Here is a 451,246-nt window from a genome sequence, read left to right on the forward strand (position 1 = left end):
CAGGTCACCGACAGCCAGAGCCTGACAGGGGTGTCGGCCAACCTGACGCAATCGGGTGGATTGCGTGGCACATTCGCGGGGCAACTCAACGGTAAGGCGGCGGTGTCCGGCACGCTTGCGCCCGGGCGCTATGGTCCGACTGTGACGCTGACGTCCAGAAATGCCGGCCGCGCAGTCGAAGCCGCAGGGCTGTTGGACAAGGGTGCGGGGGGCACTCTGGCCATGACGCTGACAAGCCTGCCTGAGGATGACAGCTATGCGGGGGCGGTCACCATCACCAATATCCGTGCGCAATCCGCGCCGGAACTGGCCGAATTGTTGTCGTTGATCTCGGTCGTGGGTCTTTTGGACCAACTGGCGGGCGGGCAGGGGATTTTGTTCACGAGCACCGAAGCCCGATTTACCATCAAGCCGGGGCGGGTGTTGATCCATAGCGCCTCGGCCGAGGGTCCGTCCCTTGGCATTTCGCTTGATGGTATCTTTGACACCGCGGCCTCTACCATGGACCTGCAGGGGGTCATTTCTCCGGTCTATTTCCTCAACGGCATCGGTCAGGTCGTGGCCAAAAAGGGCGAGGGGCTGTTCGGGTTCACTTTCAACCTCACGGGGGCATCGGATGCCCCTAAAATCGCGGTGAACCCGCTGTCGATCCTGACACCCGGAGCCTTGCGCGGAATTTTCCGTAAACGCGATGCGCCCACGGTAGATGATTGAACGCAGAGCGCCGATCGCGCTATGAGCGGCGCGACTCATATGGCGCACAGGGCGCGTAAACCAAAGGGACGACCATGAAACTGTCAGACTTCGATTTTGATCTTCCCGAGGCTTTGATCGCCACGCGCCCCGCCAAACCGCGCTCCTCGGCGCGGCTGTTGGTGGCCACGCCCGATGCGATTACCGATGGGGTTGTGACGGATCTGGTGGACTGGTTTCAAGCGGGGGACCGTCTTGTCCTCAATGACACAAAGGTGCTGCCTGCGCGCCTGACGGGCAAGCGCGGGCGCGACACCGCACAGGGCTACCAAGAGGCGAAAATCGAGGTCACGCTGTTGGAGCCACAGGCCGAAGGCGGCGTCTGGCGCGCCCTGATCAAGCCGCTCAAAAAGGTCAAGGAGGGCGAGGTGATCCGCTTTTCCGATGACCTGTCGGCCACACTCACCGCCAAAGAGGACGGGGCGGCCTATGTGGCGTTCAACCTGACGGGCGCGGATTTTGACCACGCCCTCAACGCCGCAGGCTCCATGCCCCTGCCGCCCTATATCGAGGCCAAGCGCAAGGCGGACGCGCAAGACAAGGACGACTATCAAACCGTCTGGGCGCGTACGCCGGGGGCGGTCGCCGCGCCAACCGCCTCGTTGCATTTCGATGAGGCGCTGCTTGCGGCGCTGACGGCCAAGGGCGTCGAGATCACCCATGTGACGCTGCATGTCGGGGCGGGGACGTTTTTGCCGGTCAAAGTGGACAATGTGGACGAGCACAAAATGCACGCGGAATGGGGCGAGGTGACGCCCGCAGCCGCCGCCGAGATCGCCGCGACCAAGGCGGCCGGGGGGCGCGTGATCCCCGTCGGCACCACCGCACTGCGCCTGATCGAGAGTGCCGCCCGCGAGACCGGGGCGATTGCCGCCTTTCTGGGCGAGACGGATATTTTCATCAAACCCGGTTTCGAGTTTGCCGTCACCGATGCGCTGATGACCAATTTCCATTTGCCCAAATCAACGCTGCTGATGTTGGTCTCTGCCCTGATGGGGGTTGAGCCGATGCGGGCGGTCTATGACCATGCCGTCACGCAGGGCTACCGCTTCTTTTCCTACGGGGATGCCTCGCTCCTTTTGCCGCATGGCGCCTGAATGGGGCATAAAGAGAGTTAAAACAGTCGCCCAAAGGGTGCGCATTGCCTTTCCCCCGCGTGGCGAATCTGTCAGGGTTGTTGGATGAAACAAGTCCTCGCCTCCTCCTCCGCGCTTCTTATTGGTGTTATGCTCTTGATGGTCGGCAACGGCCTGCAAGGCTCGTTGTTGGGCGTGCGTGCCGGGCTAGAGGGGTTTTCGACCTTTCACATCTCGATCATCATGTCGGGCTATTTCGCGGGATTCCTGGGCGGGTCACGCACCGCGCCGTGGATGATCCGCCGCGTGGGCCATGTGCGGGTCTTTGCCGCGCTCGCCTCGTTCATCTCCGCCGCATTGATCCTCTTTCCCGTCGTCACCAACCCCGTGGCGTGGACGTTGTTGCGCGTTGTGTTGGGCTTTTGTTTCTCGGGCGTGTACGTCACGGCGGAAAGCTGGCTCAACAATGCCTCGACCAACGAGGTGCGTGGCAAGGCGCTTTCGGCCTATATGCTCGTGCAGATGGTCGGCATTGTGTTGGCGCAGGTGATCTTGTCTCAGGGCGATCCGTCGGGATGGGTGTTGTTTATCATCCCCTCTGTTCTCGTCTCGATCTCTTTCGCGCCGATTTTGCTGTCCGTGACCCCGACCCCGCCGTTCGAGACGTCCAAACCGATGACGCTCAAGCGCCTGTTCGAGGTGTCCCCGCTCGGCTGTGTCGGCATGTTCCTCATGGGCGGTGTGTTTGCGGCGCAAATGGGCATGGCGGCGGTCTATGCAACGCAGGCGGGCTTTACCCTTGGCGAAATCTCGACCTTTATCGCGGTGATTTACATCGGCGCGGTGGTCCTGCAACTGCCGATCGGGTGGATTTCCGACCGGATGGATCGCCGCGTGGTGATCCTTGTCGTCGCTTTCATCGGCGGCCTGTCTGCTCTCACGGGGGCCGCGTTCGGGGATACCCTGACCGTGGCGTTGGGGGCGGCGTTTATGACGGGCGGCATGGCCAATCCGCTCTACTCGCTCCTGATCGCGCATACCAATGACTACCTCGAACCCGATGATATGGCGGCCTCCTCGGGGGGGCTGATCTTTATCAACGGTGTGGGGGCCGTGGGGGGGCCGGTGATTGCGGGGTATCTGATGGGCATGATGGGACCGAACGGCTATTGGGCGTTGCAAGCCGTCCTGATGCTGTCGGTCGCGGGCTACGCCGCCTATCGCACCACACGCCGTGCCGCGATCCCTGTCGAGGAAACCACGCACTATGTGACCGTTATGCCATCGGCCTCGCCCGTGGCCTCCGAGGTGGCACAAGAGGTGGCGATTGAATTGGCCGAGGCCGATGACGCAGCACTCAATCCGGTCGAGACAGGGTCCATCACGCCATCGTCGTGATGCGGTGACGTCACGATTGAGACGCGCCGTTTCCATGCGCATGCGCGAGGTCTTTCACCGCGCCCGCAGGCCACGGCCCGCCCGTTCGGCCCCCACGACGCCGCCCCGAAGCCGCCCCGACAGGCCGCAGCGCGACGCCACCCAGACAGGCTGCCCAGACAGGCCGCAGCACGACAGGCCGCCGGACCGTTCCGGTAACTGGCTGCGCTGTCGAAATGTTTCAATTGCGCAACATAATTACAACTGACGCGGGGGCATGTTTAATTTCCTTGCGCGCATTTGATGTGTTTGCCACAGTTTTTGCAATCAGGAGCCAGCGATGGAGAGAGACAATGGCCCCCAAGAACGCACAGCAGACCGAAAAGACCCCCGACGAGGTTCTGGCCTTTTGGCTCGACGAATTGCAGCCGAAAGACTGGTACAACAGCACGGATGCGCTCGATGCCCGTATCCGTGACGGGTTCGGGTCCACGTGGCAACGCGCACAAGAGGGCGCCTATTCGCTGTGGCTGACCTATCCCAATGGCGCACTCGCCTATATCCTGTTGAACGATCAAATGCCGCGCAACATGTTTCGTGGCTCGGGCAAATCCTTTGCCTCCGACCGTACCGCCCTGGCCGCCGCGAAAGCCGCGATTGAAAAAGGGTGGGACATGCGCGTCGACGGGCCTGCACGACAGTTTTTCTACCTGCCGTTGATGCATTCGGAATGCCAAACCGATCAGGACCGCTGCGTCCGGTTGATGTGCGAGCGCCTGAAAGGACAGGATAGCAACCTGCTCCACGCCCGTGTCCACCGCGAAATCATCCGCATGTTCGGCCGCTTTCCCTATCGCAATGAGGCGCTTGGCCGGCGCACCACCGAGGCCGAGGCGCGGTTCATGGCCGAGGGCGGATACGGGGCGCTGCTCAAAGAGTTGGATCAGGTCGCCGCCTGAATCGCGCGGTTGCGGTTGCGGTTGCGGTTGTGACGGGGCTGTGGCCGGGCTGTGCGATCGTTGCGCGGGGTGAAGTAGCTATGCGCGTGGCGGGTAGCAGGATTTCAACGGCACTTACGTCAGCATCGTTGCTCCGAATTTCAAAATAGTTTAGCATCAAACTAATTTGAAATTCTGGAGGATCTCATGGCAGACCAAACCTTCGACATCGTTGTAATCGGTGCCGGTCCCGGCGGCTACGTGGCTGCAATTCGTGCCGCTCAACTCGGCCTGAACGTGGCCTGTGTCGAGCGTGAGAACCTCGGGGGCATCTGCCTGAACTGGGGCTGTATCCCGACCAAGGCGTTGCTGCGTTCGGCCGAGGTTTATCACAACATGGAACGGGCCAAAGAGTTCGGTCTGTCCGCTGACAAATTCTCCTTTGACCTCGACGCCATCGTGAAACGGTCGCGCGGCGTGGCCAAACAGATGAACGGCGGCATCAAGACCCTGTTCAAAAAGAACAAAATCACCTCGATCATGGGCGAAGCCAAAATCGCCGCCAAGGGTAAGGTTGTCGTCAAGACCGAGAAGGGCGAAGAGACGCTTCTGGCCAAGAACATCATCGTCGCCACCGGTGCGCGCGCCCGCGAATTGCCCGGCCTTGAGGCCGATGGCGATCTGGTGTGGACCTACCGCCACGCGCTTGTCCCCAAGCGGATGCCAAAGAAATTGCTGGTGATCGGGTCGGGGGCCATCGGCATCGAATTTGCAAGCTTCTTCAACACATTCGGCGCGGACACCACCGTGGTCGAGGTGATGGACCGCGTGTTGCCGGTCGAGGACAAAGACATCTCCGCCTTTGCGAAAAAACAGTTCGTCAAACAGGGGCTGACCATTCTGGAGAAAACCACGGTCAAGAAACTGGACCGCTCCCCCGGTAAAGTCGTCGCCCATTTCGAGGATGCGAACGGCACCACCACACAAGAGTTCGACACCGTGATTTCCGCCGTTGGCATCGTGGGCAACTGTGAGGGGCTCGGCCTTGAGGAGTTGGGCGTCACCATCGACCGCACCCACGTTGTGACGGACGAATATTGCCGCACCGGCGTCGAGGGCGTGTTCGCCATTGGCGACATCGCAGGCGCGCCATGGCTTGCGCACAAGGCCTCCCACGAGGGCGTCATGGTGGCCGAGTTGATCGCGGGCGAAAAACCCCATCCGATCAAGCCGGGCACGATTGCGGGCTGCACCTATTGCCATCCACAAGTGGCCTCCGTCGGCCTGACCGAGGACAAAGCCAAAGAGGCGGGTTACACCGTCAAGGTCGGCAAATTCCCCTTTATCGGCAACGGCAAAGCGGTGGCGATGGGCGAGGCCGAGGGTCTGGTCAAAACCGTTTTCGACGCGAAAACCGGCGAGCTGTTGGGCGCGCATATGATCGGCGCGGAAGTCACCGAGATGATTCAGGGCTACGTGATCGGCAAAACCTTGGAAACCACCGAGGAAGACCTGATGCACACCGTGTTCCCGCACCCGACCATGTCGGAAATGATGCACGAATCTGTGTTGGCCGCCTACGGGCGTGCCATCCACATCTAATGGCGTGACACCATCGACCCATGTGAAAGCCCTGCCTTTGGCGGGGCTTTTTGCTATTTTGGCGGCGTTGCGTGCGAGAAAATGCAAAGGGGGGCGCGGCCCCTTGTGCGTTTGCGCTCATATGCTAGCTTGCCCGTATGACTGATTGGGATTCTCTTAGATATATACTCGCCGTCGCCCGTGAGGGTGGCCTGTCCGGTGCTGCGCGTGTGCTCGGCGTCAACCATGCCACCGTGTCGCGGCAATTGGCCAAGGCCGAGGATGTTGCCGGTGTGCGCTTTTTCACCCGCCTTGCCTCGGGCCTGCAGCCGACCGAGGCGGGTCAGGTGGCCATCGCCCACGCCGAGGAAGTCGAGGCGCGTATGGTGGCGCTCGATATGGCCTTGGCCTCGCGCGACGAAAATGAGCAGGGTGAGTTGAAAATCACCATTCCGCCCTTGCTCGCGGATGACCATTTCGCCTCGGACCTCAAGGAATTCAAAGCCTTGCACCCCGGAATCGAGATCTCCATTCTGGGCGCGACCGAAGTGTTGAACCTGCACCGCCGCGAGGCCGATGTGGCCATTCGCGTGACCCGCACCCCCGAGGAAAGCCTGTGGGGGCGGATGATGACGGCGCAACGCGCAGGGTGGTTTGCCTCACCCGCCTATGTCGAGCGCTACGCCGATGTGCTCGACGGGCGCGATACCGAGACGCGTTTGCCGTTCATTTCGTTCACGCCAAGCGCCCAGATTTGCCCCTCGACACTCTTTGCCGACCTGCCGTCGTGCCGTGTGGCGATCCACACCGATGACATGGTGTCGGCGCTGTCGCTGGCGCGTCAGGGCGTGGGGATTGTGCGCTGTTCGCATTTTCTGGGCGACCCCGATCCGGGACTGGTGCGGGTGCCGAATGTGGCGCTCACCGACCATATGCCGATCTGGGTGCTCACCCATCCCGACCTGCGTCACGTCCCGCGCGTTACCGAATTCATGCGCTTTATCGCGGCGCGGTTTTCGGCACGGCGCCGCCTGTATATGGGGCCGGAAAACGACAGCACGGGCAATACCATGCGCCCCGACGGGGCCAAGTTCGAAGGCACGTTTACCGAAGTGACCGAACCCGCCGAATAACGGCACCCGCATCGAAAAGGCGCGTTCCCCACCATGAGACCGCGCCTTTTTTCTGTCTAATGCGGAGGTCAGACGCGTACGATTTCGCCGCCGCCATTGGCCCAATCGCGCAATCCGCCCAAATTGTCGACGCTCTCGTGGCCAAACTGGCGCAGCATCCGCGCCGCCCCCGAGGAGCGCGCCCCCGAAGCGCAATACAGCACGATCCGCTTGCCCTGTTTGAACTCGGGCAGGCATTCGGGCGAGGAGGGGTTGGTTTTCATTTGCAGCGCCATCAACGGCACATTGATCGCGCCCTTTGCCTTGCCCGAGCCGCGCAATTCCATCGCGTCGCGCACATCGACAAGGACGATTTCACCGGAGGCCATGCCCGCTTTGACCTCGTCGATGGAGAGTTTTGGCCCAGAGTTGAACAGTCCGAACATCGATGATTCCTTTGCAATCTTGTGCCTGTGTCGGAGCCTCAATAGGGCGCATACGGTGGGGGGTCTGTGATGAAATCACCAAATCCGGTGGCAAGGCGGTGAATGGGGGGGAATTGCACGCAGAACGTGCAAAAAAGTGGCGCTATGCGCGATTGTTCATACTTTGTTCTCACTTTTGTATTGGAAGCCCCGCGCCAACCGACTAGATATGAAGGGCCGTCGTGGCGCAGAAATTCTAAGGGTGTGGGGCAGATGGCCGATCTTAAATCAATCGAAGTGCGCGGTGCGCGCGAGCACAATCTCAAAAACATCGATGTGGATATTCCGCGCGACCAACTTGTGGTGATCACGGGGCTGTCAGGGTCGGGTAAATCCTCGCTTGCCTTCGATACCATCTACGCCGAGGGGCAGCGCCGCTATGTCGAAAGCCTGAGCGCCTATGCCCGTCAATTCCTTGATATGATGGGGAAACCTGACGTTGATCATATCTCCGGCCTGTCGCCCGCGATTTCGATCGAGCAAAAAACCACGTCGAAAAACCCGCGTTCGACCGTGGGGACGGTCACCGAGATTTACGACTATATGCGCCTGTTGTTTGCCCGCGCAGGCACGCCCTATTCCCCCGCCACGGGCGCGCCCATCGAGGCGCAGCAGGTGCAGGATATGGTCGACATCATCATGGCGATGGAGGAGGGCACGCGCGGCTATCTTCTCGCTCCGATTGTGCGCGATCGCAAAGGCGAATACCGCAAGGAATTCCTGGAGTTACGCAAACAAGGCTTTCAACGGGTCAAGATCAACGGCGAATTCTACGAATTGGATGAGCCGCCCACATTGGACAAGAAATTCCGCCACAACATCGACGTTGTGGTCGACCGTTTGGTGGTCCGCGACGGGTTGGAAACGCGACTGGCCGATAGTCTGCGCACCGCGCTTGATCTGGCGGACGGCATCGCCATTCTCGAAACCGCACCCAAAGGGGACGAAGAGCCCGAGCGCATCACCTTTTCCGAGAACTTCGCCTGTCCGGTCAGCGGCTTTACCATTCCCGAAATCGAGCCGCGGCTGTTCTCGTTCAACGCGCCGTTCGGAGCCTGTCCGACCTGTGACGGCCTCGGGATGGAGCTGTTTTTCGACGAGCGGCTTGTGGTGCCGGATGCGGCGCTGAAGGTGGCCGACGGGGCGATTGCGCCGTGGCGCAAAGGCAAGACGCCGTTTTTCCTGCAAACCATCGAAGCCCTTGCAAAACATTACGAATTTGACGCCAAAACGCCGTGGAAAGACCTGCCGGAGCATGTCCAACAGGTGTTCCTCTACGGCTCCGGTTCCGAGGAAATCCCGTTCCGCTATGACGAGGGCGGCCGTGTCTACGAGGTCACGCGCAGCTTTGAGGGCGTGGTGCCGAACATGGAACGCCGCTACCGCGAAACGGATAGCAATTGGGTACGCGAAGAGTTCGAGCGCTACCAAAACAACCGCCCCTGTGGCGCCTGCGGTGGGTACCGTTTGCGCGAGGAGGCTCTGGCCGTCAAAATCGGTCCGCTCGGCGGCAAACCCGAGGAATTGCTGCATGTTGGCCAAGTGGTGAACATGTCGATCCGCGAGGCCCATGCGTGGATTGACGGGGTGATGGATCAGATGACCCGCCAAAAACAGGACATCGCGCGGGCCATCGTCAAAGAGATCCGCGAACGCCTCGGGTTTCTTAACAATGTCGGTCTCGATTACCTGACGATGAGCCGCAATGCGGGAACCTTGTCGGGCGGCGAAAGCCAGCGGATCCGACTGGCGAGCCAGATCGGGTCGGGGCTACAGGGGGTGCTTTACGTGCTCGACGAGCCGTCGATCGGCTTGCACCAACGCGACAATGACCGCCTGATCGGGACGCTCAAAAACCTGCGTGATCAGGGCAATACGGTGATCGTGGTCGAACATGACGAGGACATGATCCGCGAGGCCGATTACGTGTTTGATCTGGGTCCGGGTGCCGGTGTTCACGGCGGTCAGGTGGTTGCCGAAGGCACACCCAAGGAGGTCGAGGCCAACCCCACATCTCTGACCGGTCAGTACCTCACGGGCGCGCGAGAAATTGCCATCCCCGCCAAACGGCGTAAAGGCAATAAAAAGAAAATCAAGGTGGTGAAAGCCACGGGCAACAACCTCAAAGAGGTCACCGCCGAGTTCCCGTTGGGACAGTTCGTGTGCGTCTCGGGCGTGTCGGGCGGGGGCAAATCCACGCTGACCATCGAAACCCTGTTCAAGACTGCATCCATGCGTCTCAACGGCGCGCGTCAAACCCCTGCGCCGTGCGAAACGATCAAGGGACTTGAGCACCTCGACAAGGTGATCGACATCGACCAACGCCCCATCGGGCGCACTCCGCGTTCGAACCCTGCGACCTATACGGGGGCGTTCACGCCGATCCGCGACTGGTTCGCGGGACTGCCTGAATCCAAGGCCCGCGGATACAAACCCGGACGGTTCTCGTTCAACGTCAAGGGCGGGCGGTGCGAGGCCTGTAAAGGCGATGGTGTGATCAAGATCGAGATGCACTTTTTGCCCGATGTCTACGTCGAATGCGAAACCTGTCGGGGCAAGCGTTACAACCGCGAAACGCTCGAAGTCCACTTTAAAGGCAAGAGCATAGCCGACGTTCTTGATATGACGGTCGAAGATGCGCAGACGTTTTTTGCCGCCGTGCCGAGCATCCGTGAAAAGATGGACGCGCTGATGCGTGTGGGCCTTGGTTATATCAAGGTGGGACAACAGGCGACGACCCTTTCGGGCGGTGAGGCGCAGCGGGTGAAGTTGTCCAAGGAGTTGGCCAAACGCTCAACCGGACGCACGCTTTACATCCTCGACGAGCCGACCACGGGTCTGCATTTCGAGGACGTCAAAAAGCTGTTGGAGGTGCTGCACGAGTTGGTCGATCAGGGCAATTCGATGATCGTGATCGAGCACAATCTCGACGTGATCAAAACCGCCGATCACATCATTGATATCGGCCCCGAGGGCGGCGATGGCGGCGGTGAAATCGTGGCCACGGGCACCCCCGAACAGGTGTCCGAAATCGCGGCCTCCCACACGGGGCGGTACCTTAAAATGATGTTGGCAAAGCATAAAGCCGCAGCCAGGTGATTTAGGGCCGGCACGACAAAAGGGCCATCCGTGCGGGTGGCCTTTTTGGTGTGGTGCGATGTGCCGGAATTAGTACTTGGACGGGCGCAACATTTCCAACTCGCCCGAGCGTGTGCGGGCGGTTTTCGCATGCCGTCCAAAGGCCGGATAGGCAAGCGCGATCAGGGCCGCAGCCCCAAGGGCGGCGACACCGGCCACGCCCCATTGGCTACCCCAGTTTTGCAACGTTATGGCGATCAGCGCCCAAGCCGCGCCGAGCGGATAAAGCGGCGCATCGGGGCGCACGACCGTGCTGCCGTAAAGCGTGACGGCAAAGGCCCCCGCAAGGCCCGCATAGGCCCATCCCACGCCGCCAAACACAACGCCGTATCCTGCGCCAAGCAGACCGAGCCCGGCAAAGGACGCGGCGGTGAGCCATCCCGCGTAGAGCGCGACAGGGCCGCGGGCGAGCCACGGATCCAGTTTGGGGGCGCGTTCGAGGGCCATCAGGGCGCTCACAAGCATGGCAAAAATCAGGATCACCGCCCACAAAGGCGACACCATGGCAACGGGCAGCCATGCGGCGCCAATGACGAGCGAGACGGTCAGCGGCGTGCGCATGGCGTCCCAATCCGTGGCCTGTGCGCGTTTGAGCGCACCGAACCCTGCCGACAGCAACAGCCAGAGGTAAATCACGCCCCAGATCGCAAAGGCGTAGCCGGCGGGCTGAACGGGCGGGTCGATTTGCGCAATAGGGTAGAGGTCGGGGTCAAACCCGCCAAAGTCGGGCGTGAAAACAGGGCCAAGCACGAAGGCGAGCGTGGCGACCAGTGTGAGGATGGATTTCATGCGTGTCGATCGTGTCGATTTCGTACGTGTCATGGGGAGGAAACGCACGAGCGGGCTATTTGGTTCACTTAAATGTAAAACGACGCCCGCAAAGGGCGCCGTTCATGTCATGTGGAGTGGGTCATGTGGCGGTCGCTATTACGCGAGGGTGCCATCCACGCCCAAGGTCAGTTTGCCGCCCAGATACGGCGCGAGCGCGGCGGGCAAGGTCACCGACCCATCGGCGTTCTGGCCGTTTTCCAACACTGCAATCAATGTCCGCCCCACGGCCAGACCCGACCCGTTGAGCGTGTGGACAAACTGCGGCTTGCCCCCATCGGCGGGTTTGAACCGCGCGTTCATGCGGCGGGCCTGAAAGTCACCCGTGGTCGAGACAGACGAGATTTCGCGGTAGGCGTCCTGACCGGGCAACCATGCCTCGATGTCAAAGGTGCGCCGCGCGCCAAACCCCATGTCGCCTGTGCACAGCTCGACCGTGCGATACGGCACGCCGAGTTTTTCAAGCAGGCCCTCGGCGCAGCCAAGCATCCGTTTTTGTTCGTCCTCGGAGGCATCGGGATGGGTGATCGACACCATTTCGACCTTTTCGAACTGGTGTTGGCGCAACATGCCGGAGGTGTCGCGCCCCGCCGATCCCGCCTCTGAGCGGAAACACAGCGAGTGTGCGGTCATGCGGATCGGCAATGTAGCCTCGTCAAGCGTCTCGCCCGCCACCGAGTAGGTCAGCGGCACTTCGGAGGTCGGGATCAACCACCAGCCGTTGGTGGTCTGATAGCTGTCCTCGCCGAATTTGGGCAGTTTATCAGTGCCATACATCGCCTCGTCGCGCACCAACACGGGGGTGTTGATCTCGGTGAGGCCGTTTTCGTCGACATGGGTGTCGATCATGAATTGCGACAATGCGCGGTGGATGCGGGCCACGGCCCCCTTGAGCACGACAAAGCGGGCGCCCGAGATTTTGGCCCCCGTGGCGAAATCCATCGCCGCCGCGACGCTTGCCAGTTCGAAATGCTCTTTGGGCGTGAAATCGAACGCCGGCACATCGCCCCACCGTTTGACCTCGACGTTATCGGCCTCGTCCGCGCCCTCGGGCACATCGTCGGCGGGGATATTGGGGATGCGGGCCAACATGTCGGTGAGCTTGTCGTCCTCGGCTTTGGCCTCGTCGTTCAGGCGGGCCACTTCGGCTTTTTTCTCGGCCACAAGGGCGCGCAGACGCTCGAACTCGACCTCGTCGCCGCGTGCCTTGGCGGCCCCGACCTCTTTGGAGGCGCGGTTCTGTTCGGCTTTCGCCTCTTCGGCGGCCCCGATTTTGGCACGGCGCGACTCGTCGATGGCAAGCACCTGTGCAGAGAGGCCAGACAGCCCACGGCGTGCCAAAGCGGCGTCAAAAGCGTCAGGGTTTTCGCGGATGGCCTTGATGTCGTGCATCTGTGGAAGTCCTTAGGTGGTGTGTTTTGGGGGTTATGCCTGAGCAGGCAAGGGGGATCAACTGGCAGTTAGGACCCGTCGCCGCGCAACTGCGGTGGAACGTAGGCGTCGGGGTCTTGTTTGAAGAGGTCCCATTCCTCCATAAATTCATCTGTGTCGAGTTCCGCGTCCGGCCAGTTTGGTTTTTCGACACCGCTTGGCAAAATCACGGATTTGTCCCCAAAGGCGTTCTCAATTAGTTTTGAAACGTCGCCGCAACTTGAAAGATCGGTACTATTAAGGGCAAGACCGACCGCGCTTTCGACGGCCAAGTTCGTTTTTTTGTTTAGTTTTACGTTTAAGAGTAGTGCCCCGTTCAACGTTACACCAAGTAAGTATGTTGATTGGAAATCTGCGGCTCTAATGAAAGAGGAGTCTAGTCTTGAAAAACTAAGATCTACTCCGCTTAAGTTTAGATTACTGCTGTGCGCGCATTGTAGGTTTATATGCGAAAGATCAATCGGCGCGTTTTTCAAATATGCCGCGGCGTCGCGTCTAATCCGACTAAGTTCCAAAAATGCGCTACGCATATCGGAGCGCTTATGAACCGCATGAAATACGGTGCCCGGCGCGGTGCCCATAGTTATGGAGCCAGGGTCTTCTTCCGCAGGATGTGCATCAGACATCTCTTTCAAGTAAATACTGAGTATCCTTGCTACTCTAGGTGCCATTCTTGGTTCGTCAGCTACCAGAGCGCCCAAGCGATCGATGGCTCCATTACGGCGTATAATATCATCATGCCAAACGTCGACATGTTGATCATCCTTGGTCTCACTTTTTTGATATCGCGCATACAGGTCGGCGGTCGCGTCGTTGAGTTTTTCGTTAAATAGGACATTGGCGGCGTGACGGGTTTGTGCGGCGGTATGTTTCAACTTCAGCATTGTAAACGGCAGGGCAATTAGAGCACCTAGAACAGCCGTGAGGGCAGTGGTCTTGGTCAAAAGAAATCTGAAATCACCTTTGGCTTCGCGTCCCTCGGGTTGGACCGTATTCCACACAATTTCGATCAAAAGTGTGATGAGGCCCACACTTAGAACGAGGGCGAGTGTCAGCCAAAGCACGACCGCGCCCAAGGCAATGACATGGGGCAAAGTCGGTGCGCCGAATGTTTCTTTTAGTCGGTCTATGGGATCTTCGGGAATCGTTTTTTGAATTTGGTTCAATGTGGCCCAGACAGCAATGACACCGAGGACGATCCATCCGAGCCATGGCACAATCGGGTGGGAGGTGGCGGTGGCAATAAGGTGGTCTAAATTACTCATACTGGTCTCGACTAATTATCTGTTGGTCTTTGTGGGGCGTGTGAACATATGACCCCAAAAGGGGCGCAGAGGTAAAGAGGGTGTTCGAGTGGCGGTGGGCATCACAATAATTACCCCACAGGTCTCGAAATCGTCATTAACAAACACCACATCCCTTTGGTTGTCACGTGAGTTTGGGGCCGTTTGGGCGGGGATTTGAGGCAAGGGCGCAACTGTGTGATGTGGGGCGTGCCTGTCTTGCCATCCGTTAAGACGCCTTATAGGGTGCGCGGCGACCTTAGGGGGCTTGTCCTCCTGCGACTTCAATCAAAAAGGACGACCAGATGTTCGTAACCCCCGCATATGCACAAGCCGCCGGTGGCGCTGCTGCTAACCCGATCATGCAATTCGCGCCGCTGATCTTGATCTTTGCGATCATGTATTTCCTCATGATCCGCCCACAGCAAAAGAAAGCGAAAGCGCATCAGGCGATGATCGCAGCTGTGCGTCGCGGCGACGAAGTTGTGACCGCGGGCGGCATGTACGGCAAAGTGACCAAAGTGCGCGAAGATGGCACGCTCGACGTCGAAGTGTCCGAGGGCGTCAAAGTGCGCATTCTGGGGTCCACGCTGCACAACGTGATCTCCAAAACCGAACCTGCGTCCTAAGGGCCGCCGCGTTCGTGACAAGGCCCGCCCGATCGTGTGCGGGCCTTTTTCGATTGAGACGGCTGCGCCACATATGGCTACGCCGCACTGCCGCGCCCTGATCCCGGGCGCTCCCTAAAACGGGCCTCCGCCCAAACCGACAGGCAAAGACATTATGCTGCAAATCTCGCTTTGGAAAAAGATCGTGATCTGGGGGCTTGTCGCCCTCGGGCTTTATGCCGCGCTACCCAATGCGTTTTACGCACGGGTCGAGGGGCATAATGATGCTGTGGCCGCGATCGAAAGCGCGGGCGAGACGCCCGAGCGGGCGGCCAGTCGCGATGCATGGCCGTCGTTCATGCCAACGGGCCTTGTGAACCTTGGCCTTGATTTGCGGGGCGGGGCGCATTTGCTTGGCGAGGTCGAGGTGGACGAGGTCTACGCCGCCCGCATCGACACGCTCTGGCCGGATGTGCGTGATGCGCTGCGTGACGAGCGCGACACGGTCGGCACCATTCGCCGCCTTGATGCGCCGGACGGATTGCTGCGCGTGCGCATTTCCCAAGCGGAGGGCATGGAAACGGCCCTGACCGCGGTGCGGGCCTTGGCCTCTCCCGTGGTGTCATTGACCGCCGCGGGCCAAAAGGACTACGTGGTCGCGGCCAATAATGATGTGATTACGATCGAATTGTCGGAGGCCGAAAAGGCCGCCACCGATGTGCGCACCATGCAGCAGTCGCTCGAAATCATCCGCCGTCGTGTGGATGAGGTGGGCACCCGCGAACCGACCATCCAACGTCAGGGCGAGGATCGTATTCTCATTCAGGTGCCGGGCATCGGCTCGGCCTCCGAGTTGAAATCGCTGATCGGGACCACCGCGAAACTGACGTTCAACCCCGTTGTCGGCCAGACCTCCAACCCGGACCAGGCCCCCGGTGCGCGCAATTTCATCGCGCCGTCGCTTGATCAGGCGGGCCTGTATTATATCCTCGAGGAAACCCCCGTGGTGTCCGGCGACGAGTTGACCGACAGCCAACCCGCGTTTGACCAGAACGGGCGGCCCGCTGTGACCTTCCGTTTCAACCCCTCGGGGGCGCGTAAATTCGGCGACTACACCGCCGCCAACGTTGGCGCACCCTTTGCCATTGTCCTCGATAACGAAGTGATCTCCGCCCCGCGCATCAACGAGGCGATCCGTGGCGGTTCCGGCCAGATCACGGGGAGCTTTTCGGTTGAGGAAAGCACCGAACTGTCCGTGTTGCTGCGTGCAGGGGCGCTGCCCGCCAAAATCAACTTCCTCGAAGAGCGCACCATCGGACCGGAGCTTGGCGCCGACAGTATCGAGGCGGGGAAACTGGCCACGATGGTCGCCTTTGCCGCTGTACTGATCTTTATGGCGGTGTCCTACGGGTTGTTCGGCATCTTTGCCAACGTCGCCCTGATCATCAACGTCGGGTTGTTGTTCGGGCTGTTGTCGATGATCGGTGCCACGCTCACCTTGCCCGGGATCGCGGGGATCGTGTTGACCGTGGGTATGGCCGTCGATGCGAACGTGTTGGTGTTTGAACGCATCCGCGAAGAATTGAAAACCGCCAAGGGCGTCGGCCGCGCGATCGAGCTTGGCTATGAAAAGGCGCTTTCGGCGATTATCGACGCCAACATCACCACCTTTATCACGGCGGCAATCCTGTTCATCATGGGCTCGGGACCGGTCAAGGGATTTGCCGTGACCCTCGCACTGGGGATTTTGACCTCCGTTTTCACCGCCATCTTTGTCACCCGCGTCATGGTGGTCACGTGGTATGGCCGCAAAAACCGCAAGGGATGGACCCTGAGCGGTCTGAAACTGGTGCGCGACGATACCACGGTCGATTTCTTTAAACGGGCCAAGCTGACCTTCGGGTTCTCCGGCATTCTGGTTGTTGTGTCCTTGGTGTCTTTCTTGTTGTTGGGGCTTAACTTCGGCATCGATTTCCGTGGCGGCACCACCATCCGGACCCAATCGGAGACGGCGGTGGATGTGGCGGACTACCGCGCCGCACTTGCGCCTTTGGGCTTTGGCGATGTGTCGATCACCGAGGTGTTCGATCCCAATTTTGCCGAAAACCAGCATGTTTCGATGATCCGGATCGAGGCACAGGACGATGTGTCATCGGTCTCCCCCGAGACGATCCAGATGGTCGAGGACGCGCTCAAGGTGGTGGATGACACCATTTCCTTCCCGTCGGTTGAATCGGTCGGACCAAAGGTGTCGGGCGAGTTGATCAAGACCGCCGTTTACGCCGTGGTCGCCGCGATTGCCGCCGTGCTGTTCTACATCTGGCTGCGGTTCGAGTGGCAATTCGCCCTTGGTGCGGTGGTTGCCTTGGTCCACGATATTGCCATCACGATCGGGATTTTCGCGATTTTCAAAATCCAGTTCGACCTCACGATAATTGCGGCATTGCTGACCATTGTGGGCTACTCGCTCAACGATACGGTGGTGGTGTTCGACCGTGTCCGCGAGAACCTGCGCAAGTATAAAAAGCTTGAACTGGCGGGTGTGTTGAACATGTCGATCAACGAAACTCTGGCGCGCACCGTTATGACCTCCGGCACCACGCTTGTGGCGCTGATCGCGCTGTTGGTTCTGGGCGGTGATGTGATCCGTGGCTTTGTCTTTGCCATGACGCTCGGCATTGTGGTCGGGACGTGGTCCTCGGTCTTTGTCGCCTCCAACATCCTGTTGTGGCTTGGCGTCAAACGTGACTGGGACAAGAAAGATCCCACCCCGGGCATTCAGGCCGACGGCAGTTCGGTCTAAGGCAAAGCGGGCCGTAGCCCCCATCAAAAAGGAGCGCAGATGCAGATCAACGATATGCCATTTGAGGATGCGGTGCCGATTGAGGGCTACGGCCCGAACTTCTTTCGCGTCAAAAAGGCCGTGCATGAGGGGGCGATGCTGCTGATGGGGGCGACCCCGTCGGCCTGGGGCGGCTATGATGACACCGCGCCGCTTTTGGCGCTGTCGGGGCGGGTCGATTTCATCCTGTTCGGGACGGGGCCGGAGATGGCGCATATCCCGACCGCCTTGCGCGTGGCGCTCGACGCGGCGGGGATCGGAGCCGAGGTGATGGCCACACCCACCGCATGTCGCAGCTACAATATTCTCGCCTCCGAGGGGCGCCGTATTGCTGTGGCGCTTTTGCCCGTTTGATCCGTGTCAGTTCACCTGACGCGATTTGCTCTATAGAGTGGGCGCTATGAGTTTGATTTCTGTTCACAACCTGACTGTGTCGCGTGGCGGGATGCCTGTGCTTGAGGGGCTGTCCTTTGCTGTCTCGGCGGGTGATATTCTGGTGCTGCGCGGCCCGAACGGGTCAGGCAAAACCACGCTGCTGCGCACCCTTGCGCGCCTACAGCCCGCCTACGCCGGCGAGGTCGTCTCCGACCCCGAAACCGTGGCCTATGCGGCCCATGCGGACGGGTTGAAAACCACCCTGAGCGTGACCGAAAACCTTGCCTTCTGGGCGGGGGTTTACGGCGGGCATGACATTGAACCCGCGATTATGGCATTCGATCTCGACGGGTTGCGCGGCCGCCTTGCGGGGAACCTGTCGGCGGGACAAAAACGCCGCCTGGGCCTGGCGCGCCTGCTCGTGACGGGGCGTCCGGTGTGGGTGCTTGACGAGCCGACCGTGTCGCTTGATGCGGCGTCGGTGGCATTGTTCGGTGCGGCCGTGCAGTCGCATGTCGCCGCGGGGGGAGCTGCGGTGATTGCCACGCATATCGACCTCGGGGTCGCTGAAACCGTGTTCGACGTGACCCCGTTCAAGGCGCGACCGGATACCGTACACAATGATTTTGACGAGGCCTTTCTATGATCCGGCTGTTGTGGCGCGATTTGACGCTTGGCGTGCGGGCAGGGGGCGGGTTCGGCCTTGGCCTCGGGTTCTTTTTGATCCTCGTGACGCTGATCCCCTTTGGGGTCGGGCCCAATTCCGAACGCCTCGCGGTGATTGCGCCGGGGATTTTGTGGATCGGGGCGCTGCTTGCGTGCCTGTTGTCGCTCGACCGGATTTTCGCGCTCGATTTCGAGGATGGCTCGCTCGATCTGTTGGCCACTGCGCCGATCCCGCTTGAGGGGGTCGTCGCGATGAAGGCCCTCGCGCACTGGATCACCACGGGGCTGCCGCTTGTGATTGCCGCCCCTGCGCTCGGATTTTTGTTGCACCTTGAGGACACGGCCTACAGATGGCTGATCATCACGCTGTTGATCGGCACGCCCGCGCTGTCCTTTATCGGTGCATTCGGCGCGGCGATCACGGTCGGTCTGAAACGCGGCGGGTTGTTGATGAGCCTTCTGGTGCTGCCGCTGTATATCCCGACGCTGATTTTTGGCGCCGAAGTGGTGCGGCGCGGCGCGGAGGGGTTTCTGGTTACGACACCTTTGATGATGCAGGCGGGGATTTCGGCGGGCTCGGTGGCCTTGCTGCCCTTTGCCGCAGCGGCGGCCATCCGGATCGCGTTGAGGTGAGTTGAGGCTTAGGTGCGTCTGCCCTACTGTGGCGGGCGATAAAGGGAGAATAAGATGGCATCTGGTTGGAACGCGATCTGGGAATGGGCGAACCCCCGCAAGTTTATGGGGTGGACGGATAAGGCACTGCCACTTGTGGCCGTTCTGGCCGCGATTGTCTTTGTGGGCGGACTGGTCTGGGGCTTTTTCTTTACGCCTGACGATTACCGCCAAGGGGCCACGATCAAGATTTTCTACATCCATGTGCCATCCGCGATGATGGCAATCAACATCTGGGTGATGATGCTCGTCACCTCGCTGATCTGGATCGTGCGCCGTCACCACGTCTCGGCGTTGGCCGCCAAAGCCGCCGCTCCGATTGGTGCGGTGATGACGCTGATCGCGCTGTTTACCGGTGCGATTTGGGGCAAACCGATGTGGGGGACCTATTGGGAATGGGATCCGCGCCTGACCTCGTTTCTGATCCTGTTGCTGTTCTACATTGGCTATATGGCGCTGTGGGAGGCCATTGAAAATCCCGATACGGCCGCCGATCTGACGGCTGTGCTATGTCTCGTGGGCTCGGTCTTTGCGCTCCTGTCGCGCTATGCGGTGCTGTTCTGGAATCAGGGCCTGCACCAAGGGGCCTCGCTGTCGATGGACGCGGAGGAAAACGTGGCCGACGTGTTCTGGTACCCCGCGCTCATGGCCATTGCGGGATTTGTTCTGTTATTCATCACGCTTGTCTTGCTGCGCACACGGACCGAAATCCGCCAACGTCGCCTGCAAGCCATTGAAATGCGCGAAAGGGTCCAGGGCTGATGATGCCAGATCTCGGAAAATACGCAGGCGATGTCTATGCCGCTTACGGTGTGTCGCTGCTTTTGTTGGCTCTGTTGATCTGGCGCTCTCTGGCGCGGTCACGGGCTGTTAAAACCCGTCTCAAAGATGCGGAAGCGCGCAAAGCCGCCCGCGCACAAGGACTATAAAATGGCCAGAATCTCTCCCCTTATGACGATCCCGCCGGTGTTGTTCGCGGTGCTTGCGGGCCTGTTCATCTTTGGCATGGGACGCGAGGATTCGCGCCGCTTGCCCACCGCACAGGCGGGCAAGGATGCGCCCTCGATTGCCGCGATCACGCCGCTTGGGGATCTGCCGCCGCTGACGGATGCCATGCTTGACGAGGCGGGTGTGAAACTGGTGAACTACTGGGCGTCATGGTGTGCGCCGTGCCGTGCCGAGCATCCGCAACTGGAGGCCATGTCCGCCGAGGGCATCACCATTTACGGCATCAACTACAAAGACGAAGCCCCCAAAGCGCTCGGTTTTCTCGCGGAGCTTGGCAATCCCTATGCGGCGATTGGTCAGGACGCGCCGGGGCGTACCGCGCTTGAATGGGGCGTGTACGGCGTGCCGGAAACCTACGTGATCGACGGCGAGGGGCGCATCACCTACCGCTTTGCCGGACCGATCACCGTGGACGTGTTGGAAAAATACATCCGCCCCGAGATCGAGAAGGCCGCAACACAAAAGGCCGCAACACAGTAAGGCGCATCCCAAACCGCCCCATGCCACACAAAAGGCCGCCCGATGTGGGCGGCCTTTGCGATGTTCGGGGGGGCGCGGTTAGCTCAGCGCCTGGTTCAAATCCCAAATCAGGTCTTCGACGTCTTCGATGCCGATCGACAGGCGCAACACGTTGCGGGCCACGCCTGCGCGTTGTTGCTCGTCCGGCGTCAACTGGCTGTGGGTGGTGGACGCGGGGTGGATCACGAGCGAGCGCGTGTCGCCAAGGTTGGCCACGTGGCTGAACAGGGTCAGTTTGCTCACCGTCTCGACACAGGCGTCATAGCCGCTTTTGAGTGCGATGGTGAACAAGGCGCCCGCGCCGCGTGGACAGATATGCGTCATGCGGTCGTAGTAGGGCGAGGAGGGCAGACCCGCGTAGGTGACGGCCTCGATCCGGTCGTCCCCTTCAAGCCAGGTTGCGATCTCGCGGGCGTTCTGGACGTGCTTTTGCATCCGCAGTGACAGGGTTTCGATCCCCATCAACGTGTAGTGCGCGGCCTGCGGGTTCATGGTCATGCCCAGATCGCGCAGACCCACGGCGATGGAGTGGAACGTAAAGGCCATCGGGCCGAACGTCTCGGTGAAGGTCAGGCCGTGGTAGGCGGGTTCGGGGGCGGCGAGCGACGGGAATTTGCCCGAGGCGGCCCAATCGAACGTGCCGCTGTCGACCACGGCGCCGCCGGTGACGGTGCCATTGCCGGTGAGGTATTTCGTGGTGGAATGGACGACCAATGTGGCCCCGTGTTTGATCGGGTTGCACAGGTAGGGCGTCGCGGTGGTGTTGTCGACGATCAACGGAATGCCCGCCTTGGCGGAGATTTTGCCGATGGCGTCGAGGTCGGTGATCACGCCACCGGGGTTGGCGATGGTTTCACAGAAAATCGCGCGGGTGTCGTCGTCGATTGCATCGCGCACCGCGTCGAGATCGTCAAAATCGACGAATTTCGCGGACCAGCCAAACCGTTTGAACGTTTGCGAGAACTGGGTGAGCGTGCCGCCATAGAGGCGTGTGGAGGCCACGATATTGCACCCGGGCTGCATCAGCGGAAAGAGCGCCATGATCTGTGCCGCGTGGCCGGAGGAACACGCGATGCCACCGACGCCGCCCTCAAGGGCGACGATGCGGTTGGCAAGGGCCATCACGGTCGGGTTGGTCAGACGCGAATAGATGTAGCCGACCTCTTTGAGACCGAACAGGCGTGCGGCATGTTCGGCGTCTTTGAACGCATAGGCCGTGGTTTGATAAATCGGCACCTGACGTGCGCCTGTGGTGGGGTCAGGTTCGGCGCCTGCATGGACTTGCAACGTATCAAAGCTCAGAGTTCTGTCAGACATTTTTGTCTCCCGGGGTATGGTTTCGCGCGGAGACTACGCGCTCGCACGGGGCGGCGCAATATTGCAGGTGGGTCTTGGGCCGCAAACGGTTCTCTGGCGGTGCGATATGGGGTTATGGCGGGATATTATCGGGTGATGCAGCGCGGTCGGACGGGAGCGGCGCACGGAAGTGGCGCGGTGCGTTACAACAGGATCAGGACCAACACCGGCATGAGCATCCACATCCCGCGCGAGGCCAACGCCGATCCGGCCACGCGCCGTGCGCGCGCCTTTGATGTGTGCGGCGTGGGCGTCTGTTGGCGGCGGTCTGTCATGTGGCTGTGCATGTGGCTGTGTTCTGTCATGGCCCGAACCCTAGGGCGCAGTGGTTAACAAATCGTCACCGCCTGCTGTTCTCGCCTATGCTGACCCCGCTTTGGCGTTGCGCCCGCGGCCTGCAACCGCCACACTTGCCGCCAATATATGCCCCTCACAACAGGTCCATCCATGGTCACGATCTATCACAACCCGCGCTGCTCGAAATCCCGTGAAACCCTTGCCCTGATCGAGGCTGCGGGGATCACACCCACGGTGGTCGCCTATCTGGACACGCCGGTGTCGCGTGCCGTGCTTGCCGACTGGGTCACGCGCTCGGGGTTGCCCGCCTCGGCGTTTTTGCGTCCCAAAGAGCCACAGGCCAAGGCCCTCGGGATCACCGCAACATCCGACGCCGATGCGATCCTTGACGCCATCGCGGCCCACCCCAAATTGATGGAGCGCCCTGTGGTGGTCACGGCCAAGGGCGTGGCTCTGGGCCGCCCGCCCGAATCCGTGACCGGTATTCTGTAAGGGATTGATATAAACTTGGATTTCGTCCGTCTCCCCCGGTTTTGCCCCTGACAGGAAAAAGCCGTCCCGAGGGACGGCTTTGTGGTGATCTGTGAGGCTGTCGCGTCAGGTTGATAGTCCGCTGCCGCGTCAGGCCAGTCGTCCGCTATCGCGTCAGGCCGGTCGTCCGCTGTCGCGTCAGGCGGGCAGGGCCGCATAGGGCGCGGGCGCGTGGCCGTCCCCCTTTTTGCGGCGGCGCAGGAGCATCGGCACCGCAAATGCGCCAAGCAAGAGGGGCAACGAGGCGGGCAGCGGCACGGCAGGGACGCCATCCACAATCATATTCTCGCCCGTCATTGTAATCTGGTAATTATAGGTCGCCTCGACCGTCCCGTTTTGCGGCAGGTTGTTCCAGTTGGAATTCATCGCATAGACGTTGCCGTTTACAATGCCGGTGCCATAGTCCAACCCGCCGGAGCCATTGTTCTCGCCCCACATCCATTGGCCGACGATGGCGATATAATTGCCCGTGGCCAGAGTGGTGGAAAGGTAGGAATCCAGAATATTGGGATAGCTGATGTCGTCGTTATAGGAGATCAGGTCGTTCCGGCTCAGGTTTCCGTCATCTTCGAACAGGTAGATGAACGGGTCGAATGATCCGGCCTCGGCATTGACGCCAAAGGAGAATGTGCCGGCGGTGACGCTAAACGAAACGGCGGACATTTGGCTGTAGGTGTCTGTTTCCGTGAAAAACCCGCGCCGGCGGGTCTCGGTCATCGTCGCCACCGAGCCCTCGAAGGTTGTCGAGACTGTCAAGGCCTGCACGTCCTCGGCAATCAAAGACGCGGCGAGTGCGATCAAACAAGGGGCAATGACTTTACGGTTCATAACAATGGCTTTCCGGTTTGCGGAGTTCGGGTGTTTTTCGTGGTTAACATATGCTCAAGGATTGTGGCGTGATTGTGCCTTAACAATGAATTAACCATGAAATTCAGCCCGCAGAGGTCGCATCTGACGGGCGCACGCGGGTGCGCAATACGGCGACATATTCGCGCAAGAGCGGCACGCGGCGGGGGCGAAAGCTCTCGGTCGTGCGGGTCACGGCACAAATGCGGGTGGCGTTGAACTGACGAAAATCGCGGCGCTTTGTACACCACGCCAAAAGCACCACCGCGTAATCGAGATAGGCCAGCCCCAACGGGTAGATGCGCCGCGTGGTCTCACGGTCGTTGAGGTCGATATACACGATATCGATTGCCTCCTCGGCCCATGCCGCCTCGCGCACCACCGACATATCAACGTCGGGTGTCTCGGGAACATAGAACCGGTGGACAAGGTTGATGGCATGGGCGGCCTGGCGCTGTTGGCGCTGTGTGAGGGTGGCGGTGATTTTGACCAGAGCATCGGCCGCCGCATCGGCCAGAGTGGCATCCCCGCGACTTTGCACCTCGGACAGGCCAAGGACGAGGGCTTCGATCTCGATCTGCGAAAAGGTTTGCGGCGGCAGGGCGGGATCCTCGGTCATCGTGTATCCCACGCCCGCAGCCCCCTCGATCCGTGCGCCCGCGACCCGCAGGGTTTCGATGTCGCGGTAGATCGTGCGCTCGGACACCTCCATCGCCGCCGACAGCCGCGCCGCCGTGACGGGCGGGGTCAGGCCACGGATCAAATGGAGCAGACGAAAGAGGCGGTCGGATTTGGACATAAGGGGAGGATACGCGTGACATGCTGACGGAATTTGTCAGGAGAACTGTGGCAATCTACGGCTCTGACGTCAAACGATCTGTCACATCAATCCCGAAGGAAACCGCCGAATGCTCACCCTCTATCACTCCCCCATGTCCCGCTCCACCCGCGTGCTCGCCCTCATCAACGCCTTGAACCTGCGCGACGAGATCGAGATCGTCACGGTCGTGATCAAGCGTCAGGACGGGTCGGGCCACCATGATCCCGCCAATCCGCATCCCGAGGGCAAAGTGCCGCTTCTGGTCACCGAAGACGGCGAACAGATCCGCGAGAGCAACGCCATCATGCTGTATCTGACCGACCGTTTCGGGTCTTGCGGGCGCGGCGTGGGGGCGGCGGGGCGCGGTGCGTATCTGTCGTGGATGACATGGTACGGCAACGTGTTCGAACCCGTCTATGTGATCGGTGTGGCGCACAAGATGGCCGCGGAAATGTCGGGTGAGGCACCGCCCGAAAACCCCGTTTTCACCACCACGTGGCGTACCATCCCTGATGCGCTCGCCGTTCTGGAGACGGCCCTCTCGGACGGGCGCCCGTTTTTGATGGGCGAGGATATGACGGCGGCCGATCTGTTGATCTGTTCGACCTATTTCTGGTTCGGCGCACCGGATGTACCGGTGGTTGCGGCATGGGTGGCGCGCTGTGCCGCGCTTGAGTGTGTGAAGGCCTCGGTGGCCTTTGACGAGGCACAAATGGCCAAACAGACCGCCCGTTAATCCCCGCGCCACGGCGGGTCTTCGGCGCCTGACATGCACAAACGAAAAGGCCCCGCCAAATCAGCGGGGCCTTTCCAATACCGGATGTGTGTCGCCTTACGCCTTGGCGAGGTTGCGCAACACGTAGTGCAGCACGCCACCGTTTTCGATGTACTCGATTTCGGGCGCGGTATCGATGCGGCACTTGACGGTGATGTCTTTGGTGCTGCCATCTTCATAGGTGATGGTTGCGGTCAAGTCCTGCAACGGAGTCACGCTGTCCAGACCCATGATGGTCACGGTTTCCTTGCCTGTGATGCCAAGGGATTTGCGGGTGTCACCGCCCGTGAACTCAAAGGGAACAACGCCCATGCCAACGAGGTTGGAGCGGTGAATACGCTCGAAGCTCTCGGTGATGACCGCTTTGACACCCAACAGGGCCGTGCCTTTGGCCGCCCAGTCGCGCGAGGAGCCCGCGCCGTACTGTTCGCCACCGAAGATGACCAGTGGTGTACCGGCCTCCTGATACGCCATGGAGGCGTCATAGACAGAGGTCTGTTGCCCGTCTGGACCGGTGGTGTAACCGCCCTCGACGCCATCGAGCATCTCGTTCTTGATGCGGATGTTGGCAAAGGTGCCGCGCATCATGATCTGGTGGTTGCCACGACGCGAGCCGTAGGAGTTGAACTCACGCGGCGAGACCTGACGCTCGGTCAGATACTGGCCCGCGGGGGTCGATTGCGCAAATCCGCCGGCGGGGGAGATGTGGTCGGTTGTGACCATGTCGCCCAGAACAAGCAGGGTTTTCGCGTCGACGACATTCTGGATCGTGCCTTTTTCCGCAGCCATGCCCTGGAAATAGGGCGGGTTCTGAATGTAGGTCGAGTTGACGGGCCAATCGTAGGTTTCGCCACCGGAAACTTCGACCGCCTGCCACTTTTCGTCGCCTTTGAACACATCGGCGTACTTTTTGAGGAAGGCCTCGCGGGTCACGGTCTTTTCGACCAGTTCCGCAATTTCCGCATTCGTTGGCCAGATGTCCTTGAGGTAGACGTCATTGCCATCTTTGTCCTGACCAAGGGGCTCGGTCGTGATGTCGATGTTCATGTCACCGGCAAGGGCATAGGCCACAACGAGGGGCGGCGAGGCGAGGTAGTTGGCGCGCACATCGGGGGAAATACGCCCCTCGAAGTTGCGGTTGCCAGACAGAACGGACGTCGCGATGATGTCGTCCTTGTTGATCGCGTCGGACAGTTCCTTCTGGATCGGACCGGAGTTGCCGATACAGGTTGTACAGCCGTAGCCGACAAGGTTGAAGCCGATCGCGTCGAGGTCCTCTTGCAGGCCGGCGGCCTCCAGATACTCGGTCACAACCTGTGAACCGGGCGCGAGGGAGGTTTTGACCCACGGTTTGCGGTTCAGACCCAGAGCGCGTGCTTTGCGTGCGACAAGACCCGCACCGATCATCACATAGGGGTTGGACGTGTTGGTGCATGAGGTGATCGACGCGATGACGATCGTCCCGTCGTGGATGGTGTAGTTTTCGCCTTCGACGCGGGCGCGCTTGTGCTTGCCGACATCGCCCGGAATGGTGCGGGGTGCGATTGCGCCGCCCTCGTCGGTCCATTCCGCTTTGTCTTCCTGATCGGCGGACCATTCGGGACGCTGACCGGTGATGTAGTCGTTAAACGTCTTTGCCGCGACATCGAGCGCCACGTAGTCCTGCGGGCGTTTCGGGCCGGAGATCGCAGGGACGATCGTGGCCATGTCGAGTTCGAGCGTCGAGGTGTAGACCGGATTGTAATCCGCATCACGCCAGAAGCCGTTCTCTTTGGCGTAGGCTTCGACGAGGGCCACGCGATCTTCGTCGCGGCCGGTCTGGGTGAGGTAGCGCAGGGTCTCGTTGTCGATCGGGAAGAAGCCACAGGTCGCACCATATTCGGGCGCCATGTTGGCGATGGTGGAGCGCTGCGCGATGGGCAGCGAGTCGAGGCCTTCGCCGTAGAATTCGACGAATTTGCCGACAACACCGTGTTGGCGCAGCATTTCGACGACTTTGAGCACGAGGTCGGTGCCTGTGGTGCCTTCGACCATCTCGCCGGTAAGTTTGAAGCCCACAACTTCGGGGATGAGCATGGAGATCGGCTGACCGAGCATTGCGGCCTCGGCCTCGATGCCGCCCACGCCCCAACCAAGAACGGCCATGCCGTTGACCATGGTGGTGTGGCTGTCGGTGCCGACAAGCGTATCGGGATAGGCGATCTCTTCGCCGTTCTGGTCCTTGTCGGTCCAGACGGTCTGAGCGAGGTATTCCACGTTCACCTGGTGACAGATGCCGGTGCCCGGTGGCACAACGCGGAAGTTTTCAAACGCGGTCTGACCCCATTTGAGGAACTGGTAGCGCTCCATGTTGCGCTCGTATTCGCGGTCCACGTTCATCTGGAACGCGCGCGGGTTGCCGAACTCGTCGATCATCACCGAGTGGTCGATCACGAGGTCCACAGGCACGAGGGGGTTGATCTTTTTGGCGTCGCCACCGAGCGATTTGATGCCGTCGCGCATGGCGGCAAGGTCGACCACGGCGGGAACGCCGGTGAAGTCCTGCATCAGAACGCGGGCAGGGCGGTAGGCGATCTCGCGGGGGTTCTTCCCGCCCTTGTCGGCCCATTCGGCAAACGCCTTGATGTCGTCGGTGGAGACGGAAAATCCCCCGTCCTCGAACCGCAGGATGTTCTCGAGCACCACTTTGAGCGATGCGGGGAGTTTGGAGAAATCACCGAATCCGGCCTCTTGTGCGGCGGGGATCGAATAATATGCGAGTGTCTTGCCGTTTACGTCGAGCGTACGGCGTGTCTTGGCGGTGTCATTACCGACTACAACTGTCATGGGGCTTGGCCTCCCTGGCTGGATGAGGGGTTTCGCTAGCGTGCTTTTGACGGGTTTTGTGAGTCCAATCAAGGGGGCGATTGCGCTTTTGTATACTATTGCACACAAAAAGGCGGGCGATACGGGAAAAACCCGGGCGGGTTTGCGCTAACAGTGCTGCGGACGTGTTAAGAACCGGTAAATCCGGGTCGCCGAACGCGGGATCACGCGTGCTGTAACTGCGCGCACACCGGTGCAGGACGTCCGTTCACGGTGTCCGTCCAAAGTGTCCGGCTTCGCGCCCGTGGCGCGTGATGCTCGCCCTGTATCGCGGCCCTTGCCCGATTTGAAGAAAATTTTAGCCGGTTTAACCGGCGGGTAAGATTTTTCGGGCAGATTGATCCTACACCTTGCGGCGCATGGCCCTGTGGCACCCCGTGGCAACGCGCCTCCTAACCGGCGTCCAACACAGCCATCGACGCCACGCCATCGACGCAAGGAAATACACAAAGGGATCATGGCCACGGCCTCCCCCACACAGGATACGCACATGTTTACGATTTTCCCATCTCCACGTTGTCTTGCTCTTGGCCTTTGCGTGGCGTCCGCGACCTCTTTTTCCGCGATGCCTGCGGTGGCCGCCGAAGACAATTTCAACAACGAATACGCGCCGCACATGACGCTTTACATGCAGCTGACCGTTTCGGAATGGCTGACCGACCCTGTGTTGCTCGACGCGATCCGCGCCCAGAACGCCGCGACAGCGGGGTTGTCCGAGGCCGAGATCCTCGCACTTGACGACGAATGGCGCGGCTCCGACGACACCGCTGCGCTGCGCAGTTCGGTCCTCGGGAATGCAGCAAGCGATTATCTGCGTACGATGGTTGCGGGTGCCGATGGCATGGTCACCGAAGTCTTTGTAACCGACGCGCTCGGGCTCAATGTCGCGGCCTCCGTGGCCACCTCCGACTATTGGCAGGGCGACGAAGCCAAATTTTCCGAAACCTTCAGTGTTGGTGTGGACGTGATCCACATCGGCGACATGGAAGTCGATACCTCCACGGGGGCGTATCAGGGCCAGGCCTCGATGACCGTCACCGACCCCGACACCGGCGCCCCGATCGGCTCGATCACCGTGGGGTTGCTCCCTGATATGTTCTAGGATCTCGATCCTGTCCACCAGGCCTGTCTGGCCTCGACACGCGCGCCGGGTTTCCCTCACGGCGCGCGTTTTGCGTTCGACCGCCTGTCCCCACACGGTGTTATCGCGCCGCGCCCGATTGTAACAGCTTCTCGCAAATGCTTGATTGGCGTGTGTGACCAAGCTTGGCTAAAAGAGGTCGGGAAACGGGAGACGTGGATGCGACAGATTCTGACTGGACTGGCTTTGGCAACCCTCATGACGGGCGGGGCCGTGGCACAAGAAACGGCAAAGGCGTCCGCGCCCCTTGTCGTGATCGAGCTGTTCACCTCTCAGGGCTGTTCGTCCTGTCCGCCCGCCGACGCGCTGATGACCGAGCTGTCCGACCTTGAGGGTCTGTTGCCGTTGTCGTTGCACGTTGATTACTGGGACTACATCGGGTGGAAAGACGCCTTTGCCCAAGCCAAGTTCACCGACCGTCAACGTGCCTATGCCCGTGCGGCGGGACAGCGTTCGATCTACACGCCGCAAATGATCGTTCAGGGGACCGACCATGTGGTCGGGTTCAAGCCGATGAAACTGGCCGACCAGATCAAGCGGCGACAGGCCCAGATGTCCAGGGTGCCGATGGCTTTGACTGCCGTGGCGCGTGACGGAATGATCGACATCATGGCCCGGGCAACTGGGCCGTTGCCACCGCAAATGGTGGTGCAGCTCGTGCGCTTTGACCCCCACGAGCGGATCGAGATCCGGCGTGGCGAGAATGCGGGCCGCGTGGTCGATTACACCAATATCGTGACCGAATGGACCCCCGTGGCCGAGTGGGATGGCAAAGAGGCCCTCTCCATCGCGGTGCCTGCGGCGGGACAGGACCGGTCCGCCGTGATCGTGCAAACCCGCGGCGCCGGTGCGATTGTGGCCGCGGTTGCCGTCAACTGAACCGCTGCGCGGCCGGGCGTTAGTCCCCGGTCGCGGCGCGTGTCTGTGCGGTTTGCGCCTGTGCTGCTGCGCGGGCCGCCCGTATTGCCGCGAGGCGTTCGGGTTTCCAACGGCGATGAACCCAGAACCATTGTTCCATGTGATCGCGCGTGATCGCCTCAAGGCTGTCATTGAGCGCCTGGGTCATCTGTTCGGGCGTGGTGTGGGCAATCGGGGCCTCGATCCGCACCCGAAACGATATCCCGTCCGCTTGGCGAATGCCGTAAATCGGGATGACGAGAGCGTCGTATTTGATCGCCAGTTCCGCCGCCGACAGTGCGGTCAGCGCAGGTTTGCCAAAAAACGACAATTCCGCGCCGTTCGACACAAATATATCGACCAGAAACCCGATCATGCCGCCGTCCGACAGGTGCCGCAACAACCGGCCCAGACCGCGCCGCCCGCGCGGGAAAATCGGACGCCCCACCGTGCCAATGGCCTGTTCGTAATGGGCGTTGAAAAACGGGTTCCGCATGGGGTTGTACAAGGCACCAAGGTCAAACCCCTGTGCAATCAACGCGCCGCGTGGCACATCGTAATTGCCAAAATGGCCCGTGACGAGGATCACCGGTCTCCGGCTGTCCCGCGCGGCATAAAGTGCCTCGACACCGTCGCCCTCAAAGGGCGTGGTTTTCATCCGCTCGACAAATTCGGCACCCGAATAGATCTCCATCAAGGTGCGTCCCGCATTGTCGGTCACGCCCCGCATCAGCCGTTTGACCTCTCGGGGGGGCAGATCCGGCATCACATGCGCAAGGTTGTTTTTGACGCGCCGGTTATAGCCCGCAAGTGGGCCGATCACCCGCGATGTGATCCATCCGACCATGCGGACCCGCGGCGCGTAGGGCAACAACCGTGCCGCTCCGAAGATTGCACGCAGGACGAGGTTTTGCAGGTAGTGGCTCAACGAGCCGTCCAAATCACCGCGCTTGATCTTCATCGGGAATGGGCCTGACGTTATGGGGTTAGAGGTCGGGCGCCCGCCGTAGGGCCCGTGTTTCGCGGTGCCAGACATAAAGCCCCGCCGACACGATCACAAGAGCGCCAAGGACGGTATAGGCGTCGGGCCAGACGCCAAAAATCAACACGCTCCACAGCGACGCGGTGATGAGGCCCGCATAGGAAAACGGGGCAACGGCAGAGGCTTCGGTGCTTGAATAGGCCTGAATCATCATCAATTGGGCAAAGGTGCCGATCACGCCGATCAGCGTCATCAACGCCCATGCCGAACCGTCGGGAGTGACCCACCGGAACGGTACGATCACCGCCATGACGCCCGCGCCGAAAAGGCCCGAATAGAGCAGTGCGGTTTGCGCCGGTTCCGATTTTCCGATGTAGCGCGTGGCGAGGGCGTAACCCGAAATACACACGGCGGTGCCGAGCGGCCATAGGGCGGCGGGGGTAAATACCTCTCCCGTCGGGCGGATCACGATCAATGCGCCGATCATCGCGGCGGCGATGCCAAAGGCACGGCGGGGGCCAACGCGCTCCTTGAGCACCAAGGCCGCGCCAAGGGTGATCATCACGGGGGCCAGATCCGCCACGGCGGTGGCTTCCGCCAGTCCGACACTTTTGAGGGCGATAAAGAAACACGCGGCGGCGGCCAGTTGGAACATGGCCCGCAGCCATTGCAGCCACGGATAATCCGTCTTTAGCAGACGTGGAATTTTATGGCGGAACAGCACAAGCACGATCAGCAACTGGCCGCCATAGCGGGCAAACAGAACCTGACTGACATCGACCCGTTGGCCGAGCAATTTGGCAACCGCATCCATAAGCGAAAAACTCGTCACGGAGACGAGCATAAACAGGATGCCTTTGGTGGCATCGGGAAGACGGGAAAACCAGATCATCGCGGGACGGTAGGCGGGTGGCCCGCCTTTGTCCATATGGTCAAAGTGGCACATTTTCGCACCGCACAGTCCGCGCAAATCCACAGCCCTTGATCAGGGGCGCGCCACAGCGCGGGCGTGGCCTCAATCGTCACCGGTCAAAAGGAAAATCTCGCCTGCGGATTCCAGTTCGCGAATGGCACCGACCACGGCCGTCATGGCCTCTTCGCCGTCCGCCTCCTTGACGCCGCCAAGGTTGGCGATTTCCTCGCGTAGACCATCGGCCATGCGTTTGGACATATTGTTGAGGATGAAATCGCGTGAGGCCTCGGCGGGGCCTTTGGCCGCTGCGAGGGCTTTGATCAGCGCCTCCTGATCCACTTCGCGGGTGACTTTGGAAATGTCGCGCGCATCGACGCGGGTGGCGATATTGGCGAAGGTAAAGATGTTCTTGCGCACTTCCTCGGCGAACTCTTTGTCGCGCTCGTCCAGACCCTCAAGGACCCCGTCACGGGTGGCGGAATTGGAAAAGTTGAGAATGGCCCCGATGCGTTCGGTGGGCGCATCGGCAAAGGCTTTGGGCGGTTGGCTGTCGAGTTGCCCCGCCACGGAAATCCCGATGCGTTGCACCACGCCGGGGGAGACAGAGGCGGTTTTGGAAATGGCATAGGCCACGCGGCGGGCGCGATCGCCGGGGATCATCGACAGCAACGCGGCGGCTTTCGCCACTTTGAGTTTCGACAGGATCACGGCGCAGACCTCGACGCTTTCGGTCTCCAGAATGGGCAAGAGGCGTTCGGCGTCAATATCGGCGATGCGCTCCCACGGATCTCCCGTCAGGGAAAAGCCCGCCTGTTTGCGCAGTTTCGCGGCGGTGTCGGGCGAAATCGTGCCGTCGAGCATGTTCAACGCCCCCTCAAGCCCGCCGGGAAAGCTGACGCCAATGGCCTCCAGTTCCTCAAGGAATTCCTCGACCACGGCAATCATCGTTTCACGGTCGATATTGCGCAGGTCGGTCATCTGGCGAGCCAGTTCGACCTGGGTTTTTTCGGGGAAATGCGCGAGCGACAGTTTCACCTCCTCGGAGGCGAGAATACGCACGATGACTGCCGCTTTTGCCTTTTTCGACATTGGTGTCGGCATGCGCGACACGGTCGCGGGAAAGTCCATCCCGCCAAAGCCACCGCCGCCCATGTCGGGCAGGTCGCCAAGTGCGGGCAGATCGCCCATGTCGTCGGAAATTTGCGGTAGCCCGTCCACGCGTCGCTCTCACCTTTGCCTGCCGTTGGGGTCAGGTGTAGCGTCAGACCCTTAACGCTTCGCTACCTGTGGCGAAATTCATCGTGTGACGCGCATAAAAAAGCCCCCGCACCGTGACGGGGGCGGGGGCTGAAACGTTCCGGTTTGTGCGTGGTTCAGGCGCCGAACACGCGCTTGAAAATCGTATCGACGTGTTTGGTGTGATAGCCCATGTCGAATTTTTCGTTGATCCCGTCTTCGCCGAGCGCCTCGACGACCTCGGCATCGGCCAACAAAAGCTCGCGGAAATCGAGACGCTTTTCCCAGACCTGAAGCGCATTGCGCTGTACCATGGAATAGGCGGCCTCACGCGAGACACCCGCCTGTGTCAGGGCCAACAGCACGCGTTGGGACATCACGAGGCCGGGGAACTTGTTCATGTTGTCGAGCATGTTTTCGGGGAAGATCAACATCTTGTCGACCACACCCGTCAAACGGTTGAGGGCGAAATCCAGCGTCACGGTGGCGTCTGGACCGATGGCGCGCTCGACGGAGGAGTGCGAGATATCACGCTCGTGCCACAGTGCCACGTTTTCCATCGCGGGGATCACGGACATGCGGACCAGACGGGCCAGACCCGTGAGGTTTTCGGTCAACACGGGGTTCTTTTTGTGCGGCATGGCCGAGGAGCCTTTCTGGCCCATGGAAAAGAACTCCGCCCCCTCAAGGACTTCGGTGCGCTGCATGTGACGGATCTCGATGGCGACGTTCTCGATCGACGAGGCAATCACACCGAGCACGGCAAAGAACATCGCGTGACGGTCGCGCGGGATAACCTGGGTCGAGATCGGTTCGGGGGTGAGGCCGAGTTTCTCGCACACATGGTCCTCGACGCGCGGGTCGATGTTGGCAAATGTGCCGACCGCGCCGGAAATGGCGCCGGTGGCGATCTCTTCGCGGGCCTGTTTGAGACGCGCAAGGTTGCGGTCCATTTCGGCGTAGAACCGCGCAAAGGTCAGGCCCATGGTGGTGGGTTCGGCGTGGATCCCGTGCGAGCGGCCCACGCGGACGGTCATTTTGTGCTCCATGGCGCGTTTTTTGAGCGCGGCCAGAAGCGCCTCGAGGTCTTTGACCAGAATGTCGGAGGCACGCACGAGTTGCACGTTGAAACAGGTGTCCAGAACGTCCGAGGATGTCATGCCCTGATGCACAAACCGCGCCTCGTCGGAGCCGACATGCTCGGCGAGGTGGGTCAGAAACGCGATCACATCGTGTTTGGTGACAGCTTCGATTTCGTCAATGCGGGCCACGTCGAATTCGACGTCTTTGGCCTTCCACACGGCATCGGCGTTTTCGCGCGGGATCACGCCAAGATCGGCCATCGCGTCACAGGCGTGGGCCTCGATTTCGTACCAGATTTTGAACTTGGTGGCGGGTTCCCAGATGTCGACCATCTCTTTGCGGGCATAGCGGGGGATCATCGGCGGACCTTTCCGTTTGAGCAGGGATTTCGCCCGCGTCTTTACGCGGGGGGAGGGCAAAGGGCAAGAGTGGGCCTTGCTGCCACGGGGTGGTGCGGCTAATTTCGCGCCACTGATCCAAAGGGGCGCATCATGCGAGGGCTATCCGACTTTGAGGGCGCGTGGGCGATCACCCGCGAGATCACCGACTTTACGGGTGGTCCCGATGCGCGTCTGACGGGGCAATGCACCTTTGCGCCCGAGGGCGCAGGGTTGACGCAGGCCGAGGTCGGCACATTGCAATTCGCGGGCAGTTCTGTGGCGCTCAAGGCCGAGCGGCGGTATTTCTGGACGGCCCAAGGCAATGAGATCGCGGTATTTTTTGATGATACGCGGTTTTTCCATGCCTTTGATCCGCGCGGCGGGACGGCGCAGGCCGAACATGATTGCCCGCCCGACCGCTATGAGGTGCGCTACGGATTTGGCACGGGGGCGCTGTTGTCGTGGACGGTCGAGTGGCGGGTGCGTGGCCCGCGCAAGGATTACCTGTCGCTGACACAGTTTTCACGCGGCCCCGTGCCGGTGCTGTAGCCGGTGCTGTAACCGGTGGCATCCTCCACGCAGGCTTCGCGCGGATTTGCAAATTGCAGCTATCGCTTTGCACATAATTTGCGAATTTGCCCGAAAGTCACCACCGACCGCCGCAATGCGCTTGCCCTTGAGGCACGCTTGGGGCAAAAACAACGCAACACGATTAACAACGCGGGAAAGGAACGATCCTATGGCGATTGCGATGACCGATAAAGTACTGGCCGAGGCTTTCGGCGCAACCGAAGGCACCGCGCTGCGGGCGAAACAAGTGGCGCTGGTCGTCGCGGGCGTGATGATCCTTGCGATCTCGGCAAAAATTGCGGTGCCGATGTGGCCCGTGCCAATCACCATGGGGACATTCGCTGTGCTCTCGCTCGGTGCGGCCTACGGTCCACGCCTCGGTCTTGCCACCATCGCGCTCTACATGCTCGTCGGGGCGCTTGGCTTTGACGTTTTCGCAGGCTCCTCCGCTGAAACACACGGGATTGCCTATATGATGGGTGGCACCGGCGGCTACCTCGTCGGGTACGTTCTGGCCACTGTTGCTCTCGGCATGGCCGCACGCGCCGGTTGGGATCGCAGCCCCGTGAAAATGGCAGGCGCCATGCTCATCGGTAATGCATTGATCTACGTCCCCGGCCTGATCTGGCTCGCCGTTCTCTACGGTGTGGACAAGCCCATCCTCGCATGGGGTCTGACACCGTTCCTTATCGGGGACGCGCTGAAACTTGCACTGGCAGCGATGGTCCTGCCCGCCGCATGGAAGTTCGTAGGCAAAGCCCGCGGCTAAGCCCGAGCGACACAGATTTGAAAGGGCGTCCCGAACGGGGCGCCCTTTTTCGTTCGGGGGGCGGGGGAGGTATGCAAATTTATGCATATCAATTCGGGTGATACTGATGCAAGGTTTGCGCACGGCCCCTTTGATCGGGTTTGATCGGGGGCGCCGCGTGGCCAAGGGGCCTGCTTTTTATTCGGAGGATGGACCATGACCGTAATTCAACGCGCAACCGCAACCGCATTTGTTATGGCTTTCATGGCGGTACCGGCACAGGCGGATATGTTCGAGGTGCAAAACGTGACGGATGGCGTCTACGCTCTGGTCGGCCCCAAGGAACAGCGCTCCGCCGAAAACCTCGCCAATAACGCAACCTTTGGCCTCGTTGTGACCGATGAGGGGGCTGTGCTGATAGATCCGGGCGGAAGTTGGAACGGCGCCGGTGCCATTCATGCCCGCATCCGCGAGATCACCGACCAACCCGTCACGTTTGTGATCAACACGGGCGGTCAGGATCACCGTTGGCTTGGCAATGGCTATTGGCGGACCCAAGGGGCAACCATCATTGCCGCCCAAGCGGCGGTTGACGACCAAAAGGACCGTGGATCACAACAGATGGGCGCCCTGTCGCAGTTCTTGGGGGACGGTCTTGCGGGGACAGATCCCGCCTATGCCGACGTGACCTTTGCCGATGCCTATACCCTCGACCTTGGCGGGCTGACGTTCGAGATTACCCATGCCGGACAGGCGCACACGCCGGGGGACAGCTTTGTCTGGCTCGACGAAAAGGACACGGTGTTCACCGGCGATATTGTGTATGTGGAGCGCATTCTGGGCAATGGCGGGCAATCGAACGCCAAAAGCTGGATCGAGGTGTTCGAGACGATGGCGGCGTTGGAACCGCGCTATGTTGTTCCCGGACACGGGCATGTCACCACCTTGGCGACCGCCACCGCCGACACCTATGACTACCTCGTCAATCTGCGCACCCAAATCGGCGCGGTGATCGAGGCGGGCGGCGACATCATGGACGCGCCGGATATCGACCAGTCCGCTTTCGAATATCTCGAACAGTTCGACAGCCTTGCGGGACGCAACGCACAGACAACCTATGAACAGATGGAGTGGGAATGATGCTGCGCTATTCCGTTTCTGCCAAACGACTGGATGACACAGGCTCAGAGGCCACGGCGGGGCAGGCGCGTATCCGTCTGGATACCGCACTGGCCGGACGGCCCGATGCGTTCAACCCTGCCGAGCTGTTACTGGCATCTTTGGCTGCGTGCATGATCAAGGGCGCCGAACGGGTGACGCCAATGATCAAGTTCGACCTGCGCGGCCTTGAGGTCTCGCTTTCCGGCCACAGACAGGACAGCCCCCCTAAAATGGTGGCGATCAGCTACGAACTGGTTGTCGACACGCCTGAAACCGACGAGCGCATTGCTCTGCTGCACAAGAATATCCGCAAATACGGGACGATCTCCAATACGTTGGACGCCGCCCTCGAGCTTTCCGGAACAATCAGGCGCAAGTCCTGAGGCCCTCCCCGCGCCCTTACCTCACGGTGCAAAGCGGTCCCGTGTGCGGTTGGCGATGGCAACCAGTGTCAGCATAACAGGCACCTCGACCAGAACGCCCACGACCGTGGCCAGAGCCGCGCCGGAGTTGAGCCCGAACAGGCTGATGGCCACGGCGACCGCCAGTTCAAAGAAATTCGAGGTGCCGATCAGGGCGCAAGGCGCCGCGATACGGTGGGGAACCTTGAGGACAAAGGCCGCCGCATAGGCGAGGGCAAAAATCCCGTAGCTTTGCACAACAATCGGAACGGCGATCAGCACGATTACAAACGGCCTGGACACGATCACCTGACCTTGTAGACCGAAAAGGATCATCACGGTGACAATCAACCCCACCACGGAATAGGGCTTCACACGGGCCTGAAACCGGTCGATCGCCGCCGGTGAGCCAAGGCGCGCACGGGTGATCAGCCCCGCGACAAGCGGCAGCGCGATGAACAGCACCACCGACAGGACCAGTGTCGACCACGGGACCACGATGTCGGTCACGCCCAATAGAAACGCCACAATCGGCGCAAAGGCGACAACCATGATCAGATCGTTCACCGACACCTGTAACAGGGTATAGGTCCCGTCGCCCCGCGTCAGGTGTGACCAGACGAACACCATCGCGGTACAGGGCGCAGCCCCCAACAGGATCAGCCCCGCGATATATTGCGATGCATCCTCGGGCGCGATCCACGGCGCGAACAGGGTGTTGAAAAACACCACCGCCAGGGCGGCCATGGTGAACGGCTTGATGGCCCAGTTCACCACGAGGGTGATCATCAGGCCGCGCGGTTGTTTCGCCACATCGCGCAAGGACCGCGGATCAACCCCGACCATCATCGGATAGACCATGGCCCAGATCAGCACGGCCACAACCAGATTGACACGGGCCACCTCGGCCGCCGCGATTGTGCGGATCACGCTTGGCGCGAGATTGCCCAAAAGGATCCCCGCCGCCATCGCCAAGGCGATCCAGAGGGAAAGGTATTTTTCGAAAACGGTCATGTGATGCCTTTGTCATGGGTGGGGGCTTTGAGCTGTGCGGTGCCGGCCCAACTCAGGGCGATCATCGTGGCGGCGGTGGCGAGGCACAGCGGCAGCCCGCCGGTCTGGTAGGTGGCGCCGGACAGCACCGTGCCGACAAGGCGCCCCGCCGCATTGGACATATAGTAGAACCCCACATCCATCGTGACCCGTTTTGCATCGGTGAAGCTGAGGATCAAGAACGAGTGCAGCGCCGAGTTCACGGCAAAGATGCCGCCGAACACCAACAGCCCCGCAAGGATGGTGAGTGTGAGGGCCGTCGATGGCTCGGGGGTTATCCAGAGCAGCGCGGCCAATGCGGCGGGGACGACAAACAACAACGCCACCCAATGTCTGGCTTGTGCCAACATCTGCGCCGGTGTGCGCGATGCCGCCTTGAGAATGCGCGGGGCCATGCCTTGGACTGCGCCGTACAGGATGGTCCACACGGCCATGAACGTGCCGATCATAAAGAACGCCGCGCGGTTGCCGTCGTGGCTGCCGTCCGACAGAACCGCGTAGAAATAGATCGGGATGCCGACCACGAACCACACATCCCGCGCCCCGAACAGGAACAATCGCGCGGCACTCAACCAGTTGATATTGCGGTTCTTTGACAGAACTTCGGAAAATTTCGCGTCCTTGCGCCCGACGGGGAGGCCGCGTGGCATCCCGATCATAACTCCGATCAGGATCACAAACAGGATCGCGGCCATGATCAGCACCGACGGGACAAACCCGAACACCGCCAATAGAACGGCGCCCAATAAAAAGCCGCTGCCCTTGATGGCGTTTTTGGACCCCGTCAACACAGCCACCCACCGGAACAGACCCGCCGCGTCAGATGGCGCAAGGATTTTGACGGCGCTTTTGGAACTCATCTTGGCCAGATCCTTGGCCACGCCCGACAGGCCTTGCACCAACATCACAAAGACAACCGAGGCCGTGACGCCCCATGAGGGATCAAGCCGGGCCAGCGCCAGAAGCGCCACAACTTGCAACGATAGCCCGACATAGAGCGTCGAGGTCAGGCCGAACCGCGCCGCGATCCACCCCGCCGACAGGTTGGTCACAACGCCCGCGATCTCGTAGAGCACAAACAGATAGGCCAGTTGCACGGGCGAAAAGCCGAGCGTGTGAAAGTGCAGCAGCACAAGCATTCGCAAGGCCCCGTCCGTGAGCATAAAGGCCCAGTAGGCGGCGGTGACGGCAATATAGGCGGCAAATCCGCCCGTGCGCCGGGGGGGCTGCGTCATAGCGCACCGCCCACCATCAGGGCCACATCGACCAACCGGTGGGCATAGCCGTATTCGTTGTCATACCACGCATAGACCTTGAGCTGTGTGCCGTTCACCACCATGGTAGAGGGCGCGTCGATGATGCTGCTGCGGGTGTCGTTGGTATAATCCGACGAGACGAGGGGGCGCGTCTCATAGCCAAGGATGCCGTTCAGCGGCCCGTTGGCGGCGGCCTCGAACAGGGCGTTGACCTCCTCCACGGTCGTCTCGCGGGCCATTTCGAACACGCAATCGGTGATGGAGGCATTGAGCAGCGGCACGCGCACGGCGTGGCCGTTCAGCTTTCCGGCCAGTTCGGGATAGATCAGCGTGATGGCGGTGGCGGACCCTGTGGTGGTGGGGATCAGGTTGGTCAGGGCCGACCGTGCGCGGCGCAAATCTTTGGCGGGGCGGTCCACAATGGTCTGTGTGTTGGTCACATCGTGGATCGTCGTGATCGATCCGTGTTTGATGCCGATCCCGTCCATCAACACCTTGACCACGGGGGCCAGACAGTTGGTGGTACAGCTCGCCGCCGTGATAATATCGTGGCTGCCGGCGTCATAGCTGTCGTCATTGACGCCGTAGACGATGTTGGCGGTCGGGCCGTCTTTGACGGGGGCGGAGACGACGACCTTTTTCACACCTGCCGCAAAATACGGTGCCAGTTTGGCCGCGGTTTTGAACGCGCCCGTACAGTCAATCACCACATCCACACCGGCAAGCGGCAAAGCGCCCGGATCGCGGCTGCGGGTCACGGGGATACGGGTGCCGTCGATGGTAATGGCGTCCTCATCCGCCGAGAACGCCGCCGGCCACCGCCCGTGGATGGAATCGAATTCCAACAGATGGGCGTGCATCGCCGGATCACCCGCCGCATCGTTGATGAACGCGATTTTTGCACCCTGTTCCAGAAGGGGGCGCAGCGCAAGTTTCCCGATGCGGCCAAGGCCGTTGAGCGCGTATGTGGTCATATCATATTCGTCCTATGTGGCGGTGATTTTGCTGATGTCGTCGACATGTTTTTGCAATGCGGCGTGGCTTAAATTCTCAAACGACAGCGCGGTAAAGGCGGTGATCCGGTTGCGCAGCGCACCGTAGGTTTGATGGAACGCGAGCCGCTTTTGCGCGTCCGTGCCGGTGGCTTTCACGGGGTCGGGCATCCCCCAGTGGCCCGAGACAGGTTGGCCGGGCCACGCGGGGCAGTCCTCGTTGGCGGCGTGGTCGCACACGGTGAACACGAAATCCATTTGTGGCGCGTCAGCCCCGTGAAATTCTTCGATATTCTTTGAGCGCAGGGGCGAGACGTCATGCCCCTTTGAGCGCAATAGATCGACCGCGAGCGGGTTGAGGCTTGAGCGATGCGCGGTGCCGGCCGAATAGGCGGTGAACCTGTCGCCCGCCAGATCGCGCAAAATGGTCTCCGCGAAAATGGATCGCGCCGAGTTGCCCGTGCACACGAACAGGACGTTGAATGTCCGGTCCGCGATGGGCGAGAGCCCCCTGAGAAGGTCGGAAAACGGCGGCGGGCAAAGGTCGGCCCGACCGCGACAACAATCCACGAACAGCCCCATCACGACCTCACGCGCCGCATCCAGATTGATCGTGTACAAAAGACGCGTGCCGTCACGGCGCTGCGAGATCAGTTGCGCCTGTGTCAGGGCCGCGAGATAGACCGAGGCCGTGCTTGCCTTGATCTGTAGCACCTCGACAATCTCACCCGCCGGAAGTTCGTCGGGACAGCGCCGCATGAGCAAGCGGAACACAGCCATCCGTTGCGGGTGGCTCAGGGTTGTGAGTCGGTTTATCAATAGTGATTCCATAATTCATGTATATTGGAAATATAGAGGTGATCAAGATGTTTTTGCCCGCACGCCCGACCGTGATGCGGGCATTCGGCTTGTCCGCGCGACACCGCCGCCGTAGCTTTGCCGTATTGGCAAAGGGGATCGGCGTGATGGACAGGGGCGGCGGGATCAGATTGGCACAGGCCGCAGACGAGCCTGCGGTGCGCAGCTGTGCCAAAGAGGCTTTCGAGCGCTATGTGGCGGCGATCGGTCAGGTTCCCGCGCCAATGACGGCGGATTTTGCCGCCTTGATCCGGTCGGGATATGTGCATGTTGCCATCAACGGGCAGGGCGATGTGGCCGGCTTTATCGTGTTCTTCCAAGCGGGCGATCATGTCTTGCTTGAAACCGTTGCGGTGCGCCGGAATGCGGCGGGGCGCGGCATTGGCAAGCGTCTTATCGCGCTGTGCGAGGCCGCGGCAAAACGATCCGGTGCCACCTCCGTTCAACTCTACACCAATGAAAAGATGACAGAAAATCTGTCGATCTATCCGCATCTGGGATATCGCGAGACAGGGCGGGCAACCCAAGACGGATTCAAACGCGTGTTCTTTGAAAAGCGGATCTGACGACCAATACCGTTGCCGCCGCCCCAAAAGGCACCCCCACGAGGGCGCCTTTTTCTGTGTCCACGCGCAACAGCGCTATGATTTAACCAAACCGCGCATCGGCGGCGGCGATGTGCTCGATGAGCGGGCGCATGAGTTGTCCGGCGAACGGCCAGTTCTGGCAATCCCCATGCACGCCCCCGATTGTGAGCAAATTGGCATCGCGCTGTTCGTAGAACTTGAAATAGGGCGTTTTGCCAAACCCGAGGTTCTGGGCGAGTTGCGAATTGCCGTTGATCAACTGGTCATCGTGGTGGGTCTTGCCACTCTTGTCGTCATAACACACGCCGATGGCCTGATAGCGATCTCGGATGGCGCGGTCGGCATCTTCGTTATGGTTCAGCCACGCGATGTCGGCGGACCCGGGGGAGAGGGACATCGCGCCGGGGGTTGGCGTCGGCACCCACGGGGCAGTGCCCGTATGCGGCGTGCACAGTGTGGAGAGCGACAGGGGCTGTACGAATTTTTCGGCGACCATTTTGCGACAAACCAAACCGCCCATCGAATATCCGATCATATGCGTGCGGTGGATCGGCCACCCGCCTTTGACAAGGGCGTTGCCCATGTCGGTCGCGCAATCGACGAAGGTTTTCCATGAATTGTAGGTCGGTGCAAAAATCGCATAGCCGCGCCGGTCGTAATAATCATAGAGCGAGGCGATGAGTTGGCCAAGACGTGCGCGCGGTTCGGGGCCGCAAAACGGGTCATACCCGTGCATAATGATGATCGTCCCGTTGGGGTGTCGCGGACTTGCGGTGCCGATTTCACCGGCGCCTTCGTAGGTTTCGGCATAGCCTTGTTGGGCCAGGACGGGAATGCTCGCGTTGACGATCGGGGCCTCGGGGGCCTCTTTTTCGTTGGTGTCGGTAAAGGCGGAAAATCCGGAAGTGGTCATGGGTATTCCTTTCGTCTGCAATCGGTTTTGAATGTGTCTCGCAAGGGGGGCATCGCCGGTGCGCGGGCGTTTCACCCCGTGGCGTCCCCGTAGGCCTGACCGTTGTCGGGGGCGCTTTCGCCGGTTGCGGCGCTCATGGCGGGGCCGACTTTGTAATGGGTTTTTCCCGCCCGATGGATTTGGAAGTCACTGTCACGCAGCACGAGATCCTTGTCGCCATCTACATCGGGGTCGGGGCGTACCGGAGCGCCATTGACGGGGATGGGGCTTGCAAAGATGGTTTCGTCTTTTTGCCAGATGTAGGCCTTGCGCCCGCTGTGTTGCAGGGTGATTTCGATCAGGTGCGGGTTGCTTCCCGATGCGTCCCAATCCAACACCATCCACGGGACCGGCATGCCAAGATCGACGGTTTTCCCCGCGGGGATTTCACGGCCTTTGCCACTTTGCATATTCACCACGAGCGCGGTTTCTTTGCTGTGATTGTAGATTTTGACGATGTGCGTGACTCTGAACGGCATGCTGTTTCCACTTAGGTTAAGAGTGATAGCTTTACCTAAGCGTCAACTAAGATTCGATTCAATTTTTATTCGTTGCTGTGGGCCTGTTTTGCTGTGGGCCTGTTTTGGTGGGGCGGCGTGATGTCCGCGCATGTCACAGGGCCGTCCCCGCCGCACAGACAACACGGTGCATCAAAAAAGGGCCACGCAATTGCGCGGCCCTTTCTGAATTGTCTGACTGCTGATGATTAGCAGGAGTAGTACATTTTGTACTCGATGGGGTGGGGTGTGTGCTCGTAGGCGTACACTTCGTCCCATTTGAGGTTCATGTAACCTTCGATCTGGCCTTTGGTGAACACGTCGCCTGCAAGCAGGAAGTCCATGTCTTTTGCAAGCTCGTCGAGGGCTTCGCGCAGCGAGGCACATACGGTCGGGATGCCGGCCAGCTCTTCGGGTGGCAGATCGTAGAGGTCCTTGTCGGAGGCGGGGCCTGGATCGATCTTGTTCTTGATGCCGTCGAGGCCGGCCATGAGCAGCGCCGCAAAGCACAGGTAGGGGTTGGCGGATGGGTCGGGGAAACGGGCCTCGACGCGTTTTGCCTTGGGCGATTCCGACCATGGAATACGCACGCAACCGGACCGGTTCGATGCGGAATAGGCACGCAGAACAGGGGCCTCGAACCCCGGGATCAGACGTTTGTAGGAGTTGGTGGACGGGTTGGTGAACGCGTTGAGCGCCTTGGCGTGCTTGAGGATGCCGCCAATGAACCACAGGGCCTCGTCAGACAGGTCGGCGTATTTGTCGCCTGCAAACAATGGCTTGCCGTCTTTCCAGATCGACATGTTCACGTGCATGCCGGTGCCGTTGTCGCCTGCGATCGGCTTGGGCATGAAGGTTGCGGTTTTGCCGTAGGCATGTGCCACGTTGTGGACAACGTATTTGTATTTCTGAAGCTCGTCGGCCTGCTTTGTCAGCGTGCCGAAAATGAGACCAAGCTCGTGCTGACAGGACGCCACCTCGTGGTGGTGCTTGTCGACCTTCATGCCCATGTTGGCCATGGTGGTGAGCATTTCGCCACGGATGTCCTGACCGTCATCGATCGGGTTGACGGGGAAATAGCCGCCTTTGATGCCCGGACGATGGCCGGTGTTGCCCATTTCGTACTCGGTGTCGGAATTCCAGGCCGCGTCAAGCGCATCCACGGAGAAGGACACTTTGTTCATCTCAACGGAGAAACGCACGTCGTCAAAGAGGAAGAACTCGGCTTCCGGACCACAGTAGAATGTGTCGCCGATACCGGTCGATTTGAGGTAGCTCTCGGCCTTTTCGGCGGTGCCACGCGGGTCGCGGTCATAGGCTTCGCCGGTGTCGGGCTCAACCACGGAACAGTGAATGCACAAAGTCTTTTCGGCATAGAACGGATCGATGTAGGCCGAATCCGGATCGAGGATCAGTTTCATGTCTGATTGATCGATGGATTTCCAACCTGCGATGGACGAGCCATCAAACATAAAGCCGTCTTCGAAGAAATCTTCGTCCACTTCGGTGTGGCGCAGCGTCACGTGCTGCAGCTTGCCGCGTGGGTCGGTGAAACGGACGTCGACGTATTGTACGTCTTCGTCTTTGATGGTCTTGAGAACGTCTTTGATGCCCATGGTGACCTTGTCCCTTTAGTTATGAATGTTTCGTATACGGTAGATGTGACATGGCGATCCGGCGGGGCGACCCGCCGCGTGCCACTCTTAAAGCGCGTCTTCGCCAGACTCGCCTGTGCGGATGCGGATCGCCTGTTCGACGGGCGATACGAAAATTTTGCCGTCACCGATCTTGTCGGTTTTCGCGGCCGCGATGATCGCCTCACAGGCGCCATCCACTTGGTCATCCGACAGGACGACCTCGATTTTAACCTTTGGCAGGAAATCCACGACGTATTCCGCACCGCGGTAAAGTTCCGTGTGGCCTTTCTGGCGTCCGAACCCTTTAACCTCGACAACGGAAAGACCCTGTACGCCAATCTCCTGGAGCGCTTCTTTCACTTCGTCGAGTTTGAAAGGCTTGATGATCGCTTCGATCTTTTTCATGACCTTCGACTCCCTAAATACTGTTCGCGGACCGTCAGACCACTTCTCAAATGCCGCCACAATCGGCTAGGCTTTCAGGACGCGGGACCATCCGTAGGATTTCCCCTATTTGCTTATTATTTATGCAAAGTGGATTCACAATAGGCAGTTTGAAAACTTTTGAGGCATGCGCACAATGGAATTACTGACCTCTGCCCAAATGCGCGCCATTGAACAGGCCGCGATTGCCTCCGGTTCGGTCACGGGGCTACAGCTCATGGAACGCGCAGGGCAGGGCGTGGTCGAGGCCGTTATGGCCGAATGGCCTGACCTCGCCAAAACCACCGACAAAGCCGTCGTCCTGTGCGGCCCCGGCAACAACGGCGGTGACGGGTTTGTGGTGGCGCGTCTGCTTAAACAACGCGGTTGGGAGGTGGAGGTTTTTCTCTATGGAGACGCAGACAAACTGCCACCGGATGCGCGGACGAATTACGCGCGGTGGTGTGAAATGGGGGCGGTCCGTGACGCGGGTTTCCCCGAGGTGCCTGCCGTTTCATTCGAGCGCATGTGGGCCGCGATAAAGGGGCATGGTTTCGGGGGCGCTGAAACGCCTGCCGCGGTGGTCATTGATGCCGTATTCGGAACGGGTCTCGCGCGTCCTGCCCACGGGATCGCAGGTCTCTTTGATCTGAGGTCCGGTTGCACCCCACACATCTATTCGGGCGGGGCGCGATGGGTCGCAGTGGATATTGCTTCCGGCCTATGTGCCGATAGCGGTCGAACCTTTCCACCCAAAACGGCGGGAAGCTGCATCCCGCAGGCACTTGGCGCGGACCTAACAGTGACATTCCACCGCTCGAAGTTGGGGCATGTCCTGCACGACGGCCCATTCTATTCAGGCAAATGCGTGGTCAAGGACATCGGCTTGCCCGATTGGGATGAGGCCGATCTGGGGGGCATTCTCGACGAGGCCGGAGCGGGGCAAAGCGCCACTGACGCCTGTTGGTCCCGCGCATTGCGTAAATCTCCCTCGGCCCATAAATTCTCCCACGGTCACGCGCTCATCCTCTCTGGCCCCGCAGGCAAAACGGGCGCCGCGCGTCTGGCGGCCCGATCCGCCCTGCGCATTGGCGCGGGCCTCGTCACCGTTGCCACGCCCCACGACGCGCTGGCGGAAAACGCGGCCCATCTCACGGCCATCATGTTGGCACAGGCCGACACCCCCGATGCGCTTATGCAAATCCTGAACGATCCCCGCATCACCGCGCTGTGCATTGGGCCGGCGTTTGGCATCGCGCGGGCAGGGGCGTTTTTGCCCGCCATCCTAAACGCCAATCGCGCCACGGTGCTCGATGCCGATGCCCTCACGGCCCTCGCCAACGATCCGGTTCTCTTTGAGAGCCTGCATGAGGCCTGCATCCTCACGCCCCACGCGGGTGAGTTCAAACGCCTCTTTCCCGATATCGCCGCGCGTCTCGACGCCCCTGCCTCCTCAGGCCCCGCCTATTCCAAAGTCGAGGCCACCCGTGACGCCGCCAACCGCGCGGGCTGCACCGTGGTCTTCAAGGGGCCGGATACCGTCATCGCCTCACCAAGCGGACAGGTCAGCCTCAACGCCGCCGCATACGACCGTGCCGCCCCTTGGCTCGCCACGGCGGGATCGGGGGATGTGCTTGCGGGCATGATCACGGGCCTCATGGCGCGCGGGTTTTCACCGCATCATGCGGCACAGAGTGCCGCCTGTCTGCACGTCGAGGCCGCGCGCAGTTTTGGACCCGGGCTGATTGCCGAAGACCTGCCTGACGAGCTGCCGAAGGTGTTTCGAAAACTGGGGGTCTAGGTCGGGCGCGCTTGGCGTGCGGGCCGAGGCGTCGGTCCGCTGTGTGCGGCGCAATGCGCAGGCCTTGCCATGCCAAATCGGCGCAACTTCAGGGCGCAGGATCGTTAAACCCCGCGCCGCAAAGATGTTAACCTGTTTAACCCCCGTGCCACAAAACCCGCAAAGACGTTAAACAATCCGCCACGAGCGCTTAGGCCGCGATGGCCTTTCCCGTGTCGGTTTTGATCTGGATGCCGTCGGCATAGATCACTTCCGTGCGGTCAAACGAGAGCTGGAAGTGGTTCGGTGAGGGCGTATCAATGCCGCGCAGCACCTTCATGCCCGAGCGCGTAATGATGCGGTCCCCGGGTTCGAGAAACTCCACAGGGAGCGCCCCGTCAGCGGTCATGATCGCGGTGCCTTTGGGGATTCCTGTCGTGAAATCAGGTAGAAAGTCGGAAATTCGCAACCTTACGGACGGACTCTGCCCGTGGTCACGACGCGTGTCTTTTTTAGACATGTCGTCCTCGCTCGTTGTTTTTTGCTGCCTCGGTTTTTTTCTCAAATCTAGGGTAATAAGCGGTTAATGCCTAAGACCTTTTTGGGGCGATCTGTTTTTTGCTGTGTGGGACTGGCGAAAATGCAACGCCATTTCAAAGGGCTGCACGGCGTTGTTGCAGCATCAATCCGCCACCGGCGCAGACCACAGGGTGCGCGTTTTCGCAAAACGCTCATGGCAATAGGCATAGGTCGGCGCGTAATGTGCCACGCAGGCGTCCCGCAACGCGGCGGGAAGGGGCGCGGTGGGCGAGGCATGTATGCGCACCTGTGCCAGATCGGGGATCACCGGCACGGCGAGAAACTCCGACAGCGCGGTGAGAGGCTCCGCGTCGAACATCTCTTCGTACAGGCCGACATAGACGTCCTTCGGGTCAAACGCCGCGTCGAGCGCCGTGAGGGTGCGGTCATAGCGCGTGCGGATGTCAAAGTTCGGTGAGGCGTAAAGCCGTGCAAATTCGTCGATCAGATGCGCATCGCTAAACGGGATGCCGTTGGCGCGTTTGGTCACGGCACGCTTGCGCAGCACGCTCCAACAGCGCTCCACAGGATCACGCATCAAAAACACCACCTTGACGTCAAATCCCGCCGCCTCCAACCGCGCCTTGATCCGTAAAAAGGCATTGTTATCAAGGGCACAGTAGGTTGGCGTGATGTCGCCGGTGGTCGTGGTCCGGCCCGTGACGAGCGACTTGAAATAGGCCTCATAGGCGCCCTCGACGGTCTGCATCGCCCACCGGAGTGCCGTGCGCGCGGTGGCGTCATCCACCCGGTCCTGCCGGTACCAATGCAGCGGTTCGGGGCCGTAAAGGGCGTCCCAGACGTGGTATTCCTTGGCGCAGCCCATGTCGACATGCGGTGCTTTTGACAGGTAGCTGTGCAGCCACGTCGTGCCGCATTTTTGGGCGCCAATGCCAAGAATGAACAGGGGCTTCGCAGGTGGCATGATGCGGCGGTCTCCGATCCGGCGGGCGGCACATGGGGTTTGCGCCGGTACTGGTGAAACCTTAGGGTGGCGGGCATTGATTTCAAAGGGGAAATACGCGCCAGAGGTGCGATATGACACAGTGCGGCCCTGTCCATTCGGGAAAGCTGCGCAATTGATCTTGTACCCCGCCGCATCACACGGTATTTGTCGCCCCAATCGGATGCGGGTGTGGCGGAATTGGTAGACGCACCAGATTTAGGTTCTGGCGCCTATGGCGTGGGGGTTCGAGTCCCTTCACCCGCACCACTTTGATTTCATTGACATTTAGTCTGAGTTGCCGCGATGGCGCCCCGGTTTCGGGGCTCTCTGAGGGCCTATAGGCCCGCATGCGTGTGGCCAGTCCCGTCTTTGGCTTAGTGATGAACCAGTTTGCGCAGCAGGCTTTCCGATGTGACTACGCCTATGGGGGTGCCGTCGCGCGTGACGACAATTGGCGCGGTGTTGGTGGTGAGCTGTGCGGCGAACTCCAGAACGGGGGTGTTTTCGTCGACGCGGATGTCGCCCGAAAGCGTCGAAGGGGTCATCACATCCCCCGCCCGCAAGAACGTCAACGGGTTGGAATGGGCCACAAATTCAGCGACATAGGCGTCAACGGGATTGTTGGCGATCCCGTTGGGCGTGTCGCATTGCACGATGCGCCCCCCGTCCATAATCGCAATGCGGTTGCCCAGTTTAAAGGCCTCGTCGAGATCGTGACTGACGAAGACAATCGTGCGTTTGAGGCGCTCTTGCAGTTCCAGAAGCTCGTCTTGGAGTTTGGTGCGGATGAGTGGGTCAAGGGCGGAAAACGGCTCGTCCATCAACAGGATCGGCGCTTCGGTGGCAAAGGCGCGGGCAAGGCCGACACGCTGTTGCATCCCGCCTGACAGCTCGCTGACCTTGTTGTCGGCCCATTCGGACAGGCCCACGAGATCAAGCTGTTCGAGCACAACCTTGCGCCGCTGCGCTTTTCCCATACCGCCAAGTTCAAGCCCGAGGCCGACATTCTCGGCCACGCTGCGCCACGGCAACAGGCCGAACTGTTGAAACACCATCGCCACGCGTTCGCGGCGGATGCGGCGCAGATCGGCGGGGGCGGCGTCGGTGACGTTCACAAGCGTGTCGCCCTCGCGCACATGCACCGCACCGCGTACCACGGGGGTGAGGCCGTTCACGGCCCGCAACAGGGTCGATTTTCCCGATCCCGACAGGCCCATCAACACGAGGATTTCGCCCTCGCGGACCTCGAGCGAACAATCGTGGACGCCCAGAACCTGACCGCATTTTTCCTGCACCTCGGTACGATCCAACCCGCGGTCCATATAGGGCAGGGCGGTGTTTGGCGCATCGCCGAACACGATGGAAACATTGTCGATTTTGACGGCAACGCTCATGTGTCTTTCCCCCAGTTCAACATGCGGTCAAGGACGATGGCGACCACAACAATCACCATACCGCTTTCAAATCCAAGCGCGGTGTTGACCTGGTTCAGGGCGCGCACCACAGGCACGCCAAGGCCGTCCGCGCCGACAAGGGCGGCGATCACGACCATCGACAGGGCGAGCATGATCGTCTGGTTGAGGCCTGCCATGATCTGGGGCAGGGCATAGGGCAATTCGGCTTTGATCAACACATCGCGGTTGGTGCCGCCAAAGGCACGGACAGCTTCGGTGAGGCGCTCGGGGGTGGAGGCCACGCCAAGCTGTGTGAGGCGAATGGGGGCGGGCAGAACAAAGATCACCGTGGCGATCAAACCCGGCACCATGCCGATGCCAAAGAACACAATCGCGGGGATCAGATAGACAAAGGTCGGCAGCGTTTGCATCAGGTCAAGCACGGGACGCATCAGCGCATAAAGGCGCGGCCGGTGCGCCGCGGCAATGCCGATGGGAACACCCACGGACATGCACACGACACAGGCCGAGATCACGAGGGTGAGGCTTTCGGTGGTCTCTTCCCAATAGTCCTGGTTGAGGATGAACAAAAAGCCCAAGGCGACCAAGGCACAGGTTTTCCAGCTGCGCTGCACCACCCATGTGAGGGCGACGAAAGCGGCGATGACGAACAGCGGGTGGGGCGTTTGCAGTACCCACAAAAAGGCGTTGATCATCGCCTCCAAAGCCACGGACAACAGGTCAAGGCCGCCCTCTGCGTGATCGCTGATCCAGTCGAAGACCGAGCTTGCGACCGCACCAACGGGGATCTTATGAGACGTCAGCCAGTCCACGGGCGGGCTCCTTTGTGGGCGCAAAATGTTTGGAAAACAGGCGGGGCTCCGCGAGAATCGCAGAGCCCGGTTTTATATGGCCAGTTTAGAGGCCGAGGGCGGATTTAACAGCGGGCAATGCCGCGCCGCCATCCATGGTTGTTACGCCGTCGAGCCATGCGTCAAGCACGGCGGGGTTGGCCGCAAGCCATGTTTTGGCGGCGTCCGATGCGTCAATGCCATCGTTGAGGATCGCGCCCATGATCTCGTTCTCCATCTCGAGCGAGAATGCGAGGTTGGTGAGCAAGGTGCCAACGTTTGCGCATTCGGTGACATAGCCGGCGCGGGTGTTGGTGTGGACATTCGCGCCGCCGTAATTCGGGCCAAACCACTCATCGCCACCCGACAGGTAGGTGAGGTCGAAATTGGCGTTCATCGGGTGGGGCGCCCAACCGAGGAAGACAATCGGTTCGTCCTTTTTCGACAGGCGGGCCACTTGTGACAGCATCCCTTGCTCGGAGCTTTCCTTGACGTCGAACTCTTTGAGGTCAAAGGCGTTTGCCGCGATCATATCCAGGATCAGACGGTTGCCGTCATTGCCCGGCTCGATGCCAAAAATTGTCCCGTCAAGCGCATCGGCGTGCGCCGCGATGGAGGCGAAATCGGTGATGCCGAGGGCTGCGCCCGCCGCGTTGGTGGCAAGCGTGTATTTGGCGCCCTCAAGGTTGGCGCGCAGGGATTCTACGGTGCCGTTTTCGAGATAGGGTGCGATGTCGGCTTCCATCGTGGGCATCCAGTTGCCCAGAAACACGTCGATATCGCCCTCGGACAGCGACACATAGGTCACCGGCACGGACAACAGGCGCGTTTCGGTCTCGTAGCCCAGGGCCTCGATCACGGTTGTGGCAACGGCCGTTGTGGCGGTGATATCGGTCCAACCGACGTCGGAAAAAGAGACGGTGGAGCAATCTGCCATGGCGGACGCGGCGCAAAGGGCGAGGGCGGATGTCGTAAGAGCAAGTTTCATAGGGTCCCCTTTTGAGGTGAGTATGATGGTGCAAAATCTTATTGATTGACGAGTCAATTAATAATGCCATATTTGAGAAAAGCAACAGCCAAACGCGAGCACGCCATGTTACGCAAACCCGAAGAAGAACGCAGGGCCGAACTTATCGCAGCCACTATCCGCGAAATCGGCACGACAGGCACGCTTAATGTGACGACGAGCCAGATCGCCAAAAGCGCGGGGGTCTCTCCGGGGTTGGCGTTTCACTATTTTCGCGACAAAGAGGGGCTGTTGCTCGCGGCGATGCGGTCCATCCTGAGCGAATACAGCGCCGATGTCCGCGCGGCCCTCAAGGATGCGCAGACACCGGATGACCGGCTTGCGGCCATCGCACGGGCCAGTTTCGGCATGACCAGTTTCCGGCGGGCGGCGATCTCGGCGTGGGTGAATTTCTACGCGCTGTCATTGCGCTCCGAACCTGCGCGGCGGTTGCTCTACGTCTACCAACGCCGCCTGCATTCCAACCTCGTCGATGCGCTGCGCCCCAAGGTGGGCGAGCGCGCCCCCGATGTGGCGCGGCGCATTGCGGGGCTGATTGACGGGTTGTACCTGCGCTACGCGCTCGACACGCAATCCATCCGCCATCCCGATGCCACCCTGCGCGAACCCGATGGCACCGAGGGCTCCGACCATGTGCTGCGCGCCATCGCCGCCGAATGCACCGAAATCCATGAAAACGACGACCTTTCCATCGAAAGCGTCGACCCCGACCCCATGGCCCCCCTCGCGGGACCGCAGGAGTAAATATGACACAGAGCTATCAACCCACCGCGAGCCATTTCATCAATGGCCGCTACGTCGAGGACAGCGCAGGCGAGGTGATCGAGGTGGTGTACCCGCACACCGGCGCAGTGATCGCCACGCTGCACGCCGCCACACCCGCCATCATCGACGCCGCTCTGGACAGTGCCAGAGCGGCGCAAGCGGGGTGGGCGGCGCTGTCGGGCTCTGAGCGCGGGCGGGTGTTGCGCAAAGCGGCGGATATCATGCGTGACCGCAATCGCGCCCTGTCCGAGATCGAAACACATGACACGGGAAAGCCCCTGTCGGAAACGCTCGTGGCCGATGCGGCTTCGGGGGCCGATGCGCTTGAGTATTTCGGCGGCCTCGCAGGGACGCTGACGGGGGAGCACATCCCGATTGCGGGCGGTGATTTCGTCTACACACGGCGCGAGGCCTTGGGCGTTTGCGTCGGTATCGGCGCGTGGAACTACCCGATCCAGATCGCCAGTTGGAAAGCCGCGCCTGCGTTGGCTTGCGGCAATGCGATGGTGTTCAAACCCTCCGAGATGACGCCGCTCTCGGCGCTCGAACTGGCCGAAATCCTGATCGAGGCAGGCGCCCCCGCCGGTCTGTTCAACGTGGTGCAGGGCTACGGTGCGGTGGGGGGTGCGCTTGTCACCGATCCGCGCGTGAATAAGGTCTCGCTCACAGGCTCGGTGCCGACAGGGCGCAAGGTCTACGCGGCCGCCGCCGAGGGGATGCGCCACGTCACTATGGAGCTTGGCGGCAAATCCCCCATCGTGGTGTTTGAGGATGCGCACCTTGAAAACGCGGTCTCTGCCGCGATCAACGGCAATTTCTATTCCACGGGCCAGATCTGTTCCAACGGCACGCGGGTTTTTGTTCAGGACGCGATTTATGACGCCTTTGTCGCCCGTGTGGCCGAGCGCATGGACGGCGCTGTCATTGGCGACCCGATGGATGAGGCCACCACCGTCGGCCCGATGGTGTCGGCGCGGCAACGCGAGATCGTCGCGGGTTATATCGCGGCGGGTCGTGCCGAGGGGGCGCGTCTGGTCAAGGGCGGGGCTGTATTGGACGGCGACGGGTTCTACATCGAACCTGCGCTCTTTGCCGATGTCACCGACGGGATGAGCATCGCCCGCGAGGAGATCTTCGGACCGGTCATGTCGGTGCTGCGGTTCACGGACGAGGCCGAGGCCATCGCGCGGGCCAATGCCACCGAATTCGGGCTTGCCGCCGGGGTGTTCACCAATGATCTCACCCGCGGACACCGTGTTGCCGCCGCGTTCGAGGCAGGGACCTGTTACATCAACGCCTATAATCTCACGCCCGTCGAGGCACCGTTCGGGGGCGTCAAGGCCTCGGGTGTGGGGCGTGAAAACTCCAAGGCGGCGATTGAGCACTATAGCCAGATCAAGACGGTCTATGTCGGGATGAACGATACCGAAGCCGCGTTCTGAAGGAGCGATCATGCACGCTGATTACATCATTATCGGCGCAGGCTCTGCGGGCTGCGCCATCGCCTACCGTTTGGCTCAGGCCGGTAAAACCGTCATCGTCATTGAACATGGCGGCACCGATGCGGGGCCGTTCATCCAGATGCCGGGGGCCTTGTCCTATCCGATGGGCATGTCGCGCTATAACTGGGGCTTTGAAACCGCGCCCGAGCCGCATCTGGGCGGGCGGCGGATGGCCACCCCGCGTGGCAAGGTGTTGGGCGGGTCGTCGTCGATCAATGGCATGGTCTATGTGCGCGGCCACGCCCGTGATTTCGACACATGGGCCGAGATGGGCGCAGATGGATGGGCCTATGCCGATGTGCTGCCCTATTATAAACGCATGGAAAACTGGGACGATGGCGGCCACGGCGGCGATGCGGCGTGGCGTGGTCACGATGGCCCGCTGCACGTTTCGCGCGGGCCACGTGATAACCCGCTTGTCACCGCCTTTGTCGAGGCGGGCGTCGAGGCGGGTTACCCGCACACCGACGATTATAACGGCGCACAGCAAGAGGGCTTTGGCCCCTTTGACGCCACCATCCACAAGGGCGAGCGGTGGTCGGCGTACAAGGCCTATCTCAAACCCGCCCTCGCCACGGGCAAGGCCACCATTGTGCGGGCTTTGGCGCGAAAGGTTGTGATTGAAAACGGTCGCGCCACAGGGGTCGAGGTGCAGCGCAAAGGTAAGATCGAGGTGATCCACGCGGACACGGAAGTGATCGTGTCGGCCTCGTCGATCAACTCGCCCAAACTGTTGATGCTGTCGGGGATCGGCCCCGCTGACCACCTCGCCGAACACGGAATCGCGGTCGTCGCGGACCGTCAGGGGGTCGGGCAAAACCTGCAAGATCACTTGGAACTCTATATCCAGCAGGCGGCGACCAAACCCGTGTCCCTGTTCAAATACTGGAACCTGTTGGGCAAGGCATGGGTGGGGGCGCGATGGCTGTTCACCCGGTCGGGCATCGGCGCGTCGAACCAGTTCGAAAGCACGGCCTTTATCCGCTCGAAAGCGGGGGTCGAGTATCCCGATATTCAATACCATTTCCTGCCCATTGCCGTGCGCTATGATGGCAAGGCCGCCGCCGAGGGCCACGGCTATCAGGCCCATGTCGGCCCGATGCGGTCCAAATCTCGTGGTGCGGTCTCGCTCGTTTCGGCGGATCCCGATGACGCACCCAATATCGTGTTCAATTACATGTCGCATCCGGAGGACTGGAGTGATTTTCGCACCTGTATCCGCCTGACCCGCGAGATTTTCGGCCAAGCGGCCTTTGCACCGTTTCGCGGCCACGAAATCCAACCGGGCGCAGATGTGCAATCGGATGCGGATCTCGACGCCTTTATCCGCGCACATGTTGAAAGCGCCTATCACCCCTGTGGCACCTGTCGCATGGGCGCGGCGGACGATCCGATGGCCGTGGTCGACCCCGAATGCCGCGTCATTGGTGTGGCGGGGCTGCGGGTGGCGGACAGCTCTATTTTCCCGCAAATCACCAACGGCAACCTGAATGCGCCGTCGATCATGACGGGTGAAAAGGCGGCGGATCACATCCTTGGCAAAGCGCCGTTGCCCCGTGATGAGGCGACCCCGTGGATGGCCCCCGACTGGCAGCACACCCAACGATAGGGCGGGGCGCAGGGGCCGTGGCGGCCCTGACCGGACCATGTGCATTTTATCGCGGACAAGGGCTTGGCGCGGTCTGTCTGTGGCGGTATCACGGATCTCCCGAGACCGTATTGGAGCCCGCCATGACCGACGCCACCGCTCACCGTATTGCCCGCACGATTGCCGCCGATATTGGCGCACGCCCCGATCAGGTCACGGCCACGGTCGCGCTGTTGGATGGCGGCGACACGGTGCCGTTTGTGGCCCGTTATCGCAAGGAGGCCACCGGCGGGTTGGATGACACGCAACTGCGCCGTCTGGCCGAACGGCTGGACTATCTGCGCGATCTGGAAAAGCGCCGCGCGAGTATTCTGGGCGAGATCACATCACAGGGCAAACTGACCGACGCTCTGGCCCGCGACATTGCCAAGGCCGACACCAAATCCGTTCTCGAAGACCTCTACCTGCCGTTCAAACCCAAACGCCGCACCAAAGCGATGATTGCGCGTGAAAACGGGTTGGAGCCGCTGTTGCAGGGCATTCTGGCCGACCGCGCCGCCGATCCGGCGGTTTTGGCACAGGGCTATGTGAGCGAGGCGGTCGAAACGCCCAAGGATGCGTTGACGGGGGCGCGTGACATTCTGGTCGAGCAGTTGGGCGAGAACGCCGCCCTGTTGGGCCGCTTGCGCGATGTGATGCAAAAAGAGGCGTTGATCACCGCGAAAGTGTCCAAAGGCAAAGAGGACGCGGGGGCAAAATTTTCCGATTATTTCGATCACAGTGAAAAGTGGTCCACCATCGCGTCGCACCGTGCCTTGGCCATTTTACGCGCCGCCAAAGAAGAGATCGTGACGATCAATATTGCGCCCGACCCCGAGGCGGGGTTGGCGCGGGTGATTGACATCATTGCTGCCGAGATCGGGATTTCGGGGACGGGCAAGGGCGATGTGTGGCTGCGCGAGGTGGCCGGTTGGGCGTGGAACGTCAAATTGGGTACGGCGATGTTCATGGACCTGTTGACCGACCTGCGCCGCCGCGCCCATGCCGATGCCATCGACGTGTTCGCCCGCAACCTGCGCGACCTGTTGCTCGCCGCTCCTGCGGGGGCGCGCGCCACCTTGGGCCTTGATCCCGGTATTCGCACGGGGTGTAAAATTGCCGTGGTCGACGAGACGGGCAAGTTGCTCGAGACCGCAACGATCTATCCGTTTCAGCCGCGCAATGATGTGAACGGGGCGAAAGCGACCCTGACACAGATGATCGCGCGGCACGGCATCGCTCTTGTCGCGATCGGCAATGGCACGGCCAGTCGCGAGTCCGAGCGGCTTGTGGCCGAGGTGATCAAGGCGCTGCCAACCGGCACCCCGCGCCCCACGCCCGTCATCGTGTCGGAGGCGGGGGCCTCGGTCTATTCGGCCTCCGAACTGGCCTCCCGGGAATTTCCCGACATCGATGTGTCGCTGCGTGGCGCGGTGTCTATCGCGCGGCGTTTGCAAGACCCCTTGGCCGAGTTGGTCAAGATCGAACCACAGGCCATTGGTGTTGGTCAGTATCAGCATGACGTTGATCAGCGTCACCTGCATACATCGCTTGGCGCGGTGGTGGAGGACGCGGTGAATGCGGTGGGCGTCAACCTCAATATGGCCTCCGCGCCGCTGTTGTCCTATGTCGCGGGGCTCGGGCCGTCACTGGCGCAGTCCATCGTCGCGCATCGCGATGCCAATGGCCCGTTTGCGACCCGCAAAGCCTTGCTCAAGGTGGCGGGGTTGGGGCCAAAGGCCTTTGTGCAATGTGCGGGGTTCTTGCGGATCACGGATGGCACCGAGCCACTCGATGCCTCCTCCGTCCACCCCGAAGCCTACGGTGTGGCGCGAAAAATCGTCAAGGCCTGCGGGCGTGATATCCGTGCAATCATGGGCGATAGCGCCGCCTTGTCGGGGCTGCGGGCCGAACAGTTTGTCGATGACAGCTTTGGCCTGCCCACGGTGCGCGACATCCTGTCCGAGCTTGAAAAACCGGGCCGCGATCCGCGCCCGACCTTTAAAACCGCTACCTTTGCCGAGGGGGTCGAAACCATGGCGGACCTCAAGGCGGGGATGTCGTTGGAAGGCACCGTGACCAATGTCGCGGCCTTTGGCGCATTTGTTGATATCGGCGTCCATCAGGACGGGTTGGTTCATGTCAGCCAATTGGCCGACCGGTTTGTCAAAGACCCCCACGAGATCGTGAAAACCGGCGATGTGGTGCGGGTGCGCGTCACCGAAGTCGACGTGGCCCGCAAACGCATCGGGTTGAGTATGCGCAAAGACGGCGGTGCGCCACCGCCCGCCACAGAGCGCGGTGCCTCGAAATCCAAAACACCGTACAAATCCAAAACACCGTACAAAGCCAAAACCACCGCTGCACCGCCCAAACCCGCGCAAAGTCAGGGCGGATTTGGCGCGGCTCTGGCCGAGGCGATGAAGCGCCCGACAAAAGGCTCGTAAGACAGGTCGCGCACAGGTCAGGCACAGGCTGTCCAAACTGGGTGGGAGGACGGCCCAAATCGGGCCGCCACGGTATGTCCGTGGGCGGTTCAGTGGTGGGGTCTGCCTTTGACGGGTGACAGGGGGCGTGCCTGCCCTGTGGTTGAGGGTGGGACCGGCGGTGCGTCAATTTTTGCAAGATTTCACCAAATACGGCCGGCGTTTCGGGATTTAATCCCAAAGCTAACACCTGACGGTCAATTTTACGCAGGTTTTCCCATCGGATGTGGAGAAAACTTGTTTTTATAACTTGGCCCGCACGTACAGGAGAGATGCATGCATATCGGATGCCCGAAAGAGATCAAACCCCAAGAGTTTCGTGTCGGCATAACGCCCGATGCCGCCGCCGAGGCCATCGCCCACGGCCATAGTGTCCTGATCGAAACCGATGCGGGACTTGGCGCGGGGTTTTCGGATGCGGATTACACCGCCGTCGGTGCGCACATCGCCCCTGATGCCGCAGCGGTCTTTGCGGCCACCGACATGATCGTCAAGGTCAAAGAGCCACAGCCCGTTGAATGCGCCATGCTGCGCAAGGGTCAAATTCTGTTTACCTATCTGCACCTTGCGCCCGATCCGGCGCAGACACAGGCGCTTTTGGCCTCCGGGGCGACCTGCATCGCCTATGAAACCGTGACCGATGCCCGTGGTGGTTTGCCGCTCTTGGCCCCGATGTCGGAGGTCGCGGGACGGCTTGCGCCACAGGTCGGCGCGTGGACCTTGCAAAAGGCCAACGGCGGGCGCGGCGTGTTGATGGGCGGTGTTCCGGGCGTGGCGCCTGCGCGGGTCTTGGTGATTGGCGGCGGGGTTGTCGGTACCCACGCGGCGCGGATCGCGGCGGGGATGGGGGCGGATGTGACCGTACTGGACCGCTCCTTGCCGCGCTTGCGTCAGCTCGACGACCAGTTCGGCGGTCTGTTCAAAACCGGCTATGCATCGAAATCGGCCACGGCGGAGTTGGCGCGTGAGGCGGATATGATCATCGGTGCGGTGCTTGTTCCCGGGGCCGCCGCCCCCAAACTCATCTCGCGTGATCAGCTCAAAGACCTCAAAACAGGCGCGGTGTTGGTGGATGTGGCGATTGACCAGGGCGGGTGTTTCGAAACCTCGCGGGCCACAACCCACAAGGATCCGGTTTACGAGATCGACGGTGTGATGCACTATTGCGTCGCCAATATGCCCGGCGCGGTGGCCCGCAGCTCAACGCTTGCGCTCGGCAATGCCACGATGCCGTTTATGGTGGCGCTTGCGGATAAGGGATGGAAAGAGGCATGTCGCGCGGATCCGCACCTGCTCAACGGCCTGAATGTTCACGATGGCCAGTTGACCTACGCCGCTGTCGGCGAGGCGCTCGGGATTGCAACGGTCGAGGCCGCAAGCCTGTTGTGACGGCGTCCGCTACGGCGCGGTTGTCGGGGGGCAAATAGACCGTTTGCGGCAAATCCGGTCTGCCCGCGAAAGCAGGCAGATCGTGTTCACCGACACGCCGGCCATTGCCCCGTCACCAGATCGGGAGGGCGGGGTGTTACCCGATTTTGGGGATGATCTCCTTGTCGCAATTGGCCGCCCGCATGGGCATGGAGCGCGTGTCCGTGCGCCGCGACAGGGACGCGGGGTGGGCGCTTTTGCGTTGTGTCCGGGCCAGTGGCGATCCGCCGGACGTGGCGCCGGCGTCCGTCTCCGCCATATCTTTCAATATGTCAGGAAGGTCGTGTAGGGGGTGGCCGCCCATCGGGACAAGTTTGTTGCAGACCCGCCGCCCGTTTTTATGATGGAATTCGATCACACAGGACGTTCCCGCCAAAGGCAGGTCCCCGGCACCGCTCATGCAATCGCGGGATTCGACATAGGCCAAATCGCCGTGGTCACTGCACCAAACAACAGCCTTTCGCTTTTGCGGGTTCGACCAAAGCACAATACCAAACATAATACGTCCTGATTTCTTTCAAATTGAAATTAAATTTATCGCATGACCGCGTGGGGCACAAAATATGTGATTATGTATCTTTCCCTTAGGTAATGTGACGTTAAATGGCGTCACGAAAAAGGGGTTTCATCTGTAAACTTGCATTTTACACAGTAAGTTCTAAGAATGTCGGGGTGTTAGTCGTGTCTAGAGTTTTTGATCTGTTGCTAGTTAGCGTCAGGTCCGTTGTCAGATCCATTGCTCTGCGTTCAGGAGGCTTGGTGTCGTGCAAAAATTTGGTCAAGGTCGTCCCCCCCCCTCTGCCAAGCCGGAGCCTGCATATCTGCGCTCTGTATTCGGTGCGAACCTGCGCGAGCTGAGTAAATCCGCACCGTCCATCGCCCAACTGTGTCGGGATTTGCGCATCAACCGCACACAGTACAACCGGTACTTGTCGGGCGAAGCCTTTCCCCGGCCGGATGTTTTGCATCAGATCTGCACGTTCTTTCAGGTCGATGCGCGCATATTGCTCGAGCCTTTGTCAGAAATTTCCAACGGTGAAGTCATCTATGCCGGCGGTGGCACCCGCATCCGGTCGGCCATCGAGGAGGCCGGCATTTTACAGGTGGACAGCAAAAATCTGGTCCCTGGCGCCTATTTGATGATGCGCAGGTCCTCAACAGACACAGAGCATTTGGTGGTCAATCTGGTGTCGGTGCGTCTTGAACCGGACGGGTCTATGCAGATGTTCGCTGTGTTAACCCGCAATCTCGCGGAGCGTGTCGGACTACCCAAGGCGCTTTATGAGCGGCGTATGACCGGGGTTTTCTTTCAACACCCTGGCGGTATTTCCTATCTCTCGATTGTGCGGAACATGCCGATTTGGGATATGGGGTTTCTCGAGAACGCCTTTATGGGCAACCCGAATTTGTTCTACGGCTATTCCATTGTGACACAACGGTTTGTAACAGGGGGGACGCTTATGGAGCCTGTTGCCCTGAAGCGGATCGGATCAACGATGGCCGAGATGATGGCGGCACGCCGTCTGGTTGGCTACACCCATATCAGCAAAATGTCGCAACCCGTTCAGAAGGTGTTCGCACAAAGTGAACGCGCCCCCTAGGTGAAGGCCGTGCCAGTGGGCGGCGAAGGTGCGAATACGAAAGCGGGCCTCATTGTGAAGCCCGCTTTGTCTTTTGGTCCAGTGTTCGATGTGCGTGCGGGGTTAGTCCGCGCCACGCCCGAGGGCCGCAACGCCGGTGCGGGCCGTTTCGATCAGGCCGAGAGGGCGCATCAGGTCGGCAAAGGCGTCGATTTTCTCGGACGGGCCGGTCATTTCGAACACAAAGCTTTTCAACGTGCTGTCGACCACATTGGCGCGGAAAATTTCCGCAAGGCGCAAGGCCTCGATGCGATTGTTGCCTGTGCCTTCGACCTTGAACAGCGCCAGTTCGCGCTCGATCGACGGGCCTTCGACGGTGAGGTCGTGGACGTCGTGAACGGGGACGATGCGGCCAAGCTGTGCCTTGATCTGTTCGATCACGTCACGGGTGCCTGTGGTGACGATGGTGATGCGCGACAGGTGGGTGTCGTGGTTCACCTCGGCCACGGTGAGGCTCTCGATGTTGTATCCCCGACCCGAAAACAGGCCGATCACGCGGGCCAGAACGCCGCTTTCGTTGTCGACCAACACGGCGAGGGTGTGTTTCTCGATCACCTCCGCATGGTAGTCGCGCAGATCATAGGCGGAGTGGCTGGACGTGCCTTGTTTGATATTTAGAGCTGACATGTTTTCTCTCCTTACACCAGAACCGCGCCGTCGGATTTGATGGCACCATCGGTGGACGCCTCTCCGAGCAACATTTCATTGTGCGGCTTGCCTGACGGGATCATCGGGAAACAGTTTTCGTGCTTTTCGACCAGGCAATCAAAGATCACCGGACCATCGTAGTTGATCATTTCCATAATCGCATCATCCAGATCGGCAGGATCGGAGCAGCGAATGCCCTTTGCGCCAAAGGCTTCGGCGAGTTTTACGAAATCGGGCAGGCTTTCGGACCACGAGGAGCTATAGCGCTCGCCGTGCAACAATTGCTGCCACTGGCGCACCATGCCAAGACGTTCGTTGTTGAGGATGAACTGCTTGACGGGGGCGCCGTATTGCATCGCCGTGCCCATTTCTTGCATGTTCATCAGCCAACTTGCCTCCCCCGCGACATTGACGACAAGCGCGTCCGGATGCGCCATCTGCACGCCGATCGACGCCGGAAAGCCGTACCCCATGGTGCCAAGACCGCCCGAGGTCATCCAACGGTTCGGGTCCTCGAACCCGAGGAATTGTGCGGCCCACATCTGGTGTTGGCCCACTTCGGTGGTCACGTAGCGATCCATCCCTTTGGTCAGCGCCTCAAAGCGTTGCAGCGCGTACTGCGGCTTGATAACCGTTGCCGAGTTTTTGTAGCTCAGGCACTCAACGGCACGCCACTGGGCGATCTGGTCGACCCACGCGTCGATATTGGCGGTCTTGCGTCCACGCGATTTCCAGACCTTGAGAATATCCTCAAGAACATGGGCGACATCACCGATGACCGGTTTGTCGACGCGGATCACCTTGTTGATGGACGAGGGATCAATGTCGATGTGGATCTTCTTGGAGTTGGGCGAAAAGTCCTGAATGCGGCCGGTGATTCGGTCGTCAAAGCGCGCACCGATGTTGATCATCAGGTCACAGCCGTGCATCGCCATGTTGGCCTCGTAAAGACCGTGCATGCCAAGCATCCCGAGCCAGTGTTCGCCAGAGGCGGGGTAGGCCCCGAGGCCCATGAGCGTCGATGTGATCGGGAAACCGGTGGCCGCCACCAGTTCGCGCAGCAATTGTGATGCGGCGGGGCCGGAGTTGATCACGCCGCCACCGGTGTAGAACACGGGGCGCTCGGCCTTTTCGATCATCGCCACAACATCGGTGATATCCTCGATCGAGGCTTTGACCGTGGGTTGGTAGTGGCTGATGTTGACCTTTGCGGGGCCGGTGTATTCACCTTCGGCGAACTGCACGTCTTTGGGCAGATCGACCAACACCGGACCGGGGCGACCGGTTGTGGCGACATGGAACGCCTGATGCAGTGTTTCGGCCAGTTTCTCGGTGTCTTTGACGAGCCAGTTGTGTTTGGTGCACGGGCGGGTGATGCCAACGGTGTCGGCCTCCTGGAACCCGTCTGTGCCGATCATGAATGTGGGAACCTGACCCGAGAGAACCACAATCGGAATACTGTCGAGCAAGGCATCCGTCAGGCCCGTCACGGCGTTTGTCGCACCGGGGCCGGAGGTGACAAGCGCCACACCGGGGCGGCCTGTTGACCTTGCGTAGCCTTCGGCGGCATGTACGGCGGCTTGCTCGTGGCGCACGAGGACGTGCTTGATATCGTTTTGCTGGAAAATAGCATCGTAAATCGGCAGCACAGCCCCGCCGGGGTAGCCGAATATCGTGTCGACGCCTTGATCTTTCAGGGCTTGGACGATCATTTGAGCGCCGGTCATCTGACGTGTCATCTCTTTTTCCTCTATGCGTCTCGTGTCATGGTGTTTGACGGTGACCCGTCGGGTAGGTTTTGACGGTGACCCGCCGGATAGGTTTTGACGGTGACCCGTCGGGTAGGTTTTGCGGCGAACCGCGTGTTCAGGCAATAAAAAAGCCCCCGAATTTCGGGGGCGCATGGGAACCGATATGGTCAACCTGATTACAGGCCCATGCGCGTTGTTCCAATAAGTACCACAAGAATGCCAAGCATGGCGTTCGCTCCTTTGACTGAGTTGGTGAGAACTTAGGACTGCGGCGCGGGGGCGTCAACCGTAAAAACGCCCTCCGAATTGAATAAAGTGTCGCAGGTGGCGGGTATTTTTGAAATTAAGTTACAAAATCCGGGTGTCTTTCGGCGCTTTTGGAAAGTTATGCGGTTTTGGTTCCGTTTTAAACGCCGCATTTCGGCCGCTGTGCGTGCGGGAGGCCGGATTCTGTGCCGCCCCGCATGCGATCGCACGCAGGGCGAGGCGCGGGCCATTAGCCAAAGAATTCGTCGACTTGCTCCAAAATCACGCGCCACCAATCCACGGTATCGTCGAGCGTGTCATAAGTCAGGCCACCCAGAAACGTGAACGAGTAATTGACCTTGAGGTCGCCATCCTCGTCGACCGATGCTTTGCCGAACCGGTGCTCTTCGTTAAAGGCGTTGACCGTGCGCAGGTCGGTTTTGTAGTCGGCCCCGTCAAAGAACGCCGTAAAGGTCGCGTTGTTGCACTCCGATGCCCCGTCGCAGCCGTAAAAGTGCATCATATACCGTAGCCCGTCGATGGTGCCGGAAAACATCGGGTCGCCTTCGCTGTCGATGTCGCGCGTGACCGATCCGTAGTTGTCCAGAATGTATTCAAAGGCGTCGAGATCATCAAAGGTGATGAGGGCTTGGGCCTGTGCCGCGTGGGGGGCTGTGGCAAGGCCAAGCGCCAAGGTCGCGGCGAGCATGGCGGTGCGGGTGAGGGGGCGCAACATATGTGGGTCCTTTCGTGCGGGATCAGTGTGACGCAGTTAAGCACGCAGATGGCGCGGAAAGAACAGGAAATTGACGGGCGGGACTGTGGTATTTGATGTATCACAAGGCCGCTTGCCCCGTACGGGTGCAGGTCTGTGTGCAAAGGAGATGCGTCATGGCCGCAACCTGTAAAACGGATTTACGCGCCGCTACACAGTTCGAATTTGAAAAGCTGACAAGGCTGATCGCAACGATTGACGCGGCCACAGCTCTCAAAAAGGGCGAGGACGATACCTCGATCAAGGATGTGATCGCCCACCGCGCCCATTGGATCGGTCTGTTTTTGGGATGGTACGCCGATGGTCAGGCGGGGATCCCCGTGTTTTTCCCCGCACAGGGCTACAAGTGGAATGATCTCAAGCGCTACAATCGCGACCTGCGGCAACGGCAATCGGGTCTGGATTGGGCGGCGGCCACCGCATTGCTGCGCACGAACTACGATTTGCTGATGGCCTTTATCGACGCCACATCCGGGGCGGAGCTTTACGGCGGGCCGATGGCGGGGGCCAACAATGCGTGGACGCCCGGACGGTGGGCCGAGGCCGAGGGGCAAGCCATTTCCGCTCCGCCGCCAAGACGCTGCGCGCAATGCTCAGGGCGATGCCGTAACGTATTCCCACGGCCCCTCCGGTCTGTTAGCCGTGTCCCTTTCCGGTCGGTAGAGGTCTGAGATGCGTGCAAGTTTAAGAGCCAAGGCCATTGCGGTTTGCGAGGCGAAAATCGCCAAAAAGGGCGAGGGGGTCGGCCTGTCGTTCTATGCGTTTTTTGCCAATCGCAATGACAATCCCGAGCTGTTGATGGAGGCCGCCGAATGGTGGATCAAAACCCATAAACTCGACCATTTCGAAAAGGCCGTCAAAATCCGCGATATGATCGGATCCGGTCTGTAACGGCCGCGCGGAACAGGCCTAAAACCGTCCCGTGCCTTGCAGTACGCCATGCTCCATCGCGTAGCGGGTCAGCCCCGCTGTCGAGGAAATGCCCAGTTTGCGTTTGATGTTCTTGCGGTGGGTTTCGACCGTGCGCACGGAAATATCGAGGGCCTCGGCCACGTCGCGATTGGATTTGCCCTGTGCCAGTTCCAACAGGATCGTCTGTTCGCGCCCCGTGAGGGCCTCGCGCCCGTCGCGGGTTTTGGGGCTCATCGCGGCTTGCGCGCCGTTGCACAGGTACCGCTCGCCACGCATCACCGTGTCGATGGCGTCTTTGACATCGTCAGTCGGCACGTCCTTGAGAACATATCCCATAGCGCCATGGCTGAGGGCGGCGGAGATATATTCGGGACTGTCGTGCATCGACAGGATGAGAATGCGGGTCTCGGGGGCGCGTTCCAATATGATCTCGGTCGCGGTCAGCCCGCCCATCTGCGGCATGTTCAAATCAAGCAGGATCACATCGGGAGCGAGATCCGGCAGTTGGTCCACGGCCTCCTGGCCGTTGGTCAGGCATTTCACCACCTCGATATCGTCAAAGGTTTCCAACAGGGCGCGAATGCCCTCGGCCACCATCGGATGGTCGTCCACGATGAGGACGCGTGTGATTTTATCGGTCATTGATCTGCCTTTTTGAAGCGGCGGGGCGATTGGGCGAAGCGGGCGGCAACAGGTGTTTGAGCGGCACGGTCGCGTCGATGACGGTGCCGGGATTGCGGTGGCTGATCGTGAATGTGCCGTCAAGCTGTTCCATGCGTTCGGCCATATTGCGCAGGCCAAGCCCCTGACCGCGTGGCGCGGATCCGCGCAGCTCGGCAATGCCGCGCCCGTTGTCCTTTATCTGCAGGGAGGCGCCGGACCGGTGGCCGGACAGGTGGACTTTCACTTCGGTGGCATCGGCGTGACGCTCGATATTGGTCAGCGCCTCTTGGGCGATACGGAACAGCGCGATCTTGGCCTCTTCGTCGAGGCGGTTGCGAAACACCACGGTCTCCAGTTCGGTCGCGATGCCGGTGCGTTTCTGGAATTCCTCGGTGAGGGCCTGAAGCGCGGGGCCAAGGCCGAGGTCATCCAGAATGCCCGGGCGCAGGTCGCGCGAAATACGGCGCACTTCGGAAATCGCACTGCCGAGCATGTCGACGCTTTTATCGAGGCTTTCGGGTGCGCGGTCATCCCCCGTGACAAGGCGCCGCCGCGCCAGATCAAGCGCATAGCGCACGCCGACAAGCATCTGTGAAATCCCGTCGTGCAACTCACGCGCCACCCGTCCGCGCTCTTCTTCCTGAGTGTCGAAAATGCGTTGGGTGAGTTCCTTGAGTTTGGCATCGGCAAGGCGGCGTTCGCGGATCGTGATGCTCACACCGGACATGAACACCAACAACACAGCGGCCAAGGCAATCGCGCCGATATACAGGAATGTCTGGCGCACGCGGTTTTCCACCTGGGCGCGGGCATCCGCGACGGACGTGAGCACATCATCCAGAAACACCCCCGTCCCGATGACCCATTGCCAGTCTTGCAGACCCACCACATAGGACACCATCTGTGCCTCTTGGCCGGTGGACGGTTTGACCCACAGGTACTCGTGATAGCCGCCCCCCTGTTTGGCCAACTCGATCAGGCGGTCCACCACGGGGGTGTTGGCACTGTCGGTCAGCCCCGACCAGTTGCGTGTGATGAGATCGGTCTGGCGCGGCGCGACAAGGTTGGTGCCGCCATAATCATAGACAAAGAAGTAGCCGTCCGTGCCATAGGTCATCGCCGACAAGCGTTGTGTGACAAGGCGTTTGGCGGTTTCGTCATCGGGCGGGGCGGGGTTGTAGGTGGCCGAGACAGAGGCGCGGGCCAGTTGCACATAGTTGCGCAACTCTTCTTGCTTGGCGGAAATGAGTTGCGCCTCCAGATCGGCGATCTCGCGTTCGGCCATGGCCCGCGATTGATGCGCCACCAAGACCGAAATCGCGGCCACGGCCAACAACAGCGGCACGGTGGCCAGCACAAAAAGTTTTTGTGCATAGCTGAATTGGGGCAGGAGGCGTTTCATCCGTGCGGGCATTCTCTTTCGGTGTGGCCCCTTAACAACGGGCGCGTGGGGCGGCGGTGATCGAATCGCACGATAGGGACAGGGGCGGGGGCGTCAATCATCCGTCGTACATTCTTGTGTAACGGTGGTGTTTTCCCGGTTTTTACCGCACGTGGCGCGAAAATAAATGCTCTCTGCGTAGTCTTGGGTATTTATTCACCCCAACCGGCTCGTTAGGCTCCAGACACGAGCCGGTCCCTGATCTGCGCGTATGGGAGGAGTTTGCGTTTTCATCACTCTGCGTTTCGCATTCGAAACGCGGCGAAAACGGGTCCCCCTAATCGTGCGGCACAGGGTCCTAATACTGGCCATAGACCACTCTGGGAGGAACAATCTCTATGGATCGCCGTTCATTTTTGAAAACTACAGCACTCGGTGGCGCCTCTGCCGCTGCTGCATCCACACTCGCAGCCCCCGCATTTGCCCAAGGCAAACGCACATTGACCATGGTGACAACATGGCCACGCGGCCTCGCCGGTGTTTGGGATAGCGTCGAGCGTTTCGCAACATCCGTTACCGAAATGTCCGATGGCGCTTTGACCATTGATGCCAAAGCCGCAGGCGAGCTTGTTGGTGGTCTCGAAGTGTTCGACGCCGTGACTGCCGGTCAGGCCGACATGTACCACGGTGCCGACTACTACTTCACCGGTCAGCACCCCGCGATGGCCTATTTCACCACCGTGCCATTCGGCATGACCGCGCCCGAAATGATGGTGTGGTACTACGGTATGGGCGGCATGGAGCTGCACCACAACCTCGGTGAGATCTTCGGTCTCAAATCTTTCATCGCGGGCCAGACAGCGGCTCAAGGTGGCGGTTGGTTCCGCAAGGAAATGATGTCGCCTGCCGACTTCCAGGGTCTCAAATTCCGTATGCCGGGTCTTGGTGGCGAAGCGCTGTCCAAACTGGGCGCATCCGTTCAGACCATCGCCGGCGGCGAAATCTATCAGGCCCTGTCCTCCGGCGCACTCGACGGCACCGAGTGGATCGGCCCATGGTCCGATGAGAAGCTCGGCCTGCAGGAAGTTTGCGACTACTACTACCCCGCAGGGTTCCACGAGCCAGGTGCCGCGCTCACCGTTGCGACCAACCTCGAAGTGTTCGAAAGCCTCACACCTGCGCAGCAAAAAACCATCGAAGTGGCTGCGGGCGATGCGCATCAGCACAACTACTCGCTGTTCATGGCGAACAACGGTCCGGCATTGCAGCGCCTCATCTCCGGCGGCGTTCAGATCAAGGAATTCTCGAACGATATCTGGGATGCCTATGGTGCGGCCTCCAAAGAGGTTCTCGACGGGTACATGGGCGACGAGCTGTTTGCGGAAATCCGCAACTCCGCAGAGGCCGCCATGTCGACCACATCCGGTTGGGCTGCTCGCTCCGACAGCGCGTACACCGCACAGCGCGACCGCGTTCTTGCAAACCTGAAATAAGGCTCCGCCTGTTACAAAACTCAGAGATGCGCACGGGTTCGTGCGCATCTCGACATTCAAAAACCAACAATAATACATTGAAAAGATACCGTTTTTGCCGTGTAGGCGCCGCCATATGATGCGCCTGTCTATATCGCCAAAACGGTTTGGGAAGGGGACACCTCAGACATGGAAGAGCAAGAAACACTTAGCTTTTTCGGGATCATTTTTGACGCTATCCTTGCGTTGTTCGTCAATCTTGGCCTCGGGTTCTGGCATATCTTTCAAGCCCTCATTCACCCGTCGGCATGGCTCGATTGGTCGAACAAGGAAAGCCTGCTGCGCTTTGTCTATTATGGCGGCTCGAAGGAATTGCTGTTCGTGTTCCTCGATCTGGTGATCGTGCTGACCGTGATCGGGTTTTTCCACCGGCCCCTGTTGTGGGCGTTGGTGCGCGGCCTTGAAAAAATCAACAACACCGTGGGCCGCGTTGCGGCATGGGCGGGCCTGTTGATGGTCTTGCAACAGATCATGGTGGTGTTCTTGCAATCCATCTTTCGTCTTGGCGAGATCTCCATCGCGCCGTTCGGCACGGGCTTTACCCAATCCGTCGGGTGGTTTTCCGAGAGCCTCAAGTTCGAGAACGCCCTCGTGGTGTCCTTGTGCGTCTCTTATGCCTTTATTCAGGGCAGCCATGTGCGGGTGGACCTCGTCTACGCCGGTGTCAGCTACCGTGTGAAACGCATGATCGACATGTTCGGGGCGTTGTTCTTTATGCTGCCCGTGGCGATGCTGACGTGGATGTACGCATGGTTCTTCCTGTGGCGTCACCTGATCACGCCAAAGGTTTCGGCCTCCGACGCGCTTGACCGGATGCTGATGAAATCACGGATCGTGAAATGGAACGTCGAAACCGTGTCCTTCTCGGCCAACGGCTTTAACGGCTATTTCCTCTTTAAAATTCTCATTCTGTCCTTTCTGTGCCTCGTTATTCTACAAGCGCTCGCCTTCTTCTACCGCTCCTATCTGGAGATGATCGAAGGCGAGGACAGCGAGGGAAAATACCTCGACCGCGACACGCTTGGTGAAGGCGAAGAAGCCTATGAGGGGACGCACTAATGATGGCTCAGGTTCAGGAAACGGTACTGCCGGCAGTCCGGCTCACCCCTACAGACACCGAACGCGCGGCGAAGGAATAACGACATGATTTTTGGATTTGATGGCGTAGAAATCGGCCTCATCATTGTATTCCTCTGCCTGTTCAGCGGAATTCTCACGGGCTTTCCGGTGGCCTTTGCCATCGGCGGGGCGGGGCTTTTGTCCTTTGCGATCATTGCGGCGCTGGATGGCGCGGGTATCCTCGTCCATCAGGCGATCGATACCGGATCACAGGCCTACCGCGATCTGGTGAACAGTGGCGTCAACCCCGTCAATATTTCGCACTTCAGGTTCCCTGATTTGCCGCAATACGCCGAACCGTTGTTCCCCGGTGGTTGGGAACAAGCGGTCGATCGCAACCTGTCATTTATCGTCAACCGTATGAACGAGCGCGTCTTTGCCGGCGCGTCTATCGAGACGCTTCTGGCGGTGTTGATGTTCGTGATGATGGGGATCATTCTGGAACGCTCCAAAATCGCCAACGACCTTTTGACCACAATGGCCCGCGTGTTCGGCCCGTTGCCCGGCGGTTTGGCCGTGTCGGTTGTCATCGTGGGGGCCTTCCTTGCGGCCTCCACGGGCATCGTGGGGGCGACCGTTGTCACCATGGGTCTGTTGTCGCTGCCTACCATGTTGCGCCACAACTATTCGCCCGAACTGGCGACGGGTGTGATCGCGGCCTCTGGCACATTGGGCCAGATCATTCCGCCCTCCATCGTGATTGTTTTGCTCGGCACACTTGCGGGGGATCTGTATTCCGCTGCCCAAGAGGCCCGTGCGCTGTCGGTCGGGTGTTCGGACGCGCTGACCTATCTTGGCGAACCTGCCGTTGTCTCCGTCGGTACCCTGTTCCAGGCGGCGATGTTGCCCGGGATCATGCTCGCGTTCCTCTATGCGGCCTATGCCTTTGGCTACGCGATGTTCAACCCGCACAAGGCACCGCCTGTTCACCTTGAGCATACCTCGCATGAGGTCATCCCGCGCCGTGATGCCCTGTTGTGGTTCCTCGCGATGCCTGTGCTGATCATCGGCAGTGTCATCATGGCGTCGCAGGTGGGTCTTGCGGGCTCGCAAACCATCCATGTCAACCAGTTCACGGATGGCACCCCACAGGCGTCTTTGCGCACGAATGTGTCCGAAAGCTGCGAAGCGGCGATGATCGAATTGCACGGCGAAGAGGCATGGACCACGGCCCTTGCAGAGCAACAAGCGATCGAAGATTCCGGTGGCGCACAGCTTTCGGTCGAGCGCACCCCCGAACAAATCGAAGCCCTGACGATCGAGGCGGTCCAAACCGCACCGAAACTTGGCACGGGCTTGTTGGTTGTTATGGCGTTGCTCGGCGTTATCATGTCTCTCGGACGTGGTGTGGCGCCGATGGGCGACCCCAAAGCGCTGTTGATCGGTGCGGGCGGTATCCTTGCGGTCTTGCTCGTCGACGCTGTGATGGTTGGCCCGTTGATGAGCCACGGCACCTCTTTTGTGCTCTATCTCATTCCGTTCGCCGCAATTGCCTATGGCATGAAACAGGCCGCGGCGAACCTGAGCAAAAACGAATTGTTCCGCGTGGTTTTCCCACCGCTGATCCTGATCGTTGCCGTGCTCGGCTCGATCCTGGGTGGCGTGACCAACCCGACCCCTGCGGCCGGTTTGGGGGCAGGCGGCGCATTGCTGTTGGCGGCCTATCGCAAGTTGGCGGATCACCACAAAACGAGCAAAATCATTCTTGGTGGCGCGTTCGCGGTGATGATCATGATCCTCGTCGGTTCCAACTTTGACCTGCGCATGGGGCGCGGCGATGTGCCGTTCGAGGATTGGGTGGCCTACTTTGTCGCTCTGGGCGCGTACTACTTTGCCATGTTCGGCATCCTCTACGCCTGTTACGTGCTGTTCAAAGACGGCACTCTGGGCATCGTGGTGCGCGAAACGGCGAAAGTGACCTCGATGGTGTTTACCATCCTGATCGGGTCGCAATTGCTCAACCTCGTGGTCATCTCCTTTGGTGGCGAGCACTATATCCAAAGCTTCCTGCGCTCGTTCGACAATGAGTTCACGGTGTTCTTGTTGGTGATGGCCGTGCTCTTTATTCTGGGCTTTGTGCTCGATTTCCTCGAGATCATCTACATCGTGGTGCCTATCGTTGGCCCCGTGATCTACGGTGGCACGATGGACCCGAAATGGGTGACGATCATGATCGCGGTCAACCTCCAGACCTCCTTCCTCACACCGCCGTTCGGCTTTGCGTTGTTCTATCTGCGCGGTGTGGCGCCCAAGGAGGTCACGACGGGCCATATCTATCGCGGCATCATTCCGTTTGTGCTGATCCAGGTGGTGGGCATCGGAACGCTGTGGCTGTTCCCCTCGATTGTGACGATTGTCCCCAATCTGATCGGTCACTAGACGGCCTCGGATACGGATACGGACACACGGTACACGAACGGCCCCGCCTAAATTGCGGGGCCGTTTCTTTTTGACTTGATTTTATACCCGACAAAAACAATAAGAAAAGAAGAGGGGCGCCATAACGCCCATAATCGCGCATAACTCAAAGAGGTCCCATGTCATTTCAACACAGCCTGTCCACCGGGGCCGCCACGGTCGGTGCGTTCGATACGCTCCCCGCCGAAGACCGCTTTCTCGTCTCGCTGTTTCGCGGCGATCCCGCCGCGCGGCGCGACAGCGACATTGCCCGTGTCGCGGGACAGCTGTTGAGCATGATGCAATCCCACGGGCGCAGGCCAATGCTGTCGCATTCGAAAACGTGCAACTGCGTGGGGGCGGATGAGGCGGTGTTCGTGCAATTCGTGCGCCTCGCCGCGGATGGCCAACGCGAAGATGCCACGCTGATGGCCCTGTTGATGATCCGCGCACATGTGGCGCCACTGGCGGTGTCACTGGCGGAGCAATTGGGGCTGTTGGTGCGGATGTTGGCGCGGGTCGATGCTCTGGCCGTACCGTATCATTAACGGGACCGCGGCGGTGCGATGGCGGCGCGGCGCCTAAACGTCCGTGTCGTCGGGCGTGCTGAGCGACGAGGGGGCGCGAAACGCCTCGGGCAGGTTGATTTGTGCCACCTGACTGGCGATCGGTTCATTGGCAAGCGGGTGGAACTCCGCCGAATAATCCGCGTCGGGCTCAAGCGGTTCCCACGCCCCCGCGCGGTGGATTTCCAACCCCGAAAACCGCGCCTTATAGCCCATTTTTGCCGATCCGGGCACCCAGTACCCCAAGTAGACAAAGGGGAATCCCGCCTCGCGGGCGATCTCGATATGGTCGAGAATGATATAGGTGCCAATGCTGTCTTTGACAAAATCGGGATCATAAAACGAATAGACCATCGACACCCCGTCATCGAGCAGATCGGTCAGACAGGTCGCCACCAGTTTGCGCGGCTGACCGCCCTGTGACGGCACGTAGTACTCGATCACGCGGGTGCGGATCGGCGTTTCCTCGATCATCGCGGCAAATTCGAACACATCCATATCGGCCATGCCACCATCGGCGTGACGGGTCTCGAGGTAATGACGAAACAGGTCGAACTGTGCCTCGGTGGCCCACGGCGCGGTCGAGGCGCGTTTGAGGTAGGCGTTTTTGTTGCTCGCACGGCGTTGGCTTTTGGACGGTTTGAAATCGGCCACGCGGATCCGTGCCGACATACAGGCGGCACAATCGATACAGGTCGGACGGTAAAGCACGTTCTGGGAGCGGCGAAAGCCCTGTTTGGACAGCGCATCGTTGAGCTTTTCGGCGGAGTCCCCTTGCAAGGCTGTGAACAGCTTACGCTCCATCCGCCCGTCCAGATAGGGACAGGGCTGTGGGGCCGTCACATAGAATTGCGGCGCAAGTGGCAGGGAATGACGCATGAACGAACGTATATATCTGAACTAAGGAACGAGAAAAGCGGGGTCGTGACCGGATCGTACCCAAATCTGTGCGCTACGCCAAGCCTACACTTGCTCAAATCCGAGTGACCTGCGCGACAGCGTGTCCAAACCGCAAAGTGGCCCGATGCGCAGGGTGGCATCGGGCTACGGGGTGTCGGGTCTTCGCGCGGGATGTCGGGGCGCGGGACGTCGGGGGCGCGGGGCCTAGTAGCGCGAGGGCTTGTTGATCGCCGCGGTTCCAAGCAACAGGTCCGACAGCCCTTGTTTGCGCGCGGTGGTCAGCATCATCACCACAGAGGCCACCTGAGCGATGAAAATCACGCCCCAAATGGTAAACAGCGTGGTGTGCATCAGCGCATATTTCAGATCGAACATCTCGCCCTTTGCGGTGCGAAACTCGATCCCCATCAGGCGCATTCCGAGCGTCGCGGAGCCATTGGCAAGGGTCACAACGCGGTAGGCATAGCTGACCACGGTCACAATGAACGGGAAAAAGAAGATGCCCGTAAACGCCGTCAGCGGCACGATCAAAGCGGACAGGATCACAATCGCGATCATATCAAGGACAAAGGCCACGAGGCGCTTGGTCGGGACGCTGTCGTAAAAGGCGGCTTGGGTCTCGGGGTCGGGAAGGCCCCAGATATCTGTGTCGCTATGGGGGTAGGTCATGGGTCTGTCTCTCTGTCTCACTCTTGAGGTGAATTATGTAACATGGTTTTCAACTGTCCGCCCGCAATCCCTTTATGGCCGACGGGAGGCGGGGCGGGGGGACGCGCGGGCCGCCGCGCAGGGAGGAGAGCGCGGCGGCCCGGTTCGGTCATCGGTGGCGTGTTATGCGTCTTCCTTGTCGGTCACGTTCGTGTCCGTGTCGGCATCAGCGGTTTTGGCGCGGTCTTTCATGAACTGGTCGAACTCGGCCTTGTCCTTTGCGGCGCGCAGACGGTCAAGGAAGTCTTCAAAGCTGCCTTGTTCCTCTTCGAGGCGGCGCAGGGTTTCGGTCTTGTAGGCGTCAAAGGCGGAGTTGCCCGACGATTTCATGGCGTAACCTGCGTGACGGCGGAAATTGTGACGGTCGGATTTGGATTTACAGGCGAACATTTTTTTACCCCAGATTGTGTATGCGAGAAGTGCGAGGCCCACGGGCCAGACGAAGATGAAGCCGATAACCGTGGCTGCGATCCAGGCGCCTTTGCCTTTTTCGTCAAGCCACATTTCGGCGCGGCGCAGCATGTTGGGCGCGGGAGCGGCGGTGTGTGTGGATGCAACGTAGGTCATGTCTGGTCTCTTTCCTTTATCGTGTGTTGTTGAAGTTAATGTCTTTCACATTACCGATATGGGGGAGAGGGTGATCTGCAACAAGCCCTTATGTGAATGTTTTTTACATTAACTTTTATTTTTGTTATTTTTCAAATATTTATGTGGGTATAATTTTTCAAACCTGCCCGATGGGCGGGCGGGAAATGTGCCTATTGGGTAAACTCGCCCGCTTTGGCCTGCGAAATCCGCATCAAATCGGCGGGGGCGATCTCGAATATATGGCGCGGGGTGCCTGCGGCGGCCCAAACCGTCTCAAACGCCATCAACCGCGGATCGAAAAAGCTGTGCGGTGACGACAGATGCCCGACGGGGGAGACGCCCCCGATGGCAAACCCCGTTACGGCGCGCACGGTTTTCCCGTCTGCCCGTCCCAAAGGTTCCCCCACAAGGCGGGCGGCCTTGTCCGCGTCCACCATATTGCCGCCTGCGGTGACAAACAGATAGACCGTACCACTGTCCGCGCCCTGGAATATGATGGATTTGGCAATCTGGTCGAGGGCACAGCCTGCTTGCGCGGCGGCTTGTGCGGCGGTACGGGTCTCGCCATCCATTTCGATAACGGGGGCGGTCAGACCCGCGTCGGTGAGGGCTTGGGTAACGCGTTTGAGGCTTTTGGACATCGGCAGGTCTTTCTGGTGGATCAGGAGGCTCAACCTGCCACCCGATTTGATCTTGCACAAGACGACAGCGCATCGTTTGACTACACTGAGCAAAACAAGTGAGGCCCCATGTCGACCGAAACACGTATCACCCGTCTTCCCCGTGCCTATGAGGCCGATCGTGGCGCCGATGCCCGTGCCGCGGTGCCTGCGCTGACGGGCGATTTGGCCGCTCTTGTTGCGGGGGCTTCGGGGTCCGCGCCCTATTTGCACGGGCTTGTCACACGCGAGGCGGCATGGCTACCGGAGGCGTTGGACGATCCCGAACGGGCGCTCAAGGGCGAGTTGGCCCGCATGTCGGCGCTGCCCTTTGACCAGATCGACGACGGGTTGCGTCAGGGCAAGCGGCGCATCGCGCTGATGGCGGCGCTGTGTGATCTTGGCGGGATCTGGGCGCTGCACGAGGTCACGGGCGCACTGTCCGATCTGGCCGATACCGCCACCCACGTGGCCCTGCGCGCTCATGTGGCCCGCGAGATCACCCGTGGCAAGGTCCCGGGGCAGGGCGAGGACGACATCGAGACCTGTGGCGGGGTTGTGGCCCTGGCTATGGGCAAACACGGGGCGGGGGAGCTGAACTATTCCTCCGACATCGACCTGATTTGCCTGTTCGACGAGACGCGGTTTGACGGCTCCGACCAAATGGAGGCCCGCGCCGCCTATATCCGCGCCACGCGCCGCGCCATGGCGTCCTTGTCGGACCTGACGGGCGAGGGCTATGTGTTTCGCACCGACCTACGCCTGCGCCCCGATCCTTCCGTGACGCCTGTGTGTTTCGCGATGGACGCCGCCGAGCGCTATTATGAAAGCGTCGGCCGCACATGGGAACGCGCCGCCTATATCAAGGCCCGCGCGGCGGCGGGCGATGTGGCGGCGGGGCAGCGGTTCTTGTCCGGTCTGGCCCCGTTCGTGTGGCGTCGGCACCTTGATTTCCACGCGATCCAAGAGACCCATGACATGCGGCTGAAAATCCGCCAACACAAAGGGCTCGGGGGCGCTTTTACCCTTGAGGGACACAACATGAAACTGGGGCTCGGCGGCATTCGCGAGATCGAGTTCTTTGCCCAGACCCGCCAGTTGATCGCGGGCGGGCGCGATCACGCGCTGCGGATGCGCGGCACGGTCGAGGCCCTCACCGCGCTTTCGGACAAAGGATGGGTCGAGGCGGGCGTGGCGCGCACCCTGATCGACGATTACACCGCCCACCGCGAGGTCGAGCACCGTCTGCAAATGCTGCGCGACCAACAAACCCACAGCTTGCCGACGACAGCCGCGGAATTTGACCGTCTCGCCGCTCTGATGGGGACGGAGACCGCCGCAATGCGGGCCGGTATCACCGCGCGGTGCGAGCGGGTGCATGGATTGACCGAAGAGTTCTTTGCCCCCGCCGGTGTGGCCAAGGCCCCCGAATTGTCGCAAGAGCTGCGCGAGATCACCGCGCGGTGGTCGACCTATCCGTCCTTGCGCTCCGAGCGCGCCCAAACCATTTTCGGGCGGTTGAAACCCGACCTTTTGGCGCGGGTGCAAAAACTGGACCGCCCCGCCGAGGCCCTCACGCACTTCGACGGGTTCTTGAAACAACTGCCCGCAGGGGTACAGGTGTTTTCCCTGTTCGAGGCCAATCCGTCCTTGATTGACCTGTTGCTCGATATTGTCTCTGTCGCGCCGCATCTGGCGCAGTACCTGTCGCGCAATGCGTCGGTGTTGGACGCGGTGATCGGTGGTGATTTCTTTGCGCCATGGCCCGAACAGGACGTGTTGGTGGCGGATCTTGCACGGCAATTGACACGGCTTGACGACTACGAAGCACAGCTTGATACCTCGCGCCGTTGGGCCAAGGAATGGCATTTCCGGATCGGGGTGCATCAGTTGCGCGGCCTGATTTCCGCCGATGAGGCGGGCGGTCAATACGCCGCTTTGGCCCGCGCCTCTGTGGCCGCCCTGTACCCCTGTGTGGTGGCGGAATTCAGCCGCAAACACGGGGCCGCACCGGGGCGTGGCGCAATGGTTCTGGGCATGGGCTCGCTTGGTGCGGGGCGTCTGACGGCGGCCTCGGATCTGGATATGATCGTGATTTACGATGCGGATGGCGTGGAGGCCTCTGAGGGGCGGCGTCCTTTGCAATCAAGGACTTATTACGCCCGCTTCACGCAGGCCCTTATCACCGCGATCACCGCGCAAACGGCCGAGGGGCGGCTCTACGAGGTGGATATGCGTCTGCGCCCCTCGGGCAAACAAGGCCCCGTGGCCACCTCGCTGGATGCCTTCAAAAGCTATCAGGACACCCAGGCCTGGGTGTGGGAACACCTCGCCATGACCCGTGCCACACCCGTCGCGGGCGAGGCCGGACTGATGGTGGATGTCGAGGCCTTTCGCACGGGCCTGCTTGCCGCCGCCAAGAACGAGGCCAACATTCGTGGCGAAACCCAAGATATGCGCCGCCGCTTGGCCGAGGCCAAACCGGGATCAACATGGGATCCCAAGAACGGCCGTGGCCGCATGATGGATATCGAACTGGTCGCCGAAGCGGCGGCGCTTTTGTCGGGCGCGCCCGATCAAAACATCTATGCGCAACTCAAGGCGGGTGCGGCGCACGGATGGTTGACGGACGCCGAGGCAGAGACATTGAGCGATGCCTACCGCATGACATGGCGACTGCAATCTGCGGCGCGGCTGTTGACGGGAGAGACGCTTGATATGGAGGCCGTGGGCGAGGGCGGGCGGGCGTTTTTGTGCCGCTCCAATGAGGTCGACACGATGGACGACCTTGCGGCGGCGATTGACGTGACCACCCATGCGGCGGCGCAGATGTTGGACGCGATCCTTGCGCGGCCCGTGCCGTGATGTCGCTGTCGTCCTTGCCCGGTCGCGCCCGCCGTTCTATGTCGGATGGACAAAGAGAAAGCTGTGCCCATGTCCGATAACGAGCCTGATAACATGTCCGATCCATCCTCGGCCGATCTTGTGATCGATGCGAACCTTGATCCGGGCGGGCTGATCCGCGAATCCTACCGGATCGAGGGGTTGGGCCTTGCCGAGGCGCGCTCGATCTTTCTCGATTGGGCGATAAAACTGGACGCCAAACTGGATCCGTCCATCGCCATCCGGCGCCTGTTGGCGGTCTACGGCGGGCGCGGCATGGCCGATCACCCGATGACCCTCGTGCTCACCGATGGCCTGGGAAAGCTGCGCGGCCCACAGGGGCGGCGCGGCGGCTCACGCGCGCGGCGCGGTTCCTGAACTCTTTATATGAAAACGGGCGCTGCCATGAGCGCCCGTTTTGTATCGGTTGAATGGGGATAGATTAGCGCGACAGGCTTGCGGCCTCGCGGGCCAATTCCTCAATCGCTTTCCAATCGCCTTTTGCGACCAGATCGTTTGGCGCAACCCATGAGCCGCCGACACACAGCGTGTTGGACAGGCTCAGATAGTCATTGGCATTTTTGAGCGAAATCCCCCCCGTCGGGCAGAACTTCATCTGTGGCAGCGGCCCACCGATGCCTTTGAGCGCAGGTGCGCCGCCATTGGCCTCGGCGGGGAAAAACTTGGCCACGGTATAGCCGCGCTCAAGCAAACGCATGACGTCGGACGCCGTGGAGGTCCCCGCCAAAAGCGGCAGACCCTCGGCCTCGCAGGCATCCAGAAGCGTATCGGTCGCCCCGGGGGAGACGCCGAATGTTGCGCCTGCGGCCACGGCCGCCTTGACATCCGCAGGGGTCAAAAGCGTACCGGCACCGACCACGCCGCCCTCGACCTTTGCCATCTCGCGGATCACGTCGAGCGCACAGGGTGTGCGCAATGTCACCTCAAGGGCGGGCAGGCCACCGGCGATCAACGCCTCGGCGAGGGGGCGGGCATGGGCCACATCGTTGACCACGAGAACGGGAACAACGGGGGCGAGGGCGCAGACGTCTGCGGTTTTCTGGCTGGCTTCCTGCGGCGTCATGGGGGATCCTTTCGCGCGTATGGGGAACTGTTAGCCCTAACAACCCCAAAGGGCCGCGCGGGTCAAGGGCCAAGCGCGCCCGATGCCCCTCAACGGCGTATCGGGCGCCCCGCGGGGCGCGGGCCTCACAGGATGGAGGCGGCGCCTTCGGTGGCGTTGCCCGCGTTCTGGCGGAAAATGTCGAACAATTCGCGGCCGATGCCGAATGCGTTGGCGGACAAATCGGCGGTGGCGGGTTCGCGGGCGTCAAACCCCTCTTCGAGCACTTCGAGCGTGCCGGCCACGGCATCGACGCGCACCATGTCGCCGTCACGGATTTTGGCAATCGCGCCGCCTGTGAGGGCCTCGGGCGAGACATGGATGCACGCAGGCACTTTGCCCGATGCGCCCGACATGCGCCCGTCGGTGACAAGCGCCACTTTCAACCCGCGGTCTTGCAAAACGGCGAGGGTGGGCGTGAGCGAGTGCAGTTCGGGCATCCCGTTGGCACGCGGCCCCTGAAACCGGACCACGACCACGGTGTCCTCGGTAAACTCGCCCGCCTGAAACGCCGGTTTGACATCGCGCTGATCGTGGAACACGCGGGCTTTCGCCTCGACGATGCGCCGCTCGGGTGCCACGGCGGAGACCTTCATCACGCCGCGCCCGATATTGCCTTTCAACTCTTTCAGGCCGCCCGTTTTCTGGAACGCATCGGCAACGGGGCGCAGGATCTTGTCATTCAGGCTCTCTTTGGTCCCGTCGACAAACACCACCTCGTCGTTGAGCAGTTTCGGCTCTTTGGTATAAAGGCCAAGCCCGTCTCCGGCGATGGTTTTCACATCCTCGTGCAACAGACCCGCGCCCAGTAGCTCACCGATCATATAGCCCAGACCGCCCGCTGCGTGGAAATGGTTCACATCGGCCAACCCGTTGGGATAGACCTTTGCCATCAGCGGGGTGACCTCGGAAATGTCGGAGAAATCCTGTAGGTCGAGGATGATCCCTGCGGCACGCGCCATTGCCGGCAGGTGCAGCACAAGGTTGGTGGAGCCGCCCGTGGCCATCAGGCCGACAAGACCGTTTACAAAGGCTTTCTCGTCAAGGATGTGACCCGCAGGGCGGAAATCGTTGCCAAGGGCGGTGATCTCCATCGCACGTTTCGCCGCCGCTTTGGTCAGCGCATCGCGCAGGTCGGTTTCAGGGTTCACAAAGGACGCGCCCGGCAGGTGCAGCCCCATGATTTCCATCAGCATCTGGTTGGTGTTGGCGGTGCCGTAAAAGGTACAGGTGCCGATGCCGTGATAGGAGGCCATTTCGGCCTCCATCAACTTGTCGCGGCCCACTTCGCCCGTGGCAAACTGTTGGCGTACCTTGGCTTTTTCATCGTTGGGCAGGCCCGAGGCCATCGGCCCCGCAGGCACGAATACGGATGGGATATGGCCGAAGGTGGCGGCGGCCATCACCAGACCGGGGACGATTTTATCGCAGACCCCGAGGTACAGCGCGCTATCAAAACAGTTGTGCGACAGGCCAACGCTTGCGGCCAGGGCGATGGTGTCGCGCGAGAACAGCGACAACTCCATGCCGGGTTGGCCCTGGGTGACGCCATCACACATGGCGGGCACACCGCCCGCGACCTGTGCGGTGCCTCCGGCCTCGCGTGCGGCGGCGCGGATCAGGTCGGGGAAGCGCTCATAGGGTTTATGCGCCGACAGCATGTCGTTGTAGGCGGTGATAATCCCGAGGTTGGGGGCGCGACCGCCCGCCAGTGCTGCCTTGTCCTCGCCCATGGCCGCATAGGCGTGGGCCTGGTTGCCGCAGGTGAGGTGCGCACGCACGGGGCCGTCCTCCGCCGCTTTTGTCATCCGCGCGAGGTAGACCTCGCGGGTCGGACGGGAGCGGTCGATGATGCGTTGGGTGACGGCGGCGATTGTGGCGTTGAGCGACATGGGGGAGCCTTTATGTACAAAGCGGTTTGAACGCGGGTCGGGTCATTCGGGTGCGCACCCGATGTGGGGGAGGGCGAGGCGAGGCGGTGCGCAGGTGTCCTCGATTGCCCCTACAGACAGGATATATACTGTTCGTTAGCGCTAAACTGTCACGTGTTAGCGCTAACTAGCGCGGTCGTGTGGAAATGTCCACCCGTTTCAGATCGACAGGTGCGCAGGGCGTTCTGTGGCGGTCGCGGGGGAGCGGATCGCGAGGTTTGCACTTTGTTAGGGAGCGATGCTGCAGGTGCATAACGGGCATTCGGAACGGTCAGTGGTTATGTCAGATTGTGTGACCTATGTTGTATTCAACGGACAGGGCGAGACGCCACACGATGCTCCCGCCCCGGTCCAAAATGAAACCGAAGACCAAAGAGGATACTCCAAATGGACAATCGCACATACGTTTCTTTCGCCGACATCGAAGCCCGCGCACACCAGTTGCGTGCCGAAGCCGCCCGCGACATGGGCAAATCTATTGCGGCATGGTTCCGCGCCCGTTTCGCAACCAAAGCAACCGTGAACGGCAAACTGGCCTAAGTCTTTCGGGACAGTCTACGCGTTTTATCGCTAAAATCATAGCGCAATGGGCGACTGGCCCCTTTCGCAGGTCAATAGACAAAGATAAGAGGGATGTATGACGCATCCCTCTTCTTCTTTTTCCACCATTCGTCTCAAACCCAAATCAAACGCGCGTGCCATCCGGCACGGGGCGCCTTGGGTCTATGACAACGAACTGGTGATGGACCGCCGCACCAAATCAATCCCCGCAGGCAGCATTGCGCGCCTCGAGGATGAAGAGCGCCGGTTTCTTGCCCTTGTGGCCGTAAACCCGAATTCGCGCATTGTGGCGCGGGTTCTTGACCGTGATCCTGACGCGCAGATTGATCAGGCGTGGTTCGAGGCCCGTCTGACGGCGGCGCTTGCGCATCGCGAAACCCTGTTCGATCAGCCGTTCTACCGTTTGGTTCACGCCGAGGCCGATGGCCTGCCGGGTGTGGTGATCGACCGGTTTGGCGACACGGCGGTGGTGCAACCCAACGCCGCGTGGGCCGATGTGATGATTGCGCCGCTGTGTGCCGCCCTCGCCAAAGTGGCGGGCCTGAGCACGGTGGTGATGAACGGCACAGGGCGCGCGCGCTCCCTCGAAGGGCTCGACGAAAAAACCGACATCATTATGGGTGAGGCCCCCGAACCCATCGCCGTGTCGATGAACGGGGCCACCTATATGGCCGATATCATGGGCGGCCAGAAAACCGGCCTGTTCTACGATCAACGCCCCAACCACGCCTTTACCCAACGCCTCGCCAAGGGCAAGCGCGTCCTCGACGTGTTTTCCCATGTCGGTGGGTTCGCTTTGGCGTCGCTTTCGGGTGGCGCGACACAGGCGGTGGCGGTCGACAGTTCTGCCTCCGCACTGGCCTTGGCCGAAGCGGGCGCCGCCGCAATGGGCGCCTCTGATCGCCTGATCATCCGCAAGGGCGACGCCTTTGACATGATGGCCGCCCTGCGTGAGGAGGGCGAGTTGTTCGACGTGGTGATCTGTGATCCGCCCGCGTTTGCACCGTCCAAAAACACGCTTGAAAAGGGGCTTCGCGCCTATGAGCGCGTGGCGCGCATGGCCGCACCTCTGGTCAAAGAGGGCGGGTATCTGGGTCTGTGTTCGTGTTCGCACGCCGCCGATCTGGAGAAATTCCGTTCCGCGTGCAACCGTGGCATTGGCCGCGCTGCCCGCTCCGCGCAACTGATCCACACCGGTTTCGCCGGTGCCGATCACCCGTTGATGCCACAACTGGCCGAAAGCGGTTATCTCAAGGCACTGTTCTACCGGCTGATGCCGTGAAAGTGCTGCTTGACGCTTGCGTGCTTTACCCGACGGTGATGCGCGAAGTGTTGTTATCGGTCGCGGCCAAAGGGCATTTTACCCCCCTTTGGTCGGACCGCATTCTGGAAGAATGGGCGCGTGCCGCCCGCAAAATCGGTCCCACGGGCGAGGCACAGGCCCGCGCCGAGGTGGCCCTCGTGCGGGCGGCATGGCCCAAGGCCGCCGTGGTTGATTATCAGGGCATAGAGCGGCGGTTGTACCTGAGTGACGAGAACGACATTCACGTGCTCGCGGCCGCCGTTAAAGGCAACGCAGACGTGATCGTCACCATGAACGCCAAGGATTTTCCGCGTCATGTTCTCGCCGAAGAGGGGCTAACGCGGCGCGACCCCGACGGGTTCTTGTGGGAAATATGGAGCCACCATCCCGAGGATGTGTCCCACGCGGTCGCGCAGGTGCGCCAAACGGCGGAACGTCTGTCGGGACAACCATGGGAGATGCGTGCCTTGCTCAAAAAGGCGCGGTTGCCCAAGCTTGGCAAGGCGCTTTGTTCCTAGGCCCGTCTCACACGCCTCACACGCCCCACTTTGCCTCATTGGCTTCGATCGCCTTGATCCGGTCGTCGGATTTGGGGTGGCTCGTGAACCATGCGGGCGTTTTCGCGCCGCCGGCCCCCGTCAGGGTGTTCAGTTTCACAAACAGCGACTTTTGCGGTGCGGTGCCAAACCCCGCCTTGACCATCAACGCCGAGGCATAGGCGTCCGCCTCGTATTCGTCCTGACGTGACAGCCGTGCGGCCAGAAGCGAGGCCACGGCGTTGGCGATATAGGTGCCGATGCCGGGCAAGAACCGCCCAAGGACCATGGCCAACGCGGTGCGGATGGCGTTTTGGCCCGAGAAATCAATCATCCGGCGGCGCGAATGGCCCAAAGCCACGTGACCCAACTCATGGGCAATGACAGATGCCATTTCCTCGGCCGAGATCTCGCCCTGACGGAATTTCTGGTAGAACCCGCGGGTGATGAACACGCGCCCGTCCGGAGCCGCCAACCCGTTGACGGGCTCGATGTCGTAGAGGTGGACCTTGACCTTCGGGATGTCGAGCGCCTCGGCCAGACGGGCAAACACGGGACGCAATTGCGCATCGGCCAGTTCGGCGGATTTCTCGTTCAACTCGCGCGTCGTGCGCCAGACCGAAAACCGGTACATGACAAGCGCATAGGCAATGGCCAGAAGGATCGGGGTAAATTTCAACATGGTTTGAATATGGGGGTAAGGCCGCGCAGAGAAAAGGGGCGTTTCAACCGCGTTTGAGTTTTTGTGCCTTCAGGACCCCTTTGGCCCAATAGAGTGCCACGGCGGCGACAACCGTTGCCACCAACAGGCCGATCACATCGGACATCAGTGTGCTGACCTCGGAGATGTTGTTGGCAAAGACGTAGCCGGTCCAGACATAGGCGTTGACCCAAATCATTTCGCCCAGAATGTCGGCCACGGTGAACCGCACCCACGGCAGGCGCGCAGCCCCCGAGGCGATGTTCACGTATGGGCCGAGTGGCGCCACGGCCCATGTCGAAAAGAACACGCCAACGCCGCCGCGCCGGTCAACGAGGGCCTCTGCGCGGGCAATCACCGACCGGCGGGCGGGGGAGCGTGCGCCAAGGCGCGCCAGAACCCGTGCGCCACCTGTGCGACCGATAAAGAACCCCGTTTGATCGCCCATGACCGCACCGGCAAAGGTGGCCATGATCAATGGGGCGATATCGATGTCCCCCGACGCGGCCAAGGCACCCGCGGCGAGCATCATCAACGAGGTCGGGATCGGGATCAGCAGGCACGACAAAAAGGACGCGAGCATGACGCCCCACACGCCGTAGGCCGTGACGGCGGCAAAAATGCTATCGGTCATCAGGCCCCCTGTCGCTGCCCGCTTTGCGGTTGGCGTGAAAGGTCGCCACGGCCGTTTGCGCCGCCGTGATCAGTGTGGAGACCTCAACGTTGCGGTACCCGGCGATCTCGTCCAGACTCATGCGCCCTGCGGGGGGCGGCACGGGCGCGTCGACGGCCTCCAGAATGATTTCGTGGGGGACGTTGAACGCATGTGAGATGAACCCGGGTGTCATCCATGCCTCGATATCCTTTTCGCGGTGATCGCTATTGTGCCACAGCAGCATCGCCACCGAGAGGCGGATGACAAAGAACAGCGCAAAGACCGATGCGCCGATGAGAGCGGCGGTGGCGAGCGGGGCAGCGGCCCAGAGGCGTTTGATGTGATGTATCATGGTGTCGGGTGTCTCATATCAGGGTTGAACGCGAGATTAACGCAGTTCCGTCGCAACGGGGATTGTTTTCGGCACTATTTGCCCGGAGTTCTATTTGCCCAGTGTCTTAAATCCGCGCTCCAAACCATCGAGGGTCATCGGCACCATGCGGTCCTCGAAGATGTCGCGGATCATGCCGATGGATTGGGTGTAGTCCCAATGGTGTTCGGGGACGGGGTTGAGCCACAGGTGATCGGGCCATGTTTCGCGGGCGCGGGCGAGCCACAGCGCACCGGCCTCTTCGTTCCAGTGCTCGTTCGCACCGCCGCGCATGGCGATCTCGTAGGGGCTCATTGAGGCATCACCGACAAAGATCACCTTGTAATCGCGCCCGAAGGTATTGAACACCTCGCGCGTGGGGATCTGCGCCGACCACCGCCGCGCATTGTCGCGCCACACGCCCTCATACAGGCAGTTGTGAAAGTAGAAATATTCGAGGTGTTTGAACTCGGTGCGGGCGGCCGAAAACAACTCCTCCACCACTTTGATATGGCCGTCCATCGAGCCGCCGACATCAAAGAACATCAACACCTTGACCGCGTTGCGCCGCTCGGGGCGGGTTTTCACATCGAGGTAGCCGTGTTCGGCGGTGGCGCGAATGGTGCCGTCGAGGTCAAGTTCCTCATGTGCGCCGTCACGCGCCCATTTGCGCAGACGTTTCATCGCCACTTTTATGTTGCGGGTGCCAAGTTCCACACTGTCGTCGAGGTTCCTGAAATCGCGTTTGTCCCAGACCTTGACGGCGCGACCATGGCGCGAGCGGTCCTGGCCGATGCGCACGCCCTCGGGATTGGACCCGTAGGCCCCGAACGGTGAGGTGCCGCCTGTGCCGATCCATTTGTTGCCGCCCTGATGGCGACCCTTTTGCTCGGCGAGGCGTTGTTTGAGCGTCTCCATCAATTTGTCGAACCCGCCCAGACGCTCGATCTCGTCGAGCTCTTGCGGGGACAGGAATTTTTCGGCCTCGCGGCGCAGCCACGCGTCGGGCAGATCAACCGCATTTAATACGTCGTCTGAACTTAGGCTCTCAAGTCCTTCGAAAGACGCGGAAAAAGCGCGGTCGAATTTGTCTAGGTGGCGTTCGTCCTTGACCATCGCGGCGCGGGCGAAATAGTAAAATCCGTCAATGTCATAGGTCACAAGCCCCGCCTGCATCCCCTCCAGAAACGCGAGGTATTCGCGCAAGCTGACGGGGATGGCTTCGCGCCGGAGGCGCTCGAAGAACGGCAGGAACATCGCGCGTGGCCCTTACAGGACCCGTTCGAGCAACACGGTGATGATCAGGCCCGCAATGGAAAAGGCAATGCTGTAGGCGGTGGCATATTGCAGCTTGTCCAAGCGGTCGCCCTGACGTTTGGCGGCGGTGCGCCACCCGAGTGTGGCACCGATCACGAAGAGAAGGATTACGATCATGTCTGGCTCCTTGTTGAGCGTGTCTTGGTTGAGCGTGTCTTGGCCTGTGTCCGCAGCGGGATCGTCAGCGGGCGAGGGCCTGAATTTCGGCAATATGCGCAAACACATCGCGGTCCGATCCAAACCCATACCGCGCCCACCCCAAACTGTCGAGGCGCACAGGCTGTGCTTCGCCCGCCCGTCCCGTCCGTACCAGAATTTCGGCCTTGGTGAGCATCAGTGATGACAACAGGGCGGCGTTCTGGGCGCGGGTGGCGGCGGCAATGGCGGGGTCGAGGCGGTCAAGGGCGGTGGCGTAATCGCCCCGTACCAGATCGACGGCGGCCAGTTGCAGCGTGGTATGGGCGGCGGCGATGTCTGTTAGCGATGAGCCTGCAAACAGGCGGCGGGCCTGATCAAGGTTGGTGCGCGCGGCGTTGGTGTCCTGACCCTGTTGCAAGCGCCCAAGCAAAAAGAACGACAGTCCCGCACGGGTGTCGGTCCATCCCCGGCTTCGGGCGATGGACACGGCGCGGGCGGCGGCGGTGCGCCGTGCGGAGAGCGCACCGCCCTCCATGGCGCGCGTCACATTGGCAATCCAGTCGGCCGGGGTGGTGTCGACCGGAGCCACCCCGCCGCCGCGCCCTGCGGGGTTGAGACGGTCAAGCAGCGGTCCGATGAGGGCGGCGACCTGTTCGGCGGTCAGACCGGAGCGCAATTCGGGCGCGTAGGTCGCACGCAGCATCAACATGTCGAACCCTGTGAGGACGGAATGGAAATTGTCATCGTTGAACACGCTGTCGGGCAGGCGGAACAGGTCGTTGAGCGGTCCGAGCGCCTGGGCCAGTTCCTCGTGCAGGCAGTCGCGCATATCCTGTGGTGTGCCGCCCGTGGGGATAAAGATCGCGGCACGGGTGCGGGTGCGTACGGTGGTCCATGAGGCGGCGCGGGCGGTGCGGAACTCGGACCACCCCGACACATCCGCGGCGGCGATGCACGCGGTGTTGGGCGCACGTTTGCGGAATGCCGCGGCGGGAACCAGTTCGATGGTAATGGCGGCGGGGGCGCTGCGCGACACAAGCGTGATGTCCAGACCCGCCTCGCGCTTGAGCCGCCCGAGCAGGTCGCCCAGATCGGCGTTGAGCGAGGGCGGCACCCGCGCCCCCACCACGCGGACCGATATCGGTCCCTCGAAGCGCGAGAACACAGGTAGGGTCGCGCCCGTTTCCAGACGGAACGACAGGTCCATGAAATCCTGTGCCATTTGGGCGTTGGAGCGGCGCGGCGTGGTCTCGGGCGCGGATGTGAACCGCTTCATCGGTGGCAGATCCATGCGCAGCGCGCTGACTTCGACTGGCGCAGGGCCGGTCCGGCCACGCGGTTCGCGCATCTCGGGCGCCCCGCAGGCGACAAGGGTCATCAGACCCAGGCCGAGTGCGGCCAGACGGACGCGGCGCGGGCGACGCGCGGTGCGGCGCGTGAGGGGTAGGGTCGCTGACATGCTCGGCCTCTTTGGGTCGGTTTTTCTAACTGTAGCAAAGCCGTAGGGCCAAACACCAGTGCGATTGCACCAATGTGGTCACGTCGGCGTGTGACCTTAGGCCAGAACCGCCAATGAGACGAGCGACAGGATCGAGGTCCAGATCACCACGGGCGCAATCGCATCGGTGCGAATGCCGTGCAACATGGCGAGGGAAAACGCCATGGCACCCGACGGGCCTGCGGCGCCGAGGATATAGAGCGTGTGCCATTGATCGGTGACGGCGGGAAACACCGTAAGGGCGGCAAACACGGCAAGGGGAAAGCCGAACAGTTTCAGCGCGCTGAGCCCCGCCACGGTGGGGGACGGCATGATCGCATGCCCCGACAGGATCACCCCGAGCGCAAACAGCGTCAGCGGGGCCGCCGCAGGACCGGCAAAGTGCATGGCCGTGAGCAGCGGTGCAGGGACCCCAAGTCCCGAGACATTGACCGCAACGCCGATCACAATCGCCAGAAGGACAGGATTAAGCGAAATCCGTTTGAGCGAGACCATAGCCGAGGTGCCGCCCGCCATGACATCGGTGGTGATGATGAAAAAGGCGAATAAGAACGCCGTGTCCCACGCCACAAGGGCCTTGATCGGCAACGAGCCTCCGCCCTCGCCATAGATCAGGATCGAAATCGGCAGGATATACAGCAGCGAATTGACGAAAATGACCGTCATCCCCAACAACCATGCCTCAAGGTGGTCCCGTTTGAACACATGACGGGCCACAAGATAGCCGATGACAAACAGCACCGCCTGACACAGGCCGTAGAGCGCCATGGTCCGGAAATCGAACGCGGCAACGGACAGGGCTGCGATCAGCGGAAAGATCAACGCAGGTTGCAGCACGATAAAGGCAATGCGGTTGACGGCGCGGGCCTCGTCAAAGCTGACCTTGCCCATGCGCCCCAACACAAAACCGAGGGCCAACATCGAAAAGACGGGCAGAATGTCATGGGTCAGGACGTGTAGCATCAGGTGGTCCGTGCATATTTGATAAAGGGGGTCTTGGTGCCGATGCGGTCATAAAGGGCGCGGGCGGTGTGGTTGAATTTCTGGGTCATCCAATAGACGCTCGGGGTGCCATTGGCATCCGCCGCCGCATATACGGCCTCGATCAGGGCGCGGGCGGCCCCGTTGCCGCGGGCGGTATCGGAGACATAGAGGTCTTGCAGGTAACACACGTCCCCTGCGTGCCAGTTGTGCGCGTGGTAAATGTAATGGACAAAGCCCGCGACCGTGCCGTCCAACTCGGCCACAAAGGCCCCGCGCTCGGTGGCGTGCGGATCGGTGAGCCGTGCAAAGGTGGCATCGGTAACGGCGCGGGCCACGGAGCTTTCGTAAAAGGCCAGATACCCCGCCCACAAGGGCGCCCATGCCGCACGATCAGAGGGGGCGAGGGGACGGATCGAGAGCATCAGCGTTGCCCCCGTGCCATAAAGGCGAGGCGTTCAAACAAAGCGACGTCCTGTTCGTTCTTGAGCAGCGCGCCGTGCAGTTTGGGCAGCGCGTTTACCCCGTCGCGTTTGAGATCCTCGGGGGTGAGGTCCTCGGCCAACAACAGCTTGAGCCAGTCGAGCACTTCGGAGGTCGATGGCTTTTTCTTGAGCCCTTGGGTGTCGCGAATCTCGTAGAACCGGGTGAGGGCGGTCGCCAAAAGCCGTTCCTTGATCTGTGGGAAATGCACGCCAACGATCTGACGCATCACGGCCTCGTCGGGAAAGCGGATGTAGTGAAAGAAACAGCGGCGCAAAAACGCATCCGGCAGTTCTTTTTCGTTATTGGAGGTGATGATGATCACGGGGCGATGTCTGGCCCGCACCATCTCGCCCGTCTCGTAGACGTGAAACTCCATCTTGTCGAGTTCCTGCAACAGATCGTTGGGAAACTCGATGTCGGCCTTGTCGATTTCGTCGATGAGCAGGACCACACGTTTGTCGCTCTCGAAGGCCTGCCACAGCTTGCCCTTGCGGATATAGTTGGACACATCTGCCACCCGTGGATCGCCCAACTGGCTGTCGCGCAGACGCGACACGGCATCATAGTCGTAGAGGCCCTGTTGCGCCCGTGTGGTGGATTTGATCGACCACTCCACCATCTCGAGACCAAGCGCATCGGCCACCTGACGCGCCAGTTCGGTCTTGCCCGTCCCGGGCTCGCCTTTGACAAGCAAAGGGCGCTGTAACGCGATGGCGGCGTTGACGGCAACGGAGAGATCAGGGGGGGCGACATAGCGGTCGGTCGAGGTGAACTTCATGGATAAAATGCGCCTTAGGGGTTGGTTTGCGATAACAATTCCCGACCGATCATACCAGTGCGGGCCAAAGGTACAATCGTGCTGACTTCGTGTAGTGACATCCCCCGGAAAAGCGGGTAAACGGGCGGCGATTAGGAGGTGGCTAGATGACAAATCAACACGATGAGGCTGTCGCTGGCGTTAAAGAGGTGAGCAAAATGAAGGCTGAAAATTTCCTGCCTGATGATTATCGTCCCGCCGAGGACGAGCCGTTTATGAATGATCGCCAACTTGAATATTTCCGTCGTAAACTCGAAGCATGGCGTATGGATCTGTTAGACGATGGCCGTCACACCATCGAGGGATTGCAAGACAGCACGCGCAATATTCCCGACGTGGCTGACCGCGCGTCCGAGGAAACCGACCGCGCACTGGAGCTGCGCACCCGTGACCGTCAACGCAAACTCGTGACCAAAATCGAAGCCGCTTTGCGCCGCATCGACGAGGGTGAGTTCGGCTATTGCGAAAAGACCGGCGAGCCGATTTCGCTCAAACGTCTGGATGCACGCCCCATTGCGACGATGACGCTTGAGGCGCAAGAACGCCACGAGCGCCGCGAAAAAGTTCACCGCGACACGTAATGCCGGTCCGTGCCGTTCGCGGCAATTCGTCCGGCTGACATTGGCGTGAGAGTATGGCAAACACCGGAGCAGGGCTTCGGTGTTTTTCGTTTGTGCGACGGGACGTGCATCTGCGCCCGCAATTGTAAGGAGACTTGGGATGTTGATCGGTCAGAATATCGCCGTCTTGGGCGCGGGTGTTGCCGGATTGGCCACAGCGCGGGCCCTGGCGTTGCGCGGCGCCCTGGTCACCGTCTACGAACAATCGCCCGCCATCACCGAAGTGGGCGCGGGGCTACAGATCACGCCCAACGGTGTGGCGGTGCTGCGCGGTCTCGGGCTTGATCCCGCGGCTCACGCGATGCGCTCAAGCGGTGTGCGCCTGATCGACGGTTACATGGGGGCGCAAATCCTCCATCTCGATTTTGCCAAACACAAACCGGATGCGGCGTTTTTGCTGTTTCACCGCGCCGACCTGATCGACATGCTCCACGAGGGCGCGCGCGACATTGATGTGCGCATCGCACTGTCGCATACGGTCGCGGATATCCACGGCGATGGCGATGGGGTGACGATCCATTTTGCGGATGGGACCACGGCCCGCCATGACATCGTGATCGGTGCGGACGGGCTGCATTCCAAACTGCGCCCGATGCTCAATGGCCCCGCCAAACCGTTTTTCACCGGCCAGACCGCGTGGCGGGCGACGGTTCCCGCGCTGGGCGGCGAGGATGCCGCAGCAATGGTGCATGTCGCCGCGGGGCGCCACGTCGTGAGCTATCCGTTGCGCGGGGGGACGATGATCAACATCGTGGCCGTCGAGGAGCGTGATGACTGGACCGAAGAGGGATGGCACCACACCGGTGATCCCGCCGAGATGATGACCCATTTCGCCAACTTCTGTCCCGGGATCAAGGCGCTGTTGTCGCGGGTTGAAACCGTGTCGCGATGGGGGTTGTTTCGCCATCCTGTGGCGGCGCGGTGGCATTCGGACCGCACGGCCCTTGTCGGGGATGCGGCGCACCCGACCCTGCCGTTTCTGGCGCAGGGGGCCAATATGGCGCTTGAGGATGCGTGGGTTCTGGCCGATTGTTTGGGCAAATTGCCACTGGAGCAGGCCCTGTCCGCCTATCAGGCGCGCCGCCGTGCGCGGGTGGTCAAGGTGATCGAAGCCGCCAACACCAACGCCCGCAACTACCACATCAAGGGGGCGACCCGTCTGGTCGGGCACGCGGGGTTGCGCCTTGCGGGACGCGTGGCGGGCAAGCGGATGGTGGACAAATTCGCATGGCTTTACGATCACGATGTGACCGCCGACTAACCGTTGGGGGCCACGAAAAAGAGGGCCGCGTGGCCCTCTTTTCTTTTGTTTCAAAGGGATGCGGCGCGATGCTTATGCGTCTTGCAACGCCGAAACGATGCCCGCGAAATCCGCCGCCTTCAAGGAGGCACCACCGACAAGGGCGCCGTCGACGTTGGAGGTGGCGAAAATTTCCGCCGCGTTCGAGGGCTTGACCGAACCACCGTAGAGCAATGGAATAGCCGCCGCGCCGTCACCGAACCGTGCGATCAACGTGGCCCGCATATCGTCGTGGACTTCGGCAATCTGCGCGAGGGTTGGAACTTTGCCCGTGCCGATGGCCCAGACGGGTTCATAGGCCACCACAAGTTTGTCGAGGTCGGAGGCATCGGGCAGGGACCCCGCCAATTGGTGGCGGATCACGTCAAGCGTCTCGCCCGCCTCGCGTTGCGCCAATGTTTCGCCGACACAGACCACGGGGGCCAGTCCGGCCATGAATGCGGCCAGTGTTTTCCCGGCAACCATGTGGTCGGTTTCGCCGTGATCGGCGCGGCGTTCGGAGTGGCCGAGGATCACGTAATCCGCGCCCGCATCCACCAGTGCCGCCGCCGAAATGTCACCCGTATGTGCGCCTGAGGGTTTGGCGTGGCAATCCTGACCGCCGACACGGATCTTGGTGCCCGATAGGGCCGCCGCCATAGGGGCGATCAATGTGGCGGGAGGGCAGAGCAAAACGCCCACGGTCGGGGTTGGGAACATCTGTGCAAGGGCGGTGGCCTCGGCCAGTGACGCCTTTACCCCGTTCATTTTCCAGTTTCCCGCAGCGAGTTTACGTGCCTGTGAGTCTGCCATGTCGCGTTCCTTCTGATTGGTTGCGCGCATCATTGCAGCACGGGCCGCACAGTCAAGCGTTGCCTTGACCTGCGCGGGTCGACCCCGCACAAAGGGCCAACCAACAGGAGACCCCCATGAATGCGCGAATGATCCCCGATATCGACCTTGCCGCTGTTACGGCGGGGGACGCACAGGCGCTTGAGGCGTTGCGCGTCGGGGCGCGTGATGTGGGGTTTCTGACCGTGTACAATACGGGTGTTACGGCGGCGGATGTGGAGGCGGTGATTGCCGCCTACCGCGCCTTTTTCGCGCAACCTTATGCGGTGAAGGCCGCCGTGGACATGGCCGCCACGGGGGCGAACCGTGGATGGGGTGCGCCCCGGTCCGAACAGGTCGATCCCGATGCCAACCCCGACTACAAAGAGGTGTTTGATTGCGGCTATGAGATCGCGGGCAGCGATTTGGCGGTCTATGCGCCCAACCTGTGGCCCGAGATCCCCGAGGGGTTTCGCGCGGCGGTGCAAACCTATTATGCGCAGGCTTTGGATGTGGCGATGCAGGTTCTGCGCGCGATTGCCACGGTCATGGGGGAGGATGCGCAGTCTTCGACAGTCCAGTATTTCGACGACAAATTCGACCAACCGATGGCGCTGTTGCGTGGCAATTTCTATCCCGCGCGCCCCGATTGGGCGGGGGATAGGGATTTCGGCATCGCGGCGCATACGGACTATGGCTGCGTGACGCTCTTGGCCACGGACGGTGTGGCGGGGTTGGAAGTGTTGGGGCGTGATGGCGCATGGCACGCGGTCGCGGCAGCACCGGGGCGTTTTGTGATCAACTTCGGCGAGATGTTGGAGATGTGGACCGAAGGCCGCGTCAAAGCGACCTTGCACCGTGTGCGCGGCACCGCGCAGGAACGCATTTCCGTGCCGTTGTTTTTCAATCCCAATTACGACACCAATATCGCGCCCGCAGGAGCGCCGCCCATGTCGGCAGGGGCGCATCTGACGCGGCGGTTTGAACAAACCTACCTGCACCTCAAGGATAAGCCGTAGCGCTATTCGATTGCGGCGAGCGCCTTGCGGCCCCAGACACAGGCGGCCTCGGGGTCGTCCAACGCGCTGTCGGGCAGGGTCCAGTAATGCATCCCGCGCCCGTCTTCCATGGTGAATTTTTCCGCACCTTCCGCGGCCATCTCGGCGGCCAAGGCGTTTTTGGCCTTGATGTACACACGGCCATCGGCGGACAGGATCGCAAAGATTTGCCCGTCACAATAGATTGACGCGCCGCCCATCATTTTACGTTTGGTGATACCGCCAAGCGGCGCGAACAGCTCAAGCGCAAAGGCGAGCTCTTCGTCGGTGATCGCCATTATTTCGCAGCCTGTCCGAGGGTTTCGTCGAACTTGATGCTCTCGCCACAGCCGCAGGCATCCACAACGTTGGGGTTGCGGAACTTGAACCCGCTTTCGAGCAATGAGACCTCGTAGTCGATTTCGGTGCCGAACAGGAACATCTGTGCCATGGGTGCGATCATCACCCGTGCGCCGCCCTGCTCGACGATCTCGTCAAGCGGGTCGATCTCGTCGACATAGTCCATCGTGTATTCCATGCCCGCACAGCCGCCTTTTTTGATGCCAATGCGCAAGCCTTTGGAGCCGTCTTTCTCCATCAGTTTTGCGATTTGCGCCGCTGCTTTGTCGGTCATCGCGACCGCCTGCTTTCCGGGAATGCCAAACATATATGTCTCCTTCGCCTTTAACCTAAGGTGTGGGGCGCATGATCTCAAGCGGTGGAAGCGCATCGCGTAGGGCAATCACGCCGATTGTGATCGCAATCGCCCATCCAAACGAGGCAAGCGTGCCTATAATCACCCATTCGGCCTTTTTGGTGTCTTGTGTGGCCTCGAACCGCAACACGGATTTCGCTGCGACGAGAAAACCGATGCCGGCGGGCATATGGCCGATGAGCATCAGGAAAATAAGGCCCCGCTCTAACACCCCGATCCAGAAGCCGCCGTTTTGCAGGCTTTCGCCGTCCTGCGCGGTTCCGGTGGGCGTTGTTGTGAACGGGCTGTCGCCAAACCGTTGCATCAGCTTGCCCACGGCAAACCCGCCCGCGCGGGTGGTGTAAATCAGCCCCGCCGCAAGGAGCATGGCGTGCGCCACCCACGCGGGCGCCGTTCCCCACAGGCCCGTTGCATAGAGATCGGGTGCGATGAGGGCGAGGGCGCCGATCGTGGCCAGATGTGCGCCCTGATCGGCCAAATAGGCGGCAATGCCGTCGTCCGCAAATCTGGCTTTGACCCAGTCAATGATGACGTGCGCGAGCGCGAGCAGGTAAATCCACGGGTCCGCGAGCTGCCCCGTCGCAACCATCGCCGCCCCAAGCACGATCAGGAAGTGCAGGAACAAGGTCTCGGATTTGGATTTCTGCGCCACCATCCACGCCGATTGAAACACGTAATCGGCTAGGACATGGGCGAGAAACAGCGCGGCGAGGAGGCTAGTCAAAATAGGGACCTTTCTCAAGGCTTGTCAGTGCCATGCGTAGGGGCGAGAGGGCCGCCGCTTCCAGGGATTTCGTAATGGATTGCCGTGATTTTCCGAGTGCTTTTGCAACATCTGTGAATGATGGGTCATCCAAAGTCTTCAGGTAGGGCAAAATTGCGCTGGCTTGGGCGGGTGTCCACCCTTGGGAAATGTGATCCGCAAGGACAACGACTGCGTTCAGGGCCTTGTTTTGGCCATAGGCCATTTTTTCGGTAGTGCTCAGTTGTGATACCTTGTCCAGTAAATGGCCGGATGCGACAAATGCGGATCCCGTGGCATCGTTCAAATCCATTGAAATCGTGGCCCCGATCTCCCCCTCCGCAATCCCGATGTAGCTGTCGAACTCACGGCCCAAACTGCGCAGAGCGGCCCGAAACGCCAATGCCGACCTGAGCGCGTATTTCGGCGCGGTGAGGGCCACTTGCCACCCGTCGCCGCGGTGGCGGGTGAAGTGGAGGCTGTCGCCCATCCACGCGGCTTGCATCTCGGCGCAGTCTTTGAGCGCCTCGAACGCCTGTTCGATTTTTTGCGGCCCCAACGCGGTGGAGCCGACGAGATCGCCCGTAAGGACGGCTATCTTGCGTGTGTGCGTGACCATGGTGCATCCAATATAGGTTGCGTGTCGCAGAATGCAACCTTTTTAGGTTGCGCGTAAAGGTGCATCCTAAAATGATTGCGAAACGAAAAACGCAGCCGTTTTAGGCTGCGCTTTCATGGTTCATCTCAGATCTTGGGCGGTTTACATAAAGCCCAGTTCGAGACGGGCCTCGTCGGACATCATTTCCATGCCCCACGGTGGCTCCCACGTCAGATCGACCTCGACGTGTTTCACGCCGGCCACGGGTTCAATCGCATCCACGAGCCAACCGGGCATTTCACCGGCAACGGGACAGCCCGCAGCGGTCAGCGTCATAATCACACTGACTTCGTTTTCGGCATTGATCTCAATCGTATAGACGAGGCCAAGGTCATAAATATTCACGGGAATCTCAGGGTCATACACCGTGCGACAAGCCTCGACGATGGCCTCATGCAACGGGTGATCCGTGCTTGAGGGTTTGATCAGGGGCGTGCCTTCGACGGGGTTGTCACTGTCGGTCATATCTACTGCTTTCACGTTATTCCTGAGCAAAGATATAGGTTTTTAGACGGCGGAGGTCCAGAGGGGTCTCGTGCATTCGTGTGACACATTTGGACGCGGGAAGATTTCACCCCCACGCCCTTGTTTTAAAATAGTTTTCAAAAATGATCAGGACGCTTTGCGCGATTTTCGTGCCGGAACGGGGCGCATCCGTTTCTCGATCATGTCGTAAACCAACCCCGCGATGTTCTTGCCCGTGGCGGTTTCGGCCCCCTCGAAACCCGGCGAGGAATTGACCTCCAACACCTTTGGGCCATCCTCGGCACGGAGCAAATCCACCCCCGCAATGCGCAGGCCAAACGCCTTGGCCGAGCGCAGGGCCGCCTCGCGTTCGGCTTTGGAAATGCGCACGGGTGTGGCGGTGCCGCCCAGATGCAGGTTGGAGCGGAAATCCCCGCCCGAGGAGGTGCGTTTGATCGCCACCGCCACCTTGCCGTCGATCACGACACAGCGGATATCCTCGCCCGAGGCTTCCTTTACGAAATGCTGTACGAGGAAGTTGGCTTTGAGCCCGCGAAAGGCGGAGATCACCGATTGTGCGGCTTTTTTGGTTTCGGCCAGAACCACGCCGCGCCCTTGGGTGCTTTCCAACAGTTTGACGATCAGTGGTGCCTGACCCGCCAGAGCGATCAGGTTGTCGGTATCCTTGGGCGAGGCGGCAAAGGCGGTGGTGGGCATACCGATACGGTAACGGGCAAGCACCTGATGGGCCTGCAATTTATCGCGCGACTGGGTGATGCCGCTCGATCCGTTGACGCAAAAGGTGCCGATGGTTTCGAACTGGCGAATGACGGCGGTGCCATAGGAGGTGATCGACGCGCCGATCCGCGGAATGACGGCGTCATAGCGCGGCAGACGCATCCCGTCGTAGTAGATCTCGGGCGCCATTGCGTTGATCGCCATGTAGCACCGCGTGGTGTCGATCACCTCGACCACGTGGCCGCGCCTTTCGCCCTCTTCGACGAGGCGCCGTGTGGAATAGCTGTCGGGTTCACGCGACAGGACCGCGATGCGCAGGGCCCGTGCGGGACCGGAGGCACGGATCGCCGATGAAAAATAGACGCTGCTGTCCAGACGCGGCTGACAAAAGCTCTCGGACGGGGTGATGACCATGTTTTCGCTGATCGCCTGACGCCCGAGCAACATGCGGTAGGCCATGGTGTTGCGGTTGGTCAGGGTGATCTCGATCGGCCAAATGTGGTCGCCCATTTTGATGTCGGAGGCGATGACATAGCGCAGTTCGGTTTCGCCATTGGATGAGGTCACCTCGCGGCGGTCCACCACATCGGCGGAGCACGAAATGGTGATGTCCTCGCGTCCGGGGACGGGATGGACGTTAAAGCGGACCTTGGGCGCATCATCATGGCCGAACGGTTCGATGTCAAAGGCATGCAGCGCCGAGGTCCGTGCCCCTGTGTCCACTTTGACCTTGAGGGCGGGCAGGCCGAGATCGGGCAGGGAGGCCCATTCTTCCCAACCCAAGGCAAAGGGCGCTTTGTCCGTCATATCCGTCTCTTTCCAGTTGCGAGAAACCAAGCCGCCCCAGTTTCATCTTTGGTCTATTTTGACAAGAGATTTGTGAACCATCGATGAAGATGGGGACAGACCCGCGCACAGCCCTCTGGTCCGCGGCGCGATTTGGCGGTATTGCAGCGCCCATGACACAAAGATTCTCGTTTTCCCTCGCCGCCACAGATGGCAAAGCCCGCACGGGCGTTATTTCCACCCCGCGCGGTGACATTCGCACGCCCGCCTTTATGCCCGTCGGCACCGCCGCAACGGTCAAGGCGATGATGCCCGAAAGCGTCGCGGCCACGGGGGCGGATATTTTGCTCGGCAATACCTACCATTTGATGCTGCGCCCCACGGCGGAACGCATTGACCGGTTGGGCGGGCTGCACAAGTTTATGAACTGGGACAAGCCGATCCTCACCGACAGCGGCGGGTTTCAGGTGATGAGCCTCGCCGAGCTGCGCAAGCTGACCGAAAAGGGCGTGACGTTTCGCTCCCATATCGACGGCTCCAAACACGAATTGACGCCCGAGCGGTCGATGGAAATCCAGCGTTTGTTGGGGTCGGACATTGTGATGGCGTTCGACGAATGCCCCGCGCTTCCTGCCGACCGTGCGCGCATCACCGAAAGCATGCGCCTGTCGATGCGGTGGGCCGCGCGGTCGCGCGAGGCCTTTGGCGATCGTCCGGGGCATGCGCTGTTCGGTATTCAACAAGGCGGTTTGGAAGAGGACTTGCGCGGCGAGAGCGCCGAGGCGCTGACCAAAATCGGGTTCGAGGGCTACGCCATTGGCGGTCTGGCCGTGGGCGAGGGACAAGAGGCGATGTTCGACTGTCTGGACTACGCGCCCGATCAACTGCCCCAAGACAAGCCGCGCTATCTGATGGGCGTGGGCAAGCCCGACGACATTGTGGGCGCGGTCAAACGTGGCGTCGATATGATGGATTGCGTGTTGCCATCGCGCTCCGGCCGCACAGGTCAGGCGTTCACGCGGCGCGGTGTGGTCAACATCAAAAACGCCCGTCACGCCGACGATCCGCGCCCTCTGGACGAGGCTTGCACCTGTCCGGCGTGCTCGAAATATTCCCGCGCCTACCTGCACCATGTGTTCCGCGCCGGCGAGATGATTTCGGGGATGCTGCTGACCTGGCACAACCTGCATTATTATCAGGAGATCATGCAGGGGATGCGGGACGCCATCGCGGCGGGGCGGTTTGCCGCGTGGGAAAAAGAGTTCCACGACACCCGTGCGCTTGGCGATATCGAGCCTGTGTGAGGGTATGACAATGACCGCACGGACCGCCACGGCGCTTGCCCTCACGCTCTTCGCGACACCGGTAATGGCGGGCGAAAGCCTGTGCGGGTGGAGCGATGCCGACCGTGTTCTGGCGGCCCTTGCGGGGGCGTTCGCGGGCGATCTGTCGGTTCAGGTCGAGGCCGAAACCGTGTCGACCACCAAGACCTTTGCCGATGACCGTGCCACGCTGTCTCCCGATGGGGATCTGTCCGATGCCTTCCTTGGCAATCTGGTCCGTGATCCGGTTGCGTTGACACTTGGCGCACCGGTTTACGATGTGGACGCCGTGGATGATCTGTTGTGGACGGCCGAGGCCGAATGGATCGCGGATGCCGTGTCCCTGACGCCCTGCGGTCCCGAAGATTTGCCACAACTTTCCGGCTCCTTTGTGGGGGGCGAGGGCTTTGCGGGGCAGGTCACGTTGATCCCCTATTTCACCGATAAGGTCGTGATGGTTTTCGAGGTGGATTACAGTGGCGATTGGGGGCTGTCGGAGATCACAGGCACCGCTCTTTTGACACCCGCGCCCTGAACACCCGCGCCCTGAACACCCGCACCCCGAACACTAGCGCCGCGAAAACGGGAGGCGCTGTGTGATCCAGTCATAGGTATTATAGACCCACGGACGTGGATGAATGCGGCGTTTGCGCCGTTTGCGCCCGCTTTTGCGGGGGGCTGCGGGCCGGGGTGTGGGGGCCGTCTCGGTCGGTGGTCCCTGTGGCAAGGCACTGGCCGTTGCTGCCAATAGCGCGGTGATCTGGGCGTGGCTTGCCCCCGTGGACGGGCTCCAGTCCTCTTGGGCCAAGGCGGTGCGCCATGCGCCCGTGTCGGGGGCGTATCCACGGGCGGCAGCACAGTCGGCGGATTGATCTTCCCATTGATCCAAAAGCGCCAAACGCGCCGCAGGGGGCAGCGCACTTTGCACGGGATCACCATCGGGGGCGGTGGCAAAATAGCCGCGTAAAATCCGTTGTCGAATGTGCAAGTACGGCTGTAACATGTTGACAAGGCGCAAGAAATCCGTGGTTTCACGGCTATAGCTTTTGTAGTGGGGCGCGGGGGCCGCAGGCAGACCGCTGTGCCCGTCAAGGTCCAGACCGGCCAAGGCGCAAAACGCGGGCCAGATCCCCGCACCCTGACGGGCCGTGTCGAAATCGGCCAGTTTGACGGGATGGCCGGTTGCGGCCTCGAACGGCGCAACCTGTGTCGGCAGGTTCAAAAGCGCCGCGCCGAAGTCGACCAGAAATTCGTCGTAACTGCGCGCGCCCATAGCGCGGCCACAGGCCACCCATTCACGGTAAAAGGATTCCGCATAGCGCATCGGGTTGCGGTGAAAGGCCACCACATCCACGGTCCCAAATCCGCTAAACCTGTGCATGAGGGCGGCAATCGCCGCCTCGCGGTCAGACGCCGTGGGCAACCCCATGTTTTCGCACGAGATCACCACGGTGTGCGCCCCGCTTTTGCGCACCTCGCGCCAAAGCGCGTCCCATACGGCTTCGTCAGCGGCCCGCAGGGCAAAAAGCAATCCCTGATGCCCCGGTGTCCCCCCTGTGCGGGTGTCGAACTGGTCCTCTTGGGCAAAGCCCGTGAGCGGGACCAGAATGCCGCGCGATTTGAGCGCCTCGCGGTGGGCGATCAATTGGTGTTGTAGATAGGTCGATCCGGTTTTGTGTTGGCCGATGTGCAGCACAAGCCGTTTGGCGTTAAACTTTGGCGGGGCAGGCGGCAGGTCCGCGGGCGCGGGGGCGCGGCGTAACAGGACCTTGTGTGCCGCCTTGAAATCACCCGTGCGCAGGGCGCGGTGCAACTCGAAAAAGTCGACGCGGCGGATCAGCCCGCGTTTTGTGCGCATCCCGATCCGCGAGGTTTTGCGCACCATTGCATCGTCGAACACCGCGTTGCCGAACCGGTCGTCGCCCAAAAGGGCCGCGATGCGTTGCCCCAGTTCGGCGTAGGCCACGTCATAGCGGTTCTCGACGAGTGCGCGGATCACATCCATATCCCAGATCAGCCGCGAGACGGTGTTGAACAACTCGCGTTTTTGATAGCGCTTGGGCAAGGAGCGATCGGCAACCCGCGCCCGAACGAGGCCCATGCATTTCTCGATCAACTGGACCTGTAGCCTATGGGTTTCAAACCCTTCCGAGGTGACCGAAATCGATCCCGCCCGCCGCCGCCAGACCCGCACGGGTTCGCCCAGATAGGCGATGGAGCGGGCGCGGGTGACGCAGTCGAGCACAAACAGACGGTCCTCGAATTTGCGCTGTTCGGTGTCAAATGCCAGATCGAACTCAGCCAGAAACGCGCGGCTGTACAGGCTCGACCATGAGGAGACGATAAACTGTGCCTCTTCGCCGCCCTTGAGGCCACGGGTGACGCGCTGTTTGAGGTGCAACAGTTTGTCTCGCGGCAAAATCTGTGTCTCGGCGCTGCCTGCGGTTCCCAGATAGCAACAGGCATGGACCATATCGGCGCGGGTCTGCATCGCATAGGCAAACTGGCGCTCTAATCCACGTGTGGTGTAATAATCGTCGGCGTCGAGAAAGCCGATATAGGTGCCGCGTGCCACGGCCAGACCGGTGTTGCGCGCCGCAGACAGGCCGCTGTTTTGATCGTGGTGTAAAACGGTGACGTTAAACCCCGCGGTGAGGCGGGCGAGATCGGCGGGGGAAAACGCCTCGGGATTATCATTTACGACAATGATTTCAACGCCTTCAATGCGTTGAGACTGGATCGAGGTGAGCGCCGCATGCAAAAATGCCGTTTCGTTGTAAAACGGAACGATGACGGTGAGCGGGATCATATCGGACTATAGGGAAAGATTTAAAGGCTCTCGACGTCTGGGTCGCCATCGCCACCGGACGGCCCGTCATCGTCCAGATCATCCGAGCCCGTGAACATGGCGGTCCCACCGAGCAAAAGGAGCAGGAGGATGGTGAAAGCTTCGGGCATAAAAAAACCTTTGGTTAACCTTACGTCTCTTTTTTCCCTTAAAAACCCGATGGCGTCAAGCAAATGGTAAGATTGATCGCATCTGTGGGCATAGATGGCCTGCGGATGCGCGAATGTTTCCCGAAAGGGTCGGAATTATGCGCTTGCGGCACCGTGCGCGGACAGGCACACTTCCGTGCAAAACGACCTGTCGTTGTGGTTGAAATTTCGGGCGCGTCCCCCAAATGTAAAGACCAAGACGGAAAAGACCACGAATTGCCGCCCAAGCGGGATTGGGTCTTTTTGCCAAGATAAGGATAAAAAATGCACGAGCAAACCCAAAGCTACCCCGTTCTGCCCCTTCGCGACATTGTGGTGTTCCCGCATATGGTTGTGCCGCTGTTTGTTGGCCGCGACAAATCCGTGAAAGCCCTCGAAGAGGTGATGGCGAACGACCAACAGATTTTGCTGTCGGCCCAGATGGACCCTGCACTGGATGATCCCGAAGCGGACGCGATTTACCGCACGGGCGTGTTGGCCAATGTGCTGCAATTGCTCAAACTGCCCGACGGCACGGTCAAAGTGTTGGTCGAGGGGCAAACCCGCGTCAAAATCGCGAGCTTCGAGGCGCATGAGCCGTTTTTCCTCGCCAAAATCGAACCGCTTGAGGAAACACAGGGGGACGCCGCCACCGTGACCGCGTTGGTGCGGGCCGTGGCCGAGGAGTTTGAGCGCTACGCCAAGATCAAAAAGAACATTCCCGAGGAGGCTATGGTGGCCGTCTCGGAAGCGCGCGACAGCGCCAAACTGGCCGATCTTGTATCGGGTCACTTGGGCGTGGATGTCGAGCAAAAGCAAAAGCTGCTTGAAACGCTCTCGGTCGAGGCGCGTCTTGAGGCGGTCTACGGCATGATGCAGGGCGAAATGTCCGTGCTGCACGTCGAGAAAAAAATCAAAACCCGCGTCAAATCGCAGATGGAGCGCACACAGCGCGAGTACTATTTGAATGAGCAAATGAAGGCCATTCAAAAGGAACTCGGTGATGGCGAGGAGGGCGCGGGCGAAGTGGCCGAACTAGAGGCCAAAATCGCCGCGACCAAGTTTTCCAAAGAGGCCAAGGAAAAGGCCGAGGCCGAGCTGAAAAAGCTCAAGAACATGAGCCCGATGTCGGCGGAAGCCACGGTCGTGCGCAACTACCTTGACTGGATGTTGTCGATCCCGTGGGGGACCAAATCGCGCGTCAAAAAGGATTTGAACCGCGCCGAGGAGATCCTTGATACCGATCACTACGGTTTGGAAAAGGTCAAAGAGCGCATCGTTGAATATCTCGCCGTGCAACAGCGCAGCCAGAAACTCAAAGGCCCGATCATGTGCCTTGTGGGCCCTCCCGGTGTGGGGAAAACGAGCTTGGGCAAATCGGTCGCCAAGGCCACGGGGCGCGAGTTCATTCGCATCTCTTTGGGCGGCGTGCGTGACGAGTCCGAGATCCGCGGCCACCGCCGCACCTACATCGGCTCCATGCCCGGAAAGATTATCCAGGCGCTCAAAAAGGCCAAAACCACCAACCCGCTTATCTTGCTCGACGAGATCGACAAGATGGGTCAGGACATGCGTGGCGATCCCGCGTCCGCGATGCTCGAAGTGCTTGATCCGGAACAGAACTCCACCTTTGTGGATCACTATATGGAGGTCGAGTATGACCTCTCCAACGTGATGTTCCTGACCACCTCCAACAGCTACAACATGCCCGGACCGCTGCTTGACCGCATGGAGATCATCCCGCTGTCGGGCTACACCGAGGACGAGAAGTTCGAGATCGCCAAACAGCACCTGATCCCCAAGCAGATCAAGAACCACGGCCTCAAAGCCAAGGAATTTTCGATCACCGATGACGGGTTGATTGATGTGATCCGTTATTACACCCGCGAAGCGGGCGTTCGGAACCTCGAGCGCGAATTCGCCAAAGTGGCGCGCAAAGCTGTGACCAAACTGGTCAAGAAACAGGTCGAAAGCGTTACGATCACCTCCGACAATCTGGAGGAGTATCTCGGCGTGCAGCGGTTCCGCCACGGGTTGGCCGAGAAAGACGATCAAATCGGTGTTGTCACCGGTCTGGCCTATACCTCCGTGGGCGGGGATCTGTTGCAGATCGAAGCCCTCAAACTGCCGGGTAAGGGGCGCATGAAAACCACCGGCAAGCTCGGTGATGTGATGAAAGAGAGCATCGAGGCGGCAAGCTCCTATGTGCGCTCGATCGCGCCCTCCATCGGGGTGAAACCGCCGCTGTTCGACACGATGGACATTCACGTCCACGTGCCTGATGGCGCGACGCCCAAAGACGGCCCATCGGCGGGGTTGGCGATGGTCACAACCATTGTGTCGGTGCTCACGCAAATTCCCGTGCGCAAGGATATCGCGATGACGGGTGAGGTCAGTCTGCGGGGCAATGCCACGGCGATTGGCGGCCTCAAGGAGAAACTGCTCGCCGCTCTGCGTGGCGGTATCACCACGGTTCTGATCCCCGAGGAAAACGTCAAGGACCTCGCGGACATTCCCGATAACGTCAAAGCGGGTCTCGAAATCATCCCCGTGAGCCACGTGTCCGAAGTGCTCAAACACGCCCTTGTGCGTCAACCCGAGGCGGTGGAGTGGGACGACAAAGCCGAGGAGGCCGCGCGACTGGCTAAAATCACCGCCGGAAACGATCCGGCCCAAGCTGCGGTGGCGCATTAACGGGCCACCACAACGGGCCACCACGCAAACCGGCCTGAATGTTCGAAATGTGACTGTTCGAAACGGGAACGGGCGCCCTTCGGGGCGCCCTTTTTCGTGTGAATATTGTGCAACCTTTGTTCAAAGCGGGCGATTTTGTCTCACTTGTGTTCGATTTGCCCCCCTTTGGGTCCGAACCGCCGCCGCCCCGTCTTGGAACTTTAGTTTCGTGACGATGCGCGTTATGGTGCGGCATCGTTTTTCTCTAGTGAGATATGGATCATGGCCAAGAGCCCAAAAAACACCCCCACCGACACATCCGCGCCTAAACCGGCGTCCAAAGTTGCGGCGGCCAAAGCCTCCGTTGCGAAATCCGCGGCCGCCAAAGCCGCCAAGCCAACGCTTGTATCCTCGAACAATCTGGACGTGCCTGTGGCCGCTGTGGTGACGGAACTGGGCAAGAAGGATTTTCTGGACCGTGTGAGCGAGGCCGCAGGCGTCAAACGGGGCACCGCGAAAAAGATCGTGGATGCCGTGTTGATGGAATTGGGCGACACCTTGCAGCGCGGTGAAAACGTCAACTTGCCGCCGCTTGGCAAACTGTCGGTCAACCGTATGAAAGAGGCGCCAAACGCCCATATCATGATTACCAAGATCCGTCGCTCCAAATCGATGGTCGAGGCCGCCAAAGCACCGGATGAGCCGGCCGAATTTACCGACGAAAAGCACGATTGATTTTTCGGGTTTTCACCCTTGCATCAGTAAACCCGTGGCGTTAAATACCGCGCCACGGCGGGTGATTAGCTCAGTGGTAGAGCGCTTCGTTCACATCGAAGATGTCAGGAGTTCAAATCTCTTATCACCCACCATTTTCCACTTTTCATGATGGACCACGTGATTGATCGGGTGTCACGGGTGTCGCCGTTGAACGAGCGCCTTGGCGGGCGCTCTTTTGCATGTGTGGCTGCGGGGGCGGGTACGTGACAAACTCACAGACGCGCCTTCCATCCGCCACCATAGTGGGGCGATGAAATATATAGACGCCCTCCCGCTTTCCTCCCTGATTTTGATCTGTCTCACGCTTGGGCTTGCGCCCTTCGTGCCTGCGCCGCATGTCTGGGAAAAGCTCAGGATGCTTGTGGCCGGCGGGCTTGTGCGCCCCGTCGACATCTTTGATCTGTTGTTTCACGGCCTGCCGTGGGTGTTGTTGGCGCTTAAACTGTTGCGCGGATCACGGCGCAACGCCGGTTGACGGCGCAGGTTATCGGTTCGACAGATGCGCCAGTGCGGCCTCCAACATCGTGTCTTTTCCCTGTGAAAACCCTGTTGCGTCAACGGCATAGGGTAGATCGGGCGGGATGCCCGCGCCCTCGAAATTTTCGCCGCGCACAGAGGTGTAGACCTGATGGGACAGGGTGAATTGCCATTTGTTGGGCAGGGTCCGCACCATCACATCCGACAGTGATCCCGTGGTGTTTTCGCCCATCACCGTTACCTGATCCAGTTCGCGCGCCGCCATGACGAATATCTCCGCCGAGGAGGCCGTTTCGGAACTGGTCAACACCACCACGGGGGCCACAATAGGCGCGGGTGATCCGCGCCCCGTCACGGGGGTCGGGGCCGTCATATAGCCCTTCAGGATTTGCGTGCGTTTGGACCCTGCGGGCCAGTCGGTGGCGGAAAACAGACCTGCGTAGGTCAATGCGACGGGATCGGAGCCGCCGGAATTGGTGCGCAGGTCGACGATCACGCCCTTGGCGCTCGCGTAAATCTCGGACAATTGAGCGACCACCCGCACGGCCTCATCGGCCATCGGTTGGCCCAGTGGCGGTTCGGTTTCCATGTGGTGGAGGCCGATATAGGCGATCTCGCCGGCAAGCCACCCGTGGCGCACGCCGCTTGTCTCGATAAACTGGCGTTCGGCCAGCAGATAGCTGTCGGTGACCTGCCAAAAGGCGCGTTGATCGCGGTCCCACGGGGCCGGAGCCAGAGGCGAAAAATCCCCCGAGGGCGTCAACAGGTTGACGTGGGCATCCTCAAGGCCGCGCACGGAACGGGCCATCACATCCGACAGGTGTTGGGGGTCGAAACTCCCGGCGAGCGCCTCCAACGCTTCGGTGCGCCGCGCCTCCCAATCGACGCCGAATAGCGCAAAGTTGGGGTAATGGGTGTCAAAGGTGCGCCAAAAGACGTCAAAGGTTTCAAGCGGCCCCGCCATTTTGCCGTGCAGACATTGATCGGGGAGCGCATCCACGCGGTAGGCCCGCACATCGTCGAGCACATCGGCCACCCCGATGGTCAGATCGTCGCCTTGGACGTCAAAGGAATACCCCGCCAGACGCCGCGCCATGCCCAGATGCGCGGGCAGGCTGAGACTTGGCAAACACGACACCGGCGTGATTTCGTGCAGGGCGATGGTGAAGGGCGTGATCTGGACCACGAGGCCGTAGCCATTGGTGATCCAGATGCCTTGCAGGTCTTTGGGCGGCTTGCCCGACCACCACAGCGCCCCGAGGGCAAGCCCCGTCACGACAAGTGCGGCCCCGATAAGGCGTAGCACGCGCACGATCATGTCTGACAGGGTCACGCGGATTAGCCTTTCGCCTTTGTGCTGACGGCGTCGAGTATACGCGCCCACGAACGGATGCCTTTGTGAAAGCATTCGAGGTCGTATTTCTCGTTGGGGCTATGGATTGCGTCATCGTCGCGACCAAATCCGGTGAGCAGGGCGTCAACGCCGACGATCTTTTTGAAATACCCCGCAATCGGGATCGACCCGCCACAGCCGATAAAGGCGGCCTCGTTGGGCCATTCATCGGACAGGGCGCGGCGCGTGGCCTCGAACGCAGGGTGCGCGGTTTCCATCACCGAGGCGGGCGAGGCGCCGTGCGGGTGGAATTCAACGGTGCAATCGGCGGGCAGGCGGGCCTCGACATAGGCGCGTAGGCTCTCGCGGATTTTATGCGGATCTTGCGTGCCGACAAGACGGGCGGAGACCTTGGCCGAGGCTTGCGCAGGCAGCACGGTTTTGAACCCGTCACCTGTGTAACCACCTGTAATGCCGTTAAATTCCATCGTCGGGCGAGACCAGATCATTTCCAGTGCGGTGCGGTCGTGTTCGCCCGCGGGCAGGTTCAACCCGACCTCGCCCAGAAAGGCCTCGTGTTCAAATCCCAAGGCCTGCCACTGGGCCGCGACATCGGCGGGCAGCTCCGGCACGCCGTCATAAAACCCGTCGAGTGTCACGCGGCCCTGATCGTCGTGCAGCCCCGCGAGGATGCGGGTGAGGACGCGGATCGGGTTTTGCGCCGGTCCGCCATACATGCCCGAGTGCAGGTCCTTGTCGGCGGCCTTGATGGTGATTTCCTCGCCCATCAATCCGCGCAGCATGGTCACAATCGCGGGGGTGTCATGGCCGAACAGGCCGGTGTCACAAATCAGCGCCACGTCGCCTTTGAGGCGGTCTTTGTACTCTTTCATAAACGGGACGAGCGAGGGCGATCCGCTTTCTTCCTCGCCTTCGAAGAAAAAGGTGATTTCGCACGGCAATTGCCCATGCTCGGCCACCCATGCGCGACAGGCCTCGACAAAGGTCATCAACTGTCCCTTGTCGTCCGACGAACCGCGTCCACGGATGACATCGCCTTTCGCGGTGGCCTCGACGGCGGGGGCAAACGGGTCCTTGGCCCAAAGGGTGAGCGGGTCGACCGGCTGCACGTCATAGTGGCCGTAAAACACAAGATGTGGTGTGTCTTTGCCCGCAGGACCGTCCACATGCCCCATCACCATCGGATGTCCGGGGGTGGCGATGGTTTCGGCTTTGACGCCCAGTGTCGCCAGATCGGCCACGAGCCAATCGGCGGCGCGGGCGCAATCGGCCTTGTATGCGGGGTCGGTTGAAATCGAGGGAATCGCAAGCAAATCAAGCAGTCGCGCCACGGCGGCGTCGAGGTCTGTATCAATGCGGTCGAGGACGGGGGAGAGGCGTTTGGCCATGATCGGAAACCTTTCGGGATATGCGGGCGCTTTTGCCGCACAGTAACGGGCGGATTTGCAGTGTCCAGAGATTGGGCACGGGTTGACATAGATCATTCTTAAACGAATTTTAGATCAGCTAAGACTACAAGCGACGAACAGGATGGATTTGACCCCTCGGTGACAATAGGTAGCGATTTGTGAATACGAGGTCGCTTTTTGGATCCGGGCTTGCTAAAAGGGTCGAACGAAAGACGCGCGAAAGGACTACCAGTGGATTATACGGCGAAGCTTGACGAGGCGTTGCAGCGGCTCCATGACGAGGGGCGGTACCGCACCTTTATCGACATTGAGCGCAAGCGCGGTAATTTCCCCCACGCAACGTGGAAGAAACCCGATGGCACCGAAAAGCCGGTGACTGTCTGGTGTGGCAACGATTACCTCGGCATGGGTCAGCACCCCGATGTGTTGACCGCCATGAAGGACGCCGTGGATGCAACGGGTGCGGGCTCTGGTGGCACGCGCAATATTTCCGGCACCACCGTCTACCACAAACGCCTTGAGGCCGAGCTTGCCGATTGGCACAACAAAGAAGCCGCTCTGGTGTTCTCGTCGGCCTATATCGCCAATGACGCAACACTGTCGACGCTGCCGAAATTGTTTCCCGGTCTCATCACCTATTCCGATGAATTGAACCACGCCTCGATGATCGAAGGCATTCGCCGCAATGGCGGTGCGAAATGCATTTTCCGCCACAACGACATGGCGCATCTGCGTGCATTGCTTGAGGCCTCCGACAAGGACGCGCCCAAGCTGATCGCATTCGAATCCGTCTACTCGATGGACGGCGATTTCGGCCCGATCGAGGAAATGCTTGATCTTGCGGACGAATTCGGCGCACTGACCTACATCGACGAGGTTCACGCGGTTGGCCTGTATGGTGCGCGTGGCGCCGGTGTGGCCGAGCGCGATGGCCTGATGGACCGGATCGATATCGTCAACGGCACACTTGGCAAGGCGGTCGGCGTGTTCGGGGGCTATATCGCCGCCTCCGCGAAAATGTGTGATGCGGTGCGCTCCTATGCGCCCGGCTTCATTTTCACCACCTCGCTTCCGCCCGCCGTGGCCGCAGGGGCCGCAGCCTCGATTACCCACCTCAAGGGCGAGGGCGGTGTCGCTTTGCGCGAACACCACCAAACCCAGGCGGTGATCCTGAAAACGCGTCTCAAAGGTCTCGGCCTGCCGATCACCGATCATGGCTCGCATATTGTGCCGCTGATCGTGGGCGATCCCAAACATACCAAGCTGATGTCCGACATGTTGCTTGAGCAATACGGCATCTACGTTCAGCCGGTGAACTTCCCGACTGTGCCGCGTGGCACAGAGCGGTTGCGGTTTACCCCGTCGCCCGTTCACGGACCGCGCGAAATGGATGCACTCATTCACGGTCTCGACGCGCTTTGGAGCCATTGTGCGCTGAATCGTGCCGAGTTGGCGGGTTAACCATAGTTTCTCCCTGTGCGACCCTATTTATGCTGTGGTAAGTATTTAACACCGTTCGGAGCGATTCGAACGGTGTAGGGGACAAAAGACAGGGGCAGTTCGCATGATAGGACGGTGGAGCAAACCACCCGTCGAAGAGGTAAGTGAACCTCGCGGCTTTGACGATTTCGAGCTTAAGCTCGGGGACGTCATGCGTGGGGAACGTGCGACTCAGTCCAAATCTCTTTTGGATGTCCAACGCGAACTCAAAATCAAAGCCACCTATATTGCCGCCATTGAAAACGCGGACCCGAGCGTATTTGAAACCCAAGGGTTCATCGCGGGCTATGTGCGGTCTTATGCCCGCTATCTCGGTCTTGATCCCGACTGGGCCTTTGTGCGCTTTTGCGCCGAAAGCGGCTTTGCCGTTGCGCATGGCATGGCACCCGAGGCCTCGAGCAAGCGCGCCGCCGCAGTTGCGACAAAGCCGAATGTCAAACGCGACCCGTTCTCTGATCCCAACGCAAGCTTTGTGCCGCGTGGCGAAAGCTTTCTGGCGAAAGTCGAACCCGGGGCGATTGGCTCCACCGCCGTATTGTTGTTGCTCGTCGGTGTGATCGGGTTCGGTGGTTGGTCCGTCCTCAAAGAAATTCAAAAGGTGCAATTGGCCCCCGTCGACCAAACCCCCGGTCTGGTGGCCGAAACCGCACCCGTTCAATCCACACAGCAAACGGTTGTGGCCGCCCTCGACGAAGGCGTGGGCATCGCGGCCCCCTCCGCCGATGCGTTCAATCGCCTGTACCGTCCGCAAGCCCTCGATGTGCCTGTGCTCGTGCCGCGCGATGGCCCGATTGCGACCCTTGATCCGCGCTCTGTCGGCTCTCTGGGGGCCGAAAGCGCCGAGGATCGTTTGAATGCCATGTCCGGCCAGATTGCCGATGCGGCGTTGAACGATGGTTTTGCAAATGCGCCAATTCAGGTGGTCGAGGCCGATGCCCCCGAATTGGCTGTCGTTGCGGTCAATGCCACATGGGTGCGCGTCAGCTCCGCTGATGGCTCTATCCTGTTCGAGAAAATCCTCAACGCCGGAGAACGCTACGTTCTACCCGCCACCGAGGACGCGCCGTTTTTGCGCACCGGTAACGCGGGGGGCGTCTATTTCGCCGTCAACGGTCAGGCCTATGGCCCCGCCGGCGGATCCGGCTCTGTGGTGAAAAACATCGCGCTGTCCGTGGCGGCTGTTTCCGAGTCGTTTCAGCCGGTTGATCTCGCCGCGAACGAAGGCGTGGCGGAGATGTTCCGCGTGGCACAAAACGACGTGACCGCGACACCCGCGTCACAGTAACACCGCCGCTTTCATCTGTCTTATCGGGCCTGTCCGGCACCTCACCTGTGCGCGATCAAGGGTGTCGGGTGCTTGCACGCCCGCACCGCGCGCCGTATCAAGGGCGTGACAAACTCCCTGCCGCAAGGACCGCACCCCATGTCCCACAATCCGATCCGCCCCTGGCGCAATATCGAGCGCCGCGTCAGCCGTAAAATCTGGGTGGGCGATGTGCCTGTGGGGGGCGACGCACCGATCACCGTGCAAACCATGACCAACACCGACAGCGGTGATGTCAAAGCGACCTTGGGTCAGGTGATCCGTGCCGCCGAAGCCGGTGCCGACATTGTCCGCATCTCCGCCCCCGATGTGGCCGCGACCAAAGCGCTCAAGGAAATTTGCCGCGAAAGCCCCGTGCCGATCGTGGCCGATATCCATTTTCACTACAAACGCGCGATCGAGGCGGCCGAGGCGGGAGCGGCGTGTTTGCGCATCAACCCCGGCAATATCGGTGACGAGAGCCGCGTCAAAGAGGTGATCAAAGCGGCCAAGGATCACAACTGTTCGATCCGCATTGGCGTCAATGGCGGCTCGTTGGAACGTCATCTGCTTGAGAAATATGGCGAACCCTGTCCCGAGGCGATGGTGGAAAGTGGTCTCGACCACATCAAAATTCTCGAGGATAACGATTTCCACAACTTCAAAATCTCGGTCAAGGCCTCCGACGTGTTCCTCGCGTCCGCCGCCTATCAACAATTGGCCGAGGCCACCGACGCGCCGATCCACCTTGGCATCACCGAGGCGGGCGGTTTGATGTCCGGCACGATCAAATCGGCCATCGGCATGGGGCAATTGTTGTGGATGGGCATCGGCGATACCATCCGTGTGAGCCTGTCGGCGGATCCGGTCGAGGAGGTCAAGGTTGGCTATGAAATCCTGAAATCGCTCGGCCTGCGCCACCGTGGTGTGAACATTATTTCCTGTCCGTCCTGTGCGCGTCAGGGGTTTGACGTGATCAAAACGGTTGAAGCGTTGGAGCAGCGTCTCGAACATATCAAAACGCCGATGTCGCTGTCGATTATCGGCTGTGTCGTCAACGGTCCCGGTGAGGCGTTGATGACCGACGTCGGGTGGACGGGCGGCGGCGCGGGCCACGGCATGGTCTATCTGGGCGGCAAGCAAAGCCACAAGATGGACAACGAGCGCATGGTGGAACACATCGTCGAACAGGTCGAGGCCAAAGCCGCCGAACTGGCCGCGAGCCTCGCTGCCGCTGACGACGCCGCCGGATAGTCCGCCTCAATGCGACACCGCGCGCATCGGTCCAGACATAAAAGCCCCGCCAATGAGCGGGGCTTTTTTCGGGGCCGGAGGGGCGCGTCAGGCGGGTTTAGCCCTTTTCGCGCAGCTCCGCGACAATCTCGGTCATGGCGTCAAACGGCACATAGCCACGCACAAGCTCTTGACCCATCACAAAGGTCGGTGTGCCGGAAATCTGGAAAATCTGGCCAAGCTGTTGGTTGCGACCCAAAATGGTGTTCACCTCGTCACTGTCGAGCGCGGCCATGACCGCATCCGTATCCAGATCAAGATCCTTGGCCATCCGTTTCAAACTGCCCTCGGTGACGTTGCCACGGGCGGTCATCAATTCATGGTGGATCGCGTCATAGGCCTCGACACCGCCCACGGTGCGCACCGCCAGGGCAAAGCGGGCTGCCAGAACGCTCTCTTCGCCAAGGATCGGGAATTCTTTGACGATGAGTTTGATATTGCCGTCTTTTTCCAACAGCGCCTTCACATCGGGATAGGCTTTTTTGCAGTAGCCACAGCGGTAATCGGAGAACTCGACGAACACCAGATCGGCGTCTGGGTTGCCATAGACCAGATCGCCCTCGGCCTCGAACAGATCGGCGGCATGGGCGGCAATGAGATCCGCTTCGCCGGCCTCTTGTGCGGCTTGTTGGCGCTGGTTGTAGACGTCGACCGCCTCCATCAAGACTTCGGGATTTTCCAACAGATAGGCCCGGATTTCGGCCCCGAAGGCGGTGCGTTCGGCATCGGTCATCGCGTTGAGGTCAAGGGCATAAGCCCCCGATACCGTGGTGGCCGCCAAAAGGGTGGCGGTGCCAAAGCGGGTCAGAGCGCGGGGCAAAAAGTGGGCCGGAAGGCGGGCCAAAAAGCGGTGTTGGGCCATGAGATATCTCTCCGTTCAAAACTGTTCCCAACGCGTCTACCACATCGCCCGCGCGGGTCCACCCAACAGTTGCGTGACCGGTGGTCGCATCCGGTGCGGTTTGGTGCGATTTGGGACGGGCCGGTGCCGGCGAGCCGTTGCAATTTCGCCCCCCAACTGGCATCGGTTGGGCAACACCCGAACCAAAAGGCCTGCTGATGAAAACTTCCCGCCGTAGCAACGTTGATCCGTTTATTGTCATGGATGTGATGGAGGCCGCCCGCGCCGCCGAGGACGCGGGCCGTCACGTGATCCATATGGAAGTGGGCCAGCCGTCAACCGGCGCCCCCGCCAAAGCCCGCGCCAAACTGGCCGCCGCGATGGAAGACGGCCCATTGGGCTACACCGTGGCGCTTGGGCTGCCCGAATTGCGCCACGCCATCGCGGGGCTTTATGCCGACTGGTATGGTGTCACCGTCGATCCGTCCCGTGTCGTGGTCACGTCAGGGTCCTCGGGCGCCTTCATCCTTGCCTTTACCGCGCTGTTTGACGCCGGGGCCAAAGTGGCCTTGGGCGAACCGGGGTATCCGTCCTATCGCCAGATCCTGAGTGCATTGGACATCACACCCGTGGGCATTCAATCCACCCCCGAAAACCGGCTGCAACCGGTGCCGACACAAATTCCCGACGATGTGGACGGGTTGATTGTCGCCAGTCCGGGCAACCCCTCCGGCACGATGTTGGACCGTGCGGCGATGGCGGCCCTGATCGAGACCTGTGCGGCCAAAGGCATTTCGTTCATCTCCGACGAGATTTACCACGGTGTGCAGTACGACAAACGCGCCGTGACGGCGTTGGAGGTCAGCGATGATGTCTATGTCATCAATTCGTTTTCCAAATATTTCTCCATGACGGGGTGGCGCATCGGGTGGATGGTGGTGCCACAGGATCATGTGCGGGTGATCGAACGTTTGGCGCAAAACCTGTTCATCTGTCCGCCCCACGCCGCACAGATTGCGGCCCTTGGCGCCTTGCAAGGGCGCGATGAATGCGACGCCCATGTCGGGGTCTACGCCGAAAACCGGCGCCTGATGATGGAGGCGTTGCCAAAGATCGGCTTTGACAAGATCGCGCCGCCTGACGGGGCGTTCTATATCTATGCCGATGTATCGGAGTTGACCGGTGACAGCCGTGCCTTTTGCGCCGAGATCCTCGATCAGGCGGGGGTGGCCGTCACGCCGGGGTTGGATTTCGACCCTGTGCGCGGGGCGCGAACCCTGCGGTTTTCCTATGCCCGTTCGACGGCGGACATCCGCGAGGGGCTGTCGCGGCTTCACGAGTTTATGAGCAACCGCACCAAGGGCTAGGATCGCGGGGGATGCGCCGTTAGAGTGCGGCGAAACCAAAGTATGCGATGAGGCGAATGGATAGGGTGTGGGTGTGATCGGGGTAGGGCTGCGATTTTTGAGGGCGGCAGGTGTGGCGTTGGCGTTGGCCGCCGCCCCGTTTGCCGCATCGGCACAGGACGGGTTTACCGCGCTGACCCCTGCGTCGAACGCGGGGTCGTATCTGCGCGATGAGGGCGCCACCACATGGCTGCACCTGCGCATGGGGCAACCCGTGCCGTTCCGTATTTTCACCCTGAGCGACCCGATGCGCCTTGTGATTGACCTGTCCGAGGTGGATTGGACGGGGTTCGATGCCCGTGCGTTCGAGCAATCGCAGGCCGTTTTGGGGCTGCGGGTCGGGTTGTTTCGCCCCGGATGGTCGCGCATGGTGATCGACCTTGACCGCCCGTTGAAAATCGAAATGGCGGAAATGTCGCGCGATGCGAGCGGTGCCGTCTTGCGCTTGGCGATGGAAGCCACGGATGTCGAACACTTTGTTGCCGGTGCGGGGGCGCCCGCCGCGGCGCAGGTCGAGCGGGCCAATGCGGCCGTTTCCTTGCCCACACAGTCCAGACCCGTGGGCGGGCCGTTGGTCGTGGTGCTCGATCCGGGGCATGGCGGCATTGATCCGGGCGCGGAGCGTGATGGCGTCAAGGAGGCCGACCTGATGCTGACCTTTGCCCGCGAGTTGCGCGACACCTTGGTCCGTGCCGGTGGGTTCGAGGTGTCATTGACCCGCGAGGATGACAGCTTTGTCCCGCTTGAGACGCGTATCACCCGCGCCCGCGAGGCGGGGGCGGATGTATTTCTATCGCTGCACGCGGATGCGATTTCCGAGGGCCGCGCCGAGGGGGCGACCGTCTATACTCTGGCGGACCGTGCCTCTGACGAGGCGTCGCGCAAACTGGCCGAACGCCATGACCGCTCCGACATCTTGTCGGGTGTGGATCTGAGCGATCAGGATGACGTGATTGCGGGGGTGTTGTTGGACATGGCCCGCACCGAGACGCGACCGCGCACGGAGGCCTTGGCCGATGCTTTGGTGGCGGCGCTTGAGCAAAGCGTGGGGATGCACAAGCGTCCGCGCCTTGAGGCGGGGTTTTCGGTGCTCAAATCGGCGGATATTCCGTCTGTTTTGTTGGAGCTCGGGTTTTTATCGTCGCAAAAGGACCGCGCCAAACTTGGCGATGCGGCGTGGCGGGCCAAGGCGGCATGGGCGGTGCGTGATGCCCTGGTCGCGTGGCAACAGGCCGATCGTGCCGCGGCGCGTAATCTGCGCAAGTAAAGCGACGGTTGTGCGATGGACCTTTCGCGGGGCCTTGCGACAGGCGAAGCCCCGCGCACAACCGGTCACATTTTCGCGGGTTCGTTTTGACCATGGGCCATGGGGTGTATAAGTAGGGCCAATAGTTGGGGCGGCGAGTCACTTGGCGTGTGCTCCAACGGTGGGAAAGGCTATTTGCGTGCTTCGGTTTATACTCTCTTTTTTCGGGACGATTTTCTCACTCGTAACAACGGGGCTGATTTTGCTCGCGGTGGTGATCGGCGGCGTGCTCTGGATGTACAGCCGCGATTTGCCCAATCACGAAACTCTGGCGCAATATCAACCGCCCACCATTTCGCGCGTCTATAGCGGAGAGGGTAAAATCATCGACGAGTTCGCCCGTGAACGCCGTCTGTATACGCCGCCCACCGAAATCCCCGATCTGGTGAAATTCGCCTTTATTTCCGCCGAGGATAAGAACTTTTATAACCACCCCGGTTATGACATTCGCGGCATGTTGGCCGCCGCAATCTCGGCGGCGCAGGGGGGGCGGTTGCGCGGAGCGTCCACCATTACCCAACAGGTGATGAAGAACTTTTTGCTCTCCTCCGACCGCTCCGCCGAACGGAAAATCAAGGAAATCATCCTTGCCTCGCGTCTGGAACAAACCCTGTCAAAAGACGAAATTCTGGGGCTGTATCTCAACGAGATCGACCTTGGTGCGCGCTCCTTCGGGGTGACGGCTGCGGCACAGACCTATTTCAACAAGACGCTGAGCGAACTTACCCCCGAAGAGGCGGCATTCCTCGCGATCCACCCCAAAGCGCCCTATTCCTATCACCCCGTCAAAAACTACGATGCCGCGCTGACCCGCCGTAATTTCGTGCTGCGCGAGATGTACGAGAACGGCTATCTGACGCAAGAGGACTATGAACGCGCCCGCCTGACGCCGATCCTGTCGGTGCAAAACGGCGATTACGAAGGCTTTCGCGAACAGCTGCCGCCGCGCGATTATTTTACGGATGAAATCCGCCGCCAACTGTCCCAGAACTTTGGCGAGGAAGAGTTTTTCGAGGGCGGACTGTCGATCCGCGCCACCATTGATCCCGAATTGCAATCGGTGGCCGCACGCGCACTTGAGGGGCGTCTGGAAACCCTTGACCGTGAGCGCGGTGTCTGGCGCGGGACGGGCAAAGCCATTGATCCGGCCACCATTGATGCGGGGACATGGCAGCAGGCGCTTGGCGAGACCCGCGTGGCACGCGACATCACGCTCGATGGCGGATGGTCCGTCGGGGTGGTCGACCAGATTGCCGATCAATCCATGACGGTTCTGGTCGAGGACACCGGCGAGGTCACGGTGCCGCGCGAGGACATCAAATGGATGCGCGGCGGGTTCTCCGACAACTTCGAACGCGGCGATGTGGTCCATATCCGCCGCATGACAACGGGCGATAATGGCGACGGCGATCTGATCCGGTGGAGCCTGCGTCAGGTGCCGGGGGTGCAGGGCGGCTTTGTCGCGATGGACGTGAACACGGGCCGCGTGATCGCCATGCAGGGCGGGTTTTCCTATCAGCATTCCGTATTCAACCGCGCCACACAGGCCACGCGCCAACCGGGCTCGTCGTTCAAACCCTTTGTCTATGCGGCGGCCCTCGACAGCGGGTTCACGCCCGCCACCATCGTCGTGGATGCGCCGATCGAGATCAACACACCCCAAGGGGTCTGGCGCCCCCAGAACGCCTCGCGGCAATTCTACGGCCCGACGCCGCTGCGCACAGGCATCGAGCAATCGCGCAACCTGATGACCATCCGTCTGGCCCAAGAGGTCGGCATGGATGTGGTCGCGGGCTATGCCGAACGCTTTGGTGTTTATGACCGGATGGGGCAATTCCTCGCCTCCTCGCTCGGGGCCGAAGAGACCACATTGTACAAAATGGTGTCGGCCTATGCGATGTTTGCCAATGGCGGCGAGCGGGTGGAGCCGACCCTCGTTGACCGCGTTCAGGACCGGTTTGGCCGCACCGTTTACAAACACGATCAACGTGACTGTAGCGAATGCGATGTCGCCGCGCTTGATCCGGGGGTTGCGCCCACAATCGTGTCGAACCGCGAGCGCGTGATGGATGCGATCACCGCCTATCAGCTGACCTCGATGATGCAGGGCGTTGTCTCGCGTGGTACTGCCCGCGGCCGCATCGATCTGCCTGTGCCTGTGGCGGGCAAAACCGGAACGACCAACGATGGCAAGGATGCATGGTTCGTGGGCTTTACCTCGAACATCGTGGCCGGTTGTTACATCGGGTTTGACACGCCGCGGTCCATGCCGGGGGCCTCGGGTGGCGGCTTTTGTGGTCCGGTGTTCAACGAGTTCATGCAAGAGGCCGTGGCCAAATTCGGCGGCGGAAAATTCCGCGTCCCCCCCGGCGGCCACTTTATCAAGATCGACCGTTTTACCGGCGCACGCCTGTCCGACGACGCCTCGGGTGCCAACGTTGTGGCCGAGTATTTCCGCGATGGCGAAGAGCCGGTGTTCGGGCTGATGTTCGACGGTGGCTTTGCGATGGGTGCCGATTTGCCGATGTTTGATGCCGGCGAGGTCGAGAGCGGCGAACGCGCGGTGGAAACCACCTCCGGGCAGACCATCAAAATCCCCAAAAAAGCGACCTTCAATTCGCTGTCTTCGGGCGGGCTATACTAAGGCCGCAGTGATCGTATGCGCCGGTTGCGCGCCGATTGCACGTGGTGCGATGCGGCGCGGGGCTTGTATCGGGGCGCGTCCCCGCGTATCTGTGCACGAACAAATTCCAGTTCCCGAAAGGTGCCCCTGTGCGCGCAGAGATCGAAAACGCCGTCGAGAAAATCCGCAAATCAGTCGCGTTGTTGAAACAGCGTCTGGATTGGGAAACCGCGCCGCATCGCTTGGAGGAATTCAATGCGATGATCGAGGATCCGACCCTGTGGGATGATCCCGAGCGGGCGCAAACCCTGATGCGTGAACGTCAGATGTTGATGGATGCTCTGGACACGGCCACGCGTATCGAAACGGATATGAACGACAACATCGAACTCATCGAGATGGGCGAGATGGAAGAGGACCAAGAGGTCATCACCGACGCCGAGGAGGCGCTCAAGGCGCTCGAAATTACCGCCGCCGAGAAAGAGCTCGAGGCGCTTCTCGATGGCGAGGCCGATAGCAACGATACGTTCCTTGAGATCAACTCGGGCGCGGGCGGCACCGAGAGCTGCGACTGGGCATCGATGCTCGCGCGGATGTATGTCCGGTGGGCCGAGAAGAAAGGCTATAAGGTCGAGTTGCAATCCGAGAGTGCCGGCGAAGAGGCGGGGATCAAATCCGCCGCTTACAAAATATCGGGTCACAATGCCTATGGGTGGCTGAAATCGGAGAGCGGCGTGCATCGCCTCGTGCGGATCTCGCCCTTTGATAGCGCCGCCAAGCGCCATACCTCGTTTACATCCGTCAAAGTCTACCCTGTGGTCGACGACAATATCGAGATCGAGGTGAACCCGTCCGATATCCGCATCGACACCTATCGCTCGTCGGGGGCGGGTGGTCAGCACGTCAATACCACCGATTCCGCCGTGCGCATCACCCACCACCCCACGGGGATCGTGGTGACAAGCTCCGAAAAATCCCAACACCAGAACCGCGACATCGCGATGAAGGCGCTCAAATCGCGCCTGTACCAGATCGAACTCGACAAACGTTCGGCTCTGGTCAACGAGGCGCACGAAAACGCGGGCGATGCGGGGTGGGGGAACCAGATCCGCTCCTATGTGTTGCAGCCGTACCAGATGGTCAAAGACCTTCGCACCAACCACGAGACCTCCGATACAAAGGGTGTTCTCGACGGTGATCTCGACGGGTTTATGGCGGCCACTCTGGCGCAGAACGTTGCGGGGAAATCGCGTGCGGATGCGCAGGGCGAGTAACCTGACCGTCCGGATGACGACACGATTATCAACGTAAAAAAGGCGCCGCGGAAAACACCGTTGGCGCCTTTTTCGTTTTACAACAGGGGGGGCGGCCCATCGGGCCTCGTAACTATGCGACACATCTTAATTATTGCATCTTATGTGACAAACTCACCGACGACAGGCACCGGATTGGGTAAATACGCTGTAACAAAGCGCGAAAAGCGCAACGACGAAGGAAACGCACATGACTGAACTGGCAACGACCACGCCCGCCCCGACTGTGAGGGCGGCGCTATGATCACCGAATTTACACCTTGGGCCTCGCTGATTGGCGGCATTCTTATCGGCCTGTCCGCTGTGATGTTGATGGCCTTTCAGGGCCGTGTGTTTGGCGCGACAGGTATTCTGGCGGGATTTATGACGCCACAAAGTTCGTCCGACTGGACATGGCGGGCCTTGCTTTTGGCGGGGATGGTCTCGGGGCCGCTCGTTTTCCGGATCTTTACGGGGGACATGCCCGCGATCGACGTGCCTGTGTCCAATGTGGCGCTTGTCATCGGCGGGATCATTGTGGGTCTTGGCGTCACCTTCGGATCGGGATGTACCTCCGGCCACGGGGTCTGTGGTATGGCGCGCCTGTCGCCACGCTCGATCACCGCGACCGTTACGTTTATGATTTTCACCGCGATCACCGTGTTTGTGGTGCGCCATGTGGTGGGAGGGATCTGAGGATGAAAAACCTTTTGACCTACCTCACGGGCCTTGTGTTTGGCGTCGGGATTTCCATGTCCGGCATGGCCAACCCCGCAAAAGTGATCAACTTTTTCGACGTCTTCGGCACTTGGGACCCGTCCTTGGCCTTTGTGATGGGCGGTGCTGTTGTCGTGACGTTCTTTGGCTACCGCGCCGTGTTCAAACGCTTTGAGACCCCTGCGTTCGAGCCCGTGTTCAACGTCCCGACAAGCCGCGTGATCGACGCCAGACTGATTGGCGGTTCGGCGGTATTCGGGATCGGGTGGGGCATTGCGGGCTTTTGCCCGGGCGGCGCGCTTCCCGCGATCGGGACACTTGATCCGGCTGTGTTGATCTTTTTCGCCGCACTGGTTGTCGGCATCTTCATGGCCAAATTTATGATGCAGCGCCCTATGCGCCGCAGCCGGTAATCCGCGCGTGATCCGCGCACTTGAAACACTTGAGGAGAAAGATATGACTGCGACTTATCCCGTTGATATGGCCCTGACCCCTGACGTCAAAGCCTTCTTTGATCCTGCGACATGGACCATTTCCTATGTGGTCAAGGATCCCGCCTCGAACGCCTGTGCGGTGGTTGATAGTGTCATGGACATCGACTACGCGGCGGGGCGCATTTCGTATGAAAGTGCGGACGAGATCATTGCCTATGTGCGCGACAACAACCTGTCGGTCGAATGGTTGCTCGAGACGCATGTCCACGCCGATCACCTGTCGGCGGCGCCTTATCTTCAGGACAAACTGGGCGGCAAAATCGGCATCGGGGAAAACATCACCATCGTGCAGGACGTGTTCGGCAAGGTGTTCAACGAGGGGACGGAATTCCAACGCGACGGGTCACAGTTCGACCGTTTGTTCAAGGACGGCGATACCTACACTGTTGGCGAAATGACCTGCTTTACCATGCACACACCGGGTCACACGCCCGCCTGTATGACGCACACAATGGGCAACGCAACCTTTACCGGCGACACGCTGTTTATGCCCGATGGCGGTTCGGCGCGGGCCGATTTTCCGGGCGGAGACGCCGCGACACTTTATGACAGCATCCAGAAAGTGCTGTCGCTGCCTGACGATATGCGTCTGTTCATGTGCCACGACTACGGCCCCAACGGGCGCGCCATCGCGTGGGAAACCACGGTTGGCGATGAAAAAGCCCACAATATCCATGTCGGTGGGGACAAGACAAAGGCCGATTTCGTCAAGTTTCGCGAAGAGCGCGATGCACAACTCGACATGCCCCGGCTGATTATTCCCTCTTTGCAGGTGAATATGCGCGCAGGTGAGTTGCCGCCCGCCGATCAAGATGGCAAAACCTTTCTGAAGGTGCCGGTCAACGGTCTGTGAACACGTCTCACCCGATGTGTGAACGGGACTGCCCGCGCCACCGGTTTGCCATGGCAGGGCGGGTTGGTCCCATACACATCAGGAGAGGCGGATATGGATTTTAATACGGTCAATGACGGGCTTACCGTTAGCGGACAAATCACATTGGAAGAGGTTCAGATTCTCGCGGACAAAGGGTTTCGCACCGTGATCGACAATCGTCCCGACGAAGAAGTCGAGGGCGCGTTGCAATCGGAGGCGATGGCACAGGCGGTGAAAGCGGCGGGTTTGAATTTCCTCTATCTGCCGATCTATCCGGGGCAATTCACGGGTGATCTGATCGACGAGACGAAAAAGGCCTTCGCGGAACTGGATGGGCCGATTTACGCTTACTGTCGCTCCGGCACGCGCTCGGTCACGGCATGGGCGCTGTCCCAAGCAGGCGAGCAACCGGCCGGGGACATTATGAAACAGGCGGCGGGCGCAGGTTACGACCTGAGCGCGATCGCCGGATACCTGTCGGGACGTTAGGGTCCACGCGCCGCCCGCGCGTCTCCCCGCCGCCGCTGACGATCATGCCCCTTTCACTTGGGGAAAACGTTTGGCTTATGACCACAGTTGGAGATGGTCAGCGGCTTTTTGCGAGGAGACGCACATATGGATCTTAAGAAAATTTCGGATGGCCTGACCGTTTCCGGCCAAATTCAACTCGATGATCTGACCAAACTGGCGCGCCGCGGGTTTCGTTCCGTGGTGTGCAACCGCCCCGATGGCGAGGCCGCCGATCAACCGAGCCACGGCGAGATCGAAAAGGCCGCCAAAGACGCAGGGCTCGAATTCCGCTATCTGCCCGTCACCCCCGGTATTGTGACCGAAGAGACCGCCGCCGAGTTCCGTGCTGCACTCACTGAATTGCCCGGTCCGGTGTTCGGCTATTGCCGCACAGGCACGCGCACCGCGACGCTGTGGTCGCTGGCGATGGCCAATGAAAAATCCGTCGTCGATATTCTCGCCGCGACCAAGGCGGCGGGCTACGACATGACGGGTGTGGCACGCCGCATCGCCAATGGTGGCGTGACGCCCACCGATAGCGTCGAGGACGCACGATATGACGTTGTGATCATTGGGGCGGGGGCCGCAGGGGTCGCCGTGGCCTCGTCTCTCAGATCGCGCAAACCCAACCTTGAGATCGCAATCATCGACCCCGCCGACATCCATTACTATCAACCCGGTTGGACGATGGTCGGCGCGGGTGTGTTTGATGCGCAAACCACAGCCAAAACCATGGGGTCTCTCATCCCGCGCGGGGTGCATTGGATCAAATCGGCGGTCGCCGCGTTCGAGCCCGAGAATGATGCGATCATTCTGGATGGCTGCCGCGTGGTGAAATACAACCGCCTCATCGTCTGTCCGGGTCTCAAACTGGATTGGGGCAAGATCAAAGGCCTCGAAGAGACGCTTGGCAAGAATGGCGTGACGTCGAATTACCGTTACGATTTGGCCCCTTACACGTGGAAGCTCGTGCAAAAGCAAACCGGTGGCCGCGCAATTTTCACCCAACCGCCGATGCCGATCAAATGTGCCGGTGCGCCGCAAAAGGCCATGTACCTGTCGGCGTCCGAATGGGAAAAACAGGGCAAGCTTGCCAAGATGGACATCCAGTTCATGAACGCCGGTGGTGTGTTGTTCGGGGTGAAAGATTACGTGCCTGCCCTTGAGGAATACGTCAAACGCTATGACGCCAAGCTCAATTTCTTTCACAACCTCATTGCCGTGGATGGACCCAACAAAACCGCCACGTTCGAGGTCAATAAACCTGATGCCGCGCCCGAAACCGTAACGGTCGAGTTCGACATGCTGCACGTCTGTCCGCCGCAAACCGCCCCCGATTTTATCCGCGTCTCGCCCCTGGTTGATGCCGGTGGTTGGGTCGATGTGGATCAGGTCACGCTGCGCCACAAAACCTTTGAAAACATCTGGTCGCTTGGGGATGTGATGAACGCGCCAAACGCCAAAACCGCCGCCGCCGCACGGATGCAGGCGCCCGTTGTGGCCGCCAATATCGCCGCCGACATCGACGGAAAAGGCCCGCAAGCCGCCTATAACGGCTACGGATCCTGTCCCCTCACCGTCGAAAAGGGCAAGATCGTTCTGGCCGAATTCGGCTATGGCGGAGTGTTGTTGCCGTCCTTCCCCAAATGGGCACTGGATGGCACCAAGGCGACACGGCGGGCGTGGATTTTGAAAGAGCAAATCCTGCCACCTGTCTATTGGAAAGCCATGCTGCGCGGTAAGGAATGGCTGATCAAGCCGGAAAAAGTCACCGCGAAATAACCGGTTCCTCCCATCCCTTTAACAGGCCGCCTTTCGGGGGCCTGTTGTCCGCCCCCCTTAGAAAAGGTCAGCCCGCCCGTGTCGTTTGATCCACGCAAAATGCGCCGTTATCTCCCCATTCTGGATTGGGGATCGAAATACAATATGGACACCTTTACCAATGACGGCATCGCCGCATTGATTGTGACCATCATGTTGATCCCGCAATCGCTTGCCTATGCGCTGCTCGCGGGGCTGCCCGCCGAGATGGGGCTTTACGCGTCTATCCTGCCGCTCGTGGCCTACGCCATTTTCGGCACATCGCGGGCCTTGGCCGTGGGGCCTGTGGCCGTTGTGTCGCTGATGACCGCCTCGGTTGTGGGCAATATGGCATTGCAAGGCACGGCGGAATATGCCGCCGCCGCGATCACTCTGGCCTTTTTGTCTGGTTTAATTCTGCTTGCTATGGGTCTGTTCCGGCTTGGTTTTTTCGCCAACTTCCTGAGCCATCCGGTGATTGCGGGCTTTATCACCGCCTCGGGCATCCTGATCGCCGCCTCGCAGGTCAAACACCTGTTGGGCATTTCGGCGGGCGGGCATACCTTGCCCGAGCGGATCGGCGGTATCATCGAGAATATCGGTGACGTGAATGTCATAACGCTCGTCATCGGTGTTGCGGCCACGGCGTTTTTGTTCTGGGTGCGCAAGGGGTTAAAGCCGTTCCTCATCGCCAAGGGCTTCACGCCGCGCATGGCCGATATCGCCGCCAAAGCGGGGCCTGTGGCCGCCGTTGTGGTGACGACACTTGCCTCCGCGCTGTTCCAGTTGCAAAACCACGGCGTGAAAATCGTGGGCGATGTGCCGCGCGGATTGCCGCCGTTGACGCTGCCCGCCTTCTCGGGCGAGGTGTGGGCGCAATTGTTTGGCGCGGCGATCCTCATCTCCATTATCGGCTTTGTCGAGTCCGTCTCCGTGGCGCAAACGCTTGCCGCCAAAAAACGCCAACGCATCGTGCCCGATCAGGAGCTGATTGGCCTTGGTGCATCCAACGTGGCCGCCGCCATTTCGGGCGGCTATCCCGTCACGGGCGGTTTCGCCCGCTCGGTGGTCAATTTCGATGCAGGGGCAGAGACGCCGGCCGCGGGGGCGTTTACCGCCATTGGCATCGCCTTTGCCGCACTCTTTTTGACGCCACTGTTATATTTCCTCCCCGTTGCCACGCTGGCCGCGACCATCATTGTGGCCGTGTTGTCGCTTGTTGATTTCTCGATTTTGAAAACAACATGGGGCTATTCAAAGGGGGATTTTGCCGCCGTGCTCGCCACGATTTTGCTCACCTTGGGCTTTGGTGTCGAAACGGGCGTGTCCGCAGGGGTCATGCTCTCGGTCGGTCTGCATCTGTACAAAACCTCGCGGCCGCATGTGGCCGAGGTGGGTCTGGTGCCGGGCACAGAGCATTTCCGCAATATCAAGCGCCACGAAGTGCTGACCACGCCCGAACTGGTGACGATCCGTGTGGACGAGAGCCTGTATTTCGCCAATGCGCGGTTTCTGGAGGACTATATCCTTGATCGCATCGCGGAGGATTGCGACGTCAAACACGTGGTGTTGATGTGTCCTGCGGTCAACGAGATTGACAGCTCCGCTTTGGAAAGCCTTGAGGAAATCAACAAGCGCTTGCAGGACGGCGGGATCAAGTTGCACCTGTCGGAGGTCAAGGGGCCGGTGATGGACCGGTTGCAAAAATCGCATCTGCTGCATGATCTGACGGGGCAGGTGTTCCTGAGCCAATACGCCGCGATGAAGGCCTTGGGCGATGTGACCAAACCCGCGACGCCGGCAACGGCCACCGCCTGAACGTCCGATGATATGAAACGCCCTTCCGGTGTGGCGGGCGTTTCATGTCGCTAGTACATCCACCGCACAAGGCCGAGTGTGAGCGCGGGAAACGCCACCAGAAGGGCCACACGCACCAGATCGGTGACAACAAAGGGCAGGGTGCCTTTGAACGTCTCGGAGATGGGAATGTCTTTGGCCATCGCGTTGATAATAAACAGGTTCATCCCGACAGGCGGGGTGATCAACCCGACCTCCACCACGATCAGGACCAGAATGCCGAACCACAATCCGAACTCGGACGGCGCCACACCGAAATCGAGGGCCGCCATGATCGGAAAGATGATCGGCACGGTGAGAAAGATCATCGACAGGCTGTCCATGATGCACCCGAAGGCCAGATAGAGCAGCAACACGGTGGCAAGGATCAGCCAGGGGGAGACCTCCAATGCGCCCGCCCATGCCGCCGCTGATTGCGGCACGCCAGAGAGCGCCAGAAAGTTGTTGAACACCTTTGCGCCGATCAGGATCAGGAAAATCATCCCCGTGGATCCTGCGGTTTCCAGTGTCGCCTCGACGGTTTTTCCCCATGTCAGCCCGCCCGAGGTGAGCGCCAGAATGCCCGTGCCGGCCGCGCCCACGGCGGCGGCTTCGGTCGGGGTGAAAACCCCGAGGTAAATTCCGCCGACGACCATGGTAAAGATTGCCAACACAGGTGCCACATCCCAAAACGCCCGAAGCCGTTCGCCCAACGAGGCTTTGTCACGCACGCCGCTGCTGTGCGGGCGCACGCGGACATAGATCGCGATGCAGATGACATAACCGAGGGCCGCCAAAAGACCGGGGACAAAGGCCGCGACAAACAGTTTGGCGATGTTTTCCTCGGCGAGCATCGCATAGATGACCAAAATCACCGACGGCGGTATCAGGATGCCAAGCGTGCCGCCCGCCGCCAATGCGCCCGTGGCCAAGCGCCCCGTGTAGCCGTATTTGCGCAATTCCGGCAGGGCCACTTTGCCCATGGTTGCCGCTGTGGCCAAGGACGATCCGCAGATGGCACCAAAGCCCGCACAGGCGCCAATGGCGGCCATCGCCACGCCGCCTTTGCGGTGGCCGAGCCATGTTTCCGAGGCCTTGAACAGCGCCGCCGACATGCCGCCCAAGGTCGCGAAATGCCCCATGAGCAAGAACAGCGGGATGATGGAAAACGAATAGGACGAAAACTCGCCATAGACGAGGTGTTTGAGTTGGCTCATCACCATGATCGTGTTGCCGTTGAGCACATAGGCGCCGCCAAATCCGACCGCGAACATGGCGACCCCGATCGGCACGCGCAAAAAGATCAGGATCAGAAGGACGGGAAAGGACCAGAGGCCAATTTCGAACCGGCTCATGTCAGGCCTCCTTGCCGATGAGGGCGCGGGTGGCGCGCAACACGCAAAAAAGCGCCACGATCACGCCGGCGGTGCAGGCAAGCATCGCGGCACGGTAGCCCCAAACCACCGGAATTTGCAGGATAAAACTGGTCTCGCCATAGGCGCCTTTTTCAAGCATTCCCAGATAGAGCCGCCATGCGACCAACCCCGTGAACACCGCCATGAACAGATCGCCAACCAGATCGAGCACACGGTTGATGCGATTTCCAAAGACGCGCTGCAACATATCGACCCGTGCATGGGCGCGGGCGAATTGCGCATAGGGCAGGGCGCAAAACACCGCAAACCCGATACCGAACTCGACCAGTTCGATATCTCCGGGAATGGCCTGTAGCCCGACGACATCAAGCGCCCGCCCGATGACGGAGACGCAGGTCAAAAGGATCACCGTGAAGAGGGCAACGCCACCCGCCACGGCCACGGCCCGTGCCAATCCGCCTACCGATTTTTCAACCACCCAATACATGCCGCTCCCCTTTGTTGCTCCCCTTTACGCCAATGGTATGGCCGCGCTCAATGAAAAAGACCGCACGGCGGCGGCCATGCGGTCCTGATCGGTGTTGCAGGTGGCAAACGCGGTTACAACGAGACCCACGCCCCGTCTTTGGCCGAGCTGTCGATGCACGCCTTGATAAAGCGCATACCTGTGAGCCCGTCCTCGATGCCGGGTGTCAGACCCGCGCCCGCATCACCCGTGCGGATCATGTCGGCGGCGTCCTTGTAGATCGAGGCAAAGCCTTCGAGGTAGCCCTCGGGGTGACCCGGCGGGATGCGCAACGCCTGGGCGGAGCCGATCTTTTGCGCTCCACCACGGGTGAGGATTTGTTTCGGCTCGCCAAACGGGGTGAAGGTCATCACGTTGGGGTTTTCCTGACACCACTCGATGCCGCCCTTGTCGCCGTAAACCCGCAACGATAGCCCGTTTTCATTGCCGACGGCCACCTGAGACGCCCAAAGCGTCCCCTTGGCGCCGCCTTTGAAACGGAACCGGCATTCAACGTTATCATCGACTTCGCGCCCCGCCACAAAGGCCGTGAGATCGGCCGACATCGTGTCGACCTCAAGCCCTGTGACAAAACTCGCGAGGTTAAAGGCATGTGTGCCGATATCGCCCACGCAGCCGCCCGCGCCCGAGCGTTTGGGATCGGTGCGCCATGCGGCCTGTTTGTTGTCGGGATCGGCGGGTTCGGTCAGCCAGTCCTGCAGATATTCCACCGCGACAAACCGCAACGTGCCAAGGGCGCCACTTTGCACCATCTCGCGGGCCTGACGCATGAGCGGATAGCCGGTGTAGTTGTGCGTCAGGATAAACTGCTTGCCCGATTTGGCCACGGCGGCGGCGATTTTCTCGGCGTCTTCAAGGGAATGCGCCAAGGGTTTGTCGCAGATTACGTTGATCCCCGCCTCCAGAAACGCAACGGCAGGACCGGCGTGCATGTGGTTGGGCGTGACGATGGCCACGGCGTCGATCCCGTCCGCGCGGGCGGCCTCGGCGGTGGCCATTTCGGCGTAGGAGCCGTAGGAGCGATCCGCCTCGATCCCGAGATCGGCCGCAGAAAGTGCCGCACGTTCGGGGTCCGAGGACAGTGCGCCTGCGACCAGATCCCATTCGCCGTCGATGCGGCTTGCGATGCGGTGAACGCCGCCGATGAACGCACCACGCCCACCGCCGACCATGCCGAGTTTGAGTTTCTTGTGCATGTGTAAAGCTCCCTTATAGACCGAGCATACGGTTGATTTGTTCCTTGTCCGCCGCGCCACCCGCGAAATCGTCAAAGGTTTTGTCGGTCAGCTCGATGATGTGGCTTGCGATGAACGGCGCGCCCTCTGCGGCCCCTTGCTCGGGTGATTTCAGGCAGCATTCCCATTCCAGAACCGCCCATGAATCGTAGCCGTATTGCGCCAGTTTGGAGAAAATGCCGGAGAAATCGACCTGACCATCGCCAAGGCTGCGAAAGCGCCCCGCGCGGTTGGTCCAGCTTTGATAACCCGAGTAAACGCCTTGGCGCCCGTCGGGGTTAAATTCGGCGTCCTTGACGTGATAGGCGCAGATGCGGTCGTGGTATATGTCGATAAACTGAAGATAATCAAGCTGTTGCAGCAAGAAGTGAGACGGGTCGTAGTTGATCTGTGCCCGCTCGTGGCCGCCCAGAGCATCCACAAACATCTCGAATGTCGCGCCGTCGAACACGTCTTCGCCCGGGTGGATTTCGTAGCCAACGTTGACGCCGTGCGTGTCGTAGACATCAAGGATCGGTTTCCAACGCCGCGCCAGTTCGGCAAAGGCTTCCTCGACCAGACCTGCGGGGCGCTGTGGCCACGGGTAGAGGTACGGGAAGGCGAGCGAGCCGGTGAAGGACACGGAGTTATCAAGGCCAAGTTTGCGCGAAATCGCCGCCACTTTTGTCACCTGATCGACGGCCCACGCTTGGCGGGCTTTGGGGTTGCCGTGCAGGTGAGCGGGGGCAAAGGCGTCGAAGGCTTCGTCATAGACGGGGTTCACCGCGACCAACTGGCCCTGCAAGTGGGTGGACAATTCGGTGATCTCGACACCCGCATCGGCGCAGATGCCCTTGATCTCGTCGCAATATGTGTCGCTCTCATAGGCCTTGTCCACATCGAACAGGCGGCCATCAAAGGTCGGGATTTGCACGCCCTTATACCCGAGGCCTGCGGCCCATTTGGTGATGTTTTCCAGTGAGTTGAACGGGGCCTCGTCGCCTGCGAACTGTGCGAGGAAAAGGGCGGGGCCTTTCATAGTAGATGCCATAGGTCACTCCAGTGCTTGGTTTAGGTGTTTTAAAACTATAGGTTATGTCGCGTTTTCGGGTGTTTGTTTTGCGCGCAGGGGGTCCGCAAAGGTCGGAATGGCCAACTCCTGAACCGGTGGGCGGCTCGGGTGGTCGATGGCCTGTAGGGCGGCACGCGCAAGCGACGCCCCCGTCGCGCCCACATCCTCGGAAACCACAAGGATTTTCGGGCGAAACAGGTTGAGAAACGAGGTGGCCTCTTTGGAAAAGGCGTCGAAATCCTCCCCCAACACCCGGCCGACCGCCTCGGCGCCGCCGATTGCGGCCACGGTGGCGTTGGTCGATCCGCAAAGGATCGCGTCGACTTCGGGGTGGGCCTTGAGCGCGGCACGCACCGACGTTTCCACATCTTTGATGCAGCTGTCCGTGGTGACATCTTGCAACACAAGGCGGGTCATACCCGTGCGCGCACAGGTCTCTTTGGTGCCATCCAGAATGTCCTTGCCATAAAAATGGTAGGCGGGCGGGGCAACGACAAGCACGCATTTGCGACCTCGACGGGCCAGAGCCTCGATGCCCAACTCGCCAAAGCGACGGTTGTCGAAATCGCAATAGGGATGGGTGTCGGACCAATTGGTGCGCCCGTGGGTGACAAAGGGAAATCCCTTTTGCATGAGGTAGGCCACACGCGGATCGTCGGGCTCGGTCTGGTTGAGGATGATCGCATCCGCCGATCCGGTTTCAACCACATAGCGCACGGGGCGCATGGGGTCTTCGTCGGGGAAAAACGGGGTGACGACGAGGTGATAGGGCGTGTGGCGCAACCCGCCCGCAATCGAGGACAACAGACGCGCGGTGTGGTTCATGATGTCATGTTCGGTCGAGACGATCAGCGAGATGACATTGGTTTTACCTGTGCGCAGACGCACACCGGCGCGGTTGGGCAGATAGCCGATGCGGTCGGCACATTCGCGCACCCGTTTTTTGGTGTCGGCGGAAATGTCGGGCGCATCATTGAGCGCACGGCTGACCGTGGCCACGGCAAGTCCCGTGATGCGCGAAATTGTTTTCAGTGTCGGGCGCTCACCCGGCATAAGATCGTCGCCGTGATCTGGCGTATCGGTCATTTGCGTCCTCCCTGATTCGAGCGATTCGGATCGTTTTTGATCTCTTTTGCCCCAAAGTGATTCCCACAAATCACCCTGTAAGTCCCTATATTTCGCCCCCTCAAGTTACCGCTAACAGTAATAATATGTGGTCCGGGGACGTTTTTTGATAATTTTTCTTGTTTCGCCGGAATTGGCTGACATACTTCGACTATAGGTTCGCATTGATCACATATCTAGCGTGTTTGCGAAAACTATAACGTTTCAGTTGGATCTGTAACGTTTACGTAATCTAGGGAGGACTACCTACATGAAACTTGTCAAAGCGCTTTTGAGTGCCACGGCGATCACCGCTGCTGCATCTGCTGCCTATGCGACCGACCTTGAGGTCACGCACTGGTGGACATCGGGTGGCGAAGCTGCTGCCGTTGCTGAATTCGCAAAAGCATTCAACGAGAAAACAGATCACAACTGGGTCGATGGCGCCATCGCGGGCGGCGGCTCTACCGCGCGTCCGATCATGATTTCGCGCATCCTCGGCGGTGATCCGATGGGCGCCACACAGTTCAACCACGGTCGTCAGGCACAGGAACTGATCGAAGCGGGCCTTATGCTCGATCTCACGGATGTGGCCGAAGCCGAAGGGTGGAAAGATGTCATTCATCCCGCGTCCTTGCTCGATAGCTGTACGCTTGACGGTCGCATTTACTGTGTGCCTGTGAACATTCACTCGTGGCAGTGGCTCTGGCTCAACAATGCCGCCTTTACCGACAACGGCATGGCTGTTCCGGCCAACTGGGACGAATATGTCGCCGCAATGCCCGCGCTCGAAGAGGCCGGTATCGTTCCGCTCGCATTGGGTGGTCAGGCATGGCAGTCCTCCGGTGCGTTCGGCGTGTTGGCCATCGCGTTGGCCGGCCCCGAGGCATGGCTTGCTGTGAACAAAGACAAGGATGCGGACGTCGCCGGTGGCGAAGCCTACGCAAAAGTGTTCGCGGCGGCTGCCGCTGCGCGTGAATATTCCAAAAACACCAACGTTCAGGACTGGAACCTTGCAACGGCCATGGTGATCGAAGGCAAGGCCGGCGGTCAGATCATGGGTGACTGGGCGCAGGGCGAGTTTGCTGTGGCCAAAAAGGTTGCCGGCGAGGACTACACCTGTCTTCCGGGTCTGGGTGTGAACGAGCTGATCGACACCGCCGGTGATGCGTTCTATTTCCCCAAGAACGACGATGCCGAAATCGAGGCCGCGCAAAAAGAACTGGCAGCTTTGATGCTGTCCAAAGAAGTTCAGGTTGCGTTCAACCTCAACAAAGGCTCGCTTCCCGTGCGTGGTGACGTGGATCTCTCCGCCGCCAACGATTGCATGAAAAAAGGTCTGAAAATTCTCGCAGACGGCAAAACCATGCCCTCCGGCGACATGCTTCTTTCGCCTGACACCTCCGGTCAGATCGAAGACCTGATGACACAGTTCTGGTCATCCGACATGTCCGCCGAAGATGCTCAGGCGACCTACGCTTCGATCATCGCGAAAGCTGACTAAGGTGTAGCAATTGAACCCGACCGGAATAGCCTCCGGTCGGGTTTGGTTTTTTATGCCCGTGAAGACGCTGAAAACGGCGCGCGCGGCATGAGGGGGAGAACTCAAAATGGCTGTAACCGACACCGGACAGATCAGGGCAGGGCGCAATTATGCCAAGCGCCCAAACCGTCTGTTCAAGAATATCAACGCCAAGATCGCGGCCTTGCCGATGATCCTCACCGCGTCCGTGATTTTTATCGGATGTTCGATCTGGACCATCGTCCACTCGTTCACCAACTCCAAACTTTTGCCAAAACTCGATTTTGTCGGGTTCGACCAGTACGAGCGCCTCTGGGGCTCTGCGCGTTGGCTCGTCTCCGTGCAAAACCTCGTGATTTTCGGTGTGTGCAGCCTGATTGCAACCTTCTTCATCGCCTTTATCCTCGCGGCGCTCCTTGACCGTAAAATCCGGTTCGAAGACGGGTTTCGCACCATTTTTCTCTACCCTTTTGCGCTGTCGTTCATCGTGACGGGCCTTGTCTGGCAGTGGATTTTGAACCCCGAGTTCGGGTTGCAATCTATCGTGCGCGGTCTGGGGTGGGAGAGCTTCAATTTTGACCCGCTCTACAACCCCGACATCGTGATTTTCGGCGTGCTCATCGCCGCACTGTGGCAGGGCACGGGCCTGATCATGTGCATCATGCTCGCCGGTTTGCGCGGCATTGACGAAGACATCTGGAAGGCTGCGAAAGTCGACGGGATTTCCACGATCAAAACCTATTTGCTCATTATTATTCCGATGATGAAACCGGTGTTTGTCACCTCGTTGGTGCTCGTCTCCGCAGGCATCATCAAGGTCTATGACCTCGTGGTCGCCCAGACCTCCGGCGGGCCCGGGATTTCGTCCGAAGTGCCTGCAAAATACGTCTACGACACGCTGTTCCTGCGTCAGAACCTCGCACAGGGCTTTGCCGCCTCGACCATGATGTTGGCGATGGTTGTCGTGATCCTCATTCCTTATGTCTACCTACAATACGGGGGCAAGAAAGATGGCTGATATGTCCAATAATGCCCCCAACCGCATGGTGGATGGCCCCTCTGGCCCCAAACCCAAACGCGCCTTGACCCTGTCCAACCTCATGGTCTACGGCACGCTGATCGTGTTCTCGATCTACTACCTCTTGCCGCTTTATGTGATGTTGATGACCTCGCTCAAGGACATGGCCGAAGTGCGCGTGGGCAATATCTTTTCCCCGCCCGAAAACATCACCTTCCAACCCTGGATCAAGGCATGGTCAGAGGCCTGTACAGGGATCAACTGTGACGGTTTGAGCCGTGGCTTTGGCAACTCCGTGCGCATCCTGATCCCGTCGCTGATCATCTCGATCGCCGTGGCATCCGTGTCGGGTTACGCACTGTCGTTCTGGCGGTTTAAAGGCTCCGAGGTGTTTTTCAACGTCCTCATCATCGGTGCGTTTATCCCCTATCAGATCATGCTGTATCCGATTGTGATCATCCTGCGCGAAATGGGGATCTACGGCACGCTCGGTGGCCTCGTTATGGTTCACACGATCTTTGGTATGCCTATCAATACCTTGTTATTCCGCAACTATTTCGCCTCCGTTCCGATGGAACTGTTCAAGGCGGCGCGGGTTGACGGGGCGGGATTCTGGCAGATTTTCTTCCAGATCATGTTGCCGATGTCGCTGCCGATCTTTGTGGTGTCGATGATCATTCAGGTCACGGGCATCTGGAACGATTTCCTGTTCGGCGTGGTCTATACCAAGCCCGCAATCTACCCGATGACCGTGCAACTCAACAACATCGTGAACTCGGTGCAGGGGGTGAAAGAGTACAACGTCAACATGGCGGCCACTCTTCTCACGGGCCTCGTGCCGCTCATCATCTACTTTGTTTCCGGCAAACTGTTCGTTCGCGGCATCGCCGCCGGCGCCGTGAAAGGCTAAGCTCATGACACTTGAAATCGACAACGACAACGTCTCCGTTTCCATCAAGAACCTCGATCTGAGCTTTGGCTCGGTGAAGGTTCTCAAAAACCTCGACCTCGACATTGCCAAAGGCGAGTTTCTGGTTCTGCTTGGCTCCTCGGGCTGTGGGAAATCCACGCTGTTGAACTGTATAGCGGGTCTGCTCGAAGTGTCGGGCGGCCAGATCCACATCGGTGGCGAGAACGTCACATGGGCCGAACCGTCCGAGCGCGGGATCGGTATGGTGTTCCAATCCTACGCGCTCTATCCGCAGATGACGGTGCGCGGGAACCTCTCCTTTGGTCTCAAGAACGCAAAAATGCCCAAGGACGAGATCGAAAAGCGCGTCGCACGGGCCGCTGAAATCCTTCAGATGGAAGCGCTCCTTGACCGTAAACCCGGCGCCTTGTCGGGCGGTCAGCGCCAACGTGTGGCCATTGGCCGTGCGCTCGTGCGCGATGTGGATGTGTTCTTGTTCGATGAACCTTTGTCGAATCTGGATGCCAAATTGCGCACCGAGTTGCGGGTGGAGTTGAAACAACTGCACCAACGGCTCGAAAACACGATGATCTACGTGACCCACGATCAGATCGAGGCCATGACACTGGCCGACCGCATCGCCATTATGAAAGACGGTTTGATCCAACAGCTCGATACCCCCCACGGGATCTACGACAAGCCCGTGAACAAGTATGTGGCTGATTTCATTGGCTCTCCCGCGATGAACTTCTTTGAGGGCAATGTGGACAGCGGCCTGTTTACCGCAGGCGATCTCAAGATTGACCTCAAAGGCTACGAGTTCACCCCTGCGGGCAAAACCGGTGGTCCGGCGTGGTTCGGCATTCGTCCCGAGCACGTCTACATCGACAAAGAGCTGCCCGTGATGATCGATGTGAAAGCGGAGATTGTCGAGCCGATGGGCGCAGATACGCTTGTCTGGACCCATGTGGCGGGGGAGCCGTTCCGTATCCGTCTCGACGGTCAGGCCAAGGTGAGAACCGGCGATATGCTTCGGGTCGGGTTTGACCCCGCGCGGGCCTCGATGTTCGACAAAGCGACCGAAGAGCGCCTGTAAGGGGCGCCTGCAGACCACGGACCGGAGCACGGCGCGACGCTCGTACTCCGGTCCATCCACAAACACACGGGCGAGACGCGCAAGGCATCTGACATATGCGCCGCGCCACCACATTTAACCCGAGGTCCCGTCACCCACGTCAAAGGGGGGCGAGACGTCACGACGACTTACCGCGTGATTGATCCTGCTGCGTGCAGATCAAGCTCAAGGTACGTGTGCCGAGTTTTGACGATTTCGGATCCCGAAGTCACTCGACATGCGAGCTGCGCTCTACAAGGGATCAAACAATGGCTATGTCATTGACACTTAAAGATAACTGGACCTTCTCCGACGACACTGGCGCATATAGCGTCCCCGTCACATTGCCTTTTGACAGCGTGTCTGCGTTGCGCACGGCGGGCAAAATCGACGATCCCTATTGGGGTCGCAACGAATATGATTTGCGATGGATTTCCGAACGCACCTGGGTGGCCAAGCGCAGCTTTGACCTGACCGAGACCAATGTGGAATTGGTGGCCGAGGGTCTGGACGGTGTGGTCGACGTGCGCGTCAATGGCACAACCGTTCTCAATGCCGACAACAGCTTTCGCACCTTTCGCGTCGATCTGGCCGGGGTGGCCAAAACCGGCGCCAACGAGATCGAATTGCGGTTCCGCTCTGTGGTGGACGAGGGCAAGGCCCGCCACGATGCACAGGATTTTGTAATCCCCTATGTCAAGTGGAACAACCCGATTGCCCACGGCAACATGCTGCGCAAGCCGCAGTGTGATTTCGGGTGGGACTGGAACATTGCGCTTGCCCCCTTTGGTGTTACGGGGTCGGTGGATATCGTGACCAAGGCCAAAGCCCGTCTGGATTATCTGCACATCGCGCAAGAGCACCACGACATTGAGAGCGACAGTGTGACGGTGATCGTGACCGCCCATGTGGCGGGCGATGCCGAGGGCGATACCGTGGAGATGTCCTTTGGCGGGCGCACCCGCACGGCTCAGGTCAAGGGCCGCGTGGCGCAGGCGAAATTCTTTATCGAGGCGCCCGAGTTCTGGTGGCCTGCGGGTCAGGGGATGCAGCCGCTATACGACCTTGAGGTCCGTATGAACGCGGATGTTCTGGAACGCCGCATCGGGTTGCGCCACATCGCGTTGGTTGTTCAGGATGATGACGTTGGCACCTCGTTCAAGTTCAAGGTGAACGGGCGCGAAGTTTTTGCCAAGGGCGCCAACTGGATCCCCGCCGATGCCTTGTCGGGCCGGATCGACCGCGCGGAGGTCCGTGATCTGCTGCAATCCGCCGTGGACGCCAATATGAACATGATCCGCATTTGGGGCGGTGGCCGCTATGAGCCGACGTGGTTCTATGACATGTGCGACGAGATGGGTCTGATGGTCTGGCAGGACTTCATGTTTGCGTGCAACCTCTATCCCGCCGACGCGGCATTTTTGGCCAATGTCGAGGCGGAGGTGCGCGAAAACGTGCGCCGGATGCATCATCACGCCTCACTGGCGCTGTGGTGTGGCGACAACGAATTGCTCGGGGCGCTCAACTGGTTTGACGAAAGCAAGGCCAACCGCGACCGCTATCTGGTCATGTATGACCGCCTCAACCGCACCTTGGAAAAGACCCTCAAAGAGGAAGATCCGCACGCAATCTGGTGGCCGTCGTCCCCATCTCCGGGCTATTTCAACTATGGCGATGCCTGGCATGACGACACCTCGGGTGACATGCATTTCTGGTCGGTTTGGCATGAAAACAGGGATTTCGAACACTACCGCGATGTCAAACCGCGCTTTTGTTCCGAGTTCGGGTTCCAATCCTACCCGTCCAACAACATCATCGAGATGTTCACAAACCCTGAGGACCGCAATATCGCGGCGCCCGTATTCGAGAGCCATCAAAAGAACGACGGCGGCAATGAACGGATCGCGGCGACGATGTTCCGCTATTTCCGCTTCCCCGTCGATTTTGCGAACTTTGTCTATCTGTCACAGGTGCAACAGGGGCTCGCGATCAAGACGGCCGTGACCTATTGGCGCTCGCTTAAACCGCATTGCATGGGCACGCTTGTGTGGCAACTCAACGACACATGGCCCGTGTGCTCATGGTCGTCGCTCGATTATGGCGGCGGGTGGAAATTGCTGCACCATATGACGCAGAAATTCTACGCCCCTGTGACGGTTGTGGTGAACCCCGGGAATGGCAAAGACCACTTTAAGGTGGTCAACGACACGGGCGAAACTGTTGATGTCACTGTGCAAATTGCGGCTGTGAATATGCACGGCGTGGCGCGTCCGCTGGCCGATGCAACGCTGTCGGCATGGGCGTCAAAGGCGCTTGATCTGGTGTCACTGGATCATGGCACGCTCAACGATGACGAGATTTACGTGTTCACATGGCAGGCGGGCGAGGGCGATGAGGCCACCACGGGCGGCGATTTCTATGCGCCCAAAGCGTGGAAAACCTATGACCTGATCAACCCCGAAATCACCCACGACATTGCCGAGGTCGATGGTGTCTACGAGATCACGCTGACTGCACAGGCGCTTGGCCTGTTTGTCTCGCTCGAATCCACCACGCAAGGGCGGTTCTCCAACAATGCCATTACCATGCTGCCCGACCAAACGGTGACAATCACCTTCACGCCTAAAGTCGCAGGCGAGACACCTGATTTCACCATACGCGATCTCTATTCCGCCACCTATGGAGCCGACACATGAAGCGTTCAATCGTCAACGAGATCATCGCGGAGAGCGACAAATTCATGCGCTCTTTCGGGTTTGTGATGCCGCCCTTTGCCTACCTCAACCCGACGGGCCTGAAATCCTATGTCACCGATGGTGGCGCCATGGTGCGCGACCATATGCTCGGGTGGGATATCACCGATTATGGTCAGGGCAACTACGAGGATCTGGGGCTGTTCCTGTTCACCGTGCGCAACGGATCAGACGCCAATGTGACACGCGGCATGGGGATGCTTTATGCCGAAAAGATGTTGATTTCCAACGAAAACCAGATCAGCCCGATGCACCACCACATCAAAAAGACCGAGGACATCATCAACCGTGGCGGGGCGACATTGGTGATTGAATTGTTCACCCGTGCGCCCGATGGGTCATGCGACCCGAACGCTCCCGTCGAGGTGATGACGGACGGGCGGATGCGCACCCTCAAGGCGGGGGAGTGCCTGCGTCTCGAACCGGGGGAAAGCGTGACGCTCGAGCCGTGGCATTGGCACGCCTTTTGGGGCGAGGGCGGCCGCGTTCTGATCGGCGAGGTGAGCAACGTCAACGACGATCGCACCGACAATATTTTCCGTGAGCCCATCGGGCGGTTCGGAACAATCGAAGAAGATACGGACCCCGTGCATCTGCTCGTGTCCGATTATGACAAATGGCTCGCGTAAATCGCGAAGAGGAGACAAACCATGACTGATTTTTCATACCAACTTTTTTCGTCGCGCAACTGGGGCAATGACGAGACGCTCGATATGATCGGCGCGCTTGGCTATGCGCAATGCGAGGGCTACGGCGCGTTTTACAACGAGCTGGATCAACTCGACGCGCTCAAAGCGCGGTTGGCCAAAAACGGCCTGCACATGAAATCGGGCCATTTTGCGCTCGATATGGTTGAAAACGACCCCGCGCGTGTGCTGCAAATCTGTGACGAGTTGAACATCGAACATGTCTATGTGCCCTATCTTACGCCGGAGGAACGCCCCACGGATGCGAACGGATGGCGGGCCTTTGGCGTGCGTTTGGCCAAGGTCGGTGAACCGATCAAGGCGGCGGGCCTGACCTTTGGTTGGCACAACCACGATTTCGAATTTGTGGCCCTGCCCACGGGTGAATTGCCGGAGGATCTGATCCTTGAGGGGGGCGATCACATCAACTTGGAACTCGACATTGCATGGGTTGTGCGCGGTGGCGCGGACCCCGTTGCGACGATCAAAAAATACGGCAAACGCATCACCGCCGTGCACGTCAAGGACCTCGCGCCCGAGGGCGAAAAAGAAGACGAGGGCGGGTGGGCCGATGTCGGCACAGGCACAATGGACTGGCCCGCGATCTGGGCCGCGATCCAGAACTTCACAAGTGCGGAGATTTTCGTGATGGAGCATGACAACCCCTCCGACCACAGCCGCTTCGCACAGACCGCAATCACCAACGCAGCTGCCTTTTAAGCGCGGCGTCAGGGAGGACACCACATGAGAAAACTCGGCGTCGGCATCATCGGATGCGGCAATATTTCCAAGGCATATCTGGATCTTGCACCAAACTTCAAAGCCATCGAAGTGCGGGCTGTGGCCGATATCAACATGGAGGCCGCACAGGGGCGCGCCTCTGAATATGAGGGCGTGCGGGCCGAAACGGTCGATGCCCTTCTGGCGGCGGATGATCTGGACCTGATCATCAACCTGACCATTCCTGCGGCCCACTTCGAGGTCACCAAACGGATTCTGGAGGCCGGCAAACATGCCTATTCCGAAAAGCCGTATGTGTTGACGTTGGAAGAGGGCGAAGAGCTGCGCGCGATCTGTGAAAAGACGGGCCTGCGGGTCGGCTCTGCGCCTGATACGTTCATGGGTGGCGCCCACCAGATGGTGCGTGACCTGATCGACAGCGGCAAGGTCGGCACGATCACCTCCGGCACCTGTCACTTTATGGGCGCGGGCATGGAAATGTGGCACCCGAACCCGGACTTCTTTTTCCAACCCGGCGGGGGTCCCGTGCTCGATATGGGGCCGTATTACGTCACCAACCTCGTACAGCTTTTGGGGCCGGTGACCCGCGTTGCCGCCCTGTCGAACAAGGGCCGCGCACAGCGCACCATCACCACCGATTGCCCGCGCAAGGGCGAGGTGCTCGACGTGGTTGTGGACACCAATTTCCATGCGCTGTTGCAGTTCGCAAACGGTGCGGCAATCACCGTGAGCCTGTCATGGGACGTCTTTGCCCACGAGCATCAGAACATGGAACTCTACGGCACAGAGGGTGCGATTTTCGTGCCTGACCCGAACTTCTTTGGCGGCACGATCCGCATGGCGGGGACCGACCGCGAGGTCAAAGAGGTGGCGCAGTGGGATCACCCGTTCGCGGTCACCAATATGGAGGACGGCGAGGGGCGTCCCCGTGCGAACTACCGCACCGCCGGTGTGGCCGACATGGCCCAAGCCATCGTCGAGGGGCGCCCGCACCGGTGTTCGCTGGAGTTGGCCACCCATGCCATTGACGTGTTGACCTCGATTATGAAATCGGGCGAGACGGGCGCATTTGTGGATATTTCCACGACCTGTGAACGCCCCGCGGCCGTGACACCCGATGAGGCCAAGGCACTGATGGGCTAAGCCCACCACCTGTGCGCAAAGAGCAGTGGTCGCGGTCATATCTGTGCGCCAAACTCTATGCGATATATCAATGGGCGCCCCTGCGATCGGGGCGTCCGCGACACTTTTGGAGGATCCGCGATGAAACCTTATGTTCCGTCAGACACCCGCTATGACAAAATGGTCTACCGCCGCTGTGGCAATTCGGGGCTGAAACTGCCCGCGATTTCGCTCGGCCTGTGGCATAACTTTGGTGGCGATACGCCCCATACCACCAAGCGCGAGATCCTGCGCACGGCGTTTGACCACGGCATCACCCATTTCGATCTCGCCAACAACTACGGCCCGCCCCCCGGTTCCGCCGAATTCGCATTCGGCTCGATCCTGAAGGAAGATTTCGCCGGTCTGCGCGACGAGATGATTATTTCCTCCAAGGCCGGCTATTACATGTGGGATGGCCCCTATGGCGAGTGGGGCAGTCGCAAGTATCTGATGTCGTCCATCGACCAATCGCTGACGCGTATGGGGTTGGATTACGTCGATATTTTCTATTCGCACCGCTTTGATCCCGATACGCCGCTTGAGGAAACCATGGGTGCGCTCGATAGTATCGTGCGTCAGGGCAAGGCGCTTTACGTCGGGATTTCGAGCTACAACTCCGACCGCACCCGTGAGGCGGTTCGCATTCTGAACGAGCTTGGAACGCCCTGCGTGATCCATCAGCCGAGCTACAATATGCTCAACCGTTGGGTAGAACACGATGGTCTCAAAGACACGTTGCAAGAGTTGGGTGTCGGCTCCATCGCCTTTACGCCATTGGCGCAAGGCATGTTGACCAACAAGTACCTCAACGGGGTGCCAGAAGGTTCGCGCGCGACCCAGGGCAAATCGCTCAAGCCCGAGTTCATTTCGGACCGTGCCGTTGAAAACCTCAACAAACTCAATGACATTGCCGCCAAACGCGGCCAGACGCTTGCGCAGATGGCTATTGCGTGGGTGTTGCGCAATGGCGGGATCACCACCGCCCTGATCGGGGCGTCCAAACCGTCCCAAGTGACAGATTGTGTTGGTGCCATCGACAATCTGGAGTTTACAGAAGAGGAACTGAAACTCATCGACGACTACGCCGACGAGGAAAAAATCAACCTGTGGGCCAAGTCGTCCGAGGATGTTGGAGAGCCTTCGTGATCCGCAATCCGATCCTCCCCGGCTTTAACCCCGACCCGTCGTTTGTGCGGGTCGGGGACGATTACTACATCGCGACCTCGACCTTTGAGTGGTATCCGGGGGTGCAGATTTTCCATTCCCGCGATCTGGTCAATTGGGATCTGGTGGCGCGTCCGCTCAACCGTGCGGCGCTGTTGGATATGCGCGGCAATCCCGATAGCTGCGGCGTCTGGGCGCCGTGTTTGAGCCATGACGGCGAGAAATTCTATCTCGTCTACACGGACGTCAAACGCTTTGTCGGCAAATTCAAAGACGCCCACAACTACATCACCGCCTGCGAGACCATCGACGGGGAGTGGTGTGATCCGTGGTACGTCAATTCGTCGGGATTTGATCCGTCGCTGTTCCACGATGATGACGGCAAAAAGTACTTTATGAATATGCAGTGGAACCACCGCGGCGCAGGTACGGGCGGCAATCCGAAGCATTCGTCTTTCGACGGGATTTTGATGCAGGAATGGTCACCCGAGGCGGGGCTGACGGGAGATGTCAAATACGTCTACCCCGGCTCGCCGCACGGCCTGACCGAGGCGCCGCATGTGTTCAAGCGCAATGGCTATTACTACCTGACCACCGCCGAGGGCGGGACGGGCTATGGTCATGCTGTGACCCTTGCGCGGTCCAAATCGATCTGGGGTCCGTTCGAGGATCACCCCGATTTGCACGTCATTTCGACCAAAGACACACCGCTCATCGACAGCCCGATCCAACGCACGGGCCACGGCCAATATGTGGAGACACCGGACGGTCAGGTCTATCACACCTTCCTCATGGGGCGGCCGATCCAGAAACGCGGCTCGAACACGTTTTACTGTCCGATGGGCCGCGAAACGGGGATTGAGCGTTGTGTCTGGAAAGATGACTGGCTCTATCTGGAACAGGGTGGAATGGTGCCGCGCGGTGAGTTGGACGGACTGGCCGATGTCGCGCCGCGCCCGCCGCAGGTGTGCGAGACCGCGTTCGAGGGCAACGCGCTTCCGAGTGATTTTCAATGGCTGCGCCACCCGCATCCCGAACGCTTGTTCCGTGTGGACGATGGCCTGCGCATCACGGGTCGCGAAAGCTTTGGCTCGTGGTATGAAAACGCGCTTGTCGCCCGTCGTCAGGAGCATTTCACCTACACTGCCGAAACCACGGTCGATTTCACCCCTGACACCTATCAACAGGCGGCGGGACTGGCGCATTACTATAACCGCCACAAATTCCACAAGCTGTTGATTTGCTTTGAACCTGACATCGGGCGGTGCCTGCGTGTCGTGTCCTGTCTGGGCGATTTCACCGACAACGAGTTGACGTGGCATGGTGCGCCTGTGGCGATCCCTGATGGCGCCGTTGAAATGCGGGCCGATGTGGATCACGCCGATTTGCGGTTTTCGTGGCGTATGGCGGATGGCGACTGGACGCCCATCGGCGGGCTGTTGGACGCCACGCTGATCTCGGATGAGGCGGGGTTTGGCGAACATGGCTCGTTCACGGGCGGCTTTATCGGCATGTACGCGATGGACATCACGGGGCGGGGCAAAGAGGCGTTGTTTTCCCGCTTTGCTTACCGCCCCGAAGGCGCGTAAAGTCACAGCGAACCGGGTGGGCATCCTTGCCCGCCCGACCCCTTTGCCCCTTTCGCACAGTAAATATGTGCAGTGACGGAGAGCCTCATGTCCGACTGGACCTCGCGTATTATGATCTACGATTTTGACGAGGGCGGCGCGTTCCCTGTGCTCGAAACCGACATGCATATCGAGGCGCCAAACTGGACGCCCGACGGGTCGGCCCTGATCGTCAACGGGGACGGGCGGCTGTTCGAGGTGGATCTGGCCGAACCTGAATTGGCCGAGATCGACACGGGGCTTTTGATCACGCTCAACAACGATCACGGCATCACACCTGACGGGTCCAAACTGATCCTGTCGGATCATACTCTTGGTGCGGGGTCGCTGATCTGGACGCTCGATCTCGAGACCGACGAGGACCCCGTTCAAATCACGCCCGAAGCGCCCAGTTGGTGGCACGGCGTGTCGCCCGATGGTAAAACCGTGGCCTATACGGCGGTGCGTGATGGGGTGTTCGGCATCTGGACCTGTCCGATTGAGGGCGGTGAAGAACGCTGTTTGATCCAGAGCGATCACCATTATGACGGGCCTGACTATACCCCCGACGGGGCATGGGTCTGGTTCAACTCCGAGCGCTCTGGCAATGGTTCGTCCGATCTGTGGCGCGTGCGGGTGGACGGCACGGACGCCGAGCAAATGACCAATGATGATCGCGTCAATTGGTTTCCGCATCCAAGCCCCGATGGCCGCCGCATTGTCTATCTTGCCTATCCGGCAGGCACGACCGGCCACCCCGCCGATCTTGACGTTGAACTGCGCATGATTGCCCCTGACGGGGGCGACCCTGTGACCTTGATGGCGCTCTTTGGCGGGCAAGGCACAATAAATGTTCCCTCATGGTCCCCCGATGGAGTAGCCTTTGCATATGTTGAATATGCACGGAAATAAGCCCGCCTTAGCCGCTGCAATCGTTACCTTAGGTTCGATTTGTGCAAGTTTTGCTTGGGCGCTCGATATATCGGCGCTCGATCTCCCTGCGCCCGCTACGGATGCGGATTTTCTGGCCACGACCCCCGCGGAAGTCGCCCTCGGGCAGTTGTTGTTCTATGATCCGGTCCTGTCGGGCAACGACAATATTTCCTGTTCCACCTGTCACCACCCCAAATTCGGCACCTCGGACGGGCTGAGCCTTGGCATGGGGGAGGGCGGTGTCGGCCTTGGTCCGGCGCGGGTGTTTGATCCGGCGAATGTGCCCGAGGACCGTGTGCCGCGCAACGCGCCTGCGCTCTACAATCTCGGAGCGCTTGAATACACCACGATGTTCCATGACGGGCGGGTTGAAATGGTGGACGGGCAATTGCACGTCCCGATCGAAGACCCGTTTTTCGAACAGGTGAACGGCATTCTGGCCACTCAGGCGGCCTTTCCCGTGCTGTCCCCTGACGAGATGGCGGGACATGTCAATGAAAACCCGATCTCCAAGGCGGTGCGCAAGGGGCGGTTCTCGGGTGAGGGTGGCGCGTGGGATTTGATTGCCTCGAAAGTGGCGGCACTTCCCGAATACCAAACCCTGTTTGTCGCCGCCTATCCCGACATCGCCACGCGTGAGATCCGGTTCGCCGACATTTCCAACGCGATTGCCAGTTTCATCGCCGTCGAATTCCGCGCCGATAATAGCCCGTTCGATGCGGTGCTGCGCGGGGATGACACGCCCCTTGATCCCCTTGCCGCCGCGGGCATGGCGTTGTTTTATGGCGATGCGGGCTGTGTGGAATGCCACAGCGGCACGTTCCAAACCGACCATAAATTCCACGCTATGGGACAACCGCAGTTCGGCCCGGGAAAGACGTTGCCGTTCGAACAGGGCGTGCGTGACGAGGGCCGGTTCCGCGTGACCGGCAAGGCACGCGATCTGTACGCCTTTCGCACGCCGTCCTTGCGCAATGTGACGCTCACCGCCCCCTATGGCCATACCGGCGCCTATGCCGATCTGTGGGAATTCGTGACCGCGCATAGTCTGCCGCGTGCGGCTTTTGGCGCATGGTCGCCCGAGATGGCGGTGCTTCCCGCGATGGATGTGGAGGATTGGGAAACGTGGAATGACGCCCGCGAAGGGGCGGCGATTACCGATGCCATCGCGGTGGATGATTTGCGGCTTTCGGCCGATGATATCGACGCGCTTGTGGCCTTTTTGGGTATACTTACGGATGACACGCCGCACCTTGGTGTGCCGGATGTCGTCCCCTCGGGTCTGCCGTTCGAGAAATAGCCGGAGCCAATCGCCGGAACCCGTGGTGTTTGACCCGTGGACTTTACCGCGCCAGTTCGATCCAGCGGTTGAGGGGCGTAATCTCGACCCAGTCGCTGTCCTCGCCATCGGGCCAGACCACGCGCACCTGAACCTTCTCCGCCTTGCCAAGTCCGAAATGGAGCGGCACCGATTGCCCCGATACGTGGCCACCGCCAATGGTGATTTCCTGGGTCTGCAAGCCGCGATTGGTCAATACCTCGATCACGCTGCCCACCGCCGAACTGTTTGCGCCCGCTTGATAGAGCGACACATCCAGATAGCTACCCGTGTCGGTTGTGGTGTTTTGATACAGCTGCATCGGCGCGCCGCGATTGACCACAACGAGGTCCAGTTTGCCGTCGCCGTTGAGGTCGGCCAAGCCCGCCCCGCGGGACTTTTCCAGTGAGGCCACGCCCGCTTCGACCGATCGTTCCGTAAACCGCCCGTCCTCGCCTTGGATCAACAGGTTGTTGGGGTCCCGCGCTGCGTTGGATGGCATTTGTTCCACGTTGCCCTTGGCGATGAACAGGTCGGTGTCGGCGTCATTGTCCACGTCCCCCCATGCCGCATGCCACCCCGTCGAGGCGCGTCCGTCCTCGCCCACATGGGGGCGCTGCGCATAGGTGCCGATGTCGTATGGCGCGGCCGTATAGGACCCGTCGGCCATGCCGAATTGTAACAACTGGTCCCCCATTGAGGTCAGCATCACATCCGCAATGGCATCCCCGTCGACATCGCGCTCGGCAATGCCCATGCCCCAGAGCGAGACCTTGTCCCACCCGTCCTCTTCGGTCAGAAACCGGTCCAGAGCGAGATCGTAAAGCTGTTCATAGCCGCCTTTGACATAGTAATGGCGATCGTTGGACAGGCGCAGCATGGTGGCGCCCCGCGCGCCTTTGGACATCAGCGCGGAGAGGGTGCAAAACCCCGGCTCCAACACGGCTTTGTCCCACCCGTCCACAGTGGGACGGTGTAATTCGTTGCTGTCACAGGCTTCGAACGGCCCGTCGGGATTGTCGCGGTCGACGTAGTTGCCAAAGAACAGCGTCGGGCGGTCGGCCCCGGCCTCCCATGTGGCGCTAAAGGCCGTGGTCCACCTGTCGCCGCCGTCAAATCCCCATGCCGCACCGGCGTCCTCGAAGGTGCAGTCCGGTCCGCCTTTGAGCAACATGTTCGCGCCAACGCGCAGAACGGCCAGATCAAGGTGGCCGTCGCTGTCGATGTCGATGGGGTAGGCCCCCGTGACGCCCGTGATGTCGGATATCTGGCCCGACCGGAATGAAAGCGCACCGCCGCGCTCGGAGCTGTTGATCATCAGGCGTGCGGGACTGTCCCCCCCTGCGGCAAACAGATCGGCCAAGCCGTCGGCGTTGCAATCGAACACGGCCACGCCTCCGCCGACGAAATGCTCCCATCCGCCCGTATAGGCGTGGCGGGGCAGCGCGTCGGAGCGATCTGCGTAGGTGATCGCGGTGTCGGCCTGTGCGGTGGTCGTGGTGAGTAGGCACCCGAGGGCGGTCAAGGTGGTCAAAAAGGGGGCTCGGCTCATCCCAGAAGTCTCTCCGTTGCATGGTCGAGCGCCAAAGCACCTGCGCCTTGCGCCCAAATCAGATCGCCCCATGCATGGATGTCCACAGGGGTGGGCGGGCGACCCGGTTTTTGCGTGAGGTCGCGGAACTCGCTGAGCACCTCTTCTGCATAAAGGTAGTCGTAGCGCAACCGGTCCCCCGACAGCAAGATCAGAGCGGGGTCAAAGAGTGTCACAACATTGGCCAGACCCACGGCGAGATAGCGCCCCGCGCGTGAAAAGATCGCCTGTGCGGCCTCATTGCCGTCTTTGGCCTGCCGGAACAGATCCTCGAGCATTTCGGAGGGCGTGGCGGTGGTGCCGAACGGATGGGCAAGGGCGGTGTGGGCTTCGCGCACGAGCGCATAGTCGGCCACATAGGCCTCAAGGCACCCGCGTTTGCCACAGCGGCACAGCGCGCCGTTGATCTGGATGGTCATGTGGCCAAGCTCCATGCCATGACCCGCGCCGCCCCGTTGCAGGGTGTGACCCTGTACATAGCCGATGCCAACGCCGTGCTCGATCGACACGACGGCAAAGTTGTCAAGCGCACGGCCGGCGCCGAACCACAGCTCGGCCATGGCCAACAGGTTGGCGTCATTGTCGATGCGCACGGGAATGCCCAGACGGGTTTGAAGCAGGTCGCGCAGCGCAATGTCAGGCTCGCTCAGGAACGGGCACCAGATGACGTGGCCCGCGTCGAAATCCACCATGCCGGGGACGCCAAGCGCAACGGTGGCAAGGGCGGAGCGGTCCAGATCGGCGGAGGCGAGGGCGGCGGCAACGAGGTTTTCGATCTCGTCCACGATGTCGTTCGTGCCGCGCCGCTCTGGTGGAGCGGGCAGGGTGGCCGCGCCAATGCGCTTTCCCGCGAGATCAAGCAGAACCGCGGAGTTGCCGCGATCCGAGATTTTGATGCCGATGACCGCACTGGCCGCCCCGTTGACCTCAAGGCCGACACGCGGACGCCCGCGCGTGGTGTCCGAGGTGGGGCGGGCGATTTCGGTTTGTGCGATCAGCCCCATGTCGATGAGATCGGTGGTCAGCGTGGTGACGGTGGCGGGGCTGATGTCGAGGTGTTTGGCAATATCGACCCGCGCAATGGTTCCTGCGGCGCGAATGGCCTCGAACAGCTGACGGCGCAGCGGTTTTGGCGTTGCGTTCTGGGCACGAAACAGCGGCCCGCACCCTTGGGCCTCCCCCTCGGAAAGGGTGGATTTGAAGTCCGGAGTGTTCATGTTTTAAAATTCATGCAGATAATTAAATGTTGACCGAAAAACGCGATCAACCCTCCCTTCGGGTATTTAAGTCACGGGTGTGGCGGCAAATCTAGCAAAAAAGTTGCGATCAGCGCGTTATTTTATTTGGAAGCTAAATTTAAATGTGTATCCTGCCCTTGTCCGATAGCGAGTCGAGCGTTGCATACTGCACGCCGTGTGTTCGGACAGCTATATATATTTTTTGGGAGGAAAATAATGCGTAAATCCATGCTTATGGCAGCCACCATCGTGGCCTCTGGCCTCGTATCCACTGCCTATGCCGCCGACCTCACCGTCGGCGTGAGCTGGTCCAACTTTCAAGAAGAGCGTTGGAAAACAGACGAGGGCGCCATCAAGGCGGCTCTTGACGCTGCAGGCGCCAACTACGTGTCCGCAGACGCGCAGTCGTCTTCCGCAAAACAACTTGCCGACATCGAGAGCCTCATCGCGCAAGGCGTCGATGCCCTGATCGTTCTGGGTCAAGACACCCAGGCCGTTATTCCCGCTGTTCAGGCCGCTGTGGACGAGGACATCCCCGTCGTCGCCTATGACCGTCTGATCGAAGACAACCGTGCCTTCTACCTCACCTTCGACAACGTCGAAGTTGGCCGTATGCAGGCCCGTGCGGTTCTCGAAGCACAGCCCTCCGGCAACTACGTCATGATCAAAGGCTCGCCCACCGATCCAAACGCAGACTTCCTGCGCGGTGGTCAGCAAGAGATCATTCAGGCTGCCGTTGACGCAGGCGACATCACCATCGTTGGCGAAGCTTACACCGACGGTTGGTTGCCTGCGAACGCACAGCGCAACATGGAGCAGATCCTGACCGAGAACGACAACAAGGTTGACGCTGTTATCGCCTCGAACGACGGCACCGCCGGTGGCGTTGTGGCGGCGTTGACCGCACAGGGCATGCAGGGCATCCCCGTCTCCGGTCAGGACGGCGATCACGCCGCATTGAACCGCGTCGCAGCAGGCACACAGACGGTTTCCGTATGGAAAGACGCGCGTGAGCTTGGCAAGAATGCCGCAGAAATCGCAGTGGCGCTTGCCGGCGGCACAGCAATGGACGCCGTTGAGGGTGCGGTTAAATTCACCACACCCGGTGGCACCGAGATGAACGCCATGTTCCTCGCGCCAATGCCGATCACCGCGGCCAACCTGACGGCTGTGACAGACGCAGGCTGGATCACCGTCGAGGCTCTGTGCCAAGGCGTCGAAGCCGGTCCCGCACCTTGTAACTAAGCCTTTTTGCACCTCGTCCGGGGTGCAAGGACCGAACGTGGCCTCCCGTACCCGTCAGGGTATGGGGGGTTGCGCGGGCATGGATCACCCGAGTTGGTGAGCCAATAGAATTGACGGGCGCAAAGCACGCCCGATGGGGAACAAACATGGCGGATTCCGCGCAGGACAACACTGCGGTAAAGGGCTCGAAGGGTCTCTTTGCGCAGCTCGAATTGGACATGCGGTTGCTAGGGATGATCGGGGCATTTGTGGTGCTCTGTCTGGCCTTCAACTTTGTCACGGAGGGGCGGTTTTTGACCCCTCGCAATATTTTCAACCTGACAATTCAAACAGTGTCGGTGGCGATTATGGCCACGGGCATGGTGTTTGTGATTGTCATGCGCCACATCGACCTGAGCGTGGGCGCGCTTTTGGCATTGTGTTCGGCCATTATGGCGATGGTTCAGGCCCGTTGGTTGCCATCGACCTTTGGTCTTGAAATCGGCCATCCGATGATTGCGCCTCTGGCGATGTTGTCGGGCCTGTTGTTCGGCACCCTGATCGGGGCGGTGAACGGGTGGCTCGTGGGCTATCACAACATTCCCGCCTTTATCGTCACCCTGGGCGGTTTGCTCGTCTGGCGCAACGTGGGTTGGTATCTCACCGATGGCCAAACCATTGCTCCGCTTGACCAGACCTTTCTGGTGTTTGGCGGCGCAGAGGGGACATTGGGCGTCACATGGTCATGGGTCGTGGGCGGTCTCGCCTCGCTCTTTACCATCTATGCGCTGTGGAATTCGCGCCGCGCCAAGGTGCGTCACGAGTTCCCCGTCAAACCCGTCTGGGCCGAAGTGACCATCGCCGTTGCGGCCGTCGGCACCATCATGGGCTTTATCGCCACGCTCAACGCCTATGACATTCCAAAAGGCAAATTGCGCCGGATGTTCGAGGCGGACGGTCTGGACTTGCCTGCGGGCTATACCGAGGGCTACGGGCTTCCGATTTCGGTGTTGATCCTGATCGCCACGGCCATCATCATGACCATCGTGGCCAAGAAAACCCGCCTCGGGCGCTATATCTTTGCCACCGGCGGCAACCCTGATGCGGCGGAGCTTTCGGGCATCAACACCCGCCTTTTGACGGTCAAGGTCTTTGCGCTCATGGGGTTCTTGTGTGGTCTGTCGGCCATCATCGCCCAAGCGCGTTTGCAAAGCCACGCCAATGACATCGGTACGCTCGACGAGCTGCGGGTGATTGCGGCGGCGGTGATCGGCGGCACGGCCTTGTCCGGCGGAATCGGCACCATCCACGGGGCTATCCTCGGGGCGCTTATCATGCAGTCCTTGCAGTCGGGCATGGCGATGGTCGGTGTCGATGCACCGTTCCAGAACATTGTCGTCGGCGGCGTTCTCGTAATCGCGGTCTGGATCGACATCATTTACCGTAAACGTCTGGGGATCAAAACATGAGTGGCAACCCGAACACCGGAACTCCCTTGGTGGATATGCGTGATATTTCCATCTCCTTTGGCGGCATCAAGGCGGTGGATAACGTCTCGATCTCGCTGCACGCGGGCGAAGTTGTGGGCCTTTTGGGCCACAACGGCGCGGGCAAATCCACGTTGATCAAGTGCCTGTCGGGCGCCTATCACATGGATTCCGGCGAGATTTTCATCGACGGTGAAAAGGCCGAAATCCGCAACACCCGTGACGCGCGTAAATACAACGTCGAAACCATCTACCAAACGCTGGCGTTGGCGGACAATCTGGATGCGGCATCGAACCTGTTTCTGGGCCGTGAACTGGTGTCCCCGTTGGGGTTCGTCGACGAGGGGGCAATGGAGGCCGAAACACGTGCGATCATGGCCCGCCTCAACCCCAACTTCAAAAAGTTCTCCGATCCGGTGTCGGCCCTGTCGGGCGGGCAACGTCAATCGGTGGCCATCGCCCGTGCGGTCTATTTCAACGCGCGGATCCTCATCATGGACGAGCCCACCGCGGCGCTTGGTCCCCATGAGACACAGATGGTGGCCGAGCTGATCGAGGAGCTGAAACGTCAGGGCCTCGGGATTTTCCTGATCGAGCACGACATCCACAACGTGATGAAACTGTGTGACCGCGCGATGGTGATGAAAAACGGCCAATCGGTCGGCACCGTCAACGTGAACGAGGTCACAGATGACGACATTCTGGGGATGATCATCATGGGCAAAAAGCCCGACGCCGCCTACTAGGCGCACTGACCTTCCCGTATCCGCCACAGGGGTGTGGCGGGTGCGGGACATATTTTTTCACGGACTCCGTAATCGATACAGACGTTGATGCAGGGTCCGTACGGGTAAAGAGAAAAGGACGCAGGATGTATATCGGATTGGACCTCGGCACGTCGGGTCTCAAGGGAATTTTGATGTCTGAGGATCAGGCAATCGTGGCAGAGGCCAATGCGCCGTTGACCAACGAGCGCCCCCATGACGGATGGTCCGAGCAAAGCCCGCAAAGTTGGCTCGATGCCTGCGACGCGGTGATGGCGGCCCTTGGCGCCAAGGCCGATCTGTCGGGCGTTGCGGGTATTGGCCTGTCCGGCCAGATGCACGGTGCGACGCTTCTGGACGCCTCCGATGCGGTGTTGCGTCCGTGTATCTTGTGGAATGACACGCGGTCGCATGCCGAGGCTGCAAGCCTTGATGCAGATCCGAAGTTCCGCGATCTCACCGGCAACATTGTGTTTCCCGGATTTACCGCACCAAAACTGGCGTGGGTGAAAAACAACGAACCCGAGATCTTTGCAAAGGTCGCCAAGGTCTTGTTGCCGAAAGATTATTTGCGTCTGTTCCTGACGGGCGACTACGTGGGCGACATGTCCGATAGTGCGGGCACCGCGTGGTTCGACACCGCAAAACGCGATTGGTCCGATGATCTGTTGGCGGCCACCGATATGGACCGCTCGTTCATGCCGCGCCTTGTCGAGGGGGCGCAGGTGTCGGGAACCTTGCGCGCCGAACTGGCGGCCAAATGGGGCGTGCCGGCGAGCTGCGTCATCGCGGGCGGGGGGGGCGACAACGCGGCCTCGGCCATTGGCGTGGGCGTGGTCAAGGCGGGTCAGGCCTTTGTCTCGCTCGGCACCTCGGGCGTGCTGTTCGCGGCCAATGACGGCTATCAGCCCGATGCGGGGCGCGGGGTTCACACCTTTTGCCACGCGTTGCCCGAGACATGGCACCAGATGGGCGTGATCCTCGCGGCGACCGATGCGCTCAACTGGTACGGGCGCTTCGTGGGGCAGGGCGCGGCCGCGCTGACCTCGAACCTCGGCGCGTTGCAATCGCCCGGCAAAACACGCTTCCTGCCCTACTTGGGCGGCGAGCGCACGCCGCTCAACGATGCGGGTATTCGCGGCGCCTTTGTCGGTCTGGAACACGCCACCGATACGGCGGCGGGAACCCGTGCCGTGCTTGAGGGTGTGACCTTCGCGATCAAGGATTGCGCCGATGCTCTGGCGGCAACAGGCACCAAGATCGACCACCTTTTGGCGGTCGGCGGCGGGTCCAATTCCGACTACTGGGTCAAGGCGATTGCCACGGCTCTGGATTGCCCTGTTCATTTGCCCGTTTCGGGCGATTTCGGCGGCGCGTTCGGCGCGGCGCGACTTGGCCTGATGGCGGCCACAGGGGGCGGGGCCGAATTGGCCACGGCACCCACAATCGAGAAAACCATTGACCCCGATGCGGCGCTGACACAGGCGTTTGCGGACGGGTTTGAACGCTACAAATCAGCACAAATTGCGATCAAGGGACTGACATGACAGACTTTTTCAAAGGTATCAGCCAAGTAAAATTCGAAGGCGCAGACAGCGACAACGAGTTTGCATTCAAACATTACAACCCTGACGAAGTGGTCATGGGCAAGCGGATGGAAGACCACCTGCGGTTCTCCATCGCCTATTGGCACTCGTTCGCCTATGAGGGCGGCGACCCGTTCGGCGGGCGCACGTTCGAGCGTCCGTGGTTCGATGGTGGCATGGAAAACGCCAAACTGAAAGCCGACGTTGCGTTCGAGATGTACGACATCTTGCAAGCGCCGTTCTTTGCCTTTCACGATCTCGATGTGCGTCCCGAGGGCGCCAATTTTGCCGAAAGCACCCGCAACCTCGAAGAGGTCGTGGACTATTTCGCGCTGAAAATGGAAAGCTCCAAGACAAAGCTGCTCTGGGGGACGGCCAACCTGTTTACGCACCGCCGTTTCATGGCGGGGGCGGCCACCAACCCTGATCCCGATGTGTTTGCTTATTCTGCGGCGACGATCAAATCCTGCATGGATGCGACGATCAAACTCGGCGGGGCGAACTACGTCTTGTGGGGCGGTCGCGAGGGCTACGAGACACTGCTCAACACCGACCTGACCAAAGAGGCCGATCACGCCGCGCGGATGTTGGAAATGGTTGTGAACTACAAGCACAAGATGGGGTGGGACGGTCAGATCTTGATCGAGCCGAAACCACAAGAACCCTCCAAGCACCAGTACGATTTTGACGTTGCAACGGTCTATGGGTTCCTCAAGCGCTACGGCCTTGAGAACGAGGTCAAACTCAACCTTGAACAGGGGCACGCGATCCTGGCGGGTCACTCGTTCGAGCACGAACTGGCTGTGGCGCGGTCCTTGGGCATGCTCGGCTCGATCGACATGAACCGCAACGATTACCAATCCGGATGGGACACCGACCAGTTCCCGAACAACGTCCCCGAAGTGGCTTTGGCCTATTACGAAGTCCTGAGCGCGGGCGGGTTTACCAAGGGCGGCACCAACTTTGATGCCCGCATTCGCCGTCAATCCCTCGACGCCGAAGACCTCATCCTGTCCCACGTGGGCGGCATGGACATCTGTGCGCGTGGCTTCAAAGCGGCAGCGGCGATGCTTGAGGATGGCAAGCTGGAAGCGGCACGTGATGCCCGTTATGCCGATTGGGACAGCGAGACATCCAAGGCGATGCTCGAAAGTGATCTGGAAAGCATTCAGGCCCGCGTTCTGGCCGAGGATATCAATCCGGAACCACGCTCGGGTCGTCAGGAGCGTCTGGAAAACCTTGTGAACTCTTACATGTAAGACGTTCAAAACGTTTTGAAACTGGAAAGGGCGGGGATGAACCCCGCCCTTTTGTGTCTGTGAATGATCGGTGGCTCAGAGTTTGACCAAGGCCCCGCGGTGCAACACCACCTGCGCCGAAAGCGCCATACCGGCCCGAAGCGCATCGGTGAGGTCCGCGCCTTTCATGCGTGCGGTCAGGAACCCTGCGTTGAAACTGTCGCCTGCCGCCGTGCTGTCCACGGGTTGGACCGGATCGGGGTGCAATGTGAACCCGCCTTCGCCTTCGGACCATGCGTATAGCTCGTCGGCGCCGTTTTTGACGATCACCGTATGGGCGCCAAGCTTGCGGTAGCGCAGCGCGGTGTCGGCGGGCTTTGTGTCGCCGAACATGATCTCTTCCTCGTCAAAGGACGGCAACATGATGTCGGCAATCGCCGCCGCTTTGGACAGCCAGTCTTTGGTGGCTTCGGGGGTTTCCCACAGGCGCGGACGGATGTTGGTGTCAAACACCACCTCGGCCCCTTTGGCGCGGGCGCGCGATAGTGCGTCGATCAGGTTCTGACGGTGTTCGGGCGACAGGATCGCAAGCGTGATCCCCGAAAACAGCAGGATGCTTTCGCCATCAAAGGCCGCATCCAGACGGGCAGGGTCCGCGGCCAGAAGTTTTGCCGCCGAGGTGTCGCGCCAATAGGCAAAGCTGCGCTCGCCATTGTCGAGCTGGATCATGTAAAGACCGACAGTGCGGTCGGGAATGCGGGCAATGTGATCTGTTTCGATCCCGGAGGACTGTAGAAATGTGACCATGCGGTCGGACACGGCATCCGCCCCCGCGCAGGTCATATAGCCCACGTGATAGTCGAGGTCCCCCGCAAGGCACCGACGTGCATACCATGCGGTGTTAAGCGTATCGCCCGCAAAGTTCATGTCGTATTTTCCGGCTCCGTCGGGAGCCATTTCCACCATGCATTCGCCAATGGTTAAAAGCTTTTTATGCGCCACGTTCGTCCTCATTTTCAAAAAATTCGCCATGTTCGGCACGGATATCGTCAATAATATGCCCGATGCGCTCCAGGTGGGCGCGCATGAGTGTGGAGGCGGCCTCGGTGTCGCGGGCCTTGATCGTCACCAACAGGGCGCAGTGGTCGTCATAGGCCAGTTGCGATCCCTTGCCCAAGGACAGGTAGCGTACGCGGTCCATGTGGGCTTTGTTGTCTTTGATGATGGTCCAGACTTTCGGGCGGCCTGCGATGTCACATAAAATTTCGTGTAGCGCATCGTCCAACTCGTGAAACCCCGTGCGGTCATCGTTGGCCATCGCGTTTTTTTGCGCGGCGATATTGGCCTCAAGGCGTGCCACGCCCGCATCGGTCATATTGAGCATTGCGGCGCGCAGGGTTTCCATCTCGAGGGCGGTGCGGATAAAGCGGGCCTCAAGCACGGCGCTCACCGAGATCGGGGTGACGGTGGTGGCGCGTTGCGGGCGGATCAACAAAAACCCCTGTTGCGACAGGCGGTAAAAGGCGTCGCGCACGGGTTGGCGCGACACGCCTAACTGGCTGGCCACTTCGGCCTCCGACATTTTTGTGCCGGGGCGCAATTGCAATTCCACAATGCGGTGATAGAGCGCGTCATAGACCATATCGGTTACGGACGGCACGCGGGCTTGATCAATTGCGGTCAATTGAACCTTGGCGGCCGGTTGCGTGCCGCGTGATGTGCTTTGCGTGGCGTCATTGGCCATATGTGCGTCTCCCGTCCGTGTCTTTGTCTCTATATGCGCGGTTTCGCAGGTGAAAGGCAATGTCATGTGAACGATGTTACTGCTGCGTTGACTGTAAATCACAACTAGCATATTAGAAGTCTAGATGTAAGTGTCGCAACAAGAATCGCACATCAGATGTGATCGCGGCGCTGTAATGACGACAGCAAAGGGGGGATACCAATGGCTCTACTTGATGAGGACCGCCTGTTTCCAGTGGATGCAAAGGTGCGGGGCCTTGCCCGCGATCTCTACGCGGGGATCAAGGATCTCCCGATTGTTTCGCCGCATGGTCACACCGATCCGCGTTGGTTTGCCCTCAACGAGCCGTTCCCCGATCCCGCCCGTCTGTTCGTGACGCCCGACCATTATGTGTTCCGCATGTTTTGCTCACAGGGCATCGATCTGGCCACGCTTGGTGTGCCACGTGCCGATGGCGGGCAAACCGAACAGGATCCGCGCAAAATCTGGCAGGTCTTTGCCGACAATTTCTACCTGTTGCGCGGCACGCCGTCGAACATGTGGCTCACCCATGCGTTTCAGGAGGTGTTCGGGTTCGACATCCCCTTTGGTCCCGATACGGCACAAACTTATTACGACCACATCGAGGCCTGCCTCAAGGGGGATGATTTCCGCCCCCGCGCCCTGTTCGAGCGGTTCAATATCGAGGCGATTTCAACCACGGAAATGGCGCTCGACGACCTGAAATACCACCGTATGATTGCCGACAGCGATTGGGACGGCACGGTGATTTCGGCTTACCGCCCCGACGACGTGGTTGATCCCGATTTCGCGGGCTTTACCGACAATGTGCTCAAACTGGGCGAGCTGACCGGCGAGGATACCGCGTCATGGACGGGCTATCTCAACGCCCACCGTGTGCGCCGCGCCTATTTCAAAGAGCATGGTCGCATCACCGCCTCCGACCACGGCCACCCGAGTGCGCGCACCGAGAACCTTGACCCCGCGCAGGCCGCCGAATTGTTCCAGACCGTTCTGTCGGGCAGGGGCAGTGCAGACGAGCGCGATGCGTTCCGCGGACAGATGCTCACCGAGATGGCGAAGATGTCGCTCGACGACGGGCTGACGATGCAAATCCACGCCGGTGCGCACCGCAACCACTCCGGGCCGATGTTGGATATGTTTGGCCGCGACAAGGGGTTTGATGTCCCGTCCCAAACCGAATTCGTCAACAACCTCAAGCCGTTGCTTGGTGCCGTTGGCATGGAAAAAGACCTGCGGGTGATTTTGTTCATGTTGGACGAGACCACGCAAAGCCGCGAACTGGCGCCGCTTGCGGGGGTGTACCCCGCGCTGCGCCTCGGGCCGCCATGGTGGTTCTTTGACAGCTACGAGGGCATGCGCCGGTTCCGTGAAAACGCGACCGAGACCGCAGGCTTTTACAACACCGTGGGGTTCAACGACGACACCCGCGCATTCTGTTCCATCCCCGCCCGTCACGATGTGGCGCGACGCGTGGATGCGGGATACCTCGCCGAACTGGTGGCCACGGGCCGTCTCGGGGAAAGCGAGGCCCATGAGGTCGCACATGATCTCACCTACCGATTGGTCAAAGAGGCTTACAAACTTTGACCAAATTCCGTCTCAGGGAGGAGACTACTATGACGAACTTGAAAACCTATACCGCAGCCGCCGCGATCCTCGCAGGCTCTGTTTTGTCCGCGTCCGCATGTGAGGTCACATTGCGCTCGAGCGACACCCACCCCGATGGCTACCCGACCGTCACGGCCGTACAATACATGGGCGAAGAGCTTGCCAAGGCCACGGGTGACAAGCTGTGCATCGAAGTGTTCCACTCGGCCCAACTTGGCGAAGAGAAAGACACCATCGAGCAGACACAGTTCGGCGTGATCGACCTCAACCGCGTTTCGCTTGGCCCGTTCAACAACATCATCGAAGAGACGAAAGTCCCCTCGCTTCCTTACATCTTCCGGTCGGTCGAGCACATGCACACCGTGATGGACGGCCCGATTGGCGCGGAAATCCTTGCGGCATTCGAGGCCCACGATCTCGTCGGTCTGGCGTTCTACGATGGCGGTTCGCGCTCTTTCTACAATAAAGAAAAGCCGATCACCCAAATGTCCGATCTCGCGGGTCTGAAATTCCGCGTGATGCAGTCGGATCTCTTTGTGGACATGGTGTCCGCCGTTGGCGCGAACGCCACGCCGATGCCCTATGGCGAAGTGTATTCGTCGATCCAGACGGGCGTGATTGATGGTGCGGAAAACAACTGGCCCTCTTTTGAATCGTCGGGCCACTATGAGGTCGCGGGCTATTACACCCTCGATCAGCACCTGATCGTGCCGGAAGTGCTCGTGATGTCGAAAGCCTCCTATGACAAACTGTCGGCTGACGAACAAATGGCCGTGCGTGCTGCCGCCAAAGCCTCCGTTCCTGTGATGCGTGAGTTGTGGGCCGAGCGCGAGAAAGTCTCCGAGGAAAAAGTACGCGCCGCGGGCGTTGAAATCATCACCGATATCGACAAAACGCCGTTCATCGAAGCCATGGTGCCGGTCTATGAGAAATATGTCACCACTGACAAACTCAAAGACCTCGTAACGCGTATCCAGGCGACAGAATAAGCGCGCGAATAGCACGCGAAAGTTGCCCGATCCCTTCGGGTACGGGGCCTCGCATCCTCCATTCCTGCGAGGCTCCACCACATAGATACGGGATGCGCCACACATGGGGCGTCCCGTCCTCCCTCATGCAGGGATAAACGGGGTTAAGATGCAGATATTTATGAAAAAAGTTGCCCGTGTGATGGCGGTTGTCGCCCGCGCTGCGCTTTGGATTTCGGGCATAGGTCTGGTCTTGATGACCGCCTTTATCGCCTATCAGGTGTTTGGACGCTTTGTGCTCAATAACACGCCGACATGGACCGAAAGCTGGGCCGTGCTCATCATGGGGTGGTTCATCTTTTTGGGGGCCGCCGTCGGCATCCGCGAGGGGTACCACCTGTCGTTTGATGTCTTGCTTTATGTTCTGCCCGACCGGGTCAAATCCGTGCTGCATACGATTTCCGATTTGGTCATCGTGGCCTTTGGTCTCGGTATGATTTCCTACGGGTGGCAACTGGCCGAAAAAACATGGCCCTCCACCATTCCCAATCTCGGGATCACAGGGGCGGCCTCCTTTTTCTCTTTGATTACAGGCGGGATTTTGATGGTCCTGTTCTCGATCGAACGTATTGCGCGCCGCGCAGCGGGTCTGGTGACCGCGCGTTTTGGCGAAACCGAATTGCCTGAGGAAGATCGCTAATGTTTGATATCGCCGCCCTCATCGGCCCCGATCATGCGCTTTGGGTGCTGTTTGGCTCCTTTACCTTTTTGCTGTTGATCGGCACGCCCGTGGCGTTCTGCCTCGGTGTGTCGTCCTTTGCCACTGTTGCCTATCTGGGCTTGCCGCCTGTGGTGGTGTTCCAACGTCTCAATTCGGGCGTTTCCGTCTTTGCCCTTATGGCCATTCCGTTCTTTATCTTTGCGGGCGAATTGATGGTGCGGGGCGACATCGCACGCCGGCTTGTGGCGCTTGCGGGGGCCGCTGTCGGTCACTTCCGTGGTGGATTGGGGCAGGTCAACATCATGGCCTCCGTCCTGTTCGGCGGCATCTCCGGATCCGCCGCCGCCGATGCATCGGCCATTGGTGGCCTGATGGTTCCACAGATGAAGGAGCGCGGGTATGACGCTGATTACGCTGTGAATATTACGGTTGTCTCATCGATCATCGCGCTGATGCTGCCGCCCTCGCACAACCTGATTATCTATTCGATCTCGGCGGGGGGCAAAATCTCCATCGCGGATCTGTTTACCGCCGGTATTATCCCCGGTTTGATCCTCGCGCTGTCGTTGATGTTTGCGGCGTGGTTCGTCGCCAAAAAGCGCGGTTACCCGCTTGAAGCCTTTCCGGGCGGGCGCATGATCCTTGCGATGTTGGTCTCCGCCTTGCCGGGTTTGATTCTGGTTGCAATCATCTTTGGCGGTGTGCGCTCGGGCATTTTCACCGCCTCGGAAAGTTCCTGTATCGCGGTGGTTTATGCGATGCTTGTCACCTTTTTTGTCTACCGCTCTTTGTCGTTTTCCGAGTTCGTTCTCGCCGTCAAAGGTGCGGTACGCACCACCGCGATGGTGCTTTTGGTGATCGGTTGTGCGGCGGCCTTCGGGTGGCTTCTGGCCTATCTCAAAGTTCCGACTGCGCTTGTGGCCTTCATGCAATCGGTGTCCGACAACCCTATTGTGATCTTGTTGCTCATCAACGTTATGTTGTTGTTCTTGGGCACATTTATGGACATGTCGCCGCTGATCGTTATCACCACGCCGATTTTCCTGCCCGTGGCCACGGCCTTTGGCATTGATCCGGTCCAGTTCGGGATTGTGATGATCCTCAACCTCGGGATCGGCCTGTGTACGCCGCCGGTGGGGGCGGTGTTGTTCGTGGGCTGTGCGGTGGGCAATATTCCTGTCTGGAACGCCATTCGTACGATCTGGCCGTTTTATATCGCCGCTATCGTCACGCTGCTCTTTGTCACTTACATCCCTGCGCTGTCACTGTGGCTGCCTGCGCAATTCCACTAAGGAGACCGTTACGTGAGCCATGTAAAATCTTTCCCCTGTGTTCAGGTGAACGACCACGTTACCCGTCAGGTTCTGGCGGACAGTGAGGACCTGATGGTTGTCGCCTTTGGGTTTGCGCGCGAAGGCGAGGGCCGTGTCCATGCCCACCCGCATGTCCAGTCCACCTATGTGCAAAGCGGGCGGTTTGTGTTCACCATTGATGGCGACCCGTTCGAGGTCAAGGCGGGGGACAGTTTTGTCATTCCCTCGGGGGCGAAGCATGGTTGTGTCTGCCTTGAATCTGGCATACTAGTAGACTCATTCACGCCGCGCCGTGACGACTTCCTCTAATTTACGTTCAAAAGGATGATCCTATGACGATCCTCAATGTCGAAACCCGCCACGCCATCCACCCCGAACACGCCAAAGGTATGGATACCCAGGCCCTGCGTGACAATTTCCTGTGCGAGAGTCTGTTCAAAGACGGCGAGATCAATCTCGTCTACACCCACTACGACCGCTTTACGGTGGGCGGTGCTGTGCCTGCGGGCGGGGCGCTGACTCTGGATAAGGTCGAAGAGACCCGCACCGCGACCTTCCTCGAGCGCCGCGAAATGGGCATCGTCAATATCGGTGGCGCCGGCACGGTCGAGGCCGATGGCGAAAGCTACGCCATGGACGAGGGCGATGTGCTGTATCTCGGTATGGGGTCGGGCGCTGTGACGTTCAAAGGGCAGGGGCGGTTCTACATCACCTCCTGTCCCGCGCACCACACCTATCCCTCGCGGCTTGTCACGGTCGCCGATGCGGTCAAAATGGAATTGGGCGATGCGGCAACCTCCAACAAACGCACGATCAACCAGTTCATCCACCCGCTCGTGATGAAAAGCTGTCAGTTGGTTTTGGGCTATACCGCCCTTGACGAAGGTTCCGTCTGGAACACCATGCCCGCGCACGTCCACGACCGCCGCATGGAGGCCTATCTCTATTGGGGGATGGACGAGGCGAGCCGCGTGTTGCACCTGATGGGTGAACCCCAAGAAACCCGCCACATGTTCGTCGCCAACGAGGAAGCGATCGTGTCGCCGACATGGTCGATCCACTCGGGCGCGGGCATCGGCAAATACACCTTTATCTGGGCGATGGCAGGGGACAATGTCGATTACACCGACATGGATTTCGTGCAACCGTCCGAGATGCGTTAAGGGGGCTATGATGTCTGATCTGTTTTCATTGAACGGCCGCCGCGCCCTTGTGACCGGTGCCAACACGGGCATCGGTCAGGCCATCGCCGTTGCCCTCGCGGGCCAAGGCGCGCATGTGATCTGTGCGGGACGGCGTGCCTGTGACGAGACTGTTGCAACGATTGAATCTGCGGGCGGTAGCGGTGAGAGCCTGTTGCTTGATTTCGCCGATCCCATGGCGGCCAAGGACGTGTTCAAAGGGGCGGGGATCGACATTCTGGTCAACAACGCCGGCATCATCCGCCGCGCCGATAGTGTGGACTATAGCGAGGAAGATTGGGACGCGGTGATCGACGTGAACCAAAAGGCGCTGTTCTTTACCTGTCAGGCCTTCGGGCGTGAATTGATCGCACAGGGGCAGGGCGGCGCAGTGGTCAACATTGCTTCGCTTCTGTCGTTCCAAGGCGGCATTCGTGTGCCTGCCTATACGGCCTCCAAACATGCCGTGGCGGGGATCACGAAAATCCTTGCCAACGAATGGGCGGCCAGTGGCATCACCGTCAACGCCATCGCACCGGGCTATATCGCCACCAGCAACACCGAAGCGCTGCGCGCCGACGAAGAGCGCAACACGGCGATTTTGGCGCGTATTCCGGCGGGCCGTTGGGGCGAGGCCGAGGACATTGGCGGCACCGCCGCTTACCTGTGCTCCAAGGCCGCCAAATACGTCACCGGCGCTGTCCTCAATGTGGATGGCGGGTGGCTCGCCCGTTAATCCGGATACAATGACTTTGACGCCTCCGTGCCGTGCGCGGGGGCGTCCCGTTTCCAAAAGGCTGATCCCATGACCGATGTCACCGCCCTCCCGCGTCTCACCCGTTCCGATGCCGCCAAACCCGCTGTGGGTGTGGTGCATCTTGGCCTTGGCGCGTTTTACCGTGCGCATGGGGCGATCTATATCGCCGAGGCAATGGCCAAATCAGGGGGCGATTGGGGCATTGTCGGCGTGTCGCTCAAAAGCCCGACACAGGCACAGCGCCTCATGCCGCAAGGCTGCGCCTATACCGCGCTTGAACTGGCGCCCACGGGCCGTATTCCCCATCATGTCGAGGTTGTTCAGAACGTGCTTGTGGCCCCCCATGATCCTGCTGCCGTGCTCACGGCGATGGCGGATGAGGCGGTGAAAATCGTCACGCTGACCGTCACCGAAAAAGGCTATTGCCACGAACCCTCGACAGGGCGTCTCAATCAGGCGCATCCTGACATTAAACAAGATTTGGCCGACATCGCCAATCCCGCTTCGGCGCTCGGGTTTCTGGTCCGGGCGCTCGAAATTCGACGTGCGGCGGGGCTGCGCCCGTTCACCGTTTTGACCTGTGATAACCTGCCCGAGAATGGCCGTGTTGTGCGTGGCGTTGTGTTGGAACTCGCGGGGTTGATTGACGAGAGCCTGCGCGACTGGATCGCCGCCGAATGCCGTTTCCCCGCCACGATGGTGGACCGTATTGTGCCTGCGACCAAACCCGAGGACATCGCGGCATTGGGCGCGGACATTGGCAAATACGATGCCTCTCCCGTGATGATGGAACCGTTTCGCCAATGGGTGGTCGAGGATGATTTTGTCGATGGTGTGCGCCCTGATTTTGCGGCCGTTGGTGTTGAACTCGTTGAAAACGTGACGCCTTTTGAGGATATGAAACTGCGCTGTCTCAATGGCACGCACTCGTCTCTGGCCTATCTGGGTTATCTCGGCGGGTTCGAGACGATTTGCGACACCGTGGCCGAACCCGCCTATGCCGCCTATGTCACGGGACTGTGGCGCGATGAGATTGTTCCCGGCCTGACCCCACCCGAGGGCGTCGATCTGACCGCCTACGCCGCTGCGCTTCTGGCGCGGTATCAAAACCCCGCGATCCGTCATTTGACATGGCAGATTGCGATGGACGGGTCGCAAAAACTGCCGCAACGCATCCTGACCCAACTGGGCGAAGGCCTGTCCGCCGGGCGGCCGATGACGGGGCTTGTGCTCGCGGTGGCGGCATGGATGCGCTACGTGGGCGGGGTGGACGAGACGGGCGGCGCGATTGATGTGCGCGCCCCGTTGGCCGCGCGTCTCAAGGCACTGTCGGACGCCGCCAAAACCCCCGCTGAGGCCGTCACAAACCTTTTGTCGGTAGAGCAGGTCTTTCCCGTCGCTCTGGCCTCCAACGCCGCCTTTGTCGACGCGTTGACACAGGCCTATGAGGGGTTGGTCGCGCATGGCGCCCGCGCGATGGTGGCCAAAACGACCGGCTGAGCCGCCGACATGTGCGGGGGTCGATGTTCCACGTTCGGGCCACATGATAAAACTCTGTGCGTTTGTGTGCGGATTTCGCGAAAACGTTGACTTTTTGGTGACGGTGCTCTTGTAAAGATGGACCACACGGTCAACTTTAGGCCACAGCGCGACGCCCGTGATCGCGCCACTTTGACCAAGGCGCACAATGAACTTTTTCCCGATGTTTTTACGAATGGCCGACCGTGACGTGATCGTTGTGGGCGGTGGCGAAACAGCGGCGCAGAAAGTGCGCCTGCTGCGCAAATCCGGTGCGCGGATTACGGTTCACGCCCCCGAGTTGTGCCACGAATTGCGTCAGTTGGTTGCCTTGGGCGATGTGATCCACGCAGACGGGCCGCTTGGCGTGGTGACGTTCGAGGGGGCGGCCCTGGTTTTTCTCGCCACCGGATGTCCCGGGATTGATGCGAGCCTGCATCCGCTCGTGCGCACGGCCCGTGCCTTGGTCAATGTGGTGGATCAGCCGCATTTGTGCGAGGCCAATACGCCCTCCATCGTGGACCGCAGCCCGCTTGTGGTGGCGATCGGAACCGAAGGGGCCGCACCCATTTTGGGCCGTCAAATCAAAACGCGGATCGAGCAAATTCTGGAACCGGATTTGGGACGGCTCGTGCGTGTTGCGGGCGGATTGCGCCCCACGGTGGCGCGTTTGGTGCCAAAGGAACAGCGGCGCGCATTCTGGCGGTGGGTTTTTGCCGGACCGCCGCGCCACATGTTTGCCACGGGCCATGAGACCCAAGCCGCCGAAATGATTGGCAAGGCAATTGGCCAACACGGCTCGCCCGATGGGGATGACGAGGGGCTGTTGAGCGTGGTGCCGTACACATCGCGCATGGCCGATCTGATGACGCTGCGGGCGGTGCAACGGTTGCAAGAGGCGGATGTGGTGATCCATCGGCGTGGCGACACGGCGCTGTTGGAACTGGCGCGGCGCGATGCCGAACGGTTCGAGATGGCGGACGCCATGAATGCCGCCAAACGGGCCATGTTTGACGTGGGCGAGGGGGCGCGGGTGGTCTGGCTTTTGCCACATCAGGAATTGGCAGCGGCGGTGAACCTGTTATCGTGTGCGCACGAAGTTGTGCCGCATGTGGACATGCCAAGCAGCAGCTAAACCCGCACCGAACCTGAAAAGAGGCCCGAGATGAGCGATCTGGACACCCGAATTGCCCAAGCCCGCGGGGATATGCCCGCCGATATCGTTCTCAAGGGCGGGCGCATTTTCGATCTGATGACGGGGGCGTTGTTGCAGGGGGATGTGGCCATTTGCGGTGACCGCATCGCGGGCGTGTTTGACAGCTACACGGGCAAACGCGAGATCGACGTGTCGGGCAAGATCCTTGTGCCGGGGTTCATCGATACGCATTTGCATATCGAAAGCTCGCTTGTCACCCCGTTTGAATTTGACCGCTGCGTGACGCCGCGCGGGGTCACGACGGCAATTTGCGACCCCCATGAAATCGCCAATGTGATCGGCCTCGATGGTATCCGCTATTTCCAGTCGGCCTCCGAGCGCACCTTGATGGATATCCGTGTGCAGCTGTCGTCCTGTGTGCCGTCCACCCATATGGAGACCTCGGGGGCTACGCTTCTGGCCGATGATCTGGCACAGGTGACGGGCCATCCGTCGGCCATCGGTCTGGCCGAATTCATGAATTACCCCGGTGTGATCCACCGCGATCCGGAGGCGATGAAAAAACTGCGCCTGTTCGAGGACGCCCATATCGACGGGCATTGTCCGCAGCTGTCGGGCCGCGACCTGAACGCCTATATCGCCGCAGGCATCCGCACCGAACACGAGGCCACTACGGTCGAGGAGGCCCGCGAAAAACTGCGCAAGGGGATGCGGGTCCTGATCCGCGAGGGGTCGGTGTCCAAAGACCTGCACGCGTTGCATCCGTTATTGACCGATCTGACCTCGGCCTACATGTGCCTGTGTACCGATGACCGCAATCCGCTCGACATCGCCGAGGCGGGGCATCTGGACCATATGATCCGCGAATTGATCGCGTTTGGCTGTTCGCCGGTTGCCGTTTACCGCGCGGCCACACTGTCGGGGGCGGAGGCCTTTGGCCTCAAGGATCGCGGCATGATCGCGCCCTCGAAACGGGCCGATATTGTGGTGATCGACAGTTTGGAGGGCTGTCACGCGTCGATGGTCTTTGCGGGCGGGGTCGAGGTCACGGATGCGGCCTTTGCCGCGCGTGACATCCTTGCGCCCGTGGCCCGCAATTCGGTTCGGGCGCCGCGTGTCACAGCGCAGAGTTTTCGCACCGGCGGCAACCGCGAACAGACCGATGTGATCGGCATTATCGAGGGCAAGATCATCACCGCGCACCTGTCTGAGACGGTGCCGATTGTGGACGGTGACAAACGGCCTGATCCCGCGCGTGACCTGACGCGGATCACCGTGATCGAGCGCCATGGCAAAAACGGCAATATCGCAAGCGGCTTTGTCAAAGGGTTCGGGATGAAGGCGGGAGCGATTGCCTCGACCGTCTGTCACGACCATCACAACATTGCCTGTGTCGGTGTTGATTACGACGATATGGCCGTGGCTGCGACCCGTCTGGGCGAGATCGAGGGCGGCTTTGTCGTGGTGCATCAGGGCAAGGTGTTGGCCGAATTGGCCTTGCCCGTGGCAGGGTTGATGAGCCTTGAGCCGTTCGAGGCAGTCCATGCGCAACTGATTGAATTGCGGGCCGCCGCGCGGTCCTTGGGCGTCACACTCGAGGAGCCGTTTTTGCAACTGGCCTTTCTGGCCTTGCCGGTGATCCCCGCGCTTAAAATCACCGACCGCGGCATGGTCGATGTGCATAAGTTCGAGATCATCAGCTAAGGCGCCAACAACATGCCGGCAGCACGCCTGCGGTGATGCGTCGGGCGCTTTCCCGCGAATTCGCCATCCGTCACCAAAATCTGTGCGCACGGGCCTAGCGTCACGCAGCCTAATCGGGCATATCGAATAGGGGCGCATTACAGGGCGCACCGGCGTGGACGATTGCCAAAATCACATGGCACCCGCGTGATAGAAAAAGGACACCGAGATGACCAAAACTGTCTACATTATGAATGGCCCGAACCTGAATTTGCTCGGCAAGCGCCAACCGGATATTTACGGCCATGATACGCTTGAGGATGTCGAGCGCATGTGTGCCGCTGTCGCCGGAACGGGCGGGTTCGCGATCAAGATGATGCAATCCAATTACGAGGGCGGTTTGGTCGATTTCATCCATGAGGCGCGTGAACACGCGGCGGGGATTATCCTGAATGCGGGTGCTTACACGCATACGTCCGTGGCTGTTCTGGACGCGCTCAACACCTTTGAGGGGCCGGTGATCGAGCTGCACATCAGTCAGGTTCACAAACGTGAATCCTTTCGCCATCACTCCTATATTTCCATGCGTGCGGATGCCGTCATGGCGGGGTTTGGCGTGAACGGCTATGCGCTTGCCACGCAGCACATGGGATCGTTGATTTAACGCCGGACGCGTGACCGAACGGACAGCTGAGGGAGAGTGGCATGACCACACGGATTGCAATTGCGGGTGCGGGCCTGATCGGAAAACGCCACGCCACGGCGGTGAGGGCGGCGGCGGGGGTGTGCCTCGCGGCGATTGTGGACCCCACCGCGGCGGGCCGAGCCTTTGCCGGCGAGATGGATGTGCCGTGGTACGAAACACTTGAGGCGATGTTCGCGGCGAAATGCGCCGACGGGGTGATCCTTGCCGTGCCGAATGTGGCCCATGCGGCGACTGCACAGGCCTGTATCGCGGCGGGCCTTCCGGCGTTGGTCGAAAAGCCGTTCACCACCGATCTGGCCGAAGGCCGCGTGGTTCTGGCGGCGGCCGAAGCCGCAGGGGTCGCTTTGCTCACAGGCCATCACCGCCGGCACAACCCGTTGATTGCAAAGGCGATAGATGTGGTTAAATCCGGTAAGCTTGGCCAGTTGACCGCGGTGCAGGCCCAGACATGGTTTCTCAAACCCGAGCCCTATTTCGACGTGGCATGGCGGCGTGAAAAGGGCGCAGGCCCTGTGTATCTCAACCTGATCCACGATATCGATTTGCTCCATGCGCTGTGTGGTCCAATCGAGAGCGTGCATGCGATGGAGAGCAATTTCGTGCGCGGCTATGCGGTCGAGGAAACGGCTGTCATTTTGCTCAAATTTCGTTCTGGATTGCTCGGGACGGTGAATGTGTCGGACGCCGCCGCCGCGCCATGGTCATGGGAATTGACCGCCCGCGAGAATGACCAGTACGCGGCCACCTCGGAAAACTGTTACTGGATCGGCGGCACCGACGGGTCTTTGGCGCTGCCCAATCTTGCTGTTTGGGCACATGACGGTGCCAACGGGTGGTGGGATCCCATCTCCATGACCAAGCCGGTTTTCGAATTTGACGACCCGCTGATCCGGCAAGCCGCGCATTTCGGCGATGTGATCAGGGGCGAGGCCGCCCCGCTTGTCAGTGGCGCGGACGGGTTGGCCGCTCTTGCCGTGATCGAAGCGGTGAAACACTCGGCGGCTACGGGGCAAACCGTTGCCATAGACCACGCCTGAACCGAACTACGCCTGAACCGAACCATGCCAAAATCAGACCGGGACCACACCGGGACCACAAGGAGTGACCACGATGTCAGGATGGGGTGAATTTATCAGCGCCTTTGCGGTGTTTTTGCTAAGCCACGCGATCCCCGTGCGCCCCGCCGTCAAAGGGTGGGTTGTGGCACGGATCGGGGCGCGGGGGTTCACGATCGGCTATTCGGTCCTGTCCACGGCCATCCTTGTCTGGCTGATCGGGGCGGCGGGGCGTGCGCCCTTTGTGGTGGTGTGGGATGCGCCGGCGTGGGCGGCTGTGTTCACTTTGTTTGTGATGTTCGACGTTGTGATGGTGTTGGCGCTGACCATCGGGCGCCCCAATCCGTTTTCCTTTGGCGGGGCGCGCAACGAGACCTTTGACGCCGCGCATCCCGAACTGGTGCGCTTTACCCGCCATCCCTTGCTCGTCGGTCTCGCGGCCTGGGCCGCCGCGCATATGGTGCCAAATGGCGATCTGGCGCATGTGATCCTGTTCGGCACCTTTGCGGGGTTTGCCGTTTTGGGCATGGCGATTATCAACCGGCGCAAACGGCGTCAGATGGGCGCGGCCTACGCGCCGCTGTTGGCACAGACCCGCGCGGCGACATGGCGTCCCGCGCCGCACGCACGCCGCGCAATGATCCGCCGTCTGATCATCGGGGCTGTGATCTACGTCGTACTTATCGCGCTGCACGGTCCGGTGATCGGCGTTTACCCGTGGCCGTGATCTCTTGTGCGTTTCACCCGTTTCCACACCGGCTCCGGCGAACGCGATTGTGCGACATCCGCTAAAATTCCTTTTGTTACGTGGCGTTTTGAGCTAATCAGCCCGTATTTGAAGCAATTAAGAGTTCAGGTATTCAGTGACACATCGTGCCAAGCCTCCGTCATCGTGCCGAATTGGGGATTTCTCGATTCAATGTGCAACGCGTCAAGAGCTGCTCGAGCTTTGTCTCGACGATATCGAGCATGGCGTGACGCGTCCCAAGCTTGTGATGGATGTAAACGGCCACGGTCTTTCGTTGGCGCGACGGGACCGGCATTTCCGTGACGTTGTGGCACAAGCGGATATTATCCATGCCGATGGCGGTTTTCTTCTGCCGGTGTCCAGATATTTTTGTGAAAACACGATCCCCGAACGCTCTGCCACCACCGATATGATTCACGATTTCGCGGCCAGTTTCATGCACTCTGGCAAGAGCTTCTACCTTCTGGGGGCGACCGAAGAGGTGAACCAACAGTGCGCGGAGAAGCTTCTCGAGCTGTACCCCGGCCTCAATATCGTCGGGCGGCGCAATGGGTACTTTGACATGTCGGACGAGGACGAAATTATCGCCGACATCAATCGTGTCCAACCTGATGTGATATGGCTCGGCCTTGGAAAACCGAAAGAGCAGGAAGTGGCACTTCGGTGGCGTGACCGGCTTGACGCGACAGCGTGGATTGTCACCTGTGGCGGGTGTTTCAACTACATTACGGGGCATTATTCGCGTGCGCCAATGTGGATGCAGAAGACCCATCTGGAGTGGGTGTACCGTCTTGTCACCAATCCCCGTCAGCTGTTTGTGCGCTACCTCACCAGTAGCCCCCATGCCTTGTGGATCGCTCTGACCGATCGCGCATGAGTGCGCAACGCACGCTGCCTTCAGGTCCGGGAAACCCCACGGTACGCCCTGCTAGGGTGCGATAAAATTCTCTATGAGACAGTCCTCCTGATTTTAAAGCTGTTGTGCCTTCGGGTAGAGCGCATTCTCACAGGAGACAAACATGTCCGATCCCTTCCAAAACCGTTCCCTTCCGCTTTCAGGTCCGGCGCGTGATCTTATTGCGGTCACACCCTCCGACAGCATCGACCTGGTGGACGTGGCTGTTGCTCTTTATGTCGAGGGCGGTGGTACAGTTGCGTTCGTGAGTGCCGGCGGCGGGAGCCGAAGCGTAACACTTCCCGACAACGCTATCCTTCCCGTTGGCGTGCGCCGCGTGGATGCGACCGGCACGACCGCGACCGGCATTCATGCGTTGGTGTTGTAAGCCATGATTGGTGCAAGCTTTAGTCTCCCTGCTCTTGCTCTGCGGCAGCGGCCAAGCGGGCGCAGTTTGTCCTTCGCCGGTGGGGTGGTCCCCGCGCGGCTTGCTTTGACGCGTGCATCTGGAGCGACGCACTATGCCACGCCCGCCACACTTGCGACGGTTGGTGTGGATATCGCGCGCCTCGAGACGGGTGTCGCCGGCACATACCTGTTGGTCGAACCCGAGGCGGTCAATCTGGTGCCGTATGCGCGTCCGACCGCGGCAACGTGGAGTGCTCTGTCGCCAACCGTCGTGACCAACCGGAGTGCGCCCGCGTTGGGTTATTTCTCGGGCATTACTGTTGCGTCGGGAGGGGCGGACTGGCATCGCGCGCTCCAACTGTTGTCGATCACATCAGGGGTGAGCTACAGGGTGTCGGTCTTTGCGCAATCGGGTAGCTCGGGTCGAATGCGTCTTGTGTTTCGCGATACGATGAGCGGGGCCGAAACACGCATTATCGGCGCGTTTGGCGCGCTTGCGACCTCCACGTCTGCGGCGGGCAGCGTGGCGAACATTTCCGAAACCGTTCTGGCCGATGGTCAAACGCGATTGATCGAGGCGACATTCGTGCCGAACTTCAGCGGATCGGTGCAACTGGGTGTCGGGCCGGATAGCGCCGTTTCGGGCAGGAATGTGCATGTGCTCGGTGTGCAGATCGAGGCGGGCAGTACAGCGACAAGCTTTGTCGATACGGGCGCGAGCGCCCAGACGCGTGCGGCGGACGTGCCAACGGTCAACGGCATCAGCGGGACATATGATGTGACCGCGACGTTCGACAGTGGCGCACAGACCGTCTATTCCGCACAATCTGTTGTGGACGGATATTGGCCCGCCGGCCTGTCTGGTAAGATTACAAAGCTGGAATTCGAGTAGGCCACCCTGTAAATACGCCTAAATATGCCGCACAACCGAACCGCAAACGTGATAGAGATGGAGCCGCCTTGAACGGCTCCGTCTCTTTCGCTATGGAGGAATGCAGGGATTTTGGAGACTTCCGGCAAATTATCCGCCTTGGGTGGAGAAACTTGCATGGCATCAAGGTCTCGGATGAGGGGGGCTTGAACTCTTGAACGCAACGGCCTCGACCGACTGCCCGGAGGCGTACAAATGCACAAGTTGCATACAAAATGCTATTAAAACAGGTGTCAGTAAGCGTCAGGCTTCGCACTGAACTCCCCCCTGAAAATAGAGTACTAACGTAAGCCGTGACTTGTAACCTGCTGATCTTCACGACGAAGGAGATCCGGTGTGTTCAAACGGAAGCAATGTTCCCCCAGAGTTTAAGACCAGTGTCGTGTTAGAGGCGCTGAAGCGCGAGGAAACGGTCCGTACGTTGGCGGGCCGATTTGGGATGGGCGCGAAGGGGGAGATGTCCGGAAGACCGGATCAGGGGGCCAGGCAGGGATCAGAAATGGATCGGGGTCTACATCACTCGTCTACCGCATTCCGCGCTTTGTGGCCAACCTTCCGCTGTGATTTACGGGTGGCCACGAAGCAGCCAGCCCCGATCAACGGGTGTACAGATTTGCCTGATTTATGACAGATCCTGCCCATCTATTGGGTGTAGCTCAGTTTGACGTGGCTCTATCGGTTGAAAGGCGTTATGAAAACGAAAGACGTTATGCGAAAATGTATTTGATCAAGAACGATACTAAAGGACAGTTGGGAATGGGCTTTGGACAAGCATAATTGTTTGGAAATGAACACGCAGCCGTTCTTCTCGCGGAAAGCGGTTCCATCGCCGCGCGGTCGCGAAAGCTTAAGGCGCCACAAATCTTCGCGCGGTTTGCAACCACAGGCATGGCACATGATTTTCCGCAGGACTTTGATGTTGAAGGATATTCCTTTTACTTACTGGGGGCCAGTGACGAGGTGACGGAACGATGTGCTGCGGAACTGTCGTGTCTCTATCCCAAACTCGACATTGCGGGATGCCGTAACGGATACTCCAAACCGCCAGAGGAGGCCAAAATTATTTCTGACATCAATAAATTCAGGGCAAATTTTGTCCGGGGTGCCTTGGGGAAGCCTTTTAAACAAGACTTTGCGATGCGATGGAGCGATCGGCTAGGCGCCACATGGGGGATCACTTGCGGTGTCTGTTTTGATTACATTACGGGGCATTCTAAACGTGCCACGACATGGATGCAGGATGTAGACATCGAGCGGCTTCAGCGATTGTTGGCCAACCCCGAACAATTGTTCAGGCGGTATTTTGTTACCAGTCGGCACGTGCTCTGGATTGCGTCACGTACGCGAAAATACGGAAATCTAGATGCGATTTTCTATCAGGGTGTTGATTTTTCACATTAAATTCAAGTTTGACCACTTAGACGGAATTAGGAGAGAAGACAATGTATGCTGTTATTGATGGTGGCGTTGTGCCGCGCGGAAAAGTTCGTGTAAGCGGGGCTAAAAATTCTGCGACAAGGCTTTTGGCGGCCTCTCTTTTGAGTGATGAGGCTGTCGTTCTACGCAATTTCCCGACCCGACTTGTTGATGTAGGGCACAAAATCGGGTTTTGTGAAAAGCTAGGGGCGCAGATCAGCATCAATCATGCTACTGAAACCGCGCAAATTGATGCGACGTCGCTCAAGACCCGGCTCCTCACGCGCGACGATTATGATGTTCCTATCAGAACAACGTACCTTCTGACTGCTGCGCAGATCCTTCGATCCGGAATGGCCCGAATTCCCTATCCTGGCGGGTGCCCGATCGGTGGTGGCTCCGGAGGGGGGCGCGGCTATGATCAACACATTCTCGTCTGGGAGGCGCTCGGCGCAACTGTTGTCGAGAAAGACGATCATATCGAGATTAGTGCGCAACAAGGGTTTGTAGGCGGTGACGTCCATTTTACGAAGTCCACAGTGGGCGGCACAGAAAATGCGCTGATGTCTGCGGCAATCGCCAAAGGGCAAACGCGTATTTATAATGCCTACATAACGCCCGAGATCGAAGACCTTATCAAATTCTTGCGTCGTATGGGTGCTGAAATCGAGGTCTCCGGGGCTAGCCATATCGTCGTTGATGGGCGCGGGGGCGCATTGGGGGGGACCCACATGTCCGTGATGAGCGACCGGATCGAGGCTTTGACCTGGTTGGTGTACGCCGCTATTTCGGGCGGCGAACTTACGATCGAGAACGTACCTTTCAGCAGTATGGAGGTGCCTCTTTTGCATATGCGTCACGCGGGGATTGATTTCTTTCAAAACCAGAACTCGATTCACGTCACCCCTGATTGTCTCACGTCCGGCTCCGTTCAACCTTTTGAACTGGCATGTGGTGCGCACCCTGGTGTCATCTCGGATATGCAGTCCTTTTTTGTGATGCTCGCACTCAAAGCCGAGGGGACGTCACGGATTTTCGACTATCGCTACCCTGATCGTATCGCATTCGTGCACGAATTGGCCAAACTCGTCTCCGGCGACCATTTGGACGCGGAAACCGGTAAAATTGTCGTGCGTGGTCCGGCACAATTCAAACCGGGTGTTGCGGATTCAACGGATCTACGCGGCTCTATGGCGGCGGTGATGGCCGCACTTTGTGCTGATGGGCGCTCTGTGATTGAGAATGTTCATATGGCTTTACGCGGATACAATGGCCTTGCTGACAAGCTTGCCTCTATCGGGGGACGCATCGAGATTCACGAAGGCAGAAAGGCCGCGCAGTAGTGTCACCTTTCTCCCCGCTCTTTATGAACGAGATCCGGTCTCTTGGCCTCAAGGATGTCGGCTTTGACGTACCTCTTGCGCCGATATCGCGGTGGAAAATTGGCGGAGATGCAGACATCGTTGTCTGCCCTCACTCCACCACAGAGGTGGCGCAGGTTGTGCAGCTATGCAAAGCGCACGATGTTGCGTTGTTCGTCATGGGCGACGGATCTAATATGCTGATTGACAGCAAGGGCTTTCGCGGCGTCGTCATGAAAATCGGGGCGCCGATGTCGAAGATAGAGATCAGCGGCACGAGAGTTACATGCGGGGCGGGTATCTGGGTCCCATATATGGCCAAGTGTCTGGCGAACGCAGGGTTGACCGGCCTCGAACATGTCGTAGGCATCCCGGGCACGCTTGGTGGTCTTGTTTTGATGAATGGCGGAAGTCAGCGTAAAGGTGTTGGTAGCCATGTTCGTCGGGTGACCTGTGTGCTGCCTGACAGCAGCATCCGTGACTACACGCAAGAAGAACTCGGTTACTCCTACAGACATTCGGCTCTTCAAGGTGCTGGTGTTGTCATAACCGAGGTAGAGCTTGTGCTTGCCAATGGCGATGTTTCGCAAATCCGCAGGGACCAAATTGACATCATGGCCTCGCGCCGTAAGAAATTTCCCAAGAACTTACCCAACTGCGGATCAACTTTTTTATCAAACCCGGCGATGTATGAGACCGTTGGTCCCCCTGGTAAAGCGATTGAAGACGCGGGCCTTAAGGGGGTCGCATTGGGGGGGGCTCAAATCTCGCCACTACATGCAAATTTCATCGTGAATCGAGGCAATGCGACGTCAGATGACGTGTTGGCCCTGATTGCCTATACCCGTCAAACTGTGTTCGAGCGAACAGGTTATAAAATGGACTGCGAAGCCCGTTTTTTGACGGAAACAGGCGAAGAGCGTCCTGCACATGAATTTACGGATGCGGATCGTTTTGATGCCTCCCTGTTGGATGCCCTGATTAGCCGTGTAAATGACTAGTTTTATTATAAAAATAGCAACGGTCTTTACCGGGCGTATGGCAGCGCGTGGTGCACAATTCTTTACTTTCCTCGCGTTGGCGCACGAATTGTCACCATCACAATTTGGTGCCTATGGACTGCTGATCACATCGGTTCTTCTGGCCTCTTTGTTGGGCAGCATTGGATTACGACAAGCCAGTGCCCAGTGGATCGGGGTCAACAAAATCACCCACGCCCACGCGCTTGGGACATTGTTGGCTTTATTGCCCGTTTTGGGTGTCATATCCGCTTTCGCCGTTTGGTGTGTCGTCGGGTCTCAAATCTCGGCGCATGGCGTGACACCGGGCGGACTGATTGTGTTCGTGGCCGTGGCGGGGTCGATGGCAACCATGATGTTCCAAGGCATCCTATTGGGGCTTGGCCGTACTACGGCCTTTTCGTTAAGCGACAGCCTGTATCCGTTTTCGCTCCTTGGCCTCGTGCTACTCTTGCGGGTGCTCACCCCGCACATCGAATTGCTTCCCGTGGTTGCAAGTGTCGCGATTGCCCAGACCATTGCTGGCCTCCTTACGTTCGTTCTTGCATGGCGCGGCAGTGACAAAATAGCGCTTCAGTCATCGCGTCAGGTGATCCACTTGGTAAAACACGGCTTGGCCTATTCGGTGAACCTGTTTCTGATTACCCTGTCTGCGCGCATCTCGCTCTACTTCATCCAAACCATGATATCCCAAGATGCCGTCGGTCAGTTTTTTGCCGGACAGCGGATTGGCGACTTGCTTATTGAAGCGGCAACCGCCGTTGGGCTTGTGCTGTTTTCGGATGGCGTGCGCTCGAAGGATCCGCAAGCAACCCTGCGCCGCAATGCACGAATTGCGGGTACAGTGCTTTGGATTTTCTCTCTCGCGGGTCTGCTGTTTAGCATTTTTGCGCCCCAAATCACCGCCCTGTTGCTATCAGACGAGTACGGTGCCGCCGGACATGTTCTGACCATTACCGCTTGGATGATCGCACCTGCGTCCGCAACCAAAATGATCTATCCCGCGATTGCCGCAATGGGAAAACCCATACTCGGGAGCCCTGCGATCCTGGCCGCCATAGTGACAAATATTCTATTCTGTTGGGCGCTTATACCAAGCTACGGCCTCAGCGGCGCCGCTTTCGCACTGGTGTCATCACAATATGTCTTGCTTATTGGCTACGCTATTATTCTGCGACGAAGCTTCAACATCGCGTTCAAAGATAGCCTCTTGCCAAGCCTCCCAGTCAAAAGGAAATCGAAATGACGAAGGTCACCGTGATTAGCCCATATCATAACCGCAAATCATCCGTTCGAATGACCCTGACTTCAATATCCTCCCAGACCTTTGAAGATTTCGAGGCTTTGATTTGGGATGATGGTTCAACGGACGGCACCTTTGAGGAGTTGCAAAAGGTTCAAGCGGAGCTGGGAGACCCTCGTATCACGGTCTACCAACACATGCCGAACATTGGCCTAACCAATGGGTTGAACGATGCTATCCAGCGGGCAAAAGGTGACTATATTGCCGTTGTGGGATCAGGCGATACTTGCGCTCCTGATCGTTTGGAGAAACAGGTTGCGGCGCTAGAAGCGGATCAAGAAGCGCGATTTTGTGCCTGTCGCTCTGTGACTATTGATGAGGTTTCAGGGCGTCAGTTTTCAGACGAGCATTTTCAAAACGTTCGCATTGAAAAGGAAAACGTCGCGGAGGTTTGCCCGTTCACCCACGGATCTGTCATGTATCGGAAAAAAGCGATTTTAGCTGTTGGCGGGTATGATCCAATATTTAAATGGTGTGCCGATTGGGACCTGTTCTTTCGCTTACTCAACACAGGTCATGCCTGTTATATTCCTGAAGACCTTTATTTTCGATATGCCCGCATGGATGGGGTAAGTTTCGCCCCCCAAAAATCGGTGGAGCAAATCAAGAGTAAGCATCTGGTGCTGTGCTTGGCTGGCTTGTCGAATGATGACCGTGAGGCGTTAAAAACCCGCGTCGCCAACCAAGGCTTAAAAGAAGCGTTAAGCGGATGTTGGGTAGACATAGCCAGAGACCTGCGCGCACGGCAGATAAAACTGATCTTTATGGGACGTAAAGAGGCTGGCGAAGAGCTTGGCAAACTCATTGATGCAGAATTTGGTACATCTCTCAAATGGAATGCCGCAGCTGTTTTTGCCAAAATCATAGAAGCAAGCCCGATCAATCAAGACAAAGCGATCGCCTTTGCCAGAAAGATAAAATCCCTTTTCTGACAAGAATTAACCGTGATAGTCAGTTTGAATAAAATTCGGAGCGAGCACAGCTATATGGGCTACAAATTTTCCATTCGACCATTCAAAAGCTTTGTTGCTCTCTATCTAGCGTTTTCGATGGGCCTCAATGCTGTTGTCTTGAATAGCAACGATCGCCTATCAACCTCTGCGATCTTTATTGCATCATGGCTACTAATGCATGCCATTACCGGCGGAGTTTTTCTCTCATCTTTCCGCATGAAGCTTTCAACGTTTCTCGTACTCCTGACGTTTATCTTTTACGTACTATTAACCACTGTTGCGGGACCGAATTTCAAAAGTAGTTTACCCTACGCGATCATGTTGTCGGGAAACATGCTCTTCGCGTATATATGTGTGAAACGCCTCACGCTCGCAGAGTTCATGGATGTTTTGCGTCGCACCATCGTTGTTTTGGTGGTCGCCAGTTTGATTGCGTTCGTTCTCAACGTTGACAAAGTGAATTACATCGACGCTCACCAACGCCTAAACGTTTTGGGTCTGGATCCGATAAGAGGGTTCTTTGCCCACAAAGTTATGGCTTCTCTTTTTTGTGGCATCGGCATGCTATTGGTTTTGGACACGAAAGGAATTCCTTTCAAAAAAACAATTTTAGTATTGATGCTACTTTTCATCCTTCTGACAGGATCAACGACAGGATTGATCTTGTCAGCCGTTCTATTTGCTATCCGCTTTGTTGTGAACCTAGCCTTGGGTCTCAAGATTTCATCTAAACTATTTTTGGGTATGTTAGCATTTGCCGCGCTAACGACGGTGAGTGCTGCAATACGTTTGGGGCCAACTGTTCTCGAATGGCTGAACCGTGACCCGACGCTAACAGGTCGAACCTTGTTGTGGAGGTGGGGCATAGACGTGGCTGCGCAAAAACCTATTTTTGGATGGGGGTTTGGCAACTATTTCACAACCAATAGTGCGTTTGAGGTTGGCCAGACTTATATGGTTTTCCGGAATTACGATGTGCCACATTTCCATCAGTCATTCATACAAACCATGGTCGACTTCGGGGGGCTTGGGGTATTGGGATTGTGTTGGATGCTAGTGCGAGCAATCGATACGCATTATACGGAATGTCTGAAGTTTAACGATTATCCCGATAGACAAGTTGTACAAATTTTGTTGCTCTGCGTTTTTGCATCCACGACCATGTTCCTGTTTTTTAACTATAATCACCTCGTGACCATACTGCTTATGGTGTTTTTTCTTTATACGTTTGACGGACGAAAACGTATGAAAACAAATCCGTCAGTACAAGAAAATGGGTAACCTCCTGCTGAGGAGAGATCGTCTGAAAGCATCCCCCTAATTTTATGGCGATTGCCGGGGCAGGCTTTTCAGGTAGGTTCCATAGTCGGTTTTTCCGAGCTGATCGGCATGTTCCAACAGTCTTGTCTCGTCGATCCAGCCTTTGTTATACGCGATTTCTTCGGGGCAGCCTGTTTGCATCCCTTGGCGTTCCGACAGGGTGCGCACGAAGTTTCCCGCATCGAGCAGCGAGCCATGGGTGCCTGTGTCGAGCCAGGCGTAGCCGCGGCCCATGCGTTCCACGGTCAGCGTGCCGTCGTGCAGATAGGTCTCCAGAAGCGACACGATTTCGACTTCGCCGCGTGCCGAGGGGGCGATCTGTCTGGCGCGGCGTGGCGCGTCGCCATCGAGAAAATACAGGCCGGTGACGGCGTAGTTCGACGGCGGGACCGCAGGCTTTTCGATGATCTCTTTCACCGTACCCTGTGCATCGAAACGCACCACGCCATACCGTCCGGGGTCGGCGACATGATAGCCGAACACCGTGCCGCCGATGTCGCGTGCGTCGGCGGCCGCGAGCATTTCAGGCAGGCCATGACCAAAGAAGATATTGTCGCCCAACACCATGGCAGACGGTGCGCCATCAAGAAAATCCTCAGCCAATACATAGGCTTGTGCGAGGCCGTCGGGGGAGGGCTGTTCGATATAGGTGAACGATAGCCCCCATTGCCGACCGTCGCCCAAGAGCCGTTTGAATTGGTCCTGATCCTGTGGGGTGGTGATGACCGCAATCTCGCGGATGCCCGCCAACATGAGCACCGAGATCGGATAATAGATCATCGGTTTGTCATAGATCGGCATGAGTTGTTTGGAAACGGCCATGGTGAGCGGGTAGAGCCGCGTACCGGAACCGCCTGCGAGAATAATGCCTTTGCGCTGTGTCATGCGGAGCCTTTCAGGGTCGCTATTGTATCGAAGAGTGCGGCACGCCAATCGGGGCGCTCTATGCCGAATGCCGCCTGTGTCGAGGTGCAATCAAGGCGGCTATTGCGCGGGCGTGCTGCGGGCGTGGGATAGTCGGCTGTGGCGATATCCGTAACCGTGCAGCTCAGGCCGGCGCTCTCGAAAATGGTGCGGGCGAACTGCGCCCATGTCGTGTCGGGCGCCCCCGAGAAATGGTAGGTGCCGCTCTTTTCAGGGGCCGCTTTAAGCTGTCGGACAATTGTCTGGCATGCGTCGGCTATGTGTCGGGCCGATGTGGGGCCGCCGTATTGATCGGCGACGATGCCAAGCGTGTCGCGCTGTGCCCCGAGCCGGAGCATGGTTTTGACGAAATTTGCGCCCTGCGCCGAAAAGACCCACGATGTGCGCAAGATCACATGCGGCCCGCCGGCGGCACGCACGGCCTCTTCGCCCGCCAGTTTGCTCCGCCCGTAGGCGTTCAGCGGTCCGGTCGCCATGGCGGGGGCAAAGGGCGCATCGCCGTGACCGTCGAACACGTAGTCGGTCGAGATATGCACAAACGGGAGATCCAAACCGGCACAGGCCCGCGCCATGGCCGCAGGGGCCGCCCCATTGACCACGGTCGCCGTGGCCTCGTCCTCTTCGGCAGCATCCACCGCCGTATAGGCGGCGGCGTTGATCACTGCGTCGGGGGCAAGGCGCACGATCAGATCGGCACAGGCGGCAGGGGTGGACAGGTCGGCGTCATCGCGCCCCGCAAAATAGGCCTCCGGCAAGACGGTGCGCAATGCGGTGGCCACCTGACCGGTCTTGCCAAAGACGAGGATCATGTGTTCACCCCCAGACGTTCCCCGACCCCGCTTCGTGACTGGAGGGCGCGCCACCAGTCCGTGTTGGCGAGATACCATGCCACGGTGCGCGCGAGACCTTCGTCGAGGGTCACGGACGGGCGCCACCCCAATTCGTCGCGAATACGGCGCGCATCGATGGCGTAGCGGGCGTCATGGCCGGGGCGATCCGCAACAAAGGTGATCTGGTCGGCGTAGGCGCCGGTGGCCTTGGGGCGGGTTTGGTCGAGGATGGTGCAGATGCTTTTGACGAGGTCGAGGTTCGAGCGCTCGTTCCCGCCGCCGATGTTGTAGCTGCGCCCGACCGCGCCTTTTTCGACCACGAGCAAAAGCGCGTCGGCGTGGTCCTCGACATAGAGCCAGTCGCGGATGTTTGACCCGTCGCCGTAGATCGGTAGCGGTTTGCCCGCAAGCGCGTTCAGGATCACCACGGGGACGAGTTTTTCGGGAAAATGGTAGGGGCCGTAGTTGTTGGAGCAATTGGTCAGAACCACGGGCAGGCCGTAGGTCTCGTGCCATGCGCGCACGAGGTGGTCGGAGGCCGCTTTGGACGCGGAGTAGGGCGAGCGCGGATCGTAGGGTGTGCTTTCGGTGAACTGCACGCAAGGATCCGCAGGAAGCGAGCCGAACACCTCGTCCGTCGAGATGTGGTGGAAGCGAAACGCGTCAGGTTTCCCCGCGCCAAGCCAATAGCTGCGCGCCGCCTCCAACATGTTGAACGTGCCGGTGATGTTGGTTTCGATAAAATCCGCCGGCCCGTCGATCGAGCGGTCCACGTGGCTTTCGGCGGCCAGATGCATCACCGCGTCGGGGGCGTGTCTGGCAAAACAGGCGTCGAGGGCGGCACGGTTGCGGATGTCGATCTGTTCGAAGGTATACTGCGCACTGTCCGCGACACCGGCCACATTGTCGAGGCATGCGGCATAGGTCAGCGCGTCGAGATTGACGACATCATGGCCGCGCGCAATGGCCAAACGCACAACGGCGGAGCCGATAAATCCCGCGCCGCCTGTGATCATCAGTTTCATTCTGGAGCCTCGTAGGTAAAGGGGCTGTCGAACGCGTTAAAGCGTTGTGCTGTTGCGTCTTTGTCGGACAGGCAAGGCGTGACGTTGCCGAGCGGCCACGCGATGCCGCATGTGTCCCACCGCACCGCGCCATCACAGTCGGGTGCGTAGTGGTCGGTGCATTTGTAGATGATTTCGCTATCGGGTTCGAGTGTCATAAAGCCGTGCAGGAACCCCGCGGGGATCCAGAGCTGTTTGCCGTTCTCGAACGACAGGGTCTCGCCGACCCATTTGCCATAGTCCGGCGAGCCTTTGCGCACATCGACCGCAACGTCGAAAATCGCGCCGCGACCGCACCGCACCAGTTTGCCCTGTGCGTGGGGGGGGCTTTGGAAATGCAGGCCACGCACGGTGCCGGCCTCATGTGAGAGGGAATGATTGTCCTGCACAAAGGCGGGCAAATGCACGCCCTGTGCCTCTAACGTGGCGGCGTTCCAACTCTCGCAAAAGAATCCGCGATGGTCGCCGAACCGGCGGGGCGTCAGCATTAGAACGTCTTTTATCGCAGTTGTAGAAATCAATTCCGGACCTCACTCTCGCCTTGTGTGCACCGTATTAACCAATTTGGAGCACGGCGGCGATTCATATGCGCCCAAGCGAACAAAAATGTGGCATAGGCCCACTTTCCGGCGGGGTCTACATGTGCGAGCCAAAATTCGGGACCCTCTCTGCCGCTCGCCAAGATGCGGCCCGCCAAATTTTGTGTCAAAACGGGGGATATGGGGCGAACGGGTGTTTGTTATCTGCGATAAGGGACGGTGAGTGCAGATGTCCTGTCAGCGCCACCGTGATCCCATTTGTCTTTTCTTTTAATGCTTATCTGTGCGAGACAGGCAAAACAGGCCGGACACATAACAACTGACACAGTCGAACACGTGCGTATGATAATGGATAATTCAACCAAAACAGATATTTGCAAAAGCGCAAAACTGTCCGTCGCACCGATGATGGATTGGACCGACCGCAATTGCCGGGTGTTTCACCGTGTGATGTCGCGCCATGCGCTGTTGTATACCGAGATGGTGACAGCCCCTGCGTTGGTGCGTGGCGGGGCGCGGCATTTGATTGCGTTCAACGCCGTCGAGCATCCCGTTGCGGTGCAACTTGGCGGCTCTGATCCGCGCGAGTTGGCCGAGGCGACCAAGATGTGCGTTGACGAGGGCTATGACGAGGTGAACCTCAACGTCGGCTGCCCGTCCGACCGTGTGCAATCGGGGGCCTTTGGTGCGGTGTTGATGAAATCCCCCGATCTGGTGGCGCAGTGTGTCACCGCGATGCAGGCGGCGGCGGGCGATGTGTCTGTGACCGTCAAATGCCGCATCGGTGTGGATGATCAGGACGCCCATGCGGTTTTGCCCGCCTTTATCGACACCATGCGCGCCGCAGGGATCACGCGGATGCAAATCCACGCGCGCAAGGCATGGCTCGACGGGCTGTCGCCGAAACAGAACCGCGATATTCCGCCGTTGGACTATGATCTGGTGCACGCGATGAAGGCGCGGTTTGGCGATATGCACCTGTCGATCAACGGCGGCATCACCACACTGGCGCAGGTGGGCGGCGCGTTGGATCATATGGACGGGGTGATGGTCGGGCGAGCGGCCTATCATACCCCGTACGACATTCTGGGGGATGCGGATCGGGCGGTGTTTGGCGACCCGCGCACGCCCCTGTCGCGCGAAGAGGTGGCGCTTGCGATGGAGGACCACATCGGGCGGCACATCGCGGCGGGCGGCAAGATTGCACAGGTGACGCGCCACATGTTGGGGCTGTTTGCGGGGCAACCCGGTGCGCGGCGATGGAAACGGATATTGTCGGAGCGCGGCCATCACGAGGGGGCGGATTTCGCGCTCGTCCGAGAGGCCTTGCCGCCACGCGATGTGTAACGCACGCGATCGTGCTAAACGAAAACGCCCCCGAATGTCGGGGGCGTTTTGTCTTTTGTGGGGGGTGATCCCTTGGGCCTATTCGGCGGCCCTGATGTCGGAGGGCGGTGTGTCGTCGTCCTCATCGCGCTTTGCGGCCTCTTTGGCTTTGGCGCGTTTGCGCAGCTCCGCCGTCGACGTGGCCTTGACCTCGGCACTGGCCATTTCGACCTGTGGTTCGGTCGGCATTTCGGGCGTGTAATCGGGGCTACCCCATGCATTCGCTCCCGTGGTCCAGACGAATTCGGGGTTCAGCGTGCGTCGGGCTTCGCGGTGCAAACGGTAATCGGTTGCGGTGCGCGACCGTGCGCCCACGAGGTTGGTCACGATCATCACAATCCGGTGGGCGATAACCCGCGCCCAGACCCGCAAGGCGAGCATGGCAGGGGTAAAGATCAGGGTCAGAACCGTCGCGATCCCGAGGCCGAACACCACAGCCGTGGCGAGGTTGGTCCAGAACTCGGCGGTGGGCGAGTTGATCGAATAGCCGCCGTTGATGAAGTCGAGCGAGAGCGCGAACATCATCGGCGCCAGACCCGCCATCGTGGTGATGGTGGTCAAAAGCACAGGCCGGATACGATCCTCGGCGGTGCGGATGATCGCCTCGATTTTCGGCATGTAGCGCGAGTATTCCTGATAGGTGTCGATCAGAACAATGTTGTTGTTCACCACGATCCCCGCAAGCGCCACGATCCCTGTCCCGGTCATGATCATGCCGAACGCCATGTCGCGTACGAGCAGGCCGATCAGCACGCCCGCGGTGGACATAATGACAGCGAGCAACACCAGAACGGAGTTGTAGAAACTGTTGAACTGCGCAAGCAGGATGATGAACATCAGGGCAAGTGCCGCGCCAAAGGCCTTGCCGAGGAAGGCCCCCGTTTCGCGTTGCTCCTCATCATCGCCCGTCCACTCCCATGAGACGCCCGAGGGCAGGGGGGTGTCGGTGGTGAGCCATTCGGTCAGCGTATCGATGCGCTCGGTCGGTGTGATCGAAATACCGTCTTCGGTCTTGAGATCAGGTGCCACGCCCGCTTTTACATCGTAGTAGCGTTTTTGGTCGGCGCGGTCGATTTGCGCCAGCTTTTTCACAGGCTCGCGGGTGATGAAGTTGGCAAGCGGGACAAGCCCGTCCTGCGTGCGTACCTTGAGCGTATCAAGGGTCGAGAGCACGCGGTACTCTTCGGGGAAACGCACGCGGATTTCGACCTCTTCGTCGGAACTGTCGACGCGCATGGTATCAAGCATGATGCCACGGGTGATCAACTGGATCATACCGCCAACGGTGGCGACATCGGCGCCAAACCGCCCTGCCTTTTGCACATCCACATCGATTTGCCAGTCAATGCCGGGCAGGGGGCGGGTGTCCTCGATATCGGTGAGGCCCGCCATGGTTTCATACTTGGCGCGCACAATGTCGGTGGCCGAGGCCAATGCCTCCCAGTCGTCGCTTTTCAGACGCAGGTGAACGGGTTTTGCCGAGGCCGGACCCATGCCAAGGTTTTGAATCTCGGTGAAAATACCGGGGATGGTGTTTAGGCGTTCCTGCAACTCGGCAATCACCACATCGCCGTCATAATCGGGCGCGACATGGGTGTTTTCCCACGGGATAAAGCCGAGCAGCCTGGTTGATATTGTCTCGTCGGGGCGGTCTTCCCACGGGATCAATTCCACCTGAATTTGTCCGATGGTGTCCGATGGACCCGCAGCCCCGCCGGTGTTGGCGTTCAACCCGCCCTCGCCGGCAAAGGCAAAGGCATTGTCGACGCCGCGTTGGGTCAAGACGATCTGTTCGGCCCGAGCCACGAGCGCGTCTTTCTCCGCAAGCGACAGGTTGCCACGGGCGCGGACATAGACGATGGCCTGTTCGGGTTCGGAGTCCGAAAAGAACTCCATACCGGCGTTGTTTTTGCCATAGTAGCCAAAGACACTCGCGACCGAGGCCACGACCACAACGATGGTGACAACGGGCATGATCGGGTTGCCGGCAATCGCCCATGTGAACCACCCGAAGGCGGTGCGTTTATAACCGCTATCGACCTTTTTCTTTTTGCGTTCAATACGTGCCGCAGACAGCGTGATCCCGAAAAGCGACGATCCGATCAGGAACAACACGGGGCCAAGGTAGGCGGCCCACGCGGCGTCGGGTGCCGCGTTGCCGAACAGGTAACCTTTGTTGATGGTCTGCATCATGGAGATGAACACCAGATAGGCGGCGGGGATCACCAACACGAAACGCACCCAATAGGGCGTTGTGCGGCGCAGACCCGCCGACATGCGATCAAATACCCGCGCGATGCGGCCCGACACCCCGCCCATAACAGGCAGGTACACAAGCGCCACAATCAGCGAGGCGGAGAGCACGAAAATGATGGTGACGGGCAACATGCCCATGAATTGTCCCGCAACACCGGGCCAGAACAGCATCGGCAAAAAGGCGCATAGCGTGGTGGCGGTGGAGGACACGATCGGCCAGAACATGCGTTTCGCGGCCTCGACGAAAGCGGCCATCGGGCCTTCGCCCTCATCCATTTTGCGGTCGGCATATTCGACCACCACAATGGCGCCATCCACCAACATCCCCACGGCGAGGATCAGGCCGAACATGACGATGTTGGAAATGGTGATGCCCATGATCCCGAGCAAGATAAAGCACAGCAGGAACGAGGTCGGAATGGCAAATCCCACAAGCAGGGCGGAGCGGATGCCGAGCGAGGCCAGAACCACGATCATCACAAGCGCAATTGCGGTCATCACCGCGCCCTCGAGTTGGCTCACCATCGACGCCACCTGACGCGACTGGTCGTTGGAGGTGCCGACTTCGATCACCTGACGCAATTCCTTTGGCCATGTGTCGACCTCGGCGGCCACTTCGGTTTTGATCAACTCCACGGTGTCGATGATCGGGAAGCCTTTGCGCTTGACCACTTGCAACGCCACGGTGGTCTCGCCGTTAAAACGGGCGGTTCCGGCGCGGTCCTCGAACGTGAGGCGGATGTCGGCCAGATCGCCAAGGGTGATCACGCGGTCGCCATTGACCTTGACCGGTAGGGCCATCACATCGCTTTGGTCGTTGAAACTGGCGGGGATCTTGATCGCGAAATTGCCCTGTTCGGTTTGCACCTCACCTGCGGCGACCAACTGGTTGTTGTTGGCCACAACGGAAATCAGTTCCTGCGCCGTGACGTTATAGGCCTCAAGGCGCAGAGGATCGATTGTCACCTCGACCATCTCGTCGCGCTGACCCGTCAGTTGCGCCTCCAGAATGGGCTCGAGCCCCTCGAGGCGGTCCTGCATCTGCTTGGCGTAGCGCACAAGCGTGCGTTCGGGCACGGGGCCTGTCAGGTTGACAATCAGGATCGGAAACTCGGAAAAGTTGATCTCGTTGATCGAATAGCTGTCCGCGCCTGCGGGAAACTCGGCCTCGACGCGGCCCATGCGGTCGCGCACATCCGCGATCACCTTGGTCTTGTCCCAACCGAATTCGAACTCCATCGCCAGACCGCCATAGCCCTCGGCGGCGGTGCCTGACATTTTATCAAGGCCGTCGAGATCGGCCATTTCGGTTTCCATCGGTTCAACGATCAACCGTTCGGCGTCCTCGGCGGAAATGCCGGGGAAGGGGACGGAGACAAACAGTGCCGGAATTTCGATGTCCGGTTCGCCCTCTTTGGGCAGGCCGATGTAGGCCGCCGTGCCCGCGATCAAGGTGAGCGCGATAAAGGCAAGGATCATACGGGCGCGTTCACCGGCCCAGTCGACGATACCCGTCATCAGTTGATCTCCTCGAAATGTGGCTCGACAGCGACGCCTGCGCGCACGTACTCCTGTCCGACGGTGATGATGTCGGCCTCCTCGGGCAGGCCCGAGACCCAGACGCCGTCAACGCTGTCGCGGATCACCTGAACAGGGACAAAGGCCACGGTGCTGTCGGCATCGACGATGCGCACACCGAGCAAGCCCTCGTCGTTGAGCGTCAGGGACGACTGTTTGAGCAGATGCGCCGATTTCCCGTCCGAGCGGATGGCCATTTCAACGGTTTGACCGTCGCGGATGGCAAAATCGCTGTTCGGCACTTCGATTTCGACGCGGAAGGTGCGTGTGGTGGGATCGGCGGAGCGTGACAGGAAGGTCACGCGGCCGGTGATCTCGGTGCCTGTCAACAGGCGTGCGGCGGCGAGGGTGCCGACCTCGATGCGATCCACTTCGGCCTCGGGCGCGTAGGCCACGAGTTTCATCGGGTCGAGCTGAATGATGGTGGCGCACAGGGATCCGGACTGCATCAGGGTCCCCAGTTCCGCCGTGTCGCTTTCCAACAGTCCCGCAAATGGTGCCTCGATGGTCAGGTTTTCGATATCCTGTTCCGTTTGGGCAATGGCGGCGCGGGCGGCTTCGAGGGCGGCCTCGGCGCTGAGCACATTGGTTTCGGCGGCGTAGCCCCCTTCGGCCAGTTTTTGCGCATTGCTCAGGCCCACTTCGGCCTCGGCCACGGCGGCTTTCACCTGTGCCAATGTCGCCTCGCGGGTGCCGAGGTCGAGTTGGCACATCACCTGTCCCTCTTCGACGTAGGATCCTTTGCGCAGGGGGGCGGAGACAACGCGGCCCGATGTTTCGGCGGAGACACTCACCGAGCGGGCCGCCTGTGTTTCCCCGCGCAAGATCACCGCGCTATCAAGCACTTCGGCGGTGGAATGTTCGGCGACGACCTTCATCGCGGCTTTCTCGTCCGTGCTGCGGTTGGCGGGCGGGGCCATCGCGGCGGTCTCTTGTCCGGCGTCAACGGCGACCTCTGCGGGGGCCTCGGCGCCGGCGATGTCACCAAGTGTGTCGCGTTGGAATACAAAAAAGTAGAGGGCCATGGTCACGACGATGGCGATGAGGATGGGAACGATGCGCATTTATGTCTCTTTACTGTCTTTGGCCAAAGGGCGTCGGGGTGGCGGTGCGCGGGGCGCGGGCATTTGGTTTGGTGGTACCGGATCTCTGTTAATCCGATTAACATTGCAGTCAAGATGGGGCGATTACGGCGTGATCACAAGGTTTTGACCGAATTATATCTGAACTACGGCCGGTGTGCGGCGTTGGTTTAACCTTTTTGCGCCCGAAATACGAAAAAATATTACGGTGCGTAAAGGCCGGCGGGTGAAAATGTGCAATCTGTGCATGTCGTTTGTTGCATGCGTTGAGGGGTGTTGTGAGGGATCGGGCGACAAAAGTAAACCGTTCTGTTCAGGTTGCCACCCCCGCCTGTGTTTGCCGCGCCTGTTGCCGCGCCGTTGTGCCGTGCAACACCCGACCCCGTGCGGGTCACCGGCACACGGATGGCTGTCCCCCCTTGGCATTCCCGCGTTGTTCGGGGTAAGAGTTTGGCCAAACGTAATAGATAACGTAGCGGGGCGGCTTTGAGCGATACTGATAGCTTCATCGAAGAGGTGACCGAAGAGGTCAAACGCGACAAACTGTTCGCGATATTCCGGAAATACGGATGGATCGCCGTTTTGGGTGTGATCGTTCTGGTTGGCGGGGCATCTTACAACGAATACGCCAAATCCAAGGCCCGCGTTGCCGCCGAGGCCGCAGGCGATGCCATTTCGGCGGCTTTGGCGGTCGAGGACGCACAGGCCCGCGCCGATGCGCTCGGCGCGCTTGACCTCGCGGGTCAGCCGCGCATCCTGTCCGATATGATCCGTGCGGGCGAATTGCACGCGGTTGGCAATGCCGATGGCGCTGTGGCGGCGCTTGCGCCCTATGTCGCCGATGCGACACTGGCCCCTGTGTACCGCGATCTCGCCGTGCTCAAGACTGCCATGCTTGGTGCGGCCAATATCGACGCCCAGGCCCGCATTGCCATGTTGGCCTCCATCGCGTCACCCGGTGCGCCCTACCGCCTCTTGGCCGAAGAGCAAATCGCGGTGGCCCAGATCGAAGCGGGCCAACTGGACGCGGCGATCGAAGGTCTGCGTGCGATTGCCGAAGATGGCGAGGCAAGTCAGGCCTTGCGCCGTCGTGCGGTTCAGATGATTGTAGCTTTGGGTGGTGATTTGACCGCCGCAACCGATGGCTAAGGCCGATTGAATTCTTTGGGTCCACAGTGGCCCGAACGCGCGCGGTCGATGACCGTGGCGCATACACCGAGAAAGACGAGGGGAGTGCTCGCACATGACCGTATTGGGTAAACGCGCCGTCAAAGCCGGACTATTTGGGTTGGCGGTGACACTATCGGCATGTGGGGCAGGGCGCGAAGTCATCTTGACAGGGGAGCGCCTTGATCCGCGCAGCGGCACCCCTGTGGCCCTTGCGGGCGCGGTTGCCAATACATCGGCCAAAATCGCGCTCGGCAAACAGGTTTCGCGTTCGGCATGGACCCATACGGGAGCGGGCCGTTTGCATGACGCAGGCCACAACGCCTTTACCGCCGCGACGCCGGCCGTGGCATGGACCACGCCGGTTGGCGACGGCAATTCGCGCAAATACCGTCTCACCACCGATCCTGTCGCCGCCCAAGGCCTCGTGATTGCGATGGACGCCAAGGCCCAACTCACCGCCGTTTCTGCCGTCAGCGGTGCGCCCGCGTGGACGCGCGATCTGACCCCTGCGGGCGAAAAGGCCGGCGATGCCACGGGTGGCACGCTTGCCATTGACGGCACGACCGTTTTTGCCACCACGGGCTACGGTGAACTGGTTGCCCTTGACCTCGTGTCGGGCGGCGTCAAATGGCGCCAACGCATTGATGCCGCAGGGGCCGCCGGTCTCACCGTCTATGACGGTCTGGCCTATGTCGTCGGGGCCGATAGCCGCGCCTGGGCGGTCGAGACCGCAAACGGGCGCGTGAAATGGGAAATGTCCGGCCCCGAGGCCGTGACCTCGCGCGTGGGGGCCGCGTCCCCCGCCGTGACCGACACTCTGGCCATTGTGCCCTTCGCCACGGGCGACCTGTTCGGCTCGTTCCGCAAGGGTGGCCTGCGCCAGTGGTCGGCAAGCCTCGCGGGGCAGCGCAAAGGGTTTGTCTACGCCAACGTGTCCGACATCACCGCCGATCCGGTCGTTGTGGGCAACACCGTCTATGTCGGCAATCAGGCGGGCCGGTTCGCCGCGTTTAACATCGAGGGCGGCGAGCGCCTGTGGACCGCGACCGAAGGGGCGTACAGCCCCGCGACGGTCGTTGGCGGTGCCGTGTTCATCGTGACCGACCGCAACGAGATTGTCCGCCTGAACGCGACAACGGGCGAACGGGTGTGGGGCGTGCAATTGCCGCTTTATACCGTTGAAAAAGAACGCAAACGCAAAGGCGTCTTTTCCCACTACGGCCCTGTCGCCGCGGGGGGGCGTCTTTGGGTTGCCTCCTCTGATGGCGTGCTGCGCGGCTTCTCTCCCGAGAGCGGCGCCTTGGTGTCGCAACTTGCCCTGCCGGACGGGGCGGCCTCCGATCCGATCGTTGTGGGCGGCGTCATGTATCTGTTGCTCGATAACGGCACATTGGCCGCGATCCGCTAACCCCGCGCGGTCCCGTGTGATTGCAGCAAAGGTGACGCAAAACAGGGGCCAACGCCGCGTGCTTTGGCCCTGAGGCGCGATAGGGCTTTACGGCCCCCCGCGTCTCGGTGTATCGCAGCCGCTTGAACGCCGCGCATATGTGTGGCCGCTGGATTTAACGGGAGTTATCCCATGAGTTTTTCGCTCGCTATCGTCGGACGTCCCAATGTGGGCAAATCGACCCTTTTCAACCGCCTCGTGGGGCGCCGTCTTGCCTTGGTCGATGATCAACCCGGTGTGACGCGCGATCTGCGCGAAGGCGAGGCCAAGCTGATCGATCTGCGCTTTACCGTGATCGACACGGCGGGGCTTGAGGAGGCGACCGACGAGAGCCTTCAGGGCCGGATGCGCAAGCTGACCGAACGCGCCGTGGACATGGCCGATGTGTGCCTGTTTATGATCGACGCGCGTGCGGGGATCCTGCCCGCCGACGAGGTGTTTGCCGAAATTCTGCGCAAACGCGCCAAACACGTGATCCTCGCCGCCAACAAGGCCGAAGGGCACGCGGGCGAGGGCGGGTTCCTTGAGGCCTATTCGCTTGGCCTTGGCGAACCGATGCGCATCTCCGCCGAGCATGGCGAGGGCATGGGCGAGCTGTATGACATCTTGCGTCCGCTTGCTGACGGCTATGACGAGCGCGCTCAGGCCGAGGCGCCCGAGGTCGACGTCGAGCTGACCGAAGAAGAGCAGGAACTGGGCGAAGACGCCGGTGTGTCGCGTGATTTCACCGCCGAAAAGCCGCTGCAAATCTGTGTGGTGGGCCGTCCGAACGCGGGCAAATCCACGTTGATTAACAAGCTGTTGGGCGAAGAGCGCCTGTTGACGGGGCCGGAGGCGGGCATCACCCGCGACAGTATCTCCGTCACGATGAACTGGAACAACACGCCCGTGCGCGTGTTCGACACCGCGGGCATGCGCAAAAAGGCCAAGGTGCAGGAAAAGCTCGAAAAGCTTTCCGTTGCCGATGGTCTGCGTGCGGTGAAATTCGCCGAAGTTGTGGTGGTGCTGCTCGACGTGTCCATTCCGTTCGAGCAACAGGATCTGCGCATCGCCGATCTGGCCGAACGCGAAGGCCGCGCCGTGGTCATCGCCGTGAACAAATGGGACGAAGAGACCGATAAGTCCAACAAAGCCAAAGAGTTGCGCGAAGAGTTCACGCGCCTTTTGCCACAGTTGCGCGGCGCACAATTGGTGACGGTGTCGGCCAAAACCGGCAAAAACCTTGATAAGTTGCAAGAGGCGATCCTCTATGCGCACCAAGTGTGGAACCGCCGCGTACCTACGGCCAAGCTCAACACATGGCTGTCGGCCATGACCGAGGCGCACCCGCCCCCCGCACCGGGTGGCCGGCGCATCAAATTGCGCTACATGACACAGGTAAAAGCCCGCCCGCCACAGTTCGTGGTGATGTGTAGCCACCCCGATGAATTGAACGCCTCGTACAAGCGGTATCTGGTCAACGGTCTGCGTGCCGATTTCGACATGCCGGGGACACCGATCCGTCTGTTTTTCCGCAGCCAAGCGGATAAGAACCCGTTCAAAAACAAGACAAAATCAGTGCCGTCGCGCCTGCGCAAGCACCTTGGCAAAGGGCGCGCGGACGAAAAGAAAAAGTGGTAAGCCGCCCGGGCGGGTCCACATCGACACAGCAAAACGGCGCGTGGGTTTGATCCAACGCGCCGTTTTTGTCTGTCCGGTGGGGGCGGTTTAAATGTCGAGGTCAACCCAGATCGGGACGTGATCGGAGGGTTTGGCCTTGCCACGGGTTGCCGTATCGATCTGGCAATCGGTGAGGCAATCGGCGGCTTGCGGTGACAGCAAAACGTGGTCGATCCGAATGCCGTCGTTCTTGTTATACGCGCCCGCTTGGTAGTCCCAGAACGTGTAGGTTTCGGGTGCCGATGTGGTCACGCGCAGCGCATCGGTAAATCCGAGATCCATCAGCCGACGAAACGCGGCGCGGCTTTCAGGGCGAAACAGCGCATCCTCGCGCCATGCCTCGGGCCGCTTGGCGTCCTCGGCCTGTGGAATGAGGTTGAAATCCCCCGCCATCAAGAACGGCTGTTCAAGGGCCATAAGTTCGGTGGCACGGGCGTGCAGGCGGGCGAACCATTTCAGTTTGAAATCGTATTTCGATCCGGCAACGGGGCTGCCATCGGCGTTGAGATCGACGGGGTTGCCGTTGGGCAGATACAGCCCGCAAATGCGCACCGCATCGCGCGCGCCCATCACCGTGGCCTCGATATAGCGGGCCTCTATGTCGTCTTCGCCATCGCGCCCCATCCCTTTGCCATCTGGCAAGCCACGGGTGACATCCTCAAGCGGCAGTCTGGACAGGATCGCCACGCCGTTGAACGATTTTTGCCCATGGGTTTCAACGATATAGCCCATGTCCTCAAAGTGCTCGCGCGGAAAGTTTTCGTCGACCGACTTGATCTCTTGGAGGACCACCACATCGGGTTCGGCCTCGCGCAGCCAATCGGTGAGCGCGTCAATGCGGGCTTTGATCCCGTTGATGTTGAAACTGGCGATTTTCATGTGAGGCTCCCGTTGGTTTGTGCCTTTGTAGGGGGCTTAACGGGATGCTGCAATGGCGCGACCACAGGCGGCGGCGGATGACCATGCCCATTGGAAGTTGTAGCCGCCAAGCCACCCCGTGACATCGACCACCTCGCCGATGAAATACAGCCCCTTGACCGCCTTGGCCTCCATCGTGGTGGAGGACAGCGCATCGGTGTCCACGCCGCCAAGCGTGACTTCCGCCGTGCGGTAGCCCTCGGACCCAACGGGGCGCAACGCCATCGCGTGCAGCGCATCGGCGATGGCGTGGAGCGCCTTGTCGGAGTGGTCCGCCAGATTGCCCGACAGGCCCAGACGTCCGGCCAGTGTGGTGGCCAGTTTGGCGGGAAAGATCGTGCCAAGCGCCGTGTGCATCTGGCGGCGGCCGTTCTCGGCGCGGGCCGCTTTGAGTGCGCCGAATATATCACGGGTGGGCGACAGGTTCACGGTGACCGGATCGCCCTCGCGCCAATAGCTCGACACCTGCAAAATCGACGGCCCCGACAGGCCGCGATGCGTGAACAACAGCGCCTCGTCGAACGCGGTGCCATTGGCCGTCACACGCGCGTCAAGGGCGGTGCCCGACAGCGGCGCGATCCAGTCGAGTTCCTGCGGCGCAAAGGTCAGCGGCACGAGGGCAGGGCGGGTGTCGGTCAGGGCCAACCCGAAGTGTTCCGCGATCTGGTATCCGATGCCCGTGGCCCCCATTTTCGGGATGGATTTGCCACCCGTGGCGACCACGACGTTGTGGGCTGTCACCGTGCGGCCCGACAGGGTCACGCGAAACTGCGTGCCATCATGGGACACCGCGTCAATGGTGGTGCCCAGTGCAATATCCGCGCCCCGCGCCTCGGCCAGAAGCATGTCGATGATGGCTTGGGATTTACCATCGCAAAACAACTGGCCAAGGGTCTTTTCGTGATAGGTGATCCCGTGTGACACGGCCAGATCGACGAAATCCCACTGGGTGTAGCGTGCGAGGGCGGATTTGGCGAAGTGTCTGTTCGCGCTGATGAAATTATCCGGTCCGGCGTAGATGTTGGTGAAATTACACCGCCCGCCGCCGGAGATACGCACCTTTTCGGCGGCGCGTTTGGCGTGATCGACCACCAACACCTTTGCGCCGGTTTGCGTCGCGAATTTGGCACAGAACAGCCCCGCCGCCCCCGCGCCGAGTATGATGGTGTCGTAGTGGGAGGCGATTGGTCTGGTCATAGGCTCTCGTGGCGCATGGCCGCGCAAATGGCAAGATGCCGTGCGGTGTCTTTACATCGAAAAGGACGTGCCACAGCCGCATGAGGCCGTGGCATTCGGGTTTTCGATCACAAACCGCGCGCCGATGAGTTCCTCGCTAAAATCGATCACCGCGTTTTCCAGAAACGGCAAGGACACGGGGTCAACCACAACCACCGCGCCATCGCCCTCAAGGCGCAGATCGTCGCCCGCAGGCGCGTCCAGCGTGATCTCGTATTGGAACCCCGAACAGCCGCCGCCCTCGACCGCAACACGCAACGCTTTCTCCTCTCCCGAGGCCGCGTTGATTTCGGCGATGCGGGCAAAGGCGCGGGGCGTGACGGTGGGCGGAAGCGTAAGGGCCATAAAACGTCTCTTTTTCGTTGAAGTACGGTGATTTAAGTGCGGTTTTGCGCGGCATCTGTTTGTCGCGCCGTCTTGCATCCAATATAGTGGGGCAAAGGACCGCCGGCAAGGTGGCCAAACGGGACTGTGATGGCGGCCAACGGCGCGTCACTTCAAAGGGGAATTGCGCAGATGTTGAAATCCTATGCGAGCCAACCGTTCGAGACGCGCGGGCGGTTGTTCGATGAGAAACTATCAACCTTTCGCTCGCCCTTTCAACGCGACCGCGACCGGATTATCCACTCGTCGGCCTTTCGCAGGCTGAAACATAAAACCCAGGTGTTCGTCGAGCACGAGGGCGATTATTACCGCACCCGCCTGACCCATTCCATCGAGGTGGCACAGGTGGCGCGGACCATTGCGGGGGCTTTGGGCCTGAACGAAGGTCTGGCCGAGGCGATTGCACTGGCCCATGATCTGGGTCATTCGCCGTTCGGGCATACGGGCGAGGATGCGCTTGAGGAGCTGATGGCGCCCTATGGCGGGTTTGATCACAATGCGCAGGCTTTGCGCATCGTCACCAAACTGGAAAAACATTACGCCGATTTCGACGGGCTGAACCTGACGTGGGAGAGCCTTGAGGGGATTGCGAAACACAACGGGCCGATTACGGGCCCCTATGCCGACCCCAAACGCCATCCCGAGGGCGCGCCGTTGTCCTATGCGCTCAAAGAGGTCAATGACCAGTTCGATCTGGAATTGCACACCTTTGCCAGTGCCGAGGCGCAAGTGGCCGCGATTGCCGATGATGTCGCCTACAATCACCACGACCTGCATGACGGGTTGCGCGCGGGGCTGTTTGCGGCCGAGGATCTGATGGAATTGCCACTCACCGATCGCGCCTATGCGGACGTCGATGCGCTTTATCCCGCCTTGGAGCGGTCGCGCCGCGATCACGAGGCGCTGCGCCGCGTGTTCGGCTATATGGTGGAGGATGTGATTGCCATCGCCACCAACCGCCTTGACAGCGCGAAGCCCGAAACGGCACAGGATATTCGCGAAATGGACCGGACGATTATCCGGTTTTCCAAACCGTTTTTCCAAAACCTCAAAGTGATTAAATCGTTCCTGTTCAAAGAGATGTATCGCGCTCCGTCCGTGGTGGAAGAGCGCAAGCGCGTCACGGTTATGGTCAATGCGCTGTTCCCGTTGTTCATGTCCAAGCCCGCGCTTTTGCCCGCCGAGTGGGTCCATGAGGGCGCGGCGGCGACAAGCGATACCGAACTGGCGCGAATAGTGCTTGATTACGTTGCGGGGATGACAGACCGTTTCGCCATTCAGGAATATGAGCGCCTGTGCGGAACGCCACGCGAGGTTTAAACGTTTGGGACGGTACGGGATAACGAAAGGGACAATATGACTGCGCGCGAGATCGGAACAACCGGAGTGATGCTGACGCCATTGGGTTTTGGCACGTCCGGATTGGGCGATATGCCCGACACCTATGGCTATAGCGTCGATGCGGATCGTGCCGCCGCCACGGTGCGGGCGATTTTTGACGGGCCTGCACGGCTGATTGACACCTCGAACAACTACGGCGCGGGGCGATCCGAGGCGCGGGTTGGTGCGGTGATAAAGGCGGAAGGCCTACCGGAGGGGATGACGCTTTCCACCAAACTGGACCGCGATCCCGAAACCGGCCGGTTTGACGGTGAGCGCGCGTGGGCCTCGTTGGAGGAAAGCTGTGCGCGGCTCGGGCTGACTGAAATCCCGCTGTTGTTCTTGCACGACCCCGAACATGCCCGCGATCTGGCCGAGGTCGAAGGCGCATTGGATGCGTTGTTCGCGATGAAAGAGGCGGGACGTGCAAAGGCGGTGGGTTTGGCCATGGGGCGGCTCGATATTATGGAGCCGATGCTCAAATCGCGGGCGTTTGACGCGCTGATTTCCCATAACCGCTTTACGCTGTTGAACCGGTCGGCCTCCGCGATGTTCGATTATGCCGCAGAGGCGGGGATTGCCGTGATTAATGCTGCGCCTTTTGCGGGCGGGGTTCTGGCCAAAGGGGCCGACGAGATGCCGCGCGTCACCTATCAGGAGGCGACCGAGGAAACCCTCGCCCCTGTGCGCCGCATCGAAGCGCTTTGTGCGCGTCACGGCGTCGCTATGGGCGCAGTGGCCTTGCAATTTTCCATGCGTGATCCGCGTGTGAGCACCACCTTGCTCGGGGTGTCAAAACCCGAACGTGTGGCGCAGGCGCTCGGGTGGGCCGGGGCCGACATTCCCGCCGCGCTTTGGGAGGAACTGGCGGATTTCACCTATGAGACCGCCGACCCCGAAGCCAACCGCGATTACAAACCAGGCTGAACAGCCGCTCCAGGGATTGAACAAACATGGCAGTAGAAACTGTAACGGGCCTCGCACCTGTCGAAGCCTTTGCTCTCGTCGGGGTGCTCGGTGTGGGCGCGCAATGGGTGGCGTGGCGTCTGCGGATGCCCGCCATTGTGGTGATGCTCGCGGTCGGCCTGTTGGTCGGTCCGGTGTTTGGCCTGTTCAACCCGGCCCGCGACATCGGTGACATGGTACAGCCGCTGATTTCGATGGCCGTGGCGGTGATCCTGTTCGAGGGCGGACTGACGCTTGATCTGCACAAACTGGGGGACGCCCGCAAAGGTGTTATGCGGCTTGTGTTCATCGGCGCCCCATTGGGGTGGTTTTTGTCCTCCTGTGCGCTGCATTTCGGGGCGGGCCTCGGGTGGGAAGCCTCGACCGTGTTCGGTGGCATTCTGGTGGTGACGGGGCCCACGGTGATTGCGCCGTTGCTGCGCACCGCGAAACTGTCGCGCCGACCCGCTAACCTGTTGAACTGGGAGGCGATTGTGAACGACCCCGTGGGGGCTTTGGCGGCGGTTCTGGCGTTCGAATTCGTCCTCGTCGGACGTGAGGCCGAAAGCCTTGGCGGGGCGATTTCCGTACTGGCTTTGGGCATTGTCGTGGCGTTGATCGTCGGTCTGGTCGCCGGTGTCGGGATTGCGCGGGCGTTTCGCGGCGCATGGGTGCCGGAATATATGAAGGTGCCGGTGCTGTTCGTCACCATGCTCGCGGCCTTTGCGCTGCCCGATATGTTGCTGCACGAAAGCGGGCTGTTGGCCGTGACCGTCATGGGGCTGGTGATTGCCAACGCCGATCTGCCGTCCTTTGTCGAGCTGCGCCGGTTCAAGGAACACGCGACAATCCTGTTGGTGTCGGGGGTGTTTATCCTGCTCGCGGCCTCGCTTGATTTCGCCTCTCTGAACAGCCTGACATGGCGTGCGGGTCTGTTTGTGGCGCTTGTGATTTTGGTCGCACGTCCGCTGACCGTGTTGATTGCGTTGATGTTTTCGGGGCTGCCGACCAAGGAAAAGCTGCTGATCGCCTTTACGGGGCCGCGCGGTGTGGTTCTGGTCGCTGTGGCGGGTCTGTTCGGCGAACGCCTTGCGGCTGCGGGGGTCGAGGACGGTGCCGTGATCGGCCCGCTCGCCTTTATTCTGGTCATGGCCACGGTGGTGCTGCACGGGTTTACCCTTGCCCCGTTTGCACGGTTTCTGGGCTTGGCACAAAGCGGTACGCCGGGGGTGTTGCTCATCGGTGGGTCGCGGTTTACCACCGCTCTGGCTGAGGCGCTCAAAAAGGCCGATGTGCCGGTGTTGATCGCCGACCCCAACCACGCGCGGCTTGTCCGCCCCCGCGCCACGGGCATTCCGGTGTTTTACGGCGATGTGCTGTCGGAGGCCGCTGAACATTCGCTTGAAATCCTCAGCTATCAAACGGTCGTGGCCGCCACCGAAAACGACGCCTATAACACGCTTGTCGCCACCGACCTTGCGCCCGAATTCGGCCGTGACCAGACGTGGCAAATCGCGCGCCACCGTGGTGAACAGGCCCGTCACGCGCTCCCGACCCAACTGGGCGGGCGTCCGTTCGGCGCGGGCAAAACCTTTCGCGAGTTGGAAGACCTGCACATTGGCGGGTGGCGGATTTCGGCCACGGCGCTTACGGCGGAATTCACCTTTGAGGATTGGAAAGAGGGGCGCACCGGCGCGCATCTGTTGGGCTATATCTCGACCGACGGGGACGTTAAACGGGTGACGCCCGACGAGATCGAGGTGCTGTTCCCGAACCGCGCCGAGGCCCGCATTGACGATCTGCCCGAGGAGCAACGCGAAAGTGCGCGTGAGGCGCTCAAACGCCGCCTGACGGAGGCCCGCCGGAGTGCGGCGCGCGCCAAGATTTCCGAAGGCGTGCGCCTGATCGCGCTCGTGCCGCCGCGCAGCGAGGCCGAAGCCAGGGCCAACGCCGATCAGGCAACCGACAGCCCCAAGCCGCAGGGCAAGCTGCCGTAACGCCGCGGGGCAGGGTAGGGGGCGCGAACAGGGTGGCGAACAGGGCGGGCGAAACACGCGCCCGCCCATCCAATACCGTTGACGATTGCGCCTATCATGTTAAACCGCCCGAGAGACGTAAAAGAGAGATCACACGACATGAACCTATTCGCCGATATCCGCGCTTTGGTCACAAGCAGCCTTGATACACTGGTATCGGAGGGGGCGCTTCCCGAGGGTCTCGATTTTGCAAACGTGGCCGTCGAGCCGCCACGCGATCCGCTGCACGGTGACATGGCCACCAACGCCGCAATGGTTCTGGCCAAACCTGCCAAATCGAACCCGCGTGCGATTGCCGATGCACTGGCCGCCAAACTGGGCGCTGATCCGCGTATTGAAAGCGTCGATGTGGCAGGGCCGGGGTTCATCAACCTGCGTCTGGCGCCAAGCCTCTGGAGCGGTCTGGTCGAGGGCATTCTGGCCACGCCCGCCTATGGCACCTCCGACAAGGGGGCAGGTACAAAGGTCAACGTCGAATTTGTCTCCGCCAATCCCACGGGCCCGATGCATGTCGGCCACACCCGTGGCGCGGTGTTCGGGGATGCTTTGGCGGCGCTGTTGGATTACGCGGGCTACGATGTGACGCGCGAATATTACATTAATGACGGTGGCGCACAGGTCGATGTGCTCGCCCGTTCTGCCTACCTGCGCTACCTCGAGGCCTGGGGCAAAGAAGTCGAGTTTCCCGACGGCACATACCCCGGTGACTACCTCGTCCCCGTGGGCGAGGCGCTCAAGGCAAAATACGGCGACAGCCTTGTGGACAAGCCCGAAGAGGACTGGCTCGCCGAGATCCGTGTCTTTGCCACCGACGCGATGATGGATATGATCCGTGGTGATCTCAAGGCGCTCGGCGTCGAGATGGACCATTTCTATTCCGAAAAGTCGCTCTATGACACGGGCCTGATCGAGGCCGCGATTGGCGAGTTGAAAGACAAGGGTCTGATCTATCGCGGCACGCTCGAGCCGCCCAAAGGCCAGATGCCCGAGGATTGGGAGCCCCGCGAACAAACGCTGTTCCGCTCCACCGCGCATGGCGATGATGTCGACCGTCCGATCCAGAAATCCGATGGCGCATGGACCTATTTTGCGCCCGACATTGCCTATCACTATGACAAGGTCAAGCGCGGCTATGACGAGATCATCGACATTTTCGGCGCCGATCACGGTGGCTATGTCAAACGGATGAAGGCCGCCGTGTCGGCGCTTTCCGAGGGCAAAGTGGCCTGTGATATCAAGCTTGTTCAGCTCGTGAAACTGTTCAAAAACGGCGAGCCGCTCAAAATGTCCAAACGCTCTGGCACCTTTGTCACGCTGCGCGATGTGGTCGAACAGGTGGGCGCGGATGTGACCCGCTTTGTGATGCTGACGCGCAAGAACGACGCGCCGCTCGATTTCGATTTCGCCAAGGTGTTGGAGCAATCCAAAGACAACCCCGTGTTCTACGTCCAATACGCCCATGCGCGGGTCCGTTCGGTTCTGCGTAAAGCCGCCGAGCAGGGGATCACGCTGACCGATACGCCGAGCCTGACCGATCCCGCCGAATTGGCCGTGGCCAAGAAACTGGCCGATTGGCCGCGTCAGGTCGAGATTGCCGCGAAAAGCCATGAACCGCACCGCATCGCGTTCTACCTGTATGACCTCGCGTCCGATTTCCACGCGCTGTGGAACAAGGGCAACGACAACGAAAGCCTGCGGTTCCTGCAGGACGATGCTGCGGCCTCGGCGGCAAAAATCGCCCTGCCGCGTGCCGTCGCCGTTGTTATTTCGTCGGGTCTTGGTATTCTCGGTGTCACACCTGCCGAGGAGATGCGTTAACCGCGCAACTTCCGGCCACAGGTGAAGAAGGGTGGATGTGCATCCCCGTGTGACGGCTGACAGAGATCGGCCTCACGCATCACATCAAGAGCAGTTTGTAACCCGCTGATAACAAACAAGGCGGGACGGGTCGCAACGTCGATCCTATGAGGTAAAGAGGCGAATATGACGCAGGATTTTCAATCCCGACAGGGCGTGAATGCCCCTCAATTGGGTCGGCAACCGATGCAACCGAACCACGGTTATGCACAGCCACGGTTCGGGGCCGAACAGCCGCAACCGCGGGCGCAGGGCTATGGTCACGCCCCGCATGGGGCCCAACACGGCGCTTCGAGTGTGCATTCCGCGCAACAGTCGGCACCCTATGCCGCGCCGCACGCGGCCCCGTATGTTGCGCCGCACGCCTCCACACAACAGCCCGTCAATGACGCGCAATTCCATGCACAGTCCCACATGCAGGCGCCCCACGCCCACCATGGGTACGCGGCGCCGGATGCGGGTTATGACGATGGCTCGGTGCCTGAAATGCCGCGCCTTGGCCTGACGCAATGGGCAGGGGCGGCGGTGTCGCTTGTCCTCGTGCTGACCCTCGGGGTCTGGGGCTACAAACAGATGGTGCGCGACGTCTCGGGCGTGCCGGTTATTCGCGCGATGACGGAAAGTGCGCGCTCGGTTCCCGAAGATCCCGGTGGGCAACTGGCCATGCATCAGGGCTTGGCGGTCAATTCCGTCACCGCCGACGGATCCGCCGCCGCCCCCGCCGATCGTCTGACACTTGCGCCCAAACCGATTGCGCTGACCGATGAGGACCAGCCGATGGGCGAGATCGAGCCCGAGGCGACATTGGTGTCCTACACGCCCGAAACCAACGCCTATGCCACCTCTGTCGAAGAGGATTTGACCCGGATCGAGGTCGAGGCCGATCCGCTTGAACTGGATGCCGTCGAGGAGGTCGCCGCCCCGCTTGAGGATGCGGTTGGCGAAGCTTTGGCGGAGGCCGTCAACGTGGGGCCGGAGATCAATATTTCGCCCATGCCGCAACCGCGCCCCGTGCGTTTGGCCGCAGCACAGGCAACCGCACAGGCCGCGACACGGACCGATGCCGCCCCGAGCCTCGACGGGGTTGCGGGCGACATTCTGGCCGCGGTCGGTGCCTCCGGCGAAGTGGCCGCCGCGGACCTGAGTGCAGACGCCGCGATTGTGCAACTGGGTGCCTTTCCCAAGCGCGAAAGTGCCTTGATCGAATGGGATCGCCTGTCGGCCAAATTCGAGGACTTCATGGCGGGCAAACAGCGCGTGGTGGTCGAGGCCACATCGGGCGGCAAACCGTTCTACCGTCTGCGGGCTGTGGGATTTGAAAACACCGAAGACAGCAAGCGGTTCTGTGCCGCCCTGAACGCGATGAACACGGGCTGTGTGCCTGTCGCGCGCAACTAACACGCGCGGGGCAGATCCATGGGGCAGGGCGCGTATATTTTCGGCTGTGAGGGGCTGATCCTTGATAAACGCGAGGCGGCGTTTTTTCGCGAAAGCGATCCGTGGGGCTATATCCTGTTTGCGCGCAACGTCGATGCGCCCGAACAATTATACCGGTTGACCAATGAGTTACGCGAGGCCGTGGGCCGTGATGCGCCGATCCTGATCGATCAGGAGGGCGGACGGGTCCAACGGATGCGCGCGCCGACATGGCGTGACTTTCTCCCGCCGCTCGATCAGATCGAGGCCGCCTTGCGCCACGGTGACGAGGACGGTGCGGCGCGCTCCATGTGGCTGCGCGGTCGGCTGATTGCCGATGATCTGACCTCTGTTGGCATCGACGTGAACTGCGCCCCGACCTTGGACGTGGCCCGCGACGAGACCCACCCGTTCTTGCGCAACCGCTGCTATGGCTCCGACGCCGAAATTGTCGCCCTGATGGGCCGCGCGATGGCGGATGGTCTGGCCGGGGGCGGCGTGCAAAGCGTGATGAAACACATGCCCGGACATGGGCGCGGGACGGTGGACAGCCACCTTGGCCTGCCGCGCATCGAGGTTGACCTCGAAGAACTGGTGGATGATTTCGCCCCGTTCAAGGCGCTCAACGACCTGCCGATGGGCATGACCGCGCATATCGTTCTGGACGCGGTAGACCCCGAAACACCCGCCACGCAAAGTGGTGCGGTGATCGACCTCATTCGCACCCAGATCGGCTTTGACGGGCTGTTGATGACCGACGATATTTCGATGGAAGCCCTGAGCGGCACGGTGTTCGAGCGTGCCACACGGTCGCTTGGCGCGGGCTGTGATCTGGTGCTGCATTGCAATGGCGATCTGGCGCAGATGGACAGCCTGGCCAAACTCGGGGCCATGAATACCGCCGCACAGACCCGCGCAGACCGCGCCATTGCCGCGCGCAAAGAGGCCGTGGGCATTGACATCCGCGAGGCACAGGCCGAACTTGACGCCCTGAAAGCGTGAGCGCCCGTGCGCCGCGCCCACGGGGCCGGGGAGGAAACGTCACCGACATGGCGGACAGTGAACAGATCGAATTCGAGGACGGGTTTGCACGTGATCGTGACGGCGGCGACCCGCTCAGCGTCGAGGAACGTCTTGTCGCCGAGGCGCTCATCGTCGATGTCGATGGCTTCGAGGGGCCACTTGATCTGTTGTTGCAACTGTCGCGCACGCAAAAGGTCGATCTACGTCAGGTGTCGATCCTGCAACTGTCGCTGCAATACCTCGCTTTTGTCGAAAAGGCCTCTGCGCTGCGCATTGAACTGGCCGCCGATTATCTGGTGATGGCCGCATGGCTCGCCTTTCTCAAATCGCGTCTGCTCCTGCCGCCCGATCCGACGGATGACGGCCCCTCGGGCGAGGAACTCGCCGCCCACCTCGCGTTCCAGTTGGCCCGCCTTGAGGCGATGCGCAATGCGGCGGCGCGGCTCATGGCCCGCGATCAGAAGGGCCGCGATTTTTTCACCCGTGGCATCCCCGAGGCCGTCGAACGGGTGCGCAATGTCACCTATACCGCAACGCTTCTGGACCTGATGCAGGGCTACGCGCGGATCAGAACCAAGGACGAGTTCCGCCCCTTTGTCATGGACCGCGACAGTGTCTACACGATGGAGCAAGCGCTTGAGCGGCTGCGCGGATTGTTGGGGTTTGCGGGGGAATGGGCGGATCTGACGTCCTATTTGCCCGAAGGGTGGCAACTGGATCCCAAACGCCGCCGCTCCGCCACCGCCGCCTGTTTTGCCGCCTCGCTCGAGCTTGCAAAACTGGGTAAGGTGGAGTTGCGCCAAAGCGCCCTGTTTGCCCCGATCGAGATGAAGGCGAGAGATCCGCGATGACCAACAGTGATGATACCCCTGACGCCACCGGCATATCCGGGGAGGCCCGGACCGAGAGCCTGTTCGACGCCCCCCCTCTGGCCGAACAAGAGCGCATGGTCGAGGCGGTTCTATTTGCCTCCGCCGACCCTGTGACACTGGCCGATCTGACATCGCGTATGCCCCACGGCTGCAACGCCAAGGCCGCATTGGAGCTGTTACAGCGCCGCTACGAGGGACGCGGTGTGCGGGTGGTCAAAGTGGGCGAAGCATGGGCCCTGCGCACCGCCCCCGACCTCGGCTACCTGATGCAAAAGGAAACGGTCGAGACCCGCAAGTTGAGCCGGGCGGCGATCGAAACACTGGCGATCATCGCCTATCACCAACCCTGTACCCGCGCCGAGATCGAAGAGATCCGTGGCGTGTCGGTGTCACGCGGCACCATCGACCAACTGCTCGAAATGGAATGGATCCGGTTCGGGCGGCGGCGCATGTCACCGGGGCGGCCCGTGACCTATGTCGTAACCCCGGGTTTCCTCGATCACTTCGGTCTCGAGAGCGCGCGCGATTTGCCGGGTGTCAAGGAACTGCGGGCGGCGGGTCTGTTGGAAAGCCGCCCCGTGCCGGGAATGGGAGAGGGCGAGGAGGAGGACGAGGACGGGCAGGAGGATATGTTCGAGGACGAAAGTTGATCCCGTTTTCGCGCCTTTTGTGCCTCTCGCGCGGATGTGATCCCCGTGCCATGAAATCACCGCGTTTTCATGCTATATACGATGCGAACCATACGCGGCCCCGACAGCTTTGCGTTTAAAAGGAAGCCTGACATGAACCTCGATCGTCTGATAAATATGATCCTGCGCCGCGTGATGAACCGTGTTGTGAACAAGGGGATGAACGCAGGGATCAACGCCGTCTCCAAACGCCGCACAGGGGCGGGGGACGCCGGTCAGGACGGTGCGCCGCAGATGACCGCCGAGGCCAGACAAACGGCCCAACGCGCCAAAAAAGCGGCCCGCATGGCGCGGCGCATGGGACGGTTTTAAGGCACCGGGTCATCCCCTGTTTTTACGCTGAAACCGGCCGTTCCTCTCGCCGTCACATTTTCGAACCTCTTTAAACGGGGCTTTAACCATGTCGCATTAGACATTTGGCCAATGGCGCGGTCTTGCTCGTTTCCAAGACGGATGTGCGCGCTCGGCAAAATGGCGATGTGAATGTATAACAAGTTCGAAGATATCCTGCGATCGAGGTCGCTTGAAAACGTTGGCACCGTCGGCTTTCACCCCGCAATTACCGCGCTGAAAATCCATCGCGTTCTGGCGGTCATCACGCTTTTGATCGCGGCCTTTATGATCTGGACCCATCTGGACCACCGCACCAACCCGTTCCTTTATACCGAGGTGAACGGCACGCATACGATGACCGCAACGGCGTTGCTCGGGTTTTCAATTGCCTTGTTTCTGGGCGGTGTTTTTCACCGGCCCGCGCCCGTTCCAACTGCGCTTTATGCGCTTGTGTTGTTGCTGTGCGTGGCGCGATTGATGGAATTTGTCGTGTTTTTACATGAACCTGTCACGCATGCCTTTGATCTGGTATTTTCCAACAACGGGCTGACCCACGTGCGCATGGGGGGGAATACGGCGATCTCTCTGGCGCTGTTGAGCCTCGGGGCCTTGTTGCGCCGGTGGCACTCAAGCGTGGCATTCGTGGTTGTGATTTTCGGACTGATTTTGCCCAGTGTTGCGGCCTTGGGCTATTCGTATCGCCATGCCGACCTCTATGACATGATGAGCCCGTTCACGACCGCGATGCTGTTGATGGTCGGCACGTCCAAGCTTTTGGTATTCGTGCGTTCGCCGTTTTTGCGGCCCTTTATGACTACATCGCACTGGGCGGTGATTGCACGCCGCCAGGTTGCGTTCTTTGTCGTCGGTGTCTGGTCGATGGGCTATTTTATCGAGATATTTGCCCATGTTGGTGCGGTTGAAATTCTTGTCGGCGGAGTGATCTGGTTGTTTGTCGGGACATTTTTGCTTTCGGGACCGGTGTTCGAGCGCTCCGATCATGCGCGCCGCCAACTGGAACGCGAGGCGATGCGGGCGGCGACCATTGACCCGCTGACGGGCCTGTTGAACCGCCGCGCAGTTCAATCGATCCAAGTCCGATCCGATGCCGAGCGGCGCACCACGCCCGCACCCACATTCGGGGTGATCCTATGTGACATTGATCACTTTAAATCGGTCAATGATACGGCGGGCCATGAGGTCGGTGATGCGGTGTTATATGAGGTGGCGCAGTGTTTGCGCGGTCATGTCCGTTCCAGTGATCTGGTGGCCCGTTGGGGCGGGGAGGAATTTGTCATCATTCTCCCCAGCGCCGATGTCGCGGGGGCTATGATCGTGGCTGAAAAGCTCCGCAAAGCGGTGTCCTCAACGGTGGCATGGACGCATCGCGGTACAGCCAAACCGGTCACGCTTTCCTTTGGTGTGTCGTCCTATGACGAGACCGGTCCGTACAATCTTGAGGCTTCCATCTATGATGCCGACACGGCGCTTTATCTCGCGAAAACGGGCGGACGCAATCGGGTTGTTCAGGCCAAAGACCGCCCCGTTGTGGCCCCTCCGACCCAGCCGTTCGACCGACCGGCGCCGCTTTTGCATTGAGCGGACAACCGCCGCGCCGTCGGGGAGAATTGGCCTATTGCGCCTTGAAATGCTTTGACAATTTCAGGCCCTGACCTTGGTAATTGGATTTCAGGTCAGCGCCATACATGCGGTCGGGTTGTGTGTCCATCCGCTCATAGACCAACCGCCCGACGACCTGACCATGTTCCAACACGAACGGCGCCTCGTGACAGCGCACTTCCAGGACCCCACGCGACCCTTCGCCGCCGGCATTGGCATGGCCGAACCCCGGATCGAAAAAGCCCGCGTAATGCACACGAAACTCGCCGACCATGGCCAGATACGGTGCCATTTCGGCGGCGAAATCGGGCGGGATATGCACCGCCTCGCGGCTGACCAGAATGTAGAACGCACCCGGATCAAGGATGATGCGCCCCTCGCGCGTGTGGATCGGTTCCCAATATTCGGCGGGGTCATATGCGCCGATGCGGTCCAGATCGATCACGCCGGTATGTGGTTTGGCGCGGTAACCGACCAGATCTCCGGTGGCAGGGATCAAATCAACCGAAAATCCGAGGCCTTGATCAATCACCGCAGGCCCGTCGACAAGCGGGCTCTCGGCGTGCAGGGCGCTCAATTCGGCATCGCTTAAAACGGCCTGTCCACGGCGGAACCGGATCTGGTTCAGCCGCATTCCGGGGCGGACCAGAACGGAAAAGGATCGCGGACAGATTTCGGCATAAAGCGGTCCGGTGTAACCGGATGCGATGCGGTCGAATTCGGTGCCGCCATCGGTGATGGTGCGCGTCAAAAGATCGAGCCGCCCCGTGGAGCTTTTGGCATTTGCCACCGCCTGTACATCATCGCCCAGATCGAGGGATTCCATCAAAGGCACGACATAGACGCAGCCCTTTTCGAGCACCGCACCATCGGTGAGGTCAATCTGATGCATTTCGAACTCGGCGAGCCGTTCCGACACGGTGCGATGCTCGCCCGTCAGGAACGAGGCCCGTACCCGCCATGCGCGGGTGCCCAAGCGCAGATCAAGCGACGCAGGTTGTACCTGTGCGTCGATTACCGGAACCGTGGCACGAATTGCACCCGTTTCAATCATCTCGCGGATCGCGCTATCAGCCAGAACACCCATCATCCGTCCCCTATTGCGGTTTTACCCCGCTTAACGCAAAACCGCCCGCAAGCAAAGGCTTACGAGCGGTTTTGAGGGTATAATGGTCGGGCTAGCAGGACTCGAACCTGCGACCTTCCGTCCCCCAGACGGACGCGCTACCAGGCTGCGCTATAGCCCGAACTGGGCCTTTCATAAGGATTTTGGCGACAGGGGCAAGCGTGAAATGCCCAAATAATCGACCAAGGCCAAGATTTCTCGCTGCGGTCTTAGCCTGCGGGATCAAGGCGTGCGCGCAAGGCTTCGGCGCGGCTCAAAAATGCGGCCAATGTGGTGGGGTCTACAGCGTTCAGGGCGGATTTTGACCGCAGCACGGCGCCGCTCGTCATGCCCGTGCCGTCGGCGGGATCGTCGGGCAAATCGGGGGCGACAATGCGGGGCAGGGTGTGCGCCAGTGGCGGGGGGGCGTCCTGAAATTCCGTGTCGGCCTGATCCGTTTCACCCGCGGTTTCAGGCGCGTCGTCAGGCGCGTCCGAAAGGTCCGGAACGTTCGGGGGAAAGGACGCGGTGGTTTGAGCGCTGTCCTCCATGACCGGAGTGCCGGCCTCGGTGGTGGCGTCGTGAGGTGCCAATGCGCCCATCGCGTCTTCGATCGATGGTTCGGGGCCGGATGTGGAGGCCACAAGCCCCTCGGGGCGGTCGGTGTGATAGGGATCCGCCTTTTCCAACACAGCCGAAATTGCCGACAGTGGTTCGCGCACCGGTGCGGCGTCATGTGGCGCATCGATGTCGGGCGCATCGGTGTTTGCGTCCGGCGCAGGTGTCGGATTGGGCGCGACAGGGGCCGTATCCGCCTCAGGCTCGTCCGGTGTCCAGTCCGATGTGGCCTCCGTGACGGCATCCGCATCAAGGGTGGCGAAATCCGGGGCGGTGTCAGCATCATCCGAACGGAGCTCGACGGGAGGGAGCGGCGGCGTTTCGAAATCGAACAGGCTTGGCTGACCGGCCGGCGTATCCGTTACGGTTGGTTCCGGCCTGTCGCGGTGTGCGGCCTCAATGTCGGGCGTGTTCGGGACAAAGGTCGAAGTGTCATCAAGGCCATGAGGGGCACCCCCCCGTGGCTCATCGTGGAGCCCCCCCACAGGTGGGGCAAGCGGTGCGGCTGTATCGTCATGACCTGTGTGGGTGGGATGGTCGGGCGTCGTTCCGGCGACAAAGGTCACGTCATCTGTTTCAACAGATAGCGCACCCGTCTCCTCCAAGGGCGGCGCAACCGGTGCGGCGACTGGCGGGGATAGCGGCTCGGCGCGGACCTCGGTGCGGGCAAAGGGCAGAACTTTGGGCGCGTCGTCGGTGGCGCTATCGGGTGCTTGTGGCACATCGAGCGCCATAGGCGCGGGGGGAACGGCTCCGGATTCGGATTCGGGGGCGGTCGGTGCCTCCGGTTCGTAGCCTTCGACCTCGGGCGACATTTGGGCGACGTGTTTGACGCCCTGTTCGCGCAGCAGCTTTTGCACCCCGCGAATGGTCATTCCGTCATCATGCAACAGCTGTTTGATCCCGCCAAGCAGGGCCATATCGGCAGGACGGTAATACCGCCGCCCACCGGCCCGTTTGATCGGTTTGATCTGTGTAAAACGGCTCTCCCAGAACCGCAACACATGGGCGGGCGTGTCAAGCCAATCGGCGACTTCGCTGATCGTACGAAAAGCGTCGGGCGACTTTTGCATGAGAATTCCGAGCCTTAGCGCTTGTTGCCTGCGGCGACGCGATCTTTCATCAGATGCGAGGGGCGAAAGGTCAAAACGCGGCGTGCCGGAATCGGAGCCTCGTCGCCGGTTTTCGGATTGCGGCCAACACGGGCGGATTTTTCCCGCACCGAGAATGTCCCGAAGGACGAAATTTTGACCGACTGACCTTTGACCAGGGCATCGGACATGTGTTGTAGGACGCTTTCGACCAGTTGCGCCGATTCATTGCGGCTCAGGCCGACCTCACGAAACACAGCTTCGCTAAGATCCATACGTGTCAATGTTTTGCTCATAACTCTCCCCCGAGGTTGTTTTCCCGACACTGGCAGGTCGCGAAGCGTCCGTCAATATCAATGACTTGGACCGCGCAGTTCAGGCCGTTTTTTGCGAAAGTGGTGATTTTGCGGGCGGCGGGGCGCTTACCAACGCAGCACAACCGCACCCCACGCGAGGCCGCCACCGATGGCTTCGGCCACACATATGTCACCCTGCTTGATCTGGCCGCGGGCCTTGCCCACCGACATGGCGAGCGGGATCGAGGCGGCGGAGGTATTGCCGTGGTCCTGAACCGTGACGACGACCTTATCCATCGACAGGCCAAGCTTTTTGGCCGTGCCTTCGATAATGCGGATGTTCGCCTGATGTGGCACCACCCAATCGACCGCCTCGGGGGCAATGCCCGCACGCTCAAGGGCGGTTTCGGCGGTGGCGGCGAGTTTTTGCACCGCTTGACGGAACAGCGCGTTGCCCTGCATCCGCAACTTTCCCGATGTGCCGGTGGTCGACACGCCACCGTCGACATAAAGCATCTCTTTGTAGGTGCCGTCGGAATTGAGGTCGGTCGACAGAATGCCGCGATCGGCGGCGGTGCCTGTGCCCTCTTGGGCCTCAAGGACCAACGCGCCCGCGCCATCGCCAAACAGCACGCAGGTGGCGCGATCGTCCCAATCCATGATGCGCGAAAAGGTTTCCGCGCCGATCACCAGAATGCGCTTGGCCTGACCCGAAACGATTTGGGCGTTGGCGTTGGACAGCGCGAAAATAAAGCCTGCACAGACTGCCTGAACATCAAATCCGAATCCTTGGCGCATTCCCAGTTCGTTCTGGATCATGGTGGCCACGGAGGGGAAGGTGAGGTCGGGGGTCGAAGTGGCGACAATCACCGCGTCGATGTCGGCCGCGGTCAGCCCCGCATCGGCCAGAGCGGCCTTGGCCGCATGGGCGCCCATCATCGATGTGGTTTCACCCTCGGCGGCGAAATGGCGGCGCTCGATGCCGCTGCGGGTGCGAATCCATTCGTCTGTGGTGTCCAGAGTGGCTTCGAACTCGGCGTTTTCCACAACGCGCTCCGGTAGATAGTGGCCAACGCCTTTTACAACTGCCCGAACGGTCATGGTGCGCAACTCTCGTTTTGTTTTTTATCGTTAATCGTCAGTTTGCGTCGATGCGGCGGCAGATGCAACCCGCGCGGCAAGGCGGTCGGTAAACCCGCTCGCGGCCAGTTCATAGGCCAGTTTGATTGCGGCGGAGACGCCGGTGGCATCGGCGGACCCGTGGGATTTCACCACAGCCCCTTTGAGGCCGAGAAACACACCGCCGTTGACGCGGCGCGGATCGATTCGTTTTTGCAACCGGCGCAGCGAAGTCAGCGCGAGCAGGGCGGCAATGCGCGACAATGGCGTGGCCTTGAACGCGTTTTTTAGCGAGTCGCCGACGAATTTGGCGGTGCCTTCGCCCGTTTTGAGCGCCACGTTGCCGGTGAACCCGTCCGTGACGATCACATCGACTTTATCGGATGGAATATCGCCGCCCTCGACGAATCCCACATATTCGTAGGATCCGATTTCGGCGGCTTTTTCGATCATCTCATGCGCGACCTTAAGCTCGGCGCGGCCTTTGTGTTCTTCGGTGCCGACGTTCAACAGGCCAACGCGCGGACGCGCAAGGCCAAGACCGTTGCGGGCGTAAGAGGCGCCCATCATGGCGTATTGCAACAGGTCTTGTTGATCGGCACGAATATCGGCGCCGACATCAAGCATGACGTTGAACCCGCCCGCGTTGCGCGAGGGCCAAAGACAGGCGATGGCGGGGCGGTTGACGCCCTCAAGCTTGCGCAGACGGATCATCGAAGTGGCCATAAGCGCGCCGGTGTTGCCACACGAGACAACGGCCTGTGCCTCGCCGTCCCGCACGGCATCAATGGCGGAGCGCATGGAGGTATCAGTGCGGCGCATGGCTTGTGACGGTTTTTCGCTCATCGTTACAACCCCTTGGGTGCCGCGAATCTCGACGCGGCCCTTGAGGTTCTTGCGTTTGTTGACGAGCTTGGTCAGGTCGGCCTCATCGCCGTGAACGATAAAGTTCAGGGCGGGGTTTTTGGCCGCAGAACGTGAAATACCGGCGACAATTGCCGCCGGTCCACGATCCCCTCCCATCGCATCGATGGAGAGGGTCACTTTTGTCCCGTTGCGAACGCCCAAACGCCCTGAAACATCGACATCGCCCGCCAAAGGGGCGGTGGATGGAGAGGCCTGTTGCGCTGTGGGCTGATCGCTCATCGGGTCGGCACCAAAAGGTGCTTATGCTGCGTCGTCGTCGAGATCGATCTCGTCGGCTTGTGCAATCACTTCGCGGTCAGCGTAGGTGCCACAGGCGCCACACACGTGGTGGGGACGCTTGAGCTCGCCGCACGACGGACATTCGGTGGGGTTACTTGCAACCAGTGCATCATGCGAACGGCGCATGCCGCGACGGGAACCAGTAATCTTACTTTTGGGGACAGCCATGTCACAACCTCGGTAGATGGGGGCGATTGCCCCGATTTGCGGACCAATCGGCCCCTATTAGCGGGTCATAAAGACCCAGTTTGCGGGCCGGATGGCCCAGTGTTTTCGAACCAGACGGCCCAGTGTTTTCGAACCAGTTGGCCCGGTGTTTTCGAACCAGACGGTCCTGTTTGCGATTTTTGCGGGCGCTGCGCAGTGGCTGCGCCGCAAGCAAAAAACGTTCACGTAAACGAGGCCGGGAACATACTCGGAATCGTGTATGTTGCAACCCCTATGTTTGCGCGACTTTCTGAGGCCCTTCTAGTTGCCTTTTTCAAGCTTGTCACGCAGTGCTTTCAGTCCCGCAAAGGGTTTTACATCATCGTCCGTAAGCGCCTCTTTGCCGCCTTCGGTGAACTGTGTGCGTTCCAGTTCGGCATCTTTTGCACGCGGATAAGGGGGCAGGGCCAACAGCAAGGCCTCATGCGCCACATCCGACAGGATCAACGCGGCGGGCAGGGCCTCGCTTGAGTCGTCCTCGGGCATTTCGATTTCTGTCTCGCCATCTTCGGTCAGTTCCGCGTCCAGTTCTTTGAAATTGGCGAGGTAGTTCCGCTCCACAGGTTCGTCGATCCGCGTCACAACGGGTTGCAGTGTCGCCACGCACGGCTGTGTGACGGTTGCGCCGATTTCCCCCACGAGCCGCCAGTCGGATTGCCCCAACGGGCGCAGTTCGCCGCTAAAGCGCACCTTTCGAATGGCCTCGATTCCAAGGTCATCGGCCAGGGCCTGCAATTGCCCGGCGGCAGGCTCGATATTGAATTTATGCGTCCGTGATGCACTCAAATCGCTCAAGCGCAAGGATGCGCCCCATTCGGTCAAGCCAGTTTTGGACATGTGAACCCTCCTTGATCGTCTCGCTGTGTTTCTATAAGCCGAATATGAGGCGCGTTCGCGCATTACAAGAGCGAAGAGGCACGAGGGCATATGTATAAGCGTCCAGATCACATTTCCATGACACGTATGATCCGCGCATGCGTTGCGGTTGCGGCGATTGCCGTGTTGAGCGCCTGTGTGGCTCAAACCCGCAACCACGGCTATGTGCCGTCGGATAACGAGCTTGGTCAAATTACCGTTGGCACCGACACGATGCAAACCGTGAGCACCGTGGTGGGGCGCCCGAGTGCCGAAGGCCTGTTGGACGCCACGGGGTGGTATTATGTCCGCTCGCAGTTTGAAACGCTCGGGGCATTCGCACCCAAGGAGATCGACCGCCAAGTGGTCGCCATCTCGTTTGACGGCAATGGCGTGGTCAGCAATATCGAGCGCTTCGGCCTTGAGGACGGGCGCGTTGTGGCGCTGTCGCGTCGCGTGACGACGTCCAACACCCGTGGCGTTACGTTCCTGCAGCAGCTGTTCGGCAACCTGGGTCGCATCGACACGAGCGCATTGCTACAATAACGCATGACAGAGCGATTGCGCCGCCTGTGACGGCGCAATTCGCCTATGCTCGCGCGGCCTACGATTTGGCGGCGTTCTCACTCGGGTGAAAGCGCAGCGAAACACCGTTGATGCAATAGCGTTGGCCCGTGGGCTGTGGCCCGTCATCGAACACATGGCCCAGATGGGCGCCGCAATCGTCGCAATGCACCTCGGTGCGCACCATCCCGTGAGAGGTGTCGCGGGTCTCGCCAATCGGCGCGTCGCTTTTGGGCGCATAGAACGCGGGCCACCCGCAGTGGCTTTCGTATTTCGTCTCTTGGGTAAACAGCGCCGCACCACAACACGCACAGGTAAATGTCCCGGCCTCTTTGGGAAAGCCCGCATGTGAATAGGCCCGTTCGGTGCCGTGCTCGCGGGTGACGCGGTAGGTTTCCGCATCCAGATCCGCGCGCCATTGGTCGTCGGTTTTGGTGACTTTTGTCATGCTTGCATCCCTTTTGTGTGTTCTGTGGTAAGATATGGCACAGCCCCAAAGAGACAAGGCCCCAGAGGCGGGGGGTGGCCCCTGTCACATCAACGTGACACTTGCGTGCGACGGTGCGGGCGCACATATTGCGACCAACCAACAAAGGGCGAGGGCGGCCATGTTTGCAGCCATGATGAGCGGGCTAACGGGGCGAAAGGGCCGCTATGACGTGCGTTTTGCGGCCACGCCTGCGGATGTCGAGGCGGCACAACGCCTGCGCTATCTCGCCTTTGTCGCACGACGCGGGCCGGGCGCGGTTGACCCGAAACCGGACGCAAGTGGCCTTGACGGGGACGATTTCGACGCGCTGTGCCGTCATGTCCTGATCGAGGACCGCAAATCGGGGCAGCTTGTCTGCACCTTTCGCATTCAGGACTTTCACGGCGGCGCAGAGGTCTCGCGCAGCTATTCGGCGCAATACTACGGGCTTGAGGCCTTGGAAACCTACACAGGGCGTATGTTGGAGATGGGGCGGTTTTGCGTCCATCCCGAATGGCACGACGGCGATATTTTACGCGTGGCATGGGGCGCGATGACGGCCTACGTCGATGAAAACGGCGTCGAGTTGCTGTTCGGCTGTTCCAGTTTCGATGGCACCGACTGGTTGGCCCATGCCGATGCTCTGGCCATGCTCAAACACCGCCACATCGGTCCCCAACACTGGCTGCCACGGGTCAAAGCACCCAATGTGTTCAAATTCGCCGCCCGCTTGCGCCGCAAGCCCGATGCCAAACGTGCCGCCCTTGCGATGCCGCCCTTGCTCAAAACCTACCTGATGATGGGCGGGTGGGTGTCCGATCACGCCGTGGTCGATCCACACCTTGGCACCATGCATGTGTTCACAGGCGTGGAAATCGCGTTGATCCCGCCCGCCCGCAAAAAGCTGTTGCGCGCCGTCGCATTGTAAGTTTTTGCGCCTCATCGGCGTTAAGCCGCGTGTGGCAGGTTGACCTTTCGCGCGGGCGCGGCTAGCGGTTTGCGCATGGCACGCGCACCCCTTCTCCAGCTCTCCGATATCTCGCTCACCTTTGGCGGCGATCCCGTATTTGCGGGGCTTAGCCTCGTTGTCCAGGAGGGCGACCGTGTCGCGCTTGTTGGCCGGAACGGATCGGGCAAGTCCACCTTGATGAAGGTGATGGCGGGTCTGGTCGAGGCCGATCACGGATCGCGCGTCCTCGGTCCTGCGACCTCCGTGGGTTACATGGATCAGGATCCCAAAATGGACGGGTTCGAAACCTTGGGCGAATTTGCCTCGTCGGGGTTGGACCCTAGCGAGACATATAAGGTCGATATGGTCGCCGAAGGGTTGAAATTCAATCCTGATGGCTTGATCGCGACCGCATCCGGTGGAGAACGCCGCCGTGCGGCCTTGGCCAAACTTCTGGCCGAAGCGCCGGAGTTGATGTTGCTCGACGAGCCAACCAACCACCTCGATATCGAGGCGATTGCGTGGCTTGAAAACGAGCTGAAGACCACGAAAACCGCTTATGTGATCATCTCGCACGACCGTGCCTTTCTCAACGCGTTGACCCGTGCCACGCTGTGGATCGACCGTGGGGCGGTGCGTAGACAGGAGCAGGGGTTCGAGAAATTCGAGGAATGGCGCGACAAGATCTGGGACGAAGAGGATCAGGAGCGCCATAAGCTCAACCGCAAGATCAAAGCCGAGGCCCGTTGGGCGGTCGAGGGCATTTCCGCCCGCCGCAAACGCAATCAGGGCCGCGTGCGCGCGCTCGCTGAATTGCGTGAAACCAAGGCGGGCCAGATCAAACGCCAAGGCACCGCCGCGATGGATCTGGAGGTCTCGGAGACCTCGGGCAAGCGCGTGATCGAGGCCGAAGGGATTTCGAAATCCTTTGGCGATCGCACGTTGCTGCGCAATTTTTCGATCAAGGTGGGGCGGGGCGACCGGATTGCCTTTGTCGGGCCGAACGGCATCGGCAAAACCACCTTGCTCAAGATGCTGACAGGTGAATTGGAACCGGACGCGGGCCACGTCAAACGCGGGACCAAGTTGGACATGGCGGTGTTCGACCAGACCCGTTCAAACCTGCGCGAGGACCTGTCTTTGTGGGAGGCGATGACCTCTGACAAGGGGATGCGGGTCTCTGGCAAGGCCGATCAGATCATGGTGCGCGGCACGCCCAAACACGTTGTGGGCTATCTCAAGGAATTCCTGTTCACCGATGCTCAGGCGCGCGCACCCGTCGCGTCACTGTCGGGGGGGGAGAAAGCCCGCCTTTTGCTCGCCAAAATCATGGCCGCGCCGTCGAACCTTTTGGTGCTCGACGAGCCGACCAACGATCTGGACATCGAAACGCTCGATCTGTTGCAAGAACTGCTGACCGATTTCGAGGGAACGGTGTTGTTGGTCTCGCACGACCGTGACTTTATCGACCGTGTGGCCACGCAAACCGTGGCGATGGAGGGCGATGGCGAGGCCACCGTTTATCCCGGCGGGTGGTCCGACTATATCCGCCAACGCGGCGACCGCAGCGCGGCCAGGGTCGAGGTGAAACCCGCGGGCAAACCGGGCGGCAAGGACAACACATCCCCTGCCGCATCCTCCAAAGGCGCATCGGGGCTGTCGTTCACCGAGAAACACCGCCTTGAGGTCTTGCCCGCCGAGATCGCGCGGATCGAGGCCGAAATTGCCAAGCTTGGCGTGTTGCTGTCGGACCCCGATTTGTTCACCCGTGAGCCGGTCAAGTTCGCCAAAGCCTCCGACATGCTGATCGAGCGTCACAACGCCCTGTCGGACGCCGAAGAGGAATGGTTGACCCTCGAAGAAAAAGCGGCGGAATCTTAAACGCGCCACCGCAATTTTCCGTCGATACCGCTCCAAAGTGAGCCAAAACCTGCCAGACCCGCGCCCCCCATGCGCGGCTCTTTTCCGATCACGCGCCGCTCACCAAGGCGTGAGGGCCTGTGGGGGTGAAAGTTCGGAACCAATTGCGCATTTGTTCATTGATCTAACGGACCGCATGAGGCGGACGACAGATACGCCCTCTGAAATTTGAGGCAGACAATGGAGAGACTTATGACTTCCTTCACTCACAAAACGACACTTCTGGCATCCGCAGCAGCCCTTTCGGCCGCGTTGAGCGCCCCCGCATTCGCAGGATCACTGGCCGAGCCCGTGGTTGAACCCGTTGTTCCCGCCGCCGCCCCTGTCTACGTTGCCCCGTCGGGCGAATGGACGGGTGGCTATGTCGGTGGGACCGTCGGGTACGGATGGGGCTCTGACGCCGCGGCGGATGCCGATGACATGACCTATGGCCTGTTTGGTGGCTACAACTACGACTTTGGCAACTTTGTCCTCGGTGGTGAACTTGATTACCTCAAATCCGATCTGGACAATGGCACGGTCGCCGTGGACGACATGACGCGGTTGAAACTGCGTGCGGGCTATGACCTTGGCAAAGCGCTTGTCTACGGTGTGGTCGGCGCCAACTACGCCAACGCCACAATCGGCGGGACGGATTACTCGGACACCGGCGTGACCTACGGTCTGGGCATGGATTATGCCGTGACCGATCAATGGACCGCAGGGTTCGAAGTGCTGCAAAACGACTTTAGCGAGTTCGACAACAGCGGCTCTGATCTGTCGGCCGTCACGGTTGGCGCACGCGCAAGCTTCCGCTTCTAAGATCCCCCTGTTGCGCGGCCTTTCCCCATTGTCTCACTGCTATGGCTAAACCGGTCGCGCACGCCGCCACCCCTCGCCGTTCCTGCGGGGGGTGGCTTTTTGCGTAACTTAAGGTAGCAGTGGGGAGATTGTTTTTGACCAAGGCGCCCCTCAATGAAACCACCCGTTCTTTTGCTCGTCCTGTCCCTTGTTGCGATCTTTGTCGCCCTTCAGGCCTATATCCGCCTCGCGCCCGTTGATGCGGCGCGGTGGGATGTCGATCCTTTTGCCGCCCCCGATCCGGGCGAGGGCGGTGACAAATGCCTGATCGACACCGCTATGACACCGCAAGAGGCTCTGGGCCGCTTGGCGCAGGTGGCACAGGCCACCGCCCGCACGCGCTTGGTCGCGGGATCGGTGGAGGCGGGCCGTATGACCTATATGACCCGTTCGAAGCTCTGGGGCTTTCCCGATTTCACCACCATCGAGGCCCGCGCCGTGCCGACGGGCGCACAGGTCGCCATTCTGGCCCGTCTGCGGTTCGGCAAAAGCGACCTTGACGTGAATGCCACCCGCGTGGCCACATGGCGTGCGGCGGCGGGTCTGTGAGGGGGCGTGCCGGCATGACCCGGGGGGCCGCCCGCGTGAAACCGCTTGACCGCGCGGGCGTTCATGGGCATCAGATCACGCCATGATACCACAAGACCGCCTTTATCAGATCATCCAGCGTTTCGAATACCTTGAGGCCGCAATGTCCCAAGGCGAGGGCGATATTGCCGCTTTGGGCCGTGAATACGCCGAATTGCGTCCTGTGGTCGAACAGGTCCGTGCCTATCAGGGGCTTTTGGCCGATCTGGACGAGGCGCAGGCCATGTTGTCCGATCCCGATATGAAGGCTTTGGCCGAAGAAGAAATTCCGGCGCTGAAACACCAGATCCCCGCCGCCGAAGAGGCGCTGCAACTGGCGCTTTTGCCCAAAGATGCCGCCGACAACGGCTCGGCCATTCTGGAAATCCGTCCCGGAACGGGGGGCGATGAGGCCGCCTTGTTCGCGGGGGATTTGCTCCGGATGTACCAACGCTATTGCGAAGTGCAGCGGTGGACCTTCGAGATTATCGAGCTGCAAGAGGGCGAGCTTGGCGGCGTGAAATCCGTGACCGCCAACGTGCAAGGCGCGGGCGTGTTTGCGCGGCTGAAGTTTGAAAGCGGCGTCCACCGTGTACAGCGCGTGCCGGAAACCGAAAGTCAGGGGCGCGTGCACACATCGGCGGCCACGGTCGCGGTTCTGCCCGAGGCCAAAGACGTCGATATCGACATTCAGGCCAATGACATCCGTATCGACACCATGCGGGCCTCCGGTGCGGGCGGCCAACACGTCAACACCACGGATTCGGCGGTGCGCATCACCCACTTGCCCACGGGCATCATCGTGGTCTCGGCGGAAAAATCGCAACACCGCAACCGCGAGATCGCCATGAACGTGCTCAAGGCGCGGCTCTATGATCTGGAGCGGCAAAAACTCCATGACGAACGCTCTGCGGCGCGTAAAAGCCAGGTCGGGTCGGGGGATCGCTCCGAGCGCATCCGCACCTACAACTTCCCGCAAGGACGTATGACGGACCACCGCATCAACCTGACGCTCTACAAACTCGACGCGGTGATGAACGGCGATCTCGACGAGATCATCGAGGCCCTGACCTCCGACCACCAAGCAAGCCTGTTGGCGGAGATGGAGGGATGAGCCGAACCGTGCAGATGGCGTTGATCGCCGGCACGAAACGGCTTGCGGCCTCGGGACTGGACGGGGCTGCGCGTGATGCGCGGTTGCTGATGGCCCATGTGCTTGACCTTGCGCCCGACCGGTTGACGCTTGTCATGCCCGACGATCTGTCCGAGACCTGTTTTCTGGCCTTCGAGGCGGCCATCGACCGGCGTCTGTTGCGCGAACCTGTCTCGCATATTCTCGGGCGGCGCCAGTTTTACGGCCGTGACTTTATCGTGAGCGCCGATGTCCTTGACCCGCGCCCCGAGACCGAAACCCTGATCGACGAAGCCCTGTCGCGCCCGTTCAGTTCCGTGTTGGATCTGGGCGTTGGATCGGGTGCGATTTTGCTGACCTTGCTTGCGGAAAATCCCTTGGCCAAGGGGCTTGGCACCGATGCCTCACAGGCGGCGTTGGACGTGGCGGCGCGCAATGCGCAGGCGCTCGGGCTTGGCGGTAAAGCGCGGTTTCAACGCGCCGACTGGTTCGCGGGTGTTGAGGGTGTGTTTGAATTGATCGTGTCCAACCCGCCCTATATTGCCGCCGACGAGATGGCGGGACTGGCGCCCGAACTGGACCATGAGCCGCGCATGGCGCTGACCGACGAGGCGGACGGGCTGTCGGCCTACCGTGCCATTGCGGCGGCGGCGCGGGCGCATTTGGTGCCGCGCGGGCGGATCGTGATGGAAATCGGCCCGACCCAAGGGGCGGCTGTGTCCGACATGTTGCTTGCCCAAGGGTTCAAAGCCGTGCGTGTTTTGTGCGATCTAGACGGGCGCGACCGTGTGGTGCGCGCACAGGCGCCCAACCCGCATCCGCGTAACGCCGGTAAATAGCCTCAGATCGCGGCCAACCTCGCAAAAACCCGCGTATTTGAACAAAAGTTAAGGGTTTGTTGGAAAAACGCCTTGTAAAGTAAGGCGGAATGTGGTGATTAAACCCGTGTTCAGTGGGCCGTTTGGCCCCGATCACACCTACCCGAATAGTGCAGGCCTCGCATCGCTCATTCCCGAGCGCTTGAGACGCACCAAGAGTATGGCACGCGCCACCGATTATAATCGGCGCATTTAGGCTCAAAAGGCAAATACATGAGATCTACGAAAAATCGCTCGCGGTCAAAGAACAACCGTAACCGTTCAAATACTGTCGGAAACGTTGTAAACCGGGTGTTCGATAGCTCTGGGCCAGAGGGCCGCGTGCGCGGCACGCCGCAGCAAATTATTGATAAATACAATCAGTTGGCCGGTGATGCACAGCTGAGCAATGACCGCGTGGCCGCAGAGAATTTCCAACAGCACGCAGAGCACTATGTGCGGATGTTGGGCGAAGCTCAAAAAGAGCTGGACGCGCAACGCGAGCAACAAGAACGCGAACGTGAAGAGCGCCAGAAGCGTCAGGACGAGGAACGCGCCGAGCGCGAAGAGCGTCAAAAACGCCACGACGAAGAACGGGCTGAGCGTCAGCGCAAGCATGACGAACGTCAGGCCGCCGCCGCCCCTGTGGCGGGTGAGGGCGCACAGCCTGATCTGGCCTTTAACGAGCCGGCCCGCGATGCGTCATCGGAGGATGCAAACGACAGCGGTCTTGTGGAGACGCCCGAGCAGGCGCCCAAGCCAGACCCCAAGCCAAAGCGCGCCCGCGCGCCGCGCAAACCCCGCGCCCCACGCGGTGATAAAGCCGCCACCGAGACATCATCGGACACGGGCAAAGGCGACGGCAAAACCGACACATCCACTGCCGCGGAATAAACCACGCCGAAGGGCGTGAAGGCGAGCGGTCCCGCGCAGGCGGACCGGCGCCAAATGGACGACAGGTGATCCCAAAAACCCGCCCTCATCCGAGGCGCGGGTTTTTCTTCGGGTCTGCTCCGGTTGCGGTTAGGGCGTGAGCGTTTCGGCGGGCTCTACGCGCAAGGCGTCTGGCACCTGTGGCCGCGAGGCGCAAAACCGGTGGAGCTTTGCCATCGCGGGGTCCGCCACAATCTGGCGAAAACGGTCTTTGTGAGCGTCGACGGCCAAGCGCGTCAACTGGCCGATGACCCCATCCGTGGCCGCATTGATCCGGTCCATTTCCGCGATCAAACGGTCCCGGAACCTCTGCACCCGCAGATCTTCCATCTGGTTTTTGTTGCGCTTGGTCCAATAGCTGTGATCGATGCTGCGATTGGCCTGATGCGCACTGCCCTTATAGGCCTTGAGTGTAAAGCTTTGTGCGTCGCGGGTGATGTAATGGTTGATTTGAGCCAGTTTGCGCATCTCGGGGTCGGAGCATTGATAGTTGCGCAGCTCGAACGCGCCCTCGCGAAGGCCCGATCCGTTCACATAGGTGCGCGGAGCGGTGTCGCCCTTTTTCAGGCGCGGGCGGTGGACCCCGGGCCGCAGGAACTTTTCATTTCGAAACAGGGATTTGAACGGAATTGTGCGGTTCGCAACCCATCTGTCGTATTCGCATAGGGTGAACCGGTCCGTGACCAACCCGTGGTCGATTTTACGTTGATGGCCTGTCCCGAACCGTTTCCAGTTGAGAAAGGCGCAATCGGTCTTTGCGGGCAGGGCCGAGATCAAAGATCCAAGCGTGCCGTCATCGGTGTTTATCACCAGAAATTCGTCCAGATCGAGGGCCATGATCCAGTCGGCAGAGAGATATCCGGCTTGACGGGTGGCGCGTTTATAGGCGCGGACCTGATGGGTGCCGCGCGGCGCAGAGTTGTAGAGATATTGCACCACACCCGCCTTTGCGAGGGTCTGCATGATCTTGCCCGTGCCATCATCGGAATCGTTCTGGAACATGATAATGTTGTCGAACCCGAGGGCGCGGTGATAGGCAACCCATTCCCAGATATAGGGGGCTTCGTTTTTTGCTGTTGTGACGAGGGTCGCGAAACTGGAAATGATAGCCGCCTAAAATACGTGTCAGATTATGGTGCGATTTTACGTCCCATGGCGGTTTGTTCAACCCCCTGCGATGGATATTCACCCCTGTTTTCGGGGCTGTTCCATCATCAGCGTGTCGATCAGGTTGGACATCAATTCGGCGCGGTTGCGACTGTTGGATTTGCGGTAGATGGTGTTGAGATGCGCCTTGATCGTGCCGGGCTTATTGCCGCGTATCTCTGCGATTTCATCGATGGACAGACCTTTGACCATAAACGTTGCCACATCCCATTCCGCGGGCGACAGCTTCCAATCGGCAAAGCAGGTTTCAATGATGTCGAACACGGCGCTTTGTGCGACCTGAAGGCTTTGTTCCAACCGTGCTTTGCGCCGCGCGAGGGTCAACAGGACGCGGGTTTCGACGATCATCGCCACCACGAGGGCCGCGGCGGCGATGGCCTCGATGGTGATGTGACGCCCCCACGCCGCGCCGTTTGCGATGATATCCGTGATGAGGTCGGAGGCAAAGAACACCGTGCAAAAGGCCTGTACCAAAATCAGGATGACCAGGACGAGCGGGGTTTTATAGGGGAACGTCTTTGACATTTCGGACCTCTTTTGCGTGGCCGGTCAGGGCAGGTGTTTGTACCCTGTCACCATGGCACGGGGCAAGTTCACGGATGTGCGGCGGCTTTCATAGATGACAGCGACGATATGGGCGACAACGGAAATCTCGGCCCATGTAACGGCGATTTCATGCAGCTCTTCGGGCCATTCAACGCCCCAAAACAGATCCGTGGTCATCATCCATCCCGACAGGCCGATGATGGCAAGGGTTGCGATCAGGTTGTAGATCATCAAGGCCCCGAGCGGCGTGTGGCCTTTGTGAATATGGGTGCGGCCCGACACCATATCGGCGGCCTGCTCAAGGGCGCCGGATACCGAGGGTGCAAAGGAGAAAAAGCGGGCGTATTGCGTCCCGACAAACCCCCAAACCACCCGCGCGGCGACCAGTGACATGATCACATAGCCGATGATCAGGTGCAGGTCGCTTTCGTCATCCACAAACAGGGCGTTGGCGGCAAAGCACCCGACCAGAGACCAGTGGAACAGGCGCACAAACGGGTCCCATATTTTAACGGCCTTGCCGGCAGGCGATGTGGGGTCGGCGGTTCGGTGTGCGGACATGGGAAAACCCTTTTTGCGCAAATATGTGGGGCGAATGTCCGGCGCGACGCAGGGACACGGCCGCGCCGGACATGAGGGTGCAAACGGGATCAGTCCTTGATTTCGACAATCTGGAAATCACCGTCGAGCATCACTTCGAACTTGCTGCCATCTTTTTTGGCATAGGCTTCATACAGACCATGTTCGAGTTTGATTTTGCCAACATCGTAGCCCTGATCGGTCAGCAGTTTGGTGATTGTTGCCTTGTTGGCATCGGTCAGTTCAACCGTGTTTGCGGCAAAGGCCGAAGCGGTGAAGGCCGCTGCGACAAGCGTGGCGTAGAGAAGGGTGTGTTTCATGTCGGGGATCCTGATGTGAGAGATAGGGTGGGGCAAACGGGTGCCAGTGCATCCCGTTGCTGATCCCGACATGACGGATCAGGCCCTGTTTGACGATTGAACCGGAGTTGGAGTGGTGCCGATTATGACTCCGGTTGAGGCAAATGCGCCTTGGGTCTACCCCTTGGCGACCTCGCGGGCCAGGGCGCACCATCCCTCGATCGGCACCTGTTCGGCGCGGTCGGTGGGTTTGATTCCTGCGCTCTCAAGGCGGTCCTGAATATCGCTTGCCACCCCTTTGAGCGAGGCGCGCAGCATTTTGCGGCGTTGGTTGAACCCTGCGGCGACGATGCGTTCCAACACTTTCGGATCGGCCTCGAACCGTGGCGCAGCAAGGGCCTCGAGATGGACCACGGCAGAGTGGACTTTGGGCGGCGGGCTAAAGGCCTCGGGCGGTAATTCCATCACGATGTGCGGGGTGGCCCGCCATTGGCTCAAAATCGCGAGACGGCCGTATTTCTTGGTTCCCGGTTGGGCGACGATGCGCTCGGCCACTTCCTTTTGGAACATCAGCGTGAGTGAGCTCCAATAGGGCGGCCACTCTTTGGGGGTCAGCCACCGCACGAGCAATTCGGTGCCGATGTTATAGGGCAGGTTTGACACCACCCGCACAGGCGGCGTGAGGCGCTCAAGCGGGTTCAGCGTCAGCGCGTCTGCGTTGATCACCTCAAGGCGGCCGGGGTAATGCGCGGCGATTTCGCCAAGGGCGCCCATCACGCGGCGGTCTTTTTCCACGGCAAGCACCTTGCGCGCGCCCTCGGCCAACAGGCCACGGGTCAATCCACCCGGACCGGGACCGATTTCAAGCACATCACACTGGCTCAGATCCCCCGCTTGACGGGCGATTTTGGCGGTCAGGTTGAGGTCGAGCAAAAAGTTCTGACCCATGGATTTTTTGGCCACAAGGTCGTGGTGTTCGATCACATCGCGCAGGGGCGGCAGTCCGTCGAGAGCGGTCATTGGGATGGGCCTTTCGCGCTTGCATGCGCCATGTGCCACGCCATGTCGAGCGCCGCGATGAGGGAAGTGGGATCGGCCACGCCTTTGCCCGCGATGTCAAAGGCGGTGCCGTGGTCGGGAGAGGTGCGGATAAAGGGCAGGCCGAGCGTCACGTTGACGCCGCCCGCAAAATCAATGGTCTTGATCGGGATCAGTGCCTGATCGTGGTAGGCGCAAATGGCCACGTCGTAGCCCGCGCGGGCGGCGGCGTGGAACATGGTGTCGGGGGGCATCGGCCCTTTGATCGCGTAGCCTTCGGCGCGCAGACCCGCGATCAACGGGATCATCCAGTCGCCTTCCTCGTGGCCCATGGCGCCACCTTCGCCGGCGTGCGGGTTCAGCCCCGCGATGGCAATACGCGGATTGGAGATCCCCCAGAACCGTTTGAGATCCGCGGCGGTGATGCGGATCGTCTCGTCCAAAAGATCGGGCGTAAAGGCCTCGGGCACATCTTTGAGCGCGATATGGATCGTCGTCGGCACCACGCGTAACTCGGGACAGGCGAGCATCATCACCACGCGATCGATCCCGCCCAAATGGGCCAGAAATTCGGTGTGACCCGGATAGGCAAAGCCCGCGCCGTCCTGAAGAACTTTTTTGTTGATGGGGGCTGTACACACGGCGGAGGCCTCCCCCGAACGGGTGAGCGACACGGCGCGGCTGATCACGTCCACCACGCCCTGTGCATTGGCAAAATCGGGTGTGCCACATTGCGCGGGCTTGGCAAAGTCGTGACGCAACACGGCCAGATGGCCGGTGGGGATGTGCAGCGCCCCGGCGGGTGCGGTGATTTCCACCACCTGCGCACCATGGGGCAGGTGGCGCGGATCCCCGATCCAGAAGAACGGCACGCGCCCCTCAAGCAGGGTGGCGGCTTTTACCGCCAGTTCGGGACCAACGCCCGCAGGCTCGCCACAGGTCAGCGCGATCGGTGCAGGCACGCCTGTCATGGCTCGCGCTCCTTATTTGTAGGTGATAACCGCGTCGGCTTTCAACTCGGACAGGTAGCTATCGGCAAGTGCGGTGAGGCGTTTGCCCTGCAGACTGTTGCGCACGGCGTCGCGGTTGGCGTCGCCCGTTTCGGCGTAGTTGCGTCCACACATCATCAAGAACACAAGCGTCTGGCCGTTCGTGCGGGTCAGTGCCGTGGACACCTCGCCCGTGTCCAGTTGCGCCAATTCGACGGCGACATCATCGGGAATGTCGGCAAAGGGGAGCGTGTCGATTTCGAGCGTGCTTTCGGGCTCGCCCTTGGCAATGCCGTAGAGATCATCGCAGGTATCGACCTGTGCGGCAATTTTTGCGGCGCGGGCCAGTCCGGCCTCGCTGCGTCCCCCCCCGATGTAATAGGCGGCGTATTTGATGGAGGCGGGGGTCGGTGTCGGTGCATCGGTTTCCTCGATTGCGCGCAGTTGGAAAATGCCGATGGCATTGCCCGTTGACAGCGGTGCCGTGACCCCGCCCGTGGGCAGTGAGGTGACAGCCGATTGCAGCGGGGCAGGCAGATTGCCAACCGACACCCAGTCAAGGCGCCCGCTTTTGCCTTTGCTCGGTGCAACCGAATAGGTGCGTGCGGCGGCGGCAAAGGCGGCAATGGTCGGGTTGGCGGCGATGCTTGCGGCGCGGCGCTCGGAGGCGGCGCGCTCGGCGGGGGTGCGGGCGGGGAGGAAAATCTCGGACAGCAAGACGCGCAAGCCACCCGAAGGCCCGTTCTGTTGCAAGGCCCGGTCGATTTCCGCCTCGGAAATGGTGATTTTGGCGCCAAAACGGCTACGGGCGTAATCGCGCCACACAATGCCGACCGTCACGAAGTCGCGAAAGCTTTCATAGGCAACGCCGCGTTTTGCCAAAAAGTCCAAAAGTTCGTCACCCGACAGGTTCCCGCGGGCCGCGAACTCTTCGATCCCTGCTTTGATCCCGTCTTCGGTGGCGACAAGCCCAACGCGTTTTGCCGCCGCGATCTGCAGGCGTTCGTTGATCAGGGCCTCAAGGGCCACCTTTTCCGTCGCCCCGCCACCGATGGCGCTCATCAACATGACACGTTGATTGACCTCATAGCGGGTGATGATCTGATCGTTGACCTGAACCACGGGGGCAAAGAGGTTTTGCGCCACGGCGGCGCGGGGGGCAATCGCGGTCGACATCATGGTCAAGGCCAGCGCGGCACAGGCCATAATCCGCATAAAGCGGTGCGTGCGGCCACTGCGGTGACCGGTCTCGACGTCTTGCGTTGTGCGTCTCATGCTCGCCCTCATTTTATTCTCTCGTCGTCAGGTGTTATCTTCTTAGTTGGTTTCGGCTTTCGGGCCAAGCGGATTGCGCGGTCCCTTAGGGCGTGGCCAATCCGCACGACCCTGTGGTGCGGTTCGATTTGGCCCCGAAGGCCCCGAACCCGATGGTCAGCGAATAGGACGTGTCGGGGTCAAGGGCGGTTGTATCGGCGTAGCGCCGCGTTGCCCCCAATGTTACTTTGGTGCATTCGTTTTCGAAAGACAGGCCAAGCCCCGCCGAATTGGTCAGGTCGTCGTTCAGGTCGTGACGGATATCGGCACTGGCGGTCCAGTAGCGGCCCAGATCGAACGACCCATCCAGTTGCAGCTCGTTGATATCCGTGTCGCGCCCCGCGTTGGCATCGGCCACGACATAGGCATGTGTCCCCGACACCGCGTATGTCTCACGCGACAGATCGAACCGTGTTTCCCACGCCGCAACGCTCAAATCATCGTCAAACACGCCGCGCGTGGTCAGGTTCAGCCCGTTGGACAGGGTGACATAGCCGCCGATAATCCAGTTGGCCCCCGTCCCGAACAGGGAGGTCTCGGTCGCGGGGGAGATTTCATCGACGCGCCCCAATGTGACCCCGTACCCCATGTGATCGCTGACGGAGGTGAACCGCAGGCCGAGGGCGGAACTGGCGCCCGATCCGGCGCGGTCATATCCGGCAAACCGCGTCAGATCCATGAGGTTGCCCTCGTCAAACTCCACGACCGTACTGTCCGAGTTCGGAACATCGCCGCCGTAGGTCTGCGCCCATCCGAGTTGGGCAAAGGGTTCAAGCACCTGTCGGGCGCCGCGTGTCGAGGTGCGCACCAACGGGTAGCTGAGCTGTACCGCGCCATAGGGTGTGGTCCGTGCCACCGTGCTGTCATAGTCGCTGTTCTGGTGAATGGCGTAGAGGTTTACGCCCACCCCCGCATCGGCACCAAAGCGCAGCCCCGGCCCGATGATATGGCTATGCGCCCAATCCACCGATCCGCCGACCCGCAAGACATCCAGCCCCCCCGCATCCGTCGACAAGGCAGAATCCGCATCGGATTTGCGGATAAACCCCGAGGCAGACAGCCCGTAGGTCAAGGTTCCGGGAAGGCGGGCCAATTCGGTGCTTTTCTCGAAATTGGCCTCGCCCAACACAAACGGGATCGTGTCCTTGATGGTTTGTTCGGATTCGCGCAGCGTCTTCGAGGTCATCAGCGTGGCGTCAAACGCGGCATCGGCGCCAAAGCGCGACAGGGTGATGTCCGAATTCAGACGGTCACCGGAGTAGATGCCGTAGTCGACCAGATAGGAGATGTCGGAGGCCGCCCGCAGGTCGATCCCGAGCGAATACCCCTGTCCGACATCCCATGCCCCCTCCACAAAGCCATAGCCGCGCAGCCCGTCGGACAAATCATCGGATGTCACTGCGCCCTGTGCCGCGATGTCGCCGTTCACATAGGCCTGTCGGTAGGACAGGTTGAGGGTCCGCGTCGCGGTTGACACGAACGGGGTCACGGTGAGGTCGCGGTGGTCGCCCAGTTTGATGAAATAGGGCACCTTGATGCCCCAACCCAATGTGGTCGAGCTGTACAGGCTCGGGATCATAAACCCCGTTGCCCGTTCCAACGTGGGGTCGGGCAGGCGCAGGTGCGGCAAATACATCACCGGCACGCCCGCCAGTCGAAACTGTGCGTTCGTAAAATACAGTTGCCGTGTTTGCGCATCGTGGATCACTTCGCCGGCCCGGATTTCCCAAAGCGGCACAGGATTGCCCGCGCAGACCTTACACGCTGATGTCACGGTATTGGACAGTCGGGTGTAGCGCCCGTCGACACGGTTGATCTGTGTGCTTGCCAGTTGCAGTTGTTGGTCGATCACCAGACGCGCGGATGTGAGGATGCCGTTGCGCAGATCGGCGTCAAGTTGCGCGGCATCCGCCAGAATGACCATTGTCCCATCGGCATCAATGAGGCGAATGGGGCCGGTGATGCCGAGCGATCCGTCTGCGCGATCGTACACGATCTGGCCCGAGGTCAGGCGCACATCGCCGTAGAACACCTCGACATTGCCCTGCGCCGTGAGGCGCGCCCCGTCAAAGCGCACCTGATCGGCCAGAAGTGTCGCTGCCGGGCGCTCTTGTGCCATGGCCGTGGACCACGATTGCACGCCGGAAAACGGCACCGCGCCCGTGATTCCCGCAAGCGACAGACAGGCTGCGCGAAGAAACATGCGCGACACCATCAACCGTCCTCCAAATGCAATAACAACGCCGTTGCGGCAAGAATGACCGCCAAAGGCGCGCCCCATGCGGCGAGTGATATCGGCACCTCGCCGTTCTGTCCCAGAATATTAGCAAAGTTGCGCAGAAAGAAAAACAGGAAGGCGAGCAGAATGGCAATGAGAACGCGCGGGGCGGTTCCGCCCAGACGGGTGTGGCGCATGGTCAGTCCCGCCCCGATCAGCACCATCGCAACAAACGTTAGTGGCAAGGCCAATTCGCTTTGAAACCACATCTTGTAGGCGCGGGCGGAAAATCCTGCGGCTTCGAGTTTGTCGATAAAGGCGGTCAGATCCCAGATGCTGATCTCTTTGGGCTTGCCGAACCGGTTGCGGATCTCGTCGGGCGAAAGCTGTGTCGGGAGCGTCATCGTCTCGTGCAGCGTGGCCTCGGCCTCGGGGTTCAGGGTGTCGGCCAAAGGCCAGTATTTCGCGCCCTTGAGCTCCCAGTTTTCCGGCCCGATCCGGGCCTCGTCGGCCTCGATCCTGTAGGTCAGGTTGCCATCGGTCTCGAACCCGAGAAAGGTGACGTCGCGCAGGGTTGTGGCGTCGAAATTGGACCGTGAGGCGCGAATGACGGTCTGACCGTTTCCATCGCCCTCGCGCAGCCACAGCCCCTCGTCGGAGACGGAAAATGCCTGTGTCCCACCGCCCGCGATCTCGGCTTCGCGTTGATCGTATTCGCGCGATGCCGCCGCCGAGAGCGGGTTGAGCACCGCCACGGTCAACAGGCCAAAGACAAAGGCCACCACCACGGGCGGCACCAAGGCCCGAAGCGCCGAGCGGCCTGCGGCCCGTGTGACCACCAGTTCGGACGACCGTGCGAGGCCCAGAAACATGACGAGGGTCGCCAGAGCCACGACGATCGGCAACAGATCGTACATGGCGGCAGGCAACCGCAACAGCGACAGCGAAAACAGCGTCCCGATCCCCAGATCGGCCGCGGCGAACCGCCGGAGCTGTTCGATCATTTCAATCATCACCGTGAGGCCCGAAAACGCGCCACCAACGATAAGCAAGGCCCGCGCAAACCGCCGTGCAAGATAGGCATCCAGTATCATGGCGCATCCACCCGTTGTGTCGCGGGGGCGGGTTTCATCGGGCGCAGTCGCGGATGGGCGGCACGCCACAACAGCGCATAGGCCATGCCCAATCCGGCCAGTGTCGGCAGATAGACCGCAATCCACAGGGTGTTATCACGCCGGAATGCCCGCGTGGCAGAGGTGTCGAGCATTTTGACCACAATCAACAGCACGATGGCAAACAGGATCTGACGCCACAGGCCAAAGCGTGAAAACCCGCCCGCCAACAGTGCCGCAAATCCGATCATGGCCGCCGCCAAGGCCAAAAGCGGCCCGCCATTGCGATCATGGAGCACCGCGCGAATGACCTCCGGTGTGGTCCCGAGCGCGGCGCGTTGCGCCGGTGAGGCCAACAGCAATGTCAGGCTGTCTGTTGCCGTCACTGTCGGACTTGGCGCCACACCTGTGTCGAGAAACGACCCCAATGCGTAGGCGAAGCTTTCAAACCGCGTCACGGCGAGGCGGCGATCCGCGCTGTCGTAATCCTGGGCCATGCCGTTGAACATCAAAAGCATCGGACCGCTGTCTTCGCGCACCAGTAAGGCGCGGGTGGCGTTAAAGCTCTGGCGGTCGCCGTTGTCATCCTTGCGCGACAGGTAAATGTCCAACAGTTCCCCCGCAGGCGTAATTTCGCGCACATAAAAGGTCACGCCGTCGCCCGGATGGACAAAACTGCCTTCGGTGAGAAATTGCGCGGTCATATCCTGCGCCAGTTCGGCGCGGCGCAGGGCCGTCTCACGCACCGACATCGGCACAAGGACATGTGACAAAACCCCGATCATCATTGTCACGATCAGGGCAAAGACAAACACCGCCCGCGACAGGCGGTAGGGCGAATAGCCGGAGGCCTGCACCACCACCAATTCCGACTCCGAGGACAGGCGGTTGGTGACAAACACCGTCGCCGCAAACCCCGCAATAGCAAGGACTTTGGACATCACGGAGGGCAGGGACAACAAGGTCAGATAGAAAAATGCCCGTGCCGATTGACCATCGCCCAACAGTTTATCAAGCAGCGACACGGCCGAGTTGACCCAGAACACGAGGATGAGAACGAGCGAGAAAAACCCGAACAGCATCAACAATTGTTGAAGCAGGTATCTATCGAATCTACCCAAAAACCTGTCCCCCCAAGGACATGACGCAGCATTTGCATGACCTTAGCGCCATGCGCGTGGGTCTGAAAGCGGGAAAGTGCTCTGGTCACGGTGGCGCGCGCCCGCTACCAATAGGGCAAATGCCATCCGCGCGCTGCACGCGCCACCCCAATGTGACACTTTAGGAGTTGACCATGACATCACCCGCCGCCCTGACCGTGACCGAAACCGACCTTGATACCATTGAGGCCTGCACCGCAACTGTGGCCGTTATGGTGGGGCCGGATGGCACTCTGGGCAAGGCCGCCCGCCGCGTGAACCGCCTCACCAAAGGCGCGGTGAAACGCGTGACCGACAGTGACGGGTTTGCCAAACTCGATGAGGGCGACGCAATCCCATTGGCGTTTCCCACGGGCATGGCCACCGAGACGCTTCTGGTCGTGAAACTGGCCCGCAACACCGCGCCCGATCTGGCCCGCAAGGCCGGCGCAAGCATCGGCGCCGCAATGGGCAAGACCGGCGCGTTGATTTTGGCGACCAACCCCAAACGTGGCGGCGATATGGCTCTGGGGGCTTTGCTCAAAGCCTATAAATTCACCGATCACACCTCCGCCGGTCCCGCCAAAGAGGTGCCACATGTGACCCTGGCCGTGACCAAACCCGAGGAGGTCGATGCCGCCTCCGTGAGTGCCTTGGCCGAGGGGGTGTTCTTTACCCGTGATCTCGTCACCGAGCCTGCGAACATTCTGACCACCACCGAATTCGCCACCCGTCTCGAGGCGCTCACCGCCTTGGGGGTCGAGGTCGAAGTGCTTGACGAACCCGCCCTTGAGGCGCTTGGGATGCGCACGCTTCTGGCCGTGGGGCAGGGCTCGCGCAGCCCGTCCAAGGTCGTGGTGATGCAGTGGAACAAGGGTGTCAAAGGCGACGCGCCATTGGCGCTCGTGGGCAAAGGTGTGGTGTTCGATACGGGCGGCATTTCCATCAAACCCGCCGCCGGGATGGAAGACATGACCATGGACATGGGCGGCGCGGGCGTTGTGGCCGGTGTGATGAAATCCATCGCCCTGCGCGGCGTCAAAGCCAACGTTGTGGGCCTTGTCGGGTTGGTCGAAAACATGCCCGACGGCAATGCGATCCGTCCCGGTGATGTGATCAAATCGATGAAGGGGGACACGGTGGAAATCATCAACACCGACGCCGAGGGCCGCATGGTTCTGTGCGACGTGATGTGGTACACACAAGAGCGTTTTGCCCCGCGCGGCATGATCGATCTGGCGACCCTCACGGGCGCGGTGATCATCGGGTTGGGCCATGACAACGCGGGTGTGTTTTCCAATGATGATGCGTTTTGCAAATCCTTCCTCAAGGCCGCGGAAATCGAGGGCGAGGGCGCATGGCGTCTGCCGCTTGGCGCGTCCTACGACAAGCAACTCAAATCCGACGTGGCCGATATGAAAAACGTTGGTGGCCGTCCGGCAGGGTCGATTACGGCGGCGCAGTATTTGCAGCGTTTCGTCAAGGAGGGGACCCCGTGGATCCACCTCGACATTGCGGGCGTGGCGGAGGTCAAAGCGCCCACCGCGATGGCGCCAAAGGGCGCGACCGGATGGGGCGTTTTGGCGCTCAACCGTCTGATCGACGATCTGGTCGTGGAATAAATCCCGATGGGCGCCGCCTATTTTTACCACCTCACGCGCAACCCGCTCGACGTGACTTTGGCCACTTTGGTGGAAAAGTCGCTCGGGGCGGGGTGGCGTGTCGAGGTGCGCGGGCGTGTGGATCAAACGCTTCAACGTCTGGACGCAAGTCTGTGGCAACGCGAGGGATTTTTGCCTCACGGCATTGCGGGCGGGGACCACGATGCCGATCAGCCCGTGTTGCTGACCACGGCGGCGGGCGGCAATGGCGCGCGTTGTATTCTGGCAATCGAGGGCGCGGAAGTGAGCGCGGACGACATCGCGGCGGCGGAGCGTGTGTGCATCTTGTTCGACGGGCATGACGGGGCGGCGGTGGCCCATGCCCGCACGCAATGGAAAGCGCTCACCGATGCGGGATGTGCGGCGCAATATTGGTCCGAGGACTCGGGACGATGGGAGAAAAAGGCCGACACAGACGACAAAAAGACACCCGGAGCCTGAGCCTTGTCGTCAAGAGCCAAGGGCCAAGGGCCAAGAGCCTAGCGCGTGAGGATCATCTTGTCGCGGGTGATCTCGATCTTGTCAAACCGCTGCAGGTATTCCATGCCCAACAGCGACCCGAACAGCTCCCCGTCGGTCACATAGGCCTTGACGCGGTCGTCCTGAATCCCGCTGATTTCAAGGGTGTCGATGCGCACGGGGGCGGTGCGCACGGTGCCATTGGCGGTTTGGGCCTGACCCACAAAGGCCAGATCATCGACATTGATCCCGACCCGTGCGGCATCCTGTGCCGATAGCACCACGTTGGATGCGCCGGTATCGACCAGAAATTCGACATTTGCGCCATTGACGCTTGCGGTGACAACGTAATGCCCGCCACGGTCGCGCGGAATTTCAACAACGCCATTGCCGTGGTTGATCTGCGCGGGTGCAAGGCGGGGTTTGACGTCGGTCCACAGACCAACGCCCGCAAGGATCCCGATAAAGATCAGCGCCCAAAGCACAGCATGGCGCACCATTTGTCCCATCCGTTTGCGGTTGGCGATCAGATAGTAAAAGCCCACTGCGCCAAGCAGGAGCGAAAGATACAAAATGCGGGCGGTGTCATCGGCTGTCATAAGCTATAGATAGGGGGGCGCGACCCGAATGTCAGTAGGACAAAGCGACCACATCGCGCACACCGTCGATCACAAACTGGACAGACAGCGCGGCAAGCAGCATCCCGAAAATGCGCGTCACCACATTGATGCCCGTGGCCCCGAGGATTTTCTCCATAAATCCCGAGACGATAAAGAACAGCAACACGATCAGGAGCACCGACACCAGAACCGCCTCGATGATGAGGGCGCCGACCACGCCATTGCTTTGATCTATCAACAAAATCATCGATGTAATCGCACCCGGACCGGCGAGAAGCGGCGTGGCCAAGGGGAACACGGAGGGGTCTTCGACGGGTTGGTGTTCGGGGTGTTGTGCGTGCTCTTCGCGCCGCTTTGTGCGTTTCTCGAACAGCATCTCGAGCGCGGTGAGGAACAACAACAATCCCCCCGCGATGCGGAACGCGGGCATGGAAATCCCTGCAAAGGTCAACACCTGATCGCCCAGAACGCCAAACAGCGTCAAAATGCAAAAGGCGATGAACACGGCGCGAAACGCGATGGCGCGGCGTTGTTTTGCGTTCAAACTTGGCGTCAGGCCGACGAACAGCGGCGCAAGCCCGATGGGATCAATGATCACAAAGAGCGTCACAAAGGCGGTGATGATCTCGGTGTGGGGCATGGGCGGTCCTGTGTCTAGCGCGGTTAGACCCGCACCCAAACATGGGCGGCGCTCTAACGCAATCTTTGTGATGGGGGCGCGGGGTTGTTCGTCGCGCTCACGGGTGGGGCGTGGCCTTGGCCAAGCGGGCAGGGATCATCCCTGCGCCGCCTCCAGTTTTTCAAGCGCAATCATCCACAACTCTTCGGCGCGCTCCTGAGCATCACAGACCTCGGCGTATTTCTTTTGCCAGATCACAGCCGCCTCTTTGTCCTCGTACAGCGCCGGATCCGCCAGTTTGACCTGTAGCTTTTTGGACATGTCCTCAAGCTTGCTCATGCGTGCCTCGCACTTTTTCGCCTCCACTTTGAGGGCCTGAATGTCCTCACGGGTGGCTTTGCGCACGGGTTTGGCCACGGGTTTGGCTTTTTTCTCGGCTTTGGGTTTCTCGTCGCCTTGCAACAACAGGTTGCGGTAGGCCTCCAGATCGTCCGTGTAGGGCGCGACACGGCCATCTTTGACGAGCCACAAACGGTCGGCCACAAGCGAGAGCAGGTGCATGTCGTGCGACACCAGAACCACAGCGCCCGTGTAGGCGGTCAGCGCCTCGACAAGCGCCTCGCGGCTCTCGATATCGAGGTGGTTGGTCGGTTCGTCGAGGATGAGCAGGTGCGGCGCATCAAGCGTGGCAAGCAACAGCGACAGGCGGGCCTTTTGGCCCCCGGACAGACGTCCGACCTCGGTGTCGGCCTGATCGGCCCCAAGGCCGAAGGTCGCCAGTTTCGCCCGCAGTTTGGGCGGCAACACACCCGGCATCGCGGATTGAAGGTGCTGAATGGGCGTCTCGTTGAGGTGCAATTCGTCCACTTGGTGCTGCGCAAAGAAACCGATGCGCAATTTGTTGTGGCGCGTCACGCGGCCGCCCATCGGATCCAGACGGTCGGACAGCAATTTGGAGAGCGTCGATTTGCCCTCGCCGTTGCGCCCGAGCAAGGCAATGCGGTCGTCCTGATCAATGCGCAGGTCAAGCTTGCCGAGGATTTGTTTGCCGTCATAGCCCACGGCCGCGCTTTCCATGCTGATGATGGGCGGCGACAGCTCTTCGGGTTCGGGGAAGGTGAACACAACCCGCGCCGCATCTTCGGGCGCGGTGATTTTTTCCATCTTTTCAAGCATCTTGACGCGGGACTGCGCCTGTTTCGCTTTCGAGGCTTTGGCTTTGAACCGGTCCACAAAGCTTTGCAGGTGCTCGCGTTGCAGGTCCTGTTTCTTGGCCGCCGCCGCAAGGACGGCACGTTTGGCGGCGCGGGCCTTGGCGAAATCGTCGTAGCCGCCCGTATAAAGCGTCAGTTTCTTGCTCTCCAGGTGCAAAATCGCCCCCACGGCACGGTTCAACAGCGCCCGGTCGTGCGAGATCAACAGCACCGTGTGCGGGTATTTGCCAAGGTAGGTCTCAAGCCACAATGCGCCCTCGAGGTCGAGGTAGTTGGTCGGTTCGTCGAGCAGCAGAAAGTCGGGCTGCGAGAACAGCACACCGGCCAGCGCCACACGCATCCGCCACCCGCCCGAAAAGGCGGAACAGGGCATGTGGATTTCGGCCTCGGTGAAACCCAACCCTTTGAGAATGCTTGAGGCACGCCCTTCGGCGCTCCACGCGTCGATATCGGCCAGACGGGTCTGGATGTCGGCAATGCGATGCGGGTCCGTGGCGGTCTCCGCCTCGGCCATCAAGGACGCGCGTTCCTCGTCGGAGGCAAGCACGGTGTTGATCAGCGACACCTCGTTGCCCGGCACCTCCTGTGCGACCCCGCCGATGCGCGCCCCGCGCGGGATTTCAATCGACCCGCCCTCGAGGCCAAGCTCGCCGCGGATGATGCGGAACAGCGTGGTTTTGCCGGCGCCATTACGGCCGACAATACCAACCTTGTGGCCGGTGGGGACAGTGACAGACGCGTTCTCGATCAGAGTGCGGCCTTCGACGGAATATGTGATATCGTGGATTTTAAGCATGGGGCTTCCATTGCCTGTGTTTGCGTCCCGCGTCAATCGCCGCTTTCGCAATCATGGCTTTTCAAACACGCATCCTCATGGTAATCGGCGCGCAATCAACGGGTGCGGCGGCAATCGTCGCGCCCGTTCCCGTTATCAACGCAATTCAATGAGGTCCATCATGGCTATTCAGCGCACATTCTCCATCATCAAACCCGACGCCACCAAACGCAACCTGACCGGCGCCATCGTCGCCAAATTCGAAGAAGCAGGCCTGCGCGTTGTCGCATCCAAGCGGATCCAGTTGAGCCTTGCGCAAGCCCAGGAATTCTACGGTGTACACAAAGAGCGCCCCTTCTTTGGTGAACTGTGTGAGTTCATGATCTCCGAGCCAATCGTTGTTCAGGTTCTCGAAGGTGAAAACGCCATCGCGAAAAACCGCGAAGTGATGGGCGCCACCAACCCCGCCGACGCCGCAGAGGGCACAATCCGCAAAGAGTTCGCACTCTCCATCGGTGAAAACTCCGTTCACGGCTCCGATGCGCCCGAAACGGCTGCTGTCGAAATCGCGTACTTCTTTTCCGGTCTTGAACTGGTCGGCTAAGCCGCGCCCCGCGAAACCGCGAACATGATGTAAGAGAGGCCGCCCCGAAACGGGCGGCCTTTTTGTGGCGGATAGGGGTGTGGCCGCATGAGGGTCACACGACAGATTGGGGTGCGGATCAGATCGACCGTGTGTCAGGCGTGCGTGCGATGATCCAGACGGCGTGTATGATCCCCGGAATATACCCCAGAAGCGTCAAAAGGATATTGAGCCAGAACTGTTTGCCGAGGCCCACTTGGAAAAACACCCCGAGCGGCGGCAGGATGACGGCGAGAAGAATGCGAATGAGGTCCATGGCGGGGGCTCCTTTTCAATGGTGCGTTGAGAAAGAAACGTGGCCCGTGGCGGTTTTGTTCCAGAAAACGAAAACGAAGACGGATGCTTCGTGCCTGTTTCGGGGTCAGCGCTTTGCGCCTGTGCCGATCGCATCCAGAATCCGCTCGATCCCCGTGGGGGGTGCGTTTGTGTCGGTGAGGGCGGCGGCCTTGATCGCGTCGAACCGCACGCGCAGCGCCTTTTTCTCGTCGCCCTTGCAGTCATTCCACGGACGCCCCTGAAGCCCCATGACAAGCGCGTAATACCCGATGAAATGCGGCTGTGTGCCATGGGCCAAAAGGCGGCCATAGGCGGTATCTGCGCCCATCTCGCGCAAGTGTTCGGCGCTTGTGATCCCCGCCCGCGCAAAGCTTGCATCAGAGGCCGGACCAAGGTTTCGAATGCTTGAGACGGGAGATGACATGCGCGGCCCTCATGTGGTGACGGGCCGTCAGTCTAATCGCGAAACGCCAAAACGCAAACGCAATGCGCAAACCTTAGATGTCGGCCCAATCCTGAAAATTCACAGGGGCGCTGCTTGGTGGTTTGCGTGGACCCGCGGGGGCGGTTTTGACGGGTTGACGGGGAAGTGGTTGTGTTGCCGTAGCCATGATAGACCTCATACGTTTTAAACCAAAAGTGCGTTCATTTGGTCAAAACACTATGCCGGTGGCGCGACCCAATCTTGACCATTGCGTGCCATACTGGGGTAAATTGCGACAAATTTGGTTTGAGGGCGGGGGTGTTCGGGTAAGGGTCTGTTTACCGTTTTCGGGCGGCTAGCGCCCTTTGACCACGCTATCAATCGCGTGCAGCGTTCCCAATAATCCCGCCAGATCGTCGATGCGGATCATGTTCGGCCCGTCCGAGGGTGCCGTGTCCGGATCCTGGTGTGTCTCGATAAACAGGCACGCGGCCCCCACGGCAATCGCGGCCCGCGCCAGATGCGGCACCATGGTGCGGTCCCCGCCCGATGCGGTGCCTTGCCCGCCGGGGTGCTGCACCGAATGGGTGGCGTCAAAGCAGACCGGATAGCCCGTTTGCGCCATGCGGGGCAGACCGCGAAAGTCACTCACAAGGGTGTTGTAGCCAAACGAGGTGCCGCGCTCGCACAGCATAATGTTGGTGTTTCCGGTCGAGGCGACTTTTTGCGCAACATTGTCCATGTCCCACGGGGCAAGGAATTGCCCCTTTTTGATATTGATCGCCTTGCCCGTTTCGCCCGCGGCCACCAACAAATCGGTTTGGCGGCACAAAAAGGCGGGGATTTGCAGCATGTCCACGGCCTCGGCCGCGGCGGCACATTGGGTGGTTTCATGCACGTCGGTGAGCACCGGACAGCCGAACTCGGCGCGGATTTTCGACAGGATGCCCAGGCCCTCGTCGGCGCCCAATCCACGCATGCCGCCCAAGGACGAACGGTTGGCCTTGTCATAGGAGCCTTTAAAGATGAACGGGGTGCCTGTCGCGGCACAGGCGGCGGCGATTTTGTCGGCCAGCATCCGCGCATGATCAAGGCTTTCCAACTGGCACGGCCCCGCGATCAATCCGAACGGCAAATCATTGGACAGGGTAACGGTGCCGATGGAGACGGGTGTTGCGCGTGTCATGTCAAAGCCCCTTTGGTTGCCGCACATAAACCACGGATGGGCGTGGATGGGCAAGAGAGCGGGACAGGATCAGCGCGGGCCTGAATGAACGGGGGGATCTTAATTATGCGTTAACTGTGGTGGCTATGCGTGTGGCGCATAATGGGTTGACCGTCTTGGCGATTGTCCCAAAGCGCTTTAAGGTCCATCTTAAGCCTATCCGAAACGGGCCGCAGAACGAAGGCCCAATCACTCAAAAGGGCCTGACTGACAGGCCCGCATACTGGAGACCGATATGGCCTATGCAACTCAAATCCTCTTTTCCCACGATCCTCTTGCCGTGCGTTTCGAACGTGCCGTCGAGGGTCTGCGTCACTGGCGTGCACAACGTGCCGAGTTCGAAAAAATCTACAACGAACTGGCCCAGATGACAGACCGTGACCTGACAGACATCGGCATTTCGCGCGGCCAGATCCGCGATATCGCCCAACAGGCTGCCGCCGCTGTCTAAGCGGACATTCAATCCCTCGTGGTCGGCACCTCCTCCCGCTGATCCACACAAAAACCCGCACCGTTTGGCGCGGGTTTTTTGCGACCTGCCCGGTGGCGGCGTGTAGATGCCCGTCCTATGGTTATGGCGCCGTATTCGCCGCCAACCATGGCTCAAGTTCGCGTTCGGCGGCGATCAGGGTTTCGACATTGAGCATCCGCCCGCTCATGGCGCGATTGACCGCACGGGTGCGTTTGTTGAACGCGCCGGTCTCATCCTCGACGCCGAGTTTTTGATAGAGCGACAAAAGACGGTTTTGCACCGAGCGCAGTGACATGGCCCGCCGGTCGGCGATCAGTTTGTCGGTGAGGCCAAGCGCCACATCGATCAGCACGTTGAACTCGCTTTCCGATAGGGCCGTGTGTGTTGTGGTGGCGCGTTGCTGATAGCCGTTGATCTCGCGGTCCACCATGATCTGTCCCTCGATCAACACCGCACGAAGCGCAAGACCAAGCCGGTTTTCCGATGCGGTTTTAAGGACATAGCCATAGGCGCTGGCTTCGGGGACGATATTGGTGATACCGCGCAGATAGGCCTCGTCGGCGTAGTTCGACCAGAACAGGATACGGGTATCGGGACGGGTCGACCAGATGGCGCGGGCGGCCTCGACGCCGTTGCGGCCGGGCATTTGCAGATCGAGGACCACACCGGGGTACATCCCCGTGGCGGCCTCGTCGACGCCTTTCTTGCCATCGGCGACACAGGTGATCTCGCTCACCTCGGGCATGGTTCTGGACACTGTTTCAAGCATGAAATTGGCGTGAAACTGGTCATCCTCGACGATCAAGAGCTTCATTGGGGGGCCTCCTGTGCCGACAGCGGCAAGCGAAACGTCACGCAGGTGCCATGTTCGCTTGTGATATCGAGATGGCCGCGCACGAGCCGCGCACGGGTTTCCATATGGGCGAGCCCCGAGCGGCGCGTGCGCCCGTGCGTGTCGAACCCGATACCGTCGTCGCGCACGCACATCACCAGATCCCCCGCGCGGTCGGTGTCGAGCGTGATGACAATGGAGGAGGCTCCGGCATGGTTGACCGCGTTGTTCACCGCCTCCTGACCAATGCGGTAGATGGCGGTACGCACGTCTTTGGGCAACATCTCGTCCATTTCGAAATCCACATTGTCGACCAAAGAGGTGCGCAGATCACAGGCACGGGGGGCGCGGGTCTGTGCCACTTTTTGCAGGTGCGCAGACAGCGCGTGGCTCAACCCGAACAGATCCAGTTGCGCGGGCATCGCCTCCTCGATGATCTGGCGCAGGTCGCGGATGCTGGTGGCCATGGCCTCGGCCAGATAGCTCCGGTCAAGGGGATGCGTCTCGTCGGTGAGGATGCGCATCAGCCGCGTGAGATCCGCGAGCGTCTGGTCGTGCAGGTCCATCCCGATGCGTTGGCGTTCCTGTTCGAGCGCGAGGGTCAGCGAGGAGGCGCCACGGCGCAGCCCTTCTTCGCGCGATTGCAATTCGGTGCGCGCCTGTGCGTCTTGTCGGGCTTTCTCGATTGCGCGCAGGGCGTGGAAATAGGGCGCAAGCAGATCGGCAAGGGGCTGTGCCAAGGCCAGGGTGTCGTGATCGAACCGGTTTTGATCGCTGTGCGAAATGTTCAATGTTCCAACGCGTTGGCCCATGACGTTCATGCTGACATGCACCCGCGAGCGCAGGTTGTGGTTAAAGATCGGCTCGCTCGTCGCCCCCGCAAAGGTCTGGCGCGGGTCCTCCATCGCATTGGTGCAAATCATGTAGTCCAGATCGCCACACAGGATGGACCGTACGGGCGAATTCTCCAACCGCGCACGTTTGCGCGACCAACGGGTCTGGATGCCGACCTCGTAGCTCACGGTCCAGTCGGGACCATCGAGCAAACAGATATCGAAATGGGTAAACGGAAGGACCTGCGCCACCTCTTTGGCAACGGCCGCCAGAGCCGACTGGATCTGTGTGACCCGGGCAAGGTGGTTGGAGATGCGCAGGAAAATATCCCTGTTGCGCCCCGCCGCCGCCGACGCGGGGGCGGCATGTTGTGTTGTCGCCTGATCCATGGCCTCTCCCTCACGCAGCACGGGCGTGTTCGTGTGTCAGGGTCAGGTGTAGCGCGGTTCGGAGCGGACGAGAACAGCAAACCCCGCATCTATTGTGCGGGAACCCGCAACAGGTTTGCGGCTTGTGCGCTTTACAGGGAAGGGCCGATTGTTAAGCATCCGGGTTCGTGATCCGCCTTGAGGAGGGCGAGATCCGCGATAGGGGCGCAGCGACAACCCTGCGCCGAACTGGGAGGAGACCCGATATGAAATCACTTTTTCTGAGTGCAGCGGCGGCCGCCATCATGGCGTCCGGTGCGACTGCCGACACATCCGATAAACGCATTGCCCTGTCTAACAACTACGCGGGCAACTCGTGGCGTCAGGCGATGTTGCAATCCTTTGAGGATGTTGCAACGAGCGCCGTGTCCGATGGCGCGGTCGCACAGGCCGATGCCTTTACCACATCCGAAAATCAGGCCACGGAGCAGGCCGCGCAGATCCAGAACATGATCTTGCAAGGGTATGACGCCATCGTCGTCAATGCCGCATCCCCGACCGCCATCAACGGCGCGATCAAGGAAGCCTGTGACGCGGGTCTGACGGTCGTATCCTTTGACGGCATCGTCACCGAGCCTTGCGCATGGCGCATCGCCGTGGACTTTAAGGAAATGGGGCGTTTGCAGGTGGAATACCTTGCGGGTCGTCACCCCGATGGCGGCAACCTGCTTGAAATTCGCGGCCTTGCGGGTGTGTTCGTCGATGACGAAATTTCCGCAGGGATCCATCAGGGTGTCGAAGAATTTCCACAGTTCGAAATCGTCGGCGCCGTGCATGGCGATTGGGCGCAGGACGTGGCACAAAAAGCCGTGGCCGGTATCTTGCCGTCTCTGCCCGAGGTGGTCGGTGTTGTGACCCAAGGGGGCGATGGCTATGGCGCAGCACAGGCGTTCAAGGCCGCAGGTCGTGACACGCCGCTGATCGTTCTGGGCAACCGTCAGGACGAGATGGCATGGTGGGCCGAACAGCGTGATGCCAACGGCTATGAAACCATGTCGCTCTCTATCGCTCCCGGGGTTGCCTCTTTGGCGTTCTGGGTCGCACAACAGATCCTTGACGGGGCCGACGTTCCCAAAGACCTGTCCGTGCCGTTCCTGAAAGTGACGCAAGACACGCTTGACGAAACGCTCGCCGCCACGCCCACAGGCTCGGTTGCAACGGTGGATTATAGCCTCGACGACGCCAAAGCCGTCATCGCAGCCGCACAGTAAGGACTGTTGATGACTGGGGCCATGACATCCGGCACCCCGATTGTCGCCTTGACCGATGCCGAAAAACATTTCGGTGCGGTCAGGGCGCTCGACGGGGTGAGCCTGTCCATCCACGCGGGCGAGTGTATCGGCCTCGTGGGCCATAACGGCGCGGGCAAATCCACCCTCGTCAATCTGATCAACGGCGGGCTTGCGCCCACAGGGGGGCAGGTGGCCTTTCCCGCTTCGGGGGCCGCACGGGCGCTCGACGCAGGCGTGCGCTCGGTCTTTCAGGAGTTGTCGTTGTGTCCCAACCTGACGGTGGCCGAGAACCTGCGCATTTCGCACAGCACTCTCAAAGGCATCGGGTGGCGCAAAGCGGCGCGTGCGCAGATCACCGAGAGCCTTGATCGCGTGTTTCCCGACCACGGAATCGATGCGGATATGACGGTGGACCGCCTGTCTATTGCCGAGCGCCAGATGGTCGAGATTGCCATCGGGTTCGCCCCGCGCGGATCGGACGCCCGTCTGGTCATTCTCGATGAACCAACCTCGTCGCTGGATGCAGGGATCGCGCGACAGCTTTTGGCATATATCCGCGCGTTTTGCGCCGGTGGCGGTGCGGTGGTTCTGATCTCTCACATGTTGGGGGAAATTTTCGATGTGGCCTCCTCCATCATTGTCATGAAGGACGGCAAAGTGGTGGCGTCGCGCCCCACGACAGAGTTTTCGCGGGCCACGCTTGTGGACGCAATGGGCCATGTGGCGGCCGACGAAACGGCTGCACAGGCAGACAAACAGAGCCGCGTGTTCGGTGACGAGATGCTGTCCGATGCGGGCGGGTTGTCGGCACGGCGCGGCGAGATCGTCGGTCTTGCGGGTCTGGCCGGACATGGTCAGGCCGAGGCCTTGGCGCGGCTGTATTTCGCTGCGACCTCCTCGTGGCGCGGTGGCAAGGACGCACCAATGGTGTTTGTGGCGGGCGATCGCGGGCGCGATGGCGTGTTCCCGCTGTGGTCGATCCTGCGCAACATCACCGTGGCCACGCTGTCACAAGAGGGACGGCGCGGCATGGTGGACCGGGACGGCGAGCGCACCATCGGTGCCAACTGGAAAGCGCGGATCGGCATTCGCACCGATGATATGTCCAACCCCGTTTTGTCGCTTTCGGGCGGCAATCAGCAAAAGGCACTTTTCGCCCGCGCTCTGGCCACCAAAGCGCCGGTTGTGGTCATGGATGACCCGATGCGTGGCGTAGATGTCGGAACCAAACAGGATGTATACGAGATGATCAGGGCCGAGGCCGCACAGGGCCGCACATTCTTGTGGTATTCCACCGAAACGGATGAGGTGTGCCAATGCGACCGCGTGTTCGTGTTCCGCAACGGCGCGATTTCCGCCGAGCTTTGCGGCGATGACATCACCGAAGACCGCATTCTCGAAGCCTCGTTCGAGATGCAGGAGGAAACGGCATGATCGCGCTCTTTGCCCGCTACCGCATTTTGCTGCCGGTGCTGTCCCTGACGGTGCTGTTGGTGGCAACGTTTTACCTTCAGCCCCGTGCGATGAGCTATTTCGGGGTCAACCTGTTGTTCAATCTCGCGGTACCCATCGCCCTGGCCACTGTGGCGCAGATGATGGTGATTATGGTCAACGATATCGACCTGTCGCTCGGCGCGTTCGTGTCCTTGACCGCCTGTGTGACCGCAACGCTGCTCAACGATACGCCTTTGGTTGGGGTGCTTGTGCTGATCGCGCTGATCCTCGCCTACGCAGGGATCGGTGCGTTGATCCATGCCTTTGACTTGCCTGCCATTGTTGTGACCTTGGGCATGTCATTCGTGTGGGGTGGCCTTGCCATCATGATCCTCCCGTCACCGGGCGGGGCCGCCCCGGGGTGGATCCGTTCGGTGATGACGGTCAAGCCGCCGCTCGCGCCAATGGCCGTGGTCGCGGCGATCCTGATCGCGGGGGTGACCCATTTGGTGATCATGCGCTCGGGCATCGGGACAATCCTGCGCGGGGTCGGCGGCAACGCCAAATCCGTGCAACGCGCAGGGTGGTCGTTGATCCGCCTCAAGGCGCTCGCCTACGGGCTTGCGGGTTTGTTCGGTGTGCTTGCGGGCATGGCGCTTGTGGGTCTGGCCACCTCGGCGGATGCCAATATCGCGATGCGGTACACGCTTTTGTCGATTGCGGGTGTGATTTTGGGCGGCGGCGAGTTCGTCGGCGGGCGGGTCTCCGCCGTGGGCGCTGTCATTGGCGCGCTCACCCTCGCACTTGCCGCGTCGTTTCTGTCCTTTATGCGCCTGTCTCCCGATTGGCAGATCGGGGCGCAAGGGGCGATCCTGATCCTCGTGCTGACGGCGCGTTTGATGTTCACCCGCAACGATAAGGAGCAGGGATGATGCCGGTTTTTAAAATGGCGCTCGCCCGTCCGTGGATCTGGTCATGGTTGGCCGCCGCCGCCGCGTTCCTCGCCGTCATGGCGTTGACGCAGGGGCGCGGGGCAGGGGAGCTGGCCTATGCCGCCCTGTCATTCGGGGCCTTTGCGGCCATCGTCGGCCTTGGCCAAATGCTCGTGATCACCTTGGGACCCGGCAATGTGGATCTGTCGATCCCCGCCACCATGACCCTCGCGGCCACCCTCGCGCTCAAGGTCATGGGCAGCCAGTCGGGGACAGCACTCGTGGGGCTTTGCGTGGCCGTGGGCGTGGGGATTGCGGCCGGTCTGGCCAATTTCGCGCTGATCTACCTGCTGCGGTTGCCTCCTATCATTGCCACCCTCGCGGCCTCGCTTGTGTTTCAATCCATTGCGATCTGGTCGAACCGTGGCCTGCGGATCAAACCGCCCGCCGAACTGGCCGGGTTTGCCACAGGGCGCAGCTTTGGCGTGCCGAATGTGGCACTCGTGGGGGTGCTGCTGTCGGTGGTGGTCTGGATCGTGTTGGAGCGTGCCATTTTCGGGCGGTGGCTGTTGGCGGCGGGTCAGAACCTGCGCGCGGCGCGACTTGCGGGCATCCCTGTCGAGCTTGTGCGGGCGACCACCTATGTCTCCGTCGCCGTTTTTGCCGCCATCGCGGGCTACCTGCTTGCCAGTTTTTCAGGCGGTGCGGCACTTAACATGGGACAGGAATACCTGCTCACCTCCATCGCCGTGGTCGTCATCGGCGGCACCTCGATCGCCGGTGGCATGTCCAATGTCCCCGGAGTGTGGGGCGCCTCGCTTTTCATGTTCCTCGTGGTCTCCATGCTCAATTCCTACGGCTTTGGTGCAGGGGTTCGTATGATGCTCACGGGCGCTATTATCATCGGCATTGTGATTGCCGCCAGCACGCGAAGGACACGCGCATGATCACCCTTCCCCCCCATCTCGAGGTCCGTGATCCGCGGTTTCTCGATCTCGTCCACCCGATGTCGCAACTCGAACGGATCGCCACAGGCTTCACATGGGCCGAAGGTCCGGTGTGGTTCGGCGATCATCAATGTGTGCTGTTCTCCGACATTCCCAATCAACGGGTCATGCGGTGGAGCGAGGCCGAAGGCCTGTCGACCTATAGCGCCGCATCCGGATTTCATAACGGACACACCCGCGACGCCCAAGGCCGCCTGATCAGTTGTCGCCACGGGGCGCGCGATGTGGTGCGCACAGAGACCAACGGCGCCGGGACCGTGATTGCCGACCGGTATGAGGGCAAGCGGTTGAATTCGCCCAATGACGTGGTCGTGTCGCGGGATGGCGCGGTGTGGTTCACCGATCCGACCTACGGCATTCTTGGCAATTTCGAGGGCTATCAGGCCCCCCCCGAACAAGCCGCCCGCCATGTGTTTCGTGTCGACCCCGCCACGGGGGAGATCCGCGCGGTGGTGTCCGATTTCACCCAACCCAACGGCCTTGTGTTCTCGCCCGACGAGCGCCGTCTGTACATTGCCGAAAGCGGATCGAGCCACGACGACAGCGTGCCTGCCGTGATCCGTCAGTTCGATGTGGACGGGGCAACCCTGACCGATCGCGGGATCTTTGCGACGATTGATTGCGGGCTGCCCGACGGGATGCGGGTGGATACGCTTGGCAACCTGTGGTCCTCGGCCGCCGACGGGGTGCATTGCTTTGCGCCCGATGGCACGCTTCTTGGCAAGATCCTTGTGCCTGAAACCGTGGCCAACCTGTGTTTTGGCGGTGCGGACGGCCATCGCATGTTCATCACCGCGACGACATCGGTCTACCGTATCTTTGTCGGCTCGCTTGGCGCGGAGAACTGGACACGGCCATAACCGCGCCGCGTGCAGCGCCGGGCATGGCCCACCAGCCGCCTGTCCGGCGGGGAGGTCCAAACGCGAAGCCGAACGCCTCAACAAAGATCTCTCAGCCGCCTGTCCGGCGGGGAGGGTCCGCATTGCGCGTGCGCCGCCGGACCATGATCTCTCAGCCGCCTGTCCGGCGGGGAGGACTTGGCGATCCTCAGGGCGAAGCGGCTATCATCTCTCAGCCGCCTGTCCGGCGGGGAGGTCTACCTCAATTACAGCCAACGCGCCATTTGCTCTCTCAGCCGCCTGTCCGGCGGGGAGGATTTACGGGTGTAAGCTTGCCGCCACGCATGTTCTCTCAGCCGCCTGTCCGGCGGGGAGGTTTCATATTGCGCGAACTTATTAGGCGTCTCTTCTCTCAGCCGCCTGTCCGGCGGGGAGGGAATAATCTTGATTATTCGGCTTCTGCCTCGTTCTCTCAGCCGCCTGTCCGGCGGGGAGGAGTTCGGGGGCGTGAATGGTTTCGAGCAGATCTCTCTCAGCCGCCTGTCCGGCGGGGAGGGGTCTGTCGGACGGGTATACTGTTCTTGTCGATCTCTCAGCCGCCTGTCCGGCGGGGAGGTGCGTGAGGGCGGATTGCTGCCGATTGATACGTCTCTCAGCCGCCTGTCCGGCGGGGAGGGTAGAGCGTGACTTCTACCCGACGCCGCTAGATCTCTCAGCCGCCTGTCCGGCGGGGAGGGGTTAATGCGCTATCCTCGAATTCCGAGCATATCTCTCAGCCGCCTGTCCGGCGGGGAGGGCAAAACGTCGATTTTGCCGCCGCTGTTATGTTCTCTCAGCCGCCTGTCCGGCGGGGAGGTGCAATCTCTCACGCTGCAAACATCGGGCGCGTCTCTCAGCCGCCTGTCCGGCGGGGAGGAGCTATTTCCAGTCCGTGGTTGAGCGCAGCATTCTCTCAGCCGCCTGTCCGGCGGGGAGGGCATTGCTAGGCCAATGTGCGCGTCAAACAAATCTCTCAGCCGCCTGTCCGGCGGGGAGGGGGAGCGCCGCCCCGTGCAGGGTTCGTGGAACTCTCTCAGCCGCCTGTCCGGCGGGGAGGGATCTTCGCAGTGCGTTGCCTGACGCTGTTCATCTCTCAGCCGCCTGTCCGGCGGGGAGGGCAAACGCTGTCCCCGTTGTCGTCCACGTAAGTCTCTCAGCCGCCTGTCCGGCGGGGAGGGATGTCGATGTATGGTACCCACCTCACTTAGATCTCTCAGCCGCCTGTCCGGCGGGGAGGGGTTTCAGGATCGCGTCCCAAATTGCCCACAATCTCTCAGCCGCCTGTCCGGCGGGGAGGATCGCCTTTGGGAAGGACCGCGAATAGGAAAATCTCTCAGCCGCCTGTCCGGCGGGGAGGATTTACGTCACCAAATCCGCAGTCACACTTGCTCTCTCAGCCGCCTGTCCGGCGGGGAGGGGTTGGCGTGCTGTCTGACGCGGGCCTTCAAGTCTCTCAGCCGCCTGTCCGGCGGGGAGGTCAACGGACGATGTATCGAGCAATGATACGTGTCTCTCAGCCGCCTGTCCGGCGGGGAGGATCTGCGCTTTGATAGCGTCCGCCCATATATCTCTCTCAGCCGCCTGTCCGGCGGGGAGGCGTGATGATGATGCCGCCGAACTCTGTTTGAGTCTCTCAGCCGCCTGTCCGGCGGGGAGGAAGTAGATTATCTTTGGCGCAATCGACGCGGTTCTCTCAGCCGCCTGTCCGGCGGGGAGGTTATTGATTGGACGGGTGGCGTCACTCCTGAATCTCTCAGCCGCCTGTCCGGCGGGGAGGGTATAATTGCCGATCTATTGGCCCCAAGCGTGTCTCTCAGCCGCCTGTCCGGCGGGGAGGAGTGTCGGGTGGATACACTGCAATTATTGATTTCTCTCAGCCGCCTGTCCGGCGGGGAGGAAGGCATGGAAACCCCGTTCGTATTGCCAGATTCTCTCAGCCGCCTGTCCGGCGGGGAGGTACATGCCGTCAAATGATACCAAAATATATAATCTCTCAGCCGCCTGTCCGGCGGGGAGGAAAGCACGGTTGGCTTGATCTGCTTCAATGCGTCTCTCAGCCGCCTGTCCGGCGGGGAGGACACAGACCAAACCAGAGGTCTTTGCCATTTATCTCTCAGCCGCCTGTCCGGCGGGGAGGATCATATCGCAATGAATGGTGTCAAGGTGCAATCTCTCAGCCGCCTGTCCGGCGGGGAGGGACTTCGACGGGTCACAGGTTGCACAGGCTTGTCTCTCAGCCGCCTGTCCGGCGGGGAGGAAAGCATTCCACTGCGCGGGCTTCCTTTTGAGTCTCTCAGCCGCCTGTCCGGCGGGGAGGGAAACGGGCATAGGCCGTGACGCTCGGCGCAATCTCTCAGCCGCCTGTCCGGCGGGGAGGATAATGTCGCCACCAACGTTCTGCTTGCAGTTTCTCTCAGCCGCCTGTCCGGCGGGGAGGAGCGGCACCACCCACAGCGCAAACGGCGCACATCTCTCAGCCGCCTGTCCGGCGGGGAGGAACCTGCAATTGACCACGGGTACAGGATCTTCTCTCTCAGCCGCCTGTCCGGCGGGGAGGTCTTCGCCCTTTCGATTTCGGCTTGGATCAGCTCTCTCAGCCGCCTGTCCGGCGGGGAGGGATGACTTTGAGCGCATCGAGCGGTTCGCTGATCTCTCAGCCGCCTGTCCGGCGGGGAGGGAGGACTTCGAGGCGCTTGGCGGCGATGAAATTCTCTCAGCCGCCTGTCCGGCGGGGAGGGTAAAGCAGAATAACGGTTTCCACCCCTTTAGTCTCTCAGCCGCCTGTCCGGCGGGGAGGTTCACTTATGTGAAGCCTGACGAAGTCATCGATCTCTCAGCCGCCTGTCCGGCGGGGAGGTTTCCCACGGCTCCGCGTTTGAGACGCCCGCATCTCTCAGCCGCCTGTCCGGCGGGGAGGGGTGATAGAGCGCGACAGAGCGCCAGACCGCATCTCTCAGCCGCCTGTCCGGCGGGGAGGGTCTCGAAAGAACTTGCAGACGATTCCATTATTCTCTCAGCCGCCTGTCCGGCGGGGAGGTGCATAGCTATCTCTCCATCAGTTTAGAAAAGTCTCTCAGCCGCCTGTCCGGCGGGGAGGTGCCGAGCGTGGATGCCGTAACAACGCCGTTGTCTCTCAGCCGCCTGTCCGGCGGGGAGGTTTGTGAACGAGGTCGATGGCCTCGTAGAATTTCTCTCAGCCGCCTGTCCGGCGGGGAGGCGAAGAAATCCAAGCCTTCACTCTCGTCGAGATCTCTCAGCCGCCTGTCCGGCGGGGAGGTCGCTCTGGCCTCATGGCTTCGCAGAGATACATCTCTCAGCCGCCTGTCCGGCGGGGAGGACCGTCTTTGGTCCGTTGCCTGTTGAAACTGTTCTCTCAGCCGCCTGTCCGGCGGGGAGGTGTTCCCGCGCAATAGCGAGAACCTCGTCGATTCTCTCAGCCGCCTGTCCGGCGGGGAGGCTATGGGCTCTTGGGCTCAATAAATTCTCAAATCTCTCAGCCGCCTGTCCGGCGGGGAGGAACTATTCTTTCCGGCGCGGCCAGTCTCATTGTCTCTCAGCCGCCTGTCCGGCGGGGAGGCTTTTGAAGTGTTAGCGCATGAGCAAATAGGTTCTCTCAGCCGCCTGTCCGGCGGGGAGGGCTCCCTTTTCTTTGTAAAGAAAAGGGATGTCAGAGACTTAGGGGCTAACCCTAATTTATACCATATTTTCAAAGAGCATTTTAAGTTACTGAACTTTAGCGCTTTTTCCGAAGTCTTGCAAAAGATCATCGGGCGTGCCGCGTGTGAATCCGGTAAAGTCACTATAGGTCAATGCACAGCACAAGTCATCGCCATAGGTGGAAAATCCCACCCGCAAAAGGCTGCTGATGTCGGCTGCGGCCATCTCGCGATGTCCCCCCTGTAGGGCGTGCCAACCGCTTTCGGTCAGGGTCTCGAACAGGGCGCCGGGCGGTGTTTCTGGCCCGAACGACAGATCCTCCCCCATTTCGGTAAAGCGGCTCGATTTTGTCCCCGGTGCAAGGTTGATAAACCATTTGGCCGCGCCGAGGGTGGCGCCAATGAAACGAAGCTCGATGTCACGGGTGTCCGAGCGCCGGAACTTGCGGCTGCGCGTCATGGCAAGGGTCCACCGCGCGTTCGGGCAATAGATGTATCGCCCGAGGGGGTCTCTTTGATCGAGTGAAATCATCTTTCCCCGCAGCCATGTTTCGGCATCGCGCAAGGGGAACGGCACATCGGTACAAAGCAAGGGCATCGCGGTGATGGCGGTGAAATCGGCCTTTCCCGCCAAGTCGCTGAAATGGCGCCCGACAAAGGGCAAAAGGGTTTCGACCTTTGGCACACCGGTCGGTTTGGCGGGCGTGGTTTCGACGCCGGGCATCGCCAGTTCGCCTTGTTGCATCGCGATCGGGCTGCGGCCCAGAACGAGTGTATTCGGGGCCTTGCCCGATGCGGGGCGGTGACGGCAAACGCGGCCTGCGGATTGAATAACCGAACGGGTCGAGACGGGATCAAGGATCGCCCAGTCAAAATCAAGATCGTTGCCGGTTTCTATGACGGGTGTGGTGACAATGACAATTTCCACATCACGGGTCCCGATCGCGGCAGCGCGTGCGAACACGCCGGTGTCGGCGCATAGGGTTCTGACACCTATATTCGGGTCATGGGGGGCCTTGCGCGTGAGGGCGCGTTTGAGCCGGCTCTCGATATAGCCACGGTGCAAGCGGGGCATCTGGGCGTGTAGACAGACGATGAGCCGCAGGCGGTTTCCAACGGGGCCGGAGGGAAGTTGTACGGCTAGTGCCGTGGTGTGGGAAATCCGTGTCATGCGGATCATGCCAACGGAGACGCGGTGGCCGTCTATTTCTATGGCGTTCCGGTCATGGAGGCGGGAGCACCCCGCATCAATTTGACCGACCAGATCCCGCCATGTGTCACAAGGGGCAAGGATCTCCGCAGGCCTGAGGGGGGGCGCGGATCGCAGGGCATTGCGGATGGTGTCCTGACACCGGCCGAGGATATCGGGCAGGGTGCCGCCGTCGACATTGGTGAACACGCTGCCCGGGGCATCCCCGCAGATCAACAGGTTCACATGGTCCGCTCTGTTATGTGCCCGGGCGTATTCGGACCATCCGCGGCAATAGGCCGTGTGAAACGTTTCGGCGATATCGGCGGGCAGGGTTGCGGACATCAAGACAACCCGACGGCCCAAGGCCCCGACCTGAAAAACCAGACGGGCTATCGCGGCCAGATCTTCGGCGTCATATTGATCGATTTCGTCAAGGATCAGGTCGGAGGTCATCACGCGCAAGGATTGAATCAGGTAGCGCGCGTTTGTCGGGGCGGCGATCCCCATCAGGTGGTCAATGGTCCCGACCATGATCGGGGCCTGTATCAGTCGCTTTGCGGAGGCCTGATGCTTTCCGGCGTGTTCCAGAACCTCGTCGAGAAAGGCGGGCAGGCGGCGCCCCGTATCAAGGGACAGTCCCCGAAGCCACTGCGCCTCGCCGTCAGAGGCGAACTCGGGAATACGGGTGTTCGGGCTTTCAACCCGAAGCCATGGCGGCAGGTGTATGAGGCTCTCCGATCCGTCGTCAGGAGGGGGAGAGGTCGCGTCCGTACCGGTGTCGAAATCCAGTGGAGGATCTCCGATCAGGACCGACACATCTGTGCTTGAAAATCCGAGGTCCTCAACATATTCGGCTGCCGACTGGGTTGCCAGAACCCGCAGCCCCAATCCCAGACTCATGCGGAAATAACGCCGTTCGGGGCGTGTATCGCCGAGGGCCGCCCCTGCGAGGATGGTGGGGGCGCCCCGGGTTTTGCCTGTGCCGGTGCCGGCGAGGATCGCCGCAAAGAACCCGCCTTCGTGGCGCTCGCACATGGCCCGCGCGGCGTGTGCTGCCTCGCCTTGCCATGCAAAACGGGGATTGGTGGACACATCGGGACAGGCAATATCTGTGGGGAGCTCGGGCTCGTTGAGGGCGGGATATCTATCGCGCAGCCGGTGGGTCATATCATGTGCAAAACGTGCATAGCGAAAGACCCGCTTGACGTGGCGCGATACGCTATCTGCGGGGGCGTATGCCGAATGTGCATCGGGCTTTTTGGTATTGGCCAAATGGTCGGGCAGGGACGTTTGTACGGCTTTTTTGGCCGAGCCAAGGTGGTCTGCAAACATCAGGGACGCCCGCAGGGCGATGTCGGCACTTGCGTGGGCGCGTGCATGGGGGGCTGTCAGAGCGCGTGCCTGGCTGCCAAGTGCTGCAAGCCACCAGTGTTCGTGCCAGAACGGTGTTCCGGCTGCAATCGCAAGGTCGGTATCCCGATCCAGCGGGCTTTCGGTACGTACATGCCGTGCGCCCAACATGGTGACATGATCATTCTCGCCCTCGGGAAGGCGGTGGTGGGTGAGGATCAGCATCCCGATCAGATGCGACAGGCTGCCCGGACGTGCGACAAACCGGAACCCGAGGGCACTTTGTGGCGCACTGTGAATGGCTTGGAGCGGCTTGCGTACCGCAACGCAGGCTTGGTCAATCCGCTCGGGCGTCAGGGTTGCAAGGTGGGTTGAGAGGTCTGCATCTTCGCTCTCGCCAAACAACGCATCCCAGACGGCGGCGGAAAACAGCTCGTGACGCACCGCATCGGCTTCGGGCGCACCACCGTCAAGGGCGCGGCGCAGTTTGGACTGGAACAGAGTTGTGGCTTTGCCAAGGTCGTGGAACAGGGCCGCCAGTGCAACCGCCGCCAATCCGGCGTCGTCTCCGGCCTGTATCGCCGCCCCGCGCCGGAACTGCGAAGGGTGGGAGGACACGGGGACAACGCCGTCATCGGAGAATGCATGACGCGCCCCGATGCGGATAATCGGTTTTCGGCTTTGCGCAGTTTGGCGGATTTCATGGATGACCACGGCGGTGTTGCGGGTTGCGCGTTTGCGCAGTTCTTTGGCAACACGGTCCAGACAGGCATTGGTGGCCTTCCCGCGCCATGTCCGATCACCGATCCTCCAGAAATATCGGTCAAGAACCCGCGCAACCCTGTCTCTGGACGCCTTTTCGGATCGGCAAACTGCAATTATTTCACGCATTTTCGTGGTCTTTTCCCGATGAGGCCGCCGCGAGCATATGTTCGACTGTTGCAATCGCCTTTTTGAGGATTTCCGTGTCATCAAACGCGTTGATCAGGTGACCGCGGAATGTGCGTTCTGCATCTTTGGTCTCTTTTTCATGGGCGAGCGAGAAGGCAAGGGGCAGCACCAGAGCGTCTTTGAAACTGTCGGCAAGATCAAAGACCAAGCCGCCCGCGCGTGTTTTTCCGTGAAACACCGACATATGGGGAGGGATGCCCAAGGCCCAAAGGGCAGCGCCGGCCATCCCGTAACACAGGTAGTTCCCATGATCGATCAGGCGGTTCACTTGCCACACGGGATCGCTTTCGCGCCGGTCCCGAGCGCCCGATCCCGCCGCGCGCCGGAAAGTGTGACCTTTGGACAGGCCCGACATTTTGGCAAATTCAGCGTAGCAAGCCTTGGAAAAATTGCCCTCGAATCCCAACATCTGTTGGATGTCGGCACAGCTGTCCAGTGCGGTCTCGAAGCGGGTGCAAATCTTTGACAATCCTGACGTGTCTCGCTGCTTGAGCCGCTTTTGCGTCTGGGCTGCGCCGGTCTGTTTCATACGCGCGGTGCGATCCCGCATCACGGCCTTGGCCGCAAGAAGGGATTTTTCAGGATCGAGATACACCGGCAGCATCTCGCGGAAATGGCGCGTTGCCGTATAGGTGGTCAGCGCCCCCATATGCATCGGGCTGCCGCCGCTTCCCGTGACGGCCAGATGAACCCCCTCTTCGCCCAACAGCCGCATGGCATCTTGGGAAATAGACGTGCCTTGGCCGATGAACAGAACCGCAAGGTTGACATGGGGGATGTTGTACTCCCGCCGATATTCATCATCGGTTATATGATAGACAACCCTGTCACCCTCGACGTGAATGCGGGCGCGTTCAAGGTAAAGCGCCCCCTCGCGATCTGTCACCAGTAACCGTGGGCCACCTTTATGCTGCATCGTCCGCCTCGCCGGCGGCATCGGACAGCACGGGCAGAATGGCCGGCGCGGATGCGGATGACAAGCCGTAGGTTGATACCGTAAGAGGGCCGCCGCCATAGACGCCGCGGACTTCGCGGATATGCAAAACAGCCTCGCCGTGGCGCAGTGTTAAAAGCGTCGGATCGTGTTTTTTCACAGCGACGTCTTTGCCCAATGGTTTTCCCCGCCGTTCTGCGCGGGCTTTGTTGCGGCGGATCCATCCCGGCGTGTGTTTCTCACTGGACCGGTCGCGGACGTAGGCGCAGGCCGTTGTGCCGACATCAACGAAAATCTCCCCGATGTCGGCCGTTTCGATCATCCCGCGGCGCGACAGTTTCATCAGGCCGTCAAGGGTGACGAGCGCGCTGAGGGAGGCCGGGGACCCGATGAGTTCAAGCTCGTGACCGGGCAACATGGTGTCGCGGCCAAGGCGCATTGAGGGAAAGGCAACCGCGATAAAATCCTCGACACTGCCGTGCCGGTTGGCATGATGAACCGCGCGTAGCGCCGATACGAGCACATCCTGTGCAGCCCCCAGTTCGATGGCGGCACGCACGGGTTTAATCAAAAGGCGGGCGGTGGCCTGACACCGCCCTTGGCCGGCATTCAAATCCGTCATCCGTTTGCCTCCGCCTTTTTGCTGCTGGAGCCAAACACCCCGCCACGTATCAGGTTTGCCATGACGAAATGGGCATCGCCGGAGATATCGTCGGGACTTTGTGCGGCCTCGATCGCGCCAATCAGATCTTCGGCCTTGGCCCGCAGATCATAAAAACTGCGCTTGGATTTGGGGTTGCGCAACACGGCGCTGGTGTCCTGAACGCCACCATAGGGGTTCACAGCGATTGGCGCGTCATGCTCGTCGCTGCCGTGCCAGATATCGATATGGCGCAATGCCGCGCCGATTTTTTGCGAGTGCATGGAGGCTTGCATCAGATTGCGTCCGCCGTGGAACGTCGGAAGCTTGGCAAAGACGCGGCTCAGTTGTTTGTCCACTTTTTCGTCGCGGATATATTCCTGTGACGGGAACACCTCCTGACCCGGGTCCATCGTGGCGTCCCATGCCACCTTGATCGAGTAGGCGGTAAGGTCGGGGTTCGACAGGCCATCCGCCACGCTCTCGATCAGATTATCAAGCGCCTGTGCCGTCCCGCTCACGAGGCTGTCAGCGAGGCTATCGCGAGAGGCCGGAGCGTCAAGACCGAGTTTGAACGGATCAAAAACCAATGTGCCTGCATCCGGCGTATTGACCGTCACGGTCATGTGATCGGATTGGAACCGGTTGCGCCACGCAAAGCGGGCGTTTGCGATGTTCCAGACGTACAGCGCGGCGAGGGTGTGAAACCCGCCCGCCGTGCGATAGGCGCGGGCCATGCGTTCATAGGCGGCGCCAACATCGGTGTTGTTGCAGGCGTGCGGCTGAAGCGACAGCGGCATGAACCGGACCGAGAACGACAGGCGCACCCCGTCATGGCCCTGTGGCACAACCGCATATTCCACAGATTGGGGATTGCTCAATCCCGCCTTGTCTTTGGCGTTGTCCTGTGAGGTTTGCCCGCGAACCCCTTTTTCAAGGATTTCGACCGGTGTGAGCTTGCCGTCTTCGGCGGAGGAGGTTGCAAAGAACAGGCCTTCGGTGATTTGAACGGAGCGGGAAAAGGCGAGCATGCCTGTTTCGAGGGAAAGAGATGTGGATTTAGCCATGGGTCAAAACTTCCTTGGAGTGTTGGTCAGGTGAATGGGAATCGGGATGATAATCAGAGTGGCCGAGGACCAGATCGTCGCGCACGTCCCATGACCAGAACAGATCGTTCAGGCCAGACATTGTAAGGCCGGTAAGGCGGGCGTGCCGTACAGACACCAACTCGGCAATACCGACGACGGGTTCGGCAAAGACGTGCGGGATATCCTTGCTACGGGTGCGAAGGCGTTGCGGCACCGTTTCGGGATCCTCCAACAGGCGATACCCGACAGCGGACGGCACAATCCAGCCAAACCCGGGCGGGCGTTCCGCGGGGAACAGGAGGCTTGCAAGCCGGGCCAGACCGCTCTGGTCGGGTTCAAGATCGCCGGAGGTGATGAAACGGCGTTCGGCCTGCGCGGGCCGGATCATGGCATACCCGCGTCTCAGGTCGCGAAACGCCGAACCGTCGGCGGTTGCGGAATGTATTTCAACCGTTTCGTTCTGGATCAGCCCGCCGGCAATGCGGCGGCCAACCATGTGGTGTCTGAGCGCGGTTTCGCTGTCACATCCGGGAAGGTGGAGCAACAAAGAGACCTCCACATATCCTTTCAGGTCTTCCATGGTTTCGATCGGGGTGAACACGCCCGATTTGTTTTCCATTTCGGGTTTCGTGCGCCCCTCGCAAAGCGTGACGCGATGCAGGACCGGGATCACCCGCGCGCTCCACGGGGTCAGGCCGAGATTTCGAGCCAGAAGGTCCGCAAGCCCCAGAAAGGACAACGGGCTTGGCAGTCCCGCCGCAAAGTCGTTCATGATCAGATTGACATTGGTTGCGCGGATATTTTTCACCACAAATACGTTGCGAAGATCACTCATGTGCGGCCTCCCCTTCACCACGTAGTTTACGCAGGCGGTCCTCGAAATGGGAACTTGTGAGCGCCATTCTGGCGCGGTCGTACGCGTCGGTTTGCGGCCATCGCCGTCGCACCAGAAGTGTTGGGAGGGACGGAGGCTTGGCAATGGAGGCCGGATCAATGCCGTGGATCAGGGCGACATTGCGGGCCTCGGCGAGGGTTTCCGCAATGAAATTTCCGGCATCGCGCAGCATCCGGTCGGCCGTTCGGTCAAGGGCTGCACGGGTGTCGTGGTTGTTGTATGTTGTGTGTGCGTCCAACATGTCGGCATACCGCATCACCCAAAGGGCCACCTCGTCGTCGCGCCACCGCGGAAAGCTGCCGCCGTGAACAAAACGGTACATCTCTGCCTCTGCTTGATGCATGGCGGGGGGCATCGTTGCCAGAAACCGGACGCGCGGGCCGCCGATGGCACCGGAGATGTTTTGCGGTTTGGAGCTGACGGCCTGTTTTGCCCAACGGCCGCGGGGCGGGCGGGGTGCTCCGGGCTGTGCCTTTTGGAAATAGGCATCGGTGACGCGCTTCATTCCCATGAATGTTGTGGCGGGCGATACAGGCGTGATTTGGAGGTCGCTACCATCTGCGCGTGGTACAAAGATAATCGGAAACTCCCCCGCACCTAAATTCCGCGGCACAACAGGATCGGCCAGAAGGCCGTCTTTCAGGGCCTCCAAAATGTCCGCTCCGAACACCTCGCCAAAGGCTCCCAAGACCAAGTCCGAGTTTTCTTGTGGATTTAAAATATGGTCGACAACCGACATTGTCGCCCCGCCGATAACCTCGAGTGGCCGGTAGACCACCTTGCAAAACGGAATATCGGGGGCGTTGACCGACGGAAGGAGTGTCGATCTGCGGTTGGAGGCCGGATCATCGAACCGGAGGGTCGCATGGTCCCCGTCAACGCGCGGGCTCACGAGTTTAATAAGGTGACTGCCGCTCTTTTCGCAGATCCGGCGGGCGATTTGTGCCGTCAGCGGCTTTTTGAGCGCGCCCTTCATCGCCGTAAATTCGGCGTGAATCTGGTCCGGCGGAAGAGGCCGGCCCGGCGCCTTGAATGTCAGAAGGTCCTGAGCTTTCGCGGCCATGTTCGCATTTTGATCTTTAAGGGTGTCATCGGATACCATGTTCGCCTCACAAATGAATTGAAAAAACGATAGTTGGCTTCCATGGTGTCTCAAAGAATATAAACTTTCATTTTGAAAGAATCTTATGAATGGTCAGGAAATACACTTTGGTTGGATCGAGGCCTGTTTGCGCTATGGCGGTGTATTCGGTCCCTCCGAGAAAGTGGTGTATCAAAACAACTTCGGCCTGTCGGAGGCGAGCGCCTCGCGGCATCAGGCGGGGTTCGCCCGTGATTTCGAGCGTGCCGTTGGTCGGGTGCTTGTCCGCGATCAAAATGATCGACCGGTTGGTGGGCGCCTTGAACTGGTCGGGGACGTCACACTGCCATCTGCGCCTGTCTTTGAACAAATGCCGTCATTGCAGGTCTGGTTGAAAGCCAATCTTTGGGGTGGGCGCTACATTGAGGTCGAAGTGGAACGACGTGAACCCGAACTCTGGATCGTGCGCTCGATCTTTAAGGCGATCAAGTCAAAGACCCCGATTTGTGTGCGATACCATTCAAAAAACAACGACAGCACAAAGGTCCTCTCGCCGCATTCCATCGTGCATGTCGTGGGGCGGATGCATGTCAGGGCCTTCGATCATGGTTTGAATGATTATTTTGACTATGTAATGTCGCGCATTGTTCACGTTGAACAGGTGGGGGCCGAGCCCGCTTATGCCAACAAGGAAGAGGACAGGCTTTGGTCGGAGAGTGCGCGCCTGCAAATCAAATTCAGGCAGGGCGGTTCGCCAATTTCAAACCTGACATCCGTACAGCTTGACTACGGGGTCGATAGCCATGGCACGCGTGGTTTTCGCGTCAAAAAGGCGGTGGCCAAATATCTGATTGATGACATCGATCATGGGTTCGAGGCCCCTGTAACGGTTACATCACTGGATCCGCTATGACGTCAGACGAACAATAGCCGCGTGGCCTGTCGGTGCATCCAACCCGTTCCTCATATCAAACGGGGGCTTTAAGTCATTGATTTAGAAAATTATGGCGGAGAGACAGGGATTCGAACCCTGGGTACCCTTCGGTACAACGGCTTTCGAAACCGGCCCGTTCGACCACTCCGGCACCTCTCCGTTGTGCGCGATTTAGCCGCGCTTTTGGGTGACTGCAAGCCCCTTTTTGCAATTAATTGCCGCTTGTCCGGGTTTTAACGCGCCCTTTAGCACGTTGATGATAATGCCGCAGATGTGTGTGAGGGTGACTTGGCAAAGGGCAGGGGGGCAACTAGATTTGGATACAACAGGCCCGCCCGCTGTGCGATGCCATTGTCTCTGACCATGAGGACGCCCCGAATGCCCAAACATGTTTCCCTGCTCAAGATCGTTTTATCCGCGCTCATGGCGGGGCTTTTGGTGATCGCGCTCGGGCGCGGTGCAAAGGCCGACGGCGGGGCAAAAGACGTGGATGCCCTGATGGACGCGCTGCGCATGGATGAGATCGTCGAGGTTCTGGCCAAAGAGGGCCGCGCCATGATCGACCAGCTGGAGCGCGACGACGATGGTATTCCGCGCGAGGCCTGGGTGCGCATGTTGGCCGATTTGTACCGCGCCGATGTGATGCTCGACGCGTTCCGCGTGGAGATGGGTGTGGCGCTTGAGGGTGCGGATGTTGCGCCGATGGTGGCGTTCTTTCGCGGCGAGTTCGGCCAGACCATCGCACAGCTCGAACTGGATGCACGGATCGCTATGGGCGACGAGGCGATGGAAGACGTCGCGGCACAGGCATGGGCGGAACTTGCCCCCCAGAGTGCGCGGGCAAAGCTGATCGACGATTATGTGAACGCCAATGATCTGGTCGAGATGAACGTGGTCGGGGCGATGAATGCCGATTATGCCTATATGGTCGGATTGGGCCAAAGCGGTGATGCAGCGCCGATGATGTCGGACGAGGATATCCTGCGCGAGATCTGGAGCTATGAGCCAGAGGTGCGTGCCGATGTCTCCGAATGGGTCTACGGCTATTCAACCCTGGCCTATGAGCCGTTGAGCGACGACGAATTCGCACGGTATATCGCGTTTTCCAAATCCCCCGAGGGGGCGCGGCTCAACTTGGCGCTCTTTGCCGCCTTTGATGCGGTTTACGCCGATCTGTCGCGGGCTTTGGGCGCGGGGACGGGGCAGCTGTTGCACATCTATAGCGGTCAGGAGTTGTAAGATGCGCCACACGGGTGAGGCGCGTGGCAAAGGGGCGGATGGGCGACACTATCCGCTTGACTTGCGGGCGGTGTTCCACGATACACGCGCCACTTGACGAGCCATACGGGTCGATCGAGTCATTGTCTATTGGCCTCGGGTGCATCGCGCTTGTCTCGTTCGGGATAGCTAAGATAGTGAAATTAATGACAATCTCGTCCCCGTGGAGGGACGCGCTGTCTGAGGCAACAAACGTTGGGGCATGGACCCCAAGGCCAAAGGACGCGGGTATATAGAAAAGGACGACTGCATGTTTGCGGTTCTGAAAACCGGCGGTAAACAATACAAAGTGCAAAATGGTGACATTTTGCGCGTTGAAAAACTTGCCGCTGAAGCTGGTGAAACACTCCAGTTCAACGAGATTTTGATGGTGGGTTCCACCATCGGTGCGCCGTTTGTGGCGGACGCAGGCGTACAAGCCGAAGTGATCGACCAGATCAAGGGTAAGAAAGTTATCCACTTCGTCAAACGTCGCCGCAAGCACTCCTCCAAACGCACCAAAGGCCACCGTCAGCAGCTGACGCTTCTGCGCGTGACCAACATCCTTGAAAAAGGTGCCGACAAGTCCGGCGTGAAAGCGGCTCAAGGCGCAGGCTCTGTTCCTGCTGCTGCGAAAGCGGACGCTCCGAAAAAAGCCGCTGCCCCTAAAGCAGCAAAAGCCCAGGCGCCTGCCGCTTCCGGTTCTGACGATCTGACCGCCATCACCGGCGTCGGTCCCGCAGCAGCTGCGAAGTTGAATGACGCCGGCATCACCACCTACGCGCAGCTCGCTGCCGTAGATGCGGCATCCTTCGACGCCGTTAAAGTGAAGCCCGAGTGGGTTGAACAGGCCAAAGAACTGGCTCAGTAAGCGATAAGTTAGGAGATACTACCATGGCACATAAAAAAGCAGGCGGTTCATCCCGTAACGGTCGCGACTCAGCAGGTCGCCGTCTTGGCGTCAAGTTGTTCGGTGGTCAGGCCGCAATCGCGGGCAACATCATCGTGCGTCAGCGCGGCACAAAGTTCTGGCCAGGCGAGGGCGTTGGCCTTGGTCGTGACCACACGATCTTTGCAACCACCGACGGCCAGGTGACCTTCCACAAAGGTCTCAAGAAGCGCACATTCATTTCCGTGCTTCCGGTGGCCGAGGCCGCTGAATAAGCCGACCCGAAACGGTTTGAGAAAATCAGGGGGATCGGCGAAAGCCGGTCCTCTTCGTATTTAATGGTCACAGCGGATCATAACGTGACAATCGGGCATTAACCCTCTTGTCCGTTCTTTGATCAAAGCGTTGTTTTGCGTGACAGTATAAGGTGTTGATCCATCCCGCGAGGAGGCGGGACGGATTGCGTAGGTCCCTTTCGAGGAGGAAAGGACATGACAGTGATTATGACAAACTTGCCCGAACAGACGGTCTCATTCGTTCCGGAGACGCAGGCGGTGATCGAGACGGAGCGCTTTACACTGCGCCCGCCACGGCTCTCCGATCAGGGGCTTTTGGCCCTCTATGCCGGTGACAAACGTGTGGCCAATGCGACGCGGTCGATCCCGCATCCGTTGCCGCCCGGTGCGACCGAGGCCTTTATCAAGCGTGCGAGCGACCCTGCGCGCACCAAACAGACGTGGATTCTGGATGGCGCCACACAAGGCCTGTCCGAGGTGCTCGGTGTGATTTCCCTCAAACCGCTCGACCGCGAGCAGTGCGAGGTCAGTTTCTGGGTGGCGCCGTCGTTTTGGGGGACGGGTCTGGCCCGTACGGCCGTTAAGGCAATTGTGGACGCCAACCCGCTCGAATCAAAGACGATTTTTGCATCCATCTTTCAGGACAATCAGGCCTCGGCCCGTGTTGTGACCTTTGCAGGGTTCCAATATCTGGGCGATGCGGAGGCGTTTTGCGTCTCACGTGAGGCGACCGTGAAAACATGGACGTATTTGTGTAAGACCGCGTAATCGCGTGATCGTCGTGTGAGTGAGTACGAAAATTCGGGCGGGCGCACGTGACACACGGGCGCTCGTCGTCGTTTCGGCGCAGCGGTTGTTGCGCGTTCGGGGCGCTTTGACATCCGGTCGGGCGCGACATCACGTGCTTTGATACCGCAACGCACACAACCTGCATTGAGTTTGCCGCCCACAGCGGGTAATCCTGCGCCAAACGCCCCGTTTCGGGGTAGATAAGGACAAAAGACATGAAATTCCTCGATCTCGCCAAGGTATACATCCGCTCAGGTTCGGGCGGGAACGGCTGTGTGTCGTTCCGGCGGGAGAAATACATCGAATACGGCGGCCCCAACGGCGGTGACGGCGGCAAGGGCGGTTCGGTGATTATCGAGGCGGTTGAAGGTCTCAACACCCTGATTGATTTTCGCTATCAGCAACACTTTTTCGCGCAAAACGGCCAGTCGGGCATGGGCAACAACCGCACGGGCAAAGACGGGCAAGACATTTTGCTGCGGGTCCCTGCCGGCACCGAAATCCTCGACGAGGACCAAGAGACTGTTTTGCTCGATATGACGGAAGTGGGACAGGTCGTTGTCTTTGCCAAGGGTGGCAATGGCGGGTGGGGCAACTCGCACTTCAAAAGTTCCACCAACCAAGCACCGCGCTCGGCCAATCCGGGTCTTGAGGGGCTGGAGCGCACCATCTGGCTGCGCCTGAAACTGATTGCGGATGCGGGTCTTTTGGGTCTGCCCAATGCGGGCAAATCGACATTCCTTGCGGCCACCTCCAACGCGCGGCCAAAGATTGCGGACTATCCGTTCACCACGCTGCACCCCAACCTCGGCGTTGTGGGAATTGATGGCGCCGAATTTGTGGTGGCGGACATTCCAGGTCTGATCGAGGGCGCGTCCGAGGGGCGGGGCCTTGGTGATCTGTTCCTGGGCCACGTCGAGCGCTGTGCGGTGTTGTTGCACCTTGTTGACGGGACCTCCGAGGACGTTGTGGCCGATTACCAGACGATTATTGACGAAATCTCCAATTACAATGACGTGCTTGGCGACAAGCCCCGTATCACCGTTCTCAACAAATGTGACAGTTTGCTCGACGAAGAGATCGAAGAGAAAACTGCCGCCTTGCAAGAGGCCAGTGGCGGGCGCGTCTACACCATGTCGGGCGTGTCGAAGACGGGGGTGGACACCGTGTTGCGTGCGCTCAAGGCCGAAATCTCGATGGACCGTTTGCGCCTCAAAAAGCTCGAATCGGGGACCGATGGTGAGGAAGAAGAGACGTGGAAGCCCTAACCGCTGTATCTGTCGCTGACGCCAGAACCATTGTCGTCAAAATCGGCTCGGCGCTTCTGGTCGAGAACGGCACGTTGCGGTCGGCATGGCTTGACGGGTTGGCCGAGGACGTGGCGATGCTGCGGGCGGGCGGTGCGCGGGTTGTGATCGTCTCGTCCGGCTCCATCGCCTTGGGGCGCGGCGTGTTGCATTTGCCCGCAGGGGCCTTGCCGTTGGAGCACTCACAAGCGGCGGCTGCGGCGGGTCAGATCCGGCTTGCGCGTGCCTATCAGGAGGTGCTTGAACCGCGCCGGATCACCACGGCGCAAATCCTGTTGACCCTTGAGGACACCGCCGACCGCCGCCGTTATCTCAACGCCCGTGCCACATTGGATGCGCTTTTGACGCTTGGCGCTGTGCCGATTGTGAACGAGAATGATACGGTCGCCACGGATGAGATCCGCTATGGCGACAACGACCGGTTGGCGGCGCAAATCGCGGTGATGATCGGCGCGGACCATCTGGTGCTGCTTTCCGACATTGACGGGCTGTATACGGCCAACCCTGCAATGGACGCCACGGCCACGCATATTCCCCGCGTCGATGCGATTACCCCCGCGATCGAGGCGATGGCGGGCGATCCCGTTTCGGGCCTGTCCAGAGGCGGGATGAAGACCAAAGTCATGGCTGCCAAAACCGCCATCGCAGGCGGCTGTGCCATGTCCATCGCCCAAGGCGCGGTTATGCGCCCGCTCAAGGCATTGATCGATGGCGGGCGCTCGACCGTATTCGTGCCTGTGGGCGACCCCGTCCATGCCCGCAAAAACTGGATCGGGGCGATGAAACCCAAGGGCGAGTTTGTCGTCGACGCAGGGGCCGTGACGGCCTTGGGGCGCGGAAAATCGTTACTGCCCGCGGGGGTTGAACGGGTCGTGGGCCAGTTCGGGCGCGGTGATCCGGTGTTGATCATGGGGCCAAGTGGCAAGCGCATCGGCATCGGCCTGACGCGCTACACCTCTGAGGAGGCCGCGGCGATCAAGGGCGCACAGACAACAGATATCGAGGCGATCCTCGGCTATACGGGCCGTGCCGCGTTGATCCACAGGGATGATATGGTGCTATGAGCGACGAGATGAACATATCCGACATGATGACCGAGATCGGCAAACGTGCCAAAGCTGCGGCGGCCGAACTGTCCTATGCCAGTGCCGAGCGCAAACATGCGGCGTTGATTTCAGCGGCGGATGCGCTGTGGGCGCGGCGCGCAGACATTATTGCCGCCAACGCCAAGGATCTCGCGTTCGGGCGAGACAAGGGTCTGACGGATGCGATGATGGACCGGTTGATGCTCGACGAGGATCGTATTCGCGCCATTATGGATGCGCTGCGCACCATCGCAGAGCAAAAAGATCCCGTGGGCGAGGTAATCGCCGCGTGGGATCGTCCCAACGGGTTGCATATCAAACGCGTGCGCACACCGCTTGGCGTCATTGGTGTGATCTATGAGAGCCGTCCCAACGTGACGGCGGATGCGGGCGCGCTCTGTCTCAAGGCGGGCAATGCGGTGATCCTGCGCGGCGGCTCCGAGAGCTTTCACAGTTCGGGCGTGATCCACGAATGTCTGCAACAGGGGCTAAAGGATGCGGGCCTGCCGATGGATGCCATCCAGCGCGTGCCAACCCGTGATCGCGCGGCGGTCAAGGAACTGTTGACAATGACCGACTATGTGGACGTGATCGTGCCGCGTGGTGGCAAGGGGCTTGTCGGGTTGGTACAGCGCGAGGCGCGGGTGCCGGTTTTTGCCCACCTTGAGGGCATTGTGCATATCTACATCGACAAGGATGCCGACCCGCAAAAGGCGCTCGACATTGTTGTGAACGCCAAGACGCGGCGTACGGGGATCTGTGGCGCGGCGGAATGCCTTCTGATCCATCAGGACATCGCACAGGGCCTTGGCGCGGCTGTGATCGGGGCGCTGATTGACAAGGGTGTCGAGGTGCGCGGCGATGCGGCGCTTCAGGGCATCGCGGGCGTGGTCGCGGCCACGGAGGCCGATTGGGGATGCGAGTATCTCGACAGCATCATTGCGGCCAAAGTGGTGGCGGATGTGGATGGCGCTATCGCTCATATCCATGCCCATTCGTCAAGCCACACCGACTGCGTCATCACCGAGACGGCGGATGTCGTTACACGGTTTTTCGAACGGATCGACAGTGCCATCGTCATGCACAACTCGTCCACGCAATTCGCGGATGGTGGCGAGTTCGGCATGGGCGCGGAGATCGGGATTGCCACGGGCAAGATGCATGCGCGTGGCCCTGTCGGGGCCGAGCAACTCACATCGTTCAAATATCTCGTGACCTCGGACGGGGCGACACGCGGGTAATCGCGCCGCCGCATCTGATCTCGGGGTGGCGGGCAACACAAAACGCGGGCGCTGTGATGGGCGCCGCGTTTTGTCGTTATCGCTAAGGGCTCAGGCCTGTAGCACAAGCACGCCGTCTTGTTCGCCATGCTTGATCCGGCGGCGGATCAGATCGGCCTGAAGCGGGGCGAGGACGAATTGGACCTGTGACGGTTTGAGCGTTTCCACCTCGGTGATGGCGCCCAAACGCGCCCACAAGGTGGGATCGGGTTCAAGGCGTTCGGCGCGGGCCAGAACGGTCCACTGGCCGTCGTGGTGGCCCACCTGGATCACGCCACCGCGTGGCATGGCGGTCTCGATGCACATCATCATCAGGCAGGCGAGTTTGACCTCTTCGCGCGACTGGTCGCCCTCAACGCCCCAATCATAGCTCAGGCGGTTGGTTGCCAGAGCCTTGCAGATCGAGCGCATTTCGGCGGCGCCTGTCATCTGGCCGGGGGAGGCCTGACCAAAGGCGATGCGGAATAATTTCACCCGTGCGTTGGCATTCGCCACGCTATCGGAGATAAGGCTAAGTTCTGAGCTATCGGTTTGTCCGGACAGGCCAAGCAATTCGACGCCATTTGAAATGGCACCGATCGGGCTAATCAGGTCGTGGCAAATTCGAGAGCCAAGCAGGGCGGCAATCAATGTTGCGTGCTCTTGGGGCATTTTGGGGTCCTTTTACGGCACGAATGGAGTTTAGAGACGGATGAAAGACGATTTGAACGCGATGCTTGAGCCTGGCCAATTGGTCCGTCACCCGACACAAATGGAGTGGGGGACTGGACAGGTACAATCCAACATAAATGGTAAATTAACTGTTATGTTTTTGCAGCAAGGAAAAGTTGTGATCGACAGTTCCCGCGTTGCGCTTCTCCCCGTGTATGACTGACGTTTGTGTGTTGAGCCTGTGGTTGTCGGGCGTCTACACCTATGGTGTTGTAAGTTTTGATGAAATTCAACCCCAAGGTGAGTAAAAGGCCCGAGAACCTACCATTTTGTTGCAATGGTGCGGCGAAGCCCGTAAGACCCGTCCACCCATTTAACGGAAAAATAGACCCATGAGTGACCCGCAGCCGCAGTTCGAATTGCGCTTTGCCACGAGCGACGCGGATTTGCGGGCGGCCCAACGGCTGCGCTACCGCGTCTTTGTGGAGGAGCTGGGCTCGGATGGGGATATGGTGGATCACGCGCTGCAATTGGAGCGCGACGAATATGATCCGCACTATGAGCACCTGATGCTTCTGGACCACTCGCGCTCGGATGATCCGTTGGAGCAATGCGTGGCGGTGTACCGGCTGTTGACGGGGGAAACCGCCGCAACGTTGGGAAGTTTTTACACCGAGGGGGAATATGACCTGTCGGTGCTCAAGGCGTCGGGAAAGCGGTTGCTCGAACTGGGGCGTTCCTGTGTGGCCCCCGAGTACCGTGGCGGCACGGCGCTGTTTCATATGTGGGCGGGGCTGGCCAAGTTTGTGTTCGAGGGCGGCTATGACGTGTTGTTCGGGGTTGCTTCGTTTCATGGCACCGATATTGCCAAACTGGCCGAACCTTTGTCGCTGTTGCACCACCGTCACCTCGCGCCCGAGGCCCTGCGTGTGCGTGCGGTCGAGGATCACTACCAACGCATGGATCTGATCGCCGAGGATGTGATCGACCGCCCCCGCGCCATGCGGGCGATTCCGCCGCTGATCAAGGCCTATCTGCGCACGGGTGGCACGGTGGGCGAGGGGGCCTTTATCGACCGTGCGTTCAACACCGTCGATGTCTGTCTGATCCTCGACACCACCCAGATCCCGCAGCGCCAGAAGAACATGTATATCAAAGGGCATGGCCTATGAGCGATCCGGTCTGGGAAAGCAGGATCCCGCCCTCGGACGTGACCCCCGCCAAAGGCGGAACATGGCGGATGGTGCGGCGCGGCTTGCCGATCCTGATCCTGATTGCCCTGTGCATGGTGCTGATGTTTGCGACCCGCGCGGTGGAACGCGTGTTCAAGGGCGCGCGCCGTCCGTGGTCATCGGTGTTTCCGCGGTTTGTCTCGCGCACCGCTCTGCGCCTGATGGGGCTGCGGTTGGAGGTGGTCGGACGCCCCATGCGCCATCACGGGGCTGTGGTGGCCAACCATTCCACATGGCTCGATATTTTCGTGCTCAATGCGGTGCAGCGGATCTTTTTCGTGTCCAAGGCCGAGGTGGCCGGTTGGCCGGGCATCGGGTCGATGGCAAAGGCCACAGGCACGGTGTTCATCAACCGTGACCGCAAGGAGGCCGCCGTGCAAAAGCAGATGTTCGAAGAGCGGCTGCATATGGGCCACAAGTTGCTGTTTTTCCCCGAAGGCACGTCAAGCGATAGCCTGCGGGTGTTGCCGTTCAAGCCGACCTTGTTTGCTGCGTTCTTTACGCCCGAGCTGCGCGATGAGGTCTATATCCAACCCGTCACCGCCACCTATGTCGCGCCCGATGGCGAAGAGCCGCGGTTTTATGGATGGTGGGGCGATATGGATTTCGGCCCGTCTTTGGTCAAAGTGCTCAAAGCGCCGCGACAGGGCCATGTGCGCGTCACCTTTCACGCCCCGATTGCCGTGGCCGATGTGGCCGACCGCAAAGAGATGGCGCGGCGGTGTGAACAGGCCGTGCGTGGCGGCCTGCCCGATATTCCAACGGCCTATCTGGACGCGTAGCGGCGGTTACGACATCGCCGCAATCAGGGTGCCAAGGGCGGCAACCGGATCGTCTGTGGCCCAGATTTCATCCCCAATGGCAAAGAAATCGGTGACGGCGGTCAGGTCGCGGACGATCTGCACGGTGAGGGCGCCCTCGGCCACCACGGGCACTTCGATCATCGCCGACCACCACGCAAACAGCTCTTTGTCCGCTTTGGTGCCGTCGCCCAGATCGGTGTCCCCCACGGGGCCAAAGGCGATGTAGTCGGCACCGATTTCGGCGGCGGTCATGCCGTCATGGCGCGAGGCCCCGCAATAGGTGCCGATGATGGCGTCATCGCCCATGGTCTTGCGCACTTTGCGGATCGTGCGGGCGCCATCGGTCAGATGCACCCCGTCAAGGCCGTGGCGCTCGGCCAAGGCGACATGGGTGTCGATCACGATGGCCACATCGCGGGCATGGCACACTTCGCGGCAGGCATCGGCCGCACGGCCCAGGGCGTCTTCGTCCTTGGTGGCAAGCGACAGGCGCACACAGGCGACATCATGCGCGTCAAGCACGGCCCCCAGTTGCGCGGGGAAGGTGTCCACCTCAAAGATGGCGGGGGTCACGAGATAAAGCTGTGGGCGCTCGGGATCAACAGAGGCATCAGCGGCGGGGTGATCGGACATGTGGGTCATCCTCTTGGGGCATTTTGCATTGCTATAGCGCCTTTATGCGGCGGCGGGAAGGCTTGCAAGCGCGGGCGCATCGCCCTATCACGCCTCAACCGCAAACGCAGCTACGAGAGCCCGCTTCCATGTCCGACCCTGTTGCCACACCCACCCCTAAACCGCTCGGGCCGACCCCTGCGTTCATTCTTGTGCGGCCGCAGATGGGGGAAAATATCGGTGGCGCGGCCCGTGCGATGTGGAATTTCGGCCTCGACCGGATGCGGGTCGTGGCGCCGCGTGACGGATGGCCGAGCGAAAGCGCCGTGGCGATGGCCTCGGGCGCGGGGCGGCTGTTGGACGAGGCGGGGCATTTCGACAGCGTGCAGGATGCGATTGCCGATTGCGACTACGTATTTGCCACGACGGCGCGGATGCGCGATATCACCAAGCCGGTGATGAGCCCCGAGCGGGCGATGGAACATGCCCGCGCCATTCGCGCCCAAGGTGGCAAGGTCGGCGTGCTGTTCGGCCCCGAACGGGCAGGTCTGGAAAACGACGATGTGATTCAGGCCAATGCATTGATCTCCATCCCCGTGAACCCCGAATTTCCCTCGCTCAATCTGGCGCAGGCCGTGTTGCTCAATGCCTATGAGTGGCAACGCCAGACCACCGAGGTGATCCCCGAAACGGTCATCATGGCCAGTACCGAATGGGCGGGTCTGGTCGAGGTGCAAAAGCTTGCCGACCACTACGAGGAAACGCTTGAGGCCGCGGGTCTGTTTTACCCTGACGACAAAGCTGCCTCGATGAAGGCGGTGCTGCGCAATATGTGGAGCCGTATGCCGTTGACCCGTGCCGATGTGCAGGTGTTCCACGGCATGATGCGCCAGATGAAGCGGTGGAAAGAGCGCGGTTAGGGTCCGCGCCGGTCTGTGACACTTTTTCTACGCCTGTCGCCCCCTCAAAACGCCCGTGAGGTGTTGCCCTTGGCCGTGCCGCTGCCTAGGTTCACGACAAGACAATATGAGGGGCCGCACCATGGCGCAAAAACGCTCGATCTTCGAGGATGTCACCACCACTGAAAGACCAACGGCGCCCCCGCGCGGCGGGTTGATCGACAAACGCGGGCAGGGCGCACGCGGCGCGATCCGCATTTGGTTGTTCGTGCTGTTTGCGATGGTGATGGCGATGATCGCCGTGGGCGGTTTGACGCGCCTCACCGACAGTGGTCTGTCCATCACCGAATGGAAACCCGTCACAGGGGCGATGCCGCCGATGTCAGAGGCCGCATGGGCCGACGAATTTGCCAAATACAAAGATATCCCCGAATACACGATGCAAAACGCGGGCATGTCCCTGTCCGAGTTCAAACAGATCTATTGGTGGGAATGGGGCCACCGTCAGTTGGGCCGCACCATTGGTCTGGTGTGGGCGCTTGGCTTCCTCGGCTTTGCCGTGGCGCGAAAGGTGCCGACCGGATGGTATCCGCGCCTGTTCCTGATCGGTGCCTTGGGCGGGCTTCAGGGCGCAATCGGGTGGTGGATGGTCTCGTCGGGCCTTGAGGGGGAGATGGTCGATGTGGCCTCCTACCGCCTGGCCACGCACCTCGGGTTGGCCTTTGTCATCCTCGGGTTTATTGCGTGGTTCGTGTTCCAGTTGGGCCGCACCGAGGCGCAGATGCTGCACGCCCGCCGCGCGGGAGATGCCAAACTGTTCAGCATGTCCACGGGGATGCTGCACTTTGCCTTTCTGCAAATCCTGCTCGGGGCCTTGGTGGCGGGCATTGATGCGGGGCGGGGCTATACCGATTGGCCGCTGATGGGCGGGCAGATCCTGCCGCCGGATCCGTTCGAATTGACACCGGTCTGGCGCAACTTCTTTGAAAACCCTGCGACGGTGCAGTTCATTCACCGCATGGCGGGGTATCTGCTGTTTGCATTCGGCATCGTGACATGGCTCAAGGGGCGCAAATCCGCGCATCGCGCCACTGTGGCGGCGTTCAATATGATGGGCGTGGCGTTGGTCGCGCAGGTCGTTTTGGGCATCATCACCGTGATCTACGGTGCGCCACTGGCGCTTGGCCTTGCGCATCAGGTGGGCGCGGTGGCCCTGTTTGTTCTCATCTTGCGGGCGCGGTTCATGAGCCGCTATCCGACACAACAATCCGTCCGGGAGGGCCTGTAACATGTCCGCATACAGTGATTTGATGGCGTTTGACCGCGAAACACAGGCCCTGGGCCAAATCGCGGGGCGCCTTGGATGGGATCAGGAAACCATGATGCCGCGTGGCGCGGTTGCGCAGCGTGGCGAGGAATTCGCCGCCCTTGAGGGAGTGTTGCACGCGCGGCGTGTCGACCCGCGCATCGGCGAGTGGATCGCCGCGATTGACGTGCGCGACCTGGATGCCGTGGGACAGGCCAACCTGCGCCACATCTCGCGCTCCTATGCGCGCAACACCAAAGTGCCTGCGCGACTGGCCTCTGAACTGGCCCGTGTGACGTCGATGGCGCAAGGGGTCTGGGCCGAGGCCCGCGCGGCGGAGGATTTCGCCGCCTTTGCCCCGACCTTTGAACATGTGGTGCGCCTGCGCCGCGAAGAGGCTGCGGCCTTGCAACAGGGCACGGAGCTTGGCCTGTGGGACGCGCTGCATCAGGATTACGAACCCGGCTCGTCGGGGGCGGACCTGGATGCGATGTTCGGCGCGCTGCGTCCGCGTCTGGTGGCCTTGCGCGACCGGATCATGGGCGCGGATCAACCCAAGGGCGTCAGCGGCACCTTTGACGAGGCGGCGCAACTGGCGCTGTCCACCGAGATCGCCAAATCCTTTGGCTATGATTTCAACTTCGGTCGCCTTGACAAGGCGGTCCACCCGTTTTCAAGCGGTTCGGGCCATGATGTGCGCATCACCACCCGCACCTCCGCTACGGATCCGTTCAACTGTCTGTATTCCACCATCCACGAGGTGGGCCACGCCTGTTACGAGCAAAATATTTCCGACGACTACCTTTTGACGCCGCTTGGCGCCGGTGTGTCGATGGGTGTCCACGAAAGCCAGTCGCGGATTTACGAGAACCAGTTGGGCCGGTCTCAGGCCTTCACCTCCTACCTCTACGGGCGGATGCGCGATGTGTTCGGCGATTTCGGGATCGACAGCGAGGCGGGCTTTTTCGCCGCTGTGAACCGCGTCACCCAAGGGTACATTCGCACGGAGAGCGACGAGGTGCAGTACAATTTGCACGTCTTGTTGCGGTTCGATCTGGAGCGCCGGATCATCGGTGGCGATCTCGATGTGGCCGATCTTCCCGCGGCATGGGATGCGCGGTTCGAGGCCGATTTCGGCGTCAAGGTCGACAAGGTTTCAAACGGCTGTTTGCAAGACGTCCACTGGCCCGTCGGCCTGTTCGGCTACTTCCCGACCTATTCGCTCGGCAATGTTTACGCGGGCTGTTTGCACCACGCGTTGCGCGGGGCGGTGCCGGATCTGGATGCGCAACTGGCGCAGGGCAACACGGGGGCCGCGACCGCATGGCTCGGTCAGAACCTGCAACAGTTCGGCGGCTTGCGCGACCCACGTGAGACCATTGAACACGCCTGTGGCTTTGCGCCCTCCGAGGCCCCGCTGCTGGACTATCTCGAAGAGAAGTTCGGCGCGATCTACGGGCTGTAATCCGATGGCGTTGCAGATGGATAAAGCCGCACTTGAGACATTTGTGGCGCAAGAATTCGCACAGGTTGCGGATGTGTTGAGTGTGCATGAGGTGCGTGAGGACCGTCTCACGCTCAAGCTTATGCCCACGCAGGCGCACCTGCGCCCCGGTGGGACGGTGTCGGGGCCGTCGATGTTCATGTTGGCTGATGTGGCGCTGTATCTGGCTATTCTGTCGCGGATCGGTCCTGTGGCTCTGGCCGTCACCACCAATGCCCACATTGATTTCATGCGCAAACCTGCAGCGGGTCAGGCGCTTTATGGCGAGGCGACTGTCCTGAAACTGGGAAAATCGCTCGCCGTTGGTCAGGTGGCGATCAAGAACGCAGGCAGCGACGATGTGTTGGCCCAAGCCTCGCTGACCTACGCCATTCCGCCCAAACGGTGATCAGCCCCGATTGGCCTCGAACCACGGTGTGACCCGCGCCCTGATGTAGGGCCAAAGGGCAGGGGCGCCCCGCGCCACTTTGGTGCCGACCCGCTCCTCGAGCTGTTCCAATGTCACATCATATGTGCGCCATGATCCGCCATCACTGGCCAGATTGTGCAGCACGGGTTGGGCGCGGTCTATGCTTTTGGCGTAGAGCGCGGTCGGGGTCTGTGCCGCTTCGAACTCTTCCCAAAGCCCCCGCAGTGCCGCCCCTTCGCCCGCGGGCAACAGGCCGAACAGGCGGTCGGCGGCTTTGATCTCGGCGGCTTCCTGGGCGGGGTGGGCCTCGGGGGTAATGGCGCCGTGAATGGGGGTGTCGCCGGCGTCCACCTCGACAATGTCGTGCAAGAGCATCATCCGGATGGCGCGGCCCGGATCAATTTCGGTGTGCGCATGATCGACCAAGGTCAGGGCGTAAAGCATGACGTGCCATGAATGCTCCCCCGAGTTTTCGGGGCGTGATCCGTCCCGTATCGGCGTGGCCCGCAGCACCGATTTGAGGCGATCCGCCTCGCACCAATAGTCAAACCGCGCCTGCATCACCGGATCGGTCGGCGTGCCCTCGAACGCGGCTTTGGTAAAGGCGTAAAGATCGGGCAGGATGGCTTTGGTCTTGGTGGCGCGGCCTTCGCGCAGGTTGCGCTCGACGATGCCGCGTTCCTCGTCCAGCTGCACAGGTGCGCCGATGCATTGCAGCGCGGGGGCGAGAAAGTCGATGGCCTTGGCATAGCGTGCCGCGGGCGTCTGCATCGCCTCGAATTCTTCCCAAATGGCGCGAAACGCCGCGCCTTGTCCGGCGGGCAACAGGCCATACAGGCGATCGGCGGCGGCGGCCTCAAGAGCGGCCACGGAGGCGGGATCATGGGAGATGTGAATAGGGTGGTCGCCCGCGTCGATCTCCACCAGATCGTGCAGGACCAACATCGCAAGAACGCGATCCAGATCGATATCATCCGTGGCCAGAGGCGCAAATATCAGCGCGGCCAGACAGGCGTGCCAACTGTGTTCGGCGGAGTTTTCGAACCGCGACCGGTCCATGATCTGATTGGCGCGCAGCACCGATTTGAGGTCGTCCGCCTCCATCAGAAACGCGAACTGTTGCTCGAGGCGGGTGGGGGGCGTGTCAGTATTCAATGTCATCCTCGGGAGAGGGCGGCGGTGCGGAGGCCGCTTTGCCCAGTTTGGCCTCCTCAACCCGTCGGATGAGATAGTCGCGGCCACGTTTTTCCGACAGGCGCACGCGGGCGGCGGTCAAATACGCCTCCTGCGTGGTCACAGACCCCGCGCCGATCACCCGTGCGACGTCCTGAATGATTTCCTCGTCGTCGAAATGACCCAAGACGGCAATGGTGTCTTTCGCGAGTGCGTCTGCGAGGTCTTCGGTGATGCCCATCGGTGTCGCTCCTTAGCGGGTGTTTTCGGTCAGGCGGCGGCGCACGTAGCCGTCGACATGGCCGATCATGTCTTCCATGTGCGGATCTTCAAAGAAGTGGCCGGCCCCCTCGATCTCCGTGTGGGTGATGGTGATGCCCTTTTGCTCGTGCAACTTGCCCACAAGCGTATGGGTGTCCTTGGGCGGGGCCACGCGGTCGGCGGTGCCGTTGATGATCAGACCGCTCGACGGGCAGGGCGCCAGAAACGAGAAATCATACATGTTCGCGGGTGGCGACACGGAGATAAAGCCGGAGATTTCGGGGCGGCGCATCAGCAATTGCATGCCGATCCACGCGCCGAACGAAAAGCCCGCAACCCAACAATGTTTGGCATTGGGGTTGAGCGATTGCAGGTAATCGAGCGCGGAGGCCGCATCGGACAGCTCACCGATCCCTTGGTCATATTCGCCCTGCGAGCGGCCAACGCCACGGAAATTGAACCGCAAGACGGTAAATCCCATTTTGTGGAACGTGTAATGCAGGTTGTAGACCACGCGGTTGTTCATCGTGCCGCCAAATTGCGGGTGCGGATGAAGAATGATCGCAATCGGCGCATCTTTTTCGCGCTGCGGGTGGTAACGGCCTTCCAGGCGGCCTTCTGGGCCGGGAAAAATCACTTCGGGCATGTCGGTCCCTGTCTCCTCATATCGTCCCGTGTGCGGCGCATGTGGTATGCGGGGGGACGTGCCGTATCGGCATATGCTTTTGCACTCGTGTCTGCTGATGAACCGCTTTATAGTTGACGAAATTGCTCAGGTTACTTAGAAGCGTTCTAAATAGTCTGTTTTGGTCCGTCATGGTCCGGCGCAGGGTGTCACTCAGGTAAGGGGCCATGCCGCTTACGTCAATGTTTTTACGTCCGTTTTGCGGGCCAGACGGGCAGATTCGGCACAAGACCGGTCAAAGGTCGCGTTTGGGCGGTGTAATGGCCGCAATTGCACCGTGTTTCTGGCCTGTCGGGGCGCAAATATTGCGACCGGACTGCATAAGGTCAAGGCGCACAGAGGTGAAACGGGCGTAGCTCGGCGTGAACGAGACGCAAATTAGGGTGGGTTTGGAATGAAACTGTCAACAAAAGGCCGCTATGCGATGGTGGCGCTTACGGATCTGGCGCTGCTCAAAGAGGGGCAGTTGCTCTCGCTTGCCGAGATTGCAAAACGTCAGGACATCTCGCTTCCCTATCTGGAGCAACTGTTTGTCAAGCTGCGCCGCGCCGAATTGGTGGCGTCTGTCCGTGGTCCGGGGGGCGGCTATAAACTGGCGCGTCCTGCCTCCGAGGTGCGTGTTTCGGATATCCTGTCGGCGGTCGACGAAACCGTATCGGCGATGCACACAGGGGCCGGTGCCTCGGGCGGTATTTCGGGCAGCCGCGCGCAATCCATGACCAACCGTCTGTGGGAGGGCCTGTCGGCGCATGTCTACGTGTTCTTGCACCAGACCCGTCTGGCCGATGTGGTCCAGAACGAATTGCGCCCGTGCCCTGCGGTGCCGCACCTGTTCGAGGTGGTGGACGAGGTCCCGCCCGTTCAGGACGCGCTATGATCCGGGGCGTGTGATTTGACATCTGGCCGCACATATCTTGACTACAACGCGACCGCGCCCCTGGCGCAGGTGGCGCGTGCGGCCATGATCGCGGCGATGGATGTGCTTGGAAATCCGTCCTCCGTTCACGGCGAGGGGCGCGCGGCAAAGGGCGTGATGGAGCGCGCGCGTGCTCAGGTGGCCGAGGCGTTCGGGGCATCGGGTGCGGATATCGTGTTTACCTCCGGCGCGACCGAGGCTGCGGCCTTGGCGATGGCGGGTCGGGATCTACACTGTGCCGAGATCGAACACGAGGCGGTGTCCTCATGGGGGATCCGCGATCTGGGTGTGGATGAGTTTGGTGCGGTAAGTTGCACGGATGTCAGGAAAAATGCGGTTCAACTGGCCAATTCCGAAACGGGGATTGTCCAGGCGATGCAAGAGGGCCTTGCCGTGGTGGATGCCACGCAGGGGTTCGGAAAACTGCCCGTGGCCTTCAACTGGCTCGGGTGCGACATGGCGCTGATCTCGGCGCACAAAGTCGGTGGCCCCAAGGGCATCGGTGCCCTGGTCCTCAAACAGGGTCTGGATGTCGAGGCGCGTATCCGCGGTGGCGGTCAGGAAATGGGGCGTCGCTCTGGCACCGAAAACCTGATCGGGATCGCGGGTTTTGGCGCGGCGGCCGAAGCGGCGGCCCGTGATTTGGTGAATGGCGTTTGGGACCGTGTGGCACAGCTGCGCGATCATTTGCAGGCGCACCTTGAGAGTGAGGTGCAAAGCGCCATATCTGTAGGGAAGGGGCAGACACGTCTGCCCAATACGCTGTGCCTGATCACGCCCGGGTGGAAGGGCGAGACACAGGTGATGCAGATGGATTTGGCAGGGTTCGCGGTCAGCGCGGGATCGGCCTGTTCCAGTGGCAAGGTCAAGGCGTCCCGCGTCTTGCGCGCCATGGGATATTCGGAGATGCAAGCGTCCTGCGCCATGCGCGTGTCGCTCGGCCCCGATACGACGATGGATGAAATTGAGCGGTTTGCCGAGGCTTGGCTTGCCGCATATGCCCGTAAAACACGGGCGGCATGAGATAAATGGCGGGGCCAATGAGAGCCTCAAGACACGCACATGAAGGAGACATCCGAATGATGGATGACGTTCAGGTCAAAGACGGCGTTGAAGAAGAAACAGTCGCAGCCGTACAGGCGCTTGCCGGCACCTATAAGTACGGGTGGAACACCGATATCGAGATGGAATACGCGCCCAAGGGTCTCAATGAGGACATTGTGCGTTTGATTTCGGCCAAGAACGAAGAACCCGAATGGATGCTTGAGTGGCGTCTTGAGGCGTATCGGCGTTGGGTGACGTTGGAAGAGCCCGATTGGGCGATGGTCGATTATCCCGAAATCGACTTTCAGGACCAGTATTATTATGCCCGTCCCAAATCGATGGAAACCAAGCCCAAATCGCTTGACGAGGTCGATCCCAAGTTGTTGGCGACCTACGAAAAGCTCGGCATCTCTTTGAAAGAGCAGATGATTTTGGCAGGCGTCGAGGGCGCGGGCGATGTGCCTGCGGATGGTGCAAACTCCGAGCGCAAGGTTGCCGTGGACGCGGTATTCGACAGTGTTTCGGTCGGGACGACGTTCAAGAAAGAGCTGCAAAAAGCCGGTGTGATTTTCTGTTCGATCTCGGAAGCGATCAAAGAGCACCCCGAGTTGGTCAAAAAATACCTCGCCTCCGTGGTGCCGATTTCCGACAACTATTATGCCACGCTGAACTCGGCGGTCTTTTCGGACGGCTCATTCGTCTACATCCCGCCCAACACGCGTTGCCCGATGGAGTTGTCGACCTATTTCCGCATCAACGCCGAAAACACCGGCCAGTTCGAGCGCACGCTGATCATCGCCGACAAGGGATCGTATGTGTCCTACCTTGAGGGTTGTACCGCCCCCAAACGCGACGTGGCCCAATTGCACGCCGCCGTGGTCGAGATCGTGATCATGGATGACGCCGAGGTGAAATACTCCACGGTGCAAAACTGGTTCCCGGGCGACGAAGAGGGCAAGGGCGGCATCTATAACTTTGTGACCAAACGCGCCGATTGTCGTGGTGACCGGTCCAAAGTGATGTGGACACAGGTCGAAACCGGTTCTGCGGTGACGTGGAAATACCCGTCATGCGTGTTGCGCGGCGACGACAGTCAGGGCGAGTTCTATTCCATCGCCATCACCAACAACATGCAACAGGCCGACACCGGCACAAAGATGATCCACTTGGGCAAGAACACCAAGTCGCGGATCGTGTCCAAAGGCATCTCGGCGGGCAAGGCGCAAAACACCTACCGTGGTCAGGTGTCGATGCACCCCAAAGCCAAAAATTCGCGCAACTACACCCAGTGTGACAGCTTGTTGATCGGGTCCGATTGCGGGGCGCATACCGTGCCGTATATCGAGGTCAAAAACAATTCGTCCCGTGTCGAACACGAGGCCACCACGTCAAAGGTGGATGACGATCAGCTGTTCTATTGCCGCTCGCGCGGGATGGACGAAGAGGAGGCCGTGGCTCTGGTCGTCAACGGGTTCTGCAAGGACGTGTTGCAAGCGCTGCCTATGGAATTTGCGATGGAAGCCCAACAGCTTGTCGCGATTTCCCTCGAAGGCTCCGTGGGGTAAGCCATGAACGGGTTCTGGAGCAGCACATATTTTCGAAGCGCATGGGTGACATCGGTGATTGCGGGGCTTTTGTTCCCGTTTCTCTCCGCGCTCATGCCGTCTGAGGCAGAGGCATCGATGAGCTATCTCATGCGGGTCAATGACGGGTTTTTGAAAACGGCGCTGACCTTTTCGGCGGTGTTTTTGATCATCCAACTGCTCTTTGCGCGCTACCAGTACCTGCGGGCAAAATCCAGACGCGACCCGAAGGGGGACACGCAATGACCCCTGACATGCTCCCCACTCTGGCGCTCTCGACGATGGGGGTTGCCGTTGGCGTTTTTGTCGGCGCCCTGATCGGCATCAACATTTCGACCCGCAATTCGGGGGGCACTCCCGACTGGCTGTTTCGGGGATCGGTCTATGCCACGGCGTTTCTCGCCTCGATGGCGGCATGGTTCGTGGCCATCCTTCTCAAAGGACTTCTTGGTTAAAAACGGATGCTGACGTGCAAAAATCATAACCCGGCTCACGCCATGCCTGAATATCGCCGTAATCGGTTGGTAACCAAACAGGTGTGGGGTCACGAGTTTTGTCATTGCAAAGGGTCTGGTTATGGGCACGTCGCAAAAGAGTTTCAGTCAACGGTTGATCGCGTCCGGACATGGGTCGGACGGGGCCAATCCGCTTGTCGGACCAACGAAAAACAGGAATTTTGCTCGCAACCAACATCTGTCAAAGATGCTCGATCGTCACGAGGCGATGATGGCACAGGCCAGGCCGGTCAGGTTTCGTCAGGATCCCGTGGCGGGGTTAACGCCCTATCTCGCGGTGCTTCTGGCCTTTGCCATGGGCGGGATGGCGGCCACGATCGCGTTGTTCTTGCGGTTTCAATTGACGGGACAGGCGGGGTCGGCGCTGTCAGCCGACATGGAATTGACGCTCGATATCGTCTTTGCCATCGCCATCGCGTTCTTGCTGCGCGAAGTGTTGTCGCTGTCGGCGGTCAAACGGATGGGCGCGCAATTCGCGGGCATTTTGCTCGCCATTGTGACGATGCACAACGTGGTCCACGCCATGCCCGAACCCTTTGCACGGCTGTTCTCGCCCGCGTGGGTGATCAATGTGCAATCCACAACCGAGGCCGGCACGGTGCAGTTTCGCGGACACAGCTATCGCATCTGACGGCGCGGCGGGCGTTAGAGGGTTCCGCAACGTTAGTTAGCAATGTGTTAACATCGCCGCACTCTCGTCCTATTTCGATCCAATTTGGCCGCCAAAACCCTGTCCAATGCGGGGATGCCCCCCGTTCGGGAGAGCAGAAGCCTCATGGATATGAAACAGAAGTCGCAGTTCACCGACCGCATCACCCGCATTCAGGCGGGCGGTCCCAATACCTTTGCAACGGTCTATTGCGGACCGCAAAGTATCAACACCCCCAAAGGCAAAGCGGTCGAGGGGGTTCAAACCCGTTCACAGGCGCCCATGGCGCCGCGCATCACCACGGTGCAAAAAATGCGGGCGGGGCTTCAGTCCGGCCTCACACAAGTCAGCGTGTTCACGGCGCTGTTTGTGGCCTACGTCCGCTACGTCGGCCTCTGACGTCGTCGCACGCCCGCTCCTACATCGCCGGTCGCCCCTGTGGCCTCGGCCCCGTCACCCATAAAAGCATACGCACAAAACAGCCTGCGCAACCCGAAGCGGTCGCGCGGGTCGTTCTTCGTTGAAAGGATAAAACATGTTGGAAATCAAAGACCTGAACGTCAAACTTGAAGAAGAGGACAAGCAGATCCTCAAGGGCGTCAACCTGACCATTGGCGAGGGCGAGGTGCACGCCATCATGGGGCCAAACGGCTCGGGCAAATCCACGACCTCCTACGTCCTGTCGGGCCGCGACGGTTATGAGGTTACGGGTGGCACCGTCACGATGGACGGCGAAGACCTGTTGGAGATGGAGCCCGAAGAGCGGGCCGCCGCGGGCATCTTCCTCGCGTTCCAATATCCCGTTGAAATCCCCGGTGTGGGCAACATGACGTTCCTGCGCACCGCCGTAAACGCACAGCGCAAGGCCCGTGGCGAGGATGAATTGTCCGCCGGTGAATTCCTTAAAATCGTACGTGAAAAGGCCAAGAGCCTGAAAATAGACGCCGAAATGCTCAAGCGTCCCGTCAACGTCGGCTTTTCGGGCGGTGAGAAAAAGCGTAATGAAATCCTGCAGATGGCCATGCTTGAGCCAAAGGTTTGCATCCTCGACGAAACGGATTCCGGTTTGGACGTCGATGCAATGAAACTGGTGTCCGAGGGCGTCAACGCGCTGCGCGATGGCAAACGCTCGTTCGTGGTGATCACCCACTACCAACGCTTGCTCGACTACATCAAACCCGACGTGGTCCACATCATGGCGGACGGCCGCATCATCAAATCGGGTGGTCCGGAACTGGCGCTCGAGGTTGAACACAACGGCTACGCCGACCTTCTCAAAGCCGAGGGGGTAGAGGCCTGATGACACGCGCACAGCAACTGCAACGCAAACTCGACGCCACCGCCGCGCGAGTGCAGGGCATGGCAATGCCGCAGGGCGCGGGATGGGCGAATGACGCCCGTCAGGATGCGCTCAACCGTCTGTTGTCGACGGGTCTGCCCGAGGGGCGTGACGAATACTGGCGTTGGACGCGGCCCGATACGCTGACCGCCGAAGCGGCCCCGGCCGCTGCGGTTTTCGATGCGGATGAGGCGCCGATGTTCGGGGCGATCGACCGGTTGCAAATCGTCTTTGTGGACGGCGTGTATGACGCCGAGGCATCTGATGATTTGACGGGCGAGAACCTCGAGATCATGCGCTTGGCCGATGCTTTGGCCACGGATATCCACTGGGCTGCGGATCTCTACGGTAAAATCGAGACCAGGTCACAGGTTCCCGTCGCGCGTCCCCTGGCGACGCTGAACACCGCCTTTGCCACCGACGGCGTGGTGATCCGCGCCACGGGCAAGGTGTCGCGCCCTGTGAACCTGATCTACCTGCACAGCTCCGAGACCTCGGATGCGATTTTGCACCACGTGATCAAACTCGACAAAGACGCCGAACTGACCGTGCTTGAAAACGGTCCTGCCGCCGCGCGGTTCAACAAGGCGATGGAGGTCGAGGTGGCGGATGGCGCATCCTTCCACCATGTGCGCACGCAAGGGCGCGACCACGAGCGCCGTGCCGTGACGCATCTGTTTGCGACCCTTGGACAGGAGAGCCTGTTTAAATCCTTCACCATGACGGCCAACGGCGTGCTGACGCGCAACGAGGTCTATCTGGAGATCAACGGCGATGACAGCATGGCCCATGTGGCGGGCGCGGCCATGGGCGATGGCGCGTTTCACCACGACGACACGGTGTTCATCACCCATGACGCCGAGCGCGGTGAAAGCCGTCAGGTGTTCAAAAAGGTGCTGCGCAACGGCGCAAAGGGCATTTTCCAAGGCAAGATCCTTGTCAAAGACGATGCCCAGAAAACCGATGGCTACCAGATTTCCCAAGCGCTCTTGCTCGATGAGGACAGTCAGTTCCTCGCCAAGCCCGAGTTGGAAATCTATGCCGATGACGTGATTTGCAGCCACGGCTCCACCGTGGGGGCGATTGACGAGACGGCTTTGTTCTACATGCAGTCGCGCGGGGTCTCGCGCAAGGATGCCACCAACCTGTTGACGCTCGCCTTTCTGGCCGAAGCCATCGAAGAGATCGAGGATACGGCCATTGCCGACGATATCCTTGGCCGTCTTCAGGGGTGGCTTTCCCGGCACGGGAGCTAAGCGTTGGGTGTTGCCGCTGATATCATCCGCACGTACCGCACCCCGGGGGCGGTGGTGCGCCACCGTATCGGCCCCGGCGAGAATGAGGGCGGGGCTTTGGTCACGCTCATGCTCGCCTGCGGGCTGATCTTTGTGGCGCAGTGGCCGCGTCTGTCGCGGGTTGCGTTCGAGACGGGCCAAGAGGTGCAGATGTTGATCGGCGGCACGCTTTTGGCGTGGCTCTTTATGATGCCGTTGGTGTTCTACGTGCTTGCCACCGCGATCACCGCGCTGTTGCGGGTGGCCGGCGGCAGGGCCACGGGATATGAGGGCCGCATGGCGACCTTTTGGCCGCTGTTGGCCGCGTCACCGCTTTGGCTGTTGTGGGGCCTGACATCAGGGTTCATAGGGCAGGGGCCGGCGGCCACAATCACCGGCGCGTTGGCGCTTGTGGCCTTCTTGATATTTTGGGGGGCGGGCCTGCGTGAGGTCGCCTTTCCACGAGGAAGATAACCGATATGTTCGACGTTCAAACCATCAGGGCCGATTTTCCGATCCTTGCCCGCCAAGTGAACGGTCAGCCGCTGACCTATCTCGACAATGGCGCTTCGGCGCAAAAGCCACAGGTGGTGATTGACGCGATCACCAAAGCCTACGCGGAGGAATATTCCAACGTTCACCGTGGGTTGCACTTTTTATCCAACCTTGCGACCGACAAATACGAGAGCGTGCGCGCGATTGTACAACGCTTCTTGAACGCAGGGTCCGAGGACGAGATCGTGTTCACATCCGGCACCACCGAGGGCATCAATCTGGTGTCCTATGCGTGGGCGATGCAAAACTTGAGCGCGGGCGACGAGATTTTGCTCTCCACGCTTGAGCACCACGCCAATATTGTCCCGTGGCATTTCTTGCGCGAACGGATGGGCGTGACCCTCAAATGGGTGGACGCGGAGGCCGACGGCTCTTTGGATGCGGGCAAGGTGATCGACGCGATGAGCGCCACCACCAAACTCGTTGCCATCACCCATATGTCCAACGTTACGGGCGCACGGGTTGACGTCAAATCCATCTGTGCGGCGGCCCGTGAGCGTGGCATTGCCTCGCTCGTGGATGGCAGTCAGGCCTCGGTGCACGGACCTGTGGATGTGCAGGATCTGGGCTGTGATTTCTATCCGGTGACGGGCCATAAACTGTATGGGCCAAGCGGGTCTGGCGCGATCTATATCCGGGCCGAACGCATGGCCCAGATGCGCCCCTTTATGGGCGGCGGCGACATGATTGACGTCGTGAGCAAGGACATGATCACCTACAACAAGCCGCCGATGAAGTTCGAGGCCGGCACCCCCGGCATCGTGCAAACCATCGGTATGGGCGTGGCGCTCGATTACCTGATGGGCATCGGGATGGATAACATCGCCGCCTATGAGGCCACACTTGCGACCTATGCCACCGAGCGCCTCCAAGGGCTGAACTGGCTCAACGTTCAGGGGACAAGTGTCGGGAAAGGGGCTATTTTTTCCTTCACGATGGAGGGGGCGCATGCCCATGACCTGTCCACGGTGCTCGACAAAAAGGGCGTCGCGGTGCGTGCGGGACACCACTGCGCACAGCCGTTGATGGAACAATTCGGCGTCTCGGCCACCTGTCGCGCGTCTTTCGCGATGTACAATACCACCGAGGAGGTCGACCGCCTGATCGACGCCTTGGAGCTGTGTCGCGAATTCTTTGCCTAAATGAGATGTCGCGGCGCGTCAAAACGGATTGCGCCGCCGCATCCGGTGTCCTATAGACAGGCCCGTAAGCACCCATAGCTCAGCTGGATAGAGCGCTGCCCTCCGAAGGCAGAGGCCAGAGGTTCGAATCCTCTTGGGTGCACCAATTCCCCCGTTTTTCGCGTTGTGACCCGTTCGAACGCCACGCCATCCCCGCCGTGATCCGGTTTCGGGGCCAATGCGCATTTGAGATAGATCAATGCGGGGCGCTCCGAATAGGCATTCAATAGGGTGAATGTGTTTCGCGCACGATTGCGCTTGTCGTGTGCGATGAGGAGGGCGAAATGCACACACACTGGCGAACAACGGCTCTCATTGTCGGCCTTGCCGCAATGATCGCGACCACAGGCGGGGCGCACGCACAGGATGCGACCACACCTGCCCCGATGGCCTCATGGGCGGGATCCACGGCGGACCACTCCAAATTCGACATTTTGCAAAAACCCTTTGCCAGTGGCCCCGCGGTCACCGAGGCCTGTCTGACCTGCCACACCGAGGCCGATGATCAGGCCATGCATGCGATCCATTTCGAGTGGAGCTTCGAGAACGAGGTCACGGGGCAAACGCTCGGAAAATCCACGGTGATCAATGCGTTTTGCGGCAACGTCGCGGGCAACGAGGCCCGCTGTACCTCATGTCACGCAGGCTACGGGTGGGACGACATGAGCAAACCCGCGCCGCAACAATCCTCTGCGGTGGATTGTCTGGTGTGTCATGACCAATCGGGGCAATACACCAAACTTGCCACGGGCGCGGGGCATCCGCCGCTTGGCGAGGATGTCAAAGGCCAGACCATCACGGGCGAAAAAGCATGGGCGGTGGATCTGATGAAATCGGCGCAAAGCGTCGGTATGCCGGACCGTGACAATTGTGGCCAGTGCCACTTTTATGGCGGCGGTGGCGATAACGTCAAACACGGGGACTTGTCCTCGGCCCTGTATGATCCCGATATCCACACCGATGTGCATATGTCCAAAGACGGGGCCAATATGGTCTGTTCGGATTGCCACGTCGAGGAAGACCACGCATGGGCGGGGTCGCGCTATCTCCTGGATGCCAAGGACGAGATCGGCACCGGCAAACCGGGGGAGCGGCGCGATGCGGCATCATGTGAAAGTTGCCACGGCGTTGAACCGCACCCGATCAATATCAAAGGTGTGAAACTCAACGATCACGTCGACAAAGTGGCATGCCAGACCTGTCATATCCCCTCGTTCGCACGCGGAGGCGTGGCGACCAAAACCGTTTGGGACTGGTCCACAGCCGGTCGGCTGAATGCCGAAGGCAACCCGATTGCCGAGCATAATTTCACCCAAAGCGACGGCACTGAATTGCACACCTACCTGTCGACCAAGGGCGATTTCGAGTGGGGCGAGAACGTCACGCCCTATTACGCATGGTTCAATGGCGCGATCGAATACACCTTGCCCGAACAGACGATTGATCCGAGCCAAGTGGTCGAGATCAACAAGGTTCTCGGCACCGCCGATGGTGATGACAGCCGCATCTGGCCGTTCAAACAGATGATCGGACGTCAGGCCTATGACGCAGGGTTCAATAAACTGGCCTATAGCCACGTCTGGGGGCCCACCACGGACACCGCATTTTGGACCAACTTCGATTGGGGCAAAGCCATCGAGGCGGGCATGACCGCCGCGGGATCGGAATACTCGGGCGAGTTCGGGTTCATCGACACCCATATGTACTGGCCGATCACCCACATGGTCGCCCCTTCGGAGGAGGCCGTGGACTGTGCCGAATGTCATAGTGAAAACGGACGTTTGGCGGGGATCACGGGGGTTGTGATGCCCGGCACGGATGCGGGCAGCCTTGTCGGTAAACTGGGGCGTTTGCTCGTGTTTCTGTCGCTCTTGGGCGTCTTGGGGCACGGGGCCTTACGCCTGATCTCACGCGGGAAATCCACACCCCATTCGGGAGGAATCGAGCTATGACCAAACGTATTGTAAAAGTCTATCCGCGCTTTGAGCGGGCGTGGCACTGGGGTCAGGCGCTGTTGATCGCTGTGCTGATGGTGACGGGGTTGGGTCTCAACGGGGTGCATCATCTGATCCCGTTCGGTCCCGCCGTGATGCTGCATACCATCGCCGCGCTCGTGCTGCTTGTGGTCTGGATATTCGCGACGTTCTGGTTGTTCACAACCGGTGCGTGGAGGCAATTCATCCCGAAAATCGAGGGCCTGTTGGAAACCGCACGCTATTATGCCTACGGGATCTTCAAGGGCGAGGAGGCGCCCTATAAGAAAGAGTTCTGGCGCAAGCATAACCCGCTTCAGGCCGCGACCTATTTCGGCCTCAAGTGGTTTGTGTTCCCCGCAATCTGGGTCTCCGGCATCCTCTATCTGACCTATAATTTCTGGGATAGCGGATCGGATGCCACCCTGATTTTACAGGTGGTGCGCAATATCCACCTGATGGCGGCCTATGTGATTTTTGCCTTTGTCATTGTCCACGTCTACCTGTTGACCACGGGCCACGGGTTCCGCGCCCATGTCAAACCCATGGTGACGGGCTATGACGAGGTGGACCTGACCCCCGCACAGGAAGCCTACCTTGAGGCCAATGAGCCAAGCCGCCTCAAACCCGTCGCCCCCGCCCGATAGGGCGCGAGGTCGGGTCTGCGTCAGGCGGAGACGCGTCAGGCCGTAAAACACTGCAGAACGGGCGGTCGGGGACACACCGGCCGCCCGTTTCATGCTGCTGACGCAGATCACGGTGCCTGATTGCGGGGCGACAAAACGGCGCCTTTATGGGTCGCGTTATGAACGGGAGAGGCCGTCCCAAAGAAAAAGGCACCCGATGGGCGCCTCAACTCTGTCTTTGATACGGATGGGGTGAACCGTGGATGTGTCTTAGCCGTTCCATGTGCGAACGACGCCGCAATCCATGTGAACGAAATTTGAACCGCGGTATTTGCCAACACCACCAGCGGAGCAGCTTTGTGCGGCTTGTGCCATTTGATTGACCGAGCGCGATTTGAGGCGCAGATCGGCGGCTTGCCCTTTGAGGTGGAGCGAATTTTTCGCCACGCCGCTCGAGCGTGAGCGCAGCATGTTATTGGTTTCGGGGGACCGGTAGCCGGACAACAGCATGTAGGGCTCGTTCACGTCCATCAACCCATGAGCGGCGGCCATGATGTCGACGGTCCGTGCGTCGATGGATTTGAGCTTGTCGTTGCGCCAATCGCGCATGAAGTAGGTCACTTCCTTGAGCGCTTCCTGAATGTACTCGCCTTCGATCCAGTAGATCGTGTCCATGCTTTCGCCGGTGCGGCCGGAATACATACGGATGCGCCGGATGTCACCGGACCCGCGCAGGAAACCTGCTGCATTGGCGTAAAGGGGGGCTGCTGAAAGGGTAGCTGCTGCGAAGCCGCGCAAAACACCGCGCCGCGAAATCACGTTAGAACCTGTCTTCGTCATATCTAATAGCGTCCCGTCGCTTACCTTAGTCCCGCCTCATGCGGTTGCATTCTACTGCGCCGCTTATTGCGACATTCTTAACCTTGTTTCCCGCCGCCACCTTGATCCGCATCAGAAAATGCGAAAAACTTTGACCTTGGCGGGAACCGACATGGCAGTGTCAGCGTTTCCCTTACGGTGCTGCGCGTTTGCGTCTCGAACCGTGCGGACCTTATGGCACGAAGTGATTCTTCAACCAAGCGCCAGTTTCCCTTCCGGCTTTAAAACGCCCTAAATCGGCAGGATTTTGCGCATTTGGTGTGCGCGGACGGGCAATGCTGTGGCCGAAATTGGGCAAATAAAACTGGTTTTTCAGTGTGTTAGGCGATGTGGCGAGGGAGGGGGCGAGCCGGCGTCGCCTTGATGCCGTCCGCCCCCGCGGCCGCTACGCCACCCCCGGGGCCGCCTCATGTCACCCTCGGGGCCACCTATGGGACGCATTCTGTGTCCAAAGGGACAGCATCACGAGGATGTTGGGGAAATGTGCGCGGATCACCCTTCACGCGGGTGGGGGTTTTCGGCTAGGCTGACCCGAACTGCTATTATAGTTACTGCTGACATTTTTTGGGGGCTCATAAATGGTTCTGTTTCCGGTCATCCGGTCTGGTGGGGCGCACGGCGCGTACCGGACAGGTAAAATTGCAAAGGCACTGCGTGTGCTCATGGCGCTGACGCTGCTGTCCACGGCGGTTGCCCCCGTGGGCGCGTCCGCCCAACAGGTCACGGCGCTGATGCAATCCATCGCCGAAGCGGCGTCGAAATCGCAAGATCTCTCGGCCTTCTATCGTGCGACAGGGTACAAACCTGTGTTTGCCGACGATTCATCACGCGCCAAAACCCGCCGCGTGGCCTTGGTCAAGGCGCTCAATGATGCGCCTGCGCACGGCTTGGCCCCCTATGACACCACGCTGTTGGAAGCCAACCTGCGCTCGATCAAATCGGATCGCGATCTGGGCCGTGCCGAAGTGCAAATGGCGCAGATGTTCCTCGATTATGCCCGCGACATGCAAACAGGCCAGTTGATCCCGTCCCGCATCGATAGCGGCATTGTCCGTCAGGTGCCGTACCGCGATGGCGTCGATCTGTTGACCAACTTTACCAAATCGAACCCTGCGGGCTATCTGCGCAAACTGATCCCTGCGGCGCCTGAATACGCGCGGCTGCTCAAAGAGAAGGCCAAGCTTGAAAAAACGCTCGGCGCGGGCGGTTGGGGCCAAAAGGTTCCCGGTGGAAAGTATGAACCCGGGGCCTCTGGAAACGGTGTGGTCATTTTGCGTAATCGTTTGATTTCCATGGGGTATCTTCCACGTTCTGCGGCGGCGACCTATGATGGCGCAATGCAAAAAGCCGTGCAGCAGTTCCAGTTGCGTCACGGTTTGGCCGCTGATGGTGTTGCCGGTGCCGGTACAATCGCAGAGATCAACGTCGAGCCCGCCGAACGTCTGACATCGGTCCTTGTGGCACTGGAGCGTGAGCGGTGGATGAACATGCCGCTCGGCAAGCGCCACATCCTGGTCAACATCACGGATTTTACCGCGAAAATCGTCGATAATGACCGCGTGACCTTTTCCACCCGTTCGGTTGTCGGCGCAACCCAAGGCGACCGCCGCACCCCCGAATTCTCCGATGTGATGGAGCATTTGGTGATCAACCCGACGTGGAACGTGCCGCGCTCGATCGCGACCAAAGAGTATCTGCCGCTTCTGCAAAAGAACGCCAATGCGGCGGGACATTTGCGCGTGGTGGACAGCCGTGGCCGGACCGTGCCGCGCTCGTCGGTGAACTTTAACGCCTATTCGGCGAGCACCTTCCCGTTTGCGTTGAAACAGCCGCCGTCGGATGGCAACGCGCTTGGTCTGGTGAAATTCATCTTTCCGAACAAATACAATATCTACCTGCATGACACGCCCGCAAAGTCGCTGTTCGGGCGGGAAACCCGTGCCTTCAGCCACGGCTGTATCCGTCTGCACCAACCGTTCGAATTTGCCTATGAGTTGCTGTCCAAACAGACATCCGACCCCGAGGGCCTGTTCCACGCGCGTCTGAAAACGGGTATCGAAAGCGTGGTGCCACTGGAGGTTCAGGTTCCTGTGCATATTGACTACCGCACGGCCATCGCGGTCCCGAACGGCGGTATGGAATACCGGCGCGATGTATACGGGCGCGATGGTAAAATCTGGGCGGCGCTGCAAAAAGAGGGCGTGCAGCTGCGGGCTGTTGGCGGCTAACCCCGCGTCGAGACGACTGCATGAGGGCGTCCCGTTCGGGGCGCCCTTTTCATTTGCGGTCTGGTGGGGGCGAACGGGGCATAAGAGCACCGTGAGGGTGGCCCCGCATGTGGCCGTGCCGCGATGACACCGTGCGCCACATCTTTCCAAAACCCGCCAAACCCCTTATGTCCTTGGCAAGACTAGATCTGGAGACGCTATGACACGGTCCATCACCATCGCCGATTTGGCACAACAGCTTGGCGCACCTTTTGGCGGCAATGGCGATCTGTGCGTGACGCGGGCCTGTGAGCCGCGCGATGCAGGGGCGGGGGATCTGGCCCTTGCGATGGATCCGCGCTTTGGCGAGAGCCTCAAGGACGGGTCGGCCAGGGCGGCGGTGCTTTGGGCGGATGCCGATTGGCAGGCGCTCGGGCTTGAGGCCGCTATTCTGGTCGGGCGCGGGCGTTTGGCGATGGCGGGGATCACGGCGGCCTTTGACGCGGGTGTCGGGCTTGAGGATGGCATTCATCCTACGGCGGTGATCCATGACAGCGCACAGATCGGATCAGGGGCCACCATTGGCCCGCTCGTGGTGATCGGTGCGGGCGCCACCGTGGGGGCCGCGGCCAAAATCGCGCCCCACGTGTCCATCGGCGCAGGCGTGACGATCGGCGATAACGCCCTGATCCATGCCGGTGTTAAAATCGGCGCACAGGCCCGCATTGGCGACCGCGTGATTGTTCAGGCGGGTGCGGTGATCGGCGCGGACGGGTTTTCGTTTGTGACGGTGGAGAAAAGCCACGTCGAAGAGGCGCGTGAAAGCCTCGGTGCGGCGGTGGCGGCACAGGGTCAGGCATGGCAGCGGATCGCCTCGATCGGCGGTGTGGTGATCGGCGATGACGTCGAGATCGGCGCGAATGTCACGATTGATCAGGGGACTATTCGGGCGACCCGGATCGGCAACGGCTGTAAGCTCGATAATCAGGTGCATATCGGCCATAACGTTGTCATTGGCGACCACTGTTTGCTGTGTGGTCAGGTCGGGATTGCGGGCTCGACCGTGGTTGGTGATTATGTCGTCATGGGCGGACAAGCGGGGGCGGCCGATAACCTCTCGATCGGATCGGGGGCCATTATCGGCGCGGGCTCGGGCGTCTTGTCCAACGTGCCCAAAGGGCGCTCGATGATGGGCTATCCGGCGGTGGCGATGCAAACCCATGTCGAGATGTACAAGGCGCTGCGCCGTTTGCCGCGCCTGTTGGCCAGGCTTGCGGGCAAAGACTGACCCTGCGGCCTCGTGTGCGTAAGCCGTAGCGTTACATGCGCGCGTTACAAAAACCTGTTTAAAAACGGGCCGAGACAGACTAAATCAAACGCAAGTTTCAAGACCGGAGGCGTCAATGTCGCAAGATGTGAAAACACAGATCATCGAGATCATCGCGGAACAGGCCGTTCTGGAGCCGTCTGACGTGTCGATGGATCAATCTCTGGCCGATCTCGGGATTGACAGCCTCGGCCTTGTGGAAAGCATTTTTGCCATTGAGGAAGCGTTTGATATCTCGGTGCCGTTCAATGCCAACGAACCCGAGCAATCCGATTTTGATATTTCCTCCGTTGCCTCCATCGTCGCCGCCGTCACTGATCTGATCAAAGATCAAACGGCATGAGACGGGTCGCCATCACGGGGGCGGGGACGGTCAATGCGCTTGGCCTTGATGTCGACGCGACCCTTGCGGCGATGCGCGAGGGTAAATGCGGCATTTCGGAGCTGAACTTTCGTGATGTCGACCGTTTGGCGATTAAAATCGGCGGTCAAATCCATGATTGGGACGCCGAGGGACGGTTCAACCGTCAACAAATGGCCCTTTACGACCGGTTCACCCAGTTTACCCTTGTGGCCGCCAAAGAGGCGATTGGCCAATCGGGTCTGGAATTCGCGGGTGAGCTTGCCGCGCGGTCCGGTGTTATTCTGGGCACCTCGGGCGGTGGCCTGACCACGCAAGACGACAATTACCGCATGGTCTACGAAGAGGGCAAAAACCGCGTTCACCCCTTTGTCGTGCCAAAGCTGATGAACAACGCGGGCTGCTCGCACGTCAGCATGGAATACAATCTCAAAGGCCCGTCCTTTACCGTGGCCACGGCCTGTGCCTCGTCCAACCACGCCATGGGTCAAGCGTTCAACATGATCCGCTGTGGCATGGCGACGGCGATGGTGACGGGCGGGTCTGAATCCATGCTGTGCTTTGGCGGCGTGAAAGCATGGGAAGGGTTGCGCGTCATGTCGAAAGACGCCTGTCGGCCGTTCTCGCTCAACCGCAACGGCATGGTACAGGGCGAGGGTGCTGCGGTGTTTGTGTTCGAGGACTACGAGCACGCGCAAAAACGTGGTGCGGTGATCCTTGCCGAGGTGATCGGCTTTGCCATGACCTCGGACGCCTCCGATATTGTGATGCCCTCCAAACAGGGCGCGGCCCGCGCCATCGCAGGTGCGATGCACGACGCCAGGGTCAACCCCGAAGAGGTCGGCTATATCAATGCCCATGGCACCGGCACGGCGGCCAACGATAAAACCGAATGCGCCGCGGTGGCCGATGCGCTTGGCCATCATGCCGATAACATTATGATTTCCTCCACCAAATCCATGCACGGCCACCTGATTGGCGGCACGGGGGCGGTGGAATTGCTGGCCTGTATCATGGCGCTGAGGGACGGGGTGATTGCCCCGACCATCAATTACGAAGAACCCGATCCCGAATGCGCGCTTGACGTGGTGCCCAACGAGGCGCGCGATGCATCGGTCGATGTGGTGCTGTCCAACGCCTTTGCCTTTGGGGGGTTGAACGCGGTGATGGCGCTGCGCAAGGCAAGTTAAGTTTACGCCCTAAAGCCATGTTATGGAACGAAAAACGCCGCCCCTGTGAGGGCGGCGTTTTCAATAGGGTCGGCGCGAGGGTCGGCGCGTTCGCTTATTCGGCGTTGATCTTTGCCACGGCCTCGTAGGCGGCGGTAAATCCCGTCAGCGAGGCGGTCAGTTCAACGATCTTGCCCTCGGGCGCCCCCATGGGGGCCAATGTCACTTTTGCGCTTGAACCGGCTTTGAAGGCTGCGATTTCTTCGGCGGTGAAACCAACGCGGGAGAAACACCCGATCTGGTTACAAAATGCAAAGGGGTAGCGCTTGGCCTGACCGCTATCAATCGCAAGGGTGATCCCGGACTGAAGTGCGGTTTCGAGCGGGGCCACCATTGTCCCGCCTGCGACAGCTTTTTGACCGTCGGGCAGTTTGAACATGGTGAGTTCGGAGACCTGATTGCCCTGTTCGTCGAGCAGCAGTTGATACATGGTGCAGGGGTCTTTTTGACCCTCCGGCATTTTGACACAGCGGACTTCCCAATCGCCGTGAACCTCGGCGGTGTAGGTTTTGCCGATATTCGACTCTGCTGTTTCGGCGGGCTGTGCGGCGGCGTCTGTGGCAGGGGCCGCGGCATCCGCTTCGGTTGCGGGGGCCACTTGTTCGACAGGGTCGGCCTCGGGTGTCGCCTCTTGTGCAAAGGTTGGAGCCGCGGCGGTGCCAACGAGAAGGGCAGCAAGACCGGCAGAGCGGGCGACTGTAAGAACCGATTGGGACATACGTACCATTTGGATGTGTAACTCCTGTATTTTGTTACGCGGTTTCTAACACGGCTTCGGGGGGCTGTCAGGCGTGAAATGGCGTGAAATCACACGACTAGCGGTTTATTGCGGACGCAAATCCGTGAACGGTTTGTGATCTGTAACGGCGGGGTTGCGGGGCGCACAGACCGGCGGGCGCAGAGATTGGCGGGCGCACAGGCAGGCGGGGCGGCGCCAAAAGAAAAAGCTCCGGCACTGCCGAAGCTCTTTCCTGATCTGGTGATCAATTCTTCTCCCCGTCGGACTTGGCCGACTTATGCGCAAACGCTAAGAGGATCGCGGAGGCAGGTCAACGGTTTTTTTGTTAATGCCGGATGCGCCGCGAGGCGGCGATAGCAGGACGGGACGAAAAAAAAGCCGCGTGATAAATCACGCGGCCAGTCTGACAGGGAGGAAGTCAATCCAAACAGGGAGGTGTTTGGATGTACTAAGACTGGCAGGGAGTGGTTAACATTGTATTGTAGCAACGAACGTATTGAAATTGCCCCTAAAGTTTCGGGGAATCAGGAAAGCGCGGAGAATCGTAGGCATGGTCGGGATCACGGAAAGCATTTTTGCAGGCGGCGGCGGTGAGGGGTATAGCGATGCCCAGGAGTTGTTGTTGAAATACGGCAACCGCCACGGATTGATCGCGGGCGCGACCGGCACCGGTAAAACCGTGACGCTGCAAATCCTCGCCGAAGGATTTTCGGCGGCGGGCGTGCCTGTGTTCCTGTCGGACGTCAAAGGCGACCTGTCGGGTCTGGGCCGTGCGGGCAGCGCGGCGTTCAAGTTGCATGATGCCTTTATGTCGCGCGCTGAAACCATCGGCTTTGCCGACCGCTATACCTACGACAAGTTCCCCGTCACGTTTTGGGATCTCTACGGCGAACAGGGCCACCCGATCCGCACCACGGTTGCCGAAATGGGGCCACTGCTGTTGAGCCAGTTGTTGCAACTGACCGAGGCGCAAGAGGGCGTGCTCAACATCGCGTTTCGCGTTTCCGACGAACAGGGTCTGCCGCTTTTGGACCTCAAAGACCTGCAAGCCTTGTTGGTCTGGGTCGGTGAAAACGCCGACACGCTGTCGCTGCGCTACGGCAACGTGTCCTCCACCTCGGTGGGCGCGATCCAGCGCGCGCTTTTGGTGCTTGAGAACCAGGGGGGCTATAACCTGTTCGGGGAGCCCGCGTTGGAATTGGCCGATATGATGCGCACCGACACCGACGGGCGCGGGCGGATTTCCATTCTGGCCTCCGATAAACTGATGGCCTCGCCGAAACTCTACGCCACCTTCCTGCTGTGGTTGCTCTCCGAGTTGTTCGAGGAACTGCCCGAGGTCGGCAACCCCGACAAGCCCAAGCTCGTGTTCTTCTTTGACGAGGCGCACCTGTTGTTCGACGATGCGCCCAAGGCACTTGTGAACAAGGTCGAGCAAGTGGCGCGTCTCATCCGTTCCAAAGGGGTCGGCGTCTATTTCGTCACGCAAAACCCCGATGACGTGCCAGAGGACATTCTGGGTCAGTTGGGCAACCGCGTGCAACACGCGCTGCGCGCCTTTACCGCCCGCGATCAAAAGGCGCTGCGCATGGCCGCCGAAACCTACCGCGCCAATCCGCGGTTCGACATCGAAGAGGCGATCAAATCGGTCGGCACGGGCGAGGCGGTCACCTCGTTTCTCGTGGCCAAAGGTGCGCCGGGCATTGCCGAGAAAACCCTGATCCGCCCACCGTCAAGCCAGTTGGGGCCGATCACCAAGGCCGAGCGTCAGGCGCTGATCGACAGCTCGCCGATTGCGGGCAAGTATGAGGCCAAACTCGACCGTGAAAGCGCGTTTGAAATGTTGACCAAACGGGCGGACGCCGCCGCCAAAGAGGCCGAGGCCGCCGAAGCCGCCGAGGAGGCTGCCGAATTGGCCGCGCAACAGGCCAAAGAGGACGACAAACGCCGCAAGGAATTGGAGCGCGAATTTTCCAAGGCACGCCGCTACGAGACAAAGGACTACGGCCGCTCCACTTCGCGCCGCACGACCAAGGACAGCGGGGTCGCCGCAACCGTGACCAATCTGGTGCTCAAGGAACTCAAAGGCACCACCGGACGGCGCATTGTGCGTGGCATTCTGGGCGGTTTGTTCAAGGGGCGTTGATCCGCGTGACTGACACAATGATAAAACGCGCGCCATGATCCCGTGGCGCGCGTTTATATTTGGTTGAGGCACCGTGGGTTAGGTTGAAACGCTTCAGGTGTTGACGTCGCAAAAGGTGACATGTTGCGCGTGACATCCGGCTAACCGTATCCCGTATAGCAGGCGCGTATCTTACAGCACGTTGAACAGCTTGGTCAGGCGGGCGGCTTCATCGGCGACACCCCACGGGGCGTTGATGATGAACATGCCCGACCCGTGCATTCCGTGGCCCTTTTGCGCGGGGCGGAACCGCACCTCGTGGTGCAGGCATTTCGGGAAATTGGCGCGTTTCATCCCGTCGACAAGCGGCAAATGTGTGCCGTTTTTGAGCACGGGATACCACAGCGCGATGATGCCGACGTTCCATTTGCGGTGCAGCTTGTAGATCTGCGACGGGAAATCCGCGAATTCGGTTTTGACCTCGTAAGACGGATCAATCAGCATCAACCCGCGGCGCGGATCGGGCGGACAGATCGATTGCGCGAACTGCATCCCGTCTTGGTGTTTGAGGTGCAGACCCGCCATCGAGGGCGAGGCGGCGGTGGCCTCGGTCAGGTGGGCGAACTCTTGCGGGTGCAATTCCGCCAGATGCAGCTGATCGGTCGGGCGCAGCAAGGCCTGTGCAATCGCGGGCGAACCGGGGTACATCGTTGCGCCGTGGGTCTTGGCGATGGCGCGGCGCGCACGGGCATAGGGGTGGTCGCCCTTGAACCATTGTCCGACCTTTTCGATGCCCTGTGCGGCCTCGCCGGTCTTTTGCGATTGCTCCCCCGACAGATCGTAAAGGCCGCGCCCCGCGTGGGTCTCGATATAGCTCACAGGTTTATCTTTTTGCGTCATGTAGTCGAGCATGGTGGCCAAAAGTGCGTGTTTTTGCACATCCGCGAGATTGCCCGCGTGAAAGCCGTGTTGGTAGGAAAGCATGGGATGTCCTTCGGGCGAGTGCCGTTTGGGGTGAGGGTGCGCGTTCAGGCGTCCGTCAGAGGGCGAATGCGCAGCTTGGTGATGCGGTTGTCTTTGCGGGCGGCGACCTCGAACCGGTAGCCATGAAAGGAAAAGACCTGACCCGCGAGCGGGATGGTTTGCGCCTCGTGGATCACAAGCCCCGCCATGGTGTTGGCTTCCTCGTCGGGCAGGTTGCATTCGGTGGAGCGGTTGAAATCGCGGATGGTCATGGCCGCGTCAATGATCCAGTCGCCGGTTTCTTTGGAGCGCACGGGGGCGATCTCGGTGGTGTCGAACTCGTCGGTGATCTCGCCCACGATTTCCTCGAGAATATCCTCAAGCGTGATCAGCCCCTGCAAGGCGCCGTATTCATCGACCACGAGGGCAAAATGGGTGTGGCGGCGCAAAAACTGGCGCATCTGGTCGTCGAGCGTGGTGGTTTCAGGCACAAAGTAGGGTTTCATCGCCACCGACAGCACGTCGAATTCGGCGTTGTCCTGACCGCTCGTGCGTTCCTCGCGGTCTTTGTACATCGCCCGCAACAGGTCCTTGGCGTGGATCACGCCGACGATGTTTTCGGGGTCGTCACGATAGAGCGGCAGACGGGTGTGCGCGGAGCGCAAACAGGTTTCCAGAACCTCGACGGGTGAGGTGCTGATGTCGATCATTTCGATCTGGGAGCGGTGCAACATGATCTCTTCGACCGTGCGTTCGGACAGGTCAAGCGCGCCAAGGATGCGGTCGCGGTCTTCCTTTTCGACTGTCCCTTCGACATGGCCGAGTGAAATCGCCCCCGCGATCTCGTCCTTGACCGCCAGAATGTCGGCCTCGGGATCGGTTTCGACCCCCAACAGGCCCAAAAGCCCACGCACAAGTGCGCGCACAAAGGACACAACAGGCGAGAATACGGCGACCACAATGGCAATCGGGCGCGCGACCCGTGCGGCGGCGGTTTCGGGGTTGGTGATTGCATAGGTTTTCGGCAGCACCTCGGCAAAGACCAGAACGAGCATGGTCATAATCAAGGTGGCCAGAGCCACGCCATTGTCGCCAAACACGCGGGTAAACAGCGCGGTGGCCAAAGAGGTGGCGAGGATATTGACAAGGTTGTTGCCCAACAGCACCGAGCCGATCAAGCGTTCGCTGTCTTCGGTCACGTCAAGCGCACGGTCGGCCCCCTTGGAGCCTTTGTCGGCCTGGGAGCGCAATTTGCCGCGCGAGGCAGCGGTGAGGGCGGTTTCGGACCCCGAAAAGAAGGCCGAAAGGACCAAAAGGCCAAGAATGGCGGCGCAGGTCCCCCAAAAGGCAAGGTCAAAGGAGAATGTGATGTCTGTCATGGATTTTGTTATGGGGGCGGGCGGGCCGCTGTGCAAGAGGTGGCGATGCTAATCGCGCCCTTCGTGTCCGGTCAAAGCCCCTCGTCCTTGGCAAGTGGATGATGGTCAAGCACCAGTTCCTTGAGCCGTTCATCCAGAACATGGGTGTAAATTTCGGTCGTGGACAGGTCGGCATGGCCCAAAAGCGTCTGGATCGCCCGAAGATCCGCGCCATTGGCCAACAAATGCGTGGCAAAGGCGTGACGCAACGTGTGTGGCGTGACCTTTGCGGGCGACACCCCTGCGGCCACGGCAAAGGTTTTGATCAGCTGATAGAAACTGACGCGGGTCAGGTGGCCGTCCTTGCCGCGTGATGCAAACAGGTAGGGCGAGGGTTTCGCGCCTTTGGTCCGCGCCACCTCCTGTTCGGCGTCACGGATGTCGAGCCACGCGGTCACGGCAAGACGGGCCGGGGGCGAGAGCGGCACCATGCGTTCCTTGCCGCCCTTGCCCCGCACCAGAACCATCCGTGGATCGCCGCGCACGGCCGCCACAGGCAGCGACACCAATTCGGTCACGCGCATCCCTGTCGCGTAAAGCACCTCCATCAACGCGGTATTGCGGGCTTGGTCGGCGGGGGTGCGCCCCGTGGTGCGGGCGGCGTCAAGCAACCGCGCCACTTCATCCTCGGTCAGGGTTTTGGGCAGGTGTTTTGTCCGCCCCGGCCCCTTGATCAGGATCGCGGGATTGTCCTCGCGCCACCCTTCCTCAAAGGCAAAGCGGAACAGTTGTTTGATTGAGGACAGCCGCCGTGCACGGGTGGATTGCGCCAATCCCTGTGCTTCGCAGCCGATCAGATAGTCCTCGACATCTTTGCGGGTGGCATGTTCGAAATCGCTGCCCCTTGCGGTCAGGGCATCGGAGAAATCCACCAGATCACGGCCATAGGACAGCCGTGTGTTATCCGCGGCGCCCAGTTCGGCCATCTGTGCCTCGGCAAAGGCGGAAATCCAGCGGTGGTTGAGGCTCATCCGCGCCGCTCCAACAACAGCAACTCCAACGCCGCACGGCGCGCCGTGGCGCCCAGACCGATGGAGCGGAAAAACTGCAACGCATCCGACAGCTCGTCGTAATCACCCGCAGCCCCGCCCTCCAACAGTTCGATCGCGCGTAAAATCGCCTCGCCCAACCGGCGGCTTTCTACCAGTCCCTTGAGGCGCACCGGTACACCGTCATGGCGGAACCCGTCCAGAATGGCCCGCTCCAACCCGTCGCGCGGACGCGATGCCGGAACCTCGCCGGAGGCGAGACTTTTGAGCAGGCTCACACGGTCGCTTGCGGTGGCGGCGTAATCCACCCCGAGCAACTCGTAGTCCTTTGACAGCAACGCGACTTCCAATGCCATTTCGGCCTCGGCCCCCGTGAGCGGCATGGCGGTCAACCGTGTCGCAAACAGATCGGCGAACACCGTTTGCAGCCCCGCACGGCGCATCTCCTCCCACACAGGGCCAAGCGCATGGGCGGTGGCCACGGGGTTGTTGGAGTTCAGCGCGACTTCAAACCGTTGCAGCGCATCGATGCGGTCCCAAATGCCGCCCGACGCTGCGGGCAGGTGTTCGGTCCAGATCCCGAGCCACCGGTTGGGATCCAGCGCGCCCACCCGTGCCAGACGTTCGGCGGCGGTGGCGCGGGCTTTCCACCCGTTGGTCGACCGCAGGTCGGATTGCGCAAAGGCAAGCGGCAGCGTTACGGTGGTGAGCGGCTCGCCAATGGCTTCCATCAGGCGAAAGGTCAGCGGCGAGGGATCTTTGGGCGCGGTGAGCGGCGGTTCTTGTTCAAACAGTTCGGGATCGAGAAACCGTGCGAGCAACTCGGATTGATCCGCATCGATCAGCCCGAGCGCGTCGGAGGTCTCCAGGGTCAGCGCCGCCGCATGCCAGTCGCCCGTGCGGGCAAGGCAGAACACCTTGGCCTGAAGCGTGGGCGACAGACCCGGGGTCGAGGTCAACTGGGCGCAGGCCTCGTTTTCGGTGCCAAGCAACAGTTTGGTGTCGAACGAGCGGCGAAAAATCGTGGGATCGGTGGTGCCGGAGCGGGCCATCATCGCATCGGCCTCGTCCAACAGGCCCTGTGCGAGCAGCGCATCAATGCGGGCGCGAAACAACCGCCCGTCGCCCCCCGAGGCCATCGGCGGGTCCAATTCGGTCAGGATCAGCGTGTTGAGCAGGCGGCGCGAGGCGGGAAGCAAATCGGAGCGGGCCGCAATCGTGGTGATGCGCCGCGCCAGATCGGTGGCGGTCGATGCGCCCCACAATCCGCGCGGCAGCCCCGTCGACCCCGCCGACAAAAGCCCTGTCGCATCAATGTTGATCTCGCCGAGCGGACGCACGGTGATATCCTCGGGCAGGGCGTTTTCCGAAATGTCGGAGGGTTTGGGCGGCGTCTGCGCGGGCTTTCGGGGCGCCGGACGCGGCTGTTCGAGGGTTTGCGAAATCCAGTCAATCGCCGACATCGGGGCCTCTTGCGCCTGAAGACCCAACGGCGCGGCCCACAAAAGGGCGAGGGCGCAGGAGGTGCGCAACACGAAGGACGGACGTGGGAACAGCACTTGCGGCGCGCCTTAGTCGAACGTGATCGTGACAGGGACCGACTGTTCGTGGCGCTCGGGTGTCAGATCGCCGATATAGGCAAACCCGACAAGGCCGATAACGGCCAATGCCAACAAGATCGTGATCAGTCTAAATAGAAATTTGCGCAAGAAACTGCCTCCATCAATGCGGTGCGGCGCGGGTTTCGGCCCCGGCTCGGGTGTGTCGCTGTTTTATATATGGTATTTTAGCGGAGATCACGTCATTGAAAGAGCGAATTTTTCGTGAGCGGGATGTTGCCGCCGGACGTAGCACAGTGCAAAAGGGTCGACATGGCAGTTGGACTGAAAAAAACGGTCGCTTTGGTCGGCATGATGGGGGCGGGCAAAACCGCCGTCGGCAAGGCGCTCGCACAAAAATGCGGCGTCGACTTCCTTGATTCGGATGCCGAGATTGAAAAGGCGGCAAACTGTTCCATAGCCGAGATTTTCTCCGACTATGGCGAGGCCTTTTTTCGCGACAAGGAAACGCTTGTCATCTCGCGTCTGCTTGCCACCAAACAGGTGGTGTTGAGCACGGGGGGCGGTGCGTTTTTATCGGGCACCAACCGCGACATGATTTCCGACAAGGGGGTCGCGGTCTGGCTCAAGGCCGATGTCGATATTTTGTGGAACCGTGTGCGCCACAAGAACACGCGCCCTTTGCTGCGCACCGCCAATCCCTATGAAACCCTGACCGAATTGATGCGCACCCGCACGCCGTTTTACGAGAAAGCGGGCGTGATCGTCGAGGCGGAGCCGGGCCTGAGTATCGAGGGCATGGCCGATAAAGTCATCGAGGCGCTGCGTGCGTTTGGCGGCATTCTCGACGAGGATAGCCCGCCACAACGCACAGCCCCCCAAGACGGCGGAACCGCCGCAAAGACAGCCGTGGAGGCCAAAGAATGACCGATCCCGACGCCGTTCAAGAGTTTGAAACCGTCCATGTACCACTTGGGGACCGCGCCTATGATGTCCGGATCGGCGAGGGGCTGATTACCACTGCCGGCGCTCATATCGCGCCGCTCATGGGCCGCAAGAAATCCGTCTTTGTCCTGACCGACACCAATGTCGCGGGCTTGCACCTCGACACGTTGAAAACCGCCCTCGCAACCGCAGGGATCGCCACCGAGGCGCTGACCCTGCCCGCGGGCGAGGCGACAAAGTGTTGGGCGCAACTCGAAGTTGCGGTCGAGTGGCTGATCGAAAACCGCGTTGAACGCGGCGATATCGTGGTGGCATTCGGCGGCGGTGTGATCGGCGACCTTGCGGGCTTTGCCGCCGCGATTTTGCGCCGTGGCGTGCGGTTCGTGCAAATCCCGACCTCGCTTCTGGCGCAGGTCGATAGCTCCGTGGGCGGCAAAACCGGGATCAATTCGCCGCGTGGCAAGAACCTGATCGGGGCATTCCACCAACCGTCTTTGGTGTTGGCCGATGTCAGCGTCCTTGGCACATTGACGCCCCGCGATTTCCTTGCGGGTTACGGCGAAGTGCAAAAATACGGGCTTCTGGGCGATGCGGCCTTTTTCGACTGGCTCGAGGCCAACGGACCCGCGCTTGCGGCGGGGGATGTGGCCAAACGCATTTACGCCGTCAAACGCGCGATTCAGATGAAGGCCGACATTGTCGTGCGCGACGAAACCGAACAGGGCGACCGGGCCTTGTTGAATCTGGGCCATACATTTTGTCACGCGCTGGAGGCCGCGACGGGGTATTCGGACCGGCTGCTGCACGGCGAAGGCGTCGCCATAGGCTGTGCGCTTGCCTATGAACTTTCGGCCCGTTTGGGACTGTGCAGCCAGGAGGCGCCAAGCCGCGTGCGCGCCCATCTCAAGGACATGAAGACCAAGTGCGACCTGTCTGATATTGCAGGGGAATTGCCCGATGCCGAGGCGCTTGTCGATCTGATGGCGCAGGACAAAAAGGTTATCGATGGCCAACTCCGCTTTATCCTTGCGCGTGATATTGGCGACAGCTTTGTGACCGCCGATGTCCCCCGTGATGTGGTGATTTCGGTTCTCGAGGATGCGCTACGCACCCGCGGCTAAAATCCGTTTCAAACGAAATTCCCGTCGAACTTAAACCAGAATTAAGTCTTTGCTTGTTACACCCGAGCGACGCCTGATTGTGCGCGGCCTGTGATCTCTTGTTTCCAGCCGCCATTGCGATCGGGCCAATTGAGTGTTTTCGGGAAAGGCGCATCTACTATGTTCGGCAGATTGACCAAAGTGTTTAGCAGCGTGGCTGTTAAACTCGTAACAGTGTTGACCATCATGGCGGCCTTGACGGGCTTTGAAATCTACGAGGGGTTTTCCTTTGCCAACCAGTCCAAAGCGGCGTTGAATACGTTTCGCACCGAGGCCGTTCCAAATCTGGCCCGCAGCGCACGGATGACGCAGGCGATCGGTCTGGCCTCCGAGGGGCTGTCGCAAACGCTTCAGGCCTCTGACAGTGCCGATATGGATTTGGCAAAGGGCGAGGTGATGCGCCATACGCAGCAGATTGCGCGACTGGCCGCCGAACTTCCCGAGGAGGAAAAGGACATCGTGTTGAAGGCGGCGACCCAGATCGAAGCCGAACTGGGCAACGTTCAGTCCGCACGCCTCGAGGAAATGACCTTTGACGCGCGCACGCTGACGGGAGCGGATGAATTGAGTGCGGCCGTTGCCGCGCTTCAGGCCTCCTTGTCGTCGATGATCTCGGCGACCATGGCCGATATGATGGCGCGGGCGGGGACCACCCCCGAGACGCCCGAAACCCTTGCCGACATTGAACAAAAACGAGTTTTGTCAAATGATCTCGGTACGTTACAATCCGTTGTCCTCACAGGGGCGTCGGCCGATCGCGCCAAAGACCTGACGGCGGCGCAAACCCGTGTGGCGGATCTGGTCGCAACCATAAAGACCAGTGCCGACCAGATCGGATTTCCCGACGATGCCCGTGCGCATTTTGAAACAGTCTGGACATGGGTCGATCCCGCGACGGGTATTCTGGCCGCCCGCGGGGTTGTGATCAACGCCCGTGATGTGGCCGATGATGCCGCTTTCGAGGCGAGCAGCTATATTTCGGCGCTCTCCTTGCGGGCGCAATCCCACGGGAATGATATCCATCACAGCATTGCCGAGACCAGTCAGCAGACAGAAGAGGATGCGGACAAGGATATCCGGATCATGTTTATCGTGGCGGGCCTGTCCTTTGTGGCTGTCCTGTTGGCCTTGGCTGTCACCTTCCTTGGTGTTATCCGCCCTCTGGCCAATGTGACCCGCGTGACCGTGCGACTGTCCAAAGGGGATATGAGCCCGGTGACCGGTTTCGAGACACGCAGAGACGAGATTGGCCGCATGGGCGCGGCACTGGCGGTTTTCCGTGACGGTATGATCGAACGTGAACGCCTGCGCGAGGAAGAGGCGGCACGCGAAGCCGAAGAGTCGGCCCGCAAAGCCCGCGAGGCCGCCGAACAGCATCGCCGTGAACAAGACGAGCGTGAACATGCCGCACAGCAAGAACGCGAACGCCTCGCACAAGAGGCACAATTGCTCGAAGAAAAGGCCGCCCTTGGCCGTGCCGCGGATGAAGAGCGCCGCGCACAGGCCGAAGAACAAGCCCTGATCGTGAGCACATTGGCCCAAGCGATGTCCCGCATGGCCGATGGCGATATGGTTGTTCAGATCAACGAAAGTTTCCCCCCCGCTTACGAAGCCTTGCGGGCGGATTTCAACAGCGCGGTGACCTCACTGTCCGAAATGATTGCCCAAATCGCCACCAGTGCGGCGCGTATTGATGACACCTCGACCGAGATCGCATCGGCCACCAATGACCTGTCGAAACGGACCGAAACCTCGGCTGTGTCCCTTGAACATACCGCGTCGGCCATCAACGAATTGACCGCCGCGGTGGCCTCTGCGGCGGAAAATGCCGATACGGCGAATGCGGTGTCGCGGGCAACCAATGATCGCGCAGGGGTTAGTCAGGCCGTTGTCGGAGAGGCCATTTCGGCCATGTCCGAGATCGAAGGATCGTCCCGCGAAATTTCGAAAATCATTGGTGTTATCGATGATATTTCTTTCCAAACCAACCTCTTGGCGCTCAACGCCGGTGTCGAGGCGGCCCGTGCGGGCGAGGCGGGGCGCGGATTTGCGGTTGTGGCCTCCGAAGTGCGTGCCCTGGCGCAACGGTCCTCGGATGCGGCGCGTGAAATCAACCAGTTGATCACCGCATCCAACGGACAGGTGGAACGCGGCGTGCGGTTGGTGGGCGAGGCGGGCCAGACGCTCAAAGACATCATCGCTTCGGTGTCCGAGATCGCCACAAACGTTGACGGCATTGCCATTTCGTCGCGCGAACAATCGACGGGGCTTCAGGAAATCAACACGGCCACGAGCCAACTTGAAACGACGATGCAGCAAAACGCCGCGATGACCGAGGAAACCACGGCGGCCAGTCAGGTGCTGTCGATCGAGGCGCAAAACCTTATCGCAATCGTGCAACGGTTCCGCATCGTCGGTGCGGCCGAAACACCCCATGCACCCCATGCGCCACGGATGGCGGGCGCGGCGTAAGCGGGCGGGCGTAAGCGGGCGGGCAGCCCCCGCGCGCATCGCGCACAGACCTGAATACTACTGCACAGAAAATAAAAGCCGCGCATCTTGCGCGGCTTTTCCATCTCTTGATGTATGGTGGATCAGACGCGGCCTGTGGCGCGCGAAAGACCGATAGATCAGAACGGGATTTCGTCATCATCCATGGATGAACGGCCGCCGCCTTGGGATCCGCCCCCTTGGGATCCGCCGCCATAGCCGCCTTGGCCACCATCATCATAGCCGCCGGATGGGCCTTGGTCGTAGCCGCCGCCCTGACCGCCGCCATAGCCGCCCTGACCGCCATCGCCACCACCACGCGCATCAAGCAAGGTCAACTCGCCACGGTACGGGCGCAACACGACCTCGGTCGAATAGCGGTCCTGACCCGATTGGTCCTGCCACTTGCGGGTTTCCAATTGGCCTTCGATGTAGACCTTGGAGCCTTTGCGCAGATATTGCTCGGCGATTTTGGCCAACGGCTCGGAGAAAATGGCGACCGAATGCCACTCGGTGCGCTCTTTGCGCTCGCCCGTGGTGCGGTCTTTCCAGTTCTCGGAGGTGGCAATGCGCAGGTTGCACACTTTGCCGCCGTTTTGGAACGTGCGCACTTCAGGGTCGCGCCCCAGGTTGCCAACGATGATGACTTTATTGACCGAACCAGCCATGCCCATGTCTCCCAGTTAGAATCTCTTTGACCCGTTACACCATTGTGTTGGCCGTTTTGAAAGGCGAAAATCCGCAGATCGCACGCCAGATCGCGTGGTGATGCGTGTCATGCGGCAGGACGACCCTTGGCGAACAGCGTAACTATGCCTATATTCGCGCTGTAAGTTGACGAGGACCCGATAGCAATGCCAGATCCGTTGAAAACCGTGAGCGGGATCGCTCTGTGCGCCCTCGTCAGTTTTGGTCCTTTGTCGTCGCCTGCGATTGCCGGCGACATTTTTTCCACCAAAAACCGCACTTCTATCTACGCCTCGCAACTCTCTGTCCTCGAAGGCCGCGCCGCAGACCAGTATTCGGCCTCGGTGAGCCTGCAACCCGAACGGTTCGGCGCCGGCGGTACGGGGCCGGCCTTTAGCGGGACCTATTCCGGTCCGTGGCTGGCCGTGGCCCGTGACACCGCACGCCGTCACGGTGTGCCGTCCGACCTGTTTTTGCGGCTCGTGCAGCAGGAAAGCGGTTGGAACCCGAATGCGCGCAGCCACGCCGGTGCCACGGGGTTGGCGCAACTGATGCCGGGAACGGCGCAATTGCTCGGTGTGAACATCAACGATCCGGAGCAAAACCTGTCGGGCGGCGCACGTTATCTGCGGATGATGTACGAGAAATTCGGCAATTGGCGTCTCGCCCTTGCGGCCTATAACGCCGGTCCGCAGGCCGTTGAAAAATACGGCGGGGTGCCGCCCTATAAAGAGACCCGCAACTACGTGCGCATCATCTGGGGCAGCTAAGGCGCTGTTTACAGGTCTTTTTTGAAAGCTCGCACAGACAAATCCCCCGCCACGGATAATCGGCGGGGGTCTTTGTTTGAACTCTATCGCGCTAGCGGGCGTGGCGATATTTGCGCGGTGAGGTGCCGGTGGTCTTTTGAAACGCCCGCGAGAAATAGGCGGGGGAATGGAACCCGAGCTTTGACGCGATGTCTTTGACCGGAAGGTCGGTTTCCTTGAGCATCCGGCGGGCTTCGAAATGCACACGGTCTGCGAGGATTTTCGAGGCGGGGTGGCCGTTTGCGATGTTGCAGGCGCGGGTCAAATGGGTCGGCGTCACGCCAAGGGCCGCGGCATAATGCGATACGTTATGGCCGTCCCGGAATTGGGCCTCGACCAAGGCCGTGTAGGCCGCAACAAGACGGCGTGACGCATCGGGCGTCAGTTCGTATTCGGGCATCACCGACATTTGCCGTTCCAACCAGACCGAAATCATCCCCGCCTGAAGCGCCAAGGCGCGGTCATGGCCCGGTTGGGTGCTGTCGATTTCACGTGCGAGCCCCTCGATCAATCCGGTGATTTCGTTTTGTTGGATAACTTCGGTAAACCGCAGGTGCAGCGGCTCGTCGGGGAGGTCGTTCTGTTCGGTTTGGGGCAGGTGGACACTATAGCCCGAGATTTGCCCGATGGGGTCGAACCCGTACATGGTGCGCGGCGGCAGGTAGACGAGATTGTGCGGGCCAAAGCCGCGCGTGATGCCGGACACGGTGAACCGGCCCTGACCGCGTGTGAACCAGATCAAACTGGGGGTGCGGTGCGAGCGCATCGCCTGTGTGCGCCATTTGTCGGCCTGACCGTTGAGCGTCGAGGCGCCGTTATAGCGGGCAAGCGGGGTGACGCGATAGGCGGGCGGCATCGGAATGTCGGGAATTTTTGGCACCGCCGCCTTGCGTGTCTTTGGTGCCGCCGCGGGCGCGGCGTCGATCGCCTGTGTCTGTGTCTGTGGGCTGTCCGCGTGCGCCTGTGCTGTGTCACTGAGATTGCCGAGCGGCGGGGTGTGGAAAATCTTGTTTGGCATCTGTCCTGCTTGCGGGTCTGTGTGGCGCGGAAACTGTTGGCACGAAAACTGGCGACACCCCGGCGGGATGTTCGCTTTGTCCAAGTTTACGCGCGGAGCAGGCAAAGTCAAAGGATTAAGTGTTGTATTTCAAGGGCATAGAATGGGTATTTCGTGTGGCGATACGACCCGTAGTCATGGCAACGATATCTTGTGGTAGGCCTTCATCCGCGCTCTAAACCAAGTGCGTTGTCGTTTCGCAAATTGCCGTGTTGCGATGGTTGCCGCCTCGATTGTTGCCTCCAAATCGCGGGTTCCGTGCAAATAGGCGATCAATTCCGGTGCGCCTATGGCCTTGGACGAGGGGTGCGCGGGGTTCCAATCGGGCAAGTTTGCTTCGGCTTCGGCCAAGGCGCCACCGTGGACCATACCCTCGAACCGCCGCGCGATTCGCGCCCCGAGCCAGTCACGGTCGGCGTCCAACACAATCGGGTAGCAGGCCGGGAGCGGCAACAGCGGCGGCGGGGTGTCGGCTTGCCATGCGGCCAAACCCCGCCCTGTGGTGCGCAAAACCTCCCATGCCCGCTGCACCCGCATCGGGTTGGCGCGGTCGATTTTGTGGGCGGTTGCCGGATCCTCGGTGTCCAGTTCGGCCAAAAGCCCCGCATGGCCGCCCTCGGCTGCGCGTCGCGCATCGGCCTGTGCGCGCACCTCGGGCGGGGTGGCGGGGATGTCGACGAGGCCTTCGGTGAGGGCGGAAAAATACAGGCCCGTGCCGCCGACAATGATCGGTCGCACCGAGCCGTTGAGATACGGCGTCACATCGCGCAGCCAGTGGCCCACGGAGTATTGCGCATCATAGGCGACATGGCCGTAAAGCGCATGGGGGGCGCGGGCCTCGTCCCCGGCGGACGGGCGTGCGCTTAACACGCGCCAGTTTTCAAAGACCTGTAACGCATCCGCATTCACGATCACGCCGCCCTGCGTCTCGGCGATCTCCAAGGCCAAAGCCGATTTCCCGCTCGCCGTGGGGCCGGCGATGAGCACGGGTTGATCGGCAGACAGGTCGCGCGGGATCATGTCGATGGCTCCTCATCAAGCGGTCGGGCAGGCGGGTCAGCACGCTCTCGGCGGGCCGGTCGGGATCGCGCAACAGGCGCAACTGTGCAAATTTAGTGCGCCGTGGCGGCAATCAGTCGTATTTTTCTCACACAGCGCATTGAACCTCCAGCGGTTTTAGCGCACTTTGCGCGCAATCACGACCATGTAAGGCGAGGTCAAGCCATGAACGACGCGGAACAGGATCATCCTTCCATGAAATACAAACGTGTGATGCTCAAAATTTCGGGTGAGGCGCTGATGGGCGATCAGGGCTTCGGGCTCAATCCACCCACCGTTGAACGCATCGCCAAAGAGATCAAGACGGTCCACGATATGGGCGTCGAGATTTGCATGGTGATCGGCGGCGGCAACATCTTTCGCGGGCTGCAAGGCTCGGCACAGGGGATGGAACGCACCACGGCCGACTATATGGGCATGCTCGCCACGGTGATGAACGCGCTCGGGATGCAGGCCGCCCTGGAGGCGCTCAACATCAACACCCGCGTGATTTCGGCGATCACCATGAACGAGGTGGCCGAGCCGTATATCCGCCGCCGTGCCGTGCGCCACCTTGAGAAAAAGCGGATTTGCATTTTCGCCGCGGGTACAGGCAACCCCTATTTCACCACTGATACGGCCGCGACGCTGCGCGCCAACGAGATGGCCTGTGAGGCGATCTTCATGGGGAAAAACGGTGTGGACGGGGTCTATGACAAGGACCCCAAAACCAATGCCGATGCCAAGCGCTATGACCATGTGAGCTATGACGAGGTGCTGTCCAAGCACCTCAAGGTCATGGATGCCTCCGCCATTGCTCTGGCCCGCGACAACAACTTGCCGCTGATCGTCTTCCCGCTTGATGCACCGGGCGGGTTCCGTTCGATCCTTGAGGGCAAAGGCACCTACACAACCGTAAGCTGACCCGCGCCTTGCGCCGCAAATGCCAACGCCCCCGCATCATACGGGGGTGTTTTGACGTGCGGCGGTGGGCAATCGCACAGTCACAAGGGCGCGTTGGCGCAGCATGGGCGGGGTTGGCACGGCGGTTTGGCGTGCGGTGCGCATGGGCGCAGGGGGCAGGGCAAAAGCGGCTATACAATCAGGGCAGGACACCGTAAAAAACTCCAAACGCCGCCGGAATGTGATTGGATCCGACCAAACCCGCAAGGCGCGACGAACACAGCGTAATACTGCAAGGAGGACGCACTATGTCCGAAGATTTCATTCTCGATACTGATGATCTGAACCGCCGGATGGATGGCGCTTTGGCCAACCTGCGCACCGAATTCGCGTCCTTGCGCACGGGGCGGGCGTCCGGATCGATGCTTGATCCGATCATGGTGGATGCCTACGGCCAGATGACCCCGATCAACCAGGTCGGCACCGTGAACGTGCCTGAGCCACGTATGGTGACGGTCAATGTTTGGGATAAAGGTTTGGTAAACAAGGTTGAAAAGGCGATCCGTGAAAGCGGCCTCGGGATCAACCCGCAACTCAATGGCACGATTATCATGCTGCCGATCCCCGAACTGAACGAAGAGCGTCGCCGCGAATTGACCAAGGTGGCGGGGGGCTACGCCGAACACGCGCGTGTGGCGGTTCGCAACGTCCGTCAGGATGGTATGCAGCAAATCAAAAAGGCCAAGGCCGACGGCATGTCCGAAGACGACCAGAAGTTGTGGGAAGACGAGGTCCAGACCTTGACCAACGCCCATATCAAACGGGTCGACGAGATGCTTGACCATAAACAAAGCGAAATTATGCAGGTTTAAGTCTGTCATCCTTGCGCGGCCTTTACGGGGCCGCGCGTTTTGTGGGTGCAGGGCGTTTTTTGCGACAGCGTCCTGTTGTGGTTAGAGTTGGCGGTGACACGGGCAGGCTCCGTGATGGCGTTACGCGAAACAAAGGTAGGCCGTGAATGGGCGATACGCAAACGGGACCAAAACATGTTGCCATCATTATGGATGGCAACGGGCGGTGGGCGCAATCGCGCGGCAAACCACGTTTGTTCGGCCACCATGCCGGTGCCAAACGGGTCAAGGAAATTGTACGGGCCTGTCCGGCGCAGGGCGTCAAATACCTGACGATTTTTGCCTTTTCGACCGAAAACTGGAAACGCACCCAGACCGAAGTTGCGGGGCTTATGTCCCTGTTTCGCACCTATATCCGTGGCGAAATGCGCGCGCTCAAGAAAGAGGGCGTGCGCGTGCGTTTCATCGGTGACCGTGTGCGCCTCGACCGTAAACTTGCCAATCTGATGGATGAGTTGGAAGAGGAAACCAAAGAAAACGATGTCACCCATCTGACCATCGCGCTCAACTATGGTGGCCGCGACGAGGTGGCCCGCGCTGTCAAAGATATGGCGCGTGACGTGGCCACGGGGGTCTTGGACGCCGAATCCGTGGATGAGACGACCCTGACCTCCTATCTCGACACAAAGGTGTTGCCTGACCCCGATCTGGTGATCCGGACCTCCGGCGAGGCGCGCATTTCCAACTTTTTGCTCTGGCAATCGGCCTATGCGGAATATGAATTTATCGACACGCTGTGGCCCGACTTCTCGACCGAGGTGTTTGCCGAGGTCTTGGGCCGCTACGGCGTGCGCGACCGGCGCTTTGGCGGGGCCAAGGCGTGAAGGGCATCCATCAAAAATGGGGCGACCTTGGCGTGCGCATCGTCTCCGCGCTCGTGATGCTCGCCATCGGGCTGACCGCCGTTTTGTCCGGCACGATCATTTTCAGCGCGGTTGTGCTGTTGATTGTTCTGATCGGCATTTGGGAACTGGTCCGGATGGGCCGCACCAAATCCGCCACTGCGGGCTTTACCTTTGGTGATTTCTTTGTCCTGTCGGGCTATGCCTTTTTCGTGTGCCTCGCGGCCTTGGGCCTTGTGGCGCTCTACGCCGTTATTGGCGTTTACGGTGTCGGCTATCTCATCTTTCTGGTGATTGTCACCGACACGTTGGGCTATTTCGTCGGACGCATTATCGGCGGCAAAAAATTCTGGCCGTCGATTAGCCCCAAAAAGACATGGGCGGGAATCCTTGGCGGGTGGGGCGGTGTTGTCGTCTTGGCGCTGTTGGCGTCCTCGCTCGATCTCGCGCGCGGCGTTCCCGTTGCGTGGTTTGTGCTGTTCTCCGTCGCGATGTCCTTTGCCTCGCAACTTGGCGATATTGTCGAGAGTGCGCTCAAACGGCGGATGGGTGTCAAAGACAGCTCCAACATCATTCCGGGCCACGGTGGTGTGCTTGACCGCTTTGACGCGCTGTTGGCCGCGAGCTTTGTCATGCTTGGTCTGATTGTCGTCGTAGCGTAAGGAGCGCCCGCATGAGACGTATCTCCATTTTCGGCGCCACGGGGTCCATTGGCCAATCCACCATCGACCTGATCCACCGCGACCGCGAGGCCTATGAGGTTGTGGCGCTCACGGGCGGCGCCAATGTCGATCTGTTGGCCAAAGATGCGCGGGCCTTGGGGGCAAAAGTCGCCGTGACCGCCTATGAGGACAAATTGCCCGCGCTCAAGGATGCGCTTGCCGGTTCGGGCGTTCATGCCGCCGCGGGCGCACATGCGCTGATCGAGGCGGCCGACCGTCCCGCCGACTGGATCATGTCCGCGATTGTCGGCTCGGCCGGTCTGGCGCCGGGTCTGCACGCGCTCAAACACGGGACCACTCTGGCGCTCGCCAACAAGGAGAGCCTTGTCACCGCCGGACCGCTCCTGATGCGTGAGGCACAGGCCCACGGCACGCGGATCCTGCCCGTTGACAGCGAACATTCCGCCGTGTTTCAGGGCTTGGTGGGCGAGGAGCGCTCCGAGGTCGAGCGCGTCATCATCACCGCCTCGGGCGGCCCGTTTCGCGACTGGAGCCTTGAACAACTGGCGGGGGCGACACTGGCGCAGGCCTGTAAACACCCGTCATGGGACATGGGCCAACGCATCACCATTGATAGCGCGTCGATGTTCAACAAGGCGTTGGAAATCATCGAGACCCACGAATATTTCGGCTTTGCGGGCGACATGATCGAGGTGCTTGTGCATCCGGGATCTTATGTCCATGCGCTTGTGGGGTTCAAGGACGGGGCGCTGATGGCGCATCTCGGCGCGCCCGATATGCGCCACGCCATCGGCTATGCGCTGCACTGGCCCGAGCGGCGCGACCTGCCCGTGGCGCGGCTTGACCTGGCACAGGTCGGCACGCTGCGCTTCGAGCCACCCGACGAGGGGCGCTTTCCCGCGCTGCGACTGGCGCGCGAGGTCATGGAGACCGGCGGCCTGGCGGGGGCGGTGTTCAATGCCGCGAAAGAGGCGGCACTGGACCTGTTCATCGCCCAAGAGATCGGGTTTCTGGACATGGCGCGGATCGTCGAGGAGGTGATCAACGAAATGTCATCCTCCGCAGGCCTTGGAAATGCCGCATTAACCTTGGATACGGTCCTTGAAGCCGATAAAGAGGCGCGAACCCGTGCGCGGGCCTGTCACGCGCGGTCTTGAGCGGTGTGACGCGCGTACCGGAGACACGACGATTGACCGTTTGGGCCATTTTGCCCGCGACATGTGAGACAAGGGACTGATTTCACTATGGATTTATCCAACCTATCCGCCATTTTCGGAAACTCGGCCTTTACGGTGGTGGTGTTCATTGTGGCCCTGTCGATCATCGTCACGGTCCACGAATACGGTCATTACATCGTTGGCAAATGGTGCGGGATCAAAGCGGATGTGTTCTCACTGGGCTTTGGCAAACCGCTGTTACAGCGCACGGCAAAGGACGGAACGGTCTGGCAACTGGCCGCGATCCCCTTGGGTGGCTATGTGAAATTTGCGGGCGACGCCAATGCGGCCTCCGCCCCCGATCCCCATGCGGTCGACGGCATGGCCCCCGAAGAGGCCCGCCACACCATGCCCGGTGCGCCGCTCTGGGCGCGCACCCTGACCGTTGCGGCGGGGCCGATGTTCAACTTTATCTTCTCCGCGATTGTGTTCGCGGGGCTGCTGCTGTCCACGGGGCAGGTCAAGGAGACGCTTGAAATCGACGAGGTGAAGCCCGTCCCCTTCGAGGTCGGTTTGCAAAGCGGCGATACCATTGTGGCCATCGCCGGCACGCCTGTGCCGGAACTGGCCAAGATGGGCGACTTTATCGAGACACTGCCCCGCAGCGGCCAAATGGAGTACACCGTTGATCGCGATGGCACGCAGGTTACGGTGACAGGCCCGCACCCGTTTCCGGTGATTGTCGGCGGCATTACCCCCAAATCCGCGGCCCGCGATGCGCGGCTGCAAGTGGGCGATGTCATCACCACCGTGGATGATGTGACCCTCAACAGCTTTTACGAGCTTCGCGATGCCGTGGCCGCCGCGCAGGGCAAGGAAATGACCCTGACCGTCTGGCGCGATGGCGAGACGTTCGAGAGCACCATGACGGCGCGGCGCCGCGATATTCCCGCCGATGGGGGCGGCTTTGAAACCCGTTGGCTGATCGGCATCTATGGTGCCACGCTATACACCCCCGCCACTGATCCCGTTGGCGTAGGCGAGGCGGCATGGGGCGGCGTCAAGGGCGTTTGGTCCGTCATCACCGGCAGCCTGTCGGGCCTGTACAACATGGTCGTGCGCAACATCTCCGCCTGTAACCTGACGGGGGCGGTCGGCATGGCCGGTGCGGTCAGCACAATGGCAAGTCAGGGCATCGACAGCTACATCAACGTTATTGCGTTCCTGTCCACCGCTATCGGCCTGATCAACCTGTTTCCCATCCCCGTGCTGGATGGTGGCCACCTCGTGTTCTACGCGGCCGAGGCCATTCGCGGCAAACCGCTACCCGACCGTGCCGTGGGCATCATGATGGGCTTTGGCCTTGTCTTCGTGTTGTTCTTTATGACGATGGGGTTGGTGTCGGATTTCTTTTGCACCTGACGGGGGCGGTCGGGCGCGGTCCATGGACAGGCCCCCCTACGCACGAGCAAACGCGACCTTGTGACCCTGACCTCGCGACCCTGACTTCTCGACCCTAAAGGGTAGGGGGCGCGTTCTTTTGACGGTTCGGTCCTAATCTTGCCATATTCCTCGCCTAGGGTCATTCCGAGCGCGAGTGAACAGCGGGCAAGCGCCCCGCGGTTTATGCGCATAATCTGATTTGCTTCACCAAAGGAGGCTCCACATGACCGCACTTCGTTCAGGGTATCATGGCCTTGCCTATCTGGCGTCTTTGAACACGGATCGCCTTTTGTATGGCGCCACCATTGCCGTGGCCTTGGTGGCCGGATCGTTCTTTGGAACCTTGTTCCTGTAGGACAGCCGGAGCTTTCGCGTTGGGGCCACGCCCCGAACCGTACGCGGGCCACGCCCCGACAGTACGGGGGGCCACGGCCCCGATGCGCCCGATATAAAATCGCAACCTGTCCGGCTCCCGTTTCGGGGGCCTTTTTGCATCTGATTTGATCCGCGCGTTTTGACAAGGCACGGCATTCACGGTACTCCATCTTAACACTGGGGCCATAACGAGAACTGCCATGAAAAATACGATGCGTGACACCGATAAACGGGTCAAACGCGGTGCAGGTAAGGCGCTTGCGCTTTCTTTGTCCGCTTTGGCAATAACTACAACAGCTTACACGGTTATTCCGCATGCTGTGGTGGCGCAGAGTTATGCGTTTTCATCGGTCTCGGTCGAGGGAAACACACGGGTCGGATCCGATACGATCCTGTCCTATGCGGGAATCGCCCGCGGTGAGCAGATTTCGGCGGCCTCCCTCAATGACGCCTATCAGCGGGTTGTTGCCTCCGGTTTGTTCGAAACCGTGGAAATAATTCCCAACGGAGGGCGCCTCGTGATCAAGGTCACGGAATTCCCGATCGTGTCGCGTGTGAACATCGAGGGCAACCGCGTGCTCAACGATGCCGCTCTGGCCGCTCTGGTGCGCACGAGCGAGCGCCGCGTGTTCTCGCCCTCCGTGGTCGAGGCCGATGCGGCCGCGATTACCGAAGCCTATGCCGCCAAAGGCCAGTTGGTCGCAACGGTTACCCCCCAGATCATCCGCCGCAGTGGCAATCGGGTCGACGTGGTGTTTGACGTCACCGAGGGCAAGGGCATCGAGATCGAGCGCCTGTCCTTTGTCGGCAACCGATCGTTCTCGGATGCGCGTCTGCGCCGTGTGCTTGACACCAAACAGGCGGGTTTGCTGCGCTTCATCGTCGGGCGCGATACCTATAACGAAGAGCGCATTGCCTTCGACAAACGTGTTCTGACCGACTTTTACACCTCGCGCGGCTATGTCGATTTCTCCGTCCTGAACGCCACCGCCGAGTTTTCGCGTGAACGCAACGCCCACTTCGTGACCTTTTCGGTCCGCGAGGGCCAAAGCTATGATTTCGCCAAAACCACCGTCGTCTCCGAAATCGACGGGGTGAGTGCCGCCGATTACGAGCGCGCCCTCAACCTGCGGGCGGGTCAGACCTATTCCCCCGTTGCGATCGAAAACGTCGTGTCGCGGATGGAAAAAATCGCACAGGACAACGGCATTGATTTCATGCGGGTCGAACCGCGTGTAACGCGCAACGAACGCTCCCTGACACTCGACGTCGAGTTTGTGTTGAGCAAAGGCCCACGGGTCTTTGTCGAACGGATCGATATCGAGGGCAACGCCACCACGCTTGACCGTGTTGTGCGCCGCCAGTTCCGCACCGTCGAAGGCGACCCGTTCAACCCGCGCGAAATTCGCGAAGCCGCAAGCCGCATTCGTGCGCTCAACTTCTTTTCCAACGCCGATGTGAATGCCCGCGAGGGATCCGCCGCCGATCAGGTCGTGATTGACGTGAACGTCGATGAGGCCCCCACCGGTTCGTTCACCTTCGGGGCCAACTATTCGGTCTCTGACGGCGCCAACCTTGTCGCGTCGTTTTCCGAACGCAACTTCCTGGGGCGCGGTCAAACCGTTTCGGCGGTTTTGACGACACAGCTTGATGACGGCACCCTGCGGTTCAACTTTGTCGAACCTGCGTTCCTTGGCCGTGATGTTGCCTTTGGGTTCGGGGTCGGATTGGCATCGACGCAAGCGTCCTATGCGCTGCACACCACACGCACGGCCTTTGTCTCGCCGAGCCTGACCTTCCCCGTTTCCGAGCGCTCCAAATTGCGCCTCGATTACCGGTTTGAATCGTCCGAAATGTCCAATCCGGATGCGGTGACCTTGCCCGCTCTGGTCCAATCCGATCTCGACCTTGGTCGCCTTGCGAGCCAATCCGTTGGCTACACCTACTCCTTTGACAGCCGCCGCAACGGTCTCAATCCCGATGCGGGTATCCTGCTGTCCTTTGGTCAGGAATACGCGGGCATTGGTGGTGATGTGAACTATCTCAAAACCACCGCCGAAGTGCGCGGCCAGATGTCGGTGTTCAACGATCAGGTCACCTTGCTCGGTGTGATCGAAGGCGGCGCCATTTCGTCGGATGATGGCACAATGGTCAATGACCGATTCTTTAACAGCCCCAACATGATGCGTGGCTTCGAGCCGGGCGGTATCGGCCCGCGTGACGCGGCAACAGGCGCGTCCTTGGGCGGGAACTATTACGCCGTGGCCCGTCTTGAGGCGCAATTCCCGCTGGGCCTGCCCGAAGAGTACGGATTCAAGGGCGGTGTGTTCCTTGATCATGGTGCGATTTGGGGCCTCGACGATGCGTCCTCTGCCGAAACCGGCAGTGCCGACCGGACCTTCCGCACGGTTGCGGGGGCCTCGCTGTTCTGGGACACGCCCATTGGCCCATTGCGGTTCAACTTCACCAAAGCCCTGGACAAACAGGACTACGATGAAGAGCAGTCGTTCGATCTGACCATTTCAACGGAGTTCTGATGATGCGCCTGTGGCGTCGGCATAACGGCACGATCCGGACCCGGATCGTCGCCGCCTGTCTGTGCGGCGTGATTGGCGTACAGGGCGCATGGGCGCAAGACACCGCAGGCGCGGCACAGGGTCAATCAGGGGCAAGCATCGCCCCCTTGGCCGCCCCGCCGCAAACGTCCGTGCCGCAGGCCACAAACACACCGACACAGATTTTACCCGTCTTGGTGTTCGACCGCGACCGCATTGTCACCGAGAGCCAGTTCGGCGTGGCCTTCGAGGCCGACATAGAGCGCGAGCGCTCGGCTTTGGTTCAGGAAAACAATGACATATACGCCGCTCTTGAAGTGGAGGAGGCGGAACTGTCGGCGCTGCGCCCGACGCTGTCCGAAGAGGCTTTTTTGCAAAAAGCCGATGCGTTTGACCAAAAAGTGACCTCTGTGCGTGCCGCACAGGACCGCAAGGCCGCCGATATCCAGTCCCTCTATGACACGGGGTTGGAAGTGGTCGAGCAAAGGATGAATGCGGCTTTGACCTCTGTCGCCCGCGAGGTCCGTGCGATGGTCGTGTTCGAGCGCCAACAGGTCTATATGATGTCGGGGGCGATTGACGTCTCCTCGGAAGTGATCCGGCGCCTTGATGCGCAATTCGTCCTTGAAAAGGCCGCCGAACAGGACGGGGACGCCGAACAGGGCAATACAACCGGACAAAACGGGGCCGGCACAACCGACAGCCCCTCCGGCGCGACAACGCCCGCCACAGAATAACCACGCGGGTCAGGCCGGTCTGTGCCGGTCCGGCTGTAAATATCTGTGGTGTGGTTCCAAAATGCAGGGGTTTCTTGTCAGCCCCCTGTATTCCTTGCTAGGAAGGCGGGACGGGCGCACCTACGTGAGCCAAAACACGACGATCAAAGAAAAAAAGACCAAAAGGGATGCGTCCGATGAGCACTGACCTAAAAACCGCCGATATCAATTTGATCCAACGGATTATTCCGCACCGCTACCCGTTTTTGTTGGTGGACAAGGTGATTGACATCAATGGTGCGCAAAGCTGCACAGGGATCAAGAACGTAACCTTCAACGAGCCGCATTTCACGGGCCACTTTCCCGGTGCGCCGATCATGCCCGGCGTGACGATTGTCGAGGCGATGGCACAGGCCGCCGCCGTGATGGTTGGCGTCGACCAAGATCTCGCGGACAAGGATTTTCTCGTGTATTTCATGGGGATCGACAGCTGTAAATTCCGCCGCAAAGTGGTGCCGGGTGACGTGTTGCGCCTCAATATCACCACCAAGCGCGGTGGCGGTAAGGTGTGGAAATTCGAAGGCTCCGCGGACGTTGATGGCGAAGTGGCCTGTACCGCCTCGTTTACGGCGATGATGGACCTTCCGAAAGAGTAACCCCATGAGCATTCACTCAAGTGCGGACATTCACCCCTCCAGTGTGATCGAAGACGGAGCCGTCATCGGTGCAGGGTGTAAAATCGGGCCGTTCTGTCTTGTCGGCGGCGGTGTCACGCTTGGGGAACGTGTGGAGTTGAAGTCCCATGTTGTCATCAGCGGCGAGACGCAGGTGGGCGACGATACGGTGATCTTTCAGTTCGCCTCCATCGGCGCGATCCCGCAGGATTTGAAATTCAAGGGCGAAACAACCCGTCTGGTGATCGGCAAACGCAACCGCATCCGCGAGTATGTGACGATGAACCTCGGGACCGAGGGCGGCGGCGGTGTCACCCGTGTCGGCGATGACGGGCTGTTCATGGCCTCGTGCCACGTGGCCCATGACGCGCAAATCGGTGACCGCGTGGTGCTTGTGAACAGCGTGGCGGTGGCGGGCCACTGCCAGATCGAGGACGACGTGATTATCGGCGGCCTGTCGGGCATCCACCAATGGGTGCGCATCGGGCAGGGGGCCATCATCGGGGCGCTGTCGATGGTGACGGCGGATGTCTTGCCCCATGCCTTGGTTCAGGGGCCGCGCGCCGAACTCGACGGGTTGAACCTTGTCGGGCTGAAACGCAAAGGCGTGGATCGTGCCGATATCAATGCGCTGCGTGCCGCGTTCCAGATGCTCAAACAGGGCGACGGTTCGTTCAAGGATCGCGCCGCCCGTCTGGGCGAGGATTTTGATAGCGATTATGTCCGTGCGATGGTGGCCTTTGTCATGGCCGACAGCGACCGCGGCTTTTTGACCCCGAACTGAGGCCCGACATGAGCCGCACAGCGATCATTGCCGGATCGGGCCGGTTGCCACAGATTCTGGCGGCGGCTCTGGAGGCTCCGGTCTATGTCACGCTCTCGGATGTGGCCGTGCCGGATGGCCTCGACCACGTGTCCGCACGGGTCGAGAAACTCGGCAAGCTATTCAAGGTGTTAAAGGCCCGTGATGTCACCTCTGTGACCTTTGCGGGGGCGATGGCGCGGCCCAAGGTGAACCCTGTCTTGCTTGACCGTCATGCGCTGCGACTGGCCACATCACTGGGCAAGGGCGACGACGCGCTCTTGCGCGAGGTGATCGCGGTGTTCGAGGCGCAAGGGTTCACGGTGCGCGCCGCCACGGATATTTGCCCTGAGCTGTCCCTGCCTGCGGGGACGCTTTGGGGCCGCAAACCCACCGCCACGGACATCAGCGATGCGGCCCGCGCCCGATCGGTTCTGGCGGCGCTGTCCCCCTTGGATGTGGGGCAGGGCGCGGTGTGCGCCGGTGGTCAGATGCTCGGGATTGAAACGCTGCAAGGCACCGATGCGATGCTCGGATTTGTCGCGGCCACGCCCGCACATCTGCGCCGTGATCGCGGCGTGTTCGTCAAAATGCCAAAGGCGGGACAGGACGGGCGCATCGATTTGCCGACCATCGGAATGGACACTGTCAAGGCGGTGATAAAAGCGGGGCTTGGCGGGATTGTCATCCCTGCGGGCGGGGTGATCGTGCTTGACCGTGCGGCGGTCAAACAGCGGATCGAGGAGGCAGGCCTGTTCCTGAACACAATATGAGCGGAACGGCTGACACGCGCAGTTTAAAGGTCTTTGTGATCGCGGGCGAGGCCTCGGGCGACCGCCTCGGGGCGGCGGCGATGGCGGGGCTGAAAACGCTTGCGGGCGCGGTCGAGTTTCGCGGTGTCGGCGGCCCGATGATGGGGGCCGAAGGGCTCGACAGCCAGTTCCCGATGAAGGAGCTGTCACTGATGGGCCTGATGGAGGTCCTGCCCAAATACCTCCACCTCAAACGCCGCATCCGCGAGGTGGCCGAGGCCATCCTCGCATGGCGTCCCGATGTGGTTCTGACCATCGACAGCCCCGATTTTTGCCTGCGGGTGGCCGATCGTGTCAAAGCCGCCAGTGACATCCGTGTGTGTCACTATGTTGCGCCCTCGGTGTGGGCATGGCGTCCCAAGCGGGCCGAGAAAATGGCGGCACGGGTCGATCAGGTTCTGGCGCTCTTGCCGTTCGAGCCGCCGTATTTCGAGGCCCACGGGCTGCGCTGTGATTTCGTCGGCCACCCTGTGGTGAGCGAGCAGACGGCAAGCGCGTCCGATGTCCACGCATTTCGCGAGGACCACGGCATCGGCGAGGCCCCTGTGGTGCTTGTCCTGCCGGGATCGCGCGAGGGCGAGATTGCGCGGCTGTCGCCGGTCTTTGGTGCGGCCCTTGATCAATTTTCTGCGTCCCATCCCGATGCGCGGTTCGCTTTGCCTGTGGCTTTTGGTGTGATGGACAGCGTGCGGGAGCAAGTGGCGCAGTGGCAGGTCGATCCGGTCCTGATCCCCGCCGAAAATACCCGCGAAAGACGCGCCGCGTTCAAAGCGGCCGACATCGCTCTGGCCGCCAGTGGCACGGTGTCGTTGGAATTGGCGGCGAACGATACGCCGATGGTCATCGCCTACCGCATGAACCTGATCACACAGTATATCGTGTCGCGCAAACTCCAGATCGACACGGTGACCTTGGTCAATCTGGTCAGTGAAACCCGTGATGTGCCGGAGTTTCTGGGGTCGCGCTGTACGCCGGAGAAAATTGCCCCTGCTTTGGTGCGCCTGTTGGAAACCCCCGCGGCACAGGCCGGTGCGCTTGACCTGACGATGGCGCGTCTTGGGCGCGGCGGCGAGGCTCCGGGTGTACGGGCCGCACGCGCCATTCTGGACGGTTTGAACGACTAAGCGGGCGCTTATTTGTCCTGCCACCGCTCCAGATGCGGAATTTGACGGGTAAAGAGCCACGCCATCGGCCGCAACATGCCTTGTTTGCGCATTTGCGCCATGCAAAAGGCCTGCATCTCTTTCGAGGTTTTAACCGTCCCTAAAAATGCGCCGGCCTCATAACAATACGAACAAAACTTGGCCGATCGGCTCCCGTCAGCCTCCGTTCCACCCCCCATCGGATCTTTGTTGAGCGGCATACCGCAGCTTTGACATTGGATCATCGGTCAGTCCCCCCTTGTTTCTATACGATAGCAGATCTGATTTCCGGCGCTTTGGTCTGTATCAAACGGCGTTTGCACAGCGCGGCTGTTGTGGCGGCGCGGGCGTTTTATGCGTGATCGAGAATGGCGTGTATCGCCCCCATCGGGGCGGGCGTTCTGGATTGGACCATGGCCATGGTTGCGGCGTTGCCCCGCATCGGGGACAGCAGCGGTTCCGAAACTGTGTCGAGGTATAGCGTGCGGACCTGTTCCACCGGATCGCCGGAAAATGTGACCCCTTGTCGGGCCTGAACTTGGTCCAACACCGGACGCCACATTCGTTCGATCGTGCGGTCCATATCCATGTCCGCGATGACTTTGGCACTATACTCTTGCGACACGGCAAGGCGATCGGCGGCGCTTTGTGACCATGCGGGTGCGGCGGCGAACAGTGCCGTAACAGGGGCGCGCGCGGTCGTGGAGATCTGTGACATAAAACACTCCGGCAATGATACATGCCTGAAGTATTAACGAATTCACATCGCCCCGCGCAAGAGGCTCAATACCCGCGCCAGATCCAACCGCCGCCAAAGATGCGCGTGCTCTCGTCGTCGTAAAACACACAGGCCTGACCGGCAGAGACGCCTTCCTCGGCGACGATCAATTCGACCTCGGCCTCGGTATCGGAAATCGGGCGGATGATGGCTTCGCGTGGTGGACGGGTCGACCGCACACGGACAAGCACATGCCATTCCTCGCGTGACATGAACGGTTCGTCGCCCAGCCAGTTGATTTCACGAACAGGAATTTTACGGGTCGCCAACATCGATTTCGGGCCGACGATGACCTGCTTTTTGTCGACGTCGAGTTTGACCACATAGAGCGGATCGGCCAGACCACCGATGCCAATGCCGCGCCGCTGTCCGATGGTATAGTGTAACACGCCGTTGTGGGTGCCGCGCACATTGCCGTCGTGGTCGATAATCTCGCCGGGCTCCGCCGCACCGGGGCGCAGTTTTTCGATCACGGCCGCGTAATTGCCGTTGGGAACGAAACAAATGTCCTGACTGTCGGGTTTATCGGCCACGGACAGGCCATATTTGGCCGCGAGCGCGCGGGTGGCGTCTTTGGACGGCAAATGACCAAGCGGGAATCGCAGGTAATCAAGCTGCGCGGGCGTGGTCGAAAACAGGAAATAGGACTGGTCGCGGTTAGAATCAGCCGCCGAATGCAGCTCCGGACCGTGGGCGCCAACGCAGCGCTGTATATAGTGACCCGTGGCCATACAGTCGGCATCAAGGTCCTTGGCCGTCTCCAACAGGTCCTTGAATTTCACCCGCTCATTGCACCGGATGCATGGCACAGGGGTCGCACCGGCCAGATAGCTGTCGGCAAATTCGTCAATCACCGCATCTTTGAACACGTTTTCATAGTCGAGAACATAATGCGGGAATCCCATGTCCTCGGCCACGCGGCGTGCATCATGGATATCACGCCCCGCGCAACACGCACCTTTTTTGGCCAAAGCGGCACCATGATCATAAAGCTGAAGCGTCACGCCAATAACGTCATAGCCTTCCTCTGCGAGCTGTGCGGCCACAACGGAGCTGTCCACGCCGCCAGACATCGCCACAACCACACGGGTCTCGGCGGGGGGCTTGGCAAAGCCAAGAGAGTTCAGCGGATGGGCGCCGTCATGAGCCATTTACAAATCCTTTCGGGAATACAGACGGAATATAGGAAAATACGAGGCACTCTCAAGGGGTGGTTTCATTACCCATTAAGAGGTTTGCGGCAAAAGTTGTGCAAGCAAGCCAAGAGGGTGAAGTGATGTATTTGAAAAAAGTTGATGGCCCCCGGGCTGTAACCCTTCCGGACGGGACGGTTATGACACGGGCCGACCTCCCGCCAACGCAGACCCGCCGTTGGGTTGCCTCGCGAAAGGCCTGCGTCGTCAAAGGCGTTGTTTTCGGGCTTATTTCTCAAAGTGAGGCACTAAAGATGTACGGGCTGTCCGATGAGGAATTCCTGTCATGGAAATCCGCCATCCGCGATCACGGCGAAGCGGCGCTCAAAGCAACGGCTGTTCAAAAATATAGACAACCATAGGTTGCGTCGTTAAGATTTATATATCTGGTAACGTGCAGTTAACCATTTTGAACCATTTTGAATGGTAGCGAACGACAGAGAAATAAATCGGAGACCCGCAGATATGCGTATTTTGCTCGTAGAAGACGATCCAACCACGTCCAAAAGCATCGAGATGATGCTGTCCCATGCAAACTTGAATGTCTATTCAACGGACTTGGGTGAGGAGGGCATCGATCTTGCTAAACTGTATGATTATGATTTGATCCTTTTGGATCTGGGTCTTCCGGATATGAATGGCCACGAAGTGTTACGCCAATTGCGTCTGGCCCGCGTCGATACCCCGATCCTGATCCTGTCCGGGGCCGATGATACCGAAAACAAGATTAAGGGATTTGGCTTTGGCGCCGATGATTATCTGACCAAGCCGTTCCACCGCGAGGAATTGGTGGCGCGTATTCATGCCATCATCCGCCGCTCGAAAGGGCATTCCCAATCCATTATCAAGACGGGCAAAATCGAGGTGAACCTCGACGCCAAAACGGTCTCTGTCGACGGACGCCCTGTGCATCTCACGGGCAAAGAATACCAGATGTTGGAACTTCTTTCCCTGCGCAAGGGAACGACCCTGACCAAGGAAATGTTCCTGAACCACCTTTACGGCGGTATGGATGAGCCCGAGTTGAAAATTATCGACGTGTTTATCTGTAAACTGCGCAAAAAACTCGCCACCGCGACCGATGGCGACAACTATATCGAAACGGTTTGGGGCCGTGGCTATGTGCTACGTGATCCGGAACCCAACGCAATGGATCATCCGCTCGCGGTTGGGGCCTGACGCGTTCATTTTCCGTCCGCTTCCTCCTGTCGTGGCCGTCGGGTTTCTCCGAACCTGACGGCTTTCGATTTTACGATTGGCCGTTTTTCTATTCGTCACCATCTGGACCTCCCCGTCGTGCTCTCCTAAACCAGAGGGGCGCGAATTTGGGGAGGTCTTTTCATGTCGGCCGATACGTCTTTGGATCAGGTGAATGTCGCGGCCTTGACCCGCGATCAGGCGGCGGCCGAACTGGCCCGTCTTGCGGTTCTCCTGACCGATGCCAACGTCGCCTATCACACCGCCGACGCACCGGTGATGGATGACGCGGGCTATGATGCGCTCAAGCGGCGCAATGCCGAGATTGAATCCCGATTCCCGAATCTCAAACGCCCCGACAGCCCCTCCGAACAGGTCGGTGCAAAGCCGTCGGACGGGTTTGGAAAGATCACCCATGCGGTGCGGATGATGTCGCTGTCCAACGGGTTTGACGATGCCGACATTCACGAATTCGACGCCTCGGTGCGCAAATATCTCGGCGCGCCCGGCGAGATTGCCTATACCGCCGAGCCAAAGATTGACGGGCTGTCACTGTCGCTGCGCTATGAAAACGGTACACTGGTTCATGCGGCCACCCGCGGTGACGGGACGGTGGGTGAAAACGTCACCGCCAATGCCCGCACCATCGCCTCCATTCCCCATCATATCGAGGGCGCACCCGAAGTGCTCGAAGTGCGCGGCGAAGTCTACATGACCCACGCCGATTTCGCCGCCCTGAATGCCCGCCACACCGAGCGGGGCGGCAAAACATTTGCCAACCCGCGCAATGCCGCCGCCGGATCGCTGCGCCAGTTGGACCCCGGGATCACCCGCGCGCGTCCCTTGGCGTTTTTTGCCTATGCGTGGGGCGAGCTGTCCGATCCTTTGGCGGAGACGCAAATGGCGGCCATCGAACGGCTTGCGGCCTTCGGCTTTGCCACCAATCCGCTGACCAATCGCTTTACCGAGATCGACGCTCTTTTGGCGCATTACCGCGCCATCGAGGCGGCCCGCGCCACGCTCGGCTATGACATCGACGGTGTGGTCTACAAGGTGGACCGCCTCGACTTGCAGCGCCGATTGGGGTTCCGGTCCACCACGCCGCGGTGGGCCATCGCCCATAAATTTCCCGCTGAACTGGCGTGGACACACCTTGAGGCGATCGACATCCAGGTCGGCCGCACCGGTGCCTTGTCGCCCGTGGCCCGTCTGTCCCCCGTGACCGTTGGCGGTGTTGTCGTCTCCAACGCGACCCTGCACAACGAGGATTATATCGCGGGATACGGTTCGAAAGGCGAGGTCATTCGTCCCGACGACGAAGGCCAACCCAAGGACGTTCGGGTGGGCGACTGGGTTCAGGTTTACCGCGCGGGCGATGTGATCCCGAAGGTCGCCGATGTCGATCTTGCCCGACGCAAGTCCGACACGTTGCCATACACCTTTCCGACCGCCTGTCCCGAGTGTGGATCGGATGCGATCCGCGAAGAGGGCGATGCGGTGCGCCGCTGTTCCGGCGGGATGATATGTCCCGCGCAGGCGGTGGAAAAATTGAAGCACTTCGTCTCCCGCGGCGCCTTTGATATCGAGGGGCTTGGCGCCAAACAGGTCGAGCAATTCTATCTGGACGGATGGGTGCGCGAACCCGCCGACATCTTCACCCTGCGCGACCGGTTCGGCTCGGGTTTGCAACAGCTCAAGAACCGCGAAGGATGGGGCGCAAAATCCGCCACCAACCTGTTTGATGCCATTGACGAAAAACGCACGATCCCGCTTGCGAAACTGATTTTTGCCCTCGGAATCCGTCATGTCGGTGAAAATTCCGCCACGCTTCTGGCCACGTCATATGGCGCGTGGGACATATTTGAACGCGCCATGACCCACGCCGAAATCGGCAGCGGCACGGCATGGGCCGAGCTCTTGGATATCGACGGGGTGGGGGCGGTTATGGCGGGGTCGCTCGTGGCGGCATTCCACCAAGAGGGCGAACGCGCCTCGATCGACCGTCTTGTGGCGCACCTGACCGTCGTTGACGCCGCACGTCCCACGGCAGACAGCCCCGTAAGCGGTAAAACCGTGGTCTTTACGGGCAGTTTGGAAAAAATGACCCGTGCCGAGGCCAAGGCCCGCGCAGAATCGCTCGGCGCAAAGGTTGCAGGCTCTGTGTCCAAGAAAACCGATCTTCTCGTGGCCGGACCCGGGGCGGGATCGAAAGAGAAAAAGGCCACCGAACTGGGCATCGAAATCCTCGATGAGGACGGGTGGCTCGCACTGATCGGTGACGCATGAGCGGCGGGCGCCCCGACATCCTGTTTCCGCTGTTTGCGGGATTGGAAACGCTTGCGGGGGTGGGGCCGAAAACGGCCAAAGCCATGGCGGGGTTGAACGTTGAACGCCCGCGCGACCTGTTGTTTACGCTGCCGCATTCGGTGATTGACCGCCGCCGCCGCGAGACGGTTCAGGGCGCGCATTCGGGTGAGGTTGTGACCGTCGAGGTCACGGTGCTGCATCACCAACCGCCCGCCCGAAAGGGATTGCCCTACCGCGTGATGGTCGAGGATGACGCGCTTGCCTTTCAGCTCGTGTTCTTTCGCGGGGCCGCCGACTGGATCGAAAAACAACTGCCCGTGAACGCGCGGCGGCTGATTTCGGGCAAGGTCGAAATGTATGACGGCCAGTTCCAGATGCCCCATCCCGATCACATTCTGGAGGTCGATGCGGCGGGAGAATTGCCCAAATTCGAACCCGTCTATCCGCTCACAGCGGGGGTGACGCAAAAAGTCATGGCCAAGGCCGTCGCGGCAACACGCGCCCTGGTGCCCGCAGTGGACGAATGGGTCGATGCCAACCTGCGTGCGCGCGAGGGATGGCCCGATTTCGCCACGGCGTTGGCGCAGGCACATGCGCCGCTGTCCGGCCATGAGATCGCGGCCAGCTCACCCGCACGCCAACGTCTTGCCTATGACGAATTGTTTTCGCATCAGGTCACGCTCGCCTTGGCCCGTGCGCAGGTGCGGCGTGGTAAGGGCCGTGAAAACACCGGAAATGGCGCATTGCGCGGGCGGGTTCTGGCGGCCTTGCCGTTCAAACCGACAGGGGCGCAGGGCCGCGCCATGACCGCCATCGCCGATGACATGGCCAGTCCAAAACGCATGAACCGTTTGCTGATGGGCGATGTCGGGTCGGGCAAGACATTGGTGGCGCTCGATGCGCTATTGATTGCGGTCGAGGCGGGCGGGCAGGGCGTTATGATGGCGCCCACCGAGATCCTTGCGCGGCAACACCTTGATAGTCTGCGCCCCTTGGCCGATGCGGCGGGGGTTGTGCTTGAGCTGCTCACGGGGCGCGACAAGGGGCGTGAGCGAAAGGCAAAACTGGACGCCTTGGCGCGGGGTGATATCCAGATTTTGGTTGGCACCCACGCGGTGTTCCAGGACGAGGTGATCTATCACGATCTGCGCTTGGCCATTGTCGACGAACAACACCGGTTTGGCGTGTCGCAACGCATGGCCTTGGCCCAAAAAGGTACGGGCGTCGATGTTTTGGTGATGACGGCCACGCCGATTCCGCGCTCGTTATCTTTAGCACAATTTGGTGATATGGACGTGTCGGTGCTTGATGAAAAGCCGCCCGGACGTACGCCCGTCAAAACCGCGCTGAGTTCGACAAAGCGTTTGGCCGACGTGGTGGCGCATCTCAAATCCGCGACCGACGAGGGGCGTCAGGCCTATTGGGTCTGCCCTTTGGTCGGTGAAAGCGAAGTGGTGGATATGATCGCTGCCGAAGAGCGGTTCAAGGTGTTGCGCGCGGCCTTGGGTGAGGGGCGCGTGGGTCTGGTGCACGGGCAGATGCCACCCGAGGCCAAGGACGAAACCATGCGCCAATTCGCGGCGGGCGAGATTGCGGTTCTGGTCGCCACAACGGTGATCGAGGTCGGCGTCAACGTCCCCAATGCGTCGATCATGGTGATCGAGCGGGCCGAGCATTTCGGTCTGGCGCAGCTGCACCAACTGCGCGGGCGGGTCGGGCGCGGCGATGTCGCCTCGACCTGTTTGCTGTTGTACCAATCGCCCCTGACCGAAGGCGGGCGCAGGCGGCTTGATATCATGCGCGACACCGATGACGGGTTTCGCATTGCCGAAGAGGATCTCGCAATCCGTGGCGCGGGCGATGTGTTGGGAACGGCGCAATCGGGTCTGCCGCGGTTTCGCGTGGCGGATCTGGAACGGCAATCGGCGCTGATGGCCTTGGCCCAAAGTGACGCGCGGGCGGTGTTGGCGACCGACCCGACATTGCAAAGTCCGCGCGGGGCGGCGGTTCGGTTGCTTTTATGGCTGATGGGGCGTGATGAGGCTATCCGTTTGATTTCAGTGGGTTAGGGCGCACGCTCCGGGCGTTGTTCTTTTTTGTTCACAAATGTTCTTAAAAAGTTCTTTACACGGAGGTGTAAAAATGAGAACAAATGAGCAACGAAAGATTAACACTTGAAGATCACCCTGATCACCAACACTGAGGAGAGCCGATATGTTGACCGAGATTAAAGCCATCGCTGCCCGTTCGCGCACCACGATGATCGAAGACGTCATTGGTGTCGTGTCTTTGATGGTGATCTTGATGGCCGGCTTGTCCCTGCCGGCGCTTGTTTGATCTTTTCTGACCCTGATATTTCGTTTCTGCCCCTTGATCTGAGCCTGCGACCCGCCATTCGTCCCCTGAATGTCTGACCTTTTCCTGTCCCGTCAGGTGTCGGTGCCTCATCCCGACACTTCCGGTCGCCAGATCAATACCTTCCGCCGCCTTCGTCCCCGAAGTGCGGCGGTTTTTTTGTGCGGTTTCGCTCAGGGCCGGCACAGATCCGGATCCCCGTGACAACAGCTGTTCGGTGAGTTGTCGGGCGGTCTGTCGGGCCACGCGCTCAGATCAACAGCGCAGGGCGCGGGCGCCGCCCGTTACGCCGCCCGACGCACCGTCACGCGACGGTGCCACAGGCGGGGCCTAGAATGTATAGGCCACGCGCAATCCGCCCCAATGGGATCCATCCACGATGATCGGAGCAGACAGGTCTTTCATCATAACGAACTTTCCGCCCCCCATATCGCGGCGATAGACCTGCAACAGGAACGGTTGGGTGTTGCGACCTGCTTTTAGGCCGACACGATCGTCAAACATCCGGCGGTTGCGGGAGTTGGCGGCATTCCATTCGGGATTGTCGCCTTGGGGTTGCGAAAATCTCTTGTTGTGGGTCGGCAGATAGCCGTTTGGATCAATGGCCGCGCAAAACACCACCTTGTCGCTAAAGGCCAACATCGGCTCTTGGATAGCGGGCAAAACGGCATCGGTAAAATCGGTGAACCGTGCGCGGAATTGCGGTGGATTGGTGCCACCCATCGGGGTGTATTTGCGATTGAACAGATCCTGTTTGGTGATGCGACCGGAGGCGATGCCCTCTTCGAACAGGGTCGAGATCTGGCCCGCCGCTATCTTGACCTGTTGGATAAATGCCAAATCCTCGCTTGCGCCGCCCAGATCAACGGTGGTGCGATAGATGGTTTCGGAGGTGTCGATCAAACTGTTGACGCGACTATGCGCCTCATGGATGCCCGAGGCCGTTTGCTCGGCGGATTTCCCGATGGAGGCAAAGGCGGGTTGGAATTCCTCGACCGCTTGACGCACTTTTTCGGCCTCGGTGGCCATGGTGCGGGTCGCCTCGCTTGTCTGGCGCACACCATCGGCGATCTCGGTCAGGGCGCGGTCGGTTTGCTCGGACCCGCCAAGCACCACTTCGGCGTCATTGGACACGCCCGCTGCCTCGGTGCGCAATTTGTCGACCCAGCCGGACAGGGCGTGGATATTATCCTCGATCCCTTCGGCGGCGGTTGCGGTTTTACGGCTCAACTCGTTGATCGCCTCGGCGACAACGCCGAATCCACGGCCATAATCGCCCGCACGCGCGGCCTCGATCTTTGCGTTGATGGCGAGGATGTTCACCTGCCGGGCAATATCGGCGATGTTTTTATTGTCGGTTTCCACAGCCGTGAGCGAGGCGGCGACCTGCTGCATCCGTTCGGACAGCGCCTTGACCCACGACGCGACGGTGTTGGAACGTTTGCCGTTTTCGCGCACGAAATCCACCGATCCCTCGACTTTGGTCAGGGTGCTTTCGGTCACGGAGGTCACTGTTGCCAAGGCATTGCGCACGGCGCTATTGGCCTCAAGCACGCCCGAGGCGGAGCTTTCGACCTGTTTGAGCACCATCATCTGGCTTGCGGATTGTGAGTCCACAGCGTCCAGAAAGCCCGCAACATCAACGATTTCATAACCCAACCGCCCTGCGTGATCGGCAAGCTCGCTCAGTTTCGGATCCGCATGTATCGCGGTCTCAAAGTTCGGATTGGGAATCATGTATACCTCCGGTCATAGTAGAGGCCTACAGCAATTGACTTACCTGTCCGTTAAGTCCGGGCCTCGGCCTCATGCGCGGCTTTGGCTGCTGCCGTAACGGCAAGCAAAATCGAGGCATGGCGGTTTTTATAGTCGCGCGCGGGCAGCAGCGCCTCGAACCCTTCAAAAGGGGCGGAGGGCGCAGGGCCGTCGTGTTTGAGAAAGGCGGTCATTTCCGCGCGGGTGCGCTCCAGTTCGTCCGCCGTCCGCCCGATCACATGGGCGCCAAGCACCGCCGCAGAGGCCTGACCCAGAGCACAGGCTTTGACGTCCTGGGCAAATTGCGCGACTTTACCGTCCTGCATGACCAGATCCACGGTGACGGTCGACCCACACAAGGGGGCGCGTTCGCGCACCGACACCTGCGGCGCGTCGAGGCGGCCGACATGGGGAATATCCGCAGCAAGGGCGAGCAGTTTGCCCGAATAGAGCTTGGCCAGATCGGTGGACATGGTTTGCCTTTCATCACGAGGCCTTTTAGATAGGGCAAGCTGTGCCACAAGGAAAGAACCGACATGCCCTTTGATCCTGCTTCGCTTAAATTTGATGACAAGGGGCTGATCCCCGCCATTGCACAGGACGCCGCCTCGGGTGAGGTGTTGATGATGGCCTGGATGAACGCCGACGCGGTGGCGATGACGCTAAAAACCGGCAAGGTGACCTACTGGTCGCGCTCGCGACAGGCATTCTGGATCAAGGGCGAAACATCCGGCCATGTTCAGGAACTGGTGGATTTCCGCTATGATTGCGACAGCGATTGTCTGTTGGTTATGGTCAACCAGACGGGGCCTGCGTGCCACACCAACCGCCGTTCGTGTTTTTACCGTGCCGTGCGTGCGGGCGAGACGGTGGAATTGTCCGACCCGATGGTGTGAGGCCCGATGATGTGAGGCCCGATGATGTGAGCCATGGCGGGCGCGGGGTTATAGCCCGACCATCGCCCGCACATCCTGCGGGGTCAGGCCCTCATCGCGAAATTTCGAAATGGCTTTGGCATCGGCCCGTTTGGCGAGGCGTTTTCCCTGTGCGTCACGGATCAGGTCGTGGTGGTGATAGTCGGGTGTGGGCAGATCGAGCAGGGCCTGCAACAGGCGGTGGATTTGCGTGGCCTCGGCCAGATCCATCCCGCGCACGGCTTCCGTGACGCCAAGCGCGGCATCATCAAGCACAACTGTCAGGTGATATGCGGCGCCGCCCCGTTCGCGGCGTGACAGCACAATGTCGCCCACGCCCGTGCGCAGCTGATCGGCGTTGAGGCGCTGTTGCCCCGTGCCGAACGGTCCCGTTTCCATCCACGTCAGCGCACAGACATCCCCAAGATGCGCCACAGCGCGGGTCATGTTCAGGCGCACCGCATCCCCGTCGCGCGCTGAAGGCATCGAACGGGTGCGACAGGTGCCCGGATAGACCATGCCATCCGGTCCGGTTGCGGGGTCGACAGGGACGCCCTCTTGCGGGGCGGAGAGCGCGTTGTGGATGTCGCGACGGCGACAGCCACAGGGGTAGAGCAGCCCGAGGGCCTCAAGCCGTGAAAGGGCCGCATCGTATATGTCGCCCCGCGCCGTCACATGATGCACCGGATCGGCCCATGTGATCCCGAGCCACCGCAGGTCGGCGTAGATCAGGGCCTCCCATTCGGGGCGGCACCGTGCCGTGTCGCCGTCATCCATCCGCAGGTGAAATGCGCCATCCCGTGCCTGTGCGCGCTCGAACGCGGTGAGCGCGGAATAGGCGTGACCGAGGTGCAGCGGCCCTGTGGGGCTAGGCGCAAACCGGGTCACGTATCGCATTAGCTTTGCCCGTCAAGCCATTGATGAAAGTCTTCTTTGGCGCGATCTGTGTAGCCTTTGTAGCGCTCTTTGCGGCCCTTGCGGCCACCGCGCATCCCGTCAAGTGGGGGGAACAGACCAAAGTTCACGTTCATCGGCTGGAAGGTCTTGGCCTCCGCGCCGCCCGTGATGTGGTTGATCAGCGCGCCCATCGCCGTGGTAAAGGGCGGCGGTGGCAGATCGCGGCCCAAAATCTCGGCGGCGGCCATACGCCCCGCGAGCAGCCCCATGGCGGCACTTTCGACATAGCCCTCCACGCCCGTAACCTGACCCGCGAACCGGATATTCGGACGTGATTTCAATCGCATCTGGTCGTCAAGTAATGTGGGTGAGTTGAGGAAGGTATTGCGGTGAATCCCCCCCAAACGGGCAAAGGATGCGTCCTCCAGACCCGGGATCATTTTAAAGACCTCGGTCTGGGCGCCGTATTTCATTTTGGTTTGGAACCCGACGATGTTGTACAGCGTGCCAAGTTTGTTATCGCGGCGCAGTTGCACCACGGCATAGGGCTTGTTTTCGGGATCGTTGGCATTGGTCAGGCCAACGGGTTTCATCGGGCCAAAGCGCAGGGTTTCGCGACCGCGCTCGGCCATAACCTCGATCGGCAGGCAGCCATCGAAATAACCCGCGGTTTCGCCCTCGTGGAACTCGGTTTTTTCGGCGGCGGCAAGCGCGTCGATAAAGGCTTCGTACTGGTCCTTGGTCATCGGGCAGTTGAGGTAGGCCTTTTGCTCCTCCTCGGTGTCGCCCTTATCGTAGCGCGATTGCAGCCACGCGATGTCCATGTTGACGCTATCGGCGTAGACAATCGGTGCGATGGCGTCGAAAAACGCCAAACGATCCGTACCGGTTTCGGCGGCGATGGCGGCCCCGAGCGCGGGGGAGGTCAGCGGGCCTGTGGCGAACAGCCATGTCCCGTCCGTGGGCAGTTCGGAAATCTCGCCGAATGCGACGGTGATATTCGGATGGGCGTTGATTTTCGCGGTGATGTGTTCGGCAAAGGCCTCGCGGTCCACAGCCAATGCGCCCCCTGCGGGCAGCTTGTGGGCGTCGGCGGCGGACATCACCAGACCATCTGCCGCGCGCATTTCCCAATGCAACAGGCCGACGGCGTTTTGTTCGTCATCATCCGAGCGGAACGAGTTGGAACACACCATTTCGCCAAAATTGCCGGTCTGATGCGCAAAGGTTTCGACCTCGGGCCGCATTTCGTGAAGCACGACCTGAACGCCGAGGTTGGCCGCTTGCCATGCGGCTTCGGAACCGGCCATGCCGCCGCCGACGATGTGGAGTGTTTTATCTATCATTTTATCTGTCATGGGCGGGATGTAGCCCGATGCGGGGCGTTAGAAAAGCAAAAAGGGCCGCCCGCGCGGGCAGCCCTGATGATTTGCGGTGCGCGACGGTCTTAGAAGTCGCCGATGTAGAGATTCTCGTAGAGGTCGTAAAACGAATAGATGCGTTCGGAGGCCCGCAGGCGCGGCGCACCGATTTCGGTACTCAGTGTCAGGGACACCGAATTCATTGTGTCGCCTTCGCCCTTTAGTTGGGAGGCATTGAGGTCGAGCCAGACATTGTCCGCCACCTGATACCCCGCACCGATACCAACGTTGGTGATATTTGAGTTGTCGATATCATAATACCCGAGGGTACCGTTGAGGCGCATGTCGGGGCGCAGGTAGTAGGACGCGTTCAAATCGGCAAGGCTGACATCTTCAAAGGATGTATAATCGAGGGAGGCATCGTACAAAGAGGTGTCGCGCTCGAAACCGGCCAGATAGAAGTTCTCGTCCTCGATCCGCACCACGGAGGCATAGGCCCCATAGGCATCGGTGTTATAGTCCGCATAGATCTGCCATGCGTCCGATGATGTGTTATCGATCTCGAGATCTGCATAGGCAAATCCGAAGGCATAGTTGTTCATGCCGAATTCAGCGCCAATCAGGGTGTTGGAGATTTTTTCTCCTTCAAGGTCGGTTTGGTTGGTGCCGACAAATGCCGTGAACGCGGATGTAACGTCGTATCCGAGCAAGACGCGGAAATCCGTAACGCCAATGTCGCTATCGTCAACCGACAGCTGGGAGCCGTTGAGTTCGCCCGACAGGGTCAGCTTGCCAAACGTCAGTTCGGTTGCGACATGGCCTTTGTATTGATCGAGTGTGTCACCGTCGAGGTCGGAGCTTGTATAGCTTGCCGACATATCGAGGTAGGTTTGTTCGGCCAATGCGGGTGCTGTCGATAGCGCAAGTAGGCCGGCGGTGAGGGAAAGTGCGGCAAAACGGGTCATTTGAATGCCTCCATCAGGGTTCGTTTCACCGTTCATTTTACACCTGTGCGAGGGGCGCGAACATGCGACCGGATTGCGCAATTGTAAAAGTGAACGAGGCGTTGCAGGCGGGCAACAAAAACGGGCGCCCGCAAAAGGAGCGCCCGTTTTTATGCTTTGATCCAGTGTCGTTACGGACCGTCAGGACGCTGCATCATCCGGTTTGATATCGGGTGCAACATCGCTGCCCGTGTCTTGGGCAATATCCACGGTCCCGGCCTGATCCTCGTCCTCGTCGCGCTCGGCGATATAGGCCACGGAGACGACTTCTTCGCCTTTGCCGGTGTTGAACACTTTCACGCCGCCTGCGCCGCGTGAACGGAACGAGATGCCACCAACGGGACAGCGGATCGACTGGCCTTTGGAGGTGGCGAGCATGATCTGGTCCTCGATTGCCACGGGGAAGGAGGCCACGATGGGACCACCGCGCATGGTTTTCTCCATTGCGGTCACACCTTGGCCCCCGCGACCGCGCACGGGGTAATCATGGCTTGAGGACAGTTTGCCGACGCCGCCCGTGGTGATGGTGACGAGGAGTTCCTCGGCCGCCTTCATCTCGTCAAAGCGTTCGGTGGTGATCGACCCTTCTGCGACCTCGTCGTCGTCATCCGTGCCCTCGACCTCATCCGCGCCCGCCTGCGCACGGCGCATCTTGAGATAGGCCTGACGTTCGTAGCTCTCGGCGTCAAAGTGTTTGATCACCGACATCGACACCACTTCGTCGCCGTCATTGACCAATTTGATGCCGCGCACGCCGGTGGAGGAGCGCGAGTTGAACACGCGCACGTCGGTGACGGGGAAGCGGATCGCGCGACCGCTTGAGGTCACGAGCATCACATCGTCGTTCTCGTCACAGATGCGCACGTTGATGAGGCGGGTGTTTTCGTCTTCGCCCTCGAATTTCATCGCGATTTTGCCGTTCGATTTCACATTGGTGAAATCCGACAGGCGGTTGCGGCGCACGGAGCCTTTGGAGGTGGCGAACACGACCTGAAGGTCGTCCCATTCCACCTCGTCACGGTCCACAGGCATGATGGCCGCGATCGACACGTTTTGCGGGATCGGCAGGATTTGCAAAAGCGGCTTGCCTTTGGCGGTGCGCCCGCCAAGCGGGAGACGCCATGTTTTGAGCTTATAGGCCATGCCGTCATCGGTGAAAAACAACAGTTGCGTGTGGGTGTTGGCCACAAACAGGGTCGTGATGACGTCCTCGTCCTTGGTCGACATCCCCGACAGGCCCTTGCCGCCGCGTTTTTGCGCACGGTAATCGGCAAGCGGCGTGCGTTTGGCCCAACCGGACGAGGTGATGGTCACAACCATATCCTCTTTCTCGATCAGGTCCTCGTCGGCCATGTCGCCCGACCAGTCCACGATCTCGGTGCGGCGCGGCACGGCGAACAGGTTGCGCACTTCGGTCAGCTCGTTCGAGATGATTTCCATGATCCGCTCGCGTGAGGCGAGAATGGCAAGGTAGTCCTTGATTTTGCCGGCCAGATCCTGCAGCTCGTCGGTGACTTCCTTCACCCCGATCTGTGTCAGACGTTGCAAACGCAGCTCCAGAATGGCGCGTGCCTGTGTTTCGGACAGGTTATAGGTGCCATCGTCGTTCATCTTGTGCGACGGATCGTCGATCAGCTGGATATAGGGCGCAATATCGGCAGCGGGCCACCGGCGCTCCATCAATTTCGCACGCGCATGGGCCGCATCGGCGGAGGCACGGATGGTCGCGACCACTTCGTCGACGTTGGTCACCGCCACGGCCAGACCGCACAGGATATGGGCGCGGTCGCGGGCCTTGCGCAGTTCGAACGCGGTGCGCCGCGCCACCACTTCCTCGCGGAAGGTGATGAAGTGCTCAAGGAACAGGCGCAGAGTCAGTTGCTCGGGGCGCCCGCCGTTGAGCGCCAACATGTTACAGCCGAAATAGGTCTGAAGCGGCGTAAAGCGGTAGAGTTGGTTGAGCACCACCTCGGGTGTCGCATCGCGTTTCAGCTCGATCACCACGCGCACGCCGTTGCGGTCGGATTCGTCCTGAACGTGGGCGATGCCCTCGACCTTTTTGTCGCGCACAAGCTCGGCGATCTTTTCGATCATCGTCGCCTTGTTCACCTGATAGGGGATTTCGTCGACCACAATGGCGTAGCGGTCCTTGCGGATTTCCTCGACGCGGGTTTTGGCGCGGATGATCACCGAGCCACGGCCCTCAAGGTAGGCTTTGCGCGCTCCCGCACGGCCAAGCATCATCGCGCCCGTCGGGAAATCGGGACCGGGGATGATTTCCATCAACCGTTCGGTCGAGACATCGGGGTTTTCGATCAGCGCAAGCGTGGCATCGACCACCTCGCCAAGGTTATGCGGCGGGATATTGGTGGCCATGCCGACGGCAATACCACCCGCGCCATTGACGAGCATGTTGGGATAGCGCGAGGGCAGAACCGTCGGCTCTTTGTCCTTGCCATCATAGTTCAGGGTGAAATCGACGGTGTCCTTGTCGATATCGGCCAACAGATAGGCGGCAGGTTTGTCCATGCGCACTTCGGTGTAACGCATCGCGGCGGCCATATCGCCGTCCATCGAGCCAAAGTTCCCCTGACCATCCAAAAGCGGCAGCGACATGGAAAACGGCTGTGCCATACGCACCAACGCGTCATAGATCGCGCTGTCACCGTGCGGGTGGTATTTCCCCATGGTGTCGCCCACGGCGCGGGCCGATTTCCGGTAGCTTTTGTCGTGGGTGTTGCCCGCCTCATACATCGCAAACAGGATGCGGCGGTGTACGGGTTTGAGACCATCACGCAGGTCGGGAATGGCACGGCTCACGATCACCGACATGGCGTAATCGAGATAGCTCGATTTCATCTCTTGGGTGATGGAGATGTTCGGCCCATCCCATGGAAAGGGCGTGCGGATGTTTTCGTCTTCGTTGTCAGGGGTTTGGGGAGTGTCGCTCACGTTGTCCGCCTGTTGTTTGTCTATGATCTATATGGTGTTGTCCGGCACTGTACCCCATACGGGATATGGGGTGCAATGGGCGATCCTGTGCCAATCGCATAGCGATGACATCGTGGGGAATTGATCCGGAGGCCTGGCCCGAACAGGGGGTGTGGACGCTACTTTTTGCGGCGCAGCAGCCGGTTGAGCGGGTTGGCGCGTTTCAGGCGTTCCTTGAGCACCTGCGCCCGCAGGTCGGCCATGTCCGAGCCGAGACGGCGCTGATGCGGCTTGAGCGGGACCACCTTGGGCGAGGACGGGGTGGGCGAGGATGTGTTCGGTGTCTGTTTGGTCATAGCGCAAAGATAGGCGCTCAGGCCCGCGATTTCCATGCCCGGATCCACAAGGCCGCGAAAACCACGGAAGCCAGTGCATTATAGGACGCCATCGAGAGGCCGAACAGGTCCCAGACCACCTGATCACACAGTACAATCGAGACATCCATGTTCGCGGAGGGCAACAGGTCCATGCCCGACAGGCCCGACAGGCTGTCGCCCGACGAGGTGCAGGAGGTCGGACCCTCCCACCAATCGCGCTCGACGCCGGTGTGATAAAGGCCAAGCCCCGCCGAGATGCCCATGGTCAGCACGCCGAGCGGCGCCACCCAACCGCCGCGGGTCACCGCAAAGATCAGTCCAAGCCCGATGGCGATGGCATGGGGCCACCGTTGCCACAGGCACATTGCACAGGGCGCATAGCCCGCCGCCTGAAACGCAAAAGCGCCAAGCAGCACAGAGAGCGATCCGGTGGCGGCCAGGGCCACAAGGTGCGTGCGGGTCAGTCGGGCGAGAAGGGCATCACGTCGGGTCATAGGAATTTCACGGCATAAAAGCCGCCCACAAAGATAAGAATGAGGAGTGTGAACACGAGGCCCAGACGGCGCTCGATAAAGTCACGGATCGGTGCGCCGAATTTCCACAACAGCGCGGCGACAATAAAGAAGCGCAATGCACGCGCCACGATAGAGGCGGCAATAAAGACGGGCAGGGAGAGCTGCGTTGTTCCCGACAGGATCGTGATGACCTTATACGGGAAGGGCGTCACGCCCGCGATCAGAACCGCCCACGCGCCATATTCGTTATACTTGACCGCGAAGTCGTCGAAATAGGCGTCCTTGCCGTAGAATTCCAACACGGGACGCCCGATGGTTTCGAACGCGCCAAAGCCGATCCAGTAGCCGAGCATACCGCCAAGCACGGAGGCCACGGTGGCGATGCCCGCAATTTTGAATGCCTCGCGCGGGCGGGCAATGATCAACGGGATCATCAAGATATCGGGCGGGATCGGAAAGACCGAACTCTCGATAAAGGCCACGATGGCGAGCGCCCATAACGCGTTGGGGCTTTGGGCCAGTTGCAACGTCCATTGGTAAAGGCGCCTGATCATCTGCTCTCGTCTCGTCGGTCTGTTTTGCCCTTTAGGCACCAAAGCCTCCACAGGGTCAAGGTGCGCGGGGGGCCGCGCGCACACATCTGCGTGTTGCACGGGCGTGATTTGACTTGAGGGCAGGGCGCGTGGCCCTATGGTGTGCGCCAAATGGTATGGTGAGGGGTTACAATGAAATGGCAAGGACGGCGCGGGTCGCGCAATATCGAGGACCGTCGCGGTCGCACGCGCGGTGTGTCACGGGGCAAGGCGGTCGGGGGTGTCAGCGGCATTGGCCTGATTGCGATCGTGGTGATCGGCGGATTGCTTGGCGTTGATGTCTCGCCCTTGCTCAACGGGGTTGGCGTCGGATCCGGCGGCGTAAGCACCAGTGGCGCGGCACCGATTTCAACGGCGGACAAGCGCGCGGGTGAGTTTGTGTCCGTCACCTTGGCCGACACCGAAGAGGTGTGGGCAGAGATCTTTGCGACCCAGGTCCATGCGGTCTATGAGCCGGCCACTCTGGTGCTGTTCAAGGGCGTGACGCAAAGCCCCTGTGGCGGCGCGTCGGGGGCATCCGGCCCGTTTTATTGCCCTGCGGATCAAAAGGCCTATCTCGACACCGAGTTTTTTGCCACGATGGAGCGCCAGTTGGGGGCGGGGGGCGATTTTGCCGCCGCCTATGTTGTGGCGCATGAAATTGCCCACCACGTTCAGGACGAACTGGGTATCCTGAGCCAGGCCAATGCAGTGCGCGCGAAGGTGAACGAAGCGCAAAGCAACGCCATTTCCGTGCGCATCGAGCTACAGGCGGATTGCTTTTCGGGGATTTGGGCGCGGTATGCCCAAGAGCGGTTCGGCTCGATCGAGCGGGGCGACATTGCCGAGGCGATGACTGCCGCCAAACAGATCGGCGACGACACGTTGCAACGCAACGCCGGACGGGTGCCGTCACCGCATACCTTTACCCACGGCACCTCCGAACAGCGCCAACGGTGGTTCGCCATCGGGTTCGAGACGCCGGAACTGGCCGCATGCGATACCTTTGGCGCAGATCGGTTATAAAACCGGCCCCCTAAAAAACGCAATTTGGTGCGATATGGGTCTGGACGAGGGCGGAATCCTCGGCTAAACCGCCCTCACTTCAGCCCGTGTGGTGGAATGGTAGACACAGGGGATTCAAAATCCCCCGCTGTAACAGGCTTGGCGGTTCGAGTCCGCCCACGGGTACCACTCCAAACGTCGTCCGCCGAGAGCGCGGTACGCAATGCTTACGTCGGACACCGTTTGACATCACAGCACTCCCGTTTGGACGCGCTAAATCTCCGGATCTCATGGGTATTGTGCGGCGATGATGTGCCATAGGTCACCGTCTGGCATGTGGCGGAGTGATAGGGTTTGCGTCCCGCGGCGGGCGCCTTTTCTGCGTCACTTTGCCGCATTGTGACGGGGGAACTGGCGCGAGACCGTCATGCCCCGCCTCATGCCAGTTCCCGAAGACCATTAACCACAGAATCGCACTGTTTCCGGTTTGGACACGAATCGTTTTTCGTGAGGAGCAGCCACTTGATCGACGCGAAATGGAGGTAACCAAAGTATTTATCTGTTCACAAGGCGAGGGGGTATTCACCCTATTTTGTGCGTTTGTTTCCAATGGTATCTGGAGGGAAACTTTTTCTTCAATCCTTTGATAATAGTCAATTTATAGCCAAATCCATGCCCGGGTTGACGTCAGGACGCCTGACCGCAGAGGCCGTTTCGGGGCACGTTTGCCCGCACTTCAAACACTTTGTTGCCAAAATATGAGTTGCGGCCCATCACGCGGGCCGTCATTTTCAAAGTTGCCCAACTGGGGGGCATCAAGGCCACGGGGGCGGCCACGAAGTTAACGATCCGTTTTGGACCGTCAGCGCTCGTGTCTGCAGTGGAGTTCGACATGTATGTGTCGAATGGTGAATAGCTGCTGATGTGATGCGGGTTTGCTCTTGGGCAGACCCTCTGTGTGCTCGTGTGTTCAAATCTTGGTTGTCTCCTTTGTGGTTCGGCATTTCATTATGACCGGCCCCGTTGGGCTTGGTTTTCGCGTACCGAGCCGTTCGGTCGCGTTCTGGTTTGGAGAGACACGATGACGTTTTGGTGGAAATGCAATGATGGTGGTTCGACCACCCCGACGGGATCTACGGACCCTGATTTCAACAGCAGCCTTGTCGAAAATCTCGTTGGCCTCTGGGAGTTCTCTTCCGGTGCCGAGACCAAGGACACAGGGCTTGCCGATAGCATCGCGCAAAACGGCCATTTCCACGGCAATGCACATGCCTCCAATGGCGCACTGCAACTGGATGGCAACTGTGACTACTTCGACGTCTCCGGTGCCGATGCGCCGTTTGACCTCTCCGAAGGGACCGTTCAGGTTCAATTCACCCAGGATGCACACGTCGGCAGCTCTCCCGACACCATCGTCAACCGCGGCGAATTCTGTGACAAATCCACCGAAGGCTATTTCAACATTCAAGTGACGGCTAACGGCGCCGTGACTGTTGCCCATCTCTCTGGCTCGGAGTCTCTCTCCCTGAGCACAGGCGCGGGCTTCTTTGACCAAGGTGACGAACTGCGCGTGTCCTATTCGTGGGACGACGACGGGCAGGGCTCCTTTGTGGTCGAGAACCTTTCGGAAGGCACATCCTACGAAACCGATTTCGACAGCGCCGGTCTGAACATGGACATTGGCGACAATGACGACGAGAATTTCACCTTCGGCGCACGTGAGTACGACGATGGGTCCTATGACCAGTATTTCGACGGCTCCATTGCCTATGTCGCCATTTTCTCCGATCCGGGTATTACAACCGGCGTCGAGGGCGATGGCATTGTCGAGGGCACCGATGGGGATGACATCATCGATGCGACCTACACGGGGGATCCCGAGGGCGACATGGTCGATAACGATGACGCCCTGCTTGCGGGCGAGGTGGGCGATGACGACATCATCCATGCCGGCGCAGGCGACGATACCGTGCTTGCGGGTGCGGGCAATGACGAGGTCTTTGGCGAGGGCGGCAACGATACCATTGACGGCGGTGCCGGCGATGACGTGATCTACGGCGATGCCTCCACCGGTCCGTCAAAGGTCTTTACCGGTGAATATGTCCGTGAAAGTTTTGAATGGGACGAAGCGGGCGTTGCCGATGATCAGGCGATGACCGACTTTACCCAGGACACCGGCAACGTGAATGTCACGTTCAAAGTGGTACAACAGGACGCCGATGCGGCCACCGTGTTCTCGACCGACACCCAAAAGGTCCACAGCATCGACACCGACGGCACGGGAGCCGATGCGCACAGCTCGCTCGATTCCAACCTGAACGGTCAGGGCAACGAGGCAACATACGAATTGTCCTTCTCCGATCCGGTCAACGATGTGTCTTTCCGCGTGAACGACATTGACGGTGACGGCATTGTCAAGATCACGGCCTACGACGCCGCGGGCAACGCAATCAACGTCGACATGTCAGGCGGCTCGAAAATCACGCTGAAAGACACCGACGGCCAATTCGGCGCCGATACGGCAGATAGCAAAGGTGGCTACGAAGAGGACACCTCGCCCAACTACTCGCTTCTGGTCGACATCCCCGGTCCCGTGTCCCGCATTGTGATCGAACACGATCAGGACGGCGCCAACAATTCGGGCATCAACATCACCGATGTCTACTATGACGCACCTGTCATCATCGAAGGCGAGACCGACGATTGCGCCGATGCCGGTGACGATGTTCTGTCGGGCGGTGCCGGTGACGATCTCATCTACGGCAACGGCGGCGATGACATCATTGACGGTGGCACAGGCGACGATGTTCTGTATGGCGATAACGGTGGCGGTGCGGGGTCAACCCCGTCTGGAAGCAACGCCGATGCGTTGTCGCTGTCCTCGGCCAACGTGCGCGCAAACTCGCAAACCGGCACCGATGGCGCTGCAACCAATGGCGATAGCGTGATTTACGAGAACGTGACAACCACCGCCGATGGCACGGTTGTCATGGCGAAACTCGTCCTTGTCGACGTCGATAGCGGTCTCAATGTCGACCTGACAGGCGGCGCGGGTTCCGAAATTTTGCTCAATGGCAACAATGACGCCTCCGATGCCGGTAAAGACGCCACCTTCCGTCTGGAATTTTTCAACCAGGAGACGGGCGAGCCGATTTCGATCTCTGCGGTCGCCACATTCGGCGATCTCGACCTGACCAACACGGCTGAAAAAGTGACCATCTCCACGGACACCTTCAGCAACTACGGCACCACCGCTGACACGTCTTTGAACGTGACAACGGGGACGAACTCCGTGAGCGCGGCAGGTACCGAAGAGAACGCCCCGACAGATCAGGATGCCTGGTTCTCGGCCGGTTTCGAAAACCAGACCTCCATCGAATTTGTCCTCACAACCCGTGACGTCAACTCCGGCTTTACGCTGAACGGCCAAGTCATCGACAGCCCTGTTGTGGTTGACCTGTGCGAACCGGGTGACGATGTCATCAACGGCGGTGAGGGCGACGACCTGATCTTTGGCGAGGGTGGCGATGACATTCTCGATGGCGGCGCAGGCAACGATACGATTTCTGGCGGCGACGACAGCGACACCATTTTGGGCGGTGCAGGCGACACCATTGACGGTGGCGACGGCGGCAACGACTGGGACGTTCTCGACCTGACCGGCAAAGGCCCGTTCTACCTCGACAATGTGACCGACGACCTCAACGGCAACGGCTTCAACGGCACAGTTGTCTTCGTGGATGACGAGGGTCAGCCCACCGGAGAGACACTTGTCTTCACCGAAATCGAAGAGGTGCGCGGCAATGATGTCGGCCGCGCCCCCGTGGCCGAAGATGACACGGCGTCCACGCTTGAGGATACGCCTGTCACCATCGACGTGCTTGGCAACGACACCGATCCGGACGGCGATGATCTGACCGTGAGCGCGGCGACAAGCCCGAATGGCACGGTGACGATCAACCCCGATGGCACGCTGACCTTTGCGCCGGACGAGAACTTCAACGGTGAGGCGACCATCACCTACACCGTCACCGATCCGGACGGCAACGAAGACACCGCCACGGTGACCATCGACGTCACCCCCGTCAACGACGCACCCGACGCGGTGGATGATGCGGCGAGCACGGACTTCAACACGCCTGTCACCATCGATGTGCTCGACAACGACACCGATGTGGATGGCGACGACCTGACCGTGATCGCGGCGACAAGCCCCGACGGGGCCGTCGACATCAACGCCGATGGTACGCTCACCTTTACGCCGGCTGACGGGTTCGAGGGCGAGGCCACGATCAGCTACACGATCGAGGACGAAGAGGGACTTCAGGATACGGCGGATGTTCTTGTCACCGTGAGCGCACAGCCGCGTGACGGTATCGTCGAAGGAACAAGCGGTGATGACCTCATCGATCTGGCCTACACCGGCGACCCCGATGGCGACATGATCGATAACAATGACGAGCTGTTGCCGGGCGAAGGCCCGAACGACGACATCATCTACGGCTACGATGGCGATGACACCATCTACGCCGGTGAAGGCGACGACGAGATCGACGGCGGAACCGGTGACGACACCATCTTTGGTGAAGATGGCGATGACGTGATCGTGGACGAGCAAGGCTCCGACACGGTGGATGGCGGCGACGGTGATGACGTGATTGATGTGGCCGGAGGCGACAGCCCCGACACCATCTCGGAACTGCTTGGTCTGACCAACCCCAACAATCTGGCCGATCTCGACTATTCGCCCTATTCGGAAACCGTCCCTGTGGATAGCGATCCGGATGACGACAAGGATACGGTCATCGGCGGCGCAGGGAATGACACGATCATCACCGGCGACGATGCGGACTATATCGAAGGCGGCGACGGCGACGATACCATCTACTCCGGCATCGACGACGATATCGTGTTCGGTGGTGACGGCAACGACTACATCGAGGACGTCCAAGGGGCCGACTACGTTGACGGCGGTGCAGGAGACGACACAATCATTGTCGGCTTTGACACCTTCTCCGACTACTCCAACGGTGGTCTCAGCGATGATCCGAAACTGCCATCCGCGGGCTATCCGTTCCTCGAAGATCAAAACCAGATCGACGGGAAAGACGAAGTCCACGGTGGTGACGGCAACGACTATATCGTCACGGGCGATGATGCCGACCTGATCTACGGCGATGACGGCGATGACACCATCAAGGCCGGCATCGACGATGACACGGTTTATGGCGGGGCCGGCAACGACAACATCCTTGGCGGACATGGCTCCGACTATATCGAGGGTGGTGACGGTGACGACTACATCGACGCGTCCGACCTGTTCCAGATCATGAACCACACCAACGAGGACGACGCGACCGATCCGTTCCCGAACAACGACATGGACACGGTCTATGGCGGTGCGGGCAACGATACGATCATAGGTGGTGACGATCAGGACATGCTCTATGGTGAAGACGGCAATGACATCATCGACGGTGGCATTGACGACGACATCATCGACGGTGGTGCGGGCAACGACATCCTTATGGGCGGTGACGGCGACGACACCATCACGGCTGGCGAAGGCTTTGACACGGTTGACGGCGGCACAGGGTCGGACAAAATCTACGGCGGCGGGGACAATGATGTTCTGTCCGGCGGCGATGACAACGACTTTATCTATGTCTCCGAAACCCCGTCCGGCCTGAACAACACAACCGTTCATGGCGGTGCCGGCGGTCTCGATTGGGACACGCTCGACATCTCCGACATGCTTGCCAACGGTTGGGTGATTACGAACCACGTCCAGAACACCGATAGCGATGGCAACGGCTTTGACGGCCAGATTCAGCTGTTTAACGCCGATGACAACACCTATGCCAACATCAACTACACGAATATCGAGAAAGTCATTCCGTGCTTTACCCCCGGAACGATGATCGCGACCCCCGAAGGGGAACGTGCGGTTGAGAGCCTCAAGGTCGGGGATAAGGTCATCACCCGTGACAACGGGATGCAGACGATCCGTTGGGTCGGTGCGAAAGAGATGACCACCGAAGAGATGACAAAACGGGCGGAACTCAAACCCGTTCTCATCCGCAAAGGGGCGCTTGGTCAGGGTCTGCCGGAGCGCGATATGATCGTGTCGCCGAACCACCGTATGCTCGTGACCTCCGAGAAGGCCGCGCTGTTGTTCGAAGACTACGAAGTCCTCGTCGCAGCCAAGCACCTCGTGGGGCGTGAGGGCGTCGAAGAACTTGATGCGCAGGATGTGACATACATCCACATCATGTTCGATCGCCACGAGGTCGTTCTATCGGACGGCACATGGTCCGAGAGCTTCCAACCCGGGGACTACACTCTGGCGGGGATCGGCGAGGCGAGCCGCGAAGAGATCTTTGCTCTGTTCCCCGAGCTGCGTGACGTTGCAACCCGCGAAGACTACGTGACGGCCCGTCGCGTGCTGCGCAAACACGAAGCGGCCCTGTTGGTCAACTAAGACCTGACACCCGCTTGCTCCGGCGGCGCGCAAGCGCCGCCACGCCGGACACCGACCTGTAGTGGGGCTGGGTGTCCGGCTTTTTTATGTCCATAGGACGCAGGCCATAGGGCGCGGCGGGCAAACAGCCGGTCAAAGGGGCGCATGGCCCATGCGGTTCGGATATCAGACGGCTTTGACGGAAAACCTGCGCCATTCCTGCACAACGTCAAGGCGCCTTGCGATTGCGCTGTGCACCAATGATTCGCTTTTGTGCAGCTTTTCACACCCGCACGTGCGGGCGCGTTTCGAGATTGGAAACGGTTCCGGTGGGTGTGGCCGGTTTTTTCCTAAAACGTCCGAATCCAACACCATTCGATGAAAATTTTTAGCAATTTCGCCCGGTGTTAATATCCATTCATTAACCTTACTCCTGGCAACGGTTCGACCTGCCTGCGCTCTTTGTGCCGGTTCCCGAAACAATAGCCCGTGTGTCGTAAATGACCCGCCACAGTCTCGCCATATTCACAAATGCGCTACGGCCAACGGGCGTGGGGGCTGCGTTCAATTGCTTTGCGAAAAGAGGCTCAAACTCCTAAATTGAGGCCAGAACGGGACATCGACCAATCGTCGAAAAATCCTGCAAAAAATAAACGCACCCCGTTAACGGGTTGGATTCCCTCTCATTGTTAGAGTGGGCCAAGCCGATTGAGAGTAGATTATGTGTCTGACGTCTAACATTGCGATCTTTACCTCACGCGGCGAGGTTCCCGCCGGTTCTCTCAAGGTCGGGGACCGTGTGTTTACGCGCGACAACGGACCACAGAAAATTGACTGGATCGGGCGTCACGATCTTACCGCGCTACATCTGGAACGTCATAAGGACCTGATGCCGGTGCTGATCGAAAAAGGGGCATTGGGCGGTGATTTGCCCGAGCGCGATCTCGTGGTGTCTCCCGAGCACCGCCTGTTGCTCGCCGCCGACCGCGAGGCCCTGTATGCTCAGGATCACGACACTTTGTCCGCGGCCAAGCACCTTGTCGGTCTGCCCGGGATTTACCGGTTCAAACCGCTCGAAATATCCTATGTCCATTTTCAGTTCGAACAGGCCGAGGTGGTGTTGACCAACGGCTTTTGGTCGGAGTGTTTTCAACCCGCCGCCATGAGCAGCTCGGGCCACGATGCCGATGCGCGGGACGAAGTGTACCGCCTGTTCCCGCAACTGGCCGACCGCTATGGCGTCAAAGGCTACGGCGCTGGCGGACGCATGTTGACCGCCCGCCCGATGCAGGTTTCGCCGTAAACAGGCGTGAAATTTCCATAGATAAACGCGATTAGAGGCGGTCCTGCGGGGCCGCTTTGGCGTTGCGCGCCGGTGGCCGTTACGCGGGGGCGCCAAAGGCTGCCCACTGCGCAGGGGTATCCAGATCGCGTGTGGCGGCCTCACCGGTGAGGACGCACGGGGTCACGCCAAAACGCGCCACGATGGATTGTGCCCCGCTGTCGCCCTCTAACGCGGCAAAGGCGGCGAAGGTCGCAGCGGGAAAGAGCACCGGATGGCCCTGACGTCCTGCCACGTCAACGGCACGGATGATGGAATGCCCTGCGCCACTCTCGAATGCGGCACAGAGCGCCTGCACATGGGCGCGCGTGACCAGCGGCATATCCGCGAGTTGGATCAGCAGCCCGTCATAGCCATGCGCGGCCCGCGCAAGGGCCTTGAGACTGTCCGAAAACGCGCCTGATACATGGAGGGCGGGGGTGGCCCCGATCAAGGCGGCACGGTCGGCACAATAGGGGTGGTCCTGTGCGGGTAGGATCACACATTGATCCAGATGGGATGAGGCGGCACAGGCGCGCGTCAAACAGGTGTCACGAGGCACCAAGGTCGCGGTCGGCAGGGGCGCGGCGAGTTTATCAAACCCCATTCGGGTCGATGATCCCGCCGCGCAAATCCCTGCCAGAACCCGCATTACTTTTCGGGCAACAGCCCGCGCGGGCTAAAGCGCAGCACAAGGAGCAGGATCACACCCATCGTCAGGTGACGCATATAGGCAATGCGTTCGATCAGGCCGACCTTGACCGGATTGTCGTCGCCCATGCCCGCCGTCACAAGGTTGACGACCCATGTGCCGATCGGCTCGACCTCGACCCAGAGGAACCAGATCAACAGACCGCCCAGAACGGCGCCCCAGTTGTTGCCGGACCCACCGACAATCACCATCACCCACACCAGAAAGGTGTAGCGCAGCGGTTGATAGGTCACGGGGGTGAGCTGACCGTCGAGGGTGGTCATCATCGCACCCGCGATGCCACAGATCGCCGCGCCAAGCACGAAAATCTGCAAATGGCGGCCTGTGACGTCTTTGCCCATGGCCTCGGAGGCCACTTCGTTGTCACGGATTGCCCGCATCATGCGGCCCCATGGGGATTTGAGTGCCAATTCCATTGCGGTGACGATCAGGACGATCACAACCAGAAACAGCGAGGCATAGGCCAGTTTCACAAAGATGGTCGACGCCGTTACAGGGTCTGCGCCGAATTTGGAGGCCAGTGAGAGAAACCAGTCGCTTTGCTGCAGATCGATCTCATAAGGCACGGGACGGGGCAGGCCGTTGACGTTTTTCACGCCGCGCGACAACCAGTCCTCGTTTTTCATCACCGCAAGGATGATTTCGGCAATGCCAAGCGTGGCAATGGCGAGATAGTCGGAGCGCAGCCCGAGTGCGGTTTTGGCAACGATCCATGCCGCACCCGCCGCGAACAACCCGCCGACAGGCCATGCGAGCAACACCGGCAAGCTGGCACCGCCAAGATAACCCGTTTGCGCGGGGTTGATGGCCTCGATCGCGGCCACAGCCGGATCAAAGACGGCGCGGAACACAAAGAACCCGCCAATCAGCCATGCGGCCATGATCAGGCCGAGGGCCTTTGTATGGCGCAGACGTTTCCACAACAGCACCGCACCGACAATGACCGCCAGACCAACGGCGAGCGCGAACATTACGCTCAACCCGCCCGCGTCCCACGCCTCTTTGACGGGGGGCATGGAGGTCAGAACAACGGCCAGACCGCCAAGGGCGACAAAGCCCATGACACCGACGTTGAACAGACCCGCGTAGCCCCACTGCAGGTTCACACCGAGCGCCATGATGGCGGAAATCAGGCCAAAGTTGAGGATAAACAGCGCGGAGTTCCACGACTGGAGAAAGCCGACCGCAATGATGAGCGCGGCCATGATCGCGAAATAAAGCGGGGTCCGGGATTTTGGGGACTGAACAACTTGGGTCATACCGATTTCCCTTTGAAGAGGCCTGTTGGCTTGAACAGCAGCACGATGATCAGGATCGCAAAAGAGACCGCGAATTTATAGTCGGTGGACAAGAGTTGCACCAACCCGTCGGGGCTCCAGTCTTGTGGTCCGATGTAGCCGACGACCTTTTTGAAGGCGTAGGTGAGTGTCACTTCGGAGAAGGCAATCACAAACCCGCCCGCAATCGCACCCAAGGGCGAGCCAAGCCCGCCAACAATGGCGGAGGCAAAGATCGGCAACAAAAGCTGCATAAAGATGAAGGGCTTGAACGATTTATCCAAACCGTAGAGCGTGCCTGCGATGGCGGCAAGACCGCCGACGATGACCCATGTGATCATCACAACGCGCTCGGGGTTGATCCCCGAGAGCAGCGCCAGATCCTCGTTGTCGGAATAGGCGCGCATGGATTTACCGGTGCGGGTTTTGTTGAGGAACCAGAACAGGATGGCCACGACGATGATAGCCGTCACAACCGTGATCACCTGTGTGGTGCGGATGGCGAGACCCTCGGAAAGGCCTGACCATTCCTTGAAATCCCGTGCATTGACGACGAACCGTGCTCCGTCGGCAAAACGGCGGTCATCGGTTCCGATCACCATGCGAATGAGGCCGTTCATCACAAACATCACGCCCATGGAGACGATCACGAGCATCACCGGTGCGGCTTTGACACGGCGGTAGAATTTGTAGACGTATTTGTCCGTAAACAGCACCAAAAGGGCGGTCGCCCCGACGGCAAAGGGCAGGGCCAGCAGCGCGGTGGGCAGCGGCCCGAGCGAGATGCCCCACGATTGGAACAGCATCGTCAACAGCACGGACACCATCGCGCCAAACGCCATGGTTTCACCGTGGGCAAAGTTGGAAAAGCGCAAAATGCCATAGATCAGTGTCACGCCAAGCGCGCCAAGCGCAAGCTGTGCGCCGTAGGCGGTGGCGGGAACGAGAACGAAGTTGGCAAAGGCCACAAGGGCGTTGAGAAAATCCATGTCTTAGCCTCCCAAGAAGGTGCGGCGCACCTCTTCGTCGGCGAGAAGGTTCGCGCCGGTGTCGGTATATGCGTTGGCCCCTTGCACGAGGACATATCCTTTGTCCGCGATATCAAGGGCTTGTCGGGCGTTTTGTTCCACCATCAGAATGGAAATCCCTGTGCGGGCCACCTCGATGATGCGGTCGAACAACTCGTCCATAACGATGGGCGAGACGCCCGCGGTTGGCTCGTCGAGCATCAACAGCTTCGGCTTGGTCATCAACGCACGGCCCACGGCCACCTGTTGACGTTGACCGCCCGAAAGCTCGCCCGCGTGCTGATTGCGTTTCTCGTAAACGGCGGGAAACAATTCATACACGAGGTCGATGGTCTCGTTGATATCATCGTCACGAATGAACGCACCCATTTCAAGATTCTCGCGCACCGTCATGGTGGGAAAAATATTGTGGGTCTGCGGCACAAATCCCATGCCCTTGCGCACGCGCTCTTGAGGGCTGAGATGCGTGATGTCCTCGCCGTTAAAATTGACGTGACCTGTGCGCACATTGAGCATGCCGAACACGGCCTTCATCGCGGTGGATTTGCCGGCGCCGTTCGGGCCGACAATCACGGCAATCTCGCCCTTTTGTACGGTAAGCGAACACTCGTGCAAAATGTCGGGGCCGTTGCCGTAGCCGCCCGTCATGGCGTTTGCATGCAAAAAGGTCATGTCGCATCTCCCGACTTTTTAGCGGCGGCTTTCTTGGCGGGGGCCTTTTTCGCCGCGGCCTTTTGGGCGGGGGCTTTTTTCGCCGTCTTTTTGGCGGGGGCGGGAATGGCGTCTTTGGTCAGCCCCTCGGTCGCCTCTTTGTTTTTGATACCGGTTCCGAGATAGGCCTCGATCACCTGTTCGTTTTGCATGATGCCCTCGGCCGAACCGGTCGCCATCACCTTGCCCTCGGCCATCACGATGACCGGATCACAGAGCATTTTGATGAACTCCATGTCGTGTTCGATCATGCAAAATGTATAGCCGCGCTCGACGTTGAGGCGTTTGATTGCATCGGCAATGGTATAAAGCAGCGTGCGGTTCACACCCGCACCCACCTCATCCAGAAACACGATTTTGGCGTCAACCATCATGGTGCGACCAAGCTCGAGGAGCTTTTTCTGGCCACCAGAGATATTGCCCGCTTTCTCGTCGGCGATATGCGAAATGGTCAGGAATTCCAGAACCTCGTCGGCCTTTTGGCGCAGGGCAGCTTCCTCGGCGGCGATGGTCTTGCGTTTGAACCACGCATTCCAAAGCGTCTCGCCCGTCTGGTTCGCCGGAACCATCATCAGGTTCTCGCGCACCGTCATGGTGGAAAATTCATGCGCAATCTGGAAGGTACGCAAAATGCCTTTGTGGAACAACTCGTGGGGTTTGAGCCCCGTGATATCCTCACCACCGAACAGGACGTGTCCTGAGGTTGGGGTCAAGACCCCCGCAATACAGTTGAAAAGCGACGTTTTCCCCGCGCCGTTCGGACCAATGAGACCCGTAATCGACCCTTCGCGAATGGTCAGGCTCGCCCCGTCCACCGCGCGGAAACCGCCGAAATGCATGTGTAGATCACGCACTTCGATCATCTGTTTTCCCCCGAAAATATATGTGTCGCGCGTGCAAGCAATGTCTACGCGGCTTTTAAGATGGGCAAACAGCCCGAGAGGGTAAAACTCTCGGGCTGTTGCAGTTCAGTCAGACCGGTTTAGCGGTAGCCAACGGTGACGATTTTGCCGTCTTCGAACACGATCTCGCGGTAGGAGCCTGCGGCCTCACCGGGTTCGATCAGTTCAACTGCGGAGCCACCGACATAGTCGATTTCGCCGCCGTCTGCGAGGATTTGCAGCGCTTTTGCAAGCTCACCGGGGTAGATTTTTTCGCCTGGTGCGTTGGCAACATCGTAGAACTTGTCTTTGTAAACCTGTGGATCGGTGGATCCTGCGGCCTGCATGGCAAGGGTGACGAGGGCGCCGGAGTCATAGGATTCAGGCGCGTAAGGTGCAGTACCGTTGTATCCACGTGCTTCGCCGATTGCGACGAGCATTTCACCGCCCGGGCTGTCGGAGCCGGGAACCTGACCTGTGGAGCCGTTCAGCTCGGCACCAAACCGCGCTTCGAGGGCGTCACCGATCATAGCGTCGGGCAGGTGGAAGCGATCAAATGCGCCGGTGTCGAGCGCGGCGCGGATGATGCCCGGACCACCTTGGTCGATGTAGCCGACAACAACAAGAAGATCACCACCGGCCGCAGCCAGGGCGCCGACTTCGGCGGAGTAGTCCGCTTTGCCGTCTTCGTGGGCGGCGTTGATTGTGACTTCGCCGCCAAGCTCGGTGTAGGAGCTTTCGAACGCGTCGGCCAAACCTTTGCCGTAGTCGTTGTTGGTGTAGGTCACAGCAACGGACTTGATGCCTTTTTCAAGCAGGCTTTCCGCCATAACCTGACCCTGACGCGCGTCAGAGGGGGAGGTGCGGAAGAACAGGCCGTTGTCTTCGACGGTGGTCAAAGAGGGCGAAGTTGCGGAGGGCGAGAACTGGACCATGCCGTTTGGCACGGACACGTTTTGCAGCATCGCGCCGGTTGCACCGGAGCAAAGACCACCGATGATGGCAACAACGCCTTCGGATGTGATCATGCGCTCGGCAACGGACGTGGCCACAGCCGCATCGGTACAGGTCGAGTCGCCGCGTACAGGTGTGATTGTTGTGCCGCCAAGGAACAGGCCGCTCTCGGAGACCTCGGCCAAAGCCGCCTCAACGCCAGCACCCATATCGACGGACAGCGATTCAGCAGGGCCGGTAAAGCCGAGCACAACAGCAATTTTCACGTCGTCGGCGAAAGCAGCGCCCGCGAACATGGTGGAGGCCACAGAGGCCAACAGAATTTTCTTCATAGATCGTAACTCCCAAGTATTGGACTTCAATCGCGTCATTTGTGCGCGACCATTGCCGGTATCAAAACCTATTGCAAAGAAACAGGACAGGCAAATGTCGATTTTCATTCCGTAGGGTCGCCAATTTGGGGAAAACGCCTATTGCGGCAACTATTATTGACGCAAAACCCTTTGTCGGATGTGTTTATTGGTCATATTGCCTACGCTTTTTTGGTGGCCGCACAACTTGGCGCTGATTTTTTCGTAACAAAAGACGAATCGCCTGCGCCGCCTTGGTGTCTGGGAACACTGGCAAAGGGACGGTGCGGTGCCATGCGGCGCGGGAACCGCGGGGTGCGGTCCGGCGTCCCGCGCCACGGGGATGGTGAACTGGCATAATCAGCTGACCTTGCCTTTTGGGCCGAATTATGGGTTTTAACACCGCATTGCTGCGCCTATAAGCGGTCAACCGTTTGCGCTAAACGCGATGCGTTGCGGCGCGAACCTGCAATTGAATGAGCAAACTCGGAGTGATGACAATGACGGACTGGTCCAAATCCACGTGGCGCAACAAACCCCGTGTGCAGATGCCCGACTATACTGACCAAGCGGCGCTGAACGCGGTTGAGGCGCAACTGGCCAAATATCCGCCATTGGTCTTTGCGGGCGAAGTCCGGTCGTTGAAAAAGGAACTGGCCAAAGCGTCCCGTGGCGAGGCGTTTGTCTTGCAAGGCGGCGATTGCGCCGAGAGCTTTGCCGAATTCGGTGCCGATCCGATCCGCGACACGTTCAAGGTCATGTTGCAAATGGCGATGGTTTTGACCTTTGGCGCGAAAGTGCCGGTGATCAAGGTCGGTCGCATGGCGGGTCAGTTCGCCAAACCGCGTTCGGCCCCGACCGAGACCGCAAATGGTGTGGAATTGCCAAGCTACCGTGGCGACATCATCAACGGGTTCGATTTCACTCCCGAAGCCCGCATTCCCGATCCTCAGCGCATGTTGCAGGCCTACACACAGGCCGCCGCCTCGCTCAACCTGTTGCGCGCCTTTTCCAAAGGCGGCTTTGCCGATGTCCACCGCGTGCACGCATGGACCCTTGGCTTTACCGAGAATGACGAAGCCGAAAAATACCGCGATATGGCCAGCCGCATTCAGGACACGCTTGATTTCATGGCCGCAGCGGGCATGACGGCGGAGAAAAACACCGGTCTGAACACCGTGGATTTCTACACGTCGCACGAGGCGCTTTTGCTCGAATACGAAGAGGCCCTGACTCGTGTGGACAGCACCACCGGCGCCACCATCGCGGGGTCCGGTCACATGGTCTGGATCGGCGACCGCACCCGTCAGCCCGACGGCGCACACGTCGAATTCTGTGCCGGCGTTGAAAACCCCGTCGGGTTGAAATGCGGCCCGACAACAACCGCCGAAGACCTCAAGGTGCTGATGGCCAAACTCAACCCTGCCAACGAAGCGGGCCGTTTGACCCTGATCGCCCGTTTCGGCGCAGGAAAAGTAGCCGAGCATCTGCCACGCCTGATCAAAGCCGTCAAAGAGGAGGGGGCCAACGTTGTGTGGTCCTGCGATCCGATGCACGGCAACACGATCAAATCCCCCTCGGGTTACAAAACCCGTCCCTTTGAGGACGTGTTGTCGGAGGTTCAGGAATTCTTTGCCATCCACCGCGCCGAAGGCACAATCCCCGGCGGTGTACATTTCGAGATGACAGGCAAAGACGTGACCGAATGCACCGGCGGCGTGCGTGCCGTGACGGACGAGGATCTGTCGGACCGCTATCACACCGCGTGCGATCCCCGCCTCAACGCGTCGCAGTCGTTGGAGCTTGCCTTCCTCGTGGCCGAAGAGTTGCAGAAAACCCGCGAGGATAGCGCACTTGCCGCATCCGCATAAATCTACGTGATATCACGATGATAAAAGCCGCGCTTCATGCGCGGCTTTTTCTTTGGCTGCGACAGGGTCGTGCAAATTCTCCTCTGCGCCCTGCGCCCCGTCGTGACAGGCCTCAGGCGAACATAAAGCAATCCCCGTGGCGCGTGTAGCCCGCCGCCTCGTAAAATCCGACGGCTTTGGGGGCGGACAGGAGCAGGTAGGCTTTGCAATTCGGGGCCGCTTTGACAGTGTGCGCCAATAGCGCCTTGCCGATACCATGCCCCTGTGCGGCCTCGTCGACGCACAGTTCGGAACAATAGAGCGCATAGTGGAAATCGGTGATCGAGCGGGCCACACCGAGCAAGGTGCCATCGGCGTCGCGGGCCGTGACAATCACATCCGCCCGCGCCACCATACCCGCAATCTTGTCCGCGTCCTCTACTGGACGGCGCTGCGCCAATGTCGAACGGCGAAGAACGTCCAAAAACGCCTCCGCCGTCAGATCCGGTTCGATTGTGTAACTCACCTGCATTGCGTCCCTGCCTCATGTGTCCAGCATTCCTCGCGCAGGGTGGCGCGTCTTTTGCGGGGGCGCAAGATACGAAGTGTCGTTTTGGCCGCAGGGGCGTCGTTCCGGTTGTCTTGGCGGGCCTTGAGCGCCGCCAGACCTCAAGCGTCGTTGTCGCTGACCAGTTTAAGGAACGAGCGCACGGCCTTTGGGGCCTCTTTTGGCGTCTCGCGGGTGCGGTTCTCTTCAAATCCGGGGATTTCGGTGACGGGGGTCTGTGCTGCGGCGGGCATTTCAACCAACAGATCGCGGGTTGTGACCTCAACCACATCAAAGCGGCGCGGCTGACGACCGATATCGCCTTTTGACTGCAGGCAGCCCAGAACGCGGTTCACATCGCCAAGGTCGGATTTCAACGGGCAAAGCAACAGCTGCGCCTCAAGGGCAGGGCGGCCCATGCCACCGGCAGATTTCAGGGTGATGGTGGTCACGTTGGGGGTCTCGCACACGGCTTCCAGAGCGGCAGAGATCTGTGCGCGGGCCTCGGGTGTGAACATCGCGGTGAGCGGCATCCCGCGGACTTCCATGCCCATCAGGTCGGTGAGGTGCATCCCCGCAAGGCGGAAACGGGCCACGCCGGGAGCGATACGTTCAAGGATAAAGGCATATTCGAGAGCCGACTGCATCCCGCGCGGGTCGATGTCACCACGCGAAGGGATCGGACGACCGCCCCGCAGACCTTCCCAATAGGCCTCAACATCCTTGACGGCAGGAAAAGTCATTTCCGCGCGGCGCGGCATCATGGATACGACGTTGGAACCGGTGATGGAGTTGATGCTCATTATCTTTAACCTTGTGTCAGTCGTCTTAATATTGGTCGTTTCGGGTCCGTGCGGCGGGTCGGTATCTTGTGCGGTCCGTCCGTGATCCGATGTCGGGTGTCGCAGTGTCTCACCGCTTGCTTGGCTTGAATATGCCACGACTTTGCCCGAATTGGTGGGTTTTCCTAACTAATGGTTAACATTCGGGCCATTAACCACCATAAAATCAGCCGGTTGGCGTGTTACCTTTATGTTAAGCCTTCAGTTGAACTCAGGTTTTCATATTCAAATTCAGCCACTTAGTCCGGCTTTCTGCAGGGGGTTTTCCGCTATCATTTGCCTCGTCGCGTACTGCATTTTTTTTCGGGTTCCGGGGAAAAACAGGGGTAAAACCGGTGTTTGTTAATCTTTTGAGTCGGCGGAAAGGGGCGTGAATGGGGCAAATCGGGCGACTCGCACGGACCAATTGGGGCAAGAGGGCCGCATGCGCCACATTTGCGCCACATTTGCCACCGCAGGCGCCCCGTGCCACGCGCATCACGCCCGTCGCGTACTGAAAACAGGTCTTACGCTCCGCGTGGATATGGCCAAAACCGCGCCACGCCGGTAAAAGACATACAACACTCAATGGGGCCACCCACGCGCCCCTCTCTATAAAGAGAACACGGAGCCTTTTGCATGACCACCAACCGTCGCGGCCTTCTCATCATTTTGTCCTCACCATCAGGGGCGGGCAAATCGACCTTGGCCAAACGATTGATGGAATGGGACAGCACGTTGCAGTTTTCGGTCTCGAGCACCACCCGCAGCCCCCGCGAGGGCGAGGTGGACGGGGTGGATTACCATTTCACCACCGAAGAGACGTTCAAACACATGGTCGGCGCAGGCGAGATGTTGGAGCACGCCTTGGTCTTCGGCAATTACTACGGTTCACCCGCAGGTCCGGTGCGCCGCGCGATCGAGGCGGGATCGGACGTATTGTTCGACGTGGATTGGCAAGGGGCACAGCAGATTGCCAATTCGGCGCTGCGCGATCACGTGCTGTCGATCTTTGTCCTGCCGCCCTCGATTGCCGAGCTGCGCCGCCGTCTGGAAACCCGTGGTCAGGACAGCGCCGAGGTGATCGAAAAACGGATGCGCCAAAGCTGGGACGAGATCAGCCATTGGGACGGCTATGAGTATGTGTTGGTCAACGATGATCTGGACCAATCGTTCGAGCGGCTCAAAACCATCATCGCCGCCGAGCGCCTGCGCCGCCGTCAACAACCGGGGCTGTTGGGATTTGTACGTGATCTGCAATCCGAGTTCGAGGGAGACGAGACATGACGCTTTATACCTTAGGCAATCACGCGCCGGTTTTGCCGCAAAACGGCGACTACTGGGTGGCCCCCGACGCCAATGTGATCGGCAAGGTGATCCTGGGCGCGGGTGCGAACATCTGGTTCGGGGCAACGCTGCGCGGCGATAACGAGGCCATCGAGGTTGGTGAGGGATCGAATGTGCAAGAGAACTGTGTGTTGCACACCGACATGGGGTTTCCACTGCGCATCGGCGCGGGCTGTACTATTGGGCACAAGGCGATGCTGCACGGCTGTATCATCGGCGGGAATTCGTTGGTCGGCATGGGAGCCACGATTTTGAACGGGGCAACGATCGGTCGCAACTGTCTGATCGGGGCAGGGGCATTGATCACCGAGGGCAAGGACATTCCGGATGGGTCGCTCGTCATGGGCGTTCCGGGAAAGGTCGTGCGTGATCTGACAGAGGCGCAAATCCAGAGCCTCACCGCCTCCGCGCTGCATTACCAAACCCGCGCCCGTGCCTTTCGCGAAGGGCTCACCGCCATCGACGGCTAACCCCGCGCCGCCGTGTTGTCGGGCGCACGGGCTGTCATGGCGGTGTTAACATCGCGCCTTAGGCTGCTTTGCACACCCGCAAGGAGGCCACGATGCGAGAAAGAAGTGCAATCGATATGACACAGGTGCATTTGGTAACGGAACTGGCGGCGGCCATGCCGTTTGCGGTCATCGTGATCGGGCGTGACGAGCGTATCATCGCCACCAATGCCCAAGGGCAGGCGATGTTTGGCACAGGCACCACGGGGCGGCACTATATTACCGTGCTGCGCCAACCGATGGTGCTTGACGCCGTGGAAAGCGTGCTGCGCCTGTCGGAACCGGCCCGCGCCGAGTACCGCGTGACCGAGGCGGGGCGTGATTTACACTATACGGTTCATGCCAATCCCGTTGTCACCGACGATTTTTCCTGTGTCACTGTTGCCTTCGAGGATCGCACCGAGGTCGATGAGGCGGGTCTGATGCGCCGCGATTTTGTGGCCAATGTGTCCCATGAATTGCGCACGCCGCTCACGGCTGTGTTGGGGTTTATCGAAACGCTTCAGGGGCCGGCGGCCAATGATGCGGGCGCACGGGTCCGGTTTCTCGAGATCATGGGCAACGAGGCACGGCGGATGAACCGCATCGTCGGGGATCTGTTGTCGCTGTCGCGGGTCGAGGCCAGCCGCCGTGTGCGGCCCACCGAACAGATCGACATCGCCGCCACCCTGCGCAGTGTGGCACAAAGCCTTGCCCCCGTGGCCCGAACCCAAAACGTGGTGCTGACCACTGTGGGCGCGGACAGCCCGACGATGATCGCGGGCGACCGTGACCAACTGATCCAGGTGTTCACCAACCTGATGGAGAATGCGATCAAATACGGTGGTGCGGATCACGAGGTGACGGTGCATCTGACCGCCCATACCAACGAGCCGACCCTGCGCGGTCCTGCGTTGCGGGTCGACGTGACGGATCAGGGCGATGGCATCGCCCCCGAACATATCCCGCGCCTCACGGAACGGTTCTACCGCATCGATTCCCATCGCTCGCGCGAAGTGGGCGGTACCGGACTTGGCCTTGCGATTGTAAAACATATTCTCAACCGCCACCGCGGGCGGCTCAAAATAGAAAGCCACGTAGGGCGCGGCACCTGTTTTTCGGTGATTTTGCCCTACGAATAAGGCGTTAGGCGCATGGGGCCGCGCATGGGCCATCCCCCATACGCCCTATGCGCCCCGCAGATTGCCCGGCGCTTTTTTTCACAGTTTCTCCTCATGTCATACAGCTGTTACAAAACGGACACAAAAGCATTGCGAGCGGACCTTAGGTCTCGGCGTCGAAGGGGACACACACCCCTGAGACAAGACAACAGGAGCTACATATGTCTTTCGTAAAACTGACCGCCTCAGCGATTGCTATCACCGCCGTTTGCGCCACCGCCGCCTCTGCGCGCGATCAGGTTCAGGTTGCAGGGTCCTCCACGGTTCTGCCTTACGCCTCCATCGTCGCCGAAGCCTTTGGCGAGAACTTCGACTTCCCGACACCCGTTGTTGAATCCGGTGGCTCCTCTGCGGGTCTCAAGCGCTTTTGCGAGGGCGTTGGTGAAAACACCATCGACATCGCGAATGCCTCGCGCAAAATCAAAGACAAAGAAGTCGCCGCCTGTGCCGAGGCCGGCGTGACCGACATTATCGAAGTGCGCATCGGCTATGATGGCATTGTGTTCGCAAGCCAGATCGACGGTCCGGCCTATAGCGCATTTACACCGTCCGACCTGTTCAACGCGTTGGCGCCCAAAGTGATGGTTGACGGCGCCCTCGTCGACAACCCCTACACACAGTGGTCCGAGTTCAACGCCGATCTGCCATCCGAGGACATTCTTGCCTTTATCCCCGGCACAAAACACGGCACACGCGAAGTGTTCGAAGAAAAAGTGATCGCGGCGGGCTGTGAGGCCACGGGTGCATTCGACGCCATGATTGCCGGCGGCATGGACGAAGGCGACGCCGAGGATGCCTGTCTTCTGGTGCGCACCGATGGCAAATCCGTAGACATCGACGGCGATTACACCGAAACACTGGCGTCGATCTCCTCCAACGCCAATGCCATCGGCGTGTTCGGTCTGGCCTTTTACGAAAACAACACCGACACGTTGAAAACGGCAACCATGTCGGGCGTTGAGGCCACAACCGAAAGCATCGCATCGGGCGATTACCCCGTGTCGCGTCCGCTGTATTTCTACATCAAGGCGGCGCACATCGGCGTGATCCCCGGCGTCAAGGACTTCGCGGAGTTCTTTGTCTCCGACGATATGGCCGGCCCCGATGGCCCGCTTGCCGAATACGGTCTCGTGTCCGACCCTGCCTTGGCCGACACCCAGGCCGCAGTGGCCGACGAGGCCACAATGAACTAGACGCCTACGGCGTAAAACACAGGGGGCTGCGCGATTGATGTCGCGCGGCCCCGCATTCTAAACGACACACCACTTGAACGGGACACACGGGCGCCGCCCTGACGTCTCACCCCTGATGTAACGGAGCGGCCATGTCTGCCTTCTGGCTTTTCATCCTTGTTGTGGCTTTGGCTCTGGTGGGCTTTGTGCTTGGTCGTGCGCGGGCCATGTCCGATGCGGGGGGCGATGTGCGCCGCCTGCATTCCCTGCCAAGCTACTATGGCGCCAATGTGATGCTCTCGACACTCATCCCCGGCCTGTTTGTTCTGGTCGCTTGGGTGATTATGCAACCGCTGATAATCCAGGGCCAAGTGGCGGCGATGATCCCGGCAGATGCCTTTGAGGACACCGGCGCGCTCAACCTCATCCTGTCCGATGTGCGCCGTGTCGCCGATGGCCTTGACGTGGCCGTGGGGCAGGGCGCATTGAGTGCGGCACAGGCCGGTGCGCTTACAGCCACCGATGATGTGCGTGGTCTGATGGGGGCGGTCGGCGTGGCCGTTGGCGGCGACATTTCGCCCTTTGTTCTGGATGCCGCACAGACGTATCGCAGCCAGTCCGCCACCGCACAATGGCTGATGACGGCGCTCACACTCGGGGTTTCGCTGATCGGCTTTGTCCTCGCGCTCAAGGCAACCTCGCGCAATGCCCGCGCCCGCAACAAGGTCGAAACCGTTGTGCGTACGTTGTTGTTGGCGGCGGCCTCGATGGCCGTTCTGACCACCCTCGGCATTGTCCTGTCCCTGATTTTCAACACCATCGAGTTTTTCAAACTCTACCCCGCGGCCGACTTTTTCTTCGGGACCACATGGTCGCCCTCCTTTGGCGGCGGATCGCAACTCGGGATTTTGCCACTGTTCTGGGGGACGTTCTATATTTCGATCATCGCCCTTCTGGTGGCCGTGCCAATCGGATTGTTCGCCGCCGTGTACCTGTCCGAATACGCAGGTCCGAAAACCCGCGCCTTTGCCAAGCCGCTTCTGGAGGTGCTCGCGGGCATTCCGACCATCGTCTACGGCCTGTTTGCGCTCCTCACGGTCGGGCCGATGCTTGTCTCGCTGTTTGGCGAAGGCGGCATTCTGGGCCTTGACTGGATGGACGGCGGGCGTGCGGTGATCACGGCGGGTCTTGTTATGGGGGTGATGTTGATCCCGTTCGTGTCATCGCTGTCGGACGACATCATCAATGCCGTGCCGCAATCCATGCGCGACGGGTCTTTGGGCCTTGGGGCCACCCCGTCCGAAACCATTAAAAACGTGGTTCTGCCCGCCGCATTGCCCGGCATTGTCGGCGCCATTTTGCTCGCGGCCTCCCGCGCCATTGGCGAGACCATGATCGTGGTCTTGGGGGCAGGGGCCGCGGCGCAACTCGACATGAACCCGTTCGAGGCAATGACCACCGTCACCACGCGGATTGTCTCGCAATTGACGGGGGATGCCGACTTTTCCTCCCCCGAAGCCCTCGTCGCCTTTGCCCTTGGCATGACGTTGTTCGTCATCACCCTCGGCCTGAACGTCATCGCACTCGTGATTGTGCGCAAATATCGGGAGCAGTACGACTGATGTCCGACGCCACACCCAAAACCTCGCTGTTTGACGAAACCAAACGCACCAAACGCCGCAATGCCTCCGAGGCGCGGTTCAAGGCCTATGGCATCGGCGCCATCGTCCTTGGCCTGACCTTTCTGGTGGTCTTGCTCACAACCATCATCGGCAACGGCTTGCCTGCGTTCAAACAGACCTTTGTCACGGTGCCGATTGAATTGCCCGAGGCCAAACTCGACAAATCGGGCGTGCGCGATCCGGACGTGATGGCCAAGGTCACGACCTTTGGCTACAAACCCCTCGTCGAGGCGGCCCTTGCCGCGACGCTTGAGGATCAAGGCATCGACAACCCGTACAAGAAAGCCAAAGACCTCGGCAAACTCTTGTCGACCTCCGCGCCCGCGCAGGTGCGCGATGCGGTCCTGTCCAACCCTGATCTGATCGGCCAAACGGTGGAATTCCGCCTTTTGACCTCCTCGCGTGTCGATGGCTATTTCAAGGGCCGTGTGAGCGCCGACAGCCTTGCCCGTGACAAGAACCTTGATGCGGCGCACCTTGTGATTGCCGATCAACTGGTCGCCAAAGGGCTGATGGCCACCACATTCAACGCCGACTTTATCCTTGGCGCGGATGCCTCCGAAAGTCGCCCCGAACAGGCGGGCATCGGCGTGTCGATGGTCGGCTCCCTGTTTATGATGCTCGTTGTGCTCGCACTGGCGCTGCCCATCGGCGTGGCCACCTCGATCTACCTCGAAGAGTTCGCCCCGCAAAACCGCTTTACCGATCTGATCGAGGTGAACATCTCCAACCTTGCCGCCGTGCCATCGATTGTGTTCGGGATCCTTGGTCTGGCCGTGTTCATCCAGTTCGCCCACCTGCCACAATCCGCACCGCTCGTGGGCGGTCTGGTCCTCACCTTGATGACCCTGCCGACCATCATCATCTCGACCCGCGCCAGTCTGAAATCCGTGCCGCCCTCGATCCGCGATGCGGCTCTGGGTGTGGGCGCGTCAAAGATGCAGTCGGTGGTCCACCACGTCTTGCCCCTCGCCATGCCCGGTATCCTGACGGGAACCATCATCGGTCTCGCACAGGCCTTGGGGGAAACCGCGCCGCTGTTGCTGATCGGGATGGTCGGCTACATCGCCTCCAATATGCCCGATGGTATTGCGTCTGGGTTCTTTGATCCCAACTCCGCGATGCCCGCCCAGATTTACGAATGGGCAAAACGCGCCGACCCCGCCTATTATGAACGCGCGTGGGGCGGCATCATCATTCTTTTGGTGTTCTTGATGACCATGAACATCATCGCCGTTATTTTGCGCCGCCGTTTCGAGCGCCGTTGGTAGGAGATCCGCCATGAACGATATGCGACAGCACAACAGATCCGTGGATTTGAACGACACCAAAATCTCCGCCAGGGGCGTTCAGGTCTATTACGCCGACACCCATGCCATCAAGGACGTGGATGTGGAGATCAAGGACAAGACCGTCACCGCCTTTATCGGCCCGTCGGGCTGTGGCAAGTCGACGTTTTTGCGCACACTCAACCGCATGAACGACACGATTGATATTTGCCGCGTCACGGGTGAAATCCTGTTGGATGGCGAGGACATCTACGACAAACGCGTCGATCCCGTGCAATTGCGGGCCAAGGTCGGGATGGTGTTTCAAAAGCCCAATCCGTTCCCGAAATCGATCTACGACAACATCGCCTATGGTCCGCGCATTCACGGGCTCGCCCGCAGCAAGGCCGATCTGGATGTGATCGTCGAGCAATCCCTGCGCCGTGGGGCAATCTGGGATGAGGTCAAGGACCGCCTTGATGCGCCGGGAACGGGTCTTTCGGGCGGCCAACAGCAACGCCTGTGTATCGCACGCGCGATTGCCACCGAACCCGAAGTCCTGTTGATGGACGAGCCATGTTCGGCGCTCGACCCGATTGCCACCGCACAGGTCGAGGAACTGATCGACGAATTGCGGGCGAATTTCTCCGTGGTGATCGTGACCCACTCCATGCAACAAGCCGCCCGTGTGAGCCAGAAAACCGCGTTTTTCCACCTCGGAAACCTCGTTGAATACGGTGACACAAGCCAGATTTTCACCAACCCGCAAGATCCCCGCACCGAGAGCTATATCACCGGCCGGATCGGATAAGGGACAGGAGAATACCATGAATAACGGAAAACACATTGCCTCCGCCTTTGATCGTGATCTTGAGGGAATTCAGGCCCTTATCATGAAAATGGGAGGCTTGGTCGAGGCCAATATCAAAGATGCGTCGATCGCCCTCGAAGAGCGGGACGTGGATCTGGCCGAGCGCGTGCGCAAAGCTGACAAAATCATCGACGCGCTTGACGTCCAGATCAACGAAGAGGCCGCGCGCCTGATCGCGCTGCGCTCCCCCACAGCGGGCGATTTGCGCACGGTGTTGTCGGTGATGAAAATCACCACCAACCTTGAACGCTGCGGCGATTACGCCAAAAACCTCGCCAAACGTACCGGCGTTCTGGCCGAAATGAGCCCGATTGACGGGGCAGGGGCATCGTTGCGGCGCATGGCGCGCGAAGTCGAGGAAATGCTGCGTCTGGCCCTCGATGCCTATATGCAACGCGACGCCGTTCTGGCCGAAACCGTACGTCACCGCGACGTCGATGTGGATCAGATGTACAACGGTCTGTTCCGCGAATTCCTGACCTTTATGATGGAGGATCCGCGCAATATCACCGCCTGTATGCACCTGCATTTCATTGCCAAAAATATCGAACGTATGGGCGATCATGCCACGTCGGTGGCCGAACAGGTGATCTATCTGGTCACAGGTGAAATGCCCGATGATCCGCGTCCCAAGGGGGATGTGACCTCACGCGAACATATCGGTCGGGAGGGGGCGTAATGTCCGCGCAAAAGCCCCGGGTTCTGGTGGTTGAGGACGAACCGGCACAGCGCGAAGTTCTGGCCTATAACCTTGAATCCGAGGGCTACCTCGTCACCCGTGCCGGGGATGGCGATGAGGCGCTATTGTTGGTGGATGAGGATCAGCCCGACGTGATCGTGCTTGACTGGATGTTGCCCGGCGTCTCGGGGATCGAAATTTGTCGTCGCCTTAAATTGCGCAACCATACCCGTGCCATACCCATCATCATGCTCTCGGCGCGCTCCGAGGATGTCGACCGTGTGCGTGGCCTCGAAACGGGGGCCGACGACTATGTGGTCAAACCGTATTCCGTGATTGAGCTGATGGCGCGGGTGCGCACGCAATTGCGCCGCGTGCGACCTGCGGCGGCGGGTGAGATGTTGGAATTCGACGACATCATTCTGGACGCCGAAACCCATCGTGTGACACGCGATGGCCACGGGTTGAAACTGGGTCCGACCGAGTTCCGGTTGCTGTCGACCTTTATGGAAAAACCGGGACGCGTGTGGTCGCGTGAACAATTGCTGGACCGTGTTTGGGGGCGAGACATTTACGTCGATACCCGCACGGTCGACGTCCACATCGGACGGCTGCGCAAGGCGCTTTGCCAATTCGGGGGCGACGATCCGCTACGCACCGTGCGCGGCGCAGGCTATGCCTTGGGCTAAGGCGCAGGGCATAGGCGCAACTGCGCACAGCGATAATCCTATAATCAGTATTATGTAAAATAAAGCCTGATCCCGTTGGACCCGAACGCCACGGGGCTACGCATGTGTTGAGTGAGCATTCGCGCGTTGTCCTTTGATTTTAAATGATTTCACTCACCTCATGGTGCGTTTGTGGCGCCCCGTGTCCATCGCCATCGGATGATCCGGGGCAATGGCCGCGTGGCTTATGGTGCATTTGAGTGCAGCGACAAAAAACACCGGCACTTGGAATTGACACTCCAAAGTAAACCTGACCATTCTTGAATACGATCGGGGGTTGAGGTGAAAAACAAAAGTATCCAGACGGCGCTTCACCATATTATCGAGGCGCAATCCGCAGAAACGGCATGGCTCTTTCTTCTGGAGGTTATTCAGGCCTGTGGCTTTCCATTGGCCATGTATGCCTACACCCGGTTCCGGACCGCCAATGGCATGGGCAACGAGGGTGATCATCTGGTGATGACCAACTACCCCAATGACTATCTCGACGGATTCATGCTCAGTCAGGAACGCTACAAAATCGCGCCAATGGCCAAATGGGCGTTGGAAAATTCCGGATCGCGGTCTTGGGGTTGGGTCCGCGAAAACTATGACAGTCTGGATGACGCCCAAAAGGAGGTTGTGGCCTTTAACCAAAGCCACGGCATGATGGCGGGTTATACGCTCGGGTTTCGCACCACTCGCACGCACGAAAAGGCCGGAATTGGCTATGCTCTGGCGGCTTACGATGACGATCAGGACAAGGCGGATGCGCTTTGGGCCGAACATGGCGCGGATCTCAAGCTGATCTCCGAAGTGGCCCACCTCAAAATCATGTCCCTGCCCCTGCCCCGTAAGGTTCTGACCGAGCGGCAGGTGCAGGTCCTTGAATGGATCGGAGGCGGTAAATCTGTGGCTGATACGGCCCAGATTATGGCGCTGACGCAGGGCACGATTGAAAAACACTTACGGCTTGCCCGTGAGGCGCTTGCTGTCGAAACAACGGCGCAAGCGGTGCATAAAGCCGCCGTCTATAACCAGATTTACACCGCATAGAACATGGCACCGCGCCTCGTATGAAATCCGGATATTTTGCCCGAAGGTAAGGATTCCCTTACTTTTCAATGGACGTTACGTCAGGCAAACTAAAGTTGTTCCGTCGACAGAGGCTTAGCCTCGGAACCGGGTGCGAGGTGACGTCTGAAATTTCCAGACAATCTTGTATCTTTGGCTGTTTTTCGGCCTTGAGGGGGCGACTTTATTCTTCGGGTCGTTGCCCTCGCACATATACTCTGGTCATCGCGTGATCTCATCCCGAAATTGCGATGCCCGGACAAAGGAAACGGTGTCGATTTTTCGGCACCGTTTTCTTTTGATGTGGCGCGACATCCGTAGAACAACAGGCCATAAAAAAGGCCGATGCGTTTTGCGCACCGGCCTTAAAACTGTTTTAAAAATAGGACTTAGCCCTGCATTGCAGCAACTTCAGCGGCAAAGTTGTCTTCTTCTTTTTCGATGCCTTCGCCGACTTCGAGGCGCACGAACGCAACGATTTCAACACCGGCGTCAGCCGCAGCTTTTTCCACTGTGAGATCGGGGTTGATGACAAAGGCCTGACCCAAAAGCGTGCTTTCGGCGATGAATTTCTTCATGCGGCCAACAATCATGTTCTCGATGATGTTCTCCGGCTTGCCGGACTCACGGGCGATGTCCATCTGGACCTGCTTTTCTTTCTCGACAACCGCAGGGTCGAGATCCGCTTCGCCAAGAGCCGCAGGGTTGGCTGCCGCAATGTGCATCGCTACCTGTTTGCCAAAGGCTTCGTTGTCGCCTTTGAGGGCCACAAGAACGCCGATTTTGCCAAGACCGTCAGCGGCGGCATTGTGGACGTAGGAGACGACGGTGTCGCCTTCGACGGTTGCCATGCGACGCAGGCCGAGGTTTTCACCGATGGTGGCGATTTTGGCGGTGATCGTGTCGGCGACGGATTTGCCACCGAGGTCAGCCGCCGCGAGGGCTTCGACGTCGGAAACTTTGAGCGCAGCCTGAGCGATGGCGGAAACAACGCCCTGGAATTCGGCGTTTTTCGCAACGAAGTCGGTCTCGGAGTTCACTTCGACAGCAACACCTTTGCCACCTTCAACGGCGACGGCCACAAGGCCCTCGGCGGCGGTACGGCCGGATTTCTTTGCGGCTTTCGCAAGACCTTTGGTGCGCAACCAGTCAACAGCGGCGTCGAAATCGCCATCAGTTTCGGTCAGCGCTTTTTTAGCGTCCATCATGCCTGCGGCGGTCGCTTCGCGCAGTTCTTTCACCATTGCAGCAGTGATTGCCATGTCGGCTCTCCTGTAAAATCTTTGGTCGGATACGTTGATTGAAAACGGGGGCGGGACTGCCCTGCCCCCGTCAGATCGTGTAAAGCGCGTTCGAGATTACTCGGAGGCAGCTTCTTCGGCGGGGGCTTCTTCCATCGCGCCGATGTCGATGCCTGCGGCACCCATTTGCTCGGTCATACCGTCGAGGGCCGCACGGGCCACGAGGTCGGTATACAGGCTGATGGCGCGCGATGCGTCATCGTTGCCCGGGATGATGTAGTCGATGCCATCGGGTGGGCAGTTCGAGTCTACAACAGCCACAACAGGGATGCCCAGTTTGTTGGCTTCGGCAATCGCGAGTGTCTCTTTTTTCACGTCGATGACGAAAAGAAGATCGGGAACACCGCCCATTTCGCGGATGCCGCCGAGCGACGCCTGCAATTTGGCTTGGTCACGTTCCATGCCGAGGCGCTCTTTCTTGGTGAGGCCTTCAGCGCCGCCACCGAGGGTCTCGTCAATTTTGTTGAGACGCTGGATCGACTGGGAAACGGTTTTCCAGTTGGTCAGCGTGCCACCGAGCCAACGGTGGTTCATGTAATACTGTGCGCATTTCTCTGCGGCTTCCGAAACGGGGCCCGCGGCCTGACGTTTGGTGCCGACGAACAAAATGCGGCCGCCCTTTGCGGCGGTGTCGCGCACAACCTGCAACGCTTGGTCAAGCATTGGAACAGTTTGTGTGAGGTCGAAAATGTGGATGCCGTTACGCGAGCCATAAATGAACTCGCCCATACGGGGGTTCCAACGTTGGGTCTGGTGACCATAGTGAACGCCAGCTTCCAAGAGCTGACGCATGGTGAAATCAGGAAGCGCCATGAAATGTCCTTTCCGGTTTACGCCTGAGCGGAGGGTCTCAGGGTGACGGCTAATCCGCCTCCCCAACCGGTGGACTTGCAAGGATGTCTCCCCTGAAAGCCCGCCTCCGCCTGTGAAGTGATCGCGCATATAGAAGCGTTTTTGCCCCTGTGCAAGCCCTGCCACATCATCCGTTCGGTTTTTCGGGTCTTTTCCCCAATAAATTGCACGTTTTTACGATGCGCGTCCGTTCCGCACCGCAATCTCTTGCCATCCGGTCAAAAAACGGGGCATTTAGGGACATGACACACCACCATGACATTCTTTGTATCGGCTCGGTCCTTTGGGACGTCATAGGCCGCTCGGACCGCTCCATGCGGCTTGGCTCCGATGTGCCCGGGCGGATTGTGCGCGTGCCGGGCGGCGTGGCGATGAACATCGCGATGGCCCTGTCGCGTTTCGGCCTGCAGCCCTCCTTGCTCACTGCGGTGGGACGCGATGCCGAGGGCGATGAATTGATCGCCGCCGCACTGGTGCGCGGCATCGACACCTCACATGTGTACCGCTCCGATGACCTGCCCACCGACACCTATATGGCCATCGAGGGGGCCAACGGCTTGATCGCCGCGATTGCCGATGCCCACTCGCTTGAGGCCGCAGGCGACAAGATCCTGCGCCCGCTCAAGGATGGACGCCTCGGCTCAACGGATGCGCCCTATGCGGGGCCCGTGGCGCTTGACGGCAACCTGACCACGGAGCTGCTGCGCGACATTGCCGGCTCGCCGCTTTTTGCCAGAGCCGATCTGCGCGTGGCCCCTGCCTCACCGGGGAAAGCCGAACGGTTGATCCCGCTTTTGACCCATCCACAGGCCACGCTCTACGTGAACCTGGAGGAAGCGGGCCTGTTGGCGCATCGCACGTTCGACAGTTCCGCCGAGGCCGCAACCGCGTTGGTCGACAAAGGCGCACATCGCGTGCTTGTCACCAATGGCGGCGCGGATGCCTCACTGGCCCGCGCGGGCCATATCAGCACCCAAACCCCACCCGATGTTCTTGTGGCGCGTGTCACGGGCGCGGGTGATACCTTTATGGCGGCGCATATTGCCGCCGAATTGCGCGGCGCAGACGATGACGCCGCGCTTGATCAAGCGCTTCAGGCCGCCGCCCACTATGTTTCCGGAGATACCCCCCTATGACCACCCTGCCCCTGTCCTATTCGCCCGAAGTTGCCGCCGCCCTCAAAGCGGGCGCCCCCGTTGTGGCGTTGGAGAGCACGATCATCACCCACGGGATGCCTTTCCCGCAAAACGTCGAGACCGCGCAAATGGTCGAGGCGGATGTGCGCGCCGCCGGGGCCACGCCCGCCACCATCGCCATTTTGTACGGCGTGCTGCACATCGGCCTGACCGATACGCAACTGACCGAACTGGCACAGGCCAAGGACGTGATGAAAGTGTCACGCGCCGATATGCCCGTGTGCATCGCCAAGGGCGCCACAGGGGCCACAACGGTCGCGGCCACCATGATTGCCGCACACATGGCCGGGATTTCGGTCTTTGCCACGGGCGGCATTGGCGGCGTTCACCGCGGTGCCGAAGAGACGTTCGATATCTCCGCCGACCTGTTGGAACTGGGCGAAACACCTGTGACCGTGGTTGCGGCGGGACCGAAAGCCATCCTTGATATCCCCAAGACGCTCGAAGTGTTGGAAACCCACGGCGTGCCGGTGATTGCCTACGGTCAGGATGCGTTGCCCGCGTTCTGGTCCCGTGAGTCCGGCATTACCGCACCGCTGCGCCTTGATGATCCCGCGTTGATCGCCAAATCCGCGCAAACACGCACGGCTATGGGCCTCAAGGGCGGCCAGTTGGTCGCCAACCCGATCCCGTTGGCCGACGAGATCCCCCGCGATGTCATCACCCCCTATGTCGAGCAAGCCCTCGCCGAGGCCGAAGCACAGGGCATCGCCGCCAAGGCCGTCACCCCGTTCTTGTTACAGCGCATGTTCGAGTTGACCGAAGGCCGCTCGCTCACCGCCAATATCGCCCTTGTGCGCAACAATGCCCGTCTGGCCGCACAAATTGCGGTCGCTCATGCCCGTTGATGGCGCAAACAACACGAAAGACACATAAAATCGCGTGCCGTTTACTTGTGCATTCACATTTTGCTGCCTAAGTTCGGTTGAAATGGCCCGCGATACCGCGCACGGCCTATAGGCAGTGAACGGCAGAGCTCCATGACCAACCCATTCGACGACGAAATCCACCCCAAGCACCGTCGCGGCGGCTTTTTGGGGTGGCTGCGCACGTCCTTTTTGACGGGGCTCGTTGTTGTCGCCCCGATCGGTCTGACGGCCTATGTGATCTGGACCGTGATCGGATGGGTCGACGGATGGGCGTTGACCTTTGTGCCGCAAAAATTCCAACCCGAACAATATATCGGGATCAATCTGCGCGGTGTGGGCGTCATCATCTTTTTGATGTTCACCATCTTTGTCGGCTGGATCGCAAAGGGGCTTGTCGGGCGCTCGTTGTTGCGTTTTGCCGAGGGGCTTGTGGATCGCACCCCCGTTGTGCGATCGATCTACAATGGTGCCAAACAGATTGCCGAAACGGTGTTCGCCCAAACCGAAACCTCGTTTGACGAGGCCTGTTTGATCGAATATCCGCGCAAAGGCATATGGGCCATCGGGTTTGTGTCCACCACGGCCAAGGGGGAAATCGCCAAACGCACGCCGCTTGACGAGGAAATGGTGTCTGTGTTCGTGCCGACCACGCCCAACCCGACCTCCGGTTTCTTGCTGTTTTTCCCGCGCTCCGAGTTGATCACCCTTGATATGACTGTGGAGGATGCCGCGAAACTGGTGATTTCGGCGGGTCTGGTCTATCCCAACCCCAAAAACCCAAACGCGCCCAAAGAGGTGAGTCCCCCTGCGTCCGTGTAAAAAGCGGACGTGTAAAAACGCACGGTCCAAGATCATTGTCACATTCTTGGATTACGCCTAACCTATCCCCACAAAATACAATTACTGGAGGGATAGCTTATGAAAAGTTTAGTCGTTGCCACCGCACTCATCATGTTTGCCGCCACCTCAAGCTTTGCACAGGATGCGGGCGTAACAGCGGGGGAAATTGAAATGTCAGTGCAACAACAGGGCGCTGATGCGGTTCCCATGATCCTTTTGACCATCCTGTTTATTGCCGCGCTCACCAGTGCGGGCGGTGGCGGCGTGATCAACGACTATCCCGAATAGGCCGGACAGGCATCACGCACGCACCCATGAAAAGGGCCCCGTTCGCGGAGCCCTTTTAAACTATATGGTGTCGCGGGATCAGGAGAACATCGCCTCAAGATCGACCGTGGCGGTTTGGCCCAGATCGTCAAAATGGGCCTCAAGGAAGCCTTCACAGGCCGTCCGCCCCGCCTCTTTCATCCGGCCCAACAACACGGGCGACGGGATCAGTTTGGTGCGCGCCGACAGGTCGCGCATCAGATCGTCATCACCGATCATATGCACCAACACGTCTTTCATCATGCCCTTTGGCAACCGCTGTTCGCCGATCAGATCCTTTACAAACTGTACCGCACGCAGCTCGCGCAGCATCGACGAATTGAAACTTATCTCATTGATACGGTTCTGAATTTCTTCCGGTGTGGTCGGGGTGCCCGGTCGCTCTAACGGGTTGATATTCACAATCACCACATCATCGGGAAACTGTGGCTCGAACAGCGGAAACAGCGCAGGATTGCCCGTATAGCCGCCATCCCAATAGGGGTCGGTGATCCCCGTCACGGGGTCGGTAATCTCGACGGCTTTGAACATTTCGGGCAGACAGGCGGAGGCAAGGATCACATCCGTTGTCACCTCCTCATCCGTGAACACGCGGATTTTTCCGGTGCGCACATTGGTCGTCGAGATAAACAAGGCGGGCCCGACGTCTTTGTTCAGGGCCGCCAAATCCAACCGCGCCACGATACGGTCAAGCGGGTTTTGGTAAAACGGCCCATAGGCATAGGGCGTCATCACCGTGGCGAAACTTTCGAGAAAGGAAAACGGCACCGCAGTCTCGGCCAGCCGCGTCATCATCGCCGTGGTAGGACCGAATTGCGTGAGCCATGAGGACAGGCGCATGTCCGAAATCGCCCCCATCTGGCTCCAGACCCAATCGAGGCTCTCACGCGCGCCCTCCGCGCCGCCCCTGGCCAGTCCCGCACAATAGGCCGCCGCATTCAACGCACCGGCGGAGGTTCCCGAAATGGCTGCGATTTCAATGCGGTCATCGTCGATCAACCGATCGAGGACCCCCCACGTGAAGGCCCCGTGCGCACCGCCGCCCTGAAGCGCGAGGTTGATTTTTTTCGGGGCGGTTGCCGTGCGTCTGGCCACCCTACCCGTCCTGCCATTTGCGCAAGAGATCCTCGACCAGAATCCCGTTGATGGTCATGCCTTCCAACGAACAATTCTCGATTGTTACATCGGCGAGATTGGCATTGGTTATGGTCGCCCCCGTGTAATTGGCGTTTTCAATCCGCGCATTGGTGAGGTTGGCGTTGTGGACAGACATATTGGCGATATTACAATCGTCCAACACAACCCCCGAGAGATTGCAATTGATGACAAGCGTATGTGTGAGGTTGCACCGCGTAAACTTGGACCCTTCATGTGACGCATCTTCAAGCACCAGGGGACGCAGTTTTTTTCGCGGCGGGTGATCCTTGTTCGCGTTATCTATCATAGTGCGGTCCATCCGCCATCGACGGAAATCGTGGTGCCGGTGATCTGTGCGGCCGCGTCGGAGGCGAGGAACAGACATGTCCCGCCAAGCTGTTCGACGGTGGCGAATTCCTTGGACGGTTGGCGCTCCAGCAAGACCTCGCGAATAACCGTTTCGCGGTCCATATCGTATTTCTTCATCGTGTCGGGGATTTGTTTTTCGACCAAGGGGGTCAAAACATACCCGGGACAAATGGCATTGGCGGTGATCGGCTCGCGGGCGGTTTCGAGGGCGGTGACTTTGGTCAGGCCGACAACGCCGTGTTTGGCCGCGACATAGGCCGATTTATAGGGCGACGCGGTCAGCCCGTGGGCCGATGCGATGTTGATCACCCGCCCCCAACCCGCTTTGCGCATCATCGGCAGGGCCGCCGCGGTGGTGTGAAACGCCGAGGACATGTTGATGGCGATAATCGCGTCCCATTTCTCGACCGGAAACTCGTCGATGCCCGCGACATACTGGATGCCGGCATTGTTCACGAGGATATCACAGACCCCCGCCGTCTCGACAAGGGCGCGACACTGGTCTGCTTTGGACATATCGGCCTGAATGTAGCGGGCCGTCACACCGAATTCATCCGCGATCTCTTTGGCGATGGCATGATCGTCGTCTGTATCGGTGAAGGAATTGAGCACCACATTGAGGCCCGCCTTTGCGAGTTCTCGTGCCACGCCCAGACCGATGCCGGAGTTTGACCCTGTGATGATTGCTGTTTTCCCTTTGACGTCCATAACCGTCTCCCTCGTTTCGTCTGGAACAGATGTAGGTGGGTAAGGCATATAGGAAAGCCAGAATCGGTCAACGACAAAGAATCGATAAATTTTTCCTGTGAACGCGGGCTGTTACCGATGGACGGTCACGGACGTCGAACGGCCCGAAATCCATGCATAGTAAGGTGCGACGTAGGGTCAACGCTCAAAATTTAGCCAAAAAAAACGCCGGCACAAGGCCGGCGCAAAGTTATTGAGGCAGGTTTCATACAGGCAAGAAACCTATCGAGCAGTGCCCCCTTTATACGCGGTTCACCACCGCACTCCAAGCTAAAAGTTTGAATTCACCCGCAGGCGGCCTTAGGCTAAGCCTCAACAAAGAAACGGGACGGAGGCATTGTGTCCGAGATGGCAACGAACATTTTCCACGGGCTGCGCATATCTTGCGCCGCATTGGCACTGATTGCGGGCGCGCCCTTTGCGCAGGCCGAACCGATGCATGGCATAGCTATGTATGGCAGCCCCGAGCTACCACAAGATTTCGTGTCCCTCCCCTACGCCAATGCCGATGCCCCCAAGGGCGGCAAAATCGTCACCGGCGAAGGTGGCACATTCGACAGTTTGAACCCGTTTATCCAGAAAGGCAGCTCACCGTGGCAGTTGCGCTACATGTTGGCGGAAAGTTTGATGGGCCGCGCCTATAGCGAACCTTTCACGCTGTATTGCCTGTTGTGCGAGACAATCGACACCGATGAGGACCGCACATGGGCCGAATTTACCCTGCGCCCCGAGGCCCGATTCTCTGATGGTGCGCCGGTGACGGTCGAGGATGTGATCTGGTCCTACGAAAAACTCGGGACGGAAGGCCACGGCCGCTACGCCTCGATGTGGGAACAGATTGCAAGCATCGAGAAAACCGGCGAACGCTCGGTCAAATTCACCTTTAACACCGACAACCGCGAACTGGCGTTGTTGGTCGGGATGCGCCCGATCCTGCAAAAGGCCCAATGGGAGGGCAAGGATTTCACCAAATCGGGCTTTGACCAGATCCCGATCGGTTCCGCCCCTTACCAGATCACCGATTTCGACGCGGGCAGCTATGTCGAGCTGACGCGCAACCCCGAGTACTGGGGCAAAGACGTGCCGTTCATGCGCGGTCAGGCCAACCTTGATACCATCCGGTGGGAATTTTTTGCCGATGCCTCCCTCGTGATCGAGGCGTTCAAAGCGGGCGAATTGAACAGCAACCGCGAGTTCAACGTGCAGACATGGGACGACCAATACAATTTCCCCGCCGTCGAACGGGGCGATGTGATCAAATCCGTCATCCCGCATCAACGCCCCTCCGGCATGACCGGCTTTGTGATGAACACCCGCCTCCCCCAGTTTTCCGACTGGCGCGTCCGTCAGGCCCTCATCGAGACGTTCAATTTCGAATATATCAACGAGGTTCAAACCGGATCGCAACAATCGCGCATCACCTCGTATTACTCCAACTCGGTACTGGGGATGCAAAGTGGTCCCGCACAGGGGCGCGTGGCGCAATTGCTTGCGCCCTACGCCGATGACCTGCCGCCCGATACGCTTGAGGGGTACACCTTTCCCGCCACCTCCGGCGCGCTCAACGACCGCCAATCGACCCGCCGCGCCTTGGCCCTGTTCAAGGACGCAGGCTATACCATCCAGGACGGTGTGATGAAAAATGCCGATGGTGTGCCCTATACGTTCGAGATTTTATTGCAGTCCGGTGATGATGAAAATCAATCTATTATAGATACTTACACGCAGTCCCTCATCCAGATTGGCATCACGCCAACCATCACCGTGGTTGACCGTCCGCAATACCGCGAGCGCAGCGATACCTTTGATTTCGGCATGACCACCATCCGCCGCGGCCTGTCGCTATCCCCCGGCAACGAGCAAAAGGCCTATTGGGGGTCCGAGGCCGCCGATACCGAAGGGTCGCGCAACCTGATGGGCGTCAAATCCGCCGCTGTTGACGGGTTGATCGACACCATGCTGTCCTCCGGCAGCAAGGACGATTTCGTCGCCGCCACCCGCGCCCTCGACCGCGTGTTGACCGCCGGTCGCTATGTCATCCCGATCTATCAATGGAACATCTCGCGCGTGGCCCACGCCAAGCAGCTGACCTATCCCGAAACCTTGCCGATCTACGGCGACTGGATCGGTTGGCAGCCGGATGTGTGGTATTGGACAGAATGAACATGCGTGTGAAGCTGATGGCCACACTGGTGATCTGCGTGGGCCTCACGGCCTGCGCCCCCGTGGCCATCGCGGGAAAAACCGTAAAAACGGGTGTGAAAGCCACGTCGAAAGCGGTCGGCACAGTGTTTTGATCTGCGTTTTAATCTGCGTTCGGGCGGCGTGGCGGCGCTATCCCAGTGACGTCACCCACAGGATGGTCGCATCCTCGGGCGAGATCGAAATCACGTTGTGACCCATAGAGGCGTCATAGTAGGCGCTGTCGCCGCGCCGCATGTCAATCGGCTCATAAAACTCTGTTATCAAACAGATTTGCCCCGTCAGAACATAGAGGAATTCCTCACCGTCATGGCGCACCCACCCGTCGAATTCCTCGAAACTGCGGGCGCGGATGGTGGCGCGGTAGGGCAGCATCTGTTTCTTGGTCAGCGCCCCCGCAAGCATTTCATGCTCATAGGTGGCGGTGGCATGGGCCGCGCCCTCGCCGGCCTTGGTGGTGGCCAACCGACCCGAAATCTGTTGCTTGCGCGGCGGCGTAAACAATTGCGGCACTGAGATCTCCAACCCGATGGCAAGCTTTTTGAGCGCCTCATAGGTCGGGGACATTTGACCGTTTTCAATCTTGGACAGGGTTGATCGCGCCAGACCCGCATGACCGGCGGCCTGTTCCAACGTCCACCCGTGTGATTTACGCAACTCGCGGACCCGCGCCCCGAGGTCGAGCGGATGCGCGTCATCGCCCGCCTCAAGCGCCCGCGCCAAACGGATCAGGCTCGGGTTGCCTGTGGATGCGGCCCCATCGGGGCGCTCCGGAGAGTTGTGATCGGGATCATCTGTCATGGGGGCATTTAGGCGTGGCGGAGACAAAAAGAAAACCCCCGGATGCTGTTTACCGCATCTTCGGGGGCTCTTTGGGGCAGACGAGGTATGGGGGGATACACTGCTCGTGAGGTCTTGCCTACCCTGTATCTGGTTTGCGCGGGGCGCGCGGTTAATTGTCGGTTTCAATCACGCCTGTGAGAAACTCGATATTGCTCAGTTCATCGGTGATGCCCGTCTGTACCGGTAGCCAGTTAAAGGCCCCCGCAGCAATCGCAAGCGAGGCAACCGCCCCGAGACCAAGCGTAACAGCCGGAAGCCGTGCGGATCTCGCCGATGTCGCCTTGGCGGCGCGGCCCTGTGCGGTGGAGAAATGGGAATTGGAAACATATGCCATGTGATGAACCTCGTAAAAACTTATGCGTTACAGTTATTTAACCATAAAATACCGCCCCGGAAAAGCATCCCGATTGTTACACCCTGCCCGCGCAAATCACGCGAACGCAGCGCGAACAAAGCGCGAATATGCATAATTTGCAAAGTTGCAAATCCGCCCGAAACACAACATGTAGAGCAAGGAGAACATGGCCTCGGGTGCAAATTGTGATGCGGGAGAATGTTTTCCTTTTGTGATACCTCTCGCCATTTCGCCCGCGCCGCGCTATGTCGTGATCCATGATAAAACTCGACATCTTTCACGACCCGATTTGCCCGTGGTGTTACTTGGGCAAGGCCCGTCTCGACCGCGCAATGGAAGCCCGCCCGAACCATCAGTTCGTGGTGGAATGGCATCCGTTCCAGTTGAACCCCGACATGCCCGCCGAAGGGATGGAGCGGCGGGCCTACCTCGAGGGGAAATTCGGCGGTGTTCAGGGGGCGATTGACGCCTACCGCCCCATTGTCGAAACCGCCGCCGCAGAGGCGCCAAAGGTCGATCTGGGCAAAATCACCCGCACCCCGAATACGCTCGACGCGCACCGCCTCATTCACTGGGCGGGTCTTGAGGGGATGCAGACGCCCATCGTTGCCGCGCTCTACCGCGCCTATTTCCATGACGGGCGCGACATCGGGGATGCCGAAGTACTGTGTGACATTGCCGACAGTATGAGTATGGACGCGAGCCTTGTTGCCCGCCTTTTGGCCACCGACGAGGACGCCGACATGATCCGCGCCCGCGATGCCCATGCCCGCGAGCGCGGCATTTCCGGCGTGCCGCTTTACGTTGTCGCCAATCAACACGCCGTGTCCGGCGCCCAGAATGCCGACCTGTGGATGTCCGTCATCGACGAGTTGGCGCAAAAAGACCTATCCTGAACCGACCGCGCCAAGGGCCGCCGAGACCTGCAATCGCGAAAACCATAGAGAACGCCCATGCCGCGCAGATTAGCCCAACCGGAATTCGTCGCTCTTTTGGCGATGCTCACCGCCACCGTTGCCCTGTCGATCGACGCCATGTTGCCGGGCATTCCGATGATCGCGGCGGATTTGACGCCACAGGATGTGAACCGTGCGCAGCTTGTCCTGACCGCATTCGTGTTGGGGCTCGGGCTTGGCACCCTGATCAACGGGCCGCTGTCGGACCGGTTCGGGCGCAAACCGGTGATCATCGGCGGCCTTACGATCTATGCCGCCGCCGCCGTACTTGCCGCCGCCGCCCCCACATTGGAAACCCTGTTGGCCGCTCGCGTGATTCAGGGACTGGGGGCCGCCGCCCCGCGCGTTGTGGCAATGGCCCTGATCCGCGACCTCTATAAGGGGCGCGAAATGGCGCGGATTTCGTCGTTCATTATGATGATTTTCATTCTGGTGCCTGCGGTTGCGCCCGCCCTCGGCTCATTGATCATGCTCGGATTCGGGTGGCGCGGCATTTTCGGCTCCTTCGTGGTCTTCGCGGCAATCTCCGGTCTGTGGCTGCTCGTGCGCCAAGAGGAAACATTGCCGAAATCAGAGCGCCGCGCCCTGTCCGTGGCGGCCCTGATCGCAGGGACCAAAGAGACATTTTCGCACCGCTCGGTCCAAATCTACACCCTTGTTTTGATGCTTGGCTTTGGTCAGATGTTCGGCCTGTTGTCGTCGATCCAACAGATTTACGGCGAGGTGTTTGACAAGGCAGACAGTTTCCCGATGTGGTTCGCCGCTCAAGCCATGATTTCCGGTGTCGGCACCCTGATGAACGCGAAATTCGTGGTGCGTCTGGGAATGCGCCGCATCGCGCTATCGGCTTATCTCGGCCAAATCGTGATCTCGTCTGTCGTCCTGTTGCTCGTCGGGTCGGGTCTATTGCCCGCCGCCCTGATGTTCCCCGTGTTCTTTGTGTGGTCGGTCTCGGTGTTCTTTATGGCGGGCGTAACCTTTGGCAACATCATCGCGCTGTCACTGGAACGGTTGGGGCATGTCGCGGGGATCGCCTCGTCCTTGGTTCAGGGGGTATCCACCATCGGTGCGGTCCTCATCGCCGCGCCCATCGGTCTGGCGTTTAACGGCACAATCATCCCGCTGACCGTTGGCACATTGGCGTGCTCGGCTGCGGCCTACGCCCTGCTGCGCCGCACCATTGACACGAACGAAGATTAGGTTTTCTATTTCTTTTTAGGGGTCTGAGCGGCGACTTTCGCGTGCCGCGCGAGGTCTTGCGCAATGGAAAACGCGCCTTTGATCTTGTCACGATCATTCGCCCAGTCGCGGCGCACGATGATCTTGTTGTCCTTGACCTTGGCCTGCCCCTTTTGGTCCTGAATGAAATCCACAAGGCCCACAGGGTTGGCAAATTTGTCGTTGTGGAACTGAATGGTCGCACCTTTCGGTCCGCCATCAAGGCGTGCAATACCGGCGGCACGGCATTTTTCCTTTATGCGAACAACAAGCAGCAAGGTATTGACCTCTTTGGGTAATTTGCCAAACCGGTCAATCAGCTCCGCCGCAAATCCTTCCAATTCCACTTTGGTGTGCAGGCCGGACAGGCGACGATACAGCCCCAACCGCACATCAAGGTCGGTTACATAAGTCTCTGGAATCAAAACAGGAACGCCCAGATTGATCTGGGGCGCCCATGCGCCGTCATCGTCAAGCGTCACGCCCTCCTGACCCGACTTGATCTTGGCAATCGCCTCTTCGAGCATGGATTGATACAGCTCGAACCCCACCTCTTTGACGTGGCCCGATTGCTCCTCGCCCACCAGATTGCCCGCCCCGCGGATATCGAGATCCTGACTGGCAAGCGTAAAGCCCGCGCCAAGCGTATCCAGAGACCCCAGAACCCGCAGCCGCTTGCGGGCGGTGTCGGTCAGCGGTGCGCGAGGCTTGGTCGTCAAATAGGCATAGGCACGGGTTTTGGCCCGCCCCACACGGCCACGGATTTGATAGAGTTGCGACAGGCCGAACATGTCGGCACGGTGGATCACCATCGTGTTGGCGGTCGGAATATCAATACCGCTTTCCACAATCGTGGTGGCCAACAGCACGTCATACTTGCCGTCATAAAAGGCGTTCATGCGATCATCCAACTCGCCCGCCGCCATTTGACCATGGCCCACCACAACGCTCACCTCGGGCACATGGTCCTTGAGGAACTGTTCGATCTCGGGAATGTCGTTGATGCGTGGCACGACAAAGAACGACTGGCCGCCGCGATAATGTTCGCGCAAGAGCGCCTCGCGGATCGTCACCGTATCGAACTCGCTGACATAGGTGCGGATCGCCAGACGGTCGACGGGTGGTGTACCGATAATCGACAGATCACGCACCCCCGTCATCGACATTTGCAGGGTCCGCGGGATCGGCGTCGCCGACAGGGTCAGGACGTGGATGTTGGATTTCATCGACTTCAGGCGCTCTTTATGCGTCACGCCGAACCGCTGTTCTTCATCGACAATCAACAGGCCAAGGTCATGAAACCGCACGTTTTTCGCAAGCAACGCATGGGTGCCGATCACAATGTCGACCTCGCCGGTCGCCAGCCCTTCGCGGGTTTTGGCCATCTCTTTCTGGCTCACGAACCGCGACATCGGCCGCACGTTGATCGGGAAGCCACGGAAGCGGTCGGCAAACGAGCGGTAGTGTTGCCGCGCAAGCAGGGTGGTCGGCGCGATCACCGCCACCTGTTGGCCGCACATCGCCGCGACAAAGGCCGCGCGCATTGCCACTTCGGTTTTGCCAAACCCGACATCCCCGCACACGAGGCGATCCATCGGGAGGCCCGCCTCCAGATCGTCGAGCACATCCTCGATCGCTTTGAGTTGGTCCTCGGTTTCGTCATAGGGAAAACGGGCGCAAAAGGCCTCCCACATATCGTCGGGCGGCACCAGAATATCGGCTTTGCGCAACTGGCGCTCGGCGGCGATGCGGATCAGTTTCTCCGCAACCTCACGGATGCGTTCCTTGAGTTTTGCCTTTTTGGACTGCCACGCGCCACCGCCCAGTTTGTCGAGCATCCCCTCGTCATGGCCATAACGGCTCAGGAGTTCGATGTTCTCAACGGGTAGATACAGACGGTCACCACCGGCATATTCGAGCAAAAGACACTCATGCGCCGCCCCCAAAGCCGTGATGACCTCAAGTCCGCGGAAAATCCCGACACCGTGGTCCACGTGGACAATGAGGTCGCCCGCCGAAAGTGCGGAATGTTCGGTCAGGAAATTATCGGCCCGCTTTTTGCGGCTCGGGCGGCGGATGAGGCGGTCGCCCAACACATCTTGTTCCGAGATCACCGTGACCTGTTCACCCGTCCCTGTCGGGGCATCGAACCCCTCGTCGAGCGGCCAAATGGCGAGGAACACGCCGCCCTTGCCCGATGGCACATCGCGCCAATCGGAGATGAGGGCGGTGTCCGTCAGATCCTGATCCTCAAGCAGCGCCTGAAGGCGGTCGCGCGCGCCCTCGGACCACGAGGCCATGACAACATGCCCGACCTCGCGTTTTGCCGCAATGTGGTCGGACAAACTTTCGAAAAGGTTCAGTTTTTCCTGTTGGCGCTCTGGTGCGAAATTGCGTCCGACGCGGCCTCCCGCATCAATCACGCCCGGTCCCGTGGCCTGCGCCGAGGGGTGGAAATGCAGCACGCGGCGCCCGGCAATCTCGGCCTCCCACGCGGCATCATCCAGATAAAGTTGCGCCGGCGGACAGGGTTTATAGATGCTATCAAGCCGCTTTTTCGACGTCATCGCCTCGCGGCGGCTGTCGTATTGATCCGCGATCCCCTCCCACCGTGCCAAACGGGCGGCGGTGGTGTGATCGTCGAGTGCAATCGTGGCCTCGGGGGTGTAGTCGAACAGCGTGGCGAGGTGGTCGTTGAAGAACGGCAGCCAATGCTCCAGCCCTGCGTGTTTTTTGCCCGCTGACACCGCCTCGTAGAGCGGATCATCGGTCCCCGCCGCACCAAATTCAATGCGGTAGGTCTGGCGAAACCGCGTGATGGCCGCCTCGTCGAGAATGACCTCGCACACGGGCGTAAAGGTGATCGCGTCAAGCGTCTCGGTGGTGCGCTGTGTCGCGGGATCAAACCGGCGCAACCCGTCCAGTTCATCGCCAAAGAAATCGAGCCGCACCGGCATTTCATGGCCCGGCGGAAAGACATCGATAATGCCGCCACGAATGGCGTAATCGCCGTGCTCGACCACCGTGGGGGCCTGTGTGAACCCCATGCGCACAAAGAAGCCGCGCAGCGCCTCCTCGTTGACCCGCTGACCTTTGCGCAGCGAAAACGCCGCACCCTCCAACGTCTCTTTGGGCGGCACGCGCTGTGTCGCGGCGGCCAGTGTCGTGAGCAGGACATAGCGTTTGGGCATCGCGCCATGGGCCAAAGCGGCCAAGGTTGCCATACGGGCGGCGGACACATCGGCATTGGGCGAGATCCGATCATACGGCAGGCAATCCCAGGCGGGAAAGTCGACCACAGGCAGGTCGGGCGCAAAGAATGCCAGTGCCGATTTGAGCGCCGCAACCCGTTTGTCATCGCGGGCGACATGAATCACGGGCGCATCGGATTTGGCCACCTCGCGGGCAAGCAAAAAGGCGTCAAAGCCCTCTGGAGCACCGCCGATTTGCACATGTGCGGTGTTGGATTTGGATGCCGTTGCCATCACGGTCAACCGCCAAGCGGCCCCGTGACGATGTTTTGGGACATGCCCCACATCGCGGTGATAAAGATGAACAGCATTCCGATGATCTGTGTTTTGAGGCGGTGACGGCGCAACGTGTTCACAAGATCATCCCCGCGCGGCGCCTCGACGATAATCCGCTGTGCCGTACGCACATTGAGATAGAAAACAATCGTCATCGGAAAGGCCATCAGAAAGACAGCCTGCGCGAACTCCACATCGTAAAACACACCCAGACCGAACAAAATCGTCAGCCCTCCCGTTGCGATAGCGACAATCACAAGGCCGGAAATTTCGGCAATACTGCCCAGGCGGTTGACGTTGATGCGCACCAGATCCTCGAGGTCCTGCATCCGCTCGCCGCCCAATTTTTGCGCCTTTTGCGCAAGATCGAACGGCACGCCGAGGACAAAATGAGAGGCCGTGGACCATAGCACGGCCAAGGCGATCCAATACCACAGATTGGAAAAGGATCGCATGTCGATCACTTCGAAAACGGTTTGCCAGATGTTCACTGTCGCTGCTCTTTTGGGCATGTCAAAGGTCGGTTTTTTGCCGACTGGGGGACACTAGCGCGGCTGCGCGGCGATTCCTACCCTTGATGAACGGCAAAAACCGTGTCACCCCGTTGCACGAGTTCAATAATCACGTATCGAGAGCCGCCATGACCCGTTCCACTGCCCCGTTTCCGCTGACCCGACTGCGCCGCACCCGCAAGATGGATGCCATTCGTGGCATGGTGCGCGAAAACGCATTGCAGGTCACGGACCTGATCTGGCCGGTATTTGTGCGCGAGGGCGTCGATGACGCCACCCCCATTCCGTCGATGCCCGGCGTTGAACGCCTGACAATCGACCGGTTGGTTACAGCCGCGGTGGAGGCGCACGCCCTTGGCATTCCTGCGATTTGCCTGTTTCCCTACATCGAGCCGGATCTGAAAACCGAATGTTGCGCGGGCGCATGGGATCCCGACAACCTTGTGAACCGCGCCATTCGCGCGATCAAAGCGGCGGTGCCGGAGCTTGCGATCATGACCGATGTGGCGCTTGACCCCTACAACATCAACGGCCATGACGGTTTTGTCGTCGAGGGCGAAATCGTCAACGACATGACCGTCGAGGCGCTTGTCAAAATGGCGGTGGCACAGGCCGAGGCGGGCGCGGACATCATCGGGCCGTCCGATATGATGGACGGGCGCATCGGCGCTATTCGCCGCGCGTTGGAAACCGAAGGCTACGACACCGTCACGATCATGTCCTATGCCGCCAAATACGCCTCCGCCTTTTATGGCCCGTTTCGCGATGCGGTGGGCGCGTCGGGCGCACTCAAGGGCGACAAGAACACCTATCAAATGGACCCCGCCAATTCCGACGAGGCCATGCGCCTGATTGAACGCGACCTGTTGGAGGGCGCGGATATGGTCATGGTCAAACCCGGCATGCCCTATCTCGACATTTGCCGCCGCGTCAAAGACACCTTTGGCGTGCCGACCTTTGCCTATCAGGTGTCGGGCGAATACGCGATGCTCAACGCCGCCGCGGCAAACGGATGGTTGGACCGTGACAAGGTCATGATGGAAAGCCTGATGGCGTTCAAACGCGCGGGCTGTAACGGCATTTTGACCTATTTCGCCGTTGACGCGGCCCGCCTGCTTAAGGGGTGATGCGCCGCACCGCGCAGGGCAAGGGGTCGGCAAACCTCCTCCTAAGGATGCACCGGCGCGGATAAAGCAATGACAGCGCATGAAAATTGCGCCATAATAACCGCCAAAGAGCCAGGAGAGCTCGCAATTGACAGCAGATAAAGGGCAGTCCCATGACAAATTTCCCCCGCCGGACCTTTTTGACCGGACTTGGTAGCGCCGGTCTTTTGACCGCCTGTGGCAATGGTATGAGTTCCAATGGCAGCTCGGTGATTGACGCCCGCGTTGACCGGACCTTGAACGAATTGTATTCCAACTACCCCGGCACCAGTGATCTGCGCGATAAATCCGTGGGCCAACTGGTGATGCCACTCGTGACCGAGGCCGGTTTCGGCATTGGCGGCTCATACGGGCGTGGCGCCTTGCGCGTAGGCGGTGCAACGGTGGATTACTATTCCTCGGCACAGGCCTCTTTCGGCATCCAGATCGGTGCACAGCAATATGCGCACGTCCTGTTCTTTATGACGCAGCAAGCCTTGCAAGATTTCCGCAATTCACCGGGTTGGGCCGCAGGGGCCGATATCGAATACGCAATTGCCAACCGTGGCGAGGAAATGTCAGCCGAAACAACGACACAGCTGTCGCCCGTTATCGGCGTGGTGTTCGGTCAGGCGGGCTTGCGTGCAGGGGCCACCGTCGAAGGCACGAAATACACGAGGATCATCCCGTAAGGGTTTGATATCCGAACTTAAAACAAAAGCCCGCCGGTCTGGCGGGCTTTTTTGTGTCGCACTGGCGTTGCCTCGCACGGGTGCGGCGCCTGTCCGGCTAGGGCAAGGCCTCCTCGAGCACACCATCCGCAGTCATTTGCGCATAGAGCAACCCCTCACGCAAACCCCGATCCGCCACCGACAGCCGGTCCGTGGGCCAGACCCGCAACAGCGCCTGAAGGATGGCCGCCCCCGACATGATCAGCGCCTGACGGTCGCGCCCGATACGCGGGTCATTGCGCCGCCCCACAGGGCCGAGGTGCAAATAGTCACGGATCACACTGTCAATCTGTTCGGAGGACATCCGCAGCCCGTCGACCTTGTTGCGATCATAGCGCCGCAAGCCGAGGTGCGAGGCCGCCACGGTCGTCACCGTGCCTGATGTTCCGATGATCTGAAACCCGTCCCGGGCGGGTTCATTGGCGTAAGGTGTGAAATCCGCAAGCTTTTCCTCAAAGAACCACGACATCAACGCAAAGCGCGCACTGTCGTCTTCGACATCGGAAAACTGCTCCATCAGGGTGGCAACCCCCAAAGGCACGGAAATCCAGTCGACCACTTTGGCATGGGGGAAAATGCTGCTTTCGGTCGGCTTGAACCCCGTATGAAGCCGCATGATCGCCCGCGGGCGGTCGGCCTTTGGCACCGCACTCAGGTCAATCCAGACAAGTTCGGTTGACCCGCCGCCGATATCCACCACCAACAATTGCTCGGTCATGGTCGAGACAAGCGGCGCACAGGAAATCACCGCAAGCCGCGCTTCTTCCTCGGGTTTGATGATTTCGAGCTGTAGCCCCGTCTCGCGCTGCACCCGGCGCAAAAAATCGCGCGAGTTTTTGGCGCGACGACAGGCTTCGGTCGCCACAAGACGCATCCGCGTCACATTATGCTTGTCGAGTTTCTTGCGACAGACCCGCAACGCCTGAATCGTGCGGGTGATAGACCCACGCGACAAACGGCCAGAGGCCTCCAGTCCGTTCCCCAATTGGACGGATTTGGAAAAGCTGTCGACCACATGAAACTGACTGCCCTTTGGTTGGGCAATCAACATGCGGCACGAATTAGTGCCGAGATCGAGAGCCGCATAAAGCTCTTCGCGATCTGCGGTTTGAGGCACGGGTGGCTCAACCGGTTTCGGGAACGCGCCCGCACCTGTGGGACGCTTGGGCGCCATAGTACGCCCTCCATTTCGAGTTGGGATCACCCTACGCGTGCTTGTGCCCCCTCGCAAGGGATCAGATGGCCCGCGTTCATAAACGTGATGAAGATTTTTCCGATACCAAGCCCTTTCCCCCAATGTCCGCTTGGCCTAAGTCTGTCTCTCGACAATAAGGGCCGAGACACATGACCGATATGACCATCATCTACTGGCGCGATATTCCCGCCCAAGTGCGCGTGGGCCGTGGCCGCCGCGCCGCGCGTGCGGTGTTGCCCGAACGGTTCGAACAGGCCATCGACCGTGTGGCCATGCGCATCGGAGCCACCGATCAGGACGCCTATATCGCCGAGTGGCGCGATGTGGTGGTCGTGGTCGACGGTGAGGGTCAGGAGGCCGTAGACGCCAAGGTGGCCGAACTTGACGCCGCCTATGACAAAGAGCGCCTGATCGCGCTTGTGAACAATGACGGGCATGCGCCCGCGTAAATTCCGCACAACTTTCGCAAAGGCCAAGCGCCCGCGTTCAAAGGACACATGACATGACCCGCACAGTGATCGAGAGCAAGACCAAGACCGTCGTCATCGGCTTTGACGAACCGTTTGCCGTCATCGGCGAGCGTATCAACCCGACGGGGCGCAAGAAACTCGCCGCCGAACTGGAGCTTGGCGATTTCTCCACCGTCGAACGCGATGCGATCGAACAGGTCGCCTGTGGCGCCAACATCCTCGATATCAATTCGGGTGCTGTGTTCTCCAACAAAATGGCCGAGGATCCCCGTTACGCCGACAACAACTTTGTCGAGCCGCCCTTGATGCGTGACCTGATTGCCCGCGTTCAGGCCATTGTCGACGTGCCTTTGTGCATCGACAGCTCGGTGCCCGATGCGCTTGAGGCCGGTCTGGAGATGGCCGAGGGCCGTCCGCTTTTGAACTCGGTGACGGGCGAGGAAGAGCGCCTTGAGCGGGTTTTGCCCCTCGTCAAAAAATACAACGTCCCCGTTGTGGCGATTGCCAATGACGACACAGGGATTTCCGAGGACCCCGAGGTCCGCTTTGCCGTGGCCAAACGCATCGTGGAGCGCGCCGCCGATTTCGGCATTCCCGCCCATGACATCGTTGTGGACCCGCTCGTGATGCCCATCGGTGCAATGCGCACGGCGGGCCAACAGGTATTCACACTTGTACGCCGCTTGCGTGACGAATTGGGCGTCAACACCACCTGCGGCGCGTCCAACGTCTCGTTCGGCCTGCCACAGCGCCACGGGATCAACGCCGCCTTTCTGCCGATGGCGATTGGCGCGGGCATGACATCGGCGATTATGAACCCTGTGCGATTGCAGGAAATGGAGGCCATCCGTGCGGCCAACCTGCTCATGAACCACGACCCCGATGGCGCGAAGTGGATCGGCTTTAGCCGTATTATCGACGCAGTGGCCGAGGGTGCAACCTTTGCCGAGGCCTCCACGGCGGCAGCCACCGCAGGGTCCGGTGGCGGGCGGCGCGGTGGCGGACGGCGCCGCCGGTAATCCCGGTTCGGGTCAACACCACAGAGAAAGGGAGCGCATAGATGACACGGTTAATCGCCTTGAACAAACCGTTCGATGTGCTCTCCCAGTTCACCGACAAAGGATCAGAGGGCAGCACACGCCGCACGCTCTCGGATTTTGTCGACGTGCCGGACGTCTACCCCGCCGGACGGTTGGACCGCGATAGCGAGGGCCTCTTGCTATTGACCGATGACGGACGTCTGCAAGCCCGCATTGCCAACCCGAAATCCAAGATGCCAAAGACCTATCTGGCACAGGTCGAAGGCAACATCGACGCCGCGGCGATTGCGGCGCTGTGCCGTGGTGTGCCGCTCAAGGACGGTCAAACCCGCCCTGCCCGCGCCACCCGTATCGACGCCCCCGACTGGCTCTGGCCGCGCACGCCGCCGGTGCGTTACCGCAAATCGGTCCCCGACAGTTGGGTGCAATTGACCATCACCGAGGGCAAGAACCGACAGGTGCGGCGCATGACGGCGCATGTCGGGTTTCCGACCCTGCGCCTGATCCGTGTGGCCATCGGGCCATATACACTCGACGGGATCGACAGCGGCGCATGGCGCGACGCCGATCCACGCAACGCATGGGATACGCTATGAGCAGCTCACAAGATCCACTGGTGGTTTTCACCCCGTCCGGCAAACGCGCCCGCGTCCCTGCGGGCACCTCCGTGTTGGAGGCCGCGCGCTCGATGGGTGTGGACCTTGATAGTGTCTGTGGCGGTCGCGGGATTTGTTCGAAATGTCAGGTGCAACCTGCCTTTGGCGACCACTCCAAACACGGGATCAGCGCGTCTGAGGATGCGCTGAGCGGGGTCAATTCGGTTGAGGAACGCTACGACCGTGTGCGCGGGCTCAAAACGGGACGGCGGTTGGGCTGTCAGGCCTGTATTCAGGGCGATATCGTGTTGGACGTGCCGCCCGAAAGTCAGGTCCACAAACAGGTGGTGCGCAAGGCCGCGACCACGCGCCATATCGAAATGGACCCCGCAACCCGACTGTATTATGTCGAGGTCGACCCCGCCGATATGCATGCCCCCACGGGCGACTGGGAACGCACGCAGGCCGCGCTTCTGGCGCAGTGGTCCATTACGGACGTCACACTCACCCTGCCGATGCTCGCCAAACTACAGGCCGCGCTGATCGCCGCCGAATACAAAGCCACATTGGCCATCCACACCGCCCGCGACGGCGCGACGCAAGTCATCGGCGTCTGGGCGGGCTTTGCAGAACCTGCGCTCTATGGCTTGGCCGTGGACCTTGGCTCAACCACCATTGCGGCCCACCTCACCGATCTGGTGACGGGCGAGGTCAAGGCCTCGGGCGGGGTGATGAACCCGCAAATCCGCTTTGGCGAGGACCTGATGAGCCGCGTGTCCTACGCGATGATGAACGCGGGCGGCGCGGGCGAGATGACCCGCGCGGTGCGCGAGGCGATGAACACGCTCGCCGCCGAACTGGCGACCGAGGCCGGCCTCACCACGGGTGACATTTACGAGGCGGTGTTCGTGATGAACCCCGTCATGCACCATCTGTTGTTGGGCCTTGATCCCACGCCCTTGGGTCAGGCGCCGTTTGCGCTTGCGACCAATTCGGCGCTTGATCTGTCGGCCGATGCCATCGGGTTGGCCTTTGCCGATGAGGCGCAGGTCTATATCCTGCCGCTGATTGCGGGCCATGTGGGCGCGGATGCCGCCGCTGTGGCGCTGTCGGAAGCCCCGCAAAAAGTCGATCCACTTACGTTGATCGTCGATGTCGGCACCAATGCCGAGATCATTTTAGGCAATAAATCCCGTGTCTTGGCCTGTTCATCGCCCACCGGCCCCGCCTTTGAAGGCGCGCAAATCTCAAGCGGTCAGCGTGCTGCACCGGGGGCAATCGAGCGCGTCGAAATTGATCCCGTCACCAAAGAGCCACGGTTCAAGGTGATCGGCTGTGACCTTTGGTCCGATGACCCCGACTTTGCCACGCAAACCGCCGTATCAGGCGTCTCGGGCATCTGCGGGTCGGGCATTATCGAGGCCGTGGCCGAAATGCGCATGGCGGGTCTGGTCGACGCCAACGGGCTGATCGGATCGGCCGGGGCCACAGGCACAGAGCGATTGCGCCCTGCGGGCCGCACCCATTCCTATTTGCTCCATGACGGCAGCACCGAGGGCGGCAGCGTCATCGAAGTGACCCAAGGCGACATTCGCGCCATCCAACTGGCCAAATCGGCGCTCTACGCAGGTGCGCGGTTGCTGATGGATGAATTTGGCACCGATGAGGTCGAGCGCGTGGTGCTTGCGGGCGCATTTGGCGCGCATATTTCGCCCAAACACGCGATGGTTCTGGGCATGATCCCCGATTGTCCGCTCGCGCATGTCACATCGGCGGGCAACGCGGCCGGAACCGGCGCCCAAATCGCGCTGTTGAACGTGGCCGCGCGGCGCGAGGTCGAGGCTCTGGTCCACGAGATCACCAAGATTGAAACCGCCATCGAGCCGCGATTCCAGGAGCATTTCGTCGCCGCAAATGCCATCCCCCACGCCACAGCGCCGTTTGCGGGGCTGCGTGCGGTGGTGCGCCTGCCCGATCCTGATTTCAACGCGGGCGGAGGCGGCGGACGCCCGCGCCGTCGCGCAAAACGCGGATAAAAATCGGCAGCGGGACGCTTTTTTTGACGCGCCACGCCGCATATCCCTTGACCCTCTCGCGGGGTTTGACTACCTGTCTGCGCATGAGCGGGTATGGTGAAAAGGTATCACGGCAGCTTCCCAAGCTTTAGTTACGGGTTCAATTCCCGTTACCCGCTCCAACCGGTTTCCCCACATAAACCTCCCGACCTGATCCGATCAGGATGCGACGCAACGTTTTGCTGTTGCGTGACGAAATGGCGGGCCAAAGTGGGCGCGACAAACGGGAGAGAGACCACGATGAGCGATCCATTTCTAGATATGGCCCGAACCGAACTTTTGGAGCGCCTCAAGGCGGTCGGATTTGAAAAATCCGTGTCGATGCGGGTCACGGATATTGGCAATATCTACATCCTTGGCCACGACGCGCAGATTTCCGATGAACGGGCGGACGCGGCGGTGATTGCCTCGCAAGAGACCTTTACCAAAATCCTGCACGGGACGTTGCACCCGATGAAAGCGGTGATGTTCGGCAAGCTCAAGATCGCAGGGGATGCCAAAACCGCCATGAAATTCGGCAGCCTGTTCGGGTAGCCGGTTCCCTCGATACCTGCGCACAAAAAAGGGCAGAGGCACATCGCCCCTGCCCTGAATTCAGTGCAATCTCTTGGGGTTACACTTTGAGGAACTCGATCAGGTGATGGGTTGAGCCATCCTTGTCCGAGCCGCTTTTGTTGCCTGACAAAACAGGCTGCAACGCAAGCGCCAACTCTTTGCCAAGCTCCACGCCCCATTGGTCGAACGAGTTGATCCCGAGGATCACCCCCTCGACAAACACGCGGTGCTCATAAAGTGCGATGATCTGACCCAACACGAACGGCGTCAGCAATTCATAGGCCAAGGTGGTCGAGGGGCGGTTTCCGGGGAAAACACGGTGGGCCGCCTGACGGTCCAGTTCGGCGCCCTCGAACCCTTTGGCGGCCATCAACGCACGCGCCTCGTCCATCGAGCGGCCCCGCATCAGCGCCTCGGATTGGGCCAGACAGTTCGAGACGAGCAATTCGTGTTGGTGGTCCAGATGGGTCTCGTGACCGAATTTTCCGACCATAAATTCGCACGGGATCACCCGCGTGCCTTGGTGGATCAACTGGTAAAAGGCGTGTTGGCCATTTGTCCCCGGCTCGCCCCAGACAACGGGGCCGCTATGATAGGGCAACTCTTCGCCATCCATCGAGACGCGCTTGCCGTTGCTTTCCATTTCCAACTGTTGGAAATAGGCGGGCAGACGCACGAGGCGTTGCTCATAGGGCAAGACCGCGCGGGTCGCATGGCCACAGATCTGGTTGTGCCACACCCCCACAAGAGCGAGCAGCATCGGCAGGTTGTCTTTGGGTGCTGCGGTGCAAAAATGCACGTCCATCGCCTGCGCGCCACGCAGGAATTCGGCAAACCGCTGTGGCCCGATGGCAATCATCAAGGACAGGCCAATCGGCCCCCAAAGCGAATAGCGACCGCCCACCCAGTCCTCGAACCCGAACACCAGATCGGGATCAATGCCAAAGGCGGCGGTTTTGTCCTTGGCGGTGGACAGGGCGGCGAAATGTTTGGAAATACCTTCCTCGCCGATATGCGCGACAAGCCAGTCACGCGCGGTTTGCGCGTTGGTCATCGTCTCGATTGTCGTAAAGGTTTTGGAGGCGACAACAATCAGCGTGGTCTGCGGGTTCACACGGGCCAGAATGTCATGGATATGGGCGCCATCGACGTTGGAGACAAAGTGACAGTTCGGGCCATCGACATAGGGTTTAAGCGCCTCATAGGCCATCACAGGGCCAAGGTCGGACCCGCCAATGCCGATATTCACGATGTTTTCAAAGGGCGATCCCGACACGGATGAAATGTCGCCGCGCCGTACGCGGTCGGCAAAATCATCCATACGCGCCAGAGTGTTGCGCACTTCGGGCATCACATCTTTGCCGTCGACAACCACCGGACCACCGTCAAGGTTGCGAAGCGCGGTGTGCAACACGGCGCGGCCTTCGGTGTCGTTGATCTTTTCACCCGCGAACATCGCATCACGTTTTTCGGCCACACCCGCCTGATCAAGCAGCGCAAGAAGCGCCTCACGCACCGGTGCGTCGATGTTGGTTTTGGCATAATCGAACAACAGCCCGTCGACCGAGGCCGAAAAGGACGTGGCGCGCGTTTTGTCCGCATCGAACAGATCAAGCATTTGACGCGATCCAACCGAAGTATGGAGGGCTTTCAAAGCGGAAAAATCAACGGGCATATAGCGGTCCTAACGTTCATCAAGGTTGTGGTAGGTGACTTACGATAAAAGTGTTACTAGGGGCCAAACAACCCGAAGTTATTTCTACGCAGGTCGGTATTCGGTCTTCAGCGGTGTAATTGGTGCGATGTCGCGCAGAGATCTGCGCGTCACGGCGCCCAATGCACGGTGGCTTGGGACAAAAACACCGACACGGGTGCCTCCATCGGCGACAAGGTTGCGGCACGTTCCAACGCGGCGCGTTTTTCATCGCCCGTAATCAGGATATGGGTCGACATCGCGGATTTCAACGCCTTGGCGGACAGGGTAATCCGCGGTTCCGGCGCATTCGGCGCCCGCATCGCCAAAAGCGTTGGCGCATCGGCGGACAGACCCAATTCCAACTGATCGGCCTCGGGAAACAGGCTTGCGGTGTGCATATCCGCGCCCATGCCCAACAGCAAAACATCGAGCGGCAATGTCGCCTCGACGGCGGCCATCAACCCGTCCAACCCCTCCTCGGGTGTTGGTGTATCGGCGTAAAGCGGGACAAGCGTGGCCCGGGCGGCCTCGCCCACCAACAGGCGCTGTTTGAGCAAGGTGGTGTTGGAGCGCTCGGAGGTTTCAGGCACCCAACGTTCGTCATTGAGCAACACGTCCACACGGTCCCAGTCAAGCGACACCCCCGACAGCGTGTCAAACACCGGACCCGGCGTTGTCCCGCCCGGAACACACAGCGACGCGCGGTCGTTCACCTCAAGGGCGGCGCGCAGCTCACCGGCGATTTTATCCGCAAGATCAAGCAGTAGCGCCTCGCGGTCAGGGTATTCTACGATGTTCATTCCTTGATCTCCCGCCACCGGCGTCCCTCGCGATGCAGCATCATGGCCGCATCTTCGGGTCCGTTGGAATAGGCATCATAAAGTTTTGGCACATCGTTACGCGCCTCCCAACCATTGATCAACGGATCGGTCCATGCCCATGCCGCCTCGACCTCGTCGCCGCGCATAAACAGCGTCTGGTTGCCACGGATCACGTCCATGATCAGCCGCTCGTAGGCGTCCGGAATGTCGTCGGCCTCTTCGCCCAAAGCATCGGCAAAGCTCATATCAAGCGGCACATCAATCAAACGCATCCCGCCCGGACCCGGCTCCTTGATCGTCACCTTGAGGGTCATGCCCTCATTGGGCTGCAAGCGAATGGTGAGCACGTTGGCATGGCGCCCTGCGTCCTCGCCGAAAATCGAGTGCGGCGCATCTTTGAACACCACGGCGATCTCGGAGGTACGGGCCTTTAGCTTTTTACCGGTGCGCAGGTAAAACGGCGTGCCGGCCCACCGCCAGTTGGAAATGAGACAGCGCAGCGCGATATAGCTTTCGGTGCGTGAGCGCGGGTCGCCCGCATCATCACGGTAGCTCGGCTCATCGTCTTTGGCGTCATACTGGCCGCGCACAATATGGTGGTGGTCGATATCGTCCAGAGCGCGGATAACTTTGAGCTTTTCGTCACGCACGGAATCCGGTTCGAACCGTGAGGGCGGTTCCATCGCGATCAGGCACAGAAGCTGCATCAGGTGGTTTTGCACCATATCGCGCATTGCACCCGATTTGTCGTAATATTCGCCACGCCCACCGACGCCAACGGTTTCGGCCACGGTGATCTGGATGTGGTCGACGTATTGCGAATTCCAAAGTGGCTCGAACAGGATATTGCCGAACCGCACGGCCATCAGGTTTTGAACCGTCTCTTTGCCCAGATAGTGGTCGATGCGGTAAATCTGTGTCTCGTCGAAATGCTCGGCCAGAACAGCGTTGAGGGCCTTGGCACTGGCAAGATCGCGGCCAAAGGGTTTTTCGACCACAATGCGGCTCTCGTCATCGGCGATTTTGAAATCGTGCAGACGCTTGGCCAAATCACCGAACAGGCTCGGAGCCACGGAGAAATAGAACGCCTTGACCACGCCGTCGCGCATCAGGTCGCGCAGTTCGCTCCAACCGCCCTTCCCCTTTGCGTCGATGGTGACATAGTGCAGGCGCTGCAAAAACGCGCCGATCTTATCGTCATCGCAATCGTTCTTTTTGGCGAATTCCCTGATCGCGTCACGGATCATGTCGCGGTAGGCGTCGCTGTCCATATCCGAACGGGCCGCACCAATGATACGCGCCTCTTCGGGCATCTGCCCCGAACAAAAGCGGCGGTACAGGCCAGGAAGGATTTTGCGCCGCGCAAGGTCGCCCGTGCCGCCAAAAATCACGAGGTCGAAATCATCAACCGGAATGACACGTGAAACCATCGTTCGTCTCCCATTTGCGGGGCGCGATGTGCCGCGTCCGTCCGCTTATGCGTTGTATGTCTAATGCGCCCGAACCGCCGCAAAGCGGATGAGTTAGCGCTAACGACAGCCGTTTACCCTCGTGACAGACCAAAGTCTAGCTCCCGCGCACCCTCTCACACCCTTGAGATCAAATAAACCTGTTTTCACGTTGTCGTGGGACACGCGGTGCCGGCTTTCCATCATCCGCCCGATCTTTTACGGTCCGGATTTTACCGTCTGGCGAAACGCATGAGGCACCGATGAACGAGACAGCTACAGATCCCGCAGCCCCCGTCACTGCCAACATCGGAAAATTCCAACACGCCGATGTGACCGCCGATGGCAGCGCCCGCGCCCGTGTGGCCTTTAGCGATCCGCAAACGATCTGGTTCAACACCGGCACGCTGTGCAACATTACCTGTGTGAATTGCTATATCGACAGCTCCCCCACCAATGACGCGCTCGTCTATATCACCACCGACGAGGTCAACGCCTATCTGGATGAATTGGACGGCCTGTCGTGGTCGGTGCGCGAAATCGCCTTTACCGGTGGCGAGCCGTTCATGAACCCCGAGATGTGCGCAATGGCGCGGGCCGCATTGACGCGGGGCTACGAGGTTTTGATTCTCACCAATGCCATGTTGCCGATGATGCGCCCCACGGTGCGCGAGGATTTACGCGCCCTTCAGGCCGACTATGGCGACAAGCTCACGCTACGGGTGTCGCTCGATCACTGGTCCGAGGCCGCCCATGACGCGATGCGCGGCACGGGCAGTTTCAAACGCACGATCGCGGGCATGGACTGGCTGCGCGATCATGGCCTGCGCATGGCCGTTGCCGCGCGGTCGCTCTGGCATGAAACCGACGCGCAAACACGGGCGGGATTTGCCGCCCTTTACGCGACAAACAACTACAACATAGACGCGCAAGACCCCGCCATGACTGTTATTTTTCCGGAAATGGACGAAAGCGTCGAGGTGCCGGAAATCACCACCGCCTGTTGGGGGATTCTGGATAAATCACCACAAAGCGTGATGTGCGCGTCGAGCCGCATGGTGGTCAAGCGCAAGGGCGAAGCCCCGTCCGTGGTCGCCTGTACGCTCCTGCCCTATGACCGCGCCTTTGATCTTGGCGCGACACTGGACGGGGCGACGCGCGATGTGGCGCTCAACCATCCGCATTGTGCGAAATTCTGTGTCCTGGGTGGCGCGTCCTGTTCGGCGTGATCTCCCGAAAACTGCCAGAACACATGGCCCTGAAACGACAAAAGCGCACCCGAAGGATGCGCTCTTTCAATGAGTTCGCCTTTGATCCGTCGACTTAGCGGCGGCGGTCGTCTGTGCGGATCCGGATCGCAGCCCGCTCTTCACGCACCGGAAGGATATAGGACACAGCGGCCAGTGCAGCGAGTGCGAGAGCGGTCAGTGTGATAAATTCCATCGGGTATCCTCCGTTTGATGTGATCGAACGGTAGCACTCCGCAGTGCAGCGTCAAGGCGATCTTTCGATTTCGGTTAAAATTGGACCTTTTTATGCCGCAACGCCGCAAACCCAAGCAAAAAACCGCCTGAACCGCGTTATTCGTAGCCCAATTTGCTGCGCAAAAACGCCAAAGCCACCGACAGACCCTCGGGTGCGATTCCATGCGCCGTGCCACGATCAATATGGGCAAACACCTCTTCGAACCCTGCCGATTGCAGCGCCTGGGCGGCCTCGGGCAGCGATTGTGGTGGTACCACATCGTCCTCGTCACCATGCACCAAGAGCACCGGAAAGGTCACGCGCGCGTCATCGACAAGCAACTCGGGCTCCAAAAGGCGCCCCGAAAAGCCCACAACCGCCGCCACCGCATCCTCGCGGCGCGGGGCCACATGCAGTGCCATCATCGTGCCCTGACTAAAACCGACAAGCGCCATCTGGTCAGGCTCAAGGTCATAATCAACCAGAATATTATCGAGGTAATCGTTCAGTTCATCGACCGCACGCAGCATCCCGTCACGGCTTTCTTCCTCCGATGAGCCGTCAATCCACGGGATCGGAAACCATTGGAACCCCATTGGATTTCCTGTGCATCGTTCGGGCGCATCGGGGGCCAGAAACACGGTATCGGGAAGGTGCTCGGCCAGTGGATCGGCCAGACCCAAAAGATCGTTCCCGTCCGCGCCATAGCCGTGCAGGAACACCACCACATTGGACACCCGTCCCGACTGGCTGTCGCGTGTTTTGCTGTCTAGATTTGCCATTACCGTATTCCCTCGCGTGTTTTCTCGACATGGTAGTAGGCCCACAAAAGCCGCGCTGCAACCGCTCTCCACGGCGACCACGCGGCGGCCATCTCGCGCATGGCCCGCTCTTTGGGGCGCTCGGGCAGATCAAACAGCATTCGCGCACTTTCCTGCAACGCCAGATCACCCGGGGCAAAGACATCGGCATGGCCAAGCGAGAACATCGCGTAAATCTCCCCTGTCCAGGTCCCGATGCCCGACACCCGGGTCAGGGTGGCGATGACCTCATCGGTGGGCGCATCGCGCAACCGTTTGAAATCAATACGTGCCGCGGCGAGCGCCTTGGCATAGCCGATCTTTTGACGTGACAGGCCGCAGGCGCGTAGATCATCGTCACTGGCCCACATGATTTTGCGCGGCCCCGTGAGTTTGGCCGCTTTGAGCCGTTTCCAGATGCCATTTGCGGCGGCCACGGAGATTTGTTGGCTGACAATCGCGGACAACAGCTGCTCGAACCCGTCGGCGCGGCGTCGCAACGGCAGCGGCCCTGTCTTGCTCAAGGCAGAGGCAAACCGCGGCTCAACTGCTGCCAGATATGCCGCCCCTTCGGCGACACAGGCCTCTGTCTCGATGATCCTCACGCACCCGCCCTCATAGCGCCCTCATAGGGTCAGCGCCCATTCGAGCGCATCCAGAAGCTGTTCGCGCCGCGTGATCCCGTCGGGGCCTTTGGGGCGGGCAATCATCGCCACCGACATCCCACAGGCCCGCGCCGCGTCCAGTTTCGCACGACCCGCCGCCCCTCCGGCGTTTTTGACCACAAGCCAGTCGGGCTTGAGGTCCGTAAACAGCACCTGTTCGTCCGCTTGCGAAAACGGCGGGCGGCCAACGATCCAGTCGCCACGGGGCAGTGGAAACGGCGCGTCCGGTGCATCAATCACCCGCGCCCAGATGGCACTATGCTCGAGATGCGTCATGTCGCCCACGCTTTGACGCCCTGTGGCCAGAAAGATCCGTTTGCCGCGCGGGATGACACGCGCCAGATCCGCCACGTCCGCGGCCTCGTGCCATGTGTCGCCCTGACGCGACAGCCACATCGGGCGTTCATAGCGCAGATACGGCACGCCGCGCGCCGCACATATCCGCGCGGTGCGTTCGGTGATGCGGGTGGCAAAGGGGTGCGTGGCGTCAATGACGGCCGTGATCCCCGCAGCGTCGAGATAGGCGCAAAACCCGTCCGCGCCGCCAAATCCGCCCACGCGGGTCTCGACAGGATAGGCAACGGGATCGCGCGTCACCCCCGCAAGCGAGGCCACGCACGCCACATCGTGTGCGGCCAGATACCCCGCCAGATTTCGCGCCTCTGTCGTGCCTGCCAGTAAAAGGATCATGTCTGTGCCGTGCCTGTGCCTGATGTTCCGATAATTGCCCCCTTGCGGTCGATCACCACAATGTCAAAGGCCATGCCATGGCCGCCGAACCGTGCCTCGATGGCCGCAAGCGCATGTTGCGCCACGAGATTGGCGAAGTCCGCCCCTTTGGCCTCGTAAATCTCGAGCGCGGTATTGGCCTGCGCCAGATCCGGATCTCCCAGACGCGCCGCCCAAAGCGCCATGTCCACTTGCGAGCGTTTTGAGTGCAGATCAATCTCGCCCTGCGCCAGTTTCGCCAGTTTGCCGATGCCGCCGCCGATGGTGACGCGGGCCACGGGGTGTTTGACGAGGTATTTGAGCATCCCGCCCGCGAAATCGCCCATATCGAGCATCGCCCCCGCGCTTAGCCCGTGATGCGCCTGAACCACCCGCTCCGATGTCGCTCCCGTACAGCCCGCCACATGGGTCAGCCCCTCGGCGCGGGCGACATCGACACCGCGGTGGATCGACGCAATCCACGCCGCACACGAAAACGGGCGCACAACACCGGTGGTGCCAAGCACGCTCAAACCGCCCTTGATCCCGAGGCGCGGGTTCCACGTTTTCGCGGCAATCTTGTCACCGTTCGGGATGGAGATCGTAATCTCGACATCCGGCGCCTGACCAAATCGCGCCGCCATATCCATGACCTCGCGTGTCATCATCTCGCGCGGCACGGGGTTGATTGCGGGCTCACCCACCCCGATCGGCAGACCCGCCTTGGTCACCGTACCCACGCCCGCGCCGGCTTTGAACGTCACGCCGCCCGTGGAGACCGCGACACGGGCGCGAATCTCTGCGCCATGCGTCACATCGGGATCGTCGCCTGCGTCCTTAATGATACCCACCTCGGCCCACCCGTCACCGCGTGCGGTATACGACAGCGCAAATCGGGGCCGCTCGCCTTTGGGCAGGGTGATGCGCACCGTGTCGGGAAAACCCGCCCCCCATAGCGCATGCAGAGCCGCCCGCGTCGCCGCGGTGGCACAGGCACCCGTGGTCCACCCACGGCGCAACGGTTTCGGGTCATCAGGCGCGTTTTGCATCATTGCGCGACTATATCGTGCGGTTTGCGCAAATGACCACGCTGTTTTTACCACAACCGCACCGCCGCCACTTTCCACGTCGCGACCCTCACGCCATAAAGACACAATGAGCGAATCGACATTGACCCTGCCGTCTGGTGACTGGCCTGAATTACTGCCCGGATGGGTGTGGCTGTGTGGTGCCGGTCCGGGGGATCCCGGGCTGTTGACCCTGCACGCCGTTCACGCGCTGCGTCAGGCCGATGTGATTGTCTATGACGCGCTCGTGGCGCCTGTGATCCTTGAGTGGGCGCGGGCGGATGTCGAGAAAATCTACGCGGGCAAACGCGGCGGCAAGCCCTCGGCCAAACAGGTCGATATTTCCCTGCGTCTGGTCGATCTGGCCCGTGCGGGCAAACGGGTGCTGCGCCTCAAGGGCGGCGATCCGTTTGTGTTCGGGCGCGGCGGCGAAGAGGCCCAGACCCTCATTCAACACGGGGTTCCCGTGCGCATTATCCCCGGTATTTCGGCAGGGATCGGCGGCTTGGCCTATGCGGGCATCCCCGTCACCCACCGCGATGTGAACCAGTCCGTGACCTTTGTGACGGGCCACGATCAACGCGGCGAGACCCCTGACAGCCTTGATTGGGAGGCGCTATCGCGCGCCTCGGGCGTGTTGGTCATCTACATGGGGATGAAACACGCCCCCGCGATCCGCAGCGGCTTGCTTGGCGCGGGACAGCGCAGCGAGGACGAACCCGTGGCCATCGTGTCGCAGGCCACCACACCCGAGCAAAAGGTTCTCGAAACCACCCTTGGCACCATGCTCGACGACATCGCCGCAACGCGGATGGAACCGCCCGCGATCATCTGTGTCGGGCGCAATGTCTTGATGCGTCAAGTCCTTGACTGGCAAGCGTTAATGCGCGGCGAAGCCCCTCGCAACCTCGATCCTCTGGGGCGCGGAAAACCCGCCGAAGAACGCTAGTATGGCGCGTGGATTTTTGATCGCGGCCCCTGCATCGGGCTCGGGCAAAACCACTGTCACCCTTGGCCTGTTGCGCGCGCTCAACCGACGCGGCGTTGCGGTGCGCTCCGCCAAATCCGGTCCCGATTATATCGACCCGCGGTTCCATGAGGCCGCCAGTGGTGCGCCCTGTGTGAACCTTGACGCGTGGGCGATGGGCACGGATCGCCTTGCAGCACTTGCGCATGGATCCGGGGCACACGGGTCCGAGGAGTTGCTCATCATTGAAGGCGCGATGGGCCTGTTCGACGGCGCACCGCATACCACCGATCCCGACCGTGACGGCAAAGGGGCCTGTGCCGATCTGGCCAAACTGTTCGACCTGCCCGTGATCCTTGTGGTCGATGCCTCCCACATGGCGCAATCCATCGCCGCCGTGGTTGCGGGATTTGTCGCCCATGATCCGCATGTGCGCATTGCGGGGGTGATCCTCAACAAGGTGGGCAGCCTGCGCCATGAGGCGATGTTGACCCGCGCCCTGACACCGCTCGGCCTCCCCGTGCTCGGCACCCTGCCCCGCGACGCAACACTCGCAACCCCCTCCCGCCACCTCGGTCTGGTTCAGGCGGGCGAGCGGCCCGATCTGGACGCGTTTTTGGACCGTGCGGCGGATGCGGTCGAGGCGGCCCTCGATGTTGAGGCCATTCTGGCCCGCGCCGCGCCGTTTCACAGCCGCAACACCGGCCCGCGCACCGTGCCGCCCGCCCAAACCATCGCCGTGGCACAAGACGCCGCCTTTGCCTTTGCCTATCCCCACCTTTTGGCCGATTGGCGCGCACAAGGCGCTGAAATAAAATTGTTTTCGCCACTGGCCGATCAGCCCGCCCCACCGAGTGACCTCATCTACCTGCCCGGTGGCTACCCCGAATTGCACGCAGGCACCTTGGCCGCCAATCACCGCTTTTTACAATCGCTGCGCGAAGCAGCAGCGCGGCGCAGCGTCTATGGCGAATGCGGCGGCTATATGGTTCTGGGCGATGGGTTGACCGATCGCGACGGGGTGCGTCACCGCATGGCGGGGCTGCTCAACCTCGAAACCTCGTTCGCCACCCGCAAACTACATCTGGGCTACCGCCACGCGACGCTCGCCCACGGTCCTTTCACCGGCGCGTGGATGGCCCACGAGTTCCACTACGCCACCACGCTCAAGGCCGAAGGCACTCCGCTTTTGACCGCCACCGACGCCGAAGGCACGGATCTTGGCCCGCAAGGGTTGGTGCAAGGGGCGGTGAGCGGGTCGTTTATCCATCTGATCGACCGGGCCTGAGCCGGCGGCAACAATCGCGGCCTGCCCTGCGCAAAAATGTCGGAGGGGGGCGTGACGTGCTGTCTCTTTCCAAGCGCATTCCGGATCGTTAAAGCAGTCGGATACATTATTTGGACGCTGCCTTATGACCCACGCACACCCCACCGTTTCGCCCGCCGTTGCCCGCCGCAATGTCTATATCCTTGTCGCCGCTCAGGCATTCCTCGGGGCGCAAATGTCGATGATTTTCATCATCGCGGGCCTTGCGGGGCAATCGCTCGCCTCCAACCTGTGCTTTGCCACCCTGCCGATTTCCGCCATTGTGCTCGGCTCGATGATGTCGGCCACGCCACTGTCGTGGGTGATGCAGAACTACGGGCGCCGCGTGGGCTTCTGGGTCGGCACCTCGGCGGGTGCTGTTGGCGCGTCAATCGGCGCTATCGCCTTGTTACAACAAAACTTCTGGCTGTTCGTTTTGGGCGGGTTGTTCACGGGCCTGTATCAGTCGAGCCAGGGGTTCTTTCGCTTTGCCGCCACCGACACCGCCGAGGATGCGTTCAAACCGAAGGCCATTTCATGGGTGATGGCGGGTGGTCTGGCCTCGGCCATCATCGGGCCGCAACTTGTCAAAGCAACGTCACAGGCGATGGTTGTGCCATTCCTTGGTTCCTATCTGGCGGTGATCGCGATCAACGTTATCGGCTCCGGCCTGTTTTTGTTTCTCTCCATCCCTAAACCCCCCGTGGCCAAACACGGCGAAGCCCTTGGCCGTTCCACCCTGCAACTGTTGCGCACCCCGCGCGTGGCGGTGGCGATCATCGTGGCGATGGTGTCCTACGCGCTGATGAACCTCGTGATGACCTCAACACCTCTGGCCGTTGTCGGGTGCGGGTTTGAACAAAACACGGCTGCCGACATCGTATCCGCACATGTTCTGGCGATGTTTGTTCCGTCGTTTTTCACCGGATCGCTCATCGCACGGTTCGGGGTGCAACGGATCATGGCAACCGGTCTGGTGATCCTCGGCATGGCGGGGATCGTCGGCATGGCGGGCGTCACACTTGAAAATTTCTTTGTCGCTCTTGTCTTGCTCGGGATCGGATGGAATTTTGGCTTTATCGGCGCCACCGCCATGCTTGCCTCCGCCCATGAACCCTCGGAGCGCGGGCGCATTCAGGGCATCAACGACCTGTTGGTGTTCGGCGGCGTGACCGTGGCGTCACTGGCCTCGGGCGGGTTGATGAATTGCTCGGGCGGCTCGGCGCAAGACGGATGGACCGCGGTCAACCTCGCCATGATCCCGTTCCTGACGCTTGCCGGCGCGGCGTTGATCTGGCTGTGGATGCAACCCAAAGAGACGTGAGGCCCTGCGTCAGGCAAGCCCCGTGGTCGGCACTACAGCGTCGCCCGCAGCCTGTCGCGGTGTCGCGCCAACCAAAGCGCCGTGAGATACAGCGGTCCCGTATCCAGTTGATGCGCGTCACACATCGCCATCAGGTCGTCAAACGATACCAGATGCGACCGGATGTCCTCATGTTCCCCCGCCAGACCCGCCGTCCCCGTCACATCGTCGGGGAGATCGGCAAAGCCCACATAGGACACAATAAACTCGGTCGCAGCCCCGGGGCTGACGTAGTATTCGGCGGCCTTGTGCAACGCGCCCAAAACCACGCGCGCCTCCTCGACGGCTTCGCGCCGCGCGGTGGCCTCCGGCCCCTCGCCCGCATCAATGCGCCCCGCGACAGGTTCATAGACCCACGGATAGGCATCGCCACGCCCGAACGGGCCAAAGCGGACCTGTTCGATCAACAGCACACGGTCGCGCACCGGATCATAGGGCAAAACCGTCGCCGCATCGGCCATATGAAACACACAGCGCTGGATCTGCGCCGATTGCGTGCCGTCAAACCGCGCATGGCGGTAATGGCTGTCCTCAAGGGCGAAATAGTTGAGATAGGGCAGGACACGGCGCACTTCGGTGATCGCCTCACGCGTCTTGCTTTGGCGGCCCGCATCCAGATTGCGGGGGGTCTGTTGCGCACGGGTCCGCGACCACGCCCGGGTCAGGATTTGATCCAGATGGGGCGTCACCGCCTCCACGCTGCGCCCTTGGGTCAGGTGTGCGACCAGTTCCACGGCGGCCGCGCGGATGACCTGCGCCGACAGGTCGGGGTGCGCGTGCAAAACCGCCCGCACATAGGCAACCTCGTCGGTGGAATAGACATCGCCCAGCGTCTCGAACGGATCCAATGTCATGACCACCGCCGCGCTGTCTGTTCGGTCAGCCATCCGCCAAACAAGCCGCCAATCAACAGCGTCGCGGCGACATCAAAGCGGACAACCGTAAGCGCATAGTTTTTGAACAGATCAACCATCCCCGTAAGCGCCTGCATCGGACCTTTGTAACGGGTGGCCCATGCGCGGTGCATCATCTCCTCGCCGGAAAAATAGAACAGCGCCCAAAACAGCAACAGGATCGTGGCGGTAAAACCATAACCATAGGCGGCCCGCATGGTATCGCCCGCGCGTTTGCCCAGAAAAATCCACCCGACGGAAAAACCGATCACGCCGGTTATATAGCTGTACCAACCGAATTGGGTCCCTTCGGGCAAATGCGCCTTTGAGATTTCGGCCGCGAACCACCCCAAAAGGGCAAACCAAAGTGCGGCGACGAGTTTTGCTGCTGTGGGCATAGCGGTCCTGTGATGTTGAAACCGAAGGGCCTGTTGCCGGATGGCAGGTGACCCTAGACCACAAGATCACCGCGCAATCGGCGCTTTTTCAAGGAAAATTGGTGGTGCCATCGGGGAATTTACGCCCTTAGGTGCCGATTTGTCCCGAAATTCCCCCGACCTTAGGCATCACGGGGCCGTGTCATCGTGATTTGCGTCACATCACAGTTGCCCGAATGAAAGGTCGCCGCACAGGAGGTGAGATAAAAATTCCACATCCGGCGGAACCGCGCGTCAAATCCCATGGCCTCTATAGCGGGCCACTGGGCGTTGAAATCATCGAACCACAGGCGTAGGGTTTTCGAATAGCTTTCACCGAACTCGACGCTGTTTTTGAACGTCAGCCCCGCATTGGAGATTTGCGCCCGCAGCGCCGTGGGAGAGGGCAACATCCCGCCTGGAAAGATGTATTTACGAATAAAATCAACGTTTTTTCGGTAGATTTCGAACCGGCGATCCTGAACGGTAATGATTTGAAGCGCGGCGGAGGCCTCCGGCTTGAGGCACTCTTTGACCTTGGCAAAATAGGTCGGCCAGTATTTTTCGCCCACCGCCTCGAACATCTCGATCGAGGCAATGCCGTCATATTGCGCCCTCTCGTCGCGATAATCCTGAAGCTTGAACGTCACGCGATCCGACAGACCCGCGCGTTTGATCCGTGCGGTGGCGTAGTCGAACTGCTCCTGACTGATGGTCAGCCCCGTGACGCGCAGGCCCCGTTCGCCGGCGGCGTATTCGGCAAATCCGCCCCAACCGCATCCGATCTCCAACACATGATCCCCCGCGCTTACGCCCATTTCATCGACCATCGAGCGGTATTTGGCGATCTGTGCCTGTGCCAGTGTCTGACCTTCGCTCTCATATTTGGCGGAGGAATAGGTCATGGTCTCATCAAGCCATAAGCCATAGAACTCATTGCCCAAATCGTAGTGGTAGGAAATATTTTTCTTGGCTTGGCGTTTGGAGTTGTTGTTCATCCAATGGCGCATCCGTTCGTAGATGCGCACAAATCCCATGCCCGGAAATCCGTCATACAGGTCGTCATTGTCGGCGTGGATCAAGTCCATAAAGGCCATCAGATCGGGGGTGCTCCACCCGCCGTCGAGGTAGTCCTCGCAAAACCCCAGATCGCCCTCGCGAATGAGGCGGGCAAACACGTCATCAGAGGCCACATTCAACACGGCCTCTGGCCCGTCGGCCTTGCCGTTTGCGCGAAACACCCGACCGTCGGGCAAGACGAAATCAAGCTGACCCCGCGCCATATTCCGGGCCATTGCGAACACGGTGGCAAAATAGCGCGGCAGCGCCTCCTGCCCTTCGACCGAGGTCAGAATGGTGTCTTTGGCATGTGCATTATCGTCGAGCATCGTGGCCCCCTCGTCTATCGTTGCCGCCTGTTTTCAAGCGGTCGTTGTCATCGTTCAGTGTAGCGTGAAATCGCTCTGCGTCACGCATTGCGCTGCGAATAGGCCGCAAGGGCGCGTTCACGCCCCGCCGTGAGGCCCATCACCGGATCGGGGTAGCGGTCCTGTGCCGACAGGCCCCAAGCCTTTGGAATAGCATCGAAATAAGACAGCGCAGTGGGGGACGGATTGCGCGTCCCTTCGGCAATCCAGGTCCGCAAATAGGTGCCGTCCTTGTCAAACTTTTCGGCCTGCCCGTCGGGGTTGAAAATACGGAAATACGGTGCCGCATCGGGTCCACACCCCGCCACCCATTGCCACCCCATAGCGTTGGCCGCAGGATCCCAATCAATCAAACAGTCCTCGAACCACGCCCGCCCCACACGCCAATGCACCATCAGGTGTTTGGTCAAATAGGAGGCCACAATCATCCGCGCACGGTTGTGCATCGTGCCTGTGACATAGAGTTCGCGCATGGCCGCATCCACAAACCGGATGCCTGTGCGCCCCTGCTGCCACGCCGTCACCTCGGACAGGGTCCTGTCCTCGCGCCACGGGAACGTATCCCACCCCTCGCGGTGGTTGTGCGTGGCCAGATCAGGTTCGTTGTACAACAGGTGATAGGCAAACTCGCGCCATGTCAGCTCTTTGAGGAAATGCTCGGCCCCTGCCGCACCCGTCTCCATCGCCCGCATCCCTGCGTGCCAGATTGTGCGGGGCGAAATTTCACCGTAGGTGAGGTTTTCGGACAGGCCGGAGCACACAGGTTCGGCGGGAAAATCCCGTTTGGCCTTATAGTGATCGACGTGGCGGGCAATAAAGGCGTCGAGCCGTGCGAGGGCCGCCTCTTCGCCGACATGGCAATGCGGGGCAACCACCGCCGCACCGCGCCGCATCTGTGCGCCAAGCGCCCAATCGTCAAGCGTATCGCTGTCGGGACAGCCCGCCCATGTCGGCGCGGACATGGGCAAGGTCGCGGCAATCGCGCTGTCTTTGACCGCCCGCCAGAACGGCGAATACACTTTGTAATAGCCGCCTGTTTTGGTCTCGACCGTCCACGGTTCGAACAACAGGTGGCCCGCATGGCTGTGCGCCGCGACCCCCATGGTCTTAAGGGTGGATTTCACATCGGTGTCACGGGCAATCGCGTCTTTATCGTAAAGCCGCCCCCAATGCACAGACGTTGCCCCGACCTCGCGGGCAATGGCGGGGACGATCACCCGCGCGTCCCCTTTGCGCAACAACACGCGCCCGCCTTTGGCCTCGATCGTCGCGATCAGATGCGCCAGTCCCAAACCCATCCGCCATTTTGGCGCGGCCCCGAGGCTGTCCACGCTCGCATCGCATACGAACACGGGCAAGACATCGCCGGCGGTCGCCGCGGCGACCAATGCGGGATTGTCCGAAAGCCTGAAATCGCGGCGGATCCACCAGATCGCTGTCACACTATTCTCCTATGTGTTTGAGGGTATTACGCAACAAAGCGGCGTTTGGTTCAAACAAAAACCGCGCCTTGATAAAAAGGCGCGGTTTGGACATGGGACCGGCAAGAGACGGCGCTTAGGCGACTTGATCGCGGTCCTCGGCTTGGGCCGCCCACATGGCGGAATACTTGCCGTGGCGGCTCAACAGATCCTCATGGGTGCCGCGCTCGACCACATTGCCCGCCTCCAGAACCACGATCTCGTCGGCGTCCGCCACGGTGGACAGGCGGTGTGCGATGGTGATGACGGTGCGGCCTTTTCCGGCCTCTTTGAGCGCATCCAGAATGTCGCGCTCGGTCTGGGTATCAAGCGCCGATGTTGCCTCGTCCAAGAGCAGGATCGGCGGGTCTTTCAGCAGCGTACGGGCAATGCCGACCCGCTGTTTCTCGCCCCCCGACAACTTGAGGCCCCGTTCGCCCACCTGGGTGTCGTAGCCCTCGGGCAGGCTTTGGACAAAATCATGTATGCGGGCCTTTTTGGCCGCGGCAATCACCTCGTCAAGCGTGGCGCCCCCGCGCCCGTAGGCGATGTTGTAGCGGATGGAGTCGTTGAACAGCACCGTGTCCTGCGGTACGACCCCGATGGCACGGTGCAGGCTCTCCTGGGTCACGTCGCGCACGTCCTGACCGTCGATTTTGAGCCCGCCGCCGGTGACATCGTAGAACCGGAACAACAGCCGTCCGATGGTCGATTTGCCCGACCCCGACGGGCCGACAATGGCAAGCGTTTTACCCGCAGGCACCTCGATCGAGACGCCGTGCAGGATTTCACGGGCGGGATCATAGCCAAAGGTGACCTGATCCAGATGCACCGCCCCGCCATTGACCACGACGGGGGCCGCGCCCTCTTTGTCCGTGATTTCAGCGGGTTGGTGCAAAAGCGTGAACATTTCCTCCATATCGACAAGCGCCTGACGGATGTTGCGATACATCGAGCCGAGGAAATTGAGCGGCATGGTGATCTGGATGACAAAGGCATTGACCATGACGAAATCACCGACCGTAATCGTACCGTTCTGTACGCCGAACGCGGCCAGAACCATCGACCCGATCAGGCCACAGGTGATGATGAACGACTGGCCGAAGTTGAGAAAGGCGAGGGAATTCTCGGTCTTGATCGACGCCTTTTCATAGCCCGCCATCGCCACATCATACCGCGCCGCCTCACGACTTTCGGCGACGAAGTATTTCACCGTTTCAAAATTGAGCAGACTGTCGATGGCCTTTTGGTTGGCATCGGTATCAAGGTCGTTCATTTCCTTGCGGATTTTCACACGCCATTCGGTGACTTTGAGGGTGAAGACGATGTAGCCGACAAAGGTGAACAGCAAGATGATCATATAGGGCCAACCGAGTTTGGCCCCGACGATGACCAGAACCATCAACAGCTCCAACACCAGTGGGCCGATGGAAAACACAAGGAACTGCAACAAGAAGGCAACGCCCTTGACCCCGCGCTCCATAATGCGGCTCAACCCGCCGGTTTTACGGGTGATGTGGTAGCGCATGGAGAGCGCGTGAATATGGTTGAAGGTCTCAAGCGCAAGCGCGCGCAGGGCTGCGTTGGACACGGGGGCAAAGACCACGTTGCGCAACTGTTGAAAGCCGTTGGACATCACACGCGCACCGCCGTAACCGACCGTGAGGCCAATCGCGCCAAGCGCCATATACCACGCGGCACTGTCGCCCTCGCCCGCCAGTTTGTCGACGGTCCACCCGTAGATCAGCGGTGTGACCGCCGTCAGCACCTTTGCGATGGCCAGAAAGGCGAGAGCGATGATCACGCGAACGCGGACCGGGCGGTCGTCCTTGGGCCAGAAATACGGCACCACGCGGCGGATGACCATCATGCCGTCAGCGGGGCCTTTGGTCGTGGTTAAACTGGGGCGTCCGCGCATGGGAAATACTCTTTCGGGATGTGGAATGTCACAATGGGTCAGACTTAATGGTCCGGGAGCCAGACGCAAGGTACAACCTGTCGCACGGGGGCTGTGCGCAGGGTGGTTTGCGGCATTTTCCGTGAAAAACGGCCGCGCGCCGCGTTATTGCGGCAGCACGAACACCTGTCCGGGGTAAATCAGGTCGGGATCACGAATTTGAGCTTTGTTGGCGTCAAACACCCGCGCGAACAAGAACCCGTCACCGTAGCGGTCGGAGGCAATGCCCCAAAGCGTATTGCCCGGTTGGACGGTGATGGATGCGATGCGCGAGGGCGGTGCTGTTTCCGTTCGGGCGGGGTCGCTCGCGGGGGGCGGCGCCTGTACCGCCGCGCCCTGTACAGCCGCGTCCTGTGTCCCGCCGTCGTGTACCGCAGAGCCATCCTCCCCCCCGGAACCGGACGCAACCTGTGTGGGGGCCTCCGTCGTTTCGGTCGCATCCGCACTGGCCGTATCCGCTGTGGCCGTATCTTCGCGGGTCGCATCGGGTCCGGTCGCGATGGCGTTGCTGTCTTGTCCGGCCTGACCTGCGATTTGCGCCAGAATGGCGATGTCTTCGCGTTTGAACGGGGTTTCGGCGCGGGTCACGACCTTGCCATCCGGTCCGATCTGGTCGGCGCGTAGGGTGTAGACCCCCGCCGCCACATCTTTGAGTTCAACACGCCATTGCCCGTCTGCACCGGCACGGGTTTCGGCGGCCAGAACGGTATCGAGGTACAGGCGCATAATCGCACCATTTGGCGCACGGCCCGAGGCAAACACACGCCCGTCGGGATCATAGGTCAGCGCATCGATGCGCACCGTGGTGGCATCCGACCCCGCCTGTTGGATGACTTTGACACCCTCATTGTCGGCTTTGAGGACGGTTGGGGTTTGGTCCATGGGTGCGGATGTGGCGGCAACTCGGGCCGTACCCGTCCTGTCCGCTGTAGCGTTTGCGGCATCGTTTGAGGTGGCCGCGGCGGTGACAGCATCGGGCGCTGTCGGGGCGGCCTCCTGTCGCGCGGTCCCGGCGGTCGCCGCGACCTGGGTGTCCGCGACGGCGGCAGCCCCCTGATCAACGGCGGCAACCGCGGGGGCGACGACAATACTCGCGGCGGCAAAGGTGGTTTTCCCGTCTTTGATCACGCCAACGGTCATTTCGCGGACCTTATCGGCGGCCATGAGATCGAACAACGCCACGAATTCGCCACGCGCATTGGTGGTGGACCGGCTCACTTCGACACCGTCAACGTAAATCACCACATCGGTATCGGCGGGCGCATGTCCTGCGACGGTGGTCATGCCATCGGGGGGGATGCGCACGATATCGAGCGTCACAGGCGCCCCGTCCAGGGCAACCCCGTCGGGAACGGCTTCGGCGGTAGTGGTTGGTGTCGGGGTGGTTGGTGTCGGGGTGGCGGACGCCACTGCGTCTGTCCCGCCCGTGTCGTCGTCGGGTGTTTCGGAGGAGACCGGTGCGCCAGAGGCCGCGCCATCAGGGGATATCCCGTCCGCCACATCTGTGGTGGGCTTTACGTCCGCAGGCTGCGCCTTCGTACCGGCTGCACTCGTATCCGCCACAGCCGTGTCTGTCGCAGTCGCATCCGCATCCGCCATAGCCGCATCCTTTTGCGGCGGCGCATCCGGCGTGGACGTGGAGGGAGAGGGCGCAGGTTGCGCTATGGTCCCTGTGGCCCCCAACGGCCCGGCCGTGTCTGTCGCGACGGGACCGGCAGGCGCGGGTTTATCCGGTGCGCCGACCCAAAGACCGACACCGATGGCCGCGATGAGCGCGATCACCGAAGCCGCAGCGATCGGCATCGCGGCGCTGCTGAATGCATTCTTGTCTGACATATACCCTGTTCCGTCCCATCGTTTCCCCACCCTTTCTACGAAGGGTTGAGGCAGCCTAGCAACGGGGCTAACAAGGGTCAAAGACTTCTTTTGTTTCAATCCCCTGCATGTGAGGCCCCCATGACCAGACCCGCGACCGACCCCGCATCCCGATCCGCGACCCCTGCCCTGTCTGTCTGCGTCTATTGCGGCGCCCGCGAGGGTGCCAAACCGTCCTACATGGCGGCGGCGACCGAGGTGGGGCGGATGATCGCGGATGAGGGATGGCGGTTGGTCTATGGTGCGGGCGATGTCGGCCTGATGGGCGCGGTGGCGCGCGCGGCACAGACCGCAGGGGGCGACACCTTTGGCGTGATCCCCGTGCATCTGTTGAATATGGAGGTGGGCAAACGCGATTTGACCTCCTTTATCGTCACCGAAACCATGCACGAACGCAAAAAGGTCATGTTCATGAACGCCGATGCGATTGTGGTGTTGCCCGGCGGGGCCGGCTCGCTCGACGAGTTTTTCGAGGTCTTGACGTGGAAACAGATCGGGCTGCATGACAAACCGGTTTTCTTGCTGTCCACTGATGACTATTGGGCGCCGCTACAGGGCCTCGTTGATCATGTCATTGCCGAAGGTTTTGCCGCCGACAGCCTTGCCACCTTGTTTCACACCATCTCTTCGATCGGGGAACTTGCGGCGGCCTTGCGCGCTTTGCGGGCCTGACGGTCGGCGCGGAACGCCTGTAGCGAGAACAGTGTCACCGCGATCCACACCAACGGCAGGGCGACCGCGTGGAACGAGGTCATCACCTGACCGAAAATCATAACGGATACAATAAGCTGCAATGAGGCGTTGTAGTAATGCCCAAGCCCCAATGTGGACAGGGCCACGCGGTTGGCCGCCATGGCAAACAACACCAAAGGCACCCCCGTCATCACGCCGGAGAAGACCAGTAACAGACTGTCGCGCCACGACGACCCGAACGCGCCTGCGGCCTGCGTGTCACTGCCTCCCCATCCCCAGATCTGCGCCCCGATGAGGTAGGACAGGGACAGCGGCACAAGCAATGTCGTCTCGGCAGCCATGGCAAGGGTCGGCCCCGCTTCGAGCCCCTTTTTAAAGCCGCTATAGGCGATGAAACTGGCGGACATGGCCAATGACAACCACGGCGCATGGCCAAGACCCACAGTGAGCACCGCAACCGCGATCAGCGCCAGAACCATTGCGGGCCATTGCAGCCCCTTGAGGCGTTCGGAAAACACCACCCACCCGACCACGGCGGCCATAATCGGCGAGATGTAATAGGCCAGTGAGGCCTCGAACGTTTGGTTGTTCTGGATCGCATAAACGAACAGGAACCAGTTGACCGAAACAAAAAACGCCGCGGGCGCAATACGGTACAGCCCGCCCCACGCCGAACGCGGCGACAGCACGCGCCACAGCTCCCGCATACGGCCCTGCAGTGCGATGATCGAAAAGAACGCGACAAACGACCATACCGTGCGATGCGCCAAAATCTCCAACGCGGGGACATGGCTGATCTCGCGATAATACAACGCCGACAGCCCCCAAATGGTATAGGCGCCGACGAGGGTTAAAAATCCGGTTGTGCGATCACTCATAGGCTCACAAACGCGAAATTCCGGCGGCGGGCAAGACCAAAACCGCTCCGCGCGCTCAATCGGGGGCACACAGGGTCACGACCGTGAGTTCGGGTGGCATGTTGAACCGCACGGGAAGCTCGGAACACCCGATCCCGCCCGAGAGGATCATCACACGGCCCTCGGCGTCATAGCGCCCGTAGGAATAGGTTTCCTGTTCGGCGGCCATGATGACGGGCGACAGCGCCCCGATCCGGATTTGTCCGCCATGCGTATGGCCCGAAAGCGTCACCGCACATTGCGCGGGGACATGCGGAAACAGGTCCGGCTCATGCGCCAGAAGGATCACGGGAGCCTCGTCGGTGACTTTGGCCATCGCCGCCTCGATATCGTCAAATCCCGCGCCGTCCGGCCCCTCGTCAAAGGGGCGTTGATCCGCGAGCCCCACGACCCAGACATCCCCGCCGGTGTGGGACAGACGCGCCGCGTCATTGTCCAACAGGGGAATCCCGTGCTCGGTCAGCGCCAGTTGCGCCTCACAGGGGCGGTGCTCCTTGGCCGCCTCCCAATCCTGCCACCAGTCGTGATTGCCCAACACCGCAAAGGTGCCATGTGTGCCTTTGAACGCCTTGAGCGCACCGATGATGTCGTGTTTGCCCGTCTGGCCCCACGTCCAACTGTGCGCGGCCGAATAATCCCCCAACAGAACCGCCAGATCGGGATTAAGGCGGTTGGCCTTTCGCGTGATCCTGCGCACCCGCGACAGGGGGATATGGGGCGCCCCTGCGTGCAGATCGGAGATGATGACAATCCGCATGGGCGCGCGGTTGCCCCAGTCCGGCACCGCAACGCGGTAGCGCACGACCCGCAGACGCCATGCGGGTTCGATCCAGAACGCATAAAAAAGGGCCAGGAGCAACGCCCCTAGCCCGATGTAAAAAAGCGTAAGCACGCAGCTTAGCCCAGACGCGATGCGACGTTGTCCCAATCGACAAGTTTGTCGAGGAAGTTGCTCAGATACGCAGGGCGTTTGTTGCGGAAATCGATGTAGTAGGAGTGTTCCCACACGTCACAGCCCAAAAGCGCGGTCTGGCCAAAGCACAGCGGGTTCACGCCGTTTTCGGTCTTGGTCACTTTGAGCGACCCGTCGGTGTCCTTGACGAGCCAAGCCCAACCGGAACCGAACTGGCCGGCCCCTGCGGCGGAGAACTGGGATTTGAACTCGTCAACCGAGCCAAAGCTCTCAACGAGGGCTTTTTCCAGTTCGGTCGGGATGGCGTTGCCCTTTGGCCCCATCATTTCCCAGAACTGGTTGTGGTTCCACAGCTGCGAGATGTTGTTGAAGATGCCGTTTTGCGCAACAGACGATTTGTCGTAGGTGCCGACGATGATCTCTTCGAGCGTTTTGCCCTCCCACTCGGTGCCTTTGATCGCGGCATTGCCGTTGGTCACATAGGCGTTGTGGTGCAGGTCGTGGTGGAACTCAAGCGTCTCGGCGGACATGCCAAGATCGGCAAGGGCGTCGTGGGCGTAAGGAAGGTCGGGGAGTGCGAATGCCATGTGTAAGGCCTCCTGAAAATTATAAATGCGGTCTGGTCTATACCTGTTGTGTTGCGGCGCATTGGTCAAGAGCAGGTCCGCGGTTCAAGACGAAATTTGTCGGAAATCCGACGCGCAGCGCGGCGATGCATCCCGATTGGGCGCATCGAAAGCCCGCATCCCGCCGGTCTAGTGATACACCGCAACCACGTTCGGCTCAGGGTCGACCCCGATGGAGGGCGCAAACCGCGCCTCGCTGTTCAACGGAATACGATCGCCGTTGCCCGCGTACCAAAACAGCCCCGCAACCATGATGGCCAAGGCAAGGATCAGCGCAGCCAAGCTGCCAATACCGGTTTTTTCCTGATCATTATCTGACATACTGTGCTCGCTTTCTTGACGTCTGCCCGGATCGTGGGGCCAAATACAGGGCCGGTTTCGGGACGTGAACGTGGGGCCAAAATCGTGGACACGGGATCTCTGCCCCGTGGTCCGTTACAGATGCAACGCACCATCGCGCCATTGCGTTCCATGAAAATGCCCGTAAATTTTTGCGATCCTGCCCGCACACGCGCAGCGGCAAATTGGCCATACGGTCACACCTGTGTCATTGGGGGTTTCCCACGCCCCCCCGTCCCGCTAAACCTGCGTCCAACACAATGATGGCCGCCCCGGTTTTGGCCTGAACCATGATAGAACGGACCTGCTCGCATGATATTCTGGATTATCGCCCTCGTTATCGCTCTTTTGGCCACCGCCCCGTTGGCTGTGGCGTTTCGCCGTGCGCGCGGGATCGGGCGGCTCGACACCTCGAAGGCCGAGGTCGAGATGGGCGTCTATCGCGACCAGTTGAGCGAAGTGGAGCGTGATCTGGAGCGCGGGATGTTGTCCCCCGAGGATGCCAAGCGGGCAAAGCTCGAAATTTCGCGCCGCTTGCTTGTGGCCGATACCGCCCGCACCAAAGCGGACACCACCGGCGGCAAAGCCCCTTTGTTGGGCGCAGTGGCGCTTGTGGTCGCGGTAACGGGCGGCGGAGTCTGGCTCTATTCCGATCTGGGCGCCCCGAATTACGAAGACCTGCCGATGTCGCGCCGCTTTGAAGTGGCGGCCGAAAACCGTGCCAACCGTCCGCTTCAGGTCGAGGCAGAGGCAAAAGCACCCGCACTGCCCGCGCTCCAAGAGCCCGACCCGCGCCATATGGAATTGCTCACAAAGCTGCGCACCGCATTGGCCGAACGCCCCGATGATGTTCAGGGCCAGACGCTTTTGGCCCGCAACGAGGCCGTGGTGGGCAACTACCGTGCCGCCTATGAGGCCCAACAACAGGTGATCCGCATCAAGGGCGAAACGGCGACCGCCGACGATTACGCCGATCTCGCGGATATGATGATTTTGGCCGCCGGTGGATTTGTCTCGCCCGAGGCCGAAACCGCGCTGAGCAAAGCGCTTGCCCGCGACCCGCAAAACGGCGCGGCGATCTACTATACGGGGCTGATGTTTGCTCAAACAGGGCGTCCGGACATGACGTTCCGGCTGTGGAACGGCCTGCTTGACTCGTCACAACCCGACGCGCCGTGGGTCCCCGCCATTCGCGGCCAGATCGAGGCCGTGGCCCAAGCGGCCGGTGTGCGCTACACCCTGCCCCCGCTTGCGGAGGCCTCGACGCTTTCAGGCCCCAGTGCCGCCGACATCGAAAACGCCGCCGACATGACACCCGAGGAACGTCAGGACATGATCCGTGGCATGGTCGATGGCCTCTCCGCCCGTCTGGCCAACGCGGGCGGCACGCCAGAGGAATGGTCGCGCCTGATTTCCTCGCTTGCGATGCTCGGCGACACCGCCCGCGCCACCGCAATCTGGAAAGAGGCCCAAGTGATTTTCGGCGCCTCCCCCGAGGCAATGGCGATTGTGCGCGGCGGAGCGGTTCAGGCCGGTATCGTTCAGTGAGCGCCGGAATTTTCGACGACGTCGCCGCGTTCAAAGCGGCATTGCCACCAATGCGCGCCCTCGCGGGGCTTGATTTTGGCGACAAAACCATTGGCGTGGCAATCTCGGACCGGTTGCTGACCGTCTCCTCCCCAACCGACACCATCCGCCGCAAAAAGTTTGGCGTCGATGCAGAAAGCCTGCTCAAGCTTTTGACTGCGCGTGAGGTCGGGGGCATTGTCTTGGGACTGCCGCGCAATATGGACGGCACTGAGGGCCCGCGCTGTCAAAAGACCCGCGCCTTTGCCCGTAATCTCGCACAGTTGACCGAATTGCCGATCACCTTTTGGGATGAACGCCTGTCCACCGTGGCCGCCGAACGCGCCATGTTGGAGGCCGATATGTCACGGGCCAAACGGGCCGAAAAGATCGATCAGGTGGCCGCGGGTGTGATCCTTCAGGGCGCACTTGACCGCCTCAGGAACGTGTGATGAGCGACGAGGACAGCCGCAAGGTCTGGGCGCGTGACGCGATTGAAAGCCCCTGTACCAATGTCTGTCAGATTGATCCCGACACCCGCCTGTGTCTGGGCTGTGCCCGCTCGATCGACGAGATCGGCGCATGGGGCAGTCTGAGCCCCGAGGCGCGGCGCATGATCATGGGTGATCTGCCCAACCGTCAGGTCAGCACGGGCAAACGCAAAGGTGGCCGCGCGGCCCGCCTCAAACGCCCCCCCGTCTAAACCTCAGCCCATCAACGCCTTGCGCAGCATGTTGAGGGCGACAAAGATCAAAAAGCCGCCAAAGACGCGCTTGAGCGGTTTGGGGTCCATGGCATGGGCGATTCTGGCCCCGACCGGCGCGGTGATCAGCGTCATCGACACCACCACCAGAAATGCCGCCACATTCACGGCGCCGACGGTAAAGGGAGGGGTGACCTCAGCGGGTAAATCCGCGAACAAGAACCCGATGACGGACGGCACGGCGATAATCGCGCCAAACCCCGCCGCCGTGGCCACAGCGCGGTGAATCGGCACGCCGTAAAGCGTCATGGTCGGCACCCCGAACGAGCCGCCACCAATGCCCATCAGCACCGACATGAACCCGATGAACGGGGCGACAACGGCGCGCATCATCCCCTTTGGCATCTCGGATCCCAACCGCCACGCGGAGTTGCCAAAGGCCATGTAAAGCCCGATAAAAATGCCGACACCGCCAAAGATCAGGATCAAGGTGTCCGAGCGCAGGCTCGACGCGACAAGCACACCGACGATGGCCCCGCCCACGATGCCCGGAGCGAAGCTTTTGAGGATCGGCCACTCGACGGCGCCCTTTTTGTGGTGCGAGGACACAGAACGGACCGAGGTCACGATGATGGTGGCCAGAGATGTGGCCAAACAGATTTGCATCAACTGCGGGCTGTCATAGCCAAGCCCCGCAAAAGCATAGTAAAACGCAGGCACAAGCACGATGCCGCCGCCCACACCCAACAGCCCCGCAAGCACACCCGCAAAGGCACCGATCACGGCGATCATTGCCGCAAAGGGCAAGATTATTGCAATATCCATCCCGCACACCCCTTGTTCACTGCCCTCTTCCATAAACGCACAACGTGACCTTGACCAGAGACCCAAATCAGCGTCCAAGATGGGGGAAAACGCACAGGCCGCCACAGATCGTCAACCGACAGGCGCGGCCGCTTTCGGAGTAACCCCATGACCCCACTTATGCGCAGCGCCATCGTGCTCGGGCTTTTGTCCGCCGTTGGCCCCTTTGCCATCGATATGTTCCTGCCGGCCCTGCCCGCGATTGCCGCCGATCTGGGCGCGTCTGTGGCCAGTACACAAGGCACGATCACCTTTTACTTTATCGCCTTTGGCCTCACGCAGCTGATCTACGGACCTTGGTCGGACCAAGTGGGGCGTAAATTGCCGCTCTATGTCGGTCTGGGGCTGTTTTTCGTCGCATCGGTCCTGGCCGCAATGGCGCCGACGATCAATATGCTGATCCTCGCCCGGATCGGTCAGGGGCTTGGCGCGGCGTCGCTCATGGTTGTCACCCGCGCCATCATCCGCGATCAGTACACCGGTTACGAGGCGACAAAACTGATGGGGTTGATCATGCTCGTGTTCTCCGTCTCGCCGATGTTTGCGCCGCTGTCGGGCGCGGCCCTCATCACGGTCACGGGATGGCGCGGGATTTTCGCCGCGATGGCCGTCGCGGCCGTGATTGCCGTCGCCGTCACCGCCATTTGGCAGGCCGAGACCCTACCCGAAGAGCACCGCGTACCGGTGCACCTCAAATCCATGGGACGTGGCATCCGCACCTTGATGCGTGATCCGGTATTTATGGGGCTGACCTTTGTCGGCGGCTTCGGCATGGCAGCGTTTTTTATCTTTATCGCCTCCGCGTCCTTTGTTTATGTCGAGACCTTCGGCCTGACGCCGACCCAGTTCTCACTGGCCTTTACCGTCAATGCGATGGGCTTTATCGGCGCGTCCCAAGCCGCCGCCCCCCTGATGCAAAAGCATGGCGCGCTCAAGATCATCTTGCTCGGTGTGGGCGGGTTTGCCGCCTCGATGTGTGTGCTGATGGCCTTGGCGGTGGCGGGGCTGGCGACGTTCCCCGTGATCCTTGCGGGGCTGATCGCGGGCTTCGGCTTTATGGGTCTTGTGATCCCGACCACGATGGTCGCCGCCCTCGATCCGCATGGCGAGATCGCGGGACTGGCCTCGTCGCTTGGCGGCACATTGCAAATGGTGGCCGGCGGCGTGATGGTCGCCGCATCCGGTCCGTTTTTCGACGGCACGCCCACACCGATGATCGGGGCGATGACCGTCTGTTCGCTGATCACGCTTGGCCTGCTTTTGGCGATCTTGCCCCGCGCCCGCCGCATTATGTCAGCGGGATAGGCGCGGGGTTGTCATGTGCGGTCAGGCGTTTACGTCGACCACAACACGACCTTTGACGCCACCCTTCAGGATCGACGCCCCCAATTCGGGCAAATCGCTCAGGGTGGCGTTCTGCACCATGCCATGCAATTTGTCCAATGGCAGATCCTTGGCCACCCGCGCCCATGCGCGTTTGCGGTTTTCGATCGGCTGCATCACGGAATCAATGCCCAGAAGGTTCACGCCGCGCAACAGGAACGGCACGACGCTTGCCGGCAATCCCGCCCCCCCCGCCAGGCCCACGGCGGAAACGGAGGCACCATATTTCATCTGGCCCAGAACGCGCGCAAGCATCTCGCCGCCCACGGCATCGACACAGCCCGCCCATGTTTCGGCCTCAAGCGGGCGCTTGACGGTCTCGTTGAGCGCTTCACGCGGCACAATCGTGGCGGCCCCCAGAGATTTAAGGTAATCGCCCTGCTCGGGGCGCCCCGTCACGGCGGCGACCTCATAGCCCAGATGCGCCAGAATAGCGGTGGCCACGGAGCCAACACCCCCCGCCGCCCCCGTCACCAGAACGGGACCCTTGTCGGGGCTCAGCCCGTGATCCTCAAGCGCCATAACCGCGAGCATCGCGGTGAACCCCGCCGTCCCCACGGCCATGGCGTCACGCGGGCTCAATCCTGCGGGCAACGGGACGAGCCAATCGGCCTTGACGCGGGCTTTTTGCGCATAGCCGCCCCACCGGTTTTCACCCACGCGCCAACCCGTCAACACCACCTTGTCGCCCGCCACAAACCGCGGATCGTCCGAGGCCTCGACCGTCCCCGCAAAATCGATGCCGGGAACGTGGGGGTAGGTGCGCACCAGACCACCGCCCTTGGGCGACAGGCACAGCCCGTCTTTGTAGTTGAGCGTCGAGTAGTCCACCGCCACGGTCACATCGCCCTCGGGCAGCGTTGCCGCGTCGATGTCCGTAATCTGTGCAACGGCCAAGCCGTCCTCACCTTGTTCCATCACCAATGCGCGCATGTCGTCCTCCGATCCTGAGCTTGCAATACAATCGTCCTGCGCCCATAATTGTCAGACAATTACAGGAGTTGGCAAGTCAAATGTCAGACAATTTACAGGCCGCTGATATTAAACAAGATTTATCAGCGTCAATCGCAGACAGAATTCGGGCCGACATTCTGTCGGGCTGTTTGGCTGCCGATGACCGCCTCCCCTCCGAACAGGATCTGGCCGAAGCCCACGGTGTCTCCCGCGCCACCGTGCGCGAAGCGTTAAAACGGTTGGCGGCCCAAAGCCTCATTCGAACCAAGCGCGGCGCCACAGGCGGCGCCTTTGTCAATCGCCAGTCCTTTCCCGAGGCCTATGCACAGATGGCCTCCACCGCCACCTTGTTGATTACGCTCAACGACGTGGATATCGCCACGGCCTGCGAAGCCCGCTTTGCACTTGAGCGCGGGTGCGCACGCCTTGCGGCCAAGCATCGCGAACAGGTCCACATCGACACCATGCGCCGCGAAGTGGCCCGCCAACGCGACCCGACCCTGAGCGACGAGGCATTTTGCGCCTCCGATGTGGTGTTTCACCGTGCCTTGGTCGATGCCGCCGCCAACCCCGTTTTATCGTGGCAACTGGCCGCCGCAATCGAAGGCATCGAGCCGTTGATGAACATTCTCACCTACCGGCAACGCGACCGCGATGCGGTTGTGACGCTGCACAATGCGATTGCCGATGCTCTGGAGAATCGTGTTGGCTCCAAAATCGAAAGCCTGTTGGATCATTTGTGCGACCAGACCCTGCGCACTGCCCTGGCCTGACATCGCGCTGGCCTGAAATCACACTGGCCTGACATCACACACTGGCCTAACACCGCAACAGCCCTTGAACCTGCCCGCACAAACGCCTACATCTGGGGTGTCGGGCTTGCTCGACTATGAACATAAACGCGCATGTAATAAGCGGATCGGACCCGGGGGCGGTACCCGGCGTCTCCACCAATCATTCCCGTCGCGGCCTTCATTTGGGGCCGGTACGGGGCACATGGGGACGAAATAGGATCGACGGACGTCTAAAGATGTTTGCTTTGTTTCGGTGAGTTACCACCGTTATCGGTACACTAAAGCTAGTTGCAAATGACAACAAAGCTCCAATGGCTCTCGCAGCGTAAGCTGTGCGAAACATTGAAACCTAAGTCCTTAGGTTTAGCGACTTAAGGCGGGGTCCGCAGGTACCTGGCAACAGAAACCTGCACTTCCTCCCCCTCCTAACGCATTGAAATGACCGCACTTGCCGTTGCGTCGGCGTTTACCTCTCCTTTAGAAACAGGCCGCTACATCTGTGGGGTATTTACCCCATTCAGGACATTCCCCATGACCACTGCCGCCGCCCTTTACCAAGCCTTTTATGACCGCGTCTGGGTTCAGGGCGACATCGACGCGATTGACGACTATCTGACCAATGACACCGCCTCCAAAGGCTTGCTCACCGATTTTTCCGCCAATGCCCAAGACGTCAAGGAACTGGTTTTGGCAGCAAGGGCCATGCTGTGCGAAATCGCCTGTACCGTCGATGTCGCCGTGGATGCCGATCCGTGGTATTGGGCGCACGTCACCATCTCGGGGCGACACGCGAAAACGATGCAGCCGACCGATTTCACAGCCCAGGTTATGGGCCGGATGGAGGATGGCGCCCTTGTCGAGGTCTATAACACCGTCGATCTTTTGAGCTTTTTCGAAAAAATGGGATCCCTACCCGAAAACGCCACCGCCCTCATGTTGTCGGGGGAGCAGTTCGACTAAGGCAATCAAATGGTGTTTCACGGACCGCTTTCAGTCTCCTAACCCCTTCCCTTCACTCCCGAATCCCCTATGCTGAAACTGTCAGGTTTCAAAGAGGACGAAATGACATGGGCAAAAGCATCGATTACGGCAATCTGATGCACGACGCGATGCGTGGGCTAATCCGTAAAGTTCTGGACGGAATCAAAGCCAATGGATTGCCCGGCGATCATCATTTCTTTATCACCTTCGACACGATGCACCCCGATGTCGAACTGGCCGATTGGCTGTCGGATCGCTATCCCGAGGAAATGACCGTCGTTATCCAGCACTGGTTCGACAATCTGGATGTCACCGATGACGGTTTTGCCATCACCCTCAATTTCGGTGACAATCCCGAACCGCTTTATATTCCCTATGATGCGATCCGCACCTTTGTCGATCCGTCGGTTGAATTCGGCCTGCGGTTCGAGACCCAGGAAATCGATGCCGACGAAATGGATGAGGACGACGAGGATCTGACGCCCGTTGAGGCCGAGATCACGACCCTTGAAAAGGCCGGCGCCGACAAGGCAGAGACAGGCCCCAAGCCCACGAAGGATGCCGAAATCGTCTCTCTGGACAAGTTTCGCAAATAACTTCCCACACCCGATCCTGACAGACCCTTCTCCGGAACACGGGGGGCTTTGCGCGCCTTTGCCGTTCGCTGTGCCTTAATGCCTGTCATTGCCTCAAATCAAACGCAACTTTAGCGCAAACACCGAGGTGTATGCGTTGGTATACATTGATTTACTCCCCCCGACCGCGTATAGCCGGACCCAAGATTTTGGCACCATCAAGGGAGAGAGCCCCGATGACAAATACCCGTACAGAAACCGATAGCTTTGGCCCACTTGAGGTTCCCGCAGACAAGTATTGGGGCGCACAGACGCAGCGCTCGATCCTGAATTTCCCGATCGGTTGGGAAAAACAACCCGTCCCGATTATCCGCGCCCTTGGTGTGGTCAAAAAAGCCTGTGCGATGGCCAACAAAAACCTCGGCACGATGGAGCCGGAGATTGCCGATGCGATTATCGCGGCAGCGGGCGAAGTGATCGACGGCAAGTTCGACGACAACTTTCCCCTCGTGGTCTGGCAAACCGGTTCCGGGACGCAGTCGAACATGAACGCCAACGAAGTCATCTCGAACCGCGCGATTGAAATGCTCGGCGGTGTGATGGCGTCCAAATCGCCCGTCCACCCCAACGACCATTGCAACATGGGCCAGTCGTCCAACGATACCTTCCCGACCGCGATGCACGTCGCCATCGGGATGCAAGCCCGCGATGTCTTGATCCCCGGCCTGACCAAACTGGCCGAAGCGCTCGAAGCGAAATCCGAAAAGTTCAAAGATATCATCAAGATCGGCCGCACCCATACGCAAGACGCAACGCCGCTTACCCTTGGCCAAGAGTTCGGCGGCTACGCCCACCAAGTGCGCAAAGGCATCGCCCGCGTTGAGGCCTGTCTCGGTGACATTTACGAATTGGCACAGGGCGGCACCGCCGTCGGCACCGGTCTGAACACGCAAAAAGGCTGGGCCGAAATGGTCGCCGCCAACATGGCGGAAATCACCGACCTGCCGTTCGTGACCGCGCCCAACAAATTCGAAGCTCTGGCCGCGCATGACGCCATGGTGATGTTCTCCGGTGCGCTCAACACCGTTGCGGCGTCCTTGTTCAAGATCGCCAACGACATCCGGCTGCTCGGCTCCGGTCCGCGCTGTGGCCTTGGCGAATTGAACCTGCCCGAGAACGAACCCGGCTCGTCGATCATGCCCGGCAAAGTGAACCCGACACAGGCCGAAGCCCTCACAATGGTGTGCGCCCATGTCATGGGCAACAACGCCGCCGTCGGTTTTGCAGGCAGCCAAGGCCATTTCGAACTGAACGTCTACAACCCGATGATGTCCTATAACGTATTGCAATCCATGCAACTTTTGGGCGACAGCGCCTCGGCGTTCACCGACAACATGGTTGTGGGCATTGAGGCCAACGAGGCCCGTATCGAGAAACTGCTGCACGAATCCTTGATGCTCGTCACCGCTCTTGCGCCCACGATCGGCTACGATAACGCGACCAAAGTTGCCAAGACCGCGCATAAAAACGGCACCACCCTCAAACAAGAGGCCATTGCACTCGGCTTTGTCGATGAGGCCACGTTTGACGCGGTCGTGCGACCCGAACAGATGATCGGCCCCAAAGACTAAACCGGTCTCACGTTCACGATACAGGGCGGCCCTTGGGTCGCCCTTTTATTTGGCGCTTTATAGAGCGGGAAAATCGTGGTACTATCCTACCCCATGAGCACATCACCCCCGTCCAACGTCACCAACCTCAACCAATTTCGCAAGAAAAAGGCCCGCGCGGCAAAACGCGCGGCCGCCGATGAAAACGCGACCAAATTCGGATTGTCCAAGGGGCAAAAGCACGTCACAGCCTTCGATGCCGCCAAAGCAAAGTCGGCTTTGGACGGGATCAAGACCGAGGCGAAACCAGAGCCGGAGCGTGACGGACCGTCCCCCGATGAGGCAGACGACGATCATGACCGCCCGCCCCGTTAAACGGTCGCTGACCTTGCACGGCCACCGCACGTCCGTGTCCCTCGAAGACCCGTTCTGGCGGGCCTTTCGCGACATTGCGGACCGTGAAGGCAAACCGATCAACGTGCTTGCGGCCCAGATCGACGAGACACGCGGCGTGGATGCCGGATTAGCCTCGGCGATCCGTGTTTACGTGTTGGATTACTATCAAAACGCCGCCCAACCCGAGAGCTGAGACACGCCCGCGAGGCGCAAAGACGCCTTGAACGCGCCCTGCCCCAAACGGCCCTCGATCACGGCCATCGGATCTTTCGCCGCCTGACGTAACAGCGGCATTTGCATCATCGCATCCAACATAGGCGCGCGTGCGGATTTGCTGAGCCCGCGCAGGTTCTGCGCCCCCCAACGGGCCTTTTCCACCGTCTCTTTGGCCAAGGCCGCAACGGCCTCGGGCCGCCCGTCGATGAGCGGTCTGCGACCGTGGTCCTGTAATGCGGGAATGGCGGTAAAATACCGTCCCAACGCCCCTGCAAACCCCAACCGGTTCAAAGCCTTGGCATGATCCTCACCGGCGCCAAGCAACCGTGACGCCACATGCATCGGGATGACATAGGTGGCATGGAGATAGCGATGCAGCGCCGCCTCATCCTCATGCGGGTCACTGTAGATATCCCACTGGCGGGCCGTCACTGTGGCGTCGAGCGCCGTGGCGGCCGCATCATCGAGCACGGCCGCCAAAGGCGCGGCGACCTCATGGGCGCGGGGCGCTTTGCGCTCCCCGATTTCGGTCAGGACATCACGCCAGAACTGCAACCGCATCTCGGCAATCATGCTTTCTTTCGTCACCCAAGGGGCCTTGGCCACCTCCAGACAAAAGGCATGGATCGGGAACAACACCGCCCGCGCCGCCACAGGGGCCGCCATCGTGGTGCGGAACCGTTCAGGGTCGGCCTTTTCGACCAATTCGGCACAGGCATTAACGCTCATTTGGCCCCCGCGGGTTTTGCCCCGTCACGTACAAGTTTCCACAAAATCGCGTCGAGCAGCGCCTCGAACGAGGCATCGATAATGTTGGACGACACGCCAACGGTGGACCACCGTCGTCCCTGCCCGTCCTCGTGGTCGATGATGACGCGGGTTTTCGCGGCGGTGCCGCCTTGGGTGATGCGCACCTTATAGTCGACCAGATCAATATCGTCGATCAACGCCTGATACGGTCCGAGATCCTTCATCAAGGCACGGGCAAGCGCGTTCACCGGACCTGCGTCCTTGCCATGACTGTCGAGACTATCGGACACGGCAAGGGTCTTTTCCCCGCCGATTTTCGTGACCACAACGGCCTCGGACAGCGACACCATTTTGTTGCGCTTGTTCTTGCGGCGCTCGACGGTGACGCGGTAACGCTTGATCTCGAAAAAGCTTGGCAACAGGCCCAATTCGCGCCGCGCCTCCAATTCGAACGAGGCCTGTGCGCTGTCATAGGCGTAGCCCTCGCTTTCGCGGTCTTTGATGCGGTCGAGAATGCGCGAGAGATCGGTTTTATCGGCAATGTCCAACCCCATCTCGGCCAGACGGCGGCGCAGGTTGCTTTGCCCCGCCTGGTTCGACATCGGCACGATCCGCGCATTGCCCACGACCTCGGGCGCGATATGTTCATAGGTGGCCGGATCCTTGAGAATAGCCGAGGCATGTAGCCCCGCTTTATGCGCAAAGGCCGATGCGCCCACATAGGGGGCCGCGCGTTGCGGGACACGGTTGAGGATGTCGTCGAGCGTGCGCGAGGTCTTCACCAAACCCGCCAAGGCGTCTGTCGTCACCCCCGTTTGCAAGGTCGATTTATACGGTTCCTTGAGCAGGAGCGTCGGGATCAAGGTGATCAGATTGGCATTGCCGCACCGCTCGCCCAAGCCGTTGAGCGTCCCTTGGACGTGGCGGGCGCCCGCGTTGATTGCGGCAAGCGAATTGGCCACGGCGTTGCCGGTGTCGTCATGGGTGTGAATGCCCAGATGGTCGCCGGGGATGCCGCTGTCGATCACGATGCGCGTGATGTCATGGACCTCTTGGGGCAAGGCCCCGCCATTGGTGTCGCACAACACAATCCACCGCGCCCCCGCGCCATAAGCGGCGTGCAGACATTTGAGCGCGTACTCTGGATTGGCCTTGTAGCCGTCAAAGAAATGTTCGGCATCAAACAGCGCCTCACGCCCCTGCGCCACAATGTATTCAAACGAGCGGGCAATGTTGTCGAGGTTCTCGTCAAGTGTGAAGCCGAGCGCTGTGGTGACGTGGAAATCATGGGTTTTGCCGACCAGACACACGGCCTTGGTGTTGGCGTTCAACACGCCCGCAAGCACATCGTCATTTTCGGCCGAACGGCCCGCGCGTTTGGTCATGCCAAAGGCAAGAAAGGTCGCATCGACTTTCGGTGGCGCGTCAAAAAACTCGGTGTCGGTGGGATTGGCACCGGGCCAACCGCCCTCGATATAATCCACCCCAAGCGCGTCGAGCGCATGGGCGATCTGGTGCTTTTCCTCGGTGGAAAACTGCACGCCTTGGGTCTGTTGCCCGTCGCGCAATGTGGTGTCGAAGATGTAGAGGCGGTCTTTGGTCATGTTATTCTTTCCCTTCCTGCCCGTGGGAACCACGGGCTGCGCCTGCCTGCCCCACGGCAGGCGCAGTCGCGCCCGCCCAGTCAGGCGCCCCCCTCATCTCTGTGCCCCAAACGCTCATAGCAGACCCTCCAGTTTGGAAGCGTCGAAATTCGGACCCGCGTCAAGATCGACACCCGTCTTGGACATGCGAACCTCGACACCCGCCTCCAAGAGCGCGGATTTCAGCGCATCCACGGGGGCGAAGTCTTTGGTTTCCATGGCAGTGGTGCGGAGTGCAGAGAGTTTGTCGGCGTAGGCGGAGAGGTCAATCTGCACATCGTCCACCTCAGACGGCGCGGTCAACAATCCAAGCAACTGCGCTGAGGCCAACATCGCCCCCTTTTCATAAAAGCAGTCCTTCTGAGGATTTGCGGCAATGTCCTTGGCCATTTTATGTAAAAGCGTGATAGCGCCCGCGGTGTTCAAATCATCCGCCAACATATCAACTACGGCTTGATCCGCACCAATGGGGTCCGCGCCGTCCAAAAGCTTGCGCCACGATTTCAACGTCGCTTTCGCCTGATCCGCCTTGTCCGCTGTCCAGTCCATCGGCTTGCGATAATGCGTGCTTAGAAACACAAAGCGGATCACTTCGCCCGGCACTGGGGCTTGGCCATCATGGCCATCGAGCAAATCGCGCACGGTAAAGAAATTGCCAAGCGACTTGGACATTTTCTTGCCCTCGACCTGTAGCATTTCGTTGTGCAGCCAGTAGTTGGCAAAGCCCGCGCCATCATCGGCATGACCCGACGCGCAGCAGCTTTGGGCGATCTCGTTTTCGTGGTGCGGGAACATCAAATCGTTGCCGCCGCCGTGGATGTCAAAGTGATCGCCAAGCAGGTCTTTGGACATGGCCGAGCATTCGATGTGCCACCCGGGACGACCAACGCCCCACGGGCTGTCCCATCCGGGCTGATCGCCAACAGACGGTTTCCAAAGGACAAAATCCATCGGGTTGTTTTTGTAATCGGCCACTTCGACCCGCGCCCCCGCGATCATATCATCGGTGGAGCGGCCAGAAAGATCGCCATAGTGTTTGTAGCTGTCCACCGCAAACAACACATGCCCCGCGCCATCGCTATAGGCGTGGCCCTTGGCGATCAGATCCTCGATCATCATGATCATCTGCGCAATGTAATCGGTCGCGCGCGGCATCTCGTTTGGGTCAAGCGCACCCACGGCCCGCATATCATCGAGATACCACTGTGTCGTCTCGTCAGTGATGTCTTTAATCGTGCGGCCACTTTCGGCGGCGCGGGCGTTGATCTTGTCATCTACGTCGGTGAAGTTGCGCACGTAGGTGACGTGGTCGGGACCGTAGACATGGCGCAACAACCGGTACAGCACGTCAAACACAATCACCGGCCGCGCATTGCCGATATGGGCGCGGTCATAAACCGTCGGGCCACAGACATACATCCGCACGTTTTCGGGGTCGATCGGCACAAAGTCGTCTTTTTTACGGGTCTTTGTGTTCGTCAGCTTGATCGTGGTCATCAGCCATAGCCTTTTAATCGCGTGTTAGCGCAGACTTATCAGCTTCACCTATGGGAGAAAAGAGACCGTGTCCGCGCAACAAATGTTAGCGGATAATGCAGCAGATAATAATGGTGCATGTCGTCGTCATGTCGCGACACTAGCACCGCAATTGCGACTTGCAAAGGGCCATGCGCCCCGCCACTTTGCCCCTATGACAGATAAATCCAGTGACCCGATCCACGCCGTGCCGCAAGGCATAGAGCAACTGCTCGAAATCATGCGCCGCTTGCGCGATCCCGAGGGCGGTTGCCCGTGGGATATCGAGCAGGATTTCGCGACGGTTTCGCCGTTCACGATCGAGGAGGCCTATGAGGTCGACGACGCGATTGCGCGGGGCGATATGGAGGATCTGAAATCCGAGTTGGGCGATCTGTTGTTCCAATCGGTATTTCAGGCACAGATTGCCGCCGACAAGGGCCTGTTTGATTTTGACGACGTGGCCAAGAGTATCGCGGCCAAAATGATTTCGCGCCACCCGCATGTCTTTGGCGACGAGAGCAACCAAAAATCCCCCGAGCAACAGACAATAGATTGGGAGCGCGAAAAGGCGGTGGAGCGCAAACGGCGCGGCGAGACGCGGGTGCTTGACGGGGTGGCGATGGGCTTGCCTGCGTTGATGCGGGCGCAAAAGCTGCAAAAACGTGCGGCACGGGTGGGGTTTGACTGGCCCGACGCCTCGCATGTGCTCGACAAAATCCGCGAGGAAGCCGCCGAACTGGAAGAGGCCCGCGACAGGCTCACGCAGGCGGAGGTGTTCGAGGAGTTCGGCGACCTGTTGTTCGTCGTCGTCAATCTGGGCCGCCACATGGGGGTCGACGCCGAGGAGGCCCTCCGCGCCACAAATGCAAAATTTGTACGCCGGTTCAATGCGGTGGAGGACAGGCTCGCCGCAAATGGAAAGACACCGAGCGACAGCGATCTGGCGGAAATGGATGCCTTGTGGGATGCGGTGAAGGTCGTGGACAAGGCCGGAAACCTATAGGACAGGCCGTGCAGATTTTAATCCTGATATTTTCAGTCAGCTATTGACCAAGCATTTTAGTCGGATTAGAACCGCCTCAACCCAAGGAGGCACATCATGCACATCAAACACACCATTCTGGCCGCAACCACCGCACTGACGGCCCTGCCCGCCGCGACGGCAATGGCCGCAGACGTCAACGTCTATTCCTACCGTCAGCCCGAATTGATCGCACCGCTGACGGATGCCTTCACCGCCGCGACAGGCATCAACGTCAACGTGGCCTATCTCGAAAAAGGCATGGTTGAACGGCTCAAAGCCGAGGGCGACCGCTCCCCTGCCGATGTGATTCTCACCGTTGATGTGTCGCGTCTGGCCGAGGCCGTCGACGCGGGCGTAACCCAAGCCGTGACGACCGACACTCTGGAGGCCAATGTCCCCGCCGAGTTCCGCGACCCCGAGGGGCAGTGGTGGGGCCTGACCACCCGCGCGCGCATCGTCTATGCCTCGCGCGATCGCGTGGCCGAGGGCGATGTCACCACCTACGAAGACCTCGCAGACCCCAAATGGCAGGGCCGCATTTGCACCCGCTCCGGCACGCATACCTACATGATCGGCCTGACCTCCGCCTATCTCGCCCACCACGGCGAAGCAGAGACCAAGGCCTGGCTTGAAGGCGTCAAAGCCAACCTTGCCCGCAAACCACAGGGCAACGACCGCGCACAGGTCAAAGCGATCTGGGCCGGTGAATGCGACATCTCGCTTGGCAACACCTACTACATGGGCGAAATGCTCGCCGATCCCGAGCAAAAAGAATGGGCGGACAGCGTGCGCCTTGATTTCCCTGTGTTCGAGGGCGGCGGCACCCACGTCAACATCTCCGGCGTGGCCCTGACCAAAGCGGCAAAAAACTATGACGAAGCCGTTCAGTTCATTGAATACCTGACATCCCCCGAAGCGCAGGAAATCTATGCCGAGGCCAACTCGGAATACCCGATTGCACCGGGCACGCAGGCCTCTGATCTGGTGGCAAGTTGGGGGACGTTCGACCCTGACGGCCTCAACCTGATGGAAATTGCAAACCACCGAGGCGATGCCCTGCGCCTCACCGAAGAGGTCGATTACGACGGCTAAGTCCGCGTATTGACAGTCCGCATGAGCAACGGACACCCGCCCCAAGTCATTTTGGGGCGGGTTTTTCACATTTTTAACAATGACTCACACCTTGATCTTAATGTAAGACCCGCATCACAATCACCTACCCGCCCGATGATTTTACGCGCGATGCATTTTGGTGATTGACACAATGCGCGCTGTGCGCCACCCTTGTCGCATGAAACACGCAATGAACATGACAGCCTATTATTGGACCGACCTCATATAGAGAGCGGCCTATCGTCATGGAAAAATGAAAGGTCGCCGCAGGGCGGCTTTTTTGTTTTTCAAACTCCCTGTGGCACACATAGGAGAGTTAAAATGAACAGCACTGCCCCCCTGACCCTGACCCGCCCGCGACACACCACGCCTGAGGGTGTGACCATCCGCCCCGCGCAATGGGCCGACAAATCCGCGCTTTTGGCGATGATCGGCGCCCTGTCGCGCCACCACGGCGAGGCGGCGACGCTTGACCTGCCGGCCCTTGTCCACCTGCTCAAGGCCGATATGCCGTGGCTGAAACTGATTGTCGCCGAGCATCATGGCCGCGTGATCGGCTACGCCGGCCTCACGGGCGGGATGCGGTTGCAATTCGGCGAGCGCGTCATGGACCTGCATCACCTGTTTGTCGACGAGGCGCATCGCGGGACGGGCATCGGGCGGGCGTTGATCGACGCCGCGCATGATCTGGCGAAATCATGGGGCTGTGGCCGCATGACCGTCGGCACCATGACCACCAATATCGCGGCGCAAAAGGCCTACCTCGCATGCGGTTTTGCCCCTGTTCCGATGACAGGCAAACGTTTCTCCATGGCGGTGGCATAAACGCGGACATCAGAGATATGGCCGCAAAAAAGGGGCGGCGGAGCTCCTCCCTCTCCACCGCCCCCGAATGTGGTCGCAGGCTCGATTAGAGCGCGATCACATCAACCTTTTGACCTTTGACGGCCAAGCCGACCTTGCCCTCACACAAGCGCAGCGCATCATCGCCGAACACCTCCGACCGCCACCCACGCAGCGCGCTGACATCGCGTTCGCCCGCCGCAATACGATCAAGGTCAGACGCGGAGGCAATCATTTTCGCCGCCACGTTGTAATTATCTGATTTTGCTTTCAAAAGCACACGCAGCATATCGGCAAGCGCAGGGTTGACCTGTAGCTTTTCCTTGCTGCGATCGGCAATCGGCATGTCACCTGGCGCATAGGCCGCTGCGGCCTTGATCGCGGCGATGATGCCGTCGGCGATGTCGCCTCTGCGCGCCTCGCGCAACAACAGGCGCGAGCGGGACAGATCCTCAAAGGATTGCGGTTTGGTCGAGGCCAGTTCCAACAGCGCATCGTCCTTATAGACGCGGCTGCGCGGGATATTGCGCGACTGGGCGTAACTTTCGCGAAAGGCCGACAGTTCTTTAACGGCGGCAAGGAATTTTCCGGAATTGGTGCGGGTTTTCACACGCTGCCATGCCTCGTCGGGATGCACCACATAGGTCGCGGGCGAGGTCAGGATTTCTTCTTCCTCCTCAACCCATTTCTGGCGGCCTGTACGCTTGATCTCCTTGGCGAGGAATTCATAGATCACCCGCAAATGCGTCACATCGGCCAGGGCGTAGGTTTCCTGCGCTGCCGTCAACGGGCGGCGCGACCAATCGGTAAAGCGCGAGGTTTTATCGAGGCTTTCCTTGGCGATTTTACGCACAAGCGTCTCATAACCGACCTGCTCCCCGAACCCGCACACCATCGCGGCGACCTGTGTGTCAAAGAGCGGCGTCGGGATCACCTGTCCCTGAATGTAGAAAATTTCGAGATCCTGACGGGCGGCATGGAACACCTTGACCACGCTTTCGTCTTTGAACAGCGCATAAAGGGGAGCAAGATCAAGGCCCTCGGCCAAAGGATCAACCAGAACCGCGTCCTCCTCTGCGTCGCCTGGAACGGCGAGCTGAATGAGGCAAAGTTTGGAGTAATACGTCCGTTCACGCAAGAATTCGGTGTCGACGGTAACGTAATCATGCGCTTTGGCGCGGTCGCAAAAGGCCTGTAGTCCTTCGGTCGTTTTTACTGTGATCATTCTGTTTCTTTTCACTGCGGTGCGGGGTCATCCCGCGCGTCATGCGAGGGTCTTACGCAGTTTCGGGACAAAAGGAAAGCGGGTTGACCGCCTCCGTTGTGGCGTATGATCAAAGATCAACCCGTGCGCGATCCCCCTCGATAAACCGGCGCAACGTGGCGGGGTAAACCAGATGCTCTTTCGGCAAGACACGCGCGGCGATATCATCGGCGGTGTCCCCCGCAAGGATCGGCACACGCGCCTGTGTCAGGATCGGCCCGCCGTCAAGTTCCGCCGTGACCTCATGCACCGAACACCCCGCCTCGGCGTCGCCCGCCTCAAGCGCACGGGCATGGGTGCGCAGGCCTTTGTATTTGGGCAAAAGCGAGGGATGGATGTTAAGCATCCGCCCCGCGTAGTGACCGATAAACGCAGGCGTCAAAATCCGCATGAACCCTGCAAGCGCAATGAAATCAGGCGCATGGGCGTCGAGGGCACGGATCACTGCGGTGTCGAAGGCCGCACGGTCACCTTTGTAATCTTTGTGGTTCACCACCACCGTGGGAATGCCCATCTCGGCGGCGCGCGCCAACCCGCCCGCATCCGGCACATTGGACAGCACCACGCAGGGACGCGCGGGGTGATCGCCGACCATAGAGCGGGCCAAGGTCACCATATTGGAGCCGCCGCCCGAAATCAGGATCGCAACGCGTTTGGTCAAACCAATGCGCCCTCATAGGTCACGCCACCGCCGGTGGTAATGGTGCCGATCGTGTAAACCGTTTCACCCTCGGCGGTCAGCAGCGCAGCGAGCGCCTCGGCCTTGGCGGCGTCGACGACGGCAATCATGCCAATGCCCGCATTAAAGGTTTTGAGCAATTCATGCTGCGACAGATGCGCCGCCTCACTCAGCCATTTGAACACAGGGGGCAAGGTCCACGCGGTCAGATCGATATCGGCCCCAAGCCCCTCGGGCAAAACGCGTGGCAGGTTTTCGGTCAGGCCACCGCCGGTGATATGGGCCAACGCATGAACGCCGCCCGACCGGATCGCGGCCAGAACGGATTTGACATAGAGGCGCGTTGGTTTGAGCAATTCGTTGCCAAGCGTATCATCCGAGAACGGCGCAATATCCGTCCACCGGAAACCGGAAAGATCAACGGTTTTACGCACCAGTGAATAGCCGTTGGAATGCACCCCGTTTGACGCCAGGCCAAGCAACACATCGCCGACCTTGACACCCGATGGCAAATCGGATCCACGCTCCATCGCACCCACAGCAAAGCCCGCGAGGTCGAAATCGCCGTCTTCGTACATGCCGGGCATTTCCGCCGTCTCGCCGCCGATAAGCGCACAGCCCGACATCTCACAGCCCTTGGCGATGCCTTCGATGATCGAGACAGCATTGTCGAGCTTCAGCTTGCCCGTTGCGAAATAGTCGAGGAAAAACAGCGGCTCGGCACCCTGACAGACCAGATCGTTAACGCACATGGCGACAAGGTCGATGCCCACGGTCGAGACATGGTCGGTGTCGATGGCGATGCGCAATTTGGTGCCAACGCCGTCGGTGGCGGCCACAAGGATCGGATCGTCGTAGCCTGCGCCCTTAAGATCGAACATCGCGCCAAAGCCACCAAGACCGGACATCACGCCCGACCGTTTTGTCGCTTTCGCGGCGGGTTTGATCCGCTCGACAAGCGCGTTGCCCGCATCGATATCCACGCCCGCATCCGCGTATGTGAGACCTTTTTTGCCACTCATCACGTCTCTCCTTGTATGGTTGGTTTTCCGATAGCCCACCCTTGGGCTTTTGACAACTCCTCCCCTTGACAAAAACACCGCCAGAGCGGCCATATATCCCGCATGTGGGACACCCTTTCCGACCTGTATCACGCGCTCTTTTCGTCGCATGTCCTGCTTGCGCCGAAGTATATTGTCGTGACCCTCGCCATCATGTGGCTGTTTTACCGGTTGCAGGTGCGGCGCGGACGTATGGCACAGGGGTTTTGGGCATGGGCCACACCGGCGCGCATCTGGCGCCACCGCTCGACCCGCCTTGATATAGAGCTGTTTGTCATCGGACGGGTGATGGTGGCGTTCGACATTTTCGGACGGCTGTCGCTGATTACCGTGATCGCGGTGGCGATTTCGCGCGGCCTGCCCGCCCCGGCCCCTGTGGCGCTCATCGGCCCTGTCACAGTGGCCTTTCTAATGTGGCTGGCCTCCGACATGACAACCTACTGGATGCATCGCGCCTATCACCAGATACGGGTGATCTGGCCGCTTCATGCCGTCCATCACAGCGCCGAGGTGATGACGCCGATTACCGCGTACCGCCAACACCCACTGGCACTGGTCCTGTCCACTGTGGTTAAAACGGCGGGATTGGGCATCGTTCAGGGACTGATTGCGGCGTTTCTCGCGCCCGACACAACTGCGGCAACCTTTGCGGGGGTGAACCTGTTTGCGATGGCGGCCAATTTTGCGATGGCCAACCTGCACCATAGCCATATCTGGATGCGCTATCCTGCGTGGCTTGAGCGGGTGGTCATTTCGCCCGCACAGCACCAAATCCACCACTCGACCCGACGCGCCCACTATAATAGCAACTACGGTCAGACGCTCGCGCTATGGGATTGGGCCTTTGGCACCTTGATCCTGTCGGAGGGTCAGGAGCCACCGCCGATCGGGCTGACCGGCCCCGAAGACGCCGCGCTCATGCAACACTCGCTTGCCACCGCCGTTTTCGCACCGCTCAAGCGATTGGTCCGCTCCGGAAAATAGACCAAAACAAAAGGGGCGCATCCACATGCACCCCTCTCGGCCTTTGATCTCGAAAAACGTCCGAACGCCGTCTTAGAACTTTTTGAGCAATTTGCCCTTGGGCTTTTCAAACGCGGCATCGGTGCCTTTGGTCGACATCGTCGTTCCGCCTTTGCCGATGGTCGTCCCGACCACATAGGCAATAAACAGCCCCAGAATAATCGCTCCCACGTTATCTCCCGAGGAGGACGGTCTTTCGACAATGGAGGCTTCGCCCGCCAAGATCGGTTGCGTCGCAAGCGCCAGAAGGCCGGCGGCATAAATAAGTGTCTTTTTCATTGTTGCTGTCCCTTTTTCATAATGCGTTTTTGAACGGGTAAGCCAAGCCATCTTACTCGTGAATACCGGACCTTATAAACTTACGGTTACCTGAAACTTACGGTTACCTCTCCCTACCCAAAAGAAAACTGACGCATCGCAGGGCGAACTGTCAACCGAAACCTCCCCGAAGGCGCCGCCAGGCTTCCGTGCACACAATACGCACCCGACATCTCAAACCCTCTTGACCCCGCCGCACCCCCACAATACTCAAGGCACCGGCGGGCCTGTAGCTCAACTGGTTAGAGCAGAGCGCTCATAACGCTTTGGTTGCGGGTTCAAGTCCTGCCGGGCCTACCAAACACCGCGACATCAAAATCCATATCGCCAAAGTGGCCCGTCCCCCTGCGTTGCCCCCCTGCCCAAACCGCAAACTGGCATGACCGTGGTACTGACGCGGCACAATGATCCCCTGCGGGGCTGTGCGCGACCAAAACAGGAAGGGCCGCGCCACAGCGGACGCCCCTCCCCCAACACAGCCTAACCCCTAATAAATTGACATCTATACAAATAAGATGGTTCAAATCAGGGGGCATCCTGTGTTGTGGGTGTGCCGGAACACTCAAAGGCGATCTGATCCATGAAAAACCCGATTTCAAAACATGACTTTCACGAAATGGCCAAGCAGCGCGGATATGTGCGCAAATCAACCCCGTCCAAAGTATTTGGCAATATGAAACGCACACCGGACGTCATTGTCGATATCGGTGTCAGAGGGGGGACGGACTGGCTTTATAACGCGTTTCCCGACACACCGTTTGTTCTGGTTGATCCGCAACGTGCCGACCAATGGAATCTGGATCACAAACCGGGCAGTTATGTCATTGTGAACAAGGGGCTTTCGGACACGGCCGGACGGATGGACCTCATGGAACAGGGCGGCAAAAGCACGTTTCACGACCGCACCGCCCTCACCAGCGAAGAAATAAGGGAGGTCTATTCCGTCGAAGTTGTCACCTTCGATCAAATGGCTGACGATCTGGCGTTGACGGGGAAAATCGGCCTCAAAATCGACGTCGAGGGCCACGAGCTTCGCGTGTTGCGCGGGATCAAGGCCTACCGAAAATCCATTGATTTTATCGTGGTTGAAATGAGTATTCTGAACCGTTTTGTGAACACGCCGACCTTTTCGGATATTGTCGTGGCGTTGAACGAAATGGGGTTTCGGTTCTACAACCTGATGAACCATGCCCGTCCCAAAGCACCGTTGCATTACGACGGCATTTTTTTACAGCATGATGACGTTGCATTCGATGCACCGGAGCGCCACCCGACAGCTGACAGCGAATAAGGCGGCGGATCAAGTCTTTGCAGTTGTTGGGCTTTCCCCTATAACGAACAAAATCTTGGTCAATTCCTATTAAAGTGAGCAGTCAATGAAAATTGCGGTTGCGGGTATCGGGTACGTCGGACTGTCGAATGCGGTTCTTTTGGCGCAGCACAACACAGTCATGGCGGTCGATGTCTCGGCAGAACGCGTGGCACAGGTGAACGCGCGCACCTGCCCGATCATCGACGCCGAGTTGGAAGATTTTCTGGCGCACAAGGATCTCGACCTGACGGCAACAACCGATGGGGCCGCCGCCTACGCCGATGCGACATTCGTGATTGTGGCAACGCCGACCAATTATGACGCCCAAACCAACTATTTCGACACCTCCTCGGTCGAGGCGGTGGTCGACGCCGTTCTGGCCGTCAACACGGACGCGGTGATCGTGGTGAAATCGACCATTCCCGTTGGATACATCGACGAATTGCGCGCCCGCACGGGGTCGAACAACATCATCTTTTCGCCCGAGTTCTTGCGGGAGGGCCGCGCCCTATATGACAACCTGCACCCGTCGCGCATCATTGTGGGCGAGCGTTCGGAACGGGCCGAAACCTTTGCCAACCTGTTGTTGCAAGGGGCGGTCAAATCCGATGTCGAGATCTTGTTCACCGATGCCCGCGAAGCCGAAGCGATCAAGCTGTTCGCAAACACCTACCTCGCCATGCGGGTGGCGTTTTTCAACGAGTTGGACAGCTACGCCATGGCGGGCGACATGGATCCGCGCCAGATCATCAACGGCATCTCGCTCGACCCGCGCATCGGCGGGCATTACAACAATCCGTCCTTCGGCTATGGCGGCTATTGCCTGCCCAAAGACACCAAACAACTGTTGGCGAACTATTCCGAGGTGCCAAACAACATCATCCGCGCCATCGTCGACGCCAACCGCACGCGCAAGGATTTTCTGGCCGATCAAATCATTGCCAAAAAGCCCAAGATTGTCGGCATCTACCGCCTCGTGATGAAAGCGGGATCCGACAATTTCCGCCAGTCCTCGATTCAGGGCATCATGAAACGGATCAAGGCAAAAGGTGTCGAGGTGATCGTCTATGAACCCGTGATGGAGGAAGACCAGTTCTTCAACTCCCGCGTAATTTCCGATCTGGACGCATTCAAGGCCGAAGCGGACCTGATCGTCGCCAACCGCATCACCGGCGACATTGCCGATGTGGCGGACAAAGTGTTCACCCGCGATCTGTTCGGCGCCGATTGATCGCAGCCCCCGAAGGATAGCCCTATGCCCACAGCTCTCGTCACCGGCGCGGCCGGATTCATCGGCTCATTCGTCTGCCGCAAACTGCTTGACGAGGGATGGCGCGTGATCGGGCTGGACTGTATGTCCGACTACTACGATGTGACCCTCAAAGAGCGCCGCGAGGCGATGTTAAACCAGTCGGAAAACTACCGCTGCGTGCATGACATGGTCGAGACGCCGGGGCTGTTGATGTCCTTGTTTTCCGAGGAAAAACCGGACGTGGTGGTCCACCTCGCCGCGCAGGCGGGCGTGCGTTATTCGATTGAAAACCCCCGCGCCTATCTGGAAAGCAATATCGTGGGCACGTTCGAATTGCTTGAGGCCGCGCGCGCCCATCCGCCCGCGCATATGTTGCTCGCGTCGACCTCCTCGGCCTACGGCGCGAACGAGGACATGCCCTACGCGGAAACGGACAAAGCCGACCACCAGATGTCATTTTACGCCGCCACCAAGAAATCGACCGAAAACATGGCGCATTCCTATGCGCACCTGTTTGGCCTGCCTGTCACGATGTTCCGGTTCTTTACCGTCTACGGCCCGTGGGGGCGCCCCGATATGGCCCTGTTCAAATTTACCAAAGCCATTTTGGAAGACACGCCGATCGACGTCTATAATCACGGCGATATGAGGCGCGATTTCACCTATGTCGAGGATCTCGTCCACGCCATCCGGTTGCTCATTGACGCGGTGCCTGTCCGCCCCGAAGACGGCGGCGTCGCACAGGGCGACAGCCTGTCCCCCGTGGCCCCGTTTCGTGTGGTCAACATCGGCAACTCCAACGCCGTGCAGCTCACCGCCTTTATCGAAGCCATCGAGGCGGCCACGGGAAAAACCGCGATCCGCAACCTGATGCCGATGCAAGCGGGCGATGTGCCGGCGACATGGGCCGATGCGTCGCTGTTGACATCACTGACGGGCTACGCGCCCGAAACGGATGTCAAAGACGGGGTAAAAGCCTTTGTCGATTGGTACCGCGACTATTACCAAACCTGACGCGGCAAACCGGTCGGCACGTTCGATCCACCCGCAACTCCTCTTAGCGCGAAGTTGTGGCTTTCGAGCGGCGCGGCAGCACGATATCGGCCCGCAATCCGCCATGATCGGCGCTATCGCCAAGGCGCAGCGATCCCCCGTGCCTGCGGGCAATATCCACCGCAATCGACAGGCCCAATCCCACGCCTGACCCCTTGTTCTGGTTGCGCGCCGTATCAAGGCGGACAAAGGGATGTTGGGCGCGTTCACGGTCGGCTTCCGCAATCCCGGGCCCATCGTCCTCAACCGTCAGAACCACAGAACGGTCGAGCGTGTGAAAGGCGACAAAGGCCCGTGTGCCATAGCGCAGCGCATTGCCGATCAGGTTATCAAGCGCACGCGCCAAGGCATCGGGACGCGCCGACATCACCACATCCCCCTCGGGCAAGGGCGCAAGCGTCACATCGCCCCCCGCCCGCTTGGCCCGCGCCACAGCCGCCGTGACCAGGGCCCCCATATCCACGGGTTCGCTTTCCTCCGCCGCATCGGCGCGCGCAAAGGTGAGAAATTCATCAAGCAGGCGCTCCATCTCGGACATATCGTCCTTGAGCGCATCAATGTCCTCTTGTGGTGCGCCATCGGCCTCCAGAAGCGACAGGGTCAACCGCATCCGTGTCAGCGGCGTGCGCAGGTCATGCGACACCCCCGACAGCATCAGGGTCCGTTGATCGATCTGGCGCTCGATACGCGCCCGCATATTCAAAAACGCCGCTCCGGCAGAGCGCACCTCGGTTGCGCCACTCAACCGGTACGGAACCGTCTCGCCCCGCCCGAACGCATCCGCCGCCCGCGCCAACCGCCGGATCGGACGCATTTGATTGCGCAAGAACACAATCGAAATCGCGGTGATAATCAGGCCGGTGAAAAAGGTCAGAACGATCAACTGGTGCGGATTGCGCGCCGAGGCCCGTGTCCGGTCCACCTCAAGGCGCAACCGCCCCGCATCGGTCATATAGGAAAAGGTGAACACCCGACTGTTGCTTGCCAGATCCACACCCTCGAACGTGGCAAAGGCCGCGGCGAGCTCGCGTTCGATGGTCCGCCCCGAGACGTCATACCAATGACGCCGCGTCTGAACCGCGCGCACATCGCTTCCCACGGTTGCGTTGATCTGCAGCCGCGCCGCGAGATCATCCATCACAGAGACGGCATCGGGCGGCGACAGCCCCTCGATGGCCACCTCGTATAGCGCCACCTCGGCCACCACCCCCGCCATCAACTGCTGTGTGATGTCATCGAAATACCGCTTGGAAAACGCGACAAGGACAACCATCTGAAGCACAACAACCGGCACCAGAATGATCAAAGCGGCGCGTCCGTAGATGCCGCGGGGTGTAAACTTTTTGAGCCAAGCAAAGAACATGGGTATTGGTAGCCTTGTCACGCGGCAAAGGGAAAGAGCAAATCATGTCACAGCGACCACAAACGATCACGGACATGGGCGATGGCGTGATCCGCATCCTTGCCCCCAATCCCTCGCCCATGACCTATTGGGGAACGAATTGCTATCTGCTTGGCACGGGTGCGGAGCGGATATTGATCGACGCAGGGCCGCATGACACGAGCCACATCGACGCCGTTCTGGCCGCCCTGCCCGCCGGCGCCCGCATTGCCGCCATTGCCATCACCCACGCCCACCTTGACCATAGCGCGGGGGCCGCCGGTCTGGCCCGCGCCACGGGGGCCACGGTCTATGCATTCGGGGACGCCGCCGCGGGGCGCTCGGAGGTGATGACCCGCTTGGCCAACGATGGCCTCACCGCAGGTGGCGAAGGCGTCGATACAGCGTTTGCCCCCGATGCGCTCTTGGCCGATGGCGATGTGCTGCGTGTGGGCGATGTGGCCCTACGCGCCGTGCATACGCCGGGTCACATGGGCAATCACCTCAGCTTCATCTGGGGCGCGACCTGTTTTACCGGCGATCTGGTAATGGGATGGTCCTCGTCGCTCATTTCCCCGCCCGATGGCGATGCCCGCGCCTATCGCGACAGCTGCACCACCCTGTTGTCGCTCACCCGTTCACGGGGCCTCATGCGGCTGTTTCCGGCCCATGGCGCGCCCGTAACGGACCCTGTGGCGCGGATCGAGGCGCTCTTGGCGCACCGGACAGAGCGCGAAGCCCAAATTCTGGAACAGTTGACGTTAGGGCCATGTGATCTGAACGCTCTGACCCGCGCAATATACACCGACCTCCCCGCACAGGCCCTCCCCTATGCCGCCCGCAACACATTGGCGCACCTCATTGATTTAACAGAGCAAAAACGCGTATCAGCCGCACCACACCTCAATGAAACCGCGCTCTTTTCCATTGCGGGGCCATGCGCACAAACTTTTTGAACTTTTGTCGCAAAACCCCCTTGCGGGCCAGAAATCCCAAAGCTATACACCCCCATATTCCGGCGTAGCTCAGCGGTAGAGCAGTTGACTGTTAATCAATTGGTCGTAGGTTCGATCCCTACCGCCGGAGCCAA

At 60.2% G+C, this 451,246-nt stretch carries 422 protein-coding genes, 9 tRNA genes, 1 other RNA gene, 1 pseudogene and 1 CRISPR repeat array; of the genes and pseudogenes, 250 read left to right on the forward strand and 183 right to left on the reverse strand.

All coding sequences use genetic code 11. From position 1 onward, the window contains the following. From ACN0Q0_RS05880 to ACN0Q0_RS05905, 6 genes are all read left to right on the forward strand, one after another. On the forward strand, nucleotides 1-714 hold a 714-nt coding region (locus tag ACN0Q0_RS05880), incomplete at its 5' end, for an AsmA-like C-terminal region-containing protein (protein ID WP_417242455.1). Between the two features lie 74 nt (nucleotides 715-788). After that, nucleotides 789-1,850 (forward strand): tRNA preQ1(34) S-adenosylmethionine ribosyltransferase-isomerase QueA, encoded by a 1,062-nt coding sequence (gene queA / locus ACN0Q0_RS05885; protein ID WP_417242456.1) that lies wholly within the window; start codon nucleotides 789-791, stop codon nucleotides 1,848-1,850. Nucleotides 1,851-1,934: 84 nt separating this feature from the next. Continuing rightward, on the forward strand, nucleotides 1,935-3,227 hold the full coding sequence (locus ACN0Q0_RS05890) for an MFS transporter (RefSeq protein ID WP_417242457.1): 1,293 nt from the start codon (nucleotides 1,935-1,937) through the stop codon (nucleotides 3,225-3,227). Nucleotides 3,228-3,559: 332 nt separating this feature from the next. Then, nucleotides 3,560-4,165 carry a DUF924 family protein gene (locus tag ACN0Q0_RS05895; protein WP_417242458.1) on the forward strand — a complete coding sequence of 202 codons (606 nt, stop codon included), beginning with the start codon at nucleotides 3,560-3,562 and terminating at the stop codon, nucleotides 4,163-4,165. Nucleotides 4,166-4,351: 186 nt separating this feature from the next. Then, nucleotides 4,352-5,746, forward strand: coding sequence for a dihydrolipoyl dehydrogenase (lpdA, locus tag ACN0Q0_RS05900; RefSeq protein ID WP_417242459.1), 1,395 nt, complete (start codon nucleotides 4,352-4,354; stop codon nucleotides 5,744-5,746). 137 nt (nucleotides 5,747-5,883) lie between these two features. After that, nucleotides 5,884-6,858, forward strand: coding sequence for a LysR family transcriptional regulator (locus ACN0Q0_RS05905; RefSeq protein WP_417242460.1), 975 nt, complete (start codon nucleotides 5,884-5,886; stop codon nucleotides 6,856-6,858). 68 nt (nucleotides 6,859-6,926) lie between these two features. Here ACN0Q0_RS05905 and ACN0Q0_RS05910 read toward each other — a convergent pair whose 3' ends face one another. Further along, nucleotides 6,927-7,283 carry a rhodanese-like domain-containing protein gene (locus tag ACN0Q0_RS05910; protein WP_417242461.1) on the reverse strand — a complete coding sequence of 119 codons (357 nt, stop codon included), beginning with the start codon at nucleotides 7,281-7,283 and terminating at the stop codon, nucleotides 6,927-6,929. A gap of 252 nt (nucleotides 7,284-7,535) precedes the next feature. Here ACN0Q0_RS05910 and uvrA point away from each other — a divergent pair, with 252 nt between their 5' ends. After that, nucleotides 7,536-10,421 carry an excinuclease ABC subunit UvrA gene (uvrA, locus tag ACN0Q0_RS05915; RefSeq protein WP_417242462.1) on the forward strand — a complete coding sequence of 962 codons (2,886 nt, stop codon included), beginning with the start codon at nucleotides 7,536-7,538 and terminating at the stop codon, nucleotides 10,419-10,421. A gap of 69 nt (nucleotides 10,422-10,490) precedes the next feature. Here uvrA and ACN0Q0_RS05920 read toward each other — a convergent pair whose 3' ends face one another. From ACN0Q0_RS05920 to ACN0Q0_RS05930, 3 genes are all read right to left on the reverse strand, one after another. Continuing rightward, on the reverse strand, nucleotides 10,491-11,282 hold the full coding sequence (locus tag ACN0Q0_RS05920; RefSeq protein ID WP_417242463.1) for a hypothetical protein: 792 nt from the start codon (nucleotides 11,280-11,282) through the stop codon (nucleotides 10,491-10,493). 105 nt (nucleotides 11,283-11,387) lie between these two features. Beyond that, nucleotides 11,388-12,680 (reverse strand): serine--tRNA ligase, encoded by a 1,293-nt coding sequence (gene serS / locus ACN0Q0_RS05925; RefSeq protein WP_417242464.1) that lies wholly within the window; start codon nucleotides 12,678-12,680, stop codon nucleotides 11,388-11,390. Between the two features lie 68 nt (nucleotides 12,681-12,748). Next, the gene (locus ACN0Q0_RS05930; protein WP_417242465.1) at nucleotides 12,749-13,984 is read right to left on the reverse strand and encodes a hypothetical protein; all 1,236 of its coding nucleotides are present in this window, start codon (nucleotides 13,982-13,984) and stop codon (nucleotides 12,749-12,751) included. 323 nt (nucleotides 13,985-14,307) lie between these two features. Between ACN0Q0_RS05930 and yajC the strand changes: the two genes are divergently transcribed. From yajC to ACN0Q0_RS05970, 8 genes are all read left to right on the forward strand, one after another. Further along, complete coding sequence (gene yajC / locus ACN0Q0_RS05935) at nucleotides 14,308-14,631, forward strand: preprotein translocase subunit YajC (RefSeq protein WP_417242466.1); 324 nt, start codon at nucleotides 14,308-14,310, stop codon at nucleotides 14,629-14,631. 154 nt (nucleotides 14,632-14,785) lie between these two features. Next, complete coding sequence (gene secD / locus ACN0Q0_RS05940) at nucleotides 14,786-17,413, forward strand: protein translocase subunit SecD (RefSeq protein WP_417242467.1); 2,628 nt, start codon at nucleotides 14,786-14,788, stop codon at nucleotides 17,411-17,413. Nucleotides 17,414-17,452: 39 nt separating this feature from the next. Then, nucleotides 17,453-17,806, forward strand: coding sequence for an Mth938-like domain-containing protein (locus tag ACN0Q0_RS05945; protein ID WP_417242468.1), 354 nt, complete (start codon nucleotides 17,453-17,455; stop codon nucleotides 17,804-17,806). Nucleotides 17,807-17,852: 46 nt separating this feature from the next. Further along, nucleotides 17,853-18,473 carry a heme ABC exporter ATP-binding protein CcmA gene (gene ccmA / locus ACN0Q0_RS05950; protein WP_417242469.1) on the forward strand — a complete coding sequence of 207 codons (621 nt, stop codon included), beginning with the start codon at nucleotides 17,853-17,855 and terminating at the stop codon, nucleotides 18,471-18,473. Continuing rightward, nucleotides 18,470-19,126: a heme exporter protein CcmB gene (ccmB, locus tag ACN0Q0_RS05955; RefSeq protein ID WP_417242470.1), complete on the forward strand. Its 657-nt coding sequence runs from the start codon at nucleotides 18,470-18,472 to the stop codon at nucleotides 19,124-19,126. Before ccmA ends, ccmB begins: the two co-directional genes overlap by 4 nt. A gap of 54 nt (nucleotides 19,127-19,180) precedes the next feature. Further along, nucleotides 19,181-19,927, forward strand: coding sequence for a heme ABC transporter permease (locus ACN0Q0_RS05960; RefSeq protein ID WP_417242471.1), 747 nt, complete (start codon nucleotides 19,181-19,183; stop codon nucleotides 19,925-19,927). After that, a complete protein-coding gene (ccmD, locus tag ACN0Q0_RS05965; protein ID WP_417242472.1) occupies nucleotides 19,927-20,094 on the forward strand; it encodes a heme exporter protein CcmD in 168 nt (55 codons plus the stop codon). The genes ACN0Q0_RS05960 and ccmD overlap by 1 nt, the downstream gene beginning before the upstream one ends. Nucleotide 20,095: 1 nt before the next feature. Then, a complete protein-coding gene (locus ACN0Q0_RS05970) occupies nucleotides 20,096-20,653 on the forward strand; it encodes a DsbE family thiol:disulfide interchange protein (RefSeq protein ID WP_417242473.1) in 558 nt (185 codons plus the stop codon). A 78-nt stretch (nucleotides 20,654-20,731) separates the two neighbouring features. Here the strand turns inward: ACN0Q0_RS05970 and ACN0Q0_RS05975 are convergent, their stop codons facing one another. Both ACN0Q0_RS05975 and ACN0Q0_RS05980 read right to left on the reverse strand, forming a co-directional pair. Then, a complete protein-coding gene (locus ACN0Q0_RS05975) occupies nucleotides 20,732-22,009 on the reverse strand; it encodes an O-acetylhomoserine aminocarboxypropyltransferase/cysteine synthase family protein (protein ID WP_417242474.1) in 1,278 nt (425 codons plus the stop codon). Between the two features lie 182 nt (nucleotides 22,010-22,191). Then, nucleotides 22,192-22,353 (reverse strand): hypothetical protein, encoded by a 162-nt coding sequence (locus ACN0Q0_RS05980; RefSeq protein WP_417242475.1) that lies wholly within the window; start codon nucleotides 22,351-22,353, stop codon nucleotides 22,192-22,194. A gap of 142 nt (nucleotides 22,354-22,495) precedes the next feature. Here ACN0Q0_RS05980 and arsC point away from each other — a divergent pair, with 142 nt between their 5' ends. Then, nucleotides 22,496-22,837 carry an arsenate reductase (glutaredoxin) gene (arsC, locus tag ACN0Q0_RS05985; RefSeq protein WP_417242476.1) on the forward strand — a complete coding sequence of 114 codons (342 nt, stop codon included), beginning with the start codon at nucleotides 22,496-22,498 and terminating at the stop codon, nucleotides 22,835-22,837. Between the two features lie 177 nt (nucleotides 22,838-23,014). On the opposite strand, the gene ACN0Q0_RS05990 is transcribed toward arsC, so the two are convergent. Together ACN0Q0_RS05990 and ACN0Q0_RS05995 are read right to left on the reverse strand one after the other, a co-directional pair. Further along, nucleotides 23,015-23,704: a DVUA0089 family protein gene (locus ACN0Q0_RS05990; protein ID WP_417242477.1), complete on the reverse strand. Its 690-nt coding sequence runs from the start codon at nucleotides 23,702-23,704 to the stop codon at nucleotides 23,015-23,017. 103 nt (nucleotides 23,705-23,807) lie between these two features. After that, the gene (locus ACN0Q0_RS05995) at nucleotides 23,808-24,521 is read right to left on the reverse strand and encodes a helix-turn-helix transcriptional regulator (protein WP_417242478.1); all 714 of its coding nucleotides are present in this window, start codon (nucleotides 24,519-24,521) and stop codon (nucleotides 23,808-23,810) included. A 109-nt stretch (nucleotides 24,522-24,630) separates the two neighbouring features. On the opposite strand from ACN0Q0_RS05995, the gene ACN0Q0_RS06000 reads away from it, so the two are divergent. Beyond that, nucleotides 24,631-25,278: a glutathione S-transferase family protein gene (locus ACN0Q0_RS06000; protein WP_417242479.1), complete on the forward strand. Its 648-nt coding sequence runs from the start codon at nucleotides 24,631-24,633 to the stop codon at nucleotides 25,276-25,278. A 96-nt stretch (nucleotides 25,279-25,374) separates the two neighbouring features. Here the strand turns inward: ACN0Q0_RS06000 and acnA are convergent, their stop codons facing one another. Then, nucleotides 25,375-28,143: an aconitate hydratase AcnA gene (gene acnA, locus ACN0Q0_RS06005; RefSeq protein WP_417242480.1), complete on the reverse strand. Its 2,769-nt coding sequence runs from the start codon at nucleotides 28,141-28,143 to the stop codon at nucleotides 25,375-25,377. Nucleotides 28,144-28,672: 529 nt separating this feature from the next. On the opposite strand from acnA, the gene ACN0Q0_RS06010 reads away from it, so the two are divergent. Together ACN0Q0_RS06010 and ACN0Q0_RS06015 are read left to right on the forward strand one after the other, a co-directional pair. Next, on the forward strand, nucleotides 28,673-29,284 hold the full coding sequence (locus ACN0Q0_RS06010; RefSeq protein ID WP_417242481.1) for a hypothetical protein: 612 nt from the start codon (nucleotides 28,673-28,675) through the stop codon (nucleotides 29,282-29,284). Between the two features lie 198 nt (nucleotides 29,285-29,482). Continuing rightward, nucleotides 29,483-30,202 (forward strand): DUF1223 domain-containing protein, encoded by a 720-nt coding sequence (locus ACN0Q0_RS06015; protein ID WP_417242482.1) that lies wholly within the window; start codon nucleotides 29,483-29,485, stop codon nucleotides 30,200-30,202. A 19-nt stretch (nucleotides 30,203-30,221) separates the two neighbouring features. On the opposite strand, the gene ACN0Q0_RS06020 is transcribed toward ACN0Q0_RS06015, so the two are convergent. From ACN0Q0_RS06020 to purB, 4 genes are all read right to left on the reverse strand, one after another. Next, the gene (locus ACN0Q0_RS06020; RefSeq protein WP_417242483.1) at nucleotides 30,222-31,181 is read right to left on the reverse strand and encodes a lysophospholipid acyltransferase family protein; all 960 of its coding nucleotides are present in this window, start codon (nucleotides 31,179-31,181) and stop codon (nucleotides 30,222-30,224) included. A gap of 25 nt (nucleotides 31,182-31,206) precedes the next feature. Then, nucleotides 31,207-32,148, reverse strand: a complete 942-nt coding sequence (locus ACN0Q0_RS06025) for a DMT family transporter (protein ID WP_417242484.1) — start codon at nucleotides 32,146-32,148, stop codon at nucleotides 31,207-31,209. Between the two features lie 69 nt (nucleotides 32,149-32,217). Further along, on the reverse strand, nucleotides 32,218-33,333 hold the full coding sequence (locus ACN0Q0_RS06030; RefSeq protein WP_417242485.1) for a flagellar motor switch protein FliG: 1,116 nt from the start codon (nucleotides 33,331-33,333) through the stop codon (nucleotides 32,218-32,220). A 155-nt stretch (nucleotides 33,334-33,488) separates the two neighbouring features. After that, nucleotides 33,489-34,793 carry an adenylosuccinate lyase gene (gene purB / locus ACN0Q0_RS06035; protein ID WP_417242486.1) on the reverse strand — a complete coding sequence of 435 codons (1,305 nt, stop codon included), beginning with the start codon at nucleotides 34,791-34,793 and terminating at the stop codon, nucleotides 33,489-33,491. 132 nt (nucleotides 34,794-34,925) lie between these two features. Here purB and ACN0Q0_RS06040 point away from each other — a divergent pair, with 132 nt between their 5' ends. From ACN0Q0_RS06040 to ACN0Q0_RS06055, 4 genes are all read left to right on the forward strand, one after another. After that, nucleotides 34,926-35,363 carry a DUF6314 family protein gene (locus ACN0Q0_RS06040; RefSeq protein ID WP_417242487.1) on the forward strand — a complete coding sequence of 146 codons (438 nt, stop codon included), beginning with the start codon at nucleotides 34,926-34,928 and terminating at the stop codon, nucleotides 35,361-35,363. 190 nt (nucleotides 35,364-35,553) lie between these two features. Continuing rightward, entirely contained in the window at nucleotides 35,554-36,153 is a 600-nt protein-coding gene (locus tag ACN0Q0_RS06045) for a biotin transporter BioY (RefSeq protein WP_417242488.1), read from the forward strand. Between the two features lie 195 nt (nucleotides 36,154-36,348). Further along, nucleotides 36,349-37,272, forward strand: a complete 924-nt coding sequence (locus tag ACN0Q0_RS06050; protein ID WP_417242489.1) for an MBL fold metallo-hydrolase — start codon at nucleotides 36,349-36,351, stop codon at nucleotides 37,270-37,272. Next, the gene (locus ACN0Q0_RS06055; protein WP_417242490.1) at nucleotides 37,269-37,676 is read left to right on the forward strand and encodes an OsmC family protein; all 408 of its coding nucleotides are present in this window, start codon (nucleotides 37,269-37,271) and stop codon (nucleotides 37,674-37,676) included. The genes ACN0Q0_RS06050 and ACN0Q0_RS06055 overlap by 4 nt, the downstream gene beginning before the upstream one ends. A gap of 21 nt (nucleotides 37,677-37,697) precedes the next feature. On the opposite strand, the gene arsB is transcribed toward ACN0Q0_RS06055, so the two are convergent. Genes arsB through ACN0Q0_RS06075 form a run of 4 tightly spaced genes read right to left on the reverse strand, consistent with a single transcriptional unit; the run spans nucleotide 37,698 to nucleotide 41,826 of the window. Continuing rightward, entirely contained in the window at nucleotides 37,698-38,708 is a 1,011-nt protein-coding gene (arsB, locus tag ACN0Q0_RS06060; protein WP_417242491.1) for an ACR3 family arsenite efflux transporter, read from the reverse strand. Further along, on the reverse strand, nucleotides 38,705-39,982 hold the full coding sequence (arsJ, locus tag ACN0Q0_RS06065; RefSeq protein ID WP_417242492.1) for an organoarsenical effux MFS transporter ArsJ: 1,278 nt from the start codon (nucleotides 39,980-39,982) through the stop codon (nucleotides 38,705-38,707). The genes arsB and arsJ overlap by 4 nt, the downstream gene beginning before the upstream one ends. Continuing rightward, nucleotides 39,979-40,977, reverse strand: a complete 999-nt coding sequence (locus tag ACN0Q0_RS06070; protein ID WP_417242493.1) for an ArsJ-associated glyceraldehyde-3-phosphate dehydrogenase — start codon at nucleotides 40,975-40,977, stop codon at nucleotides 39,979-39,981. The genes arsJ and ACN0Q0_RS06070 overlap by 4 nt, the downstream gene beginning before the upstream one ends. A gap of 12 nt (nucleotides 40,978-40,989) precedes the next feature. Continuing rightward, nucleotides 40,990-41,826: an ArsR family transcriptional regulator gene (locus ACN0Q0_RS06075; protein ID WP_417242494.1), complete on the reverse strand. Its 837-nt coding sequence runs from the start codon at nucleotides 41,824-41,826 to the stop codon at nucleotides 40,990-40,992. A 5-nt stretch (nucleotides 41,827-41,831) separates the two neighbouring features. Here ACN0Q0_RS06075 and ACN0Q0_RS06080 point away from each other — a divergent pair, with 5 nt between their 5' ends. After that, nucleotides 41,832-42,419 (forward strand): GNAT family N-acetyltransferase, encoded by a 588-nt coding sequence (locus ACN0Q0_RS06080; RefSeq protein WP_417242495.1) that lies wholly within the window; start codon nucleotides 41,832-41,834, stop codon nucleotides 42,417-42,419. 82 nt (nucleotides 42,420-42,501) lie between these two features. Here the strand turns inward: ACN0Q0_RS06080 and ACN0Q0_RS06085 are convergent, their stop codons facing one another. The 4 genes from ACN0Q0_RS06085 to ACN0Q0_RS06100 form a co-directional block, all read right to left on the reverse strand. Further along, nucleotides 42,502-43,353, reverse strand: coding sequence for an esterase/lipase family protein (locus tag ACN0Q0_RS06085; protein ID WP_417242496.1), 852 nt, complete (start codon nucleotides 43,351-43,353; stop codon nucleotides 42,502-42,504). A gap of 71 nt (nucleotides 43,354-43,424) precedes the next feature. Continuing rightward, nucleotides 43,425-43,871 (reverse strand): hypothetical protein, encoded by a 447-nt coding sequence (locus ACN0Q0_RS06090; protein WP_417242497.1) that lies wholly within the window; start codon nucleotides 43,869-43,871, stop codon nucleotides 43,425-43,427. A 227-nt stretch (nucleotides 43,872-44,098) separates the two neighbouring features. After that, the gene (gene glnA, locus ACN0Q0_RS06095; protein WP_417242498.1) at nucleotides 44,099-45,505 is read right to left on the reverse strand and encodes a type I glutamate--ammonia ligase; all 1,407 of its coding nucleotides are present in this window, start codon (nucleotides 45,503-45,505) and stop codon (nucleotides 44,099-44,101) included. Nucleotides 45,506-45,592: 87 nt separating this feature from the next. Continuing rightward, the gene (locus ACN0Q0_RS06100; RefSeq protein ID WP_062215706.1) at nucleotides 45,593-45,931 is read right to left on the reverse strand and encodes a P-II family nitrogen regulator; all 339 of its coding nucleotides are present in this window, start codon (nucleotides 45,929-45,931) and stop codon (nucleotides 45,593-45,595) included. Nucleotides 45,932-46,106: 175 nt separating this feature from the next. On the opposite strand from ACN0Q0_RS06100, the gene ACN0Q0_RS06105 reads away from it, so the two are divergent. Further along, entirely contained in the window at nucleotides 46,107-47,750 is a 1,644-nt protein-coding gene (locus ACN0Q0_RS06105; protein WP_417242499.1) for an NAD(P)H-hydrate dehydratase, read from the forward strand. 190 nt (nucleotides 47,751-47,940) lie between these two features. Here ACN0Q0_RS06105 and ACN0Q0_RS06110 read toward each other — a convergent pair whose 3' ends face one another. Further along, the gene (locus tag ACN0Q0_RS06110; RefSeq protein ID WP_417242500.1) at nucleotides 47,941-48,138 is read right to left on the reverse strand and encodes a hypothetical protein; all 198 of its coding nucleotides are present in this window, start codon (nucleotides 48,136-48,138) and stop codon (nucleotides 47,941-47,943) included. A gap of 273 nt (nucleotides 48,139-48,411) precedes the next feature. After that, nucleotides 48,412-49,233, reverse strand: a complete 822-nt coding sequence (locus tag ACN0Q0_RS06115; protein ID WP_417242501.1) for a sulfotransferase — start codon at nucleotides 49,231-49,233, stop codon at nucleotides 48,412-48,414. A 204-nt stretch (nucleotides 49,234-49,437) separates the two neighbouring features. On the opposite strand from ACN0Q0_RS06115, the gene ACN0Q0_RS06120 reads away from it, so the two are divergent. Then, nucleotides 49,438-49,521, forward strand: a tRNA-Leu gene (locus ACN0Q0_RS06120). Nucleotides 49,522-49,628: 107 nt separating this feature from the next. On the opposite strand, the gene choV is transcribed toward ACN0Q0_RS06120, so the two are convergent. The 3 genes from choV to choX form a co-directional block, all read right to left on the reverse strand. Continuing rightward, nucleotides 49,629-50,648, reverse strand: coding sequence for a choline ABC transporter ATP-binding protein (choV, locus tag ACN0Q0_RS06125; protein ID WP_417242502.1), 1,020 nt, complete (start codon nucleotides 50,646-50,648; stop codon nucleotides 49,629-49,631). Continuing rightward, complete coding sequence (gene choW / locus ACN0Q0_RS06130; RefSeq protein WP_417242503.1) at nucleotides 50,645-51,481, reverse strand: choline ABC transporter permease subunit; 837 nt, start codon at nucleotides 51,479-51,481, stop codon at nucleotides 50,645-50,647. Before choW ends, choV begins: the two co-directional genes overlap by 4 nt. 85 nt (nucleotides 51,482-51,566) lie before the next feature. Then, nucleotides 51,567-52,487, reverse strand: a complete 921-nt coding sequence (gene choX / locus ACN0Q0_RS06135; protein WP_417242504.1) for a choline ABC transporter substrate-binding protein — start codon at nucleotides 52,485-52,487, stop codon at nucleotides 51,567-51,569. Nucleotides 52,488-52,550: 63 nt separating this feature from the next. On the opposite strand from choX, the gene betI reads away from it, so the two are divergent. The 5 genes from betI to ald all read left to right on the forward strand — a co-directional run bounded on the left by betI (nucleotide 52,551) and on the right by ald (nucleotide 60,295). Further along, entirely contained in the window at nucleotides 52,551-53,270 is a 720-nt protein-coding gene (gene betI, locus ACN0Q0_RS06140; protein ID WP_417242505.1) for a transcriptional regulator BetI, read from the forward strand. Between the two features lie 2 nt (nucleotides 53,271-53,272). Then, entirely contained in the window at nucleotides 53,273-54,733 is a 1,461-nt protein-coding gene (betB, locus tag ACN0Q0_RS06145) for a betaine-aldehyde dehydrogenase (protein WP_417242506.1), read from the forward strand. Nucleotides 54,734-54,743: 10 nt separating this feature from the next. Further along, nucleotides 54,744-56,402, forward strand: a complete 1,659-nt coding sequence (betA, locus tag ACN0Q0_RS06150) for a choline dehydrogenase (protein ID WP_417242507.1) — start codon at nucleotides 54,744-54,746, stop codon at nucleotides 56,400-56,402. Nucleotides 56,403-56,524: 122 nt separating this feature from the next. After that, a complete protein-coding gene (locus ACN0Q0_RS06155; RefSeq protein ID WP_417242508.1) occupies nucleotides 56,525-58,867 on the forward strand; it encodes a Tex family protein in 2,343 nt (780 codons plus the stop codon). Nucleotides 58,868-59,182: 315 nt separating this feature from the next. Next, entirely contained in the window at nucleotides 59,183-60,295 is a 1,113-nt protein-coding gene (gene ald / locus ACN0Q0_RS06160) for an alanine dehydrogenase (RefSeq protein ID WP_417242509.1), read from the forward strand. A 136-nt stretch (nucleotides 60,296-60,431) separates the two neighbouring features. Here ald and ACN0Q0_RS06165 read toward each other — a convergent pair whose 3' ends face one another. Further along, nucleotides 60,432-60,833 (reverse strand): hypothetical protein, encoded by a 402-nt coding sequence (locus tag ACN0Q0_RS06165; RefSeq protein WP_417242510.1) that lies wholly within the window; start codon nucleotides 60,831-60,833, stop codon nucleotides 60,432-60,434. Between the two features lie 265 nt (nucleotides 60,834-61,098). Between ACN0Q0_RS06165 and ACN0Q0_RS06170 the strand changes: the two genes are divergently transcribed. Then, entirely contained in the window at nucleotides 61,099-61,935 is an 837-nt protein-coding gene (locus ACN0Q0_RS06170) for a hypothetical protein (protein WP_417242511.1), read from the forward strand. Nucleotides 61,936-62,037: 102 nt separating this feature from the next. On the opposite strand, the gene ilvN is transcribed toward ACN0Q0_RS06170, so the two are convergent. From ilvN to ACN0Q0_RS06185, 3 genes are all read right to left on the reverse strand, one after another. Beyond that, nucleotides 62,038-62,601: an acetolactate synthase small subunit gene (gene ilvN, locus ACN0Q0_RS06175; RefSeq protein WP_417242512.1), complete on the reverse strand. Its 564-nt coding sequence runs from the start codon at nucleotides 62,599-62,601 to the stop codon at nucleotides 62,038-62,040. Nucleotides 62,602-62,612: 11 nt separating this feature from the next. Beyond that, nucleotides 62,613-64,361: an acetolactate synthase 3 large subunit gene (locus tag ACN0Q0_RS06180; RefSeq protein ID WP_417242513.1), complete on the reverse strand. Its 1,749-nt coding sequence runs from the start codon at nucleotides 64,359-64,361 to the stop codon at nucleotides 62,613-62,615. A gap of 508 nt (nucleotides 64,362-64,869) precedes the next feature. Further along, nucleotides 64,870-65,355, reverse strand: coding sequence for a YbjN domain-containing protein (locus ACN0Q0_RS06185; RefSeq protein ID WP_417242514.1), 486 nt, complete (start codon nucleotides 65,353-65,355; stop codon nucleotides 64,870-64,872). Nucleotides 65,356-65,510: 155 nt separating this feature from the next. On the opposite strand from ACN0Q0_RS06185, the gene ACN0Q0_RS06190 reads away from it, so the two are divergent. Both ACN0Q0_RS06190 and ACN0Q0_RS06195 read left to right on the forward strand, forming a co-directional pair. Beyond that, nucleotides 65,511-66,065 (forward strand): ClbS/DfsB family four-helix bundle protein, encoded by a 555-nt coding sequence (locus tag ACN0Q0_RS06190; protein WP_417242515.1) that lies wholly within the window; start codon nucleotides 65,511-65,513, stop codon nucleotides 66,063-66,065. A 1-nt stretch (nucleotide 66,066) separates the two neighbouring features. Then, nucleotides 66,067-66,285 carry a DUF6500 family protein gene (locus ACN0Q0_RS06195; RefSeq protein WP_417242516.1) on the forward strand — a complete coding sequence of 73 codons (219 nt, stop codon included), beginning with the start codon at nucleotides 66,067-66,069 and terminating at the stop codon, nucleotides 66,283-66,285. An 18-nt stretch (nucleotides 66,286-66,303) separates the two neighbouring features. Here ACN0Q0_RS06195 and ACN0Q0_RS06200 read toward each other — a convergent pair whose 3' ends face one another. Together ACN0Q0_RS06200 and ACN0Q0_RS06205 are read right to left on the reverse strand one after the other, a co-directional pair. Next, the gene (locus tag ACN0Q0_RS06200) at nucleotides 66,304-66,948 is read right to left on the reverse strand and encodes a response regulator transcription factor (protein WP_417242517.1); all 645 of its coding nucleotides are present in this window, start codon (nucleotides 66,946-66,948) and stop codon (nucleotides 66,304-66,306) included. Continuing rightward, the gene (locus ACN0Q0_RS06205; protein ID WP_417242518.1) at nucleotides 66,938-68,371 is read right to left on the reverse strand and encodes a cache domain-containing protein; all 1,434 of its coding nucleotides are present in this window, start codon (nucleotides 68,369-68,371) and stop codon (nucleotides 66,938-66,940) included. Before ACN0Q0_RS06205 ends, ACN0Q0_RS06200 begins: the two co-directional genes overlap by 11 nt. Before the next feature lie 377 nt (nucleotides 68,372-68,748). Between ACN0Q0_RS06205 and ACN0Q0_RS06210 the strand changes: the two genes are divergently transcribed. The 4 genes from ACN0Q0_RS06210 to ACN0Q0_RS06225 all read left to right on the forward strand — a co-directional run bounded on the left by ACN0Q0_RS06210 (nucleotide 68,749) and on the right by ACN0Q0_RS06225 (nucleotide 73,946). After that, entirely contained in the window at nucleotides 68,749-69,843 is a 1,095-nt protein-coding gene (locus ACN0Q0_RS06210; RefSeq protein ID WP_417242519.1) for a TRAP transporter substrate-binding protein, read from the forward strand. Between the two features lie 168 nt (nucleotides 69,844-70,011). Further along, nucleotides 70,012-70,941 carry a TRAP transporter small permease subunit gene (locus tag ACN0Q0_RS06215; protein ID WP_417242520.1) on the forward strand — a complete coding sequence of 310 codons (930 nt, stop codon included), beginning with the start codon at nucleotides 70,012-70,014 and terminating at the stop codon, nucleotides 70,939-70,941. Nucleotides 70,942-71,025: 84 nt separating this feature from the next. Continuing rightward, a complete protein-coding gene (locus ACN0Q0_RS06220; protein WP_417242521.1) occupies nucleotides 71,026-73,380 on the forward strand; it encodes a TRAP transporter large permease in 2,355 nt (784 codons plus the stop codon). A 158-nt stretch (nucleotides 73,381-73,538) separates the two neighbouring features. Beyond that, entirely contained in the window at nucleotides 73,539-73,946 is a 408-nt protein-coding gene (locus ACN0Q0_RS06225; protein WP_417242522.1) for a hypothetical protein, read from the forward strand. A 33-nt stretch (nucleotides 73,947-73,979) separates the two neighbouring features. Here ACN0Q0_RS06225 and ACN0Q0_RS06230 read toward each other — a convergent pair whose 3' ends face one another. The 4 genes from ACN0Q0_RS06230 to ACN0Q0_RS06245 form a co-directional block, all read right to left on the reverse strand. Beyond that, nucleotides 73,980-74,843 carry an arginyltransferase gene (locus ACN0Q0_RS06230; protein ID WP_417242523.1) on the reverse strand — a complete coding sequence of 288 codons (864 nt, stop codon included), beginning with the start codon at nucleotides 74,841-74,843 and terminating at the stop codon, nucleotides 73,980-73,982. Nucleotides 74,844-75,068: 225 nt separating this feature from the next. Further along, nucleotides 75,069-75,533, reverse strand: a complete 465-nt coding sequence (locus tag ACN0Q0_RS06235) for an RDD family protein (protein ID WP_417242524.1) — start codon at nucleotides 75,531-75,533, stop codon at nucleotides 75,069-75,071. 162 nt (nucleotides 75,534-75,695) lie between these two features. Next, a complete protein-coding gene (locus ACN0Q0_RS06240; protein WP_417242525.1) occupies nucleotides 75,696-76,139 on the reverse strand; it encodes a DUF2852 domain-containing protein in 444 nt (147 codons plus the stop codon). Between the two features lie 191 nt (nucleotides 76,140-76,330). After that, nucleotides 76,331-76,801, reverse strand: a complete 471-nt coding sequence (locus ACN0Q0_RS06245) for a YbaK/EbsC family protein (RefSeq protein WP_417242526.1) — start codon at nucleotides 76,799-76,801, stop codon at nucleotides 76,331-76,333. Nucleotides 76,802-76,909: 108 nt separating this feature from the next. Here ACN0Q0_RS06245 and ACN0Q0_RS06250 point away from each other — a divergent pair, with 108 nt between their 5' ends. Both ACN0Q0_RS06250 and ACN0Q0_RS06255 read left to right on the forward strand, forming a co-directional pair. Beyond that, nucleotides 76,910-79,684, forward strand: a complete 2,775-nt coding sequence (locus ACN0Q0_RS06250) for a glutamine-synthetase adenylyltransferase (protein WP_417242527.1) — start codon at nucleotides 76,910-76,912, stop codon at nucleotides 79,682-79,684. A 69-nt stretch (nucleotides 79,685-79,753) separates the two neighbouring features. Beyond that, nucleotides 79,754-80,080, forward strand: coding sequence for a hypothetical protein (locus ACN0Q0_RS06255; RefSeq protein ID WP_417242528.1), 327 nt, complete (start codon nucleotides 79,754-79,756; stop codon nucleotides 80,078-80,080). A 64-nt stretch (nucleotides 80,081-80,144) separates the two neighbouring features. Here ACN0Q0_RS06255 and eda read toward each other — a convergent pair whose 3' ends face one another. Beyond that, nucleotides 80,145-80,786 carry a bifunctional 4-hydroxy-2-oxoglutarate aldolase/2-dehydro-3-deoxy-phosphogluconate aldolase gene (gene eda, locus ACN0Q0_RS06260; protein ID WP_417242529.1) on the reverse strand — a complete coding sequence of 214 codons (642 nt, stop codon included), beginning with the start codon at nucleotides 80,784-80,786 and terminating at the stop codon, nucleotides 80,145-80,147. A 125-nt stretch (nucleotides 80,787-80,911) separates the two neighbouring features. Then, nucleotides 80,912-82,717, reverse strand: coding sequence for a phosphogluconate dehydratase (gene edd / locus ACN0Q0_RS06265; protein WP_417242530.1), 1,806 nt, complete (start codon nucleotides 82,715-82,717; stop codon nucleotides 80,912-80,914). A 426-nt stretch (nucleotides 82,718-83,143) separates the two neighbouring features. On the opposite strand from edd, the gene ACN0Q0_RS06270 reads away from it, so the two are divergent. The 3 genes from ACN0Q0_RS06270 (at nucleotide 83,144) to ACN0Q0_RS06280 (ending at nucleotide 85,138) form a co-directional block, all read left to right on the forward strand. Then, entirely contained in the window at nucleotides 83,144-83,296 is a 153-nt protein-coding gene (locus ACN0Q0_RS06270; RefSeq protein ID WP_417242531.1) for an RSP_7527 family protein, read from the forward strand. Nucleotides 83,297-83,393: 97 nt separating this feature from the next. After that, nucleotides 83,394-84,599, forward strand: a complete 1,206-nt coding sequence (locus tag ACN0Q0_RS06275; protein ID WP_417242532.1) for an RSP_2647 family RNA methyltransferase — start codon at nucleotides 83,394-83,396, stop codon at nucleotides 84,597-84,599. Next, on the forward strand, nucleotides 84,596-85,138 hold the full coding sequence (locus tag ACN0Q0_RS06280) for an RSP_2648 family PIN domain-containing protein (protein ID WP_417242533.1): 543 nt from the start codon (nucleotides 84,596-84,598) through the stop codon (nucleotides 85,136-85,138). Before ACN0Q0_RS06275 ends, ACN0Q0_RS06280 begins: the two co-directional genes overlap by 4 nt. 16 nt (nucleotides 85,139-85,154) lie before the next feature. On the opposite strand, the gene ACN0Q0_RS06285 is transcribed toward ACN0Q0_RS06280, so the two are convergent. The 9 genes from ACN0Q0_RS06285 to ACN0Q0_RS06325 form a co-directional block, all read right to left on the reverse strand. Beyond that, complete coding sequence (locus tag ACN0Q0_RS06285; protein ID WP_417242534.1) at nucleotides 85,155-85,838, reverse strand: M48 family metallopeptidase; 684 nt, start codon at nucleotides 85,836-85,838, stop codon at nucleotides 85,155-85,157. A gap of 43 nt (nucleotides 85,839-85,881) precedes the next feature. After that, entirely contained in the window at nucleotides 85,882-86,490 is a 609-nt protein-coding gene (locus tag ACN0Q0_RS06290) for a DedA family protein (protein ID WP_417242535.1), read from the reverse strand. Further along, the gene (locus ACN0Q0_RS06295; RefSeq protein ID WP_417242536.1) at nucleotides 86,480-86,863 is read right to left on the reverse strand and encodes a hypothetical protein; all 384 of its coding nucleotides are present in this window, start codon (nucleotides 86,861-86,863) and stop codon (nucleotides 86,480-86,482) included. The genes ACN0Q0_RS06290 and ACN0Q0_RS06295 overlap by 11 nt, the downstream gene beginning before the upstream one ends. A 90-nt stretch (nucleotides 86,864-86,953) precedes the next feature. Further along, complete coding sequence (locus ACN0Q0_RS06300; protein WP_417242537.1) at nucleotides 86,954-88,138, reverse strand: vWA domain-containing protein; 1,185 nt, start codon at nucleotides 88,136-88,138, stop codon at nucleotides 86,954-86,956. Nucleotides 88,139-88,150: 12 nt separating this feature from the next. Further along, a complete protein-coding gene (locus ACN0Q0_RS06305; RefSeq protein ID WP_417242538.1) occupies nucleotides 88,151-88,315 on the reverse strand; it encodes an apolipoprotein acyltransferase in 165 nt (54 codons plus the stop codon). Nucleotides 88,316-88,379: 64 nt separating this feature from the next. After that, nucleotides 88,380-89,795, reverse strand: coding sequence for a DUF2927 domain-containing protein (locus tag ACN0Q0_RS06310; RefSeq protein WP_417242539.1), 1,416 nt, complete (start codon nucleotides 89,793-89,795; stop codon nucleotides 88,380-88,382). Nucleotides 89,796-89,891: 96 nt separating this feature from the next. Beyond that, nucleotides 89,892-90,797 (reverse strand): AEC family transporter, encoded by a 906-nt coding sequence (locus ACN0Q0_RS06315; protein ID WP_417242540.1) that lies wholly within the window; start codon nucleotides 90,795-90,797, stop codon nucleotides 89,892-89,894. Next, nucleotides 90,797-91,240, reverse strand: coding sequence for a GNAT family N-acetyltransferase (locus ACN0Q0_RS06320; protein WP_417242541.1), 444 nt, complete (start codon nucleotides 91,238-91,240; stop codon nucleotides 90,797-90,799). The genes ACN0Q0_RS06315 and ACN0Q0_RS06320 overlap by 1 nt, the downstream gene beginning before the upstream one ends. Further along, the gene (locus tag ACN0Q0_RS06325; RefSeq protein ID WP_417242542.1) at nucleotides 91,240-92,079 is read right to left on the reverse strand and encodes an AAA family ATPase; all 840 of its coding nucleotides are present in this window, start codon (nucleotides 92,077-92,079) and stop codon (nucleotides 91,240-91,242) included. Before ACN0Q0_RS06325 ends, ACN0Q0_RS06320 begins: the two co-directional genes overlap by 1 nt. Before the next feature lie 197 nt (nucleotides 92,080-92,276). Between ACN0Q0_RS06325 and dksA the strand changes: the two genes are divergently transcribed. Both dksA and ACN0Q0_RS06335 read left to right on the forward strand, forming a co-directional pair. Then, entirely contained in the window at nucleotides 92,277-92,699 is a 423-nt protein-coding gene (dksA, locus tag ACN0Q0_RS06330; protein ID WP_417242865.1) for an RNA polymerase-binding protein DksA, read from the forward strand. A 139-nt stretch (nucleotides 92,700-92,838) separates the two neighbouring features. Continuing rightward, nucleotides 92,839-93,999: an FAD-dependent monooxygenase gene (locus ACN0Q0_RS06335; RefSeq protein ID WP_417242543.1), complete on the forward strand. Its 1,161-nt coding sequence runs from the start codon at nucleotides 92,839-92,841 to the stop codon at nucleotides 93,997-93,999. 72 nt (nucleotides 94,000-94,071) lie between these two features. On the opposite strand, the gene tpiA is transcribed toward ACN0Q0_RS06335, so the two are convergent. Beyond that, entirely contained in the window at nucleotides 94,072-94,830 is a 759-nt protein-coding gene (tpiA, locus tag ACN0Q0_RS06340) for a triose-phosphate isomerase (protein ID WP_417242544.1), read from the reverse strand. A 128-nt stretch (nucleotides 94,831-94,958) separates the two neighbouring features. Between tpiA and ACN0Q0_RS06345 the strand changes: the two genes are divergently transcribed. Next, complete coding sequence (locus ACN0Q0_RS06345; protein ID WP_417242866.1) at nucleotides 94,959-95,867, forward strand: isopenicillin N synthase family dioxygenase; 909 nt, start codon at nucleotides 94,959-94,961, stop codon at nucleotides 95,865-95,867. A 2-nt stretch (nucleotides 95,868-95,869) separates the two neighbouring features. On the opposite strand, the gene ACN0Q0_RS06350 is transcribed toward ACN0Q0_RS06345, so the two are convergent. From ACN0Q0_RS06350 to rimK, 6 genes are all read right to left on the reverse strand, one after another. Continuing rightward, a complete protein-coding gene (locus ACN0Q0_RS06350; RefSeq protein WP_417242545.1) occupies nucleotides 95,870-96,184 on the reverse strand; it encodes a TfoX/Sxy family protein in 315 nt (104 codons plus the stop codon). Then, nucleotides 96,184-96,552, reverse strand: coding sequence for a HesB/IscA family protein (locus ACN0Q0_RS06355; RefSeq protein WP_417242546.1), 369 nt, complete (start codon nucleotides 96,550-96,552; stop codon nucleotides 96,184-96,186). The genes ACN0Q0_RS06350 and ACN0Q0_RS06355 overlap by 1 nt, the downstream gene beginning before the upstream one ends. Before the next feature lie 22 nt (nucleotides 96,553-96,574). Further along, nucleotides 96,575-97,324 carry a DUF3307 domain-containing protein gene (locus tag ACN0Q0_RS06360; RefSeq protein WP_417242547.1) on the reverse strand — a complete coding sequence of 250 codons (750 nt, stop codon included), beginning with the start codon at nucleotides 97,322-97,324 and terminating at the stop codon, nucleotides 96,575-96,577. Further along, nucleotides 97,317-97,961, reverse strand: a complete 645-nt coding sequence (locus ACN0Q0_RS06365) for a hypothetical protein (RefSeq protein WP_417242548.1) — start codon at nucleotides 97,959-97,961, stop codon at nucleotides 97,317-97,319. The genes ACN0Q0_RS06360 and ACN0Q0_RS06365 overlap by 8 nt, the downstream gene beginning before the upstream one ends. 141 nt (nucleotides 97,962-98,102) lie before the next feature. Continuing rightward, entirely contained in the window at nucleotides 98,103-98,465 is a 363-nt protein-coding gene (locus ACN0Q0_RS06370) for an SUF system Fe-S cluster assembly protein (RefSeq protein ID WP_417242549.1), read from the reverse strand. 147 nt (nucleotides 98,466-98,612) lie between these two features. Continuing rightward, nucleotides 98,613-100,010 (reverse strand): 30S ribosomal protein S6--L-glutamate ligase, encoded by a 1,398-nt coding sequence (gene rimK / locus ACN0Q0_RS06375; protein WP_417242550.1) that lies wholly within the window; start codon nucleotides 100,008-100,010, stop codon nucleotides 98,613-98,615. 152 nt (nucleotides 100,011-100,162) lie between these two features. Between rimK and tgt the strand changes: the two genes are divergently transcribed. Beyond that, on the forward strand, nucleotides 100,163-101,293 hold the full coding sequence (gene tgt / locus ACN0Q0_RS06380; RefSeq protein WP_417242551.1) for a tRNA guanosine(34) transglycosylase Tgt: 1,131 nt from the start codon (nucleotides 100,163-100,165) through the stop codon (nucleotides 101,291-101,293). A gap of 10 nt (nucleotides 101,294-101,303) precedes the next feature. Next, nucleotides 101,304-101,846: a hypothetical protein gene (locus ACN0Q0_RS06385; RefSeq protein WP_417242552.1), complete on the forward strand. Its 543-nt coding sequence runs from the start codon at nucleotides 101,304-101,306 to the stop codon at nucleotides 101,844-101,846. A 33-nt stretch (nucleotides 101,847-101,879) separates the two neighbouring features. On the opposite strand, the gene ACN0Q0_RS06390 is transcribed toward ACN0Q0_RS06385, so the two are convergent. Together ACN0Q0_RS06390 and ACN0Q0_RS06395 are read right to left on the reverse strand one after the other, a co-directional pair. Further along, entirely contained in the window at nucleotides 101,880-104,120 is a 2,241-nt protein-coding gene (locus ACN0Q0_RS06390) for a glycosyltransferase family 2 protein (RefSeq protein ID WP_417242553.1), read from the reverse strand. Nucleotides 104,121-104,140: 20 nt separating this feature from the next. Then, nucleotides 104,141-104,269 carry a hypothetical protein gene (locus ACN0Q0_RS06395; protein WP_417242554.1) on the reverse strand — a complete coding sequence of 43 codons (129 nt, stop codon included), beginning with the start codon at nucleotides 104,267-104,269 and terminating at the stop codon, nucleotides 104,141-104,143. Nucleotides 104,270-104,572: 303 nt separating this feature from the next. Here ACN0Q0_RS06395 and lon point away from each other — a divergent pair, with 303 nt between their 5' ends. From lon to ACN0Q0_RS06415, 4 genes are all read left to right on the forward strand, one after another. Next, nucleotides 104,573-106,981: an endopeptidase La gene (lon, locus tag ACN0Q0_RS06400; protein ID WP_417242555.1), complete on the forward strand. Its 2,409-nt coding sequence runs from the start codon at nucleotides 104,573-104,575 to the stop codon at nucleotides 106,979-106,981. Between the two features lie 261 nt (nucleotides 106,982-107,242). Then, nucleotides 107,243-107,695: an HU family DNA-binding protein gene (locus tag ACN0Q0_RS06405; protein WP_417242556.1), complete on the forward strand. Its 453-nt coding sequence runs from the start codon at nucleotides 107,243-107,245 to the stop codon at nucleotides 107,693-107,695. 59 nt (nucleotides 107,696-107,754) lie between these two features. Continuing rightward, nucleotides 107,755-107,829 (forward strand) — tRNA-Val (locus ACN0Q0_RS06410). Nucleotides 107,830-107,987: 158 nt separating this feature from the next. Then, complete coding sequence (locus ACN0Q0_RS06415; protein ID WP_417242557.1) at nucleotides 107,988-108,212, forward strand: RND transporter; 225 nt, start codon at nucleotides 107,988-107,990, stop codon at nucleotides 108,210-108,212. A gap of 9 nt (nucleotides 108,213-108,221) precedes the next feature. On the opposite strand, the gene ACN0Q0_RS06420 is transcribed toward ACN0Q0_RS06415, so the two are convergent. After that, nucleotides 108,222-109,547: a S41 family peptidase gene (locus ACN0Q0_RS06420; protein ID WP_417242558.1), complete on the reverse strand. Its 1,326-nt coding sequence runs from the start codon at nucleotides 109,545-109,547 to the stop codon at nucleotides 108,222-108,224. A 5-nt stretch (nucleotides 109,548-109,552) separates the two neighbouring features. After that, nucleotides 109,553-110,956 carry a M20/M25/M40 family metallo-hydrolase gene (locus tag ACN0Q0_RS06425; protein WP_417242559.1) on the reverse strand — a complete coding sequence of 468 codons (1,404 nt, stop codon included), beginning with the start codon at nucleotides 110,954-110,956 and terminating at the stop codon, nucleotides 109,553-109,555. Between the two features lie 252 nt (nucleotides 110,957-111,208). Here ACN0Q0_RS06425 and hemA point away from each other — a divergent pair, with 252 nt between their 5' ends. The 4 genes and pseudogenes from hemA (at nucleotide 111,209) to ispG (ending at nucleotide 115,034) form a co-directional block, all read left to right on the forward strand. After that, on the forward strand, nucleotides 111,209-112,438 hold the full coding sequence (hemA, locus tag ACN0Q0_RS06430; RefSeq protein WP_417242560.1) for a 5-aminolevulinate synthase: 1,230 nt from the start codon (nucleotides 111,209-111,211) through the stop codon (nucleotides 112,436-112,438). A gap of 190 nt (nucleotides 112,439-112,628) precedes the next feature. Then, nucleotides 112,629-112,793 (forward strand): annotated as a pseudogene (locus ACN0Q0_RS06435) (helix-turn-helix domain-containing protein); the annotation flags it as partial. Nucleotides 112,794-112,856: 63 nt separating this feature from the next. Next, the gene (locus ACN0Q0_RS06440) at nucleotides 112,857-113,762 is read left to right on the forward strand and encodes a DUF4115 domain-containing protein (RefSeq protein WP_417242867.1); all 906 of its coding nucleotides are present in this window, start codon (nucleotides 112,857-112,859) and stop codon (nucleotides 113,760-113,762) included. Nucleotides 113,763-113,900: 138 nt separating this feature from the next. Further along, on the forward strand, nucleotides 113,901-115,034 hold the full coding sequence (gene ispG, locus ACN0Q0_RS06445) for a flavodoxin-dependent (E)-4-hydroxy-3-methylbut-2-enyl-diphosphate synthase (protein WP_417242561.1): 1,134 nt from the start codon (nucleotides 113,901-113,903) through the stop codon (nucleotides 115,032-115,034). A 97-nt stretch (nucleotides 115,035-115,131) separates the two neighbouring features. Here the strand turns inward: ispG and ACN0Q0_RS06450 are convergent, their stop codons facing one another. Continuing rightward, a complete protein-coding gene (locus tag ACN0Q0_RS06450; RefSeq protein ID WP_417242562.1) occupies nucleotides 115,132-115,935 on the reverse strand; it encodes a DsbA family protein in 804 nt (267 codons plus the stop codon). A 197-nt stretch (nucleotides 115,936-116,132) separates the two neighbouring features. Between ACN0Q0_RS06450 and ACN0Q0_RS06455 the strand changes: the two genes are divergently transcribed. The 10 genes from ACN0Q0_RS06455 to ACN0Q0_RS06500 all read left to right on the forward strand — a co-directional run bounded on the left by ACN0Q0_RS06455 (nucleotide 116,133) and on the right by ACN0Q0_RS06500 (nucleotide 128,754). Next, nucleotides 116,133-117,281 (forward strand): pyridoxal phosphate-dependent aminotransferase, encoded by a 1,149-nt coding sequence (locus ACN0Q0_RS06455; protein WP_417242563.1) that lies wholly within the window; start codon nucleotides 116,133-116,135, stop codon nucleotides 117,279-117,281. Nucleotides 117,282-117,393: 112 nt separating this feature from the next. Then, on the forward strand, nucleotides 117,394-118,587 hold the full coding sequence (locus tag ACN0Q0_RS06460; RefSeq protein WP_417242564.1) for an N-acetylmuramoyl-L-alanine amidase: 1,194 nt from the start codon (nucleotides 117,394-117,396) through the stop codon (nucleotides 118,585-118,587). A gap of 178 nt (nucleotides 118,588-118,765) precedes the next feature. Next, nucleotides 118,766-121,270, forward strand: a complete 2,505-nt coding sequence (locus ACN0Q0_RS06465) for a penicillin-binding protein 1A (protein ID WP_417242565.1) — start codon at nucleotides 118,766-118,768, stop codon at nucleotides 121,268-121,270. A gap of 128 nt (nucleotides 121,271-121,398) precedes the next feature. After that, nucleotides 121,399-122,523, forward strand: a complete 1,125-nt coding sequence (gene prfB / locus ACN0Q0_RS06470; RefSeq protein WP_417242566.1) for a peptide chain release factor 2 — start codon at nucleotides 121,399-121,401, stop codon at nucleotides 122,521-122,523. Nucleotides 122,524-122,802: 279 nt separating this feature from the next. Continuing rightward, nucleotides 122,803-123,237 carry a YeeE/YedE family protein gene (locus ACN0Q0_RS06475; protein WP_417242567.1) on the forward strand — a complete coding sequence of 145 codons (435 nt, stop codon included), beginning with the start codon at nucleotides 122,803-122,805 and terminating at the stop codon, nucleotides 123,235-123,237. A 2-nt stretch (nucleotides 123,238-123,239) separates the two neighbouring features. Beyond that, nucleotides 123,240-123,671, forward strand: a complete 432-nt coding sequence (locus ACN0Q0_RS06480; RefSeq protein WP_417242568.1) for a DUF6691 family protein — start codon at nucleotides 123,240-123,242, stop codon at nucleotides 123,669-123,671. 43 nt (nucleotides 123,672-123,714) lie between these two features. Next, complete coding sequence (locus ACN0Q0_RS06485; protein WP_417242569.1) at nucleotides 123,715-124,605, forward strand: MBL fold metallo-hydrolase; 891 nt, start codon at nucleotides 123,715-123,717, stop codon at nucleotides 124,603-124,605. A 93-nt stretch (nucleotides 124,606-124,698) separates the two neighbouring features. After that, complete coding sequence (locus ACN0Q0_RS06490; protein ID WP_417242570.1) at nucleotides 124,699-125,115, forward strand: TIGR01244 family sulfur transferase; 417 nt, start codon at nucleotides 124,699-124,701, stop codon at nucleotides 125,113-125,115. A gap of 126 nt (nucleotides 125,116-125,241) precedes the next feature. Further along, the gene (locus tag ACN0Q0_RS06495; protein WP_417242571.1) at nucleotides 125,242-126,918 is read left to right on the forward strand and encodes a TIGR01244 family sulfur transferase; all 1,677 of its coding nucleotides are present in this window, start codon (nucleotides 125,242-125,244) and stop codon (nucleotides 126,916-126,918) included. A gap of 99 nt (nucleotides 126,919-127,017) precedes the next feature. Beyond that, nucleotides 127,018-128,754 (forward strand): SulP family inorganic anion transporter, encoded by a 1,737-nt coding sequence (locus ACN0Q0_RS06500; RefSeq protein WP_417242572.1) that lies wholly within the window; start codon nucleotides 127,018-127,020, stop codon nucleotides 128,752-128,754. Between the two features lie 50 nt (nucleotides 128,755-128,804). On the opposite strand, the gene ACN0Q0_RS06505 is transcribed toward ACN0Q0_RS06500, so the two are convergent. The 5 genes from ACN0Q0_RS06505 to ACN0Q0_RS06525 all read right to left on the reverse strand — a co-directional run bounded on the left by ACN0Q0_RS06505 (nucleotide 128,805) and on the right by ACN0Q0_RS06525 (nucleotide 134,046). After that, nucleotides 128,805-130,127 carry a TRAP transporter large permease gene (locus tag ACN0Q0_RS06505; protein WP_417242573.1) on the reverse strand — a complete coding sequence of 441 codons (1,323 nt, stop codon included), beginning with the start codon at nucleotides 130,125-130,127 and terminating at the stop codon, nucleotides 128,805-128,807. 1 nt (nucleotide 130,128) lies between these two features. Continuing rightward, nucleotides 130,129-130,635, reverse strand: a complete 507-nt coding sequence (locus ACN0Q0_RS06510) for a TRAP transporter small permease (RefSeq protein WP_417242574.1) — start codon at nucleotides 130,633-130,635, stop codon at nucleotides 130,129-130,131. Between the two features lie 113 nt (nucleotides 130,636-130,748). Beyond that, nucleotides 130,749-131,870, reverse strand: coding sequence for a Gfo/Idh/MocA family protein (locus tag ACN0Q0_RS06515; RefSeq protein ID WP_417242575.1), 1,122 nt, complete (start codon nucleotides 131,868-131,870; stop codon nucleotides 130,749-130,751). 13 nt (nucleotides 131,871-131,883) lie between these two features. After that, the gene (locus tag ACN0Q0_RS06520; protein WP_417242576.1) at nucleotides 131,884-132,939 is read right to left on the reverse strand and encodes a sugar phosphate isomerase/epimerase family protein; all 1,056 of its coding nucleotides are present in this window, start codon (nucleotides 132,937-132,939) and stop codon (nucleotides 131,884-131,886) included. 42 nt (nucleotides 132,940-132,981) lie between these two features. Further along, nucleotides 132,982-134,046, reverse strand: a complete 1,065-nt coding sequence (locus tag ACN0Q0_RS06525; protein WP_417242577.1) for a LacI family transcriptional regulator — start codon at nucleotides 134,044-134,046, stop codon at nucleotides 132,982-132,984. Nucleotides 134,047-134,335: 289 nt separating this feature from the next. Between ACN0Q0_RS06525 and ACN0Q0_RS06530 the strand changes: the two genes are divergently transcribed. The 12 genes from ACN0Q0_RS06530 (at nucleotide 134,336) to ACN0Q0_RS06585 (ending at nucleotide 148,976) form a co-directional block, all read left to right on the forward strand. Then, on the forward strand, nucleotides 134,336-135,568 hold the full coding sequence (locus ACN0Q0_RS06530) for an ABC transporter substrate-binding protein (RefSeq protein WP_417242578.1): 1,233 nt from the start codon (nucleotides 134,336-134,338) through the stop codon (nucleotides 135,566-135,568). Between the two features lie 106 nt (nucleotides 135,569-135,674). After that, nucleotides 135,675-136,604, forward strand: a complete 930-nt coding sequence (locus ACN0Q0_RS06535; protein ID WP_417242579.1) for a carbohydrate ABC transporter permease — start codon at nucleotides 135,675-135,677, stop codon at nucleotides 136,602-136,604. Beyond that, entirely contained in the window at nucleotides 136,597-137,514 is a 918-nt protein-coding gene (locus ACN0Q0_RS06540) for a carbohydrate ABC transporter permease (RefSeq protein WP_417242580.1), read from the forward strand. Before ACN0Q0_RS06535 ends, ACN0Q0_RS06540 begins: the two co-directional genes overlap by 8 nt. 4 nt (nucleotides 137,515-137,518) lie before the next feature. Further along, nucleotides 137,519-138,610, forward strand: a complete 1,092-nt coding sequence (locus tag ACN0Q0_RS06545; protein WP_417242581.1) for an ABC transporter ATP-binding protein — start codon at nucleotides 137,519-137,521, stop codon at nucleotides 138,608-138,610. A 287-nt stretch (nucleotides 138,611-138,897) separates the two neighbouring features. After that, complete coding sequence (locus tag ACN0Q0_RS06550; protein WP_417242582.1) at nucleotides 138,898-141,324, forward strand: beta-mannosidase; 2,427 nt, start codon at nucleotides 138,898-138,900, stop codon at nucleotides 141,322-141,324. Further along, the gene (locus ACN0Q0_RS06555) at nucleotides 141,321-142,010 is read left to right on the forward strand and encodes a D-lyxose/D-mannose family sugar isomerase (RefSeq protein WP_417242583.1); all 690 of its coding nucleotides are present in this window, start codon (nucleotides 141,321-141,323) and stop codon (nucleotides 142,008-142,010) included. Before ACN0Q0_RS06550 ends, ACN0Q0_RS06555 begins: the two co-directional genes overlap by 4 nt. A gap of 21 nt (nucleotides 142,011-142,031) precedes the next feature. Continuing rightward, entirely contained in the window at nucleotides 142,032-142,787 is a 756-nt protein-coding gene (locus tag ACN0Q0_RS06560) for a sugar phosphate isomerase/epimerase family protein (RefSeq protein ID WP_417242584.1), read from the forward strand. 24 nt (nucleotides 142,788-142,811) lie between these two features. Beyond that, entirely contained in the window at nucleotides 142,812-143,951 is a 1,140-nt protein-coding gene (locus ACN0Q0_RS06565) for a Gfo/Idh/MocA family protein (protein ID WP_417242585.1), read from the forward strand. A 120-nt stretch (nucleotides 143,952-144,071) separates the two neighbouring features. After that, nucleotides 144,072-145,118: an L-glyceraldehyde 3-phosphate reductase gene (gene mgrA, locus ACN0Q0_RS06570; RefSeq protein WP_417242586.1), complete on the forward strand. Its 1,047-nt coding sequence runs from the start codon at nucleotides 144,072-144,074 to the stop codon at nucleotides 145,116-145,118. After that, entirely contained in the window at nucleotides 145,115-146,725 is a 1,611-nt protein-coding gene (locus ACN0Q0_RS06575) for a glycoside hydrolase family 43 protein (RefSeq protein ID WP_417242587.1), read from the forward strand. The genes mgrA and ACN0Q0_RS06575 overlap by 4 nt, the downstream gene beginning before the upstream one ends. 87 nt (nucleotides 146,726-146,812) lie before the next feature. Then, on the forward strand, nucleotides 146,813-147,655 hold the full coding sequence (locus ACN0Q0_RS06580; protein WP_417242588.1) for a TolB family protein: 843 nt from the start codon (nucleotides 146,813-146,815) through the stop codon (nucleotides 147,653-147,655). Further along, nucleotides 147,633-148,976, forward strand: coding sequence for a cytochrome-c peroxidase (locus tag ACN0Q0_RS06585; RefSeq protein ID WP_417242589.1), 1,344 nt, complete (start codon nucleotides 147,633-147,635; stop codon nucleotides 148,974-148,976). The genes ACN0Q0_RS06580 and ACN0Q0_RS06585 overlap by 23 nt, the downstream gene beginning before the upstream one ends. Before the next feature lie 43 nt (nucleotides 148,977-149,019). On the opposite strand, the gene ACN0Q0_RS06590 is transcribed toward ACN0Q0_RS06585, so the two are convergent. Both ACN0Q0_RS06590 and ACN0Q0_RS06595 read right to left on the reverse strand, forming a co-directional pair. Further along, nucleotides 149,020-150,546 carry a CRTAC1 family protein gene (locus tag ACN0Q0_RS06590; RefSeq protein ID WP_417242590.1) on the reverse strand — a complete coding sequence of 509 codons (1,527 nt, stop codon included), beginning with the start codon at nucleotides 150,544-150,546 and terminating at the stop codon, nucleotides 149,020-149,022. After that, nucleotides 150,543-151,802, reverse strand: coding sequence for an ROK family protein (locus tag ACN0Q0_RS06595; protein ID WP_417242591.1), 1,260 nt, complete (start codon nucleotides 151,800-151,802; stop codon nucleotides 150,543-150,545). Before ACN0Q0_RS06595 ends, ACN0Q0_RS06590 begins: the two co-directional genes overlap by 4 nt. Nucleotides 151,803-152,039: 237 nt before the next feature. Here ACN0Q0_RS06595 and xylF point away from each other — a divergent pair, with 237 nt between their 5' ends. The 5 genes from xylF (at nucleotide 152,040) to xylA (ending at nucleotide 158,143) form a co-directional block, all read left to right on the forward strand. Then, nucleotides 152,040-153,068 (forward strand): D-xylose ABC transporter substrate-binding protein, encoded by a 1,029-nt coding sequence (gene xylF, locus ACN0Q0_RS06600; RefSeq protein ID WP_417242592.1) that lies wholly within the window; start codon nucleotides 152,040-152,042, stop codon nucleotides 153,066-153,068. 146 nt (nucleotides 153,069-153,214) lie between these two features. Beyond that, entirely contained in the window at nucleotides 153,215-154,516 is a 1,302-nt protein-coding gene (locus ACN0Q0_RS06605; protein ID WP_417242593.1) for a sugar ABC transporter permease, read from the forward strand. Then, the gene (locus ACN0Q0_RS06610) at nucleotides 154,513-155,280 is read left to right on the forward strand and encodes an ATP-binding cassette domain-containing protein (RefSeq protein WP_417242594.1); all 768 of its coding nucleotides are present in this window, start codon (nucleotides 154,513-154,515) and stop codon (nucleotides 155,278-155,280) included. Before ACN0Q0_RS06605 ends, ACN0Q0_RS06610 begins: the two co-directional genes overlap by 4 nt. A gap of 125 nt (nucleotides 155,281-155,405) precedes the next feature. Next, on the forward strand, nucleotides 155,406-156,845 hold the full coding sequence (gene xylB / locus ACN0Q0_RS06615) for a xylulokinase (protein WP_417242595.1): 1,440 nt from the start codon (nucleotides 155,406-155,408) through the stop codon (nucleotides 156,843-156,845). Then, entirely contained in the window at nucleotides 156,842-158,143 is a 1,302-nt protein-coding gene (gene xylA, locus ACN0Q0_RS06620) for a xylose isomerase (RefSeq protein ID WP_417242596.1), read from the forward strand. Before xylB ends, xylA begins: the two co-directional genes overlap by 4 nt. Before the next feature lie 75 nt (nucleotides 158,144-158,218). Here xylA and ACN0Q0_RS06625 read toward each other — a convergent pair whose 3' ends face one another. Further along, a complete protein-coding gene (locus ACN0Q0_RS06625) occupies nucleotides 158,219-159,124 on the reverse strand; it encodes a sugar kinase (RefSeq protein WP_417242597.1) in 906 nt (301 codons plus the stop codon). After that, nucleotides 159,114-159,866, reverse strand: a complete 753-nt coding sequence (locus ACN0Q0_RS06630) for a GntR family transcriptional regulator (RefSeq protein ID WP_417242598.1) — start codon at nucleotides 159,864-159,866, stop codon at nucleotides 159,114-159,116. Before ACN0Q0_RS06630 ends, ACN0Q0_RS06625 begins: the two co-directional genes overlap by 11 nt. Before the next feature lie 201 nt (nucleotides 159,867-160,067). On the opposite strand from ACN0Q0_RS06630, the gene uxaC reads away from it, so the two are divergent. From uxaC to ACN0Q0_RS06740, 22 genes are all read left to right on the forward strand, one after another. Continuing rightward, nucleotides 160,068-161,477 (forward strand): glucuronate isomerase, encoded by a 1,410-nt coding sequence (gene uxaC / locus ACN0Q0_RS06635; RefSeq protein WP_417242599.1) that lies wholly within the window; start codon nucleotides 160,068-160,070, stop codon nucleotides 161,475-161,477. Nucleotides 161,478-161,506: 29 nt separating this feature from the next. Continuing rightward, nucleotides 161,507-162,487: a TRAP transporter substrate-binding protein gene (locus ACN0Q0_RS06640; protein WP_417242600.1), complete on the forward strand. Its 981-nt coding sequence runs from the start codon at nucleotides 161,507-161,509 to the stop codon at nucleotides 162,485-162,487. 160 nt (nucleotides 162,488-162,647) lie between these two features. Then, on the forward strand, nucleotides 162,648-163,166 hold the full coding sequence (locus tag ACN0Q0_RS06645; RefSeq protein WP_417242601.1) for a TRAP transporter small permease: 519 nt from the start codon (nucleotides 162,648-162,650) through the stop codon (nucleotides 163,164-163,166). Further along, nucleotides 163,166-164,479, forward strand: coding sequence for a TRAP transporter large permease (locus tag ACN0Q0_RS06650; protein WP_417242602.1), 1,314 nt, complete (start codon nucleotides 163,166-163,168; stop codon nucleotides 164,477-164,479). The genes ACN0Q0_RS06645 and ACN0Q0_RS06650 overlap by 1 nt, the downstream gene beginning before the upstream one ends. A gap of 12 nt (nucleotides 164,480-164,491) precedes the next feature. Further along, entirely contained in the window at nucleotides 164,492-164,809 is a 318-nt protein-coding gene (locus tag ACN0Q0_RS06655) for a cupin domain-containing protein (RefSeq protein WP_417242603.1), read from the forward strand. A gap of 29 nt (nucleotides 164,810-164,838) precedes the next feature. Next, complete coding sequence (gene kduI, locus ACN0Q0_RS06660) at nucleotides 164,839-165,663, forward strand: 5-dehydro-4-deoxy-D-glucuronate isomerase (protein WP_417242868.1); 825 nt, start codon at nucleotides 164,839-164,841, stop codon at nucleotides 165,661-165,663. Between the two features lie 10 nt (nucleotides 165,664-165,673). Then, the gene (gene kduD, locus ACN0Q0_RS06665) at nucleotides 165,674-166,417 is read left to right on the forward strand and encodes a 2-dehydro-3-deoxy-D-gluconate 5-dehydrogenase KduD (protein ID WP_417242604.1); all 744 of its coding nucleotides are present in this window, start codon (nucleotides 165,674-165,676) and stop codon (nucleotides 166,415-166,417) included. A 69-nt stretch (nucleotides 166,418-166,486) separates the two neighbouring features. Next, nucleotides 166,487-167,938 (forward strand): mannitol dehydrogenase family protein, encoded by a 1,452-nt coding sequence (locus ACN0Q0_RS06670; RefSeq protein WP_417242605.1) that lies wholly within the window; start codon nucleotides 166,487-166,489, stop codon nucleotides 167,936-167,938. A gap of 202 nt (nucleotides 167,939-168,140) precedes the next feature. Then, nucleotides 168,141-169,091, forward strand: a complete 951-nt coding sequence (locus tag ACN0Q0_RS06675; protein WP_417242869.1) for an NAD(P)-dependent oxidoreductase — start codon at nucleotides 168,141-168,143, stop codon at nucleotides 169,089-169,091. A 30-nt stretch (nucleotides 169,092-169,121) separates the two neighbouring features. After that, nucleotides 169,122-170,816: an adenine deaminase gene (ade, locus tag ACN0Q0_RS06680; RefSeq protein WP_417242606.1), complete on the forward strand. Its 1,695-nt coding sequence runs from the start codon at nucleotides 169,122-169,124 to the stop codon at nucleotides 170,814-170,816. 208 nt (nucleotides 170,817-171,024) lie between these two features. Continuing rightward, nucleotides 171,025-171,459 (forward strand): type II 3-dehydroquinate dehydratase, encoded by a 435-nt coding sequence (gene aroQ / locus ACN0Q0_RS06685; RefSeq protein WP_417242607.1) that lies wholly within the window; start codon nucleotides 171,025-171,027, stop codon nucleotides 171,457-171,459. Nucleotides 171,460-171,500: 41 nt separating this feature from the next. Then, entirely contained in the window at nucleotides 171,501-172,538 is a 1,038-nt protein-coding gene (locus ACN0Q0_RS06690; RefSeq protein ID WP_417242608.1) for a Gfo/Idh/MocA family protein, read from the forward strand. A gap of 73 nt (nucleotides 172,539-172,611) precedes the next feature. Beyond that, nucleotides 172,612-173,283, forward strand: coding sequence for an NnrU family protein (locus tag ACN0Q0_RS06695; RefSeq protein WP_417242609.1), 672 nt, complete (start codon nucleotides 172,612-172,614; stop codon nucleotides 173,281-173,283). Between the two features lie 247 nt (nucleotides 173,284-173,530). Beyond that, the gene (locus tag ACN0Q0_RS06700) at nucleotides 173,531-174,181 is read left to right on the forward strand and encodes a WecB/TagA/CpsF family glycosyltransferase (RefSeq protein ID WP_417242610.1); all 651 of its coding nucleotides are present in this window, start codon (nucleotides 173,531-173,533) and stop codon (nucleotides 174,179-174,181) included. 142 nt (nucleotides 174,182-174,323) lie between these two features. Beyond that, nucleotides 174,324-174,587: a spike base protein, RCAP_Rcc01079 family gene (locus tag ACN0Q0_RS06705; protein ID WP_417242611.1), complete on the forward strand. Its 264-nt coding sequence runs from the start codon at nucleotides 174,324-174,326 to the stop codon at nucleotides 174,585-174,587. 105 nt (nucleotides 174,588-174,692) lie between these two features. Beyond that, entirely contained in the window at nucleotides 174,693-175,499 is an 807-nt protein-coding gene (locus ACN0Q0_RS06710; RefSeq protein WP_417242612.1) for a phage head spike fiber domain-containing protein, read from the forward strand. Between the two features lie 816 nt (nucleotides 175,500-176,315). Then, the gene (locus ACN0Q0_RS06715; protein ID WP_417242613.1) at nucleotides 176,316-176,939 is read left to right on the forward strand and encodes a WecB/TagA/CpsF family glycosyltransferase; all 624 of its coding nucleotides are present in this window, start codon (nucleotides 176,316-176,318) and stop codon (nucleotides 176,937-176,939) included. 41 nt (nucleotides 176,940-176,980) lie between these two features. Next, nucleotides 176,981-178,297, forward strand: coding sequence for a UDP-N-acetylglucosamine 1-carboxyvinyltransferase (locus ACN0Q0_RS06720; RefSeq protein WP_417242614.1), 1,317 nt, complete (start codon nucleotides 176,981-176,983; stop codon nucleotides 178,295-178,297). Next, nucleotides 178,297-179,316 carry a UDP-N-acetylmuramate dehydrogenase gene (murB, locus tag ACN0Q0_RS06725; protein WP_417242615.1) on the forward strand — a complete coding sequence of 340 codons (1,020 nt, stop codon included), beginning with the start codon at nucleotides 178,297-178,299 and terminating at the stop codon, nucleotides 179,314-179,316. The genes ACN0Q0_RS06720 and murB overlap by 1 nt, the downstream gene beginning before the upstream one ends. Then, complete coding sequence (locus ACN0Q0_RS06730; protein ID WP_417242616.1) at nucleotides 179,309-180,580, forward strand: lipopolysaccharide biosynthesis protein; 1,272 nt, start codon at nucleotides 179,309-179,311, stop codon at nucleotides 180,578-180,580. Before murB ends, ACN0Q0_RS06730 begins: the two co-directional genes overlap by 8 nt. Next, entirely contained in the window at nucleotides 180,577-181,569 is a 993-nt protein-coding gene (locus ACN0Q0_RS06735) for a glycosyltransferase family 2 protein (RefSeq protein WP_417242617.1), read from the forward strand. The genes ACN0Q0_RS06730 and ACN0Q0_RS06735 overlap by 4 nt, the downstream gene beginning before the upstream one ends. A gap of 54 nt (nucleotides 181,570-181,623) precedes the next feature. Beyond that, nucleotides 181,624-182,871 (forward strand): O-antigen ligase family protein, encoded by a 1,248-nt coding sequence (locus tag ACN0Q0_RS06740; RefSeq protein WP_417242618.1) that lies wholly within the window; start codon nucleotides 181,624-181,626, stop codon nucleotides 182,869-182,871. Nucleotides 182,872-182,913: 42 nt separating this feature from the next. Here ACN0Q0_RS06740 and rfbA read toward each other — a convergent pair whose 3' ends face one another. The 4 genes from rfbA to rfbC are packed head-to-tail and all read right to left on the reverse strand — an operon-like array spanning nucleotide 182,914 to nucleotide 186,249. Beyond that, nucleotides 182,914-183,795 carry a glucose-1-phosphate thymidylyltransferase RfbA gene (gene rfbA / locus ACN0Q0_RS06745; RefSeq protein ID WP_417242619.1) on the reverse strand — a complete coding sequence of 294 codons (882 nt, stop codon included), beginning with the start codon at nucleotides 183,793-183,795 and terminating at the stop codon, nucleotides 182,914-182,916. Then, nucleotides 183,792-184,643, reverse strand: coding sequence for a dTDP-4-dehydrorhamnose reductase (rfbD, locus tag ACN0Q0_RS06750; protein WP_417242620.1), 852 nt, complete (start codon nucleotides 184,641-184,643; stop codon nucleotides 183,792-183,794). Before rfbD ends, rfbA begins: the two co-directional genes overlap by 4 nt. Then, nucleotides 184,640-185,689, reverse strand: a complete 1,050-nt coding sequence (rfbB, locus tag ACN0Q0_RS06755; protein ID WP_417242621.1) for a dTDP-glucose 4,6-dehydratase — start codon at nucleotides 185,687-185,689, stop codon at nucleotides 184,640-184,642. The genes rfbD and rfbB overlap by 4 nt, the downstream gene beginning before the upstream one ends. Further along, nucleotides 185,686-186,249 carry a dTDP-4-dehydrorhamnose 3,5-epimerase gene (gene rfbC, locus ACN0Q0_RS06760; RefSeq protein ID WP_417242622.1) on the reverse strand — a complete coding sequence of 188 codons (564 nt, stop codon included), beginning with the start codon at nucleotides 186,247-186,249 and terminating at the stop codon, nucleotides 185,686-185,688. The genes rfbB and rfbC overlap by 4 nt, the downstream gene beginning before the upstream one ends. 366 nt (nucleotides 186,250-186,615) lie before the next feature. Here rfbC and dusA point away from each other — a divergent pair, with 366 nt between their 5' ends. Further along, nucleotides 186,616-187,614, forward strand: coding sequence for a tRNA dihydrouridine(20/20a) synthase DusA (gene dusA / locus ACN0Q0_RS06765; RefSeq protein WP_417242623.1), 999 nt, complete (start codon nucleotides 186,616-186,618; stop codon nucleotides 187,612-187,614). Nucleotides 187,615-187,692: 78 nt separating this feature from the next. On the opposite strand, the gene ACN0Q0_RS06770 is transcribed toward dusA, so the two are convergent. Then, nucleotides 187,693-191,427 carry an efflux RND transporter permease subunit gene (locus ACN0Q0_RS06770; RefSeq protein ID WP_417242624.1) on the reverse strand — a complete coding sequence of 1,245 codons (3,735 nt, stop codon included), beginning with the start codon at nucleotides 191,425-191,427 and terminating at the stop codon, nucleotides 187,693-187,695. After that, entirely contained in the window at nucleotides 191,427-192,551 is a 1,125-nt protein-coding gene (locus ACN0Q0_RS06775; RefSeq protein ID WP_417242625.1) for an efflux RND transporter periplasmic adaptor subunit, read from the reverse strand. The genes ACN0Q0_RS06770 and ACN0Q0_RS06775 overlap by 1 nt, the downstream gene beginning before the upstream one ends. Nucleotides 192,552-193,055: 504 nt before the next feature. Here ACN0Q0_RS06775 and ACN0Q0_RS06780 point away from each other — a divergent pair. The 3 genes from ACN0Q0_RS06780 to der all read left to right on the forward strand — a co-directional run bounded on the left by ACN0Q0_RS06780 (nucleotide 193,056) and on the right by der (nucleotide 196,806). Beyond that, nucleotides 193,056-193,718, forward strand: coding sequence for a hypothetical protein (locus ACN0Q0_RS06780; RefSeq protein ID WP_417242626.1), 663 nt, complete (start codon nucleotides 193,056-193,058; stop codon nucleotides 193,716-193,718). A gap of 94 nt (nucleotides 193,719-193,812) precedes the next feature. After that, nucleotides 193,813-195,147: a PQQ-binding-like beta-propeller repeat protein gene (locus ACN0Q0_RS06785; protein ID WP_417242627.1), complete on the forward strand. Its 1,335-nt coding sequence runs from the start codon at nucleotides 193,813-193,815 to the stop codon at nucleotides 195,145-195,147. A gap of 171 nt (nucleotides 195,148-195,318) precedes the next feature. Next, complete coding sequence (gene der / locus ACN0Q0_RS06790) at nucleotides 195,319-196,806, forward strand: ribosome biogenesis GTPase Der (RefSeq protein WP_417242628.1); 1,488 nt, start codon at nucleotides 195,319-195,321, stop codon at nucleotides 196,804-196,806. Between the two features lie 87 nt (nucleotides 196,807-196,893). Here der and xth read toward each other — a convergent pair whose 3' ends face one another. Genes xth through ACN0Q0_RS06805 form a run of 3 tightly spaced genes read right to left on the reverse strand, consistent with a single transcriptional unit; the run spans nucleotide 196,894 to nucleotide 199,344 of the window. Beyond that, entirely contained in the window at nucleotides 196,894-197,724 is an 831-nt protein-coding gene (gene xth / locus ACN0Q0_RS06795; protein WP_417242629.1) for an exodeoxyribonuclease III, read from the reverse strand. A 36-nt stretch (nucleotides 197,725-197,760) separates the two neighbouring features. Further along, nucleotides 197,761-198,960, reverse strand: coding sequence for an NAD(P)/FAD-dependent oxidoreductase (locus ACN0Q0_RS06800; RefSeq protein WP_417242630.1), 1,200 nt, complete (start codon nucleotides 198,958-198,960; stop codon nucleotides 197,761-197,763). A gap of 51 nt (nucleotides 198,961-199,011) precedes the next feature. Next, nucleotides 199,012-199,344: a HesB/IscA family protein gene (locus ACN0Q0_RS06805; RefSeq protein WP_417242631.1), complete on the reverse strand. Its 333-nt coding sequence runs from the start codon at nucleotides 199,342-199,344 to the stop codon at nucleotides 199,012-199,014. A 171-nt stretch (nucleotides 199,345-199,515) separates the two neighbouring features. Here ACN0Q0_RS06805 and ACN0Q0_RS06810 point away from each other — a divergent pair, with 171 nt between their 5' ends. The 10 genes from ACN0Q0_RS06810 (at nucleotide 199,516) to ACN0Q0_RS06855 (ending at nucleotide 211,533) form a co-directional block, all read left to right on the forward strand. Continuing rightward, nucleotides 199,516-200,703: a deoxyguanosinetriphosphate triphosphohydrolase gene (locus ACN0Q0_RS06810; protein WP_417242632.1), complete on the forward strand. Its 1,188-nt coding sequence runs from the start codon at nucleotides 199,516-199,518 to the stop codon at nucleotides 200,701-200,703. Between the two features lie 36 nt (nucleotides 200,704-200,739). After that, nucleotides 200,740-201,690: an aldo/keto reductase gene (locus ACN0Q0_RS06815; protein ID WP_417242633.1), complete on the forward strand. Its 951-nt coding sequence runs from the start codon at nucleotides 200,740-200,742 to the stop codon at nucleotides 201,688-201,690. Nucleotides 201,691-201,716: 26 nt separating this feature from the next. After that, nucleotides 201,717-203,705 carry a cation:proton antiporter gene (locus ACN0Q0_RS06820; protein ID WP_417242634.1) on the forward strand — a complete coding sequence of 663 codons (1,989 nt, stop codon included), beginning with the start codon at nucleotides 201,717-201,719 and terminating at the stop codon, nucleotides 203,703-203,705. A gap of 138 nt (nucleotides 203,706-203,843) precedes the next feature. Beyond that, nucleotides 203,844-205,562 (forward strand): arginine--tRNA ligase, encoded by a 1,719-nt coding sequence (argS, locus tag ACN0Q0_RS06825; protein WP_417242635.1) that lies wholly within the window; start codon nucleotides 203,844-203,846, stop codon nucleotides 205,560-205,562. Nucleotides 205,563-205,727: 165 nt separating this feature from the next. Then, nucleotides 205,728-206,999, forward strand: a complete 1,272-nt coding sequence (locus ACN0Q0_RS06830; protein WP_417242636.1) for an SPOR domain-containing protein — start codon at nucleotides 205,728-205,730, stop codon at nucleotides 206,997-206,999. 18 nt (nucleotides 207,000-207,017) lie between these two features. Beyond that, nucleotides 207,018-208,019: a glycoside hydrolase family 3 N-terminal domain-containing protein gene (locus ACN0Q0_RS06835; protein WP_417242637.1), complete on the forward strand. Its 1,002-nt coding sequence runs from the start codon at nucleotides 207,018-207,020 to the stop codon at nucleotides 208,017-208,019. 47 nt (nucleotides 208,020-208,066) lie between these two features. Further along, nucleotides 208,067-208,891 carry a segregation and condensation protein A gene (locus ACN0Q0_RS06840; RefSeq protein ID WP_417242638.1) on the forward strand — a complete coding sequence of 275 codons (825 nt, stop codon included), beginning with the start codon at nucleotides 208,067-208,069 and terminating at the stop codon, nucleotides 208,889-208,891. Then, on the forward strand, nucleotides 208,888-209,562 hold the full coding sequence (gene scpB / locus ACN0Q0_RS06845) for an SMC-Scp complex subunit ScpB (RefSeq protein ID WP_417242639.1): 675 nt from the start codon (nucleotides 208,888-208,890) through the stop codon (nucleotides 209,560-209,562). Before ACN0Q0_RS06840 ends, scpB begins: the two co-directional genes overlap by 4 nt. A gap of 132 nt (nucleotides 209,563-209,694) precedes the next feature. Beyond that, complete coding sequence (locus ACN0Q0_RS06850) at nucleotides 209,695-209,913, forward strand: hypothetical protein (RefSeq protein WP_417242640.1); 219 nt, start codon at nucleotides 209,695-209,697, stop codon at nucleotides 209,911-209,913. Nucleotides 209,914-210,084: 171 nt separating this feature from the next. Beyond that, nucleotides 210,085-211,533 (forward strand): GGDEF domain-containing protein, encoded by a 1,449-nt coding sequence (locus ACN0Q0_RS06855; RefSeq protein WP_417242641.1) that lies wholly within the window; start codon nucleotides 210,085-210,087, stop codon nucleotides 211,531-211,533. Between the two features lie 34 nt (nucleotides 211,534-211,567). Here the strand turns inward: ACN0Q0_RS06855 and ACN0Q0_RS06860 are convergent, their stop codons facing one another. The 8 genes from ACN0Q0_RS06860 to ACN0Q0_RS06895 all read right to left on the reverse strand — a co-directional run bounded on the left by ACN0Q0_RS06860 (nucleotide 211,568) and on the right by ACN0Q0_RS06895 (nucleotide 218,033). Continuing rightward, nucleotides 211,568-212,644, reverse strand: a complete 1,077-nt coding sequence (locus ACN0Q0_RS06860) for a 2'-deoxycytidine 5'-triphosphate deaminase (RefSeq protein WP_417242642.1) — start codon at nucleotides 212,642-212,644, stop codon at nucleotides 211,568-211,570. Nucleotides 212,645-212,724: 80 nt separating this feature from the next. Next, a tRNA-Pro gene (locus ACN0Q0_RS06865) sits at nucleotides 212,725-212,801 on the reverse strand. An 88-nt stretch (nucleotides 212,802-212,889) separates the two neighbouring features. Beyond that, nucleotides 212,890-214,350, reverse strand: coding sequence for a MerR family transcriptional regulator (locus ACN0Q0_RS06870; RefSeq protein WP_417242643.1), 1,461 nt, complete (start codon nucleotides 214,348-214,350; stop codon nucleotides 212,890-212,892). Nucleotides 214,351-214,364: 14 nt separating this feature from the next. Next, nucleotides 214,365-214,664, reverse strand: coding sequence for an integration host factor subunit alpha (gene ihfA / locus ACN0Q0_RS06875; RefSeq protein ID WP_417242644.1), 300 nt, complete (start codon nucleotides 214,662-214,664; stop codon nucleotides 214,365-214,367). Nucleotides 214,665-214,790: 126 nt separating this feature from the next. Then, nucleotides 214,791-215,765 (reverse strand): beta-ketoacyl-ACP synthase III, encoded by a 975-nt coding sequence (locus ACN0Q0_RS06880; protein WP_417242645.1) that lies wholly within the window; start codon nucleotides 215,763-215,765, stop codon nucleotides 214,791-214,793. A gap of 30 nt (nucleotides 215,766-215,795) precedes the next feature. Further along, the gene (gene plsX / locus ACN0Q0_RS06885) at nucleotides 215,796-216,929 is read right to left on the reverse strand and encodes a phosphate acyltransferase PlsX (RefSeq protein ID WP_417242646.1); all 1,134 of its coding nucleotides are present in this window, start codon (nucleotides 216,927-216,929) and stop codon (nucleotides 215,796-215,798) included. A 21-nt stretch (nucleotides 216,930-216,950) separates the two neighbouring features. Beyond that, nucleotides 216,951-217,157, reverse strand: a complete 207-nt coding sequence (rpmF, locus tag ACN0Q0_RS06890; RefSeq protein ID WP_074906205.1) for a 50S ribosomal protein L32 — start codon at nucleotides 217,155-217,157, stop codon at nucleotides 216,951-216,953. Between the two features lie 300 nt (nucleotides 217,158-217,457). Further along, nucleotides 217,458-218,033: a YceD family protein gene (locus tag ACN0Q0_RS06895; RefSeq protein ID WP_417242647.1), complete on the reverse strand. Its 576-nt coding sequence runs from the start codon at nucleotides 218,031-218,033 to the stop codon at nucleotides 217,458-217,460. A 117-nt stretch (nucleotides 218,034-218,150) separates the two neighbouring features. Here ACN0Q0_RS06895 and ACN0Q0_RS06900 point away from each other — a divergent pair, with 117 nt between their 5' ends. After that, nucleotides 218,151-218,597, forward strand: a complete 447-nt coding sequence (locus ACN0Q0_RS06900; RefSeq protein WP_417242648.1) for an outer membrane protein assembly factor BamE — start codon at nucleotides 218,151-218,153, stop codon at nucleotides 218,595-218,597. 58 nt (nucleotides 218,598-218,655) lie between these two features. Here the strand turns inward: ACN0Q0_RS06900 and msrB are convergent, their stop codons facing one another. Beyond that, complete coding sequence (gene msrB / locus ACN0Q0_RS06905) at nucleotides 218,656-219,063, reverse strand: peptide-methionine (R)-S-oxide reductase MsrB (protein ID WP_417242649.1); 408 nt, start codon at nucleotides 219,061-219,063, stop codon at nucleotides 218,656-218,658. 160 nt (nucleotides 219,064-219,223) lie between these two features. On the opposite strand from msrB, the gene ACN0Q0_RS06910 reads away from it, so the two are divergent. The 7 genes from ACN0Q0_RS06910 (at nucleotide 219,224) to ACN0Q0_RS06940 (ending at nucleotide 226,243) form a co-directional block, all read left to right on the forward strand. Further along, complete coding sequence (locus ACN0Q0_RS06910; RefSeq protein WP_417242650.1) at nucleotides 219,224-220,012, forward strand: GNAT family N-acetyltransferase; 789 nt, start codon at nucleotides 219,224-219,226, stop codon at nucleotides 220,010-220,012. 75 nt (nucleotides 220,013-220,087) lie between these two features. Further along, complete coding sequence (locus ACN0Q0_RS06915) at nucleotides 220,088-221,914, forward strand: ABC-F family ATP-binding cassette domain-containing protein (protein WP_417242651.1); 1,827 nt, start codon at nucleotides 220,088-220,090, stop codon at nucleotides 221,912-221,914. A gap of 231 nt (nucleotides 221,915-222,145) precedes the next feature. Further along, nucleotides 222,146-222,754, forward strand: a complete 609-nt coding sequence (locus tag ACN0Q0_RS06920; RefSeq protein ID WP_417242652.1) for an outer membrane protein — start codon at nucleotides 222,146-222,148, stop codon at nucleotides 222,752-222,754. A gap of 153 nt (nucleotides 222,755-222,907) precedes the next feature. Further along, nucleotides 222,908-223,342, forward strand: coding sequence for a DUF1499 domain-containing protein (locus ACN0Q0_RS06925; protein ID WP_417242653.1), 435 nt, complete (start codon nucleotides 222,908-222,910; stop codon nucleotides 223,340-223,342). A gap of 82 nt (nucleotides 223,343-223,424) precedes the next feature. Next, on the forward strand, nucleotides 223,425-224,474 hold the full coding sequence (prfA, locus tag ACN0Q0_RS06930) for a peptide chain release factor 1 (protein ID WP_417242654.1): 1,050 nt from the start codon (nucleotides 223,425-223,427) through the stop codon (nucleotides 224,472-224,474). Further along, nucleotides 224,471-225,331, forward strand: coding sequence for a peptide chain release factor N(5)-glutamine methyltransferase (gene prmC, locus ACN0Q0_RS06935; protein ID WP_417242655.1), 861 nt, complete (start codon nucleotides 224,471-224,473; stop codon nucleotides 225,329-225,331). Before prfA ends, prmC begins: the two co-directional genes overlap by 4 nt. A 252-nt stretch (nucleotides 225,332-225,583) precedes the next feature. Then, nucleotides 225,584-226,243 (forward strand): DUF4167 domain-containing protein, encoded by a 660-nt coding sequence (locus ACN0Q0_RS06940; RefSeq protein ID WP_417242656.1) that lies wholly within the window; start codon nucleotides 225,584-225,586, stop codon nucleotides 226,241-226,243. Nucleotides 226,244-226,372: 129 nt separating this feature from the next. On the opposite strand, the gene ACN0Q0_RS06945 is transcribed toward ACN0Q0_RS06940, so the two are convergent. From ACN0Q0_RS06945 to lptF, 10 genes are all read right to left on the reverse strand, one after another. Next, the gene (locus ACN0Q0_RS06945) at nucleotides 226,373-227,389 is read right to left on the reverse strand and encodes a glycosyltransferase family 2 protein (RefSeq protein ID WP_417242870.1); all 1,017 of its coding nucleotides are present in this window, start codon (nucleotides 227,387-227,389) and stop codon (nucleotides 226,373-226,375) included. 78 nt (nucleotides 227,390-227,467) lie between these two features. Beyond that, complete coding sequence (locus ACN0Q0_RS06950; RefSeq protein ID WP_417242657.1) at nucleotides 227,468-227,974, reverse strand: helix-turn-helix transcriptional regulator; 507 nt, start codon at nucleotides 227,972-227,974, stop codon at nucleotides 227,468-227,470. A gap of 24 nt (nucleotides 227,975-227,998) precedes the next feature. Continuing rightward, nucleotides 227,999-228,556, reverse strand: a complete 558-nt coding sequence (locus ACN0Q0_RS06955) for a cytochrome b/b6 domain-containing protein (RefSeq protein WP_417242658.1) — start codon at nucleotides 228,554-228,556, stop codon at nucleotides 227,999-228,001. Between the two features lie 89 nt (nucleotides 228,557-228,645). Then, nucleotides 228,646-228,894 (reverse strand): PepSY domain-containing protein, encoded by a 249-nt coding sequence (locus ACN0Q0_RS06960; RefSeq protein ID WP_417242659.1) that lies wholly within the window; start codon nucleotides 228,892-228,894, stop codon nucleotides 228,646-228,648. 156 nt (nucleotides 228,895-229,050) lie between these two features. After that, nucleotides 229,051-229,893, reverse strand: a complete 843-nt coding sequence (gene rsmA, locus ACN0Q0_RS06965; protein WP_417242660.1) for a 16S rRNA (adenine(1518)-N(6)/adenine(1519)-N(6))-dimethyltransferase RsmA — start codon at nucleotides 229,891-229,893, stop codon at nucleotides 229,051-229,053. Continuing rightward, nucleotides 229,890-230,873 (reverse strand): 4-hydroxythreonine-4-phosphate dehydrogenase PdxA, encoded by a 984-nt coding sequence (gene pdxA, locus ACN0Q0_RS06970; RefSeq protein ID WP_417242871.1) that lies wholly within the window; start codon nucleotides 230,871-230,873, stop codon nucleotides 229,890-229,892. The genes rsmA and pdxA overlap by 4 nt, the downstream gene beginning before the upstream one ends. A gap of 21 nt (nucleotides 230,874-230,894) precedes the next feature. Next, nucleotides 230,895-232,175: a peptidylprolyl isomerase gene (locus ACN0Q0_RS06975; RefSeq protein WP_417242661.1), complete on the reverse strand. Its 1,281-nt coding sequence runs from the start codon at nucleotides 232,173-232,175 to the stop codon at nucleotides 230,895-230,897. 85 nt (nucleotides 232,176-232,260) lie between these two features. Further along, the gene (locus tag ACN0Q0_RS06980) at nucleotides 232,261-234,417 is read right to left on the reverse strand and encodes an LPS-assembly protein LptD (RefSeq protein WP_417242662.1); all 2,157 of its coding nucleotides are present in this window, start codon (nucleotides 234,415-234,417) and stop codon (nucleotides 232,261-232,263) included. Between the two features lie 11 nt (nucleotides 234,418-234,428). Next, entirely contained in the window at nucleotides 234,429-235,526 is a 1,098-nt protein-coding gene (gene lptG, locus ACN0Q0_RS06985) for an LPS export ABC transporter permease LptG (protein WP_417242663.1), read from the reverse strand. Beyond that, nucleotides 235,523-236,665: an LPS export ABC transporter permease LptF gene (gene lptF, locus ACN0Q0_RS06990; RefSeq protein ID WP_417242664.1), complete on the reverse strand. Its 1,143-nt coding sequence runs from the start codon at nucleotides 236,663-236,665 to the stop codon at nucleotides 235,523-235,525. The genes lptG and lptF overlap by 4 nt, the downstream gene beginning before the upstream one ends. A gap of 173 nt (nucleotides 236,666-236,838) precedes the next feature. On the opposite strand from lptF, the gene ACN0Q0_RS06995 reads away from it, so the two are divergent. Continuing rightward, nucleotides 236,839-238,305: a leucyl aminopeptidase gene (locus tag ACN0Q0_RS06995; RefSeq protein ID WP_417242665.1), complete on the forward strand. Its 1,467-nt coding sequence runs from the start codon at nucleotides 236,839-236,841 to the stop codon at nucleotides 238,303-238,305. Between the two features lie 6 nt (nucleotides 238,306-238,311). Next, on the forward strand, nucleotides 238,312-238,785 hold the full coding sequence (locus tag ACN0Q0_RS07000; RefSeq protein WP_417242666.1) for a DNA polymerase III subunit chi: 474 nt from the start codon (nucleotides 238,312-238,314) through the stop codon (nucleotides 238,783-238,785). Nucleotides 238,786-238,823: 38 nt separating this feature from the next. Here ACN0Q0_RS07000 and ACN0Q0_RS07005 read toward each other — a convergent pair whose 3' ends face one another. The 3 genes from ACN0Q0_RS07005 to ACN0Q0_RS07015 all read right to left on the reverse strand — a co-directional run bounded on the left by ACN0Q0_RS07005 (nucleotide 238,824) and on the right by ACN0Q0_RS07015 (nucleotide 242,052). Beyond that, nucleotides 238,824-239,402: a retropepsin-like aspartic protease family protein gene (locus tag ACN0Q0_RS07005; RefSeq protein WP_417242667.1), complete on the reverse strand. Its 579-nt coding sequence runs from the start codon at nucleotides 239,400-239,402 to the stop codon at nucleotides 238,824-238,826. Nucleotides 239,403-239,433: 31 nt separating this feature from the next. Continuing rightward, nucleotides 239,434-240,063: a MarC family protein gene (locus ACN0Q0_RS07010; RefSeq protein ID WP_417242668.1), complete on the reverse strand. Its 630-nt coding sequence runs from the start codon at nucleotides 240,061-240,063 to the stop codon at nucleotides 239,434-239,436. Nucleotides 240,064-240,198: 135 nt separating this feature from the next. Continuing rightward, nucleotides 240,199-242,052, reverse strand: coding sequence for an ABC-F family ATP-binding cassette domain-containing protein (locus ACN0Q0_RS07015; protein ID WP_417242669.1), 1,854 nt, complete (start codon nucleotides 242,050-242,052; stop codon nucleotides 240,199-240,201). Nucleotides 242,053-242,212: 160 nt separating this feature from the next. On the opposite strand from ACN0Q0_RS07015, the gene ndk reads away from it, so the two are divergent. Next, nucleotides 242,213-242,635 carry a nucleoside-diphosphate kinase gene (gene ndk / locus ACN0Q0_RS07020; RefSeq protein WP_417242670.1) on the forward strand — a complete coding sequence of 141 codons (423 nt, stop codon included), beginning with the start codon at nucleotides 242,213-242,215 and terminating at the stop codon, nucleotides 242,633-242,635. Nucleotides 242,636-242,753: 118 nt separating this feature from the next. Here the strand turns inward: ndk and ACN0Q0_RS07025 are convergent, their stop codons facing one another. The 3 genes from ACN0Q0_RS07025 to kdsA form a co-directional block, all read right to left on the reverse strand. Continuing rightward, nucleotides 242,754-242,930, reverse strand: a complete 177-nt coding sequence (locus ACN0Q0_RS07025; RefSeq protein WP_417242671.1) for a YqaE/Pmp3 family membrane protein — start codon at nucleotides 242,928-242,930, stop codon at nucleotides 242,754-242,756. Nucleotides 242,931-243,035: 105 nt separating this feature from the next. Continuing rightward, the gene (locus ACN0Q0_RS07030; RefSeq protein WP_417242672.1) at nucleotides 243,036-243,374 is read right to left on the reverse strand and encodes a TfoX/Sxy family DNA transformation protein; all 339 of its coding nucleotides are present in this window, start codon (nucleotides 243,372-243,374) and stop codon (nucleotides 243,036-243,038) included. Nucleotides 243,375-243,729: 355 nt separating this feature from the next. After that, nucleotides 243,730-244,560: a 3-deoxy-8-phosphooctulonate synthase gene (gene kdsA / locus ACN0Q0_RS07035; RefSeq protein WP_417242673.1), complete on the reverse strand. Its 831-nt coding sequence runs from the start codon at nucleotides 244,558-244,560 to the stop codon at nucleotides 243,730-243,732. A gap of 274 nt (nucleotides 244,561-244,834) precedes the next feature. Here kdsA and ACN0Q0_RS07040 point away from each other — a divergent pair, with 274 nt between their 5' ends. Then, nucleotides 244,835-245,050: a DUF1127 domain-containing protein gene (locus tag ACN0Q0_RS07040; protein WP_417242674.1), complete on the forward strand. Its 216-nt coding sequence runs from the start codon at nucleotides 244,835-244,837 to the stop codon at nucleotides 245,048-245,050. Nucleotides 245,051-245,171: 121 nt separating this feature from the next. Here ACN0Q0_RS07040 and ACN0Q0_RS07045 read toward each other — a convergent pair whose 3' ends face one another. Continuing rightward, entirely contained in the window at nucleotides 245,172-245,885 is a 714-nt protein-coding gene (locus tag ACN0Q0_RS07045) for a response regulator (RefSeq protein WP_417242675.1), read from the reverse strand. Further along, nucleotides 245,882-247,126, reverse strand: a complete 1,245-nt coding sequence (locus ACN0Q0_RS07050; protein WP_417242676.1) for a sensor histidine kinase — start codon at nucleotides 247,124-247,126, stop codon at nucleotides 245,882-245,884. The genes ACN0Q0_RS07045 and ACN0Q0_RS07050 overlap by 4 nt, the downstream gene beginning before the upstream one ends. 245 nt (nucleotides 247,127-247,371) lie before the next feature. Between ACN0Q0_RS07050 and ACN0Q0_RS07055 the strand changes: the two genes are divergently transcribed. The 5 genes from ACN0Q0_RS07055 to ACN0Q0_RS07075 are packed head-to-tail and all read left to right on the forward strand — an operon-like array spanning nucleotide 247,372 to nucleotide 252,630. After that, nucleotides 247,372-248,376 carry an ABC transporter substrate-binding protein gene (locus tag ACN0Q0_RS07055; RefSeq protein ID WP_417242677.1) on the forward strand — a complete coding sequence of 335 codons (1,005 nt, stop codon included), beginning with the start codon at nucleotides 247,372-247,374 and terminating at the stop codon, nucleotides 248,374-248,376. A gap of 9 nt (nucleotides 248,377-248,385) precedes the next feature. Further along, nucleotides 248,386-249,831: a sugar ABC transporter ATP-binding protein gene (locus ACN0Q0_RS07060; RefSeq protein ID WP_417242678.1), complete on the forward strand. Its 1,446-nt coding sequence runs from the start codon at nucleotides 248,386-248,388 to the stop codon at nucleotides 249,829-249,831. Further along, nucleotides 249,828-250,763, forward strand: a complete 936-nt coding sequence (locus tag ACN0Q0_RS07065) for an ABC transporter permease (RefSeq protein WP_417242679.1) — start codon at nucleotides 249,828-249,830, stop codon at nucleotides 250,761-250,763. Before ACN0Q0_RS07060 ends, ACN0Q0_RS07065 begins: the two co-directional genes overlap by 4 nt. Continuing rightward, nucleotides 250,760-251,710 carry an ABC transporter permease gene (locus ACN0Q0_RS07070; protein WP_417242680.1) on the forward strand — a complete coding sequence of 317 codons (951 nt, stop codon included), beginning with the start codon at nucleotides 250,760-250,762 and terminating at the stop codon, nucleotides 251,708-251,710. Before ACN0Q0_RS07065 ends, ACN0Q0_RS07070 begins: the two co-directional genes overlap by 4 nt. Then, nucleotides 251,707-252,630 carry an SMP-30/gluconolactonase/LRE family protein gene (locus tag ACN0Q0_RS07075; protein WP_417242681.1) on the forward strand — a complete coding sequence of 308 codons (924 nt, stop codon included), beginning with the start codon at nucleotides 251,707-251,709 and terminating at the stop codon, nucleotides 252,628-252,630. The genes ACN0Q0_RS07070 and ACN0Q0_RS07075 overlap by 4 nt, the downstream gene beginning before the upstream one ends. A gap of 27 nt (nucleotides 252,631-252,657) precedes the next feature. Further along, nucleotides 252,658-256,285: direct repeats of the CRISPR family, unit length 28 nt; unit sequence TCTCTCAGCCGCCTGTCCGGCGGGGAGG. Between the two features lie 86 nt (nucleotides 256,286-256,371). On the opposite strand, the gene ACN0Q0_RS07080 is transcribed toward ACN0Q0_RS07075, so the two are convergent. The 6 genes from ACN0Q0_RS07080 to ACN0Q0_RS07105 are packed head-to-tail and all read right to left on the reverse strand — an operon-like array spanning nucleotide 256,372 to nucleotide 264,456. Then, entirely contained in the window at nucleotides 256,372-259,737 is a 3,366-nt protein-coding gene (locus ACN0Q0_RS07080; protein ID WP_417242682.1) for a hypothetical protein, read from the reverse strand. Then, entirely contained in the window at nucleotides 259,730-260,683 is a 954-nt protein-coding gene (gene cas1f, locus ACN0Q0_RS07085) for a type I-F CRISPR-associated endonuclease Cas1f (protein WP_417242683.1), read from the reverse strand. The genes ACN0Q0_RS07080 and cas1f overlap by 8 nt, the downstream gene beginning before the upstream one ends. Nucleotides 260,684-260,702: 19 nt before the next feature. Continuing rightward, on the reverse strand, nucleotides 260,703-261,353 hold the full coding sequence (locus ACN0Q0_RS07090; protein ID WP_417242684.1) for a hypothetical protein: 651 nt from the start codon (nucleotides 261,351-261,353) through the stop codon (nucleotides 260,703-260,705). Further along, nucleotides 261,350-262,438, reverse strand: a complete 1,089-nt coding sequence (gene csy3 / locus ACN0Q0_RS07095) for a type I-F CRISPR-associated protein Csy3 (RefSeq protein ID WP_417242685.1) — start codon at nucleotides 262,436-262,438, stop codon at nucleotides 261,350-261,352. Before csy3 ends, ACN0Q0_RS07090 begins: the two co-directional genes overlap by 4 nt. After that, on the reverse strand, nucleotides 262,431-263,294 hold the full coding sequence (locus ACN0Q0_RS07100) for a type I-F CRISPR-associated protein Csy2 (RefSeq protein WP_417242686.1): 864 nt from the start codon (nucleotides 263,292-263,294) through the stop codon (nucleotides 262,431-262,433). Before ACN0Q0_RS07100 ends, csy3 begins: the two co-directional genes overlap by 8 nt. Then, a complete protein-coding gene (locus ACN0Q0_RS07105) occupies nucleotides 263,287-264,456 on the reverse strand; it encodes a hypothetical protein (protein WP_417242687.1) in 1,170 nt (389 codons plus the stop codon). The genes ACN0Q0_RS07100 and ACN0Q0_RS07105 overlap by 8 nt, the downstream gene beginning before the upstream one ends. 85 nt (nucleotides 264,457-264,541) lie before the next feature. On the opposite strand from ACN0Q0_RS07105, the gene ACN0Q0_RS07110 reads away from it, so the two are divergent. Continuing rightward, nucleotides 264,542-265,348, forward strand: coding sequence for a WYL domain-containing protein (locus ACN0Q0_RS07110; protein ID WP_417242688.1), 807 nt, complete (start codon nucleotides 264,542-264,544; stop codon nucleotides 265,346-265,348). Between the two features lie 92 nt (nucleotides 265,349-265,440). Here ACN0Q0_RS07110 and ACN0Q0_RS07115 read toward each other — a convergent pair. Then, nucleotides 265,441-265,528 (reverse strand) — tRNA-Ser (locus ACN0Q0_RS07115). 219 nt (nucleotides 265,529-265,747) lie between these two features. On the opposite strand from ACN0Q0_RS07115, the gene ACN0Q0_RS07120 reads away from it, so the two are divergent. The 7 genes from ACN0Q0_RS07120 (at nucleotide 265,748) to ACN0Q0_RS07150 (ending at nucleotide 272,233) form a co-directional block, all read left to right on the forward strand. Beyond that, nucleotides 265,748-266,608, forward strand: coding sequence for a hypothetical protein (locus tag ACN0Q0_RS07120; protein WP_417242689.1), 861 nt, complete (start codon nucleotides 265,748-265,750; stop codon nucleotides 266,606-266,608). A 289-nt stretch (nucleotides 266,609-266,897) separates the two neighbouring features. Beyond that, nucleotides 266,898-267,497: a 50S ribosomal protein L21 gene (locus ACN0Q0_RS07125; protein ID WP_417242690.1), complete on the forward strand. Its 600-nt coding sequence runs from the start codon at nucleotides 266,898-266,900 to the stop codon at nucleotides 267,495-267,497. Nucleotides 267,498-267,520: 23 nt separating this feature from the next. After that, nucleotides 267,521-267,790 carry a 50S ribosomal protein L27 gene (gene rpmA, locus ACN0Q0_RS07130; protein WP_417242691.1) on the forward strand — a complete coding sequence of 90 codons (270 nt, stop codon included), beginning with the start codon at nucleotides 267,521-267,523 and terminating at the stop codon, nucleotides 267,788-267,790. A 216-nt stretch (nucleotides 267,791-268,006) separates the two neighbouring features. Next, nucleotides 268,007-268,579: a GNAT family N-acetyltransferase gene (locus ACN0Q0_RS07135; RefSeq protein WP_417242692.1), complete on the forward strand. Its 573-nt coding sequence runs from the start codon at nucleotides 268,007-268,009 to the stop codon at nucleotides 268,577-268,579. Nucleotides 268,580-268,815: 236 nt separating this feature from the next. Further along, nucleotides 268,816-269,868, forward strand: coding sequence for a GTPase ObgE (obgE, locus tag ACN0Q0_RS07140; protein WP_417242693.1), 1,053 nt, complete (start codon nucleotides 268,816-268,818; stop codon nucleotides 269,866-269,868). Then, on the forward strand, nucleotides 269,856-270,971 hold the full coding sequence (gene proB, locus ACN0Q0_RS07145; RefSeq protein ID WP_417242694.1) for a glutamate 5-kinase: 1,116 nt from the start codon (nucleotides 269,856-269,858) through the stop codon (nucleotides 270,969-270,971). The genes obgE and proB overlap by 13 nt, the downstream gene beginning before the upstream one ends. After that, nucleotides 270,968-272,233: a glutamate-5-semialdehyde dehydrogenase gene (locus ACN0Q0_RS07150; RefSeq protein WP_417242695.1), complete on the forward strand. Its 1,266-nt coding sequence runs from the start codon at nucleotides 270,968-270,970 to the stop codon at nucleotides 272,231-272,233. The genes proB and ACN0Q0_RS07150 overlap by 4 nt, the downstream gene beginning before the upstream one ends. A 90-nt stretch (nucleotides 272,234-272,323) precedes the next feature. Here ACN0Q0_RS07150 and ACN0Q0_RS07155 read toward each other — a convergent pair whose 3' ends face one another. Then, nucleotides 272,324-272,923, reverse strand: coding sequence for a histidine phosphotransferase family protein (locus ACN0Q0_RS07155; protein WP_417242696.1), 600 nt, complete (start codon nucleotides 272,921-272,923; stop codon nucleotides 272,324-272,326). Between the two features lie 40 nt (nucleotides 272,924-272,963). Here ACN0Q0_RS07155 and ACN0Q0_RS07160 point away from each other — a divergent pair, with 40 nt between their 5' ends. The 3 genes from ACN0Q0_RS07160 (at nucleotide 272,964) to ACN0Q0_RS07170 (ending at nucleotide 274,937) form a co-directional block, all read left to right on the forward strand. Continuing rightward, complete coding sequence (locus ACN0Q0_RS07160) at nucleotides 272,964-273,146, forward strand: DUF3553 domain-containing protein (RefSeq protein WP_417242697.1); 183 nt, start codon at nucleotides 272,964-272,966, stop codon at nucleotides 273,144-273,146. A gap of 169 nt (nucleotides 273,147-273,315) precedes the next feature. After that, nucleotides 273,316-274,095 carry a GNAT family N-acetyltransferase gene (locus ACN0Q0_RS07165; RefSeq protein ID WP_417242698.1) on the forward strand — a complete coding sequence of 260 codons (780 nt, stop codon included), beginning with the start codon at nucleotides 273,316-273,318 and terminating at the stop codon, nucleotides 274,093-274,095. After that, complete coding sequence (locus tag ACN0Q0_RS07170; RefSeq protein WP_417242699.1) at nucleotides 274,092-274,937, forward strand: lysophospholipid acyltransferase family protein; 846 nt, start codon at nucleotides 274,092-274,094, stop codon at nucleotides 274,935-274,937. The genes ACN0Q0_RS07165 and ACN0Q0_RS07170 overlap by 4 nt, the downstream gene beginning before the upstream one ends. A 6-nt stretch (nucleotides 274,938-274,943) precedes the next feature. Here ACN0Q0_RS07170 and ACN0Q0_RS07175 read toward each other — a convergent pair whose 3' ends face one another. Further along, the gene (locus tag ACN0Q0_RS07175) at nucleotides 274,944-275,591 is read right to left on the reverse strand and encodes a thiamine phosphate synthase (RefSeq protein ID WP_417242700.1); all 648 of its coding nucleotides are present in this window, start codon (nucleotides 275,589-275,591) and stop codon (nucleotides 274,944-274,946) included. 128 nt (nucleotides 275,592-275,719) lie between these two features. Between ACN0Q0_RS07175 and ACN0Q0_RS07180 the strand changes: the two genes are divergently transcribed. The 4 genes from ACN0Q0_RS07180 to ACN0Q0_RS07195 all read left to right on the forward strand — a co-directional run bounded on the left by ACN0Q0_RS07180 (nucleotide 275,720) and on the right by ACN0Q0_RS07195 (nucleotide 279,667). Then, entirely contained in the window at nucleotides 275,720-276,490 is a 771-nt protein-coding gene (locus ACN0Q0_RS07180) for an RNA methyltransferase (RefSeq protein WP_417242701.1), read from the forward strand. 121 nt (nucleotides 276,491-276,611) lie between these two features. Continuing rightward, nucleotides 276,612-277,757 (forward strand): heme A synthase, encoded by a 1,146-nt coding sequence (gene ctaA / locus ACN0Q0_RS07185; RefSeq protein WP_417242702.1) that lies wholly within the window; start codon nucleotides 276,612-276,614, stop codon nucleotides 277,755-277,757. A gap of 1 nt (nucleotide 277,758) precedes the next feature. Next, complete coding sequence (locus ACN0Q0_RS07190) at nucleotides 277,759-279,240, forward strand: carboxypeptidase M32 (RefSeq protein WP_417242703.1); 1,482 nt, start codon at nucleotides 277,759-277,761, stop codon at nucleotides 279,238-279,240. A gap of 4 nt (nucleotides 279,241-279,244) precedes the next feature. Further along, nucleotides 279,245-279,667 (forward strand): PaaI family thioesterase, encoded by a 423-nt coding sequence (locus ACN0Q0_RS07195; protein ID WP_417242704.1) that lies wholly within the window; start codon nucleotides 279,245-279,247, stop codon nucleotides 279,665-279,667. Here ACN0Q0_RS07195 and ACN0Q0_RS07200 read toward each other — a convergent pair whose 3' ends face one another. The 3 genes from ACN0Q0_RS07200 to ACN0Q0_RS07210 are packed head-to-tail and all read right to left on the reverse strand — an operon-like array spanning nucleotide 279,668 to nucleotide 281,768. After that, nucleotides 279,668-280,843, reverse strand: coding sequence for an HD domain-containing protein (locus tag ACN0Q0_RS07200; RefSeq protein ID WP_417242705.1), 1,176 nt, complete (start codon nucleotides 280,841-280,843; stop codon nucleotides 279,668-279,670). Next, on the reverse strand, nucleotides 280,833-281,102 hold the full coding sequence (locus tag ACN0Q0_RS07205; protein ID WP_417242706.1) for a hypothetical protein: 270 nt from the start codon (nucleotides 281,100-281,102) through the stop codon (nucleotides 280,833-280,835). The genes ACN0Q0_RS07200 and ACN0Q0_RS07205 overlap by 11 nt, the downstream gene beginning before the upstream one ends. 12 nt (nucleotides 281,103-281,114) lie before the next feature. After that, nucleotides 281,115-281,768, reverse strand: a complete 654-nt coding sequence (locus ACN0Q0_RS07210) for an alpha/beta hydrolase (protein WP_417242707.1) — start codon at nucleotides 281,766-281,768, stop codon at nucleotides 281,115-281,117. A gap of 433 nt (nucleotides 281,769-282,201) precedes the next feature. Here ACN0Q0_RS07210 and ACN0Q0_RS07215 point away from each other — a divergent pair, with 433 nt between their 5' ends. From ACN0Q0_RS07215 to ACN0Q0_RS07280, 14 genes are all read left to right on the forward strand, one after another. After that, complete coding sequence (locus tag ACN0Q0_RS07215; protein WP_417242708.1) at nucleotides 282,202-282,684, forward strand: Rrf2 family transcriptional regulator; 483 nt, start codon at nucleotides 282,202-282,204, stop codon at nucleotides 282,682-282,684. A gap of 15 nt (nucleotides 282,685-282,699) precedes the next feature. Continuing rightward, nucleotides 282,700-283,746: a cysteine desulfurase family protein gene (locus ACN0Q0_RS07220; protein ID WP_417242709.1), complete on the forward strand. Its 1,047-nt coding sequence runs from the start codon at nucleotides 282,700-282,702 to the stop codon at nucleotides 283,744-283,746. A 56-nt stretch (nucleotides 283,747-283,802) separates the two neighbouring features. Next, nucleotides 283,803-285,332 (forward strand): Fe-S cluster assembly protein SufB, encoded by a 1,530-nt coding sequence (gene sufB, locus ACN0Q0_RS07225; protein ID WP_417242710.1) that lies wholly within the window; start codon nucleotides 283,803-283,805, stop codon nucleotides 285,330-285,332. Between the two features lie 3 nt (nucleotides 285,333-285,335). Beyond that, the gene (locus ACN0Q0_RS07230; protein WP_417242711.1) at nucleotides 285,336-285,596 is read left to right on the forward strand and encodes a hypothetical protein; all 261 of its coding nucleotides are present in this window, start codon (nucleotides 285,336-285,338) and stop codon (nucleotides 285,594-285,596) included. Then, nucleotides 285,593-285,805, forward strand: a complete 213-nt coding sequence (locus tag ACN0Q0_RS07235; RefSeq protein ID WP_417242712.1) for a hypothetical protein — start codon at nucleotides 285,593-285,595, stop codon at nucleotides 285,803-285,805. Before ACN0Q0_RS07230 ends, ACN0Q0_RS07235 begins: the two co-directional genes overlap by 4 nt. 121 nt (nucleotides 285,806-285,926) lie before the next feature. Next, nucleotides 285,927-286,496 (forward strand): hypothetical protein, encoded by a 570-nt coding sequence (locus tag ACN0Q0_RS07240; protein WP_417242713.1) that lies wholly within the window; start codon nucleotides 285,927-285,929, stop codon nucleotides 286,494-286,496. Between the two features lie 144 nt (nucleotides 286,497-286,640). Further along, the gene (locus ACN0Q0_RS07245) at nucleotides 286,641-286,913 is read left to right on the forward strand and encodes a hypothetical protein (protein WP_417242714.1); all 273 of its coding nucleotides are present in this window, start codon (nucleotides 286,641-286,643) and stop codon (nucleotides 286,911-286,913) included. 136 nt (nucleotides 286,914-287,049) lie between these two features. Continuing rightward, the gene (gene sufC, locus ACN0Q0_RS07250) at nucleotides 287,050-287,814 is read left to right on the forward strand and encodes a Fe-S cluster assembly ATPase SufC (RefSeq protein ID WP_417242715.1); all 765 of its coding nucleotides are present in this window, start codon (nucleotides 287,050-287,052) and stop codon (nucleotides 287,812-287,814) included. After that, nucleotides 287,814-289,109, forward strand: coding sequence for a SufB/SufD family protein (locus ACN0Q0_RS07255; RefSeq protein ID WP_417242716.1), 1,296 nt, complete (start codon nucleotides 287,814-287,816; stop codon nucleotides 289,107-289,109). The genes sufC and ACN0Q0_RS07255 overlap by 1 nt, the downstream gene beginning before the upstream one ends. 3 nt (nucleotides 289,110-289,112) lie before the next feature. Then, nucleotides 289,113-289,601, forward strand: coding sequence for a YIP1 family protein (locus tag ACN0Q0_RS07260; RefSeq protein WP_417242717.1), 489 nt, complete (start codon nucleotides 289,113-289,115; stop codon nucleotides 289,599-289,601). A 5-nt stretch (nucleotides 289,602-289,606) separates the two neighbouring features. Beyond that, a complete protein-coding gene (locus tag ACN0Q0_RS07265) occupies nucleotides 289,607-290,824 on the forward strand; it encodes a cysteine desulfurase (RefSeq protein ID WP_417242718.1) in 1,218 nt (405 codons plus the stop codon). Between the two features lie 68 nt (nucleotides 290,825-290,892). After that, nucleotides 290,893-290,969 (forward strand) — tRNA-Arg (locus ACN0Q0_RS07270). A 178-nt stretch (nucleotides 290,970-291,147) separates the two neighbouring features. Further along, a complete protein-coding gene (locus ACN0Q0_RS07275; RefSeq protein WP_417242719.1) occupies nucleotides 291,148-292,815 on the forward strand; it encodes a tetrathionate reductase family octaheme c-type cytochrome in 1,668 nt (555 codons plus the stop codon). Further along, nucleotides 292,812-293,483 carry a cytochrome b/b6 domain-containing protein gene (locus tag ACN0Q0_RS07280; RefSeq protein WP_417242720.1) on the forward strand — a complete coding sequence of 224 codons (672 nt, stop codon included), beginning with the start codon at nucleotides 292,812-292,814 and terminating at the stop codon, nucleotides 293,481-293,483. The genes ACN0Q0_RS07275 and ACN0Q0_RS07280 overlap by 4 nt, the downstream gene beginning before the upstream one ends. Before the next feature lie 249 nt (nucleotides 293,484-293,732). Here ACN0Q0_RS07280 and ACN0Q0_RS07285 read toward each other — a convergent pair whose 3' ends face one another. Then, nucleotides 293,733-294,302 carry a YcbK family protein gene (locus tag ACN0Q0_RS07285; RefSeq protein ID WP_417242721.1) on the reverse strand — a complete coding sequence of 190 codons (570 nt, stop codon included), beginning with the start codon at nucleotides 294,300-294,302 and terminating at the stop codon, nucleotides 293,733-293,735. A gap of 617 nt (nucleotides 294,303-294,919) precedes the next feature. Here ACN0Q0_RS07285 and ACN0Q0_RS07290 point away from each other — a divergent pair. The 4 genes from ACN0Q0_RS07290 to ACN0Q0_RS07305 all read left to right on the forward strand — a co-directional run bounded on the left by ACN0Q0_RS07290 (nucleotide 294,920) and on the right by ACN0Q0_RS07305 (nucleotide 299,426). After that, nucleotides 294,920-296,569, forward strand: a complete 1,650-nt coding sequence (locus ACN0Q0_RS07290) for a L,D-transpeptidase family protein (protein WP_417242722.1) — start codon at nucleotides 294,920-294,922, stop codon at nucleotides 296,567-296,569. A gap of 199 nt (nucleotides 296,570-296,768) precedes the next feature. Then, nucleotides 296,769-297,836 (forward strand): UDP-3-O-(3-hydroxymyristoyl)glucosamine N-acyltransferase, encoded by a 1,068-nt coding sequence (lpxD, locus tag ACN0Q0_RS07295; RefSeq protein WP_417242723.1) that lies wholly within the window; start codon nucleotides 296,769-296,771, stop codon nucleotides 297,834-297,836. 115 nt (nucleotides 297,837-297,951) lie between these two features. After that, nucleotides 297,952-298,218: an acyl carrier protein gene (locus ACN0Q0_RS07300; protein ID WP_417242724.1), complete on the forward strand. Its 267-nt coding sequence runs from the start codon at nucleotides 297,952-297,954 to the stop codon at nucleotides 298,216-298,218. After that, nucleotides 298,215-299,426 carry a beta-ketoacyl-[acyl-carrier-protein] synthase family protein gene (locus tag ACN0Q0_RS07305; protein WP_417242725.1) on the forward strand — a complete coding sequence of 404 codons (1,212 nt, stop codon included), beginning with the start codon at nucleotides 298,215-298,217 and terminating at the stop codon, nucleotides 299,424-299,426. The genes ACN0Q0_RS07300 and ACN0Q0_RS07305 overlap by 4 nt, the downstream gene beginning before the upstream one ends. Before the next feature lie 94 nt (nucleotides 299,427-299,520). Here the strand turns inward: ACN0Q0_RS07305 and ACN0Q0_RS07310 are convergent, their stop codons facing one another. After that, complete coding sequence (locus ACN0Q0_RS07310; RefSeq protein ID WP_417242726.1) at nucleotides 299,521-300,192, reverse strand: invasion associated locus B family protein; 672 nt, start codon at nucleotides 300,190-300,192, stop codon at nucleotides 299,521-299,523. A 562-nt stretch (nucleotides 300,193-300,754) separates the two neighbouring features. Between ACN0Q0_RS07310 and ACN0Q0_RS07315 the strand changes: the two genes are divergently transcribed. Beyond that, entirely contained in the window at nucleotides 300,755-302,350 is a 1,596-nt protein-coding gene (locus ACN0Q0_RS07315; protein WP_417242727.1) for a helicase HerA-like domain-containing protein, read from the forward strand. A gap of 171 nt (nucleotides 302,351-302,521) precedes the next feature. Here the strand turns inward: ACN0Q0_RS07315 and ACN0Q0_RS07320 are convergent, their stop codons facing one another. The 5 genes from ACN0Q0_RS07320 to ACN0Q0_RS07340 all read right to left on the reverse strand — a co-directional run bounded on the left by ACN0Q0_RS07320 (nucleotide 302,522) and on the right by ACN0Q0_RS07340 (nucleotide 307,408). Continuing rightward, nucleotides 302,522-303,313, reverse strand: coding sequence for a 23S rRNA (adenine(2030)-N(6))-methyltransferase RlmJ (locus ACN0Q0_RS07320; RefSeq protein WP_417242728.1), 792 nt, complete (start codon nucleotides 303,311-303,313; stop codon nucleotides 302,522-302,524). Between the two features lie 44 nt (nucleotides 303,314-303,357). Beyond that, a complete protein-coding gene (locus ACN0Q0_RS07325) occupies nucleotides 303,358-304,671 on the reverse strand; it encodes an HlyC/CorC family transporter (RefSeq protein ID WP_417242729.1) in 1,314 nt (437 codons plus the stop codon). 71 nt (nucleotides 304,672-304,742) lie between these two features. After that, nucleotides 304,743-305,681: a site-specific tyrosine recombinase XerD gene (locus ACN0Q0_RS07330; RefSeq protein WP_417242730.1), complete on the reverse strand. Its 939-nt coding sequence runs from the start codon at nucleotides 305,679-305,681 to the stop codon at nucleotides 304,743-304,745. Next, the gene (locus ACN0Q0_RS07335; RefSeq protein ID WP_417242731.1) at nucleotides 305,678-307,258 is read right to left on the reverse strand and encodes a hypothetical protein; all 1,581 of its coding nucleotides are present in this window, start codon (nucleotides 307,256-307,258) and stop codon (nucleotides 305,678-305,680) included. The genes ACN0Q0_RS07330 and ACN0Q0_RS07335 overlap by 4 nt, the downstream gene beginning before the upstream one ends. Nucleotides 307,259-307,270: 12 nt before the next feature. Further along, nucleotides 307,271-307,408, reverse strand: a complete 138-nt coding sequence (locus tag ACN0Q0_RS07340) for a hypothetical protein (RefSeq protein WP_417242732.1) — start codon at nucleotides 307,406-307,408, stop codon at nucleotides 307,271-307,273. A 162-nt stretch (nucleotides 307,409-307,570) separates the two neighbouring features. Between ACN0Q0_RS07340 and ACN0Q0_RS07345 the strand changes: the two genes are divergently transcribed. The 3 genes from ACN0Q0_RS07345 to ACN0Q0_RS07355 all read left to right on the forward strand — a co-directional run bounded on the left by ACN0Q0_RS07345 (nucleotide 307,571) and on the right by ACN0Q0_RS07355 (nucleotide 311,835). Beyond that, nucleotides 307,571-308,185 (forward strand): shikimate kinase, encoded by a 615-nt coding sequence (locus ACN0Q0_RS07345; RefSeq protein WP_417242733.1) that lies wholly within the window; start codon nucleotides 307,571-307,573, stop codon nucleotides 308,183-308,185. Further along, nucleotides 308,182-309,324 carry a 3-dehydroquinate synthase gene (aroB, locus tag ACN0Q0_RS07350; RefSeq protein WP_417242734.1) on the forward strand — a complete coding sequence of 381 codons (1,143 nt, stop codon included), beginning with the start codon at nucleotides 308,182-308,184 and terminating at the stop codon, nucleotides 309,322-309,324. Before ACN0Q0_RS07345 ends, aroB begins: the two co-directional genes overlap by 4 nt. Before the next feature lie 159 nt (nucleotides 309,325-309,483). After that, nucleotides 309,484-311,835: a methyl-accepting chemotaxis protein gene (locus ACN0Q0_RS07355; protein ID WP_417242735.1), complete on the forward strand. Its 2,352-nt coding sequence runs from the start codon at nucleotides 309,484-309,486 to the stop codon at nucleotides 311,833-311,835. 158 nt (nucleotides 311,836-311,993) lie between these two features. Here the strand turns inward: ACN0Q0_RS07355 and ssb are convergent, their stop codons facing one another. Continuing rightward, nucleotides 311,994-312,521, reverse strand: coding sequence for a single-stranded DNA-binding protein (ssb, locus tag ACN0Q0_RS07360; RefSeq protein WP_417242736.1), 528 nt, complete (start codon nucleotides 312,519-312,521; stop codon nucleotides 311,994-311,996). 186 nt (nucleotides 312,522-312,707) lie between these two features. Between ssb and ACN0Q0_RS07365 the strand changes: the two genes are divergently transcribed. Beyond that, nucleotides 312,708-313,310: a lytic transglycosylase domain-containing protein gene (locus ACN0Q0_RS07365; protein WP_417242737.1), complete on the forward strand. Its 603-nt coding sequence runs from the start codon at nucleotides 312,708-312,710 to the stop codon at nucleotides 313,308-313,310. A 91-nt stretch (nucleotides 313,311-313,401) separates the two neighbouring features. On the opposite strand, the gene ACN0Q0_RS07370 is transcribed toward ACN0Q0_RS07365, so the two are convergent. Both ACN0Q0_RS07370 and miaA read right to left on the reverse strand, forming a co-directional pair. Then, nucleotides 313,402-314,367 (reverse strand): helix-turn-helix domain-containing protein, encoded by a 966-nt coding sequence (locus ACN0Q0_RS07370; RefSeq protein WP_417242738.1) that lies wholly within the window; start codon nucleotides 314,365-314,367, stop codon nucleotides 313,402-313,404. Between the two features lie 174 nt (nucleotides 314,368-314,541). Next, on the reverse strand, nucleotides 314,542-315,426 hold the full coding sequence (miaA, locus tag ACN0Q0_RS07375; RefSeq protein ID WP_417242739.1) for a tRNA (adenosine(37)-N6)-dimethylallyltransferase MiaA: 885 nt from the start codon (nucleotides 315,424-315,426) through the stop codon (nucleotides 314,542-314,544). A gap of 204 nt (nucleotides 315,427-315,630) precedes the next feature. Between miaA and pyrH the strand changes: the two genes are divergently transcribed. The 13 genes from pyrH (at nucleotide 315,631) to lpxB (ending at nucleotide 328,441) form a co-directional block, all read left to right on the forward strand. Then, the gene (gene pyrH, locus ACN0Q0_RS07380; protein ID WP_417242740.1) at nucleotides 315,631-316,368 is read left to right on the forward strand and encodes a UMP kinase; all 738 of its coding nucleotides are present in this window, start codon (nucleotides 315,631-315,633) and stop codon (nucleotides 316,366-316,368) included. Between the two features lie 287 nt (nucleotides 316,369-316,655). Next, the gene (gene frr, locus ACN0Q0_RS07385) at nucleotides 316,656-317,219 is read left to right on the forward strand and encodes a ribosome recycling factor (RefSeq protein WP_417242741.1); all 564 of its coding nucleotides are present in this window, start codon (nucleotides 316,656-316,658) and stop codon (nucleotides 317,217-317,219) included. A gap of 146 nt (nucleotides 317,220-317,365) precedes the next feature. Further along, a complete protein-coding gene (locus tag ACN0Q0_RS07390; protein WP_417242742.1) occupies nucleotides 317,366-318,082 on the forward strand; it encodes an isoprenyl transferase in 717 nt (238 codons plus the stop codon). Continuing rightward, nucleotides 318,079-318,762 (forward strand): phosphatidate cytidylyltransferase, encoded by a 684-nt coding sequence (locus tag ACN0Q0_RS07395; RefSeq protein WP_417242743.1) that lies wholly within the window; start codon nucleotides 318,079-318,081, stop codon nucleotides 318,760-318,762. The genes ACN0Q0_RS07390 and ACN0Q0_RS07395 overlap by 4 nt, the downstream gene beginning before the upstream one ends. 11 nt (nucleotides 318,763-318,773) lie before the next feature. After that, complete coding sequence (gene dxr / locus ACN0Q0_RS07400; protein ID WP_417242744.1) at nucleotides 318,774-319,940, forward strand: 1-deoxy-D-xylulose-5-phosphate reductoisomerase; 1,167 nt, start codon at nucleotides 318,774-318,776, stop codon at nucleotides 319,938-319,940. An 87-nt stretch (nucleotides 319,941-320,027) separates the two neighbouring features. Continuing rightward, nucleotides 320,028-321,362 (forward strand): RIP metalloprotease RseP, encoded by a 1,335-nt coding sequence (gene rseP, locus ACN0Q0_RS07405; RefSeq protein WP_417242745.1) that lies wholly within the window; start codon nucleotides 320,028-320,030, stop codon nucleotides 321,360-321,362. A 244-nt stretch (nucleotides 321,363-321,606) separates the two neighbouring features. Next, nucleotides 321,607-321,738: a hypothetical protein gene (locus ACN0Q0_RS07410; RefSeq protein ID WP_256209970.1), complete on the forward strand. Its 132-nt coding sequence runs from the start codon at nucleotides 321,607-321,609 to the stop codon at nucleotides 321,736-321,738. A gap of 220 nt (nucleotides 321,739-321,958) precedes the next feature. Beyond that, nucleotides 321,959-324,295 (forward strand): outer membrane protein assembly factor BamA, encoded by a 2,337-nt coding sequence (bamA, locus tag ACN0Q0_RS07415; RefSeq protein ID WP_417242746.1) that lies wholly within the window; start codon nucleotides 321,959-321,961, stop codon nucleotides 324,293-324,295. Beyond that, nucleotides 324,295-325,050 (forward strand): OmpH family outer membrane protein, encoded by a 756-nt coding sequence (locus ACN0Q0_RS07420; protein WP_417242747.1) that lies wholly within the window; start codon nucleotides 324,295-324,297, stop codon nucleotides 325,048-325,050. Before bamA ends, ACN0Q0_RS07420 begins: the two co-directional genes overlap by 1 nt. 176 nt (nucleotides 325,051-325,226) lie before the next feature. Further along, complete coding sequence (fabZ, locus tag ACN0Q0_RS07425) at nucleotides 325,227-325,685, forward strand: 3-hydroxyacyl-ACP dehydratase FabZ (RefSeq protein WP_417242748.1); 459 nt, start codon at nucleotides 325,227-325,229, stop codon at nucleotides 325,683-325,685. 4 nt (nucleotides 325,686-325,689) lie between these two features. Continuing rightward, nucleotides 325,690-326,487: an acyl-ACP--UDP-N-acetylglucosamine O-acyltransferase gene (lpxA, locus tag ACN0Q0_RS07430; protein WP_417242749.1), complete on the forward strand. Its 798-nt coding sequence runs from the start codon at nucleotides 325,690-325,692 to the stop codon at nucleotides 326,485-326,487. Between the two features lie 8 nt (nucleotides 326,488-326,495). Next, nucleotides 326,496-327,278, forward strand: coding sequence for an LpxI family protein (locus ACN0Q0_RS07435; protein ID WP_417242750.1), 783 nt, complete (start codon nucleotides 326,496-326,498; stop codon nucleotides 327,276-327,278). Further along, nucleotides 327,275-328,441 carry a lipid-A-disaccharide synthase gene (lpxB, locus tag ACN0Q0_RS07440; protein WP_417242751.1) on the forward strand — a complete coding sequence of 389 codons (1,167 nt, stop codon included), beginning with the start codon at nucleotides 327,275-327,277 and terminating at the stop codon, nucleotides 328,439-328,441. Before ACN0Q0_RS07435 ends, lpxB begins: the two co-directional genes overlap by 4 nt. A gap of 8 nt (nucleotides 328,442-328,449) precedes the next feature. Here the strand turns inward: lpxB and ACN0Q0_RS07445 are convergent, their stop codons facing one another. From ACN0Q0_RS07445 to mnmA, 3 genes are all read right to left on the reverse strand, one after another. Next, on the reverse strand, nucleotides 328,450-328,704 hold the full coding sequence (locus tag ACN0Q0_RS07445) for a zinc ribbon domain-containing protein (RefSeq protein WP_417242752.1): 255 nt from the start codon (nucleotides 328,702-328,704) through the stop codon (nucleotides 328,450-328,452). A 107-nt stretch (nucleotides 328,705-328,811) separates the two neighbouring features. After that, a complete protein-coding gene (locus ACN0Q0_RS07450; RefSeq protein WP_417242753.1) occupies nucleotides 328,812-329,177 on the reverse strand; it encodes a hypothetical protein in 366 nt (121 codons plus the stop codon). A gap of 65 nt (nucleotides 329,178-329,242) precedes the next feature. Continuing rightward, the gene (gene mnmA / locus ACN0Q0_RS07455; RefSeq protein WP_417242754.1) at nucleotides 329,243-330,388 is read right to left on the reverse strand and encodes a tRNA 2-thiouridine(34) synthase MnmA; all 1,146 of its coding nucleotides are present in this window, start codon (nucleotides 330,386-330,388) and stop codon (nucleotides 329,243-329,245) included. Between the two features lie 125 nt (nucleotides 330,389-330,513). Between mnmA and ACN0Q0_RS07460 the strand changes: the two genes are divergently transcribed. The 5 genes from ACN0Q0_RS07460 (at nucleotide 330,514) to ACN0Q0_RS07480 (ending at nucleotide 336,271) form a co-directional block, all read left to right on the forward strand. Continuing rightward, entirely contained in the window at nucleotides 330,514-330,792 is a 279-nt protein-coding gene (locus tag ACN0Q0_RS07460; protein ID WP_417242755.1) for a DUF1153 domain-containing protein, read from the forward strand. 103 nt (nucleotides 330,793-330,895) lie between these two features. Then, nucleotides 330,896-331,609, forward strand: a complete 714-nt coding sequence (gene ctrA / locus ACN0Q0_RS07465; protein WP_417242756.1) for a response regulator transcription factor CtrA — start codon at nucleotides 330,896-330,898, stop codon at nucleotides 331,607-331,609. Between the two features lie 162 nt (nucleotides 331,610-331,771). Beyond that, nucleotides 331,772-333,913 (forward strand): NAD-dependent DNA ligase LigA, encoded by a 2,142-nt coding sequence (ligA, locus tag ACN0Q0_RS07470; protein WP_417242757.1) that lies wholly within the window; start codon nucleotides 331,772-331,774, stop codon nucleotides 333,911-333,913. After that, nucleotides 333,910-336,003: an ATP-dependent DNA helicase RecG gene (recG, locus tag ACN0Q0_RS07475; RefSeq protein WP_417242758.1), complete on the forward strand. Its 2,094-nt coding sequence runs from the start codon at nucleotides 333,910-333,912 to the stop codon at nucleotides 336,001-336,003. The genes ligA and recG overlap by 4 nt, the downstream gene beginning before the upstream one ends. 145 nt (nucleotides 336,004-336,148) lie before the next feature. After that, nucleotides 336,149-336,271: a hypothetical protein gene (locus tag ACN0Q0_RS07480; protein ID WP_417242759.1), complete on the forward strand. Its 123-nt coding sequence runs from the start codon at nucleotides 336,149-336,151 to the stop codon at nucleotides 336,269-336,271. Between the two features lie 348 nt (nucleotides 336,272-336,619). Here the strand turns inward: ACN0Q0_RS07480 and ACN0Q0_RS07485 are convergent, their stop codons facing one another. Together ACN0Q0_RS07485 and ACN0Q0_RS07490 are read right to left on the reverse strand one after the other, a co-directional pair. After that, nucleotides 336,620-338,026: a methyl-accepting chemotaxis protein gene (locus ACN0Q0_RS07485; RefSeq protein ID WP_417242760.1), complete on the reverse strand. Its 1,407-nt coding sequence runs from the start codon at nucleotides 338,024-338,026 to the stop codon at nucleotides 336,620-336,622. Between the two features lie 50 nt (nucleotides 338,027-338,076). After that, nucleotides 338,077-338,517 carry an iron-sulfur cluster assembly scaffold protein gene (locus tag ACN0Q0_RS07490; protein ID WP_417242761.1) on the reverse strand — a complete coding sequence of 147 codons (441 nt, stop codon included), beginning with the start codon at nucleotides 338,515-338,517 and terminating at the stop codon, nucleotides 338,077-338,079. Between the two features lie 63 nt (nucleotides 338,518-338,580). On the opposite strand from ACN0Q0_RS07490, the gene hisI reads away from it, so the two are divergent. After that, nucleotides 338,581-338,940, forward strand: a complete 360-nt coding sequence (hisI, locus tag ACN0Q0_RS07495; protein WP_417242762.1) for a phosphoribosyl-AMP cyclohydrolase — start codon at nucleotides 338,581-338,583, stop codon at nucleotides 338,938-338,940. Nucleotides 338,941-338,988: 48 nt separating this feature from the next. On the opposite strand, the gene gluQRS is transcribed toward hisI, so the two are convergent. From gluQRS to ACN0Q0_RS07530, 7 genes are all read right to left on the reverse strand, one after another. After that, complete coding sequence (gluQRS, locus tag ACN0Q0_RS07500) at nucleotides 338,989-339,855, reverse strand: tRNA glutamyl-Q(34) synthetase GluQRS (RefSeq protein WP_417242763.1); 867 nt, start codon at nucleotides 339,853-339,855, stop codon at nucleotides 338,989-338,991. Next, nucleotides 339,855-341,201: a methylenetetrahydrofolate--tRNA-(uracil(54)-C(5))-methyltransferase (FADH(2)-oxidizing) TrmFO gene (gene trmFO, locus ACN0Q0_RS07505; RefSeq protein ID WP_417242764.1), complete on the reverse strand. Its 1,347-nt coding sequence runs from the start codon at nucleotides 341,199-341,201 to the stop codon at nucleotides 339,855-339,857. Before trmFO ends, gluQRS begins: the two co-directional genes overlap by 1 nt. A 101-nt stretch (nucleotides 341,202-341,302) precedes the next feature. Continuing rightward, nucleotides 341,303-342,181, reverse strand: a complete 879-nt coding sequence (locus ACN0Q0_RS07510) for a hypothetical protein (RefSeq protein WP_417242765.1) — start codon at nucleotides 342,179-342,181, stop codon at nucleotides 341,303-341,305. A 180-nt stretch (nucleotides 342,182-342,361) separates the two neighbouring features. Then, the gene (gene gyrA, locus ACN0Q0_RS07515; protein ID WP_417242766.1) at nucleotides 342,362-345,172 is read right to left on the reverse strand and encodes a DNA gyrase subunit A; all 2,811 of its coding nucleotides are present in this window, start codon (nucleotides 345,170-345,172) and stop codon (nucleotides 342,362-342,364) included. A gap of 158 nt (nucleotides 345,173-345,330) precedes the next feature. Next, nucleotides 345,331-345,507, reverse strand: a complete 177-nt coding sequence (locus ACN0Q0_RS07520) for a hypothetical protein (RefSeq protein ID WP_417242767.1) — start codon at nucleotides 345,505-345,507, stop codon at nucleotides 345,331-345,333. 17 nt (nucleotides 345,508-345,524) lie between these two features. Then, complete coding sequence (locus ACN0Q0_RS07525) at nucleotides 345,525-346,022, reverse strand: disulfide bond formation protein B (RefSeq protein WP_417242768.1); 498 nt, start codon at nucleotides 346,020-346,022, stop codon at nucleotides 345,525-345,527. Beyond that, nucleotides 346,019-346,597 (reverse strand): YqaA family protein, encoded by a 579-nt coding sequence (locus ACN0Q0_RS07530; RefSeq protein ID WP_417242769.1) that lies wholly within the window; start codon nucleotides 346,595-346,597, stop codon nucleotides 346,019-346,021. Before ACN0Q0_RS07530 ends, ACN0Q0_RS07525 begins: the two co-directional genes overlap by 4 nt. Before the next feature lie 171 nt (nucleotides 346,598-346,768). Here ACN0Q0_RS07530 and ACN0Q0_RS07535 point away from each other — a divergent pair, with 171 nt between their 5' ends. From ACN0Q0_RS07535 to ACN0Q0_RS07550, 4 genes are all read left to right on the forward strand, one after another. Further along, the gene (locus tag ACN0Q0_RS07535) at nucleotides 346,769-347,641 is read left to right on the forward strand and encodes a neutral zinc metallopeptidase (RefSeq protein WP_417242770.1); all 873 of its coding nucleotides are present in this window, start codon (nucleotides 346,769-346,771) and stop codon (nucleotides 347,639-347,641) included. 82 nt (nucleotides 347,642-347,723) lie between these two features. Continuing rightward, nucleotides 347,724-347,809 (forward strand) — tRNA-Leu (locus ACN0Q0_RS07540). An 892-nt stretch (nucleotides 347,810-348,701) separates the two neighbouring features. Next, a complete protein-coding gene (locus ACN0Q0_RS07545; RefSeq protein ID WP_417242771.1) occupies nucleotides 348,702-354,101 on the forward strand; it encodes a Hint domain-containing protein in 5,400 nt (1,799 codons plus the stop codon). Between the two features lie 700 nt (nucleotides 354,102-354,801). Further along, nucleotides 354,802-355,383, forward strand: a complete 582-nt coding sequence (locus ACN0Q0_RS07550; RefSeq protein ID WP_417242772.1) for a Hint domain-containing protein — start codon at nucleotides 354,802-354,804, stop codon at nucleotides 355,381-355,383. A gap of 79 nt (nucleotides 355,384-355,462) precedes the next feature. Here the strand turns inward: ACN0Q0_RS07550 and ACN0Q0_RS07555 are convergent, their stop codons facing one another. From ACN0Q0_RS07555 to ACN0Q0_RS07580, 6 genes are all read right to left on the reverse strand, one after another. Beyond that, nucleotides 355,463-356,053 (reverse strand): nucleotidyltransferase family protein, encoded by a 591-nt coding sequence (locus ACN0Q0_RS07555; RefSeq protein ID WP_417242773.1) that lies wholly within the window; start codon nucleotides 356,051-356,053, stop codon nucleotides 355,463-355,465. Further along, entirely contained in the window at nucleotides 356,053-357,372 is a 1,320-nt protein-coding gene (locus tag ACN0Q0_RS07560) for a branched-chain amino acid ABC transporter permease (RefSeq protein ID WP_417242774.1), read from the reverse strand. Before ACN0Q0_RS07560 ends, ACN0Q0_RS07555 begins: the two co-directional genes overlap by 1 nt. Continuing rightward, complete coding sequence (locus ACN0Q0_RS07565; protein WP_417242775.1) at nucleotides 357,369-358,379, reverse strand: branched-chain amino acid ABC transporter permease; 1,011 nt, start codon at nucleotides 358,377-358,379, stop codon at nucleotides 357,369-357,371. The genes ACN0Q0_RS07560 and ACN0Q0_RS07565 overlap by 4 nt, the downstream gene beginning before the upstream one ends. A gap of 3 nt (nucleotides 358,380-358,382) precedes the next feature. Beyond that, nucleotides 358,383-359,090 (reverse strand): ABC transporter ATP-binding protein, encoded by a 708-nt coding sequence (locus tag ACN0Q0_RS07570; protein ID WP_417242776.1) that lies wholly within the window; start codon nucleotides 359,088-359,090, stop codon nucleotides 358,383-358,385. Then, nucleotides 359,087-359,992: an ABC transporter ATP-binding protein gene (locus ACN0Q0_RS07575; protein ID WP_417242777.1), complete on the reverse strand. Its 906-nt coding sequence runs from the start codon at nucleotides 359,990-359,992 to the stop codon at nucleotides 359,087-359,089. Before ACN0Q0_RS07575 ends, ACN0Q0_RS07570 begins: the two co-directional genes overlap by 4 nt. Before the next feature lie 119 nt (nucleotides 359,993-360,111). After that, nucleotides 360,112-361,296, reverse strand: coding sequence for an ABC transporter substrate-binding protein (locus ACN0Q0_RS07580; RefSeq protein WP_417242778.1), 1,185 nt, complete (start codon nucleotides 361,294-361,296; stop codon nucleotides 360,112-360,114). Between the two features lie 518 nt (nucleotides 361,297-361,814). Between ACN0Q0_RS07580 and ACN0Q0_RS07585 the strand changes: the two genes are divergently transcribed. Next, entirely contained in the window at nucleotides 361,815-363,185 is a 1,371-nt protein-coding gene (locus tag ACN0Q0_RS07585) for a class II 3-deoxy-7-phosphoheptulonate synthase (protein WP_417242779.1), read from the forward strand. A 112-nt stretch (nucleotides 363,186-363,297) separates the two neighbouring features. On the opposite strand, the gene ACN0Q0_RS07590 is transcribed toward ACN0Q0_RS07585, so the two are convergent. Together ACN0Q0_RS07590 and ACN0Q0_RS07595 are read right to left on the reverse strand one after the other, a co-directional pair. Beyond that, nucleotides 363,298-363,690 carry a GNAT family N-acetyltransferase gene (locus tag ACN0Q0_RS07590; RefSeq protein WP_417242780.1) on the reverse strand — a complete coding sequence of 131 codons (393 nt, stop codon included), beginning with the start codon at nucleotides 363,688-363,690 and terminating at the stop codon, nucleotides 363,298-363,300. A gap of 143 nt (nucleotides 363,691-363,833) precedes the next feature. Next, on the reverse strand, nucleotides 363,834-364,514 hold the full coding sequence (locus tag ACN0Q0_RS07595) for a PAS domain-containing protein (protein ID WP_417242781.1): 681 nt from the start codon (nucleotides 364,512-364,514) through the stop codon (nucleotides 363,834-363,836). A 657-nt stretch (nucleotides 364,515-365,171) separates the two neighbouring features. Here ACN0Q0_RS07595 and gmk point away from each other — a divergent pair. The 10 genes from gmk (at nucleotide 365,172) to ACN0Q0_RS07645 (ending at nucleotide 374,983) form a co-directional block, all read left to right on the forward strand. After that, nucleotides 365,172-365,819 carry a guanylate kinase gene (gmk, locus tag ACN0Q0_RS07600; RefSeq protein WP_417242782.1) on the forward strand — a complete coding sequence of 216 codons (648 nt, stop codon included), beginning with the start codon at nucleotides 365,172-365,174 and terminating at the stop codon, nucleotides 365,817-365,819. Continuing rightward, complete coding sequence (locus ACN0Q0_RS07605; protein WP_417242783.1) at nucleotides 365,816-366,349, forward strand: gamma carbonic anhydrase family protein; 534 nt, start codon at nucleotides 365,816-365,818, stop codon at nucleotides 366,347-366,349. Before gmk ends, ACN0Q0_RS07605 begins: the two co-directional genes overlap by 4 nt. A 92-nt stretch (nucleotides 366,350-366,441) precedes the next feature. Then, nucleotides 366,442-367,509 (forward strand): ATP-binding protein, encoded by a 1,068-nt coding sequence (locus ACN0Q0_RS07610; RefSeq protein WP_417242784.1) that lies wholly within the window; start codon nucleotides 366,442-366,444, stop codon nucleotides 367,507-367,509. 200 nt (nucleotides 367,510-367,709) lie between these two features. Continuing rightward, nucleotides 367,710-368,741, forward strand: a complete 1,032-nt coding sequence (locus ACN0Q0_RS07615) for a substrate-binding domain-containing protein (RefSeq protein ID WP_417242785.1) — start codon at nucleotides 367,710-367,712, stop codon at nucleotides 368,739-368,741. Nucleotides 368,742-368,872: 131 nt separating this feature from the next. Next, nucleotides 368,873-370,342, forward strand: a complete 1,470-nt coding sequence (pstC, locus tag ACN0Q0_RS07620) for a phosphate ABC transporter permease subunit PstC (protein ID WP_417242786.1) — start codon at nucleotides 368,873-368,875, stop codon at nucleotides 370,340-370,342. After that, nucleotides 370,342-371,673, forward strand: coding sequence for a phosphate ABC transporter permease PstA (pstA, locus tag ACN0Q0_RS07625; protein ID WP_417242787.1), 1,332 nt, complete (start codon nucleotides 370,342-370,344; stop codon nucleotides 371,671-371,673). The genes pstC and pstA overlap by 1 nt, the downstream gene beginning before the upstream one ends. Before the next feature lie 10 nt (nucleotides 371,674-371,683). Next, the gene (pstB, locus tag ACN0Q0_RS07630) at nucleotides 371,684-372,481 is read left to right on the forward strand and encodes a phosphate ABC transporter ATP-binding protein PstB (protein WP_417242788.1); all 798 of its coding nucleotides are present in this window, start codon (nucleotides 371,684-371,686) and stop codon (nucleotides 372,479-372,481) included. Between the two features lie 16 nt (nucleotides 372,482-372,497). Beyond that, on the forward strand, nucleotides 372,498-373,220 hold the full coding sequence (gene phoU, locus ACN0Q0_RS07635) for a phosphate signaling complex protein PhoU (protein WP_417242789.1): 723 nt from the start codon (nucleotides 372,498-372,500) through the stop codon (nucleotides 373,218-373,220). After that, nucleotides 373,220-373,909: a phosphate regulon transcriptional regulator PhoB gene (phoB, locus tag ACN0Q0_RS07640; RefSeq protein ID WP_417242790.1), complete on the forward strand. Its 690-nt coding sequence runs from the start codon at nucleotides 373,220-373,222 to the stop codon at nucleotides 373,907-373,909. The genes phoU and phoB overlap by 1 nt, the downstream gene beginning before the upstream one ends. Nucleotides 373,910-374,230: 321 nt before the next feature. Continuing rightward, on the forward strand, nucleotides 374,231-374,983 hold the full coding sequence (locus ACN0Q0_RS07645) for an autoinducer binding domain-containing protein (RefSeq protein ID WP_417242791.1): 753 nt from the start codon (nucleotides 374,231-374,233) through the stop codon (nucleotides 374,981-374,983). 407 nt (nucleotides 374,984-375,390) lie between these two features. Here the strand turns inward: ACN0Q0_RS07645 and tsf are convergent, their stop codons facing one another. Beyond that, nucleotides 375,391-376,263: a translation elongation factor Ts gene (tsf, locus tag ACN0Q0_RS07650; RefSeq protein WP_417242792.1), complete on the reverse strand. Its 873-nt coding sequence runs from the start codon at nucleotides 376,261-376,263 to the stop codon at nucleotides 375,391-375,393. A gap of 96 nt (nucleotides 376,264-376,359) precedes the next feature. Then, the gene (gene rpsB, locus ACN0Q0_RS07655; RefSeq protein ID WP_417242793.1) at nucleotides 376,360-377,115 is read right to left on the reverse strand and encodes a 30S ribosomal protein S2; all 756 of its coding nucleotides are present in this window, start codon (nucleotides 377,113-377,115) and stop codon (nucleotides 376,360-376,362) included. Between the two features lie 281 nt (nucleotides 377,116-377,396). On the opposite strand from rpsB, the gene ACN0Q0_RS07660 reads away from it, so the two are divergent. The 4 genes from ACN0Q0_RS07660 (at nucleotide 377,397) to ACN0Q0_RS07675 (ending at nucleotide 380,347) form a co-directional block, all read left to right on the forward strand. Continuing rightward, on the forward strand, nucleotides 377,397-378,290 hold the full coding sequence (locus ACN0Q0_RS07660; RefSeq protein ID WP_417242794.1) for a PfkB family carbohydrate kinase: 894 nt from the start codon (nucleotides 377,397-377,399) through the stop codon (nucleotides 378,288-378,290). Then, nucleotides 378,287-379,198, forward strand: a complete 912-nt coding sequence (locus ACN0Q0_RS07665) for a pseudouridine-5'-phosphate glycosidase (RefSeq protein WP_417242795.1) — start codon at nucleotides 378,287-378,289, stop codon at nucleotides 379,196-379,198. Before ACN0Q0_RS07660 ends, ACN0Q0_RS07665 begins: the two co-directional genes overlap by 4 nt. A gap of 132 nt (nucleotides 379,199-379,330) precedes the next feature. Then, complete coding sequence (locus ACN0Q0_RS07670; RefSeq protein ID WP_417242796.1) at nucleotides 379,331-380,038, forward strand: DUF502 domain-containing protein; 708 nt, start codon at nucleotides 379,331-379,333, stop codon at nucleotides 380,036-380,038. A gap of 99 nt (nucleotides 380,039-380,137) precedes the next feature. Next, nucleotides 380,138-380,347: a hypothetical protein gene (locus ACN0Q0_RS07675; RefSeq protein WP_417242797.1), complete on the forward strand. Its 210-nt coding sequence runs from the start codon at nucleotides 380,138-380,140 to the stop codon at nucleotides 380,345-380,347. Nucleotides 380,348-380,425: 78 nt separating this feature from the next. Here the strand turns inward: ACN0Q0_RS07675 and ACN0Q0_RS07680 are convergent, their stop codons facing one another. Genes ACN0Q0_RS07680 through ACN0Q0_RS07690 form a run of 3 tightly spaced genes read right to left on the reverse strand, consistent with a single transcriptional unit; the run spans nucleotide 380,426 to nucleotide 382,600 of the window. Beyond that, nucleotides 380,426-381,481, reverse strand: a complete 1,056-nt coding sequence (locus tag ACN0Q0_RS07680; RefSeq protein WP_417242798.1) for a patatin-like phospholipase family protein — start codon at nucleotides 381,479-381,481, stop codon at nucleotides 380,426-380,428. A 1-nt stretch (nucleotide 381,482) separates the two neighbouring features. After that, entirely contained in the window at nucleotides 381,483-381,830 is a 348-nt protein-coding gene (locus ACN0Q0_RS07685) for a pentapeptide repeat-containing protein (protein WP_417242799.1), read from the reverse strand. Further along, nucleotides 381,827-382,600 (reverse strand): 3-hydroxybutyrate dehydrogenase, encoded by a 774-nt coding sequence (locus ACN0Q0_RS07690; RefSeq protein ID WP_417242800.1) that lies wholly within the window; start codon nucleotides 382,598-382,600, stop codon nucleotides 381,827-381,829. The genes ACN0Q0_RS07685 and ACN0Q0_RS07690 overlap by 4 nt, the downstream gene beginning before the upstream one ends. A 387-nt stretch (nucleotides 382,601-382,987) precedes the next feature. On the opposite strand from ACN0Q0_RS07690, the gene ACN0Q0_RS07695 reads away from it, so the two are divergent. Both ACN0Q0_RS07695 and ACN0Q0_RS07700 read left to right on the forward strand, forming a co-directional pair. Next, the gene (locus ACN0Q0_RS07695; protein WP_417242801.1) at nucleotides 382,988-384,802 is read left to right on the forward strand and encodes an extracellular solute-binding protein; all 1,815 of its coding nucleotides are present in this window, start codon (nucleotides 382,988-382,990) and stop codon (nucleotides 384,800-384,802) included. Next, on the forward strand, nucleotides 384,790-384,936 hold the full coding sequence (locus ACN0Q0_RS07700; RefSeq protein WP_417242802.1) for a hypothetical protein: 147 nt from the start codon (nucleotides 384,790-384,792) through the stop codon (nucleotides 384,934-384,936). Before ACN0Q0_RS07695 ends, ACN0Q0_RS07700 begins: the two co-directional genes overlap by 13 nt. 37 nt (nucleotides 384,937-384,973) lie before the next feature. On the opposite strand, the gene ACN0Q0_RS07705 is transcribed toward ACN0Q0_RS07700, so the two are convergent. Further along, nucleotides 384,974-385,642: a helix-turn-helix domain-containing protein gene (locus ACN0Q0_RS07705; RefSeq protein ID WP_417242803.1), complete on the reverse strand. Its 669-nt coding sequence runs from the start codon at nucleotides 385,640-385,642 to the stop codon at nucleotides 384,974-384,976. Between the two features lie 151 nt (nucleotides 385,643-385,793). Then, nucleotides 385,794-386,018 (reverse strand): hypothetical protein, encoded by a 225-nt coding sequence (locus ACN0Q0_RS07710; RefSeq protein ID WP_417242804.1) that lies wholly within the window; start codon nucleotides 386,016-386,018, stop codon nucleotides 385,794-385,796. A gap of 278 nt (nucleotides 386,019-386,296) precedes the next feature. On the opposite strand from ACN0Q0_RS07710, the gene ACN0Q0_RS07715 reads away from it, so the two are divergent. Both ACN0Q0_RS07715 and ACN0Q0_RS07720 read left to right on the forward strand, forming a co-directional pair. Beyond that, a complete protein-coding gene (locus tag ACN0Q0_RS07715; RefSeq protein ID WP_417242805.1) occupies nucleotides 386,297-386,935 on the forward strand; it encodes a DsbA family oxidoreductase in 639 nt (212 codons plus the stop codon). 57 nt (nucleotides 386,936-386,992) lie between these two features. Continuing rightward, nucleotides 386,993-388,195, forward strand: a complete 1,203-nt coding sequence (locus ACN0Q0_RS07720) for a multidrug effflux MFS transporter (protein WP_417242806.1) — start codon at nucleotides 386,993-386,995, stop codon at nucleotides 388,193-388,195. Between the two features lie 5 nt (nucleotides 388,196-388,200). Here the strand turns inward: ACN0Q0_RS07720 and mfd are convergent, their stop codons facing one another. Beyond that, complete coding sequence (gene mfd, locus ACN0Q0_RS07725) at nucleotides 388,201-391,698, reverse strand: transcription-repair coupling factor (protein ID WP_417242807.1); 3,498 nt, start codon at nucleotides 391,696-391,698, stop codon at nucleotides 388,201-388,203. Between the two features lie 5 nt (nucleotides 391,699-391,703). Further along, complete coding sequence (locus ACN0Q0_RS07730; RefSeq protein ID WP_417242808.1) at nucleotides 391,704-392,231, reverse strand: component of SufBCD complex; 528 nt, start codon at nucleotides 392,229-392,231, stop codon at nucleotides 391,704-391,706. 149 nt (nucleotides 392,232-392,380) lie between these two features. Between ACN0Q0_RS07730 and hemB the strand changes: the two genes are divergently transcribed. Beyond that, entirely contained in the window at nucleotides 392,381-393,379 is a 999-nt protein-coding gene (hemB, locus tag ACN0Q0_RS07735) for a porphobilinogen synthase (protein WP_417242809.1), read from the forward strand. 152 nt (nucleotides 393,380-393,531) lie between these two features. Continuing rightward, nucleotides 393,532-394,089, forward strand: a complete 558-nt coding sequence (locus ACN0Q0_RS07740) for a YSC84-related protein (RefSeq protein WP_417242810.1) — start codon at nucleotides 393,532-393,534, stop codon at nucleotides 394,087-394,089. Between the two features lie 97 nt (nucleotides 394,090-394,186). On the opposite strand, the gene ACN0Q0_RS07745 is transcribed toward ACN0Q0_RS07740, so the two are convergent. Next, nucleotides 394,187-395,302 (reverse strand): Ppx/GppA phosphatase family protein, encoded by a 1,116-nt coding sequence (locus ACN0Q0_RS07745; RefSeq protein ID WP_417242811.1) that lies wholly within the window; start codon nucleotides 395,300-395,302, stop codon nucleotides 394,187-394,189. A 170-nt stretch (nucleotides 395,303-395,472) separates the two neighbouring features. Between ACN0Q0_RS07745 and ACN0Q0_RS07750 the strand changes: the two genes are divergently transcribed. The 6 genes from ACN0Q0_RS07750 (at nucleotide 395,473) to ACN0Q0_RS07775 (ending at nucleotide 400,038) form a co-directional block, all read left to right on the forward strand. Next, on the forward strand, nucleotides 395,473-395,772 hold the full coding sequence (locus ACN0Q0_RS07750) for a virulence factor (RefSeq protein ID WP_417242812.1): 300 nt from the start codon (nucleotides 395,473-395,475) through the stop codon (nucleotides 395,770-395,772). A gap of 53 nt (nucleotides 395,773-395,825) precedes the next feature. Then, nucleotides 395,826-396,812, forward strand: coding sequence for a methyltetrahydrofolate cobalamin methyltransferase (locus tag ACN0Q0_RS07755; protein ID WP_417242813.1), 987 nt, complete (start codon nucleotides 395,826-395,828; stop codon nucleotides 396,810-396,812). A 41-nt stretch (nucleotides 396,813-396,853) separates the two neighbouring features. Beyond that, complete coding sequence (locus ACN0Q0_RS07760; RefSeq protein ID WP_417242814.1) at nucleotides 396,854-397,429, forward strand: pseudouridine synthase; 576 nt, start codon at nucleotides 396,854-396,856, stop codon at nucleotides 397,427-397,429. Next, entirely contained in the window at nucleotides 397,426-399,465 is a 2,040-nt protein-coding gene (locus ACN0Q0_RS07765; RefSeq protein WP_417242815.1) for an ASKHA domain-containing protein, read from the forward strand. Before ACN0Q0_RS07760 ends, ACN0Q0_RS07765 begins: the two co-directional genes overlap by 4 nt. An 87-nt stretch (nucleotides 399,466-399,552) precedes the next feature. Further along, nucleotides 399,553-399,626 (forward strand) — tRNA-Gly (locus ACN0Q0_RS07770). A 118-nt stretch (nucleotides 399,627-399,744) separates the two neighbouring features. Beyond that, nucleotides 399,745-400,038 (forward strand): SCP2 sterol-binding domain-containing protein, encoded by a 294-nt coding sequence (locus ACN0Q0_RS07775; RefSeq protein ID WP_417242816.1) that lies wholly within the window; start codon nucleotides 399,745-399,747, stop codon nucleotides 400,036-400,038. A 79-nt stretch (nucleotides 400,039-400,117) separates the two neighbouring features. Here the strand turns inward: ACN0Q0_RS07775 and pgi are convergent, their stop codons facing one another. The 3 genes from pgi to zwf form a co-directional block, all read right to left on the reverse strand. Then, a complete protein-coding gene (gene pgi / locus ACN0Q0_RS07780) occupies nucleotides 400,118-401,734 on the reverse strand; it encodes a glucose-6-phosphate isomerase (protein ID WP_417242817.1) in 1,617 nt (538 codons plus the stop codon). Nucleotides 401,735-401,883: 149 nt separating this feature from the next. Continuing rightward, entirely contained in the window at nucleotides 401,884-402,555 is a 672-nt protein-coding gene (gene pgl, locus ACN0Q0_RS07785) for a 6-phosphogluconolactonase (RefSeq protein WP_417242818.1), read from the reverse strand. Continuing rightward, nucleotides 402,552-404,006, reverse strand: coding sequence for a glucose-6-phosphate dehydrogenase (gene zwf, locus ACN0Q0_RS07790; RefSeq protein WP_417242819.1), 1,455 nt, complete (start codon nucleotides 404,004-404,006; stop codon nucleotides 402,552-402,554). Before zwf ends, pgl begins: the two co-directional genes overlap by 4 nt. A gap of 281 nt (nucleotides 404,007-404,287) precedes the next feature. Here zwf and ACN0Q0_RS07795 point away from each other — a divergent pair, with 281 nt between their 5' ends. Beyond that, nucleotides 404,288-405,253 (forward strand): radical SAM protein, encoded by a 966-nt coding sequence (locus ACN0Q0_RS07795; RefSeq protein WP_417242820.1) that lies wholly within the window; start codon nucleotides 404,288-404,290, stop codon nucleotides 405,251-405,253. 351 nt (nucleotides 405,254-405,604) lie between these two features. Here ACN0Q0_RS07795 and ACN0Q0_RS07800 read toward each other — a convergent pair whose 3' ends face one another. Genes ACN0Q0_RS07800 through ACN0Q0_RS07815 form a run of 4 tightly spaced genes read right to left on the reverse strand, consistent with a single transcriptional unit; the run spans nucleotide 405,605 to nucleotide 408,710 of the window. Continuing rightward, the gene (locus ACN0Q0_RS07800) at nucleotides 405,605-406,270 is read right to left on the reverse strand and encodes an alpha/beta hydrolase (RefSeq protein ID WP_417242821.1); all 666 of its coding nucleotides are present in this window, start codon (nucleotides 406,268-406,270) and stop codon (nucleotides 405,605-405,607) included. After that, nucleotides 406,270-406,893 carry a DNA-3-methyladenine glycosylase family protein gene (locus ACN0Q0_RS07805; protein WP_417242822.1) on the reverse strand — a complete coding sequence of 208 codons (624 nt, stop codon included), beginning with the start codon at nucleotides 406,891-406,893 and terminating at the stop codon, nucleotides 406,270-406,272. Before ACN0Q0_RS07805 ends, ACN0Q0_RS07800 begins: the two co-directional genes overlap by 1 nt. Nucleotides 406,894-406,914: 21 nt before the next feature. Continuing rightward, nucleotides 406,915-407,643 carry a cobalt-precorrin-6A reductase gene (locus ACN0Q0_RS07810; protein ID WP_417242823.1) on the reverse strand — a complete coding sequence of 243 codons (729 nt, stop codon included), beginning with the start codon at nucleotides 407,641-407,643 and terminating at the stop codon, nucleotides 406,915-406,917. Further along, nucleotides 407,640-408,710, reverse strand: coding sequence for a cobalt-precorrin-5B (C(1))-methyltransferase (locus ACN0Q0_RS07815; RefSeq protein WP_417242872.1), 1,071 nt, complete (start codon nucleotides 408,708-408,710; stop codon nucleotides 407,640-407,642). The genes ACN0Q0_RS07810 and ACN0Q0_RS07815 overlap by 4 nt, the downstream gene beginning before the upstream one ends. Nucleotides 408,711-408,816: 106 nt before the next feature. Between ACN0Q0_RS07815 and cobA the strand changes: the two genes are divergently transcribed. The 3 genes from cobA to ACN0Q0_RS07830 all read left to right on the forward strand — a co-directional run bounded on the left by cobA (nucleotide 408,817) and on the right by ACN0Q0_RS07830 (nucleotide 412,325). Further along, nucleotides 408,817-409,677: a uroporphyrinogen-III C-methyltransferase gene (gene cobA, locus ACN0Q0_RS07820; protein ID WP_417242824.1), complete on the forward strand. Its 861-nt coding sequence runs from the start codon at nucleotides 408,817-408,819 to the stop codon at nucleotides 409,675-409,677. Between the two features lies 1 nt (nucleotide 409,678). Continuing rightward, nucleotides 409,679-410,983 carry a cobyrinate a,c-diamide synthase gene (locus tag ACN0Q0_RS07825; protein WP_417242825.1) on the forward strand — a complete coding sequence of 435 codons (1,305 nt, stop codon included), beginning with the start codon at nucleotides 409,679-409,681 and terminating at the stop codon, nucleotides 410,981-410,983. A gap of 124 nt (nucleotides 410,984-411,107) precedes the next feature. After that, entirely contained in the window at nucleotides 411,108-412,325 is a 1,218-nt protein-coding gene (locus ACN0Q0_RS07830; RefSeq protein ID WP_417242826.1) for an MFS transporter, read from the forward strand. A gap of 32 nt (nucleotides 412,326-412,357) precedes the next feature. On the opposite strand, the gene ACN0Q0_RS07835 is transcribed toward ACN0Q0_RS07830, so the two are convergent. The 6 genes from ACN0Q0_RS07835 to ACN0Q0_RS07860 all read right to left on the reverse strand — a co-directional run bounded on the left by ACN0Q0_RS07835 (nucleotide 412,358) and on the right by ACN0Q0_RS07860 (nucleotide 420,353). After that, nucleotides 412,358-413,251: an NUDIX domain-containing protein gene (locus ACN0Q0_RS07835; protein WP_417242827.1), complete on the reverse strand. Its 894-nt coding sequence runs from the start codon at nucleotides 413,249-413,251 to the stop codon at nucleotides 412,358-412,360. Beyond that, nucleotides 413,215-413,655: a TrgA family protein gene (locus tag ACN0Q0_RS07840; protein WP_417242828.1), complete on the reverse strand. Its 441-nt coding sequence runs from the start codon at nucleotides 413,653-413,655 to the stop codon at nucleotides 413,215-413,217. Before ACN0Q0_RS07840 ends, ACN0Q0_RS07835 begins: the two co-directional genes overlap by 37 nt. Before the next feature lie 161 nt (nucleotides 413,656-413,816). Continuing rightward, nucleotides 413,817-415,061, reverse strand: a complete 1,245-nt coding sequence (locus ACN0Q0_RS07845; protein WP_417242829.1) for a class I SAM-dependent methyltransferase — start codon at nucleotides 415,059-415,061, stop codon at nucleotides 413,817-413,819. 80 nt (nucleotides 415,062-415,141) lie between these two features. Then, nucleotides 415,142-416,542, reverse strand: a complete 1,401-nt coding sequence (locus tag ACN0Q0_RS07850) for a cryptochrome/photolyase family protein (RefSeq protein ID WP_417242830.1) — start codon at nucleotides 416,540-416,542, stop codon at nucleotides 415,142-415,144. A gap of 115 nt (nucleotides 416,543-416,657) precedes the next feature. After that, nucleotides 416,658-418,478: an ABCB family ABC transporter ATP-binding protein/permease gene (locus ACN0Q0_RS07855; protein ID WP_417242831.1), complete on the reverse strand. Its 1,821-nt coding sequence runs from the start codon at nucleotides 418,476-418,478 to the stop codon at nucleotides 416,658-416,660. Nucleotides 418,479-418,622: 144 nt separating this feature from the next. Then, entirely contained in the window at nucleotides 418,623-420,353 is a 1,731-nt protein-coding gene (locus tag ACN0Q0_RS07860; RefSeq protein ID WP_417242832.1) for a LysM peptidoglycan-binding domain-containing protein, read from the reverse strand. A gap of 120 nt (nucleotides 420,354-420,473) precedes the next feature. On the opposite strand from ACN0Q0_RS07860, the gene ACN0Q0_RS07865 reads away from it, so the two are divergent. Then, nucleotides 420,474-421,064, forward strand: a complete 591-nt coding sequence (locus tag ACN0Q0_RS07865) for a TIGR00730 family Rossman fold protein (protein WP_417242833.1) — start codon at nucleotides 420,474-420,476, stop codon at nucleotides 421,062-421,064. On the opposite strand, the gene rarD is transcribed toward ACN0Q0_RS07865, so the two are convergent. The 4 genes from rarD to ACN0Q0_RS07885 all read right to left on the reverse strand — a co-directional run bounded on the left by rarD (nucleotide 421,007) and on the right by ACN0Q0_RS07885 (nucleotide 423,862). After that, the gene (gene rarD / locus ACN0Q0_RS07870; protein WP_417242834.1) at nucleotides 421,007-421,963 is read right to left on the reverse strand and encodes an EamA family transporter RarD; all 957 of its coding nucleotides are present in this window, start codon (nucleotides 421,961-421,963) and stop codon (nucleotides 421,007-421,009) included. The two genes, ACN0Q0_RS07865 and rarD, sit on opposite strands and share 58 nt — an antisense overlap. 55 nt (nucleotides 421,964-422,018) lie before the next feature. After that, nucleotides 422,019-422,894 carry a metallophosphoesterase gene (locus tag ACN0Q0_RS07875; RefSeq protein ID WP_417242835.1) on the reverse strand — a complete coding sequence of 292 codons (876 nt, stop codon included), beginning with the start codon at nucleotides 422,892-422,894 and terminating at the stop codon, nucleotides 422,019-422,021. Nucleotides 422,895-422,899: 5 nt separating this feature from the next. Next, complete coding sequence (locus tag ACN0Q0_RS07880) at nucleotides 422,900-423,502, reverse strand: superoxide dismutase (protein WP_417242836.1); 603 nt, start codon at nucleotides 423,500-423,502, stop codon at nucleotides 422,900-422,902. 168 nt (nucleotides 423,503-423,670) lie between these two features. Next, nucleotides 423,671-423,862: a hypothetical protein gene (locus ACN0Q0_RS07885; RefSeq protein ID WP_417242837.1), complete on the reverse strand. Its 192-nt coding sequence runs from the start codon at nucleotides 423,860-423,862 to the stop codon at nucleotides 423,671-423,673. A gap of 330 nt (nucleotides 423,863-424,192) precedes the next feature. On the opposite strand from ACN0Q0_RS07885, the gene ccmI reads away from it, so the two are divergent. The 3 genes from ccmI to ACN0Q0_RS07900 are packed head-to-tail and all read left to right on the forward strand — an operon-like array spanning nucleotide 424,193 to nucleotide 426,149. After that, nucleotides 424,193-425,428 carry a c-type cytochrome biogenesis protein CcmI gene (gene ccmI / locus ACN0Q0_RS07890; RefSeq protein ID WP_417242838.1) on the forward strand — a complete coding sequence of 412 codons (1,236 nt, stop codon included), beginning with the start codon at nucleotides 424,193-424,195 and terminating at the stop codon, nucleotides 425,426-425,428. A 50-nt stretch (nucleotides 425,429-425,478) separates the two neighbouring features. Then, nucleotides 425,479-425,898: a Holliday junction resolvase RuvX gene (gene ruvX, locus ACN0Q0_RS07895; RefSeq protein ID WP_417242873.1), complete on the forward strand. Its 420-nt coding sequence runs from the start codon at nucleotides 425,479-425,481 to the stop codon at nucleotides 425,896-425,898. Next, nucleotides 425,898-426,149, forward strand: coding sequence for a DUF1289 domain-containing protein (locus ACN0Q0_RS07900; RefSeq protein WP_417242839.1), 252 nt, complete (start codon nucleotides 425,898-425,900; stop codon nucleotides 426,147-426,149). Before ruvX ends, ACN0Q0_RS07900 begins: the two co-directional genes overlap by 1 nt. A gap of 3 nt (nucleotides 426,150-426,152) precedes the next feature. On the opposite strand, the gene ACN0Q0_RS07905 is transcribed toward ACN0Q0_RS07900, so the two are convergent. Next, the gene (locus ACN0Q0_RS07905) at nucleotides 426,153-426,974 is read right to left on the reverse strand and encodes a sulfite exporter TauE/SafE family protein (RefSeq protein WP_417242840.1); all 822 of its coding nucleotides are present in this window, start codon (nucleotides 426,972-426,974) and stop codon (nucleotides 426,153-426,155) included. A gap of 147 nt (nucleotides 426,975-427,121) precedes the next feature. On the opposite strand from ACN0Q0_RS07905, the gene ACN0Q0_RS07910 reads away from it, so the two are divergent. Next, entirely contained in the window at nucleotides 427,122-428,318 is a 1,197-nt protein-coding gene (locus ACN0Q0_RS07910; RefSeq protein WP_417242841.1) for a multidrug effflux MFS transporter, read from the forward strand. Nucleotides 428,319-428,339: 21 nt separating this feature from the next. Here the strand turns inward: ACN0Q0_RS07910 and ACN0Q0_RS07915 are convergent, their stop codons facing one another. Further along, the gene (locus tag ACN0Q0_RS07915) at nucleotides 428,340-429,329 is read right to left on the reverse strand and encodes an MDR family oxidoreductase (RefSeq protein ID WP_417242842.1); all 990 of its coding nucleotides are present in this window, start codon (nucleotides 429,327-429,329) and stop codon (nucleotides 428,340-428,342) included. Nucleotides 429,330-429,409: 80 nt separating this feature from the next. On the opposite strand from ACN0Q0_RS07915, the gene ACN0Q0_RS07920 reads away from it, so the two are divergent. From ACN0Q0_RS07920 to ACN0Q0_RS07950, 7 genes are all read left to right on the forward strand, one after another. Continuing rightward, entirely contained in the window at nucleotides 429,410-430,123 is a 714-nt protein-coding gene (locus tag ACN0Q0_RS07920) for a FadR/GntR family transcriptional regulator (RefSeq protein WP_417242843.1), read from the forward strand. Nucleotides 430,124-430,183: 60 nt separating this feature from the next. Continuing rightward, nucleotides 430,184-430,558, forward strand: a transfer-messenger RNA (tmRNA) gene (gene ssrA / locus ACN0Q0_RS07925). Nucleotides 430,559-430,675: 117 nt separating this feature from the next. After that, nucleotides 430,676-431,104, forward strand: coding sequence for an ester cyclase (locus tag ACN0Q0_RS07930; protein ID WP_417242844.1), 429 nt, complete (start codon nucleotides 430,676-430,678; stop codon nucleotides 431,102-431,104). Nucleotides 431,105-431,211: 107 nt separating this feature from the next. Then, complete coding sequence (locus ACN0Q0_RS07935) at nucleotides 431,212-431,721, forward strand: SspB family protein (protein ID WP_417242845.1); 510 nt, start codon at nucleotides 431,212-431,214, stop codon at nucleotides 431,719-431,721. A gap of 215 nt (nucleotides 431,722-431,936) precedes the next feature. Then, on the forward strand, nucleotides 431,937-433,331 hold the full coding sequence (gene fumC / locus ACN0Q0_RS07940; RefSeq protein ID WP_417242846.1) for a class II fumarate hydratase: 1,395 nt from the start codon (nucleotides 431,937-431,939) through the stop codon (nucleotides 433,329-433,331). A 93-nt stretch (nucleotides 433,332-433,424) separates the two neighbouring features. Further along, complete coding sequence (locus tag ACN0Q0_RS07945; RefSeq protein WP_417242847.1) at nucleotides 433,425-433,685, forward strand: DUF4169 family protein; 261 nt, start codon at nucleotides 433,425-433,427, stop codon at nucleotides 433,683-433,685. Further along, nucleotides 433,666-433,899: a ribbon-helix-helix domain-containing protein gene (locus ACN0Q0_RS07950; RefSeq protein WP_417242848.1), complete on the forward strand. Its 234-nt coding sequence runs from the start codon at nucleotides 433,666-433,668 to the stop codon at nucleotides 433,897-433,899. Before ACN0Q0_RS07945 ends, ACN0Q0_RS07950 begins: the two co-directional genes overlap by 20 nt. Here the strand turns inward: ACN0Q0_RS07950 and ACN0Q0_RS07955 are convergent. The 3 genes from ACN0Q0_RS07955 to cysS all read right to left on the reverse strand — a co-directional run bounded on the left by ACN0Q0_RS07955 (nucleotide 433,872) and on the right by cysS (nucleotide 437,812). Beyond that, nucleotides 433,872-434,651 (reverse strand): squalene/phytoene synthase family protein, encoded by a 780-nt coding sequence (locus tag ACN0Q0_RS07955; protein ID WP_417242849.1) that lies wholly within the window; start codon nucleotides 434,649-434,651, stop codon nucleotides 433,872-433,874. The two genes, ACN0Q0_RS07950 and ACN0Q0_RS07955, sit on opposite strands and share 28 nt — an antisense overlap. After that, entirely contained in the window at nucleotides 434,648-436,276 is a 1,629-nt protein-coding gene (gene cimA, locus ACN0Q0_RS07960) for a citramalate synthase (RefSeq protein ID WP_417242850.1), read from the reverse strand. The genes ACN0Q0_RS07955 and cimA overlap by 4 nt, the downstream gene beginning before the upstream one ends. Before the next feature lie 114 nt (nucleotides 436,277-436,390). Continuing rightward, nucleotides 436,391-437,812 carry a cysteine--tRNA ligase gene (cysS, locus tag ACN0Q0_RS07965; protein WP_417242851.1) on the reverse strand — a complete coding sequence of 474 codons (1,422 nt, stop codon included), beginning with the start codon at nucleotides 437,810-437,812 and terminating at the stop codon, nucleotides 436,391-436,393. Nucleotides 437,813-438,005: 193 nt separating this feature from the next. Here cysS and mazG point away from each other — a divergent pair, with 193 nt between their 5' ends. From mazG to ACN0Q0_RS07980, 3 genes are all read left to right on the forward strand, one after another. Next, nucleotides 438,006-438,836: a nucleoside triphosphate pyrophosphohydrolase gene (gene mazG, locus ACN0Q0_RS07970; protein ID WP_417242852.1), complete on the forward strand. Its 831-nt coding sequence runs from the start codon at nucleotides 438,006-438,008 to the stop codon at nucleotides 438,834-438,836. A 96-nt stretch (nucleotides 438,837-438,932) separates the two neighbouring features. Further along, complete coding sequence (locus ACN0Q0_RS07975) at nucleotides 438,933-439,949, forward strand: Fe(3+) ABC transporter substrate-binding protein (RefSeq protein WP_417242853.1); 1,017 nt, start codon at nucleotides 438,933-438,935, stop codon at nucleotides 439,947-439,949. Nucleotides 439,950-440,291: 342 nt separating this feature from the next. Continuing rightward, complete coding sequence (locus ACN0Q0_RS07980) at nucleotides 440,292-440,795, forward strand: GNAT family N-acetyltransferase (protein WP_417242854.1); 504 nt, start codon at nucleotides 440,292-440,294, stop codon at nucleotides 440,793-440,795. Nucleotides 440,796-440,880: 85 nt separating this feature from the next. Here ACN0Q0_RS07980 and rnd read toward each other — a convergent pair whose 3' ends face one another. The 3 genes from rnd to purM all read right to left on the reverse strand — a co-directional run bounded on the left by rnd (nucleotide 440,881) and on the right by purM (nucleotide 443,778). After that, nucleotides 440,881-442,038, reverse strand: coding sequence for a ribonuclease D (gene rnd, locus ACN0Q0_RS07985; RefSeq protein WP_417242855.1), 1,158 nt, complete (start codon nucleotides 442,036-442,038; stop codon nucleotides 440,881-440,883). Between the two features lie 109 nt (nucleotides 442,039-442,147). Beyond that, the gene (gene purN, locus ACN0Q0_RS07990; protein WP_417242856.1) at nucleotides 442,148-442,738 is read right to left on the reverse strand and encodes a phosphoribosylglycinamide formyltransferase; all 591 of its coding nucleotides are present in this window, start codon (nucleotides 442,736-442,738) and stop codon (nucleotides 442,148-442,150) included. After that, entirely contained in the window at nucleotides 442,735-443,778 is a 1,044-nt protein-coding gene (gene purM, locus ACN0Q0_RS07995) for a phosphoribosylformylglycinamidine cyclo-ligase (protein WP_417242857.1), read from the reverse strand. The genes purN and purM overlap by 4 nt, the downstream gene beginning before the upstream one ends. Before the next feature lie 102 nt (nucleotides 443,779-443,880). On the opposite strand from purM, the gene ACN0Q0_RS08000 reads away from it, so the two are divergent. Next, nucleotides 443,881-444,801 carry a sterol desaturase family protein gene (locus tag ACN0Q0_RS08000; RefSeq protein WP_417242858.1) on the forward strand — a complete coding sequence of 307 codons (921 nt, stop codon included), beginning with the start codon at nucleotides 443,881-443,883 and terminating at the stop codon, nucleotides 444,799-444,801. Between the two features lie 72 nt (nucleotides 444,802-444,873). On the opposite strand, the gene ACN0Q0_RS08005 is transcribed toward ACN0Q0_RS08000, so the two are convergent. Further along, complete coding sequence (locus ACN0Q0_RS08005; protein ID WP_417242859.1) at nucleotides 444,874-445,119, reverse strand: hypothetical protein; 246 nt, start codon at nucleotides 445,117-445,119, stop codon at nucleotides 444,874-444,876. A gap of 262 nt (nucleotides 445,120-445,381) precedes the next feature. Between ACN0Q0_RS08005 and ACN0Q0_RS08010 the strand changes: the two genes are divergently transcribed. The 4 genes from ACN0Q0_RS08010 to ACN0Q0_RS08025 all read left to right on the forward strand — a co-directional run bounded on the left by ACN0Q0_RS08010 (nucleotide 445,382) and on the right by ACN0Q0_RS08025 (nucleotide 448,736). After that, nucleotides 445,382-445,458 (forward strand) — tRNA-Ile (locus ACN0Q0_RS08010). Nucleotides 445,459-445,738: 280 nt separating this feature from the next. Then, the gene (locus tag ACN0Q0_RS08015; protein WP_417242860.1) at nucleotides 445,739-446,449 is read left to right on the forward strand and encodes an FkbM family methyltransferase; all 711 of its coding nucleotides are present in this window, start codon (nucleotides 445,739-445,741) and stop codon (nucleotides 446,447-446,449) included. An 85-nt stretch (nucleotides 446,450-446,534) separates the two neighbouring features. Beyond that, a complete protein-coding gene (locus ACN0Q0_RS08020) occupies nucleotides 446,535-447,701 on the forward strand; it encodes a nucleotide sugar dehydrogenase (protein WP_417242861.1) in 1,167 nt (388 codons plus the stop codon). 24 nt (nucleotides 447,702-447,725) lie between these two features. Next, nucleotides 447,726-448,736, forward strand: coding sequence for an NAD-dependent epimerase/dehydratase family protein (locus tag ACN0Q0_RS08025; protein WP_417242862.1), 1,011 nt, complete (start codon nucleotides 447,726-447,728; stop codon nucleotides 448,734-448,736). Nucleotides 448,737-448,779: 43 nt separating this feature from the next. On the opposite strand, the gene ACN0Q0_RS08030 is transcribed toward ACN0Q0_RS08025, so the two are convergent. Continuing rightward, the gene (locus ACN0Q0_RS08030) at nucleotides 448,780-450,138 is read right to left on the reverse strand and encodes an ATP-binding protein (RefSeq protein ID WP_417242863.1); all 1,359 of its coding nucleotides are present in this window, start codon (nucleotides 450,136-450,138) and stop codon (nucleotides 448,780-448,782) included. Between the two features lie 44 nt (nucleotides 450,139-450,182). Between ACN0Q0_RS08030 and ACN0Q0_RS08035 the strand changes: the two genes are divergently transcribed. Continuing rightward, on the forward strand, nucleotides 450,183-451,112 hold the full coding sequence (locus ACN0Q0_RS08035; protein WP_417242864.1) for an MBL fold metallo-hydrolase: 930 nt from the start codon (nucleotides 450,183-450,185) through the stop codon (nucleotides 451,110-451,112). 58 nt (nucleotides 451,113-451,170) lie between these two features. Continuing rightward, nucleotides 451,171-451,245, forward strand: a tRNA-Asn gene (locus ACN0Q0_RS08040). The last annotated feature ends 1 nt before the right edge of the window (nucleotide 451,246 follow it).

The organism is Celeribacter sp. (assembly GCF_048259695.1).
In the GTDB taxonomy this organism is placed as follows: domain Bacteria; phylum Pseudomonadota; class Alphaproteobacteria; order Rhodobacterales; family Rhodobacteraceae; genus Celeribacter.

Excerpts from the sequence above, each read along its gene's own strand:
- queA (WP_417242456.1), top strand. The coding sequence starts at position 789 with ATGAAACTGTCAGACTTCGATTTTGATCTTCCCGAGGCTTTGATCGCC.
- ACN0Q0_RS05890 (WP_417242457.1), top strand. The coding sequence starts at position 1,935 with ATGAAACAAGTCCTCGCCTCCTCCTCCGCGCTTCTTATTGGTGTTATG.
- ACN0Q0_RS05895 (WP_417242458.1), top strand. The coding sequence starts at position 3,560 with ATGGCCCCCAAGAACGCACAGCAGACCGAAAAGACCCCCGACGAGGTT.
- lpdA (WP_417242459.1), top strand. The coding sequence starts at position 4,352 with ATGGCAGACCAAACCTTCGACATCGTTGTAATCGGTGCCGGTCCCGGC.
- ACN0Q0_RS05905 (WP_417242460.1), top strand. The coding sequence starts at position 5,884 with ATGACTGATTGGGATTCTCTTAGATATATACTCGCCGTCGCCCGTGAG.
- ACN0Q0_RS05910 (WP_417242461.1), bottom strand. The coding sequence starts at position 7,283 with ATGTTCGGACTGTTCAACTCTGGGCCAAAACTCTCCATCGACGAGGTC.
- uvrA (WP_417242462.1), top strand. The coding sequence starts at position 7,536 with ATGGCCGATCTTAAATCAATCGAAGTGCGCGGTGCGCGCGAGCACAAT.
- ACN0Q0_RS05920 (WP_417242463.1), bottom strand. The coding sequence starts at position 11,282 with ATGACACGTACGAAATCGACACGATCGACACGCATGAAATCCATCCTC.
- serS (WP_417242464.1), bottom strand. The coding sequence starts at position 12,680 with ATGCACGACATCAAGGCCATCCGCGAAAACCCTGACGCTTTTGACGCC.
- ACN0Q0_RS05930 (WP_417242465.1), bottom strand. The coding sequence starts at position 13,984 with ATGAGTAATTTAGACCACCTTATTGCCACCGCCACCTCCCACCCGATT.
- yajC (WP_417242466.1), top strand. The coding sequence starts at position 14,308 with ATGTTCGTAACCCCCGCATATGCACAAGCCGCCGGTGGCGCTGCTGCT.
- secD (WP_417242467.1), top strand. The coding sequence starts at position 14,786 with ATGCTGCAAATCTCGCTTTGGAAAAAGATCGTGATCTGGGGGCTTGTC.
- ACN0Q0_RS05945 (WP_417242468.1), top strand. The coding sequence starts at position 17,453 with ATGCAGATCAACGATATGCCATTTGAGGATGCGGTGCCGATTGAGGGC.
- ccmA (WP_417242469.1), top strand. The coding sequence starts at position 17,853 with ATGAGTTTGATTTCTGTTCACAACCTGACTGTGTCGCGTGGCGGGATG.
- ccmB (WP_417242470.1), top strand. The coding sequence starts at position 18,470 with ATGATCCGGCTGTTGTGGCGCGATTTGACGCTTGGCGTGCGGGCAGGG.
- ACN0Q0_RS05960 (WP_417242471.1), top strand. The coding sequence starts at position 19,181 with ATGGCATCTGGTTGGAACGCGATCTGGGAATGGGCGAACCCCCGCAAG.
- ccmD (WP_417242472.1), top strand. The coding sequence starts at position 19,927 with ATGATGCCAGATCTCGGAAAATACGCAGGCGATGTCTATGCCGCTTAC.
- ACN0Q0_RS05970 (WP_417242473.1), top strand. The coding sequence starts at position 20,096 with ATGGCCAGAATCTCTCCCCTTATGACGATCCCGCCGGTGTTGTTCGCG.
- ACN0Q0_RS05975 (WP_417242474.1), bottom strand. The coding sequence starts at position 22,009 with ATGTCTGACAGAACTCTGAGCTTTGATACGTTGCAAGTCCATGCAGGC.
- ACN0Q0_RS05980 (WP_417242475.1), bottom strand. The coding sequence starts at position 22,353 with ATGACAGAACACAGCCACATGCACAGCCACATGACAGACCGCCGCCAA.
- arsC (WP_417242476.1), top strand. The coding sequence starts at position 22,496 with ATGGTCACGATCTATCACAACCCGCGCTGCTCGAAATCCCGTGAAACC.
- ACN0Q0_RS05990 (WP_417242477.1), bottom strand. The coding sequence starts at position 23,704 with ATGAACCGTAAAGTCATTGCCCCTTGTTTGATCGCACTCGCCGCGTCT.
- ACN0Q0_RS05995 (WP_417242478.1), bottom strand. The coding sequence starts at position 24,521 with ATGTCCAAATCCGACCGCCTCTTTCGTCTGCTCCATTTGATCCGTGGC.
- ACN0Q0_RS06000 (WP_417242479.1), top strand. The coding sequence starts at position 24,631 with ATGCTCACCCTCTATCACTCCCCCATGTCCCGCTCCACCCGCGTGCTC.
- acnA (WP_417242480.1), bottom strand. The coding sequence starts at position 28,143 with ATGACAGTTGTAGTCGGTAATGACACCGCCAAGACACGCCGTACGCTC.
- ACN0Q0_RS06010 (WP_417242481.1), top strand. The coding sequence starts at position 28,673 with ATGTTTACGATTTTCCCATCTCCACGTTGTCTTGCTCTTGGCCTTTGC.
- ACN0Q0_RS06015 (WP_417242482.1), top strand. The coding sequence starts at position 29,483 with ATGCGACAGATTCTGACTGGACTGGCTTTGGCAACCCTCATGACGGGC.
- ACN0Q0_RS06020 (WP_417242483.1), bottom strand. The coding sequence starts at position 31,181 with ATGAAGATCAAGCGCGGTGATTTGGACGGCTCGTTGAGCCACTACCTG.
- ACN0Q0_RS06025 (WP_417242484.1), bottom strand. The coding sequence starts at position 32,148 with ATGTGCCACTTTGACCATATGGACAAAGGCGGGCCACCCGCCTACCGT.
- purB (WP_417242486.1), bottom strand. The coding sequence starts at position 34,793 with ATGATCCCCCGCTATGCCCGCAAAGAGATGGTCGACATCTGGGAACCC.
- ACN0Q0_RS06040 (WP_417242487.1), top strand. The coding sequence starts at position 34,926 with ATGCGAGGGCTATCCGACTTTGAGGGCGCGTGGGCGATCACCCGCGAG.
- ACN0Q0_RS06045 (WP_417242488.1), top strand. The coding sequence starts at position 35,554 with ATGGCGATTGCGATGACCGATAAAGTACTGGCCGAGGCTTTCGGCGCA.
- ACN0Q0_RS06050 (WP_417242489.1), top strand. The coding sequence starts at position 36,349 with ATGACCGTAATTCAACGCGCAACCGCAACCGCATTTGTTATGGCTTTC.
- ACN0Q0_RS06055 (WP_417242490.1), top strand. The coding sequence starts at position 37,269 with ATGATGCTGCGCTATTCCGTTTCTGCCAAACGACTGGATGACACAGGC.
- arsB (WP_417242491.1), bottom strand. The coding sequence starts at position 38,708 with ATGACCGTTTTCGAAAAATACCTTTCCCTCTGGATCGCCTTGGCGATG.
- arsJ (WP_417242492.1), bottom strand. The coding sequence starts at position 39,982 with ATGACGCAGCCCCCCCGGCGCACGGGCGGATTTGCCGCCTATATTGCC.
- ACN0Q0_RS06070 (WP_417242493.1), bottom strand. The coding sequence starts at position 40,977 with ATGACCACATACGCGCTCAACGGCCTTGGCCGCATCGGGAAACTTGCG.
- ACN0Q0_RS06075 (WP_417242494.1), bottom strand. The coding sequence starts at position 41,826 with ATGGAATCACTATTGATAAACCGACTCACAACCCTGAGCCACCCGCAA.
- ACN0Q0_RS06080 (WP_417242495.1), top strand. The coding sequence starts at position 41,832 with ATGTATATTGGAAATATAGAGGTGATCAAGATGTTTTTGCCCGCACGC.
- ACN0Q0_RS06085 (WP_417242496.1), bottom strand. The coding sequence starts at position 43,353 with ATGACCACTTCCGGATTTTCCGCCTTTACCGACACCAACGAAAAAGAG.
- ACN0Q0_RS06090 (WP_417242497.1), bottom strand. The coding sequence starts at position 43,871 with ATGCCGTTCAGAGTCACGCACATCGTCAAAATCTACAATCACAGCAAA.
- glnA (WP_417242498.1), bottom strand. The coding sequence starts at position 45,505 with ATGGGCATCAAAGACGTTCTCAAGACCATCAAAGACGAAGACGTACAA.
- ACN0Q0_RS06100 (WP_062215706.1), bottom strand. The coding sequence starts at position 45,931 with ATGAAAAAGATCGAAGCGATCATCAAGCCTTTCAAACTCGACGAAGTG.
- ACN0Q0_RS06105 (WP_417242499.1), top strand. The coding sequence starts at position 46,107 with ATGGAATTACTGACCTCTGCCCAAATGCGCGCCATTGAACAGGCCGCG.
- ACN0Q0_RS06110 (WP_417242500.1), bottom strand. The coding sequence starts at position 48,138 with ATGACCGCTGACGGGGCGCTCCCTGTGGAGTTTCTCGAACCCGGGGAC.
- ACN0Q0_RS06115 (WP_417242501.1), bottom strand. The coding sequence starts at position 49,233 with ATGCCACCTGCGAAGCCCCTGTTCATTCTTGGCATTGGCGCCCAAAAA.
- choV (WP_417242502.1), bottom strand. The coding sequence starts at position 50,648 with ATGAGCGTTGCCGTCAAAATCGACAATGTTTCCATCGTGTTCGGCGAT.
- choX (WP_417242504.1), bottom strand. The coding sequence starts at position 52,487 with ATGAAACTTGCTCTTACGACATCCGCCCTCGCCCTTTGCGCCGCGTCC.
- betI (WP_417242505.1), top strand. The coding sequence starts at position 52,551 with ATGCCATATTTGAGAAAAGCAACAGCCAAACGCGAGCACGCCATGTTA.
- betB (WP_417242506.1), top strand. The coding sequence starts at position 53,273 with ATGACACAGAGCTATCAACCCACCGCGAGCCATTTCATCAATGGCCGC.
- betA (WP_417242507.1), top strand. The coding sequence starts at position 54,744 with ATGCACGCTGATTACATCATTATCGGCGCAGGCTCTGCGGGCTGCGCC.
- ACN0Q0_RS06155 (WP_417242508.1), top strand. The coding sequence starts at position 56,525 with ATGACCGACGCCACCGCTCACCGTATTGCCCGCACGATTGCCGCCGAT.
- ald (WP_417242509.1), top strand. The coding sequence starts at position 59,183 with ATGCATATCGGATGCCCGAAAGAGATCAAACCCCAAGAGTTTCGTGTC.
- ACN0Q0_RS06165 (WP_417242510.1), bottom strand. The coding sequence starts at position 60,833 with ATGTTTGGTATTGTGCTTTGGTCGAACCCGCAAAAGCGAAAGGCTGTT.
- ilvN (WP_417242512.1), bottom strand. The coding sequence starts at position 62,601 with ATGTCAGCTCTAAATATCAAACAAGGCACGTCCAGCCACTCCGCCTAT.
- ACN0Q0_RS06180 (WP_417242513.1), bottom strand. The coding sequence starts at position 64,361 with ATGACACGTCAGATGACCGGCGCTCAAATGATCGTCCAAGCCCTGAAA.
- ACN0Q0_RS06185 (WP_417242514.1), bottom strand. The coding sequence starts at position 65,355 with ATGTTGCGCCCCCTCACCCGCACCGCCATGCTCGCCGCGACCTTGGCG.
- ACN0Q0_RS06190 (WP_417242515.1), top strand. The coding sequence starts at position 65,511 with ATGGCCGCAACCTGTAAAACGGATTTACGCGCCGCTACACAGTTCGAA.
- ACN0Q0_RS06195 (WP_417242516.1), top strand. The coding sequence starts at position 66,067 with ATGCGTGCAAGTTTAAGAGCCAAGGCCATTGCGGTTTGCGAGGCGAAA.
- ACN0Q0_RS06200 (WP_417242517.1), bottom strand. The coding sequence starts at position 66,948 with ATGACCGATAAAATCACACGCGTCCTCATCGTGGACGACCATCCGATG.
- ACN0Q0_RS06205 (WP_417242518.1), bottom strand. The coding sequence starts at position 68,371 with ATGAAACGCCTCCTGCCCCAATTCAGCTATGCACAAAAACTTTTTGTG.
- ACN0Q0_RS06210 (WP_417242519.1), top strand. The coding sequence starts at position 68,749 with ATGGATCGCCGTTCATTTTTGAAAACTACAGCACTCGGTGGCGCCTCT.
- ACN0Q0_RS06215 (WP_417242520.1), top strand. The coding sequence starts at position 70,012 with ATGGAAGAGCAAGAAACACTTAGCTTTTTCGGGATCATTTTTGACGCT.
- ACN0Q0_RS06220 (WP_417242521.1), top strand. The coding sequence starts at position 71,026 with ATGATTTTTGGATTTGATGGCGTAGAAATCGGCCTCATCATTGTATTC.
- ACN0Q0_RS06225 (WP_417242522.1), top strand. The coding sequence starts at position 73,539 with ATGTCATTTCAACACAGCCTGTCCACCGGGGCCGCCACGGTCGGTGCG.
- ACN0Q0_RS06230 (WP_417242523.1), bottom strand. The coding sequence starts at position 74,843 with ATGCGTCATTCCCTGCCACTTGCGCCGCAATTCTATGTGACGGCCCCA.
- ACN0Q0_RS06235 (WP_417242524.1), bottom strand. The coding sequence starts at position 75,533 with ATGACCTACCCCCATAGCGACACAGATATCTGGGGCCTTCCCGACCCC.
- ACN0Q0_RS06240 (WP_417242525.1), bottom strand. The coding sequence starts at position 76,139 with ATGACCTACGTTGCATCCACACACACCGCCGCTCCCGCGCCCAACATG.
- ACN0Q0_RS06245 (WP_417242526.1), bottom strand. The coding sequence starts at position 76,801 with ATGTCCAAAAGCCTCAAACGCGTTACCCAAGCCCTCACCGACGCGGGT.
- ACN0Q0_RS06250 (WP_417242527.1), top strand. The coding sequence starts at position 76,910 with ATGTCGACCGAAACACGTATCACCCGTCTTCCCCGTGCCTATGAGGCC.
- ACN0Q0_RS06255 (WP_417242528.1), top strand. The coding sequence starts at position 79,754 with ATGTCCGATAACGAGCCTGATAACATGTCCGATCCATCCTCGGCCGAT.
- eda (WP_417242529.1), bottom strand. The coding sequence starts at position 80,786 with ATGACGCCGCAGGAAGCCAGCCAGAAAACCGCAGACGTCTGCGCCCTC.
- edd (WP_417242530.1), bottom strand. The coding sequence starts at position 82,717 with ATGTCGCTCAACGCCACAATCGCCGCCGTCACCCAACGCATCATCGAC.
- ACN0Q0_RS06270 (WP_417242531.1), top strand. The coding sequence starts at position 83,144 with ATGGACAATCGCACATACGTTTCTTTCGCCGACATCGAAGCCCGCGCA.
- ACN0Q0_RS06275 (WP_417242532.1), top strand. The coding sequence starts at position 83,394 with ATGACGCATCCCTCTTCTTCTTTTTCCACCATTCGTCTCAAACCCAAA.
- ACN0Q0_RS06285 (WP_417242534.1), bottom strand. The coding sequence starts at position 85,838 with ATGTTGAAATTTACCCCGATCCTTCTGGCCATTGCCTATGCGCTTGTC.
- ACN0Q0_RS06290 (WP_417242535.1), bottom strand. The coding sequence starts at position 86,490 with ATGACCGATAGCATTTTTGCCGCCGTCACGGCCTACGGCGTGTGGGGC.
- ACN0Q0_RS06295 (WP_417242536.1), bottom strand. The coding sequence starts at position 86,863 with ATGATACATCACATCAAACGCCTCTGGGCCGCTGCCCCGCTCGCCACC.
- ACN0Q0_RS06300 (WP_417242537.1), bottom strand. The coding sequence starts at position 88,138 with ATGTTCCTGCCGTTCTTCGAGCGCCTCCGGCGCGAAGCCATCCCCGTC.
- ACN0Q0_RS06305 (WP_417242538.1), bottom strand. The coding sequence starts at position 88,315 with ATGATCGTAATCCTTCTCTTCGTGATCGGTGCCACACTCGGGTGGCGC.
- ACN0Q0_RS06310 (WP_417242539.1), bottom strand. The coding sequence starts at position 89,795 with ATGTCAGCGACCCTACCCCTCACGCGCCGCACCGCGCGTCGCCCGCGC.
- ACN0Q0_RS06315 (WP_417242540.1), bottom strand. The coding sequence starts at position 90,797 with ATGCTACACGTCCTGACCCATGACATTCTGCCCGTCTTTTCGATGTTG.
- ACN0Q0_RS06320 (WP_417242541.1), bottom strand. The coding sequence starts at position 91,240 with ATGCTCTCGATCCGTCCCCTCGCCCCCTCTGATCGTGCGGCATGGGCG.
- ACN0Q0_RS06325 (WP_417242542.1), bottom strand. The coding sequence starts at position 92,079 with ATGAAGTTCACCTCGACCGACCGCTATGTCGCCCCCCCTGATCTCTCC.
- dksA (WP_417242865.1), top strand. The coding sequence starts at position 92,277 with ATGAAGGCTGAAAATTTCCTGCCTGATGATTATCGTCCCGCCGAGGAC.
- ACN0Q0_RS06335 (WP_417242543.1), top strand. The coding sequence starts at position 92,839 with ATGTTGATCGGTCAGAATATCGCCGTCTTGGGCGCGGGTGTTGCCGGA.
- tpiA (WP_417242544.1), bottom strand. The coding sequence starts at position 94,830 with ATGGCAGACTCACAGGCACGTAAACTCGCTGCGGGAAACTGGAAAATG.
- ACN0Q0_RS06345 (WP_417242866.1), top strand. The coding sequence starts at position 94,959 with ATGATCCCCGATATCGACCTTGCCGCTGTTACGGCGGGGGACGCACAG.
- ACN0Q0_RS06350 (WP_417242545.1), bottom strand. The coding sequence starts at position 96,184 with ATGGCGATCACCGACGAAGAGCTCGCCTTTGCGCTTGAGCTGTTCGCG.
- ACN0Q0_RS06355 (WP_417242546.1), bottom strand. The coding sequence starts at position 96,552 with ATGTTTGGCATTCCCGGAAAGCAGGCGGTCGCGATGACCGACAAAGCA.
- ACN0Q0_RS06365 (WP_417242548.1), bottom strand. The coding sequence starts at position 97,961 with ATGGTCACGCACACACGCAAGATAGCCGTCCTTACGGGCGATCTCGTC.
- ACN0Q0_RS06370 (WP_417242549.1), bottom strand. The coding sequence starts at position 98,465 with ATGACCGACAGTGACAACCCCGTCGAAGGCACGCCCCTGATCAAACCC.
- rimK (WP_417242550.1), bottom strand. The coding sequence starts at position 100,010 with ATGACGGACAAAGCGCCCTTTGCCTTGGGTTGGGAAGAATGGGCCTCC.
- tgt (WP_417242551.1), top strand. The coding sequence starts at position 100,163 with ATGACACAAAGATTCTCGTTTTCCCTCGCCGCCACAGATGGCAAAGCC.
- ACN0Q0_RS06385 (WP_417242552.1), top strand. The coding sequence starts at position 101,304 with ATGACCGCACGGACCGCCACGGCGCTTGCCCTCACGCTCTTCGCGACA.
- ACN0Q0_RS06390 (WP_417242553.1), bottom strand. The coding sequence starts at position 104,120 with ATGATCCCGCTCACCGTCATCGTTCCGTTTTACAACGAAACGGCATTT.
- ACN0Q0_RS06395 (WP_417242554.1), bottom strand. The coding sequence starts at position 104,269 with ATGCCCGAAGCTTTCACCATCCTCCTGCTCCTTTTGCTCGGTGGGACC.
- lon (WP_417242555.1), top strand. The coding sequence starts at position 104,573 with ATGCACGAGCAAACCCAAAGCTACCCCGTTCTGCCCCTTCGCGACATT.
- ACN0Q0_RS06405 (WP_417242556.1), top strand. The coding sequence starts at position 107,243 with ATGGCCAAGAGCCCAAAAAACACCCCCACCGACACATCCGCGCCTAAA.
- ACN0Q0_RS06415 (WP_417242557.1), top strand. The coding sequence starts at position 107,988 with ATGAAATATATAGACGCCCTCCCGCTTTCCTCCCTGATTTTGATCTGT.
- ACN0Q0_RS06425 (WP_417242559.1), bottom strand. The coding sequence starts at position 110,956 with ATGGCCAAACGCCTCTCCCCCGTCCTCGACCGCATTGATACAGACCTC.
- ACN0Q0_RS06440 (WP_417242867.1), top strand. The coding sequence starts at position 112,857 with ATGGCACCCGAGGCCTCGAGCAAGCGCGCCGCCGCAGTTGCGACAAAG.
- ispG (WP_417242561.1), top strand. The coding sequence starts at position 113,901 with ATGTCCCACAATCCGATCCGCCCCTGGCGCAATATCGAGCGCCGCGTC.
- ACN0Q0_RS06450 (WP_417242562.1), bottom strand. The coding sequence starts at position 115,935 with ATGGCCCAACACCGCTTTTTGGCCCGCCTTCCGGCCCACTTTTTGCCC.
- ACN0Q0_RS06455 (WP_417242563.1), top strand. The coding sequence starts at position 116,133 with ATGAAAACTTCCCGCCGTAGCAACGTTGATCCGTTTATTGTCATGGAT.
- ACN0Q0_RS06475 (WP_417242567.1), top strand. The coding sequence starts at position 122,803 with ATGATCACCGAATTTACACCTTGGGCCTCGCTGATTGGCGGCATTCTT.
- ACN0Q0_RS06480 (WP_417242568.1), top strand. The coding sequence starts at position 123,240 with ATGAAAAACCTTTTGACCTACCTCACGGGCCTTGTGTTTGGCGTCGGG.
- ACN0Q0_RS06485 (WP_417242569.1), top strand. The coding sequence starts at position 123,715 with ATGACTGCGACTTATCCCGTTGATATGGCCCTGACCCCTGACGTCAAA.
- ACN0Q0_RS06490 (WP_417242570.1), top strand. The coding sequence starts at position 124,699 with ATGGATTTTAATACGGTCAATGACGGGCTTACCGTTAGCGGACAAATC.
- ACN0Q0_RS06495 (WP_417242571.1), top strand. The coding sequence starts at position 125,242 with ATGGATCTTAAGAAAATTTCGGATGGCCTGACCGTTTCCGGCCAAATT.
- ACN0Q0_RS06500 (WP_417242572.1), top strand. The coding sequence starts at position 127,018 with ATGCGCCGTTATCTCCCCATTCTGGATTGGGGATCGAAATACAATATG.
- ACN0Q0_RS06505 (WP_417242573.1), bottom strand. The coding sequence starts at position 130,127 with ATGAGCCGGTTCGAAATTGGCCTCTGGTCCTTTCCCGTCCTTCTGATC.
- ACN0Q0_RS06510 (WP_417242574.1), bottom strand. The coding sequence starts at position 130,635 with ATGTATTGGGTGGTTGAAAAATCGGTAGGCGGATTGGCACGGGCCGTG.
- ACN0Q0_RS06515 (WP_417242575.1), bottom strand. The coding sequence starts at position 131,870 with ATGCACAAGAAACTCAAACTCGGCATGGTCGGCGGTGGGCGTGGTGCG.
- ACN0Q0_RS06520 (WP_417242576.1), bottom strand. The coding sequence starts at position 132,939 with ATGGCATCTACTATGAAAGGCCCCGCCCTTTTCCTCGCACAGTTCGCA.
- ACN0Q0_RS06525 (WP_417242577.1), bottom strand. The coding sequence starts at position 134,046 with ATGACCGATACGCCAGATCACGGCGACGATCTTATGCCGGGTGAGCGC.
- ACN0Q0_RS06530 (WP_417242578.1), top strand. The coding sequence starts at position 134,336 with ATGAAACTTGTCAAAGCGCTTTTGAGTGCCACGGCGATCACCGCTGCT.
- ACN0Q0_RS06535 (WP_417242579.1), top strand. The coding sequence starts at position 135,675 with ATGGCTGTAACCGACACCGGACAGATCAGGGCAGGGCGCAATTATGCC.
- ACN0Q0_RS06540 (WP_417242580.1), top strand. The coding sequence starts at position 136,597 with ATGGCTGATATGTCCAATAATGCCCCCAACCGCATGGTGGATGGCCCC.
- ACN0Q0_RS06545 (WP_417242581.1), top strand. The coding sequence starts at position 137,519 with ATGACACTTGAAATCGACAACGACAACGTCTCCGTTTCCATCAAGAAC.
- ACN0Q0_RS06550 (WP_417242582.1), top strand. The coding sequence starts at position 138,898 with ATGGCTATGTCATTGACACTTAAAGATAACTGGACCTTCTCCGACGAC.
- ACN0Q0_RS06555 (WP_417242583.1), top strand. The coding sequence starts at position 141,321 with ATGAAGCGTTCAATCGTCAACGAGATCATCGCGGAGAGCGACAAATTC.
- ACN0Q0_RS06560 (WP_417242584.1), top strand. The coding sequence starts at position 142,032 with ATGACTGATTTTTCATACCAACTTTTTTCGTCGCGCAACTGGGGCAAT.
- ACN0Q0_RS06565 (WP_417242585.1), top strand. The coding sequence starts at position 142,812 with ATGAGAAAACTCGGCGTCGGCATCATCGGATGCGGCAATATTTCCAAG.
- mgrA (WP_417242586.1), top strand. The coding sequence starts at position 144,072 with ATGAAACCTTATGTTCCGTCAGACACCCGCTATGACAAAATGGTCTAC.
- ACN0Q0_RS06580 (WP_417242588.1), top strand. The coding sequence starts at position 146,813 with ATGTCCGACTGGACCTCGCGTATTATGATCTACGATTTTGACGAGGGC.
- ACN0Q0_RS06585 (WP_417242589.1), top strand. The coding sequence starts at position 147,633 with ATGTTGAATATGCACGGAAATAAGCCCGCCTTAGCCGCTGCAATCGTT.
- ACN0Q0_RS06590 (WP_417242590.1), bottom strand. The coding sequence starts at position 150,546 with ATGAGCCGAGCCCCCTTTTTGACCACCTTGACCGCCCTCGGGTGCCTA.
- ACN0Q0_RS06595 (WP_417242591.1), bottom strand. The coding sequence starts at position 151,802 with ATGAACACTCCGGACTTCAAATCCACCCTTTCCGAGGGGGAGGCCCAA.
- xylF (WP_417242592.1), top strand. The coding sequence starts at position 152,040 with ATGCGTAAATCCATGCTTATGGCAGCCACCATCGTGGCCTCTGGCCTC.
- ACN0Q0_RS06605 (WP_417242593.1), top strand. The coding sequence starts at position 153,215 with ATGGCGGATTCCGCGCAGGACAACACTGCGGTAAAGGGCTCGAAGGGT.
- ACN0Q0_RS06610 (WP_417242594.1), top strand. The coding sequence starts at position 154,513 with ATGAGTGGCAACCCGAACACCGGAACTCCCTTGGTGGATATGCGTGAT.
- xylB (WP_417242595.1), top strand. The coding sequence starts at position 155,406 with ATGTATATCGGATTGGACCTCGGCACGTCGGGTCTCAAGGGAATTTTG.
- xylA (WP_417242596.1), top strand. The coding sequence starts at position 156,842 with ATGACAGACTTTTTCAAAGGTATCAGCCAAGTAAAATTCGAAGGCGCA.
- ACN0Q0_RS06630 (WP_417242598.1), bottom strand. The coding sequence starts at position 159,866 with ATGGCCAATGACGCCACGCAAAGCACATCACGCGGCACGCAACCGGCC.
- uxaC (WP_417242599.1), top strand. The coding sequence starts at position 160,068 with ATGGCTCTACTTGATGAGGACCGCCTGTTTCCAGTGGATGCAAAGGTG.
- ACN0Q0_RS06640 (WP_417242600.1), top strand. The coding sequence starts at position 161,507 with ATGACGAACTTGAAAACCTATACCGCAGCCGCCGCGATCCTCGCAGGC.
- ACN0Q0_RS06645 (WP_417242601.1), top strand. The coding sequence starts at position 162,648 with ATGAAAAAAGTTGCCCGTGTGATGGCGGTTGTCGCCCGCGCTGCGCTT.
- ACN0Q0_RS06650 (WP_417242602.1), top strand. The coding sequence starts at position 163,166 with ATGTTTGATATCGCCGCCCTCATCGGCCCCGATCATGCGCTTTGGGTG.
- kduD (WP_417242604.1), top strand. The coding sequence starts at position 165,674 with ATGTCTGATCTGTTTTCATTGAACGGCCGCCGCGCCCTTGTGACCGGT.
- ACN0Q0_RS06670 (WP_417242605.1), top strand. The coding sequence starts at position 166,487 with ATGACCGATGTCACCGCCCTCCCGCGTCTCACCCGTTCCGATGCCGCC.
- ACN0Q0_RS06675 (WP_417242869.1), top strand. The coding sequence starts at position 168,141 with ATGTTTTTACGAATGGCCGACCGTGACGTGATCGTTGTGGGCGGTGGC.
- ade (WP_417242606.1), top strand. The coding sequence starts at position 169,122 with ATGAGCGATCTGGACACCCGAATTGCCCAAGCCCGCGGGGATATGCCC.
- aroQ (WP_417242607.1), top strand. The coding sequence starts at position 171,025 with ATGACCAAAACTGTCTACATTATGAATGGCCCGAACCTGAATTTGCTC.
- ACN0Q0_RS06690 (WP_417242608.1), top strand. The coding sequence starts at position 171,501 with ATGACCACACGGATTGCAATTGCGGGTGCGGGCCTGATCGGAAAACGC.
- ACN0Q0_RS06695 (WP_417242609.1), top strand. The coding sequence starts at position 172,612 with ATGTCAGGATGGGGTGAATTTATCAGCGCCTTTGCGGTGTTTTTGCTA.
- ACN0Q0_RS06705 (WP_417242611.1), top strand. The coding sequence starts at position 174,324 with ATGTCCGATCCCTTCCAAAACCGTTCCCTTCCGCTTTCAGGTCCGGCG.
- ACN0Q0_RS06720 (WP_417242614.1), top strand. The coding sequence starts at position 176,981 with ATGTATGCTGTTATTGATGGTGGCGTTGTGCCGCGCGGAAAAGTTCGT.
- ACN0Q0_RS06730 (WP_417242616.1), top strand. The coding sequence starts at position 179,309 with ATGACTAGTTTTATTATAAAAATAGCAACGGTCTTTACCGGGCGTATG.
- ACN0Q0_RS06735 (WP_417242617.1), top strand. The coding sequence starts at position 180,577 with ATGACGAAGGTCACCGTGATTAGCCCATATCATAACCGCAAATCATCC.
- ACN0Q0_RS06740 (WP_417242618.1), top strand. The coding sequence starts at position 181,624 with ATGGGCTACAAATTTTCCATTCGACCATTCAAAAGCTTTGTTGCTCTC.
- rfbA (WP_417242619.1), bottom strand. The coding sequence starts at position 183,795 with ATGACACAGCGCAAAGGCATTATTCTCGCAGGCGGTTCCGGTACGCGG.
- rfbD (WP_417242620.1), bottom strand. The coding sequence starts at position 184,643 with ATGATCCTCGTCTTTGGCAAGACCGGTCAGGTGGCCACCGCATTGCGC.
- rfbB (WP_417242621.1), bottom strand. The coding sequence starts at position 185,689 with ATGAAACTGATGATCACAGGCGGCGCGGGATTTATCGGCTCCGCCGTT.
- dusA (WP_417242623.1), top strand. The coding sequence starts at position 186,616 with ATGGATAATTCAACCAAAACAGATATTTGCAAAAGCGCAAAACTGTCC.
- ACN0Q0_RS06770 (WP_417242624.1), bottom strand. The coding sequence starts at position 191,427 with ATGACGGGTATCGTCGACTGGGCCGGTGAACGCGCCCGTATGATCCTT.
- ACN0Q0_RS06775 (WP_417242625.1), bottom strand. The coding sequence starts at position 192,551 with ATGCGCATCGTTCCCATCCTCATCGCCATCGTCGTGACCATGGCCCTC.
- ACN0Q0_RS06785 (WP_417242627.1), top strand. The coding sequence starts at position 193,813 with ATGACCGTATTGGGTAAACGCGCCGTCAAAGCCGGACTATTTGGGTTG.
- der (WP_417242628.1), top strand. The coding sequence starts at position 195,319 with ATGAGTTTTTCGCTCGCTATCGTCGGACGTCCCAATGTGGGCAAATCG.
- xth (WP_417242629.1), bottom strand. The coding sequence starts at position 197,724 with ATGAAAATCGCCAGTTTCAACATCAACGGGATCAAAGCCCGCATTGAC.
- ACN0Q0_RS06800 (WP_417242630.1), bottom strand. The coding sequence starts at position 198,960 with ATGACCAGACCAATCGCCTCCCACTACGACACCATCATACTCGGCGCG.
- ACN0Q0_RS06805 (WP_417242631.1), bottom strand. The coding sequence starts at position 199,344 with ATGGCCCTTACGCTTCCGCCCACCGTCACGCCCCGCGCCTTTGCCCGC.
- ACN0Q0_RS06810 (WP_417242632.1), top strand. The coding sequence starts at position 199,516 with ATGTTGAAATCCTATGCGAGCCAACCGTTCGAGACGCGCGGGCGGTTG.
- ACN0Q0_RS06815 (WP_417242633.1), top strand. The coding sequence starts at position 200,740 with ATGACTGCGCGCGAGATCGGAACAACCGGAGTGATGCTGACGCCATTG.
- ACN0Q0_RS06820 (WP_417242634.1), top strand. The coding sequence starts at position 201,717 with ATGGCAGTAGAAACTGTAACGGGCCTCGCACCTGTCGAAGCCTTTGCT.
- argS (WP_417242635.1), top strand. The coding sequence starts at position 203,844 with ATGAACCTATTCGCCGATATCCGCGCTTTGGTCACAAGCAGCCTTGAT.
- ACN0Q0_RS06830 (WP_417242636.1), top strand. The coding sequence starts at position 205,728 with ATGACGCAGGATTTTCAATCCCGACAGGGCGTGAATGCCCCTCAATTG.
- ACN0Q0_RS06835 (WP_417242637.1), top strand. The coding sequence starts at position 207,018 with ATGGGGCAGGGCGCGTATATTTTCGGCTGTGAGGGGCTGATCCTTGAT.
- ACN0Q0_RS06840 (WP_417242638.1), top strand. The coding sequence starts at position 208,067 with ATGGCGGACAGTGAACAGATCGAATTCGAGGACGGGTTTGCACGTGAT.
- scpB (WP_417242639.1), top strand. The coding sequence starts at position 208,888 with ATGACCAACAGTGATGATACCCCTGACGCCACCGGCATATCCGGGGAG.
- ACN0Q0_RS06850 (WP_417242640.1), top strand. The coding sequence starts at position 209,695 with ATGAACCTCGATCGTCTGATAAATATGATCCTGCGCCGCGTGATGAAC.
- ACN0Q0_RS06855 (WP_417242641.1), top strand. The coding sequence starts at position 210,085 with ATGTATAACAAGTTCGAAGATATCCTGCGATCGAGGTCGCTTGAAAAC.
- ACN0Q0_RS06860 (WP_417242642.1), bottom strand. The coding sequence starts at position 212,644 with ATGATGGGTGTTCTGGCTGATAGCGCGATCCGCGAGATGATTGAAACG.
- ACN0Q0_RS06870 (WP_417242643.1), bottom strand. The coding sequence starts at position 214,350 with ATGCAAAAGTCGCCCGACGCTTTTCGTACGATCAGCGAAGTCGCCGAT.
- ihfA (WP_417242644.1), bottom strand. The coding sequence starts at position 214,664 with ATGAGCAAAACATTGACACGTATGGATCTTAGCGAAGCTGTGTTTCGT.
- ACN0Q0_RS06880 (WP_417242645.1), bottom strand. The coding sequence starts at position 215,765 with ATGACCGTTCGGGCAGTTGTAAAAGGCGTTGGCCACTATCTACCGGAG.
- plsX (WP_417242646.1), bottom strand. The coding sequence starts at position 216,929 with ATGAGCGATCAGCCCACAGCGCAACAGGCCTCTCCATCCACCGCCCCT.
- rpmF (WP_074906205.1), bottom strand. The coding sequence starts at position 217,157 with ATGGCTGTCCCCAAAAGTAAGATTACTGGTTCCCGTCGCGGCATGCGC.
- ACN0Q0_RS06895 (WP_417242647.1), bottom strand. The coding sequence starts at position 218,033 with ATGTCCAAAACTGGCTTGACCGAATGGGGCGCATCCTTGCGCTTGAGC.
- ACN0Q0_RS06900 (WP_417242648.1), top strand. The coding sequence starts at position 218,151 with ATGACACGTATGATCCGCGCATGCGTTGCGGTTGCGGCGATTGCCGTG.
- msrB (WP_417242649.1), bottom strand. The coding sequence starts at position 219,063 with ATGACAAAAGTCACCAAAACCGACGACCAATGGCGCGCGGATCTGGAT.
- ACN0Q0_RS06910 (WP_417242650.1), top strand. The coding sequence starts at position 219,224 with ATGTTTGCAGCCATGATGAGCGGGCTAACGGGGCGAAAGGGCCGCTAT.
- ACN0Q0_RS06915 (WP_417242651.1), top strand. The coding sequence starts at position 220,088 with ATGGCACGCGCACCCCTTCTCCAGCTCTCCGATATCTCGCTCACCTTT.
- ACN0Q0_RS06920 (WP_417242652.1), top strand. The coding sequence starts at position 222,146 with ATGACTTCCTTCACTCACAAAACGACACTTCTGGCATCCGCAGCAGCC.
- ACN0Q0_RS06925 (WP_417242653.1), top strand. The coding sequence starts at position 222,908 with ATGAAACCACCCGTTCTTTTGCTCGTCCTGTCCCTTGTTGCGATCTTT.
- prfA (WP_417242654.1), top strand. The coding sequence starts at position 223,425 with ATGATACCACAAGACCGCCTTTATCAGATCATCCAGCGTTTCGAATAC.
- prmC (WP_417242655.1), top strand. The coding sequence starts at position 224,471 with ATGAGCCGAACCGTGCAGATGGCGTTGATCGCCGGCACGAAACGGCTT.
- ACN0Q0_RS06940 (WP_417242656.1), top strand. The coding sequence starts at position 225,584 with ATGAGATCTACGAAAAATCGCTCGCGGTCAAAGAACAACCGTAACCGT.
- ACN0Q0_RS06950 (WP_417242657.1), bottom strand. The coding sequence starts at position 227,974 with ATGTCAAAGACGTTCCCCTATAAAACCCCGCTCGTCCTGGTCATCCTG.
- ACN0Q0_RS06955 (WP_417242658.1), bottom strand. The coding sequence starts at position 228,556 with ATGTCCGCACACCGAACCGCCGACCCCACATCGCCTGCCGGCAAGGCC.
- ACN0Q0_RS06960 (WP_417242659.1), bottom strand. The coding sequence starts at position 228,894 with ATGAAACACACCCTTCTCTACGCCACGCTTGTCGCAGCGGCCTTCACC.
- rsmA (WP_417242660.1), bottom strand. The coding sequence starts at position 229,893 with ATGACCGCTCTCGACGGACTGCCGCCCCTGCGCGATGTGATCGAACAC.
- ACN0Q0_RS06975 (WP_417242661.1), bottom strand. The coding sequence starts at position 232,175 with ATGAGACGCACAACGCAAGACGTCGAGACCGGTCACCGCAGTGGCCGC.
- ACN0Q0_RS06980 (WP_417242662.1), bottom strand. The coding sequence starts at position 234,417 with ATGTTTCTTCGCGCAGCCTGTCTGTCGCTTGCGGGAATCACGGGCGCG.
- lptG (WP_417242663.1), bottom strand. The coding sequence starts at position 235,526 with ATGATACTGGATGCCTATCTTGCACGGCGGTTTGCGCGGGCCTTGCTT.
- ACN0Q0_RS06995 (WP_417242665.1), top strand. The coding sequence starts at position 236,839 with ATGACATCACCCGCCGCCCTGACCGTGACCGAAACCGACCTTGATACC.
- ACN0Q0_RS07000 (WP_417242666.1), top strand. The coding sequence starts at position 238,312 with ATGGGCGCCGCCTATTTTTACCACCTCACGCGCAACCCGCTCGACGTG.
- ACN0Q0_RS07005 (WP_417242667.1), bottom strand. The coding sequence starts at position 239,402 with ATGACAGCCGATGACACCGCCCGCATTTTGTATCTTTCGCTCCTGCTT.
- ACN0Q0_RS07010 (WP_417242668.1), bottom strand. The coding sequence starts at position 240,063 with ATGCCCCACACCGAGATCATCACCGCCTTTGTGACGCTCTTTGTGATC.
- ACN0Q0_RS07015 (WP_417242669.1), bottom strand. The coding sequence starts at position 242,052 with ATGCTTAAAATCCACGATATCACATATTCCGTCGAAGGCCGCACTCTG.
- ndk (WP_417242670.1), top strand. The coding sequence starts at position 242,213 with ATGGCTATTCAGCGCACATTCTCCATCATCAAACCCGACGCCACCAAA.
- ACN0Q0_RS07025 (WP_417242671.1), bottom strand. The coding sequence starts at position 242,930 with ATGGACCTCATTCGCATTCTTCTCGCCGTCATCCTGCCGCCGCTCGGG.
- ACN0Q0_RS07030 (WP_417242672.1), bottom strand. The coding sequence starts at position 243,374 with ATGTCATCTCCCGTCTCAAGCATTCGAAACCTTGGTCCGGCCTCTGAT.
- kdsA (WP_417242673.1), bottom strand. The coding sequence starts at position 244,560 with ATGACACGCGCAACACCCGTCTCCATCGGCACCGTTACCCTGTCCAAT.
- ACN0Q0_RS07040 (WP_417242674.1), top strand. The coding sequence starts at position 244,835 with ATGGCCTATGCAACTCAAATCCTCTTTTCCCACGATCCTCTTGCCGTG.
- ACN0Q0_RS07045 (WP_417242675.1), bottom strand. The coding sequence starts at position 245,885 with ATGAAGCTCTTGATCGTCGAGGATGACCAGTTTCACGCCAATTTCATG.
- ACN0Q0_RS07050 (WP_417242676.1), bottom strand. The coding sequence starts at position 247,126 with ATGGATCAGGCGACAACACAACATGCCGCCCCCGCGTCGGCGGCGGCG.
- ACN0Q0_RS07055 (WP_417242677.1), top strand. The coding sequence starts at position 247,372 with ATGAAATCACTTTTTCTGAGTGCAGCGGCGGCCGCCATCATGGCGTCC.
- ACN0Q0_RS07060 (WP_417242678.1), top strand. The coding sequence starts at position 248,386 with ATGACTGGGGCCATGACATCCGGCACCCCGATTGTCGCCTTGACCGAT.
- ACN0Q0_RS07065 (WP_417242679.1), top strand. The coding sequence starts at position 249,828 with ATGATCGCGCTCTTTGCCCGCTACCGCATTTTGCTGCCGGTGCTGTCC.
- ACN0Q0_RS07070 (WP_417242680.1), top strand. The coding sequence starts at position 250,760 with ATGATGCCGGTTTTTAAAATGGCGCTCGCCCGTCCGTGGATCTGGTCA.
- ACN0Q0_RS07075 (WP_417242681.1), top strand. The coding sequence starts at position 251,707 with ATGATCACCCTTCCCCCCCATCTCGAGGTCCGTGATCCGCGGTTTCTC.
- ACN0Q0_RS07080 (WP_417242682.1), bottom strand. The coding sequence starts at position 259,737 with ATGCGTGAAATAATTGCAGTTTGCCGATCCGAAAAGGCGTCCAGAGAC.
- ACN0Q0_RS07090 (WP_417242684.1), bottom strand. The coding sequence starts at position 261,353 with ATGACGGATTTGAATGCCGGCCAAGGGCGGTGTCAGGCCACCGCCCGC.
- csy3 (WP_417242685.1), bottom strand. The coding sequence starts at position 262,438 with ATGGCTAAATCCACATCTCTTTCCCTCGAAACAGGCATGCTCGCCTTT.
- ACN0Q0_RS07100 (WP_417242686.1), bottom strand. The coding sequence starts at position 263,294 with ATGAGTGATCTTCGCAACGTATTTGTGGTGAAAAATATCCGCGCAACC.
- ACN0Q0_RS07105 (WP_417242687.1), bottom strand. The coding sequence starts at position 264,456 with ATGGTATCCGATGACACCCTTAAAGATCAAAATGCGAACATGGCCGCG.
- ACN0Q0_RS07110 (WP_417242688.1), top strand. The coding sequence starts at position 264,542 with ATGAATGGTCAGGAAATACACTTTGGTTGGATCGAGGCCTGTTTGCGC.
- ACN0Q0_RS07120 (WP_417242689.1), top strand. The coding sequence starts at position 265,748 with ATGCCCAAACATGTTTCCCTGCTCAAGATCGTTTTATCCGCGCTCATG.
- ACN0Q0_RS07125 (WP_417242690.1), top strand. The coding sequence starts at position 266,898 with ATGTTTGCGGTTCTGAAAACCGGCGGTAAACAATACAAAGTGCAAAAT.
- rpmA (WP_417242691.1), top strand. The coding sequence starts at position 267,521 with ATGGCACATAAAAAAGCAGGCGGTTCATCCCGTAACGGTCGCGACTCA.
- ACN0Q0_RS07135 (WP_417242692.1), top strand. The coding sequence starts at position 268,007 with ATGACAGTGATTATGACAAACTTGCCCGAACAGACGGTCTCATTCGTT.
- obgE (WP_417242693.1), top strand. The coding sequence starts at position 268,816 with ATGAAATTCCTCGATCTCGCCAAGGTATACATCCGCTCAGGTTCGGGC.
- ACN0Q0_RS07150 (WP_417242695.1), top strand. The coding sequence starts at position 270,968 with ATGAGCGACGAGATGAACATATCCGACATGATGACCGAGATCGGCAAA.
- ACN0Q0_RS07155 (WP_417242696.1), bottom strand. The coding sequence starts at position 272,923 with ATGCCCCAAGAGCACGCAACATTGATTGCCGCCCTGCTTGGCTCTCGA.
- ACN0Q0_RS07160 (WP_417242697.1), top strand. The coding sequence starts at position 272,964 with ATGAAAGACGATTTGAACGCGATGCTTGAGCCTGGCCAATTGGTCCGT.
- ACN0Q0_RS07165 (WP_417242698.1), top strand. The coding sequence starts at position 273,316 with ATGAGTGACCCGCAGCCGCAGTTCGAATTGCGCTTTGCCACGAGCGAC.
- ACN0Q0_RS07170 (WP_417242699.1), top strand. The coding sequence starts at position 274,092 with ATGAGCGATCCGGTCTGGGAAAGCAGGATCCCGCCCTCGGACGTGACC.
- ACN0Q0_RS07175 (WP_417242700.1), bottom strand. The coding sequence starts at position 275,591 with ATGTCCGATCACCCCGCCGCTGATGCCTCTGTTGATCCCGAGCGCCCA.
- ACN0Q0_RS07180 (WP_417242701.1), top strand. The coding sequence starts at position 275,720 with ATGTCCGACCCTGTTGCCACACCCACCCCTAAACCGCTCGGGCCGACC.
- ctaA (WP_417242702.1), top strand. The coding sequence starts at position 276,612 with ATGGCGCAAAAACGCTCGATCTTCGAGGATGTCACCACCACTGAAAGA.
- ACN0Q0_RS07190 (WP_417242703.1), top strand. The coding sequence starts at position 277,759 with ATGTCCGCATACAGTGATTTGATGGCGTTTGACCGCGAAACACAGGCC.
- ACN0Q0_RS07195 (WP_417242704.1), top strand. The coding sequence starts at position 279,245 with ATGGCGTTGCAGATGGATAAAGCCGCACTTGAGACATTTGTGGCGCAA.
- ACN0Q0_RS07205 (WP_417242706.1), bottom strand. The coding sequence starts at position 281,102 with ATGGGCATCACCGAAGACCTCGCAGACGCACTCGCGAAAGACACCATT.
- ACN0Q0_RS07210 (WP_417242707.1), bottom strand. The coding sequence starts at position 281,768 with ATGCCCGAAGTGATTTTTCCCGGCCCAGAAGGCCGCCTGGAAGGCCGT.
- ACN0Q0_RS07215 (WP_417242708.1), top strand. The coding sequence starts at position 282,202 with ATGAAACTGTCAACAAAAGGCCGCTATGCGATGGTGGCGCTTACGGAT.
- sufB (WP_417242710.1), top strand. The coding sequence starts at position 283,803 with ATGATGGATGACGTTCAGGTCAAAGACGGCGTTGAAGAAGAAACAGTC.
- ACN0Q0_RS07230 (WP_417242711.1), top strand. The coding sequence starts at position 285,336 with ATGAACGGGTTCTGGAGCAGCACATATTTTCGAAGCGCATGGGTGACA.
- ACN0Q0_RS07235 (WP_417242712.1), top strand. The coding sequence starts at position 285,593 with ATGACCCCTGACATGCTCCCCACTCTGGCGCTCTCGACGATGGGGGTT.
- ACN0Q0_RS07240 (WP_417242713.1), top strand. The coding sequence starts at position 285,927 with ATGGGCACGTCGCAAAAGAGTTTCAGTCAACGGTTGATCGCGTCCGGA.
- ACN0Q0_RS07245 (WP_417242714.1), top strand. The coding sequence starts at position 286,641 with ATGGATATGAAACAGAAGTCGCAGTTCACCGACCGCATCACCCGCATT.
- sufC (WP_417242715.1), top strand. The coding sequence starts at position 287,050 with ATGTTGGAAATCAAAGACCTGAACGTCAAACTTGAAGAAGAGGACAAG.
- ACN0Q0_RS07255 (WP_417242716.1), top strand. The coding sequence starts at position 287,814 with ATGACACGCGCACAGCAACTGCAACGCAAACTCGACGCCACCGCCGCG.
- ACN0Q0_RS07265 (WP_417242718.1), top strand. The coding sequence starts at position 289,607 with ATGTTCGACGTTCAAACCATCAGGGCCGATTTTCCGATCCTTGCCCGC.
- ACN0Q0_RS07275 (WP_417242719.1), top strand. The coding sequence starts at position 291,148 with ATGCACACACACTGGCGAACAACGGCTCTCATTGTCGGCCTTGCCGCA.
- ACN0Q0_RS07280 (WP_417242720.1), top strand. The coding sequence starts at position 292,812 with ATGACCAAACGTATTGTAAAAGTCTATCCGCGCTTTGAGCGGGCGTGG.
- ACN0Q0_RS07285 (WP_417242721.1), bottom strand. The coding sequence starts at position 294,302 with ATGACGAAGACAGGTTCTAACGTGATTTCGCGGCGCGGTGTTTTGCGC.
- ACN0Q0_RS07290 (WP_417242722.1), top strand. The coding sequence starts at position 294,920 with ATGGTTCTGTTTCCGGTCATCCGGTCTGGTGGGGCGCACGGCGCGTAC.
- lpxD (WP_417242723.1), top strand. The coding sequence starts at position 296,769 with ATGACACGGTCCATCACCATCGCCGATTTGGCACAACAGCTTGGCGCA.
- ACN0Q0_RS07300 (WP_417242724.1), top strand. The coding sequence starts at position 297,952 with ATGTCGCAAGATGTGAAAACACAGATCATCGAGATCATCGCGGAACAG.
- ACN0Q0_RS07305 (WP_417242725.1), top strand. The coding sequence starts at position 298,215 with ATGAGACGGGTCGCCATCACGGGGGCGGGGACGGTCAATGCGCTTGGC.
- ACN0Q0_RS07310 (WP_417242726.1), bottom strand. The coding sequence starts at position 300,192 with ATGGTACGTATGTCCCAATCGGTTCTTACAGTCGCCCGCTCTGCCGGT.
- ACN0Q0_RS07315 (WP_417242727.1), top strand. The coding sequence starts at position 300,755 with ATGGTCGGGATCACGGAAAGCATTTTTGCAGGCGGCGGCGGTGAGGGG.
- ACN0Q0_RS07320 (WP_417242728.1), bottom strand. The coding sequence starts at position 303,313 with ATGCTTTCCTACCAACACGGCTTTCACGCGGGCAATCTCGCGGATGTG.
- ACN0Q0_RS07325 (WP_417242729.1), bottom strand. The coding sequence starts at position 304,671 with ATGACAGACATCACATTCTCCTTTGACCTTGCCTTTTGGGGGACCTGC.
- ACN0Q0_RS07330 (WP_417242730.1), bottom strand. The coding sequence starts at position 305,681 with ATGAGCCTCAACCACCGCTGGATTTCCGCCTTTGCCGAGGCACAGATG.
- ACN0Q0_RS07345 (WP_417242733.1), top strand. The coding sequence starts at position 307,571 with ATGGCAGTTGGACTGAAAAAAACGGTCGCTTTGGTCGGCATGATGGGG.
- aroB (WP_417242734.1), top strand. The coding sequence starts at position 308,182 with ATGACCGATCCCGACGCCGTTCAAGAGTTTGAAACCGTCCATGTACCA.
- ACN0Q0_RS07355 (WP_417242735.1), top strand. The coding sequence starts at position 309,484 with ATGTTCGGCAGATTGACCAAAGTGTTTAGCAGCGTGGCTGTTAAACTC.
- ssb (WP_417242736.1), bottom strand. The coding sequence starts at position 312,521 with ATGGCTGGTTCGGTCAATAAAGTCATCATCGTTGGCAACCTGGGGCGC.
- ACN0Q0_RS07365 (WP_417242737.1), top strand. The coding sequence starts at position 312,708 with ATGCCAGATCCGTTGAAAACCGTGAGCGGGATCGCTCTGTGCGCCCTC.
- ACN0Q0_RS07370 (WP_417242738.1), bottom strand. The coding sequence starts at position 314,367 with ATGCCAAACAAGATTTTCCACACCCCGCCGCTCGGCAATCTCAGTGAC.
- miaA (WP_417242739.1), bottom strand. The coding sequence starts at position 315,426 with ATGATCCCGCGCGACCTGTCTGCCGATCAACCCGTGCTCATCGCCGGC.
- pyrH (WP_417242740.1), top strand. The coding sequence starts at position 315,631 with ATGAACGACGCGGAACAGGATCATCCTTCCATGAAATACAAACGTGTG.
- frr (WP_417242741.1), top strand. The coding sequence starts at position 316,656 with ATGTCCGAAGATTTCATTCTCGATACTGATGATCTGAACCGCCGGATG.
- ACN0Q0_RS07390 (WP_417242742.1), top strand. The coding sequence starts at position 317,366 with ATGGGCGATACGCAAACGGGACCAAAACATGTTGCCATCATTATGGAT.
- dxr (WP_417242744.1), top strand. The coding sequence starts at position 318,774 with ATGAGACGTATCTCCATTTTCGGCGCCACGGGGTCCATTGGCCAATCC.
- rseP (WP_417242745.1), top strand. The coding sequence starts at position 320,028 with ATGGATTTATCCAACCTATCCGCCATTTTCGGAAACTCGGCCTTTACG.
- ACN0Q0_RS07410 (WP_256209970.1), top strand. The coding sequence starts at position 321,607 with ATGACCGCACTTCGTTCAGGGTATCATGGCCTTGCCTATCTGGCGTCT.
- bamA (WP_417242746.1), top strand. The coding sequence starts at position 321,959 with ATGAAAAATACGATGCGTGACACCGATAAACGGGTCAAACGCGGTGCA.
- ACN0Q0_RS07420 (WP_417242747.1), top strand. The coding sequence starts at position 324,295 with ATGATGCGCCTGTGGCGTCGGCATAACGGCACGATCCGGACCCGGATC.
- fabZ (WP_417242748.1), top strand. The coding sequence starts at position 325,227 with ATGAGCACTGACCTAAAAACCGCCGATATCAATTTGATCCAACGGATT.
- lpxA (WP_417242749.1), top strand. The coding sequence starts at position 325,690 with ATGAGCATTCACTCAAGTGCGGACATTCACCCCTCCAGTGTGATCGAA.
- ACN0Q0_RS07435 (WP_417242750.1), top strand. The coding sequence starts at position 326,496 with ATGAGCCGCACAGCGATCATTGCCGGATCGGGCCGGTTGCCACAGATT.
- lpxB (WP_417242751.1), top strand. The coding sequence starts at position 327,275 with ATGAGCGGAACGGCTGACACGCGCAGTTTAAAGGTCTTTGTGATCGCG.
- ACN0Q0_RS07445 (WP_417242752.1), bottom strand. The coding sequence starts at position 328,704 with ATGATCCAATGTCAAAGCTGCGGTATGCCGCTCAACAAAGATCCGATG.
- ACN0Q0_RS07450 (WP_417242753.1), bottom strand. The coding sequence starts at position 329,177 with ATGTCACAGATCTCCACGACCGCGCGCGCCCCTGTTACGGCACTGTTC.
- mnmA (WP_417242754.1), bottom strand. The coding sequence starts at position 330,388 with ATGGCTCATGACGGCGCCCATCCGCTGAACTCTCTTGGCTTTGCCAAG.
- ACN0Q0_RS07460 (WP_417242755.1), top strand. The coding sequence starts at position 330,514 with ATGTATTTGAAAAAAGTTGATGGCCCCCGGGCTGTAACCCTTCCGGAC.
- ctrA (WP_417242756.1), top strand. The coding sequence starts at position 330,896 with ATGCGTATTTTGCTCGTAGAAGACGATCCAACCACGTCCAAAAGCATC.
- ligA (WP_417242757.1), top strand. The coding sequence starts at position 331,772 with ATGTCGGCCGATACGTCTTTGGATCAGGTGAATGTCGCGGCCTTGACC.
- recG (WP_417242758.1), top strand. The coding sequence starts at position 333,910 with ATGAGCGGCGGGCGCCCCGACATCCTGTTTCCGCTGTTTGCGGGATTG.
- ACN0Q0_RS07480 (WP_417242759.1), top strand. The coding sequence starts at position 336,149 with ATGTTGACCGAGATTAAAGCCATCGCTGCCCGTTCGCGCACCACGATG.
- ACN0Q0_RS07485 (WP_417242760.1), bottom strand. The coding sequence starts at position 338,026 with ATGATTCCCAATCCGAACTTTGAGACCGCGATACATGCGGATCCGAAA.
- ACN0Q0_RS07490 (WP_417242761.1), bottom strand. The coding sequence starts at position 338,517 with ATGTCCACCGATCTGGCCAAGCTCTATTCGGGCAAACTGCTCGCCCTT.
- hisI (WP_417242762.1), top strand. The coding sequence starts at position 338,581 with ATGCCCTTTGATCCTGCTTCGCTTAAATTTGATGACAAGGGGCTGATC.
- gluQRS (WP_417242763.1), bottom strand. The coding sequence starts at position 339,855 with ATGCGATACGTGACCCGGTTTGCGCCTAGCCCCACAGGGCCGCTGCAC.
- trmFO (WP_417242764.1), bottom strand. The coding sequence starts at position 341,201 with ATGATAGATAAAACACTCCACATCGTCGGCGGCGGCATGGCCGGTTCC.
- ACN0Q0_RS07510 (WP_417242765.1), bottom strand. The coding sequence starts at position 342,181 with ATGACCCGTTTTGCCGCACTTTCCCTCACCGCCGGCCTACTTGCGCTA.
- ACN0Q0_RS07520 (WP_417242767.1), bottom strand. The coding sequence starts at position 345,507 with ATGACCAAACAGACACCGAACACATCCTCGCCCACCCCGTCCTCGCCC.
- ACN0Q0_RS07525 (WP_417242768.1), bottom strand. The coding sequence starts at position 346,022 with ATGACCCGACGTGATGCCCTTCTCGCCCGACTGACCCGCACGCACCTT.
- ACN0Q0_RS07530 (WP_417242769.1), bottom strand. The coding sequence starts at position 346,597 with ATGATCAGGCGCCTTTACCAATGGACGTTGCAACTGGCCCAAAGCCCC.
- ACN0Q0_RS07535 (WP_417242770.1), top strand. The coding sequence starts at position 346,769 with ATGAAATGGCAAGGACGGCGCGGGTCGCGCAATATCGAGGACCGTCGC.
- ACN0Q0_RS07545 (WP_417242771.1), top strand. The coding sequence starts at position 348,702 with ATGACGTTTTGGTGGAAATGCAATGATGGTGGTTCGACCACCCCGACG.
- ACN0Q0_RS07550 (WP_417242772.1), top strand. The coding sequence starts at position 354,802 with ATGTGTCTGACGTCTAACATTGCGATCTTTACCTCACGCGGCGAGGTT.
- ACN0Q0_RS07555 (WP_417242773.1), bottom strand. The coding sequence starts at position 356,053 with ATGCGGGTTCTGGCAGGGATTTGCGCGGCGGGATCATCGACCCGAATG.
- ACN0Q0_RS07560 (WP_417242774.1), bottom strand. The coding sequence starts at position 357,372 with ATGACCCAAGTTGTTCAGTCCCCAAAATCCCGGACCCCGCTTTATTTC.
- ACN0Q0_RS07565 (WP_417242775.1), bottom strand. The coding sequence starts at position 358,379 with ATGGATTTTCTCAACGCCCTTGTGGCCTTTGCCAACTTCGTTCTCGTT.
- ACN0Q0_RS07570 (WP_417242776.1), bottom strand. The coding sequence starts at position 359,090 with ATGACCTTTTTGCATGCAAACGCCATGACGGGCGGCTACGGCAACGGC.
- ACN0Q0_RS07575 (WP_417242777.1), bottom strand. The coding sequence starts at position 359,992 with ATGATCGAAGTGCGTGATCTACACATGCATTTCGGCGGTTTCCGCGCG.
- ACN0Q0_RS07580 (WP_417242778.1), bottom strand. The coding sequence starts at position 361,296 with ATGAAGAAAATTCTGTTGGCCTCTGTGGCCTCCACCATGTTCGCGGGC.
- ACN0Q0_RS07585 (WP_417242779.1), top strand. The coding sequence starts at position 361,815 with ATGACGGACTGGTCCAAATCCACGTGGCGCAACAAACCCCGTGTGCAG.
- ACN0Q0_RS07595 (WP_417242781.1), bottom strand. The coding sequence starts at position 364,514 with ATGAGCATCAACTCCATCACCGGTTCCAACGTCGTATCCATGATGCCG.
- gmk (WP_417242782.1), top strand. The coding sequence starts at position 365,172 with ATGACCACCAACCGTCGCGGCCTTCTCATCATTTTGTCCTCACCATCA.
- ACN0Q0_RS07605 (WP_417242783.1), top strand. The coding sequence starts at position 365,816 with ATGACGCTTTATACCTTAGGCAATCACGCGCCGGTTTTGCCGCAAAAC.
- ACN0Q0_RS07610 (WP_417242784.1), top strand. The coding sequence starts at position 366,442 with ATGCGAGAAAGAAGTGCAATCGATATGACACAGGTGCATTTGGTAACG.
- ACN0Q0_RS07615 (WP_417242785.1), top strand. The coding sequence starts at position 367,710 with ATGTCTTTCGTAAAACTGACCGCCTCAGCGATTGCTATCACCGCCGTT.
- pstC (WP_417242786.1), top strand. The coding sequence starts at position 368,873 with ATGTCTGCCTTCTGGCTTTTCATCCTTGTTGTGGCTTTGGCTCTGGTG.
- pstA (WP_417242787.1), top strand. The coding sequence starts at position 370,342 with ATGTCCGACGCCACACCCAAAACCTCGCTGTTTGACGAAACCAAACGC.
- pstB (WP_417242788.1), top strand. The coding sequence starts at position 371,684 with ATGAACGATATGCGACAGCACAACAGATCCGTGGATTTGAACGACACC.
- phoU (WP_417242789.1), top strand. The coding sequence starts at position 372,498 with ATGAATAACGGAAAACACATTGCCTCCGCCTTTGATCGTGATCTTGAG.
- phoB (WP_417242790.1), top strand. The coding sequence starts at position 373,220 with ATGTCCGCGCAAAAGCCCCGGGTTCTGGTGGTTGAGGACGAACCGGCA.
- tsf (WP_417242792.1), bottom strand. The coding sequence starts at position 376,263 with ATGGCAATCACTGCTGCAATGGTGAAAGAACTGCGCGAAGCGACCGCC.
- rpsB (WP_417242793.1), bottom strand. The coding sequence starts at position 377,115 with ATGGCGCTTCCTGATTTCACCATGCGTCAGCTCTTGGAAGCTGGCGTT.
- ACN0Q0_RS07660 (WP_417242794.1), top strand. The coding sequence starts at position 377,397 with ATGACACACCACCATGACATTCTTTGTATCGGCTCGGTCCTTTGGGAC.
- ACN0Q0_RS07665 (WP_417242795.1), top strand. The coding sequence starts at position 378,287 with ATGACCACCCTGCCCCTGTCCTATTCGCCCGAAGTTGCCGCCGCCCTC.
- ACN0Q0_RS07670 (WP_417242796.1), top strand. The coding sequence starts at position 379,331 with ATGACCAACCCATTCGACGACGAAATCCACCCCAAGCACCGTCGCGGC.
- ACN0Q0_RS07675 (WP_417242797.1), top strand. The coding sequence starts at position 380,138 with ATGAAAAGTTTAGTCGTTGCCACCGCACTCATCATGTTTGCCGCCACC.
- ACN0Q0_RS07685 (WP_417242799.1), bottom strand. The coding sequence starts at position 381,830 with ATGATAGATAACGCGAACAAGGATCACCCGCCGCGAAAAAAACTGCGT.
- ACN0Q0_RS07690 (WP_417242800.1), bottom strand. The coding sequence starts at position 382,600 with ATGGACGTCAAAGGGAAAACAGCAATCATCACAGGGTCAAACTCCGGC.
- ACN0Q0_RS07695 (WP_417242801.1), top strand. The coding sequence starts at position 382,988 with ATGGCAACGAACATTTTCCACGGGCTGCGCATATCTTGCGCCGCATTG.
- ACN0Q0_RS07705 (WP_417242803.1), bottom strand. The coding sequence starts at position 385,642 with ATGACAGATGATCCCGATCACAACTCTCCGGAGCGCCCCGATGGGGCC.
- ACN0Q0_RS07710 (WP_417242804.1), bottom strand. The coding sequence starts at position 386,018 with ATGGCATATGTTTCCAATTCCCATTTCTCCACCGCACAGGGCCGCGCC.
- ACN0Q0_RS07715 (WP_417242805.1), top strand. The coding sequence starts at position 386,297 with ATGATAAAACTCGACATCTTTCACGACCCGATTTGCCCGTGGTGTTAC.
- ACN0Q0_RS07720 (WP_417242806.1), top strand. The coding sequence starts at position 386,993 with ATGCCGCGCAGATTAGCCCAACCGGAATTCGTCGCTCTTTTGGCGATG.
- mfd (WP_417242807.1), bottom strand. The coding sequence starts at position 391,698 with ATGGCAACGGCATCCAAATCCAACACCGCACATGTGCAAATCGGCGGT.
- hemB (WP_417242809.1), top strand. The coding sequence starts at position 392,381 with ATGACCCGTTCCACTGCCCCGTTTCCGCTGACCCGACTGCGCCGCACC.
- ACN0Q0_RS07740 (WP_417242810.1), top strand. The coding sequence starts at position 393,532 with ATGACAAATTTCCCCCGCCGGACCTTTTTGACCGGACTTGGTAGCGCC.
- ACN0Q0_RS07745 (WP_417242811.1), bottom strand. The coding sequence starts at position 395,302 with ATGGCGCCCAAGCGTCCCACAGGTGCGGGCGCGTTCCCGAAACCGGTT.
- ACN0Q0_RS07750 (WP_417242812.1), top strand. The coding sequence starts at position 395,473 with ATGACCGATATGACCATCATCTACTGGCGCGATATTCCCGCCCAAGTG.
- ACN0Q0_RS07755 (WP_417242813.1), top strand. The coding sequence starts at position 395,826 with ATGACCCGCACAGTGATCGAGAGCAAGACCAAGACCGTCGTCATCGGC.
- ACN0Q0_RS07760 (WP_417242814.1), top strand. The coding sequence starts at position 396,854 with ATGACACGGTTAATCGCCTTGAACAAACCGTTCGATGTGCTCTCCCAG.
- ACN0Q0_RS07765 (WP_417242815.1), top strand. The coding sequence starts at position 397,426 with ATGAGCAGCTCACAAGATCCACTGGTGGTTTTCACCCCGTCCGGCAAA.
- ACN0Q0_RS07775 (WP_417242816.1), top strand. The coding sequence starts at position 399,745 with ATGAGCGATCCATTTCTAGATATGGCCCGAACCGAACTTTTGGAGCGC.
- pgi (WP_417242817.1), bottom strand. The coding sequence starts at position 401,734 with ATGCCCGTTGATTTTTCCGCTTTGAAAGCCCTCCATACTTCGGTTGGA.
- pgl (WP_417242818.1), bottom strand. The coding sequence starts at position 402,555 with ATGAACATCGTAGAATACCCTGACCGCGAGGCGCTACTGCTTGATCTT.
- zwf (WP_417242819.1), bottom strand. The coding sequence starts at position 404,006 with ATGGTTTCACGTGTCATTCCGGTTGATGATTTCGACCTCGTGATTTTT.
- ACN0Q0_RS07795 (WP_417242820.1), top strand. The coding sequence starts at position 404,288 with ATGAACGAGACAGCTACAGATCCCGCAGCCCCCGTCACTGCCAACATC.
- ACN0Q0_RS07800 (WP_417242821.1), bottom strand. The coding sequence starts at position 406,270 with ATGGCAAATCTAGACAGCAAAACACGCGACAGCCAGTCGGGACGGGTG.
- ACN0Q0_RS07810 (WP_417242823.1), bottom strand. The coding sequence starts at position 407,643 with ATGATCCTTTTACTGGCAGGCACGACAGAGGCGCGAAATCTGGCGGGG.
- ACN0Q0_RS07815 (WP_417242872.1), bottom strand. The coding sequence starts at position 408,710 with ATGCAAAACGCGCCTGATGACCCGAAACCGTTGCGCCGTGGGTGGACC.
- cobA (WP_417242824.1), top strand. The coding sequence starts at position 408,817 with ATGAGCGAATCGACATTGACCCTGCCGTCTGGTGACTGGCCTGAATTA.
- ACN0Q0_RS07825 (WP_417242825.1), top strand. The coding sequence starts at position 409,679 with ATGGCGCGTGGATTTTTGATCGCGGCCCCTGCATCGGGCTCGGGCAAA.
- ACN0Q0_RS07830 (WP_417242826.1), top strand. The coding sequence starts at position 411,108 with ATGACCCACGCACACCCCACCGTTTCGCCCGCCGTTGCCCGCCGCAAT.
- ACN0Q0_RS07835 (WP_417242827.1), bottom strand. The coding sequence starts at position 413,251 with ATGGCTGACCGAACAGACAGCGCGGCGGTGGTCATGACATTGGATCCG.
- ACN0Q0_RS07840 (WP_417242828.1), bottom strand. The coding sequence starts at position 413,655 with ATGCCCACAGCAGCAAAACTCGTCGCCGCACTTTGGTTTGCCCTTTTG.
- ACN0Q0_RS07845 (WP_417242829.1), bottom strand. The coding sequence starts at position 415,061 with ATGCTCGACGATAATGCACATGCCAAAGACACCATTCTGACCTCGGTC.
- ACN0Q0_RS07855 (WP_417242831.1), bottom strand. The coding sequence starts at position 418,478 with ATGCGCGGACGCCCCAGTTTAACCACGACCAAAGGCCCCGCTGACGGC.
- ACN0Q0_RS07860 (WP_417242832.1), bottom strand. The coding sequence starts at position 420,353 with ATGTCAGACAAGAATGCATTCAGCAGCGCCGCGATGCCGATCGCTGCG.
- ACN0Q0_RS07865 (WP_417242833.1), top strand. The coding sequence starts at position 420,474 with ATGACCAGACCCGCGACCGACCCCGCATCCCGATCCGCGACCCCTGCC.
- rarD (WP_417242834.1), bottom strand. The coding sequence starts at position 421,963 with ATGAGTGATCGCACAACCGGATTTTTAACCCTCGTCGGCGCCTATACC.
- ACN0Q0_RS07880 (WP_417242836.1), bottom strand. The coding sequence starts at position 423,502 with ATGGCATTCGCACTCCCCGACCTTCCTTACGCCCACGACGCCCTTGCC.
- ACN0Q0_RS07885 (WP_417242837.1), bottom strand. The coding sequence starts at position 423,862 with ATGTCAGATAATGATCAGGAAAAAACCGGTATTGGCAGCTTGGCTGCG.
- ccmI (WP_417242838.1), top strand. The coding sequence starts at position 424,193 with ATGATATTCTGGATTATCGCCCTCGTTATCGCTCTTTTGGCCACCGCC.
- ruvX (WP_417242873.1), top strand. The coding sequence starts at position 425,479 with ATGCGCGCCCTCGCGGGGCTTGATTTTGGCGACAAAACCATTGGCGTG.
- ACN0Q0_RS07900 (WP_417242839.1), top strand. The coding sequence starts at position 425,898 with ATGAGCGACGAGGACAGCCGCAAGGTCTGGGCGCGTGACGCGATTGAA.
- ACN0Q0_RS07905 (WP_417242840.1), bottom strand. The coding sequence starts at position 426,974 with ATGGATATTGCAATAATCTTGCCCTTTGCGGCAATGATCGCCGTGATC.
- ACN0Q0_RS07910 (WP_417242841.1), top strand. The coding sequence starts at position 427,122 with ATGACCCCACTTATGCGCAGCGCCATCGTGCTCGGGCTTTTGTCCGCC.
- ACN0Q0_RS07915 (WP_417242842.1), bottom strand. The coding sequence starts at position 429,329 with ATGCGCGCATTGGTGATGGAACAAGGTGAGGACGGCTTGGCCGTTGCA.
- ACN0Q0_RS07920 (WP_417242843.1), top strand. The coding sequence starts at position 429,410 with ATGTCAGACAATTTACAGGCCGCTGATATTAAACAAGATTTATCAGCG.
- ACN0Q0_RS07930 (WP_417242844.1), top strand. The coding sequence starts at position 430,676 with ATGACCACTGCCGCCGCCCTTTACCAAGCCTTTTATGACCGCGTCTGG.
- ACN0Q0_RS07935 (WP_417242845.1), top strand. The coding sequence starts at position 431,212 with ATGGGCAAAAGCATCGATTACGGCAATCTGATGCACGACGCGATGCGT.
- fumC (WP_417242846.1), top strand. The coding sequence starts at position 431,937 with ATGACAAATACCCGTACAGAAACCGATAGCTTTGGCCCACTTGAGGTT.
- ACN0Q0_RS07945 (WP_417242847.1), top strand. The coding sequence starts at position 433,425 with ATGAGCACATCACCCCCGTCCAACGTCACCAACCTCAACCAATTTCGC.
- ACN0Q0_RS07950 (WP_417242848.1), top strand. The coding sequence starts at position 433,666 with ATGACCGCCCGCCCCGTTAAACGGTCGCTGACCTTGCACGGCCACCGC.
- ACN0Q0_RS07955 (WP_417242849.1), bottom strand. The coding sequence starts at position 434,651 with ATGAGCGTTAATGCCTGTGCCGAATTGGTCGAAAAGGCCGACCCTGAA.
- cimA (WP_417242850.1), bottom strand. The coding sequence starts at position 436,276 with ATGACCAAAGACCGCCTCTACATCTTCGACACCACATTGCGCGACGGG.
- cysS (WP_417242851.1), bottom strand. The coding sequence starts at position 437,812 with ATGACCACGATCAAGCTGACGAACACAAAGACCCGTAAAAAAGACGAC.
- mazG (WP_417242852.1), top strand. The coding sequence starts at position 438,006 with ATGACAGATAAATCCAGTGACCCGATCCACGCCGTGCCGCAAGGCATA.
- ACN0Q0_RS07975 (WP_417242853.1), top strand. The coding sequence starts at position 438,933 with ATGCACATCAAACACACCATTCTGGCCGCAACCACCGCACTGACGGCC.
- ACN0Q0_RS07980 (WP_417242854.1), top strand. The coding sequence starts at position 440,292 with ATGAACAGCACTGCCCCCCTGACCCTGACCCGCCCGCGACACACCACG.
- rnd (WP_417242855.1), bottom strand. The coding sequence starts at position 442,038 with ATGATCACAGTAAAAACGACCGAAGGACTACAGGCCTTTTGCGACCGC.
- purM (WP_417242857.1), bottom strand. The coding sequence starts at position 443,778 with ATGAGTGGCAAAAAAGGTCTCACATACGCGGATGCGGGCGTGGATATC.
- ACN0Q0_RS08000 (WP_417242858.1), top strand. The coding sequence starts at position 443,881 with ATGTGGGACACCCTTTCCGACCTGTATCACGCGCTCTTTTCGTCGCAT.
- ACN0Q0_RS08005 (WP_417242859.1), bottom strand. The coding sequence starts at position 445,119 with ATGAAAAAGACACTTATTTATGCCGCCGGCCTTCTGGCGCTTGCGACG.
- ACN0Q0_RS08015 (WP_417242860.1), top strand. The coding sequence starts at position 445,739 with ATGAAAAACCCGATTTCAAAACATGACTTTCACGAAATGGCCAAGCAG.
- ACN0Q0_RS08020 (WP_417242861.1), top strand. The coding sequence starts at position 446,535 with ATGAAAATTGCGGTTGCGGGTATCGGGTACGTCGGACTGTCGAATGCG.
- ACN0Q0_RS08025 (WP_417242862.1), top strand. The coding sequence starts at position 447,726 with ATGCCCACAGCTCTCGTCACCGGCGCGGCCGGATTCATCGGCTCATTC.
- ACN0Q0_RS08030 (WP_417242863.1), bottom strand. The coding sequence starts at position 450,138 with ATGTTCTTTGCTTGGCTCAAAAAGTTTACACCCCGCGGCATCTACGGA.
- ACN0Q0_RS08035 (WP_417242864.1), top strand. The coding sequence starts at position 450,183 with ATGTCACAGCGACCACAAACGATCACGGACATGGGCGATGGCGTGATC.